Source organism: Sphingomonas rhizophila (genome assembly GCF_014396585.1).
GTDB classification, from domain to species: domain Bacteria; phylum Pseudomonadota; class Alphaproteobacteria; order Sphingomonadales; family Sphingomonadaceae; genus Sphingomicrobium; species Sphingomicrobium rhizophilum.
Map to the genome: position 1 here is coordinate 2,018,490 of NZ_CP060717.1, position 371,511 is coordinate 2,390,000.

Here is a 371,511-nt window from a genome sequence, read left to right on the forward strand (position 1 = left end):
AACAGGCCAACAGCGGACTTCGCGGCGAGCACCCGGCGCACGGATTCGTCGACCTTGGCTTCGGGTACCAGACCGTCGCGGACGAGGCCGGGCAGGTGTTCGGCATAGACGCCGCTCTGCATGCTCATGTCGACACCGGCGAGGAAGGCGATACGCGCAGCGTCGCGGCGGTCGGCGGCGTAACCTGCGACGATCATTTCCTCGTCGCCGGTGTAGTCCGACACGATGAAGCCCTTGAAACCCCATTCCCCGCGCAGCACCTCGGTTTGCAGCCAATGGTTGCCGTTGGCCGGGATGCCGCTGATTTCGTTGAATGACGACATTACGGTCGCGGCGCCAGCGTCGATGCCGGCCTTGTAGGGACGAAGATAGACTTCACGCAGCGTGCGTTCCGACAGGTCGACCGGATTGTAATCCAGTCCCGATTCCGCGGCCCCATAGGCGGCGAAGTGCTTGATCGTCGCCAGCAGGCAGTCGTCGTCGGCCAGCGACCGACCTTGGAAGCCCTTCACGCGCGCGGCGGCGAAGATCATGCCGAGGATGACGTCCTCACCGGAGCCTTCCATCGTGCGGCCCCAGCGCTGGTCGCGCGAAATGTCGACCATCGGCGCGAAGGTCCAGTCGATGCCCGAACCGGCCGCTTCGAACGCGGCGACGCGCGCGGTGCGCTCAGCCAGCGACGGTTCGAAGCTCGCCGCCTCGCCGACGCCGACCGGGAAGATGGTGCGGTGCCCGTGGATGACGTCCGCCGCGAAGATCAGCGGAATCTTCATGCGCGACCGGCTCATGACCGCGCGCTGCATCTGCAACGCCATCGCCGCGCCATTGCCGTTGAAGACGCCCGTCAGCTTGCCCTGGACCGCGTCCTCGATCTGCTTCGGAAAGCCCTGGTTCTCAGTCGGCGGGTTCAGCGCGGTAGCGATCCCGCCGCCCCAGGCCGACGCCATCAGAGTTAGCTGGCCGGCCTTTTCCTCCAACGTCATGCGCTTGATGAGTTCGTCGATCGACGCGCGGGTCGCACGACCCATCGTTGCCGCTGCCTTCTGCAGAAAAGCACTCGCCGGGCTGGCCGACCATGCGAGAATCGCGCCACCGCCGAGCATGGCTGCACGCCGCGAAATTTTCTGAGAAAGCATGCCGACGGGTCCCCTCTTATTATTCTATGTAACCGGTTTCACTATTCGCCACTGCTGCTTAAAAGGCAATTGGGCGCGGTGAAATTCTCACGCTAAGAATGACGCCTGGAGAGGGAATGAGGCAAGCGACGATTCGCGATGTCGCGCGCGAGGCCAACGTGTCGGTCGCGTCGGTTTCGCGCACCATCAACGGGCATAGCAACGTCAACCCGGCGACGCGTGAACGCGTGCTCGCGGCTGTGCGTGCGCTAGGTTATGTTCCCAATGCCGCCGCGCGCAGCCTCTCCATGGCGTTGTCCCACACCATAGGCGTCGTCGTGCCCGACCTTCACGGTGAGTTTTTCTCCGAATTGATTCGCGGCATGGATACCGCCGCCAGCGCGACCGGCTACCACCTGCTGCTGTCGACGATGCACGCCGACCTGGAAGAAGCACGGCATGCCATTGCCGCGATGAACGGCCGGGTGGACGGCCTGATCGTCATGGCGACGCAGGCGCAGCCGGAAGAACTCGACGCCTTGCTGCCCGCGTCGATTCCGGCGGTGCTGCTGAATTGCGCCGACGGTGGCGGCCGACCGGTGTTCACAATCGACGACCGCGCCGGCGCCGCCGCGATTGCCGCGCATTTTGCTGCACTCGGCAAGCGCAACATTCTGCACATCATGGGCCCGGAATCGAACAACGACGCGCGTGACCGGCGGAAGGGCTTCGAGGAGGAATTGAAGCGTTTGGCGCCGTCGGCGAAACTGACCGTCGTGCCGGGGAACTATCAGGAAGAAGCCGGCCGTGCGGCGGTGCGCGACATGCTCAATTCCGGCAACAAGGTCGACGCCATCTTCGCGGCCAACGACATGATGGCGCTCGGCGCAATGCAGGAACTTCGCACCAACGCTCTCGATGTCCCGGGCGACGTCGTCGTCGCGGGTTTCGACGACATCCCCCTTGCCGGTTTCCTCGGCCTGACGACGATGCGCGTGCACATGGACCAGCTCGGGGCGCAAGCGGTCGAATGCCTGACCCGCCTGCTCGAGGGGAAAGGTGGGGAGGAACGGGTCCGCCTGGTGCCCGACCTGGTCATCCGCGCCAGCACCGAAAAGCCGCAGTGATGGCCGTCGCCCGCCGGGAGATGCTGGCGCTTACCGCTGCCGGGCTCGCGCTGCCGGGTTGCGCAACGACGATGGGTGGCGCCGGTGCGCAAACCCTTCCGCCCCTGTTCGACGACCTGGAGCGGCGCACGTTCGATTTCTTCTGGGAAACCGGGCGGTCCGACAATGGACTGGTTCCGGATCGCTGGCCGACGCCAAGTTTCTCGTCGATCGCCGCGGTTGGCTTCGCGCTGACCGCCTATCCGCTGGGGGTGGAACGGGGGTGGATCACCCGCCAGCAGGCGCGGGAGCGCACACTGGCCACCTTGCGCTTTTTCGACAAGGCGCCGCAGGGCGATGCCCGTAGCGGCACGGCCGGTCATCGCGGCTTCTTCTATCACTTCCTGCACATGGATTCGGGCACGCGCTTCCGCAACACCGAGCTATCCAGCGTCGATTCAACGCTCCTCTTTCTTGGCATGCTGTTCTGTGCGGAATGGTTCGACACCTCCGAGCCGGCCGAGAACGAAATCCGCCGGTTGGCGCGCGACATTGTCGAAAGGGCCGACTGGTCGTGGTTTCAGCGCGGGCGTTCCGACATCTCGATGGGTTGGCACCCGGAAAGCGGCTTCATCGAACGTGGCTGGACCGGCTACAACGAAGGCATGATGACGGTCCTGCTCGCGCTCGGCGCGACGCGCCATCCGCCGTCGGCCGGCGCGTGGCAGGCATGGACGTCGACCTACCCGGGCCATTGGCGGGGCGAAGGCTCGACCCGGCACCTGGCGTTCGCGCCCTTGTTCGGTCACCAGTACAGCCACGTGTGGATCGACTTTCGCGGGATCCGGGATCCGGTGATGCGCGAAGCCGGTTTCGACTATTTCGAGAACAGCAGGCGAGCGACCTTTGCCGCCCGCGCCTATTGCGCGGCAAACCCGATGGGCTGGACGGGCTATTCGGACCAGACCTGGGGCCTGACGGCCTGCGATGGCCCCGGCAACTTCACGATGATTCAAGGCGGCGTTGAACGGCAGATTCGCGGTTATTCGGCGCGCGGTCCACTCGGCCAACCCGACGCCTTCGACGACGGAACGATTGCGCCGACCGCGGCAATTTCATCCCTGCCTTTCGCGCCCGAAATCTGCGTGCCGGCGACGATGGCGTTGTACGACAAATACGGCGTCGACATCTATCGGCGATACGGTTTCGCCGACTCGTTCAACCCGAGCATCCGCGACCGGTCACTGAAACTGGAAACGGGAAGCATCCGGCCCGTCGCCGGCTGGGTCGCGACCGATCATCTCGGCATCGACCAGGGCCCGATCGTCGCGATGATCGCCAATTATCGCCGCGATGCGGTGTGGCGCCGGATGCGCCAATCGGCCACGGTTCGCCGGGGCCTCGAACGGGCCGGCTTCACGGGCGGCTGGCTGGAATAGGAGACAGCGGGATGACAGCAGCGGACCCCGTCAGGCGGGTCACGATTGTCGGCGGCGGCACTGCCGGCTGGATGAGCGCGGCGCTGATCTCGCGGCTCCTGTCCCAGGTCGACGTGCAGTTGATCGAGTCCGACGAGATCGGGATTGTCGGTGTCGGCGAAGCGACGATTCCGCATATCCGCAATTACTGCGAACTTGCCGGCATCGATCATCTTGAAATGATGCGGGCGACCCAGGCGACCTTCAAGCTTGGCATCCAGTTCACCGACTGGGGCGCACCCGGCGAAAGCTACATCCATGGCTTCGGCAAGATCGGCCAGGACATGCTCTGGCTCCACCCGCATCAGCTTTGGCTGGCGGCAAGGGAGCGCATCGCCGGTTTTGACCGGCCGCTCGATGATTATGCACTAAACTGCGTCGCGTCCGCCCGGAACCGGTTCGCATGGCCTGACCATTCCAATCCCGGATCGCCGCTGGCCCGCCTTGATTTCGCGTATCATTTCGACGCCTCGATGTTCGCACGATTCCTTCGGGCCGAGTCCGAAAAGCGCGGAGTCGAGCGCATCGAGGGAAAGATCGTCGACGTCGAGGTGGACGGCGAAAACGGTCATGTTCGCGAGCTCGTCCTGGCGGACGGCCGCCGCGTCGACGGCGACCTCTTCATCGATTGCTCCGGCATGCGTGCGCTGCTTATCGGCCAGGCGCTCGGTGTCGGTTACGAGGACTGGAACGAGTGGCTGCTCTGCAACCGCGCCCTCGCCGTCCCCTGCGAAAGCGTCTCTCCCCTGACGCCTTGCACGCGTTCCACCGCTCGACGTGCCGGTTGGCAGTGGCGCATTCCGCTGCAACACCGAACCGGCAACGGGTTGGTGTACGCGGCGGAGCTGCTGTCCGATGCCGACGCGAACGACACGCTGCTCTCGAACCTCGACGGGCAACCGCTGGCCGATCCCAGACCGGTCCAATTCAGGCCCGGCCGGCGATTGAAGGCATGGGACCGCAATGTCGTCGCCATCGGCCTATCTGCAGGGTTTCTCGAGCCGCTCGAATCGACGAGCATCCACCTCATCCAGACGAGCGCGATGCGGCTTCTCGCGCTGTTCCCCGAAACGGGCTTTTCAGCTCCGGACATCGCAGAATTCAACCTTCAGACGCGCACCGAATATGAAGACATCCGCGACTTCATCATCGCACACTACAAGGTCACGCGTCGTGGTGGCGATCCCTTCTGGGACCATGTCCGCACGATGGCGGTGCCGGATTCGCTCGCCCAGCGGTTGGAGCTGTTCACTGCCTCCGGCCGCTTCTTCAAGCACAGCGCGCTTGAACTCTTTTCGGAAGAAAGTTGGGTCCAGGTGCTGCTGGGCCAGGGCCTTGAGGCGAAACCGGACCCGGTGACGCGTTTCGTGCCGGATCAGGAAATCGCTGACTTCCTGGCCGACATCGCGTCGGTCAATGCCGCGGTGGCGTCCGACATGCCGGACCATGGAGGCTTCATCGACGCTCATTGTTCGGCGACGGGTCGCGGCAATATTGTTGCGGCTTGAACACGCCCGATGGATCGAATGCGGGCGGCCCAAGAAAATTGTTGGGGTATGCTGAACCTTGATGTAACCGGTTACGCAACCGTCTCGCAAAAAGGACGGATTAGCGCTGTTCACTGATCGAGTTGAAGATCGGGCACAGCCGAAGGGAAGAGGGGCTCGAACATGCGCACGACCAGGTCGAAACTCGCCACCAGTCTATCGGTAACCGCCATCGCCGTCGCCTTGTGCGTCGCTGAACCGGCGTTCGCTCAAACCACCTCGAGCGTGCAGGGTCGCGTCGAAGGCGCCGCCGCTGGCACCGTCGTGACGGTGACGGACGTCAACACCGGAAAGGTCGACCGCGCGACGGTCGATGCTGCCGGCAATTACAATATCGTCGGGCTGCCGCCGAGCACCTATCGGGTTGAATCGGGAAGCAATTCGCAGACCGTGGTGGTGCCGCTGGGCCAGTCCGTCGTCGTCGATCTCGGCGCGCCCGTTACCGCTGCTCCGGGCGAAGCTGCGGCCCCGACCGGCAACGAGGTCGTCGTCGTCGGGTCACGCACCAAGGACGTCAAGACGCCTACGGTCAGCACCAACGTCACGCGTTTTCAGATCGAGAACCTGCCGAACGGCGACCGCAACTTCCTGAATTTCGCGGCGCTTGCGCCGGGTGTCGTGGTCGCACCGCCGACACTGGCCGGCAAGGCGCGCCAGGTTCAGGCCGGCGCCGTCAGTTCGGACAACACGAACACCTTCATCGATGGCATTTCGATCAAGAATCTCGTCAATCACGGCGGGACGATCGGGCAGAATTATTCGTCGGGCAATCCGTTCCCCGCGTCCGCCGTCGACCAGTTCAATGTCGAAACCCAGAACTTCAAGGCGGAGTTCGAGCAATCGGGATCGGCGGTCATCACCTCGGTGACCAAGACCGGTGGCAAGGAATTCCACGGCGAACTGTTCGGGGAATATGCGCCGAAGGCGTTCATCAGCCGCAACTATGACGACCGATCGGGCAACCTCAACAATCCCGACGGCGCCAGGAAGAAGCCGAACTTCCACACCGTCTACTATGGCGGCAACATCGGCGGACCGATCATCCGCGATCGCCTGCATTTCTTCGTTGACTATGAAGCGACCAAGAAGCGGTTCGGCTCCAACGACGTCAATGTCTACAATGTGGGGTTGGCGCCGCTCAGTCCAGAAGCGCAGGCCTATGCGACCGCGGCCCGTTCCGAATTTAACGGCAGCTATCCTGCGACGTTCAAGGAAAAGCTGTTTTTCGGAAAGCTGACCTTCTACGCGACGGCCGCCGACACGATTAACGTCAGCGCCTTCATTCGCCGCGAGAACAACCTGGACGTCAGCGGCGGCTCTCGCACGCCCGAAGCGTCCAGCCGGAACCGCAACAACCAATGGCGCTATCAGGCGACCTGGAACCACCGCGGTGAGGATTGGCTGAACGAGTTCATCCTGGCCCGCGACGTCGCCGCCAACGGCTCCATCCCCAATAACGGCGGCTCGTCCTATGCGGTCGTGTACGACGGGGCCAACACGCCGAGCCCGTTCAACAACCAGGTCCTTCTTCTGGGCGGCAACAACTTCACCCAGGACGATCATCAGTACCAGACGCTGATCAAGAACAACGTCACCTTCTACGGCGGCACGCACACCATCAAGGCGGGCGTGAAGGTCAACTTCACGAAGTTGCAGCGCCTCGAAGGCAAGAACACGCAGGGCACCTATTATTACGACGCTCGGTCGTTCACCGGCGTCGACTCCTCGACCCCGTTTGCGGCTAGCATCAACACCGCGGAAGTGCGGCCGGTCACCGCTAGGAACAACACTGTCGGGCTGTTCATCCAGGACGACTGGCGGCCGGACGACCATTGGCAAATCAGCGCCGGCCTTCGCTGGGATTATGAATCCAATGCGCGGAACGAAAAATTCGTAACCCCGGCCGACGTCGCAGCCGGCCTTCGCTCTTACGCCGGATGGGCCGCGGCGGGGATCGATCCCGAGGACTATATTTCCGACGGCAACGACCGGAAGCCCTTCTGGGGCGCATTCCAGCCGCGTCTCGGCATTTCCTATGACGTCCGCGGCGATCGCGACCTCGTTTTCATCGCGGGCGCCGGCCGATATTACGACCGCTCGCTGTTCATCAATTCGGCGCTCGAGACGATCAAGGATTATTACGAGTCGGTCCCGATCGTCTACACCTGCGCCTACGCCCCGACGAACCCCGACTGCGTCACGACGCTGGGCAGCGATCCGGATTCCCTCCGTGCCCAAGCCTCGGCGATTGGCGGCGAAGTCTTCTTGATGAACAACAAGACCAAGACGCCCTATTCGGACCAGCTCACCTTCGGCGTCCGCAAGCGTCTGGGATCGATCAGCACGACCGCGACGGTGTCGCACATCCGGTCGCACAACATCTTCCACTATGTTGTCGGCAATCGCTTGCCGAGCGGCGATTACCTGCCGACCGGAAACGATGTGACGATCGACTATAATGGCGATCCGTTTGCGGCAGGCATCTTCGGTCCGGGCGCCGCGATCTTCGCCGCGCCGCTTCCGGGGCATGGCAACATCTTCATCGGCAACAGCGATGGCAAGGCGCGCTACACCGCGCTTTACCTGCAAGCCGAAAAGCCATTCACCGAAGCAACCGGCTGGGGTTTCACCACCACGCTGACGGTGTCAGACATCAAGGCGAACGATTCGCGTAACCGCGGCCAGATTGGCGACCCGTTCTACTTCGACGCCGTCAATGTCGGCGACATGGGTTGGGGAACGCCGATCGGGTACGAGCGCTGGCGCTTCGTCGGTTCGGGAACGGTGCGGATCCCCTACGTCGATGCCAAGCTGTCGACCGTCGTGACCCTGGCGTCGGGCGGGAAGTATGGCAGCGTCCTGTGCGACGTTCCTGCCAGCGCGCCCGGCGGCGGCGGCTGCTATCCGAATACCTTCGGCGTCTTCTGGCCGAAGGGCATCGGATACAAGAACGTCGACTTCAACCTGTCCAAGTCGTTCTACGCGCCCTGGAATCGCGATCAGCAGGTCACGATCTACCTGCAGGCGCTCAACGCCTTCGACTTCGTCAATCGCAACTATTCGGAATGGCAGGGCGGCTTCCAGACCTACAACAACCAGCCACCGAGCCAGAAGCGCGACATTACCGGCGTCGCCAGCCAGGGGCGGAACTTCAAGGCGGGCGTCCGCTTTTCCTTCTAGGCCGGCGAGCCTGATCAGTTCGGGGGCGGGGCGCGAGCCCTGCCCCTTTTTTCTAGGGGAATGCCGGTGGCGAAACCGCGCCTTGAACGCATCGGACGTGGCCAACATCCGCTGGTGACAATCGACGATTTCCTCGGCCGCACGGCCGATCTTGTCGCGATCGCCAAATCGATTGGCCCCTATCCGAAGGCGAACAAGACTTTTTATCCGGGCGTCAGGCGGATGATCAGTGAAGGCGATGGCGCCGCCGCCCGCTACGTCGAATGGGCGATGCAGACCGCTGCCCCGTATATATGGGGTGCCTTCGACGTCCGGAACTTCTCGCTGACCGCCGCCAGCTTCTCGATCGTCAGCACACAGCCTTCGGACCTTCTTCCGGTCCAGCGCGGCGCCCATTTCGATTCGCCCGATCCGGACAACATAGCGCTGCTCCATTATCTCTCGGTGCCTCCCGGTACCGGAACCGGGTTCTTCCGCCATCGCGCGACCGGGATCGAGCGGATCGACGAGCAGAATCTCGCCCGTTACGTTGCCCATGCCCAGGCGGAAGCGATGCGCTTGACTCCCGATTCCGGGTACATCCAGGGCAGTGACGAGCGGTTCGAGATGTACCATTCGGTCGAAGCCGTTCCCGACCGGATCATTTTCTACCAAGGCAGCCTGCTGCACTCCGGGCTGATCCCGCCTGGCATGCCGCTCGATTCCGATCCATCGGCCGGGCGCCTGACCGCCAATTTCTTCGTTCACCTCGATCGGTAGGAGTATCACCGGGATGATCCGTACCCACCCCCTTTGCGCACTTCCGCTGATCGCCCTTGCCGCGGGTGCCGCATCGCCGCAGGGAAAGCGCACCTACGCCAACCCGATCGACATCGACTACCGGTACAATTGGGAACAGATAAACGAAGGCATCAGCTATCGCACCGGGGCCGATCCGGCGATCGTCAATCACCAAGGCCGCTTCTTCCTGTTCCAGACGCTGGCCGACGGTTACTGGATGAGTGACAATTTGGTCGACTGGCGCTTCATCACGCCCAGCCGCTGGCCCGCCGACGGAATCATCGCACCGGCAGTGGCCTCGGACGGCGACAAGCTGATCGTGATGCCGTCGATCGCGTTCAACCGGCCCAACTCGATCTTCGTCACGACCGCCCCGGAGACCGGCAAGCTCGACCTCTACGTGCGCCGACTGCCGTCGCTTCCGGGCGGGGTCGACAAGCCGCCGGAGGAAATGAAGCCCGGCGAGGTCGCGCCCGGCCCCTGGGACCCGGGCCTGTTCAAGGACGATGACGGCCAATGGTACCTCTATTGGGGGTCGTCCAACGTCTTCCCGGTGTATGGACAGAAAATCGCGTTCCGCGACGGCAGGCTGTTTTACGAAAGCCCGGCGGACTCGCTGTTCGTCCTCCAGCCCGACAAGCATGGGTGGGAACGTTTCGGCCAGGATCACAGCGGCCTGCTCGCCAACGGCCAGCCGACCAAGCCCTATGTCGAAGGCGCCTGGATGACCAAGGTCGCAGGCAAATATTACCTGCAGTACGGCGCCCCCGGGACCGAGTTCAACGTCTACGCGAACGGCAGCTACGTTGCCGACAAGCCGCTCGGGCCGTTCACCTACGCACCGTGGAATCCGGTCGCCTACAAGCCTGGCGGATTCGTCGTCGGCGCCGGCCATGGATCAACCTTCGCCGACAATCACGGCAACTGGTGGAATAGCGGGACGCCCTGGGTCGGTTACAACTGGACGTTCGAGCGGCGCATCGCGATGTTCCCCACGCGGTTCTACGCCGATGGCCAGATGGCGAGCACCACGCGCTTCGGCGACTATCCGCAATATGTCCCGGACCGGAAGGTCGACGATCTCGACAGCCTGTTCACCGGTTGGATGCTGCTGTCCTACAAGCGGCCGGTGACGGCATCGTCGTCGCTGGCCGGCTTTACTCCCTCGACGGTCACCGACGAGAATTTCAAGACGCTGTGGGTCGCGGCACAGAATAAGCCGGGTGAGACGCTGACGGTCGACCTCGGCGCGGCGAAGACGCTGCGCGCCGCGCAGGTCAACTTCGGCGACTACAAGTCGGGCCGGTTCGAAGACGCTCCCGACATCTACACCGAGTTTCGGCTGGAGGCTTCTGCCGACGGATCGAGCTGGTCGCAAATTGCGCGGACCGAAGAACCACGGCGCGACCGCCCAAACGCCTATTTCGAGTTGGAGGCGCCGGTCCGCGCACGCTTTGTCCGATACGTCCATGGCCACGTCGGGGCCGCCCATCTGGCAATTGCCGAGCTTCGCGTCTTCGGCACGGCCGACGGGCGCGCGCCGTCCCGAGCGCGATCACGAGTGCGGTTCGCCAACCGGACCAGCGCGACGCCAAGGTGGCGTGGAAAGCAGTGCCCGGTGCACTGGGCTACAATGTGCGGTTCGGGATCCGGCCCGACCGGCTCCACCTGACATACCAGAAGTATGCCGACCAGCTTGTCGACCCGGCGAAACCCTCGATCGACCTACGCAGCCTGAACGTCGGCGTGCCTTATTATGTCGCGGTAGAGGCTTTTAACGAAAGCGGCGTCGCGACGTTGAGCAGGGTCCAGCGCATCCGCTGACCCTGCCCAGCCGTCAGATGGCGGTTTCGTTCAACGTGGTCAGTTCCGGTTTCGGCAGGCCCGACGACTTGTAACTGGCGACCAGCTCAGCCTTTCGCGCGGCCATCTGCTCGCCGAGTGCATCCATGTCGAGACCGGCCTTCCGGGCCTGCGCGAACAGGCCTTCCATGCGCTTTTCCTCTTCCTCGACGTGGTGCTCGATCTGCTCCGAGAGCACCTTGACCTTGGCGTCGTAATATTCGTCGTCGGGGCCGCCGGCTTCGATCTCGGCGATCAGGACCTTGGCGCCGTCATGCTCGACATAGGCTTCCTTGAGGAGGTCTTCCTCGACCTTGCCTTCGCACGCGGGGTAGAAGATTTTTTCTTCCAGTTCGGTGTGGACGGTCAGTTCCATGCAAATCTGCTCGGCAAGCGCCTTCTTGCGCCCGTCGCCGCTCGCCTTCTCGAACTTCTCGAACAGTTCCTCGACCGTGCGGTGATCGGCTTTCAGAAGCGCGACCGCGTCCATGCTCTTCGTGTCAGCCATTTTTCTCTCCCGTGATGTTGATGGACAAAGCGATGAGGCGGCAGGTCGTTCCGTCGGCCATCCGACAGGCCAAAGAAAAGGGCCGCGCGCATCGCTGCGCACGGCCCACCCCTGTTGTTCACGAAGCTTAGTTGACGTTCACTTCGATCTTGTCGGGAATGTTGACTTCGGTCTTGTTGCCGAAGCCAAGCTGGTCGCGGAAGAGGAACAGCAGCACCAGCACGACGATGATCAGCAGGACGACTGCAAGGACTCCGCCGCCCCCGCCGCCACCGGTTTCCACAATCGTGGTCCGCTCCACGGGTTCGTTGTCGTCGGCCATTTCACGCGCTCCCTATTGACATGATTATGCTGGCGAAACGAACGCTTGCAGCCCCGTCGAAGTTCCGACTCGATCCTGTCACCGGGCTCCAGGCATCTTTCGACGGGGGTGATGCGTTCGACAACCGACATCAATGGAGGACAGCATGGCTGGGTTCGAAGACATTCGCGAACATATGGAAGTGATCGGCGCTGACGGCGTGCACGTCGGTACCGTCGACAAGATCGAGGGCGACCGCATCAAGCTGACCAAGAAGGATAGCGGCCAGGGCAGTCACGAAGGTCATCATCACTTCATCTCGCGCGGCCTGGTGGCCGACATCGAAGGCGACCAGGTTCGCCTGTCGGCAACCGCCGCGAACGCCGTCCAGTTCGAGGAAGAAGAATAAGCCTGCGGGATGGCCGTCCATGACGGTCGGAATCTGCTGGGCCGTCGATCAGTGAAGCGCGCGCTGGCGCCTCACTGATCGCGGCATCGCCGACGACTTTCGCTTCTCGCGCAATCTGTGTGGGAAGCCTTAAGGCTGTTGCCCGCGCGGAGCATTTGGGATCCGGCGCGCTCGAAGCGGGGGGATTTCATGGCCAGGTGGAGAAGCAGGTCGCAGCGTGATGGTGCGGCCGCCCGCAATCGACGGAACCGCCGCTTGGTCAGTGGAGCCGGGGTGGCGCTGCTCGCCGTTGCAGGTGCCAGCCTGGATCCGGCGATCGTCGCGCCGTTCGGCCCGCTCGCCAGCCAGCCGGAGCGGGTCGAGGCGAACTTCACGCGCTGCGGCCGCGGTCGGGGCTTCGCCTGCGTCGTCGACGGCGACACCGTGCGTCTCGGCGGGCGACGGGTACGGATCGTGGGGATCGACGCGCCCGAAATCGTCCACCCCCAGTGCCCCGGCGAGGCGGCGCTGGGGCAGCGCGCCGCCGACCGGCTGGTCGTACTGCTCAACCGGGGCCCGTTCGACATGACCGCCCATCGCTTTAACCGCACCGATAAATATGGCCGTGACCTGATGCTGCTCACGCGAGGCGAGACGTCCATCGGTCAGTCTCTGATCGATGAAGGGCTGGCGCATCGCTATCTCGGGATGAAACGCGGCTGGTGCTGACATCCTACTTCGACCAACTGCGGTCGAGGCCTTCCCTTAACTGATTGAATTTTAGTCAAGTTCATCCACGCCGCGTCACGGCAAACCGCCATGTGCCGATTGGTCGATGGAATTCTGTCGTTCGGCGACGGGCCGTCGAACGGTCGTCGGTGGATCGCGGATCGTGGAATATGGATGGAGCGGCGCGGTCCTTAGGCACAGTCTCTCCCTGCCTCGATCCCCTGGAGGCAAGCAAAGGAGGGACCAATGTATCGCCTGACCTCTTCATTCCGTTCCGTCGCCGGTGCCGCCATCGGCGCTGTCCTTCTGTTCGGCTCCGCCGCCGCATCGGCTGCATCCGCCGAACCGCGGACCGTGACGGTCATCGCCGAGAAGGAGGTCTTCACGACGCGCGTGGCGCACGCCGACCTCAATCTCGCCGCCGCCGACGGTCGCCGTGACCTCTCCCGCCGCGTGACAAAGGCCGCGAACCAGGTTTGCAGCCCGGGTCTCTACGATGATGGCCTGTCGCCGCAGGAGCAGAACGGGTGCTTTGCAAACGCGATTGCCGGGGCCAAGCCGCAGGTCGCCCAGGCGATCCAGCGCGCCACCGAGCTGGCCCAGAACGGCAGCAGCGCCATCCCCGCGGTCGCCTTGTCGGTCAGCGCTGGCCGGTGACTGATCGACCGTGACCGCAGGCGGCGGCGGTTCGCTCCGTCCGCCGCCGCCTTAAGCGGTTGGTAAAACCCTGCGAGTAGCTTGCGCGCCATGGGCAATTCATTCGACATGCCGCGCTGGAAGATCGCCTTGCTGTTCGGCGCCGCCGCCTTGATCGGCGGGGCTTACGGGGCTGGGGTATTCGACCGCACGGTCAAGGGCCCGCTCAACGCCAAGATCGACTGGGACGGCGTTGCCGAACCGCGCTTCGCCAAACTTGATGAAGCGGAGAAGGCGTGGATGGATCGGTCGGAACAACTCGACAAGCCCGTCAAGCCGCCCAGTGCCGAACCGGCCAAACCAGATGAGCCGGCGCCAGTATCCGCTGCGCCTGCGCCGCCGCCCGAACAGGCCTCGAGCGAAGATCCACCCCCCGGACCCGGCGTTCCGGAGTGATCATCTTAAGAATTTGGTGACCATCGTCGACCTAGCGTCGGCGAATGGGAATTCACTGGTGCCCCGACGACTATTTGCCGACCACGGTCGAACCGCGCGTCGCTGCGCCGATGTCGTCGCTCGCCGCGAAATTTCCTGGCGTACCGCTCGAAACCTGGCCGTCCGAACGCCGGACCACGCTGGTCTTGGTCGCGGCCTTGCTGTGGAGCGCCGCCGGGTTGATCGGTGGCGCGCTCGGGATCGGTTTGCTTGATCCCTTGTTGGCGCCCCTGCGCTAATTCCGGTGCGCCGAGGCCTCGGCGCATTGGTTGAGGCCGATCAGGATCGCGCGGACCAGGGTTGAGCGCATGACCGCGACGATCATTCCGCACCCCGCAACTGCGACTGCAGCAAGCCATAACATCGAGTGTCTCCTGCCCCTTGGCGACGTCCCGCCGCTGCCGGCGGGATACGAAGCCATCGTGAGAATCACGTGACGAATCGATGAAATGGAGCGTGCGCCCGATCGCTTGACGAGCGGTTAAAGGGCGGCTCGGTCGGCCCTCCTACGCCAGGCTTTTGCTCACCTGTTCGAAGACATCCTTGCTGAGGCCCGGCGTTCCCGCAATCCGCTCCAGTTCCGCGCGCATCCGCCCGGCATAGGGTTCGACGAAGCGGCGCCAGCGGCCGAGCGGCGGCACCAAGCGCGCCGCAACCTGCGGATTGATCGCGTCGGCGGCAATCACGAAATCTGCCAGCATGCGGTAGCCGCGACCCTCGCCCGAATGGAATACCCACGGGTTCGCGGCGAAGGCGCCGGCGAGCGCGCGCAGACGGTTGGGATTTTTCATCGTGAAGTCGGGATGCCGACGCAGCGTCTCCACTTGGTCGAGCGTATCCGGCCGGCCCGCCATCGCCTGCAACGAAAACCATTTGTCGATGACCAGCGTGTCGCCCCGATGACGGCGGTAGAAATCGTCGAGCGCCTCCGCCCGCTCCGGTCCCTTGAGATTGGCAAGGGTCGCCAAGGCGGCCTGCCGGTCGGTCATGTTGTCGGCGCTGTCATATTGGGCCTTGGCCAGCGCGGCGCCACGCGAGGGATCGGCGGCGGCGATCAGGCCGAGGGCCACGGCGCGCAGGCGGCGGGTGCCCTTGGCTTCGGGAGACAGGTCGCCGCCGGACGCCGTGATCGCCTGAACTGCCGTCAGATCGTCTGCCAGCGATGCACCGACTGCCCCGCGAAGGGCGTCACGGGACTCGTGCACGGCCTGCGGATCGACCAGCGGCAATCGATCGCCGATCACGCTTTCTCCCGGGATGATCAGCGCCTCGCCCTTGAAGGCCGTGTCGAGCGCATTGGAGCGGAGCGTGGCGCCCATCGCGGCAACGACGGGATCATAGTCCACCGTTTCGCCGCGGGCGCCGGCCAACAGAGCGCGGTACATCAGATCCTGCAGGGCCTCGAACCGCGCGAACGGATCGGCGTCGGTCTGCGCCAGCCGCTCGAGTTCGCCGCTTTTCCGCGCCACGTCGATGACCGCGGGCGTCGAGAAGCCGCGATTGATCGATAGCAGCGGGGCTTCGTCGACATTCTCGAACACCACGCTCATCGACGGTTCGTTGAGGGTAATCACCCGCTCCGCCGCGAGTTCGCGGCCGCTGTCCGTTCCGATTAACGCCGTGCGCAGCGGCAGAACCATCGGCTGCTTGTCCGCCTGGCCCGGCGTCGCCGGCACTGCCTGGGCCAGGTGAAGCGTCGCCCGCGCCGCCCCGGTGTCATGTTCCAGCCGGGCGGTGACGTGGGGCGTGCCGGCCTGCGAATACCACAGGCGAAACTGCGACAGGTCGACCCCGCTTGCCTCCTCCATCGCGTCGACAAAATCGTCGCAGGTCACCGCCTGCCCGTCGAAACGTTCGAAATAGAGGTCGGTCCCGCGCCGGAAGGCCTCCGCGCCCATCAGGGTGTGCATCATGCGGATCACCTCCGCGCCCTTGTTGTAGATGGTCGCAGTGTAGAAATTGGCGATCTCGATGAAGCTTTCCGGACGCACCGGGTGCGCCAGTGGGCCGCTGTCCTCCGGAAACTGCACGGCACGGAGAAGGCGGACATCTTCGATCCGTTTGACCGCCGCCGAACCCATGTCGGCCGAGAAACTCTGGTCGCGGAAAACGGTGAAGCCTTCCTTGAGGCTGAGCTGGAACCAGTCGCGGCAAGTGACTCGGTCGCCGGACCAGTTATGGAAATATTCATGAGCGACGACCCCGGCGATTGCGTCGAAATCGGCGTCGGTGGCGCTGTCCTGGTCGGCCAGGACGTAGCGCGAGTTGAAGATGTTGAGGCCTTTGTTTTCCATCGCACCGAAGTTGAAATCGTCGACGGCGACGATGTTGAACAGGTCGAGGTCGTATTCGCGGCCGTAGACCTTCTCGTCCCACTTCATGGCCGCCTTCAGGCTTTCCATCGCATGGCCGGTCCGCGGCAGGTCGCGTTCCCGTACCCAGATGGCGAGATCGACCTTCCGGCCGCTCATCGTCGTGAAGCTATCGCGGTTCGCCGCAAGGTCACCGGCGACAAGCGCGAACAGATAGGACGGCTTGGGGAAGGGATCGTGCCATTCGGCCCAGTGCGTCCCATCGTCGCCTTCGCCCTTGGCGATCTCGTTGCCGTTGGCGAGGAGGATCGGGAAGCGCGCCTTGTTCGCGCTCATCCGCACGCGATAGACGGACAGGACATCGGGCCGGTCGGGGTGGAAGGTGATCCGGCGAAAGCCTTCGCTTTCGCACTGAGTGCAAAGAATCCCGCCCGAGGCGTACAGGCCCATCAGCTTGCTGTTGTCCTGCGGCACGATCTCGACCTCGGTTTCGACCACGGCATGCTCGGCACCGCCAAGGTCGATAACAAGCGTATCGCCGTCCAGCGTCCAACGCGCCTCGGCGCCGTCCACCGTCACGGTCAGTGGGCGGATTTCATCGCCGGCCAGCCGCAGCGGGCGGTCGTGCGCTCCGTTGCGCTCAACCTTCAGGCTCGATCTTACCCGCGTTGACGCAGGGTCGAGCGCGATATCCAGCGACACTTCGGGCACGAGCCAGTCGGGCGGGCGATAATCCTTGCGCCAGATGGTGACATGCTCCGGCGAGGGCGGAGCTTCGGGGTTGATGCGTGCGTCGGCCATGGCGCTGAACTAGGGACGCCGGGCGGCGGCTGCAACGTCCGTCGGTCGAAGCGCGCCTAGCCCGCGTCGGGCGCGGCCGCGGGCAGCGGGCGACGGCGAAGGCCGATCGCGATCAGGATCCCGCCCAGTGACAGCGCCGCGCCCAGCACCGCCAGTGTCGTCCAGTGATAGTCTTCCAGCACGGTCGACAGGGCCATCGCGATGACCGGCACCATTACGCTGCTGTAGGCCGCCTTGCCCGGCCCGATCTTGCGGATCACCGGGAAATAGAGACTGAAACACAGGACCGAAGCGGCAAGGGCGAGATAAAGCAGGCCCAGCCAGTAGCCCGGCCGAGGGTCCCACACCGGCGGGCCGGAAATGACCGAGGCAAGCAACACGTCGACCATCGCACCGATCGCCATGCCCCACGCCAATAGCACCGGTAGGGGGTAACGTTTGGCGCCCTCCGTCGCCTGGAACACATTGGCACACGATGCTCCGAGCAGACCGACAAGGGTCCAGCCCAGGCCGATCGCCACTTCACGCGGAGGAATGGACGAGACGCGAAGCTCGTTGACGAACAGCAATAGCGCCCCCGCAACCGCCACCGCCGCACCCGCAAGGAAAGCGCCCGAGGGTTTCTGGCCGAGCAGCGCCCACGCCAGGAGGCTGTTGGGGATGATCAGTAGCGCGAACATCGTCGCGACGACGCCCGAGGTAATGTAATGTTCGGCCTGGTAGACCGCGCTGAAGTTGATGCTAAATTGGGTCAGCGCAATTACCGAGGCCGCCAACAGCAGGCCCTCGAGGGCGCCAGTCGGTGGCCTTGCCAGCGGGCGACCAGCGCCATGGCCGCCGCCGCGATCAGGAAGCGGTAGGCCACCGACCATTGACTCGGGACCACCCCCAGCTGGTCGCGGATGACGATCCATGTGGATCCCCAGATCAGGGTGAAGATGATGAATGGCACGACGATCGACGCGTCGATGGCCGCGCCGCGCCCGCTCCCCGAGCTTGTCACAGGCTACGGATCGCGGCGGCGAGGCGATCGACCGCGGCCATGTCCTGGTCCCAGCTGGTGACCAGTCGCACTTCGCCCGGGGCCCAGTCATAAAAGTCGAAGCCCTGTTCGCGGATCGATGCGGCCTCATCGGCGGTCATCCGCACGAACAATTCGTTGGCTTCGACCGGATAGACCAGCCGCTCATGCCCCGCCGCTTCGGCCAGTGCCGCAGCCGCAGCATTCGCGGCGCGCGCATTGTCGAGCCACACGTCGTTTTCGAGCATCGCCAGCAACTGCGCGGCGAGATAGCGGCCTTTGGACAGCAAGTGGCCCGCCCGCTTGCGCTGGCGCCGAACCGTGTCGCCCAGAGCCGGGTCGAACAGGATCAGCGCTTCTGCGTTCATCGCCCCGTTCTTGACGAAACCGAAGGACAGCGCGTCGACTCCCGCCCGCCAGGTGACGTCGGCGACGCGTTCCCCGGTAAAGGCGATGGCATTGCCGAACCGTGCGCCATCCATGTGAACGCGCAGCCCGCGCCGCTTCCCCTCGGCGCCGAGCGCGGCAACCTCGGCTGCGCGATAGGACAAGCCGTACTCGGTGGCGTTGGTGATGCTGAGGGCCGCCGGCGGGACCTGGTGGACGTCAGGCCGGATCCGGTCGCACGCGGCGCCGAGCGCCGACGGAGTGACCTTGGCGCCTGCGCCATCGACCAGCATCAGCTTGGCGCCATGGGTGAAGAAGCCCGGCGCGCCGGCCTCGTCGTTCTCGATATGCGCGTCGCGATGGCAGACGACCGCGCCCGTCGGCGGGCATATCGCAGCAAGCGCGAGGCAGTTGGCGGCGGTGCCGGTCGACACCCACAGCGCAGTGACCTCGGTCTCGAACAGCGACGAGAAGGCCTCGTCGAGCCGCGCACTCCATTCGTCGCCGTCATAGGCGGTCGCCAGCCGGTTGGCCTCCTCCAGAGCGCGCATGGCGGCGGGACAGGCAGCGGCGGCATTGTCGGAGAAGAAGCGCATCGCGGCCCGCCATGCGGCGCATCGCCCCCGCGCGTCAATTAGCCCAACGCAAGAAGGGCGCCGCTCGTTCGAGCGACGCCCCTCCGATGTGCGTTACAGCGTCTTAGCCGAGCTGGCTGGAAACGTTGTTGAACGTGGTGCCGAGCTTCGAACCAACGCTCTGCATCGCGGCAATGGCGGCGACGGCGATGAGCGCTGCGATCAGGCCATATTCAATGGCCGTCGCGCCCTTCGAATCACGGACGAATTTGATAAAGTTGGTCATGTTCATTCCCCTAGTTCGAGGGGGTCAGAATCGGCCAACAAGCCTAAAAAATGGTAAATCCGAATGGCCCGTTACGGGACGGAAATAATCTGGCGATGTCAGCGTCCAGGCATGTCGCGCAAGCACTTGCGCGCCCTTCGCTTCGCTTCGGAATCCCTGCCTCGGCTGTCCCCCGGACAGCCTGTGGGCAGGTGCCCTCCGCTTCGCTTCGGGATCCCCATGCTCGCCAGTCCCCCGGACTGGCTGTGCGTGGGGATGGTGCTGCCGGTGAGGATTGAACTCACGACCTCAGCCTTACCAAGGATGCGCTCTACCACTGAGCTACGGCAGCATGTCGGAAGACGGGCGGGCCTATGGCTGCTGGGCGGCGCGGCGTCAACCCGGCTTGCGGTCGGGCGGCGCGAATATTAGCGCTGGCCACGATGAGCGATCAGCAGAAGGACAAGGAACGGCGGCTGGCGGAGGCCCTTCGCGCCAACCTGCGCCGGCGCAAGGCGCAGGCTCGAAAAGCCGATCCGCCGCCCCAGTCGAAGTCCGACGCCTAGAGCGGGCGGCAGGCCGCGACGAGCCAGCTGCGATGTTCGTCATCGAGTTGCGGCCCGATCTTCTCGACCACCTCGGCGTGATAAGAATCGACCCAGGCGATTTCCTCGGCGCTCAGCATGTCCTTCTTGATCAGCCGTCGTTCGATCGGAGCGAAGGTCAGCGTCTGGAAGCCAAGCACTTCCTTTTCCGCGCCCGGGACATCGACCGGCACGACCAGCACGAGATTCTCGATACGGATGCCGTATTCGCCTGCCTTATAGTAACCGGGCTCGTTGCTGAGGATCATGCCCGCCTGCAGCGGCTCGTCGCCGCCGGCCTGCGAGCTTCCCGCCGGCGAAATGCGCTGCGGCCCTTCGTGGACCGAAAGGAAGGCGCCGACGCCGTGGCCGGTGCCATGGGCATAGTCGAGACCCGCTTCCCACAGCGGTCGGCGGGCGAAACTGTCGAGCTGCGTCCCGCGCGTGCCCTTCGGAAACAGCGCGGTGGCGATCGCGACATGACCCTGGAGCACGCGGGTGAAGCGATCGCGCATCTCGCCGGTCGGCTCGCCGATCAGCAGCGTGCGGGTGATGTCGGTCGTGCCATCGGCGTACTGCCCGCCCGAATCGACCAGGTAGAGCGAGTTCATCTCGATCGGACGGTTGGTCTCCGCGCTTGCCTTGTAATGGACGATCGCGCCGTTGGGGCCGCTGCCGCTGATGGTGTCGAACGACAGGTCCTTCAGCATCCCGCCCTCGCGCCGGAACGCTTCCAGCCGGTCGGACGCCTTCAGTTCATCGAGCCCGCCTTTCGGCGCCTCCGCCTCGACCCATTTCAGGAACCGAACGATCGACGCACCGTCACGGGCCTGCGCCGCCTTCTGTCCGGCAATCTCCACCTTGTTCTTGATCGCCTTGGGAAGAACCGCCGGATCGCGGCGCTGCAGGATGCGCGCTCCGGCGCGGGTCAGCGCCTCGGCGATCGCCGCCACCGACCGCTCCGGATCGACCGCGACCAGCTTGCCGTTCATGCCTTCCAGGAAACCTTCGAACTCGTCCCGACCGTGAAGGCGAACCCCATTGCCAAGGTGGGCCTTCACATCGGCATCGACCTTTTCCGGTGCGACGAACAGGTCGGCGGTGCCGTCGTTGTGGACCACCGCGAAGGCCAAAGCGACCGGTGTATGGCTGACGTCCGCGCCGCGCAGGTTGAAGGTCCAGGCGATCGAATCGAGCGCCGCCAGCACCGCCGCGTCGGCGCCCTCGCCCTTCAACCAATCGGCCATGGCGTGGCGCTTATCGGCAGACGATTGGCCGGTCAGTTCTTCCGGCTGGACCACCAGCCGCGCCTTCGACGGCTCGGGCCGGTCGGCCCACACCGCGTCGATCGGGTTGCGGTCGACGGCGACCAGCTCGGCGCCCTTCGCCGCGAGTTGCTCCTTCGCCATCTTCGCCCACTGCGCGGTGTGCAGCCACGGATCGTAGCCGATCCTCGCCCCCGCCGGCGCATGGTCCTTCAGCCACGCCGCGACGCTAGTTTCCGGGACCGACTGATAGCTCCACTGGTCGGCGGATACTTGGCTACGAACCTGCAGCGTGTAGCGCCCGTCGGTGAAGATCGCAGCTTCCTCCGGCAGCACCACCGCTGAACCCGCCGATCCCTTGAAACCGGTCAGCCATTCCAGCCGCTGCGCGTAGCTGCCGACATATTCGCTCATATGCTCGTCGGTCAGCGGCACCACGAACCCGTCGAGGCTGTCCTTGGACAGCTGGACTCGAAGGGCGGCAAGACGGTCGGCGTAGGACGACATGGCAATCTCTTTCACTCTTTGTATGAGGGGACAGATAGTCGCATCCCCGCCCTTCAGGAAGAGCCATGACCCTGCCCAATCCGCCCGTTGCCGCGCGCAAGCCCCATACGAACGAGCGTCACGGGGTCGAGTGGACCGACGATTACGCCTGGTTGCGCGATCCCGGCTATCCCGAGGTCACCGACGAAGAGGTGCTCGGCTATCTGAAGGCGGAGAACGCCTATTTCGAAGCGGCGATGAAGCCGCACCAGGGGCTGATCGACGAGCTGTTCGAGGAGATGAAGGGCCGCATCAAGGAAGACGACAGCACCGTCCCGGTCCGCGATGGCGACTATCTCTACTGGTCGGCGTTCAAGCCCGGCACGCAATACCGCGACTGGTTCCGCAAGGCCGTGAATGGCGGCGAGGATCAGCTGATCTACAGCGAGAATGCGGAAGCCGAGGGCAAGGAATATTTCCGGCTGGGCGCGTTCGCGGTCAGCCCGGACGGGACGAAGCTGGCGACGCTGGCCGACGATGACGGGTCGGAGCGGTTCAAGCTGGTCGTGCGCGACCTCGCCAGCGGCAAGGATTTCGATACCGTCACCGCGGTCGGCATCGGCCAGCCGGTGTGGACGGCGGATTCTGCCGGCCTGGTCTTCACCGAGGTGAACGATCAGTGGCGCAGCTACCGCGCCCGCTACCACCGGCTCGGCGACGCGCCCGACACGGCGGTGACGCTATACGAAGAAACCGATGACATCGCCTTCTCGGTCCAGGTCGGCAAGACCACCGACCGGTCGACCATCGTCATCGCGACCGGCCACAATTCGTCGGGCGAAACCCGCATCGTCCCAGCTGACGATCCGACCGCGCCGCAAGTGCTGGTCCGCCTGCGCGAGGCCGACGTGCAATATGAAGTCGACGCCGCCCACGGGAAGCTGTGGATCCTCAGCAACCGCGACCACGTCAACTTCTCGCTCTTCTCGGCCGACCTCGCCTCGCCAGGCGACTGGACCACCGAGATCGAGGGCAGCGACCGCACCTATCTGCGCGGCATCACCACCCACCGGGACCATCTGCTGATCACCAGCCGGGTCGACGGCCTCGACCAGCTCGTGCTGCGAGACTACGCCAGCGGCGACGAGCAAAGGGTGCCGTTCGAGGAAGCGAGCTACAGCGCCGGTTTCGGGGGCAATCCGGAATACGCCCCGGCCGCTTACCGCATCGGCTATTCGTCGATGGTCACGCCGGGGACGGTCTACGACTACCACCCGGCCGATCGGCGGCTGGAAGTGCTCAAGGTGCAGGAGATTCCGTCGGGCTACGACCCGTCGCGCTACGTCACCGAACGGCTGATGATCGAAGCACGCGACGGCGCCCGGGTGCCCGTGTCGGTCGTCCGGTTGAAAGACAGCGCGAAGGACGGCAGCGGCAAGCTGTTCGTCTACGGCTACGGCGCCTACGGCCATGCCATTCCTCCCAGCTTTTCGGTCACCCGGTTGAGCCTGGTCGACCGCGGCTTCGCCTATGCCGTCGCCCACATCCGTGGCGGCGACGACCTTGGTTACCAATGGTTCCTCGACGGCAAGCTGACCAAGCGCGAGAACAGCTTCAACGATTTCGTGGACGTCACGCGCGGCCTGATCGCGGAAGGCTACGCCAGGCCTGGCCGCGTCGCCGCGCAGGGCGGATCGGCCGGCGGCGAATTGATGGGCGCGGTCGTCAATCAGGCAGGCGATCTTTACGGCGCGGTCGTCGCCGACGTGCCGTTCGTCGACGTGCTGAACACCATGCTCGACGACACGCTGCCGCTGACCCCCGGTGAGTGGACCGAATGGGGCAACCCTATCGAGGACAAGGCCGCGTTCGACCTGATCAAGGGCTACAGCCCCTACGATAATGTGAAAGCGCAGCCCTATCCGGCGATGCTGATCACCGGCGGCCTGACCGACCCGCGCGTCACCTATTGGGAGCCGGCCAAGTGGGCGGCGCGGCTCCGCGCGACCAAAACCGACGACAATCTGTTGTGCCTGAAGATCAACATGGGCGCGGGGCATGGCGGCAAGTCCGGCCGCTGGAACGCGATCTACGAGATTGCCGAGGCCTACGCCTTCGTCCTGACGCAGGTCGGCGAATGAGCGAACGGCCCGTCTTCACCCGCACTATCGTCGCGCCGGCTTCGGCGATCGACGAACTGGGCCACGTCAACAATGCCGTCTGGGTGCAGTGGATCCAGGACGTCGCGGTCGAACATTGGCGGACGGTCGCCTCGCCCGAGCATGACGAGGCCTATTTCTGGGTCATCATTCGCCACGAGATCGATTACCTCCGCCCGCGTTCGAGGGCGACACCATCACTGCCCGCACCTGGGTCGGCGAGGCTCCCAAGGGCGCGCGCTTCGACCGCCACATGGAATTCATCGGCGAGGACGGCAAGGTGCGGGTCCGCGCCGTCACCCAATGGGCGATCGTCGACAAGGCCGCCGGCCGTCCGATCCGCGTCCCCGCGGAAGTGATCGCGCCATTCATGGGCGACGATTGACGAATCCCCGCCGTCGGGCGCAGCATGGCCGGATGCCGCGCGCGATCCTCTACGATTATTTTCGCTCCTCCGCCGCCTATCGCGTGAGGATCGCGCTCAACCTCAAGGGCGTCGATTACGAACAACGGCCGGTCAACCTGGCCGAGGGCGCCCAGAAATCCCCGGAATACCATGCGCTCAATCCGCAGAATTTCGTGCCGATGCTGGAAATTGACGGTCACCGCCTGACCCAGAGCCTGGCGATCTGCGACTATCTCGATGCCAACTTCGACCCGAACCCGTTCGTGCCGCGCGATCCCGCCGACCGGTCCCATGTGCTGGCGCTGGCGCTGGCCGTCGCTTGCGACATCCATCCGCTCAACAATCTTCGCGTCCTCAAATATCTGACCGGCACCTTTGATGTGGGTGAGGACGGCAAGGACCAGTGGTATCGCCACTGGGTGACGGAAGGCCTGACCGCGCTTGAGGAACTCGCCAAGCCACGCGCCGGCGCTTTCCTGTTCGGCGACACGCCGACGCTCGCCGACATCTGCCTGGTACCGCAGCTCTACAATGCACGCCGCTTTTCGGTGCCGATCGTCCAGTTCCCGACCCTGCGCCGCGCCGACGAGACGGCCTCAGCGCACGAAGCCTTTGCCGCCGCCCATCCCGACCGGCAGGTCGCGGCCCGCCAGGAGACTGTTTGAATGAACCGCGTCGACAACATCAACCGCGGGATGGACGATCTTCATGCCCTGTCGGAAGTCGACATCCCGTCGATGAGGGGCAAGGTCAGCGAGGACGAGTGGAAGATCCGCGTCGACCTCGCTGCCGCCTACCGGCTGGTCGCCCACTATGGCTGGGACGACCTGATCTTCACGCATTTGTCGGCGCGCATCCCGGGGCCGGAACACCATTTCCTCCTGAACCCCTATCAGTTGATGTTCGAAGAGGTGACCGCCTCGTCGCTGGTCAAGGTCGACGTCCACGGCAATCCGGTCGAGCCGACGCCTTTCATCACCAATCCCGCCGGTTTCACCATACACAGCGCCGTGCACATGGCGCGCGAGGATGCGCAGGCGGTGATGCATCTCCATACCCCCGCGGGCCAGGCGGTCAGCGCCCACGAAGAGGGCCTGTTGCCGCTGACCCAGACTGCGATGCTGGTGCGCGGCGATCTTGCCTTTCACGACTATGAAGGGGTCGCCACCGACCTCGAGGAACGCGAGCGGATCGTCGCCGACTTGGGTGACAAGGGCGGCATGATCCTGCGCAATCACGGAACGCTGGCGGTCGGCGAAAGCGTTGGCGAATGCTTCGTGAAGCTCTACTTCATCGAGCGCGCCTGCGAGGCCCAGATCATGGCCTTGTCCGCCGGCGACAAACTCAACAACCCGCCGCAGGGGACGCCCGAGTTGGCGGCCGAGCAGGGTGCGGCCGGCCTCAAGGTCGGCGCCAGGCTGCTGGCTTGGCCGGCCCTGCTGCGCAAGGCCTATCGCCTCGATCCCAGCTTCGCGACGTGATTCAACGCCGACAGACTGACGTTCCTTGACGCCTCCGCAAATCGTCACCCTGGCGGTGCTGACTCTCGTCATCGCCGCGCTGATCTGGGACAAGGTTCGCGCCGACATCGTGGCGATGGCGGGCGCCGCCGTGCTGCTGGTGAGCGGGGCGATCCGTCCAGCCGATGCGCAGGGAGCCTTCGGCAGTCCGGCGGTCATCACTCTCGCCGCGCTGTTCATCATCGTCTACGCGATTGAACTGTCGGGCCTCCTCGACAGAATGATCCAAATTGCCGTGTGGCTGTGCCGCCGCATCGGCGCTGCCGGCCTGTGGCTGTTGATCGTGATTGCCGGGGCGGGGTCGGCGTTCCTCAACAACACCCCGATCGTGGTCCTGACCGCGCCCGCCGTCCGCGACATCTCCGAGAAGATCGGCCTGTCGCCGAAGCGATTCCTCATCCCGCTGTCCTATATGGCGGTGCTGGGTGGCACCTGCACGCTTGTGGGTACTTCCACGAACCTTTTGGTCAACGACATGGCGCAGGTCGGGGGCAGCCCGGGTTCGGAATCTTCGAGATCACGCCGGTCGGCCTGATCATTTCAGCGGTGGGGGTGGTCTACCTCATCCTGTTCAGCCGCCGGCTGGATCGCGGCGACGGCAATGGCGCCGACTTGACCACCGACGGCCGCCATGCCCGGCTGGCGGAGGGTGAGCCCGGCGTTGCCAAGGTGTTCGAACCCGCGCGCCCCCTTCGACCCTGGCGGGCACTTGCCGCCGTCGCGGTATTCGGCGGGGTCCTTGCCGCGGCCGCACTGGATGTTGCCCCGATCGCGGCCGCGGCGCTCGCCGGCGCGGTCATCCTGATCATCATCCGGGTGATCGAGCCCGACGAGGCGTACCAGGGACTTCGTCCCGAGGTACTCCTGCTGGTCGTCGGCATGCTGGTAATCGGCATCGCGCTCGAGAAGACGGGCCTCGCCGAGGTGCTTACCAGCGCGGTGTCCGCGATGCTCCAGCCGTTCGGCCCGTTCGTCGCCCTCGCGCTTCTCTATGGCGTTATCCTGTTGGCGACCGAGTTGCTGTCGAACGCCACCGTCGCCGTGCTCTTCACGCCCATCGCGGTGGCCCTGGCCGACACGCTGGCGGTCAGCCCCCGACCTTTCCTGGTCGCGGTGATGATGGCGGGAAGCGCGGCCTTTGCGACGCCGTTCGGCTATCAGACGAACGTTCTTGTCTACCAGCTCGGGCGCTACAACTACCTCGATTTCGTGCGCATCGGGCTTCCGCTCAACCTGCTGACCTGGGTCGCGGCGGTTCCCACCATCGCTTACTTTTTCCCCTTCTAACGACCCGCTTCAGCCCGCGCGACTTTCCAGAATGGAAAATTGTCGCTTGCCAAATTGGAAAGTTGCCTCTAGCTACTTTCCATATTGGAAAGTAAGGGGTTCGGAAGATGGATACTCGTGAAGCAATGCTGGCCCTCGACGCAAAGCAGTCGGCGGAGCGCGACCTGGCGGCGGCCGCGCACTGCCCGGCGTGGCGGCACGGCGTGTTCGGAATCATGATGGGGGCAATGGTGGCCAGTCCCGCCGTTGCCCTTCCCTGGCGGTACTTCGTGCTCGCCTTCGCGCTCGCGGCGATTCCGCTTATCGTCCGGTCGGACCGCAAGCGGACGGGAATGTTCATCAACGGCTATCGCCGCGGCAAGACCCGGCTGGTGACCTTCGCCATCCTCGCCGCCTTGCTCGTCCTCTACACCTTGAGCGTACGCGCCGCGCTTTCGAACGGCGACCACCTCACGCCACTGTTGCTCGGGATTGCCGCGGCCGTGCTGGCCACACTCGGAAGCATCCAGTGGCAGCGCGTATTCGTCCGCGAGATGGGCGCCTGACATGGCCCTGTCGTCCATCGACCCGGTGCTGACGCCGCCTGCCCGGTTGCAGATCGCCGCCGTCCTGGCCAACGCTCAGGATGCCGACTTCGCCCGCTTGAAAGCGATCATCGGCGCCAGCGATTCGGTGACCTCGAAACATCTCTCAGCGCTGACCGACGCCGGCTACGCCGTGTTGCACAAGGCCAGCATCGACGGCCGCCAGCGCACCTCGGCCTCGCTGACCCGCGCGGGGCGCAAGGCCTTCGACCGCCACGTCGCGGCGCTTCGGGCGATCGTCGACGGCAGCACGACGCAAGCTGCCGAATAGGATCAGCTCCACTCTGGAGGAAAGCGCAAGGTCGCGGCCATCCTGATGCGGGGAGGGTGGGGGCATGTCCCCCGCCCTCTTCTTCGCCGCCGCTGCTGCGGTTCCCGGCCAGGCCGTCGTCCGGATCCACAGCCCGGCCATCGTCATTGCGCAAGGCTGGTACCCGGCCGCCAACCCGCGCCAGCACGAGAAGATCGTCCGCGAGAACGGCCAGGCCGTCCTGCTGCGGATCACGCATTACGAATGAGGAAAAATGGTCGGGGAGAGAGGATTCGAACCTCCGGCCCCTGCCTCCCGAAGACAGTGCTCTACCAGGCTGAGCTACTCCCCGACCGAACCGCGGTGGTGACACCGGCGGTTCAAGGCGCGGGCTTCCTAGCGGCGCCCCTCCGCAAGCGCAAGCGCACCGGCGCGATTTAATGGCCTAGCAGTTTCAACCAGTCGTCGTGGCGGACGAATTTCTCGCGCGGGGCATCCGGACGGGCGGCGGCGACCTCGGCCTGCTCGATGGTTCGCCAGTCGTCGAAGCTGGTCGGCTTGAGGCCGCGCTCAGCGATCAGCCCGTCGAGCCCCGGGCCGCCGATCTTCCCGCCATCGCTGCCCACCGGCATCATCCCGGTGATCTGCTCCGCCACCTCGTAGCCGTCCGGCCGGTTCGTGCCGATCGTCCCCGACGGACCGCGCCGCGCCCAGCCGACGGCGTAGAGGCCATCGGCGATCTTGCCGCCGTCGTTGGCGAATTTGCCGCCGCGCTCGTCGTACGGAACGCCAGCGATTCGCGGCGTGGCGTAGCCGATGCAGCTCACGACGAGGCTGGCCGGAATTGAATATTCCTCGCCGGTGCCGACGCTCTGGCCATTTGCGTCCAAAGCGGTGCGTTCTACGACCAGCCGTTCGGCCCGCCCGTCGCCTTCGATCCGCACCGGCCTTGCGAAGAAATCGAAGACGATATGCTTGGGCTTATGTTCGTCCTCGTGCGCCGCGAACTCGCGCAGATGGGCGACCGACTTGCGCTGGCCGGGCTCCAGCGTGCCGTCGCTGTCGGCGGGCGGCAGGTCCTCGCTGGCAACCTCGGGCTCCGCCTCGGCGAGGTGACCCAGTTCGCCCAACTCCTTCGGCGTCATCGCAATCTGGTGCGGGCCGCGGCGACCGACGATGGTGATCGTCCGGATTGCCGATCGTTCAAGCGCGTCGAGGGCGTGAGCGACGATGTCGCTGCCGGCGAATTCGGCGCGGGTCTTCGACAGGATGCGCGCAACGTCGAGCGCGACGTTGCCGTTGCCGATGATCGCCGCCGCTTCGCCATCCAGCGGCGGGTCAAGGTCGGCGAAATCCGGATGGCCGTTGTACCACCCGACGAACGCCGCCGAACCCACCACGCCGGCCAGATCCTCGCCCGGGATTCCGAGCTTGCGGTCGTGCGGTGCACCGATCGCCAAAACCACCGCGTCGTAGAGCGTGAAAAGATCGTCCACCGATACGTCGCGGCCGACGCGCAGGTTGCCGACGAAGCGAACCGTGCCGCCCTCCGCAACCTGGTCGTAGCGGCGCGACACAGCCTTGATCGATTGATGGTCGGGGGCGACGCCGAAACGGATCAGGCCGTACGGCACCGGCAGGGCGTCGATCAGGTCGATGCGGGCGTCGTCGCCATAGGCTTTGACCAGCGCTTCGGCGGTGTAGAACCCCGCCGGCCCCGATCCGATCACCGCGAAATGACGCATGCCCGACTCTCCCGCTTTTGTGGCGGGAGCCTAGTCGCGCTTGTCCTCCAGCAGCAAGTCGCTGCCCTTCTGCTTCAGCATCGCCTCGATCGGCGCGGCGAACAGGCCGAGCATGCCGGGCAGCAGGATGCGGCAATGCACCTTGGCTTCCTCGACATCGATCTGAGCCTCGATCGCCTGGCCCATCGCTTCAACGGTCATGTTGAGCCGATCGCCTTGCCAGTCGTGGCGGACGGCGGCGCCGCCGGGGATGTGGGACGACAGCTTGTGGATGTTGGTGGCAAGGCGGCGTCGCGCCTCGTCCTTGCCAAGCTTGTGCGGTAAATCGACGTCGATGGGGCGTTGCATCACACCAAGATGCGAGGACGGGCGGTGGTTTTCAACCGGCGCTCTGCTAAGCTCCCGAGAATGCGTTGGTTGTTTGCCTTCATTGCCCTGCTCGCCGCCGTGCCCGCCGTTGCGCAGGCCCCCGCAAGGTTCGATCCGGCGGCCGACTATATCACGCCCGGCCAGGACGAGCCCGGTTACCAGCGGTGGGCGCTGGCTGCTCCCGAACGCGCGACGCAGGCACGGACCCTCTACGGCTACCTCTTGGCCCACAAAGTTGCCGGCGTGGTTCCAACGTGGCAGCTCACGCGCACCGCCAGCTCCTGGCAACGATGCGGCGCTCAGCCGTTCGAGGTCCCGCCGGAAAGCGAATGGCCGAACCTGGTCGAGACCCTGAAATATGTCCGCGACCATGTCGTTCCGGTTGTCGGACCGGTCGAGCCGGTGTCGGTGTACCGCAACGAACTGCTCAATGTCTGCGCCGGCGGCGCCGCCGACAGCGCTCACCGCCACTTTTTCGCGCTCGACCTGGTCCCCTTGCGCCCGACGACCCGTGAGGCGTTGATGCGCGGCGTCTGCGCGATCCATAGCTGGCAGGGCGGCGGCTACGCCGTCGGCCTCGGCTTCTACAAGGGTCTTCGCTTTCACGTCGACAGCAAGAAGTATCGCAAGTGGGGCGCGGCGATGGGCGATGAACGCACCATCGGCTGCCCCCACCTGATGGCGCAGCTGGCCGCGCAGGCGGCGGCATCCAAGGCCGCGCTTCAGGCAAAGGCGGTGCCGGCGGCAGACGTCACGCCCATGCCGAGCGGGCCACTCGCCACCGCTTCGGCACCGCCGGTCGAAACAGCGCCGCCGCCGGTAGAAACACCCGCTGCCGCGACGCAGCCCTGACCTTGCCCTCCGCGGCCGATTGCCGCCAAGATAGCTGCCTGTCTTTCTTTCAGGGGGTTTTCATGAAGCTCGTTCGTCGTGCCGCCATTGCGGCGCTGTTGCTGTCCAGCGCGCCGGCCATGGCCCAGACCTTTTCGCAAGAACGCATCCGGTCCGACATTGCCTTCCTCGCCGACGACCTGCTCGAAGGCCGCAACACCGGCGAACGCGGCTACGACCTTGCCGCCCGCTATGTCGCGGCGCGGTACGAGGCACTCGGCCTCTCGCCGGGCGGGACCGAGGGCTATTACCAGAATGTCCCATTCTCGATGACGCGGGTCGACCCGGCCAAGCCGTCGGCGCTGACCATCGGCGGCAAGCGGCTGGTGACCGGCAAGGACATCATCATCGGCCCGAGCGCGCTAACCAGCAGTGTCGATGAAAGCGCGGAGGTGGTGTTCGTCGGCTATGGCCTTGAAAATCCGTCGCTGAAGCTCGACGACTATCGCGGCCTCGACGTCAAGGGGAAGGTGATCGCGTATCTCTACGGCACGCCGTCCGACCTGCCGAGCGACGTGGCTGCCACCCTGAACGATAAGAAGCTCGAGGTCGCCGCGTCCAAGGGCGCGATCGGTGCGATCATGATCGCCACGCCGGCCATCCTCGATCGCTTCCCGTGGGAACGCATCCTGGAGAACGTCAACACGCCGCGCCTGCGCTGGGTTGAAACCAACGGACGCCCGCACATCGACAATCCGTCGATCCGCCTCGGCGCGACGGTCAGCCCCAGCGGTGCCGCCATGTTGTTCCAGGGAGCCCAGCGCAGTTGGGATGCCGTGGCCGCCGAGATCAAGGACAAGGCCGCCCGTCCCAAGGGCTTCGTCATTCCCGGGAAGGTGCGCTTCGAGCGCTATGGCCTGACGGCCCGGACCAAGTCTCCCAACGTGATCGGGGTCATTCCCGGCAGCGATCCCAGGCTCGCGAACGAAGTCGTCATGCTGACCGGTCACCTCGACCACGACGGAATCGTTCCCGCCAAGAACGGCGACACGATCATGAACGGCGCGATGGACAATGCCGCCGGCATTTCCACCATGCTCGAAGCTGCGCGTGCCTTCGTCGACAGTGGCCAGCGGCCCAAGCGGACCGTCATGTTCGTCGCGCTGACCGCCGAGGAAGACGGCCTGCTCGGCTCGCAGTATCTGGCCGAATATCCGACTCTGAAGGGCAAGAAGGTCGTCGCCAACGTCAACCTCGACATGCCGATCCTGACTTACGACTTCCAGGACGTCATCGCGTTCGGCGCCGAACATTCGACGCTTGGCCAAGCCGTCAACAACGCGGTGTCGAAGATCGGCGTGAAGCTGTCGCCCGACCCCATTCCGGAGGAGGGCCTCTTCACCCGCTCCGACCACTACAGCTTTGTGAAGAAAGGCATCCCCGCCGTCTTCCTGGTCACCGGCTATGGCGGCCCGGGCAAGGCCGCATCGGAGAATTTCCAGAAGAACCACTACCACCAGGTCAGCGACGACATGAAGGCGCCGTTCAACTGGAAGGCGGCCGCCAAGTTCGCGCAGGTCAACTATCTGATCGCCCGCGAGATCGCCGACGCTCCCGTCGCGCCGCGCTGGTACCAGGGCAGTTTCTTCGGCGACCGCTTCGCCGCCGGACAACCCAAGGCACCGAAGCCCTGACGAGGCCTCTTGTGTTGCCCTTGAACACACCACATGAAGGTGAAGTTGAGGGGTAACGCATGGACCTGGAAAAGCTGACCGACCGCGCCCGCGGTTTCCTGCAGGCGGCACAGACGATCGCGGTGCGCGAACATCACCAGCGCATCACGCCGGCGCACTATGTGAAGGCGCTGCTCGATGACGAGCAGGGAATGGCCGTTGGCCTGATCAACGCCGCCGGCGGCGACGGCATGGCCGCCCGCCGGGCGATCGACGCGGCCGTTGCCAAGCAACCGTCGGTCACCGGCAGCGGCGCGACCTCCGCCCCCGGCATCGACGGCGACCTCATTCGCCTGCTCGACCAGGCGCAGGAGATCGCGAACAAGGCCGGTGACAGCTACGTCACGGTCGAACGGATCCTGCTCGCTGCCGCGCTCGCCAAGGGCAGCGACGTCGCCACCGCCCTCGCCAGTGCCGGCCTGACCCCGCAGAACCTTAACGCCGCCATCGACAAGCTTCGCCAGGGTCGCACCGCCGACACCCAGGGCGCCGAGGACCGCTACGACGCGCTGAAGAAATTTGCCCGCGACCTCACCCAGGCGGCGCGCGACGGCAAGCTCGATCCCGTCATCGGCCGCGACGAGGAAATCCGCCGCACCATCCAGGTGCTTGCCCGCCGCACCAAGAACAATCCGGTGCTGATCGGCGAACCGGGCGTCGGCAAGACCGCCATCGCCGAAGGTCTGGCGCTGCGTATCGCCAACGGTGACGTTCCCGACGGCCTCAAGGACCGCAAGCTGCTCAGCCTCGACATGGGCGCGTTGATCGCTGGCGCGAAATATCGCGGCGAGTTCGAAGAGCGGCTGAAGGGCGTGATCGACGAGGTCAAGCAGTCGCAGGGCGACATCATCTTGTTCATCGACGAGATGCATCAGCTGGTCGGCGCCGGAAAAAGCGAAGGCGCGATGGACGCCGGCAACCTGCTTAAGCCCGCCCTGTCGCGCGGCGAACTGCACGTCGTCGGCGCCACCACGCTCGACGAATATCGCAAGCATGTCGAGAAAGACGCCGCGCTCGAACGCCGCTTCCAGCCGGTCTTCGTCGGTGAGCCGACCGTGCCCGACACCATCTCGATCCTGCGCGGGCTCAAGGAGAAGTATGAGCTTCACCACGGCGTGCGCATCACCGACGCCGCGCTGGTCGCCGCGGCGACGCTGAGCAACCGCTACATCTCCGACCGCTTTCTGCCCGACAAGGCGATCGACCTCATGGACGAGGCCGCCTCGCGCCTGCGCATGGAGGTCGAGTCCAAGCCCGAGGAAATTGAGAACCTCGACCGCCGCATCATCCAGCTCAAGATCGAGCGCGAGGCGCTGAAGAAAGAAAGCGACGCCGCTTCCAAGGACCGGCTGGCAACACTGGAAGGCGAACTCGCCAACCTCGAGCAGCAGTCGGCCGAGCTCACTACCCGCTGGCAGGCGGACAAGGACAAGATCGCCGGCGAAGCCTCGGTCAAGGCCGAGCTCGACGCCGCCCGCATCGAGCTGGAGCAGGCGCAGCGCAACGGCGACCTCGCCAAGGCGGGCGAGCTCCAATACGGCCGCATCCCGGAGCTGGAGAAGAAGCTGGCCGAGGCCGCGACTGCCAGCGCCGGCGCGATGCTTCGCGAGGAAGTAACCGACCAGGACATCGCCTCGGTCGTCAGCCGCTGGACCGGCGTTCCGGTCGAAAGGATGATGGAGGGCGAGCGCGAAAAGCTGCTCAACATGGAGCAGATGATCGGATCGCGAGTCATCGGCCAGGAAGACGCGGTCAAGGCCGTGTCTGCCGCCGTCCGCCGCGCCCGCGCCGGCCTGCAGGACCCCAACCGTCCGCTTGGCAGCTTCCTGTTCCTCGGCCCGACCGGCGTCGGCAAGACCGAGCTGACCAAGGCGCTCGCCGGCTTCCTGTTCGACGACGACACGGCGATGGTCCGCATCGACATGTCCGAATATATGGAGAAGCACGCGGTCGCCCGGCTGATCGGCGCCCCTCCGGGCTATGTCGGCTACGACGAGGGCGGCGTTCTGACCGAGGCGGTGCGTCGACGCCCCTACCAGGTCGTACTATTCGACGAGGTCGAAAAGGCGCACTCCGACGTCTTCAACATCCTGCTGCAGGTGCTCGACGATGGCCGCCTGACCGACGGCCAGGGCCGCACGGTCGACTTCACCAACACGCTGATCATCCTGACGTCCAACCTTGGCAGCCAGTACCTCGCCTCACTCGGCGAGAACGAGAACCCGACCAATGTCGAGGCGCAGGTGATGGAGGTCGTGCGCGGCCATTTCCGTCCCGAGTTCCTCAACCGGCTGGACGAGATCATCCTGTTCCACCGCTTGTCGGCCAATCACATGGGCCCGATCGTCGATATCCAGGTCAAGCGGCTGCAGAGCCTGCTCGCCGACCGCAAGATCAAGTTGGAGCTGTCCGATGCCGCCCGCGCCTGGCTTGGCCGTGTCGGTTACGATCCGGTCTACGGTGCGCGGCCGTTGAAACGCGCGGTGCAGAAATATCTGCAGGATCCGCTCGCCGACGAAATCCTTGCCGGCCGGGTGCATGACGGGTCGTTGGTGAAAATCGACGAGGGCGACGGCAAGCTGGTGCTTCAGCCGGCCTGACGCGGCGTTACTTGCCGCCCTTCGACTTCGGCGCTTCCGCGCGGACGATCGATCCGACCTGGCAATTGCCATATTCGGACTTGATCGAGCTGAAGCGGTCGAACGTCCCGGATGGATCGGTCTCGAACACCAGCGTATTGCTGTAACCGACCCGCGGGCACCGGCCGACGAAGGTCGCGCGATACCAGCGATTGGTGCGGTCGCGCAGCAGGATCGACTTGTCGCCTTCCGCTTCCCAGTCGCGAATGCCGCCGTTGGCAGCGAACGGAATGGACACTTCGCGCGGAGCGTCCGGCTGGGCCATCGCCGGGAGGCTGACCGCCAGGCCCGTGAGCGCGAGGACAAGATGCTTGGTCATCCGGAAATTAAGCGCCTGCCAAGGTGAATGGCGGCTGACCGCACCATCACCCGGCCTGTCCTCCATACCCGTCGAAGAAGGGCTGCATCTTGTCTCGGTAGGGCGCACTGCTGTCGATGCCCTTGCGGTTGATCGGCTCGCGGACCTGGCTGACGCTGGCCGTCGACACCACGCGTTCCTCGAGGTGGGGCGTCAACTGCCGCTCTTCCATCTCCAGGCCGGCGTGCCGGCTGATCCGCGGGACCCATTCCTCTGGTTGTGACGCCAATCCTTCGTAAGGCACCACGAGGACGCGGTCCTTCAGCACCTCCGTCCAATGGGCGAACAGCCGATCTTCGATCGTGAAGAAATGCGCGATGTCGCCCAGCGACCAGGCCCAGTTCATGCCGCGCAGGAAATAGGTACTGAAGATCGACCAGGCGCAATCGGCCGGATCACGGCGAAGCCAGACGATCGGCGCATCGGGGAACACCGCTGCCAGCAGGCCAATCGATGATCCCAGCGCCAGAGTCTTGTCGACCACCAATGCGTCGCCGGGCGCCCGTTCGTCGAGCAGGTGCCGATAGAGATCGCGCAGGCCATCGATGCTGCCGCCGCCGGTGAGGTACCGGTCCAGATCGGCGCTGGTCAGGCCCCCGACGTCCTGATGCAACAACCGCAGCAGGCTGAGTTCGGCGCCGCCCTGCACCCGGCTGTTGGCCGCCAAGATCTGTTCCGTCAGCGTCGTCCCCGACCGGGGCAGCCCGGTAACGAAGATCTGCCGCCCGGCTGCGTTCGACGCCTGGCCATTGAAACGGCGAATGCTGTCCGACGACCATCCGGAAATGGCTCGGCTGGCCGTCGCTTCCTGCGCAGCGCGGTCGTATGGGCGCAACGCCGCAACGATCGCCGCACCGCGTTCGAACGTCCGGAAGGCGTCGTCGTAACGCTCATGCCGGTGCATGAGGCGCGCGACCGCGTAATAGTAAGTGGCGGCTTCCTCGCCACCACGCTGGGTGGCCGCCTCTTCGGCATCCATCATTCGATCGGCAAACGCGTCGTCGATGCCGTTGACCATCGACAATGCCAGCCAGGAGTGGCCGGACGCCGGGTTCAGGGTGACGGCTTCCCGCAGACTCTCCACGGCATCGTCCATCCGGCCGGCGTTGGTGGCGATCGTCCCGCGAAGATAGGCCAGTCCGGCCGGGTCGAAGCGATCCTTGGGGATACGCTGGAGCAGTCGTTCGGATTCGTCATGACGGCCGGCGCGCGCGTGAAAGCCGGCTTGCTCGTACAACACTGCGGGAGCGCCGCCCGATTCCGCGGCCCAGTTGGCGAGCGCGCGAAAGCTCTGGCCATGCTCGCCGTTGCGTTCCAGCACGGTGGCGATCGAACGCCAGGACGTACCCAGGCGCGGCGCCAGGTCGATGAGTTCGACCGCCGCCTTGTTGACGCTTGCGCGATCGCGGCTTTCCAGCGCCGACTTGAAATTGGCCAGGGCACGATTGGCCGCGTCGATGGTCACATTGCTCTCCAGGATTCAATCGGACCGAGCAGTGGGCCAACTCGGGCACAAAAAAAAGGGGGCAGCCGAAGCTGCCCCCAAGTCGTCAGACGGTCCGAAGACCGACGTCTTACTTTTCGCCGAAGCGCATCGCCAGCGTGAAGCGGACGGAGCGCGGGGCCTGGTAACCGGTGACCTTGTAGAAGTCCGGGTTCGGACCACCGAAGGCGATGTCACCGAATTCGTTGCGGTCAAGAATGGCCGCCCAGTTGAACACGTTGAACACGTCGACGCGGAAGCTGCTGCCCGGAAGCGACAGCGGAGCCAGGTCGAAGCCGACGCCGAGATCGACGCGCTTGTTCCACTCGGTCTTGAAGGCGGTACCACGGGTGTAGAGGTAGCTGGTGCTGCCGGCCGGGACATAGTTGTCGCCCGACGAAGGCAGTTCAGCAACCGCGTTGCCCAGGTCCTGCTGGCACCAGTACGACGCCGCGCCATATTCGGCAGCGAAGTTGTAGGCGGTGCCGTCCTGCAGCGAGCCGTTCTCCGGCGTGCCTTCGAAGTTGCCGATGCAGCTGAACTTACGCGGCGATTCCAGGATCGCGTTGATGCCGATGTCGATACCCTTGATCGGCTCAATGTGACCATAGAACTTGAACGCATGTTCGCGGCCGTTGGCGAGGTTGCCGTAAGCACCCTCGACGAGGCCCGGCTGGTCGAAGTCCTGGGTCAGACCGGTGTCGGTCTGGTTGTTGTCGGACTTCACGCCGCCTTCGAAGTTACCACGCAGCTTGGTGTAGGTGTAGCTGGCGTTGAAGCCGTAAAGGCCGTTGAACGCCTTATCCACCGTCAGCTGAACCGCGTCGTACTTACGAACGGCCTTCGGATAGCCGAGGTCTTCCGCCTTCAGCGTCACGACTTCGCACTGACCAGCGATCGTGCAGTCGCCGTCCAGGCGGACGGTGACGTCCGAACCCGGGTTCGAAAGCACGTACTGGTGGAAGCCGGAGAACACCGAGGTGCAGCCCGCGATGCCGTTGTCGTTGCAGTACGCAATGACGCCGGCGTCGATCGCCATATCCTCGAGGGTCTCGAGCAGGCGACGACGGACGAAGTCCACACCGACCGTCCAGCCGCCGCCGAAGCGGTGCGAGGCGCCGAGGATGATTTCGCTCGTTTCCGACGGCTTCAGGTTCTGCGACACCAGCGTATCGGTCGGGCCGGCCGTGCCGTCCGAATAAACCGAGGCGCAGGCTTCACCAGCATCCGGACCCGCATCCGGGCACGTCAGAGCGCCGGCGTTCGGGGTGAAGTTGGTGATGTCGCCGTCCGGACCCAGGACGTAGAAGTCCGGGATGCCGTTGCCGTCCGCGTCGGTGTACGAACCGTTCGCGTAGGTCTGAACCTGGCGGTAGTAGAGTTCCTGACCGCCCAGACGGATGTTCGTGTTGGTGGCGATCGGCAGGAAGTAACGGCCGTAGAAGGCAGTGATCTTCGTGCGCTTGTCACCGAACACGTCGAACGTCGCACCGAGGCGCGGCGCCCAGTTGTAGCCCGAGTCATAGAACTTCTCGCCAAGAACCGAGTAGTTCCGGAACTTGTCGCCACGAACACCGAGGTTGAGCGTCAGGCGGTCGTTGAGAAGCGACCAGCTGTCCTGCAGGTAAACGGCCTGCATCTTGCTCTTAAAGCCACCGAAGTTCTCGTAGTACCGACGCTGGGTCTGGTTGTTGCGGATGTCGTAGTAGTAGCCACCACCGTTGTAGGTGGTCGCTTCTTCCGAAGCCAGCTTTTCATAGTCCATGCCGGCGCGGAAGTGGTGCGTGCCGAGCAGGTTGACGTAGACGTCCGCGTCGAAGCGGAACACCTTGCGCTCGTCACGATCCTGGTTCGCGCCAGCCACCGTGCCGTTCGCCGTGTAGGTCGAACCGTTGGTGAACGCGCCCGGGGTCGTGGTGCTCGGGTAGATACGCGAGAAGATGTAGGTCTGGTCCGGCGAAGCCTGGACGATACCCACGTTCTTGTTCTTGCCGTACGAAGCCGAGAGCGTCAGCCAGTCGGTGAACTTGCCGGTGTAGGTGCCGATGTAGTTCAGGCCACCGAACTTGCTCACCAGCGTGCCCTGGGTGGTGCCATAGGCGTCAGCGACCGGGTCATAGTTGACGTAGGTCGTGCGCTGCGTCTGCTTGTCGCTGTAGAGCATGAACTCGAGGCGGTGACCATCGGTGATGATCGCGTCGAGCTTGCCGCCCCAGAACGGCGAGTCGGTCGTCGTCGACAGGCGAGCCTTCGACGAAAGGCTGGTGTCGCCGGTCTTCAGCCACCGCGGATTGTACAGCGCGTAGAAGAACAGGCGATCCTTGATGATCGGACCCGACAGGTAGAAGTTCGCGTCGAGCGACGTGCGGAAATCTTCGTCGTTCTTGGCGAGGTAGGTGTTCGGCGAGTCGTTGCGGCCCCAGTTCGGAGCCCAGTTGATGACCGCGCCGCCCTTCAGGTCGTTCGAACCCGCCTTGACGACCGCCGAGGTCACGCCGCCGAGGGCACGGCCGTATTCGGCCTGGTAGCCGCCGGTCTTGACGTCGATCGAGCGATAGAACTCGAACGGGATGATCGACGAACCGAGGAAGCCACGGAAGTCGGTGATGTTCAGGCCGTTCACGTAGTAGGCGTTCTCGGCGACGGTCGCACCGGCGATCGAGGCGAGGTTGCCGAAGCCGGCGTCACCCGCGGTCGTGCCCGGAGCGAGCAGGATCAGCGAGGTCTGGTCGCGCTGGACCGGAACGGTCGAGGCGAGCTCGGCGACGTCGATCAGCGAGCCGGTCTGCGTGCTGGCAAAGTCGTCAACGCGGACGCGGGTGCCGGTGACGACGACTTCGCCGCCTTCGGTGCCGGGCTCAGCAGCGTCGGCCGCAGGAGCGGTGCCGGCGGTGTAGGCGAACTGGTTGTTCTGACCCGCCTGGACGACGACGCCGCGATCTTCAACGACCGTCTGGCCGTTGGCGACGACGGTCACCGTGTAGGTGCCGGTGTTCAGCGCGGTGGCGCGGAACACGCCGTTGGCGTCCGTGGTCGTCGTCGTGGTGAAGCCCTGGTCGTTGTTGCGGACCGTGACCTGCGCGCCGGCAACGGGAGCGCCCTGCGCATCCGTGACGGTGCCGACGATGTTACCGCGGGTATAGTCCTGCGCCGCAGCCGGGGTGGCAGCGACGAAAGCCGCGGGGGCGCCGGCACCGAGAAGCGCAAGCGCTTGCCAGGCCGCGGTCACGCGGAGGTTCGACTTCTTCATCATGGTCTCCCAATTATGGCGGCCATCAACTCCGCCAAAAACTCTCGCAGGCGCAATTCACCCCCACGTGAACCGGTCTTTAACGTGGAGGGACGGGCTGCTGTAAAGCGCGCTGGCGATGACTGGGACTCTTTGTCCCTAAGGTGTGTCGATGACGACACAGTTACTATTATCGCCAAAATTGGGTGAAGTTGATGCGGGTTAACGCGCGCCGCGCTGCTCTGCTTCCAGGCTGGCGGCGGCGTCGACATAGGCTTCCTGGCGAACGACGCTCCAGTAGCGGAGCTCCTCCAGCGGGATGATCGCTGCGGTCACCGCGCAACGCACGAAATCGCCGTCGCTGATCAGGCGAAAGGTGCCGTCCTGGTAATGAATGCGGGCCTCGCGGCCGCCGGGCTTCAGCATGCTCACTCCTGCGGGGGCTCGTCGAACAGCCCCGGCTGACCGGGCAGATAGGGTTTGCGCGAGCCGCGCTCAACCCGCGCCGGCCGAAAGCTGGTTGGACCGGCGTTCGCGGGGTCCCCGGTCGTCGCCGCGACGACCCCGTCGGCGAAGTGCAGGTCCACGGCGCGCGCATCGCGCGCTGCGGCGGCGTGGATGAGCGTTCGCCCCTTGCGATCGGTGACCCGCACGAATCCGCGCTTCAACGGCCGTTCCGGATGGGCAAGGTCGGCGAGGCGCCACAGGCCGGCAAGCTTCTCGGCGCCCCGCTCGATCCGCGCCTCGACCAGGCGCGGCTGGAGGCGCGGCGCCACGGCGGCCAGGTCGGCCCTCGCGTGCGCGGTTCGCTGGACGAGAGCGCGGGGCAGCCGTTCCGCCGAATCGTCGATTCGCTGCACCCACGGCGCCAGCAGCCCCGCAGGCGCCGGCCAGCGCGCGGTGCTCGCTTCCAGCCGTTCCGCCGCTCGCGACGCGCCCCGGGTCATGCAGGCAGTCTGGCGATGACCGAGCTGGGCCAGCATCGCCGCGAGTTCGGCACGCACGGGGACGGCCATCTCCGCCGCCGCGGTCGGGGTCGGCGCGCGCCGGTCGGACGCAAAGTCGATCAGGGTGGTGTCGGTCTCATGGCCGACCGCGGAAATGAGCGGGATCGGCGATTCGGCCGCGGCGCGCACTACCTCCTCCTCGTTGAACGCCCACAAATCCTCGATCGACCCGCCGCCGCGCGCGACGATCAGCAGGTCCGGGCGCGGAGTCAGGTTCGCGAAACCGCGAATCGCCGCCGATACCTGTGCTGCCGCGCCTTCGCCCTGAACTGGCACCGGCCAGACGATGACGTGGGTCGGGCAGCGGTCCTCCAACCGATGGAGGATGTCGCGAATGACCGCACCGGTCGGTGAGGTGACGACGCCGATGACGTGAGGCAGGAACGGCAGGCGCCGCTTGCGCGCCTCGTCGAACAGTCCTTCCGCCGCCAGCGCCCGCCGGCGCTTGTCCAGAAGCGCCATCAGCGCGCCCTCGCCCGCCAGTTCCATCCGGTTGACGACAATCTGGTACTTCGACCGGCCGGCGTAGGTGGTGAGCTTGCCGGTGGCGACGACTTCCGCCCCGTCCTCCGGCCGAAAGGCGAGCGAACCCGCCTGCCCCTTCCAGATGACGGCGTCGATGCACGCGCCTTCGTCCTTCAGGGTGAAATAGCAATGGCCAGAGGCGTGCCGCTTCCACCCCGAAATCTCGCCGCGCACCCGGACATGCCCGAACGCCGCCTCGACCGTGCGCTTCAGTGCGCCCGAAAGCTCGCTGACGGTCTGCGCCGGTGAATTGTCGCCGCCCCTGGCCTCGGCTAACAGGCCGGATGCGTCGAGATCGTCGGGAAGTGGCATGAATATCCTGCTGTTGGGTTCGGGTGGGCGCGAAGATGCGCTGGCGTGGCGGCTTAGGCAATCGCCGAGCTGTTCGCGACTGATCGCCGCGCCCGGCAATCCGGGCATCGCCCGCTGGGCGGAATGCATCGCCATCGATCCGTGCGACCCGGACGCTGTGGTCGACCTCGCGACGCGCGAGAACGTCGACCTCGTCGTCGTCGGCCCCGAAGCGCCGTTGGTCGCGGGGTTGCGGACGCCCTTCGCGGTGCGGGAATCGCGACCTTCGGGCCAAGCGCCGCGGCCGCCCAGCTGGAGGGATCGAAGGGATTCACCAAGGACCTGTGCGCGCGGCACGGCATTCCCACCGCCGGCTATGTTCGCGTCGAGACCGAGGCGGATGCCCGCGCCGCGCTGGAGCGCTTCGCCATCCCGGTAGTCATCAAGGCCGACGGCCTCGCCGCTGGCAAGGGTGTCACGGTCGCCATGACCCGCGCCGAAGCCGAGGCGGCCATCAAAGCCGCCGGCGACGGGCCGATGGTGATCGAGGAATTCATGGAGGGGGAGGAAGCCAGCCTGTTCGCGCTGGTCGACGGCGCACGCTGCGTCGCGCTCGCCTCGGCCCAGGACCACAAGCGCGTCGGCGAAGGGGACACCGGCCCCAACACAGGTGGCATGGGTGCATATTCGCCTGCCCCGGTGCTGACCCCGGAATTGGAAGCACGCGCAATGCGGGAAATCGTCGAACCGACCGCGCGGGCGATGGCCGACGCAGGAACGCCCTTCTCCGGCGTTCTGTTTGCCGGGCTGATGCTGACCGCCGACGGGCCCAAGCTGATCGAATACAACGCCCGCTTCGGCGATCCCGAATGCGAGGCGATCATGCCGCGCATCGAGGGAGACTTCGCCGAATTGCTCCTCGCCGTCGCGACCGGGCGGCCGTTCGAGGCGCCGACGCTCAGCGACCAGTCGACGATGACGGTCATCGTCGCTGCGGAAGGTTACCCGGCCACGCCCAAGCGCGGTGGCGCAATCAGCGGGATCGAGGCCGCCGAACGAATCGACGGCGTCACCGTCTTCCAGGCGGGAACGAGTGTGGGCGCGGGCGGCTTGGAGGCCAGCGGCGGCCGAGTCCTCGCCGTCACCGGCAAGGCGGACACCTTCGCCAATGCCCGCGCCCGCGCCTATCGCGGCGTCGACGCCATCGACTTTGCCGACGGCTTTCACCGCCGCGACATCGGCTGGCGGGAACTGGAGCGGCAGGGCGCCGCGGCGGAGGCGTAATCGATGGAATTGTTGTGGACCGTCTTCTGGCCAATGGCTGTCGGCGCCGCGGCGATCGGCGCCGTTGCCGGTGTGCTGTTCTTCGGCCGGCACGGCGTCGCCCCCACCCGCAAGCGCAAGCAGGCGATCATCGCCGGCGGGTTCGTGGCGACGCTGGCCATCGCCTTGCTGTCATCGGGACCGTTCGGCGGGGCGGACCGCTTTACCGGATCCGACGAACGGCGCGCCCGCGACACGATGGTCCATTACGAGGTTGGTCAGGTACGGGCCCGATACCAGCGCTCGCCCCTTCGCCGCCGGTTCATCCTCGCCGGTCCCGCCGACGAGTTCCAGCGCACCGAATTGGTGCGAATCATGGAGGAGTTGCCCGGTGTTTCCGAAGCGCGCTGGAACCGCAAGCCCGCCTTCTTCCCGCTGCCGCTGGTGGTTGAGGTCTGCCTGCTGGCGATCGTGGGATATCTCGTCGGACTGATCCTTGCGTACATTGTGGAACTTCGCCGCCGGTCCCATCGCTACGACCGTATCTGATCAAGAACAGGAGATCGCATGCCCGCCAACCTGACCGACCAATGGCCGCTGATCCTGATCGGGGTGATAGTCATCGTGGCCATCCTGTGGCTGCTGCTTCGCCCGAAGCAGAAAGTGACCCTGAGCAGCGACACGCCGGTGCGGCCGCACATGCAACCGGCGGGTGAAGGAAAGAACATTGCCCGTGAGGCGGCTGCCGCGACCAGTGACGTCGCCGGGCAGTTCCTCAACGCCCATGTTCATGAAGAATTGCCTGGTGCGACCGGCGCGCCCGACGCGCTGCAGCAACTGAAAGGTGTCGGCCCGAAGATGGCCAGCCTTCTAAACGAGCGAGGCATCACCCGCTTCGATCAGATCGCCGCTCTGTCGAACGATCAGGTCGAAGCGCTGGACGAGAGCCTTGGTGCGTTCAAGGGCCGCTTCACCCGCGACCGAATCGTCGAGCAGGCGCACTACCTCGCTCGCGGCGATACCGACGGTTACGAGCAGAAATTCGGGAAGCTTTAGCGGCTGGTCAGGCCGCCGGCTTTTCGTCCTCGCTGACCGCGGCGGCGGCTTCCTTCGGCTTCTTCCGCTTGACCTTGGCGGCCAGCAATTTGTCGATCTTGCGTCCGTCCATGTCGACCACTTCGAACGACCATCCGTCGTGGACGAACTTCTCGCCTTCGGACGGGATTCGCTTCAGCACCGACAAGGCGAAGCCGGCCACGGTCGAATAGTCGCGCTCGTTGGGCAGCGAAATGCCAATCCGGTCGGTCAGCAGGTCCGCGCTCGCCGCACCGGACACCAGCCAGCTGCCGTCCTCGCGCTCGATCGCCGGCGGGCCGTCACCTTCGTCGATGTCGTTAGCAAACGCTCCGGCGAGCGCGGCGAGGATCGATCCCGGCGTGACGATGCCGTCCAGGTGTCCGTATTCGTCGTGGACCAGCGCCAGCGGCACTTCGGCGGAGCGAAGCACAGCGAGCGCGTCCATGGCGTCCATCAGGTCGGGGATGACCGGCGCGGACTTGGTCAGCGCGTTGAGGTCGATGTCCTGCCCGTCGAGCAGTGCCGTCAGCATGTCGCGCGTCGAGACGACGCCAACGATTTCATCGACCGATCCCCGGGCAACCGGGAGACGGCTGTGCGGCGTCGCGGCCAGCGCGGAACGCACCTCCTCAGGCCCGCAATTGATGTCGATCCAGTCGATGTCCGTGCGCGGAGTCATCACTTCTCGCACCGGCCGGTCGGCAAGCCGGACGATCCCGGAAATGATCGCGCGCTCGTTCTCTTCGAGCACGCCGGACGTGTGTGCTTCGGCCACCACCAGGTGCAATTCTTCGGCGGTGACCAGGTTCTTGCTCTCGCGGTTCAGGCCAAGCGCCTTGAAGATCATCGCGCTGGTGCGGTCGAGAAGCCAGACGAAGGGCGCGGTCGCCTTCGACAACCAGCGCATCGGTCGGGACATGATCGCGGCGATCGGCTCCGGACTGCGCAGTGCGAACTGCTTGGGAACCAGCTCGCCAATGACCAGGCTCGCGAAGGTCGTCAGGACAATCACCAACCCAAAGCCGATTTGCTCCGCCGCATCGTGACTGAGTCCCAGCAACTCAAGGCGCTGCGCTGTCGGCGTTCCCAGGCGCGAGCCTGAAAAGGCGCCGGCGAGCACGCCGATCAGCGTGATCCCGGTCTGGACCGTCGACAGGAATTTGCCCGGGTCGGCCGCAAGGTCGATGGCGCATTGCGCGCCCTTGCTGCCACTCTTGGCCATCGCCTTAAGGCGCGCCTCGCGCGACGACACGATCGCCAATTCGCTCATCGACAGGACGCCGTTCAGGGCGACCAGCGCGAGGATCAGGACAATGTCTAGCCAGGGAAAGGGGGCAAGCGGTCCGCTCATGGTTCGGGATCGTCATGCCGACAAACGCCGCTCGCAGCAAGCGCGCGGCGCTGTGGCGGTCCCATTAGCCCCGCCGTTCCGCGAAAAAGCGGCGAAGCTGGTCGGCGGCCTCCGCCTCTCCAAGGCCACCGCTTACCAGCGGCCGATGATGGCAGGTCGGCTGGCTGAAGACGCGGGCGCCATGGACCACGCCGCCGCCCTTGGGATCGTCGGCGGCGAAGTAGAGGTGCTCGATCCGCGCCAGCGCGATCGCCCCGGCGCACATCGCGCACGGCTCCAGGCTGACCCATAGCTGGCACCCGTCGAGGCGCGGGCTGCCGAGCCGTTCCGCCGCCATTCGGATCGCCACCATTTCCGCATGAGCGGTTGGATCCAGTGAGCCTCGCATCGAGTTTGCCGCTTCAGCGACGACCTCGCCGTTTCTGGTGACGACCGCCCCGACCGGCACTTCGCCGGCTTCTGCTGCGGCGGACGCCAGGTCCAGCGCTCGGCGCATGGGTGCCGGAAGTGGAAAGGCAGACATGGCGCTGCCCTAGCTTACGGCAGCGCCTTCGTCATGACTGCTATTGCGCGTTGGTTGTCGCGTTGGCGGGCTGGGCGGGACGGACTTCAAGGGCCGGCACCGCGACCGTCTTGTCGCTGCGCTCGACCTTGACGGTCGGAACCGCGACTGTCGCATTCTGCGTGCCGACGCCGACCGACCCGGTCTGAACCTCGAACGAGGGAGCATTTCCGCCGGTTGCACGGATTTTCCCGTCCTCGGCTGCGACGCTGGGCAATTGCGCGGGACTGGTCTGGAAAATGCTCACCATCCCGGTGCTGACCGCGACGATCGCCGCAACCGCGACCAGGATGAGGATGAACAGAACTGCCCGCATCGAAAACTCCCCCAGAAATTGTGTCGTCTGCTTCCCAACGCAAAAAGGCGTGTCGAGTTTCCGACATTGGGGGCGGGCTTCCTTCGCGGTTGACGAAGCGCACCCCCGTCTGTATCGGGCGGCGCTTCCGGGCGCTTCACGCGCCTGCCATCAGATTAAGGTGACTTATGTCGCGCGTTTGCGAACTGACCGGCAAGGGCCGGCAGGTGGGCAACAATGTTTCCCACGCCAACAACAAGACCAAGCGGACGTTCCTGCCAAACCTGCAGAACGTGACGCTGATGTCCGAATCGCTTGAAAAGAGCATCAAGCTCAAGGTTTCGACCCATGGGCTTCGCTCGGTCGAGCATGTCGGCGGTCTCGACAACTGGCTGACCAAGACCAGCGAAGACAAGCTGAGCCCGCGCGTCGCCAAGCTGAAGCGCGAACTCGCCAAGAAGGCGAAGGCCGCGAACGCCTAAACCGGCTTGCCGCCCCGTGGCGGCAGGTCGAGTGCGACGAGCAGGGTTCGCCCGCTCGCCCGGAAATCGTCATCACTGACCAACCACAGCCGCGTTCTTCCGTCGGGGAGGAGCGCGGCTGTCGCACCTTCGAAATTGGCCAGGCTGCGGGTCGACAGCGTGGCGATCGGCGCCGCTGTCCATTGCGTGCCGGTCCAGCGAACTTCATCGATGCGGGCCGAAACGCCGTCGAGACCGAACAGGCGGCGAAGCACGACCAAGCGCCCGTCGGGCAACAGGGTCGCGTCCGAAACCTGGCCACCGGACCCGCCAATCCTGCGCCGCTCGATTCGCCTCGTGTCGATGGCGACCAGAACGATGCTCGCCCCATCCTCGGGAAACGCCGCAAGCCGCCCGTCGGGAAGCCGGGCGAGGGCCTCCACCCCGCCATTGGTGGGGAAGTCCTGATCCTCCAGATTCACTGCCCAAAAGCCGACGCCGAAGTCCTGGCGATAAAACCACAGCCAGTGGTGAACTTCGAACGCCACCCACCAACCGTCCTTGCCGTCGGCAACGATCGCCTCCGAATCGCGCGCCGACTTCAGCGTCGATGGCCCCGGCCCGGCGGGCAAGTCGGCGACCGTGCCGCTCATCATCTGGGCCGCCTTCGCCGGTCGCGGAAAACGGACGATGCTGCCCGAATCGGTAATCGCCAGCATGTTGCCGCGGTCCAGCGCCAGCCCCGACAGTCCCCGAAGCGATGGTCGCCGGAGGCTAGCTGCCAGGCACCGGCCAATTCCGCGCCCTCGACCGTCCAATTGCCGGTCGCGGGGCGGTCGCGACGACGACCAGCTTGCGCGCAGGGCCGGGCGTCCGGTTGGGCTGGCTACGCAGCCAGACCGCGAATCCCGCGATCAGGACCGCCAGAGCCAAGCAATTGAAAAGACTGGATTTGATGAATGATGGCTGCAAACGCCATTCAGCTTCGTTCAACCGCGAATCACGCATAAGCCACTGCATCAGCGGGGTTTTCCCCCTTTTGCCCCGCTGCGTGACCGGCAACGGTCGAAAAGTATCCCTCGCGTCGCGTAACGAGGGGGCCCGGAGTGCGTAATCGCTCCGGGCCCAATTTTTATCAGCGCGCATCGAATAGCGCGGCAAGTTGCTCGATCAGAGCGCCGCCCAATTGCTCCGCATCCATGATCGTCACCGCACGGCGGTAATAGCGGGTCACGTCGTGACCGATGCCGATCGCCGCCAGTTCGACGCTCGACCGGCTCTCGATCCACCCGATCACCTGCCGCAAATGCCGTTCCAGATAAGCGCCGCTGTTGGCCGACGCGGTCGAATCGTCGACCGGCGCGCCGTCGGAAATGACGATCAGGATCCGCCGCTCTTCCGGGCGCGCCAGCAGGCGGCCGTGCGCCCACAGCAATGCCTCGCCATCGATGTTCTCCTTGAGCAGCCCCTCGCGCATCATCAGCCCGAGGCTCCGGCGCGAGTGGCGATAGGGTTCGTCGGCGCGCTTGTAGAGAATATGCCGAAGGTCGTTGAGGCGGCCCGGATGCGGCGGCCGCCCCTCGGACAGCCATGCCTCGCGGCTCTGCCCGCCCTTCCATGCCCGCGTCGTGAAGCCAAGGATCTCGGTCGCCACGCCGCACCGCTCCAGCGTCCGCGCCAGGATGTCGGCGCAGGTCGCGGCGATGGAGATCGGCCGCCCGCGCATCGACCCCGAATTGTCGATCAGCAGGCTGACCACCGTGTCCTTGAACTCGGTATCGCGCTCGACCTTGTAGCTCAGCGAGTGGCCGGGCGAGACGATCACCCGCGCGATCCGCGCCGAATCGAGCAGCCCCTCTTCCTGGTCGAAATCCCAACTGCGTGCCTGCTGCGCCATCAATCGCCGCTGCAGGCGATTGGCGAGGCGGGTGACGACGCCGCCGAGGCTCGCCATCTGCTGGTCGAGATAGGCGCGCAGCCGCCCCAGTTCTTCCTCGTCACACAGTTCCGATGCGGGAACGACCTCGTCGAAGCGCGTCGTGAACGGGCGGTAATCGGTCTCCGGGACTTCCGGCCAGTTGCGGCGATTGGGATTGGCGCGAGCCTGTTCGGCGCCATCGTCGCCCTGGCTGGCATCGCCGTCATCCATCTCGGCTTCACTGTCGGTGGAATCGTCCTCGCCACCGTCGTCGGGCCGCTCCTCGGCGCGCATCTCCATCTCGCCGCCCTGCGCGCCTCCGTCGGCGTCGACATCGTCAGCCTCGTCCGGCCCCTCGTCCTCTCCCTGGTCCTCGTCGCCGCCCTCGTCAGGCTCCTGCTCGGCCGTATCCTCGGGAGTCGCAAGGTCGAGATCTTCGAGCAACCGCCGTGACAGGGTGGCGAACGCCGCCTGGTCGTCGATGGTCAGCGCCAGCGCGTCGAGTTCGGCGGCGGCCTTTTCCTCGATCCACGGCGACACCAGCGCCAGGCCGGTGCGCGCCGCCTCGGGTGGTTCGGCCCCGGTCATCCGCTGGCGGGCCAGCAACGCCACCGCCGTCGCCAACGGCACTTCCTCGGCAGACCGGGCGCGGGTGATGGCATCGCCGCGCACCCGCGCTTCGGTCAGTTGAACCAGATTGTCCCGGATCCCGGCGAACCGGCGCGATCCCAGCGCCTCGACCCGCGCCGTTTCTAGCGCATCGAAGACCGCCCTCGCCTCGCCCTCGGCGGGCGCGCGAGCGGCGAACATCGCCGGGTCGCTGTGGCGGACCCGAAGCGCTACGCTGTCCGCCCCGCCCCGCGCCTCGGCGACCAGCCGCTGGTCGAACGAAGGCCCGGGCGATGCGACCTTGGCCAGTTTGCCGGCCGCGGTCAGCGTATCCGACGCAAAGGCGACGTCCACGTCCGGGTCTCGCGCGATCGCCCGCGCGGCACTGGCCAGCGCGCTCCGGAACTGGTCGAGCTTGTCGGCCATCGCTCAGGCGCGCTGCGCGATGCTTTCGGGAAGGTCCTTGCCGAACACGCGCTGGTAATATTCCGCGATCAGGCCGCGCTCGCTCTCGTCGCACTTGTTGAGGAACGACATGCGGAAGGCGAAGCCGACGTCGCCGAAGATGAGCGCGTTCTGCGCCCAGCTGATCACCGTGCGCGGGCTCATGACGGTCGAGATATCACCGTTGATGAAGCCCTGCCGCGACAATTCGGCGACCTTGACCATCTTTTCGACGGTGTCCTTGCCATCCTTGTTGTCATACTCGCCCGACTTGGCGAGGACGATCCGTGCCTCGGTGTCGGCGGGCAGGTAATTGAGGGTGGCGACGATGTTCCAGCGGTCGAGCTGCCCCTGGTTGAGCGCCTGCGTGCCGTGATACAGCCCGCTGGTGTCGCCCAGGCCGATGGTGTTGGTCGTCGCGAACAGGCGGAACCAGGGATTGGGCCGGATCACCCGGTTCTGGTCGAGCAGCGTCAGCTTGCCGTCGGTCTCCAGGACGCGCTGGATGACGAACATCACGTCGGGGCGGCCCGCATCATATTCGTCGAACACCAGCGCCACCGGGTGCTGAAGCGCCCAGGGTAACAGGCCTTCGCGAAATTCGGTGACCTGCTGCCCGTCCTTCAGCACGATCGCGTCGCGCCCGATGAGGTCGATACGGCTGATGTGTGCATCGAGGTTGATGCGGATGCACGGCCAGTTGAGGCGGGCCGCGACTTGTTCGATGTGGGTCGACTTGCCAGTGCCGTGATAGCCCTGGATCATCACCCGGCGATTGCGCGCGAAGCCGGCGCAGATCGCCATTGTCGTGTCGGGGTCGAAGACATAGGCCGGGTCGAGGTCGGGAACCCGCTCATCGGCTTCGCTAAACGCCGGCACTTCGAGGTCACTGTCGACACCGAAGGCATCGCGCACTTTCACCATCTTGTCGGGCGACGCCAGGATCGTGTCGCCGCGGCTGTCGAGGGTGATGTTGGGAATCTCGGTCATGACGGCGGCCTTAAGCCCTTGCGCCGACCGCCTCAAGCAGGCTCGGCACCGACCTTGGGGGCAGGGGAACAGGGTCGTGAACTTTTCCGCCAGATCCCGGTCACCGGTGACGCCGATCGAATCCAGCGGCGCGCCGCCATAGACGACCGCAGCCAGGGCCGAAGGCGATCCTTCGAAGATCAAGTCGCAGGCGCCGACCGGACCTTTCTCGACCCCGAACGTCCCCTTGCGCAACCGGCCGACATAGGTGTCTCGGCCGAACACGAAACCGATCCGGGCATTGATGCCCTTGGCCCGCTTCTCGTCGAGCATCGTGCGGAACGAAAGCAGGATCGACACGCCGCTGATCGGCAGGGTCGGGTCATGGCGCGGACTTCGCGCCGCCCATCGGCCGAGCACTTGGACGATCGGCTCCGCTTCCAGTCCCCACGCCGTCGCTTCATAAACCTGGACGTTGGCCGGGGCGGCAACTTGCGACGGACCGCCAGGCCGCGCTCCTCCAATTCAGTCAGGCGCTGGGTGAGCACATTGGCGCTGATTCCGGGCAGGTCGGCGCGCAACTCGGAAAATCGGCGCGGTCCGAGCATCAGTTCGCGCAGGACCAGTAGCGCCCAGCGTTCCCCGATCAGCTCCAGCCCATGGGCGGTCCCGCAGGCATCGTCATACTGGCGTTTTTCGGTTCTGGTTAGTTTTTCTAACTGCACGGTTGTTTAATATTACTTTCGTGAGTAAGTTTCAAGGCGAATCGAGTCGCAGGGAGAGAAAATATGGCTCAGGAACGCATGATCTTCGTCAACCTGCCGGTCACCGACCTCAATCGGTCGATCGCCTTCTACGAGGCCGTCGGCGGCACCAAGGAGCCGAAGTTCTCCAACGACGCGGCGGCGATGATCCGCTTCACCGACGCCATCAACGTCATGCTGCTGACGCACGACTTCTATAAGACCTTCACCACCAAGCCGATCGCCGACACCCACGCCACGAGCGCGGCCCTGCTGTGCCTGTCGGCCGACAGCACCGGCGCGGTCGACGCAATGGTCGAACAGGCGGCTGGCGCTGGCGGGAAGGCCGATCCCGGCCCGAAGCAGGACATGGGCGGGATGATGTACGGCCGCAGCTTCGAGGATCCGGACGGTCACCACTGGGAAGTGATGTGGATGGACGCCGCTGCCGCCGAAGCGGGCGCGGGTGCATTGGAAGGCCAACCGGCCTAAAGCGCGACTCGACGGAGGGAATGGCATGAGCAAGCCCACCATCACCGCTTACGATTGGGTGCCGGACTTCGCGCGCGGCCTGGTCCGCGACCAGCGCGTTCGCTGGGCGCTGGAGGAGGTCGGGCAGGATTATGACGTCCGCTATTTGCAGCAGGGCTCGCAGAAGCTTCTGCCCCATCGCGCGCTCCAGCCATTCGGGCAGGTGCCAACGTACGAGGAGGGCGACCTGACCCTATTCGAATCCGGCGCAATCGTGCTCCACATTGCCCGCGAACATGATGGCCTGATGCCAGCCGACGAGCGCGGCCGCTCCCGCGCCACCGAATGGGCGTTCGCGGCGCTGAACACGATCGAACCGCCGATCAGCGACCTCGCCATCGCCACCATGTTCGAAGCCGACAAGCCTTGGTCGAAGCCGCGCCTGCCCGCGGTGCGCCAGCGCATCGACGAACGGCTCGGAGAACTGTCCGACCGGCTTGGCGCCAGCGACTGGCTCGACGGCGCGTTCTCCGCCGGAGACCTGCTCATGGTTTGCGTCCTTCGCCAGCTCGGCAAGTCGGACATCCTCGACAGCTATCCCAACCTCGCGGGCTACGTCGCCCGTGGCGAGGCGCGCCCCGCCTTCCAGCGCGCCTTGGCCGGCCAATTGGCCGGCTTCACCGGCTGCCCGCCACCGCAATTCGCCGAGTGGCTGCGCCAGCAGGAGGAGGCGAAGGCCCAATCGGAAAGGAACGACCAATGACATACGTCGACGGGTTCGTGACCGCGGTTCCCACCGCGAAGAAGGACGAATATCTGAAGCACGCTTCGGATGCCGCGGAGCTGTTCAAGGAATATGGCATGACCCGAATGGTCGAAAGCTGGGGCGACGACGTGCCGAAGGGCAAGGTCACCGATTTCCAGGGCGCGGTCCAGGCGAGGGACGACGAGACGGTGGTCTTTTCCTGGTTCGAATATCCCGACAAGGCGACGCGCGACGAGGCCAGCCGTCGGATGATGGACGATCCGCGCATGGAGGCGATGGCCAAGGACATGCCGTTCGACGGCAAGCGCATGATCTACGCCGGTTTCGACAGCATCGTCGACGAGCGGGCCGACGGCTCCACCGGCTATACCGACGGCTTTGTCCTGCCCGTCCCCAACGCCAACAAGGACGCCTATCTGAAGATGGCGGCCGACATGGCCGGCAAGTTCAAGCAGCAGGGCGCGCTGCGCGTGGTCGAGGCGTGGGGCGACGATGTCCCCGACGGCAAGGTCACCGATTACAAGCGCGCGGTGAAGGCCAGGGACGACGAGAACATCGTCTATTCCTTCATCGAATGGCCGGACAAGGCGACCCGCGACAAGGCGTGGGCCGACATGATGAACAGCGAACAGCCCCCGTCGGAGATGCCGTTCGATGGCCAGCGGATGTTCTGGGGCGGCTTCCAGCCGATCCTCGACCAGTCGTTCGAGACCGCCGATGCCTAGCCCCAAGGGAGCCTTCATCTGGTACGAACTGATGACGCCGGACCCGGCGGCGGCGAAGCGTTTCTACGACGCCGTCGTCGGGTGGGACATTGCCACCGATTCGGTCGCACCCGGCATTGAGTATCGCATGATCGTCCGGTCGGATGGCGGCAACGCCGGCGGCGTGCTGACGCTGACCGACGACATGATCGCCGGCGGCGCCCGGCCGATCTGGCTGGGCTATCTCCATACCCCCGACGTCGATGATACGGTCGAGGCGATCAAGGCCGATGGCGGCGGGGTGATGATGGAGCCGTGGGACCAGCCCGGCGTCGGCCGGCTGGCGATGATCACCGGGCCGGAAGGCGCGCCCATCTATTTGATGGACCCGCTCCCGCCCGAAGGTCAGCCTGACGCCGTCAGCGACGTCTTCTCGGTCGACCGGCCGCAGCACATCCGCTGGAACGAGCTGCTCAGCAGCGACGACGACCGGTCGATCGCCTTCTACCAGCGTCACTTCGGCTGGGGCCAGGAGGGCGCGATGGATATGGGCGAGATGGGCCAGTACCGTTTCGTCCAGGTCGACGGCGTCGGCGTGGGCGCAATCATGCCGCTGATGCCGCAGACACCGCACAGCATCTGGAACCTCTACATCGGCGTCGACGACATCGATCGCGCCGCAGAGGCGGTGAAGGCCGGTGGCGGCCAGATCATCAATGGTCCGATGGAAGTTCCCGGCGGCGAATATGCGATGAACGTCATCGACCCGCAGGGCGCGTCGACGGCCTTCGTCGGCCCGCGCAAATAATCGACAAGATACAGGAGAGCGAGGATGCCCGAGAAGCTGACCACCGTGCTGTGGTTCGACCATGGCGAGGCGCGCAAGGCGGCCGAGTTCTATGCGGCGACGTTTCCCGACAGCAGTGTCGGCGAGGCGATGACCGCGCCCGGCGACTATCCCTCCGGCCAGAAAGGCGACGAGCTGACGGTCGACTTCACCGTTCTCGGCCGCGCCTTTTCCGGCCTCAATGGCGGCCCCAATTTCAAGGCCAATGAATCGGTCAGCTTCATGGTCATGACCGAGGATCAGGCCGAGACCGACAAATATTGGAACGCGATCGTCGGCAATGGCGGCCAGGAAAGCGAATGCGGTTGGTGCAAGGACCGCTGGGGCTTTTCGTGGCAGATCACGCCGCGCGTCCTGCTCGATGCCACCAAGCACCGGGACCCCGCCGCCGCCAAGCGCGCTTTCGACGCCATGATGACGATGAAGAAGATCGACGTCGCGCGGATCGAGGCGGCCATCGCGGGGGAAACGGCTGATGCGTAAGATCGTCGCCGCCGCCTTCGTCAGCCTCGATGGCGTGATGCAGGCCCCCGGTGGGCCAACCGAAGATCCCACCGGCGGGTTCGACGAAGGCGGCTGGATGTTCAAGGTGTGGGACGACGGGATCGGGGACACGCTCGGATCGCTCTTCACCGGCGACTACGACCTGCTGCTCGGCCGACGCACCTACGACATCTTCGCCGCCTACTGGCCCTATGCCGAAGGCGACAACAAGCCGATGAGCGAGGCCTTCGACCGGGCCAACAAATATGTCCTGACCCGCGGCAACCAGCCGCTCGAATGGCAGAACAGCCACCGGCTCGGCTCAATCGACGAGGTCAGGGCACTGAAGCAGGGCGAGGGCAACAAGATCATCATCCAGGGGTCGTCGACCATCTATCCCGGCCTGCTCGCCGCGAGCCTGATCGACGAGCTGACGCTGATGACGTTCCCGGTCGTGCTCGGCCATGGCAAGCGGCTGTTGGGCGAAGGCTCGCCGGTCGAGCGGCTGGAGATGACCGGGCACAAGGTCACGGACAAGGGTACGGTCATCGCGACCTACAAGCCTGGCGGCGACCTGCCGCCTTATCCCCCGGAAGGTCCGATTCCGATCACCAGCGACCGCGAACTCGAACGGCGCGCGAAGATCGAGGAGGGAAGCTGGTGAGCCTTACGCTCTACGTCCATCCGTTCAGCAGCTTCAGCTGGAAGGCGCTGATCCCGCTGTGGGCCGACGGAACGCCGTTCACCTACAAAAACGTCGACCCGTCGAACCCCGGCGTGATGGACGAATTGAAGTCGCATTGGCCGCTGGGCAAGTTCCCGACGCTGGTCGACGATGGCGAGGTCATTCCCGAGGCGACCTGCATCGTCGAACATCTCCAGGCCAAGCGTCCCGGCCCGAATGTGTGGATTCCCGATGGCGATGAAGGCCGCCGCGTGCGCCTGCTCGATCGCTTCTTCGACCTTCACATTCAGGGCAACATGCAGCCGTCGGTCAATCACGCCATCTGGCCCGACGGCGAAGGCCTCGCCGCCGCCCGCGGCCGTGATGCGCTGCAGGTCGCCTACGACTGGCTCGAAGCGAACCTGCCCGATGCGGAGTGGGCGGCGGGCGACCGCTTCACGCTTGCCGACTGCGCGGCCGCGCCGGCTCTGTTCTACGCCGACTGGGTTGTTCCCATTGGCGACGCGCGTCCCCGGCTCGCGGCCTACCGCGCCCGGCTGCTCGCCCATCCGGCAGTATCGCGCGCGGTCGAGGAGGCCCGCCCCTACCGCCATTACTTCCCGCTGGGGGCGCCCGACCGCGATTGACGCGAGAATGTAACTTTGTAACATCGGGGGTGTTGAAGGAGACCGTCGATGCGTCCTGTTGCTTTCGCCCTTCCGCTGATCCTCGCCGCCTGCCAGCCCGCCGCGCCCGACCCGCGCGGCGTCGATCGTGACGAGACACTGCTGACGGTCTCCGCCACCGGCCGGTCGGAGGCGCGACCCGACGAGGCGACGTTCATTGCAGGCGTGGAATCGCTTGCCGGCAGCGCGGCGGAGGCCACGCGCCTCAACAATGAAAAGATGGCACGGGTTAGCGTCGCGCTTGCGAAGTTCGGTGTCGGTCAGGACGATCTGCAGACCCAGAACCTATCGCTCGGCCGCGTCGACTACGGGCCCGACCGCGGCAAGTACAAGGCCAGCAACAACCTCACCGTCCGGATGCGCCAGATGGAGCGCGTCGGCGAGGCGGTCGCCGCGACCACCGACGCCGGGGCCAACCTGATTTCCGGGCCCAGCTTGCGCGTTTCCGACCGCGAGGCCGCCAGCCGCTCGGCCTACGCCATGGCCTACAAGGCCGCGCGCGCCCGGGCCGAAGCCTATGCCGGCGCCGCAGGTCTCAAGATCGACCGCATCCTCGCCATCCGCGACGGCGGCGCCAGCCAGGGCGAGCCGATCCCGCTCGCCGAACAGGCCATGTCGGTGCAGATGGCCGCGCCGGTCGTTGCCCCTGCGCCGCCGCCGCCGCCGTTCAATCCCGGCGTCAACGTCAGCCACGTCAGCGTCCGCGTCGATTTCGCGCTGAAACGCTAGGCGAAGGCGCGGCTGCCCTTCAGCAGTTGGTAGGCCTCGATCGCGGCGCCCAGCTTCTTCTCGAAGCTGCGGTCGCCGCCATTGCGGTCCGGGTGATATTTGCGAACCAGTTCCGAATAGCGCTTGCGTAGGCCCGTCCGGTCGACGTCCTCCTTCAGTCCGAGCGTGTCGAGCGCCGCCCGCTCGGCCCCGCTGAACCGCTCCACCCGCCCTCGCTGCCCGGAGCGGAAGCGAGCGGCGATGGCGTCGAGGGGGTCGGCAAAATCGCTCCACGCCGGCGCAGGGTCGGCGCCGAGGTGGGCGAACGTCCGCGCCTGCCGCTGCCAACCGGCGATCGGCGACTGCGCCTCCTCGATCTCGTCCGGACTCATCCCTTCGAAGAAATTGTAGCGCGCGTTGAACGCACGGACGTGGTCGAGGCAGAGATATTGATACTGCCCCGGACCGTCGAAATTCCCGGGCGTCAGCGGCGCACGGAATTCGCCCGGCTCTCCGCATGACGGGACCGCGCACGCCTCGCGCGCGTCCTCCACCCTGCCGTGCCATTTGTGCTGCCGCCCTGCCAACGCCCTTCCTCGCTTTCCAAGCCCCTCTATATAAGGGCCATGAACGACACATTCACCGGCCCGGTTGCGCGGGAAATCGAGCGCCGCCTTCGCCTTGCCTTGTCACCGACCCGCCTCGACCTCGATAACCAGAGCGCTCGCCACCGCGGCCATGCCGGCGACAACGGTACCGGCGAAAGCCACTTCGCCCTGACCATCGAAAGCGCCGCCTTCGCCGGCCTCAATCGCGTCCAGCGGCAGCGCGCGATCTACGCCGCGCTCGGCGACCTGATGGTCGAGCGAGTCCATGCCCTGTCGATCAAGGCCATCGCCCCCGGCGAATAAACCGTCAGCGGTTCGACGTAGGGGCCGGGCTTGCGCCAGACGGCAGGGTCTCGCCCGTCGCTCGCAGATGTATATCAATCGTCGCCACCGCCTCCGCGGGGGCGCCCGGCCTCGGCACGTTCGAGGTCGCGGCAAAGGTCAGCGCCGTGACGATCGCCGCCGCACCCAGCACGATGGCCTTGGGCCAGGTCGGCTTCCACGCCGGCACCTTGGGCGGGAAGACCATGGCCATCGCCGCTTCTCGCGGACGCATTGGCGGTCCCTCGCTGAAGGCGTGGTGAGGCACATTCATCCGTGCCGAGGCCGACCGCTGCCAGTCGTAGTGCGACCGCCGGGCCGAATCGCGCAGGCAGGCATAGGCTTCGTTGATCGCCTTCGCGCGGACGTCGGATTCGCGCTCGCCGCTCACGTCCGGGTGATGGCGCCGCATGAGCGCGCGATAGGCGCGGCGGATCGTCGCACTGTCCGCCCGCGGCGACACGCCCAACGTGCCGTAATGATCGCCAGGTTCCACTACGGCCACGATACGCCCGATCGGGGCGACTTCAAATCCCGCCGTCCTGGTCTTCGAGAAGCTGCCTCAGCTGCGCCGGCGTCAGCGGCGGCGCCAGTTGCTCCATCGTGCATTGGCGCGGCGCCTTGTCCGGCCGCCGCCGGAGCAGCTTGGTGCCATGCCGGAACCGGCCGGCCGTGACCTGGTCATAGAGCACCTCGACCACCAATTCCGTTTTCAGCGGCTGCCACTCCGCCGATCGCTCGGTCGCCCAGCGGCTCGGCCCGCCGGGCGCGTCGCCGGTGAAGCCCGGCGCTCCCTTCAGCGCCTCCAATTCCTTCGTCCACGCCGGCTTGTCGCCCGATGCGATCGACGAGGTGTAGCCGACATGGTTGAGGAGCCCCGCTTCGTCGTACAGCCCGAGCAACAACGATCCGACCACGCCGCCCTTCGCCGCATAGCGGAAGCCGCCGACCACGCAGTCCGCGGTGCGCCGCTGCTTGACCTTGACCATCGCCCGTTCCCCGCGCGATAGGTTTCGTCGGTTCGCTTGGCGATCACCCCGTCCAGCGCCCGCCCCCGCGATCCAGCCAGCGCAGCGCCTTGCCGCGATCCTCGGTGACCGGCGACAGCACCAGTGCGCTGTCCCTTTCGCCCCCCAGCAATTCCTCAAGCGCTGCCCGCCTCTCGTTCAGCGGCGCAGCGCCCAGCATCCGGTCGCCGACCGCCAGGCAATCGAACGCGACGAGCATCGCCGGCGTCTCCGCCGACAGCTTCCGGATCCGGCTTTCCGCCGGATGCAGCCGCATCTGCAGCGCGTCGAACGACACCCGGCCGCCGCTGCTGATCAGCAATTCCCCGTCGACAACGAAACGCCTGGCGCCGAGCCGCCCGAGCATCGCCACGACCTCGGGAAAATAGCGGCCGAGCGGCTTGCCCGACTTCGACCAAAGCTCGACCGAGGCCCCCTCGCGCGCGGCGATGCAGCGGAACCCATCCCACTTGGGCTCATATTGCCAATCGTCGCCCGACGGCAGTTCGTCGGCCAGCAGCGCTTCCATCGGTTCGATCGGGGTCATGCCAGGGCGAACGCTTCGCCCGGCGGACTCGCTCCCGCTATCGCGCTTCGTCCGCGCTCATTGCGATGGCGACCACTTCCAGCGGTTCGTCCGATCCCGCGAACTCGACCTCCTCGCCGACCTCTGCGCCCATCAGGGCCCGGGCCAGCGGCGCGGTAAAGGCAATGCGATCGGCGCCCGGATCGGCCTCGTCATGGCCGACCAGCTCGACCGTCCGTTCCGCGCCATCGCGGATGAACGTCACGCGCGTACCGAACGCCACGCGCTTTCCGTCCGCCGCCGGCGCCACCTGCGCGGATGCCAGCCGCTGCCGCCAGTAGCGCGCGTCGCGAAGCACCTTCTTGCGCTCCTCCTCGCTCAGCTCGCCCGCCAGCACCGCCTCGATCGCGTCGTGCCGCTCCTGGATCTGCGCCAGCCCGCGCGCCGTCACCAGGTTCGGCCCGGGCGGGATCGGCAGTTCGAACGTCGGCTCGAGATGCTCGTCGTCGCTCTCGCGGCGGAAGGCGACGCTCATCGGATGCTGGTCTTCATCGGCATGACATTGATCTAGCACGCCGCCCGCGGAAGAGTGCAACGATGCCGCGCAAATATCTGCTCACCGCGACCATGCCCGACGGTTATGTCAAGACGATTGGCCCGACCGCCACGCCCTTCACCCATTACTGGCGGATCGTCGCGGAGCTCGAGAACGGCAGGACCGAGGTCTTCTGGGGCCATACCAAGTCCCTCGCCGAAGCATCCCGCAAACGCGCCGCCACCAAGGACGCCGCCCGCCAGCGGGGATGGAAAAGCTATCGCTTCGAAGTGGTGGAGGTGGAGCGAAGTGAGCCTTAACGCGGGAAACGCTAATGTCCGCTTTCGACCCATTGCGGACATTAGCCAGACTGATAACGCATCACACATGGCGAGAAACGAAATTGGTCTGACTTTGCTGCAGTTGGAAGCGATCCTCAACCCGGTTCGCAAGATTGCGGAAGACGCAAAGCAGGGCCAGGGCGTCGATGTTGCCTTTGACGAAGGGCATCTGTTTGGGATCGGCTCGATAGTGCTCCTGCTGAAGCAGCGACTAAAAGATTTCGGGATTGATCCAGAGGAGACAGCATTAGCTGGTTTGGACGAAGCGTGGTTCAGCGCGATCAGTGAAAAGATCGGCCCGCTCCCGCTCGCCTAGCGTCCGCTTTCCACCCAAAGCGGACACTAGCGAAAGTCCTGTCCTACAGGGTGATTGTTCGCCATTGATGCCGCTGTCCCAGCGTCCTGCGTTGGTGTTGCGCGCTGCGACCGCTTACGGGGGCGCTTCTGATATCGCCATGGCGCGAACTTTGCGAACTTCCGCGACGCGGGCGCCCGGGTTTCGGGATCGAATCGGGCCGGCCGCCCCCGAATTCCGCCTCACGCGACATTGGCGTGGAATCTGCTAGGGGTCGTCCATGATCGAAATCGCGCCCGTCACCCATGACCTTGGCGACTTCAAGGTTCGCCGCACCCTTCCGGCCCGGTCCCGCACCATGGTCGGCCCGTTCATCTTCGTCGACCAGTTCGGTCCGGCCAAGCTTCCCGCCGGGCACGGCATGGACGTCCGCCCGCACCCGCACATCAACCTCGCCACCGTCACCTATCTGTTCGAAGGCGCGATCGAGCATCGCGACAGCCTGGGCACGCGCCAGGTGATCCATCCCGGCGCGGTCAACTTGATGACCGCTGGCAAGGGGATCGTCCATTCGGAACGCTCGCCGGCGGAGACCCGCCCCGTTGGCCCGGTTTTTTACGGCATGCAGACCTGGCTGGCCCTGCCCGACGGCAAGGAAGAGCTTGACCCCGCCTTCGAACATGCCGGCGGCGACGCGCTGCCGCTGGTCGAGGGCGAGGGCGTGTCGGCCCGCGTGCTGATGGGCAGCCTGTGGGGCAAGACCGCCGGCGTCACGCAGCACAGCCAGACGATCTACGCCGACGTCATGCTCGACAAGGGCGCAACACTGCCGATCGACCCCGACGCCGACGAGCGGGCGGTGCTGCTGACCGAGGGCGCGGCCAGCCTTGGCGGCCACCCGCTCGAGCTCTTCACTCTTTACCTCCTCGCCCCGGCGAGCGCATGGCGCTGACCGCCGACGCGCCGTCGCGGCTGATGCTGTTGGGCGGCGAGGCTTTCCCGACCAAGCGCCACGTGTGGTGGAACTTCGTCAGCTCCAGCCGCGAGCGCATCAGCCAAGCCAAGGAAGACTGGCGGGCGATGCGCTTCCCGCTCGTCCCCGGCGACGATGAAGAGTTCATCCCCATTCCCGAAGTCCCCAAGACGGTCAGCTATCCGTGAGCGGTCCTTGGCTTCGCCTGATCCGGCAGCCGCTGCCGACCGGGGTGATCCTCAATGTCGCGCTGGCCGGGCCGGAGGATGCGCCCCCGGCGATCTTCCTCCACGGCTTCCCGGAATCGCACCGCACCTGGCTGAAGGTCGCGGAACGGTTGAAGGACCGGGTGCGGATGATCATCCCCGACCTTCGCGGGTTCGGGCAGAGCGACAGGCCGCAGGATGTCGCCGCCTATTCGACCGATACGCTGGTCGCCGACATCTTCGCGCTGGCCGAGGCACGGCGGCTCGATCGCTTCGCGCTGGTCGGGCACGACTGGGGCGGGGCCGTCGCCTGGACCGCGGCGATCCGCGGCGACCCGCGGCTGTCGCGCCTCGCGATCGTCAATTCGCCCCATCCGGCGATATTCCAGCGGTCGCTGATCGAGGACTTGGCCCAGCGCGAGGCGTCGCAATACATCAACGCCTTTCGCGATCCTCAGATGGAGCGGCGCATCGCCGCGATGGGCTTTCCCGCCTTTTTCGAAAAGAGCTTCGCCCGCCACGTCGACACGACCAAGCTGACCGGCGAGGACCGCGCGCAATACCTCGCCGACTGGCGCCGCCCGGGCGCGCTCACCGCCATGTTCAACTGGTACCGGGCAAGCCAGATGGTCGTGCCGGCGATGGACGAGGACGCCGCCCTTCCCGCCTGGGTCGAACGCGGCGTGCCGCGGATCAAGGTGCCGGTGCGGGTCGTCTGGGGGCTGGAAGACAAGGCGCTGCTGCCGGTCCAGCTGCAGGGCATCGGCGAGGTCGGCGACGACGTCGAGGTCTATCCGCTGGGCGGCGTCGGTCATTTCGCCCCGTGGGAGGCCCCCGATGCCGTCGCCGACGCGCTCGGCCCCTTCCTAGAACAGCGTTAGGCGGCTAGAGGCCCGCGCCATGGCCCAACGTTCGCAATCGCGCTCCGCCGCCCGGCTCGCCGCCGTGCAGGCGCTTTACCAGCAGGACATGGAAGGCACGCCGACCGCGCGCCTGATCCATGAATTCCACGATCATCGCCTTGGCGCGACGATCGAGGACGTGACCTATGCCGACGCTGAGGAGAGCTTCTTTGACGACCTCGTGTCCGGCGCGTCGGCGCGGCGCGCGGAGATCGACGCGCTGATCGCCGGCAAGCTCGCCGAGGGCTGGTCGCTCGAGCGATTGGACAAGCCGATGAAGGCGATCCTTCGCGTCGGCACCTACGAGCTGATCGCCCGCAAGGACGTGCCCACCGCGACCACGATCAACGAATATCTCGACGTCGCCGAGGCCTTTTACGACAAGCGCGAGAAGGGCTTCGTCAACGGCCTGCTCGACGCCATAGCCAAGGACGCCCGGAGCTAGGGATCGCGCCTGTCGAGGAAGGCCAGCGGGATGTCGACCCGCTGTCGCCACGCGGTTTCGTTATGCTCGGTTCCGGCGTAGGTGCGGAACTCGAAGCTTGGCCCATCCTTCCATCCGGCCGCGCGGAGCATCGGCACGACCGCGTCCGAATAAGGCCCGTAGCTGCCGTCGAGGGTGCCCGACCCGTGATCGATGTAGAGGTGATTGACGCCGGGCCGCATCCGCGACGTCTTGAGATATTGCCGGAACGCCGCCGCCGCCGCCTTGGCCGCGACCTTGTGATCGATCGATTTGCTGGTCGGATCCGCCAGCGCCAAATGCATCGACACGCACGCCGCCTGACCGAACACCTCGGGATATTCGGCCATTGCGTAGAATGACATCAGCCCACCCATCGAGCTGCCCATCACGGCAGTGTTGGCCTGGCCACGCAGCGTCCGGAAGTTGCGATCGACCCGCGCCTTGACGGTGTTGACCAGGAAATCGAGATAGGCTGCGCTGGTGAAGGGCAGCCGTTCCTTCCCCTCCAGCGTCTCGACCCGCTCGCGGAAGTCGGCGGGGAGCAGCGGCAGCATCTTGGCCGGGAACAGGCCATGGTAACGCGCCTTGGGGCTTTGCACCCCGACTACGATCCACGAGCGAAGGTCGCCGCGCCGGACCATGCGCGGGATCGCCTCGTCCATCCCCCATTCCTGGTCGTATCCAGTGAGCGCCCGGTCGAACAAATTCTGTCCGTCGTGCATATAAAGAACTGGATAGCGGACGGCCTTGTTGGTGTCATAACCAGGGGGCAGCCAAACCCACACGGTCATCTTGCCCGCCGCGCCGCCGTCGAGTGCGGGCCAGGCGACGATCCGTCCCTCGCTGATCTTCGGGATCATGTGGGTCGGGTTATCGGTGGTCGCCAGCGCAGGTGCGGCGAACGTCAATGCAAGGGCGGCGAGCAGGACTTTCATTCGGCGGTCTTCCCGGGTCTATAAGCTGCCCCATGTTGTGCCGTCCCCGGTCCGAATTGCAATGAGCAGCGAGTTGGCCTTCATCGAGCGGCTTCGCGCCATCGCCACCGATCCCGCGGCACGCGGCCTCGACGACGACGCGGCGCTGCTCGACGGCATGGTCATCACCCACGACATGATCGCGGAAGGCGTCCATTTCCTGCCCACCGACCCCCCGGCGTCGGTGGGGTGGAAGCTTCTTGCGGTCAATCTGAGCGACCTCGCCGCCAAGGGCGCGAGGCCTCGCGCCGCCCTGATGGGCGCTTCGCTGTCGGGCGACGACCAGTGGGACGACGCCTTCCTGTCCGGCGTCGCCGCCGCCTGCGAAAGCTATGGCGTGGCGCTGATTGGTGGCGACACCATCGCCATGCCCGAGGGTTCCCGCGGGTCTTCGGGCTGACTGCGATCGGCTCCGCGGCCGCCCGCACGCCAGCCCGGTCGGGCGGGAGAGTTGGCGACATGCTGTGGATCGGCGGGTCGTTGGGCGATGCCGCCGCCGGCCTTGCCCAGCTACAGGCCGACGAGAAGGCGGAAGGGCCGCTGGTCGAGGCCTATCGCCGCCCAGTGCCGCTGCTCGCCGCGGGACAAGTTCTGGCCGAGCAGGCCACCGCGATGATGGACGTATCGGACGGGCTATTGATCGACCTTGCCCGCCTGTGCGCCGCCAGCGGCTGCGGCGCGGCGGTCAACCTCGACGCGCTGCCTTTGTCGGACGCCTTCGTCGCGGCGCGCGGCGGCGGGCGGGAGGCGCGCCTGTTCGCGGCCACCGGCGGCGATGATTACGCGTTGCTGCTGTCCCTGCCGGACGGCATCGATCCGTCGTCAAGACTTCGTTTACCGGATGGCTTCATCCTGCGCCCGATTGGAACGCTGACCGGCGAACCGGGCATGACCCTGTCCGACCACGCCGGGATCGTGCCGTTGCCGGAGCGCTTAGGGTATGAACATCATCGTCGCACTTAGCCCGCGCCAATGGCTGATCGCGATGCTCGGCCTCGCGTCCGGAATGGCGACCGCGCTCCTGATTCACTAGGCTTTTCCAAGGCGCTTGCCTCGCGCCGAAACCCCGTTACACCTTCGCCCCTGCTTCCAGCGGCGGCCAGTCTTGGCCATAGAAGCCGCAGAACCAAACGGGGGAAATGCTTCAATGAACCTGGTCCTTATCGCCATCGCGTGCGGCGTCGTCGCGCTGCTCTATGGCATCCTTACCAGCCAGCAGGTGCTTCGCGCGTCGGCCGGCAACGCGCGCATGATGGAGGTCGCCTCGGCCATCCAGGAAGGCGCCTCGGCCTACCTGCGCCGTCAGTACACCACGATCACGATTGTCGGCGTGATCGTCGCGGCAATCGTCTTCCTGTTCCTAGGCGCCCTGTCCGCCGGCGGATTCGTGCTCGGCGCGGTCCTGTCGGGCGCGACCGGCTTCGTCGGCATGAACATCTCGGTCCGCGCCAACGTGCGCACAGCGCAAGCCGCCAGTGAGGGGCTGCAACAGGGCCTGACCATGGCGTTCCGCGCCGGCGCCATCACCGGCATGCTGGTCGCCGGCCTGGCGCTGCTCGCGATCGCGGTGTTCTTCTGGTATTTGATCGGCCCGGCCGGACATGCCCCCAACGACCGCATCGTCATCGACGCGCTGGTCGCGCTAGCGTTCGGCGCTTCGCTGATCTCCATCTTCGCCCGTCTTGGCGGCGGCATCTTCACCAAGGCCGCCGACGTCGGCGCCGACCTGGTCGGCAAGGTCGAGGCCGGGATCCCCGAAGACGACCCCCGCAACCCCGCCGTCATCGCCGACAACGTCGGTGACAATGTCGGCGACTGCGCGGGCATGGCCGCCGACCTGTTCGAAACCTATGTCGTCACCGTCGGTGCGACGATGGTCCTCACCGCGCTGCTGGTGAAAGGCGCCGGCGACGGCCTGCTCGCGCTGATGGCGCTTCCGCTGCTGATCGGCGGCGTATGCGTCCTGACCTCGATCCTGGGCACCTACTTCGTCCGCCTGGGCAAGGGAACCAGCATCATGGGCGCGATGTACAAGGGCTTCGGCGTCACCGCGGTGGCCTCTGCGGTCCTGATCTTCTTCGCCACCCAATACGCCCTTGGCGATCTCAACGCGTCGATCACCGCCGGCGGGGCGACCTTCACCGGCATGAGCCTGTACTGGTGCATGCTGATCGGTCTGGTCATCACCGGGCTGATCATCTGGATCACCGAATATTACACCGGCACCAACTACCGCCCGGTCCGCTCCATCGCCAAGGCGTCGGAAACCGGTCATGGCACCAACGTCATCCAGGGCCTGGCGATCAGCCTGGAATCGACCGCGATGCCGACGCTCGTCATCTGCGCCGGCATCATCGTCACCTACATGCTCGCCGGCCTGATGGGCATCGCCTTCGCGGCGACGTCGATGCTGGCGCTGGCCGGCATGGTCGTCGCGCTCGACGCCTACGGCCCGGTTACCGACAACGCCGGCGGCATCGCCGAAATGTCGGGGTTGGACGACAGCGTCCGTGAAAAGACCGATGCGCTCGACGCGGTGGGCAACACCACCAAGGCGGTGACCAAGGGCTATGCGATCGGTTCGGCCGGCCTTGCCGCGCTCGTCCTGTTCGCCGCCTTCACCACCGACCTCGAGGAGTTCTTCCCGAACCTCGACGTCGATTTCAGCCTGAAGAGCCCGTATGTCATCGTCGGCCTGCTGCTCGGCGCCCTGCTGCCGTACCTGTTCGGTGCGCTCGGCATGACGGCCGTCGGCCGCGCGGCCGGCGACGTCGTCAAGGACGTCCGCGAACAGTTCGCGACCAACAAGGGGATCATGGACGGTTCTTCGAAGCCGAACTACGCCCGCACGGTCGACCTGGTCACCCGCGCCGCGATCAAGGAAATGATCATCCCGTCGCTGCTGCCGGTGCTGGCGCCGATCCTGGTCTACTTCGTGATCAATGCGGTGGCCGGCCAGGCCGAAGCGTTCGCGGCGCTTGGCGCTCTGCTCCTCGGCGTCATCGTCGGCGGCCTGTTCGTCGCCATCTCGATGACTTCGGGCGGCGGCGCGTGGGACAATGCCAAGAAGTACATCGAAGACGGGAACCATGGCGGCAAGGGCAGCGAAGCCCACAAGGCCGCGGTGACCGGTGACACGGTCGGCGATCCGTACAAGGACACCGCCGGTCCGGCCGTCAACCCGATGATCAAGATCACGAACATCGTGGCCTTGCTGCTGTTGGCGGCGCTGGCGCACAGCGCGGTCTAACGATCGATACAATCGTCCTGTGAGGGGGCGAGGCCGCGTGCCTCGCCCCCTTTTCTTTTGTGGAAGCAATGCTAAGCTGCTGATTGCTCGGGAGTATTCGAGGGTATTGGGGGATACATGAAATTTCGCTTCTTGACGCGCGCCGTCGCTGCTTCGCTGGCCTGCGCGTCCTTCGGCCTTGGCGACAATGGCATCGCCGCGACGCCCGCTGCCGCACCGCTGACGGCGGAGGCGTTTGCGCAGCTGGCGGCCTTGAGCTCGCCGAAACTGTCCCCAGACGGCACCAAGCTGGCCGCCAAAGTCGCGCGTAACGGCGAATATTACCTGATGATCGTCCCGTTGACGGGCGGGACCCCGGCACTGGTGCCGACCAGCGGAAACGACCTTGTCAGCTGGAATTGGGTCAACAACGACTGGCTGCTGGTCAAGGTCGGCGCGGAAGTGCCGTTCGGGATCGGACAGGAAGCCTATGCGCGGCGCGCGCTCGGCGTCAGCGCCGACGGGCAGAAAATCCTGCCGCTGCTCAAGAACATGAAGGACATCGGCCAGGAAGGCGCCGACATTGTCTGGATCGCGCGCGACGGCACGCCGCGCGTACGGCTGGGCGTCCAGCGGTCGATCTACATCAGCGAGCCCAAATTCTACCCGGAGGTTTACGAAGTCGACGTGTCGACCGGGCGGAGCAAGCTGGTCCTGGGCAGCCGCGAAGGCATCTTCACATGGTATGGCGACGCGGACGGCAACGTCCGCATGGGTACCGGGCGCATGGGCATCCGGACCGGCGGCCCCCGCGCCATCTATCGCGAACGGGATTCGGAACAGTTCCGTGACCTTGCGGTCACCGACGGAAAGGACAGCGCGCCGACCCCCGTCCTGTTCCTGCCCGACGGCAAGACCCTGACCATCGAACAGGATGAGAAGGGCTTCGATTCGGTCTTCGAATATGATCCGCGAGCCCAGAAGCTTGGACGAAAACTCTATTCGTCCGCCGGCTACGACGTCGGCGGAATCATCCCGACGCCAGATGGGCGCGGGGTTGCCGGATATTATGTCGGCGACAGCGAGGACGGCGTGAAGTGGGTCGATCCGACGATGCTGGCGCTCACCAAAGAAGTGAATTCGATGGTCAAGGGGGCGACCGGGACAATCCTTTCGACGAGCAAGGACCTGTCAAAGGCGGTCGTCGACTTTTCGGCGGCCGACACACCTGGCGCGGTCTTCCTGTACGACCGGACCGACAAGTCGATGCGGCGCCTCGGCCTCGGCAACAGTGCGATCGGGATGGCCAAGCTCAATCCCGTGCGGACCATCCGTTATGCGGCGCGCGACGGCCTGTCGATCGAGGCGGTGCTGACCCTGCCCAAGGGCAAGTCGACCAACCTGCCGCTGATCGTCCTTCCGCACGGCGGCCCCTATTCCCACGACACGGTATCGTGGGACTGGATCACGCAGTTCCTCGCGCAGAAGGGCTATGCGGTGGTCCAGCCGAATTATCGCGGCTCATCGGGCTATGGCGAAGCCTTCACCGACAAGGGCAAGGGCGAGTGGGGCCTGAAGATGCAGGACGACTTGAACGATGCCATCACCCATCTTGCCAAGACGGGCGTGGCGGATCCCAAGCGGGTGTGCATGGTCGGCGGCTCCTACGGCGGTTACGCCGCGATGCGCGCCGCCGAGCGCGACGGAAATCTCTATCGCTGCGCCGTCAGCTATGCCGGTGTCAGCAACCTGACGTCGATGGCGCGCCGCGCCGACCGCTCGTTGTGGGGTCCGCGCACGGCGGCCTGGTTGAAGGAACAGGCGCCGGACCTGGCGGCCGTGTCGCCGATCAACCGGCCCGAGAAATTCTCGATCCCCATCCTCATCATGCACGGCGCGAAGGATCAGCGGGTGCCCGTCGACCAAAGCCGGTCGATGGCCTCCAAGCTGAAGGCGTCGGGACGAAGCGTGATCTATATCGAGCAGCCGCTCGCCGACCATTTCTTCTCCCGCTCGGAGGATCGCCTCCAATTCCTGAAGGCGATGGAGAGCTTTCTGGCGCAGCATAATCCGGCCTGACCGCACGGCGGGGGCGGCCGCGTGGCCGCCCCTCCTTCCCTTTCCGGCGTTGCGCCGCTAAAGGAGCGCGGCTTTGCTTCAGCGGAACAGGATTTGAATGGCCAAGGAAGAACTTCTCGAGATGCGCGGACGGGTGGTCGAACTGCTGCCCAATGCCATGTTCCGCGTCGAACTGGAGAATGGCCACGAAGTGCTGGGCCACACTGCCGGCAAGATGCGGAAGAACCGCATCCGCGTCCTGACCGGCGACGAAGTGCTGGTCGAATTGACGCCCTACGACCTGACCAAGGGGCGCATCACCTATCGCTTCATGCCCGGACGCGGGGTCCCCCGGGCGCGGCTTGACCGTGCCCGGCAACAGTGACCGCGCCCCCGGCTTGAGCGCTTGGCCGCGACTGATACCGTGCGGCTGATCCTCGCCTCCGCAAGCCCGCGTCGTCTCGACCTGCTGGAACGCATCGGTGTCATTCCCGACGCCGTCGACCCCGCCGACCTGAACGAGGACGTCCTTCCCGGCGAGCTGCCGAGGGTCCACGCCGTGCGCCTAGCTGAGGAAAAAGCGGCGCTGGTCGCTGCACGACACCCCGACGAGCTGGTCCTTGCAGCCGACACGGTCGTCGCCGTCGGCCGGCGGATCCTTCCCAAGGTTGAGGACGAAGCGACGCTTCGCACCTGCATGAAGCTGCTCTCCGGTCGCCGCCATCGCGTCTTGACCGGTGTCGCGCTGGCCGCGGATGGGGCGCCCGTCCGAACGCGCCTGGTAGAGACGATGATTGCGATGAAGCGGCTGAGCGCGGAGGAGATCGACTTCTACGCCGGTCATGGCGAATGGCGCGGCAAGGCGGGCGGCTACGCGCTGCAGGGCTATGGCGAAGTTTTCGTCCGCCACATTGCCGGCAGCTATTCCAACGTCGTCGGCCTGCCGCTCGCGGAAACCCGCCTGATGTTGAAGGCGGCCGGCTACGACATTGCCTGACTGGCGGCGGGAACATGGCATCGGCGAGGATCGCCTGGTGCGCGTCGTCGACGGGGAGATCGTCGAAGCCCGGATCGAAATAGAAGGCGCCCCGCGCGCCGGCGCGGTTGTTCCGGCAAGACTGAAGCAGGTCCGCCCTCAGGCCCTCGCCGAGACTGATGACTGGACGTTCCTACTGCCGGCGGGCGCGGCCGGAAAAAGCGAGGGCGCCGCAATCTTCATCGAGGTTACGCGCGAACCGATCCCCGGCGCCGAACCGTGGAAGCGGCCGCTTGGCCGAATCGTCGACGGCCCCGCCGCGGCGCCCTTGGAGGACGCTGGCACGATAGCGTTCCCCTCCCCGACGACCCGCTTGAGTCGGCCGGCTGGTCCGACCTGATCGAGGAAGCGAGAAGTGGGGTGGTCGAATTCGTCGGCGGGCAATTGCGGGTATCGGTGACACCGGCGATGACACTGATCGACGTCGATGGGACCCTGCCGCCCGACCGGCTGGCCCGGGCAGCCGCGACGGCCGCGGCGCGCACAATCCGTCGGCACGCGATCGGCGGTTCGATCGGCATCGATTTCCCGACGGTGGAGGGCAGGGCGCTGCGCACCGCGATCGGAGAATCGATCGATGCCGGCTTGGCAAAGCCGTTCGAGCGCACCGCGATCAACGGGTTCGGCTTCATGCAGATCGTCAGGCCGCGGCGGCACGCAAGCCTGTTCGAGCTGGCAGCCGATCGCGGCGCCTTCGAAGCCCGCGCCCTGGTCCGCCGCGCCGCGCGCTGCGTCGGCGATGTGACGATCACGGCGCATCCGGCGGTGATTGCGGCCATCAAGCCCGGATGGCGCGACGCCCTGTCCGCGCAGGTCGGCGGCGCGGTCGACTTGCGGGCAGACCCGGCGCTTCCCATGTCCGCCGGCCATGCCCAGTAGAACGAAACCCTGTCCCCTGTGCGGCAAGCCGCCGGCCACGGAACATGCGCCGTTCTGCGGTCGCGGCTGCAAGGACCGGGACCTGCTGAAATGGCTCGACGAAGGCTATCGCGTTCCCGGGCCGGCGATCGAGTCAGACGGGCTGGACAGCGGAGAGACCGACCGCTAGAGCGCGCTTCGCTTCCGCCGGGCGTCCGTCCCGCGCTGTGGGCCTAGGTAGCTCAGTTGGTAGAGCATGCGACTGAAAATCGCAGTGTCGGCGGTTCGATCCCGTCCCTAGGCACCATTCTTCGGTCATCGACACCGCGCCCGCTCAATCTTTAGGCCAACCGTCAATTTCGGCGGGTTGACCCTTTTGTTGCAGCGCGGCATGTTTGGTGTCCCATGTGCAACGATGAGAACCTGCAATCCGCGTTCCTGACCGCCCGTCTCGGCGGCGGCTCGACCATGGGCATGTTCATGACCATGATGACAACCACGGCATCCCCGGGGACGGTGGCTGATAACGGTCTGACAAACCAGGTTTCACCAACCCGCTCTCCGGCCAGGCGAGCGGGTTTTTTTGTGCCCGACGATTTCACACCTCAACCAAAGACAGGCGCGCGATGAACCATTCCTCCCCAAGTCCCGATGCGAAATCCGCCACGCCGCCGCTCTGCGTCCTGAAGTTTGGAAGCTCCGTGCTCGAGGACGACAGCGGTTATCCGGCGGTGGCCCTCGAGATCTATCGCCACGTTCGCGGGGGGAGAAGGTTGTCGCCGTGGTCTCGGCGCTGGCCGGACAGACGGACGCCCTGCTGGCGCAGGCCAGCCGGGTCGGCGGGAACAGTGCGCCCGCGGCACTTATTGCCCGCGTCGCCCGGGTTGGCGAGCTCCGTTCCGCCGCCTTGCTCGCCCTTGCGCTCCACCGCATCGGGCTTCGCGCCTGCAGCCTCGATCCTCACGAAATGGGTCTGGTGGCTGAGGGAGACCCGCTCGATTCCGATCTGGTCGACGTCAACGCTCCGGAAATCTGGAAACATCTTGCCGCGCATGATGTGGTTGTCGTTCCGGGGTTCATCGCCACCCATGCCGATCATGGTGTCGTGACGCTCGGCCGCGGCGGTACCGATCTGAGCGCCGTGTTCTTCGCCGCCAGCCTTCAGGCGCACCGCGTTCGGCTGATCAAGGATGTCGACGGCGTCTATGCCGAGGACCCGGCGAGCAATCCCAAGGCCCCGCGCTACGCCGAACTGTCATACGCCGGCGCAGAAAAGGCGAGTAGCGGGTTGATCCAGGTCAAGGCGATCCACGCTGCCGAGGCCGACAATGTGGAGATCGAGGTAGCAAGCCTCGGCTCGTCCGGAGCGACCCGGATCGCACGGACGGAACCGCGCTTCGCGCCGTCCGCCGTGTCCCGGCCGCTTCGCGTCTCGCTGCTCGGCCATGGTTGCGTCGGGGCAGGCGTCCTGGAATATCTGCTTGCGAATCCGGGCCGGTTCGAGGTCGGACCGGTGCTGGTTCGCGATCCTGCCGCTCACTGCGCCAATGCGATGTTTTCCAGCGACGTCGACGAGGTGCTGGCCTTCGATGCCGACATCCTGGTCGAAACGATTGGTGGCGCCGACGCCCCGGTCGAGGCGATGCGCGCGGCGCTTCTCGGCGGAGCGGAGGTCGTGACCGCCAACAAGGCGGCGCTGGCCCGGCACTGGGATTCGCTCCGCGCCTCGGCGCGTCGCGGTGGCGGCGGCTTGCGGTTCTCCGCCGCGGTCGGAGGAAGCGTCCCGGTGATCGAGGCGCTCCGCCGGATCGGCGGGATCGGCGCGATCGAAGGTGTCACGAACGGCACCTGCAACTTCGTCCTGTGCCGCATGGCGGAGGGTTGGACCTTCGCGGACGCGCTCGCGGAGGCGCAAGCCCAGGGTTTCGCCGAGGCCGACCCTTCCGCCGATCTCGACGGACACGATGCGGCCGACAAGCTGTCGATTCTGATGCGCGAAGCCTTCGGAACGGCGGTGCCGCCGTCGGCGATCGCGAAGCAGTCGCTGCGCGACCTCGCGCTTGACGCCGCGACCGAGGCTTCGGCCGCCGGCCGGGTTCTTCGCCAGGTGGCGCGATGTGACCGCCGCCCGATGGCAGCGTCGTGGCCGATGTTCGCGTGGTCGCGCTGCCGCTCGACCATCCGCTGGCCGCGGTTCGCGATGAAGAAAACCGGTTCCTTGTGACCGACGAAGCAGGCAGGGTGCACGACCTGTACGGCAAGGGAGCGGGCCGGTGGCCAACCGCAGCGGCGGTGTTCGCGGATGTGATGGACGCGCAGCGGGCGCTGCTGGCGCGGAGCCCGCGGGCGCCGCAGGAGCAGCGAATGCGGCTGATCGCATGATTCCGCTTCGCGCCGCAGCCCGTGCCCCGGCCAGCATCGGCAACATCGGCGTCGGTTTCGACATTCTTGGCCAGGCTTTTGCCGCCGCCCACGATGTCGTCATCGCCGAGCGGCAGGAGGCTCCCGGCGTCCGCCTGGGATCGGTCAGCGGCCTGGTCGACTCACTGCCCGGGGCCGTCGAAGCCAATACCGCGCTCGCCGCCGCCCACGCCTTGCTTCAAGCGACAATGAATCCCTTCGGCGTCCGCCTGTCGATCGAAAAGGGCGTGCCCCTGTCGGCCGGCCTGGGCGGGTCGGCGGCCTCCGCGGTGGCCGCCGTTGCAGCGGTCAACGCCCTGCTGCCCGTCCCCTACGCCACAGCTGAGCTGCTACCGTTCGCGCTGGAGGGCGAACGTGTCGCGTCCGATCCGCCCCCCTGGGACAATGTCATCGCCAGCCTGCTCGGCGGTATCGTTCTGTGCGCGCGTGAAGCACCCCCGCTGGTCCAGCGGCTGCCCGCCCCGGCAGGGGTGGTCGCGGTCCTGTTCCATCCCGACCGGAAGACCGAGACCCGAATGGCCCGCTCGATTCTGTCGGCGGAGGTGCCGATGGCGACGGCGGTCGAACACGGCCGCCGGGTGGCTGCGTTCGTGGCCGGCTGCTCCACCGGCGACGTCGCCCTGCTTCGCGCCGGGCTCCAGGACGTGCTGGTGGAGCCGCAGCGCGAGCATCTCCTTCCTGCGTTGCGGTCGGTGAAGGCTGCGGCGTCGACCGCGGGTGCCCTCGGTTGCTCCTTCTCGGGCTCCGGCCCGTCGGTGTTCGCCTGGGCGCTCGCCCAGGACGCCGATGAAGTCGAGCGGGCAATGGCGAGGGCGTTTCGCGACGCAGGTGTCGACGCCCACGCCTATCGCGCACCGGTCCCGTCCGACGGAGTATCTCTGATCCCGGTCGAGGAAGCGCTGTCGTCATGAACTTCGTTAGCACTCGCGGCGGCGCGAATCCGGTCAGCCTGAGCGACGCGATCCGCCGCGGGGCCGCACCCGATGGCGGGCTGTATTGTCCAACGGCCATCCCGCGGTGCGATGTCGCCAGCGCGGCGGGGCTAGCCCTGCCGGATTTTGCGGCGCGGTTCCTGGCACCCTACTTTGCCGGCGACCGGCTGGAACCGTTGCTCGGCGAAATCTGCGCGGAATCGCTCGCGATCGATACGCCCCTCGCGTCGCCGGATCCGCACCAGGCCGGGCTGTTCGCGCTCGAACTGTTCCATGGCCCGACCGGGGCCTTCAAGGATTTCGGCGCGCGTTTCCTAATGGCCTGTTACGACCGGCGCGCCGATGGCGATGAGCCGCTGAGCGTGCTGGCGGCAACCTCTGGCGATACCGGTGGGGCGGTCGGTTGCGCGGCAGAGGGACGGGGCGGCCTGTCGACCGTCATCCTTTATCCCGAGGGTCGCGTTTCCCCCTTCCAGGAGCGGCAACTGACCTGCTGGAGCGCGCCGGTGCGGGCGCTTCGGGTCGCTGGGGATTTCGACGACTGCCAGCGTCTGGTCAAGGCGGCCTTCGCCAACGAAGCGCTGACGGCGAAGCATGGACTGACGTCGGCCAACTCGATCAACCTCGGCCGTTTGCTTCCGCAGGCGGCCTACCTCGCCCACGCCGTGCACCGACTTCATGCCCGGACCGGGGTCGAGCCCGGGCTCGTCATCCCCACCGGCAATCTGGGCCACGGCTTCGCCGCGCTGCTCGCCAGGGCCAGCGGAGCGCCTTTAGGCCCGCTGGTCCTCGCCACCAACGCCAATCGGACGCTGACGGAGTGGGACCGGACGGGAGAATATCGCCCGCGCCCTTCGCTCGCGACGATTGCCAACGCCATGGATGTCGGCGCGCCGAGCAATTTCGAGCGGCTGATCGACCTGCCCGCCGACCTTCGCGCCCTTCGCGTCGACCACGTCGAAGACGAGACCATTCGCGCCCGCATCGTCGGTGATTTCGAGCGCAGCGGCTATCTCTGGTGTCCGCACTCGGCGGTCGCCGCGGAAACTTACGCCCGATTGAGCGATGCGGAGCGCGCCGGACGGCCATGGATTATCGCCGCCACCGCCCACCCCTACAAATTTTCCGACGTGATCGAACCGTTGATTGGTCAATCGATCGCCCCGCCGCCGGCTTTGGCGGCCATCCTTGAGCGCCCGACGGAATCCCGTCGCATCGACGCGAGCCTTCAATCGCTGTCGGCGGCGCTATGACTTGTGACCGTTCGGCACCAGTTAGGATCCCCCAATCTTGCCGCGCCGCACAATTATCTTGCCAAGCCGTTCGAATCCCATAGTTTGGACGACGATGAACGCGACCTACCTTCGTCGATTTAGCCTCTTTACGGGCCGGTACGCCTATCAGGCGTGCCGGACATGGACCGTTTCCTCCCGTTAAGATAGCGCTCTGCCCGACCGCGGATGAGCGCGCCGAGGCAGAAAAAATGAACAAGCAGACCCCCATTCCCATCATCGGCACCGACGCCGACGAACTGTCCGCGCTTCGTCAGGACATCGATCGCATCGACGACCTGATCCTCGAATTGCTCGGCGAACGCGCCGCCGTCGCCGCGCGGATCGGCGCCGTGAAGCGCCAAGGCCCGTCGTCCCTTCCGGTGCGCCCGCAACGCGAGGCCGACATTCTCCGGCGCCTGTCGTCGCGGCATATCCTTCCCTCGCTCGACATCGGCCACATCTGGCGCGCCATCCTCAACAGCAGTGCACAGATCCAGCGGCCGCACAGCCTGGTGCTGTGGGCGCCGCCGGAGGCGCGGCTCGCCCTGCTCGACCTGGCGACCCGCGTCTACGGGGTCGGGATCACCCGCCACTGGGCGGAAAGCCGCGCCCAGGCGGTCGCCGAAGCGCGCGCCGGACAGGCCATCGCCCTGGTGGCGTGGACCGGCGAACTCGACACGCCCATCGACGGCCTCGACCTCATCGGCCAGCATGAACTTGGCGATCCGGCGTCGCCTTGGGCCGCCGCGCTGGGCATCGTCGTCGAGCGCGACCAGCTGCCGAGCCCGCAGGACAATTGGGCGCCGATAAGCTGGCAATCGCGGCCGCATTGCCAAATCCCCGCCTATCACTCGCCGGCGCTGATGGCCGAAGTCGAAGCGCGCCTGTCCGCCGCCGACCCAGTGGTCAACGTCGAATCGATCGTCGCCCTCAAACGGTCGGTCGCCGAGGCGCAGCGTGGCGAGCGGCTGATCCTCCAAGCCGGCGACTGCGCCGAACCGATCGATGCCAGCCTGGACGACGTGCAGGCGATGGCCAACCTGATCCTTCGCTGTGCCGACCACCTTCAAGAGGCGACCGGCAAGCCGGTCATCCGCATCGGCCGCATGGCCGGCCAGTACGCCAAGCCGCGGTCGACCATGGTCGAGGAAATCGACGGCCTGCTGCTCCCCGCCTATCGCGGCGACGCCGTCAATGGCCACACCGCCAGTTGGGGCCAGCGCAAGCCGGACCCGCGCCGGCTGGAAGTTGCCCTCAAGCAATCACGCCGGGTCGCCGGCTGGGTCGCCGAACAGGCCGCTCCGCTCCATGTCAGCCATGAGGCCCTGCTGCTTCCCTACGAAACCGCGCTGACCCGCCATGACCCCGCGACGGGCCGCTGGTGGAACCGGTCAGCGCACACGGTATGGCTGGGCGAGCGCACTCGCCAGATCGGCGGCGCGCATGTCGAATATCTGCGCGGGATCGCGAACCCGATCGGCATCAAGTGCGGCCCGTCGATGAACGGTGACCACCTGATTGCCCTGCTCGACGCGCTGAACCCGCAGCGCGAAGAGGGCCGCATCATGCTCGTCGTCCGTTCGGGTGCCGGCAAGTCCGCTACCGCGATGCCGCCCCTGGTCGAGGCGGTGGCCTCATCCGGCCATCCGGTTGCATGGCTGGTTGACCCGATGCACGGCAATGGCCGCACCGTCGATGCCGCCAAGGTCCGCCTGATGGACGACATGCTCGCCGAGATTGCGGCCGCCGCGGGCGTTCTCCGCGCCGCCGGCGCGCACCTCGCGGGCATCCATCTCGAGGTGACCCCGCAGGACGTCGAGGAATGCGTCGACACGCTGGCCGACGCCAGCGGGCCACGCCGCTTCACCAGCATGTGCGATCCGCGCCTCAACCCGGCCCAGATGTACCGCGCGGTGGATGCCATGGCGCGGGAGATCGTCCGATGACCCCGGTGGGCTCCTACCGCGCGGCCGGGCGGCTCGCGGCCCGCAATGCCGGCCCGCTTCAGGGTGATATCAGCGTCCCGGGCGACAAGTCGATTTCGCATCGCGCGCTCATCCTCGGCGCGCTGGCCGAAGGCCGGACGACCGTGTCGGGCCTGCTCGAAAGCGCCGACGTACTCCGCACCGTCGCCGCGCTCCGCCAGTTCGGCATTGATGTGCGCCGCGAATGCGCCGACCGCTGGTCGATCGAAGGCCGCGCCTGGCGCACCCCGTCGCAAGCGATCGACTGCGGCAACAGCGGCACCACCGCGCGCCTGCTCATGGGCGCCGCCGCCGGCCAGGGTGTCGGAGTCACGCTGGTCGGCGACTCCTCGCTTCAATCGCGACCGATGCGGCGGGTGCTCGACCCGCTGTCGTCGATGGGCCTCGACGCCGACGGCTCATCCAGCCTGCCAGTCACCCTTCGTCCGTCCCAGCTTGGTGGCACCGCGCACCGGCTCGCCACCCCATCGGCGCAGGTCAAGTCGGCGATCCTCCTTGCCGGGCTGGGCACTTCCGATCGTGTCGAGGTCGAAGAACCGATGTCCTGCCGTGACCATACCGAGATCATGCTGGCCGAAATGGGCTGCGAGGTCCGCCGCGAAGGCTCCACCCTTTCGCTGGGCGATCGCCGCCGTCTGTCGGGCACCAGCATCGACGTTCCCGCCGATCCGTCATCGGCCGCATTCCCGCTGATTGCGGCATGCGTCGTCCCGGGATCGAAGGTTCGCGCCGCCGGTATATCGGTCAATCCCACCCGGACCGGATGGATCGAAACGATGGTGGAGATGGGCGCGCGGATCAGCATCACCAACCGGCGCACCGTTAACGGCGAGCCGCGGGGCGACCTCATCGCCGAACATGGTCCGCTGCGCGGCGTCACGGTTCCAGCCGAACGCATCCCGTCGATGGTCGATGAAGTCCCGATCCTGGCGATCGCCGCTGCCTGCGCCGCCGGGCGAACCATCTTCGAAGGTGTCGGCGAATTGCGCGTCAAGGAGAGCAACCGGCTCGACCGCATGGTCACGGGGCTGCGCGCCAACGGTGTCGACGCCCATGTCGACGGCGACTGCCTGATCGTCGAGGGCCGCGACCGCATTCCCGGCGGCGGCCGCATCGACACGCACGGAGACCACCGCATTGCGATGAGCTTCCTGGTCCTCGGCGCGGTCGCCGAAGCACCGGTGGAGGTCGATGAGGTCGAGATGATCGAGACCAGCTTCCCCGACTTCCTCGACCTGATGGCGGCCCTGGGAGCGCGTTTTGACCGGCCCCGCTGAAGTCGCCGCTTTCCTGGGCGGACCTGGTTCCTTTTCGGAGGAGGCTCGCGAACGCTTCGTGCCCGACGCCACACCTCTGCCCTGCCACAATTTCGCGGAGGTTCGCCAGGCGGTGATCGACGGCCGGGCGGCGGTCGGCCTGCTGCCGGTGCGTAACAGCGCCATCGGCACCATCGCCGAAAATGCCGACCTGGCCGACGATCCGCGGGTCGCGATCGAACGGCAGGAGGCATTGCCGATCGAGCTGCACCTGTGGACCCGGGAGGGCATCGGACGGAAGGAATTGAAGGCCGTCAGCAGCCACCCGGCCGCACTGGCCCAGTGCAGCACCTATCTCGGCCTGCTTCGGCTCCCGACGATCTGGGCCGAAAGCACGGGCGAAGCCGCCGCCGAGGTCGCCCGCTCTGCCGATCCCATCGCGGCCATCGCCGGTGAGCGGGCGGGGCGGGCCACCGGCCTCATCATGCTCGACAGTTCCGTCCAGGACGGCATTGGCAACGAGACGATCTTCGCGATCTTCCGCCGCGCCTGACCGCTAATGATTGAGGCGCCAGACCAGTGCGCCTAAGCAGCCACCCATGTCTGCCGCCCACGATCCGAGCGCGGAGGAGCGCAACGCCGGACTGCTGCTGATCGCTGCTTCCGCGATCGCGCTGGTTCTCGCCAACTCTCCGCTGGCCGATGCCTGGCACCATTTGCTCGAGGCACCGCTCGGGATCGAGCTGCCCAGGATCGGCTTGCTGACCCCCCATCTGGTGGTTGCCGACGGCTTGATGGCGATCTTTTTCCTGCTCGTCGGGCTGGAGGTGAAGCGGGAATGGCTGGAAGGACGGCTGTCCACGCCGGCCCAGCGACGCCTGCCGATCCTCGCGGCGGCCGGCGGAATGGCGCTTCCTGCGCTGGTCTACCTGATCGCGGTCGACTTTGACTTTCCTGCGGCCCGCGGCTGGGCCATCCCGGCGGCAACCGACATTGCATTCGCGATCGGCGTCCTCGCTTTGCTTGGCAACCGGGCCCCACCGGCGATCAAGCTGTTGCTGGTGACGATCGCCATCGCGGACGATGTCGGCGCGGTCGCGATTATCGCGCTCGCCTACACGAACGACCTCAACGTCCTTGCCCTGGCCGTTGCCGCCGGCCTGACGGTTGCCATGATGGCCATGTCGCGCGCAGGGGTCCGGTCGCTTGCGCCCTACCTCGTCGGGTTCGGGCTTCTATGGCTGGCGGTGATGGCCAGCGGAATCCATGCCACCATCGCTGGTGTCGTTGCCGCAATCACGGTTCCGATCGGCACGGGTGAACAGCGCTCGCCGTTGAAGCATCTCGAACATGCCATCCACCCGTGGGTAATGTTCGGGATCGTGCCTCTATTCGGGTTGGTAAGCGCCGGCGTGACCTTCCCGCATGGCGCCGCGGCCTTGCTGTCCCCGATCACCCTTGGCGTTGCGGCGGGGCTGTTCCTGGGCAAGCAGGTGGGTGTGTTCGGGGCGCTGTGGCTGGCGGTACGCGCCGGCTTCGCGGTCAAGCCCGAGGGGCTAGCTGGCCCCAGCTTTACGGCGCGGCGGTCCTGTGCGGCATCGGCTTCACCATGAGCCTGTTCATCGGCGCGCTCGCCTTTCCCGGCGCGGCCGACCAGATCGATGCCGCCAAGATCGGGACCTTGGCCGGGTCGTTAATGTCGGCCGTGGTCGGCTTCTTGCTGCTTCGAACGGCGAGCCCGGTCGCCGGCAGTCCGGAGGACATCGAGGATGCCTCCGAAATCTTCGGCGGTGACACGCCGGACGACTAGCGCCACCCGTTCTCCTGGGCGGCGCGCTCCGCCGCCGCGTCGAACGGTTCCCCGGCGATGCTTTCCTCGATCAGCGCGGCAAGCCGCGGATCTTCGCCCGCCGCCATGCGATAGTCGCCGCCCTGTCCGGCCTGGCCGCCGAACAGCCCCTTGACCTGCCACTGGCCGCCCGCCCGGCACGCCAGCCCGCTCGACCCGGCAACGCCGGAAAAGCTTCGGCACAGGGCGCCTTCGCCATTGCGGAAGGTGAGGCCAATGCGCGGTCCGGCACCGCCCTGCTGCGCCGAGGCCAGCTGAGTGTCGAGCGCCCTCTCCAGCCCGGCGGCCGCGACCATCTGCCCCTGCACCGCCGCGACCGGCGAGTCCGATCCGCGGCCCGGGCCGACGATCGCACCGATGCCGAGGCCGAGAACCAGCGTCGCCGCCATCGCCGCCCACTGGGGCAGGCGGACCGGCACTTCGCGCCGTTCGTCACGCTTTGCCTTTGCCGCCGCGAAATCAACCGGCGCTTCCCCGATGCGGTCGGGCACCGGCGCATCCAGCAGGCCATTGAAGGCAAGGCGGAGCTTATCCTGCATCGCCCGATGCTCATGGGCGCGCCGCGCAAGGACAGGATCGGCAGCGACGGCGTCGGCGACCTGTCGGGCGGCGGAAGCCTCGAGCTCCCCGTCAAGCCATGCGAAAAAAGTCTCTTCGTCGATGGTCATGTCATTCACCCAACAATTCGAGGAGCGCGGTGCGCCCGCGCGCGAGACGGCTGGAAATAGTACCGATGGGCAGGTCGAGTACCTCCGACGCCTCGCGATAGCCGAGCCCGTCGATGAGGATCAGCGCAATCACTTCCCGCTGTTCGTCCGGCAATTTCTGCATCGCCTTCATCGCTGTCGACAGGTCGAGGGAGGCCTCGATCCCCGGCGTCGGATCCTGACCGACCAGTTCGCCCGCTTCGGCCGGGGCATGATGTTTGTCCCGCCGACCGCGTGATCGGACCGTGTCGATCCACAGGTTGCGGGTGATCCGGAAGATCCAGGAATCGAACCGCGATCCGACTTGCCACTGGTCGCAACTGGCCATCGCCCGCATCGCGACGTCCTGCACCAGGTCGTCGGCATCGGCGGCGTCGCGGCTCAGCGAATAGGCGAAGCGGCGCAGCCGCGGCCAGTGCTCGCGGAGCTGCGCTTCGAGTTCGGATCGAGATGCCATTTACCCTCATGACGGATGAAACGTGGCCCACTGGTCGTTTCTTCCCAAACACTGCTAATTAAAAAGGAATGTCGATGTCCACGCGCTTTCGAAGCACCCTGTTCGCCGTTGCCGCCCTGGTTGTGGCGCCGCCGGCTGTCAGCCAGGTCCTTGGAGGCGTGGGCAACGCGGTCGGAAACACGGTTGGCGGACCGGTTGGCGGGATCGGCAACATGGTCGGCCTGCCTTCGGTGTTGGGCCCGACCGGCAACGATGTTCGCGGCATCGGTCGTGCTGGCACTTCGACCCTGGAATCGGTCGGCGGCGTGGCCGGAAACGTTGCCCCCGAATCGCTCGACCTTCTTCGCCGCCAGCGGCTGGCGGCCCTGATTTCGGCCAATCGCGGGACACTCGATCGAGACGAGCGCGGACAGCCCGTCCGCAAGGGCGCCTTGCTGGCTATCGATCCGACTGGCGCCGACCTTGCCGTTGCCGCCCGCCTCGGATTCCGGGTCACCGCTGACCGCGCCGATCCCGAGCTTGGCCTTCGCACCGTGACCCTGGCGATCCCCCAACGCAGCAATGTTCGCAAGGCCCTCGACCAGTTGCGCCGCGCCGCGCCGGGAATGGCGATCGATTACGACCATGTCTTCGAGCCCGCTGGCGGACCGCTCGCCCCCGCGATGGCTGCTGGCCTCGCAGGGGTCGCGCCGGCCGCGCGTAGCGGTGGCACGCGGATTGCGATGATCGACGGCGGCGCTGCCAACCATCCCGCGCTGGCGCGGGCGTCGGTGTCGCAGAAGGGGTTCGCCGGCGCCCCCGCCGCGACGGGGCACGGCACCGCGGTCGCTTCCCTTCTGGTCGGCGAGCAGGGGCCGTTTCGTGGCGCGGCGCGCGGCGCATCCCTGTTCGTCGCCGACGTCTACGGTGGCAACCCCGCGGCAGGCTCGGCCAGCGCCATCGTCCAGGCACTCGCCTGGTCCGTGTCAAAGCGCCCGTCGGCGATCACGATGAGCATCGTCGGGCCCGACAACCGTGCCCTTGCCGCGGCAGTTCGGGCCGTCCAGCGACGTGGGATCCCGATCGTCGCCGCGGTCGGCAACGATGGGCCCGCGGCGCCCGCCGCCTATCCGGCAAGCTACGCCGGCGTGGTGGCGGTGACCGGTGTAGACGCCAGGGGCCGAGCCCTGATGGAGGCCGGCAAGGCGCTTCACCTTGATTATGCGGCGCCGGGCGCGGACATGGCGGCCGCCGTCCCCGGCCGGGGGTTCGCCCGAGTGCGCGGAACCAGCTTCGCCGCCCCGCTGGCAGCCGCGCGGATTGCCGCGGTGGGTCATTCGCGCCTGGCCGGCGAAGCGCGCCCGGGAAAGGGCCGCGTCGGCCGCGGTATCGTCTGCGGCACCTGCGCGACGCCCCCAAGTTGGTTGGCGCAAAATAATTTCACGGATTTTGGGAAGAAGTCGCCAAGCGCTGCCGTTCTCCTTTCAGCGGGTCTCGCGAAAGCGGTCCCCGAAATGAAGGAGATTTTCGATGATGAAGCTTATCCCCCTGACCATCGCCGTTGCCGTTGCTGGCGCGGTTCCGGCTCAGGCCCAGCTGCTCGGCGGCGTGACCGGTGCGGTGAACGGCGCTGTCGGCGGGTCGATCGGCGGCAACATCGGTGGCAGCCTCGGCGGATCGCTCGGCGGCATGACCGGCAACCTCGATCGCTCGGTCGCCGGTTCGGTGACGAGCAGCGTGACGGGTTCGCATTCGGTCGACGCCCGCTCGGGTTCGGTCAGCGGCAACGCCGGCCTGGCCGGCACGGTCGACGGCGCGACCAACGGCCTGGCCGGTTCGGTATCTGGTGACGCCAATGCCGGCGGCAGCGCGCAGTTGATCGGCACTGATGCTGTCCGTTCGACCGTCGGTCAGGTTCGCGACCGTGCCACTGACGTGAAGCGCCGTGCGACCGATCGCGCCCGCGCCACCGCGTCGAACGCCCGCAGCCGCGCCGCCGGTGCGGTCAACCAGGCCGGCAATCTTGCCGGATCGGTCGACGGGTCGGCCAGCGGTAGCCTCAGCGGCTCGGTGAGCGGCAACGGTTCGGCTGCTGCCAACAACTAGGACTAGAATTACCCAGTCCCCAGCAGGCCCGCCTCCACCCCCCGGAGGCGGGCCATTTTTGTTGGTCGAAGAGCGGTTGCCCTTGCCGGCCGGCGCTGCGACCAGTCATCCGATCGTCGCGACGACAAGGAATTTTGATGACAATGCGCGCGCTTCTTCCGGCTATTTTTCTTCTTTCCGCATGCGGGACGGCCGCGACTGCGCCGAAGGCAAGTCTCGACCCGATTGCCACCGACTTCGTCAAGATGACGCTGGAACTTGGCGAGCGCGAGGAAGGATATGTCGACGCCTATTACGGCCCGGCCGAGTGGGCTGCCGCCGCCAAGGCCAAGCCGCGCACCGTGCCCGAACTTCGCGCCGAGGCGGACCGGCTGACGAAGCAGCTCGACGCCGTCGGCAAGCTCGACGAGCTATCGGAACGGCGCCGGGCCTTCCTGAGGGCCAGCTTCGCGCCGCCACCACGCGGATGCGGATGATGCAGGGCGAAAAGCTGGGCTTCGCGGACGAGGCCGAAGGCCTGTTCGGCATCCGGCCCGAGCTCAAGCCCCTGTCCAGCTATGACCCCATCCTTGCGCGGATCGAGCAGCTCGTCCCCGGCGAGGGCGCGCTGGGCGACCGCGTCGACCGCTTCCAGCAGCGTTTCGACATCCCCAAGGACCGGATGAAGCCGGTGTTCGACGCCGCCATCGCCGAGTGCAAGCGTCGCACGCTGGAACACATCAAGCTGCCTGCCAACGAGAGCTTCACGCTGGAATTCGTCACCGGCAAGAGCTGGGGTGGCTACAATTATTACAAGGGCAATGCGCACAGCCTGATTCAGGTGAACACCGACCTGCCGGTGCGGATCAGCCGGGCGATCGACCTTGGTTGCCACGAGGGATATCCGGGACACCACGTCTACAACGCGCTGCTCGAAGAGAAGCTGACCAAGGGCCAGAAGTGGGTCGAGTTCAGCATATACCCGCTCTACTCCCCGCAGTCGTTCCTGGCAGAAGGGTCGGCCAATTACGGAATCGAACTGGCCTTTCCGGGCAATGACCAGCTGACCTACGAACGCGCGAAGCTGTATCCGCTGGCACGGCTGAATCCGGTTGATGCGGGACGCTACCTTGAGGTCGCGAAGCTGGCCAAGGATTTGGCCGGAGCGCGTTTCACCATCGCTGCCGACTATCTGGAAGGCCGGATCACCCGCGACCAGGCGGTTGCGCTGACGCAGAAATACCAGCTGACGTCGAAGGAGCGTGCCGAGAAGTCGCTAGACTTCACCGACCAGTACCGCAGCTACATCATCAATTACGGCCTCGGCCTCGACATGGTCCGCGCCTACGTCGAAGCGGCCGGTCCGGACCAGAAGGCGCGCTGGGCGCGGATGGAGAAGATCCTCAGCGAACCGACGATGCCGGGAGACCTGGCAGCCCGCTGAGCGCTCAGAAGCGCGCGTCGGGCGGGTAGTTCGAATAGAAATCGTTGGGCGCGTCGAAGCTGGTGAAGCTGACCGAGATCGACGGGTCGAGGGCCTCGACATGATGCCACCAGCCGACGGGCAGGAACAGCGCGTCGCTCGGGCCGATCTCGCAATCGATCTTCGGCGGAAGCGATGGATCGGCCAAATTCCATTCGGCGGGAGACCGCTCGCTGAAGCAATGGATGGCGTTGCGCATCCGGCCGACTTCCCACGACGGCACCATCTGCACGCGCTTCCGGCCGACGACCTGCACCAGCAGGTTGTTCGTGAGGTCGTGGTGGAACGGCGTCAGCGTGCCTTGCGGTCCGATCCAGATATAGCCTTCACGCTCGCCACCAGGCCGAAGGATCGGCAGCGGCCCGAGGTCGTCGTACAGCGGCGCCAGCGCCCTTTTGTTCACCGTGTCGTTGTAGGCGGTGAGGTAGAAATCGTTCGATGGCCCGGCGCAGATGGCCGCCGTCACCTCGCGCAATTTCGCCACGCGCTTGTGTCGATCCTTCGCCAGCTCATAGTCCGGTGCCGACCGCCGCTGTCCCTGCAGCTCGACCGTGGCGTCGCCGACCTTGTCGTCGAGATAGTCGAGCGACCAGCGCGACCGGGCCGGCCATTCCTCGATAAGTCCCGTCAGGATCACCGGCTGGTTGGCGGCGTAGTAATCCCTGAAGAATGCTTCGGGCTGAATGCGGTCGACCTTCGGCACAGCATCCGTGTTCCCCGCCAGTCGGGCGTGGATCTGCAGCGCCCAATCACGCTTCGCCAGCCGCCGTACGGCCGTCGCCAACGCTGCCGCATAGGGATCCTTGTCCAGGCGCCGCAACTCATAGTCCGCGCTGGATGGCGGCAGGCCGGCATCGATCAGCCGCTGGCGCACATCGGCGCCATCGAGCAGTGCCTCGGCGATAATCGCGCGCTTGTCGCTCATGGCGCCTGTTCTAGCGCCATCGCGACCGCGGTTACAGCTTCTCGGTCAGTTCCGGGACGATCTTGAACAGGTCGCCGACCAGGCCGACGTCCGCGACCTGGAAAATCGGCGCTTCCTCGTCCTTGTTGATGGCGATGATGGTCTTGCTGTCCTTCATGCCGGCGAGGTGCTGGATCGCGCCAGAGATACCGATCGCCAGATAGACTTCCGGCGCGACGATCTTGCCGGTCTGCCCGACTTGGTAGTCGTTGGGCGCATAGCCCGCGTCGACCGCCGCGCGGCTGGCACCGACGCCGGCGCCGAGCTTGTCGGCGAGCGGATCGATCAGGGCGTGGAACTGTTCCGACGAGCCGAGCGCGCGGCCGCCCGAGACGATCACCTTGGCGCTGGTCAATTCGGGCCGTTCCGACTTGGACACCTCCGCACCGACGAAGCTCGACTTGCCAGAAGAGGCGCCGGCGTCGGCCTCGCTAACCGACCCGCTTCCGCCCTCGCGCGACGCCTTGTCGAAGGCGGTACCGCGGACGGTGATGACCTTCTTGGCGTCCTTCGAGCGGACGGTGGCGATCGCGTTGCCGGCGTAGATCGGGCGGGTGAACGTGTCCTCGCCCTCGACCGACAGGATGTCCGAAATCTGCATGACGTCGAGCAGCGCGGCGACGCGCGGCGCGACATTCTTGCCGGTGGTGGTGGCCGACGCGAGAAACGCGTCGTGGTCGCCCATCAGCGCCACGATGATCGGCGCGACATCCTCGGCCAGCTGGTGCTCGAGATGCGCGCCGTCGGCGACATGGACGGTGCCCGCGCCGGCGATCTTCGCGGCCGCGTCGGCAACACTGCCGATTCCCGATCCAGCGACCAGCAGGTCGACATCGCCAAGCTGCGACGCGGCGGTGACGGTGGCCAGCGTCGCGTCCTTGATCGCGCCGCCTTCATGTTCGACCAGAACCAGCGTCTTCATTTCGCGACTCCCAGCGCCTTCAGTTTCGCCACCAGCTCATCGACCGAGCCGACTTTGACCCCCGCCTGGCGCTTGGGCGGTTCCAGTACCTTCAGAGTCTCCAGCCGCGGCGCGACATCGACGCCGAAATCGCCGGGTGACTTGGTCGCCAACGGCTTCGACTTGGCCTTCATGATGTTGGGCAGCGAGGCATAGCGCGGCTCGTTGAGGCGAAGGTCGGTGGTGACGATCGCGGGGCCATTCAGCTTGACCGTCTCCAGCCCGCCATCGACTTCTCGGGTGACGGTGACGTCGCTTCCGGCGACCTCGACCTTCGATGCGAATGTGCCTTGCGGCCAGCCGAGCAGCGCCGCCAGCATCTGACCGGTCTGGTTCGAATCGTCGTCGATCGCCTGCTTGCCAAGGATGACCAGCCCGGGCTGCTCCTCGTCGACGATGCCCTTCAGGATCTTGGCGACCGCCAGCGGCTCGACCTCTTCCTCGGTCTGGACCAGGATCGCGCGGTCGGCACCCATCGCCAGCGCGGTGCGCAGCGTTTCCTGCGCCTTGGCCGGACCGATCGACACGGCGACGATCTCCGTCGCGGCGCCCTTTTCCTTGAGGCGGATCGCCTCTTCGACCGCGATCTCGTCGAACGGGTTCATCGACATCTTCACATTGGCGAGGTCGACGCCGCTGCCGTCCATCTTGACGCGCGGCTTGACGTTGTAATCGATCACCCGCTTCACCGCGACCAGCAGCTTCATGGTCATGCTCTCCCGAATCTACTCAGACGTTTTGCCCAGCGAACGCGCCAACGGTCAAATTGGCGCACCGCCGTAGCGGCAGGTCAGGCGGCCGCTTTCACCTCGGCGACGATCTTGCGCGCCGCGTCGCCCAAATCGTTGGCGGCGACGATCGGCAGGCCGGAATTGGCGAGGATGTCCTTGCCCTGCTGGACGTTGGTGCCTTCGAGGCGGACGACCAGGGGGACGTTCAGGTTCACTTCCTTCGCCGCCGCGACGATGCCGTCGGCAATGATGTCGCACTTCATGATGCCGCCGAAGATGTTGACGAGGATGCCCTTCACCGCCGGGTCGCTGAGAATGATCTTGAACGCCGCGGTGACCTTCTCCTTCGAAGCGCCGCCGCCGACGTCGAGGAAGTTCGCCGGAAGGCGCCGTTCAGCTTGATGATGTCCATCGTCGCCATGGCAAGGCCGGCGCCGTTGACCATGCAGCCGATATCGCCGTCGAGCTTGATGTAGGCGAGGTCGTACTTCGACGCCTCGATCTCCATCGGGTCCTCCTCGGTCAGGTCGCGAAGCTCGGCCAGGTCCTTGTGGCGGAACATGGCGTTCGAATCGAAGCCGACCTTGGCGTCGAGCACCATCAGCTTGTTGTCGGCGGTGATCGCCAGCGGGTTGATCTCGATCTGGCTGGCGTCGGTACCGAGGAATGCTTCGTAGAGCCGCGCGGTGACATTCGCCGCCTGCTTGGCGAGGTCGCCGGACAGGCCGAGCGCCTCGGCGACGGCGCGGCCGTGGTGCGGCATCAGGCCGGTTGCCGGATCGACGGTGATGGTATGGATCTTTTCCGGCGTGTCGTGGGCCACCGTTTCGATGTCCATGCCGCCTTCGGTCGACGCGACGATGGCGATGCGGCCGGTCGAACGGTCGACCAGCAGCGCCAAGTAGAATTCCTTGGCGATGTCGACGCCGTCGGTGATGTAAAGGCGCTGGACCTGCTTGCCGGCGTCGCCGGTCTGGATGGTGACCAGCGTCTTGCCGAGCATTTCCTCGGCGTGGGCGCGCACCTCGTCGATCGACTTGGCGAGGCGGACGCCACCCTTGGCGTCGGGGCCGAGTTCCTTGAACTTGCCCTTGCCGCGGCCACCGGCGTGAATCTGCGCCTTGACCACCCACAGCGGCCCGGGAAGCTTCTTCGCCGCCTCGACCGCCTCGTCGACGCTCATCGCCGCGAAGCCGGCCGGGACAGGCACCTGAAACTTCGCCAGCAATTCCTTGGCCTGATATTCGTGGATGTTCATGAAAGAGTCGCCCGCCAGAATGGGAAGGAAAGTTGCGCGCCCTTAAGCATGACTCGACGCGCATGCCAAGGTAAGGAACGGGTCGTGAACGACGCGCCCGTCCGCAAGATCATCCATGTCGACATGGACGCCTTCTACGCGTCGGTCGAACAGCGCGATAACCCGGAACTTCGCGGGCTGCCGGTGGCGGTCGGCGGCGGCCATCGCGGCGTGGTCGCGGCGGCCAGCTACGAGGCGCGGAAGTTCGGCGTCCGATCGGCGATGCCGTCGGTGACTGCCAAGCGGCGCTGCCCCGACCTCATCTTCGTCAAGCCGCGTTTCGACGTCTATCGCTCGGTCAGCCGGCAAATCCGCGACATCTTCGCCGACTATACCGACCTGATCGAGCCGCTGAGCCTGGACGAGGCCTATCTCGATGTCAGCGAGGACCGCCACCAGCTGGGCAGCGCCCGGGCCATCGCCGAGCAAATCCGCGCCCGGATCAAGGCCGAGACCAACCTGACCGCGTCCGCCGGGGTCAGCTACTGCAAGTTCATCGCCAAGCTAGCGAGCGACCAGAACAAGCCCGACGGACTGTGCGTCATTCCGCCCCATCGCGGTGCGGAGTTCGTCGCCACCTTGCCGGTCAAGCGCTTTCACGGCGTCGGCCCGGTCACCGCCGCCAAGATGGAGCGGTTGGGAATCAACACCGGGCGGACCTCGCCGCCCGGTCGCTGACCGAGTTGGAGGCGCATTTCGGATCATCCGGACGTTGGTATTGGCGGGTCGCGCGCGGCATCGACGAGCGCGAGGTGAAGTCCGAGCGCGGCCACAAGTCCGTCAGCGCCGAGCGCACGTTCGACAGCGACCTCAGCGATCCCGCCGACCTGTCGCGCGAACTGACCCGTGTCGCCGGCTTCGCGTGGGAGCGGATCGCGCGCGCCGGGGTCAGCGGGCGCACGGTGACGCTCAAGGTAAAATATGGCGACTTCACCCAGATCACCCGGTCGAAGAGTTTTTCCGCACCGATTTCAGCCCGCGAGGACTTCGAGTCCGCGGGCCATGCGCTGCTGTCCGCGCTTCACCCGGTGCCGAAGGGAGTAAGGTTGCTCGGGCTCGGCCTGCACTCGATCGTCGAAGAGGACGTGGAGGCACCCCGGCAACTGGGACTCGCGATCTAGACATTTTTCTGTTATATAATCGCGCATCGCCCGTCGCCTTCTGCGTCGGGCGTTTCAAAAGCAGGATCAAATCCACAAAGGGCTGGGACTGTGACCGGGGGGTCGCCGTTGGGGGCGATACGGTGTCTGTCGATTCCAGCCGGTGTGGATGATGAGAAAGGTGCAAGAATGGCTGCCAAGCCCTTGAGCTTCGATGTTGGCGATTACGTTGTTTACCCCAAGCATGGTGTCGGCCGGGTGGTCGAACTTCAAAGCACCGAAATCGCCGGTACGCGTCTGGATCTGTATGTGCTGCGGTTCGAAAAGGAGCGGATGACGCTCCGCGTTCCCGTCATGAAGGCGGATTCGGTCGGCATGCGCAAGCTGTCGAGCGACAAGACCATGAAGGACGCGCTGGAAACCCTGAAGGGCAAGCCCAAGGTGAAGCGCACCATGTGGTCGCGCCGCGCCCAGGAATATGAAGCGAAGATCAATTCGGGCGACCTGACGTCGATCGCCGAAGTGACCCGCGACCTGTTCCGCGCCGATGACCAGCCGGAACAAAGCTATTCCGAGCGCCAGATTTTCGAAGCGGCGTCGTCGCGCCTGGCGCGCGAGCTCGGCGCGATGGAACAGACGGACGAGAAGGCCGCCCTGGTCAAGATCCTCGAGATCCTGAACAAGGCCGCGGCGATCCACAACAAGGCCAAGGAAGAAGTGGCGTAAGCCATTCTTTCCTATTTGAAACAAAGAGGGCGTCCCGTGCGGGGCGCCCTTTTTGTCACGAGTTCGCCTCGGCAAGCTGGCGCCGGGCGAGGATCAGGGCGCCGACAATGCCGACGGCGAATACAGCGCCCTCAAGGACACAGGTCACCATCTGACTGATCGGGCCGAAGCCGCTTTCACCGAACAGGGCCCCGAGTTGGCCGACCTGAAGCCGGGAAGCGGGAAAGCGCGTGGCGAGAAGGTCCAGGCTGCCCGCCATCATCCGGCCGCCGAGCAGCGCAATCGCCAGCCCGCGAGCGCGCCGGCCATCGCCGCGACGGCCATTCCCTGGCGCGCCGACGAGCGCAGGGACCACCAGCCGGCGAGGCCAACCGCCCCGCCGACGAGCATGCCTTCCATGCCGCCGGTGATCTGGCCGGGGGACTGACCGAACAGTAGGGTGAAGGCGTCCAGCCCGAGCAATTTGACGAGCGCGCCGACGAACAGGCCGCCCAGTGCACCGCCGCCGGCCATCGCGAGGGCGCTTCGTCCGGCCAACGCCGACGCGGCGGCAATGCCGACGCTGACCCCGGCCGCGCCGACGATCGCAACCAGCGTCGTCAGGCTGAGCAGGACGAGCAGCACGGAGATGGCGCCCGCGCCCGGCTGCGGGGGCTGGACCACGCCGGCGAAACCATAGGCGACGCCGCCTGCAAGCCCGGCGAGCCCGCCGCCAACAATCCCCGCCAGTGACAGCAACAGGTCTTTCGACAGGCCAGGCCCGCTCACGCCGGCAGCGGGCGGCGCATGGTCGATGGTGGCGATGAAACGATAACCGTGTTTCGGCACCGTTTCGATGAATCGCGGCTGCGCGGCGTCGTCCCCAAGCGTGCGGCGCAGCGTCTTGATGCCTTGGGTCAGCGCCTCATCGGTGACCGGCACCCCGCGCCATACCTCTTCGAGAAAACGGTCCTTCGTGACCAGGGCGCCGGATTCGCGGACCAGCAGAACAAGGGCGTCAAAATAACGGGCATTGAGTTCGACCGCCTCGCCGTCGCGGCGAAGGCGGCGGTCGGCCAGATCGAGCGTGAACCGGTCGAAGCGCACTTCCTCCCGCTTCCTCATGCCCGGATCCGTTGCCTGTTGTCCCCACCCATCGCGCCCAGATGAAGCCGCTTTCGTCGACCCGCGCAAGCACCGGCGCTACCTCGGATGTTCCGGCAGCGATTCCAGTCGTGAATGCGCGCCGGCGATTTCCTTGGCCATCCGGCGGTAATGGTCGGCCATGGCAAGGTGGATGCACCGCGCCTCCCGGCAATCGGTCGCTTCGGCCGCGGCGGCTTCTTCGGATGCGCGGCGCTCCAGGTAATCGACCTCGTCCATAGGTCCCCCAAAAGGCAACGCAGACTCGACCCGGCGGATATAACATAAATTAAACATTGGCGGAGATTTTTCACTTGTGCTTGCGACGAATCCCGTCTTGCTGTATTAGTTATGCAATACACAGGAGGACGTTCATGAAATTCACCCGCATCGTTTCCGTCGCCGCGTTGGCCGTGGCCATTGCCGCCTGCAAATTCGGGGACGGCGAGTCGCGCGATCCCGGGCCTGAGGTCGATCGCAGCTACACGGTCGGCGCGTTCCAGAAGATCACCGTTGCCGGACCCTACGAGGTCAAGGTCACGAGCGGCGGCGCAGCGGGAATCAAGGCGCACGGCGGCCAGGCCGTTCTCGACGAGACCGATGTCGTCGTCGATGACGGCGTCCTGAAGATCGTTCCCAAGAAGAAGAATGGCATCCGCTGGAACTGGGGCGATCGCAAGGGCAAGGTCACGTTCGAGGTGACTGGCGCCGGCGCGCTACAGGGCGCGACGATCGCCGGATCGGGCGGCATCGCCATCGACCAGTCGAACGCCGCCAGCTTCAAGGGCGAAGTGGCCGGATCGGGCGACCTGTCCATCGGGAAACTGGAAACCGGCGACAGCGAATTCAGCATCGCCGGTTCGGGCAGCGTGCAAGGCGCGGGCAAGGCGCAGCGGGTCAAGATCAACATCGCCGGTTCGGGCGACGTCGACCTGCCCGGCCTGATCGCCACCGACGCCGACGTGTCGATTGCGGGGTCGGGCAACGTTGCCGCGCACGCCACCGGGACCGCCAAGGTCAGCATCATGGGATCGGGCGATGTCGCCATCACCGGCGGCGCAAAGTGCAACGTCACCAAGAATGGGTCGGGCAACGTTACCTGCTCGTAATGGCCCGTCGCATAGCCGTCCGAGGGAGGGCGCCCCGTCACCGGGGCGCCCCTATTCTTGCCAAAAATTCTCCGCTTGCAATCGCGCTACAATTGTAGCACGCTACAAATGTAGCGCACTTTGGAGGCTCTGATGTTTCTCGCCCGATTCGCCATCGTCACGGCTTTGCTGGGCGCATCCGCCGCCGCCGTCGCCGACATCCATGCCCTCCAAAGCGAGGCCCGCGCTACGCCGTCCACAATTACGGCGGCATTCTGGCGCTGTCGTCATTCTGATCCGAGGATGCATAGTCGAGCGACGCGAGCGAACTTCAACGATTTGGTAACCATGATGGCGGAGGGTGCGATCATGCGCATCCTGTTCTTCATCGCCATCCTGGCGCCTGTCGCCGTTCCCTTCTCGGTGAAAGCGGCCAACCGCAATTACAGCGTCACCAGCTTCGAGCGGATCCGGGTCGAAGGTCCCTATGCGGTGACCGTTGCGACCAACAGTGCGCCATTCGCCCGTGCAAGCGGGTCGACCCAAGCACTGGACGCAGTCGCGATCCGTGTCGAAGGACCGACCTTGATCATCCAGGCCAATCGCAACGCGTGGCGCGGCAGCTATGATTCGCCCGGCCCGGTGCTGATCGCCGTGGGGACGCCCAACCTTCGCGCCGCCTCGATTGGCGGCAGCGGAAGCCTGGCCATCGACAGGGTCCGCGGCCTCGAGTTCCAGCTCAGCGTCGGCGGCGCCGCCGAGGCCCGCGTCAGCCAGGCCGACGTCGATCGTTTCAAGCTTGCCGTGAACGGAAGCGGGCGGGTCTCTGTCGCAGGCAGGGCGCCTGCCCTCAGCGCCACCATCCTCGGGCCGGCCGCGGTCGACCTTGCACCACTCACCGCCCGGGACGCGGCCGTCGCCACCCAGGGCGCATCGACTGTCGCCTTTACCGCCACCAACAGCGCAAAGGTCACCGCCGCCGGTACCGCCGCCGTCACCGTCTCCGGCCGTCCGGCCTGCACGGTCAAGGCGAGCGGGTCGGCGACCGTCACCGGCTGCCAATAGCAATTCAGACCAGCGCCAGCGCCGCCAGCTTGCCGTAAAGCCGTGGCGGAAGCTCGCCCATGCCGCTGCCGTCGTCTTCACCCGGCGCATCGTCCTCGGTAAGGTAGCGCCAGCCCTGGTGTGCGCGCTTCGGCTTGGGCGGGACACCGACCAAGCTCGCGCTGCAGACGATGTCGATCCGGCCATCGCTGCGGTCGTCGAAGCGCAGGATTTCCTGCCGGGCGACGATCCGGTGCTTGACGATCCAGTGGAGCGAGCCGCCGACCAGCTCCGCCATCCGCTTCGGCCGCATCCGGGTCGGCACGCGCACCTCGCCGTCCTGGGTCACTCGGCGGGCGATGCGGTTCTCCAGCGCCTCGACGCTGACGCAGCCGACCGCGACCTTGGTGAGATGGAGATGGGGCACGGCCGCCGACATAAGCGAAAATCGAACCCGATCAAGGCGTTGCCCTAGCCAGCCAACCCCGTCACCGCGGCGAGGCCAAGGAAGCTGAAAAAGCCCATGACGTCGGTTGCCATGGTCACGAAGACCGCCGACGACACTGCAGGGTCGATCCGCGCCCGGTCGAGCGTCACGGGGACGAGAATTCCGGCCAGGCCGGCGATCAAATTGTTGATGACCATCGCCGCGCCGATCACCGCGCCAAGCAACGGGTTGTCGAACAGGATTGCGGTGCCGATCCCGATCAGCAGGCCGAGCGCCACCCCGTTCGAAAGCGCGATCGTGAGTTCACGCGCGATCATCCGCATGGTGTTGGAGTCTGTCAGCTGGTTGGTCGCCAACGCCCGCACCACCACCGCCAGGGTCTGGGTCCCGGCGTTGCCGCCCATGCCCGACACGATCGGCATCAGCACGGCGAGCAGCGCGAACTTGGCGATCTCGCCCTGGAAAAGGCCGACCACGCTGGCCGCCAGCATCGCGGTGCCCAAGTTGATGACCAGCCAGGTCAGCCGGGTGCGGACGGTGGTGGCGATCGGCTCGTTGATGTCGCCGTCACCCGCGCCGGACAGCAGCAGCACGTCTTCGCCGGCTTCTTCTTGGATGATGTGCACGATGTCGTCGACGGTGATCATGCCGACCAGCCGTCCCGACCCGTCGACCACTGCGGCGGAGATCAGCGCGTATTTCTGGAACTTGAGCGCCACTTCTTCCTGGTCGAGGTCGACCGGGATCAGCGTCTGCTTGCGCGCCATGATCTCGCTGACCGGTTTCGATCGTGCGCTGCGCAGGATAGTCGACAGCTTGCAGGTGCCGACCGGATGGTGGTTCGGCGAGACGACGAACACTTCCCAGAAATCGTCGGCCAGGTCGTCGCCGGAGCGGAGGTAATCGATGACCTGCCCGACCTTCCAATGTTCCGGCACCGCGATCAGATCGCGCTGCATCAGGCGGCCGGCGGTTTCTTCCGGATAGGTCAGCGCTTCTTCGACCGCGGCGCGGTCGTCGGGCTCCATCGCCCGGAGCACCTCGAGCTGGTCCTCGGCGTCGAGGTCTTCGATGATCGCGACGGCGTCGTCGGTGTCGAGCTGGGCGGCGAGGTCGGCGACCTGCTGCGGCTCCATCTCGTCGATCATGTCCTCGCGGACGTGCTCGTTGAGTTCGGCGTAGACATCGGCATCAACGATGCCGGCCAGCGCGGTGATGAGGTCGGCGCGCTCGTCGGCGGGCGCAAGTTCGATCAGGTCGGCGATGTCGGCGGGGTGCAGCTCGGCGACCAGGCCCCGCGCCGCCTCGTCGTCACCGTCGGCAACCGCGTCGAGCACTTCGCGGACGAATCGCGGCCGCAGCCGATCGTCATCGTCCATGACGTCGTCGTCAACCGACACGGGAAGTTCGGGTTCGTGGAGCGTGCTGGCGAAGTCGTCGCGTTCGCTCATGCCTGTTCCCCTTGGACCCTCGATACGCCGCCCTCCTATGCCGAGGCATAGACTGGCGCAACCGGCAAGGCCGCCTTACAGGACCGCCAACCCTTCCCAATCGGAGACACGATCATGGCCGATGCCAACACCCTGACCTTCACCCTTTCGAGCGGCGGCGACGTCGTCATCAAGCTCCGCCCCGACCTGGCGCCTGGCCATGTCGAGCGCATCGCCGGCCTCGCCCGCGACGGGTTCTACGACGGAGTCGTGTTCCATCGCGTCATTCCGGGTTTCATGGCCCAGGGTGGAGACCCGACCGGCACCGGCACCGGCGGGTCGAAGCTTCCCGATCTGAAGGCCGAGTTCAACGCCGAGCCGCACGTGCGCGGAACCTGTTCGATGGCCCGCACCGCCGCCCCGAACAGCGCCAACAGCCAGTTCTTCATCTGCTTCGACGATGCCCGTTTCCTCGACCGCCAGTACACGGTGTGGGGCAATGTCGAGAGTGGCATGGAATATGTCGACGCGCTTCCGGTCGGCGAACCGCCGCGCGAGCCGGGCAAGATCATTAAGGCGACCGTCGCTTAAGCCGGCGTCAGGCCGGTGCGGCTGTATCCAGTCGCATCGGCTGCGCCCGGCCGTAGGTCAGCGAGCGCCATAGCCACTCCACCGGTCCGAAGCGAAAATGGGCCAGCCACCAACGGCTGTAGGCGATCTGCACCGCGAATATCACCAGCGTGAAAGGGATGGTGAAAATCAGTCCGAACTTCCCGATCAGCCCGAACCCCCAGCCATAGAACAACACGCTCTGGATGACGGTTTGCATCAGGTAATTGGTGAGGGCCATCTGGCCCGCCGGCGCCGCCCATTCGAGCAGCCCTCCGCGGCCCCTGGCCCACAGCAAGGCAAACCCGGCGGCATAGCCGATAGCCAACGTCGGCGTGCTGAGAACGTAGAAGACCTCGGTGACGAATTGCAGTCCTTCGTCGCGGCCGCTGGTCATGGTGAAATAAGCCTTGGCCGCCGCCAGCGGCAGGCCAAGGCCGAGGCCGATGGTCGCCACCTTCTTCAACAGCGGGCGATAGCGGTCGAGGTTTGAATAGACTGCGTGACGACCGACCCACAGGCCGATCAGGAACATGCCCAGCACCTTGGTGAAACGCATCTGGTAGAAGAGGTCGCCAAGGCGGAAGAACGCCTCGGCCCGGTGGACGCGGAGATGGTCGGTCAACGGCGCTTCCGCGAAGAAGGGCATCGGACCTTTGGAGATGTCGAAGCCCATCGACACGATCATCGATTCGCCTTGGGCGTAGATCGGGTCGGCCGGCTTGAACCCGCCGAAATGCATCGCCGCCGACCAGGCGATCGGGATCAGCCACATGATGACGGCCCAGCGAAGCAGCCAGCGGTCGCCGACCTTGCGGAACAGCAGCAGTACCGTTCCCATCAGCGCGTAAAGGGCGACAATGTCCCCCAGCCACAGCAGGAAAATATGTGCCAATCCGATGAGGAACAGGACGGCGAGACGGCGAAGATAGCGCGGCACGCCTTCCCCGCGTTGTTCCAGCCTATTGAGCTGGATGGCGAAGCCGATCCCGAACAACAGCGAGAAGATCGAATAGAATTTGCCAACGATCAGCCATTCGATGACGAATTCGGCCAGATCGTTGAGCGCCCCCCAAGCGACGCATCGCGCTGCGCATCCGTCATGAACGGGAAGCCGATAAACGCGAACATGTTGGCGATAAGAATCCCGGCGAGCGCATAACCGCGCATCGCGTCGAGTAGCGTCGATCGTTCCCCTGCGACCACTGGTGCCGAACGGATTGCTTGTGCCATGTTCGATTCCCCCTCGCCCTGGCCCGGTTGGAACGGTAGCGGAATTGCCCGATTAACGCCACTTCCACGGAGCCGCCGGCATGACCCCCATCACCCTCATCACTGGCGCTTCGGCCGGCCTTGGCGTTGACTTCGCACGGCAGCTGGCCGGGAAGGGCCGGCGGATCGTCCTGGTGGCCCGGCGGAAGGATCGGCTGCAGGCGCTGGCCAAGGAAATCGGCGATGCGCGTGCGGTCGTAATCGACCTCAGCCAACTTGGCGCTGCAGGACGGCTCATGGCCGACATCGCCAAACACGGCGAACAGGTCGAGACGCTGATCAACAATGCCGGTTTCGGACTTTGGGGCCGGTTCGAGAAGCTCGACGCCGCTCGCCAGCGCGAGATGATCGACCTCAACATCGGCGCGCTGACCGAACTTTGCGCGGCGGTGGTGCCGGGGATGATCAGTCGCCGGTCGGGCGAGATCCTCAACGTCGCGTCGACCGCGGCCTTCCAGCCGGGGCCGGGCATGGCGGTCTATTTCGCGACCAAGGCTTTCGTCCTGTCGTTTACCGAGGCACTCCACGAAGAAATGGCGCGGCATGGGATCAAGGTCTCGGCCCTGTGCCCCGGTCCGACAGCGACGGAGTTCGGCGAGGTGGCCGGTTTCAAGAGCAACGGCGCGGTGTCGACGATGACCGCCGGTTCTGCCGCGGTGGTCGCCGCCGGGCTGAGTGGCCTTGAGCGCAATCGGGCGGTCGTCATTCCCGGAATTGCGAACAAGTTTGGCGCCCAGGGCCACCGCTTTCTGCCCCGCGCCTGGCTGCGCAGGGTCACGGCGCTCATCAAAGAATGATCCGTCACCACCCCGCCGACCGGCGTTCCCCAAAACTTTTGGAACCGGTTACATTTTGCACTTGCGAAGGAAATGGTGCGGTGCAATAAGATGCGTGCCTTTCGAGGCATCCTCTCCTGAAAACTTAAGGCCGGGTGGCAACGCCCGGCCTTTTTTTCCGCCCACTTGCTCCCCAGATTGAACCGCAGCAGGGTTGCGCCGTTCGTTTCTGCGGAGGCGGCGTGGGGCGTCTTTTTCGCGTTTTTCAGGAGAATTTGTCGCAATGGCCGATGTCGAAACGATGACCCGGCGCTTGCAGGTCGCGAACCTGCCGCCCGCCGACAGCGGCCGCGGAGTCGCCCGACTGCCGTTGAAGCTGATGAATGAACTCGGCCTCCAGGAGGGCGACGTTATCGAAATCGTCGGCAAGAGGACGACCGCCGCCCGGGCGATTCGTCCCTACGGCGATGACGAAGGCCTCAATATTGTTCGCCTGGACGGTCTGCAGCGGGTCAACGCCGGAGTAGGATCGGGCGATTTCGTCGAGATTAACAAGGTCAACTCAAAGCCGGCAACGAAGGTTGTCTTCGCACCTGCTTCGAACAACGTCCGCCTGCAGGGCTCCTCCGAGGCGCTCCGCCGCAGCTTCGAGGGGCGGCCTTTCACAGAGGGCGACATCGTGGCCATCGCCGGTCACCAGCGCGTCAACGCCGACATGCCCGAACATATCCGCCAGATGCTGAATGCGCCGGCCTTCGCCCTGCAGGAAGTGAGGCTGACCGTCGTCTCGACGACCCCGAAGGGCATCGTCCATCTCGATGCGGGGACCAGCGTTGAACTGCTTCCCGAGTTCACCAAGCGGGATGGCGAGCGCCGGGCCGACGTCACTTATGACGACCTTGGCGGGATGGGCTCGACGATCGACGCCCTGCGCGAAATGGTCGAGCTGCCGCTGCGCCATCCCGAGCTTTTCCAGCGCCTGGGCGTAGACCCGCCCAAGGGGGTCCTGCTCCACGGCCCGCCCGGGACCGGCAAAACCCGCCTGGCGCGCGCGGTCGCCAACGAGAGCGAAGCCAACTTCTTCCACATCGCCGGCCCCGAAGTGATGGGCAGTGCATATGGCGAGTCGGAAAAGAAGCTACGCGAACTGTTCGAGAAAGCAGCCGCCGCGGCGCCGTCGATCATCTTCATCGACGAAATCGATTCGATCGCCCCGAAGCGTGACCAGGTTTCCGGTGAGGCGGAAAAGCGGCTCGTCGCACAACTGCTGACGCTGATGGACGGGCTCGAGCCCCGGCAGAACCTCGTCGTCATTGCGGCCACCAATCGGCCCGAGGCGTTGGACGAGGCGCTTCGTCGGCCGGGACGCTTCGACCGCGAGATCATCATCGGTGTTCCCGACGAGGCCGGCCGGCGTGAGATCTTCGGGATCCACACGCGCGGGATGCCGTTGGCGCCGAACGTCGATCTCGACGCGCTGGCCCGCCGGACCTACGGCTTCGTCGGGGCCGATATTGCCGCCCTTACCCGCGAAGCTGCGCTTGAGGCGGTCCGCCGCATCATGCCGAAGATCGACCTTCAGGAGGTTTCCATCCCGCCCGAGGTCCTCGACGCCCTGTCCGTCGAGTCTTCCGATTTCGACGATGCGCTGAAGCGGGTGCAGCCGTCGGCCATGCGAGAGGTCATGGTCCAGATGCCCAACATCGGCTGGGACGATATTGGGGGCCTCGACGAAGCCCGCGACCGGCTTCGCGAGGGTGTGGAGCTTCCCCTCAAGCACCCCGGCTCGTTCAAGCGGCTGGGCATCCGTCCGGCCAAGGGGTTCCTTCTCTACGGTCCGCCGGGGACTGGGAAAACGCTGCTGGCAAAGGCCGCGGCGCGGGAAAGCCAGGCTAACTTCATCGCCACGAAATCGAGCGACCTGCTGAGCAAATGGTATGGCGAGAGCGAACAGCAGATCGCCCGCCTGTTCGCCCGCGCCCGCCAGGTCGCGCCGACCGTCATCTTCATCGACGAGTTGGACAGCCTTGTCCCGGCGCGCGGCGGAGGCCTCGGCGAGCCGCAGGTGACCGAGAGGGTGGTCAACACCATCCTTGCCGAAATGGACGGGCTGGAGGAATTGCAGAACGTCGTCGTGATCGGCGCCACCAACCGGCCCAACCTGATCGATCCCGCCTTGCTCCGCCCCGGCCGGTTCGACGAACTAATTTACGTCGGCCCGCCCGACACCGCCGGTCGCCGCCGGATCCTCGCGATCCACACGGAAGGCATGCCGCTCGCCAAGGATGTCGACCTGCAGCTAATGGCTCGAAACACCGAGCGCTTCACCGGTGCGGACCTTGAGGATCTGGTGCGTCGTGCCGGCCTGACGGCGCTCCGCCGTGGCCTGGACGAGGCCCAGGTGACCATGTCCGACTTCCAGACGGCGCTTGAGGAAACCCGCGCGTCGGTCACGGAGGAGATGCTCGACGACTACGCGAAGATACGCGACACGCTAAAATCGGACGCCGTTCGCCCGGTCGGCGGGATCGGGTTTGTCCTGCCGGGCACGCTTCGACCGCGCGGCGGGAACGAGGGCAAGGGCAGCTAGGCGAGCGCCCTGCGTCCCCACAGGACGAGCAGCAGCAACAGGGCGGCGCTGATCGCGAACGGCCAATTCGGGTCGATCGCGTAAAGCGCCATGCCGATGGTCGGCGCCGCGACGAAGGCGATACCGTTCGCGGAGGTAATCACGCCGGCGACGCCGCCCTGCTCCGCCAATGGGACCGCCAGGCTGGCGCCTGCCGTAAAGCCCGGGCGGATGAAGCCGAAGCCGAGACTGGCAATGCCGAAACCGAGGACCATCGTGTAAAGGTCCGAACTGACCATCGTGGCGGTCAGGCCGATCGCGGCAACCAGCGACCCCCAAAGGATTAAGGGTCGCGGTTTGAGCAACAGGCGGGGGATGATGCCCCATTGGGCCGCGAGAGTCGCCGCCGCGCCGGCCATCATCACGATCGCGATCGACTGCTCGGACCCGTGCGGGTCAAGGTGCAGCCGGTCGATGACGAAGAAGCCGAGGCAGGTCAGCGTCGCCGCCTGGGCATGGCCCGCAACCACCCCGGCGACGATCCACTCCCGGATCCGGCCGTCGCGCCACGACAGGGCGCGGACCTTGGGGGCCGTCGCCGCGAGCACGCTGGCGCCCGTCGGCGGACTGGCGATTGACGGGTAACTCATCGCCGCACCATGTCCCGCCCGGCGGCCATGGCGTGGCCGGGTGTCGTCGGGCAGCCAGCGCAGGATGGCGACAAAAACGACGATCCCGATTAGCGCGAACATGAACAGCGGCCCGGTGAGGCCAAGCACCGGCAGCACGAACAGTGGCGCCAGCGCCGGACCGACAATCGTGCCAAGGCCGAAGCTGGAGGACAGCGCGGACAAGGCGCTCACCCGTGCCGATCGCCGAGTTTTCGAGGCGAGGTAGGCCTGCGTTGCGCTGGGCGTGGCGCATCCCAGCGAGCCATAGATGGCCCGTGCTGCCCCGAACAGCGCGAAGGTCACGCCGCCCGCGACCCATCCTTCGAGGCCGGCATGGAGCACCGAGCCACACAGCAACATCGAGACGATGAACCCACCGACGCCGAGCAAGGTCAGGGCTTTCCGTCCATGACGATCGCTCTGCCGTGCCCAGAACGGCGCCAGCCCGACCCACAACACCGCCGACCAGGTGTAGGCGACCGCCACCCACACATCGGCGATCCCGATGGCGCGGCCGATCGCCGGCATGACCGATTGCAGCGCGGTGTTGCCGGCGGCGGCGACCAGCATTGCCGCGAACAGCAGCAGGAATTGCGCGGTGGTCAGCGCGCTGCCTGCAATGCGCGGCGGTGAGGGACGAAGGCGCATTATCAGCCCCTTAAGGGAGCCGAGCCGTGCGCGGAAGCCGACGGAGGCGCTTGCCAAGCGCCGCGCCATTTGCGAACGCGTGGGGCTTGTCTGCCCGGGAGCCAAAGTTGAACGCCACGTCCGCCCGTCATGTGAAGGGCCGAATTCAGCGCCGTCACGACCGCCGCACTGCCAGCCCCCGCTGGCAGTTCCTGCGCGGTTTCTTCAAGAACCCGGTGATGGTCGGCTCCGTCATCCCCTCCAGCCGGGTGCTGATCGACAAGATGCTGAAGCCCGTCGACTGGAAGAACACGAAGCTGTTCGTCGAATATGGACCGGGTGTCGGCACCTTCACCCGTCCGATCCTCGACAAGCTGGGCCCCGACGCGATGCTGATCGCGATCGACACTAATCCCGACTTCATCGACTTTCTCAGTCACGACATCGATGACCCGCGCTTCGTTGCGGTCCACGGCTCGGCCGCCGACGTCGAAAAGATTGTCGCCGAGCATGGGTTCGAACACGCCGACTACGTGCTGTCCGGACTGCCCTTCTCCACACTGCCGCCGGGCGTCGGTGAGGCGATCGGGTCGGCGACTTCCCGGGTGATCCGTACCGGCGGCGCCTTCCTGGTCTATCAGTTCAGCCCCAAGGTGCGCGATTTCATCGCGCCCTTTTTCGAACGCATCGACCGCGGCTTCGAGTGGATCAACGTTCCGCCGGCGACCCTGTTCTGGGCGTGGCGCGAGGCGCCCGCAGCCTAGCCGCTGCCGAAGTTCAGCCGCCGAGTGACGGTGTAATCGCCGGTGGTTACCAGGAAAAAGCTTGCCGCCCATTTGATTCGGCTGGCGAGGGTTCCGCGCTTGCGATGAAGGTCGGGCGTGATGCGCAGGCTGTCCTGGACCTCGCCTTCGAAATAGTGCCGCATCATCGTCGCGAACTCGGGATCGTCGACCCGGAGCATCATCTCCAGGTTGAGATAGAGGCTGCGGATGTCGAAGTTTGACGAGCCGATGTGGACGACATCGTCGAGCACGACGAGCTTGGTGTGCAGCTTCGTCGGTCGGTATTCGTAGATTTCCACTCCCCGCTTCAGCAGGCGGCCGTAAGTGAACCGGGCAGCCGCGATTGTCGCGGTATTGTCGGACTTGGCGGCGGTAATCACCCGCGCACGCCCGCGCCCGCCAATCCGCGCAATCCGGCGCAGCATGCCGTAGGTCGGCGCGAAATAGGCCGCGATCATCTGGACATCGTTGCTCGACGCAAGATCGCGGCAGGTGGCGTTCGCCCATGGCGACAGCCGCCGCATCGGCCCGCCGTAGGACCATTGCAGCACGCCTTCGTTCTCGCTGAACTTGTGAATGATGCGGCGGAGGTCGCGGATCCGAGCGCCCTTCCTGAGCGCCCAGCCCATCAGATCGTCGAAATAGGGTGCCAGCCGCCCGGCCGCCGGTCCATCGACGATCAGGCCAAGGTCGCGCCACCCGCCCTCTTCCGCTTCCTGGAAATAGTCGTCGGCGATGTTGAAGCCACCGATCAACGCGACAGCTTCATCCGCCAACGCCAGCTTCTGGTGATTGCGGATCAGATAGCGACGGCCAAGGCTCGGCAGGAAGCGGCAGAAGGTGGCGCCGGCGTCGCCCAACCGCGTGAAATAGTCGTCCGGCGTCTTGGAGCTGCCGAAGCCGTCGACTAGCAGCGAAACACGCACCCCGCGCTCGATCGCGCGCAACAGCGCCGCCACGACCGCTTCGCCGGACTCGTCGTCAAGGAAGGTGTAGTAGAGCAGGCGAAGATCGCGCTTCGCGCCGTCGATCAGGGAGAGCAGCGCTTCGAACCGCTCGCGACCGCCGGTCAGCAGGGTCAATGCGTTGCCATCAACGGTGACGCTCCGCGCGCGGTCGCTGGGAGGCTTCAGCGGGGGCGCGGCGTCGTCATTCATCCGGCCCTGTGTGGGGGCGCGGCGCTGCACTGGCAAGGCGGCAGCGTGATTTCATTGACTCTCAGAGCCCCTGCACCTATCTCGCCCGCTCGCATTAAGCCCTAATAGTTTTCGGAGCGACCCAATGGCGCGCGTGACGGTCGAAGATTGTGTCGACAAGATTCCCAACCGGTTCGACCTCGTCCTGATGGCGGCGCAGCGTGCCCGCCAGATTTCGGGCGGCGCCGACCTGACCATCGATCGTGACCGCGACAAGAACCCGGTCGTGGCGCTTCGCGAGATCGCGGAGACGACGGTGAAGCCGAAGCACCTCGAAGAGGCGATCGTTTCGAACCTGCAGCGCGTTCGTGTCGACGAAGAGGACGAAACGGACGAATTGGCGTCGCTGAGCGATTCGGCCGAAGCGCTTCGCCTGACGGCGGCGGCTCCGCCGCGCCCGAGCCCGAGCGGTGGCGATTACGAATAATCCCGGTCAGCGATGACCAGCGAGAGGGCGGTCCTTCGGGGCCGCCCTTTTCGTTTCTAGCGCTGTTGCGGGCGGCGGAGCTTTACGCCCTGGCGGTCGACCCACATGAGGTCATGCAGGCTGAGTTCGCGCCCGTCCGCGGCCAGCACGCCGATCTTACGGACCGGCAAGCCGTCACGCTGGTCGGCGAGGACGATATCGTGGCTGCCACAGCCCCACTCCTCACCCCACTGGCGGAGAGCCAGGACGACCGGAAGCAGGCCCTCGCCCTTCTTCGAAAGCGAATAGACCACCTTGCGGCGGTCCTCCGGATCCGGCGACCGCTCCAGGATTCCGCCCTCGACCATTCGCGCGAGTCGATTGGACAGGATGTTGCGGGCAATGCCGAGACCGGCCTGGAACTCCTCGAAATGCTGGAGGCCGTTGAGGGCCCCGCGCAGGATTAGGAAGGCCCATTTCTCACCAATAAGCTCAATCGCCTGAGGCAGTGGGCAGCGAAGCGCGGCGGCGCGGAAAGCGTCAATGTCGGGGGATGATGAACTCACGGACTCGAACTCGGCTCCTCTCTCCGGGCAAGACCATCACACAATCGAAACAAAAATAACAGTTGCGTCTTGCAACTGGCTTTAGCTACTAAGTTTCATCGTAAAACGCAATTTCGGAGCCATCCGCATGACTCGCAATTTCGCAGTTGCCGCCGTCCTGTTCGCCGCAATGGCGCCGGTGGGCGCCAACGCCGCCACCTATTCCGCCAAGCTGGCCACGCCGGTCGCCGCGGGCAAGCTGATCGCCAACGACATCCGCTGGTCGTGCGGTCCCGATGCCTGCCGGGGCAGCACCGCCGACGCACCGGCGATGGCGCTGTGCCAGGGCCTCGCCAAGAAGGCCGGCCGCGTCGACAGCTTCGTGGTCAACGGGCGCGCCTTTGCCGCTGCCGAACTCGACAAATGCAACACCCACGCGCGGGCTTCTGCCGGCGCGCAGGCGGTCGCCAGCGCCAACTGAGCCACCTCGCTCCCTTTGCAAACCGGAAGGGTCGCACGCCCTTTCCCCGACTGGACCGGACGGCCGACAGCCTTCCGGTCCTTTTTGCGCTTGCGAACGACATAGAACATTCCCCACATTAGGCCGGTGCTGAGGCAGTATGAACTGATCGAGCGGGTTCGCGCTTATGACCCCGATGCGGACGAGGGACTGATCAACCGCGCCTACGTCTTCTCGATGAAAGCCCATGGCGCGCAGGTTCGCGCTTCGGGCGACCCCTATTTCAGCCACCCGATCGAGGTCGCGGGAATCCTCACCGATCTCAAGCTCGACGACGAAACGATCGTCACCGCGATCCTCCACGACACGATCGAGGACACCGTCGCGACGCCGGAGCAGATCGAGAAGATGTTCGGTCCGAATGTCGCCCGGCTGGTCGACGGCGTCACCAAGCTGTCGAAAATCGAGGCCCAGTCGGAAAATGAGCGCGCCGCGGAAAACCTCCGCAAGTTCCTGCTCGCGCTCAGCGATGACATTCGCGTGCTGCTCGTGAAACTGGCCGACCGGCTGCACAACATGCGCACGCTGCATCACATCAAGAATCCGGAGAAGCGCCGCCGCATCGCCAAGGAGACGATGGACATCTACGCCCCGCTCGCCGAGCGGATCGGGATGTACGAGATCATGCAGGAGATGCAGCAGCTCTCGTTCAAGGAACTGGAGCCGGACGCCTTCGCTTCGGTCACGCGCCGCCTGACGCAGCTCCACGATGCCGGCGGCGACCTGGTCAATCGCATCGGCCTTGGCCTGCAGCTCCACCTTTCCGACCACGGCCTGACCGCGGAAGTCACCGGCCGCGAAAAGCACCCCTATTCCATCTGGAAGAAGATGGCCGAACGGCACATCAGCTTCGAACAATTATCCGACGTGATGGCGTTCCGCGTGATCGTCGATAGCGCCGACGACTGCTATCGCGCGCTTGGCCTCATTCACCAGCGCTGGCCGATGGTCCCCGGCCGCTACAAGGACTATATCTCGACGCCCAAGCGCAATGGCTATCGGTCGCTGCACACCTCGGTCATTCACGATTCCAAGATGCGGATCGAAATACAGATTCGCGACCGGGCGATGCACGCCCAAGCCGAGCGCGGACTCGCCGCGCACTGGGCCTACAAGGAAGGCAAGCCGGTCGACGACATCAAGGTTCCGTGGATCAGCGACCTCGTCGAGATCCTGGACCATGCCGCGAGCCCGGAAGAACTTCTCGAGCATACGCGGATGGCGATGTACCAGGATCGTATTTTCGCCTTCACGCCGAAGGGCGAGCTGATCCAGCTGCCCAAGGGCGCGACCCCGGTCGACTTCGCCTACGCCGTCCATACCGACCTTGGCGACCAGACCGTCGGCGCCAAGGTCAACGGCCGGGTCGTCCCGCTGCGCACCATTCTCGACAATGGCGACCAGGTCGAAATCCTCGCTTCGGAGGCGCAGCACCCGCAACCGTCCTGGTTGCGTTTTGTGACCACCGGCAAGGCGCGGGCCGGAATCCGCCGCTTCGTCCGTCACAAGGAACGCGATGAGACCGTCCTGCTCGGCCGCAAGATCTACGACGAGATCGTGTCGCGCCTGCCCGCGCCACTCGCCGACGACGCGCTGAAGCGGGCGGTCAAGAAGCTGAAGGCCGAGGACGTCGACACGCTGATGATCCGCATCGCCCGACGGTCGGTCAGCGATGTCGAGCTGATGGAAGCACTGATGCCGGGCTCGGCCGGCGGCGACGTTGCTCCGCGCCCGCTCGGCCAGCGCACGGCCATCTCGATTCGCGGACTGACGCCGGGCGTCGCCTATGACCTCGCCACCTGCTGCCATCCGATTCCGGGCGACCGCATCGTCGGGCTTCGCCGCGAGGATGAATCGATCGAGGTCCACGTCATCGGCTGCGACAAGCTGGCGACCGGGATCGATGCCGACTGGCTCGACCTTGCCTGGGGCGACGGGTCGGACGGGGGCACCGCGCGGCTGTCGGTGATCCTGCGCGATGTCGCCGGCGCGCTCGGCGAGATGGCCGGGATCATGGGCGCCAAGGGCGCGAACATCGTCAACCTGCACCTCGCCCACCGCGACGGCAGCTTCCACACCTTCCACGTCAACGTGGAGGTGCACGACCTCCAGCATCTGCATAGCCTGATCGCCGCGCTGCGCGCCGCCAACGGCGTCAGCCAGGTTGAGCGGATCTAGGCTTGGCCTATCGCGTCGGCGCCGCCGCCGGCGAGGACTGCCAGCGTCACCAGGTCGCTCGCCGTTGCCGTCATCGGCGCGATCTGCACCGGTAGCGCCATCCCCATCAGGAACGGACCGATCAGGCTTTCGCCACCGATCGCTTTAAGCAACTTCGACGAGATGTTGGCCGACTGCAGGCCGGGCATGATCAGGATGTTGGCGTCGCCGGTCAGGCGGGAGAATGGATAATAGCGCCGCTGCATCTCGTTGTTGAGCGCGACGTCGGGGCCCATTTCGCCTTCATATTCGAAGTCGGTCTGAAGCGTATCCAGGATCTTCACCGCGTCGCGGAGTTCCTCGATATGCCGGCCCGGCGGGTTGCCGAAGGTGGTGTAGCTGACGAAGGCGACGCGCGGCTCCTGACCCATCCGCCGCGCGAAGGCGGCGGTGCGGATCGCCATCGTCGCCAGCTGCTCCGCAGTCGGCCTCTCGGTCACCGAGGTATCGGCGATGAGGACCGTCTTCGAACGCGCCGCGACGATGCTGACGCCGAAGGGAACGCTGCTGCCCGGTTCGTCGATGATGAAGCGGACCTGGCTAAGCGACTGGCTGAACGGGCGCGTGGTGCCGGTGATCATCGCGTCCGCCTCGCCCAGCGCCAGCATGGCGGCGGCGAAGGCGTTGCGGTCCTGGTTGACCATCCGCTCGGCAGCGCGGCGCAGCATGCCGTTGCGCTGGTGCTTGGTGTAGAGATAGTCGACCGCGCGCCCGACCAGCGGCGAATTGCGGCTGTTGAGCACTTCGTAGCTCTCGGGATCGTCGACGCCCATATCGGCGAGCAGGCGGTGAACATTGTCGCGTCCGACCAGCACCGGCGTACCATAGCCGCCCTCCTTGAAGGCGATGGCGGCGCGCAGGACATTCTCTTCCTCGCCTTCCGCGAACAGAACACGCTTTGGATTGGATCGCGCCCCTTCGTAGGCGAGGCTCAGCACCGACGCGGTAGGATTGAGCCGCGCCTTCAACTGCTGCCGGTAGATGCGCATGTCGCGGATCGGCATCTGGGCGACGCCGGTGTCCATTGCTGCCTGCGCGACGGCGGCGGGGATAATCTCGATCAGGCGCGGGTCGAACGGCGCGGGGATGATGTAGTCGGGCCCGAAGTGGTGGCTGAGCCCGCCATAGGCCGCGGCAACCTCCTCGGGTACCGCCTCGCGCGCCAGTTCGGCGAGCGCGTTGGCGGCGGCGATCTTCATCTCCTCGTTGATGCGCACCGCCCGAACGTCGAGCGCTCCGCGAAAGATGAAGGGGAAGCCGAGGACGTTGTTGACCTGGTTGGGATAGTCCGACCGGCCGGTCGCGACGATCGCGTCGGGCCGTGCCGCCTTGGCTTCGGGCGGGGTGATTTCGGGATCCGGATTGGCCATGGCGAAGATGATCGGGCTGGGCGCCATGTCCTTGACCATTTCCGGTTTCAGCGCCCCGGCGGCGCTGAGGCCCAGGAAGACGTCGGCGCCGACCAGCGCCTCGGCCAGGCTGCGGGCGTCCGTCGGGACGGCGTGGGCCGATTTGAACTGGTCCATATTGTCGCGGCCCGGGTAGAGAGGGCCGGACCGGTCGCACATGATGACATGCTGGTGAAGTACGCCCATGGCCTTGATCAGTTCGGTGCAGGCAATCGCCGCGGCTCCCGCGCCGTTGACGACGACCTTGATGTCCTTGAAGTCGCGGCCGGTGAGGTGGCACGCGTTGATCAGGCCAGCGGCCGTGATGATCGCGGTGCCGTGCTGGTCGTCATGAAAGACCGGAATGTTCATCCGTTCTTTCAGCGCCTGCTCGATGATGAAGCATTCGGGCGCGGCGATGTCTTCAAGGTTGATCCCACCAAAGCTGGGGCCGAGCAGCGCCACCGCGTCGATGAATTTCTGCGCGTCCTCGGTGTCGACCTCGAGATCGATCGAATCGACGTCAGCGAAGCGCTTGAACAGCACCGCCTTGCCTTCCATCACCGGCTTCGATGCCAGCGCGCCGAGGTTGCCCAGGCCGAGAATGGCAGTGCCGTTGGAAATGACGGCGACGAGGTTGCCCTTGGCTGTCAGCTCGTAGGCCTTGCCCGGATCGGCGGCGATTTCCTCGACCGGGACGGCGACGCCGGGGGAGTAGGCGAGGCTGAGGTCGCGCTGCGTCGCCATCGGCTTGGAAGCGATGATCTCGATCTTCCCGGGACGGCCGCGTGAATGAAATTCCAGCGCCTCGTTGCGGGTGAACTTGACGTTGCTCTCGCTCATTTTCTCTCCTGTCGCGGCCCGCCTTTGCCAAGGAAAGAGGCAAGAGTCACCCTCGCTTGGGGCGCGCTTTGCGGCTACCGATAGGCCATGGCCCGCGCCGATGCCCCGACCCAGACGCCTATGATGGCGCAATACCATCGCCTCAAGGCGGAGGCGGGGGACGCGCTGCTGTTCTACCGGATGGGCGACTTCTTCGAACTGTTCTTCGACGACGCCAAGGTGGCGGCCGCCTGCCTCGACATCGCCCTCACCAAGCGCGGGGCCGACGCCGGCGAGGCGGTGCCGATGTGCGGCGTTCCGGTCCACGCCGCCGAATCCTATCTCGCCCGGCTGATCAAGGCCGGCCACCGCGTCGCCATCGCTCAGCAGACCGAGAGCCCGGCGGAAGCGCGCAAGGCGCGTGGGTCGAAGGCGCTGGTCGAACGCGCCATCATCCGCCTCGTCACGCCCGGCACGCTGACCGAGGAGACGCTGCTCGACAGCGGCACGGCCAACTGGCTGGCGGCGATCGGGCGCGCCGGGGACGATTATGCGATTGCCGCCGCCGACATCTCGACCGGCCGCTTTGAGCTGATCGCGTGCGCGCCGGGCGACCTGGTCGCCGAACTGGCGCGGCTCGATGCCGCCGAAGTCATCGCCGACGGCAAGGTGCCGGGAGTCGCGACCACCGCCAGCAAAGGCGGCTTCGACAGCCTGACTGGCGAGCGGGCGCTGATGGCACGGTTCGGGGTGACGAGCCTCGACGGGTTCGGCGCGCCGGGGCGCGCGGAACTGGCCGCGGCGGGCGGTTTGCTGGCCTACCTCGACGCCACCCAAAAGGAGGCGGTGGCCTTCCTCGCCGCGCCGCGAAGGGTCGCCCGCTCGTCGCACATGGCGATCGACCCCGCGACCCGAGACAGCCTGGAGATCTGCCGGACGTCGACGGGTGCGATTGCCGGCAGCCTGCTGGCAACCATCGACCGCTGTGTCACCGCGCCTGGCCGGCGCCTCCTCGGCAGCGACCTCAGTGCGCCGCTGACCGCGCGTGGTGCGATCGAAGCGCGCCTGGCGCTGGTGCAGTGGCTCCATGACGAGCCGATCCGGCGCGAACGGGTGCGGCTGGCGTTACGCGCCATGCCCGACATCGGCCGCGCGCTCGGAAGATTGGTGGCGGCGCGGGGAAGCCCAAGAGACCTCGCAATGCTCCGCGATGGGCTGATTGCCGCCGCGGAGCTGAAGCGGGAACTTGAGGACGAAGGATCGCCGCCCGACCTTCTCGCGTCGCTGCTCCCCGACCTGGCCGGCCATGCCGCGCTGACCGACCGGCTGTCGGCAGCGATCGTCGCCGCGCCGCCGATCGACACGTCGAAAGGCAGCTACATTGCGGAAGGCTATGACGCCGCGCTCGATGCCCTGCGCGTGGCAGCAAGCGACGGCCGCCGTGCTATAGCCGCGCTGGAGGCGCGCTACCGCGACGCGACCGGGGTGAGCGCGCTCAAGATCCGCCACAACGCCGTCCTCGGCTATCATATCGAGGTCGCCGCCCGTCATGCCGACCGGCTGATGGCGCCCGACAGCGGCTTCACCCATCGCCAGACACTGGCCGGCGTGGTCCGGTTCAATTCCCCGACCTCCACGCCGAAGCGAGCCGGGTGGTCGAAGCCGGGGCCCACGCGCTGGCGGCCGAGGCGGCCCATTTCGAAGAACTGTCAGCGCTTGCCGTGGGCCAGTCGTTTCGGATCGCCGCCACAGCCGATGCCATCGCGCGGATCGACGTATCCGCCAGCCACGCCGAACGCGCGGCGGAAGGCGGCTGGTGCCTGCCCCACCTCGTCGACCAGCCCTGCCTTGAACTGGACGCCGCGCGCCATCCGGTGGTCGAGGCCGCGCTTGGTACGCGCGGCGAGCGTTTCGTCGCCAATGACGTCGCGCTGGGCCCCAACGACCGGCTGTGGCTGGTGACCGGCCCCAACATGGGCGGTAAGTCGACCTTCCTGCGGCAAGTCGCGCTGGCAGCCCTTCTTGCGCAGGCCGGCAGCTACGTGCCGGCATCGCGCGCCCGGATCGGGATTGTCGACCGACTGTTCAGCCGGGTGGGCGCCGCGGACAATTTGGCGCGCGGGCAATCGACCTTCATGGTCGAAATGGTCGAGACCGCCGCGATCCTGGCGCAGGCGACGCCCAACAGCCTGGTCATCCTCGACGAAATCGGACGCGGCACCTCGACCTACGACGGTCTCGCCATCGCCTGGGCGGTGGTCGAAGCGATGCACGACGAGGCGCGCTCGCGAACCCTGTTCGCGACCCATTACCATGAGCTGACCCGCCTCGCCGATCGGTTGGAGGCCCTTTCGCTCCATCACGTCCGCGCTCGCGAATGGAAGGGCGACCTCGTCCTACTCCACGAAGTCGCGGGCGGTCCCGCCGACCGAAGCTATGGCATCGCGGTTGCGAAGCTGGCCGGTGTTCCCCCCAAGGTGCTGGCTCGTGCCAAGGCGGTGCTGGCAAAGCTCGAGGCAGGCCGTGACGCCACCGGCGGAATCGCTGCGGGCCTCGACGACCTGCCGCTGTTCGCCGCCGCCCCTCCGATGGAGAGGGTCGAAGTCGATCCGCTCGCCGAGGCGGTGAATGCCCTGGAACCGGACGGCATGAGTCCGCGCGACGCGCTCGAGGCACTTTATGCCCTAAAGAAGTTGGCCCAGTCGTCGTGACGGTCCACACGCCATCGATCGGCGACCGGCGCAGTATCATCGACCGCCGGCAACTGGCGGACAGGCTGGCCGCGCTGGCGGGAAGCGATCTCCAGCCATCAGCGATGCGCCTGCTCCGCGAGGCACTCGATCATGGGCGGGCCGAGATAGCGCGGCGGCTGGCCGAGCATCCCGGTAACGGCCGTGCGGCCGCAGCGGCCTATGCATTCCTTGCCGAGCAGATCGCCCGGCTGGCGTTCGATTTTATCACCACGCGCCTTTATCCCAATCCCAACCCCACGGCCGCCGAACGGTTGGCGCTGGTCGGGCTGGGCGGCACCGGCCGCGGCGAGATGGCGCCGTTCAGTGACCTCGATCTGATGATACTGCTCGGCGACCGCCGCGCGCCGTGGTGCGAGCAAGTGGCCGAAGCGCTGCTGTATCTGTTGTGGGACCTTCAGATCAAAGTGGGCCAGTCGGTACGGACGATCGACGAGGTCGTGGCGATCGCGAAAACGGACATGACGGCGCGGACGGCGCTGCTCGAAGCCCGTTGGTTGTGGGGCGATCGGGAGCTGTCGGACGAGGCGGGACGGCGTTTTCGCCGCGAAGTCGTCAACGGCACGGTCCGCGAGTTCGTTACGGCCAAGCTGGCCGAGCGCGACCTTCGCCATCAGCGGATGGGTGACAGCCGCTACGTTGTCGAACCCAACGTCAAGGACGGCAAGGGCGGCCTGCGCGACCTCCACACGCTGTACTGGATCGGCCAATATGCGTTCGGGGTCGACCGGCCCGTCGACCTGGTCGAGAAGGGCCTGTTTACCCAGGCCGAGTACGCCCGCTTTTCGCGCGCGGAACGCTTCTTTTGGTCGGTGCGCTGCCATCTCCACCTCGCCGCGGGCCGCGCCGAAGAACGATTGGGCTTCGAGCACCAGCGGCAAATCGCTGCAGCGATGAATTACACCGACCGGCCGGGAAAATCGGCGGTCGAGCGTTTCATGCAGTTCTATTTCCTGCAGGCGAAGACGGTCGGCGACCTGACCGGGCTGTTCCTTGCCCAGTTCGACGAGCAGATGGCGGCCAAGGGACGGCGTTTCGCCCTGCCGACCCTTCGCCGCCGGCCCAAGCACCTCGCCGGATTCGTCGTCGACCGCGGCCGGCTCAATATTCCCAGCGATCATTTCCTGGCGGACGATCCGGTCCGCCTGGTCGGCATGTTCGCGCTGGCAGCCCGGGAAGGGCTGGAAATTCATCCCAACGCGATGCGCGCCGCGTCGCGCGATGCGCGATTGGTCGACCAGGTGCGCGACGATCCCCGCGCCAACGCTTTCTTCCTGGAGGTGCTGACTAACTTTGAACGGCCGGACACGGTCCTCCGGTGGATGAACGAGGCCGGAGTGTTCGGCCGCTTCGTGCCCGATTTTGGCCGGGTCGTCGCGCAGATGCAGTTCGACATGTACCACCACTATACGGTCGACGAACATTCGATCCGCGCGATCGGCCTTCTCGCCCAGATCGAGCGCGGCGAGCTCGCCGACGACCACCCGCTGTCGACGGCGCTGATCAAGCAGATCCAGTCCCGGCGGCTGCTTTATGTCGCGGTGCTGCTCCACGACATCGCCAAGGGGCGCGGCGGCGACCATAGCGAGCTCGGCGCCGAGGTCGCGCTGGAACTGGCGCCTCGCTTCGGACTGGACGAGGCGGAGACCGAGACCGTCGCCTGGCTGGTCCGCCATCACCTGCTTTTGTCCAACACCGCGATGCGCCGCGACCTTGCCGATCCGACGACGATCGACGATTTCGTCGCCAAGGTGCAAAGCTTCGAGCGGCTACGGCTTCTCCTCATCCTGACGGTGGTCGACATCCGTGCCGTGGGGCCGGGCGTCTGGAATGAATGGAAGCGGACCTTGCTCCGTACCTTGTTCGAAGCGGCCGAGGAACGGTTGCGTCTGGGCCACAAGCAGCGCGGTCGCGCCGAGGTCGTTGCCCGGCGCCACGATGCGCTCGCCGCCGGACTGGGATGGAAGGCCACCGCCCATCGGGCACACGTTAAGCGATTGCCCGACAGCTACTGGCTGGCCGAACCGGCGGAGCTCCAGCTCGACAACGCGCGCCAGGTGGCGGATGCGGAGGCGAGGATCGGGGAGTTGGCGCCAAGCGTCGTCGCGGCCGACGATCCGGCCAGCGGCGCGACGCGCATCAGCGTCTTCGCGCCCGACCAGCCCGGTTTGTTCTACCGGATCTGCTCGGCGCTGGCATCGGCCGGCGCGAACATCATCGACGCCCGCATCCATACGACGCGCGACGGGATGGCGCTCGACAATCTACTGGTCCACGACAGTCGTGGCGGCCCCTATCGCGATAAGCGACTTCTACGCCGCTTGGCCGATTCCGTTCGCAAGGCATTGGAGGGTGGCAGCCTGCCCGAGCCTCCCGCGCTCGCCCCGCTCGGGCCGCGGATCGAGGCCTTCAAGATTGCGCCGCGAGTCATGGTCACCGACCGCGCCTCGCGCCGGACGACGGTGGTGGAGGTGAATGCCCGCGACCGTCCCGGCCTTTTGGCGCGGCTGGCCCATGCGATCCACACCGAAGGGCTGACCCTGCACAGCGCGCACGTGGCCACTTATGGCGAACGGGCGGTCGACGTCTTCTATCTGACCGACAGCGCCGGGAAGAAGCTGGATCCGGCGAAGTCGGAGTCGCTCCGCGCCGCGCTGCTCGAGGTCGCGGCGGCGCGCTAGCGGCCAAAAGAAAAGGCCCCGCCGCGAACGGCGGGGCCCTCCCCTCCTGTTATTCGTAAACCTTACAGTCCGCGTTCGCCCGCAGGTGCCGGCGGCGGGGCGGCGGAGCCGGGCAGACCTCGGTCGCCAGGATCACGCTGCCATCCGCGCAGGTCTGGGCGGCGGGCGGAGGCGCGGCCGGCGGCGGCGCCGGCGGAGCGACATACACCGGCGGAGCAGCCCGGCCGCCAGCCCACTTGCCACGGATGGTCAGGCCGAACGTGCGCGGTTCGGCAAGGAACGATCCGTATAGCTGGGTCGCGCGATACTTGTTGTTCGGGTTAAGCGTCGACGACGGCAGGCAGTAGCCAGCGGCCGCACCCCGCGCCGTGCACGACCCTTGCGCGAAGGCGTCGAAGGATACCTGGCTATAGTCCTTGTCGAACAGGTTCTGCGCCCAAAGCTCGATACCCCACATGTCATCGGGTCCGCGCAGGCCGACACGGGCATTGAAGACCGTGTAGCCCTTCTGCAGCTTTTCGATGTCGAGGTCCGAACCGGTGTTGTACTGCGAGGTGTGGCGGCCGTCGATGTAGAACAGCGCCCGCATCCCGGAGCTGCCAACCGCCGGCGACCAGGACAGCGAGCTGGTCAGGACCAGCGACGAGCTGTTCGAAATCCGACGACCGGGAAGCTGGAACAGGGCGAACGGAAGCGCCCGGCCGTCCGAGCCGACCAAATCCTTGCGATAACGGGTGTCGGCATAGGTCGCGCCGAAGTTGAAGCTGACATCCGTCATCGGACGGGTGAACAGTTCGAACTCGACGCCGCGGCTCTTCACGCCCGACTTGGTCTTGCCGTCGCAAGCGCCGGTCAGCGTGTAGGGATCGTTGTCGGTGTCGGTGCCGCCAAGGTCGTTCTTGCAGCTGTTGATGTTCTCGACGATGAACTGGATGCCATTGAAGGTATTCAGCTGGAAGTCCTTGAACAGCTGCCGGAACAGCGCGACGTTCACGTCGAAGCCGCGACCGTTGTACTTGGCGCCCAATTCGAACGCGTTGTTGATCTCCGGCTTGAACTGCAGCGTGTCGAACGACGATCCGCCGATGACCGGACCCGGCGCCGGACCGGTCGACGACGGCACCACGGTGCGCGGCAGGGCGGAGCGGTCCAGGTTGAAACCGCCCGCCTTATAACCACGCGAATAGCTGAGGTAGGTCAGCAGCTGGTCGGTCGGCTTGTAGCTGAGCACCGCGGTGCCCGACAGCTTCTTTTCCGTCCGGCTGGAGCTGCCTTCGTAATACCCGCCCGGGACGCTTGGGATGACACAGGCCAGGTTCTGGAGGCCCGACGCCACCGCGGCGATAACCGTGCAGGTCGTGTTGTTGTCGCTGAGGATCGCGTCCAGCGTCTTCTTCTCACGCGTGTAGCGAAGCCCGAAAGTGAACTTCAGCTGGTCGGTGATCGAGAAGATGTTGTGGGTGAACAGCGACAGGTTGGTGCTGGTCTGGTTGTAGAGGTCGTCCAGACCCGCGCCATCGAGCCCGACCGACTGTCCGCCGAGTGCCAGTGCCACGTTCGAGAAACCGCTGTTGTTGAACGGCGGCAGATTGAAGTTGACCGGCGACAGCGGCGTAGTCGGAAGGCGGGCGAATGCGCTCAGTGCGAAGATCTGCTGTTGAAGTGCGGCCTGCGTCGCCGGACTGCCCGCCGCGGCGCCATAGGCGGTAATCAGCGAGTTCCGTGCGCCCGTCGCCAGCGGGGTCGAGAAGCAGGTCGGGTTGGTCGTGTCGACCAGCGGCGCCGGAAGTGCCGCACCGAAGCTCTGCTGGAAGTTCAGCGCGATCAGGCAGTTGGCATATTCCGAATAATCGTTGCCGTACGACAGATTGTCGCGGACCTGGAGCTTTTCCTTCGCGAAGTAGCCGCCGACCAGCCAGTCGAGACGATCGTCGAATGCCGAACCCTGCAGGCGCAGTTCCTGGCTGAAGGTCTTGAAGCGGTTGTACGAGCCGCCGTCATCGTCGCGATAGAGGATGTCGAGGCTGTTGAAGTCCGCATCCATCCCGCGAGTGTATTTATTGTAGCGATAGGCGGTGATCGACGTCAGTTCCGCCCCGCCAAGGTCGTAGACCACTTCGCCCGACAGGCCGTAGTCCTTGACGTCGGAGCGATAGCTGCGACCCGGCGTGATCGCCGCGTCGCGTGCGTAGGTATCGTCGGGGACGATGCCGCCAAGACCCTCGATGATCGGCTTGATGGTCGAAGGCTGCTCGGTGTAGCCGCCGCTGCCGTCGCCAACCGAGTCCCGCGCAGGCAGGAAGGTCGCGCCGCAGCATTCTTCGTCGCGCTTCGCATAGTCGGCGATCAGGCGGACCGACAGGTTCGAACTCGGCTTGTAGAGGAACTGGCCGCGCAGGAGGTAACGGTCGCGGTCGTTGAGGTCGCGGCCGCTGACCTGGTCTTCGAGGAAGCCGTCGCGCTTGACGTAAACGCCGTCGAACCGTGCCGCGAGCGTGTCGCTGAGCGGGCCGGTCAAGCTGACTTCACCGCGGCGAAGGTTGTAGTTGCCGATGGTCAATGCGCCGCTGACTTCGTTCTCGAACTTCGGCTTGGCGGTGATGACCGAGATGAGACCGGCCGAGGTGTTGCGGCCGAACAGCGTGCCCTGCGGGCCGCGCAGCACTTCGATCCGGTCGATCGCGCCAAGCTCCGTGAGGCCGGTGCCGGTACGCGACCGGTAAACGCCGTCGATGAACGTCCCCACCGAGCTTTCGAGGCCGGGGTTGTCGCCGACGGTGCCGATGCCGCGGATACGCGCGGTGGCGGCGCCGCCTTCCGATGTGGTCGACGACACCAGCAGCGAGGGGCTGACCTGGGTCAGCGCGCGAATGTCGGTCGCGCCCGAATTCTTGAGGGTCTCCGCGGTAACGGCCGACACGGCGAGCGGTACGTCGGACAATGCTTCGTTACGACGGGTCGCGGTGACGACGATTTCGCTCGTGTCTTCCTCGGTCGTCACCTGGGTCGCATCCTGCGAAACCGCGGCAGCCTCGGCGGTCGCGCCATCGGTCGGCTGTGCCGCCGCTGCGTCGGTATCCGTCTGCTGGGCGTATGCGGGCGCCGAAAGGGCGAACAGCCCGGCGGAAACGAGCCACACGGATTTGCGCATGATGATTTCTCCCCTGAAAACCTATTATCTTTGAGGAAAAGCTAATCGAAGCGCAGGGGACGGGGAAGCGGACGACGCCGTGTCCCAAGGCGAATCGCGCCGGATGCGGCAGTTTTGCAACATGGTGCGCCGCAACAGAAACGGGCGGCGCTTTCCGTAAGGGAAGTGCCGCCCGCCATGAACCAGATCGGTTCAGAGATTACTTGGGAGCGATGACCATCAGCATCTGCCGCCCTTCGAGGCGCGGGTGCGCCTCGATCTTGGCCACTTCCGCCGTGTCCTGCGCCACCCGCTGGAGCACGGCCATGCCGAGCTGGTTGTGCGCCATTTCACGGCCACGGAAGCGCAGGGTCATCTTGACCTTGTCGCCTTCCTCCAGAAACTCGAAGACCTTTTTCATCTTCGTCTGATAGTCGTGGTCGTCGATATTCGGACGCATCTTGATCTCCTTGATCTCCTGCGTCTTCTGGCGCTTGCGCTGCTCGTTGGCCTTTTTCTGCGCCTCATATTTGAAGCGGCCGATGTCGAGGAACTTGGCGACGGGCGGATCGGCGCCTGGGCTGATCTCGACCAGGTCGAGGCCCACTTCCTGCGCCTGTTCAAAGGCTTCGCGCGTAAACATCACGCCCAGATTTTCGCCATTTTCATCGATCACCCGGACCTTCTGGGACTGGATGAATTCGTTGTAGCGAGGGCCGGTGAACGCCGGAGGCGTCATCGAGCGACGATTGGGCGGGGGTATAGCGCAGTCTCCTTTGGAATCAGATTTGGTGAGTGCGAGGTAAGACGTCACGCGCCCAAAGTGAAGAGGACGACAGTGCGACATGCCATTTTCGGCGCCACATGTGGCGGCGTGGCGTCAGTCGCGGAGGTCGGGGGGGACCGCTTCCGAACGGATCATCGCGATTGCGTCGTCAAGGCTCAACACCTTTTGATGCTCGTCGCTGCCGAGGCGGCGAATGGCGACGGTGCCTTCTTCGGCCTCGCGCTTGCCGACCACCAGCAACAGCGGGACCTTCGCCAGCGAATGTTCACGCACCTTGTAGTTGATCTTTTCGTTCCGCGTGTCGGCCTCGGCGCGGATGCCGGCGGCCTGGAGCTTTTGGGTCACTTCGGCGGCATAGCCGTCGGCGTCGCTGACGATCGTCGCGACCACCGCCTGCACCGGCGACAGCCACAGCGGGAAGCGGCCAGCGTGATGTTCGATCAGGATGCCGATGAACCGTTCGAACGTGCCCAAGATGGCGCGATGGAGCATCACGGGGCGGTGCTTCTCGCCGTCCTCGCCGATGTAGCTGGCGTCGAGCCGGTCGGGCAGCACGCGGTCCGACTGGATCGTGCCGACCTGCCACGTCCGGCCGATGGCGTCGGTCAGGTGGAATTCCAGCTTGGGCGCATAGAAGGCGCCCTCACCCGGCAATTCTTCCCAGCCGAATTCTTCGGTGGCGCGGCCGGACGCCTTGACCGCCTGGCGCAGCTCCTCCTCGGACTTGTCCCAAAGCGCGTCGTCGCCGAAGCGCTTGTCCGGCCGAAGCGCCAGCTTGATCGCGTAACGGTCGAAACCAAGGTCCTTGTAGACGCTGTCGAGCAGGTCGCAGAACGCCTTCACTTCCTCGACCAGCTGGTCTTCACGGACGAAGATGTGGGCGTCATCCTGCGTAAACTGGCGCACCCGCATGATGCCGTGAAGAGCGCCGTGCGGCTCGTTGCGGTGGCAGCAGCCGAATTCGGCCATGCGGATCGGCAGGTCGCGGTAGCTGGTGATGCCCTGCTTGAAGATCAGGACGTGCGCCGGGCAGTTCATCGGCTTCAGGGCCATGAGGTCGGCATCGCCCGACAGCACCGGACCATCGTCCTCGCCCGACGGGATTTCGTCGGGAACGACGAACATATTCTCGCGATACTTGCCCCAGTGGCCGCTCTTTTCCCACTGCTTCGCGTCCATCAACTGCGGCGTCTTCACTTCGGCATAGCCGGCGGCGTCGAGACGTCGGCGCATATATGCTTCCAGGCAGCGCCACAGGATGAAGCCCTTGGGGTGCCAGAACACGCTGCCATGCGCCTCGGCCTGAAGGTGGAACAGGTCCATCTCCTGACCAATCTTGCGATGATCGCGCTTGGCCGCTTCCTCGAGGCGAACGAGGTGTTCGGCGAGCTGCTTCTTGTTGAGCCACGCCGTGCCGTAGATGCGCGACAGCATCGGGTTGTTCTGGTCGCCGCGCCAATAGGCGCCCGACACGCGCGTCAGCTTGAACGCCTGCGGGTCGAGCTTGCCGGTCGAGGCGAGATGCGGCCCGCGGCACAGGTCCATCCAGCTGTGCTCGGCGTTCCCCGAGCGGTACATGGTGATCGCCTCGCCCTCGGGGAGTTCCATCACCCACTCGGCCTTGAAGCTTTCGCCCGTCCGCTCGAAGAAATCGCGGACGTCGGCGCGGCTCCACTCCTCGCGGATGAGCGGTTCATCGGCGGCGATGATTCGGCGCATCTCCTCCTCGATCGCCGGCAGGTCCTCGTCGGTGAACATGCCGCGGCCGGGGCGGGGGCGAAATCATAGTAGAAGCCGTCGTCCGTGGCCGGGCCGAAGGTGATCTGTGTTCCCGGGAACAGCTTCTGCACCGCCTCCGCCAACACGTGCGCGAAGTCGTGGCGGACGAGCTCCAGCGCGTCCTTCTCATCGCGGCTGGTGACCAGCGCGAGTTGGCTATCGCCTTCGAACGGACGGTTGAGGTCGCGCAATTCGCCATCGACGCGCGCCGCCAGCGCGGCCTTGGCCAGCCCTGGCCCGATCGCCGCGGCGACATCGGCAGGCGTTGAGCCCTCCGGCACTTCGCGAACGGAACCGTCGGGAAGCGAAATCTTGAACATCTCGGACATGGAGATGCACCTAGTGCAGCGCAGCAACGCCTTCAAGCGAAAGCAAAATCAAGGGACATCGACAATATGGAAAGTATGCTTGACAAGCTACCAACTCTATTGTAAAGGTCACTTTACTGATTGCAAAGGACGCTTGAAATGACAGACGTTGCCAGTTCGAAATCCAGTGGGTGGTGGGTCGCCGCGTTCCTGATCGGCACGTTTGGGACAGGGGCCCTGAAGGCCGCGGACATCCTCACCGGACCGGTGTCGACCGTGCTGTTTCTCGCCTCGTTCCTGCTGATCATCCCCATGGTTCGCGCCAACCAGCGGGCGATGGCGGCTCGGGGCATCACCTCGTCCGCGATGACACGCTATTCCCGTCGATTCATGGTCGCCAGCCTGGCCTATGTCGCGCTGCTGTTCGCGTCCCTGTGGATTGCCCGGGCAACTGACCCCGGCCTTGCGCTGCGGGTGATCCTGGCGATGGTCGCAGCGCTTCCGGTCATGTTCATGATCCGTGCCATGGCCCTCCTGTTGAAGGAGGAGCAGGACGAATATCTCCGCAGCCGGCTGGTATCTCAGTCCCTGGTCGCGACTGGATTCCTGCTGACGGTCGCAACCCTCTACGGCTTCCTCAACACGTTCGATGTCGCGCCCCGCGTCGATGCGTGGGCGGCGTTTCCCCTGTGGGCGATCGGGCTGGGAATCGGCCGCCTGGTCCAAGGGGATCCGGCATGCTGAACAACCTCAAGGTGCTCCGCGCCATGCGTGATTGGAGCCAGCAGGACCTCGCCGAGCGGCTCGAAGTGTCCCGGCAGAGCGTGAACGCCATCGAGACCGGCAAATATGATCCCTCGCTGCCGCTGGCGTTTCGCATCGCCGAATTATTCGAGCTTCCGATCGAGCAGATTTTCACCTCCCCGTCCAAGAAGGACTAAAATCCATGACCAAGCTGCTTCTTGCCGCGGCGCTCGCCGCGATCGCTGCCCCCTTGCCTGCCGCCGCCGCGGAGCCTGCGCGTTTCAGCGTCGTCACCGTCGGCAAGGGCCCCGACGTCGTCCTGATCCCCGGCCTGTCGAGCACCCGCGACGTGTGGGCCGCGACCGCCGAGCGGCTGAAGGCGACTCACCGTGTCCACCTGGTCCAGTTGCGCGGCTTCGGCGAGCCCGCGGGCATCAACGCCAGCGGCCCGGTGCTTCGGCCGTTCGTCGAGGAGCTCGCGGCCTACATCCGCGACCGCCGTCTGAAGAATCCGGCGGTGGTCGGCCATTCCATGGGCGGCCTGGCCGCGCTCATGCTGGCGACCGACCATCCCGCCAGCGCGGGCAAGATCATGGTGGTCGACGCCTTCCCCTTCATCGGTCCGGTCTTCGGGGCCGAGACGGTCGAGGCGATCACCCCTCGCGCCGAACAGATGCGCGCCATGCTGGCTGGCAATGCCGGCAAGATGACGCCCGATTTCACGACCAGGGCGAACTGCCCGGCAACCCTTCCGGCCCGGTGACAATGCAGGGCAACATGACCAACAGCGGCGTCGGCGCCTGCCTGATGCGGCATGGCGCGCTGTCGTCGGACCTGCGCGTCGTCGCGCAAGCGATGTACGACGACATGCTGACCGACGTCCGTCCGAAACTGGCGTCGATCGACGTTCCGGTGACGATGCTCTACCCGCAGGACGATCGGCTGATCGCACGAACCGAAGCCGACGCGCTGTACGCCAGCGCCTATCGCGGGACGAAGCGGCTGACCCTCAAGCGGATCGAGGGCAGCTACCACTTCGTCATGCAGGACCAGCCGGCGCGCTTCGCCGAAGCGCTGGACGCCTTCCTCGACGACCCCTCGCGCTGATCAGCGCGAGGTTTCGTCGAAGCGGGACAGGTCGGTGGTCGGGGCCGACGCCGTGTACGGATTGCGGGCAACTTCGGATTCGGCTTCCCGCCGGCGCTCATTCGATTCCTTCGCCGCCCTGTCCATGCTCGCGCTGGCTTCCTGCATCATGCCGCCGATATTGGCATGGACCGCCGCCATCTCGAGCGATTTGCGCAGATCGGAGTTGAATTCGCGCTTCTCGAAATAGGCGCGGATGCCTTCCTCGATCAGCTGGCGCTGGCTGCCCTTGATCAGCCCGACTTCCATCCGGTTCTGATCGTCTCCGGAGGCGGTTCCGTCGACGTAATCGGTGCTGATGACGCTGGCCGATTCGCCGTCGGGATCGACCTTGGCGATGATCGCGCCAAGGTCGGCGCCGTCCTTGCTGAACGACCAGCGGACGGAACTGTCGGCCGGGATCTGTTCGACGTTGATTGACACATTGTGCAGGGGCGACAGCGGCCGCGCGCCATGCGGTACGCCAACCGAGGTCAGCGAGGCGTAGGCCTCGGCGGCGGGCAACGGGTATTTTTCACCACCGCAGGCGGCGACGCCCAGGGCGAGCGCCGCAATCAGGACGAACTTACGCATCTTCGGTCACTCCTCAGCTTCTCGGTAATGTGGTCATCGGTCGTGTCGCGGCGTCCATCGACTTCCGCGTTTCGAATTGCTGCTCGATGTGCGGCGGCAGGCGGTAATCGTCCCGCAACCCCTCGCTGTTCGCGCGGATGATTTCGGCATTGTCGAGCATCATCTGGCGGATGCCGTCGCCGAACGCCTCCAGCTCCCTGGGGTGAGTCTTGGCGCGGACGGCGAGCTGCGTCGCGAAGCGGCGCTGGTCGAAGCTGCGGTCTTCCAGTTCGGAGGACAGCTGTTCATTGAGCGCGAGGCCGGCGATGCTCCGGATGTAATCGGAGCCGAGCAGCTTCTTCGATTGCGGATCCAGCGCATCGCCCACATCGAAGTCTACCTTGACGCGGGTGTGCTGGTCGTCCTCCCGCGACAGGCTGGCGGTGAAGACGTAAAGATCTTCGTCCTTCTGCCGGAAATGCCATTCGATCGAGTCTGCATAACGACGGATGACAATGTCGCTGCTGCCCGCACCTTGCCGCGCCATCTCCGGGATCGGCATCGACGACAGTTCGGCGTAAGCCTGGTCGAACGGCTTGGGATAGACCTGACCGCTTTCGAGGACGCCGCCGGCGTACAGGCCCCCGACCGCCGCGCTCGCACCCGCAATCCCGTAGACAATCTTCACTGGGCGCCCCGCCGCCATTTCCAAACGCGTGTACGCCGCTCCCGCTTTCCAAAAAGTAAACCGGACGGGGCGCTGCCCGAATGAGACGAATGGAGCGAGCAGGGAGTGAACGGAGCCGTGGGCAGGGCGTTAATCAAACTCATTCAAGCGAAAGGTTTCCCGATGCCCTATGCCCTGGCCAATGACGGCGCCGAGCTGTTCTACAAGGATTGGGGGGAAGGGTCGCCCGTCGTCCTGCTCCACGGGTGGCCGCTGACCGGCGACACGTTCGACGACGCCGCCATCGCGCTGGCCGAGCGTGGCTTCCGTTGCATCGTCCCCGACCGTCGCGGTTTCGGCCGGTCCGAGCAGACCTGGACGGGCAATGATTATGACACCTACGCCGACGACGTCGCGGCGATCCTCGACGAGGCTGGAGTCGACGAGCCGGTGGCCCTGGTCGGCTTTTCGATGGGCGGCGGTGAGGTTGCGCGGTTCCAGACCAGATTCCCCGGCCGGACCAGTGCGGCGGTGCTGATCAGCTCGATCGTACCCTACATGTTGCAGACCGACGACAACCCGAACGGCGTGCCGCAGTCGGTGTTCGACGAGATGACCGCAGGCATGAAGAAGGACCGCGAGCATTTCTTCACCGGCTTCTTCAAGGACTTCTACGGCGTCGGCACCCTGAGCAGTCCGGTCAGCGACGAGGTGCTGATGAACAGCTGGCGGCAGACGATGCTGTCGGGCACGAAGAATATGCTCGACGCGGCCAAGGCCTTCGCCACGACGGATTTCCGCCCGGATCTCGACAGTTTCCAGTCGCCGACGCTGGTCATCCATGGCACCGCCGACAAGACGGTTCCGATCGATGCCACCGGCCGCGTCGTCGCGGCACAGGTGCCAGGGGCGCAGCTGATTGAATATGACGGCAGCGCCCACGGTGTGTTCGCGACCGACAAGCAACGGCTGATCGAGGACCTCGTCGGCTTCCTCGGCACCCGTGTCGGACAAGGCAGCGCGATCCCGCTTAACGCGGAAGCCTGACCGGTTGGCGCAGCGGCGGGGTTTGCCCTAGAGCCCCGCCGCATGACCGACAGCCCGCAGTCCGCACCCCAGGCGCAACCCGCGCCCGACCTCAGCTTTCTCGATCCCGGTGACGGCCGGAAGATCGCCATCCGCCTGCGCCCGCCCGCCACGGGCCAGCCGACGGTGATGTTCCTGCCCGGTTACGCGTCGGATATGGAGGGCGCCAAGGCCTGGTCGATCGACCAATATTGCGCCTCGCGCGGGCTTGGCTGCCTGCGCATGGACTATTCGGGGACGGGAAGCTCGGCCGGTGACTTCGCCGACGGGACGCTGGCGCGGTGGCTCGACGAAGTGCTGTTCGCCATCGACCTTGGCGTGCCCGACGGCCCGCTCGTCCTCGCCGGATCGTCGATGGGCGGCTGGATCGGGCTTCACGCCGCGCTTCGCCGCAAGGATCGGGTGCGAGGCATGTTGGGGATCGCAGCCGCGCCCGATTTCACGGACTGGGGCTATTCGACCAACGAGAAAATGACGCTGCTCCAGCATGGCAAGCTGGAACAGGCCAACCCCTATGGCGACCAGCCGCAGGTGACCCATCGCGGCTTCTGGCAATCTGGCGAGGCGCTGCGCCTTCTGGGGGCACCGATCGACCTTACCATCCCCGTCCGGCTGGTCCACGGCGACGCCGACACCGACGTCCCGATCGGCGTGGCGATCAAGCTGGTCGAACAGCTGCGTTCATCTGACGTCCAGTTGAAGATCGTCAAAGCCGGCGGACACCGGCTGAGCGAGCCGCACGAGATCCATGCGATCCTGCACGAACTTGGCCCCCTGGTGGAGCTTGCCCGTTGAAAAGATTGATTGCCGCATTCCTGGCGACCGTCGCGCTGGCATCGCCCGCAGCTGCCGCCCCCGCCTGTCCGGCCGACACGTCGAGTGCGGCATACCTGTGCCGGGCGGTCGATGCCGCCGATCACCAGCGCTTCGCCGAGGCCGCCGACAACTTCGACAAGGCCGCCGCCGAGGCCAAGGCCGGTGAGCCGCAGACGCAGCGCCTGCTCGCCGCCGCCGGCAACATGTGGATTGCCGCCGGGCAACCGGGCAAGGCGGCGCTGGCGCTCGACCGGGCACTGACCGGCACCGGCCTGCAGGCGGAACAGCGGGGCTTGGCCTTGCTCGACCGCGCACGTGCCGCCGAAGCGCAAAACGACATCAAGGGAGCGCGGCGCTTCTTCACCCAGGCGGCCCCGACCCTCGATCGCGATCCATTCGCCTGGTATTTCAGCGCGGCGCTTGCCGTCCGCGAGGGCGATCTTGCGACCGCCAGGACGTCGATCGGGCGAGCCCTCAGCCTCGCGCCGACCATGCCCGAGGCATTGTTCGAAGCCGGACACATCGCCAACGAGGAAGGCGACAGCGTCGGCGCCCGGGATTACTGGACGCGCGCCATCGCCGCCGATCCCGATGGCAAGATCGCGGCCTCGGCCAAGGCCGCGCTGACGGCACTCGGACCCGCGGTGTCGCTCGCCCCGGCCGCGCCCAGCAGGTAGCGTTCCCCGGTCGCTAGCCGCCCTGCCGACTTGAAGTTTGGAAGGCGCGGAACAACTCTAGGGCTTCGCCGTCTTTCGATGGCGGCGATGAGGCGTCATGCCCTGCAGATGAAAGTGGGCTCAGAATGGAATTTCTTCACGCAATGGTCCGGGTGCGCGATCCCGAAGCCACGGTTGCTTTCTTCAAGCTGCTCGGCCTGGAAGAGCGCCGCCGGATGGACAATGAGGGCGGGCGCTACACGCTCATCTTCATGGGCGTTCCGGGCGAGAAGGCCGAGGTTGAGCTGACCCACAATTGGGACGAGACCGAACCCTACCCCGGCGGCCGCAACTTCGGCCACCTGGCGTACCGTGTCGAGAATATCTACGACACCTGCCAGCGGCTGATGGATGCCGGCGTCACGATCAACCGCCCGCCGCGCGACGGCCATATGGCCTTCGTCCGCTCGCCGGACGGCATCTCGGTCGAAATCCTGCAGCGAGGCCACCTCGAACCCGCGGAACCCTGGGCGTCGATGCCGAACACCGGAAGCTGGTAATGGCGCTCGAGGTCGTCGCGGTCCCGGCGTTCACCGACAATTACCTATGGCTCGTTCACGACGACGCCAGCGGCGAGACGGCGGTCGTCGATCCCGGCGATGGTGAGGTGGTGCTGGCAGCGGCCGCCGAGCGCAGCTGGGCCATTGGGCAGGTGTGGAACACGCATTGGCATCCCGATCACACCGGCGGCAACGCGCGGGTTGTCGATGCCACCGGCGCGATCCTTTCTGCTCCGGAGGCTGAGGCGGCACGCATCGCAAACATCGAACGCCCTTGAAGGAGGGCGGCCACGTCCAAATCGGCGATCATGTCGCGGAAGTGTGGGAAGTGCCGGGCCACACGCTCGGCCATGTTGCACTGGTTTTTCGCGATGACCGAATCGCTTTCGTCGGCGATACCATGTTCGCGATGGGCTGCGGGCGCCTTTTCGAAGGGACGCCGGAACAGATGTTCGCCTCGCTGCAGCGGATCGCCGCGCTGCCGCCCGACACGAAGCTCTACCCGGCACACGAATATACCCTGTCCAACGCCCGCTTCGCGGCCGACGCCGAACCCGGGAATGAGGCGATTGCCGAGCGGCTCCGTCATGTCGAACGTGAACGCGCTGCCGACCGCATTACCTTGCCGACCAGCGTCGCCGACGAAACGGCCACCAATCCGTTCGTCCGCGCCGCCGATGTGGATGACTTCGCCCGGCTGCGCGCGTGGAAGGATCGTTACTGACGCAGCCGTAACGGCTGCTCATGCGTTGATTGCCCGACCCGTCCAGAAAGGACCCGCGCCATGCGTACCCAGCTTTTCCTTACCGCTTTGACCGCGGCGGCCGTCGTCGCCGGCTGCACCCGCGTCGACCCGACGGTTGAATTGGCGCGGCAGCAGCAGGAACTGGCGCGCGAGCTTGACGGACGGGTGGCTGGCAAGCCGCTGTCCTGCCTTCCCAGCTTCCGCAACAGCGGCGGCCGGGTGCTCGGCATCGGCGACAAGCTGTTGTTCGAGGATGGCGGCACCATCTACGTCAATCAGACCACCGGTGGCTGCCAGAATGCCGGACGCAGCGGCTATATCTACGTGTCCGAGCTTCGCGGGACGACCGAGCAATGCCGAGGCGACATCGGCAAGGTCATCACCTCGTCCGGGGCCTTCTATGCCGGCAGCTGCGGCCTGGGCGAGTTCGTCCCCTATTCGAAACCGCGCTGATCAGCGCTTGTAGAGCGCGTCGAGCCGCTCGCCGTAGCGCTTGCTGATGACGTGGCGCCGGATCTTGAGAGACGGCGTCATCTCCTCATTCTCGACCGTGAACGGTTCGTCGGCCAAGATGAAGCGTCGCACTTTTTCGATGACGCTGAGGTCGGCGTTGACCCGGTCGACCGCCTTGGCCAGCGCCCTCTGCAGACCGTCGGGGTCGTTCCGGAACGACTTCAATTCCTCCATGTCGGGTACCAGTAGCGCGACGAGATGGGGGCGGCGGTCGCCGTAGATCATCGCCTGCTGGATTTCGGGCTGAAGCGTCAACATCCCCTCGACCCGCTGCGGCGAGACATTATCGCCCTTGTCGTTGACAATCAGATCCTTCTTGCGATCGGTGATGACGATCCGGCCCTTCTCGTCGAGATGGCCGACATCGCCGGTCGCCAGCCAGCCGTCCTGCAATACCCGCGCCGTTTCTTCCGGATTGCGCCAGTATCCGTGCATGACATTTTCGCCCTGCACCATGATCTCGCCGTCGGCGGCGATGCGCACATGGGTATCGAGAAGCGGCGGACCGACCGTCTCCATGCGGATTCCGGCCTTGGGCCGGTTGCAGCTGATCACCGGTCCGGCCTCGGTCTGGCCGTAACCTTGCAGCATCGGCAGGCCCATCGCCTGGAAGAACAGGCCGACGTCGGCATTGAGTGGGGCGCCGCCCGATACCATCGCCTTCATCCGTCCGCCGAACTTGGCCTTCACTTTCTTGCGAAGGGTGAGCGACAGGAATCCGTCCATCGGAAGGTCGATGACGCGGCTTCGCCGTTCGTATCGGCGGGTCTCGATGTTCATCGCCCGTGACAGGAGGTAGGCCGGGATACCGCCTTCCTTTTCGATCGTCTTGATGATCTTGGCTCGCAGCATCTCGAACAGGCGCGGGACGACGACCATGATCGTCGGGCGCACTTCCTCGATGTTGGCGGCGAGCTTTTCCAGGCTCTCCGCGTAATAGATTTCGGCGCCCAGGCTGATTGGGAAGAATTGGCCGCCGGTATGTTCGTAGGCGTGGCTGGCCGGCAGGAACGACAGGAATTTCTCCTCGTCCCAGCCGAAATCGTTGGCGATGACGTCCACGCAGGCCGCGCAGTTGTGCAAGATCATGCCGTGATGCTGGATCACGCCGCGCGGCGCCCCCCGGTTCCGCTGGTGTAGATAAGGCAAGCGGTGTCGTCGCGGCCCACCTTTTCCATCCGCTTTTCCAGCGCGCCGATGTCGCTCGGCCGGTCGACCAGCTCAACCCAATGGTGAAAGTGGGCGATGTCCGGCGACTGGCCGGTGATGATGTCGTCGATCGAAATGATGTGCCGGCAATCCGACGCGAACAGCACCGCCGGTATCAGCGCCTTGGCCAGCTTCTGCGTCGAAACGATCACCGCCGCCGCGCCGCTGTTGTTCAGGATGTGCTGGTGGTCGCGCGTGGTGTTGGTCGTGTAGGTCGGCACGGTGATGCAGCCGGCGGCCATGATCGCGAGGTCGGCGATCAGCCATTCCGGCCGGTTCTCGCTGACCAGCATCACCCGGTCGCCCGGTTGCAGCCCAAGCGCTTTCAGGCTGTCGGCCAGCGCCGCGACCTGGCGCGCGGCCTCGTTGTAACTGATCGACTGCCAGCCTCCGTCGCGGCGCGCCCACAGGAACGGCCTGTCCCCGCGTTCCCGAACGCGCGTCAGGAACATCGTCACCAAGTTGGGGAAATGTTCGAGCGAAGTTTTCGCCACCTTCGTCCATCCTCTTCATCGCGCGTCTCTTCGTCGGACGCTGGATCAAACGCGTTACGGGGTCGCCGCCGCCCCTCGCTGCGCGGATCGGCGGCGCCGACCCAACGGCCGCCGACCCACTCGACGGCGTTGGCCTTGAAACTGGGATCGCGGGTGCGGACGTCGGCATGGCCCAGCGCTCTCAGCGCTGGGATCATCGCTTCGTGGGCGCTGCCCTTCTCTACGAACACGGTGTCGCCGGGCGCGAATAGCACCGGCATGGCAATCGCCTCGCGGGCCGAGAGGTTGAAATCGATCACGCCGATGATCGCCTTCGCGACCTGGGCGATGATAGTCGCGCCGCCCGCAGCGCCGACCGCCAGACGGACCTTGCCGTCGGGACTGAACACGATGGTCGGCGCCATCGAGCTTCGCGGCCGCTTGCCGCCCTCGACCCGGTTGGCGACCGGTCGTCCGTCCGCACCGGTCGGCGTCAGGCTGAAGTCGGTCAGTTCGTTGTTGAGGTAATAGCCGCCGACCCGGAGCCCCGACCCGAACGGACTTTCGATGGTCGAGGTCATGGAAGCGACATTGCCGTACCGGTCGACTGCAACGAAGTGGGTAGTGCCCTGCTCGACCGTTTCCAATCCGAGGGCGGTAGCTGGCGCACCACTGGGAACGCCGGCGGTGACGTTAGCCATCGTCCGGTCGGGTGAGATCAGCGCCGAGCGTGATGCGAGGTACGCCGTGTCGAGGAGGCCGGTCAGCGGCACACGCACATAATCGGCATCGGCGAGGTAGCGGTCGCGGTCGGCGTAGGCGAGACGCATCGATTCCGCGATAAGGTGCCACGCGACCGGATTGTCCTTGCCGAGCGCGCCAAGGTCGAACCGCTCGAGTTGCTTGAGCAGGGCGAACACCGTGGTTGCCCCCGATGACGGCGGACCCATTCCGCAGATGCGATAGCCGCGGTACAGGCCGCAGACGGGCGCGAGATGCTCCGCCTTGAACGTCGCGACGTCGCCCGTCGTCATCCGCGACGGATTGACCGGGCTGGCGTTGACCGACGCGACGATGGCCTGCGCGTTGGGACCGACGTAGAAGCTGTCCGGCCCCCGTTCGCCGATCTGGGTCAGCGTTGCGGCGAGGGCCGGTATGCGAACGATCGTGCCCACCGGGACCGGCGATCCGTCTGGCTGGTAGAACAGTGCGCGAGCATCCGCCGACAACGCGCCGGTCGCCGCATAGGTTTTGAGGCTGGCGTACAGCCGCGGGGTCACCGCGAAGCCATCCCGAGCAAGCGCAATGGCCGGCTGGAACAGTGACAGCCACGGCAGCTTGCCGTGGGCCTGGTGGGCGAGCGCCGCGTTGCGGATGTTGCCGGGCACGCCGACGCTCTTTCCGCCCGGGATCGCTTCGGCGACCGTCAGGGCCTTGCCGTCCTTGAAGAACCAGTCGCCACCGGCGGCGGCCGGGGCGGTTTCGCGGCCATTGTAGGTGTCGACCGTCGCCTTGGCGGCGTCGAAGGTGACGATGAAGCTGCCGCCGCCGATCCCGCTGGATTGCGGCTCGATGACGTTGAGCGCCAGCATCGTCGCGATGGCCGCGTCGACCGCGCTTCCGCCTTGCCGGATGATCGATGCGCCTGCCTCTGCCGCGCGTGGGTCGGCGGCGCTGACCGATCCGACTCCGTCGCTGGCGACGCCCGGCCGGGCGACCGGGGCCGCGGGTATCGTTGCGCAGCCACCGAGGGCCAGGAACGCGGCGGCGATGAACGGGGCGAAACGGCGCATTGCCGCGGGGCTACTCGGTTCCCACCGCCTCGGCAATGCTGGCGTGACCGGTCTCGCGAAGCCGACGCGCCAGCCCGTCCGCGATCCGTTTCGCAAGCCCCGGCCCCTCATAGACCAGCGCCGAATAGAGCTGGACCAGGCTGGCCCCTGCCCGGATACGTGCCCAGGCGTCACCGGCATTCTCGATCCCGCCCGCAGCAACCAACGGCAGTCCGCCACCCGATGCCGCGCGGAACCGGCGCAACTGGTCGAGCGCCAGCGCCTTCAATGGCCGTCCCGACAGCCCGCCTTGCTCACCCGCCGCCGCGGACAAAAGGGGCGGGCGCGACACGGTGGTGTTGGCGACGATCAACGCGTCGATCCCGCTTTCGATCGCGGCGCGGACGATACGCTGGTGATCGCCATCGTCGAGGTCGGGCGCGACCTTGAGGAAAACCGGCGGGCCATCCGGCGCGCGCGCGCCGGACACTGCCGCCAGCAGTTCGTCCAGCTCCCCGCCCGCCTGCAGGTTGCGAAGACCGGGCGTGTTCGGGGAACTAATGTTGACGGTCAGATAGTCGGCGACCGGCGCCATCGCCTTCACCCCCGCGACATAGTCGGCGATGCGGTCCGCACTATCCTTGTTGGCGCCGATGTTGACCCCAACGATGCCGCGACGCTGGCGCCTGCCAAGCCGTTCCAGCGCCGCGGCCTGTCCCTGGTTGTTGAAACCCATGCGGTTGATGACCGCCCGATCCTCGCTAAGCCGGAACAGCCGCGGTCGCGGATTCCCGGCCTGCGGCCGCGGCGTCAGCGTCCCCACCTCGACGAAGCCGAAGCCAAGGCCGAGCATCGCATCGGCCACCTCCGCATCCTTGTCGAAGCCCGCGGCAAGACCGACGGGCGAGGCAAAGCGGAGACCCGCGACCTCGACCGAAAGCGAAGGATCGAAGGAGGGCAACGGCAACGTCGGCGCAATCGACAGTGCGGACACCGTGGCACGGTGCGCGGTCTCGGCATCGAGGGCGTGGACGAGGGGGCGGATCAGCTTGAACAGGACCATCGGGTTGCGGCCTTAGCGCGGCCGCCTCCACCGTTCATCGAAAAAGATTGGAGCGAGCCGGAGGCCTCTCTACCCTCGCCGCCACGTTGTCATCTTCCCCGGAGATTCCGTGACCGCTATCCGACTGCTTCCGCTCGTCTCGCTCCTTGCCATCGCGGTCCCGACGTCCATCGTCGCGCAGCCGGCCACGACCGCGATGACGGCGCCGGCCAGTGCCGAGCTCGCCGCTTTCTTCGACGCCTATGACAAGGCGCAGCTCGACCGGACGCCGATGGGCAAATCCTATCGCGGCATTCGCGACGCCGACTACGGAAAGCTCGATGATCGCACCGATGCCAACGCGGTGGCCAATCGCGACTTCGACCAGAAGTGGACTAACGAAATGGTCCGCCGCTTCCCGCGCGCGTCGCTCTCCCCGGCGGACCAGTTGAGCTACGACCTATTCCTGGATCGCAACGCTCGCGCGGTCGAACGCTTCGGATATCGCCGCAACGGCTATGTTTTCGACCAGATGAACGGCGCGCAGTCGAGCATCCCCGCCTTCCTGATCAACATTCACAGCATCGCCAACGAGGACCAAGCCAGGGCCTACATCAGCCGCATTCGCGCCAGCCGCGCCTACCTCGACCAGTCGGTCGACGAGGCGATCGCCCGCGAAAAGCTGGGCGTGCTGCCGCCCAGGTGGGTGTTTGCGCAGGTGCTCGAACAGTCGCGCAACCTGATCAAGGGCGCGCCGTTCGACAGCGGCCCGGACAACGACGTCCTTGCCGATTTCAAGACCAAGGTCGGCAAGCTGGACATTCCCCAGGCCCGCAAGGACGCGCTCATCGCCGAGGCGCGGACGGCGATGCTGCAATCGATGAAGCCGGCCTATGAGCGGATCATCAAGGTGGTCGGGGATCAGGAGGCGCGCGCACCCACCGCCGACGGCGTGTGGCGGTTCAAGGACGGCGCTGCCTATTATCAGACGCTGCTCAAGGGCTACACGACCACCAATCTCACCGGCGACCAGGTCCATGCGCTCGGTCTGGCGCAGGTCGCGCGGATCCACGGCGAGATGGACGCCATCCGCCAGAAGGTCGGATTCAAGGGGACGCTCCGCCAATTCTTCGACGCGGTCCGCGACGATCCCAAGAACTACTACTCGAACGACGCCGCCGGGCGTGACGCCTACCTCAAGGCCAACGCCGAGGCGCTGGCCAAGGTTGAAGCAGCGCTTCCCCGCTATTTCGGGACGCTTCCCAAGGCGCCGCTCCTCATCAAGCCGGTCGAGCCGTTCCGTGAGAAGAGCGCCGGCAAGGCGTTCTACAACAGTCCGGCGCCCGACGGGTCGCGCCCCGGCATCTATTACGTCAACCTCTACGACATGAAGGAAATGCCAGCGATCGAGGCCGAGGCGCTGTTGTGCCACGAGGGATCGCCGGGACACCATTTGCAATTCGCGATCCTGTCGAACCTGCCCAAGGGATCGGTGCCCCCATTCCGGCAGTTCGGCGGCTACACCGCAAACTCCGAAGGCTGGGGCCTCTACGCCGAGAAGCTTTGCAAGGAGATGGGCCTGTACCAGTCGCCCATGTCCGATTTCGGCCGCCTCCAGCTGGAGCTTCATCGCGCCATGCGGCTGGTGGTCGACAGCGGCCTTCATCACAAGCGCTGGAGCCGCGAGCAGGCGATCACCTATATTCGCGAAAACAGTGCCGACAAGGGTATAGAAAAGGCGGTCGAACGATACATCGTCTATCCCGGCCAGGCGACCGCCTACATGGTCGGAAAGCTGAAGATCGAGGAACTTCGTGCCAGGTCGAAGGCGGCGCTCGGCGCCAGATATGACGACCGGCAGTTCCACGACACGCTGCTGCTCGCCGGGACGATGCCGCTCGACCTTCTGGAAAAGCGCATCGACGAGTGGATCGCGCGAACCAAGGGATAGCGCCGGCAACGGTTGTCAAACGAGACGCATCGGCCTAAATCGGAGCGGAAAGCTCCTATTAGCATGCGACTCACCCATCTTGCCGACTATGCGGTCGTGATCATGACCGCGGCCGCCCGCGGTCAGGCGTCCGCGCGGCTGTCGGCGACGGGGCTTGCCGAGGAAACCGGCGTGCCCCTGCCGACGGCCCAGAAGCTGATGCAGCGGCTGGCCGCGCATGGCCTGCTGGTCGGACAGCGCGGGGCGGGAGGCGGCTACGAGCTGGCGCGACCGGTGTCTGAAATCAGCCTGGCCGACATTATCGAAGCGGTCGAAGGACCAATTGCACTGACGCAATGCTCGGACGGTGAAAACCATGAGTGCGTGCTCGACGCCCACTGCCGGGTGCGTCCGCACATGGGGATCGTCGGTGCCAAAGTGCGCGGCGCGTTGAACGCCGTGTCGCTGAAGGAACTGGCCCAATGACCGACGACACGCTGACCAATCGCGAGGCATCAAACAGCGAGTTCAAGGCCGCGATCGCCAAGGATTATGAGTGGGGATTCAGCTCGGACATCGAGCAGGAGTTCGCGCCCAAGGGTCTCGACGAAAACACAGTCCGCTTCATTTCCGCCAAGAAGGGCGAGCCCGAATGGATGCTCGACTGGCGTCTGAAGGCGTATCGCGCCTGGCTGGAGATGGAGGAAGTCGACTGGGCCAAGCTGACCATTCCGCCGATTGATTACCAGGACGCCTATTACTACGCCGCGCCGAAGAAGGCGGAGCTGAAGAGCCTCGACGAGGTCGATCCGGAGATCCTGCGCGTCTACGAAAAACTCGGCATCCCGATCGAGGAGCAGAAGGTGCTCGCCGGGGTCGAGGGCGCGCGCAAGGTTGCGGTCGACGCAGTGTTCGACAGCGTGTCCGTCGCCACCACTTTCCGCGACGAGTTGAAGAAGGCCGGCGTCATCTTCCTGTCGATCAGCGAGGCGATCCGCGAATACCCCGACCTCATCCGGAAATATCTCGGCAGTGTCGTTCCGCAACGCGACAACTATTTCGCCTGCTTGAACAGCGCGGTCTTTTCCGACGGCACCTTCGTCTACATCCCCGAGGGCGTTCGCTGCCCGATGGAATTGTCGACCTATTTCCGCATCAATGCGGAGAACACCGGCCAATTTGAACGCACCCTGATCGTCGCCGACAAGGGCAGTTATGTGTCCTACCTAGAAGGCTGCACCGCGCCGATGCGCGACGAAAACCAGCTGCACGCGGCGGTGGTCGAAATCTACGCGCACGAGGACGCGGAGGTGAAATACTCCACCGTCCAGAACTGGTATCCGGGCGACGCGGAAGGGCGGGGCGGCATTTTCAACTTCGTCACCAAGCGCGCGCTGTGCGCCGGCGACCGAAGCAAGGTGTCGTGGACCCAGGTCGAAACCGGCAGCGCGATCACCTGGAAATATCCGTCGTGCATCCTGAAGGGCGCGGACAGCGTGGGCGAATTCTATTCGGTCGCGCTGACCAATAACCGCCAGCAGGCCGACACCGGCACCAAGATGGTCCACATCGGCGCGGGCTCGCGATCGACCATCGTCAGCAAGGGCATCAGCGCGGGCCGCAGCGACAACACCTATCGCGGGCTGGTGAAGGTGATGCCGGGCGCCGAAAACGTCCGCAATTTTACCCAGTGCGACAGCCTGCTGCTGGGCAGCGAATGCGGCGCGCACACCGTGCCCTACATCGAGGTGCGCAACCCGACCGCTACGATCGAGCATGAAGCGACCACGTCGAAGATCAGCGAGGACCAGCTGTTCTACGCGCAGGCTCGCGGTCTCGACGCCGAAAGCGCGGTGGCCCTGATCGTCAACGGCTTCGCCCGCGAGGTGTTGAAGCAACTGCCGATGGAATTCGCGGTCGAGGCGCAGAAGCTGCTTGGCATCAGTCTGGAAGGAAGCGTCGGTTGATCCTGTTTCTCGCCGCCATGTCATCGGCCGACTTCACTGCGCTCGATATCGCCCTGCAGCAGTGCAAGCGCGAGGTCATCAACCCGATGTTCGCCGCGGAGGCGGAGCGCCGCAGCGCGTTCATGACCGAGGCGTTCCGGGAGCAGGAAGCGATCGTCGCCGAACGGCTCGACATCGCCGCCAAGAAGCGCGCGATCCGCGCCGGCGATCCGCAGGCCAAAGGCGCGGAAACCGACGCGCAATTGAATGCGCGCGGTCTGAATGTCGAAGATCGCCAGCGCGCGCTAAACGACCGGCGCATGCTTGAAGGCATGCGCGTCGACACGATGGACGCCAAGCGTCGCTATTATCTCGCGCGCTGCGCGAACGGGAAAGACTGATGCTGACGATCGAAAATCTCCACGCCACCGTTGGCGGCAAGCCGATCCTCAACGGGCTGACACTGACTGTCCCGACCGGCGAAGTGCACGCGATCATGGGCCCGAACGGCGCGGGAAAGTCGACGCTGGCCTACGTTCTCGGTGGCCGGCCGGGCTACGAAGTCACCGACGGCAGCGCGACGTTTGACGGGGTCGACCTGTTCGCCCTCGAGCCGCACGAGCGCGCCGCGGCGGGTCTGTTTCTCGGGTTCCAGTATCCGGTCGAGATCCCCGGCGTCAGCTACCTCCAGTTCCTGCGCGAAAGCCTGAACGCGCAGCGGCGCGGGCGCGGCGAAGCCGAGCTTTCGGGCGCGGAGTTCATCAAGCTGGCGCGCGCCCAGGCGGCGACGTTGGGCATGGACGCGGAGATGCTCAAGCGGCCGGTCAACGTCGGCTTTTCGGGCGGCGAAAAGAAGCGCGCGGAAATGGTGCAGATGGGGATCATGGCGCCGAAGCTCGCCATCCTTGACGAGACCGACAGCGGCCTCGACATCGACGCGCTGAAGGCGGTCGGCGCGGGTATCAATTCGATCATGCGCTCGCCCGATAAATCGGTCCTTCTGATCACTCATTACCAGCGCCTGCTCGACTATGTCCGCCCCGATCGCGTGCACGTGCTGAGCGGCGGCCGAATCGTCCGGTCGGGCGGCGCGGAACTGGCGCAGGAGCTGGAGCGCGAAGGTTATGCGGAAGTTGCCGCCTGATGCGAGCGCTCGTCCTCCTGTCGGCGCTGACGCTCGCGGCATGCCAGCCACCGACGGACGGCAACGCGGCCGGGTCGGACATTCTGACGCCGAACGCGGATGACGCGGGCGGCGAGGCCCCGGCGAACGACGTCGCCGCGTCCACAAATGCCGCGATGCCGCCCTTTGCGGAGACCCCCAACGCTCATCCGACGGCGCCGGAGCCGGCGCCGATCCCGGCCAGGTTCCGCGGCACCTGGTCCGACAGCGCGGCATCGTGCGCCGACCTGGCGCATCATTCGCGCCTGACCATTTCGGGGCGCACCGTGCGCTTCGACGACTATGTCATCTTCGGGGACAGCGTCAGCCAGCCCAACCCCAACGAATTTGCGCTGAAAGGCAAGATCGAGGCGACCGGTGTTCCCGCCGAAGCGCATTACGCCATCAGCGCCGACGGCAAGACGCTGACCGATGGGGCGGGCGGCGGGACCGTTCGCGTGCGCTGCGCATGACCGTGCTTCCGACCCGTCGCGACGAGGCATTCCGCTACGCCGACATCGATGCGCTGGCGTCGGTGTGGAGCGACTTGTCGCCGCCTCAGACGATCGAAATTGCTGCGCAGCAAAGCCTGCAACAAATCTGGTTGCCGAGCGGTGAAGATGTGCAGGTTCGCCGCGTCGATCTCACCCTCCAAGCGGGAGCGTCGGCGCGCATTTTCGCGCTGAACGCCGCGGCGCGTTATGGCCGCATCGAACTCGACGTTACGTTGCACGACGCCGCCGACTTTACCTTCGACGCCGCCAACATCGGTGGCGGATCGGCGACGCTTGAGATCGTCACCACCGTCCGCCACGTCGAACCGTCGGCTACCTCGCGCCAGACGGTGCGCAGCGTGCTCGGCGGCAAGGCCACTGGCAGTTATCTCGGCAAGGTCGCGGTGTCGCGCGGGGCCGAGGGCACCGATAGCGAACAGTCGGTGAAGGCGATGCTGCTCGACCGCGGTGCGACCGCCAACGCCAAGCCCGAACTGGAGATCTACGCCGACGACGTGAAATGCGCGCACGGCGCGACGGTCGGTGAGCTCGATCGCAACCAGCTATTCTACGCCGCCGCACGCGGTCTCGATCCGGCCAGTGCCCGCGCGCTGCTGCTGGAAGGGTTTGTCGGCGGGCTGTGGGACGGAATTCTCGGCGACGATCAAGGCATCGCGGACGCCGCGCGCGCCGCATTGAAGGCGGTGGTGCGGTGAACGCGGAGGTGCCGGTCAACGCCGCGCTCGCGGTCCGTGAGCAGTTCCCGGCAATTCCCGCCGGCTGGCATTACCTCGACAGCGCTGCGACCGCGCAAAAGCCGCAGGCGGTGATCGACGCCGTCGTCCAGGCCTATGGCCGCGACTATGCCACCGTGCATCGCGGCGTCTACGAGCGATCGGCGTCGATGACGCAAAGTTTCGAGGCCGCGCGCGCTGCCACGGCCGCGCTGATCGGCGGCGCCGAACAGGAGATCGTCTTCACCCGCGGCGCGACGGAAGCCATCAACCTGGTCGCGCAATCGCATCCGCGCGAAAGCCGCAATCGGGTCCTCCTCTCGACGCTGGAACATCATTCCAACATCGTCCCGTGGCAGCTTGCCGGCTACCAGGTCGACGCGGTTCCGCTGACCGCCGACGGGCAGGTCGACCTCGACGCTGCCGAACGCATGGCGAGCGAGGAGCATGCGATCATCGCCCTCGCCCATGTTTCCAACGTGCTGGGATCGATCCTCGATACGAAGCGCGCCGCATCCATCGCGCAACATGTCGGCGCCGCCCTGCTGCTCGACGGGTGCCAGGCTTCGCCGCGCCTGCCGGTCGATGTCGCCGCGATCGGTTGCGACTACTACGTCTTCTCCGGCCACAAGCTCTATGGCCCGACCGGCATCGGCGCACTTTGGGGCAAGGCCGACCGCCTCGCTGCGCTGCCACCCTACCAGGGCGGCGGCGCGATGATCGACCGCGTGACCTTCGAGCAAACGACCTTCCTCCCGCCGCCGGCCCGGTTCGAAGCGGGAACGCCGCACATCGTCGGAGCGGTCGGCCTGCACGCCGCGATCGACTGGACTCGCGGCATCGGGCTCGACGCTTTGCATGCGCATGAAAGCGCGCTGGTCGCCGACTGCCGCGAGGCACTGCGCTCCATTCCCGGCATTACACTTTACGGCCCGGAAGACAGCGCCGGGATCGTCAGTTTCAATGTCGAGGGGGTGCACGCGCACGACACCGCCACCATATTGGATGACGAAGGCGTCGCGGTGCGCGCCGGGCATCATTGCGCGCAGCCGCTGATGGACCATCTCGGCGTTCCCGCGACGGCCCGGGCAAGCTTCGCCGCGCACAGCGACGTGTCGGACATCGAGGCGCTGGTGCGCGGATTGCACAAGGTGAAACGGATTTTCGGATGATGGGCGAGGAACAGAAAATCGAGATCGAGGAAGTCGACGGCGTCGATGCGCCGCCGCGCGCCCGACTGACGCCGGACGTCGAGCGCAAGCGCGATTACCTCGCCGGCTTCCTGGCCGAGACCAAGCCGCCGCTGGAGGCGCACGCGCCCGGTGGCGAATTGCAGGAAGCGGTGATCGAGGCGCTGAAGTCGATCTACGATCCCGAGATCCCGGTCGACATTTACGAGCTCGGCCTGATCTATGACGTCGCGATCAGCGAGGATGGCGACGCGGTCGTCACCATGACCCTGACCACGCCGCACTGCCCGGTGGCGGAATCGATGCCGGGCGAAGTCGAGCTTCGAGTCCTGTCGGTTCCCGGAATCCGCGATGCGGAGGTCAAGCTGGTGTGGGATCCGCCGTGGGACCCGTCGAAGATGAGCGACGAAGCGCGCCTTGAACTGGGGATGCTGTGATGAGCGATGTGAAGACCCGTCAGCGTCCCGCCGCGATCATCCTGACCCCGGCCGCCGAGGCGCGGATCGCCGACCTGATGGCCAAGGCGCCGGATGGCGCGATCGGCGTCAAGCTGTCGACGCCAAAGCGCGGCTGCTCAGGCCTGGCCTACTCGGTCGATTATGTCACCGAGGCTAATCCCTTCGACGAACGGATCGAAACGCCGGGCGGCATCTTCTTCGTCGACGGCGCCTCGCTGCTCTACCTGATCGGTTCGACGATGGACTGGCAGGAAGACGATTTCGCCGCCGGCTTCGTGTTCGACAACCCCAACGCCAAGGGCGCCTGCGGCTGCGGGGAAAGCTTCACCGTTTGACGAAAGCCGTTTGGCACTCCTGATCGACCGGCATAGGCTCATCGCGCTTGTCGAGAAAGGAAAGTGCCATGCGTTTCCCCTTGCTCTTCGCCGCAACGATCTGCAGCGCCGCGTTCGCCCAGCCCCCGAAATCGCCAAACGCGGCGGCGCCCGCCGCGGCGACCGTCTTGGAGCGGTGTCCGGACCTCAACTACCTCGCCAAAAAGGACCGGCAGAAGGCCAGGGTCCACAAGCTCACCGAGCTTCCGCCGGCTGATGCGGTCTACGCCATGCTGCCAATGAAGGACGGCTGCCCCGACCTCACCCCGGTCAAAATGCGCCGCTGACGCACGGAAGTTTTTCCGACCGGCCAGTCGTGATACAAGGGGCGGGTAAATCTGGGGGGGGTCGTTATGCAGCGTACTCTTGCCGTGGCTTATGGCCTTGTCGCTTACCTCATCTTCTTCGCCACCTTCCTATGGCTCGTCGCCTTTCTTGCCGGCCTGCCGTTCGTGCCGACCACGGTCGACGATGGCGTGAACGGACAGCCGCTGGCCCAGGCGATGGTCGTCGACCTCGCACTCATCGCGCTGTTCGGACTGCAGCACAGCGTCATGGCCCGGCCCCGGTTCAAGGCCGCGTGGACCAGGATTGTTCCTTCTTCGCTCGAACGATCGACCTATGTCCTCGCCGCCAGCCTGATGCTCGCCCTTCTCCTGTGGTTCTGGCACCCGATCGAGGGCACTGTCTGGGACGTCCGCGGGACTGCCGCAGAGCCTGTGCTTTGGACGGTCTTCGCCATCGGCTGGGCCGTGCTGTTCATCAGCACATGGCTAATCAATCATTTCGAGCTGTTCGGCCTGAAACAGTCGTGGAACCATGGCCGACCCGCCGATCCCGGCCCGGCAAAGCTTCGCGAACCGATGTTCTACCGGTACGTCCGTCATCCGCTCTATCTGGGATTCTCGATCGCGTTCTGGTCGGTGCCGTTCATGAGCATCGGCCACCTGCTGTTCGTCATCGGCATGCAGGTCTATATCCTCATCGGCATCGCCCATGAGGAACGCGACCTTCGGGCACACTTCGGGTCGGCCTACGACGACTATTCGGCAAGGGTCGGCAAGTTGCTTCCCGGCATCGGGCGGCGGGCACGGCCCACCGCCTGACCGGTCAGAAGTTCAGCGAATAGCGAACGGCGGCGCCAACGTCGGCGTCGGCCGCGGCGATGTGACCGGGCTGACGGCGGAAGAACAGGTTCGTTCCGATCCAGCCGTTGCCGAGTGTCGTCGAATAGCCAAGCTCGGCATCGATTTCGCGGCCGCTAGGCGACAGGGACAGGCGCGACAGACCGAAACTGGCTTCGCCCGTGCTATAGTCATAGCCGGTCGGGAGCATCAGCGCGAAGCCGCCGCTTTCGATCCGCAGTGGCTGGGAAACGCGCAGGCCGAGGCGATCGCCTTCCCCCAGCAGGCCTGACCGCGACAGGTCGAACGAATAGGCGCCGGTCGCGAACTTGCCGCCAGCGAAACTCGTCCAGCCGCGCCGGGCCGCCAACGTCGCCACGACGTCGCTGCCCAAGCGATGGCGATATTCGGCATCGGCGAACCAGGTTGCCGACCCGCCGCCACCGAAGGAAGTGCCCAATTCACCGCCAAGCAACGTGCGCCGCTCGTCGAGCCGGGTGACCCCGAATGACCCCCAGCCCCTGTCGCCAATCGTCCGGTCGAAGCTGACGGCACCGATGCGATAGGGTGAAGCATCGCCGGTCAAGGCGGTGGTCCGATCAACCTCGCCCTGCTCCATCGACAGTGTCATGCCGAGCTTTCCGGTCAGTTCGCGCCGAAGGGCGGCCGACTGCCCGCGGCGGGCGCTGAAGCCGGGCTCGCCGCTGGTATCGCGAGCGATCAGGAATGCGCCGGGACTGGCGCCGGACAGGCGCCGCTCGAGTGCCTTGGCGCTGTCCGCGATGCCAAGCGCCAGGCGCGTCTTCGAATCGATCCGCGCCACGACATTGCCCGCCACCAGCCGCGAGGCCGCCTGGTCGCGGGGGCCGATGTCCGTCGCGGCGAAACCAGCCGTCGGCATCCCGTCGCGATTGGCGACGCTCAACGTCACCGAAATCGGGCCGGCCGACACGCCGTTGGTGCGGACGTTCCCGCCAAGCGCGCGTTGCAAAGGCTGGCGACGCTCTGCGGCCTGCAGGCCGCTGGCAAGGTTGGTCGCATAAGCGCGCGAATAGCCATCGAGGATGACCGCGCCGAGGCCGGCACTGGACTGGACCGAATCGCCGGCGGCTTCCGGCAGCGACCCGCTCGTCGATTCTGCGGTCACTACGTTCCCGGTTCCGGCCATCTTGGTCGTACCCGACGGCTGGAAGGCGCGGGTAATGTTCAGTCGCCCCTGGCCATAAATCGAATCATCCCCGACCGCGCCCAGGTCGTCGGCCGTGTTGATCAGCAATTCGATGATTTGCTGGCCCGTGAGATTGGGGAACGCGTCCGCCATCAGCGCGACCGCACCGCTGATGATCGGCGCGGAGAAGCTGGTCCCGGAATAGTTGAAGGCCTGCCCGTCCTGGTTGATCGTCCGAACGCTCGACCCCAGCGCAGCCAGGTACCAGTCCTGTCCCGCCCCGGCGCGATTGGAAAAGTCGGCCAGGTCAGTCAGCGAACCGTTGAGCGCGCCGGCGATGATGACCTTCCCCGGATAAGTCGCGGCCGCGGTCAGCGCGAAGGGATCGGAGTTGTTGCCCTTGGCCGGATCGCGTCCGTCGTTGCCGGCCGAGATAACGACGACGATTCCCGCATTGACTGCCCGCCCGATCGCATTGAGCAGCTGCGTGCCCGGCGGATCGCCGCCCAGGGACATGTTGATTACCCGGGCACCGGCAACGCGGGCGGCATCGACACCACGCGCGATGGCGTCGTCGTAAAAGTTGCAGCCATCCGCGCTGACGCAGGTACCGGGTTCGTCGGCCCGAAGCGCGACGATGGTCGCGTCGAATGCGACACCCATGCTGTCGGCGCTGTTGCGCGCCGCGGCGATGGTCGCCGATACGGCGGTCCCGTGCCCGTCGAGGTCGCCAAGGCCACGCGTTCCGGCGACATCGGCGCTGGCAGGGTCGATCCGCCCGGCAAACTCGGCGAGGTCGGGGTTGATGCCCGTGTCGATGACCGCAACCTTGACGCCCTGGCCGGTCGCGCCGCCTTGCCACGCCGTGATCGCGCCTGACGACAGGGCGCCATTCGAGCGCTGATATTCCGCCGTGTTGTAATTGACCGTCGAGGGGGTCGGCGTCGGCGTCGGCGTCGGAGTCGGGGTCGGCGTAGGCGTAGGCGTAGGCGTCGGGGTGGGCGTTGACCGGATAGGAGCGCTTCCGCCGCCGCCACCGCATGCGGAGAGACCAAGCATCAGCCCGCAGGCCGTCGTCACCAGAAGCCGGTTCATTTCCCGATTACCCCGCTCAAATGCATGAAAACTCTAGGCTTTTCTATCAGTCGTATGGTTAACAAATGCTTTCAATTGGCGGCCATGTCAAAAAGGGCTAGGCGCGCGGACGATGGATCCGCGCCTCGCCCACGTCCGCCACTGGATTTTTGATCTCGATAACTGCCTCTACCCTGCCGAAACGCGGCTGTTCGACCTGATCGACGAGCGGATGACGGCGTACATCGCGCGCCTACTGTCGGTCGAAGCGGACGAGGCGCGGCGGGTCCAGAAGGCGCATTTCCACACGCATGGGACGACTCTTCGCGGATTGATGCACGAACATGATGTCGACCCGCATCACTTCCTCGACGACGTTCACGATATTCCGCTCGACCGGGTGTGTAACGACGAAAGGCTGGCACGGGGCCTGGCCCGGCTTCCCGGGCAGAAGCTGGTCTTCACCAACGGCGATGCGCCCTATGCCCGTCGCGTACTGGAGGCGATCGGCATCGGCGATGCGTTCGAAGCGCTCCACGACATCCACGCCGCCGAGCTACGTCCCAAGCCCGACGCCCATGGCTACCGCCTGCTGCTCGACAAATTCGCCATCGATCCGGCCCGCGCCCTGATGGTCGAGGACATGGCGCAGAACCTCAAGCCGGCGAAAGACCTGGGCCTGACCACCGTGTGGGTCGACAACGGCTCCGAACGCGGCAATCACGGCCACCACCCCGATTTCATCGACTTCACCATTCGCAACGTCGGCGAATGGCTCGAAACGATCACGAAGGAAGATCAATGACCGCCCAGATCCAATCGACCATCGATGCCGCGTGGGAAGACCGCGCCAACATCAGCCTCCTCACCGGCGGAGAGGTGCGCGTTGCGGTGGAGACTGCGTTGGCGTTGCTCGACGCGGGCGAAGCGCGGGTCGCCGAGCCGGGCGCGGACGGCTGGACGGTCAACCAGTGGCTGAAGAAGGCGGTGCTGCTGTCGTTCCGCCTGAACGACAATATGCTGGTGCCCGACGGCGCCGCCGGCGCCCCGGCGTTCGACAAGGTGCCGTCCAAGTTCCAGGGCTGGACCGAAGAGCGGTTCCGCGAGGGCGGCTTTCGGGTCGTGCCGGGCGCGGTCGTCCGCCGCGGGTCGTTCATTGCCCGCAATGCCGTGCTGATGCCCAGCTTCGTCAACGTCGGCGCCTATGTCGGTGAAGGGACCATGATCGACACCTGGGCGACGGTCGGCAGCTGCGCGCAGATCGGCCGCAACGTGCATATTTCCGGCGGGACCGGGATCGGCGGGGTGCTCGAGCCGCTTCAGGCCGGGCCGGTGGTGATCGAGGACGATTGCTTCATCGGCGCCCGGTCGGAGGTCGCGGAAGGGGTCATCGTCGAGCGGGGGGCCGTGATCTCAATGGGAGTCTTCATCGGCGCATCGACCAAGATCGTCGATCGGGCGACTGGTGAAGTTGTCTACGGACGAGTTCCGGCCTACTCGGTGGTCGTCCCGGGGACACTGCCGGGCAAGGACGGCGGGCCGGGCCTCGCCTGCGCCGTCATCGTCAAGCGGGTCGACGAACGCACCCGGTCCAAGACCTCGGTCAACGAGCTGCTGCGCGACTAACCGATAAGTACAGCTTATCGATTTCAATGCGCGTTTGATTGGCGTGCCGCCGCGCTTGCCCATAGTCAGGCCGGATGGCCCCTATCGACCGCCTGGCATCGATCGACGAATTCCGCGCTCCTGCGCCGGTCGTCAGCGGCGTGCCACTCATGGGCCGCACCGAATGGCTTATGCTGCTCGGGCTCGCCTTGGTGTGGGGCTCGGCGTTCATGTTCATCAAGGTCGCGGTCGCCCATTTCGAGCCGCTGACCTATGTCTGGCTTCGCGTTGTCATGGCGGCTGCGGCACTGGTCGTGATCCTGCGAGTCAGCGGCAAGCGCCTGTCGCTGCCGCTCGCCCTGTGGGGCTCGGTGGCGGTGCTGGCGTTGCTCAACAACATCATCCCGTTCATCCTGTTCGGCTGGGGCCAGCGCCACATCGCCAGTGGTCTTGCCGCCATCCTGCAGGCGACCACCCCGATCTGGGGCGTGCTCGCCGCCCACCTGCTGACCCGCGACGAGCGGCTGACGCCGGCCCGGCTGATCGGGGTGCTGGTCGGTTTCGCCGGCGTCGCGGTGATGATCGGGCCGCAGCTTGCGGCCGATGACGGCGACCACCTGCTTGCCCAGATCGCCTGCCTGTTCGCGTCGTTCCTTTATGCACTGGCCGGGATCCACGCGCGGCGGTTCAAGGCGCAAGGCGTCGGACCGATGGAGCTTGCCACGGCCCAGTTCGTCGCCGGCGCGGTGATGCTGGCGCCGATCGCGCTGTGGGTCGACCAGCCGTGGAACGGCCTGACCACCTCGCTTTATGCCTGGGGCTCGGTGGCGATCCTCGCCCTCGTCTGCTCGGCGATCGCCTACATCGTCTTCTTCCGGCTGATCGAGCGTGCCGGCGCGACCAACTCATTGCTCGTCACCTTGCTGGTGCCGCCCGTCGCCATCATCGTCGGCGGACTGGCCTTTGGCGAGCAGCTGGGGATCAACCAGCTTGGCGGCCTGCTGCTGATCTTCGCCGGCCTCGCGGTCATCGACGGCCGGCTGGCGAACCGCCTAGCGCGCCTCGGCCAGTAACGCCCGCGCCTCGGCGCCGGTCCAGTCGAGGTCGCCGATGTAACGCCACACTTCGCGGCCGTTCTTGTCGTACAAGACGCTGGTGGGCATGACCTGGACGTCGAGGGCGCTCGACAATTTCATCTCGGGATCGTGATAGGCGCCAAGGTCGGCGATCTTGTGGCTGTCGAGGAACGCGCGGACCGAGGCCTGCTCGCCAATGTCCTGGCTGACCGCGATCACGCCCAGCGCGCCGTCCTGGCGCTGGGATTTCGAAAGCGCGTCAAGGGTCGGCAGTTCCTTCACACATGGCGCGCACCAACTGGCCCAAAGGTTGACCAGCACCGGGGCTCCGGCAAATTCGGACAGGCTGATATCTCCCCGTCGGGGTCGCGGAAGACCGCGTCGGGCGCTTGCGTGCCCTTGTGGCTTCGGTCCACGCCCTTCATCGCCGAAGGCTCGCCGGTGGCCGAGCCTTGAGGCGCTTCGGCCTTTTGCCTATCGCAGGCCGTCGTCGTCAGCAGCATCGCCGCCAGGAGAAAGATCATCGGCCGCACGGGTAACTCCAACCAGATGTGGGGCGGTCGCTTCGCGGGCGGCCCATCCGCAGTGATGCGCGAGATAAATGCGTCGATCGGCGTCGACAAGCGGTTGTGGCGCGAAGACATCGCCGCCAGCCGCGCCCATGCCGACATGCTTCGCCGGCAAGGCATCCTCAGCGAAGCCGACGCCCGCGCGATCGACGAAGGGCTGAACGCGGTCGGGCTGGAGATCGGGGAGGGCAAGCTCCACGAGGACGCGGCACTGGAAGACATCCACATGCATGTCGAGCATCGCCTCGGCGAACTGATCGGCGAGCCCGCCGGGCGCCTGCACACGGCGCGATCGCGCAACGACCAGGTCGCGACCGACTTCCGCCTGTTCGTTCGCAATTGCATCGACGAAGCGGTCGAGGGCATCGACGCGCTTGAAGCGGTGCTGCTCGACCGCGCCGAGGAGCATGCCGACACCGTCATGCCCGGCTTCACCCATCTCCAGTCGGGCCAGCCGGTGACGCTCGGCCATCACCTGCTCGCCTATCGCGAGATGATGGTCCGCAACCGCAGTCGCTTCACCGATGCGCGGGCGCGGATGAACGAATCGCCGCTGGGCTCGGCGGCGCTGGCCGGGACCGGCTTCCCGCTCGACCGTGACGTCACGGCGTCGTCGCTCGATTTTGACCGCCCGACCGCCAACAGCATCGACGCCGTCAGCGACCGCGACTTCGTGGTCGATTATCTCCACGCCGCCGCGCTGACATCGGTCCATTTGTCGCGGCTCGCGGAAGAAATCGTGTTGTGGGCGTCGCAGCCGTTCGGCTTCGTCACACTCCCCGACGCCTGGTCGACCGGAAGCTCGATCATGCCCAACAAGCGCAATCCGGATGCCGCCGAACTGGTCCGCGGCCATGCCGGGCGGATCATCGGCGACCTCGTCGCCCTACTGGTCATCCTCAAGGGACTGCCGCTCGCCTATTCAAAGGATCTGCAGGACGACAAGCCGCCGCTGTTCGACGCTCACGACCTTCTGGCGCTCAGCCTGGCGGCGATGGCCGGAATGGTTGCCGACCTGACCTTCCTTCCGGAGCGGATGCGCGCGGTCGCCGCCGCCGGCCACGCCACCGCCACCGACCTTGCCGACTGGCTGGTCAGCGATGCCGGGGTGCCGTTTCGCGAGGCGCATCACATCGCCGGCCGCGCCGTGGCGGTGGCGGAAGCGGCGGGCAAGCCTCTGGACCAGCTGACGCTGGGCGAGCTTCAAGCGGTCGATCCCCGGATCGTCGACAGTGCGATCCCCCGCCTGTCGGTGGAAAGCTCCGTCGCGGCGCGAACCTCGGCTGGCGGCACCGCACCGGCCAAGGTAAGGGAGGCCATCGCCGCGGCCCGCGCGGCGATTGCGAAGCGAGGGTGAGGATGCGGCACAAGATCTTGCTGGCCGGCGCGATGTTGGCGCTGGCGGCGTGCGGCAAGGTTGGCCCGCTGGAGCCTGCCGCAGGGCAACGGCTTCCGATCAAGCCATTGATGGCGCGCGAAGCGCCGACGCCGGAGGATTTGCTGGCGTTCGACCCGCAGGCCCGGCCCGAACGGGTCGATGAACTGCTGAAGCGGTCGCAGCCGCGCAAGGCCGATCCGTTCGACCTGCCGCCACCCGACGCCAACCTGGCGCCAACGTCACCGACCGAAGTGACCGAGCCGGCCGCGGCCACCACCGGACCCGACAACGCAGAGGAACCGCGATGAGCGCCAAACCCATTCGCAAGGCGGTCTTCCCGGTCGCCGGGCTCGGCACTCGCCTGCTGCCCGCGACCAAGACCATGCCGAAGGAAATGCTGACGGTGGTCGACCGGCCGCTGATCCAGTACGCCGTTGACGAGGCGCGCGAGGCCGGCATCGAGCAAATGATCTTCGTCACCGGGCGCGGCAAATCGAGCCTGGTCGACTATTTCGACATGGGCTTCGAGCTTGAGGCGACGATGAGCAAGGCTGGGAAAAGCCTCGACCCCTTGTCCGGCAGCCGCTCCAATTTCGGCGAGATCGTCTCGGTCCGCCAGCAGCAACCGCTCGGCCTCGGCCATGCCGTGTGGTGCGCGCGCCATATCGTCGGCGACGAACCGTTCGCGGTGCTCCTTCCCGACGACCTGATGTTCGGAACGCCCGGCGCGCTTCGCCAGATGGTCGACGCCTACCAGCAGCATGGCGGCAATATCGTCTGTGCGCAGGAAGTGCCGGCCGACAAGACGGGCAGCTACGGAATCATCACGCCGGGCGACACCCGGGGCAATGCCACCGAGGTGCGGGGCCTGGTGGAAAAGCCGAAGCCCGAGGAGTCGCCGTCGCGGCTGGGGGTCGTCGGCCGTTACATCCTGCAGCCCGAGGTGATGACCATTCTCGACGCGAAGGAGCCGGGGGCGGGCGGAGAAATCCAGCTGACCGATGCCATGGCCAAGCTGATCGGGCGCCAGCCGTTCCATGCGGTGACGGTCGACGCGGTGCGCCACGATTGCGGCGACAAGGCCGGCTTCGTCCTCGCCAACCTGGCGATCGCGCTGGAGCGGCCCGAACTCAGGTCGCGGATCGAGGAATTCCTGGCGGCGCGCTAGCCGGCGGACCGCGCGACGATTTTCTGGAGACGGAGCAATCCGGCCTCGCTCGCCTGGAGCGCTGCGCGTGCTTCGCCCAGTTCGATCGCGCGAGTAATAACCCGCGCATCAAGGACCGCGTTGTCTTCGCGAAGCTCCCGGATCAATCGCGCACGCGCCAGCCGCCGGTCGACGCGGGCGAGCAACACGGAGAAGTCGAACGGCTTGGCAACGACGTCGTCGGCCCCGGCACCGAACCCGTCGATCGCCCCGCTGGCGTCCGACCGGCCAGTGATCAGGATAACCGGCGTTTCCTTGACCGTGCTGTCGTAGCGGATCATTCGCACCAGCTCCACGCCGCTCAGCCCCGGCATGCGCAATTCGGCAATGACCAGGTCGGCGGGCTGGCGATGAAGTTCGGCCATCGCCGAGGTGGGCTTGTCGCACGCCACCACGCGATAGCCCGCTTCGGCGACGCGCTTGGCCATGACGGTGAGGGCGCGCTCATTGGGTTCGACGATCAGGATTCGCGAGGGGAAGGGTTGGCCGGTCATGGCCGCAGGTGTGAAGCGAAATGGTTAACGCTCGGTTAGGCCGCGGGCCTCACGGATCGAGTTCGATGTCCCAATAGAGATAGTCGCGCCAGCTCTGGTGCAGGTAGTTGGGCGGGAAGGCGCGGCCATGGTCCTGCAACTGCCAGCTGGTCGGACGGTATGGCTCCTCATGAATATGCATCTGCGCCTGGCGCGGCGTTCGGCCGCCCTTTTTGAGATTGCACGGGGCGCAGGCGGTGGCGACGTTTTCCCAGGTCGTCCGGCCACCCTGGGCGCGTGGCACGACGTGGTCGAACGTCAGCTCCCGTGCCGACCCGCAATAGACGCAGCGAAAGCGGTCGCGAAGGAACAGGTTGAAGCGGGTGAAGGCGGGATGCTCATTCGGTCGAACGAACTGGCGAAGGGCGATAACCGACGGCAGCTTGAGGCTGGCCGACGGGCTGCGCACCTCCCGCTCGTAGTGCGACACGACGTCGACACGCTCCAGGAACATCGCCTTGACCGCCGTCTGCCACGGCCACAGCGACAATGGATAGTAGCTCAGCGGCGTATAGTCGGCGTTGAGGACGAGGGCGGGGCAGCTTTCGGGATGGCGGATGAGGTCGGGGTGATACACGGCGCAAGTCTCTCCAGCGTCAGTGGTCCGTTATGGCCCCGACGCCGTTCCCCCGGCCGGATCGCACCCATGGCGGGAAGACCGGCGGCCCAAGGCCCGTCTTTCCGTCTTAGTCTCGCCCCGGATGCCAACCCGGTTTGACGATGGCATGACAGCATGAGCCGCGAATCACCGTCAAGAGTCGTTTTTGCAACAGGTCACCACTCGCTTCGCCCCGTCGCCGTCTGGCCGCCTTCATCTTGGCCACGCCTATTCGTCGGCGATCGGTCATGCCCGCGCCAAAGCGGGCGGCGGTGACTTCCTGGTGCGGATCGAGGATCTCGACCCCGGTCGCTGCCGGCCCGAATTCATCGACGGGATTTTCGAAGACCTGGATTGGCTCGGCCTTTCGCCCGACCGGCCACCGCTGGTCCAGTCGCGGCGGACCGATGACTATGCCGCCGCGCTCGACCGGTTGAAGGCGCTCGGCCTCGCCTACCCCTGCTTCTGCACCCGCGCCGACATTGTCCAGTCGCTGACCGCGCCGCATGGCGATGCCGGAGGAGGCTATCCCGGCACCTGCCGCGGCCTTGCCGACGATTCGGCGCGTCGCGCGACGACGCCGCACAGCTGGCGGCTGGACAGCGCAAGGGCCCTCGCCCTCGCCGGCTTGCCGACGTGGCGCGAGGACGATGGGCGAAGCTTCACCGCGACCCCGCGGACATCGGCGACGCCATCCTTGCCCGCAAGGACGCGCCATCATCCTACCACCTCGCCTGCGTTGTCGACGATGCGGATTCCGGCGTGACGCTGGTCGTGCGCGGCATGGACCTCCGCCCGTCGACCCCGACCCAGCGCTTGTTGCAGATGCTGCTCGACCTGCCGGAGCCGACTTACCTGCACCATCGCCTTGTCACTCACGACAGCGGCCGCCGCCTCGCCAAGCGCGACCAGGCGCCGACGCTGGCAGCGATGCGAGATTCGGGCGTCGACGGCCGGGTCCTCGTCCAACGGCTGATAAAGGGTGACCTCCCCTAGGATTCCGACTGTCGGAAGCCTAGATAGCGACCATGTCCACGCTCCTCATCATCCTGCTCGTGGTGGCCATGGCCGCCGTTCTCTTCGTCCTCGCCCGTGGGGTCATGGCGATGGCATCCGGCAAGGACATCAGCGGACAGCAACAGCAGAATTACATGCAGAAGCGCGTGCTGTTCCAGGGCGTCGCGATTGTGCTGGTCATCGCCATCCTCGCGCTCGCCGGCGGCAAGGCCTAGGCGCCGGTCGCGGCCCGACGATGGTCAAGCTCAACAAGATCTATACCCGCACCGGCGACGGCGGCACCGCCGGGTTGGTGGATGGCAGCCGGGTCAGCAAGTCGAGCGCGCGATTGGCGGCGATCGGCGACGTCGACGAGGCCAACAGTGCCATCGGCCTGATTATCGCGGACGTGAAGGAAGCGCATCTCAAGTCCGAACTGCTGCTCGTCCAGAACGAGCTGTTCGACCTTGGCGCCGACCTCGCGACCCCGTTCGATACCGAGTTCGAGGAACATGCCCTGCGGATAATCGCCGCGCAGGTCGAGCGGATCGAGCATCGCATCGATCACGCCAATGCCGACCTGGAGCCGCTGACCAGCTTCATCCTGCCCAGCGGCTCGCGATTGGTCGCTTCCCTTCACCTCGCGCGCGCGGTGACGCGGCGGGCGGAGCGATCGGCGGTCGCGCTCCGGGACGGGGGCGAAGCGGTCAACCCGCACGCGCTCGCCTATCTTAATCGCCTGTCCGATTACCTCTTCGTCCTCGCACGTTTCGTGGCGGCGGGCGAAGGGGGTGACGTGTTGTGGCAGCCCGGGGCGACGCGCGGCGATTGAACGTTTCGTTTCGCCACCCGTTGAGCGGGGGAAGGGGAACATGGCGCGATCCGATCCTGACCGAACGCTGGCCGAACGGCTGCAGGTGACGCGCGCGCTGACGCTGGCGCTCGCCGAACCGTTGAGCGACGCCGACGCCACCATTCAACCGCACCCCGACGCGTCGCCGGCGAAATGGCACCTAGCGCACACGACCTGGTTCTTCGAGACCTTCGTGCTCCGCGATCATGTTCCCGGTTACCGCCTGCACGACGAGCGCTGGCCGTTCCTGTTCAACAGCTATTACAATGGCGAAGGCAACCGCCACGATCGCCCCCGGCGCGGCATGATCAGCCGTCCGAGCCTCGATGAGGTCCGCGACTATCGCCGCGCGGTCGACGAAGCGCTTCAGGCCGCGGTCCCCGGCCTTTCTGGCGACGCTTTGGCATTTGTTGCGCTGGGCATCGAACATGAACAGCAGCACCAGGAACTGTTCCTCACCGATATCCTCGCCACCCTCGCCGAAAATCCGCTCGAGCCGGCCTACGCGCCGATCGACGCCGCGCCTTGCTTCGCGACCGAGCCACTGACTTGGCTTCCGGGCCGCGAGGGATTGGTCGAGGTTGGCGCCTCTAGCGGCTTCGCCTTCGATTGCGAACGCCCCCGCCACCAGGCGCTGGTGCACCCGCACGCCATCGCCAATCGCGCGGTGACGAACGGCGAATGGCAGGAGTTCATCACCGACGGAGGATACACCACGCCGACGTTGTGGTTGAGCGACGGTTGGGACTGGGTGCAGCGCGACCGAGTGACCGCGCCGCTATACTGGCGCGACGGCGAGGCGTTCACGCTGGCCGGCCGCCGCCCGATCGACCGCGCCGCGCCGGTCGACCATGTCAGCTATTACGAAGCCGACGCTTACGCCCGCTGGGCCGGTGCGCGCCTGCCGACCGAATTCGAATGGGAAGCGATGCTCGACAGCGCCGACCCCAGTCTCGGCCACCAGCTAGACCATGCCGGCGCGGTCCTGCCCAAACCCGGCGGCGGGCCATTCGGCGACGTCTGGCAATGGACCCAGTCGGCCTACCTGCCATACCCCGGCTTCATGCCCGAGGCCGGAACCGTGGGCGAGTACAACGGAAAGTTCATGAGCGGGCAGATGGTGCTGAAGGGCGCTAGCTGCGCCACGCCACGTGGTCACTCACGCGCCTCCTATCGCAATTTCTTCCCACCGGCGGCACGCTGGCAGTTCACCGGAGTCCGTCTTGCTAAAGACCTTTGACGCGCCCAAGGCCGACCCCGTCGACCCCGCTTTTCGTCGCGACGTCCTTGCCGGCCTGGCCGAACCGATTCCGGCGATTCCCGCCCGTTGGCTCTACGACCGGCGCGGGTCGGAACTGTTCGACGACATAACCCGCCTGTCATCCTATTATCCGACGCGGACCGAGACGGCGTTGCTCGACGCCAAGATGCCGGAGATCGCCGCGCGCGTCGGCAAGGGCGGCGCGGTGGTCGAATTCGGCGCCGGGTCCGCCACCAAGATTCGCCTGCTGGTCGATGCCATCGCCGCCACCGCCTATGTGCCGATCGACATCAGCGGCGATTACCTGCGCGACAGCGCGGCGCAGCTTGACGCCGACCTGCCCGACCTTGCCGTCTATCCGGTCGAAGCGGACTTCACCAAGACCGTTGCCTTGCCCGCGGGAATCGAGGGCATGCCCCGCCTCGGCTTTTTTCCTGGATCGACGATCGGTAATTTCGTCCCGTCGAGCGCGACCGACCTGTTGTACAATTTCCGCGCGACGCTGGGCACCGGTGCGCGGCTCCTGATCGGCATGGACCGGGTCAAGCCGGTCGACCGCCTGATCGCCGCCTACGACGACCCGGAAGGGGTGACCGCCGAATTCAATCGCAACCTGCTGACGCGCATCAACCGCGAGCTGAACGGCGACATCCCGGTCGATGCCTTCGCGCACGAGGCGCGCTGGAACGACATGCTGGCGCGAATCGAGATGCACCTTGTGGCCACCCGCGATGTCAGCTTCACCGTGGAGGGCGAACGCTTCTCCTTTGCGAAGGGTCGGAGCATCCACACCGAGAACAGCCACAAATATGGACCGCGGGGCGGGAGATTGCTGCTGCTCGCCGGCGGCTGGACGCCCATCGCGGAATGGAATGCGCCCGAAGACGACTTCGCCCTGATCCTGGCCGAAGCGCAGCGCGAACGGTTCGCTCCCTGATGGACGGGGCCACGGCGCCCCGCTAGAGAGCGGCCATGGTTCTCGCCCTCTTCCAGATCATCGACATGATCCTGCAGCTCGCGACCTGGGTCATCATCGCCCAGGTCATCCTGAGCTGGCTGATCGCCTTCAACGTCATCAGCATGCAGTCGAACTTCGTCCGCACGCTGGCGATGACGATCGAGCGCATCACCGCCCCGCTGTACCGTCCGATCAAGCGCCTGCTTCCGGATTTCGGCGGGATCGATTTCTCGCCGCTGATCGTGCTGCTCGGCATCCAGGTGCTACGCAAGCTGCTCGGCGGTCTCTACCTTGAACTCGGCCCGACGATCACGTGACTGCCGCGCTGATCGACGGCAAGGCGGCGGCCGCCGCGCTTCGTGAAAAGGTCGCCGTCGAGGTCGCGCGCTTCCGCGAAGCGACCGGTCGCGCGCCGGGACTTGCCGTCGTGCTGGTCGGCGAGGACCCGGCCAGCGCCGTCTATGTCCGGTCGAAGGGCAAGGCGACCCGTGAGGCGGGCATGGAAAGCTTCGAACACAAGCTGCCCGCTACGACGTCGCAGGACGATCTTCTCACCCTCGTCGATCAGCTCAACGCCGATCCGTCGGTCGACGGCATCCTCGTCCAGCTGCCGCTACCGCCGCAGATCGACGAGCGGGTCGTCATCACGCGCATCGACCCGGACAAGGACGTCGACGGCTTTCATCCGGTCAATGCCGGGCGGCTCGCCACCGGCCTTCCCGGTTTCGTCCCGTGCACGCCGCTCGGCTGCCTCATGCTGCTCCGCCAGACGCTCGGCGAGCTGAGCGGCAAGAGTGCGGTCGTCATTGGTCGCTCAAACATCGTCGGCAAGCCGATGGCGCTGCTGTTGCTTGGCGACAGCTGCACCGTGACCATCGCCCACAGCCGCACACGTGACCTGCCCGACGTGGTGCGCCAGGCCGACATCGTCGTGGCCGCCGTCGGACGGCCGGAAATGGTCAAGGGCGATTGGCTGAAGCCGGGCGCCACCGTCATCGACGTCGGCATCAATCGCGTGGAAGGCAGCCTGGTCGGCGACGTCGACTTCGCTTCGGCCAGCGCGGTGGCCGGCGCGATTACCCCGGTTCCCGGCGGGGTCGGGCCGATGACCATCGCCTGCCTGATCCGCAACACCTTCGTCTCCGCTTGCCGCACCGAAGGCGTGACATTCGACTCGGCGCTATGATCGAGCTTGCCACCACCGCCTTCATCACCCTGCTGGTGATCATCGACCCGCCGGGCTGCGCGCCGATCTTTGCGTCGCTGACCCGCGGCACCGATGTCGCCCATCGTCGCCGAATGGCGATCCGGTCGAGCCTGGTGGCGTGGTGCATCCTCGTCTTCTTCGCGCTGCTCGGCGAACCGCTGCTCAAGCATATGGGCATCAGCCTCAGCGCCTTCCGGCTGGCGGGTGGCATCATGCTGTTCATCATCGCGCTGGAGATGGTGTTCGAGAAGCGAACCGAAAAACGCGAGGAGCGCGCGAAAGAAATCGAGGGCACGCCCGAGGCAGAGGACATCAGCGTCTTTCCGATGGCGATCCCGATGATCGCCGGTCCGGGCTCGATCGCGTCGGTCATGCTCTTGAATGCCCGTGCCGATGGGCTCGCGGAATCGTTGACGGTGCTCGGCGCGATGACCGCGGTCATCCTGCTGACGCTGATCGCAATGCTCGCCGCCGGTCCGCTGATGCGCGCCATCGGCGTCAAGGTCGAGGCGATGATCACCCGCATTCTCGGGGTTATCCTCGCCGCGCTGGCGGTGCAGTTCGTGCTCGACGGGCTCGAACGCAGCCTGCCCGGTCTGGCCGGCTAGGAGCGCTTCCAAGAGAAGTGGGAACCGGTTTTCCGGCCGGAAGCAAGACCGGAAAATATCACCCCACGACCTTCCACATCTTCCACGGGCTCTTCGGTCCGAGGTCGACCGGCTGCAACCAGCTGGGCACCTTCCCCGCGGCCAGCTGCACGTAAAAACCTTTCTTGGCCTCGGCCATGAAGATCGTCGCGCTCGACTGGTTGGGACACACCAGCACATAGTCGGCGCGGTAGGTATCGACGATGATCCGGCGAGCATTCCGGGCATCGCCGCGGAACGCCAGCATCGAATCGGCGATCGCCCGGTCGTTGCGGTGATAGGGGCCGGTGATCGCGTTGTGCTTCGTCATCGCGATGATGCGAGGACCGAAATCGACGAAGGTGAAGATCGTGCCCTTTGGCTGGACATTGACCGGGCGAAGCGCCGCCAGCGACGGGCAGCGGCGGTTGGCGGTGGCGACCAGCTTGCCCATCGCCTTGGGCAACTCTTTCGGAAAGGGGAGGTAGTTCGACAATAGCGGGACCGCCGCGCCCATGCCGATCAGCACGACGGTGACCGTGCCGAGCACGCGCACCAGGCTGTTCTCGCTGCGGAAGGCGCGCGGTGCGAGGAAGAATGCGATGGCGACGGAGCCCGGCACCGCCATCATCTGCGCGGCGGGTCCCGTCCGGGTCTGCCACATCAGCAGCGCCAGCGCGGTGAAGGCAGGCGCCGCGACCGCCAGCGTCCTCGCCAGCTTCATCGACGCGCGCCGCGCCCGCCACGCCAGCAAGAGATAACCGAGCAGGCCGCCGATCGGCAGCGCCAGCGTCAGCGTCGCGATCTCGGCGCTGTGGCGATAGATCGGCCGGGCTTCCTTGACGTGGCTCAGCCATAGCTCGGTCGCCAGCGGGCTGACCCCCTCGAGCCGCGACAGGCATTGCGGGAAGGCGAGTGCATGGAACGCCGCAACGATCGCGCCGGCGACGGCCGCCATCGCCAACCGCACCGCCCAGCTTGAGGTCAGCCGGCCCGGCAAGAAGGCAAGCCCCACCAGCAACGCGCCGCCGACCATCGCGTCGGACAACCACACCGGCGACAGTGCATCGCACACGGCCGCGCGGTTGGCGTAGGAAGCGAACAGCACGAAGCCTACCGCCGTCCCGGCCGCCAGACTTCCGGCATAGGCGATCAGCCGACGCCGCTCCGACGGGTCGACGATCCAGAAGAAGACCTGCGCCACCCCTGCCAACGCCAGGTAGATCATCATCTCAAGGCCGATGGTCAGCGACAGCGCGCTGGCGACGCCGGTGGTCAGACCGCCCCGTGCCCGCCTGGGATCCGCAAGTCCGGCCAGGACGATCGCCAGGAACGCCAGCTGCCAGCCGTGGTGGTCGATGCGCAGCGGATAATACATGCCCATGGTCGATCCAGCGAAGACCATCGCCGCCAGCGCCAGCACCGCCGCGCGCGGACTGACCAGACGGCGCGTCAGCACCGCAATCGCGCCCAGCATCGGAAGCATCGGTAACAGCGGTGCGATCGCGCAGGCCCACCGCTCGGCCTCGACCCCGCCGACGAACGGCCGAAGCGCCAGGATCAGGCCGGCGATCGGCAGGTCGACCAGCCGCGACCAGTGGATGTCGGCACCGCCGTGGACCGGGTCGAGCCGGTGCTGGCGAAGGTCGAACCACCCTTGCCCGTCGAGCAGTGCGCGGACCTGGGCCAGGCGCAAATTGTCGTCGGTATCGCCCAGCGCGAAACCGCGCACCTGCGCGTAGCGGCTGAACAGGTAGTAGGCGGCGTAAGCCAACCAGGCGAGGACGACGACGGTGCGCCAGTGCCGGACCAGCCATTCGTCGGCTCGGCCCCAGGCGCGGCCCAGTTTCTGCTCGAAATTCTCCACCCGCCCCAGCCTTTGCAAAACGACGCGCCCGCTCTAACGATTGCGGCAACAGGTGGAAATGGTTCAGTCAACGCTTCAGCGGCTCGATCCCGAGCACCGCGCAACCGTCGCGCAATTGCTCCGCTACGGCATTGCCGGCGGCGTGATCACGCTTGCCGTTGCCGCCAGCTATTGGGCACTCGCCGAATTCGCCGGGCTCGACCCGATGGTGTCGCTGGCGGTGGTGTTCCTGTTCTTCTCGGGCGTCAGCTACGTCACCCACGGCGCGTTCAGCTTTCGCGGGCACGAGGCCGATGACCCGCACCATGTCCGCGCCACCCGCTTCCTCGCGGTTAACATCCTCGGCTTTGCGTTGAACCAGTTCTTCGTCTGGCTACTGGTCAAGCACTTCAACGGGCCGACGTGGTGGCCGACCATTCCGATGGTGCTGGTGACGCCGTTCATCACCTTCGCCCTCCATCGCCGGTACGTCTATTCATGAGCGGCGCGGTCGAACTGACCATTATCGTTCCGGTCAAGGACGAGGAGGATGGCATCGCGCCGTTCGTCGCCACCGTCGTCCCGGTCCTGGAAGCGATCAAGGATCCTGTCGCCCGGTCATTCGAAATCCTGTTCATCGACGACGGCAGCACCGACCGGACGCTGGAGCGCGTCCGCGACGCCAATGCCGCCGACCCGCGCGTCCGGTGCGTCTCGTTCAGCCGCAATTTCGGCAAGGAATCGGCGCTGTCAGCCGGCCTAGACGAGGCGCGCGGGGCCGCCGTCATCCCGCTTGACGTCGACCTTCAGGATCCGCCGGAAGTGATCGGCGAAATGGTCAAGCGATGGCGCGAGGGCAATGACGTCGTCTACGGCGTGCGCGACAATCGAGAGAGCGACAGCCTGCCCAAGCGGATGACCGCCGACCTTTATTATCGCGCGCACAACTGGATGAGCAGCGACAAGATTCCCGAACATGCCGGCGATTTCCGCCTGCTCGACCGCAAGGTGATCGAGGTCATCCGGCGGATGCCGGAGCGCAACCGATTCATGAAGGGCCTGTTCGCCTGGGCCGGGTTCAAGCAGACCTCGGTCGGCTATCACCGCGTCGAACGCGCCGTGGGAACGACCAAGTTCAACTATTGGAAGCTGTGGACGCTGGCGATCGACGGCCTGACCAGCGCCTCGACCGCGCCGCTGCGCATCTGGAGCTACCTCGGCGGGTTCGTCGCGCTGTTCGCGCTGGCCTATGCCATCTTCATTATCATCCGCACGATCTTCTTCGGCATCGAGGTGCCGGGCTATGCGTCGATGATGACCGCGATCCTGTTTCTCGGCGGGCTGCAGCTCATCTCGCTCGGCGTGCTCGGCGAATATGTCGGCCGCATCTTAATCGAAACGAAGGGCCGACCGATCTACGTCGTCCGCGAACGCATCGGGGAGCCGTGATGGAACGCGCCGTCTACGACCGCATGGCCGAACTCGACGCCAGCCATTGGTGGTTCACCGCCCGTCGCCGGATTCTTGCCGAGGTCGTCCGTCGGATCGTCAAGCCGCCGAAGGGCGCGCGGATCCTGGAGATTGGCGCCGGCACCGGCCACAACCTCGACATGCTGGCCGAGTTCGGCACAGTCGAGGGCGTCGAATTCGACGAGCACGCCCGCGAGATCGCCAATGCCCGCACCAGCCACAAGGTCGAGTTCGCCGCGCTTCCGGAACTGGAAACGATCAAGTCCGGCCAATACGACCTCATCGCCCTGCTCGACGTGCTGGAACATGTCGTCGACGACCGGGCGTCGCTGGCGGCGATCTTCGACCGGCTGAAGCCGGGCGGCGCGCTGCTGCTCGCGGTCCCGGCGAACCCGTGGATGTGGAGCGCGCACGACGTCGCCCATCACCACCACCGCCGCTACCGCAAGGCCGAGATCGCCGCGCTGGCCAAGGACGCCGGGTTCGACATTGACTTGTTGAGCCCCTTCAACAGCCTGCTCTATCCGCTGATTGCCGCGGTCCGCGTCGCCAGCAAGGTGACCGGCAAGGAATCGAGCGACGATGCCATGCCGCCGGCGCCACTCAACAAGGCGCTCGACGGGATCTTCGGCTTCGAAAAGAACCTTATCGGGCGGTTGCCGCTTCCGTTCGGCGTGTCGTTGGTGGCGGTGCTTCGCCGACCAGGTCCGACCGCTTGAGCAGGAGCGAGCCCTCGCCGGCCCACACCGGTGTCCATCCCGTTGCCCACGCCCTTGGCACCGGCCGGAAATCGAGTAGCCAGAGGTAGTCGAACGCGTCACGCGGGATATGCGTCATCGCATGTTTGATCGACTGGCCTTCGCGCGGGCAGAAGTTCAGGCGCACCACCTGTGACGGGTCCATCGCGTACCGACCCGCTTCCCGGTAATGAACGGTGAGCAGGCTCGATCCGGCCAGCGGCCACTGGTCGTTGACGAACGCGTCGCGCCGGACCAGCGCCAGCGACGGCAGGTGGTCACTCCGACGCATCGACCAGCCGCGGCATTCGGCATTGACCAGCGCAACAACGCGCGATCCGCGCTCGATATGCGCCACGGCACCTAGCTGGGCCTGTTGATGATCCGACTGGATGGCGAAACCTGCCGTGGTGGTTGCAAGCCGCGCCACCAGGAACACCACGCCGGACACGGCAAGCCATTGGCCGAGCCGCAGGTCGGTGTCGCCTTTGAAACGGATGGCGAGGATCAGGATCGCGGCCATGTAGGGCACCAGCCGCATGTCGGCATAGGCCGATCCGAAGATCACGCGCGGCAGCAGCGCGAAACAGACGGCCATCACCAGCGCGGAGAAGAACAGGTTACGCGACAGGGTCAGCTTGCGATGGATGATCGCGAACAGCGGCACGGCATAGACCACCACCGCACAGACGACGTCCCAATCGCGCCAATGGTCGCGGAAAATGCGCAGAAGGTATTCGCCCTTGCGCGCCCAGTCGAAGTAATCGAGCGTCCGTCCGCCACTCGCCTCGCTGCGCCACAGCACCATGAAGATGACGGGCAGCGCCATGGCGCTGGCATGATAGGCCGCGCGGAAACCCGCCTTCCACCACGACAGGCCGCGATCGTGCTGGCGCACCGCTTCGGCCGAAAAGCACATCAGGCCGAGCGCGCCCCAGCCGAAGGCGTGGGTGAAGAACACGACGATGCTGATCGGCACGAACAGCGCCGCGCGCAGCTTCGACTTGCCCAGCCGCCCCAGCCGCAACCACAGTCCGAAGGCGAGCATGGCGAAGGCCATCGACAGCGCGAAGTTGACGAAGCCGAACAGGAACGGATGCCCGAACGCCAGCGGCAGCGCGAACGCCACTGTCGGCGGCAGACGGTTGTGCACTTCCCGCGCAACCCACAGCATGCCCGCGACAGTCATCGGCGGGATCAGCATCACCACCAGCTTCACCGCCGGCTCCAGCCCGATCAGGTAGGCGAGTGGATTGACCAGCAGGTCGACGCCAAGGTTGCCGATCGGGCGCCAGTGATAGTCGTACCATTGGGACAGGTAGGGGCTGCTGGCGAGGTCGAGCGCGACCTTGTAGCGGCCCATGTGCCCGCCGAGGTCCACCAGCGGCGGGATCGGCGGATAGAGCAGCGGCACGAACGCCAGCAGGATCATCGCCGCAACGAACGGACGTCCTTCCCACCACGGTCGCGGCGCGCCCTTCGGCGCCGGCGCCGGCGCGGCTTCGTGGGCAAGGATGTCGGCGGGCTGCATCAGCCGCGGTCGCGCCGTCCCAGGAGCCGCAGGCGCAGCGCGTTCAGCTTGATGAAGCCCTCGGCGTCGCGCTGGTCGTAAGCGCCGGCATCGTCCTCGAAGGTCACCACCTTTTCGCTGTAGAGCGAGTTGGGCGACTTTCGGCCGGTGACGTGGACACCGCCCTTGTAAAGCTTCATCCGCACCGTGCCGTCCACCTTGGCCTGGCTATGGTCGACCGCCGCCTGGAGCATCTCGCGTTCCGGCGAGAACCAGAAGCCGTTGTAGACCAGCTCCGCATAGCGCGGCATCAGCTCGTCCTTGAGGTGCGCGGCGCCGCGATCGAGCGTCAGCTGCTCGATCGCCCGGTGGGCAGCGTGGTAGATGGTGCCGCCCGGCGTCTCGTACATGCCGCGGCTCTTCATGCCGACGAACCTGTTCTCGACTAGATCGAGCCGGCCGATCCCATGGCGCTTGCCGAGTTCATTGAGCTTGGTCAGCAGCATCGCCGGCGACAGGGCGTCGCCGTTCACCGCGACCCCGTCACCGCCCTTGAACTCGATCGTGATCTCTTCCGGTGTGTCGGGCGCGGCGACGAGGTCGTCGGTGCGCGAGAAGACGTAGGGCGGCACTTCCTCCCACGGATCCTCCAGCACCTTCCCCTCGCTCGAGGTGTGCAGAAGATTGGCGTCGGTCGAGAAGGGGCTTTCACCGCGCTTGTCCTTGGGCACCGGAATCTGGTTCTTTTCGGCGAAGTCGATCAGCGCGGTTCGGCTGGTCAAATCCCACTCGCGCCATGGGGCGATGACCTTGATGTCGGGCGCCAGCGCGTAATAGCCGAGCTCGAAACGGACTTGGTCGTTGCCCTTGCCGGTCGCGCCGTGGCTGACCGCGTCGGCGCTGACCTGGCGCGCGATCTCGACCTGGCGCTTGGCGATCAGCGGGCGGGCGATCGACGTGCCGAGCAGGTAAAGTCCCTCGTACAGCGCGTTGGCGCGCATCATCGGGAAGACATAGTCGGCGACGAATTCCTCGCGCAGGTCGTCGATGAAGATATGTTCGGGCGTGACGCCCATCAGCTCGGCCTTGTGGCGCGCCGGTCCCAATTCCTCGCCTTGGCCAAGGTCGGCGGTGAAGGTCACCACCTCGCACTGGTACGTCTGTTGCAGCCATTTCAGGATGACGCTGGTGTCCAGTCCTCCGGAAAAGGCGAGCACCACGCGGCGGATCGAGTCGGCCATCACAAGTCCCATGCTTGAAATTGAGGAAATTCGGGGCTGGCGGCGCCTTGCCACCGCACACCCCGCCATTCAAGCACGATACAGGATCGTTGAATTATGGCGGGATCCGACGTCGTTCAATGGGGAGTAAACAGATGGTCGACAAGCTGTTGATTGGCGGATTGATCGCCGCTGTGTCCGTGCCGCTTCTGGCGCAGGCGACCGCGCCCGCTGCGCCGGCGCCGGTGGCCCGTGTCGCGCCGGTCACCCCGCCGCCGCCGATGATGACGATGAAGACAATGACCCGCGCCGAGGTCCAGGCTAAGGTTGCCGATCATTTCGCGCGCATGGACACCAACAAGGATGGCGCCGTGACCCTTGACGAGGCCCGGGCAGGCCACGGCGATCGGATGAAGCGCGTCGAAATCCGCAAGGAACGCGGCAATCCCAATGCGGCCTTCGACCGGCTCGATGCCGACCGCAACGGCGTGATCAGCCGTGACGAGTTCGCGAAAGGCCGCGAGATGCGGATGGAAAAGCGCATCGAGATGAAGGGCGCGAAGGCCGACATGCGTGGCATGCACATGCGCCATCATGGTGCCGGCATGGGCATGATGCGCGGTCCCATGATGCTGAAGATGGCCGATGCCAACAAGGACGGCCGCATCACGCTTCAGGAGGCGACCACCGCTACCTTGCAGCATTTCGACATGGCCGACACCAACCGCGACGGCCGGCTGACGCCGGACGAGATGCACGCGGCACACCAGAAGATGCGCGACATGCGGATGCCGAAGGCGAGCTGATCCCCCTCGTCCTTCAAGGCATCGCACCGAAGGGCCCGGAGCAGCGGTCATTCATGCCCCAGGCACGACTGGACCTTGCTTGCACCGGGCCCTTTTTCGTTGTTGAACGCGGCGGAGAATTTTCAGGAGTTGACCATGTCCCGACTGCCGCGTTCCGCCCTGTTCATCGCCGCCGCGACCTTGCCGCTGGCAACTGCGCGCGCCGACGAAGGAATGTGGACGTTCGACGCCTTTCCGACGGCGCAGTTCAAGGCCGCCTATGGCTGGGCGCCGGACCAGGCGTGGCTCGACAAGGTCCGCGCTGCCTCGGTCAAGGTGGGTGGCTGCTCGGCCAGCTACGTCTCTGGCAGCGGGCTGGTGCTGACCAACCATCACTGCGTGCAAAGCTGTCTCCAGGACGTGTCGACGAAGGACAAGGATTATCTGGAACACGGCTTCACCGCCGCCACCCGCGCCGATGAAAAAATGTGTCCCGGCCTCCAGGTCGAGCAAGTCACCGGAATCAAGGATGTCACGGCCCAGGTGAAGCAGGCGATCGGCAGCGCCAGCGGCGAGGCCGCCGTCAAGGCGCGCAACGCCGCCATTGCCGCAATCGAAAAGGCCGGTTGTCCCGACACGGCGACGACGCGCTGCCAAGTGGTGACGCTCTACGGCGGCGGCCAATACAAGCTTTATACCAACCGCAAATACAGCGACGTCCGGCTCGTCTGGGCGCCCGAGGGAGCCGCGGAAACGTTCGGCGGCGACCCCGACAATTACAATTTCCCTCGCTACGCGCTCGATGCCTCGTTCCTACGCGCCTACGAGAATGGCAAGCCGGTAGCGACGCCCAACCACCTGACCTGGACCGCGCGCGATCCCGTCGCGGGCGAACCGATCTTCGTCGTCGGCTATCCCGGATCGACCGAGCGCATGCTGACGCTCAGCCAGTTCGCCTATCAGCGGGAGGTCAACCTGCCGATCGAGCTTGCCACCAACAGCGAGCTTCGCGGACGCCTGATCGAGGCGATGCAGCAAAGCCCGGACAAGGCGCGCGAGGGCGAGGTCGCGCTCTATTCGGTCGAGAACAACCTCAAGCGGACGATTGGCCGCACCCGCGCGCTGGGCAACCCCGAGTTCAACGCCATGCTGGCGAAGAACGAGGCCAACCTCATCGCCAAGTCGAAGGGTAACGCCAAGATCGGCGACCCGTGGGGCGAGATCGAGCGCGCGACCACCGCGCTTCGCGCCATCGACCTCGAACGCCGCTACTCGCGGCCGTCGGGCGAACTCATGACCTATGCGCTTCGCCTGGTCCGCGCGGCGGCCGAGCGGGCCAAGCCCGACAGCGAACGCCTTCCGGGCTACACCGACAGCGCACTGCCGCTGTTGCAGAAGCAGACGCTCGACGCCCGCCCGATCTATCCGTGGCTGGAAGAGCTCCGCATGGAATGGTCGCTGCTGAAGGCGCGCGAGTATCTTGGCGCGGACCATCCGCAGACCAAGCTGCTGCTGGGCAAGGAGTCGCCCGATGGGCTCGCCCGCCGACTGGTGCAGGGCAGCAAGCTTGGCGACGCCGCAGTGCGCAAGGCATTGTGGGACGGCGGCGCGGCCGCGATCGCCGCGTCGAAGGACCCCTGATCCTCTACGCCCGCGCGATCGACGCCAACGACCGCCGCGTGCAGAAGATCTACGACGAACAGGTCGACGGCCCGCTGACCGCCGCCCGCGCCCGACTGGCCGATGCGCGCTTCGCCGCGTTCGGCGATTCGACCTATCCCGACGCGACAGGCACGCTTCGCATAACCTTCGGCAAGGTCGGCGGCTGGATGGAGAACGGCCGGCAGGTCCCGCATCGAACGACCTTCGCCGGCGCCTTTGACCGTGCCACCGGCGCGAAGCCGTTCGCACTGGCGCCGGCCTATCTAGCCCGCCGCAAGCAGATCAACGAGGCCGGAACGCTCGATTTCACTTATGCAGCGGACACCATCGGCGGGAATTCGGGATCACCGGTGATCGACCGCAACGGCAATGTGATCGGTGCCAACTTCGACCGCAACATCCACGGCCTGCGGAACGATTACGCCTATGACATCACCATGGCGCGATCGATTGCCGTGTCGACCGCGGCGATCGAGCAGGCGCTGAAGACGATCTACCCGGCGCCCGCGCTGCTGGCGGAGCTTCACGCCCGCTAGGCGTCCTGGCGGTAGCGGGCCTCGGCCTCTGCCATATAGTCGCGGGTGATCGGGACGGCCTCCCGGTCGCGCACGTATTGCGCCTGGAAATTGCACATCGACCCGCGCTCGAACCCGACGACCCCGCCGGCGAGGTAGAATTCCCACATGCGGAAGAAGCGTTCGTCGAACATGGCGACGATCTGCGCCCGGTTGGCGCGTGCGTTGGCCAGCCAGTGCCGAAGGGTAAAGGCGTAGTGCAGTCGCAGCACCTCGAAGTCGCTGGTGATCAGCCGCACCCGTTCGCTCGCCGCGCTCATCTGGCTGATCGAGGGCAGATGATAACCCGGGAATATCCACTTGTCGGTGAACGGGTCGGGCTTCCCGCGCCGCCGAGTTTGCCGATGGTGTGGAGCAGCATCACCCCGTCCTCGGCCAGCAGTTGCTTGCAGTGATAAAAGAACTCACCGTAGTGCGCCGCGCCGACATGTTCGAACATGCCGATCGACACGATCCGGTCGAACGTCCCGGTGAGCGCGCGATAGTCGATCAGTTCGAATTTGACGCGGTCGGCGACCCCCGCTTCCTCGGCCCGTTGCCGCGCGACCTTCAACTGTTCTTCCGACAGGGTGATGCCGAGCACGTCGACGTCGGCGACGCGGTTCAGATAGAGAGCCGTTCCGCCCCAGCCGCAGCCGATGTCGAGCACGCGAAGGCCGGGCCTGAGGTTCAGCTTGGCGGCGATGTGCGCCTTCTTGTCCGCCTGCGCCTGTTCCAGGCTGTTGTCGGGGTCGGTGAAATAGGCGCAGCTGTATTGCAGGTCGTCGTCGAGGAAGAGCCGGTAGAGATCGTTCCCGATGTCGTAGTGATGCGCGACATTCTTTCGCGACCGCTTCGCATCGTTGCGGCGAAACAGCGCCTTCAGGCCCGACATCCGTCCCTTTTGAAGGGCCTTGCGGCCCTTGCCGCCGGCCTCCCACCGGTTGGCGCCGACGATCATCTCGAGAAGCTCGAGGATGGTGCCGCCCTCGATTTCCAGCCGACCGTCCATATAGGCTTCACCAAAGCCAAGGCGCGGATTGCGAGCGATGTCGAACGCGACCCGCCGATCGAGCAGCCGCACCGTCAGTTCCTGCCCGCCGCCCGGTCCGTAGGTTTCGCGAGCGCCGCTCGGCTGAACCAGCGTCAGCCGTCCCTTCGACATCAAGGTGCCGAGCAATTTCCCGATCAGCGACACGGGTTCGTCCCTCCCCGTATGGAATTTTGACAGGAGTGCCGCGCCGGGGCCGGGCGCGCAAGGGTCAGGCGTAGGCGCGGAGGAAGAAGACCGCCGCCGTCGCGCCGGTCACCAGCAGCGTCCACGCCCGAACCACTCCATGCGGCAGGCGCTTGCCGACATGAGCGCCCGCCCACCCGCCGGCAATGCTTCCGACCAGCATCGGCACGCACGCCCACCAAACCACCATACCGGCGACAACGAAGACGATGGCCGCGGCGGCATTGGCCATCGCCAGCATCATCGTGCGCGGGGCGAACAGGTTGCGCGGATGAAGGCCCGCCAGCAGGCCGTAGGTCCCGGTCATCATCAGGCCGACGCCACCGCCGAAATAGCCGCCGTAGATGCCGAGCATTGCCTGCACGACGATCAGGGTCTTCGGCCCGATGCTGACCCGCCGCGCCAGCCAGTCGGACGCGCGTTTGCCGAACGCCAGCAGGACAAAGGCGTAGAGCACCAGCCATGGGACGATCACGTCGAACGTCCGCGCCGGAGTCGCGACCAGTAGCAGGCTACCCGCCAGGCCCGACACGAAAGTCACTGCAGCGATCAGCCGCCAGTCGAGCCCGGCGACCGGGCCCAGCTCGTCGCGAAAGCTGACCGCACTCGCCGCCGCTCCGGGCAGAAGCGCGACGTTGCTGGTGGCGTTGGCGATGTTGGCGGGAAGGCCCAACGCGAGAAGCGCGGGCAGGGTAGCGAAGGTGCCGCCCCCGCCAGGGCATTCATCGCGCCCCCGACGAAGCCGGCGCCGGCGGCCAGCGCCAGCAGCCCGGGATCAACCAAGCGCGGCCAGCTTCTCTTCGGCCTGGCGGTCCAGTTCGGCGCGGCTCTTCTTTTCGGCGGCCGTCTTAAGCTGCCCACAGGCGGCGTCGATGTCGCGGCCACGCGGGGTGCGCACCGGCGCGGAAATGCCCGCTTCGAAGACGATGTTGCTGAACGACCGGATCCGTTCCGGCGTCGAACATTCGTAGGGTGCGCCGTCCCACGGATTGAACGGGATCAAATTGACCTTGGCCGGCAGCTTGAACTGCTTGATCAGCCGGACCAGCTCGCGCGCGTCGGCGTCACTGTCGTTCTTGTCCTTGAGCATCACATATTCGAACGTGATTCGGCGCGCATTGTTGGCGCCGGGATAGTCGGCGCAGGCCTGGAGCAACTCTTCGATGCCATACTTGCGGTTCAAGGGCACGATCTCGTCGCGCACCTCCTTGGTCACCGCGTGCAGTGATACCGCCAGGTTGACGCCGATTTCCTCGCCCGCCCGCGCCATCATCGGCACCACCCCCGAGGTCGACAGGGTGATGCGACGCTTGGAAAGGCCGAGCCCGTCGCCGTCCATGACGATCTTCAACGCGTCGCGGACATGGTCGAAATTGTACAGCGGCTCGCCCATGCCCATCATGACGATGTTGGTCAGCATTCGGCCTTCGGGCTGGCTCGGCCATTCGCCGAGGGCATCGCGCGCCAGCATCACCTGTCCGACAATCTCGGCCGGTTCCAGGTTGCGCACCAGCCGCATTGTCCCGGTGTGGCAGAATCGGCAGTTGAGGGTGCAGCCGACCTGGCTCGACACGCACAGCGTCCCGCGGTCCGCGTCCGGGATGAACACCATCTCGAAGTCGTGGCCGTCGTGGGTGCGCAGCAGCCACTTGCGCGTGCCGTCGTTTGACACCTGCGCCTCGACCACTTCCGGACGGGTGATGACGAACCGCTCGGTCAGCCAGCCGTGCTGGGCCTTGGCGATATCGGTCATCGCCGCGAAGTCGCTGACCCCGCGGTTGTAGATCCAGTGCCAGATCTGCTTGGCGCGAAGCTTGGCCTGCTTGGGCTCAAGCCCCGCGGTTTCCAGCGCGGCACGGATTTGCTCACGCGGAAGCCCGACCAGCTCGACGCGGCCATCGGCGCGCGCCACGCCGGGGCGCGGAACGGGGACGGGGTCGATCGGGCCGGGAATCGGCATCAAGGCGGTGTCGGCACTCATGAGAGGGGCGCCATGTAGCGAGAACGTCAGCGTTTTTCCAGTGACACCGAACAGGCGGCGGCGGCGTCGATCGCCGTCGCCGCGCCGCTGAGGTCATAGCGGTCGACGATGCGGCGACCGGCCAAGTCCCGTGCCTCGGCCCGCATCCCGCCGCCTCGGCGCATCGCGACGATGATCGCCGCCTCCTGCGCCGGGCCCCGGCTCCACGCCATGTCGCCACGACCGGCGAGCAGGAACGGCTCCCTGCCCACCGTCAGCATCACGTTCGACCCCGCCCGCGCCGGCCGGTTGAGACGAACCGCGACCTCGCCCTTGCGCCCGCCCCGCCGCGTATCAAACGCCACCGTGATCCGCGCCTGAACCTTGTTCTTTCGCACAGGAAGCAGGGCCGCCGTCATCGCCTGGCAGCCGTCCTTGCCTGCAAAGGTCGCCCAGGTCCCCTCGGCTGCGACGGTGCGCAGCGGCTGGGCCGCTCCACTGGCGGCCAGGAACAGGAAGGGCATCGCGCCAAGGCGCGCCATGGTCGTCATGACTGCGGATTAAAGCGGACGGGCCGACAGCGAAAGGGTTAGCAGGTCGCCTGGCCGACCGGGCAGGTCTCGACAGGCGTAATCGCGTCGCTGACCGCCGAACCGAGGGCGAGTGAGGCAACCGCGAGAGTCGCGCCGGCAATGGCGAAAATGAGCCCATATTCGGCAATGGCAACGCCGCGGCGATCGCGCAGGAGCGAGGTCCGTCGTTTCACCGAATCATCCCCTTGAAACCCCGACGTTCGAGGTGCCGAGAAAATGCCGGATGGTTAACGCGAAGTCAACCCAATCTGTTAACCTATATCAGGGTCAGTCAACTCGGCAGACGATGCCGATAGGTCACGTTGGCCCGCGTGGAAAGCAGCAGGTATGGCATCCACAAGCCGACCGATGCCAAGACCTTGACGACATGGCCATCGAGCAGGCGGTGAAGCGCCGTTCCCACCGCTACCGGCACGTCGGCCTGGGCGGAGACGGCCTGAGCGACGCCCAACTGCATGGCGAGGTCGGCGGCCCAGATCATGGCCAACATTGGCGGAAAAATGGGTGCATTGCGCAGCGCCGCGACGAACGCCACCGCGTAGAGGCCGGTGAACAACACGACGTCGAGCGTCAGCACGAACTGCAGCACCGCCAGCCACGCCGGCACGTTGGCAGCCAGTGCCGGCAACGCCGCGAAATATTCGAAGGTGCGGAGCGCGATGGTGACGAGCAATCCGACCAGTAGCGACACCATCAGGCCTGAAGCGCCGTACAGGGGGTGCGCCTGCGCCTGCGCCAGCGGCAATGCGCGGTAGCGTCGGCGGTCGAGCGCCAAGGCCCCGGCGCCAATCCCCGCTCCATCACGGAACCAGTGCAGCGCCGCCAGCATGGACCCGATCGGCGCGGCCGCGACCAGCGCATAGCAGATCCACGTCGCCGCCGCAGGGGAGGCCGCCACCGGGCTGGTGGCGATCCGCAACCCGCAGGCCGCCGTCACCAGTACGCCCCAGGCGAGCATCATCCGCGACAAGCCACCCTCGATCGAAAGCAGCAACGCGCGCGAACGGGCGTCGAAATGATGGCGGGCGGCGGTCAGCATGCGCGGCGGTCGCGCTCCTTCGCGTAACGTTGACGCGCTTGTACCGGCCCCGCCTTACCATCGGGTAAAGCAACCTGGTCCCTCCGTTCCCGAGCAATGCTTGTCGACGCCGGAGGCGTATGCCATAGCTCCACTCGCTCGGATATTCGCGACAGGGGGGTCGCCAGTGCCGAGTCTATTCCCGACATCGTCGACCATTGGCGCTGCGCGATGAGTGTGGCCGAATTGATCGCCGTGCTGATCGGTGAGCTGGCGCTATTCGCCGCCGCCGGATACCTGCTGTTCGCGGTCGACGACCTAGCCGTCGACGTCGTTTATTTCGGCCGCAGCGCCTGGCGATCGCTGACCGTTTACCGCCGCTATCCTCGCGCCTTCGCCTCGGCTCTACCGGACGCCGAAAAGGCTGGACCCCTCGCCATCTTCATTCCCGCGTGGGACGAAAGTGCGGTGATCGGCGAGATGCTCAGGCATCTGCTTCGCGCCTTCGACCATCCCAATTTCCGGGTTTACGTCGGCCACTATCGCAACGATCCGGCGACCGGCAGCGCCATTGCCACCGTCCTCGATGACCGCATTCGACCGGTGTTGGTCGACATCGACGGCCCCACCACTAAGGCCGATTGCCTTAACCACCTCTATCGCGCGCTAGCCGCCGACGAAGCGGCGGGGCGGGCCCGCGCCCGGGCGGTCGTCCTCCACGATGCGGAGGACGTCGTCCATCCGCTCGAGCTACGATTGTTCGACCGGCTGATCGGCCGCGCTGCCGTCGTCCAGTTGCCGGTCGTGCCGCTAATCAACCCCCAATCGCGCTGGGTCGCCGGCCATTACGCCGACGAGTTTGCCGAAGCTCACATCAAGGAATTGGTAGTGCGCGAGGCGGTCGGCGCGGCCATCCCGTTGGCCGGGGTCGGCTGTGCCATCGACCGCGGCGCGCTCGACCGGCTGGCCATGGCCCACGATGGGCGTCCCTTCGCCAGCGCCAGCCTGACCGAGGATTATGAGCTCGGCCTTCGCCTCGGCGCGCTCGGCCTCAAGACCATGTTCGTCCGTATTCCCGCGGCGCCGGGCAGTCCGGCAGTCGTCGCCAGCCGCGGCCACTTCCCGGCCAGCTTCCGCGCTGCCGTTCGCCAGAAGGCGCGCTGGATCGGCGGGATCGCCATGAGCGGCTGGGATTCGCTCGGCTGGCACGGCGGCCTCGGCGAACGCTGGTTCCGCCTGCGCGACCGCCGCGGGCCACTGGCGTCGATCCTGCTCATTTGTGGCTATCTCGCGGCGCTGCTGTGGTCGCAATTGGCGTTCGCCCACCTGCTCGGCGCTCCCCTGATGTTTCGGTCAACGCCGGCGCTCGCCTTCCTGCTCAAGGTCAACGCCGCCTTGCTCGCGTGGCGGATCGCCATGCGCTTGCTGTTCACGACCATCGGCTATGGCTGGCGCGAGGGGCTGCGGTCGATCCCGCGCCTCGTCGTCGCCAACCTCATCGCCATCGCCGCCGCGCTTCGCGCCATCGCCATCCATCGTCGCGGCGGCTCCGTCCATTGGGACAAGACCGCCCATATCTTTCCGACCGAGGTACAAGCGTCATGAGCCATTCGTTGCGTTTCCTGGGGCTCGCCGTGACCGCCTGGGTCGGCGTTCGCGCCATTAGCCTGGGCATGGTGCCGGGCCTCGAATCGCTCGCCTTCGATCGCGCCGAAGCGGCAACCCGGCCGCCGACTCCCCGGATTGCCGCCGCATTGCCGCCGGTCGAACCCAGCGATCTCGCGCCGCCGCCGCCGATGCAGCAGGCGGCGATGCCCTATCCGCCTTACGGCTATGGCTATCCTCTGCCCTACGGCTACGCGCCCGCCGGATACCCGGCCCATTACGCGCCCCGGGTGATCGCTCCTGCGGGCTATGCCGCGGCTCGTCGTTCACCGGCCCCACGCTATGCAATGCTGGGCAATATTCCGGGCCTTCCGTATCGAGGCACGTTCGCCCGGGACGATGACGAGTGGCCGATGTCGCGGGCCGCCGCGACGGCTGGAGGCCGAAGCACTCCCGTGTCGACGGCTGCCGCGTCCGGACCGCCCCGCTTCGACCGCTGGCAGGTGTCGGCGTGGGCAATGCTTCGCGACCGGCCGGGCCCAAGCTCGCTCGCTGCCAACGGCACACTCGGCGGAAGCCAGGCCGGCAGCCGGATTCTCTACCGGTTCAACAACCGCCTCGCCGCCAGCATGCGCTTCACCGCGCCGGTCAACTCGGCGACGCGCGGCGGCGAGGCCGCTTTCGGCGTCCGCTACCAGCCATTCACCTCGATCCCTGTCGCCGTGACCGCGGAACGGCGCCAGGCGTTCTGCCGCGGCGCTGGCCAATCGACGTTCGCCCTGTTTGCCGAAGGTGGCGTATGGCAGCGGCCCATCGCGGCACGCTTCGCCCTCGACGCCTACTTGCAGGGCGGAATGGTCGGCCCGAAGAACCGCGCTGCCTTCGTCGATGGGTCGGCGACGCTCACGCGCCCGATCTACAAGAATATCTCCGCCGGCTTCGGAACCTGGGGCGGGATACAGCCCGGGCTCAAGCGGCTCGACGTCGGTCCGCGCGTCAGCATGAAGGTCGGCCGATCGATGCGCGCCCATCTCGACTACCGCTACCGCGCCTTTGGTAACGCAGAGCCTGGTTCGGGCGCCGTGGTCACCATCGCCGGCGATTTTTAAGCCGGTTGGGTTTGCCGCGGCTTGCCGCTAGCGTGGCGCCGGCAGCTCATGGACATTTATCTCCCCATCGCCGGACAGTCGGTCAATGCGCTGCTGATCGTCGCGCTCGGCGGCTTGGTCGGCATGCTGTCGGGGATGTTCGGGGTCGGCGGCGGCTTCCTCACCACCCCGCTGCTGATCTTCTATGGAATTCCGCCGACCGTCGCGGTCGCGTCCGCCACCACCCAGATCACCGGCGCGAGCGTTAGCGGCGTCTACGCCCACTGGCGGCGCGGCGGGGTCGACCTCAAGATGGGCGGGGTGATGGTCGCCGGCGGCGCGGTCGGAAGCCTGGTCGGCGCCTTCCTGTTCCGGCTGCTCCAGGCCTCGGGCCAGATCGATCTCGTCATCGGTTTCCTCTACGTTCTGCTGCTCGGGGGGATCGGCGGGTTGATGCTTAAGGACGCCTTGGTCGGCATCGGCGTCGTGCAGGCGCCGCTCGCGCCGGCGAAGCGGCCGCATCACAACCGCTGGATCGCCAGTCTGCCGCTGCGCTGGCGCTTCTATGCGTCCGGACTCTACGTCTCGCCGCTGGCCCCGCTTGCGCTCGGCTTCGGCGCCGGAATCCTCACCGTCCTGCTCGGCGTCGGCGGCGGCTTCATCCTGGTGCCCGCCATGATCTACCTGCTCGGCATGGCGGCGCGTGTCGTCATCGGCACCAGCCTGATCATGATCCTGGCGGTCAGCGCGGTGACGACCATGATCCACGCCATGACCACCGGCGCGGTCGATATCGTGCTGGCCTTCCTGCTGCTGATCGGCGGTGTGATTGGCGCCCAATATGGCGCCATCCTCGCCACCCGCATCAAGCCCGACCTGCTGCGGCTGGCGCTGGCGGTGATCATCCTGCTCGTCGCGCTGCGCATGGCCATCGGCCTCGCCTGGCGGCCCGACGAAATCTATTCGATTGAATATCTGTGAGGCGCGCGCTGATCCTCCTTGCCCTCGCGCCGCTGCTGATGGCCCAGGCCAAGCCGGTGCTGGTGCCCGACATCTCCGCCCGCTCGGTCGAGATCCGCTACAGCTTCACTGGGGCGCAATTGCTGCTGTTCGGCGCCATCCTCTATCCCGGCGGGCGCATTCCGACCGACAAGGCCGACATCGTCGTCGTCCTGAAAGGGCCGGTCGAACCGATCATCGTCCGCGAAAAGCAGAAGATCGCGGGCATCTGGATGAACGCCGATTCCAACCGCTTCCGCTCGGCGCCCAGCTTCTATGCGGTCGCCTCGTCGCGACCGGTGCGCGAACTGGTCGATGAGCGTACCGCCGCGATCTACGAACTGGGCCTGCAGGACCTGCAACTGTCGCCCGGCGGCGGCGCGCTTCCGGAAAAGGAACGGCGGTTCGAGGCTGGGCTGCTCGACCTTCGCCGCCGCTCGGGTCTCTACGCCGAACACCCCAATGGCGTGGAGATCAGCGAGGGCGTGCTGTACCGCGCCCGCATCACCATCCCCAGCCAGGTGCCGGTCGGTACCTACACCACCGAAACCTTCCTGATCGACGACGGCAAGGTCATCGCCGCCGCGACCCGCGACGTGCAGATCGGCAAGGCCGGGTTCGAGCGCACCGTCGCCCTCGCCGCGCGCCAGCACGGCTTTCTCTACGGCCTTGCCGCCGTCCTGATGTCGCTCAGCCTCGGCTGGTCGGCCGCCATGCTGTTCCGACGCCGGGTTTAGCAACGCGCCCCCGCCTAATCTCTTCTTAACCGCTTAACGCTACTCCTTCGCCCAACCGTAACGGCGAATGGATTCGTAAAAAGATGACCGACAATCTGAAGCAGTTCCTCGACGAGATGAGCAGCTACAGTGAAGAAGACCATGCGGCCGCCACCGGCTCGAAGGTCGTCACCTCGGGCCGCAAGCTGCCCGCCATCGGCCAGGTGGTCGAGATCGCCGGTTCGGGTTCGCGGGTCATCATGGACGCCGAGCGCCTCAACCATCTGTCGACTGACGCGGATCCGTCGGTCGCCATGTCGGGCCAGGTCGGCAGCCAGGTGAAGGTGCAGGTCGGCGGCAGCTGGCTGATCGCCAACGTCCGCACGCTGAAGTCGGGCGACGTCGGCGAAATCATCGCCAACGTCGACTTCCTCGGCGAAGGCAGCCAGACAGCGACCGGTTCGCTGTCGGGATTCCGCCGCGGTGTCACGCGCTATCCGATTCCGGGCGCGCCGATCCTTCCGGTCAGCACCGAGGACATGCGCGCCATCTTCGCCGCCGACGATTCCCCGCACGTCGAGATCGGCACCGTCTATCCCACCGACGACATCCGCGGCACGCTCTACGTCGACCCGATGCTGTCGAAGCACTTCGCCATCCTGGGATCCACCGGTACCGGTAAATCGACGTCGGTCGCACTCATCCTTCACCGCATCTCGCAGCTGTCGCCCGAAGGTCATATCGTGATGATCGACCCGCACGGCGAATATTCGGCGGCGTTCAAAAGCTGCGGGGAGATCTTCAACGCCGACAACCTCCAGCTGCCCTATTGGCTGCTGAACTTCGAAGAACATTGTGAGGTGCTGCTGACCACCGACGGCGCCGAGCGCCAGCGCGACGCCGACATCCTCGCCAAATGCCTGCTCGCCGCGCGCACCAAGGGCAAGGCGGCCGAGAGTCTCGGCAAGGTCACCGTCGATTCGCCGATTCCCTATCTGCTGTCCGACCTCAACGCGATCCTGGTCAACGAGATGGGCAAGCTCGACCGCGCTGGCGACACCTTGCCGTTCCAGCGGCTCAAGACCAAGCTCGACGAGTTGAAGGCCGACCCGCGCTACAGCTTCATGTTCTCCGGCATGCTGGTCAGCGACATGATGGGCAGCTTCATCGCCAAGATGTTCCGCCTGCCGTCGAACGGCCGCCCGATTTCGATCGTCGACGTGTCGGGCGTTCCGTCCGAAGTCACCAGCGTCGTGGTCTCGGTGCTGTCGCGCATGGTGTTCGACTACGCCATCTGGTCGCGGACCGAGGCGCAGCGCCCGATCCTGCTGGTGTGCGAAGAAGCCCACCGCTACGTTCCCAAGGACGAGAACGCCGCCGGCCAGGCCGTCCGCAAGATCCTGGAGCGAATCGCCAAGGAAGGCCGTAAGTACGGCGTGTCGCTGGGCCTCATTACGCAGCGCCCGTCCGACTTGGCCGAAGGCGTGCTGTCGCAGTGCGGCACCATCGTCTCGATGCGCCTGAACAACGACCGCGACCAGGCCTGCGTGCGCGCCGCCATGCCCGAAGGCGCGCGCGGCTTCCTCGATGCCATTCCTGCGCTCCGCAACCGCGAATGCATCGTCTGCGGCGAAGGTGTCGCCATCCCGATCCGAGTCCGCTTCGACGATCTGGAACCGGAAAAGCGCCCGGCATCGTCGGATCCGAGCTTCGCCGACCTGTGGCGCCAGACCGGCGACGAGGCCGGAATTATCGATCGCACGATCAAGCGCTGGCGCGGCCACGGCCGCTAAGCCGCCGACATCCACCCCCTGACCAGACGACGGCGGCGCCTCTCCTGGGGCGCCGCCGTCACTGTTTCATCATGACCGCGCGGCTACCTCGGCCTCGCCGATCATTCACGCCCTGAGACCTTTGCCTGGTTCGCGAGTTATCGGCACGAGGAGGCGTTCGCGATGGCACCGCCGACCAACCAAGGGGCTGATATTGTCGACGAACAGTTGCGATCCGCAATTGAGATTCATTCTCATTGCTGCTGAATAGGGCCATGCCCTCTATTCGTTTCCGCTGGGCGGCGCTGCTCGTCCTCGCACCCCTCGCGGCCGGCTGTTCCCAAGGGGATGCCCAAAGCCCCGGCGGCCCGGGCGGACAGCGCGGCCCGACCCAGGTCGGGTTCGTCGTGCTCCAGCCGACTTCCGCCCGCGACCGATCGAGCTTGGCGGCCGGGCCGTTGCCTTCGAAAGCTCCGAGGTGCGTCCTCAGGTCAACGGCCTCATCCGCCGGCGTTTCTTCACCGAGGGTGGCTACATCCGCCAGGGCCAGCCGCTATTCCAGATCGACCCCAGCCTTTACCAGGCCGCCGCCGCCCAAGCCTCGGCGAACCTCGCCAGCGCCCGCGCCGCCGCCGATGCGGCCCGCGTCCGCGCCGACCGCTATCGCCCGCTGGCGGAAATGGAGGCGATCTCCAAGCAGGACTATACTGACGCCGCCGCCCAGTCGCGCCAGGCGCAGGCCAGCGTCGCGCAGAACGCCGCCGCGCTCCGCACCGCGCAGATCAACCTGCGCTACACGACCATCCCCTCGCCGATCAGCGGCCGGATCGGACGGTCGCTGTTCACCGTCGGCGCGCTGGTCACTGCCAACCAGACGGACCCGCTGGCGGTCATCACCCGCACCGACCCGATCTACGTCGACCTGCAGCAATCCAGCGCGGACCTGACCGCGCTGCGCCAGGCGCTATCCGTTGGCACGTCTTCGCCCGGCAGCACGCAGGTCCGGCTGAAGATGGAGGACGGCACCGACTATGCTTACACCGGCACGGTCCAGTTCAGCGAGGCGATCGTCAATCCGGGTACCGGGACCGTGACGCTTCGCGCCCGATTCCCCAACCCGCAAGGGCTGCTGCTGCCCGGCATGTTCGTCAAGGCGACCTTCACCCAGGCGGTCGACAACAATATCTTCCTGGTGCCCCAGCAGGCGTTGAAGCGGGACATCGGCGGCGCGGCCTATGTGTTCGTCGTCGGACCCGGCAACAAGGCGGTCCGCAAGGACGTCGACGCCACCCGCGCCTACCAGGATTTCTGGGTTGTGCGCGGCGGGCTGAGCGGCGGCGACAAGGTCATCGTGCAAGGGACCAGCAATCTTCGCGCCAACGCGCCGATCAAGCCGGTCCCGGCCAATACGCCGCAGCGGGTGGCGCCGCGTCCGGCAGGGGAGAGCGGCGGCGGTAATGCCGGCGGTCGCCGCGCGGGCTAGGGCGTGTCGCGACTGTTCATCGACCGGCCGATTCTGGCCTGGGTCATCGCCATCGTCGTCATGCTGGCAGGCATCGGCGCGCTTCGGGCGCTGCCGGTCGAGCAATATCCCGACGTCGCCCCGCCACAGGTCAACATCCGCGCCAGCTATCCCGGCGCGTCGGCGGAAACGATCGAAAACAGCGTCACCCAGATCCTCGAGCAGCAACTGGTCGGCATCGACAATCTGCTCTACTTCTCCTCGACCAGCAGCTCCCGCGGATCGGTGTCGATTTCCGCCGTGTTCGCCAAGGGCACCGATCCCGACACGGCCCAGGTGCAGGTCCAGAACCAGGTCCAGCAGGCCGTCTCGCGCCTGCCGACACAAGTGCAGCAACAGGGTATCCGGGTCACCAAGTCCAACCCGGATTTCCTGCTGATCGTCGCCGTCTATGACGAGACCGACCGGCGCACCAACATGGACGTATCGGACTATCTGTCGTCCAACCTGCAGGATCCGCTGTCCCGCGTCGAAGGGGTCGGCGACGTCAACGTTTTCGGCGCGCCTCACGCGATGCGCATCTGGCTCAATCCGCAGCGCCTTGCCGCCTTCTCGCTGATGCCGAGCGACGTGATCGCCGCTGTCCAGGCCCAGAATACCGAAGTCGCGGCGGGGGAGGTCGGCGGCCTGCCCCAGCCGCAGGGGCAGATGCTCAACGCCACCGTCACCGCCCAGTCGAAGCTGCAGACCGCCGACCAGTTCAAGGCGGTGGTCCTGAAAACCGATCCGTCAGGCGCGGTCGTCACCATCGGCGACGTCGCCCGGGTCGAGCTTGGCGCCGACAATTACAGTTCGGTCGTCCGCGTCAATCGCCACCCCGGCGCTGGCATGGCCATCTCGCTCGCTCCCGGCGCCGACGCGCTGCGCACCGCTGAACTGGTCAAGGACAAGGTCGAGGAACTGTCGCGCTCGTTCCCCGACGGCATCAAGTTCGCCTACGCCAACGACACCACCAACTTCATCAAGCTGTCGGTGGAGGAAGTGCAGAAGACGCTGATCGAGGCGATCATCCTCGTCATCATCGTCATCTTCGTTTTCCTGCAGAACTGGCGGGCGCTGCTGGTCCCGGCGATCGCGATTCCGGTCGTGCTGCTCGGCACCTTCGCCGTCTTCTATCTCGCCGGCTTCACCCTCAACACCATGACCCTGTTCGGACTGACGCTGGCGGTCGGCCTGCTGGTCGACGACGCCATCGTCGTGGTCGAGAATGTCGAGCGATTGATGGAAGAAAATCCGGGGATGAGCGCGCGCGAGGCGACCATCCAGTCGATGCAGGAAATCCAGGTCGCACTGGTCGCCATCGCCATGGTTCTGTCGGCGGTGTTCCTGCCGATGGCTTTCTTCGGCGGGTCGACCGGCGTCATCTACAAGCAGTTTTCGCTGACCATCATCGCCGCGATGGTGCTGTCGGTGTTCGTCGCGCTGATCTTCTCCCCCGCGTTGACCGCCACCCTGCTCAGGCCCCCGCCCCGCGAGGGCGAGGTGCGCGAAAGCTGGATCGATCGCCGCTTCCCCGCTGTCGGCCGGGCGCTGAATCGCGGCCAGACCTGGTTCAACGACGGCTTCGAGCGGATGACGACCCGGTATCGCGCCTCGATCGTCGCGGTGATCGAGCGCAAGTGGCTGGCGCTGGGCATCTACGCGGTGATGTGCGTCGTCCTGGCCGCCCTGTTCCTGCGCCTCCCCACCGGGTTCCTGCCGACCGAGGACCAGGGAGCGGCCAGCATCCAGATCCGCCTTCCCGCCGGCGCGACTCAGGCGCGCACGCTGGAAGTCCGCGACCAGGTCGAGCGCTATTTCGCGGAGCATGAGGCCAAGAACATCGCGACCCTATTCACCGTCGCCGGCGGCGGTGGCGGCGGTGCGTCGGGCCAGAACACCGGGCAGGGCTTCATCAACCTCGCCCCTTGGGACGAGCGCACCGCCAAGGAAGACAGCGCCGACGCCATCGTCGAGCGCGCGTCGGGCGCCTTCCGCGGCCTTCGCGACGCGCAGGTGTTTGCCCTCGTCCCCGGTGCCATTCGCGGCCTCGGCCAGTCGAGCGGCTTCACCATGGAGCTCCAGAACAGCAGCGGCATGACCCGCGACCAGTTCGTCGCCGCGCGCGAGAAGCTGATCGAGCTTGCCTCGGCCAACCCCAAGCTCACCGGCGTCCGCTTGAGCGACCTGCCCGACCAGCCGACCCTGAAGATCGACGTCGACCAGCAGAAGCTGACCGCGCTCGGCCTCAGCCAGTCCGACGTCAACAACACGCTGTCGACGGCATGGGGCGGCCGCTACGTCAACGACTTCATCGACGCCGGCCGGGTCAAGCGGGTCTATGTCCAGGGCGACACCGAATATCGCGCGAACCCCGAAAGCCTCGGTCAGTGGTATGTGCGCAATTCCAGCGGTGAGATGGCGCCGTTCGACAGCTTCTCCCGCCAGAGCTGGGAAACCACGCCGAGCAGCCTGTCGCGATTCATGGGCCTGCCCGCGTTCGAGATCCAGGGTCAGCCCGCGCCCGGCGTCAGTTCCGGCGAAGCAATGGACGAGATGGAGCGGCTCGCGGCGCAGATACCGGGCACCACCACCGCCTGGGCCGGCCAGTCGTTCCAGGAGCGGCTGTCGTCGGGGCAGGCACCCCTTCTGTACGGGATTTCGCTGCTCGTCGTGTTCCTCTGCCTCGCTGCCCTGTACGAAAGCTGGTCGGTGCCGGTGGCGGTGCTGCTGATCGTCCCGCTCGGCCTTGTCGGGGCAGTGTTTGCCGTAACGCTTCGCGGGCTGGAGAATGACGTCTACCTGCAGATCGGATTGCTGACGACGATGGGCCTTGCGTCCAAGAACGCGATTTTGATGATCGAGTTCGCGGAACAGGCCGAGCGGAAGGGCGCGCGGGTCATCGACGCCGCGCTGGAAGCGGCCCGCATCCGGCTCCGCCCGATCCTGATGACCAGCGTCGCCTTCATCTTTGGCGTCCTGCCGCTGGCCATCGCCAGCGGCGCCGGCGCCAACAGCCGCATCGCCATCGGCACTGCCGTCATCGGCGGGATGCTGACCGCGACCGTCCTCGCCATCTTCTACATCCCGCTGTTCTTTGTCCTCGTCCGGCGCGGGGTGCGCGATGGGCTGAAGATGGTCCGCGAACGCTTCCGCCGCCCGCGGGAGGCGCAGGCATGAGGCGCGCCATCGCCCTGCTCGCCGCGGCGTCGCTGACCGCTTGCTCGATGGATCCGCCGCTCCAGACCATCCCGTCGCCGGTGCCGGCGTCGTGGCCGGCGGGCGACGCCTATCTTCGCCAGACCGAATCGACGCTGCCGTCGGTGACCTACGCCGACCTGTTCCAGGATACGCGGCTTCAGACCCTTATCGCGCAGGCGCTGGCCAACAACCGCGATCTTCGCGTGGCCGCCGCCAACATTGCCGCCGCCCGCGCCCAGGTCCGCATCACGCGCGCCAACCAGCTGCCGCAGGTCAACGCCAATGCCGATGCGTCGGTCAGCGGCAATGACGCCGGGCGCAGCGACAGCTATGCCGCCAACCTCGCCGTTCCGTCGTTCGAGCTCGACCTGTTCGGCCGCCTCGCCTCGCTGACCCGCGCCGACCAGCAGCGGCTGATCGCTACCGAGGCGGGGGCGCGGGCGGTGCGCCTCGCGCTCGTCGCCGACATCGCCCAGGCGTGGGCCAACCATGCCGCCGACGCCAGCCTGATGGGCATCGCCGAGCGCACCGCCGCCAGCGCCGAGAAAAGCGTCACCCTGACCCGCGCCCGGCTGGAGGGCGGCATCGCCCCGCGCACCGACCTGCTGCAGGCGCAGCAGGTACTGGAAACCGCGCGCTTCGACCTCGCGTCGCAGAAGACGGCGCTGGCGCAGGATGTCAACGCGCTGCGCCTGCTGGTCGGGGGCCGGTCGACCCGGCGCTGCTGCCGACCTCGATCAACCAGGCGCTGTCGACCTTCGTCGCGCTCCCGCCCGGCCTCGACAGCCGCGTGCTTCTGCGCCGCCCCGATGTGGTCCAGGCCGAATATCAGCTTCGCGCCGCCAATGCCGAGATCGGTGCGGCGCGGGCAGCGCTGTTCCCGACCATTTCGCTGACCGGCCTGCTCGGTGTCGCCAGCTCCGCCCTCACCGGGCTGTTCGACAGCGGCAATTTCGCCTGGTCGGCGGGCGCGGGCCTGACCTACCCGATTTTCCGCGCCGGTGCCGGCCGCGCCCGGGTCGCCCAGACCGAGGCGCAAAAGGCCGCCGCTCTCGCAACCTACGAAAAGACCATCCAGACCGCCTTTCGCGAGGTCGCCGATGCCCTCGCCGATCGCGGCACGATGGCGGAGCGCGTGCGCTCTTCCACTGCGAACGTGGATGCCACCGCCCAGACCTTGCGCCTGGTCGACGCGCGCTATCGCGGCGGGATCGACCCCTACCTCACTTCCCTCGACGCCCAGCGCAGCTATTACTCGGCGCAGCGTTCGTCGGTGGCGGCGCAACTCGCCGCGGTCAGCAACGCCGTTGAATTGTACCGGACGCTCGGCGCCGACCGTAGCCTGCAAGGACCGATCGTCAGCCCCTAGCCTTGGTCAGCAGCGATCGCAGACGCGCGCGGAACGCCGTCAGCGCGCCGGCATCGGCGACCGGCGCCGCGGCGAAGCGGACGCTGCGCGGATTGACCGGCAAGCCATCGCGATAGGTTTCGTAGTGAAGATGCGGCCCGGTCGACAGGCCAGTCGTCCCTACATAGCCCAGCAATTGCCCCTGGCGGACCATGCTGCCCGATTCGACCACCATCCGGCTCATGTGGCTGTAGCTGGTGGAGATGCCACCGGCGTGCGCCAGGCGCACCTGTTGCCCATAGCCGCCCGCCCAGCCGGCGCGGATCACCTGCCCGTCGGCCGACGCGACGATCGGCGTTCCCCAGTGCGCGCCGAAATCCATGCCCCGATGCATCCGCGAATAACGAAGGATCGGGTGATACCGCATGCCGAATTCGGACGTGATCCGGGCATTGACCGGCCACACGAAGCTCGATGACCCGATCGCCTGAAGACTGTTCGCCTCGTACCAGCCGGTCTGGCCATTGACGGTCCACTTGAGCAGCTGGATCGACCGGCCGGTAGTGCGATTGATGCCCGCATAGAGCAGCGGCCCGGCCTGATTCTCCCCGGTCGCGGCACGATTGTTGGCGACGATCAGGTCGAAGCGATCGTCCGGCGCAAGGTCCGACCCGACGTCGAGCTGGCTTGCCAGTGCCTTCAGATAATCGCTCGCCGTCCCCGGCTCGACCCCCGCCGCGCGCAGCGACCAGTAGAGCCCGTCGCCGACCCGTCCGCGCACGCGCCGCGGCGTCTGGTCGACCGCGATCGGCCGTGTCTCGGTCAGCATCACGCCGCTGGCATCGCGGGTGATGGTCAGCTCCAGCGCCATCCCGGCGCGAAGCGAGATGCGTTCGACCGGCCGCTGTCCGGCGGCGGTCTTGTGGCCCAGCCGGATGGCGATCTCGGTTCCGGGCGCAATGCCGTGCGGCGCATGGGCGGCGATGATGCTCGCGACCCGCGCGGCGTCGGCCGGCATCGCCCCAATCCGTCCCAGCAGCGCGCCGACCCGGTCACCCGGCCCGAAACGGACGCTCATGTCGATATTGGCGCGCTCCGGCGCCGCCAGCAGGGGATCGACCAGATTGCTCGCCGCCATCTGCCCGCCGCTGCGCCCGCCCAGCCGCGCCGGCGCCACGCCCAGCGCCCGCAATTGCTCGGCATGCTCCTGATCGATCCGAAGCGCATTGCCGCCGGGTAGCGGACCCGGCGCGGGGGTGATCACCGCCAGCAACGCCACCAGCCCGGCCAGGGTCGCCACCCCGCGCCACCACTCCTTGCCGTCGATGCAATGGGCGAGGTCCACGGCCAGCCGGAACGGCGGCTTTTCGGGCGCGAACGATACCGGCGCCCGGCCGAACCCGCGCGGCATCGCCGCCGCGTTGCCGCCCGCCACCTGCAAATCGCGCCACTGATACAAAGCCCGCTCCCTGTTCTGTCATCTTCCATCGGCCAACATGGTTAAGAAGGTTTGAACGGTTGCGCCGCTTGCGCTTCCCGCGCGGCGTGCCACATTGAGGTCATGTCCCGCCGCGACGACGGCCTTGTCCGGGCGATCCTCGGCCCACCAACACCGGCAAGACCCACTTGGCGATCGAGCGGATGTGCGCCCATTCCTCGGGCGTCATCGGCTTCCCGCTGCGTCTCCTCGCCCGCGAGGTTTACGACCGTGTCGTCGCCATCAAGGGCGAAAGCCAGGTCGCGCTAGTCACCGGCGAGGAACGCATCGTCCCCAAGGGCGCGCAGTATTTCCTGACCACCGCCGAATCGATGCCGATCGCCAACGAGGGCGAGGACGGCCGCGACTTCGCCTTCGCCGCGATCGACGAGGCGCAGCTCGGCATCGATCCGGAGCGCGGCCATGTCTTCACCGACCGGCTGCTCCGCGCGCGCGGCCGCGAGGAAACGCTGATCCTCGGATCGGATACGCTCAAGCCCCTGGTCCGCAAACTGCTTCCCAAAGCGGAAATCGTCAGCCGCCCGCGCTTTTCGACCCTGCGCTATGCCGGCTCATGCAAGCTCTCCCGCCTGCCACCGCGAAGCGCGGTCGTCGCGTTCAGTGCCGAGCAGGTCTATGCGCTCGCCGAAATGCTGCGCCGCTTCAAGGGCGGCGCGGCGGTGGTCATGGGCGCGCTGTCGCCCGCCACCCGCAACGCCCAGGTGGCGATGTTCCAGCGCGGGGAGGTCGATTACCTGATCGCCACCGACGCCATCGGCATGGGACTCAACATGGACGTGTCCCATGTCGCCTTCGCCGGCCTGGAAAAGTTCGACGGCCACCGCGACCGCCGGCTGACCATCCCCGAAATGGCCCAGATCGCCGGCCGCGCCGGGCGCCACCAGCGTGACGGCAGTTTCGGAACGCTGGCGTTGGGCGGCGAGTCCGGCCCCGCCTTCACCGACGAGGAGTTCGCCGCAATCGAGGAGCATCGCTTCCGCCCCCTCGACTTCCTCTACTGGCGCAGCGCCGACCTCGATTTCACCACGGTCGCCGACCTGATCCGCAGCCTCGAGCAGCGCAGCGACGACCCGCTGCTGCGCTCGGCGCCGGTGTCGATCGACCTCGCCGTCCTGAAGCTGATCGCCGAGGATCCGGCCATCGCCGCCACGACCGAAAAGCGCGCTCGCCGGCTGTGGGCGGTGTGCGGCCTGCCCGATTTCCGCAAGGTCGGGCCGATGCACCACGCGCGCATGGTCCGCCGCCTGTTTAGCTACATCGGCGAGGGCGGCCACATCCCGCACGAATGGTTCGCCGCCGAGGTGGCGCGGCTCGACAACGTCAATGGAGATATCGAGGCGCTGGCTGACCGCCTCGCCGGCATCCGCAGTTGGGCGTACATCGCCCAGCGCGCCGACTGGCTGGCCGACCCCGCCAAATGGGCGGAGCGAACCCGCCAGGTCGAGGGCAGGCTCAGTGACGCGCTTCACGAACGGCTGACCCAGCGCTTCGTCGACCGGCGCACCGCGGTGCTGGTCCGCGACATCGGCGCGCGCGGTGCCGACGCACTGCCGATCACGGTTGCCGACGACGGCGAGGTCAGCGTCGGGCCCGAACCGATCGGCCATCTGATCGGCTTCGACTTCAAGGTCGACCCGACCGCCCGCCACGCCGACAAGCGGCTGCTGCTCGCCGCCGCCGAACGCCGGCTTGGGGAGGAACTCGACCGTCGCGCCAGCGCGCTTACCGACGCGCCCGACCATGACTTCACCCTGATCGAGGAGGAGGGCGTCGGACTGGCGATCGGCTGGGACGGCCATGTCCTTGCCCGGCTCGCCCCTGGCCGGACATTGCTGGAGCCGGCGGTCCGCACCGCGCGCGCGCTCGACCGGCTGTCCGCCGACCGGCGCGGCAAGCTTCGCGAACGGCTCGAACGCTGGGTCGAATCCAGCGTTACCCGCCACGTGCCGACCTTGCGCAGGCTGGCCGCCGCCGCCACCGACAAGGCCGCCACCCCCGGCGTCCGCGCGCTCGCCGCCATGCTGGTCGATGCCGGCGGACATTTGCCGCGCCGCACGGTCGCCGCGCAACTTGCCCAGCTCGACAAATCCGATCGCCACGCGCTTCATCGCCTTGGCATCCGGCTCGGCGCGCTCGACGTGTTCGCGCCGGGCCTGCTCCGTCCCTCCGCCCAGCACTGGCGCGCCGCCCTGCTCGCCATCCGCGCCGGGCAAGCGATGCCGAAGCTGCCGGAACCCTCCGCGGCGCGCCTCGACGCCGCCGCCGACCCGCGCGGCGCCGGGCTGGCGTTCCGCCGGCTCGGCAGCGAATGGCTGCGCATCGACCTTGCCGACCGGCTCGCCACTCACGCCCACCAGGTCAAGGCGGCAAGCGGCGACGATCCGGTCGATCGCCCCCTGGTCACCAGCCTTGGTCTCGGAAACGAGGCGCTGATGCGGCTGATGGCGGAGATCGGCTTCGTTCCCGGTCAGGGCGATGCCTGGAAATGGCGTGGGACCCAGCGCAAGGCCCGCCGGTCGGAAACGGCTCCGCGCCCCGGCAACGCCTTCGCTGCGCTCGCCGGTCTCAAGCGCTGATCGTTGCGCGTCGACCGCTACCTCCACTGCATCCGGCTCGTGAAAAGCCGTACCCTCGCGCAGGCGCTGGTGGCCGAGGGGCGTGTCAGGATCGACGGCCGCCGCATCGAGAAATCCGCCGACGAGGTGCGGGTCGGCAGCGTGATCGCCTTGCCCCTGCGCGGTCAGGTGCGCGTCCTTCGCGTCCTGGCGCTTCCCCAGCGCCGTTGTCCGGCGCCGGAGGCGCGCGCCGCCTATGAGGAACTCGCCGAGCCGGCAAATGCGAACGTCTCGCAGGAAGCGTCCGGCGATTGACAGCGGCCGGTGCGCGGACCTAGCGAATCCCGAACAAGGGAGCATCACCGACCATGACATATGTCGTCACCGACGCCTGCATCCGCTGCAAATATATGGACTGCGTCGAAGTCTGTCCGGTCGATTGCTTCTACGAGGGCGAGAACATGCTCGTCATCAACCCGAACGAATGCATCGACTGCGGCGTGTGCGAACCGGAATGCCCGGCCGAGGCAATCCTGCCCGACACCGAATCCGGCCAGGAGAAATGGCTGGAACTGAACGCCAACTTCTCGGCGCAGTGGCCCAACGTCACCCGTAAGAACGACCAGACCCCCGCCGATGCGGACGAGCACAAGGGCGAAGAGGGCAAGTACGACAAATATTTCTCGCCCGAACCCGGCAAGGGCGACTGATCCGCGAGGCGTGCGCGCCATCGGCAACCGTTCGGCCTCGCCGGGCGTAGATCAGGCGATTCATCGCTGCCGCTGGAGGGAAGAGCCTGTGCGTATCGCTCGATTCACCCCATCGATTGCCGCCGCCGCGCTGTCGGCCTGCATGCCGCCGCATCCCGCGCCGGCCCCGGCACCGGCGGAAGTCATCCCGCAAAGCACCAATGTCGCCCTGTCGCGCCTGCCTGCCGCGGCCCTCGCCGCCTATGCCGGAACCTATCGCTCCGGCGCGGATACGCTGATCATTCGCCGCGCCGGCGACGCCCTCTTCGCGGACCGCAACGGCGTCCCGGCCGGCGCTCCGCTTACCCTCGTCGGACTGGGCACCTTTGTCGACGGCGTGGGCACGTCCTACCTGTTCGTGCCGGCTGACGGCAGTGCCGGAAAGCTACGCACGGTCGCCGCCAATGGAACTTCCCGCGACTGGGCGCGCTGACCGCGCAATTCGCGCCGATTGTCGGCCGACCAACAGGGGAAGTTCATTGATAAAGCGGTGGATCATCGCCGCGGCCGCGCTGGCCGCCTTCGCCTCGCCGGCCATGGCGCAGGACACGGCTGGCACGGGCACCGCGCCCCTCCCTGACCCGACTGATCAAAGCGACAGTTTCATGATCGGCCTGGGCGTCGGGCGGGTGGCCGACTATGAAGGGTCGGACGATTATCGAATCATCCCTGCGGGCGCGATCCGTGCCCGGGTCAACGGCATCAACATCCAGACTCGCTCGACTTACCTGTATGTCGATGTCGTCCAAAGCAGCGTGGGCAATTTCAATTTCGACCTTGGCCCGATCGTCGGCCTTCGAATGAACCGCAGCAGCAAGATCAAGGATGACGTCGTCGACCTGCTGCCGCGCCGCAAGAAGGCGATCGAGGTCGGAGGCTTCGCCGGCGTATCGCTTCGCGGCCTCACCAATCCCTACGACGCGCTCAGCTTCCGGCTCGACGTGGTCAAGGACATCGGCAAGGCGCACCAGTCGACCGTCATCACGCCCTCGGTCGATTTCGGAACGCCGATCTCGCGCAAGTTCTACGTGTCGGTGGGCGCAAGCGCCGACTTCGTCGCCGACGACTACGCCGACTATTATTTCTCGATCACCCCGGCCGATGCGCTGGCGTCCGGCCTTCCGGTCTACGACGCGGATGGTGGGTTCAAGAACTGGAAACTCAGCCTCCTCGCCAACACGGCAATCACCGGCGACTTGACGCACGGCCTGTCCGCCTTCGCTCTCGCCAGCTATGGCCGGCTCAAGAATGACTTCGCGGATTCGCCCATTGTCTCGCTTCGCGGCAGCCCCAAACAGTCCCTGCTCGCGCTCGGGCTCGCCTATACCTTCTGACCCGGCGCGGGGCGGGCATGATCGGGGGTGACGCCGGCCGTGCCGCGGTCGACGCGGCCTTGAAAGCCGGCCGCACCGGCGAGGCGATCCTGCTGCTTCGCCAGCGCGTCGCCGCCGCCGCCGACCCGGATCCTCACCGCCTGGCGCTCGCCAAGCTGTTGGCGCGGGAAGGCGAATTGGCCGAGGCGCTGGCGCAGGTCGAGGCGATGGCGCCAGTCGCGCGCCACGACAACCGCGCCTTCCATTCCGGGCTGCTGCTCAAGCTCGGCCGTCATGACGAGGCCCTGCCGATCTACCAGTCACTCGCCGCGACGCGGCCGCGCGACCCCGATTTCTGGCACAGCTACGGCGCGCTGCTGCGCGGGCTGGGCCGGCAGGACGAGGCGATTGCCGCCTATCGCCGCGCCACCGGCAAGCCCGGCGACGGCCCCGCCTGGTGGGGCCTCGCCAACCTGAAGACCTTCCACTTCGCACCCGCCGACCTCGCCGCCATGCGCCGCGCGCTTCGCCGTCCCGGGCTCGACCCGCACGACGCCGCCGCGCTCCATTTCGCGCTGGGCAAGGCGCAGGCCGACGCCGGACAGCACGACGCCGCCTTCGCCGACTATGCCGCCGGAAACCGATTGATCGCCGCCAGCTTCCCGCCCGGCGCGGCCAGCGTCACCACCCGCGTCGACCAGCTCATCTCCCACTTCGATGCCGCCGCGTTCGGCCGGCTCGGCGGCCGCGGCGATCCGTCGCCTGCGCCGATCTTCATCCTCGGCATGCATCGCGCCGGGTCGACCCTGGTCGAGCAGATCCTCTCCAGCCATCCGGCGATCGAGGGCACCGCCGAGCTTCCCATCCTCCCCCGCCTGTGGCGAAGCCTCGGCCCCGATCCGCTCGCCGCGCTCGACCGCGCCGACCTCGCCGCGCTTGGCGCCACCTACCTGACTCGCGCCGCCGCCTACCGCCGCGAGGGCAAGCCGCGCTTCATCGACAAGCTGCCCGACAACTGGCTCCACGCCGCCTTCATCCGCCTGATCCTGCCGAACGCCCACATCATCGACGTCCGCCGCCACCCGATGGCCAGCGGCTTCTCCAACTTCCGCCAGCGCTTCGCCGGCGGCGCGGCGTTCAGCTACGACCTCGCCACCATCGGCCGCTTCTACGCCGACTATGTCCGCTTCATGGACCATATCGCCCGCGTCCAGCCGGGCGCCGCCCACCGCCTGATCTACGAGCAGCTGGTCGACGATCCGGAGCGCGAGATCCGCCGCTTGCTCGACTTCCTCGGCCTGCCGTTCGACCCGGCCTGCCTCAGCTTTCACGCCAACACTCGCACCGTCGCCACCCCGTCGGCGCAGCAGGTCCGCCGCCCGATCAACCGCGACGGCATCGACGCCTGGCGCCCGTTCGAAGCCCATCTCGGCCCGCTCAAGGAAGCACTCGGCGACGTGCTCGACACCTGGGACAAACCCCAGCCGCACTGACTTCCCACGCGCCGCAATCGCGCCTATTGCAGCCTCATCCCCGGGGAGCCGCTTGGCTGAGAGGGAGGGCTCGCATCCTCCGACCCGTCGAACCTGATGCCGTTGATACGGCCGTAGGGAGGGAAGACGGGCCATCCCGCCATCCCTCCATATCTGGAGAGTGAACGCATGGCCGACATCCCCGCCCGCACCGAACTCAAGGTCACCACCGGCCCGATCCGCGGCAGCCGCAAGATCCACGTCGGCCCGCTCAAGGTCGCGATGCGCGCCATCGACCTCGAGGCCTCGTCCGGCGAACCGCCGCTCAACGTCTACGACACCTCCGGCCCCTACACCGACCCGGCGCAACGCATCGACATCATGGCCGGCCTGCCCGAGCTTCGCCGCGACTGGATCCGCGACCGCGGCGATGTCGAGGAAGTCACCCAGCGCGAGGTGAAGCCCGAAGATAACGGCCAGCTAGGCCCCGACCGCAGCGGCGGCGTGCAACCCTTCCCCAACGTCCGCCGCAAGGTGCTTCGCGCCCGCCCCGGCGCCAACGTCAGCCAGATGCACTACGCCCGCCGCGGCATCGTCACGCCCGAGATGGAATATGTCGCCATCCGCGAGAACATCGGCCGCGAGGCGCTGCGCGACCACCGCCGCGACGGCGAATCCTGGGGCGCCGCCATCCCCGACCATGTCACCCCGAATTCGTCCGCGACGAGGTTGCGCGCGGCCGCGCCATCATCCCCAACAACATCAACCACCCGGAATCCGAGCCGATGGCGATCGGCCGCAACTTCCTGGTCAAGATCAACGCCAACATCGGCAACAGCGCGGTCGCGTCCGACGTCGCGTCCGAAGTCGACAAGATGGTGTGGGCGATCCGCTGGGGCGCCGACACGGTCATGGACCTCAGCACCGGCCGCAACATCCACGACACGCGCGAATGGATCATCCGCAATTCGCCCGTCCCGATCGGCACCGTCCCCATCTACCAGGCGCTGGAGAAGGTGGGCGGCATCGCCGAGGACCTGACCTGGGAGATTTTCCGCGACACGCTGATCGAACAGGCGGAGCAGGGCGTCGACTATTTCACCATCCACGCCGGCGTCCGCCTGCCCTACGTCCCGCTGACCGCCAAGCGCGTCACCGGCATCGTCAGCCGCGGCGGATCGATCATGGCCAAGTGGTGCCTTGCCCACCACCGCGAAAGCTTCCTCTACGAACGCTTCGACGAGATCACCGAGATCATGAAGGCCTATGACATCGCCTATTCGTTGGGCGACGGCCTCCGCCCCGGCAGCATCGCCGATGCCAACGACGAGGCGCAGTTCGCCGAGCTCTACACGCTGGGCGAGCTGACCAAGCGCGCCTGGGACCAGGACGTGCAGGTGATGATCGAGGGCCCCGGACACGTGCCGATGCACAAGATCAAGGAGAATATGGACAAGCAGCTGGAAGCGTGCGGCGAGGCGCCCTTCTACACGCTGGGGCCGCTGACCACCGACATCGCGCCCGGATACGACCATATCACCAGCGGCATCGGCGCCGCGATGATCGGTTGGTACGGCACCGCGATGCTTTGCTACGTGACGCCGAAGGAACACCTTGGCCTGCCCGATCGCGACGATGTGAAGGTCGGCGTCGTCACCTACAAGCTCGCCGCCCACGCCGCCGACCTCGCCAAGGGCCACCCCGCCGCCAAGCTGCGCGACGACGCGCTGAGCCGCGCCCGCTTCGAATTCCGCTGGCGCGACCAGTTCAACCTGTCGCTCGATCCCGACACGGCGGAGCAATACCACGACCAGACGCTCCCGGCCGAAGGCGCCAAGACCGCCCATTTCTGCAGCATGTGCGGGCCGAAGTTTTGTTCGATGAAGATCACGGCTGAGGTGCGCGAATTCGCCCGACTTCAGCAAGAAGGCCTGATCAACTCGACCCCGTCAGCTGAAGCCGATGCCGGCATGGCCGAAATGAGCCGCGCCTATAACGAAGGCGGGCGCGAGCTCTACATCGGCGCGGGCGGGCGCGAGCACGACTAGCCGCGCCGGGGCCTGTCCGGGACGGGCGGCCCAGGCGGGCCCGCCGGTCCCGACGGGCCCTTAATTGTTGGTCATATTCTCCAGCCCGCGCACGACGCCGGGCTTGACCGAAGGGTTGGACGCGTTCTGCTTTTTCGGCCCTTCCTTCTTGGGTTTGCGGATTTCCTTATTCGACTTCTGGCCTTTGGCCATGATGCGTTCCGATCAACGGGCGTGATGCCCAAGGGAGCGTGTAGCATGGCGCAAGGGGTGGGGTGGCATGCATTCGGGTGGCCTCGAATTCCGCTGGCGCGACCCATTCAACCTGTCGCTCGACCCCGACACGGCAGAGCAATACCACGACCAGACGTTGCCAGCGGAGGGGGCGAAGACGGCGCATTTCTCCAGCATGTGCGGGCCGAAGTTCTGTTCGATGAAGATCACGCAGGAGGTTCGAGACTTTGCGGCGAAGCAGCAGGAAGGGCCGATCAACACCACCGTCTCCTCCCTGTCGCAAAGCGATGGGGAGGTGGCAGCGCGCAGCGCTGACGAAGGGTCCAGCACCCTATCCGAACAAGACGCCGAAGCCGGCATGGCGGAGATGAGCGAGCGCTATCGCGAGGGCGGGAACGAGCTTTACGTCCGAGCTGGTGGGCGGGAGCACAACTACACGCAACGGAAGTCAAAATCGATTCGCCTACCCACGTTGCCGAAATTAGAGTTAAAGGCTTGCCATTCGGCAAGGGACTACAATGGCGCGAACGATTTTCTTTTCTTGGCAGAGTGATCGTCCTGCGAATGTCACGCGTACGGTAATTAAAGACGCGATTGTCAGGGCAATCGAAGATTTAAACGCTGACGTGCTTGAAGCCGAGCGGCCGAGCGACGAGCGTGTCGAAATTGATCACGATACAAAGGGGCTACCTGGGACCCCAGATATCGCGTCAGCAATCCTTGAGAAGATCGAGGCTGCCGCAATATTTCTAGCCGACGTAACACCAATTGGCTTGAGCGATGAATACTCTGGCAAACGCCGCAAACACTTACCGAACCCGAACGTCTTGATCGAACTGGGTTTTGCTAAAAAGGCGTTAACCACAGGATGCATTGTTCAGGTGTGGAATACGTTCTTCACCGGATGCAGTCCTGACGACCTTCCTTTCGACATGCGCGGAAAGAGGGGCCCATCACATTTTCGCTCGCGCCAGACGCTTCTAAGAAGGATCGCGAAGCTGCGACGACGGCTTTAGCGAAGACCCTTACAACGGCGTTCGGTCAAATCCTGCAAAGCCAGCCAAAAGCCTCCAAGACCATGCCGGAATGGGCCGAGCCATCGAATGACGATCGCTCAATTTGGCCAACAAAAGACGGCGAAATCCTTGTCAACGAAGTTGACCACGGATCTGGGATTAAGCGCATTCAGCCTCCGCCTCGAAGCTACGTTCGCATTCTCCCGAGTTCGTGGAATGGCTCGGACGGAGACGATAGGCACGACATTTTGATTGACGGCTTAGGGTACAGTTGGGGGTCAACTAGGGGAGGAGTTGCGACCTATCCCGGCAGCGTTGTCTTTCCGGACACCACGGACGCGCACGCCTTCACCAAGAGATTTGCGGTCACAGGTGAGGTCTGGGCGACTCGGACGAATGTGACCACCGAGCGGGACGGCAGAGTGTATGTATTCGCCGACAGGATCGCTGAGGGCTGGGCCAAATTTCTCGGATATGCGATCCCCCATGTTGCCAGTGGGGGAGGAGGATTTCCCTTTTTAGTTCGGCTGGGCGTGGTTGGATTAGAACAGACTCATTGGCCCGGCGAAACGGGTTTTGCAGCGCAACCCCGCATTGCGCTCGAATCGAAACTTGAGATGGACTTTCGGCTTGAGAAGCTATCTGCAGATGACATTTGGGCTATCGTCGAAAGCGCGTGGATTCGATACCGACGTGTCTTCAGCATTCCTGAACCGACCTTGCAGTCCAAACAGCAAATGCGGTTCTTCATAAATAGCTGTATGCCTTCGGACGTGATTCCGCATTAATGGCGAGCGATGCGTCAATCTTTTGACGGCACCAACTTTTCCACCAATCCCCGCAAGTCCCCCGGCGTCGTATGCCCCGCCACCACCTCGTGATAACCGATGCCCGCTTTGCGCAGCGCTTCCTTCTTCACCGCGTCGCGCGCCGCTGCGTCGGTCAGGTGATGGCCAGTGCCCTGATATTCGATCGCCGCAACGGCGTTGCAGTCGGCGTCGACCACCAGCAGGTCGACCCGCTTGCTGTTGATGCAAGCATACGCGTCCTTGCTCTTCGAGCGCAGGATTTCGCCCAGGCTGACCTGCGCCATCACTTGCCAGCTAGGATGCCGCGCCAGCACCAACCGGTCGAGTTCCTTGAATAGCCGCGCTTCGCCGCGATTGAGTAGAGGCTGCACCGTAAAGTCCGCCGCCATCACTGTCCGCAACTGATCGGCGGAGTCCGGAATGGGGTCGGCCTTCGGCTGGAATGCCACTACCTTGCCGTCGCCGGGCTTGCCCTTTGACGAGCGGCCCGAATTGCGCTCCCGCCACGCCTTGCGCTTCTGCTTGACGGTAAACTGCTCAACCACAATGCCGAACATGGCACCGACGAACAGGACGGCGATCAAAGACAGGGGCTTGTCGATCAGGGCTAAGATTTCGGGCGGCATGACGAGTCAAGTATAGGTCGCTCCCAGTTAAGAATTCGCTGTCCTACTCTTGTTCAATCTGCTCCATCCTCATCGATGGACGACACATCATTGCCGGACACCGGCCTTCACCCCGCCGATCTTCCCACCCTTGAGCTGACCGATCCGCTGGCGCAATCGTTCGACGCGTTCGACAACGACGCGCCCGACGACGACGACGGTTTCGACGATGACGACGGCGACGACGCGGACGACTTCGTGCCCGTCGCGCTTCGCACCCGCCACGACGGCTGGACGCCGCAGAAGCAGCATGACTTCATCGCCGCGCTGGCCGAGTGCGGCTGTGTCACCGACGCCTGCGCCGCCGTCGGCATGACCGCCCGCAGCGCCTACAAGCTTCGCGCCCGGCCGACCGCCGGCATCTTCCGCCAGGCGTGGGACGTCGCGCTGGACCATGCCGTGTCGCGCCTGACCGACGCCGCGTTTTCGCGCGCGTTCCACGGCGTGTCCCACCCCATCTTCTACCAGGGCGAGCAGGTGGGGGAGCGGCGCATCTTCAACGACCGCCTGGCGATGTTCCTGATGCGCTATCGCGATCCCACCCGCTACGGCCACTGGATGGACGACATGGAGGCGCGCCGCCATCCCGACGGCGCCGGTATCGTCCTTGCCCATGCCCTCAATTCGGTGATGGACGCCGCCCATGGCGTCGAGCCGGAGGCCGACCCCGAAGATCCGTGGAAGCCGCTCAACCAGGGCCCCTACATCCCGCCGCCGCCGATCCCGGAGGGCGACCCCGACAATCCGATGACCCACATCATCGCCGTGTGCGAACACAACGACCGCGTCCGGCGCAAAGCCGCGCTGGAGGAACGCGCCTCGGCCGCCGGCGCCCGCTCGGTCTTCCCGGTCCACACCCCGCGCCACCGCCCCGGCTAGGGCATTTTTAAGTCCCCCATGCCGCGAACTTTGCGAACTTCCAGCCAAGCCGCCGAGCAGAAGGGCCCGATTGCAGCGCAATCGCTCCCTTCTGTCGAAGAGACGGCGTGGCCCGGCCGCCGGGTCGCCCAGCGAACCCGAGCGACGGCGCGGAATTACCTTCCGCGCCGCCACCCCGCCCCGCGAAATGCAGCCCGTCGCGGGACTAAATTCCGCGCCGTCGGTCCTGTCTGCTCACGCAGCAGGCCGTCCGGCTCGCGACGGCTCTTCGCGCTGCTCCGGCGACGCTTCGCGCCGGCGTCGCTGCGCTTGGCGTCGCTTCGCTTACAGCGCGACGCGGATCTTGCCGCAGGTGCAGGCTTCGCAGTTGCACGGGGCGCAGGTGCACGGGCTGCACTGGCAGGCGCGCTTGCTGTTGTCGGTCATGGTCAAAGAACTCCCTTTCATTTGGATGGATGTTTGCCTTTCGGCGAATCACTCTCTAACCTCCGGACCATGGTACGGAGTCAAGCGATGGACATGACGCCATGGCGATGACCATTGCCGCGCTCGGTCGCGCCGCCGGGGTCGGGGTCGAAACGGTCCGCTATTACCAGCGGCGCGGGCTGCTGCCGGTGCCCGACGGCGCCGGGTCGATCCGCCGCTACGACGACAGCGACCTTCGCAAGCTCCACTTCATCCGCCGTGCCGCCGCCGCCGGCTTCAGCCTGGCAGAGATCGGCGAATTGATCCGCCTCGACGCCACCAACGACCGCGCCCGCGCCGCGGAAATGGCCGGTGTCCGCCTTGCCGCGCTGGACGACAGGATCGCCGAGCTGGAGGCGGCGCGCGCGTCGCTCGGCAAGCTCCGCCGCGCCTGCACCGGCGGCAAGGCCGGGCCCTGCCCCATCCTCGAAGCGTTCGACCCGGATTAGGCGTCGGGGCTCGAACATAGCCTGGGTTAATAACTCACCTCTGACTCCTACCCGGGATCGGCCTATTCTCGTTGCGCACCCGACTCGAAGGAGATGAGCCATGACCGACGGCATTGCACCCACCGAACGATGGATCGACGGGTCGGGCGGCCGGCTGTTCACCCGCCACTGGGAACCGGCCGGACCGGCCCGCGCCAATCTCGTCATCTGCCACGGGGTCAATTCGCACAGCGGGCAATATCTTCGCGCCGGGCAGGACTTCGCCGCCCGCGGCTATGCGGTGACCGCTCTCGACCTGCGCGGCCGCGGCCAGTCGGACGGCGAGCGGTTCTATGCCGACAGCATCGCCGATTATGTCGATGACCTCAGCCGTGCGATCGAGCTTGGCCGATCCCACCATCCCGACCTGCCGCTCTACCTGTTGGGCCATAGCGCCGGCGGCGTGACGTCGGTCAGCTATGCGCTCGATTACCAGGCCCGGATCGACGGGCTGATCTGCGAAAGCTTCGCCTTCCGCGTCTTCGCGCCTGATATCGCGCTGAAGCTGGTCGAAGGCGCCAGCCACATCCTGCCCCACGCCCATGTGCTCAAGCTGAAGAATGCCGACTTCTCCCGCGATCCCGCCTGGGTCGCGGCGCTGGAGGCGGATCCGTACACGCAGGGCGAAACCCAGCCGGTCCAGACCGTCGCCGCCCTGGCCCGCGCCGGGGAGCGGTTCGAGCGCGAATTCCCGCGCATCACCGTGCCGGTGCTGATCCTCCACGGCACCGCCGACCATGCGACGCGGCCCGACGGCAGCCAGCAATTTTTCGACGAGGCGGGGTCGGCCGACAAGACGCTCAAGCTCTACGACGGCCATTATCACGACCTGCTCAACGACATCGGCCGCGAGGGCGTGATCGACGACATTGCCAACTGGATCGACGACCGCCTGCCGGGATCGCTGCTGCCGGAACGGATGGAGGCGCCGATGCCACCGGTCGGCGCCTAGGCGGTCCCCACTAAAGCTACAGCTTGATTTCGCCTTCCTCGCCGCTGTCCCAGTAATGGATGCGGTCCGCGTGGACCTTGACCAGGGTCAGGCCCGGCGAGTCGATGCCTTGCGGCCACCAGCGTTCCAGCTCGTCCTGCCAATGCTCGGCGAATTGCGCCTTGTCGCGGATCAGCTCGCCCTTGCCTTCGATGGCGATGAAGATGCCGGGCTTGCCGACCACGCCCAGCAGGCCGCCGCTTCCCTGGTAGGCGAGCGCCACGGCCGGGTTGCGTTCCAGGTCGTGGACCGTGCGGCTGTCGCCGTCGGTGAAAAAGAAGCTGTCCCCGCTATAGTCGACCTCGCGGTTGTTCGACATCGGCCGTCCGGCCAGCCCGCCGTCGCTGACCGTGGTCAGCATGCAAAAGTCGATGTCACACATCGCCTTGCTAAGGTCGGCGAGGGACTTGGTGGCGGGCTTGTCGATCGTGTCGGTCATGGCGGTGCTCCTGCTTCCCGCCACCAACGTCCCACCCGCTCAACCGCTCCGTCGCTGGCACCGTCAGCGCGGCCGCGATAGTGGGGAATGGGGAGGCTGCCATGAACGACCGGCTATCGATCGTCGAATACCGCGACGACCTCGCGTCCCGGTTCCGCGACATCAACGCGGCGTGGATCCGGTCCATGTACGTCCTGGAACCGCACGACATCGAGGTGCTGGAAAATCCGCGGGCGCACATCATCGATCCGGGCGGGCAGATTGTGTTCGTGGCGCTGGACGGCAGGATCGTCGGCGCGGGGCGCTGATGCCGGTCGGCGGCGGTGCGGTCGAACTGACCAAGATGGGCGTGCTGGACGAGGCGCGCGGGCAGAAGGCAGGGGAATATCTGCTCGCGGCGCTGATCGAACGCGGCCGGTCGATGCGACCGAGCCGGCTGTTCCTGCTGACCAACAGGAAATCGCAGGCGGCCATCCACCTCTATGAGAAGCTGGGCTTCGTCCACGATGACGACGTCATGGCTGCCTACGGCGCGAGCTACGATCGCTGCGACGTCGCGATGAATTATCCGCTCTAGCGGACGGTGACGCCCGCGCGGTCGAGTTCGGGACGGAGCCGTCCGCTGATCCACAGGCCGAACATCTTGAAATCCGAAGCCAGCGACCACAGCGGATAGGTGAAGGTCGCCGGGCGGTTCTTCTCGACCCCGAAATGGGCCAGCCACGCGAAGCCGTAACCGGCCAGCGGCATGGCCAGCAGCCACCACCAGCGGCCGCTCACGATCGCAAAGGCGGCGACGGCGATGACCAGCGCGGTTCCGATGTAATGGAGCGCCCGCGTTTGCGGCCGCGAATGTTCGCGCAGGTAATGGGGCCAGAATTCGGCGAAGGTCTCGTAGTCCCGGGCCACGGCCAGAAGCTGCCACGGGCGGGGCAGCTTGTCCACGGCCGCAAGGACCTAGTCGAACAGTTCTTCGAGGAAGCTCTTCCGCCGCTTGTACGGCTTGTGCCCGTAGCGCGCTTGCGGGTGGTAGCCCTGCTGGCCCCAGGGCTGCTGCGGCGGAGGCGGCGCTTGCGGCGCGGCCGGCGCTTCGGGGGCGGCGGCGGCATTGCGCTCGATGATCTTGTCGAGCTCTCCGCGATCCAGCCAGACGCCGCGGCACTGCGGGCAATAATCGATCTCGATTCCCGACCGTTCGCTCATCGTCAGCGGGGCTCCGTCGACCGGGCAGGCCATGGGGCCGGAAGAATGGGGCATGTGTCGCTCCTGAAGTTCGAATCCAGTTCCTAGATTGGTGATCCTGAACGCTTCCGCAATGCGGGGGAGCCGTCGTTCGTCGAAGGAACCTGCTGCCGGGCGATTGGTCGAGCACAAAAAGGTGGCGCCGCTGTCCCAAGGGGGAGAAAGACAGCGGCGCCGAGGGAAACGGACGTAAAGGTCGTGTTTAGGCCGGCTGATATCGCCGGTTGAATGAAAGTTCGCGTGGAGCGACCATCGGCCTGTTCACCGTGTCGCGAACATGGCGGGCGGCGCTGGCCATCCGCTCGGGCAGGCCGGCGGCGAGCGGGAGAGGCTTCGCCTTGCCCTGCGCCACCAGGCGATCGCGCTGTTCGAAGAAGGACGCGCGCTTCAGGCGCTTCTTCAGCGACAGGAACGGGTTTTCCGGCGTCGGACCGCGCTTGGCGGCGGCGATGTGACTGCCCGGTGCGCCCGGAGCAGGTTCGCGCACCGTCGTGGCGGAAGACTTGTCGCCCCAGTTGAAGGCAGAGGCCCCAGCCGCCGCCGCGGCGGCGGCCGGCATGGGCTCGCGGACCACGGCCGGCTCGGCACGCGCCATCCGCGGTTCGTCGTAGGTCGGGTTGGCGTCGTACTGACCGACGACGTCGCGCTTGCGGCGACGAAGCGCAAACGCGGCACCGCCGAGGGCGAGGAGGCCGAGACTGGCAGCACCGGCAATCGGCAGGATGTCGTCATTGACGACCACTTCCGACGTCGCCGGCGGGATCGGCGCAGGCTCGGCCGCGAGCGGCGGTTCGATTACGGGCGCGGCATCGACCGGATCGGCGACAGGGGCCGCCGCTACAGGCGACGTCGACGAAGTCGCAACCGGCGCGGCGGTGCTACGCGCGGCCACCGGCGCTGACGGGCGGGCCGTCCGACTGGTGCGCGTCGTCCGCGTCGTCGAACGCTCCGCCACCGGCGTGGCGGCAGCAGGCGCCAGCGGGTCGGCAGCCGTCGCCGTCTCGGCTGGCTCCACCGTTGTCGTGGTCGTCGTGACCGTCGTTTCCGGCGTACTGGTTACAGGTGCCGGAGCGGCCTGTTCCGTCGGCGCCGTTTCGGTGACCGACTGCGTCGCCGGTGCAGGCGTGACTTCCTGTGCGAACGCGGGGGTGGCGGAAAGGGCAAGGACGGCGGCCATCGCGGTCATGCCCGGGCGAAGCTTGTTCGAATAGGTCATGGGGGCATCAACCATGCCAATATGATTTTCGTCGCGTCGTTTCCGATGAATCGACCCGAAGAGAACGACAAAGCGTCGTAATGACGTTAAATTAAGCGAAAAGTTAGCCCGTATTCGCCGGGAACCTGTGTCTATTGAGTCACTTGCGCTTTAGTTCGCGCACGGCCGCCAATGTCTTTCCGACATGATCTTTCCAGTCCATTTCACTGTGGACCTCAGTGATCGTTCCATTGCGATCGATAACGTAGCTCGTCCGGTTGCTCATCGTCTTCACCATGCCGACGCCGGGCATCATCACATCATAGGCCTTGATCGTGTCCCGGCTGGCGGTGGCGACCGGGAAGGCGCTGCGACATGCCTCGACCGAGAATCGCTTCAGGTCGGGCAGGCTGTCGGCGCTCATGCCGATGACCTGGGCGCCGGCCTTGCGGAACTCCGGCATTGCCTCGCTGAACGCGCGCGCCTCCAGCGTGCAGCCCGAGGTAAACGCCTTGGGATAGAAATAGAGGACGACCGGTCCTTTCTTGAGCTGGTCGTAAAGATGCAGCTTGAACGCCTTGCCGCCGATCGCCCCGAGTGTTCGGAAGTCAGGCGCCTTGGCCCCTGGAGCCAGGGCAGCGCCAAGCGGCGCGGCGGCCGCAAGAGCGATGGCGGCGAAAGCGATGATGTGGCGCATGAGTCGGTCCCCTTCGAACTACGCAGGCTAGACCGCTTGTCCGGCCAGTGCCTAGCCCGGAATGGTGGCGCGTTCCGGGTGCTTGGGCTTCAGCGTGCGGAAGAAGGCGAAGGCCGGCGCCATGTCGGCATCATAGTCCCCGGTCGGATGGATGACGGGACCGATGCGGCCGAACTTCTCTTCATAGTCCGGCCCGGCGCAGACCATTGGCACGCCCGCGGCCAGCGCCACCCGGTAAAAGCCGGTCCGCCAGCGGTCCGCCTTGGAGCGTGTTCCCTCGGGCGCGATCACCAGCACGAAGTCGTCGCGCTTGGCGAATTCCTCCGTCATCTGGCGGACCAGGTCGGTCGAGGTGCTTCGGTCGACCGGCACGCCGCCGAGCGCCAGCATCAGGTTGCGCAACGGGCCGCGGAACAGGCTGTCCTTGCCCATGAAGCTGAGGTGCCGGTCGAAGTGCGCAGCGACCCCGGCGAACACCAGGAAGTCCCAGTTGGAGGTGTGCGGCGCCCCGACCAGGATGAACTTGCGGACCGGCGGCAATGACCCGTCGACCCGCCATCCACCGCGCCGGAACCATCGAATCATCGCCCAATGAAGAAAGCGCGACAGCAGCGTGGGCCGCGGGCCCGTCCGGTCGGTAGTCGAAAAGGTCAGAGGACGGAGCCGAGAATCCAGATCGCCGACATGGCAATCACCACCAGCAGCAGCGAAAAGCCGAGGACGTAGCGAACGATGTGCGGCTTTTCCGCGGCGCTCGCCTCCATTTCGTTGAGGTGCACTTCGTCGCCTTGTCGTTCCATGGCAGCGTCCTTCCAGACTGGGCCGAGAATGGATGGTATACCCTTCGAAGACTAACCGCCATGCCGGCTGATGCGGGAGACCGTCGTGACCAGGAAAGCCGTCGACCATCCGAGCAGCAGGATGCCGTTGATGCCTTCGACCGCCGCCACCAGCTGGTAGGTGCCGACCATGTCCTGGTCGTCATAGCCGATCGTGCCGTAGGTGATCATCGAGAAGTAGAGCGACTTCGCCGCCGTCGGCAGCGCACCGACGACGTAATAGAGCAGCGCGTAAAGCGAGATCTGGAGGAAGTGCAGCGCGAAGATCGCCAGCACGAGGCCAAGTTCGATCAACATCCCGCGCAGGGTGCTGAAGTCGACGCAAACGCGGGTCTCCAAGTTCCGCTCAATGCCAAGCGCGCGGCCCATCCCCAGCAGGCCGGCGCCATGGATCAGCGCGGTCAGCATGACCATCAGCAGGGCGACGATCAGCTGATTCGCCATGTTCCAATGAGTGATATCCGGTCCGTTCATGCGCGGACTCAACGCAAAGGCCCCGATACCGGTTCAATGCCCGGCCCGGGGCCGCCGACGGAAGGCGCCTTATGCGCGATCCGCGGCCAGCCAACCGGTGAGGACATAGAGCAGGATCGCCACCGGCCCGGCGACCAGCACGCTGACGATGAGGGCGAGGCGGACGATCAGCACGTCGATGCCGAGCCAATCGGCCAGACCGGCGCCGACACCCATCAGCTTGCGGTCGGTACGGTTGAGGAGGAAACGGCCGTTCATGGCATGACTTCCTTTTATCGAGTTCAGGCGATCGGCAGCGGGCCGACGGCGGCGCTGACGAACAGCAAGGCGGACAGGAACGCCGCGGCGAGGCTGGCGGCGGTATCGCGGGTCGAAACGAACGAGAGTTGCATGGTCTTTTTCCCTTTTGCCGGTCCGTGATTGGACCATGCCACCCTCATTGCAGAGAGCGTGCCAAACGAAAAAAGACCAATGAATTCAGTGACGCCCTAGAAAGTCGTTTGCTCAGGCTTCGCAGAATTTGCCAACAGATTGGGAAATTACGCCAGCTGTCAGCTGCGGCGGATCGGCGCAGTGCCGGACGAGCGCTGTTCCGGGGCGCTGGTCGAGGCCGGCGCCTTGGCGGGACGGCATTCGGCCATCAGCGTGGGGAAGTCGAAATCGCTGTTGGCGGTCAGCGCGGCTTCGGTCTGGGCGGCGCACTGCGCCTGGCTTTCGTAACGGGCGGGCAGCGTCGCGACCGGCGTGCAGGCGGCGGAGCCGTCGGCGCAGCCCATGATCGCAATGACGAAGGTAACGGGACCCATGACTGCCCTTCCGCTTGAAGTTCCATCGGTTAAACCTGCGAAGAATCGCTTTCGTTCCAAACGGTTCGTCGCATCCGTTGCCGTTGGCGCGCCGCCACCCTACCTGTGACGGCGATGCGCGACGCCGAGCCCACCGACGACAAGACCAAGGGAAGCTTCGCCGTCCTGTGGCGATTCCTGCCAATGCTGTGGCCGAAGAACGATGCGGAGCTTCGCTTGCGCGTCGTGGTCGCCCTCGTCCTCGTGCTGGCCGGCAAGGCGATCTCGCTGGCCATGCCCTTCGCCTACAAGGCAGTGGTCGACGCGATGAGTGGCGACCGCCAATTGTGGATGGCGGCGGTGATGCTGGTGGTCGCCTATTCCGCGGCCCGGCTGGGCGGGGTGCTGGCCGACAACCTGCGCAACGCGGTGTTCGAAAAGGTCGGGCAGACCGCGGCGCGGCGGTTGTCGGCGATGGTGTTCCGCCACGTCCATTCGCTGTCGCTTCGCTTCCACCTGGAACGGCGCACGGGCAGCCTGACCAAGGTCGTCGAGCGCGGCACGAAGAGCATCGACATGATGCTGTATTTCCTGCTGTTCAACATCGCCCCGACGGTGATCGAGCTGACCGCAATCTGCGTCATTTTCTTCATCAAGTTCGGCCCCGGGCTGGTCGCCGCAACGCTGGTGATGGTGGCCATCTACATCGCCTTTACCCGCGCCATCACCGAATGGCGGACCAAGCTGCAGCGGGAAATGAACGAGGTCGACAACAAGGCGATCGGCCGCGCGGTCGACAGCCTGCTCAATTACGAAACCGTCAAATATTTCGGCGCCGAGGAGCGCGAGGCCCGCCGCTACGACGAAGCCATCGCCGGCTTCACCCGCGCCGCGATCCGCAACGAAACGTCTCTGGCGTGGCTCAACATCGGCCAGAGCGTCATCACCAACCTGATGATGGCGGGCGCGATGGCGTTCACCGTGTGGGGGTGGAGCCAAGGCAAGTACACGGCGGGCGACGTAGTGCTGGTCAACAGCCTGTTGATGCAGCTGTTCCGGCCGCTCGACATGCTGGGCTGGGTCTATCGATCGATCCGCCAGGGCCTGATCGACATGGAGGCGATGTTCGACCTGACCGACACGCCGGCGGAGATCGTCGATGCGCCCAACGCCGCCGCGCTGACCGTCCCCAACGGCCATGTCCGGTTCGATAATGTCGCCTTCGGCTATGAGCCCGAGCGAATTATCCTGAAGGGCGTGAGCCTGGACGTGCCCGCCGGCACCAGCCTGGCGGTGGTCGGGCCGTCGGGTGCGGGCAAGTCGACGCTGGCCCGGCTGCTGTACCGGTTCTACGACCCGACCAGCGGTCATATCAGCATCGACGGACAGGATATCGCCACCGTCACCCAGGCCAGCCTTCGCGCCGCAATCGGGATCGTCCCCCAGGACACGGTGCTGTTCAACGACACCATCGGATACAACATCGGCTATGGCCGCGAGGGATCATCGCAGGAGGCGATCGAGGAGGCGGCGCGCGGCGCGGCGATCGACGGCTTCATCGCCGCCCTGCCCCATGGCTATGACTCGATGGTCGGCGAGCGCGGGCTGAAGCTGTCGGGCGGCGAGAAGCAGCGCGTCGCCATCGCGCGCACGCTGCTGAAGGACCCGCCGATCCTGATCCTCGACGAGGCGACGAGCGCGCTCGACAGCCGCACCGAGGAGGCGATCCAGTCGACCCTCAGCGCCGCGTCGCGAGGCCGAACTACAATCATCATCGCCCACCGCCTGTCGACCATCGTCGGCGCGGACCAGATTGCGGTCCTGGATGCGGGCGAGGTGGCCGAACGTGGCACCCACGCCGAGTTACTGGCGAAGAACGGACTCTACGCCGAACTGTGGGCGCGCCAGGCGGCGGAACGCGAACTCGAAGAGGTCGTCGGCGACCCGGCTTAGGTGCACGAAGGTCGTGGAGAACGACGCTAATCCGGGGCCGATTCGCAAACCTGCGCTAATGTCCGCTTTGGGTGGAAAGCGGACATACGTGCTTGGCGATCCCGAACCCCTTCCTTGGCCGCGATTAACGTGTTAACTTATAGTTAACAGAGGGGTCCTTTTTTCGTTCGTGACGGGGGAGGGGCAGATGTCGAGGTCATTGTCGCACGCTGTTTTGGCACTTTCGGGCTTGGCACTCAGCCTGATACCGACTCAATCATTTGCGCAGCAGTTCGGAGCGACGGCTGAAGCAGTAGCTAAAGCCAAGAACGCTGGACCGGTCTGGCCCTACGACTCGTTGGTCGTACATGACCGCCATGAGGGCACAGCTGCGGCGGCGGCCAGCGCGAAACTGACCTACCAGTATTCTTCCCCATGTGCCGAGACGCCTTGGATCTTCTGTCCGAATACGGCGACCACAGAAGCTCGCGCACATGCAAGTCTCGCTACAGGAACAGTCGGAGCGTATGCAAATGCTGGCGACATCGAGAACGCTGAGCCCACTGCTAACGCCAGTTGGTACGATGTAATAGTATTCGACTTCAATGGCGAATCTGCTTTCATCGAATTTTCTTACTGGATAACTGGCAGCTTCACTTACCCAGGCCCTGGAGCACAGGGAAGCTCGGCGTATTGGTCCCTCGGTTTCAGTGGTGATGGTGCATATGTCAGCGCTTTCGCCGACCTGCGCCCAGACCCGGATTTTAACGCCGGGTCAGTCACGATAAATGGCGATACGATCAATATTTCTGGGCCTGCTGCGTTAGCAGGTTTCTCTGCCGGAATTTTCGTCAAGCCAGGTACCCCTTATGGCATCAGTGCCGGTATCAGTGCTTTCCGTGACGCAGATTTCGGAGGCACAGGCACCTTCCGGTTTAGCGCCCTCCCCAAGGTGTAACTTATTCGTCGGCGTCGGGGGCTTTCTTAGCGGACGTTGCCGACTCAGCCGTCCCGGAGCCAAGTTCTTGGGCCATCATGCTGCTAGGATTTGGAGCTATTGGCGCGCGGCTTCGCAAGCGTCGCCTGCTCCAACCAGCTTTGACGTAATTCTTTGGATTGCCTCATATGGACTCTGGCGTCCCAATGGGTCGAAAGCGGGCATTGGGCCGAAGCAATACATCTCGAATTGGCCGCCGCAGATTTCTCGTACCTTCTTTTTGACGCGCCCAAGGATTGATGCCGCCTATTCCATTTGCGCGGTGTGCATCAGGCAAAATAGTTGACAAACATCAGTTAATTTTGCGTTAATGCCTCCGGCTCAAGACATGAGTCGCAGAACGGGGGTTCCAATGTTTCGTAAACCGTTGCTTCTCAGCGTTGCTACCGCTTTGCTTGGTCCTTCGGCCGCTTTGGCGAGCGATCTCACCAGCTTCACGACTGTCACTAATACCGACGTTGCATCGTTCGGTATCGGCTACATGCGCGATACCGGCACCGGCACGCTGAACGTCAGTGGCGTCAGCGGTGGCGTCACTGCTGCCTACTTGTTCTGGCACGGCCCGACTAATTCAACTTCGCCCACGGCGAATGCCAGTGTGACGTTCGCCGGGACTGACATCTTGGGGACAAATATCGGCTTTTCGTCCGACAATTTTTGGGGGTACAGCAACAGCCAGAGCTATCGTGCCGACGTCACGTCTCTCTTCACAGGGAATGGATCATACAGCCTGACGAACTTCACGGACGCCAGCGCGAACGTGAACGGAGCCTCACTGATCATCTTCTACAGCGATGGGAACGACGCCAACAACCAGGACGTCGTCCTTTTCAACGGCAACGATGCAAACTTCGAAAATTCTTACGACGCCTTGAACTGGAATGCCGTCCTTAACGGCATCAACTATTCGGGCGGAGCAGCCTCGATGACCTTACACGTCAGCGACGGACAGAATTTCAGCAGCTTCGACGACGGTACATTGTTGCTGAATGGTTCTCCCCTGGCGAGCGGCGGCCTTTTTCAAGGGACGGCGTGCAGGTGGGCACGGGTACGAATGTCGGGAACGGCGGACTGTGGGATATTGAGACATACGATATCACCAGCTTCCTTGTCCAAGGCAACAATAACCTGACCTTGTCGATGGGTGCTGTGAATGACGCGCTGAGCTTGAACGTCGTGCAGTTCAATCTGCCCGTCGGCGCCGCTCCCAGTGTCGGTGCTGTGCCAGAACCGGGGACTTGGGCAATGATGCTGATGGGCTTCGGCGCAATCGGATTCGGTATGAGGCGTAAGAACAACGCGAGCCTTCGCCTGCGCCAGCTCGCTTGATCACAGCGAATTGTCTGCCTGGTCATAAGCTTTTCAAGCAAATGGGTACTGGCCATGCGCGGACCAAGGCATTGAGGCCATTCATGCGAGGGCGCGGTTCCCGCGACAGCGCCGGAGCCTTCAACGTCGTGCGCACCCTAAGACCGGACTAAGCTGCAGAATGGCGAGCGATGTTGCGGCATCATTGCGACAACGAAGGCGACCGAATGTTCAGAGAAATTGGCGAGGAAGCACTAGTTGGCGGCTTAGTCGGTGGCTTTCACGGGCTGACAATTACAGCCGGCCTGGTGGGCGGCGGACACATTGTCCTATGGCAGCAAAGAGACGGTGACGTACTCACTGATGTCTGGTTCCGCGCTTACGATTTCGACGGTAAGCCAACCGGCGAGGCATTCATCCTGCTCAACGATTATCTCGGGCTACAATACCCGCGTGATCTCGATGTAGTAGCGCTACCGGACGGAGGATTTGCTGTCGCCGCTTTCCGGGCGCTGAGCCTGAACGAATACGGTCAAGCCGCTACCCACGATATCGCTCTTCAACTTTTTGACGGCAATGGCGTGGCTCGTAACGCGCCGGTTTCGGTGACAAATGGTCATGAGTCGTTTGCCAGTGCGCCTGACCTGACGATCAGTAGTAATCGCCTAATCGTCACTTACCAGCAAGGTGACATTTACGGTCGTACTTTCGACATGAGCGGCAATCCGGTAACTGAGATTTACACTTTAGGGTCGCGGGGCCGTACCGACAACGGCGACGGAACCTTCACTTACACTAGTTCAACGGATCCGGTTGTTGCAGGCTTGCCGGGTAGCCGATTCGTAGCTGCTTTCACCTACAACGCGCAGACAGCTCACGATCAATCACAAAGCAGCATCGTGGCACGCTTGTTCACGAAAGACGGAACGCCAATCACTGCTGCCTTTGGCGTTAACACGACGACGTTCGGTAATCAGCAACTTCCGCAAATCGTCGTCCTACAGAACGATGATTTCATCATCATGTGGACCGATTCGTCCACCGGCACTCACATGCTTCGGGGTCAGCGTTTTGACGCTTCGGGGCAGCCAGTGGGAGCAGAACTCGCCTTGGCAGAGACATTGTCGACATCCACGACTTATTCCGGTTGGTCCGCGACGTCGCTCGACAATGGAGGCTTCGCCCTTAGTTGGTATTACGGGCCAACGGTCTACGTTCGCGAATTTAATGAAGTCGGATTACCGGTGCGAGATCCGACACCGGTTTCGAATTCAAATGGCTACGATCCATGGATTTCATCGGTCCAGGGCGGCGGATACGTTATCGCTTGGGAAGGCTCCAAGATTCGCGCTCAGCTTTTCGTCGAAGACAAAACACTGTCAGGAACGGGTGAGAATGACTGGCTCTCAGGCGGATATGGGGCCGATATCCTCGATGGTCTTGCTGGTGACGATCAACTTTTTGGAAGCCGTGGCGACGACCGCTTGATCGGCCGGGCCGGTAATGACGCACTGACGGGCGGTGCCGGTTATGACCGAATGTACGGCGGCACCGGTGACGACACGTACTTCGTTAATGATGCCGACGACTATGCTTATGAGCTCGTCGGAGAAGGTCGGGATCACGTCGTTTCCTCGGTCGATCACCAGCTCCGCGTGAACGTCGAGGATCTGACGCTTACGGGCGCTGCCAGCATTGGCAAAGGCAATGTCAGCGACAATGTGATTGTCGGCAGTGCGGCCGCCAACAAGCTTTACGGCTATGCAGGCGATGACACGTTATCTGGCGCCGAAGGCGATGATGTTCTGCTCGGTGCGGAAGGCAATGATACGTTGACGGGCGGTGCTGGGTACGACCGGATGTACGGCGGCATCGGCAACGACACCTTCGTCGTCGGCGACCTGGCCGATTACGCCTACGAGAATCTCGGTGAGGGCTACGATACGGTCTTCACCTCGATCAACCACCAGCTTCGCCCGAATATCGAGCAATTGGTCCTCGATGGCTTCTCCGACCTTCGCGGCTACGGAAACGCCCTCGACAACATGATGATCGGCAACAGCGGCAACAATCTGTTGTACGGCAAGGATGGTGCGGACACGATCCGTGCCGGCCTCGGCAACGACATCCTCTACGGTGAAAACGGGACCGACTATCTTTATGGCGGATCGGGCCTCGACCGTTTCTATGGCGGCGCTGGCGCCGACCTGTTCGCGTTCGAGAATTTGGATTTCGCCGGGATGGGCAGTGGCACCGCCGATCGCATCCACGACTTTAGCCATGCGCAGGGCGACCGCATCTCGCTTGAGCTGGTCGATGCCAACAGCAACGTCGGCTTCGACCAGGCCTTCACCTTCGTCGGTAGCGCCGCCTTCAGCAATGTCGCGGGGCAACTCCGCTACCAGCAGATCAGCGGAAACACCTATGTCCAGGGCGATACCGACGGCGACGGCAAGGCCGACTTCTGGATCCGGATTGACGGGCTCCACGCCCTAGCCGCGACCGATTTCATTCTCTGATATGGTCAGTAGACGTCGTTGTTCTGCATGTTCGAAGGGCCTGTTGGCCAAGCTTCTAGCGTCCGCAACGGGTCGAAAGCGGACATTAGCAATTCCGTCCCACTGGGGGTTCCCACACGTGAGGGAGGCGTGAGCGCAAATGGCTGAATGGTTCCGAAACACGGACTGGAATGATGAGATCGAGATCGCCTTCGACGCTCGGCTCGGACGGGCCCGCGACAAAGCTCAGTACCTTAATATCCAGGCGCATACTTTACTTGCCAGCCATCCTCATGTCGCAGCGAATCTATGTCGTCGCGTCCTTGCGCTAGACGCGCCAGCTCAAACAGCCCGCGCCGGGCTCTATCTTGGGACGGCGCTGGCAGTGCAGGGGGATGTCGACGGCGCCATATCAGCCTTGGAAGGGGCGATAGGGGCCGAACAGCGGGAACCAATGCATCGGACCGCCGCCTACCTCGACCAGGCGCTGTTGATCACATTGGCGAGACGCGACGATTTGTACGACACCGCCTTGGAGCGGCTCGAAAGCGAGCGAGCGCTGCCCGTGAGGGAGCAATCGCCAACTGCTTTGTTCGCGCTGACGCTGATCGGCGGCGCGCGAGGCGAAAATGTAGCTGGCGCTGCAGCTCTCGCACTGAAAATGCTCGGGGATTCGGACCAAGAGGAATTCGCCCTCCCGCCCTACTTATCTATACGGGAGCTCAAGAGTCGATTGAGCGAGGTTGCAGGCCTTCAATGAACGCTTTCGGTCGAAAGCAGACAGAAGGGTCTAGGCGGCGGCCGTCGTCCAGCCCAATTGTGGGATGGCGATGCTTCGGCGGCCGCTCAAATCGGTGCGGCTGACGATGAGGTCGCGGCTTTCGATGTATTGGAGCAGGCGGCGGGCGCGGCCGAGGCTGGCGGTGCCGTAGCTGGCGGCGATGGCTTCGTCGGTCGGGCAGGGAGTGCCTTCGCGCGCTGCGCGGGCGATCAGCAGGAACGGCCCCAGCATGTCGTCGGGCAGCGACGCAGCCGCGTCGAGCGCCGGCGACCAGTCGTCGCCTTCGGTGAAGATGCCGGCGCGGGCCATCGACAGGCGGCGAGTGAAGGCAGGCAGGTCGAGCGGCGGGCGCGGCACGCCAGCCATCCGGCAGCGGACGGCGAAATCTTGGTAGAGCACCGAGGCCGCGCGGGCGGCGCCGTCGGGATCGGCGGTAATGGCTTCGAGCACGGTGGCGACGATCGCGGCGGTCTCGTCGTCGGACTTGGCGGGGGCGGTGTCGGCACGCGAGACCGACGACGCCATCGATTGCAGCAGCGCCTCGCTCGGGAGGGGTGCGGGCGCGCGTGGCGGTTCGGGCACGAACACCGGCGCATCGTCGCCCGGCGCGAACAGTAGTCCCTGTACGTCCTCCGCCGCCGCCTGCGGAAGCGGCACGAGCTTCGGGCTGACCGACCGGGCGCTGGTTTCCACGGGTCCAATCGCCACCGACACCGGGCGGCGGGCGATGGCCGGGCCGAGCGCGAGGAAGGTGCCGCAAGGCAGGTCGCGGATCTGTTCGGCCTGGCGCCGCTCCATGCCCAGCAGGTCGGCGGCGCGGGCCATGTCGATGTCGAGGAAGGTGCGGCCCATCAGGAAGTTGGACGCTTCCGCCGCGACATTCTTGGCTAGCTTGGCGAGACGCTGCGTGGCGATGATCCCGGCGAGCCCACGCTTGCGGCCGCGGCACATCAGGTTAGTCATGGCGCCGAGCGAGGCGCGGCGCACCTCCTCCGTCACTTCGCCGCCGCCCGACGGTGCGAACAGCTGCGCCTCGTCGACCACGACCAGCGCCGGATACCAATGGTCGCGCGGCGCATCGAACAGCGCCGACAGGAAGGCGGCAGCGCAGCGCATCTGGCCTTCCGCCTCCAGCCCCTCCAGGCTCAACACCACCGACACGCGGTGTTCGCGGATGCGGGCGGCGAGGCGGGCGATGTCACGCTCGCCATGATCGGCGGCCTCGACCGCGACATGGCCGTAGCGGTCGGCGAGCGTGACGAAATCGCCCTCCGGATCGATCACGATTTGCTGCACCTGGCCGGCGCTCTTTTCGAGCAGGCGACGCAGCAGGTGCGACTTGCCGCTGCCCGAATTGCCCTGGACGAGCAGCCGGGTGGCGAGCAGTTCCTCAAGGTCGATCGGGATCGTCTCGCCCGACGGCGCCACCCCCATGTCCACGCGCACGGTCACCCGACTGCTTTAGGGCACCGGCGGGTCGCTTCAAGCTTGCCATGGCGGCCAAGCCCATGAAAAGGCGGCGGCTGTGACCGACCCGCACCACCTGCTCCACCACATCTTCGGCTTTTCCGAGTTCCGCGGCATCCAGGAGGCGGTGGTCGAACGGACATTGTCCGGCCACAGCACGCTGGCGGTGATGCCGACCGGCGCGGGCAAGTCGCTGTGCTACCAGTTGCCGGCCAAGGCAGCGCGCGGCACTGGGATCGTTATTTCCCCGCTGATCGCGCTGATGCACGACCAGGTGCGGAGCGCCGACGCGCTGGGCATCCGCGCCGCGTCGCTGACCAGCGTCACCGAGGATCCGCGCGCCGTCCGCGATGCACTGCGCGACGGGCAGCTCGACCTGCTTTACGTGGCGCCGGAACGGGCAACGACCGAGGGCTTTTCGCGCCTGTTGCAGGAGGCGGCCATTGCCCTGTTCGCGATCGACGAAGCGCATTGCGTCAGCGAATGGGGGCATGATTTCCGGCCTGACTATCGCTTGCTGCGGCCGTTGCTCGACGAGCATCGGGAGGTGCCGCGGCTGGCGCTGACCGCGACCGCCGACAAGCGCACGCGCGAAGACATCCTCGTCCAGCTCGGTATTCCCGAGGACGGGCTGATGGTCGCCGGGTTCGACCGGCCCAACATCCGCTATCATGTCCGGCCGCGCGACGGCATCGGCAGCCAGGTCAAGGCGCTGATGCGCGCCGAGGAGGGGCCGGGCATCGTCTATGCCACCAGCCGCGCCGCGACCGAGAAGCTGGCCGAGCAGTTGACCAGTGCGACACGCCCGGTTCTGGCCTATCACGCCGGGCTGGAGCCGCCGGTTCGCGCCCGCAACCAGGCCGCGTTCGTCGACAGCGAAAGCATGGTGATGGCGGCGACGATCGCCTTCGGCATGGGCATCGACAAGCCCGACGTCCGATTCGTCGCCCATGCCGGCATCCCCAAGTCGATCGAGGCCTATTACCAGGAAACCGGCCGTGCCGGGCGCGACGGCGACCCGTCGGAAGCGTGGCTGTTCTGGGGCGCGGAGGATTTTGCGCGGGCACGGCGACGGATCGAGACCGAAGTCGAGCCCGACCGGCGCCACGGCGAGCGCGAGCGGCTGAACGCGTTGGCCGCATTCGTCGAAGCAGCGACGTGCCGCCGCGCGATCCTGCTGCGGCACTTCGGCGAGGAGCCGCCGGAGACGTGCGGCAACTGCGACAATTGCCTCAACCCGCCGGAGACGATCGACGTCACTGAGGTCGCTCGCAAATTGTTGAGCGCCGCTTTCCGGACGGAGATGAGGTTCGGGGTCGCGCACCTCGCCGCGGTGCTGGGCGGCGACGACAATGAGAAGGTGCGGCAATTCGGCCATCACAAGCTGTCGGTGTTCGGGATCATGACCGCGGAAGAACTGGCGCTGGTGAGGCCGGTGGCGCGGTCGCTGCTGGCACGCGATGCGCTTCGTGCCGACGACTATGGCGGGCTGTCGTTCGGTCCGGCCGCCAAGGCGATCCTCAAGGGTGAGGCGAGTGTCGTCATCGCGGTGCCGCCGAAGCGGGCGCGGAGCCGATCGCGCGGCGAAGGCGATCATCCCCATGACCCGCTGTTCGAGGCGCTGCGCGGGTGGCGGCGCGACCGGGCGAAGGAACAGGGCGTCCCGCCCTATGTCATCTTCCACGATCGGACCCTGCGCGAGGTGGCGGCGTTCAAGCCTTCCAGCCTGGCGGCGCTTTCCGAAATCGACGGAATCGGCGATACCAAGTTGGAACGGCACGGCGAGTCCCTGCTCGCGGCGCTTACTCGGGCGATGGAGGACGAAGGTGCATCGGCAGCTTGACGACAGGACGTTGGTCGACGGCCAGATCGAGCCCGGCGACATTGCCGAGCTCAAGACGCTGGGCGTGACGATGATCGTCAACAACCGGCCCGACGGCGAAGACGAAGACCAGCCGCTGAGCGAGGACATCGAGCGGGCGGCGGTCGAGGCCGGCCTGTCCTACCGCCACATCCCGATCGCGCGCGGCATGGGTCCGGCCGACGTCGAATCGATGCGCGCCGCGATCCACGAGGCCGGAGAGGGCAAGCTGTTCGCCTTCTGCCGAAGCGGCAACCGGTCGACGCTCGCCTGGGCGATTGCGCGCAGCGAGGACGGCGTTCCGCGCGAGGAACTGGAGCGTTGCGCTGAGGGCGCCGGCTTCAACCTCGGCCCGGTGACCCACCTGCTTCGCGACTGAGCAACTGCCGCGCGGCGTCGAGGTCCTCGTCGAGAACCATCAGGCGGACCCAGATGAGGCCGCCGGCTCCGAAGAAATTGTTGGTCTCGGCATCGAACAGCACCGCGTCGATGCCACGGGCCTGCAGCGCCAGCCGGTCGACGTCGGCATCGACATGGCTGGCGTACCGGCCAAGCTCGACCAGGCTCAAGCGGCAGTGCCGCCCACGGTCAGCCCGTCGATCAGTAGGGTTGGCTGACCCACGCCGGCGGGGACCGACTGCCCGCCCTTGCCGCAGACCCCCACGCCCTCGTCGAGAGCCATGTCGTTGGCGATGCCCTTGACCCGGGTCAGCACGGTCGGGCCGTCGCCAATCAAGGTCGCGCCCTTGACCGGCTCCGCCAGCTTGCCGCCGCGGATGCGATAGGCCTCGGTACATGAGAAAACGAACTTGCCGCTGGTAATGTCGACCTGTCCGCCGCCGAAGCTTTTGCAGAAGATGCCGTCCTTGACGCGGGTCACCAATTCCGCCGGATCGTCCGATCCGCCGAGCATGAAGGTGTTGGTCATGCGCGGCATCGGTGCGTGGGCGAAGCTTTCGCGGCGACCGTTGCCGGTCGGCTGCATGCCCATCAGGCGGGCGTTGAGGCGATCCTGGAGGTAACCTTTGAGTATTCCGTCCTCGATCAGCACGGTGCGCGACGTCGGTGTTCCTTCGTCGTCGATGCTGATGCTGCCGCGGCGGTTTTCGATTGCGCCCTCGTCGATGACGGTGACGCCGGGCGCGGCGACTCGTTCGCCGATGCGGCCGGAGAAGGCCGAGGTGCCCTTGCGGTTGAAATCGCCCTCGAGACCGTGGCCGACCGCTTCGTGGAGGAGCACGCCGCACCAGCCGGGACCGAGCACGACCGGCATTTCGCCCGCCGGTGCGGCGACGGATTCGAGGTTCACCAGCGCCTGGGCCAGCGCGATGTCGATTGCCCGGTTCCAAGTCGCCGGCTGGAACAGGTCATCGTAAAGGTAGCGGCCGCCTAGCCCGTGGCTGCCGGTTTCGCGGCGGTCACCCTGCTGAGCGACGATCGACACGCTGAGCCGGACAAGGGGGCGAATGTCGGTGGCGACGAACCCGTCGGCGCGGACGATCTCGACCACGCTCCAACTGCCCGACAGCATCACGCTGACCTGCGCAACCCGGGGATCGCGGGCCCGCGCCGCGGCATCGATGGCCTGGCACAGCTCGACCTTGCGGGCGAAGGGGATGGCCGACAGCGGATCGGTCGCGACATACATCGAACGATTGGTGCGCGGCGGGGACGCTGCAGGGGGAGCCTTGGCAGGGTCCAGCACCGCAAGCGTGTCGGCGGCGCGGGTGATGGCTGCCTCGCTAATCTCGTTGGCGTGGGCGAAGCCGGTGGTTTCCCCGCTCACTCCTCGCAGGCCGAAGCCCGAACCGGTGTGGAAATCGGCGCTCTTCAGCCGGCCATCGTCGAAGCCGAAGGATTCGGAAACGCGATACTGGAGGTAGAGTTCGCCGTCGTCATGGCGGGCAAGGTGACGGGCGGCGAGGCGCTGCGCCGCGTCGGGATCGAACCCGTCGCGGTAGAGGAAGCTGCGCGGATCCGAATTCACTTCGGGTCGGCGCCGGTGGCGTTGTCGGCGGGCCCGCCTTCGAGAAGAAAGCGGCGATCGCAATAGCCACAGTCGACGAAGCCGCTGTCATCGATGTGGAGATAGACGCGCGGATGGCCGAGGGCCGGGGCGACCTCGCCGCTACCGTCGCAAGCGACGCGCAAGGTCTTGACACGAATGGTTTCGGGCGGAGGCAGCATGGGGAGCGCCCTAACAAAGGCGCCCCCCCGCTTCAATCCACCATGGATGCGGCGACTTACGGGTAGGTCGCGGTGACGGTGTAGGTGTTCGAATAGGCGCCGTCCGGCGAGTTGGCCGGAATGTCGAGCGTGCCGCCGACATGAACCAGGAAGGATTGGTCGCTGGCAATGGTGTAGGTGTAGGTGTTCGGCGCGGTCGCGGTAGCGTCGAGGCCGAGCGACACCGGAAGCGCTGCAGCAGTCGTGTCACCACCGAGGTAAAGCGCGGTCGGGAAAACGGTCTGGACGGTGACGTCCATGCCGGCCGATCCCGCACCGACCATCAGGCCGCGGCTGGGCGCAGAGCTGGGAAGCGGCTGGACGCCGATGTTGCTGACGAACGACGGGACCGTCGGATCGGCGTCGATGCGGATCTGGCCGACGTTGCCCGACGGGAGGACGACGTCGCCGAAGTTGAGGTTGGTGTCGTTGATGAAGTTGAGCGGCGACAGGATCACCGTGCGGCCGGTGCCGCCGCTGTTGTCCTGGGTCACCGACTGGGCAAGCGCCGGCGTCGCGAAAGAAAGCGTCGCCGCGGCGGCTGCAAGGGTCTGAAGTCTGGTCACAAGTTCTCTCCGAATTGGGAAGCATCACTATCGATTTCGGACTTTGCGAAATTGCCCAACAAGGCCGGTGAGCAAGAATTTAACCCTGCGGATCAACGGACCCGCCCGAAGACGAGCGGAAAGGGAGGCGTCTGTTCCGGAGGGAAAGGCAGCCCAGATCGACATCCCTGGTTAATAGCGGGCTTACCGAGCCTGTGCACCATCCTGCTTGGCACGGCCCTGCGCTTTCCCAGCAGGCGAGGCCCCGCTATGCCCCGTCGCCATGACCGAAACCGGCGCCGCCATCCGAATCGACCAGCTCACCAAGACCTACGCAAGCAAGGGCAGCGCGCCCAAACTGGCGCTCGATTCGGTCAGCTTCGACGTGCCGCGGGGCCAGATCTTCGGATTGCTAGGCCCCAATGGCGCGGGCAAGTCGACACTGATCAACATCCTGGCCGGGCTGGTCGTCAAAAGCGGCGGCACCGCCGAGGTGTGGGGTTTCGACATCGACCAGCACCCGCGCAACGCCAAAAGGTCGATCGGCATCGTCCCGCAGGAAATCCTGTTCGATCCCTTCTTCACGCCGCGCGAGGCGCTGGAGATCCAGGCCGGCCTGTATGGAATACCCGCACATCAGCGGCGCACCGCCGAGCTATTGTCGGCGGTACGGCTGACCGACAAGGCCAACGCCTATGCCCGCACCCTGTCGGGCGGAATGAAGCGCCGCTTGCTGGTCGCGAAGGCGATGGTTCATTCGCCGCCGATCCTGGTGCTCGACGAGCCAACCGCGGGCGTCGACATCGAACTTCGCCAGCAGCTGTGGGATTATGTCCAGCAATTGAACCGCGACGGGGTGACGGTGGTGCTGACCACCCACTACCTCGAGGAAGCCGAGCAGCTGTGCGACCGGATCGCGATCATCAACCACGGCAAGCTGATCGCCAACGAACCGACCCGCGCGCTGATCGCCAAGGCCCAGGACAAGGTGGTGGTGGTCGAGGTCGATCGCGACATCGAGACGGTGCCCGACGCCGCCTGTTTCGACCGCGTCGAGCGCACCGGCGAGCGAACGCTGGAAATCCAGTACCGCAAGGACCGGGTCAATGCCGGCGACGTCCTGGCCGCGTTGCAGAAGGAAGGGCTCCAGATTATCGACGTGTCGACCAAGGATCCCGACCTTGAAGACGTCTTCCTGTCGCTGACCCGCGCCGCCGCCTAGCGCGAGAAACGCTGGAAGAAGGCCCACATCCAGTCGTTCACCGCCAGCCATTCGTGTCCGCGGCCCTTGGCGACATAGCTGACAACATCCACCCCATTGCGGCAGCCGGCGAAGCGGGTGCTGGTCCAGTGCGCGTCTTCGGTGCGCACTGGTTCGGAGGAGCAGGAATTGAGCGCCGCCCACCGCGACAGTGCGGCGTCGAGCGAATAGCGCCAATAGGCTGCACCGCCACCGCCGGGCGGGTTGGTGCTGTCCGCGTCGCCGTCGAAACTCATCACGGGGAGGGGATGCGACGGCTGGCACGTATCGGGGTCGGGTCGCGAGCGATCGGACACGAGCGGCCGGCCGGCGCGAAGGCCGACGTCCGGCGCGATCGCCGCGAAGCGGTCCGCGGCGACGCAGCCGAGCCAACTCGTCATCCGCCCGCCACCCGACAGGCCGGTCGCGTAGACCCGCGACCGGTCGATGCATCCGCGTTCTGCAAGCACGTCGATCATCCGGCCGATGAAGGCGACATCATCCGGGTCCGCCGCGGCGGGTATCTTCCCCGTTACCGTCGGCACGCCGGGAATATTCCAGGCGAACCCCTCCCCGGTCGGGATCCCTCCATCGGGCGCCGCAATGTTGAAGCCGCGCGAATCCGCCGTGGACGCCATGCCGGAATCCGTAAGGATGTTCGCACCCCGGCCGCCACTGCCGTGGAGGAGCACGACAAGGGGTAGCGGGGCTTCGGGCGACGCCGGGCGATGCAGCAAGACCGACCGACCGGTGCCGGGAATGAGGATCGACGTCGTGGCGCCGGGGCGTCCGAGGTCGCAGCCTGCAAACGCCGGCGATGCGCCGAGCACGGACAGGATAAGGAACAGGATGAGGCGCATCGTCCAAGGCTACGGCCCGCGCCCGTCCTTGCCAGCCGCGCCGACTTGCCGCAGCTAGGCCGCGATCATCGTCACAGGGGAATGTCGGCTTGGCTTCGCAGGATTACGACGTGCTGGTTATCGGGTCCGGCGCGGCGGGCCTGACGGCGGCACTGACACTGGCGCCGACGCTTCGGGTTGGCGTGGTCGCGAAGGGCAAGCTCGACGAGGGCGCGACCGGCTGGGCGCAGGGCGGAATTGCCGCCGTCCTGGAAGAGGGCGACAGTTTCGAGGCCCATGTGCGCGACACGATGATCGCTGGTGCGGGCCTCAACAACCTCGCCGTCGTAGAGCATGTGGTGAGCGAAGCGCCGGCGGCGATCGCCCGACTGGCCGAGCTTGGAGTGCCCTTCAACATCGATACGGACGGGGAAGGCTGGCACCTGACGCGCGAAGGCGGTCACAGCCATCGCCGGATCGTCCATGTCGCCGACGCGACAGGCTGGGCGATCCAGCAGGCGCTGGAGAAGGCGGCGCGGGCGCACCCGAACATCACGCTGGTTCCGGACATGGTGGCCATCGACCTGGTCACCGGGCGTCATGCGGAGGAATTCACGACGGCCGGCGCGGTGCACGGCCTCTATGCGTTCAATCGGGGCAGTGGCGAGGTCGAGACCATCACCGCGCGGGCAACGGTGCTGGCCACCGGCGGAGCAGGCCGCACCTACCTTTATTCGACGGCGCCGCGCGGGGCGACCGGTGACGGCATCGCCATGGCGTGGCGCGCCGGATGCCGCATATCCAACATGGAGTTCATGCAGTTCCACCCGACCTGCCTCTACAATCTCGAGGTCAAGAATTTCCTGATCACGGAGGCGGTGCGCGGCGAAGGCGGGATCCTGAAGCATCCTGAAACCGGCCACCGCTTCATGCCCGATTACGACGAGCGGGCCGAGCTGGCCCCGCGAGACGTTGTCGCCCGGGCGATCGACAGCGAGATCAAGCGCGACGGGCTGGATTACGTCCACCTCGACATCAGCCATCGCGAGCCCGAATTCGTGAAGGAGCATTTCCCGAACATCTACGAAAAGCTGCTCGGCCTGGGCATCGACATTACCAGGCAGCCGATCCCGGTCGTCCCGGCGCAGCATTACACCTGCGGCGGCGTGCTGACCGACATCGACGGGCGGACCGACGCGCCGGGGCTCTACGCGGCGGGCGAGGTAACCCAGTCCGGTCTTCACGGCGCCAACCGGCTGGCCTCGAACAGCCTGCTGGAGTGCCTGGTATTCGGCGAGGCGGCGGCCAGGCACATCATGGCCCACTGGGACTCGCTCGCCGAGCCGCCGAAGGTGCGGCCGTGGGACGAAAGCCGGGTGACCGACAGCGACGAGGAAGTCGTTATCCAGCAGTGCTGGGGCGAGATCCGCCGCTTCATGTGGAACTTCGTCGGCATCGTCCGCACCACCAAGCGGCTGGAGCGGGCCAAGCACCGGATCGACCTGCTTCGCCAGGAGGTGGCCGATTATTATCGCCACTTCCGGGTGACGCCCGACCTGATCGAACTCCGCAACCTGGTCGAGGTCGCCGACCTGATCATCCGCAGCGCCCTGTCCCGGCACGAAAGCCGCGGGCTGCACTACACGCTCGACTACCCCGGACTTGCGCCCGAGGCGGTCGATACCGTGCTCGTGCCCTAGCCGCCGAGCACAAGGCCAGCGGAGCAGGGCGAGCGGGCCATTGTCGAGAAACGGCAAGGCCGGCCGACCGGCTGCGAAGCCGGCCGGGGCGACGGCACGGATTTACTTCCCGATGTCCCCGGCGCTTCGGTAGAGCGCCGCTGCGAGCAGCCAGGGGAGTGCGAACAGCATGCTGAAAACTGCTCCGCGCGGGTCGACGGCGTAGCCGAAGGCGCCGACCGCCAGCTGGATGGCCGCCGCCACGACGGTCGTCCGCGCCATTCCCGATGACGAGAACCGCGTCAGGATCGCACCGATCAGCGCTACGAAGAGCACGCCGACGAACAGCAAGTTGTAGGGATTGTCCTCCGACCCGATCATCCCGACAGCGAGGTTGACCCAGATGGTCAGGAAGGCAGTGCCCAGCGTGATGGCCGCGGCCAGGCGATACGTGGTGTTCGACGCCTTCCGCAACAGGAACTCCAGGCCGAGGCCGATCGTGCCGATGAGCAGGCCCATGACCACGAAGTCGCTGGCGGTCCAGTTGACCTCGGTGGTGAATTGCATGGCGACGAAGGGCAGCGCGAGCAGCGCGGCCGCGCCGCCCCAGCCGACAAGGCGCCAGTTGATGCCCGAGGGGCGCGGATGAGTTTGAACGGTCATGACGATGCGATTCCTCCGATGAACGAGGAAGGATCCATCGAGCAATGACCGGTGAATGCCATGAGGTCCGGGTGAGCAATCGCTGAAAAGTGAGGCCGTCACGGAGTGAATCCGTGACGTCGATACTGTCCGCTTCGCGGCAGGCCGGCCGGCCCTCAGCGGCTGTTCGCGCTGCTTCGACGACGCGTCCCGCGTCGGCGGCGCTGCGCTCGGCGGATCGGGGCCTAGCGTAGCTTTGCGATCTTCAGGCCGATCTCCTTGGCCTTGTTCTGGGTCGATTCCTCGCTGCGGGTCAGCGCCTTGGCAATGGCCTTGAGGCCCATGCCCTTGATCGCCAGTCGCTTCAGCTTGTCGGTTTCATCCAGCGTCCACGGCTGCTTGTGACGTTCGAAACCCTTCTCCGATTTTCCGCCCATCGATCATCCTTCCGCGAGGCTGGCATCGCTCGCTCGCCACAGCTAATGCGGTGCGTTCATGGCCGAGGCAACCGACAAGCAACCGCATCTCTATCTGGTCGACGGGTCGAGCTACATCTTCCGCGCCTACCACCAGCTGCCGCCGCTGACCAATCGTCACGGCACGCCGGCCGGCGCCGTCTATGGCTACACCGCGATGCTGTGGAAACTGGCCGCAAGCCTCGAGCAGGAGGACGGGCCGAGCCACCTCGCAGTGATCCTCGACGCGTCGAGCAACACCCATCGCAACCAGATGTACGACCAGTACAAGGCCAACCGGCCGCCGCCGCCCGAGGACCTGGTTTCGCAATTCCCACTGATCCGCGTCGCCACCCGTGCCTTTTCAATTCCCTGCATCGAGGAAGAGGGGCTGGAAGCCGACGACATCATCGCCTGTTACGCCAAGGCCGCTAGCGCCAAGGGATGGCGGACGACGATCGTCAGCAGCGACAAGGACCTGATGCAGCTGATCGACGACCAGGTCGACATGCTCGACACGATGAAGGATCGCCGCATCGGCAGGCCGGAAGTGATCGAGAAGTTCGGCGTCGGGCCGGAGCGCGTCGGCGATGTGCTGGCCCTGATGGGCGACAAGGTCGATAACGTCCCGGGTATTCCGGGCATTGGTCCCAAGACCGCGTCGCAACTGATCAACGATTTCGGCGACCTGGAAACTGTGCTGGCCTCGACCGACCGGATCACCAAGCCGAAGCTGAAGCAGAGCCTGATCGACCATGCCGCAGACGCACGCCTGTCGCGGCAGTTGGTCGAGCTGGTCTGCGAACATCCGCTGCCCGAACCGCTCGACGACCTGCGGCTGAAGGGCATTCCGCCCGAACCACTTCGCGAATTCCTGGAGGACCAAGGGTTCAAGACGCTGTTGGCGCGGATGGTCGGAGGCACCAGTGCGACCAGAAACGTTCCGGTTCAATCCCTTAGGAATGACGTCAAGCCGTCATCCGCCGCTCCGGTGCCGAGCGGGACCGGCCGCGGCGAGGTCGAAAGGATTACCGTCGACCGGACCCTGTACCAGACGGTGACGACGCTCGACGCGCTCGACGCCTGGATTGCGGAGGCGCGGAACCAGGGCTTTGTCGCGCTCGACACCGAAACCGACTGCATCGATTGCATCGTCGCCAAGCTTGCCGGGATCAGCCTTGCCACGCAGCCGAACAAGGCCTGCTACATTCCGGTCGGTCATTCGGGCGCCGACATGTTCAGCGCCGCGCCCGACCAATTGGCGAAGGCCGACGTGCTGGCGCGGTTGAAGCCGCTGCTGGAAGATCCTGCGGTCCTCAAGATCGGCCACAACCTCAAGTACGACCTTGTCATGTTCGCCAAGGTGGGCATCGCCGTCGCCCCTTACGATGACACGATGCTATTGAGTTTCAATCTCGATGCCGGGCTTGGCAGTCATGGAATGGACGAACTCGCCAAGCTTCACTTCGAGCATGAGTGCATTGCCTTCAAGTCGGTGTGCGGCACCGGGCAAAAGCAGATTACCTTTGACAAGGTGCCGCTGGACGCCGCGACCGAATATGCCGCCGAGGACGCCGACATCACGCTGCGACTGTGGCAGCGGCTGAAGCCGCGCGTCGCCGCCGAACACGTCGCGCAGGTCTACGAGATGGTCGACCGGCCGCTGTCGGCCACCGTGGCGCGGATGGAGCAGCGCGGGGTCAAGGTCGACCGCGGTTACCTGAGCAAGCTGAGCGGCACCTTTGCCGACGAAATCGCCAAGCTGGAGGCACAGGTCCATGAGGCCGCCGGCGGGCCGTTCACAATCGGATCGCCGCAGCAGCTTGGCCAGGTGCTGTTCGAGCGGCTCGGCCTTAAAGGCGGGCGCAAGGGAAAGAGCGGGAGCTACTCCACCGACGTCAACGAACTGGAGCGCTTGGCGGGCGAGGGCGTCGACGTCGCGCGGTTGGTCCTCGACTGGCGCCAGCTGACCAAGCTCAAGACAACGTACACCGACGCGCTTCAGGCGCAGATCAATCCGGACACGGGCCGCGTCCACACCAGCTACGGCCTTGCCATGGCGCAAACCGGTCGACTGTCGTCGACCGACCCGAACCTGCAGAACATCCCGATCCGCACCGAGCTCGGCCGCCAGATTCGCGACGCCTTCGTTGCCGAGCCGGGCCATGTGCTGATGAGCGCCGATTATAGCCAGATCGAGCTTCGGCTGGCGGCGCACATGGCCGACGTGCCGCAGCTGAAGGAGGCGTTCCGCGCCAAGGAAGACATCCACTCGATGACTGCCGAGGAGCTGTTCGGAAGCGTCGACCGTGATACGCGCAACCGCGCCAAGACGGTCAACTTCGCCATCCTCTATGGCATTTCCAGTTGGGGCCTCGCCGGCCGCCTTGGAATCAGCCGAGAGGAGGGCAAGGCGATCATCGACCGCTATTTCGAGCGCTTCCCCGGCATCTCTAGCTATATCAACGACACGCTGGCGTTCGCGCGCGAACAGGGGTTCACGCGCACCCTGTTCGGCCGCAAGACGCATTTCCCGAATATCCGGTCGCCACAGATGAATTTGCGGCAAGGCAGTGAGCGGGCTGCGATCAACGCGCCGATCCAGGGGACCAGCGCCGACCTCATCAAGCGGGCGATGAATCGAATAGATGCTGCGCTGTCGAAGGCAGGCCTGCCCGATGTCCGCATGCTGCTGCAGGTCCACGACGAACTGGTGTTCGAGGTGCCCAAGGGCCAGGAAGAGCGAGCCGCTGAAGTCGTGCGCGCGGTGATGAGCGGAGCGGCCGAGCCGGCGATCACGCTCGACGTGCCGCTCGACGTCGAGGTCGGTTGGGGCGAGCATTGGGGCGCCGCGCATTGACGACCGCGGTCGATCCCGAGCCACCGGTGCCCGAGAAACCGTCAGCGGACCTGGCGGCGCTGGCGCGCGGGGGCGGCTCAATTTCTTCGGGTTCGTCCTGCGGCTGGCGGCGCGACTGCCTTTCCTGTTCATCGCCGGGCGAAGCTATGGTGCCGAGGCGCTCGGACGGTTCGCCTATGCGGTACTGATCGTCGAGCTGGCGGCCCAACTGTCGACGCTCGGGCTGAAGCGCGGGTTAGCGCAATTGCTGGCGCGCAACGACCGCGACCATGCCTGCGTCGTTGCCGATGCGATGCTGGTGTCGGCGATCGGCGCTGTGGTGGCGATGGTCATCCTCGGCAGCTTCCCGCAAGCCATGTTCCCCAACAGCCAGGTGCACGGGCTGGACTGGTTGCTGCCGATCACGGTGCTGGCGATCAGTTGGACCGACATTGCCCTGTCGGCGCTGGCCTATCGCCATGACGTCGGCGCCACGGTCCGCGCCCGGTCAGTGGTCGAACCGTGGACGATCAGCCTCGTCGCTTTCGTCTGGTCGTACATCTCCCTGCGCGACGGGCTGATTATCGCTTACGTCTTCTCGATGGTCGCCGCGATGATCGCGGCCCTGATCCCGCTGCTCAAGAGCTATGGCATTCCGCACGGCTGGAAGCCGGACCTCCCGCTGGCATGGCGGACGGCCCGGCGCAACATGCCGCTCGCGGCGGCTGACGCCGTCGAGTGGGGATCGCGGCGCGTCGATATCGCCGTGCTCGGCCTATTCCTGTCGCCAGCCTATGTCGGCATCTATTATGTCGCGCAGCAGGTCGCTTCGCTGCCGTCCAAGCTGAAGACCAGTTTCGAGCCGGTTCTTGGCCCGGTCATCGCCCGCAACATCGCCGCCAATGATTACCGGGCGGTCGCGCAGCAGGTTCGCCAGGTCGGCTTCTGGATCCTTGCCGCGCAGGCGGGGATCGCCATCTCGCTCGCGATCCCGGGACGCGGCGTCATGGGCCTGGTCGGGTCGAACTTCACCGGCGGCACCGCGACGCTCGCCTTCCTGCTGATCGCCGAGGTGGTTGCCGCCACCGCCGTGGTTAGCGAGGCGGCGCTGATCTACGTTGCGCGCCATCGCAACATGATGATCAGCCTTGCGATGCTGGCGATCGAGGCGGCCTTGAGCGTCGCCTTCATCTTCCTGTTCAAAGACCTGCACGAGTGGATCGGGGACGGCCTGGACGTTCGCCGCTGGCAGATGACCGGCCCGGCGGCGGCGCTGTGCGTGGCCCTCGGGCTGGCTTCGATCGTCAAGGCCCGCCTCCTTTCGCGGGTGCTGGGCCATCCTGTGTCGGGGTGGCGCTGGGACCTGTTGTGGGCCGCCGCCGCCGGGGTCGCGGTCGGCGTGCCGGTGCGCATATTCTTCCCGAATGGGCTGAACTCGCACTCGGCGTGCCGCTGATCCTCGGCGCCTTCTGCGCCGTCCTCTGGTACAAGGGGTTTGGCCCCGAAGACCGCGAATTATTCAAGCTGCGCAAGACCGAGATCGAAGATCTCGCGGCGGCGAGCGAGGCGGACAAGAGCCGCGTTTGAGCCACCGGGCGGGCTTGGCGCGCTGCTAGCGATTGCCAGGCGATCGCGTCGCTGCGCTCGGCGGCTTAGTGGCGAAAGTGGCGCATCCCCGTGAACACCATCGCCAGCCCGGCCGCGTCCGCCGCGTCGATAACTTCCTGGTCGCGCATCGATCCGCCGGGCTGGATCACCACGGTCGCGCCCGCCTCCGCCGCCGCCAGCAATCCATCGGCGAACGGGAAAAAGGCATCGGACGCGACCGCCGAGCCGGCCGTGCGCGGTTCGGCCCAGCCGTAGAGCTCGGCCGCTTCGCGTGCCTTGATCGCGGCGATGCGCGCCGAATCGCGACGGTTCATCTGCCCCGCCCCAATGCCGGCGGTGATGCCGTCCTTGGCATAGACGATCGCGTTCGACTTGACGTGCTTGGCCACCGTCCAGGCGAACAGGCAATCGTTCAATTCCTGCTCGGTCGGCGCCCGCTTGGTCACCAGCTTCAAATCCTCGCGGCTGATCATGCAGTTGTCGCGGGTCTGGACCAGCACGCCGCCGCAGATCGTGACGGCATATTGCCCGCCGCGCCGCGGGTCTGGCAGGTCGCCGGTCAGGAGCAGGCGCAGGTTCTTTTTCCTGGCAAAAATCGCCCGCGCCGCTTCGTCGGCATCCGGCGCAACCACCACTTCGGTGAAGATGGCGGTGATCGCCTCGGCGGTTGCCGCATCGAGCGGGCGATTGACGGCGACGATGCCGCCGAATGCCGACACACTGTCGCATTCCAGCGCGCCCTTCCAGGCCTCGGCCAGCGTATCGCCGGTGGCGACGCCGCACGGGTTCGCATGCTTGACGACGACGACCGTCGGCGGCCCGTCGCGAAACTCGGCGACCAGTTCGAGCGCTGCGTTGGCATCGTTGATGTTGTTGTAGCTGAGTTCCTTGCCCTGCAGCTGTTCGGCCTGGCCGATGCCTCGCGCCGCCGGGCCCGCCGAGGCGTAGAGCGCCGCCTGCTGATGCGGATTCTCGCCGTAGCGCAGCGTCATCAACAGCGGCGACGACATCGCCCGCCGCTCCGGCCACTGCTGGCCCTGGTCCACCCGTTGAAACCACATCGAGATCGCCGTGTCATAGGCCGACGTCAGCGCATAGGCCTTGGCAGCGAGCTTGCGCCGGAAGTCGAGCGTGGTGCCACCGCGGCCGATCTGCTCGATCAGCACGGGATAGTCCGCCGGATCGGTGACGATGGCGACATGGGCGTGGTTCTTGGCCGCCGAGCGCACCATCGAAGGCCCGCCGATGTCGATATTCTCGATGATTTCTTCCCGGGTGCCACCCCGCGCAACGGTCTGCTCGAACGGGTAGAGATTGACGACGACAAGGTCGATGGCGCCGATGTCGTGTGCCTCCATCGCCGCAAGATGCTCGGCATTGTCGCGCACCGCGAGCAGGCCGCCGTGCACCTTCGGATGCAGCGTCTTCACCCGTCCGTCCATCATCTCGGGAAAGCCGGTGAGGTCGCTGATGTCGCGCGGGTTCGCGCCCAGTTCGCGCAGCTTGGCGGCGGTACCACCGGTCGAGACGAGTTCCACGCCGGCCGCTGTCAGCGCCGCCGCCAATCGATCCAGCCCCGACTTGTCCGACAGCGAAATGAGGGCGCGGCGGACGTGCACGATATCGGTCATCAAACTTCCTTCAATTCTTGATTAGCTGGAGCGGCGGAATTGCCAGCCGATGTCACCGCCAACGCCGGACACTTCGCCGACGATGACCAGCTGTAGCGATCCGACCGGCTGGCCGTGCCCGTCGATGACCAAGCTTTCTTCCACCACCAGCATCGCGCCGCGACAGCGAAAATTCCATGGCGGCGCACCGGGCGAGCGGAGGATCGCCCCCATCCCGTCGGCCGTCACGGTCGCTTCGATCCCGGGAGCGAGGTGAAAGCGGATGGCGAACGGGGCAGCTTCCTTGATCTTGCGCCGGCCCTTGGGAATCAGCTTGTCCTCGCCGCGGATTTCCTTGCCGTCGTTGCCGAGACTGAGGCGGCGCTGGTGGATCAGCCCGAACGACCGGACATAGCCGTCGTGGCTGGCCTCGATGCGCGAACTGTCATTGTCCTCGCTACGGTCGAGGACCACGTCGGTGACCCCTCTCCCAAGGCTGCCGTCGGGCAGGATCGCGGTGGAATTGGTATCGTCGAGAATCAGGGTCGAATGGGCGGCCGTGGTGCGCAGTGCGTCGATCAGGTCGGCCGGCATGACGCTGGGTTCCGCGCCGGGCCCCCGCAATTGACCACCAGACGCTGCGCGCCGTCGCTGACCTCGATCGCCAGGGTCGAGGCGCACCCGCGCTCGGCCATTTTGGCGGGCGGCGGGGGCGCGGCGTCCAGCACTACGATCGTCCCAAGCGCACTGATCCGTTGGTAGCCCCAGCCGCGAGCGGCGCGCAGCGGGCGGGCGCGGAGGCCGCAACCTTCAACCAGCGCAGCGATCCGCGCCGGAAGGTCGGGATTGCCGCCCTGCCAGCTCGACAAGGCACCATCGCCCATGGTGACGCCATGAAGTGCGGCCAGCGCGGCCGCAGCGCTGCTTTCCAGAGTTTCCGGTTGGTTCTGCTTGGCGGCGTGATAAGCGGCGCGAACGAGCGCCAGCCGGTCGACGAGCAGCATCTGCTCGAACGGACTTCGGCTCATCAACCCGCCGTCCTCGAACTGGGCGGCGCTGAGCGCGCGCATCAGCCCGGATTCAGCGCGCGACAGGCGCGATTGCGCGCCGTGGACAGTGAGGGCCGCGACCACTGCACCGGCCCAGGCGGTAATCCGCTCGATGCCGGGGCGGCACGGTCGGCATTGGCGTCGAGATGGCGGGCGCCGCGCGCCAGCGTATTGAGGATTGCCGAACGATAACCGGTGTCCCGGCTCGACAGGATGTATGGGGCGTAGGCGGTCCAGTAGAGCAGCCGCTCACCCCATAGTTCGGGCGCCCAGGCGCCGTCGGGCTTGGTGCCGTGCGCGACCAGCCAGCGGCCGGCGATGGCTTCGGCGAGACGAGAGCCCTGTTCGCGGCTGGCCGCGGCGGCAAGGTCGCGCAACCACGAGAAGCCGTGAATGGCATGGGCCAGCGCCCCGTCGGTCCCGAGCGAGCCGAAGTCGATGTTCTTCAGCGCCACTTCTTGGTTGCCGAGCGGGAAGCGGCCGGCGAGCAGTGCATCGCCCCGGGCGCGATCACCGACGATATGGTCGCGGGGAACAGCGACGAGGCGCAACGGCGCCTTTCCAGCGCCGAACAGGCGAGAGAATAACGAGCCTTTGGCGAGCTTGCCGACGACGTCGCTGGCGGTCATTCGCCTCCCCGAAGCGCGGCAATGTTTGCGGCGTAATGGTCCGGCCCGCCCTTGAAGGCGGCCGTCCCGGCGACCAGCACGGTGGCGCCGGCATCAACCGCCTGGCGCGCGGTGATTGCATCGATGCCGCCGTCGACCTCGATATCGACGGACAGGCCCTTCTTGGACACTTGAGTCGCAATCGCCTCGATCTTGCGAAGTTGCGAGGCGATGAACTTCTGCCCGCCGAAACCCGGGTTAACGCTCATCACCAGGACGAGGTCGATGTCCTCGATGACATAGTCCAGCATCTTCGCCGGGGTCGCGGGGTTGAGCGACACGCCTGCCTTTTTGCCCAGGCCCTTGATCCGCTGGACCGTTCGATGGAGGTGCGGCCCCGCCTCGGGATGGACGGTGATGATGTCCGCCCCGGCCTCCGCGAACGCCTCGAGGAAATCGTCGACCGGCGAGATCATCAGGTGGACGTCGAAAGTCTTGGTCGAATGCGGACGGAGCGCTTTCACCACGCCCGGGCCGATGGTGATGTTGGGCACGAAATGGCCGTCCATGACGTCGACGTGGATCCAGTCGGCGCCCGCTTCGTCGATTGCGCGAACCTCCTCACCCAGACGCGCGAAATCGGCACTGAGGATGGAAGGCGAGATGAGGGGGTGGGCCATGCGCCCGAATAGCCGCGATCAGGCCCTTCGGACAAGGTGCGCGGTGAAGAAGCCGTCAAGGCCGCCAGCCTCTTCCAGCATCCCGGGCAGGACCCGCAGCCAACCCTCTGGGGAGGGCGCGATCCCGGGCACCACGTCGCCCGCATTCTCGACCTGGAAATCCGGACAGTCGGCCAAGAATTCGGTGACGATCCGTTCGCCTTCGACCGGTTCGAGCGAACAGACTGCATAGACCAGGCTGCCGCCGGGCCGAACCCAGTCGGCAGCGCGGCGGATCAGGCGCTTCTGCAGGTCGGCGCTCTGCGCGATGATCGCCGCATGGGCGCGGTACAGAACTTCAGGGTGCCGCCGGAAGGTGCCGGTCGCCGAGCAAGGGGCGTCGAGCATGACCGCGTCGAACGGCACAGGTGCTTCCCAATCCAACGCATCGGCCACGACCGTTTTTGCGCTCATCCCCGTGCGAGCGAGATTCTCCGCAAGTCGTCCGAGACGACTCTCCGACCGGTCTAGCGCGGTCACGTCATGGCCGGCAGCGGCGAGCTGCATGGTTTTCCCGCCCGGTGCAGCACAGGCGTCAAGCACCCGCTTGGCCGAGAAGGGAATGAGGCGCGCGGGCAGCGAGGATGCCAGGTCCTGGACCCACCAGCGCCCTCGTCGAAGCCGGGCAGCCCCGCGACCGAACTCGATTCCAGCCGCCGGTGGCGCGAGGCGAGACTGACCCCGGCTGGATAGGCTTCTGCCGCAGCCTCATCGGCGAAACTCAGGTCCAGCGGCGGCCGCCGGACAATCGCGCGCCGCGCCGCCGCCACGACGTCATCGCCCCAGGCTTCGCGCCAGCGCTGTTCGACCGCCGCGGGCAGCCCAGCCTCCTCAGGAAAGCGGTCGCCCTTACGGAGCAGTGTGCCAAGCACACCGTGGACCAGCCGCCGCGGCCCGCCTTCGACCAATGGCAGCGCGGTGGCGACAACCGCATGGTCGGGTGTCCCGAGGGCCAGCTTTTGCGCCAGCGCCAGCCGCAGCACCATCCGTGCCTTGGCATCGTCGGCCAGCCGCAATCGGGTCGCGCCATCGATCATCCGGTCGAGATCGGGAAGCCGCCGCAACGTTTCCCCGGCGATCGCGCTGGCCAGTGCGGCGTCGGCCGGCGGCAGGCCGCGAGCGGTCTGGGCAGCGTTGTCCATCGTCTGGCCGCGGCGAAGCACCGCATCGAGTATCTTGAGCGCGGCGAGGCGCGCGGGAAGTCCGTCGGGGGTTGGCATCGTCCCCCTTAGGCGTCATTCGACACGGAATGAAACGGCCATCGCACGTCAAGCCGCCCGCTCACCTGTCGCCCTCGCCGCCGGTCCCGGCCCCGGCAAGGGTCGAGCCCGGCCCACCGTTGGGGAGGAAGATAAGGCCGACCCCACCCGCTACGGCGATTGGGAGAAAAAGGGCGTCGCGGTCGACTTTTAATGCGATTCGGGGCGCGGCGGCCGGCTGAGGATCGCCTCGAGGACATGGTCGACGTCGAGGCTTCCGTCGAGCAGCGCCGCGACCGCACCGACGATCGGCATGTCGATCTCGCGCTCGGCCGCGATCTTTGCCAGCACCGGCGCGGTGTGCGCGCCTTCCGCGACCGTGCGGCGGTCGGCCATCAGGTCAGTCGCCCTGCGCCCTTCACCGAGTGCCTTGCCGAGCGAGAAGTTGCGGCTGCTGGTGGAAGAGCAGGTGAGAACGAGGTCGCCGAGGCCGCTCAGTCCCGCCAATGTCTCGCGCCGCGCGCCGACCGCGAGACCGAAGCGGGTCATTTCCGCGAAACCGCGCGCGATGAGGGCCGCTCGCGCATTCTGGCCGAGGCCACGCCCTTCGACCACGCCGCAGGCGATGGCGAGGACGTTCTTGACCGCCCGCCGACTTCGGCGCCCGCGACATCATCGGTCAAATAGGCGCGGAAGGACGGACGGGCGATCCGGGCGCGAAGCTGTTGCGCCAGATCCTGGTCCTCGCATGCCAGTGTTACCGCCGTTGGCAACCCGGCCGCCACTTCATGGGCGAAGGTGGGGCCGGACAGGACGGCGACCGGCAAGGAAGGACACACTTCGCGCGCGACCTGGTGGAGCATCTGGCCGCTGCCTTCCTCGATGCCCTTCGAACAGAGGACCAGCGGCTTGCCTGGACAAGGCGAGCGCGACAGGACCGCGCGCATGTGCTGGGCCGGCGTGACGACCAGCCACGCGTCGGCGCGCGTCAGGTCGGAGAAATTGGCCGTCGCGCGGATCGACGGAGAGAGCTTCAGCCCCTTCAGATAGACCGGGTTCTCGTGGATCGAATTGACCGCCGCCACGACGTCATCTTCAAGAGCCCACAGCAGGACGTCCCGACCGTCAGCCGCCGCGACCTGCGCCAGCGCAGTGCCCCACGCGCCCCCTCCGATGACCGCTAACCGCTCCACGCTCATGCCTTCACCCCCGCCCCGCGCACCTTGTCACCTTCGGGATCGAGCGGCCAGCGCGCACGCGCCGGCGTTTCCAACCCGTCGGTCAGTCCCAACGCAAACCGTTCGGCACCCGCCCAGCCGATCATGGCCGCATTGTCGGTGCACAGCCAACCGGGCGGCACCGCGAAGGCCCGACCGTGTTCCGCCGCCAGCGCCTCCAGGGCCGTGCGAACCGACCGGTTCGCCGCGACCCCGCCGGCGACGACAAGGCTGGGCGCGTCGCTGACTTCCAGCGCCCGCCGCGTGCGATCGACGAAACAATCGACCACCGCCTGCTGGAAAGAGGCGGCGATATCCTCCGGCCGATGATCGCCCGAGGCAACCACGCGCTGCACCGCGGCCTTGAGGCCGGCGAAGCTGAAGTGCGGCTCTTTCGACCCCAGCAATGGCCGGGGCAGCGGCACTGCCTTCGCGTCGCCTTCCGCCGCGAGCGCCTCGATCGCCGGGCCGCCGGGATAGCCGAGGCCGAGCAGCTTGGCCGCCTTGTCGAACGCTTCGCCCGCCGCATCGTCGATGGTCGTCGCCAGCCGCCGATACTCGCCGATGCCGCGCACCTCGAGCAACTGGCAGTGGCCGCCGCTGGCGAGCAGCAGGAGGTATGGAAAGTCGAGGTCGGCATCGACCAGCCGCGGGCTGAGGGCATGGCCTTCGAGGTGATTGACGGCCACCAGCGGCTTTCCGGTAGCGAGGCTCAAGCCCTTCCCGGCCATCAGCCCGACCATCACGCCACCGATCAGGCCCGGACCGGCGGTCGCGGCGATCGCGTCGATGTCCGACACCACGACGTCAGCGTCGGCCAGTACCTGGCGCACCAGGCCGGGAAGAATTTCGACATGGGCGCGCGCGGCGATTTCGGGGACGACACCGCCGAACGGGCGATGCGCCTCATTCTGGCCGACCACGGCTTGCGCCAGGATCTGCCGGTCACTGGTGACCAGCGCCGCCGCGCTGTCGTCGCACGAGGATTCAAGGGCGAGGATCAGGGCCATGTGCCGCGCCCTTTGCCTCAAGCGGCCGGTTTGCGCTAGCGCGGCGGACGATGAGCCAGACAACCCTCACTCTCGGCACGCGCGGATCGCCGCTTGCCCTTGCCCAGGCGCGGATGACGGCGGCAGCGCTGGAGCAAGCCCACGGCTGGCCGGCGGGATCGGTGGCGCTGGCGGTCGTCAAGACCAGCGGCGACCGGATCCAGGACCGGCCGCTGGCCGATATCGGCGGCAAGGCGCTGTGGACCAAGGAACTCGACCTCGCCCTTTTGGCAGGCGAGACCCATGCCTCGGTTCATTCGATGAAGGATGTCGAAAGTGACCGTCCTGACACCTTACGGATCGCCGCGATGCTGCCCCGTGCCGACGTCCGCGACCGGCTGATCGGCGCTGGATCGGTCGCCGACCTCCCGCAGGGCGCCGTCGTGGGCAGCAGCAGCCCGCGCCGGGCGGCGCAGCTTCGCCGGTTGCGACCCGACCTCAACGTAGTGCCGATCCGTGGCAACGTCGATACGCGTCTAGCCAAGCGGGAAACGGGCGACGTCGACGCGACGCTGTTGGCGGCGGCTGGCCTTGACCGCTTGGGACGTGGCGACGTCGGCAATGCCATCCCCCTCGATCAGATGCTCCCCGCCCCGGCGCAGGCGGCAATCGGGATCGAATGCCGCAGCGACGACGCCGCGACGGCGGCACTTCTGCAGCCCATCGACCACAGCGACACGCACGCCGCGGTGCTCGCCGAACGCGCGTTCACCTTGGCGCTGGGGGGCAGTTGTCATTCGCCGGTGGCCGCCTTGGCCGTAATCGACGCGGGGGCAGTCGACCTGCGGGTCGAACTGCTGAGCGAGGACGGGGCGGAGCATCTTACCCAGCGGGCGCGCTTTACGGTCGGCGATCTCGACGGACCGGCGGCGCTCGGGCGCCACATGCTGGCCGATGCGCCGCCGTCGATCCGCCGTCTGTTCGAGGGCGGTTGAGACCGCTCGTCCTCCTTCGCCCGGAGCCGGGGCTGTCGGCAAGCGCCGCGCGAGCGCGGGCGCTGGGTCTCGACGTCATCGAAGCGCCGCTTTTCGCGGTGGCGCCGGTCGCGTGGAACGTCAGCGACCCCGAGGGTTTCGACGGCCTCCTGCTGACAAGTGCCAATGCCATCCGCCACGGTGGGACGGGCCTGGAGATCCTGCACAACCTGCCGGTTCATGCGGTCGGGGACGCCACCGCTGACGCCGCTCGCGCCGCCGGGTTCACGGTCCAGTCGGTTGGATCAGGTGGCATCGAGGACCTGTTGAGAGAAATTCCGGGCGACCGCCGCCTCCTGCATCTGGCCGGCGAAGATCGGATGGAAATTGGGGACGTCCTCCGATCGATCACGAGCATCGTCGTTTATCGTTCGGTGGCGACGGACCCACCGGCACTGCCGACATCGGACGTCGTGATTGCCGTGCATAGCCCGCGTGCCGGGCAACGGCTGGCCGAACTGGTCGGTGAGCGGTCGAGCGTCCGGATCGCCGCGATCAGCAGGGCCGCGGCCGCGGCGTGCGGAGACGGGTGGGAATCGGTCGAGGCGGCGGATCAACCGGACGATTCGTCGCTTCTGGCCCTTGCCGCGCGGCTGTGCCAAACATCGCCTCAATGAACGCAAGTACCGCTCAACCGGCCCCGAGCTGGATCGCGTGCCTCGCCTGGGCCCTGCTGCTGCTCATCGCGGGCGCCGCGCTTGCCATTTGGGGATTATCGCGCTGGCAGGGGGGCGCGCGCTTCTTCGGTGTCGCACCCGAGGCCGCCGCGACGGCGCCGGCCACGCCGGTTCGCCTCGGCCCGCCCGCAGCTGCAGCGCCAGCAGCGCCGGCCGCGGTGCCCGCCGATGATGTCCGCCTGGCGACGCTCGAAAGTCGTCTCGACCTCGTCGAGAATGCCACCGAGCGCGCCGAGGGCACTGCCGGCCGGGCCAACGCATTGCTGGTCGCCTTCGCCGCGCGGCGGGCGATCGAACGCGGCGTTGCCCTTGGCTACCTCGAGCCTTTGTTGATCGATCGCTTCGGGCGCGGGCATGAGCGCGCGGTCGGCGTCGTGATCACCGCTGGCCGCACGCCACAAACGCTGGACTCGCTGGTCGACGAATTCGACAGGATCGGTCCGCTGTTACGCGGCCCAGCCCCCAACGAGAGCTGGTGGACGGGGTTCGAGCGGGAATTGGGGTCGCTGGTATCCATCCACCGGTCCGACCGCCCTAACCCTCTACCCGCGGCGCGTTACGAACGCGCCGCCGCGCTGCTCAAGTCGGGCAAGGTCGACGGCGCGCTGGCCGAAACCATGCGGCTACCGGGCGCAAGCCGGCCCGAGGCGGCGGCCTGGATCGCGCGCGCCCGGCGGCAGGTCCTCGTGATGCGCGCGCTGGACGAGATCGAAAGCGCAGCCCTGCTCGGCGGTCCGCCAACCTCGTAAAGGGTTGGCAGCGTGGCCCGACCATGCGAATCCTTGCCGTGCGCGGGCAAGCTTGAGTTCAGTCGAGCCGAGCTAACGCCTTGCCGGGATTGATGATTGGGTGGGGAAACTGGCTTCATGACGTCAGCGTTGGTGCGCCGTTTGATTTGGCTCCTAGCGAGTTCGGGGGGCCTGGTTGGCGCCGCCTCCGCAGCGCAGCAGGTCGACCCGCTGGCCCCGCTTGCGTCGCCTCCGACCGCGGTCCCGGGCCCGGAAGCGCTTCGCGCCCGGATCAGGGAGATTGGCCGATCGTTCGACGGCAAGGCCGGCATTGCCATCGTCAACCTTCGCGACGGCTGGGAGGCCTCCTGGAACGGCGACACCCTGTTCCCACAGCAAAGCTGTTCGAAACTGTGGGTCGCGATCACCGCGATGGACGCGGTCGACAAGGGCCGCATCAGTCTGGATGACAAGGTCACGCTTGGCCGGGACGACCTGACCCTGTTCCACCAGCCGTTGGCGGCCAAGGTTCTCGGCGGCGGCCACACGACGACGCTGAACGCCCTGTTGTTCACCGCGATCACCGAAAGCGACAATACCGCCAACGACAAGCTGATGCGCTCGATCGGCGGGCCGCAACGCGTGCGCGACATGATCCAGAACAAGGGTCTCGGCGCGATTCGCTTTTACGAGGGCGAGCGGGCTCTCCAGTCCAAGATCGCCGGACTGATCTGGAGCCAGAGCTATTCGATCGGCGATGCCTTCTACAAGGCTCGCAGCGCGCTGCCGATGTCGGTGCGGCAGGCATCGTTCAACCGTTACCTGTCCGACCCCTACGACGGCGCGTCTCCCCACGCGATCGCCAACGCGCTGGCCCGATTGAAGAAGGGCGAATTGCTGTCACCTTCGTCGACGTCGAAACTGCTCAACACGATGGGCCGTACGCGAACTGGCAAGGCCCGGGTTCGTGCCGCGCTGGCGCCCGGATGGCATTGGAATCACAAGACCGGCACCGGCCAGGTGCTGAACGGTCGGATCGGCGGTATCAACGACATCGGCCTGCTCACGGCGCCCGACGGAACGGTCTATGCGATGGCGCTAATGTCCATTCCCAACAAGTCGGACGGTGCGGCACAGGGCATGATGCAAACCGTGACAAGGGCCGTCATCGCCGCGCACCAGACCCGTGTCGCTAGCCGCTGACGCCACTGCCGTCGCGGCGCGGCTCGCTTGCCGCCCCGGGGCCCAGCGGGTGCCGAGCCGGGATCTTGAACTTTTCATCGTCCGCCGCTTTCTGGATGCGGACACTTGTGCGGCGTTGTGCGACCTGATCGATCGGCGGCGACGGCCCTCGGAAATTGCGGACGACCGCGGCGATCCGAAGTTCCGCACCAGCGAAACCTGCGACCTGGATTCGTCCGATCCGCTGGTTGGCGCGATCGACCGCCAACTCTGCGCCGCGCTGGGAATCGATCCGGCGTTCGGTGAGCCGATCCAGGGCCAGCGCTACGCTCTCGGGCAGGAGTTCAAGGCCCACACCGACACCTTCAACCCGGGAGGGGCGGATTTTTATCGGTTTTGCGCCGACCAAGGGCAACGGACATGGACCGCCATGCTCTATCTCAACCAGCCCGAGGACGGCGGCGCGACGCGTTTCAAAGTGATCGGCAAGTCGGTCCAGCCCGAAACCGGCAAGTTGCTGGCGTGGAATAACCTGCTGCCTGATGGCCTGCCCAACGAAGCCACGCTTCACCAGGGCATGAAGGTGCGCAAGGGCACCAAATACATCATCACCAAATGGTTTCGGCAGTTTCCAAGCGACAAGTCGTCTTAGACGTAAAGTTTCGGAAACAGCCGTCGCAGCGCGATGACCTTCGGCCGGTCGTTGACGACGATGTAAGGGTGGCGAGGATTCTTCGCCACGAAGTCCTGGTGATAGCTTTCGGCGGCGGTGAAACGGCGCAGCGGTTCGACTTTCGTCACGATTGGACGCCGAAAGACGCGCGCCTTGCCGAGCTGCGCGATATAGGCACGCGCCTGCCGAGCTTGCGCCTGCGTCGTCGGGAACAAGGCGCCGCGATATTGCGTGCCGGTGTCCGGCCCCTGGCGATCGAGTTGGGTCGGATCGGTCGCCACCGAGAAGTATATCTGCAGGAGCTGAGCGTAGCTCACCTGGCGAGGGTCGAACGTGACGCGGACGGTTTCGGCATGGCCAGTACGGCCGCTGGAGACCGATTCGTACGTCGGTCGCTGCCCGCCGCCCCCTGCGTAGCCGGACACGGCGCTTTTCACGCCGCGGACATGGTCGAACACGCCTTCCACACCCCAGAAGCAGCCGCCGGCAAAGTAGGCAACCTCGATCGGGCGGGGTTAGCGATGGTCGTCAAAGGCCTTGGCGCGACCCGGTTGAGCTCGGCGGCCGACACCGTGTCGCTCAAGGCCGCAACGCCGACAACGGCAAGGAAAGCGGACGGAAGGAGCATGCGCACCGGCTTATTACGCGCAAGCGCGCTGACCGGATGCTGAATAATGGAAGAAATGGAGCGGGCGAAGGGATTCGAACCCTCGACCCCAACCTTGGCAAGGTTGTGCTCTACCCCTGAGCTACGCCCGCTCGATCTGGCGGACCGGCACAATGTCCCGGTCGGGTGGAGCGGGCGCCTAGCATCGGCTTTCCCGCCCCGCAAGCCCCTTCGCCGCCGCTTGCCGCCGAGCCCCCGGCGCCCATATGCGCGGGTGACGGCGTCGAAGGAGTATTTGTGGCGACACTGGGCATGACCGAAGCCGAACGCGAAGCGATCGAGCGTTTCCGCCGCGACGTCATCGAACCGTCGATGACCAGCCTCGTCATCCTCGATTTCTGGGCGGAATGGTGCGGGCCGTGCAAGCAGCTTGGTCCGATCCTCGACAAGGTCGCCGCTGACTATGCCGATCGCGGCGTCGTCCTGGCCAAAATCGACGTCGACACCGACAAGCTGATCGCCGCACAGTTCCAGGTCCAGTCGATCCCGACCGTCTACGCCCTGTTTCAGGGACAGCCGGTCGCCGACCTCACCAATTACCGAACCGAGGGGCAGTTGACCCGAGCGCTCGACCAGTTGCTGGCGCAGCTGCCGGTAAAGGGCGAGGCGCAGAGCCTGGCGGCCCAGGTCGAGCCGCTGATCGCGATGGGCGAGGAAGTGCTGGCCGAAGGTGACGCAGCGCGGGCCGAATCGATCTTCGGCCAAATCCTCGACATGGATCCGGATCATCCCGAAGTGATCGGCGGCCTCGCCAGAGCGCAGATTCTTGGCGACAAGGTCGAAGAGGCGCGCGCCTTGCTCGATTCGCATACGGACATAGCGAATCATGCCGCAATCTCGCGTGCCCGCGCGGCGCTGGAGCTAGCCAGCACGCCAGCGGTCGACGTGTCGGACGAGGAAGCGCGAATCGCGGCCAACCCCGACGACCACGACGCACGCTTGGTCATCGCCAACGCCAGGGCTGCGGCGGGCGATCGCGACTCGGCGGCCGACCACCTGCTGGAAATCATCGCCCGGAACCGCGACTGGAACGACGGGGCGGCGCGGTCCCGCTTCCTGCAATTGCTGGAAGCATCGGGGCTCGGGGATCCCTGGGCTAGCGCACAGCGGCGGCGTTTGTCCGCGCTACTGTTCACATGATCGACCGGAAACCAGTCCGGGTCCCTCTCTTCCCGCTGGCCGGCGCAATCCTGTTCCCGCGCGCCCAGTTGCCTTTGCACATTTTCGAGGAGCGCTATCGCGACATGGTTCGGGACGCGATGGCCGACCAGGGAAGGATCGCGATGATCCAGCCGTCGGGCCCGGGCGAACCGGCGCCGCTGTTCCGCGCCGGCTGCATCGGCGAGATCGTCGGGGTCGAGGAACTGGACGACGGGCGCTACAATATTGTCTTGCAGGGATCGAACCGCTTCCGGTTGATTGCCGAGGCCGACGTCGGCACGCTTTATCGACAGGCCGATGTCGACCTAGAGGCCTTCGACGATCGGGAGCCCGAGCCGTTGCCGCTGGCGATGAGAAGCGCGGTCGAGCAGGAAGCGCGGCGGTTCGGCGATGCTCTTGGGCTGATCGTCGACTGGGACGCGGTCGGGCAGCTGGACGACGAATTGCTGGTCAACGCCATTGCCCAGGTCGCGCCGTTCGACCCGGGCGCCAAACAGGCGTTGCTGGAAGAACCGACCCTGGCCGGACGCGCGGACCTTGTCGTCCAATTGATGCAGTTCCAGCGGATGGCGCCCGGCGGCGCCGACATCGGCCAGACGATCCAGTAGCTAGATCGGCAGCCCGCGCAGGAGCAAGGGAAGGTCGCCGCTGGTGCCGCGCGCTTCCGCCATGAGCCGGTCCTTGACCGGGCCGATGCGGTCGATCAGCCCCATGCCGAATCGTCGCACCGCCGAAGCAGTCTTTCCCGGAACGCCATAAATTCGCGTCAGCCCGTCGGTCGCCAGTGCGACCATGAAGGTGTCCAGGCTACGCCAGCGTTGGTAACGCGCCATCAGCTGCGCATCACCGAGATCGAGACCGAGCCGCGCGCCTTCGACCAGAACCTGCGCCAGTGCGGCCGCATCGCGATAGCCGAGGTTCACGCCCTGTCCCGCGATCGGGTGGATGCCGTGCGCGGCGTCGCCGACCAGCGCCAGCCTGTGATCGGTGATCCGCGCCGCGTGGTGGAAACCGAGCGGATAGGTCGAGCGGGGGCTGATCAGGCCGATCTTGCCCAGGAATCCGCCCATCGCCGCTTCGGCCTCGGCGGCGAAATCGTCGGCGCTCAGCGCCAGCATTCCTGGTGCATCCTTGTCCGAGAACGACCAGACGATGGCCGAGCGATGACCATCGGTATCGTCGTTCATCGGCAGCAACGCGAAGGGCCCGGCCGGATAGAAGATTTCGTAGGCGACGTTGTCATGCGGACGCTCATGACGGAGCGTCCCGACGATCGCCGCGTGTTCGTATTTCCACCTTGCCAGCCGGATCCCCGCCGCCTCGCGGGTCGGCGAGTTACGTCCCTCGGCAGCGACCAGCAGCGGCGCGGCAAGTCTTGTTCCATCGTCCAACTCGGCCATGACGCCGTGATCCCCGCGATCGATGCTAACGGCGCGACGCTGCCAATGGAGCGCAATCCTCCTACCGGCAGCTGCCCGGGAAAGCAGGGCGGCGTGCAGATTGCGGTTCTCGTTCATCCAGCCAAGGGGCTCATCATCCTCGCCCGGATCGAAACGAAGCCCGCCGGGATCGAGCCCGTCGGCAACCTGGATGGCACGGATCGGGCAGCCCGGTTCCGGCAGGTGGTCGGTAATGCCGATGGTGTCGAACATCCGCTTCGAGGAGGACGACACCGCACTGGTCCGGCCGTCGAACGCCGCGTTCTTGCGCAGCGCGGGATCTGCCGGATCGATGACTGCGCAGCCCAGCCCGCTGGAATCCAGCGCCGCGGCCAGCGCCAGCCCGACCAGCCCGCCGCCCAGGATGATGACATCGGTGCGTTCCATGCCGTGGCTTCTAGGCGTCACTCGAGCGCTTGGCGAGAGCACCGGGCCGCATATCGCTTGACCGTCGAGTCCGCCGCGCGGCATTGTCGTTAAGCATTTTGGTGGGGGATAAGGATGGCCAGCGCCGCGCAGCGGGCACAGAAGCGGGATCTTGAGCCGCATTGGCGCGACAAGCTCGCCCAGTCGCTCAAGGGCTTTGCGCGCCGGTCGAGCGGGGTCGGGCTGGTCGGCCTGAGCGTTGCGCTGGGCATTGCACTCGCCACCCACTCACAGGTTGACCCGAGCCTCTCAACCGCCGCCGCCGGGCCGCCGACCAATTGGCTCGGCGCGTTCGGCGCCTATGCAAGCGACCTCCTGCTATTGCTGTTCGGACCGCCCGCCGCCCTGCTGCTTCCAGTGACGGCGCTCAGCGGCCTGCGGATGGTTCGGGGGGTCTCCTCCCCGCATCTTGGCCGTGCCCTCGGCATCGCCGCAATCGGCGTTGGCCTGGTGGGCGTCGCCGCCGCCATGCTCGCCGGGTCGGCGGTGTCCGGGCTTCCGGCGGGATGGGGCGGTATCGTGGGACTGTCGATTGCACATGGTCTCGACGCCCTGATTGCGCTGATCGGTAATCCCGGAATCGAAGGTCCGGTGCGGCTGTCCGTCATCGCCCTGCTGGTGATCGGGGGGTTGATCATCGGCTGGTTCGGCCTTGGCGTCAGCGACGACGAGAAAGCCTGGGCCTCGGACCGTCTGCGCCGCGATGCGGCGGCGCCGGTGCGGCCGCTGCGCCGGACCCAGCGCCGCGATGCCGATGACGAGGAGGAGGCAGTGGCTGCCCCGCCGCGCTCGCGTCCTTCCGTTGCAGTTTCCGAGCCTGCCGCCGGGGTCGCCCCGGCCAAGGCTGCGACCAAAAAGGGCAAGGCAGCCGCGGCAGCAGCGGGTCAGGCCAGCCTGGCGCTTGGCGACAGCTACGCCCTGCCGTCGATCGACCTGCTCGCGCCGCCACCCGCCGCCGGCAAGACCACCGTCGACCGTGCCGCGCTGGAACGAAACGCCCGCCTGTTAGAAAGCGTGCTCGAGGATTTCCACGTTCGCGGCGACATCGTCGAGGTTCGCCCCGGCCCGGTCGTGACCATGTACGAATTGGAGCCGGCCAGCGGCATCAAGGCCAGCCGCGTAATCCAGCTTGCCGACGATATCGCTCGCAACATGAGCGCACTCAGCGCGCGCGTCGCCACCATCCCTGGCCGCAGCGTGATCGGCATCGAACTGCCCAATGCCAACAGACAGGCGGTGGCGCTGAGCGAGCTTATCGGCAGCCAGGCGTACGCGGACCAGAACATGGCCCTGCCGCTGATCCTGGGGAAGAACATCAGCGGCGACCCGGTCATCGCCGACCTCGCGCCAATGCCCCACTTGCTCGTCGCCGGCACGACCGGGTCGGGCAAGTCGGTCGGTCTCAACTGCATGATCCTGTCGCTTCTCTACCGGATGGGACCGGACGAGTGCCGGATGATCATGATCGACCCGAAGATGCTGGAACTGAGCATCTACGACGATATCCCCCACCTCCTCGCCCCGGTCGTCACCGAACCAGGCAAGGCGATCCGCGCGCTCAAATGGACCGTCGAGCAGATGGAGGAGCGCTACCGGATGATGGCCAGCCTTGGCGTTCGCCAGCTTGCCAGCTTCAACCAGCGCGTGCGCGACGCCAAGGCCAAGGGGTCGAAGCTGGGCCGCAAGGTGCAGACCGGCTACGACGCCGACAGCGGCCAGCCGATCTACGAGACCGAAGAACTTGAGTATGACGTCCTGCCGCAGATCGTGGTGGTGGTCGACGAGCTCGCAGACCTGATGATGACCGCCGGCAAGGAGGTCGAGTTCCTGATCCAGCGGCTGGCCCAGAAGGCGCGCGCCGCCGGGATTCACCTGATCATGGCGACGCAGCGGCCGTCGGTCGACGTCATCACCGGCGTCATCAAGGCCAATCTTCCGACCCGGATCAGCTTCCAGGTCACCAGCAAGATCGATTCGCGCACCATTCTTGGCGAGCAGGGTGCCGAGCAGCTGCTGGGCAAGGGTGACATGCTCTACATGCCCGGCGGCAAGCAGATCCTGCGCGTCCACGGCCCGTTCGTCAGCGACGAGGAAGTACGATCGGTCGCCGACCATTGGCGCAAGCAAGGCGTTCCCGACTACATCCAGGCGGTCACCGAGGAGCCAGAGGACGGCGGCTACATCTTCGACGGTCAGCCGGTCGGCGAGGACGACGCCGAGACCCAGCTCTACCGGAAGGCGATCCAGATCGTCGCCGAAAGCCAGAAGGCCTCGACCAGCTATCTCCAGCGCCAACTCCGCGTCGGGTACAACAGTGCCGCGCGGCTGATCGAGCGGATGGAAAAGGACGGGCTGGTCGGCCAGCCGGACCATGTCGGGCGGCGCGAAGTGCTGCTCGATACCGACGGTCACCCGATTTGAGGCGATGAACAGTTCGGAACCGGAAGGTTCAGGGCGCATTCAATGCGGGAAGGCCAGTTTTCCGGCCAATTCATCCCAGGAGTCATGACATGAGTTTCGCATCGAGCGTCGCGCGCGCCCTGATCCCCGCCACCGCCCTGGTCGTCCTCTCGGCGCCGGCGACGGCGAATCCGGCAAGCGATCTCAAGCAGGTCCAGGCGCACCTGGCCGCGACTTCGTCGCTGGTCGCCAACTTCACCCAGACCGACGGCAAGGGCCGACAGCTTCCCGGAACGCTGCAGCTCAAGAAGCCGGGCAAGATCCGCTTCGAGTATGGCCGCGGCGCCAACATGCTGCTGGTCGGCAACGGCAAGACGCTGACCTTTATCGATTACGATGTCGGCCAGAAGAACAATTGGGCCGTCGCCAACTCGCCCCTGTCGGTGCTGATGTCGCCGCAGCCGAACCTCGGCCGGATCGCGCGGATCACCGATTCGGGCAATCCCAACGTCATCGTCGTCCGCGCCCGCGACGCGCGCCGTCCGGAGTTCGGGACGCTGATCCTGGCCTTCGTCAAGTCACCGAGCGCGCCCGCCGGCCTGCGTCTGGACGGATGGACCGCGATCGACGCACAGAACAAGAAGACCACCGTCCGGCTGTCGGGCCAGCGCTATAACGTCGCCGTCGCCGACAGTGCGTTCACCTATGCGGAGCCGAAAAAGCGGCGCTGATTGGTCCCGAATCAAAACGGTTCAGCTTCCCGACAGGTCCAATGCGGCATGGGAAGCAGTGATCAAGGAAAGTGCCCGGGGTTTCCCCCTGTTACCCGGGGTCGCCGAGATCGCCTTGCGTGACGAACGCTTGGTTGGCCCTTGCTCCATGCCCCCGGAGCAAGGGCCTTTTATTTGACCGTTGGGGGCGGTCGAATAAAAGGCCCTCCTTGTACCCGCATTTGCAGGCGCCACCTTTCGATCGTGACCAAGCTCAAACTCGCCAGCTGGAACATCAATTCGGTGCGCGCCCGCGCCGACATCGTCGGCCGCCTGCTCGACGAGGAACAGCCCGACATCCTCTGTTTGCAGGAAACGAAGGCGCACAACGATGTCTTTCCGGCTGCTCTCTTCGCCGACCGCGGCTATCGCTTCCACGAGCTCAACGGCCAGAAGATGCATCATGGCGTCGCCATTCTCAGCCGGGTGCCGCTGCACGATAGCGGCCGCCACGACTGGCAGGACAATGGCGAGGCGCGGCACGTCGGCGCCCGGCTCGACTGTGGCGTGCGGATCGAAAACGTCTACATTCCCGCCGGCGGTGACATCCCCGACCGTAACGTCAATCCGAAGTTCGGCCAGAAACTGGACTTCATCGAACGCATGACTCGCTGGTCGGAGGGCCTCGCCGAACCGACCTTGATCGTCGGCGACTTCAACGTCGCGCCGCTGGAATGCGACGTGTGGAATCACAAGGCGCTGCTCGACGTGGTCAGCCATACGCCCGTCGAGGTCGACGCGCTGGGCAAGCTTCAGGCGGCCCACGACTGGGTCGACCTTGGCCGCCACTTCATCCCCGCGCCCGAGCGCAATTTCACATGGTGGAGCTACCGCGCGACGGACTGGGCGGCGAGTGACCGCGGCCGCCGGCTCGACCATATGTGGGCCTCGCCCATGCTGGCGGCGCAGGTGACCGCTCATCGCGTCCTCGAACCGTGCCGCGGCTGGCAGCGCCCGTCCGATCACGTCCCGCTGATCGTCGAACTGGAGCTGTGAGCGTCGCCCCGCCCCTCGAACGGGCGATTGCCGCGCTTCGCGCCGGTCGGCCCGTCGAGGTCGGCGGTATTACCGTGTTGAGTGTCGAGACGGCGACCGCCGCAATGCTCGAACTCCTCGATCCTGACGCAGAGGCGCCGATTTTACTCAGTGGCCCCCGCGCGGCCGCATTGGGGCTCGGCAACCTCAAGGAGGCGGGCGACCTTGCCCATCCCGTCGAAATCCGGCGCGAAAACTGGCTAAGTCGCGACGCGGCGCTGGCGCTGGCCGACCCGGCGCAGGACTTCTCCCGAGGGCCGATCGGGCCGTTGGCGGCCATGCCCGTGTCCCGCCCTGCGGACGCCGCTGCCGCCCTTTCGCTGGCGCGCCGCGCCGGGGTGCTTCCGGCGTTGTGGCTGGTAGCCGGTGACGCCGCAGCAGCAATCACGGCCGATGACGTCGCCGCCCGCCGGCGGCGGACATTGTCGCCCGGGCGAGGCTTCCGCTTGACCATCTTCCCCCGTCGCAGATGGTATCCTTCCGCGATTTGGTGAGCGGCGAAGATCATGTCGCACTCGTCGTTGGTGCGTTCGGCGGGCGGCCGCCGCTCATTCGCCTGCACAGCGAGTGCTTGACCGGCGACGTCTTCGGCAGCCTGAAATGCGACTGCGGCCCGCAACTGCATGAGGCGTTGCGCCTGCTCGGCGCCGAGGGCGGTGGGGTGTTGCTCTACCTGCGCCAGGAAGGTCGCGGCATCGGCCTCGCCAACAAGCTCCGCGCCTACCAGCTCCAGGACCGTGGGCTGGATACGGTGGAGGCCAATGCCCGGCTCGGCTTCGCCGATGACGAGCGGGATTATGCGATGGCTGCGGCGATGCTTCGCGCGCTGGGCATCGACCGGGTCCGGGTCCTCACCAACAACCCCGCCAAGGTGGCCGGTCTTGAGGCGGCGGGGATCGAGGTGGCCGAACGGGTCGCTCATCACATGCCGGCGAACCCGCACAACGCGGATTATATCGCCACCAAGCGGGCCAAAAGCGGGCACCTGCCCTAGACGATCAGCCGCGCCACCTCGTCGAAGTCACGGGCAATGTGATGGGCGCCGAGCCCGCGCAGCCGGTCGGCATGGGCTTCGCCACAGTGGCGACCGGCAACCAGGCCGATGACCGTTGCTCCTGACGCCACCGCGCCGGTGATGCCGACAGGAGAATCCTCGATGATTGCGACTCTCTCGATCGGCACTCCGATCGCGTTCGCGGCGTGCCAGTAAAGGTCGGGCGCCGGCTTGCCGCGTTCGACATGGACCGCGCCGCTGAATACCCGGTCGCCGAACTCTTCGCGCAGCCCAAGGTGATCGAGATGAGCGTGCAACCATCGGAGGCCGGAGGACGACGCCACCGCCTTCGGGAACGCGGGATCGAGCGAACGGACGAACCGGACAGCGCCCTCGACCTCGGCGATCCCCTCTGCAATCATCTGTGCATCGACCCGCGCGCGTTCGTCGTTGAAGTCGTCGAATAGCGGTCGCCCGGTCCAGCGTTCGATCGCCGAACGGAAATCCGTTCCCGACAGGCCCATGAACTGATCCATCGACTGCTGGGTCGTCGTCGGATGACCGCGGGCGCTGAGATAGTCGGCAATGTGGGCGTTGCCCGCCCATTCGCTTTCGATCAGCACGCCGTCGAAGTCGAAAATCAGACCTTGGAAGCGCATCAGTCTTCGAACAGCGCGGTGCCGACGCGGACATGGGTCGCGCCCAGCATCACCGCCTCTGGATAATCGGCAGACATACCCATCGACAGGCCAGTGACGTCATGACGTCGCGCCAACTTCGCCAGCAACGCGAAAAAGGGTGACGCTTCAACGCCTTGCGGCGGGATCGCCATCAAGCCGGCGAGCGGCAAACTGGTTGCGCGGACCGAGTCGAGAAAGGTCGGCAACTCGGGAATGGCTACGCCGCCCTTCTGCTCCTCCCCGCCGATATTCACCTGGACGAACAGGCTCGGGCGCCCCTCGGCCGCGACCAATTCACCGAGGAGCGACGGGCGGTCGAGCGAATGGATCGAATCGAACAACGCCGCGGCCTCTGCGGCCTTGTTCGATTGAAGCTGGCCGATCATGTGGAGCCGGACGTCCGGATGCCGCTTCCGGATTTCGGGCCATTTGTCGACCGTTTCCTGCACCCGGCTTTCGCCGAAATCCCGTTGGCCAGCGGCGATGAGCGCTTCGATCTCTTCCGCGCTGCGCCGCTTGGACACCGCGATCAGCGTGACGTCCTCTGACTTGCGCCGCGCGGCCTTGCAGGCACGCGCGATGTGGGCGCGGACGGCATCGAGGCGGGTTGCGGCGTCGCTCATCGCGCGGGCTATAGGGTGCACGATGGCAAACGACCATATTCCACGTGCCTGGCTGATGACCGACGAGCGCTTGGGCGCAGAGCTCCTCCCCGTTCTCGAGCGGATGCCGGCTGGTGCCGGGGTCGTCTTTCGCCAGGATCGCGCTCCGGATCGAGCTGCGCTGGCGGCGCGGGTGGCTGAAATTGCCACGCGACGCGGTCTCGTTCTGTCGGTCGCGGGCGACGTCGAGCTTGCGCGGTCGGTCGGCGCGCGATTCATGCATCGGCCAACGGGCGATGGTGCCGGACTGCCCTTCTCACTTTCCGTCCACACACCGGAAGAAGCGGTCCTCGCGGCAAACCGGGGTGCCGCGTTCGCTTTCATTTCGCCCGTCGAGGCTACAGCCTCTCACCCGGCGACGCCGCCACTCGGGCCCGACAATGCGCGCGCGCTGGCTCGAAGCGCCGGTCTGCCCGCCATCGCGCTGGGCGGCATGGATGCGTGTCTATTCGACCGGATCTACCGGCACGACTTTCACGGATGGGCGGGAATCGACGCCTGGCTTAGAATTTGACGGCGGTGCCGACGTAAACGGCCTGGCTGTCGCGGCGCTGGTCGACGACCGGATTCAGACGATCCTGGTCAACACGGTAACGAACGCCACCGGTCACGGCGATCCGGCGGCTGAGATTGTAGGCAGCGCCGACATCGACAGAATATTGATCCGGCTGCGACAGGGCAGCAACGCGCCCCTCGTTGCGCTCGGCGCCGACCGCGACACGCCCGGTGAACTTCTTCAGGTTGTAGCTGACGCCGACGACAGCGCTTTCACGGGCGGTGAGCGCGAGGTTCGGGTTGGTCTGCTTTTCGACGTCGCCGGCCACCGCGAAACGCTTCCAGCCGACGGCGACGCCGAGGTTGTAGTTGGTCGGGTTGAGCGGGCTCAGCGCCGCGGCCGAGCTTTCCGAGGCCCTGATCTGCGGCGACGCAGCCGCGCGAACCGCGACTCGAAGCTGTGACGGGCGACCCTTGGCGGCTGCCGGGGTGAAGGTGAAATCGGAAATGCTGCGCGGCCGGGAGCCGAAGGTGGCGGCAAGCTTGGGATCCGCCCCCGCCGGCGTAAACGACGAAATCTTGTCGAAACTCACGGCGATAGCGGGGGGACGAGCCTTGCCGGTGGCGGCGATGGCGACAGCCGGCACAAGCGCAACGGCAGCAATCGCAAGCGCGATTCCTACCTCCTTGCCCCGACCATTCTTCCCATGCACCACGCGCACGACTCCCTTGTTCAAGACGGATATAGCGCGGCGAACCTGACGGTTCCATGACTGAGTCCGATTCCGTGCCGCCCTGTGACATTGAGTCCACAACATCGGTTGCCTCGCGACGGCGTCAATCGGTCGGATCGCGGCTTGCCCACGTCGCCAAGCCATTTATAACGCCAGTCGAAATCCCCCCTTGCCTGGAAGCGAATTCACGCATGTCCCGCCTCTTCAAAACGGTCGTTGTCCTTGGTCTTGCCGGCGTTGCCCTGGCCGCGTGCTCGCGCAATCGCGACGTGCCGGTCGCGCTTGCCCCGGCAACGATGACCCAGATCGGCGTCAACAGCTATCTGTGGAAGGCGGCAATCGACACGCTGTCGTTCGCGCCGCTCGTCACCGCCGATTCCAATGGCGGCGTGATCATCACCGATTGGTACGTCAGCCCGCGCAACCCCGGCGAGCGCGCCAAGCTGACGGTGTCGATCCTTGACCAGGAACTGCGGGCGGACGCGCTGCGCGTCGCCGCCAGCCGCCAGGTCAACCAGAACGGCGTCTGGGTCGATGCCCCGGTCGCTGCCGCGACGGTGCAGAAGCTTGAAGACATCATTCTGACCCGCGCCCGCGACCTGCGCCGTACAACCGTTACCGGATAAGCTTCGGACAGAAAGACTGGATGCCATGAGCGACCGTTTCGATCCGGCGCGCGCCGATACGATATGGCAGGCGCGCTGGGCCGAGGCGAACAGCTTCGCCGCTGACAGCGCTTCGCCCAAGCCGAAGGCCTACGTGCTGGAGATGTTCCCCTATCCGTCGGGGCGCATCCACATGGGCCATGTCCGCAATTATACCATGGGCGATGTCCTTGCCCGCTTTCGCCGGATGCAGGGCTTCGAAGTGCTGCATCCGATGGGATGGGATGCGTTCGGCATGCCGGCCGAGAATGCGGCGATGGAAAAGAAGGTCCATCCCGGCGCGTGGACCCGGGCCAACATCGCGGCGATGCGTGACCAGCTGAAGCGGATCGGCTTTGCGCTGGACTGGAGCCGCGAGCTCGCCACCTGCGAACCCGACTATTACGGGCACGAGCAGGCTCTGTTCCTCGACCTGATGGAAGCTGGCTTGGTGTTCCGCAAGGAGAGCGAGGTCAATTGGGACCCGGTCGACATGACCGTGCTCGCCAACGAACAGGTCATCGACGGCAAGGGCTGGCGGTCGGGAGCCGCGGTCGAGCGCAAGAAGCTCAGCCAGTGGTTCCTCAAGATCACCGACTTCGCCGAGGACCTGCTCGAGGGACTGGACACGCTCGATCAGTGGCCTGACAAGGTGCGGCTGATGCAGGAAAACTGGATCGGCAAGAGCCGCGGCCTGCAGTTCTGTTTCCGGCTTGCCGGAACCCCGCCGGGCGGCACGTCGTGCGACGTCGAGGTCTTCACTACCCGTCCCGACACCATTTTCGGCGCCAGCTTCGTCGCCATTTCGTCCGGCCACCCGATTGCCGAGGCGCTAGCCGCCGAACGGCCCGATGTCGCCGCCTTCATCGAGAAGGCGAGCAAGGGAGGCACCACCGCGGCCGAGATCGAGACGGCTGAGAAGCTCGGCTTCGACACGGGGATCGAAGTTGTCCACCCGCTCGACGCCAACCGCCGGCTGCCGGTGTGGATCGCGAACTTCGTGCTGATGGATTATGGCACCGGCGCATTGTTCGGGTGCCCGGCGCACGATGTCCGCGACTTCGAATTCGCCACGAAGTACCGCCTGCCGATCCGGCGGGTCGTCGCCGAGAACGTCCAGTCCGCAGACGCACCGGTCGTCGAGGCCGAGACCGGCGAGGGAGTCGCGGTCAATTCGGAGTTTCTCGACGGCCTGTCGTCGAAGGAAGCGTCCGCCGAAGTCATCCGCCGCGCCGAGGCCGCGGGCTGGGGCCAGGGCAAGACCCAATACCGCCTCCGCGACTGGGGCGTCAGCCGCCAGCGTTACTGGGGTACGCCGATCCCCGTCATTCACTGCGCCGATTGCGGTCCGGTTGGCGTCCCGCGCGACCAATTGCCCATCGTGCTGCCGGAAGACGTCAGCTTCGACATCCCAGGCAATCCGCTCGACCGTCACCCGACCTGGAACAAGGCTGATTGTCCCGTTGCGGCAAGCCGGCGCGGCGCGAGACCGACACGCTCGACACGTTTGTCGATTCCAGCTGGTATTTCATTCGCTTCGCCAGCCAGCCCGACGACAGGCCCTTCGACCGCGCCGAGGCCGAGCAGTGGCTGCCGGTCGGACAGTATATCGGCGGGGTCGAGCATGCGATTCTCCACCTCCTCTACGCGCGCTTCTGGACCCGCGCGCTGCAGCGCATGGGGAAGCTGGGCATTGCGGAGCCGTTCAAGGGCCTGTTCACCCAGGGCATGGTCACGCACGAAACCTATCAGAGCGCCGATGGCCGCTGGCTCTCGCCCGGCGAGATCGAGATTGGCGAAAGCGGGACGATCGTCGAACGCGAAACCGGCGGCGGTGTAACTCGCGGTCGCATCGAAAAGATGTCGAAGTCGAAGAAGAACACGGTCGATCCCGAGCCGATTCTCGACCGCTACGGCGCCGACGCGGTGCGGTGGTTCATGCTGTCGGATTCGCCGCCGGAGCGCGACCTGGAATGGTCGGAAAGCGGGATCGAAGGTGCTTCCCGCTTCGTCCAGCGCGTTTGGCGACTTGCTTCATCGCCCGCGTCGACCGACGGCGACGATCCTGCCCTCACCCGGAAGCTTCACCGCACCATCGCGGCGGTCGGCGAGGCGATCGAGGGCCTGCAATTCAACAAGGCCGTCGCCGCACTCTACGAACTGGTCAACGCCGTCGAGAAGGCCAAGCCATCCGCGGCACGAACGACGGCGATCGAAACCCTGATCCTGCTGATCGCACCGATGGCCCCGCACCTTGCTGAAGAAGCTTGGGCGCTTGGGAATCGTGATGGAATGATCGCTGACGCCGCCTGGCCGGCTTTCGAACCGGCACTGCTGATCGACGAAGAAGTCACGCTGGCGATCCAGGTCAACGGCAAGCTGCGGGACACAATCACTGCCCCGCGCGGCCTTGCCAAGGATGCCACCGAAGCACTCGCGCTCGCCTCCCCCGGATTCAGGCGCTGCTGGAGGGTGGTGCGCCCCGCAAGGTGATTGTGGTTCCCGACCGGTTGGTGAATATCGTCGCATGACGTTTCGCCTCGCCCTCGTTGCGATCGCTGCCTTGGCTGTCGGCGGCTGTGCGCTGCAGCCGATGTACGCCGGCGGCACGCGGGGCGCGGTGGCGAGTGGGCTTGCCACCATCGATGTAAGCCCCATCCCGGAACGCAACGGCTGGCTGGTTCGAAATGCATTGATCGACCGGCTCGGCCGCCGCGATTCGACTGCCGCCTATCGCCTGGAAGTCACCTTAGACGACGATATCACCGGTTTGGGGATCCGAGGCGATAGCGCGGTCACCCGGGAGCGGCGCACGATCCGCGCCCGTTACCGTCTCGTGTCCGCCGCGACCGGCGAGACGCTGCTCGACGCGACAGCCGGGGCGGATAGCGGCATCGACGTCGTCAGCAGCGAATACGCCACCGTCGCGGCGGAGCAAACCGCCGCCGAACGGCTTGCAACCGTTCTCGCCGACCAGATCGTCGCGCGCCTTGCCCTTTACGTCTCGCGCGGCGGTCAGCCGCCCGCTTCCGCCGCGCCGTGAAGGCCGCGAAGGGGCAAGTCGACCGCGCACTAGCCGCGCCCGACCCGTCCATCCGCTTCTACCTGTTTCATGGTGCGGACGAGTCGGGCAGCCGGGCGCTTGCGCTCAGGCTCCTCCGCGGGCTCGGCAATGCGGAAAAATTCATCGTGCTCAGCCAGTCGATCAAGGCCGACCCTGCAAGCCTCGGCGACGAAGCGGGCGCCATGGCCCTCTTCGGGGGTCCGCGCGCGCTATGGATCGAACCGGCTGGCGATGAAATTACCGAGGGCGTGACGAGCCTGCTCGAAGCGTCGGCAAGCGAAAGTGCGGTCATCGCCCTGTCCGGACCCTTGCGGAAGACTTCGAGCCTCCTCAAGCTTGCTGAATCCCATCCGCGCGCGCTGTCGCATGTCAGTTACGTGCCCGAAGGACGAGAGATGGAGCAGATCGTGGTCGACATCGGCCGTGGACTGGGCCTCAGGATCTCGCCCGACATTGCACAACGCGTGGCCGGCCTGTCCGCGAACAACCAAGCCATCGTTGGCAGCGAGCTGGAGAAGTTCGCGCTGTTCGTCGGGGCGGGCCCCGACAAAGTTTGCGAACTTGACCACGACACGATCGACCGCATCGGCGCTGACGGCTCGGAGAGCGACTGGCAGCGGCTGGGCGACCTCGCGCTGGCGGGCCGGATGGACGCCCTGGTGGATGAACTGGGACGGCTTCCCGGCGGCGCCGAGGCCATCCCTGCCGTCCGCGCACTTCAACGCCGCTTGACCATGCTTGCCCCGTTGCGGGCTCGTGTGGAGCAGGGGGAGCGGGTTGATGCCGTCATGACGTCAATGGGTAAGTCATTGTTCTGGAAGGATAAGCCGCTAATCGAGCGGCTGCTGTCCAACTGGTCGGCGGGACGCCTGGCGGAGGCGGCCGAACGAGTCGTGGCGTTGGAAAAGGAATTAATGCTCGGCGATTCCCCGTCCGAGGCGGCGCTTGGGGAGACTTTGGTCACTCTGGCGCGCGCGGGAAGCCGCCGCGGCTAGATCGGCTCGCCGCTGAGCCGCTGACAGATCATGTCGAGCTGGTCGAGGCTGCTGTAATGCAGGGTGACGTTGCCGCCCCCTCGGCCGTGCGCGACCTTCACCCGCAGGCCGAGCATGTCGCCCAACTGCCGCTCAAGCGCCGCCAGATCGGCATCCACGGGCCGTTTGTCGTCGGCCTCCCTACCGGAATTTCCGCGTGAATTCCGAGGCTTGGCAGCGCGGGCAAGGTCCTCGGCCTGACGGACCGACAAGCCGTCGGCGACGATCGCCTGGGCAAGGGCTTCACTATTCGGATGGGAAACGATCGCCCGCGCGTGCCCCATGCTGATATCGCCACGCAGCAGCATGCCGCGGACCGCCTCAGGCAGATCAAGCAGGCGAAGAAGATTGGTAACGTGGCTGCGCGACTTACCGACCAGCTTTCCGACCGCGTCTTGGGTATGGCTGAACCGTTCGATCAGCTGGCGGTAGCCCTCCGCCTCCTCGATCGCACTGAGATCTTCGCGCTGGACGTTCTCGATCAGCGCGATCTCGGCGGTCGATTCATCATCGAATTCGCGAACGATGGCCGGAATTCGGTGCAGCTGCGCCCGTTGCGCCGCTCGCCAACGGCGTTCCCCGGCGACGATCTCGAAGCCGTCGTCGATCGCGCGCAGCAGGATTGGCTGAAGCACGCCACGTTCCGCGATCGAGGCGGCAAGGTCGTCGATCGCTTCTTCATCGAACTGCTTGCGGGGTTGGAGCGGATTGGGCCGGATCCGCCCGACCTCGACCTCGCGGGTCGCCGACGCATCGGTCGGAGCGTCCGCGGCAGCCGGCTTAACCGCCTCGTCGATCAGCGCGCTCAGGCCGCGGCCAAGTCCCAGCGGCTTCTTCATGCAGCTTCAGCCCGCGCCAGCGACGGAAGGCGACCGACGATTTCCCGTGCCAATCGGATATAGGCTTCGGATCCAGGACACTTCAGGTCGTAAATCAGCGCCGGCAGCCCGTGGCTCGGCGCTTCGGAAAGCCGCACGTTGCGAGGAACGACAGTGTCGAACACCGCCCGGCCCAGGCAGGCGCGCACGTCTTCAGCGACCTGTTGCGAGAGGTTGTTGCGACGATCGAACATCGTCAGCGCGACACCAAGGATCGAAAGCTTGTCGTTGAACGCCTGGCGGATACGCTCGACGGTCTGGAGGAGCTGGCTGAGGCCCTCGAGCGCAAAAAACTCGCATTGCAGCGGGACCAACAAGTGCCGCGCTGCGACCAGCGCGTTGACGGTCAGCAGGCCAAGCGAAGGCGGGCAATCGAGCAGGCAAACATCCCAACGATTCGACGGCCCCTCGTCGAACGCCTGCTGAAGCCGGTGGGTCCGATCCGGCAGGCCGACCATTTCGACCTCCGCACCGGATAAGTCGACGGTTGCCGGCACGATATCGAGTCCGGGAACGCGCGTGGCGACTGCCGCTTCGGCAAGGCCGACTGAGCCTAACAGCAGGTCATAGCTCGAGTAGCGACGTTCGTTCTGCGCGACGCCAAGTCCGGTAGAGGCGTTTCCCTGCGGATCGAGGTCGACCAGCAACACGCGCCAACCGATGGCCGCGAGCGCGGTTGCAAGGTTGATCGCCGTAGTGGTTTTTCCCACTCCGCCCTTTTGATTGGCGACCGCAATGCAGATCATGAACGTCCCTCGGCTGAACCCCGGATGCGACTAGGATCGATGCGTCGGCGCTAGTGGCGCTCGGCTCGAGCCGGAAGTTACCCTGCCACGACTTGCACGTCTCATCCAGTTCGGATTGTGCGCTTCTTCCCTTGGGGAGGACGAAAACTGTGTCACGGTGACTCAATCGTCGCGCCATCGAGAACAATTTGTCCGTGGAAGCAACCGCTCGCGCTGTAATGGTATCGAACCCGCCGACGACCGAACTGCCTTTGCCATGAACGATCGCGACGTTCGCGAGACCTAGCTTCGCGACAACGTCGCGAAGAAATTGCACCCTCAGCGACCGCGGTTCGCAAAGCGTGACGGGGCTAGGAGCGAGAATCGCGATCACCAATCCCGGCAGCCCTGGGCCCGTCCCTATGTCGAGCCACCGCCCTTTGCCTAAGGGAAGGAGCTGCGCGGAATCGAGGATGTGTCGCTCCCAGACGGAACTAGCCGTTGAAGGTGCAATGAGATTTTGCCGCTCGTTTTCAATCAGCAGAAGTTCGACATATGTCGCGAGGCGAGCAAATGTTTCACGTGAAACTTCGACCTGAAGGAGGCTTTCGAGCCGCTCCCTCACGCGGCTTTCCGGGCAATAGCGAAGTGGATTGCGGCAAGTGCAGCGGGTGTCACCCCCGCTATGCGAGTAGCCTGATCGAGCGTCTCTGGACGCGACGCGGAGAGGCGTTCGATCATCTCGGTGGAAAGGCCGGGTACACTGTCAAATGCGAGATCGGGGGGAATCGGAAGGGATCCATCTCGCCGGCGAATTTCGATTTCTGTCCGTTGCCGCGCAACATAAGGAGCGTATTGAGCGTCATCAATCGCCTCGGACGCCGCCTCAGAGCTGTCTAACCGATCCTGAATAGCGTCCCTTAGGCCGTCCCGCGCAAGCCACTCAGCGAGCGTTCGGGTCTGATCTCCGAGCGCAGCGCCGAGTTCGCTGCCCTTCACGCGCTCCGAAAGTGCCGCATCCGCGGTCGCCTTGTGTTGTAGGTATTTGGAAGCAAGGTCCCGTTGCTCGGGATCAAGCAGTCCGAGGGTGATGGCAATCGGTGCCAGCCGAGTAATCGCGTTGTCGGCGCGCAGGGCCAGTCGGTGTTCAGCGCGTGCCGTCAACATTCGGTATGGTTCGCTGACGCCCTGCAACGTCAGGTCATCAATCATCACGCCGAGGTAGCTGTTGGACCGGTCGAGAACCAGCTTCTCCAGGTCCAACGCGAACGCCGCGGCATTGGCGCCCGCCACCAATCCCTGCGCGGCGGCCTCCTCGTATCCGGTCGTGCCGTTGATCTGGCCTGCGAGGAAAAGGCCTGGAACGTCGCGATGGCCCAAGTCGCCACTTAATTTCCGCGGGTCGGCATGCGCATACTCAACGGCATAGCCCGGCTGTGTGATCGTCGCCCTCTCCAGACCTGCTACGGCATTCAGGAAGGCCTGCTGCACATCAACCGGGAGAGAGGTGGAGATGCCGTTTGGGTATACGGTCGAATCGTCCAGTCCTTCAGGCTCCAGGAAAATCTGGTGGCTATCGCGATCTCCAAACCGCACGACCTTGTCCTCGATCGAGGGACAGTAGCGAGGCCCCCTTCCCTCTATTTCGCCGCTGAACAAGGGAGAGCGACACAAGCCGCTACGGATCGCTTCATGGGCTTCGGGGTTCGTGCGGGTAATGGCACAAGCCAACTGCGGAAGCGGTTGCGGGCCGGGCGAGAGCGCTAGGCGCCACTCTGTACGATCGGATGGTTGGGGGCTGAGCCGGGCCCAGTCGATCGTGCGCCCATCGAGCCGTGGCGGCGTCCCCGTCTTGAGCTTCCTGTCCGCCAGTCCTGCCTCGCGGACCTGTGCCGCTAGCCGATCCGACCGACGATCACCAATGCGGCCGCCAGCCCACCGCTCTGAGCCCCGAAAAAGGGTAGCGCCGAGGAAGGTGCCAGTGGCGAGAATCAGGGACCGTGCAGACACCGGCCCGGCCGACGCGAGCGCGACCCCGCTGATACGTCCGTTATCAATAAGAAGACTTATCGCCTCGTCGGCGAGAATCTCGACTCCAGTGCGAGCCACTTCGGCCCTGACGGCCTTGGCAAATAATCGTCGATCGGCCTGCACCCGTGGGCCGCGCACGGCCGCCCCCTTACTCGCATTGAGCATTCGGCGGTGGATCGCAGCGCGGTCGGCGGCGCGGGCCATGATCCCGCCGAGCGCGTCGACCTCTCGAACGAGATGACCCTTGCCAACGCCTCCAATCGAAGGATTGCATGACATTTGACCGATGTCGGTCGAGCGCATGGTGACGATCGCCACAGATGCCCCTCGCCTGGCAGCCGCGCAGGCTGCCTCAACGCCGGCATGTCCGCCACCGATGACGATAACATCGTACATCGGGGCGGCATAAGGCAGCGCCGCCTTCCGGTCAAATGTTCCACGTGGAACTTACTTGCCGAGGCAGAAGCGACTGAAGAGTTCGTCCAATACGTTCTCAACGCCTGCCCGGCCCGTGATCTGGTCAACCAATTCCCGAGCTTGACGCAGGAGTTCTGCGCGAATCTCCGGAGCGGCAATCTGAATGCACTGTAGCAAGATCGTATGGATCTCGCCCAGCAAGGAAGCCTCACGATTCGTGAGCATCACCGAAACGCCAGAAGGAAGCGTTGCACGGGCGCGATCCAATAGTCGCTGCCTGAGGTCGCTGAGCCCAAGGCCGGTCTTGCTGCTGACGGGCAATCCCGCTCCGCTGCTTCCCAGGTCTGCCTTGGGGCGAAGCAAGAGCGTTCGCGCGCTAGCTGGAATGTCGTGATCAGGCCCGAGCCACAAGATGATGTCGGCCGCCGCCATCTCATCTCGCGCACGGCCAACACCGATTGCCTCAACCTCGTCGTTCGCGTCGCGGAGTCCTGCGGTATCGACAAATACGAACGGCATACCGTCCATCGCGATCGGTATTTCGATCGTATCTCGCGTCGTCCCCGCAATCGGGGTCACGATCGCCCGCTCACTATAGGTCAAGGCGTTGATAAGGCTCGATTTTCCAGCGTTTGGCGGCCCGGCGAGAACCACGCGGATTCCGTCTCGGAGCTTCTCTGTCCGCGGAGCATCCAGTAAATCTCGAATTTCATTCAGGAGCTCGGTGGCCGCGGGCCGAAGGTCTGGCGCCATGACGCCATCCTCCTCGTCCGGGTAATCGATCGCCACCTCTGCATCCGCCGACAGACGTACCAATGCCTGGCGCCAGGAATCGAGCTTTGCCCGCAATCCGCCGCTGGCCCTTACCAGCGCCACCTTGCGCTGGAGTTCGGTTTCGGCGGCGAGCAAGTCGGCGAGCCCCTCCGCTTCGGTCAGGTCGATGAGGCCATTGGCCAGGGCCCGTCGGGTGAACTCCCCGGGCTCGGCCAAGCGAACGCCATCCAACGCGGTGAGGACTTCGATCACCCGATCGACGATTGCCCGGCTACCGTGACATTGGAATTCCACGATGTTCTCACCCGTGGCGCTTTTCGGTCCGGGAAAGAACAGGGTCAGCGCGTCATCGATCGCTTCGCCACTTCCGGGATCGCGCAGCGTTCGCAATGCGGCCTGCCGCGGATTCGGGAGTTTTCCTGCCAAGGCGATTGCCGACGCAGCGGCGGCCTCGCCGCTTATCCGAATGACGGCAATTGCTGCGGGTGGACGACCGCTCGACAGGGCGACGATCGTTTCGCCAGTCGCCGCCATCAGGCGATCAGCGGAGCCACGTCGTGCAAGCCTTCCCAAATCATCTTGCCCGCAACCCAAATGATGACCGCCAGGCCGATGTAGGCGATCCACCGGTAACGCTCGATATATTTGGCGATGAGGTTGGCGGCGACGCCCATCAGGGCGACCGCGAAGATCAGGCCGACGATCAGGATCCCAGGGTGTTCGCGCGCGGCTCCAGCGACAGCGAGGACATTGTCGAGGCTCATCGAGACATCGGCCACCGCGACTGCCCAGGCGGCCGAGGCAAAGCTCTTGGCAGGACGCAGGCCCGATTGCTCATCGCCCTCGATCTCCGGCGAACCGCCGCTCTCGCCCGCGTGATGCAATTCGCGCCACATCTTCCACGCCACCCACAGCAGGAGGATGCCGCCGGCCAGGATCAAGCCGACGATCTGAAGCAACTGGGTGACGATCAGCGCGAAGGCGACGCGGAGCACAAGCGCCGCGATGACGCCGATCAGGATGACCTTTTTGCGCTGTTCGGGCGGCAAGCCCGCGGCCAGGGCGCCGACGACGATCGCATTGTCGCCGGCGAGCACCAGGTCGATCATCAGTACCGACAGGAAGGCGGTGAACGCGGCGGGCGAGCCGATGTTGGAAAAGTCGCGGACGATAGCGTCCCACATGTCGCCCGGCCCGCCAAGAGAGCCCGTATGCGTTGCGGCGGCCGCGGCGAGGTCGGGCACAAAGGACATCAGGTCAATCACGTCTCGCTCCTGTCATCGCACCGACAGCGCATCGGGCGGGTTCGCGTTCCCACAACGCGAGCCGAACGGCATTCCACCAACCATCAAGCGCGGCGGTATGCCGCACTGGCTACTGATTCATGCTTGCGAAGAAGTCCTCATTCGACTTGGCGTCCTTCATCTTGTCGAGAAGGAACTGCATCGCATCGACGGTGCCCATTTGCATGAGGATTCGGCGAAGCACCCACATCTTCGAAAGCGTCGCCTGGTCGACCAGCAGTTCTTCCTTGCGGGTCCCAGACTTGCCCACATCCAGGGACGGGAAGATGCGCTTGTCGCTGACCTTGCGGTCAAGAACGATTTCGCTGTTACCCGTGCCCTTGAACTCTTCGAAGATGACCTCGTCCATCTTGGACCCGGTATCGATCAGCGCGGTGGCGATGATCGACAGCGATCCGCCCTCCTCGATGTTGCGCGCGGCGCCGAAAAAGCGCTTCGGGCGTTGCAGCGCATTGGCGTCGACACCGCCGGTCAGCACCTTGCCCGACGAGGGAACGACGGTGTTGTAGGCGCGGCCGAGGCGGGTGATGGAATCGAGCAGGATGACGACATCCTTTTTGTGCTCGACCAGCCGCTTGGCCTTCTCGATCACCATTTCGGCAACCTGGACGTGGCGCGACGCGGGCTCGTCGAAGGTCGAGGAGATGACCTCGCCCTGGACGCTGCGCTGCATGTCGGTGACTTCTTCCGGGCGCTCGTCGATCAGCAAGACGATCAGGAACACTTCCGGATTGTTGTCGGTGATCGCGCGGGCGATGTTCTGCAGCAGGACCGTTTTGCCGGTCCGCGGTGGCGCCACGATCAGCGCGCGCTGGCCCTTGCCGAGCGGGGCGACGATGTCGATCACCCGCGCGCTCTTGTCCTTGATGGTCGGGTCAAGCGTGTCGAGCTTGAGCTTCGAATCCGGATACAGCGGGGTCAGATTGTCGAAATTGACGCGATGGCGGACCGCCTCCGGGTCGTCGTAGTTGATCTGGGTGACGCGGGTCAGCGCGAAGTAACGCTCGCCATCCTTGGGGGCGCGGATCTCGCCTTCGACGGTGTCGCCGGTGCGCAGGCCGAAGCGGCGGACCAGGCTGGGCTGGACGTAGATGTCGTCCGGCCCGCGAGATAGTTGGCCTCGGGCGAGCGGAGGAATCCGAAGCCGTCGTTGAGCACTTCGATCGTTCCCATCCCATGATTTCCGCGCCGTTTTCGGCACGCAGCTTGAGGATGGAGAACATCAGGTCCTGCTTGCGCAGGGTCGAGGCGCCTTCGACGCCCATTTCCTCGGCCATCGCGACCAGCTCGACCGGGGTTTTTTTCTTGAGTTCCTTGAGATGCATAAATTGGTCTCGTTACGAGAGAAGGGGAGTTGATCACGCACGGCAGGACGCCGGGGACGGGACGGTCTTGGATGGAACGGCAATAATACTCGCCGCACAGCCGCCTTGGGTGGAGCGCTTACGTCCGCGCCGCGTCACAAGTCAACGGTGCGGGAGATTGATTCACCGGGCGATGTGGGCGCCGTGCCTCAGAAGGGTTTGACGATCACCAGCACGACAATGAGCGCGGTGAGGATTCCCGGCACCTCGTTCATCAGGCGAAGCTGCTTGTCCTCGATCGCGCGATGACCCTTGGCCAGCTTGCGTCCATAGGCGCCGACCCACCCCTGGTAACCGGTCAGCAGCACGACCAGCGCGAGCTTGGCGCTGAACCAGCCCTGTCCGAAGGCGCCCAGGTGCACGCCCAGCATCAATCCCAAGACCCAGACGATGATCATCGCCGGCGTCAGGATGATGGTCCGCGCCCGGTCCTCGCGCTGGAGCCAGGCGCGATCCTCTGCACTGCCCGGCGTCGTCGCCTGGTGATGGATGTAGTATCGGGGCACGATGAACAGGCCCGCGATCCAGAAGATGACGAAGGTGACGTGGGCCGCCTTGACCCAAAGGTAGGCAGCGCCAAGGAAGCCGACATAGCTGCTGAGGAAGCTCACTTGCGGCCCTTTACCAGCTCAACCAGCTGTTCGACGTTCGCGATCGGCGTCGTTTGCTGGATGCCATGCCCGAGATTGAAGATGTGGGGACGATCGGCGAGCGCGTCAAGAATGCGTTCGACGGCTTCCTTCAGTCGTTCACCCCCGGCGATCAGCGCCAGCGGGTCGAGGTTGCCCTGGACCGGAAGTCCGGGAGGCAATTCTCGATTGGCCCAGGCGGGGTCGACCGTCTCGTCCAAACCGACGGCCTGGACGCCGGTCTCGTCGGCGTAGGCGCGAAGCTTGCCGCCGGCGCCCTTCGGGAAACCAATGATCGGGGTGGCGGGGTGGCGGGCACGGAAGGCGCCGGCCAGCCGCGCGGTAGGGGCAATGACCCAACGCTCGAACTCGGCCGGGGCCAGGCTGCCCGCCCAGCTGTCGAACAGCTGGACCGCGTCGGCGCCGGATTCGACCTGCCCGGTCAGATACTCCAGCGTGACCGCCTCGATACGGCGGATGATCGCGTCGAACTTGCCTGGGTCCTGGTACGCAAGCGACCGGGCTTCGGCCTGTTCCCGGCTTCCCTGTCCGGCCACCATGTAGGTGGCAACTGTCCAGGGGCTTCCGGCGAAGCCCAGCAAAGTCGTCTCAGGCGACAGTGCGGCCTTGACCTTGCTCACCGTCCGCCAGATCGGCTCGAGGCGCTCCAGGGCCGGTTGCAGGCCCGCCAGATCGGCATTCGCAAGCGGGGGACCCAGCCGCGGACCCTCGCCGGCGACGAAGGTCAGGTCCATGCCGATCGCATGGGGCACGATCAGGATGTCGGAAAACAGGATTGCGCCATCCATCGGAAAGCGGCGCAACGGCTGCAGCGTGATCTCCGCGGCCGCCTCCGGATCATAGGCCATGTCGAGGAATCCGCCCTTCTCCGCCCGAAGTGCGCGATACTCGGGTAGATAGCGGCCGGCCTGGCGCATGAGCCACATCGGAACCGGATCGCGCCGTTCACCGCGAAGCACGGCGAGCAGGGGCTTGTCGGCGGCGGGCTGGTCATACGGGCGCGAAGCCACCCTCTTCTCCTTAAAATAGACTCTTAAAAGATAGAATCTTTGAAGAGATTGATGGCGCGTGGGTGATGGGATTTAAGCCGACCTCCCAGTTTTGCCAACAGGGCGTCACCCGTCACCTTCCCCTCTGAATCCGGCGAGTCGCGGAATGCGATTCACAGGACTCACACGCTGTGGACCGATTTTTTCCCCTGTGGATGCAATTGGGGGATCTGCTTGAATCCCGGCGACGGATCGCTCGACTTGGGCCCTCCCCGATTTGGCGCTAGGGACGCCCACGGACTTTTCCACAAGGTTTTCCTATCTTGCTGATCCTCGCCTCATCCAGCCCGATCCGCCGGCAGATGCTCAAGGAGGCGGGGGCCGATTTCCAGGTGGCGGCGCCGGGTTGCGACGAAGACCTCGTCAAGCAGCGTCATGTCGGAGACGGCGCTAGCCTTGCCCGTCGCCTCGCCGAACTCAAGGCAATCTCGGTCGCTGCGGGGCCTGACGATTGGGTGATCGGGTCCGACAGCACCGTGACTGTCGACGGAACCCGCTACTCGAAACCGCGCGACCGCGAGGAGGCAGCCCGGCACCTTCGCGAATTTTCCGGGCGTACGCTCGAACTCGCCAGCGCGGTTGCCCTAACCCGCGGCGGCACGATAGAGTGGAGCGAGGCGGACGTTGCGCGATTGTCGGTGCGGCCGCTATCCGACCGGTTCATCGACAACTATCTCGATGCCGAGTGGCCGGACGTTGGCTATTGTGTCGGCGTGTTCCGGATGGAGGGGCGCGGGGTGACCCTGTTCGACCGTATCGAGGGCAGTCATTTCACCATTCTCGGCATGCCTCTGCTGCCGCTGCTCGGCGCGCTCCGGCAGCGCGGCGTCTTGGCGTCATGACATCATGACGTCATCCGCAAGCCATTCATTTGCCGAAGTAATCGGCGATCCCATTGACCACAGCAAGTCGCCACTCATTCACAATTTCTGGTTGAAGACGCTGGAAATCGACGCCGAATACCGGCGCCGCCGGGTCGATCTCTCCGGCCTTGCCCAATATATCGCGGAAGTCCGCGCCGATCCGGCCTGGCGCGGGTCGAACGTCACCATGCCGCTCAAGCTCGATGCCTTGCACCTTGCTGACGAGGCCAGCGATCGGGCGATCGCCGCCGGCGCCGCGAACCTCCTGCGCTTTCGCGATGGCAAGCTGTGGGCCGGGAACACGGACGTCGGTGCAATTGCCATCCTGCTCGATCGCGCCGCGAAAAGTGGTGGAGATGCGGGAAGCGTCACCCTCTTGGGGAACGGTGGTGCGGCGCGCGGCGCGCTTGTCGCGCTAAGGCTTCTCAATATCACGAATGTGCGGATCCAGGCGCGCGACCTGGGCGCTGCCCGCAAGCTGGCGGTCGAGTTCGGCTTGAGGGAACCGCCGGTTCCACTGACCCATCGCATCGGCAGCGGTATCCTGATCAACGCAACGCCGCTGGGCATGGCGGGCCAGGACTGCCTCAATTGCGATCTCGGCGAGATGCCCGATCATGCTATTGTGTTCGACATGGTCACGCTTCCGGTCGAAACCGACCTGATCAGTGCCGCCCGCGCTCGGCACCTGCGCGTCATCACCGGCCTCGATATGCTCGTCGAACAGGCCGCCACAAGCTTCAAGCTGATCTTCGACCGCGATGCCCCGCGCGACCGCGACCCCGAGCTGATGAAGTTGCTGCGCGCATGATCACGCTCGCCCTTACCGGCTCGATCGGCATGGGCAAGTCGACCGTCGCGTCGATGTTCGCCGAAGCCGGCGTACCCGTCTTCGATGCCGACGCGGTGGTCCGCCGGCTGCAGGGCGCGGGCGGTGCACTGGTCACTCCGATCGAGGAGCGATTCCCCGGGACGACCCGCGATGGGGCGGTTGACCGTGACGCCTTGTCGTCGGCGGTTCTCGGCAAGCCCGACGAGCTCGCCGCGCTGGAAGCGATCGTGCATCCGGCAGTGCATCACGAACGCACCCGGTTCATTGTCGATCATGGGGACGCCAGGGCGCTTCTGTTCGACATACCCCTGCTGTTCGAAACCGGAGGCCACACGGCCTTCGACCATGTCATCGTCGTCTCCGCGCCGGCCGAGATCCAGCGCCGCCGCGTCCTCGAGCGGCCCGGAATGACAGCCGCCAAGCTAGACGCGATCCTTGCCCGCCAAATGCCGGACGCGGAGAAGCGCGCCCGCGCCGACTTCGTCATCCATACGGGCGGCGATCTTGCCGAAACCCGCGCTCAGGTCGGCGCGATCATCACTTGTCTTGAACTCGCGACGGGTGTTTAAGATTTCCCATGCGTGAAATTGTGTTCGACACCGAGACCACCGGCCTCAGCCCGGCGGGAGGCGACCGACTTGTCGAGATCGGTTGCATCGAGATCGTCAACCGGGTCGAAACCGGCCGCCATTTCCACGCCTATTTCAATCCCGAACGCTCGATGCCGAGCGAGGCGGAAGCAATCCACGGGCTCAGTGACATCTTCCTGTCGGACAAGCCGCTGTTCGCCGACAAGGTCGAGGAGTTGCTCGACTTCATCGGCGATTCTCCCCTGGTCGCGCACAACGCCAGCTTCGACTTCGGCTTCTTGAACCACGAGCTGGAACGCTGTGGCCGTACCACGGTCTGTTTCAGCCGGATGGTCGACACGCTGCCCTTGGCACGGTCCCGTCATCCGGGTGCCAAGCACAGTCTCGACGCGCTTTGCACGCGGTACGGCGTCGACCGGTCACAACGCATCAAGCATGGCGCGCTGCTCGACGCGCAATTGCTCGTCCAGGTCTATGTCGAGCTGACCGGGGGCCGCCAGATCGGACTCGGTCTTGCCAGCGACGACGCCGTGGAGGCGGCGGTGGGGTCGGCGCCGCTGATCCGCGCCGACCGGCCCTATTACGAGCCGCGCCACTTCGCTCCGACCGCCGCTGAATCCGAGCGGCACAGGCAGTTCCTTGCCCGGATCACGCGTCCGCTCTGGGCGAAATTTATTGGGACGGGTGAGAGCCGGGACGCCGCTTGAGGCGTTGGCTTGAGCGACGGCTGGATCGCCGACGCAGTTGAAGGAGGACATGATGGAAGTACGGGTCGCCGGTCACCAGGTCGAAACGGGCGAAGCGCTGCGCGCTCGAGTCACGGCGCGGATCGGTGCCCTCGCCGATCGCTACTTTTCTCGGGCGGTCGCCGCCAACGTGACCTTCGGCCGCGGCCCGTACGAAGATTTCACTTGCGACATCGTTGCCCCGGTGGCGCAGGGCATGGTGCTCAAGGCGACCAACCGCGCCGGCGACGCCCATGTCGCATTTGACGGCGCCGCCGACAAGATTGAACGGCAACTGAAGCGCTATGTCGACCGGCTGCGCGAACGGCGCGGCGCCACCGACGGCGGATCGGCGATGGTCGAGGAGAACGCCGCCTATACCGTCTTCGCGGAGCCCGATAACGAGGAGGCGCCGCTGCCGCCCGCGCCAGCGGTGATTGCGGAAACGCGAGTCGATATTCCCGATGCCAGCGTGTCCGACGCGGTCATGATGCTCGACCTTCGGAACACCAACGCGCTGATGTTCCGGAATAGTGCCAGCGGCGCCTTCAACATGGTCTATCGCCGGGGCGACGGAACCATCGGCTGGGTCGAACCGTCCGTAAAGTGACACGGCGGCAAAGCTGGGCTAACCGCCCGCGTCGAACCGGCCCGTCGCGTGAAGAAAATGCGTTCAATGCAGATTGCAGATTTCCTTGATTTCGATTCGATCCGCGTCGACCTGTCGGCGGGCAACAAGCGCAATGCGCTGAACCTGCTTGCCCAGGTCGCGGCGCAGCGTCTCGGCGTCGACCCGGCAACGATCGCCGATGCGATCGCGGAGCGCGAGCGGCTCGGTTCGACCGGCTTCGGCGGCGGGGTCGCCATCCCGCATGGCAAGCTGTCGGACATCGACCGGATCTACGGCATCGTCGCGCGCCTTGCGCAGCCGGTCGATTACAAGGCGATCGATGGTGAGAAGGTCGACCTGATTTTCCTTCTGCTTTCGCCGCCGGATGCCGGCGCGGAACATCTGAAGGCGCTTGCCGCCATCAGCCGGCTGGTGCGCAATGCAGCGACGGTCGAGAAGCTGCGCGGCGCCCGTTCGCGTGATGCGCTGGCGGCGGTGCTGATGGGGGCCGACGAACGCGATGCTGCCTGACGACGCGGCCTCGCCGCCGACCGGTCAGGAAGCGCATTTGCGCGCACTCGAAGCCCTCTACGAATCGGCGCCGGTCAACGGCCTGTTCGCTTCGGCACTCTCGCTTCCCGAAGCCGGTCAGTCGGTTATCGAGTTCGACGTCGTGCCGGACATGTTTCATGCCGCCGGCGCTGCCCATGGCACGGTCTATTTCAAGATGCTCGACGATGCCGCCTTCTATGCCGCGAACGGCCTGGTCAGCGACCGTTTCCTCCTCACCACCGCCTTCAACCTGCATTTTACCAAGCCGATGAAGACGGGCCAGGCGCGGGCGGAAGGACGCTGGGTCTCGGGTCGGCGCCGAGTCTTCGTAGCCGAGGCCAGGATCGTCGATTCGACCGGCGAGGAATGCGCTCGCGGCACCGGCACGTTTCTCCGCTCGCACATCGCGCTGTCGGGCCTGCCCGGCTACCGCGCCGCGGAATGAGCAGCGCTCGTCTTCCGGCAGGGCTGGAAGCGGCAGCGATCCGGCGTTCGGTCGAGGCGCTCGGCGGTCATGCGATGGTGCTGCACAAGGGCGATCCAGACCGCGGGCAGTTGATTCTGCTGGTTGGCGAGCGCGGGGCGCATCGCGCCATCCTGGAGAGGGCGCTTCAGCGGGGCGGCAATTATCATTGGACGCGGCGGGAATCGGCCCAAACACCGGACCCTGCCACGCTCGCGAAATTCATTGGCGAACGGACCCGCTTCGACCCCGACTTATGGTTAATTGAACTGGACGTCCCGGACGCTGAACGGTTCATCGCTGAAATGACTGCGTTCGGTTGACCCGGCGGAACGAAGTGTAAAAACGCGACCGTAACGACGAGCGGGGGGCACTTCCTGCGGCAATCCGGCCGCAACAGGGTGCCACGCAGACGGGGTATTTCTTCCGGCCGGAAGGTTCTTTCGACGAGCCTTCGACGCGTGCCGACGGGAAATACACTGCACGATCTTGGACTTTCATGACCTTTTCCATTCGCTCCACTTTGCTGGTGCTGACCGCATTGAGCGCGTCCGGTGTTGCTCCGGCCCAGGTTGCTCCTGGCTCAGAGCCGCTGTTGGCAAGTGAATCGAAGGAACTGCCGTCTTTGATCGTTCCCGCCATTCTCCCGCAGGCCGCCGAGCCGGCGATTGCTGTATTGCCGGTCGACCCGCTGAGTCCGAATGTTCCCGCCGCTGAAGACGAAACCGTCGAGGTGACTGCAACTGGCGACCTCCAGTCGATGGTCAGCCAGCTCCGGTCGAGCGACCCGGGTAACGCCGAGATGGAATGTCTGGCGGGTGCCATTTACTTCGAATCGAAGAGCGAATCGCTCAAAGGCCAATTGGCGGTCGGCCACGTCATCGCCAACCGCACCAAGTCGGGCCGATTCCCGTCCAGCTATTGCGGCGTGGTCTATCAGCGCAGCCAGTTCAGCTTCGTTCGTGGCCGTTCGATGCCGAACATCAACCGCTCCAGCATGCAGTGGAAGAACGCGGTCGCGGTCGCCAAGATCGTCGATCAGGAACTGCAGCCTGCGCCGATGCCCAAGGCGTTGTTTTTCCACGCCAAGCGCGTGTCGCCCGGCTGGCGCCTGGCGCGCGTCGGGACGCTCGGCAACCACGTCTTCTATCGTTAGGGCGCGCACCGCCGGCTTCTAGCGACGCTTCCTTTCGTCCACCTTTTGTTCTAACCGAGTCGGCATGGCTTCACTGCCCGTGCCCGACTGTTTCGCCGACCAGCCGCCGATCGCAGGGGAGGTCGCGCGCGGTGTCACCCGGCTGTTCTGCCGGCAGGACCTCTTCGCCATTTGCGAAGTGCCGCTGCCCAATGGCCGGCGCGCGGACATGATGGCGATCGATTCGAAGGGTCAATTGACCATCGTCGAAATCAAGGTCAGCCGGGCCGACCTGGTGGGCGACGGCAAGTGGACCGACTATCTCGAATATTGCGACCGCTTCTATTGGGCGGTGCCGCAGGCGCTGGCCTCAATCCTCGATGAGGATCGCTATTTGCCCGGTGAAGCGGGCCTGCTGGTGGCTGACCGCTATGATGCGGCCATCATCCGTGACGCCGCTCATCGGCCGTTGGCGCCCGCCCGGCGGAAAGCGGAATTGCTGCGCTTTGCCCGCCGTGCCGCGCGGCGGTTGTCGGCGCAGATCGACCCTACGCTCGGTTTCGGGAGTTAGCGCGCGGCCGGCTTGGCCGTTTCGATTAGGCGGAGCAATTCCCGCACACGATTGTCGCGCTTGGCATAGTCGCGGGCGCTGTATCCCGCCGCATGGTCGGCCTTGTCGGGGTTGGCGCCGGATTGCAGCAGACGCCGCACAAGCCTCGTGTTGCGATTCTGCACGGCGATGATCAGCGCCGTCTGGCCCTGGCGGTCGGTCCCATCAACCTTCGCGCCCACCCGAAGAAGCAGGTCGACGGCTTCCTCCCAGTTGAGATGGGTGGCGATGATCAGCGGCGTCTGGCCGTCGCGCGTCGCAAGGCTGGGGTCGGCCTTCTTGCTCAGCAGATAGCTTACGAACGGCATGTTGCGGTTCTTGACCGCCGCCGTCAGTGGCGTGGTCCCGTCAAAGCCACGGATGTTGATCATTCCAGCGGCTTCGCCTTCGGACAGCTGGACGACCTTGTTGGCGTCGCCTTCCTTGACCGCGGTCAACAGTGCTTCGCTGCTCGATCCCTGCTGGGCCGCCGTCGGCGTCGCTGCGACCAGCGCGACTGCCACCAATCCGATCATCCGCCGCATCTTGTCCCCCGGCTCCTTGCCGTTTGCGCTTGATTGCGCCGCCATGCCCGACCAAGGCTGGCGGTTCGATGAATAGCGCAAAACCCTTTTGGGAAAAGCCCTTGGCGTCGCTCGACACAGGCGAATGGGAAGCCTTGTGTGACGGCTGTGGACGATGCTGCCTCCACAAGCTGGAAGACGAGGACACCGGTCAGCTTCACCCGACCAATGTCGCCTGCAAGCTACTCGACCGTCGCATGGGGCAGTGCACCGACTACGCCAATCGAAAGAAGCTGGTGAGCGATTGCGTCAAGCTGGACCGTTCCAACCTCGACGGGCTGGAATGGCTGCCATCGACCTGTGCCTATCGTTTGCGATGGGAGGGCAAACCGCTGCCGGAATGGCATTACCTGGTTTCGGGCAGCCGCGAGACCGTGCACCAGGCGGGCCAGTCGACGCGCGGCTGGACGGTGAGCGAGGTCGATGCCGGTGATCTGGAATGGCACCTTGTCGATCGGCCGCTCTGAGCCGTTGCAGGTCGCCGGCCTTTCATGGCCGGTAGAACTCGTCGTCCATCCCCGCGCTCGCCGGCTTCGTCTCCGCCTCGATGAGCGACGCGGGACGCTGCGACTGACCTGTCCGCCGCGCACCAGCCGCCGACTCGCGCTCGACTGGGTGGCGAAACAATCCGGCTGGGTCGACCGCCAACTGGCCACATTGAGCCCAATGTCGACCTTGGAACCGGGGACAACAATCCCGCTCGACGGCGAGGCGGCTCGTCTGGAATGGCGCGAAGGGGCAACCCGAACTGTTCGACGCGAGCAGGGATTGCTGTGGTGCGGCGGGCCGCGTGATGGTTTCGAACGGCGCATCGCGCGGTGGCTTCACGCCGAGGCGCTTCGATTGCTATCTGCCGAGACCGCCGAGATTGCCCGGCGAGCTAACGTGACCGTATCGCGGGTCGCGATCGGCGACGCGAGCAGCCGCTGGGGCAGTTGTTCGTCCTCCGGGCAAATCCGCTACAACGTTCGCCTGCTGATGCTTCCGCCCGAAGTACGGCGCTTCATCGTCGCGCACGAGGTCGCTCACCGCCGACACATGGACCATGGCCGCGACTTCCACGCGCTGGAGGCGGAGTTGTTCGGCGGGCCGGTCGAGCCGGCGCGCTCAGCGCTCCGTCGGCTCGGGCCGGGGCTGAAGCGGATCCACCTGCCGCGGTAGGCGCGGATCGGGCTGTTGCTGGGGCTGCTGCTGAGGCTGCGGGGGTGGAGCAGGCGCCGGGACGGGTCGATTCAGGACGTCGTCGACCCATTGCTGGTCACGGCTCGGCGGCGGGCCATTCGGTGCGGGCTGGTACGGGTCGACGGGCGGCGGACCGGCACCGATCGGATTGCCGTTCTCGTCGACGAACATGGTCTCGTCAATCTCGTTGCCCCACACTTCCTCGTCCGGCTCCAGCTGCCAGTCGGGCATCGGCACGTCCGTCTGAAACTGTTCGACCGGGCGTCGGGCCACCGCGACGCGCATGAAATCGCGAAAGGCCCGTGCCGGTGCCGTGCCGCCCTGCAGGCCGCCAACCGGCCGGGCATCGTCACGGCCCATCCACACGCCGGTGGTAAGCCCGCTCGAAAAACCGATGAACCAGCCGTCCTTGTTCGAGGACGTGGTACCCGTCTTGCCCGCAACCGGTCGTCCGATCTGCGCGGCGCGGCCAGTGCCGGACAGGACAGCGGACTGCAGCAGATCAGTCATCCCGCAGCCACATAGGGCGCGACGAGGACTCGGCCTTCTTCGGGCTGATGGGTGTAGAGTAGTCGCCCGTCTGCGGTGACAACCTTGCGAATGGCATAAGGGGTGATGCTAACCCCGCCGTTGCTGACCGATGCGAACGCCTTCGTCATATCCAGAAGGCGAACCTCGCTGCTGCCGAGGACCATCGACGGGTAGGTCGAAATGGGGCTGGAAATGCCAAAGCGGCGCGCCATGTCGGCGATGGTGCCGAACCCGACTTGGGCGCCGATTTGCGCGCTGATGGTGTTGATCGAGCGGGAGAAGGCCTCACGCATCGACACCGGCCCGGCATAGGTTCTGGTCGAATTGCGTGGGGTCCAGCCGTCGACCGTGAACGGCTTGTCCTCCAGCATGTCGGTCGGCTTCATTCCCGATTCGAGCGCGGCGAGATAGACGAACAGCTTCCACGACGATCCCGGTTGTCGCTGCGCTTGGGTCGCGCGGTTGTAGATCGACGTGACATAGTCGCGCCCCCCGACCATTGCCCTGACAGCGCCATCGCGGTCGATCGACACCAGTGCGCCCTGCGCCATCCGCGGCGCATTGGCGTTGATGGCGCGGTCGGCCGCGGCCTGCATCCCGGGGTCGAGCGTCGTCCATACGTCGATCGGATCGCTGGTCTCGTCGATCAGCATGTCGAGTTGCGGAAGCGCCCAGTCGGTGAAGTAGCGGACGCTGTTCTGCTTGGCCGGGACCTGCACCCGGATGGTGGCCGCATCGACCGACGCGGCGGCGTCGCGACTGATGAAGCCATTGTCGGCCATCGATTTCAACACGACCCCAGCGCGGCCGCGCGCTGCCTCGACGTCGGCGGTCGGCGAATAGTTCGATGGCGCCTTGACCAGCCCGGCGATGATCGCTGCCTCGCCAAGGCTGAGGTGGTCCGCGCCATGCCCGAAGAAGGTGTTGCTGGCGGCATCGATGCCATAGGCGCCACCGCCGAAGTAAACGCGGTTGAGGTAGAGCTCGAGGATTTGGTTCTTCGAGAATTTGCGCTCGATCGCCAGGGCCAGAATCGCCTCGCGGATCTTGCGTCCGAAGGTGCGGCTGTTGGTGAGGAAGATGTTGCGCGCCAGCTGCTGCGTGATGGTCGATCCGCCCTGCCGCCAGCGGCCCTGTTCCAGGCGCACCTTGAACGAACGGGCCACGCCGATCGGATCGACGCCGATGTGGCTGCGGAAACGCTTGTCCTCGACGGAAATCATCGCGCTTCGCATCGTCGCGGGGATTTCTTCGTAGCGGAGCCAGCGGCCGAAGCTCGGGCCCAGTGCGACTAGGATGGTGCCGTCGGCGGCGCGAACCCGGATGCGCTGGCCAAGGTCGGTGCGCTTCTGGAGTTGCGAATATTCCGGCAACGAGGCCATCGCCACGGCAACGGAGATGCCAAGGACGATGAGGCCAAGCGCAGCGAGGGCGAGCCCCCAGCGAATGGCCTTGCCGAAGAAGCCGCGGCCGGCGGAGGGCGTGGGGGAACGAGCCATCAAGGCCTGAGGGTTATTCGTTCATCTGCCAGCCGACAAGGGGCGCGGCTCAACGCTGGTCGTTGTCCTTAGCCGCTTCGTCGTCCTGCCTGGCGTCGAACGCCAGCGAGGCGGAGTTGATGCAATAGCGGAGGCCGTCAGGTCCCGGGCCGTCCGGGAAGACGTGGCCCAAGTGTCCCTCGCACCTCGCGCAGCGCACTTCGGTGCGTTCCATGCCGTGGCTGTGGTCCTGCTTTTCCTCGACCGCGGCCTCGCTCGCCGGCGCGGTGAAGCTTGGCCAGCCCGAACCGCTGTCATATTTGGTGGCACTGTCGAACAGGTCCGCGCCGCATGCCGCGCAGCGATAGCGGCCCTTTTCCTTGTTGTGGAGCAGGGCGCCGCTGCCGGGCGGCTCGGTGCCGGCCTGCCGCAGGATTCGAAACTGTTCGGGGGTCAGCCGCGCCTGCCATTCGGCGTCGCTGCGCTTGTCGGCCATACGCTCCTCCTTCAAGACAATGCCAAGGGTGAAAACCGCGTTAACCCTGTTTTCACGCCTGCCCAATACCCCTTACGCCATGGTCGGCCGTCTTCGCGCCCTGATGCCGTTACTCGCGCTCTGCGCGAGCGGTCTGGTCGTGCCTGCCGCCGCAGCGGCGCAGTGCCGCCTGTGCTCGACGCCGACCACGACGCCGGATTCGGCGGGCTCCTCGGACAAGCCGATTCGGCTGGAAGTGGTGTCGACCATCGACTTCGATCGCCTGATCCTTACTGGTCCGGGCTTCGGAAGCGCCCTGCTCCGGCCGGACGGTACGACCGCAGCGACTGGCGCCGTCGCCCCGCTTGGCGCCCGGTCGGTCGCCGGGGAAATCTCGATTCGCGGCGAACCGGGACGGGCCATCCGCGTCGACCTCCCGCGGTCGATCGAACTCTACGGTCTCAGGGGCGGCACGATCCGGATCGAATCGATTCAGAGTGATCTGCCCGACTTCCCCGAACTCGATTCTGCCGGCACGCTGAAGATCCGAATCGGAGGGGAGCTTCGGGTCAGCGGCGAGTTCGACGGCGATTTTCGCGGCGATATTCCGGTGCTGGTCGACTACCTCTGAGGTCTTCCACGCGGCTCCACAGGGTCAACCGCGAAAGTGAATCATCCGGTAACCATAAGCCTGAGCAAAGCCGTAAGCCGTTGCGGTTAATGCCACGGTACGGATGACGGGCCGACCGGTTCGACAGCCGAATAGTTTTGGGAACCTGTGGGGAATTTTTTGACCATGACCAACTTTTTCAACAAGGCCGCACTGGCCGCGACCGTCGCCGCTTCGGCCCTGGCCGCGACGCCGGCGCTTGCTGCTCCGGTAAGCGCCGACGGCACCGCGACGGTGAAGATCTATTCGCCGCTGACGATCGAAGCGCCCACCGCCACTGACGCGGTCGTCGATTTCGGCATCCTCGTCGGCACGTTCGGCACCCGTGCCTCGCATGACTTCATCATCGATGCCTCGGCCGCACCGACCCCCGCCGACGTCTGCGGCGCGGCGACGACCTGGAACTGCAGCGGCACGCCGCACCGCGCCCGGTACGACATCACCGGTTCGGTCGATTCGAGCGTCAACGTCTCGTTCGCCGCCGACACGATCGACCTCGTCCGCGTCGGTGGCAGTGCGGGCGTCCCGGCCGACGTCGTCCCGCTCCAGCTGACTCTGTCGGACACCACCGATTCGAACGGTGACGGCACGGCCGACGTCCTTCTCGCCGGCGGCGCCGCGACGGTTTTTGTCGGCGGTACCCTGGGTGTCGACGCCGCGAACGTTGACGGTGTCTACAGCGGCACCTTCACGATCAGCGCCGACTACCAGTAAGTCGGACCCCACATAGCGCCGCCCTCAGCGGCGCGGTTCGAAGGGCGGGAAGCTTAATGTTTCCCGCCCTTTCTTTTTGCCCGCGTCGCAAAAGTTAAATGTCCGCTAACCATGTCTCCGAAGCGGATGGAAAGGATCTTAGGGTTAACAGCGCGGTGACCTTGTTCGCGAACCACGCGCGGACAGGACGGGAGATTGAACCGTGAAAAATTCCATCCGCCTGCTCGCCTCGATCGCCGCCGTTTCGGTCACGATGGCCTTGCCGGTTGCCGCCAAGGCCGCGACCGCCAACGCGACGGTCAATGCCAAGATCGTCAAGCCGCTGGTGCTGACCGGTGGCGGCACGATAGCCATCGGTACGCTGATCACGCCGAGCACCGCGACCTTCAGCAACACCTTCACCATCCAGCCCGCCGCGACTCAGACCGGCACCTACTGCCAGACGGGGTTCACCTGCTCGGGGACGCCGACGGCGGCCATGTTCAACCTCCAGGGCACGAACAACACGCCGCTCAACCTCACGATCCCGCTGACCGTGACACTGACAAATACCAGCTGGACCGGGGGCGGCGCGGCGCCGACGTTGACGATGACGACCAGCAATAGCCTAGCCGCCAACAACGCCAGCGGCGTTTATGTAACCCAGCTTCCAAACTCGGGTTTCCCGGGTACCAACTACTATGTGGGAGGTTCGTTGACGATCACTCAGGCGACGGAAGCAGGTAGCTATTCCGGCACCTTTACGGTGACCGCCGACTACCAATAAGCCCGGTCATTCAGCTCGACCGGCAAGGGGGCGGTTGGCATGTGCCGGCCGCCCCACTTTTTTGCTGATCTCGCGGCGATGGTTAGCCGGTTGATAACCATTTTGGACCAACATTCCTTCAAAGCCGCCCGGTCGGCGGCGCCCTGGAGAATGTCATGTCCTTTTCGCCTTTCGTTCGTGCCCTGGCGCTCGGCGCCGTCACCATTGCGACCGCGACGTCTCAACCGGCGCGCGCCGGTGTCGGCGACCTGCTGGTCGCGCCGACGCGCATCATCCTGAACGGCGGCCGAGGAACGGAAATCATCCTGAAGAACATCGGCGACGCTACCGCGACTTATCGCGTGTCCGCCGAACTTCGCCGGATGACTCCCGAAGGAGTGCTGGTCGAGGTCACGAATCCCAGCGCCGACGAAAAGGCGGCGCAGGACATGGTGGTGTTCGCGCCCCGCAAGGTCACCCTGCCACCCAACAGCCCGCAGGCCGTCCGGGTTTCGGCGCGCGCGCCGCAAGGCCTGCCCGACGGGGAGTACCGTATCCACTTGCTGTTCCGTGCCATTCCGGATCCGACGCCGGTGACGGCGCCGACCCAGGCGTCGGGCCTCGCCTTCAAGCTGATCCCGGTCTACGGCGTCACCATTCCCGTCATCGTTCGCCTCGGCAGCCTCGAGGCCAAGGCAGGAATCGCCGACGTCCAGTTCGAGCAGGACAAGGGCAGGAAGCTCGTCACGCTACAGTTGACCCGCAACGGTACCCGCTCGACCTATGGCGAAGTCCGGGTGATCAAGCCGGGCGTCAAGGATCCGGTTGCGGTTCTGAAGGGCGTCGCGGTCTATAAGGAATTGTCGACCCGCAAGGTCTCGGTCCCGGTGTCCGCCGACTACAAGGGGCCGATCGCCGGTCCGGTCACGGTGCAATATTATGAAGTGACCGACAACGGCGCGACTCTCGCCGCCGAAACCAGCGCGACGCTCCGCTAGGACGGACGCGCGGGGGCGATCCGATGCAGTTCTGGCGGCGCGCATGGGGCAAGGCCCTGGCCGTGCTGGCGTTGGCCAGCGTCGGGGCCGGCTTGCCTGCCTCCTCGCCGGTCAACGACGGCTGGACCGCCGATCCGGAAGAACAATATCTGCTCGACGTGTCGATCCGCCACCTGTCGCTGGGGGATGGCGTCCGCGCCTACGCGACCCCGCAGGGCACCTGCGTCGTGTTCGGCGACTTCCTCACCGCTCTCGACGTGCCGATGAAGATCGACCTCCAATCGCACAAAGCCAGCGGCTGGGCATTCCGCCAGGACAACAGCATCAGCATCGACACCGCGACGAGAACGGCCGAAATCAAAGGCAAACGCGAAGCATTTGCAACAACCGACGTTCGCGAGGTCCCGGAAGGGTGGTGCGTCTCGACCGAAGCGCTGGCACGCTGGTTCTCGATTGGAGTCCGACCGGACCGTTCGGTGTCGATGCTGGTTCTCGAAGCGAAGGACAAGCTGCCCGTCGAACTCGCGATGGAGCGCCGCAATCGCGCCGCAAGTCTGAAGCGGACGGCGGCGGTCGACCTTTCCGGCATACCCCATGTCCGGCTTCCCTATCGCATGTGGCGTGCCCCGGCGTTGGAGTTCATCGTCAATGCCGGCGTCACTTATCGCGCCCATGGCGGGGCCAAAGTCGACCGGTCCGCCTCGGTCTATGCCGCGGGCGAAGTCGCCGCGATGAGCTATACCGCCGCCATCCAGAGCGACTTGGCGGGCTTGCCCACGTCGGTCCGCGCCACCCTGTTCCGGTCTGACCCCGATGCAGGCCTGCTCGGCCCCTTGCAAGCGACCCATGCGGCAGTTGGCGATGTCGAGGGACTCGCCTCCGCTTTCGGCGGGGGCAGCGGGACCGGTCGCGGCGCGGTCCTCACCAACCGCCCGCTGACCCACCCGGGAACGTTCGACCGAACGGAATTCACCGGCGAGCTCCAGCCCGGTTGGGATGCTGAACTCTATCGCAACGGTGCATTGCTCGGCTTCGATGACGGATCGTCCAGCGACGGCCGCTATCATTTTCGCGATGTCGAGATGCTCTATGGCGACAACGAGTTCGAGATCGTCCTCTACGGCCCGCAAGGCCAGGTGCTTCGGCGGCACGAAGCGGTCAACGTCGGCCGCGACAATGTGCCGCCAGGCAAACTCTGGTACTGGGCCGGTGTTCGCCAGCCCGGACTCGACCTGATCGATTTCCAGAAAAAGGAAGATCCGCCGCCCGGCACGGCGGCGGCTGTTTCCAACAAGGCGCCGGAACTTAGCCTCGACGTCCAGTATGGCGTCGACGATCGCACGTCTGTCGGGGCGCTGATCCGCTCGTCCATGATTCAGGACGAGCGGGTGACTTTCCTTGAAGGCTCGGTTCGAAGGTCGCTGGGAAGCGCGCTGGTCGAAGTCGGCGGAGCGCTCGACACGAATGGCCGCCTCGCCGCTCGCGCTCAGGTCGCGACCAAGGTGGGCGCCGTGAACATCAACGCCGCATCCTTCTACACCAATGGCTTTGGCGCCGCTCGATTGGGGACGGGCACGGAGAAAGCCTTGCGAAGCGAGCACCGGCTCGGCGTGTCGGCCCCGGTCAAGCTTGGCGCCGTGGCGATCCCGATCGGCGCCGACGTCAGGCTACTCAACCGCATCGATGGCACCAGCGCGCTCGATGCCAGCACCCGTCTCGGCGCCCAGATCGGTCGATTCAACCTGTCGACCGAAACTCATTACCAGCGCGAGTTGAAAGCCGTGGCCGCAGATGGCGACATTGCACGCGAACGGCTGGACACGATGCTGATCGGAACCGCCCGGATCGGCCGGGTGCGCCTGCGCGGTACCTCGCGATGGGACATCAAGCCCGAAGCGCGCTTCCGCAACGCCGAGATCACCGCCAACTGGTCAGCCGGCGATCGCGCTGATTGGGAAGCGGGAGTCGCGTACGAGGCTGACCTCAGCAGGGTGCGCGGACGGGTAAGCCACGTCCGCCGGTTCGACCTGATGAACGTCGCGCTGACCGGCGAGGTCGCCAGCGACCGTTCGGTCGCCGCGGGGATCAGCCTCAGCTTCTCGATGGACCCGTTCCGCGGCAATTTCCGGCCAACCAGCGACAAGCTGGCCAGCACCGGGGCGGTACGCGCCCGCGTCTTCGAGGACCTCAATGAAAATGGCGTCCGTGACGACGGCGAGCCGGTCGCGGTCAAGGCGATGATAACCACCGGCACCCGCCCGATCGACCGATCGACCGATTCGAAGGGCGAACTCACGGTCGGTGGGCTGCCGCCCTTCGTTCCGGTCGCCATCGGCATTGACCAGACCAGCCTGGACAACCCTGCGCTGACACCGGCGAAACCCGCCCAACTGATCGTTCCGCGCCCGGGCGTTCCTGCGACGGTCGATATCGCGCTGGTCGGGGCGGATCGATCGAAGGCATCGCGGTTCACGAGGATCATCGCGAGTATGAGGGGCTGGACATCGAGCTGCTCGATGAAGCCGGCCAGGTGATCGCGATAACCCGCTCCGACCTCGACGGCTATTTCCTATTCGAACGCGTCAAATACGGCCGCTACACCCTGCGCCTTGCTGCTGCCACGGCCGAAGCGATCAATGCACCGCGCGACCTAGCCACCAGAGCAATCGTCGGGCGCGATCGCCCCGTCGTTAGGCTTGGCATGGTGAAGGTCATCCCGGCGCCACGCCTGGCATCGGCCCAGTAGCAAAAGTCGTCTCGCACGACGTTTCGGGTTTCGGGCCACGCCCGACTGGGCGCTTCGGCAAAAAGTGGTGCGGTCGAGAAGACTCGAACTTCCACGGCCTTTCGGCCACAACGACCTCAACGTTGCGCGTCTACCAGTTCCGCCACGACCGCACTCGTGAAATAGCCGCGGACAAGCTGCCCACGGCTCTGGCAAGGCGCGGCCTCTAGCAAAGCGATATCGCCTGCGCAACGGGCGAAAACCTGTCCATCCTCGGGACAGTGGTAAATGGGTCGTTTACCTTCTCGCCGCACCGTGCGTAGTCGGACGCATGGGCGCCCTTTCGCTCCTGCTGCTTTCAACTGCCGCGGCAACGTCGGCGCCGTCACCGCGCCCCGCGGTCACCGCACACGGCACTGCCGCTGTGACCATCGTCACGCCCGCCCTGATCGGGGCTGCCTACGGCCCGCCGGCCGCAATGATGACGGCGCGCGATGCAACGGTCGCGCTTCCCGGTGGTGGAAGCACGGTCATCCGCCTCTACGAATTCGAATGATCAGCTCTTCGCGCCGCCCAGCGTAACGGTCAGTTCGTCGCCGCCCTCGGGAATGTCGACTTCGGCGCTGTTGAAATTGGCGCTGCCCCGCGGCGGGAGCGACGCGGCCGGCGGGGCGATGGTCCACTCATAGACCAGCTTCCGGGTCGCCTTGTTGCGCAGCGAGGCGCGGATCGGCGGTACCGTCTGGGTTTCGTCGGTCGGATTGATGACCCGACCACTGATCGCCAGCAGTTCGTTGCCGCTCGCCAGCTTCTGGCGGTCGCTGGTCGTCAGCATCACCTCCAGCGGCGTCGTTCCGGCGCCCGCCATCCCGACACGAGATTTCAGCTCGGCCGGCGCCAGGAACCAGAAGGCAGCCACGGCAGCGGCGACCAGCAGCAGGACGACCACGGCCGTTCGCAATCCGCGGCCTGTCCGCTCTTCCTCGAACTGCGGGATGGCGAAGTCCTCGGCGTCCTCGCTCGTCGATAGCGGCTCGTAGGCGGGCTCGTAGGACTGTTCGACCGGAACGGCAGCGACCGGGTCGCTTTCGGTGTCGACCTGCTCATACAGACGCTGGTCCGGCTCCACGGCCGGTTCGCGATAATCAGCGACACCCTGGTCGCCAGCCACCTCCGCAGGGAGATCGGCGACCGGCGGCTCGTCCGGTAGGTCGGGATTGCTTTGCGGCGGGCCGCCCAACTCCTCGTCGACGGGCGGCGCATCGACATGGAATTGTCCGGCGTTCCCTTCAGGGGCCGGCGTCATGACGTCACGTTCCGCCGGCTGCGCCATTTCGTCGGGACCGGGCTCGTGCCAGCTGTGCTTGCACGATGCGCAACGGACCTGTCGCCCGCCCGGTGGGATCGCCCCGTCCTTGACCACATATTTGGTGTCACACTCGGGACAGGTCAGGATCATGGGCTTCGAATATCCTCCCGAGGGGCGTTAATGCGGGTAAACAGCAACGCGCCCGCCTTGGCAAGGCAGCGCACGCTGTGCGACAGCTTGGGCAGGACAAGCGGGAGCGTAGGCGCTGGAAACGATCGTCGAGTTCGACCGGGTGGGGTTGCGTTACGGTACGGGAGGGGAGGTGCTTCGCGACCTCGACTTCCGGCTGGCCAAGGGCGGATTCTATTTTCTGACCGGCGCGTCGGGTGCGGGCAAGACGTCCCTCCTGAAGCTGCTTTATCTGGCTCAGCGCCCGTCGAGAGGCCGCATCCGGCTATTCGGCGAGGAAATGTCCGACGCCCCGCGTGAGGAGATGCCCGCTCACCGCCGCCGCATCGGGGTGGTTTTCCAGGACTTCCGGCTGGTCAAGCATCTGTCGGCGTTCGACAACGTCGCGCTGCCCCTGCGCGTCGCGGGCCGAAGCGAGGCCGAACTCGAAGGGCCGGTTCGTGAAATGCTCGCGTGGGTCGGTCTCGCCGACCGCGCCAGCGCCCGTCCTCCGACCCTGTCGGGGGTGAGCAGCAGCGCGTGGCGATTGCCCGCGCGGTCATCGGCCAGCCCGACATTCTCGTCGCGGACGAGCCCACGGGCAACGTCGATGCGGCCATGGCGCAACGGATCCTCAGCCTCCTGACCGGTCTCAATCGCCTCGGAACGACCGTCATCGTCGCTACCCACGACCTCGGTCTCATCACCGCGACCCCGGGCGCGCAGCTTATCCGGCTAGAGAACGGCAACCTTGTCGATCCGACCGGGGCCTTGCGTAACCCGCCGGTCGCACGCCAATTCCGGGATGTCGCGTCATGATCGAGCGGTTGCTCGGTACGCCATACGAGCGGCGCCTGCTCGGCGGTGGTCGCTTCTCCGGGCCGACCGCCTGGCTGATTGCGATCATGATGTTCGTGATGCTCAGCGTCGCAGCCGCGGGCCTGGCCCTTGCCGGCAGTGCCCGGCTGGTCAGCGAGGGTGTCGCTCGTCGTCACATGGCGCAGATCACCGACGGCCGTTCGACCGGGGCTGCCGCGGTTGCGGCACTCCGCGCCGCCCCTGGCGTCGTCAGTGTGACGCCGGTGCCGGAAGCGGAGTTGCGCCGGACGCTGGAACGCTGGCTTGGCCCGTCCGCGCGCGATCCGGACGCCGCGCTGCCAATACCGGTCCTGATCGATGTCGAACTCGCGCCCGGTGCCGCGGTGCAGCCGGTCGCTGCCGCCTTGAAGCGCGCCGTGCCGCAGGCCGAACTCATCAGCAACAGCGGTCGGCTCGGCCCGATGCTTCGCGCCGTCAATTCACTGGCCTGGCTGTCGGCGGCGATCGTCGCGCTGGTCGCCCTGGCAACGGCCTCGGCGGTCGTGCTGGCGACGCGCAGCGCGCTCGCCGCGCATCGCGCCACGATCGAGGTCATGCACGGGATTGGCGCCACCGATGAACAGATCACGCGGCTGTTCCAGAGAAAGATCGCGGTTGACGCGCTCGCCGGCGGCCTTGCCGGCGCCCTTGCGGCGGGGATTGCCCTGCTGCTGATTTCGGCGGGCAGCCTTGCCAGCGCCGGGGAATGGACCGGCGGGCGGTTGCTCGGCACGCTCGACCTGACCCTGCTCGCGTTGCTGCCGTTTATCGGCGCGGCGCTGGCGACCGTGGTGGCGCGGCGAACCATTCTCCATTCGCTTCGGGCCAGCCTGTGATCGCCCGCGCCGCCGCCTTCCTGCTGCTGCTCTACGGACTCGGCTTCGCCTTGTTCAGCGTAACGCTCGCCGCGCCGGCGGAGGCGGACGCACCCAAGACGCAGGCGATTGTCGTTATTACCGGTGGGCCGGGCCGGATCGAGCGCGGCATAGAACTCATGGCCAAGGGAAAGGCAAAGCGCATGTTGATCGCCGGCGCCGACCCGTCGGTGACCAAGGACGACCTCGTCCGCCGCATCGGTGGCAAGCGCAAGCTGTTCCGCTGCTGCGTCGATCTTGGCTCGGAGTCAGTCGATACGCGGTCGAACGCGGAAGAGGCCCGCCGCTGGCTCACCAAGCACGGCTACACATCGCTTCGGCTGGTCACCAGCGACTGGCACATGCGCCGCGCCGAATATGAATTCCGGCATGCGCTGGACAAAAAAATCGTCATCGTCCCGGACGCCGTCCGGACGGAGCCCGGGCTGATGACCCTTTTCGCCGAGTATAACAAATACCTGCTTCGGCGGCTCAGCGTGGGTCTGGATATCTGATGGCGGTTCTTCGCTCGCTCCTGTTCGCATTGATCTTCTATCCGGGGACACTGCTGTTCGTGCTGGCGATCATGGCGGCCACCCCTTTCGGTGACGCCCCGGTCCGGCGCCTCGTTCACGGCTGGGCGCTGTTCCACTATTGGCTGGTTCGGAAAATCCTTGCGATCCGCTTTGAATGGGACGGAGAAATCCCGCCCGGCCCGTTCCTGATCGCCGCCAAGCACGAAGCGATGGTCGAAGCGGTCGACACGCTCCGCTTCGCCCGGCTGCCGGTCGTGGTGATGAAGCGCGAACTGTCGGAAATGCCGCTGTGGGGCCGCGCGGCGCGGCAGTATGGGGTGATTGGCGTCGATCGGGACGCCGGCGCCAAGGCGCTGCGGGAGATGATGGGACAGGCGCGGGCCGCCGCGGCGCAGGGCCGGCCGGTGATCATCTTCCCGGAAGGCACCCGCGTTCCCACCGGCACCGCGCCCCCGCTTCGCCCGGGGTTCGCCGGCCTCTACCGAGCGCTCGGGCTTCCGGTGGTGCCGGTCGCGCTGGACAGCGGCCGGGTCTGGCCCCGGGGATTCGTGAAGAAAAGTGGCGTCATCCGCTTCAAGGTGGGCGAACCGATACCGGCAGGCCTGAAGCGCGAAGACATCGAACGACGCGTCCACGCCGCGATCAACGCCCTGAACTAGGTTGCACAATGCAACCCGTGCCGTAGGATCGCGGCATGAACATCTACGACGACGTTAGCGGCATCGAACAATTGCGCGCGATGATGGCGGCGGGGGAAGGCCCCGGCATCGCTCATTCCCTCCACTTCGTCCTGACAGAAGTCGACGACGGCCGTGCGGTGTTCGAAAGCACACCCGGCGCGTTCGCTACCAACCCGATCGGCACGATCCACGGCGGCTATGCGGCAACCTTGCTCGACAGCGCCTGTGGCTGCGCGGTCCACACCAAGCTGGCGGCGGGGCAAGGCTACACGACGTTGGAGCTGAAGGTCGCCTATCACCGCGCGATGACGGTCGATTCCGGTCCGGTCCGCGCGGTAGGCGAAGTGGTAAGCTTCGGACGTCGCGCTGCTTTCTCCGAGGCGAAGCTGCTCGATGCTCGAGACCGCCTGATCGCCAGCGCCACCTCGACGCTGCTGGTCTTCGACCGTCCGCGCTAGGCGCGCAGCGTCGCGCCCAGTTTGGCGGCGGCGGCGATGATCCGCTGCCCGATCTCGGCGATCTCGGCCTCGGTGAAGCTCTTCTCGCCCGGTTGCAGCACGACCTCGACTGCCAGGCTGAGCCCGGCGTCGCCTTCGAACCGGTCGAAGATGCGCGCGCCGACGATGGCCTGCTTGTCTGCGCCGCGAACGGCCCGCACCAAGGCATCCGCCTGCAGGTCGGCGGGGACGATGAAGGCAAAGTCGCGAGTGACGGGCTGAAGCAGTGGCGGCGCATAGGGCGGGCGGCTGTGGCCCGAGCTGCGCGATGCCGGAATCGCGTCGAGATAGATTTCGGCTGCCACCGTTCCGGCCGGCAGGTCGAGCGCCTTGGCCACCCGCGGATGAAGTTCGCCGAAATCGGAAAGGATGGTCTTCGGGCCCAACCCGAACCGCGCCGACCGCCCCGGGTGCCACGCTTCGCCCGCACCCATCGTAAGCGTCAGGTTGGCGACCGGAGCCCCGGCAGCCTCCAGCAGCGCCAGCACCTCGGCCTTGGCATCGAACGCATCGAACCGCTCGGCTTTGCCCGACTGCCAGTTGCGCGGGTTGCGGTCGCCCGACAGCATCACGGCAAGGGTCGAATGCTCGCCGTCGGCCAGATAGCGGCGGCCAAGCTCGAATAGCCGCACGCTGCCCGCGCCGCGATCGGCATTGCGTCGCGCTGCGGCCGCCAGGCCGGGCAACAGCGACGGACGCATATGTTTCATGTCCTCGCTGATCGGGTTGGCGACGACCTTCGGAGCGCCCCGAACAACGCCGCCTGCGCCTCGGGGATGAAACTCCACGTAACCGCCTCGTCGAGGCCGCGCGCGGCGGCAGCGCGGCGAGCGCGACGCTCGGCCAGCTGGGACCGGGTAGCGGTCGGACGCGCCACTCCGTCTGCGCGAGGCAAGGCGGTCGACGGGACGGCATCGTATCCGACGATGCGGGTGACTTCCTCGACCAGGTCGGCAGGGCCGTCGATATCGCGGCGCCAGGTTGGCGCGACTGCGTCATCGCCTTCGAAGGTGAAACCAAGCCTTTCCAGGATGGCGCGTTGCTCCGCCTCGGGCACGTCGACACCACCCAGTCGCTTGGTTCGTGCCGGGTCGAAGCGCACATGCTTTCGCCCGAGCGGCGCCTCACCGGCGCGCGTCACGCGGCTCGCTTCACCGCCACAGATGTCGAGGATGAGACCGGTCAGGATCGCCAATCCATCGTCGAGGAAGGCCGGATCGACCCCGCGCTCGAAGCGGCTGCGCGCGTCACTGGTCAGGCCCAGTGCCTGTCCGGTGCGGGCGATATTGTCAGGGGTGAAATAGGCGATTTCCAGCAGCGTTTCGGTCGTGTCGGCGCCGACACCCGAATGTTCGCCGCCCATGATGCCGCCGATGTCGTGCACCGCCCGATCATCGGCGATCACGGTCATCGCCGGGGTCAGCGCGAATTCCTTCTCGTTCAATGCGACGACGGTCTCGCCCTCGCGAGCGCGGCGCGCCACGACCGTGCCCGACAGCGTCTTGACGTCATAGGCGTGCGCCGGCCGGCCGAGGTCGAGCATGACGTAATTGGTGATGTCGACCAGAGCCGAGATCGGTCGCTGTCCCGCCGACCGCAGCCGCTGCTGCATCCAGTCGGGGCTGGCGCCGTTGGTCAGCCCGCGAACGGTACGACCGTAAAAGGCCGGGCAACCGTCGGGATCCTCGATGCGGATCTCGATCGGGTTGTCGAAACTGCCGTCGATCGCGGGAACGTCCAGCGGCTTCAACGTGCCATGGCCGGCGGCGGCAAGGTCGCGGGCGATGCCGCGAACGCCCATGCAATCCTGCCGGTTGGGCGTGATCGCCACGTCGAATACCGCATCGTCCAGCCCGGCATAGTCGGCGAAGCTCGTACCGACCGGCGCGTCGACCGCCAGTTCGATGATCCCGTCATGGTCGTCGCCCAGCTGGAGCTCGCGCGTGGAGCACATCATGCCGTTGCTTTCGACGCCGCGGATCGCCGCCTTCTTCAGCGTGATGTCGCTTCCGGGCACATAGGTGCCCGGCCCGCCGAACACGCCGACCAGGCCGGCGCGGGCGTTGGGGGCGCCGCAAACGACCTGCAGCGGCTGGCCGTCCCCAGTGTCGACGGTCAGCACCTGCAGCTTTTCGGCCTGCGGATGACGCTCGGCAGTCAGCACCCGGGCGACGCGGAACGGCTTTAGCGCTTCGGCGGGATTGTCGACGCCCTCGACCTCCAGACCGATCTTGGTCATCGCTTCGGCGATCGCCTGGGCGTCGAGCGTAGTGTCGAGGTGCTGCTTCAGCCAGCTTAGCGAGAACTTCATGCGCCGACTCCCCCGACAGCGTGGGGACGTCGAGGAAGCGGAACCCGTAATGCTTCATCCAGCGCAGGTCGCCGTCGAAGAAGGCGCGCAGATCGTCCATGCCGTATTTCAACATCGCCAACCGGTCGACGCCGGTGCCGAAGGCGAAGCCCTGCCACTCGTCGGGGTCGAGCCCGCAATTGGCGATCACCTTGGGGTGGACCATGCCGCTGCCCAGCACCTCCAGCCAGCCGTCGGACCCGCCGACCACGCGGCGGCCTTTTTCGTAGCTCCAGCCGACATCGACTTCCGCCGACGGCTCAGTGAACGGGAAATAGGACGGGCGCAGGCGAAGGACGACGTCGTCGCGCTCGAAGAACGCCTTAAGGAATGTTTCGAGTGTCCACTTGAGGTGGCCAAGATGGATGCCCCGATCGATCACCAGCCCCTCGATCTGGTGGAACATCGGCGTGTGCGTCGCGTCGCTGTCGCTGCGATAGACGCGGCCCGGGGCGATGATGCGGATTGGCGGCGGCATGGTCTGCATCGTCCGGATCTGGACCGGCGAGGTGTGCGTGCGCAGGACCATCGGTCGCTCATGCTCACCCTCGATGTAGAACGTGTCCATCATCGCCCGCGCCGGGTGAGTCTCGGGAATGTTGAGCGCGGTGAAATTGTGCCAGTCGTCCTCGATCTCCGGCCCTTCGGCGACGGCAAAGCCCATGTCGGCGAAGATTTCGGCCAGCTCGTCCATCACCTGGCTGACCGGGTGGATCGACCCCTTCGGCGTCTCACGGGCCGGCAGCGACAGGTCGACCCGCTCGGTCGCCAGCCGCTGCTCCAGCTCGGCCGCTTCCAGGGCCGCCTTGCGGTCGGCCAGTGCGGTGCTGACCGCTTCACGCGCGCCGTGGATGGCGGGACCGCGCGTCGTGCGCTCTTCCGGCGACAGCGCCCCATTGTCTTCAGCAGCGCGCTGATCTCGCCCGACTTGCCAAGCGCGCCGACGCGCAGCGTTTCCAGCGCGCCGAGGTCGGGCGCTTCGGCGATCTTGCGGGTCCAGCTTTCGGCCAGGGCTTGGGGGTCGACACTCATGGGAATGGGCCTTTGCCAAGGCCGGCCGCCAAAAGCAAAGGCTTCAACCGGCGAAGAAGGGGTAGGGGCTGATCGTCTTGCGGTCGGCGCTGACGGTCAGCGCGCGTCCGGCCGGCGCGGTGGCGCGAAACGGGCATTGCACGCGCGGGCAGATCGAGCAGGCTGGTCCCACCGGCGTTACCGGCGGATCGGCAAGATTGAGGCCATCGGCGCACGACAGCCGGTGGGCATGGCGAATGTCGCAGCCCAGCCCGATCGCCAGTAATCCGCCCGACAGGCCGGTCGGGATTGGCCGGTCGATCGTTCGCGACACGGTGAAGTATCGCTGGCCGTCCGGCGTCTCGATGATCTGTGTCACCACCTGCCCTGCGGTCTGGAACGCGGCGTGGAGGTTCCAGCGCGGGCAAGTGCCGCCGTAGCGAGAGAAGGGGAAATTCTCGCCGGCATAGCGCTTGCTGATGTTCCCGGCCGGATCGACGCGCAGCATGAAAAAGGGGACTCCGCGCGCGTTCGGGCGGTTCATCGTCGTCAGCCGGTGGGCGACCTGCTCGACATTGGCGCCATATTCGCCGCACAGCTTGTCGATCGAATAGCGATACTCCTCGGTGCTGGCGAGGAAGCGGCCATAGGGCATGATGATCGCCCCGGCCGCATAGTTGGCCAGGCTGACCAGCAACAGGTTGCGCGATCCCTGGTCGGGCGGCGCGGCGTCGTCGACCATCCGTTTCAGGATCGGGCCGAATTCGATCAACGCCAACTGGTATGCAAGACCGAACGTCCGGTTCTCCGACCGCAACAGCGACGATAGCGACAACCGCTTGCGCTCGGTATCGAACACCTGGCTGGCCTCGCCGAGCTGTGACGACGGCACGATCGTGGCGGTGATGCCGAATGCGTCCTTGAGGCGGCGGCGGAGCGGCTCGGCCAGCGAAAGCCCGTCGTGCATCGCCCCACCGACGGTCTCCGCGCAATCCTCCAGTTCGGGGAAATGGTTGCGCTGGGCCTGGATATAGTCGCGCACCCAGGCTTCCGGCGTGACCATCGTCCGGGCGTCGCCATTGCCCTCGATGCCGGGCCGGCGGGTGTCGTTCAGCGCTTCGTAGAGCCGGGCGATGGCGTCGGCGACCGACGGCGCGTTGCTCGCGATCTCGACCAGTTCATAGCGGGGAATGTTGAGGTCGGCGAACAGGCTGTCGGCGAAGATTTCGCCCAGATGCTCGGGCCCGGTTCGCTCAGCACTCGGCGCTGCGAAGCTGTTGAGGTCGACGTCGAACGTCGCCGCCAACCGTACCAGAACGCCGGCGCTGACCGGCCGCTGGTTGCGCTCGAGATGGTTGAGATAGGACGGCGATACGCCCAGCGCCGATGCCATCGCGCTCTGGGTCATGCCCCGGTCGCGGCGGAGTCGACGTAACCGTGTCCCCAAGAAGAGTTTCTGCGCCCCCACCGCTACAATTTGTCATGACTTCACAAAAACGACAAGTCACATCGCGACAAGGCGTCTCTAATTGCCATTCTCGAGGTCTCTGGCGACAGGCAGCCTTGCGGTCACATTCTTCTGCCGGAGTCGATTCGATGACCGATTTTCAAACCCTGATCCCAGCGCCCCAGGACCGTTTCGAGGGCATCGAGCGCAACTACACCGCCGCCGAGGTGGAGGCGCTCCGCGGATCGGTCGCGATCGAACATACGCTGGCGCGCCGCGGTGCTGAAAAGCTGTGGCGGCTGCTTCATCGCGAAGAACCGGTCCGGGCGCTGGGTGCGCTGACCGGCAATCAGGCGATGCAGATGGTCCGTGCCGGGCTCGACGCCATCTACCTCTCCGGCTGGCAGGTCGCCGCCGACGCCAACACGGCCGGCGCGATGTATCCCGACCAGTCGCTCTATCCGGCCAATGCCGGCCCGGAATTGGCGCGGCGCATCAACCGCACGCTGCAGCGCGCCGACCAGATCGAACATAGCGAGGGCGGGGCGGAGCGTGACTGGTTCGTCCCGATCGTCGCCGACGCCGAAGCCGGCTTCGGCGGGCCCTTGAACTGCTTCGAGATCATGAAGGCCTATATCGAGGCGGGCGCCGCCGCGGTTCATTTTGAGGACCAGCTGGCGTCGGAAAAGAAGTGCGGCCACCTCGGCGGCAAGGTGCTGATCCCTACCCAGGCGCACATCCGCAACCTGCAGGCCGCGCGCCTCGCCGCCGACGTGTCGGGTGTCCCGACACTGATCGTCGCCCGCACTGACGCGGAAAGCGCCAAGCTCATCACCTCCGACGTCGACGGGCGCGACCATCAATTCCTGACCGGCGAGCGCACCCCCGAAGGCTTTTTCCGCCTCAAGGACGGCACCGGTCTCGACCATTGCATCGCCCGCGGCCTGGCCTTCGCGCCGCACGCCGACCTGCTGTGGTGGGAAACCAGCCACCCGGACCTCAACGACGCGCGCAAGTTCGCCGAAGCGGTCCACGCGCAATATCCGGGCAAGCTGCTCGCCTACAATTGCTCGCCCAGCTTTAACTGGGAGGCCAAGCTCGACAAGGACACCATCGCCAAGTTCCAGCGTGAGCTGGGCGCGATGGGCTACAAGTTCCAGTTCGTCACCCTGGCCGGCTTCCACAGCCTCAACCACGCCATGTTCGAACTGGCCAGCGGCTACCGCGATCATGGCATGGCCGCCTACTCGCGTCTCCAGCAGGCCGAGTTCGCATCGGAAGCCAACGGCTACACCGCGACCCGTCACCAGCGCGAAGTCGGCACCGGCTATTTCGACCGCGTCGCGATGGCGCTGTCGGGCGGGGACAGCTCGACCACCGCGCTCGCCGCTTCAACCGAAACCCAGCAATTCGAAGCGGCCTGATTCGCAGGAAAGGATAGCACCATGACTCAGCGTTATTGGGTAATCGGCGGCGAGTATCGCGACTGCGAATTCGCCCAGCTCGTGCCGGGCACGGAGCAGATTCACGGTCCGTTCGGCGACGAAGGCAAGGCGCGCCGCGAATGGACGCGCCTGACCTTTCGCGACCAGTGCCCGGCCACGCGCCGCTACGCCATCGCGTCGGAGCCGATGGCCCGATGAGCGACGCCCTCGACCGACCGCGGACGGAGGTCGCGCCGAGCGGCATCGCGCGAGCCAACGAGGTGCTGACCCCGGCAGCACTCGACCTGGTGGCGGACCTCCACCGCCATTTCGATGTCCGGCGCCGCGCGCTGCTCGACGATCGCGACAAGCGCCAGGCGCGCTACGCCGCCGGCCATCGCCCTGATTTCCGGGAAGATACGCGTGCCATCCGTGAGGGGGGCTGGCGCATCGGCCCGATCCCCGACGACCTCACCGATCGCCGGGTCGAGATCACCGGACCGACCAACGCCAAGATGGTCATCAATGCGCTCAACAGCGGCGCGCGGGTGTTCATGGCCGACTTTGAGGATGCCACCGCGCCGCGCTGGGATGAACTCCTCCAGGGCCAGGTCAATCTCAAGGACCGCTGGACCGGCCGCCTCGCCTTCACCGATCCCGATACCGGCAAGGACTATCGCCTTAATGGCACGCCCGCCGTCCTAATCGTCCGCCCGCGCGGCCTGCACCTGCCCGAAGCGCATGTCTCCGTCGACGGCGAAGCGGTCGCCGGCGCTTTCTTCGACGCCGCCATCTATTGCTGCCACTCGGCGCATGCCGCGCTTGCCAACGGCAGCGGCCCCTATTTCTACCTGCCCAAACTCGAAAGCATGGAAGAAGCCGCGCTGTGGAGCGACGTGCTCGGCTTTATCGAGGAACGGCTTCGGCTGCGCCACGGCACCATCAAGGTCACCGTGCTGATCGAAACCCTGCCGGCCGCCTTCGAGATGGACGAAATTCTCCATGCGCTGAAGGATCATATCGTCGGCCTCAACTGCGGCCGCTGGGACTACATCTTTTCGGCGATCAAGCGGATCGGCGATTCGCCCGACTGGCTGACGCCCGACCGCTCGGCGATGACGATGGATAAGGCCTTCCTCGCCGCCTACTCGATCCGACTCGTGGCGACCTGCCACCGCCGCGGTGCCTTCGCCATGGGCGGGATGGCGGCGTTCATCCCGGTCAAGGGCGACGAAGCGGCCAACGCCGCCGCCTTCGCCAAGGTCCGCGCCGACAAGGACCGCGAGGTACGCAATGGGCACGACGGCACCTGGGTCGCGCATCCGGCGCTGGTGCCGGTAGCGATGGAGGCCTTCGGCGGGCTAAGCGGCCCCAACCAGCTGGACGTCATGCCCGAAACGCTTCCTGATCGCGAGGCGATGCTCGAGCTGCATGACGGACCGCGCACCGAATCTGGCGTGCGCGAAAATATCCGGGTCGCGGCGCAATATATCGCGGCGTGGCTCGGTGGGCGCGGCGCGGTGCCGCTCTACAATTTGATGGAGGATGCCGCGACGGCGGAAATCTGCCGCGCCCAGCTTTGGCAGTGGCTGAAGTATGAAGCGCCGATCTGCGACGGCCGCCATCTGACCCGCGACCTGTTCGAACATTGGTTCCAGGAGGAAATCCAGGCGCTCGGGGACCTGCCGCACCTCGCAGAAGCCTCGAAGCTGCTTTACCAGCTCGTAACCTGGAAGCGTTTCGAAGAGTTCCTGACCCTTCCGGGCTACCGCCTGCTGCACTAGGCTGCCCGGCGAAGGAGTCGCCGATGCCCCAGCCGTGGCCTGCGTTCGACGTCGCGCGTGATCACCCGACGCTGCATCTACTTCACCTTGCCAGCCAGATGCTGGGCAAGATGCGGGTCGCCCACTCGACCTGGACCAACCACGGCTGGAATGTCACGCTGCATCCGGTCGCGGAAGGCCTGGCGATCGAACCGATCGTCATCAACGGCCTCGCCTTCACGCTCACGCTGGACCTGTGCCGTCACGCCATCGTGCTCAGCGCCGCTGACGGTGAGCGCGACATCCTGCCGCTCGACCTCGGCAGCGTCGCCGCACTGCATCGCAACTTGATCGCCATGCTGGACGCGCATGGCTTCCCGTCGACCTTCAACGGCCTCCCGAATGAAATCGAGGGCGCAGTGCCCTTCGCCGAGGACACCGCGCCGCGCGACTATCGACCGGACACTGCGGAACGGCTTCACGCCGCCTTGATGCTGATCGAACCGGTCTTTGAACGCTTTCGCGCCGGCTTCGCCGGCAAGTGCAGCCCGGTGCACTTCTTCTGGGGCAGCTTCGACCTCGCCGTCACCCGCTTCTCGGGCAACCGCGCTCCGACGCATCCCGGCGGCGTCCCCGGCCTGCCCGACCGCATCACTCACGAAGCTTATAGTCACGAGGTGTCCAGCGCGGGCTTCTGGCCCGGTGGTGCCATCGCGGCAGAGCCGATCTTCTACAGCTACGCCTACCCCGAACCGGACGGTTTCCGCGCCCGACCGGTCGCGCCGGATGCGGCGCTGTTCGACGGGCAGCTCGGCGAGTTCGTCCTGCCCTACGATGCGGTCAGGACGGCGAAACATCCGGAGGCGGCGCTGATGGCATTCCTCGAATCGACCTACGCGGCGGCGGCGGACCTCGCCGGCTGGGACCGCCCGTCGCTGGAACGCGACCCGGTCGCGCCATAGAAAAAGGGCGCCGCCGTTGCCGGCCGCGCCCTTGTTCGTGCGATCCAAGTCGGGGCGTTACGCCGCCTTCTTGTCTTCCTTCGGAAGCGCCGCCTTGGCCTGCGCGATGATCGCGCTGAACGCCTCGGCTTCGTGCATCGCGATGTCGGCCAGGACCTTCCGGTCGAGGTCTATGTTCGCCAGCTTCAGCGCGTGGATGAACTGACCATAGGTCAGGCCTTCGGCGCGGACGGCGGCGTTGATGCGCTGGATCCACAGGGCGCGGAAGCTCCGCTTCTTCACCTTGCGGTCGCGGTAGGCGTACTGGCCGGCCTTTTCGACGGCCTGACGGGCGATGCGGATGGTATTCTTGCGACGGCCGTAATAGCCCTTCGCGCTCTCCAAAATCCGCTTATGCTTGGCGCGAGTGGTCGTGCCGCGTTTGATGCGTGCCATGGTTCATTCGCTCCTTAGTTGAGGCCGTAGGGCGCCCAAAGCTTGACGCGCTGCGTATCAGCATCGGCAAGGACTTCGGTGCCGCGGTTCTGGCGAATGTACTTGGCGTTGTGGCTGATCAGACGGTGGCGCTTGCCAGCGACGCCGTGCTTGATCTTGCCGGTGGCCGTGAGCTTGAAGCGCTTCTTGACGCCGCTCTTGGTCTTCAGCTTGGGCATTTTCGTCTCCTTGTAGCGCCAACAGACGCGACGTTTTCGAACAGCCACGGCAGCCCTCACTGGCCGGGCGGTTCGTTCTTCCAAGAATCTGGAAAGCGGGGCGCCTATACGGGCGGGGCCGTCTTCTGGCAAGCCTCGTAGGTCACGTCACCGACGCCGGTCGGGCGGCATTGCCCTGGACCAGCCGCTCGATCCGTTTAACCCGCTCGGCGCTGGCCCGCGGCTGACGCTTGGGATCATAATCGCGCGGCGCCATGAGCATCCCGACCAGGCCAATATATTGCCGCTGGGTCAGGGCGAAGAAGCTGCGGTCGTAGTAGGTCCGCGCCGCGTCGGTGAACCCGGTCACCGGCCGGCCCTTCACCGTTCCGAAATAGGCGTGATTGAGGAAGGCGGTCAGCTGCTCGTCCTTGGTCAGCGCCTGTTGCAGCATGAAGCGCGCGATCAGCGTCTGCTCGATCTTGTCGAAGCCCGGCTTGAAGTCGTCAAAGTAAAGTTGCTTGGTAAGCGCCTGACCGATCGTCGTGGCGCCCTGGCCCGGGCTCGACCAGTCGACCCCGCTGTTGGTATCGAAGCTGGGGTCCTCCACCGCCAACAGGATGGCGCGGCGGTCCGCCGACAAGTCCGACGCCTTGAGTTCTCCTTGCCGGGCGATGGCGACGGCGTCGGGCGTGCGCTGGTAGGCGCGCCACATCGCGAAACATTCGTAGAGGATGAACAGGGTGAAGAGGCCGAACAGGACCCAGCCCGCCGCCTTCATCACATCCTGCCTGACATCGAGCCTCGTCATCGACCCGCTGTAGCAGCCGGCGACCAATAAAGTGTTAGCGGCCTAGTCGAACAACGAGCTGACGCTGCTTTCGTCGGCGATGCGGTGAATGGCCTCACCGAACAGCGGCGCGATCGCCAGTCGGCGGATCTTCGGCGTCTCGCCCATATTCGCGTGATAGATCGAATCGGTCACCACCAATTCGGCCAGTTCGCCATTGGCAACCCGCTCGACCGCCTTACCCGACAGGACGCCGTGGCTGCAGTAGGCCAGCACCTTGGTCGCGCCCTGCGCCTTCAACGCGGCGGCGGCGTTGCACAGCGTGCCGGCCGAATCGACGATGTCGTCGACCAGCACGCAGCAATGGCCCTCGACATCGCCGATGATGTTCATCACCTCGGACTCGCCTGCGCGCTCACGGCGCTTGTCGACGATCGCCAGTGGGGCGTTGTCGAGCCGCTTGGCCAGGCTCCGCGCCCGGACCACGCCGCCGACGTCGGGCGACACGACCATCAGCTTTTCGCTGGCGTAGCGTTCCTGGATGTCGGCGGCCATCACCGGCGCCGCCCACAGGTTGTCGGTCGGAATGTCGAAAAAGCCCTGAATCTGCCCTGCGTGCAGGTCCATCGTCAGCACGCGATTGGCGCCGGCGGTGGTAATCAGGTTGGCCACGAGCTTGGCCGAGATGGGGGTTCGGGGCCGGGTTTCCGGTCCTGCCGGGCATAGCCGAAATAGGGCAGGACGGCGGTAATCCGCTTGGCCGAGGCGCGGCGAAGCGCGTCGATGCAGATGAGCAGTTCCATCAGATTGTCGTTGGTCGGAAAACTGGTCGACTGGATGACGAACATGTCCTCGCCGCGGACATTCTCGTTGATCTCGACGAACACTTCCTCGTCGGCGAAGCGCCGGACGCTGGCGGCGGTCAGCGGCAGCTGGAGGTAATCGGCGATCGCCTGCGCCAGCGGCGCGTTGGAGTTTCCGGCGAGCAGTTTCATGTGGCTGGGATTCCCCATTCGGCAGGCGGTTGGTGCCCCTTAGTGCGGTGCGCGGCCCGAGCACAAGGTTGCGGTCGCGTGACAGGGCGCTTAACCCCGCGTCGGTGACCGATAAGCCGACCAATCGCCTCCGCATCGCCCTTGCCCAGATGAGCCAGCGTGTTGGCGATCTCGCCGGCAACGCGGCGGCAATTGTCGAAGTTCGTGCCAAGGCTGCCGCGGATGACGCCGACCTAGTGATGACGCCGGAGATGCAGCTCACCGGCTATCCGGTCGAGGATCTCGTCCTGAAAGCAGCGTTCCTGCGCGCAACGGCGGAGGAGACGGTACGGCTGGTCGAAGCGACGGGCGACGGCGGTCCGGCGCTGCTGTTCGGCACGATCCTGGTCGAAGGCGGCCTGACCTATAACGCCATGGTGCTCGCCGATGGCGGACGGATCATTGGCCGGACGCTCAAGCACGAGCTTCCGAACTACGGCACGTTCGACGAGAAGCGCATATTCGCCGCCGGGCCACTGCCCCAGCCGATCGAGTGGCGAGGGGTGAAGCTAGGCGTCCCGATCTGCGAGGACATCTGGTTCGAACCGGTGGTCGCCGCGCTGGCGAGAGCGGGGGCGGATTTGCTGCTGGTGCCCAACGGCAGTCCGTTCGAACTCGACAAGGACGACCTTCGGCACCGCCTCGTCCGCGACCGGGTCACGGAGACCGGCCTTGCCCTCGCCTATCTCAATCGCGTCGGCGGACAGGACGAACTTGCGTTCGACGGCTCCAGCTTCGTCCTCAACCGCGACGGGTCGCTGGCGGTGCAGATGCCGGACTGGACGGAAGCGCTGCTCGTCACCGACTGGCACGGCACCGACGATGGCTGGCGCTGCACGACCGAGCATCGCTCGGGGCTCGATCCCCATCCGCAGGACATCTACAACGCGATGGTCGTGGGCCTGCGCGATTATGTGACGGCCAACGGCTTCCCCGGCGTCCTCCTCGGCCTGTCCGGCGGCATCGACAGCGCTCTGTCGGCGGCGGTCGCGGTCGACGCCCTTGGCCCCGACAAGGTGTGGTGCGTGATGCTGCCGTCGAAATATACGTCGGACGAAAGCCTGGAGGACGCGGCCGGATGCGCGCGGATGCTCGGCGTGCGGCACGACGTCGTGCCGATCGTCGCCGCCGTCGGCGCGGTCGACGAGGTGCTTCCGGACCTGCCGGATCTTGCCGCCCAGAACGTCCAGGCGCGTCTCCGCATGGTCATGCTGATGGCGCTCAGCAACGCGCATGGCCACATGCTGCTGACCACCGGCAACAAGAGCGAGATGAGCGTCGGCTACGCCACGCTCTACGGCGATATGGCCGGCGGCTATTCGGTGCTGAAGGATGCCTACAAGACGACGGTGTTCGCCCTGTCGCGCTGGCGGAACGCCAATCGCCCGCCGCGCGCTTTGGGTCCGGACGGCCCGGTGATGCCCGACCGTGTAATCGACAAGCCGCCCTCGGCCGAACTGAAACCCAACCAGAAGGACGAGGACAGCCTGCCGCCGTACAGCCTCCTCGACCGGATCCTCGAATCGCTGGTTGAACAGGAACGCTCGGTGGCGGAAACCGCGCGGGCGACGGGTGTCGATCCTGCCGTGGTGGCGGATATCGAAAAGAAGCTGCTCCGCGCGGAATACAAGCGGCGCCAGGCACCGCCGGGGTAAAGATCGGCAGCCGCAACTTCGGCCGCGACCGCCGCTATCCGATCACGAACGCCTTCCGCACTGGCTAGCCGTCGCCTTTCCCCTAAACGCAGCGCCATCATGACCGTCGTCACCCGTTTCGCTCCTTCTCCGACCGGCCGGCTTCATGTCGGCAATATCCGCACCGCACTCCACAACGCGCTGTTCGCGATCAGGCATGGCGGTCGCTTCCTGCTCCGGATCGACGACACCGACGCGGCGCGGTCGACGGAAGAAAATGTCGGCTCGATCCGCGAGGATTTGGCGTGGCTGGGGCTGGAACCTACCGGCAGCGTTCGCCAATCGGAACGGTTCGACCTCTATGAGCGCGAATTCGAGCGACTGCGTGCCGCGGGCCGCGTCTACGCCTGCTACGAAACGCCTGAGGAACTCGACCTTCGCCGAAAGGTCCTGCTTGGTCGCGGCCTGCCGCCAGTCTACGAGCGCAAGCCCGCAGGCGTTCCGGCCCCGAGTGCGTCGCGCCGCATTGGCGTTTCAAGCTCGACCACGGCGCGCCGATCGAATGGGACGACCTCATCCGCGGTCACCAGCGGTTCGACCCGGCGCTGATCAGCGACCCGGTTATCCGCCGCGCGGACGGCAGTTGGCTTTATCTTCTTCCGTCAGTCATCGATGACATCGACCTTGGCATCACCCACATCGTGCGCGGCGAGGATCACGTGTCGAACAGCGCGGTGCAAATCCAGATGTTCGACGCGATGGGCGCCAGGGCGCCCGCATTCGCGCATGAAGCGCTGCTCGTCGCCGCCGAAGGCAAGCTGTCCAAGCGGCTGGGGTCCAGCGGCGTCGACGCGCTGCGCGCCGCGGGGATCGAGCCGATGGCGATCAACTCCCTCCTCGCCCGGCTGGGAACGTCGCAGCCGGTCGAGCCGAAGAAGAGCCTTGCCGAGCTTGCGGAAGGGTTTGACTTCGCCCACTTCGGGCGGGCCCCGGCGCATTTCGACCTGGCCGAAGTCGAGCAGGTCAACGCCAAGCTTCTCCACCACCTCGACTATGCCGACGTTGCCGATCGCTTGCCGGACGGTGCGACCGAGGCGGACTGGAATCTGCTGCGCGGTAACATCGACCACCTCGGCGAAGTCGCCGACTGGCTGCCGGTGCTTCATGGGGACATTGGGGTCGCCGCCGCGGAGGGTGACGATCGGGACTTCCTCGCCAATGCCGCCGATGCCGCGGCCCTTGTCGACTGGAGTGGCGATCCGTGGCCGTCGCTGACGAGTGCGCTCAAGGAGTCGACCGGCCGGAAAGGTCGAAGCTTGTTCCACCCCTTGCGCAAGGCGCTGACAGGCCGCGATTCCGGTCCGGAAATGGGACCGCTGCTTCGCGTGCTGGGCAAGGATCGCGCGATGGCGAGGCTCAGGGCCTCCTCCACCACCTAGGAAATCTGTCAGGCGAAGATAAGCCTTGCCAGCGTCGCTATGTTATGATGCAACATGATGGCGTTGGTAGGAGTTGCTTAATGCTCACTTACGCTGCCCATCGCCGCCCGCAGGGCGCCGCTGCTTCCCCAAGTCGCTGGTCCTGATCGTCGCCGGTCATGCTGTCGCCCTTGGTCTGCTGATTACCGCCAAGTCCGACTTCGCGCCGCCCGTCGCGCCGATCATCACCGACATTTTCAACGTGCCGATCGACCCGCCCAAGGCGCCGCCGCCGCCCACCGAGCCGACGCCGCGTCCCGTGACCAAGACAAGCGTGACGGTCGTCGATCCGGTGATCAAAACGGATGTCGCGACCCCAACGGAAGCGGAACCCAACATGAAGCCGGTCACCATCGATCCCTATCCGGGGAACGACCCGGTTACGCCGGTCAGATTCGACCCGCCGCCGCCCAGCATCGAACGGGTCGCGGCCCGGCTGGCGACACCGGCGGACCTGATGAAACCACCCTATCCGGCGTCGAAGCAGCGGCTGCAGGAAGAGGCCGCCTTACGCCTCGCGCTGACCATCGACGCACGCGGCCGGGTCATCGCGGTCGATCCCGTCGGAGCGGCCGATCCCGAGTTCCTGGCGGCGGCGCGACGGCACCTCCTCAAGTTCTGGCGCTACAAGCCGGCGACCGAAAATGGAGTCGCGGTGGCGTCGAGAACACAGCTGACATTGCGCTTCGTCCTGGACGAATGACTGGTCGCGGGCGGGAAGCCGTCCTATCTTGGTGCCCATGGCCGTCTTCCCGCCCGTTTCCAGCCCGCGCGCCGCGCTTCGCGACCTTGCCGCCTTTTGCCGCCAGCGCAGCCGCGAGCAGGTGATCGCCGCGGCGCTGTCGATCCTGATCACGACGATCATCCTGATCATTTTCTTCGTCGACGCGAAGATCAACACGGCCCCGCCGCCGACCGCCGTTTACGTCGAGAATTATAGCCCGGACCGAACCGACGCTGACATCATCGCCGATCAGAAGAAGGACCAGGCCGAACGCGATGCGTTCAAGCGCGCCAAAAAGCGCCAGTTCCAGGAGCTCCAGAAGCGGTTCGGCATTGAGTGACGCCGCGATGATGGCCGAGGCGATCGCCCTTGGCGACGCCGCTCGCGGGCGAACCGCGCCCAATCCCAATGTCGGCTGCGTCATCGTCACCAAAAATGGCGAGATCGTCGGCAAGGGCGCGACTCGGCCCGGCGGCCGGCCTCACGCCGAAGCGGTCGCGCTGGCCATGGCGGGCGACCGTGCGCGAGGCGCGACCCTCTTCACCACGCTGGAGCCGTGCGCCCATGTCTCCTTGCGCGGTCCGGCCTGTGCCGACCTCGTCCCGGCGGCCGGCGTCGCTCGGGCCGTGGTGGCGATCGTCGATCCGGACCCGAGGACATCGGGAGACGGCATTGCGCGGCTGCAGGCGGCGAGTATCAGCGTCGACATCGGCGAGGGCGCGGAAGACGCGCGGCGATCCCTCGCGGGCTACCTGACCCGCCTTGCGCTCGGGCGCCCGCGTATCACCCTGAAACTTGCGCTGTCGATCGACGGCAAGATCGCGCTGCCCAGCGGCGAATCGAAGTGGATCACCGGCGAAGACGCCCGCGCCCACGTCCATCTGGAGCGGGCGCACAGCGACATGATCCTCGTCGGCCGCGGCACCTACAACGCCGATGCGCCACGGCTGGACGTCCGGCTTCCGGGGCTGGAGGACTGGTCGCCGCGCCGGGCGCTGCTGACGCGTGGCAAGGCGGTGGAGGGGTGGGAGACGCTATCGTCCCCCACGATGTGTATGACCTTCATGACGTCAACGACTTGCTCGTCGAAGGCGGGTCGGCGACCGCGACGGCGTTCCTCGCCGCTGACCTGGTGGACCGGATCCTCATCTACCGCGCTCCCATCCTGGTCGGCGAAGGCAAGTCCTCGCTCGGCTACATCGGGCTCGACGCCATCGCCGATGCGCACGGTCGCTGGCGGGCGAGCGACGGGTCCCGGCTTGGCATCGACCGGCTCGAAGTTTACGAGCGCGTCCGCGACAGCGAGGCGTAGGCGGGACATGTTCACGGGCATCATTACCGATATCGGCAAGGTCCGCACCGCCGAGCAGCGCGGCGACCTGCGGCTGGTGATCGAAACTGGCTACGACCTTTCGACGGTCGACCTCGGCGCGTCGATTGCCTGCTCGGGCGCGTGCCTGACCGTCGTCGACAAGGGCGACGACTGGTTCGCGGTGGACATCAGCGCGGAAACTGTGGCGCGCACGGCCGCTGGCCGGTGGCAGGAAGGATCGCGCCTCAACTTGGAGCGCGCTTTGCGCATGGGCGACGAACTGGGCGGTCACCTCGTCACCGGTCATGTCGATGCAGTCGGCACGGTCATCTCGGCCCGGACCGACGGCGATTCCACGCGCCTCGAAATCGGCATTCCGGCGGAACTCGGGACGATGGTGGCCGGCAAGGGCTCGATCACGCTCGACGGCACATCGCTGACCGTCAACGAAGTCCGCGACGAGGGTGGCGAGACCCGCTTTACCGTCAACATCATCCCGCATACCACGCAACAGACGACGCTTGGCGCCCTGGCCGAGGGCGACCCGGTCAACGTCGAGGTCGACGTGCTGGCGCGCTACATCGCGCGCATGCGGCAATCCTAGGAACCATCGAATGGCCCATGTCCTGATCGCCGAAGCGCGATTCTATGCCCACCTCAACGACATGCTGCTGGCCGGCGCGCGCGCCGCGCTGGATGCGGCAGGCCACAGCCATGAGACGATTACCGTCCCGGGCGCGCTGGAGTTACCGGCGGCGATCAACCTGGCCGCCGACAGCGGACGGTTCGACGCGTACGTCGCGCTCGGCGTGGTGATCCGCGGTGAGACCTATCATTTCGAGATCGTCGCCGGCGAAAGCGCGCGTGGCCTGATGGCGCTGACCCTCGACGGGTTGGCGGTCGGCAACGGAATCCTGACCGTCGAGAACGAGGCACAGGCGATCGTCCGGGCCGACCCCGCGCAATCGGACAAGGGCGGCGATGCCGCACGTGCCGCGTTGGCGCTTTTCGACCTCAAGAACCTCTACTAGGCGGCGCCGCGCAGCGGATAGTCGACATAGCCTTCCGGCCCCTGGCTGTAGAAGGTGTCGACGTCCCAGTGATTAAGCGGATCGCCGTCGCGGAGCCGTTCGACGAGATCGGGATTGGCGATGAACGACCGACCGAAGCTGATCGCGTCGGCGATGCCCTCGTCCAGCTTCGCCTGCCCGCTTTCCAGCCGGTAATCGCTGTTGAGGATGATCTTGCCCGAATAGACCTGCCGCATCGCCGGACTGACCGGGGGTTCGTCGGTGGGGCGGAAGGTCGACTGGGGCCCGGGCTCGCGCATCTCGATCCATGGCAGGCCGATCCGCTCCATCTCCATCGCCGCGGCGGTGAACAGCGCCTGCCCGTCGCTGTCGCCGACACCGTTGACCGTGCCGTTGGGCGACAGTCGAAGGCCCGTCCGATCCATGCCGGCTTCGGCCGCGATCGCCTCGATCACCTCGCGCAGGAAGCGGACCCGGTTGGCGATCGGGCCGCCGTAACCGTCGTCGCGAACATTGCTGGAATCGCGCAGGAACTGGTCGATCAGATAGCCATTGGCGCCGTGCAGCTGCACGCCGTCGAATCCGGCGACCATCGCATGCCGAGCGGCCCGCGCATAATCGTCGATGATCCTCCGAAGGTCGTCGACGGTCGCGGCTCGTGGCTCGACGAAGTCCTTCTTGCCCTCGTAGGTGTGTGCCTGTCCCGGCGCGACCAGCGGCGAGGCGCTGACCGGTTGCCCGCCGCCCAGGTCGGGATGGACCACGCGTCCCATGTGCCACAGCTGCGCGACGATCCGGCCACCGGCTTCGTGGACGGCGGACGTGACCGGCTTCCAACCCTCGGTCTGCGCCTCGGCCCACAGGCCCGGCGCATAGGGCCAGCCGAGGCCCTCGCGGCTGATTCCGGTGGCTTCGCTGATGATCAGTCCGGCCCCTGCGCGCTGCCGGTAATAGTCCGCCATCATCGGGGTCGGCACCGCGTCGCGAGTGGCGCGGGCGCGGGTCAGCGGCGCCATGAAAATTCGGTTGGGTGCCTGGATCGCCCCGACCTCGACCGGATCAAACAGCGTCGGCATAAGGCAACTCCTCAAGTGGGCAGGAGCGGAAAGATAGTAGCGATTCGAAACCTGCCAAGGGGCTCCGGCCTCGCGTTCGGCGCGCTTTTGATCGGGAACCTAGCGCTGGCCATGGGACCATTCCTGGTCCGCCAGGGCGGCGTTGGACCCGTCGCCGCCGGTTTCTGGCGGCTGGCGCTGGCGCTGCCATTCCTTTTCCTGTTGGCCCATTTTGCGAAGCAGCCGATCCGCCCGGCAAACCGCCGCCTCTTCTGGATCATCGCCGCCGGCGCATTCTTTTTCGCGACGGACGTCGCCGCGTGGAATGCGGGCATCATGCTGACCAAGCTCGGCAACGCGACGCTGTTCGGCAACATCGGCAGCTTCCTGTTCGCCGCCTTCGGGCTGTGGCTGGCACGGCAATGGCCGTCGCCTGTCCAGTCGGCGGCGCTCGCCGCCGCCGCGCTGGGTTGTGGGCTGCTGATGTGGGGAAGCGCCGAATTGTCGCTCCGGCACCTCCACGGTGACTTGCTGTCGGTGCTCGCCGGCCTGCTCTACACCGGCTACCTTATCGCCATCGACCGCGCCCGCACCCAGGTGCCGCCACTCGGCCTGCTCGCCCTGTCGAGCCTGCTGGCGTCGTTCGTCATCCTGCCGATTGCCCTGGTTCGCGGCGAAACGATGATCCCGGCCGACTGGACCGGGGTGGTCGCACTGGCCCTGTGCAGCCAGGTGGTCGGCCAGGGATTGCTGGTCTACGCCATCGGCCATCTTTCTCCGTTGATCGTGGGCCTTGCCCTGCTGACCCAGCCCGCCTTGTCGGCACTGCTTGGCTGGATCTACTATGATGAGACGCTGACGGCACTCGACGGGGTGGGCGCGCTGCTGATCGCCATCGCGCTTGTGCTGGTGCGCTTGCGTCAGCCGGCGCATGCGACCACTTAGCCGCCATGACCGATCCCACCCCACTCGAGTCTGTTCGCCGCCAGATCGCCCTCGCGGTCGGTGAAAATGCGGTTTTCGACGGATGGACCGGCAAGGCCGTCGATAGCGCCGCGGCGCAACTTGGCATCGACCCAGCCGTGGCCAGGCTCGCTTTTCCAAAGGATCCGGCGGCGATGGTCGAGGCCTGGATCGACGGGGTCGATGCGGCGATGGTCAACGCATTCCCGCCGGAGCGGATCGCCGCCATGAAGGTGCGCGACCGGATCCGGTCGCTGATCTGGTTTCGCCTGGAGACGACGGGACCGGCGCGCGAGGCGGTGCGCAGCGCGCTCGCGATCCTCGCCATGCCGCAGAATGTGCCGCTCGGGCTGAAAACCGGCTGGCGTTCGGCGGACAGGATGTGGCGCCTCGCCGGCGACACCGCGACCGATTACAATCACTACACCAAGCGGCTGATCCTTTCGGGCGTCTATGGCGCGACGTTGCTCGCCTGGCTCGACGACCAGACCGAAGGATGGACGGCGACTGCCGCCTTTCTCGATCGGCGGCTGGGCGAGGTAATGCGCTTCGAAAAGGCCAAGGCGGAATGGACCGCCAACGCCATCCGCCGGCCAAGCCTGTCGCGCTTCCTGGGACGACTGCGCTACCCGCCGCACTAGGATCAGGGCTAGCCAACGCCTGTTGTTATTGATAATCGCTCGCAAATGAACGGCGCGAAGTCCCTCGACCAGCTTGGAGTCGGTGTTCGGGCACGCATTGCGGCCATCGACTGGGCCGCGCTGGACGACGGCGACGCGAGCCGCCTCCGCCACTTCGGTTTCGATGAAGGGGTCGCGGTCGAATCGCTTCATGCCGGCCCGTTCGGACGTGATCCGCTCGCCATCCGCGTCGGCCGGATGACCGTGGCGATCCGCCGCGCCCATGCCCGCGCCGTCCGCGTCACTACCGAGGCAGTATGACCCCTCCGCCTTTGATCGCGGTCGCCGGCAATCCCAATGCCGGCAAAAGTGCCCTGTTCAACGCCCTGACCGGCGCTCGCCAGAAGGTCGGGAACTACCCCGGCGTCACGGTGGAGCGGCACGTCGGCAAGACGATCCTGCCCGGCGGCCGGCCGGTGGAAGTGGTCGACCTGCCGGGTGCCTATGGTCTTGACCCGACCAGCCCGGACGAGGAGGTCACGCGCGACGTGCTGCTCGGCAAGCAGGCGGGCGAGCGCTTGCCCGATGCCCTGCTGATCGTCGTCGACGCATCGAACCTCGACAACCACCTTCGCTTCACGCTGCAACTGATCGACCTTGGCCTGCCCACCGTGGTCGCGCTCAACATGGTCGACCTCGCCAAGCGCGACGGGCTCGAGCTCGACGCCGCCAGGCTTCAGAAAGAGCTTGGCGTTCCGGTTATCGAGACCGTCGCCGTCCGGAAACGCGGACTCGACCCGCTGCTCGCGGCGCTCGACGAGCTTTTGCTGAGCCCGCGGCTGGTTCGCGCCGGGGAAGGCCCAAGTCACGATCCACTGCTGCTGCAGCTCCGCGCGCGGGATATCGCCATGGCGGCCATCGTCAGTGAAACGCCCGTGCGCCGGCTTACCCACCGCCTGGACGGCCTGTTCCTTCATCCGGTCGCCGGACCCGTCATCCTTGCCGCGATCCTGTTCGTCATGTTCCAGGCTGTCTTTGCGTGGAGCGCTCCGCCGGCCGACGCGCTGGAGGCGCTGGTCACGGGTCTCGGGACGTGGATCGGGGGGGCGCTGCCCGATGGAATCCTTCGCTCACTGATCATCGATGGCGTGTTCGCCGGGGTCGGCGCGGTGATCGTCTTCCTGCCGCAGATCCTGATCCTGTTCCTGTTCATCCTGTTGCTGGAAGGCACTGGCTACATGGTGCGGGCCGCGTTCCTGATGGACCGGTTGATGAGCCACGCCGGCCTGTCGGGCCGCGCCTTCATTCCGCTGTTGTCTAGCTTTGCCTGCGCCGTGCCGGGAATCATGGCGACGCGCACCATCGCCGACCCGAAGGACCGGCTGACCACGATCCTGGTCGCGCCGCTGATGACCTGTTCGGCCCGGCTGCCGGTCTACACGCTGATCATCGGCGCATTCATTCCCGCGCGCACGGTCGGGCCGGGCATCGGGCTACAGGGCCTGGTCATGTTCGCGCTCTATCTGGCCGGCATCATCGGTGCGCTCCTCGCCGCGCTCGTGCTGCGCCGGACCGTGGTGAAAGGCGGGGGCGGTGCCTTCATGATGGAATTACCGAAGTATCAGATGCCGCGTCTCGCCGACGTCGCGCTCGGCTTGTGGCAGCGGGCGATGATCTTTTTGAAGCGCGCCGGCGGCATCATCCTGACCACCACCGTCATCCTGTGGGCTCTGGCGAGTTTCCCGCAGGCGGGACCCGGACAGAAGCAGTCCGACGTTTCGATTGCCGGGCATATTGCCGACGGCATCCACACCGTCGTCGCGCCGATCGGCTTCAACAAGGACATCAGCCTCGCCCTGCTGCCGGCGATGGCGGCGCGCGAGGTCGCGGTCGCCGCGATCGGCACCGTCTATTCGCTCGACGCCGAGGACGAGGGCCAGCTGCAGACGCTCGAGCAGCGCATGGCGGGCCGCTGGAGCCTCGCCACCGCGCTTGCCTTCCTCGCCTGGTTCGTGTTCGCGCCCCAATGCATCTCGACGATCGCCGTCACCCGGCGCGAGACCAACGGCTGGAAGTGGCCGCTGTTCATGGTCGGATACCTGTTCACTCTCGCTTATATCGCCGCGGGTGCGACATATTGGACGGCGGTCGCGTTCGGCCTCGGATAGCGGTTGCCGAGGCGCTTCACGCGGCCTAACGATTTCCCCGAGATCCAGATCGGGAGAGCGGCATGGCCGGCGTGAACAAGGTGATTTTGGTCGGCAACCTCGGGCAGGACCCGGAAAGCCGCTCGTTCAGCAACGGAGGCGAGGTCGTCAACCTGCGCATCGCGACGTCGGAAAACTGGAAGGACCGCGACGGCAACCGGCAGGAAAAGACCGAATGGCATTCCGTTGCGATCTTCAACGAGAATCTTGGCCGCGTCGCCAAGAATTACCTGCGCAAGGGCAGCAAGGTCTACATCGAAGGCCAATTGCAGACCCGCAAGTGGCAGGACCAGTCGGGTAACGACCGCTACACCACCGAGATCGTGCTCCAGAAATTTCGCGGTGAACTCGTCCTGCTCGATGCCCGCGGCGAAGGTGGCGGGTCGGGTGGCGGCTATGGCGGAGGCGGCTACGATGACGGCGGCTTCGGCGGTTCGGCCCAAGGCGGTGGCGGATTGCGCCAGCAGTCGCGCCCACAGCCGGCGGCATTCGACACCGACCTGGACGACGACGTTCCGTTCTAAGCGGCGCTATTCGCCCGGCAATTTGCCCTTAAGGGCGGCCAGCGCCGCGAACGGGCTTGCCTCCTCCTCGCTCAATACGCCAGCCTCCCGTAGGGCGGCATCGGCCGCTGCACTGCGCGGATATGGATCGAGCGCCAGGGCCAGCGAATCCGTGACCGCGGCGGCAAGGTCGATGCTCTTCCCGTCATGAAACATGGTGTCGAGTTCGTCGTCGGACAACTCCACCTCTTCGTCAGGCGAAGTCCCGGTTGGTTCCGGGATGAAGCGCAGGTCGAACGCTTCGTCGACATGGGCCCGAACCGGGTCACCAGTGGCGACGCAGGCCTGGTCGAGCGCGGCCTTCACGCGACCCTTGGCCTCGATCGTGTCTCCGTCGCGCGACAGGGCGACATGTGCTTCCAACCGATCCAACGCCAGCAGGCCAAGCCGCTGCGCAATTTCGGCGCGCGCGCCCTCGTCGGCCACCAGTTCGATCCGGTCCCCGTCCCGGATCTCGCCGAGCGACAGCCGCTGCTGGAATCGGCTCAACGGAATTTCCCTGCGATGACCGCGGCATCACTCGCGCCGCCCAGCGATTCATGGAGCCGGCGAAGCGATTCGGCGGCGAAGGTCGAACTGGCCTCGGTGGCATGGTCGCCGCGCTCGATCGACGCGGCGACGCTTTCATCCCACGACCCGTCGGCGGCAATGGTCGTCCGCCAGCGGTCGACCTTGGTGGCCAGCGCGCCGACCATGTGGCGCACTTGCTTGCCCAGGGAGGTATCGGAAAACCCCTCCTCGCGCATTTGCACGTCCATGTCGGCGATAAAGGATTCGGTCAGCGAAACGCTGGACCGAACCGCCTCTTCCCCGCCGCTTTCCAGGCGAAGGATGGCAATCGCAACGACGGTCGACAGGACGGAGAACCGGCCGTCGAGCGTGTCGGGCACACCACCATCCAGGTACCAGCCGCGCTGCCGCGCCTCGGCGACCAGCGCGGCGTAAAGCGCGGCGCTGTCGTTCCGGCGGGGACGAACCATCGCCATGATCGATCGCATGTCACACCTCCGTTCCTGCGAGTCGCCTGTGCGCCAACGGGTTGCGCGCACAACCTTTTCCCGCATATTGGGCGCGGGGGTCGCGGGCAAGGCGCGCATGCCCTTTACCTTGGAGATCATTGAATGACGATGCGGGTGGCCAAATTGGCGGTTGCGTTCCTCGGGCTTGCCTCGCTGTCGGCTTGCGTCAGCATAAAGGAATCGCACGGCTTCGTTGCCGACGAACAGCTGACCCAGGCGATCCAGCCGGGGATCGACAACAAGGATTCGGTCAGCAAGTCGCTCGGCCGGCCTACCTTCGTCGGCCAGTTCAGCCCGAATGACTGGTACTATGTGACCCAGCAGACCCGCCGGTTCGCGTTCCGTAATCCGCGGACGGTCGATGCCACCATCCTGCACGTCAGTTTCGACCAGGCCGGCAACGTCGCCGCGGTCCAGACCACCGATGAATCGCAGATCGTCGCGGTCAACCCGATGGGCGGCAAGACCCCGACGCTTGGTCACAAGAAGGGCCTGCTCGAAGAGTTGTTCGGCAATATCAGCTCGATCTCGCAGCCGGGCCTGCCGGGCGCCGACACGCAGTAAAGCGAAGCATCCCGCCGCTTGTCGGAGAGGCGGCCGGGTTCTAAGCCCGCCCCATGACCGCAACGCCCACCGGCATGACCTATGCCGATTATCTGTCGCTGGACTCCATCCTGACGGCGCAGCATCCGCAATCGTCCCTGCACGACGAAATGCTGTTCATCGTCATCCACCAGACCAAGGAACTGTGGCTGAAGCAGATGCTTCACGAAGTCGCCCTCGCGACGGCGCTGGTCCGCGACGACAAATATTCCGAAGCCTACAAGGCGCTGTCCCGGGTCAGCCGGATCCAGTCGGTGATGACCCTGTCGTGGGACGTGCTCGCGACGCTGACACCGGTCGACTATAGCGCCTTCCGCCACGTGCTCGGTACCTCGTCGGGCTTCCAGTCGCCGCAGTTCCGCGAAGTTGAATATCGCCTTGGCCTGAAAGACCCGCGCTACCTCGAGCTTCACGAGGGCGGCAGTGAGGGCCGGGCGAGGCTGGAGCGGGCGATCACAGAGCCGTCCTTGTGGGACGAGGCCAATGCGGCCCTGACCCGCGGAGGCTATTCAGTCGGCTCGAGCGACGAAATCCGCGCCGCCTGGCTCGACGTCTATCGCCGTGCCGACGAGAAGTTCGAACTCTACCAGCTTGCCGAAAAGCTGGTCGATATCGACGACGCGCTTGCTTCGTGGCGGCACAAGCATGTCCTGACGGTCGAACGGATCATCGGCATGAAGCGCGGCACCGGCGGGTCCGAAGGTGTCGCCTATCTGGCGTCGACCTTGTCCAAGCGCGCTTTTCCCGAACTCTGGTCGCTGCGCACCGAATTGTGAGCTTCAAGCGGCTCTTCACGCGCTCGCTCGGCGCAGCGCCGGAACGGCTGCACCTCGCCGCCCACAGTCACCATCTGTGGCCCGACGCCAGCTTCGATGGCCAGGTCGAATGCTGGAACGACGCTGCGCGCCTCGCTGACCGCAAATGGGACCGGGTGATGGGCGAGGTCTGGCCCGCCGCGCAGGCTTCGGTGGCGGCGGAGCTTGGCGGTGCCACCGCCGATTCGATCGTGTTCGCCGCCAACACCCACGACTTCCTCGTCCGCCTGGTCGCTGCTTGCCCGCGGGCCCATGGGCGGCCGCTTCGCGTGCTGATGAGCGATGGCGAATTCCATTCCGCGCGCCGGCAATTCGCCCGATGGGAGGAAGAGGGACTGCTCAGGGTCGACCGCGTGCGAACCGAGCCGTTCGACGATTTCAGCGCGCGTTTTCTCGCGGCAGCGAATGGCGGGTCATACGACCTCATCCTGGTCAGCCAGGTCCTTTTCGGCAGCGGCCGCCTCTTCGACGCGGTGGATGAGCTTGCTCGACTGGCCGGACCTGAGGGTCCGTGGGTCGTGGTGGATGGCTATCACGCGTTCATGGCGATCGACGCACCGTTGTCGGCGGACGCCGCGCAGCGGGCCTTCTTCCTCGGGGCGGCTATAAATATGCCATGGCCGGCGAGGGGATGGGCTTCATGCATTGCCCGCCCCGATTCGGCCCGCGGCCGCCAATCACCGGCTGGTACGCGGAATTTGACGATCTCACCCTGCCGCCCGGAATGGTCGGCTACGCGCCCGACGCGATGCGTTTCATGGGCGCGACGTTCGACCCGACGGCATTGTATCGGTTCAACGCCATCCAGCGGATGTTGGCGAAGGAATGCATCGACACGAAGGCGGTTTCCGCGCACGTCGGCGCGCTCCAGTCGGCGTTGCTTGACGCGCTGCAGGGAACGCCGCTGGCCGACGCCGAGCTACTCAACCCGCTCGACGGAAAGCCGCATGCCCGCTTCCTCGCGTTTCGCCATCTCGGCGCCGCGCAATGGTGCAATGACCTCCTGGCCCGCGACTGCGTCACCGACGTGCGCGGCGATGTGCTGCGGATCGGACTGGGCCTCTATCATGACGAAAGCGATATCGCTGCCTTTGCGGCCGTCGCGCGGACCCTCCGCTAGGCCTTCAGCCCGTCGCGAAGCATCGTGTTGGCATGCTCGGCAACCGCGTCGGCATCTTCGCGGCCCCAAACGCCAAAGCGCAGTCCCAGGAAGACGTTAATGCCCATCATCGCCCAGGCGCGGACTTCGTTGGCAAGTTCGCCATCGTCGCGGATCTCGCCGTTCTGCGCGCCCTCGCGAAGTCGGCCGGCGATCCGGGCCGCCGCCGTTTCGTAGTGGGTTCGAAAACCTTCGGGGTCGACGAACTCCGCTTCGTCGATGATCCGGTAGACTTCCTTGCGATCGACTACGAACCGCAGATAGGCCGCCAGCGCCCGGCGTTCCCCGTCGAGCGCATCGGTCGCCTCGGCAAAGACTGGTGCGACATAGTCGCGGACCTGGCCCGACATGTCGCGGACGAGGGCAGCGAACACCGCCTCCTTGCTGTCGAAATAGGTATAGAAGGTGCCAAGCGCGACCTTGGCGCGGGTCGTGATCCCGACGATCGAACTTTCGCCGAAGCCGCGCTCGCCGAATTCCGCCAGCGCGGCGTCTAAAATTTTCCTCAGCGTCTTCTCGCCGCGCTTCGTCCGCGGGCCTTGCCCTTGCTGGCATAAGCCAGGGTGTCGCTATCGCCGCTGGTCATTCCTCAAGCCCCCGCCATCCGCTGACTTTAGCCAAGTTGAAAGTTGGTTCAACTATCATTATAGCCTCTTGGGAACGGCTGGATGCTCGAGACATCGGCCAAGGAGAGGGGACTAGATGATGAGTCGTATCGACAGCGCGCGTGCGCTTTTCCTGGCAGGCGCAGCGTTCGCGTTCGTGATTCCGACGGCCGCATCGGCGCAGACCGCCGAGCAGACGACCGCCGAAGCGCAAGACGCGCCGCCGGCGCCGGAAGCCACCGGTGCAGCCAATGACGAGGGTCAGGACAGCGCTGTTGGGGAAGTGGTCGTTACCGCGCGTCGCACCGAAGAATCGCTTCAGAAGGTACCGTCCGCGATCTCGACGTTCAACGAGCGCGCCCTCGACCGCATCCAGGCGAGCGATTCGACCGCGCTCCAGGGCGCCGTTCCCAATCTCAATATCGTCCAGGGACGTGGCTCCTCGAACGCGACCAATATCTTCCTTCGCGGCGTTGGCCAACCGGACGCGCTGCAAACATTCGACCCGGCGGTCGGCGTCTATATCGACGACGTCTACCTGTCGCGCATCCGTGGCAACCAGATGGACTTGCTCGACCTGGAGCGGGTCGAGGTGCTGCGCGGACCGCAGGGCACCCTGTACGGCAAGAACACCATCGGTGGCGCGCTGAAGTTCGTCACTCGCCGGCCCGGCAAGACGTTCCGTGCCAACGGCTCGCTGACGGTCGGCAATCATGACGCGCTGGAACTCAAGGCAGCAGTGTCCGGACCGATCTCGGAAACGGTGTCGGCCGGCGTTGCGGTGCTGCGCTCGAAGCGTGACGGCTTCGTCGAGGACGAAGTCCTCGATCGCGACTATAACGACAAGGACACGTTCGGCGTTCGCGGCGCTCTTGCCTTCACGCCCTATTCGAACCTTCGGATCGACCTGACGGCGGACTACAGCAAGGACGATGCTGCGCTCAATGTCGGGCGCCCGCTCAACAACCTCACGACGTTCTCGGGCGGCGTGCTGGTGGTCGACAATCCGGCGACGAAATATGACTGGAAGGGCCGCACGACGCCTGGTCTGCCCAACTCGACAAAGCTCAAGCACTACGGCTTCTCGAGCACCATCGCCACGGACATCACCGATGCCCTGACGCTGAAGGTCATCACGTCCTACCGCAACCTCAAGACCGACGATTACATCGATATCGACGCGACCCAGTATGAGATCGGTGACGTCTTCGTCGGCGTCAGCCAGAACCAGCTGAGCGAAGAGGTCCAGCTCAACTACACGACCGACCGGCTGAAGGCGGTCGCCGGGCTTTACTACCTCGACGAGCGGGTGAAGTCGCACCAGGAGGCCTACGCCGACGACCTGCTCGGGCCGCTGTTCCTGAACAGTGGGTTCCTGCGCACGATCGACGACGATCTCAAGACGAAGAGCTACGCCGGTTACGCCAACGCCAGCTTCGAGGTCGTGCCATCGGTACACGTCTCGGGTGGGATCCGCTTTACCCGCGAAACGAAGGATTATTTCCGGACGACCAGCACCTTCTATTCCCTGCTGCCGGGGTTCAACGGGACCTACCTGTTTAATCCGGCGAAGGCCGGATGGAACGACACGTCGCCGATGCTCAGCGTCGACTGGTCCCCGACCAAGGACTCGATGGTCTACGCGCGCTTTGCCAAGGGCTTCAAGTCGGGCGGGTTCAATGGCCGCGCGAACTCGGTCGCGGAATCGACCGAATATGATCCGGAGACGGTGAAGTCCTACGAAGCAGGGTTCAAGACGTCGTGGGGCAGTGCCCTTCGCATCAACGGCGCGGTCTTCCACAACGACTATAGCGATTTCCAGGCCCGTGTGTCGGGAGAGGATACCGATCCGATCACGGGCCTCCCGTCGCCCAAGCTTTCGGTCCTAAATGCCGGAAAGCTGCGCATTCGCGGGGCCGAGCTGGAGGCCGCATGGACGCCGTTGGACGGCCTGCTGTTCGATACGCAAGTCGGCTACCTCAAGGCGAAGTATCGCGAGTTCGACGATGCCCGCTTCACCCTGTTCGACGGCAGCCGCGCGTTCCAGACGCCAGCCTTCTCGCCGAAGTGGACGGCCCGCATCGGCGCACAGTACGCCTTCGACCTGGCCGGAGCCGGCGGCATCACGATCGGCGGCCAGAGCCGGTACAAGTCTCGAACCGCCCTGGCAGTCGACAATACGCCGGTGAACAGCGATGCCGAGATCGCAGGGCTGTTCCAGGGCAGCTACTGGGTGCACGATGCGCGGCTGGTGTACGAAACCGAAGGCAAGCGCTTCGCGATCGGGGTCTACGGCCAGAACCTGGCCAACCGCCGGTACAAGACCGACGGCCAGGAATTCTCGACCATCGGCTCGATCCGCACCGTCTATTACGGCAACCCGCGCACGGTCAGCCTGCGCCTGACCGCGCGCTACTAGGCTGTGGCCCGGGGCGTTCGGCAGGACCGAACGCCCCGCTACACGAATTGCCGATGAGCGCCGGATATTCCGAACGACGCTGGACGTCCCGAGACGGGCTGGAACTGTTCGCCCGCGACTATGCGCCGCCAGGCGATGAGACCGGATTGCCGGTCATCTGCCTGCATGGCTTCACCCGGAATTCGGCCGATTTCGAAGACCTGGCGCCGCTGATCGCCGGTTGGGGCCACCGTGTCATCGTTCCCGACGTTCGCGGTCGCGGGCGTTCCGGCTACGATCCCCATCCCGAAAACTACACCCCAAGGTCTATGCCCGCGACGTGGGTGAGATGATGCGCACGCTGGGCGTCGGGCGCGCCGCGTTCGTCGGGACGTCGATGGGCGGCCTGATAACGATGACCTTCGCTGCCGTCCGCCCCCGCGCTGTTGCGGCGGCGGCGCTCAACGACGTCGGCCCGGAAGTCGCGCCGGAAGGCATTGCGCGGATCCTGAGCTATGCCGGGCAGCCGGTGGAGATTCGTAGTTGGGATGATGCCACCGCCTACGTCGAGCGGATCAACGCAGTCGCGTTCCCCGATTACGGCGAGCAAGATTGGCGAAAAGTGGCCAAGCGAACCTTCCGCGACGCCGCTGATGGACCAGTCCTCGACTACGACCCGGCCATTGCCGTCGCGAGCAGCAAGCCCCCGCCGCCCTGGGCACCCTTGCTCGCCCGGTATCTGTTCCGGCGATTGACCCGTGGTCGGCCAGTGCTGCTGATTCGGGGGGCGCTTTCGGACATTCTGTCGACGACCATTGCGGAACGGATGCAGCGGATGGCGCCCAAGATGCATCGCGTCGACGTTTCCGGCGTCGGACACGCGCCATCTCTTTCCGAGCCGCAAGCGGTTGACGCGATCCGCGCCTTCCTGCGAACGGTGGCGTAGTCAAGGCGCGAAGACGCCGGTGTCAGGAGGACTGGACCATGAGTGAACGTCTTACCGGTCCAGCCGCGGTGGTGACGCGTTCGCCCGGACCGATCCTGGCGCTCCTGTTGCTCGCCTACATCTTCAATTTCCTCGACCGGCAGATCCTCGGCATCCTTGCCGGACCGATTATCAAGGACCTGCAGCTCACCGACGCCGAGTTCGGCGCGATCGGCGGAATCGCCTTCGCGCTGCTTTATTCGGTGCTGGGCGTACCCCTCGCCATGCTGGCCGACCGCACCAGCCGCAGCAAGGTCATCGCCGGGGCGCTCGCGGTGTGGAGCGGCTTCACCGCGCTGTGCGGGACGGCGACCGGGTTTACGCAGCTCTTCGTCTATCGGCTCGGCGTCGGCATCGGCGAGGCCGGCGGTGTCGCTCCGGCCTATGCACTGATCGCCGACTACTACCCGCCGAAGCGGCGCGCCCGCGCGCTCGCGATCTTCTCGCTGGGCATCCCGCTTGGTCTCGCGGCGGGCACGCTGATCGGCGCCTATCTGGCGTCGTGGATCAGCTGGCGCGCGGCTTTCTATGCCATGGGCATCGCCGGCCTCGTCCTGGCGCCGATCATGCTGATCTTCGTCCGGGACGTGCCACGGTCGGCCGCGGCCACCGCCACCGTTTCCCTGTCGCAGGCATTCCCGATCATCGCGCGCAAACCGGCCTTCTGGCTGATGGCGTTCGCCGCCTCGCTGAGCTCGCTGGCCGGCTATGGCCTTGCGCTGTGGACCCCGACAGTCCTCGAGCGCAGTTTCGGCTTCGGGCTAATCGAGCGCGGGCAGTTCCTCGCGTCCATCTTCCTGATCGGCGGAACCGCGGGGGTGTTTGCCGGCGGCTGGCTCGCCGACCGACTGGGTCAGGGCGACCGCCGCTGGTATGCGCGACTGCCGGCCATCGCCTGGCTGATTACCGCACCGATGTTTGCGATCGGCCTGCTATCGTCGGATCCCTGGGCGGCGTGGGGCCTGCTTTTGATTCCGAACGCGTTGAACATTCTCTGGCTGGGGCCGGTGACGACCGCGGTCCAGCACCTCGTCGCTCAGCCGATGCGCGCCACTGCGTCGGCCAGCTTCCTGCTGATCAACAATCTCATCGGTCTCGGGGTCGGCCCGACCCTGATCGGCGCCCTATCGGTGATGTTCAAGGAACGCTACGGAACCGAGGCGCTTCGCTATGCTTCGGTCAGCGTTGTCGGCTTCTATCTGATCGCTGCGCTGCTGATGCTGCTCGCCGTGCGCCGCCTTCGCGAAGACTGGGTCGAAGACTAGGCTTCGGGTCTGGACTGAGGGGTTCCCACCGAGTCGCCGGCGGAACGGAGCGGTTTCCGAGCCGTTTGTAGGCTCCGGAAGGAGTTCTTCGATGAACAAGATTTTGCTCGCAGCGGGCGCCGCGGCGCTCGCGATTAGCGGACCCGCGCTCGCTGGTGGACAGCAGGGCGGAGGCCATGGCGGCGGTCACGGCGGTGGCGGCCAAGGCAAGGCCAAGGTCGAACGCGGCGGTGGCGGCCCCAAGGCTGCCGTGCAGCGGCAGGGCGGAGGCAATGACCGCGCCCAGATGAAGGCCGAACGTGGAAATCGAGGCCAAGGCCAGGTCGCGAAGATCGACCGCGGGCCGCCTCGTGCCGACAAGGTCGATCGCGGCGGCGGGAAAGTCGATCGCGGAGACCGCAAGGTCGATGTCGTCGACCGCGCCGTCGTTCGCGTCCGTGACGGAGGCGCGCCGCGCGTCGCCGTTGCCAACTATTACGGTTTTGACGGCGGCGGTTGCCCGCCGGGCCTTGCCAAGAAGGGCAACGGCTGTCTGCCGCCCGGCCAGGCCAAGAAGCTGGTCGGTTCCGCGCTGGCGCCCGCCTACCTCGGGGCAATGCTCGATGGTCCATATCGTGACTGGTACCGCGACGATGACCGCTACTTCTACCGGATGGGCGACGGGTACATCTATCGCGTGGATCGCGGGTCGAACCTGATCAGCGCGCTGTTCCCCTACTATGACCGGGACTACAGCTATTACCCGGTCGGGATGATGTATCCGTCCGATTTCAATTACTACAACGTGCCGTATCAGTACCGCACCTATTACCCGGACGGCGGCGACTATCTCTATCGCTACGGCAATGGAGCGATCTACAGCCTCGACCCGCAGACGCAGGCGGTGCAGTCGATCGTTGCCTTGCTCGCGGGTGATCTCGGCGTCGGCCAGCGGCTGCCGGCCACTTACGGCGTGTACAACGTCCCGTTGCAGTACCGGGCGCAATATTATGACACGCCCGACAATTGGTATCGTTACAACGACGGCTACATCTATCGCGTTGACCCGACCACGCAGCTGATCACGGCCGTGATCAACGCGCTCGTCTGATCGCGCCTTCCTCCCACCTCCATTGGACAGGATGACAATCGTGAAGAAGCTCAAATTCATTGCCCTGGGCGCCGCGTCGCTGGCGCTGCTCTCGGCGTGCGACAAGAATGGCGACAATCCCGCGGCGCCGACCGCTGAATCGGCCAAGGCGGCCGGTGAGGATACTATCGCCAAGGGCCTGCCCGGCGGCAGCAAGTTCGCCGAAGCCGCCAAGTCGGTCGGCCTCGATGCGACGTTGGGCGGTCCGGGACCCTACACCGTACTGGTCCCGACGGATGCCGCTTTCGACAAGCTGCCTGCGGGTGCGCTCGATACGCTGATGAAGCCGGAATCGCGCGCCGACCTGACTGGCGTGCTGAGCTACCACATCCTCCCAGGCACGATGCTGGCCGAGGATATCGGCAAGGCGATCGACGCTGGCGGCGGAAAGACCGAGATCGCCACCATGGGCGGCGGGACGCTGACGGCGACCAAGGAAGGCGACAAGATCGTCCTGACCGACGCCGCCGGGACCAAGGCCATCGTCACCACCGCCGACTCCAAGCGGTCGAACGGCGTGGTTCATGAAATCGACTCGGTGCTGATGCCGAGCAAATAAGGTTGATGGCCCGCGGCAACACCCTGCCGCGGGCCTCATTCGCATCCAATTTACCGCTTCCGCCCTTCGCTTGCCTCGCTATAGTCGGGGCAATCACGCGCAAGGGGCATTATTGACATGAAGGCGACGATCGAGCGGGCGACCCTGTTGAAGAGCCTGGGCCATGTCCAGTCGGTGGTCGAACGCCGCAACACCATCCCGATCCTTTCGAACGTCATGATCGACGCGAAGGAAGACGGGTCGATCCGCCTGATGGCGACCGACCTCGACCTGCAGGTCGATGAAAGCGTTCCCGCGCAGGTTGGACAGCCCGGCGCAACGACCGTGTCGGCCCACACCTTCTTCGACATCGTCCGCAAGCTTCCGGAAGGCAGCCAGGTCGAACTGAGCGCCGCCGACGGCAAGATGCAGGTTGTCGCCGGGCGTGCCCGCTTCAACCTGTCGACCCTGCCGCGCGACGATTTCCCGGTGATCGCCGAGGGCGACCTGCCGACCCGCTTCGAGCTTCCGGCCGCCACGCTTCGCCAGATCATCGACAAGACGCGCTTCGCCATCTCCAGCGAGGAAACGCGCTATTACCTGATGGGCATCTTCCTCCACGTCGCCGACGACAAGATGAAGGCGGCGGCGACCGACGGCCACCGGCTTGCCCGCGTCACGGTCGACAAGCCGGAGGGCGCCGACGGCATGCCCGACGTCATTATCCCGAAGAAGTGCGTTGGCGAACTTCGCAAGCTGCTCGACGAGGTGGGGGGCACGGTCGAAGTGTCGCTGTCATCGACCAAGGCCCGCTTTGGCCTTGGCAATGCGGTGCTGACTTCGAAGCTTATCGACGGCACTTTCCCGGACTACAATCGGGTCATCCCGACGGCCAACGACAAGCTGCTCAAGCTCGATCCCAAGACATTCATGGCCGGCGTAGACCGCGTGTCGACCATCGCCAGCGAAAAGACCCGAGCGGTCAAGATGGCGCTGGACCGCGACAAGGTGACGCTGTCGGTGACGAGCCCGGAAAACGGCCTGGCGGTCGAGGAACTGCCCGCGGACTACGGCAATGACGGGCTCGAGATCGGGTTTAACGCCCGCTACCTGATGGACATTCTTGGCCAGATCGAGGGTGACAGCGTCGAGGTCCACCTCGCCGACGCCGCCGCGCCGACCCTGCTTCGAGAGAATGACAAGTCGAGCGCCCTCTACGTCCTCATGCCGATGCGCGTCTGACCGGCGCGGCAACTGAAATGACGGACCGGCCCAGGCGGGGCGCTCGGCGGCGTCTGGCGCAAGGCAGAGGCGTAGGGTGAACGACACCGTCGCCGATCAAGCCAAGCCCGGTCCGCGCATCTGGCTCTACAAACTGCCATTCAAGGTCGATGGACATGCTTGCCTCGTCAGGTTCGATGCCCGACTGTCCGGCCTGTATTCGACTTTGCTGATCGACGGCGACGCCGTCGCCGCCGACGAAACGCCGGCGACCGGTGCCGCCGCGACGCGCAACCACCGGTTGTCGACCACGCTGGCCGATGGATCGTACATCGAGATCGAAGCGGGCTACATCGACTATATCCGGGTCGGAATCGCCGTCCGTCGTGACGGCCAACTCGTCCACGAAAGCCATCCGGGGCGAACCATCGCCTATCCGGAGCGCATGGCGCGCATGCTGCGTGAACAGGATGCGAAGGGAAAGCCGACCTACGACGTCGCGAAGCTCAAGAAGAACAGGGTGCCCATCCTCGTCGACATCGCCGCTTCGTTGATTTTCTTCGCGGTCGCCAAGTTCACAGACCTTCGCACGGCCGCGCTGGTCGGCGCCGCCGTCGGAATCGCGCTGATGATCGCGCAGCGGTTCGTAAAGGTCGACCTGATCGGCGGCATGGCGCTATTCGGTATCGTCATGCTGCTCGTGTCCGCCGGCTTTGCAATCGCTTTCGAGGACGATGAACTGATCAAGCAACGATCGACCATCGTCGGCCTGATCGGCGCCACCTTCTTTCTGCTGGATGGATTGCTGCTGCGCGGGAAGCGATTGGGGCGGGGGATGTCGCGCTACATCGCCTATACCGACATCGACGAACGTCGATTGGCGATAGGAATGGGGTTGGTTGGCGTCGTCCTGGCCCTGTCGAATTATGTGGTGGTCAAGCTCGTCAGCACGAACGTCTGGCTGTTCTACACCACCTTCGGCGACGTACCCTTGTCGTTTGCCCTGGTCCTTATGGCGATCCGATGGTCGCGGCAGGCGCCAAAAAGGCCGGCATCATCGTCGTAACACGGAGCGTCAGCCCTTTTTGAGTCGCCGGCGGTTGGCTGTCGCAACGGCATGGATCGGCCGCAGGGCACGACGGCCACTTCGCGATGCGCGCCTCGACATGCGGCTCGACCGGGCAAGGATCGCTCCCGGCGACCCGGGGCCACTCAGGCCCGTCAATGCCATCCCGATCGCTTGCCCCTGCAGGATGGCATCGCTGTGAAGTGCGGTCAGGTCGCCCATCATATTCTGCTGGGCCTTGGCGAAAGCGGGGGCCTTCTCCTCCACCATCCGCATGATTTCTGCGTAGTCGCCGCCGAAAGGGTTCTGGAAAGCCCAGGCGATCTTACCGCCGCGACGCGCGACGACCTCGCTCGATGCGCTCAGTGTCTCGCCAATCAGGCGGCCGGTTTCGATCCAACCGGCCCAGAAAGTAAACAGGTCCGTCATCCGCCGTCTCCTCGAGGCCCGGACCCTATCATGTTGCAGCGCAACATAAAGGCAAATCGTCGCTCGCTTGAGCGGGGCGGTGGTTGCGCTACGAGGGACAAGTGACGATCAAACGCCTCTCGTTGACGAATTTCCGGAATCATCTGTCGACCCTGGTGGAGCCCGATCGCCATTTCATCCTGCTGACCGGACCGAACGGCGCGGGAAAAACCAACGTCCTCGAAGCCGTTTCGCTGCTGGCGCCCGGCCGGGGCCTCCGCCAGACCGCCAACGTAGAAATGGCCCGGCGAGACGGGCCGGGCGGTTTCGGGGTCGCGGCGCGGTTGGACGACGCCACGGAAATCGGGACCGGGACGGAACCGGCAAACCCGGACCGCCGCATCGTCCGGATCAACGGTGCTGCGGCGGCGGTGAATTCCCTGGGGGAGCGGCTGTCCGTCCTGTGGCTGACCCCGGCAATGGATCGGCTGTTTGCCGACAGTCCGGGCGGGCGCCGGCGATTCCTCGACCGGATGACGCTGGCGCTCGATCCGCGCCACGCCTTTCATGCGGCGCGCTACGAAGCGGCCATGCGGGCACGAAACAAGCTGCTCGCCGACCCGCCGCCGTGGGACGAGGAATGGCTCGGCGCGCTAGAAGCGCAAATGGCGGAACATGGCGCCGCGGTGACGGCCGCGCGGCTTGCGACCGTGTCCGGTCTGGAGGCCAGCCAGTCGGCCGGCGACTTTCCCGTCGCCCGTCTCAGTCTAGCGAACGCTACAGACGGTCTCGGCGAGCGGCTGTCGCGAGTGCGGTCGCTCGACGCGTCGGCTCGGCGGTCGACCATCGGCCCAACAACGAAGACCTGAACGTCATCTTCGACGGCAAGGACATCGTAGCGGCCCGCGCTTCGACTGGGGAGCAAAAGGCCCTGCTGCTGGGACTCATCCTGTCGCATTCCCGGCTGGTGCAGCAGCAGCGCGGCGCGGCGCCGGTCCTGCTTCTCGACGAGGTTGCAGCCCACCTCGATCCGGCACGGCGCGAAGCACTTTATGACCAATTGCGAGCCGGCGGGCAGGTGTGGATGACAGGGACTGAAAACGCCCTGTTCGACGCCATCGAGCCTGACGAGGCCACCCGTATCGAGGTCGCCGACGGTAGCACGTCCGAGCATTGACTGGACTTTTCGGCGAAACGCCCTATATTGCACCGCAACACGAGGCGCCTAGCAAGCGGCGTGATCGACCTCCGTCAGGAGGATCCGGCCCGCGCCTCGACCCAGCTTTCATGCTCTCCATATCACGCGGGGTGCTCAACCAACCCCTGGTCGAGCCGCGCCCCGACGCGCGGCCGATCGCTTTGAACATCGGATTTCATCTTGACCCAATTTACCGACCTTGGGCTCTCGCAGCCCCTCCTCGATGCGCTCGCCTCGAAGAATTACACTCAGCCGACGCCGATCCAGGCGCAGGCCATCCCGACCGTGCTGACCGGCCGCGACCTCTTGGGCATCGCCCAGACCGGCACCGGCAAGACGGCGGCGTTCATGCTGCCGTCGCTCGACCGGCTGGCGACCCCGCGTGTCCATCCTATCCCGAAGCGGGTGCGGATGCTGGTGCTTGCGCCGACCCGCGAGCTCGCCTCGCAGATCGCGGACAGCGCCCGCACCTATGCCAAGAACGTCCACCTCACGGTCGACGTCGTGTTCGGCGGCACCGCGCCGATGAAAAGTGTCCGCGCCGTGGCGCGTGGTCTCGACGTGCTCGTGGCAACGCCGGGCCGTCTGCTCGACCTGGTCGACCAGCGCGCGATCGACCTCAGCCGCCTCGAGATCCTCGTGCTCGACGAGGCGGACCAGATGCTCGACCTTGGGTTCATCCATGCGCTGAAGCGGATCGTCCAGATCGTCCCGAAGCAGCGCCAGACCCTGTTTTTCTCGGCGACCATGCCGCGCGCCATCAAGCAACTGGCGGACACCTATCTGACCAACCCCGCCGAAGTATCGGTGACCCCGGCCGCGACGACGGTCGAGCGGATCGATCAGACGGTCACGTTCGTCAACCAGGCCGAAAAAGCGGCGCTGCTGACGCTGTTCCTGCAGTCGACCGAGATCGAGCGTGCGCTGGTGTTCAGCCGCACCAAGCATGGCGCCGACAAGATCGTCCGCCAGCTCGCCGCGTCGGGCATCGCCAGCGCCGCCATCCACGGCAACAAGTCGCAGCCGCAGCGCGAACGGGCGATCGCCGCGTTCAAGTCGGGCGAGACGCCGGTGCTGATCGCGACCGACATCGCCGCGCGCGGGATCGACATTCCGGGCGTCAGCCACGTCGTCAATTTCGACCTTCCGGACGTTCCGGAGCAATATGTACACCGCATCGGCCGCACCGCGCGTGCCGGCGCCGATGGCACCGCGATCGCCTTCTGCTCGCCGGATGAGCGGGTCAATCTCAAGGACATCGAGAAGACCACCCGCCAGCGGATCGACCAGAAGCCGCTGCCGGAAGGCTTCGTTGCCGCCGCTGCTGCGCTCAAGGCGCTCAAGCTGCCGGCCAAGACCGAGGAAGCTGTTCGGGGTCGCACGTCGGGCAGCGGTCGCCGTGACCAGCCGCGCCGCCCCAAGGCAACGGCCGAATTGCGGCGCTTCGGCGAGCGCGGCGATCGCCAGCCGCGCCGCGACGAGGCGCGTCCGCCGCAGGCCCGTCGCGACGAAGCCCGTCCCCAACAGGTGCGTCGTGACGACAGCCCGCGTAGCTTCGACCAGTTTGGGAATCGGCAGGAGCAGCAGCGTTCCGGGCCTTCCGCACTGCGGCAGGACCGTGGTCCGCGCAGCGATGGGCAGCGCCATCCGCAGCGGGCCGGCGCTCATCCGGCGCATCGCCCGGAGGGCGGCAAGCGCCCATTCGGCGGTGGTCGTGGCCGTCCCGGTAGCCGGCGTCCCAACCGCGCCCAAGGCTGACGCATCCACTCGAACCCGCCTTCCGTATCGGCTAATGGTCGTTACGGGGGAGGGTTCGAATGGACGTTTCGCTTAGCCGGCGTCAGGCTTTGGCCGGACTGGCGGCGTCGGTCGTGCCGCTTCCGGCTTGGTCGGCCACGCCACGCACCGATCCAGAATGGGTGCGCGCGCTGCTGACGACGTTGCACCCCGGCCTTTACCGGTACCAAACCCCTGCCGAATTCGAAGGACGTTATGCCCGGTTCGCCCGGGCATGGCAGGCATCGCCGGCAATCGAGCAGCGCACCCTGGCGCTGGCGCGGCTGCTCGGCCCGATCCGCTGCGGCCATACCCACATCAATCCCTACAATCAGACCGACGCGACGATCGTCCGGCTGACCGGCGGCCGGGCGTTGCTGCCCTTTCGCTTCCGCTGGCTGCGCCAGCGCATGATCGTCACCGGCGACCTACTTGGGGCCGGCATCCAGCCCGGTACGGAAGTGCTGACGATCGACGGACGCCCGGTCGCGACCCTGCTCGCCGCGCTCCTTCCCCTGGCCCGCGCCGACGGCAGCAACGACGACAAGCGCCGCGCCCTGATGGGCATCGCGGGGCGCGACCAGTACGAGGAATTCGACCTGTACCAGCCGCTGCTCTGGCCGCTCCGCAGGTCGGTGCGGCTCAAGCTGCGTTACCCGGCCGGAAAAGTGGAGACGCGCACCGTCGCCACGATCGATCGCACCGCGCGCCTTGCGGCGCGGGTCAAGGCGCCCGAGCGCGACGGCACCGACCCGCAATGGGCGATCGAGCAGCGCGGGGCGACCGCGATCCTGACGATGGACAATTGGGCGCTCTACGACAGTCGCTGGAACTGGCGCGGCTGGCTCGACGCGCAGATGACGCGCATCGCCAGCAACGGCACGCGTGGCCTCGTCATCGACCTCCGTGCCAACGAGGGCGGGCAGGATTGCGGCGACGTCATTCTGTCACGCCTGGCGCGACTACCGCTTCCGGCCGAGCCGATGCAACGGCTGGTCCGGTTTCAGGAAGTGCCCGCCGACCTTCGGGGACCACTCGATACATGGGACAAGAGCTTCGTCTCGCTCGGCAAGGGTGCTCCCGCCGCGGCCGGCGGCTATTTCCGCCTCGCCCCCGCCGACAGCGGCGGGTCGGATGTCATTGCCCCGCTCGCGCCGCGATTCGACGGGAAGGTGGTGGTGCTCATCTCCTCGACCAACAGCTCGGCGACATTCCAGTTCGCGCAGCGGATCAAGGACGCGGGACTTGCGACCCTCGTCGGCGAACCGACGGGCGGTAACCGGCGCGGGATCAACGGCGGCGCCTACTTCTTCGTGCGCTTGCCGGACAGTGGGCTCGAGTTCGACTTGCCGCTGATCGGCTACTTCCCCGAAAAGCCGCAGCCGGACGCCGGCATCCGCCCGGACGTCATGGTCCCGGTGACCGCATCGGCCATCGCCGAAGGGCGCGACGAGGCGCTGGAAAAAGCACTGCGAATCGTCGCCTGAAGGACCTGAAACGCTTCCCTTTCCGCGCCCGTGCGCCTATGGTGGAAGCCATGATTCTCCGCGCTTTCCGGGCCACCTCTCGCCCGGCCCTGATCGACTAGTCCAGAACTCGTCCGCGCGTCCCTTTTTCTCCAGGAATTGATGGAACCCGATGGCCTCCGATCCCAACCAGAACAGCTATGGCGCCGAAAGCATCAAGGTGCTCAAGGGCCTCGACGCGGTGCGCAAGCGGCCGGGCATGTACATCGGCGACACCGACGACGGGTCGGGCCTGCACCACATGGTGTTCGAAGTCAGCGACAACGCCATCGACGAGGCGCTGGCCGGGCATTGCGACCGCATCCTGATCCAGCTCAATCCCGATGGCTCGGTCACGGTCGAGGACAACGGACGCGGCATTCCGACCGGCATCCACCCCGAGGAGGGGGTCTCCGCGGCCGAAGTCATCATGACCCAGCTCCACGCCGGCGGTAAGTTCGAAAACACCAGCGACGACAACGCCTACAAGGTTTCGGGCGGTCTCCACGGCGTCGGCGTCAGCGTCGTCAACGCGCTCAGCGAATTCCTGGACCTCACCATCTGGCGCGACGGCGAGGAGCATTTCATGCGATTCGCCCATGGCGACGCGGTCGCGCCCCTGAAACTTGTCGGCCCGGCGCCGGAGGGCAAGAAGGGCACGCGCGTCACTTTCCTGCCCAGCCCCGAGACGTTCAAGATCACCGAATTTGACTTCGAACGGCTGGAGCATCGTTACCGGGAGCTGGCGTTCCTCAACTCGGGCGTCCGCCTGATCCTGGCCGACGCGCGCCATGAGGAGCGGGTCGAGCATGAGTTGTATTACGAGGGCGGGATCGCCGCGTTCGTCAAATATCTCGACCGCGCCAAGACGCCGCTGTTCCCCGAACCGATCGCCATCTCGGCGGTGCGCGACGGGATCGGCATCGATGTCGCGCTGGAATGGAACGACAGCTATTACGAAAACGTCCTGCCGTTCACCAACAACATCCCGCAGCGCGATGGTGGCACGCACATGGCCGCATTCCGCGCGGCGCTGACCCGCACCATCAACAATTACGCGGAAAAGTCCGGCCTTCTGAAAAAGGAGAAAGTCGCGCTGACCGGCGACGACATGCGTGAAGGCCTGACCGCAATCGTATCGGTCAAGCTGCCCGATCCCAAGTTCAGCTCGCAGACCAAGGACAAGCTGGTCAGTTCCGAAGTTCGCCAGCCGCTCGAAAGCCTGATGAGCGACAAGATGAGCGAGTGGCTGGAAGAAAACCCCGCCAACGCCCGTGCCATCATCCAGAAGGTGATCGACGCCGCGGCGGCTCGCGAAGCGGCACGCAAGGCGCGTGATGCCAGCCGCAAGACGGTAATGGGGGTGACGGGACTTCCCGGCAAGCTTCACGATTGCCGTGAGCGCGACCCGGCCAAGTCAGAACTATTCATCGTCGAGGGCGATTCGGCCGGCGGCTCGGCCAAGTCGGGCCGCAACAGCGAATATCAGGCGATCCTTCCGATCCGCGGCAAGATCCTGAACGTCGAGCGCGCGCGAACCGATCGCATGCTCTCGTCGAAGGAGATCATCTCGCTGATCCAGGCGATGGGCACCGGTATCGGGCGGGAAGAATTCACGCTCGAGAAGCTGCGCTATCACAAGATCATCATCATGACCGACGCCGATGTCGACGGCGCCCACATTCGCACCCTGCTGCTGACCTTTTTCTACCGGCAAATGCCGGAACTGATCGAGGCGGGCCACCTGCTGATCGCCCAGCCGCCGCTGTACAAGGCGACGCGCGGCAAGGCGGCGGAATATCTCAAGGATGAAGCGGCGCTGGACGACTACCTTGTCCGCAATGGTGTGCAGCTGACCTCGCTCGACGGGATCGGTTCGGGCTCGCCGTTGCTGGCCTTGGTCGAACATGCTCGCCGCATGCGGGCGCTGATGGCCTACGCGCCGCGCCGCTACGATCCGGTGATCGTCGAAACGCTGGCGCTCGGTGGCGCGCTCGATCCCGCGATCGGCTCGGACGAACGCGCCGGCCGCCTCGCGGAAGTGACTCGGCGGCTCGACCAGGGGGATCCCGAGGCGCAGTGGACGGCGCGGCTGACGTCTGAAGGCGGCTTCCACTTCGAGCGGCTGTGGCGCGGGGTGACCGACCATCACATCATCGAAGCGGCGTTCATTGCCTCGACCGAAGCACGCAAGCTGCACGTCCTCGCCAAGGAGCAGGCCGAACTTTATGTCGGCGCGCGCAAGCTCGTGGCGCTCAAGGCGGCCGAGCGAAGCGATGCCGGCGAAGACGATACGGCGACGACCGACGACGGCGCCGAGGGTGACGAAGAGACGGAAACCGCGCTGGTCATCGGCAAGGGCGAAACGCTCGTTGCCCGCCCGTCGCAACTTCTAGACGCCATTCTCGCGGCGGGCCGCAAGGGCTTGTCGATCCAGCGCTACAAGGGGCTTGGCGAAATGAACGCCGAGCAGCTGTGGGAAACGACGCTCGATCCGCTCAACCGGTCGATGCTCCGCGTCGCGATCGACCAGGCCGACGTTGCGGACGAGATCTTCACCCGTCTGATGGGCGATGTGGTCGAGCCTCGCCGCGAGTTCATCCAGGACAACGCACTGAACGTCGCGAACCTCGACGTTTGAGGAACATCGGCGCGGCGATCGGGTTGGCGGTGGGATGAGCGTGCCCGCCACCGTCACCGTCGCGTCCTACAACATGCGCAAGGCCATCGGGACCGACCGCAAGCGGCGGCCGGACCGGGTGCTTCATGTCCTCCAGGAAATAGACGCCGACATCGTCGCGCTGCAGGAAGCCGACAAACGTTTCGGGACACGCGCTTCGGCGGTGCCGCATGAGCTGATCGACGGCCACGGGCTCTACAAGCCGGTGGAATTCGGGGTGAGCCATTCGCGGCTGGCGCACGCGATTCCCTTCGGTGAACGGATCGAGAGCAGGCTTGGCCTCGCCACCCGCAACCTCGGCTGGCACGGCAACGCCATCCTGGTGAAGCGCGACGTCGAGATCACCGGCACGGAGGCGCTCCACCTGCCGACCTTCGAGCCGCGCGGCGCGGTCGTCGCGGAATTGCGCATCGGCGGGCGCGACCTGCGCATCGTCGGAATGCACCTCGATCTGAGCGGCCTGTGGCGCAAGCGGCAGGTGCGTGCGATTCTGGACCATATCCGCCACTGCCACCGGCCGATGCCGACCGTGTTGATGGGCGACACCAACGAATGGCGGCCTCGCGCGCAAAGCCTGGCGGAATTGGACGGGCATTACCGGTTCGCGGCGACCGGCCCGAGTTTCCACAGCCGCAGGCCGGTGGCCGCGCTCGACCGGATCATCGTCGACAAGAAGCTGAAGATCGACGCCTGCGGCGTCCACAGCAGCAGCGAGGCGCGCAAGGCGAGCGACCATCTGCCGATCTGGGCGCGGTTGGTCCTTTAGCCGCCGGCCATCTTGCGTTGGCGCCGGCGCTGGATCGACGACCCGATGCCCATGGCCTCGCGATACTTGGCGACGGTCCGTCGAGCGAGGTCGAACCCTTCCTTCCTCAGCAACTCGACCAGCGTGTCGTCGCTCAGGATGTCGTCCTCGGCCGCGATCAGCTTGCCGATTCGGGCTTTGACGGCCTCTGCCGCAGCGCCCTCGCCGCTGTCGGAAGCGACGCCTGAACCGAAGAAGTAGCGAAGCTCGAACAGACCCAGGCCGCATTCCAAATATTTGTTGGCGGCAACCCGGCTGACGGTCGATTCATGCATCTCGATCGCCTCGGCGACCTTAGCCATGCTCAGCGGCTTCAGGGCCGCGACGCCGCCCCCCTCGAAGAACGCCTGTTGGGCGCGGACGATCTCGGTCGCGACCTTAACGATGGTCCGGGCGCGCTGGTCGAGTGCCTTCACCAGCCAGTTCGCGCTCGCCAGACAATCGTTGAGCCATGCCTTGGACTGCTTGTCCTGTGGCCCGCGCTTCAACTCCGCATGATACCGTCGATTGACGAGGACCCGCGGCAGCACGGCGTTGTTGAGCTCTACCGTCCAACCGCCGCGGGAAGGGCGGACGAAAAGGTCGGGAACGATGGCGTCCGGTTCACGATTGACGAAGCGGCAGCCCGGCTTGGGGTCGTAGTCCTTGAGTTCGCGGACCATGTCGACGAGGTCTTCGTCGTCGACTCCGCAGATGCGCTTCAAATCCTTCATTCGCCCCTTGGCGAGCAGGTCGAGGTTGGCAATCAACCGCGCCATGGCGGGGTCATAGCGGTCGGCGGCTTTCGCCTGGAGCGCGATACATTCTTCCAGGCTGCGCGCCGCGATACCCGGCGGATCGAGCGACTGGACCAGTGCCAACGCCTCCCGCACCTCGGCCAGGCCGGTGTCGGTTTCGTTGGCGATGACGTCCAGCGGCGTTTGAAGGTAGCCGGTTTCTTCCAGCTCATGGATGATAGCCTCGGCCGCGCGACCGACGGCGCCGCCGATGCCATGGAGTTGGGCCAGCAGGTGCTCACTCAGACCAGTCTCGCCGGCTTCGAGCCGATCGAAGTCGAATCCCTCGTCGTTTCCGGATGGAAGGTCGACGGCGCTGTCGACGTCGAGGGCAGATTCACGCCAGTCGACGTCGACCGGGCTGTCGTCGATTCCGCCAAGCTTGCCGATCAGCTCGTCGCTGCCAGTGGGGTCGGGCGCCTCATCACCCGTTTCGCGATCCTCGCGAACGATGACGCCGCCTTCGGCCGCGCCCTCGCCCGGCCGCGCCTCAAGCAGCGGGTTCTTGGCCAATTCCTCGGCGATGACCGCTTCGATTTCCAGGTTGGACAGCGCCAGCAGCTTGATGGCCGCCTGCAGCTGCTGGGTCATGACCAGCGACTGAGTTTGGCGAATGTCGAGACGTGGGCCGAGCCCCATGATGACCCTGCCCGCCGGCGCTACAGCGCGAAGCTCTCGCCGAGGTAGAGCCGGCGGACCTGCTCGTCGGCGACGAGCGCTTGGGGGGTGCCTTCGAACAGCACCTGGCCGTCGTAGATGATGCAGGCGCGGTCGACGATTTCCAGCGTTTCGCGCACGTTGTGGTCGGTGATCAGCACGCCGATGTCGCGCTGCTTCAGGTCCTTCACTAGGTCGCGGATGTCGCTGATCGAAATGGGGTCGATGCCGGCGAACGGTTCGTCGAGCAGCATGATCGAAGGATCGGCAGCCAGTGCGCGCGCGATTTCGCAGCGCCGACGCTCACCGCCTGAAAGCGCCATAGCCGGCGAGGTGCGCAAGCGGGTCAGGCCGAATTCGTCGAGCAATTGCTCCAGCCTCGCGGCACGGGCGGCACCGTCCGGCTCACTAACTTCGAGCACCGACAGGATATTCTGTTCGACGGTGAGGCCGCGAAAGATCGAAGTTTCCTGCGGCAAATAGCCAAGGCCCAGAATAGCGCGGCGGTACATCGGCAGGTGGGTGATGTCCTGCCCGTCGAGAATGATCCGCCCGGTGTCGGGACGAACGAGGCCCATAACCGAGTAGAAGCTGGTCGTCTTGCCGGCACCGTTGGGGCCGAGAAGGCCGACGACCTCGCCGCGCGATACGCTCATCGACACATCGTGAAGCACGGCGCGCTTGTCGTAGGATTTGGCGATCGACCGGACCTCAAGCCCGCGAAACGGCGCTCCGGCCATTTCGACCGCGGACCGTTCAAAGGCCTGGACGTCGTTCACGGGCGGCCTAACTGCGCTGCGGGACGGTAAAGCGTCCGGTCACCCGGCCGCCCGATGAACCGACGCCCGGCGAGCCGCCGTCGATCACGGCTCGTCCGGAGGTCAGGTCGATGACCAGCCGCGATCCCATGACGTGGCTGCCGCCGCGCTCCAGCCGGACGGCGCCGACCAGGGTGATCAGCTTTCGGTCGAGGTCGTAGATACCGAAATTGCCGCGCGCGGTTTCCGACGGGCTGCGAACCACCACGCCACCCGATGCGTCGAGGCGTTGGATCTGGATTCCTCCGCTTGACGAATAGGCCACGGTAAGTCGCGCCGCGTCGAGCGAGAGCTGCCCTTGGGTGACATGGACGTTGCCGGCGAAAATGGCGCGGTCGGCACGATCCTGCACTTCGATCCGGTCAGCTGCCACGTCGACGGGCTGGTTCGAATCATGCCCCTTCAGCGCCGACACCGGCTCTGCCGCATACGCGGTGGCCGCAATCAGGCCCAGCGAGCCCAGCGCCACCAACCATTTCGTTCGAACTTGCCCCATGACGTTCATCTGAGCGCCCCTTGCACGATTTTCAAGCGAGCACCTCCGGTCAGTGACACCGACCGCGATCCGAGGTCGGCATTGAGGTGGCCGGCGCTGAATTCACCAAGCCGCATCGACCCCTGTACGGGTCCGGCGCTGGAAAGCCGCCGAGTCTTGAGGTCGACCCCCACGTCGCTGGTTTCCAGCCGATAGCCGTCAGGACCGGCGACCCGCACCGCGCCGTCCACCAACACCTTCTGCGTTTCCAGGTTGTACCGTCCCTGGGGAGCCTGGATGGTCAGCGGTCCATTGGCTAGGTCGAGCCGCGCCGCCATGCCGTGGATCTGCACCACCGGTTGGCTGCTGCTCGGCTGGATCGCCTGGTTCGCCACGATCGCGAAATTGCGCCCTTCGTTGTCTTTCCCGCTGTAACGCGCCGCCTCGACCCGCATCCGTTCCTCGGCCTCGTCGACCTTATTCTTGTCGAGAATGAAGCTGACGTCGCCCTTGCGGCCGAACGGCGCGATGGCGAGCAACAGTAGCAATGCAAGCGCCAGCACTGGCAGGCCCAGCTTGGCCAGCCGCACGACGCGGTCATGGCGGCTACCGGGCTCGGCCCAGTGCTGCTTGACGGCGCGTTCGCGGTAAGCGGCTTCGGACACGCTTCACCCGTCAGCTATGCGCGAACAGGTCGACCTCGGCCCAACCGGCAAGGTCGAGCAGGGCGCGGGCAGGAAGGAAGTCGAAGCAGGCCTGGGCCAGCTCCACGCGGTTCTCGCGGGCCAGACGTTCATCGAGCTTGGCCTTGAGCGCGTGAAGGTAGCGGACGTCACTGGCGGCATATTCGCGCTGGGCGTCATTGATCTCGGCCGCGCCCCAGTCGCTGGTCTGCTGCTGCTTGCTGAGATCCTGACCGAGCAATTCCTTGACCAGTTCCTTCAGGCCATGACGATCGGTGTAGGTCCTGACCAGGCGCGAGGCTGTGCGCGTGCAATAAAGGGGCGCGGCGGTGATCCCGAGGTAGGCGCGCATGATGGCGACGTCAAAACGCGCGAAATGGTAAAGCTTCAGGCGATTGGGATCGCCCAGCAGGGCCTTGAGGTTCGGCGCGGCATAGTCGCTACCCGGACCAAAGCGGACGAGGTGCTCGTCGCCGCCGCCATCGCTCAGCTGGACCAGGCATAGCCGGTCGCGCCCGGGCATCAGGCCCATCGCCTCGGTGTCGACCGCAATGGCCGCGTCGGGCGCGAACAGGTCGGCCGAGGGAATGTCTTCTTCGTGAAAATGTATCGCCATAATCTCTTCGCCTGCGCATGGGGCAGCTACGCTGAACCGCCCCTGACGGCCGGTCTCGACCCCCTCTAGTCGCTAATGCAACCATGCCGCCAGTCCCGCGGGATGGAATCGCTAGGAGTCGTGCCATTTTTCCTGTAAGGCCCGTGCCGTGCGCGCGATCAGTTTCGCGCAGTGCGGCCGGTTGCGCCATGGCCCAGCGCGTTGGTTCTTCGATTTTTGGGGCTCAAGAGAGTTTGGACGGGCATGGGTTTCGATCGAGGGCGTAAGGGCGAGCGCGGTGGGCGCGGCCGGGACAAGCGCGACGGATTCGGCGAAGACAATTTCGGTGGTGATCGCGGCGGTTTTGGTGATCGTGGTGGCTTCGGTGGCGGTGGCGGCTTCGGCGGCCCCGGTGGCGGCTATGGCGATCGTGGCGGCGGCTTCGGCGGCGGCGGCGGCGGTGGCGGTGGCTATCGCGGCGGCGGCGGTGGCGGCGGCTACGGCGGCGGAGGCGGCGGCGGTCGCTTCGGCGGTGGTGGCGGCGGCGGCGGCTTCCGTGGCGGCGGCGGTGGCGGTGGCGGCATGCCCCCGCAGGTCGTTGGCGAAGGCAAGGGCATCGTCAAATTCTTCAACCCGCAAAAGGGCTTCGGCTTCATCGTTCGTGACGATGGCGGCGAGGACGTTTTCGTCCATATTTCCGCCGTGGAACAGGCCGGCCTGACCGACCTGGCCGATGGCCAGCCGTTGGACTTCACCCTCGTCGATCGCGGCGGCCGCATCTCGGCCACCAACCTCAAGATCGACGGTGAGCCGATGGAAGTCGTCCGCACGGGTGGCGGCGCTCCGCGTGAGGGCGGCATGGGCGGCGAACGTGGCCCGCAGCGTCAGCTGACCGGCGAGAAGGCCCAGGGCACCGTCAAGTTCTTCAACTCCATGAAGGGCTTTGGCTTCATCAGCCGTGACGACGGCCAGCCGGATGCGTTCGTTCACATCTCGGCGGTCGAGCGCGCCGGCCTGCCGACGATCAACGAAGGCGACCGCTTCGAATTCGACATCGAAGTCGATCGTCGCGGAAAATATGCGGCGGTGAACCTGCAGCCGATCCAGGCCTAGGGCTTCACGCGAAACGAATTGGCCCGCCTGGCCTGGTGCCAGGCGGGCTTTTTCGTGCCCGCGATCTGGGGCAAAAGCGCGTCATGCACTTGGAGCCCGCGACGACTGCCGACATTCCCGCGCTGCATGGCCTGATCGAATCTGCCTATCGCGGCGATAGCGCGCGGCAAGGCTGGACTCATGAGGCGGACCTCCTCGGCGGGCAGCGGACCGATGCCGAAGGCATTGAGGAGATGATCGTCGATCCGCGGCAGGCGCTGTTGATCTTCCGCGACGGCGACTCGATCCGGGCCTGCGTCGCGCTGACCGACCAGGGTGACAATCTTGCCTACCTTGGCCTGTTCACCGTCGAACCGGGCCGGCAGGGAACGGGCCTTGGCCGCCTCCTGCTTGCCGCGGCGGAGGACCAGGCGATCACGCGTTTCGGCGCCACCCGGATTGAAATGACCGTCATCGTCCAACGCAGGGAGTTGATCGAATGGTATAGGCGCCGCGGCTACGCCGTGACAGGCGAGCGGCGACCGTTCCCGCATGGCAATCCCCGCTTCGGGCTGCCCAATCGCGACGATCTGGAATTCCTCGTGATGGAAAAGCGGCTGATCTAGGTCGCCATCGCCAGCAACGTCTCGATCCGGTCGGCCTCATGCGCCGGCTTGTCGGTGCGGATGCGGCTGATCCGGGGAAAGCGCATCGCCAGGCCCGACTTGTGCCGCTTCGACGCGTGGATGGAATCGAACGCGACTTCGAGGACCAGCGACTTCTCGACCTCGCGGACCGGGCCGAAGCGGTTCAGCGTGTTATTGCGGACGAACTTGTCGAGCCACTTCAGTTCCTCGTCGGTGAACCCGAAATAGGCCTTGCCCACCGGCAGCAACTCGCCCGCTTCGCTCCAGCAGCCAAAGGTATAGTCGCTGTAGAAGCTGGATCGCTTTCCCGACCCGCGCTGTGCGTACATCATCACGCAGTCGGCAGTGAGCGGGTCGCGCTTCCACTTGTACCACAGGCCGACACGGCGACCCGCGACATAGGGACTGTCGCGGCGCTTCAGCATCATGCCCTCGACGCCATCGTCGCGTACGCCGGCGCGCACTTCCTCCAGCGCTTCGAAGCTGTCCGCCTCGATAAGGCGCGACAGGTCGAAGCGCTCGTCGTCGAGCCCGCCGACGACCTGCTCCAGCCGCTGACGCCGGGCGATCCAAGGCAGGGCGCGGAGGTCCTCGTCACCATCGAACAATATGTCGTAAAGGCGCACGAACGCCGGATATTGCGACTGGACTCTGTTGCTGACGTTCTTGCGGCCCAGCCGCTGCTGAAGCGCGTTGAAGCTGGCCGCCGCGCCGCCATGTGTTTCGGCCCCCTGGGATTCGCCACGCACCAGCAGCTCGCCATCGAGCACCGCGGTCGTCGCGAATGCCGAGGCGATGTCGGGGAAGCTTCCCGAAATGTCGTCGCCGGTGCGGCTGTAGAGCCGCGTGTCGCCGCCGGCGTGGACCAGCTGGATGCGAATGCCGTCCCATTTCCACTCGGCGGCATAATCCGCGAGGTCGACCCGTGTCTCTTCCAGCGGGTGGGCCAGCATGAACGGACGAAACACCGGAATGTCCTTGGCGGTCGGCTGCGGGCCTCGGCCTTCGCCCCAGTCGAACAGCTCGGCATAGGGGGGCGGAGGCCGTGCCAGACCTCTTCAACCTGTTCGACGTCGAGTTGGAAAGCATCGGCCAACGCCTGCTTCGCCAGCCTGGCGGAGATGCCAACACGCAATGCGCCCGTTGCCAGTTTCAGCAAGGCGAAGCGTCCTGACACATCGAGATGGTCGAGCATCGCAGCAAGGATCGCGGGCGCGTCCGATTTGCTGACACCGCGCAGCCGCTCGACCGCTTCGCTCAGGCGGATGGTGCCGTCATCGAGGTCCGCGGGCTCTCCCTCGGGCGGCGGCCACAGCAGCGAGACGGTTTCCGCCATGTCGCCGACATAGTCGCGGCTCATGCGCAGCAGCACCGGGTCGATCCGCTCTTCGGCCAGCGCCCGAACCACCGCCGGCTTGACCGCCGGTATGTCCAGCGTGCCCGTCAGCGCCGCCAGCGCCAGGCCTCGGTCGGGATCCGGCGTGGTCTTGAGGTAGTCGCCGATCAGCCGCAGTTTGGTCAGTCGCGACCGCGTGTAGACCAGATCGTCGAGCAACTGGCTGAAGGCGCGCACTCAGGCTGGCTCCAACGCACGGACGAAATCGGCCAGTTGGCGGCTGGCGATGTTCTTGGCCTTCGCCTCAACCTCGACGTCGCACCAGTCGAGATGGCCGGCGACCAGCGCGTTGACCGCCGCGTTCCACATGCCTTCGCTATGACCGCGAAGATGGGCCGCCTTGTGACCGGCTTCGCTCAACGCGGCGAAGTCGGGAAGCGTGTCCGGACAATGGTCGACGACGACATTTTCGCGGCTGACCGAGATGTGGGCGAGCGGCCGGACGCCGCGCCAACTGGCCTTGATTTGGTCGACGCGCCCGTCGTCGGGTTGGAGCCATTGGCCTCGGGTGAAGATCCAATGGTGGTGGAAGTCGACGACGATCGCGACACGGCGGCCGACCAAAAGCAAATCGTCGAGGCCGAAGCTGACCTCGTCGTTTTCGATCGTGAGAAGGTCGATCGCGGCCGCCGGGACGCGGTCCAACCCGGCGTTCAACCCTTCGATCCCCGCCGCGCGCGCACCGCCATGAATGTTGATGCTGGCGCCATGCGGGTGCCACCCATTGCCGTACCCCAGCATCTGGAAGATCTCGAGATGGTCGACGATGTCGCGAAGGGCGTTGTCGAGCGCCTCGGGGCGCAGCGTCGCAAGGATCGCGTGCTGCGCCGGATGCATCGATAAGCGGACATCGCCCGCCCGTGCCGCCTTGCCTGCATCGGCCAGTCGCCGTTCCACCTCGCCACGCAACGCGCTCGTCCAGGCATCCGCCAACGCCGGGTGCGACCAGCCGATGAGGAAGCCCGACTGGATCCGGAAAAGCCGTTCCAACGGCGGGAGAGCCGCGACCCGCGCGATCTGGCGATGGAGAATGTCGAGGTTCTCGACGATGGTGGATTCCAGTTTGGCCGCCGTCTCCAACCCGCCAGCCTTTGAAATGGAAGCGATGGTCGGGCCGCGCATGCATAGTTCCCGCGCCTCGGCGTCATCGCCGGTCGGCGAGACGTAAGTGCAGCAATAGCCGATGCGCGCGTCCATGCCCGCCCAATGCACGGGCGTGGCACTTGGTGCCCTTAGTGGAGGCGGACCGCCAGCGCGGCGAGGATCGATTCGCGGTCGTGCGCGGGATCGCTGCTGACGAGTGCTTCGCCCATATGCTCGAGGCAAGACCGGGTCGCCTGGGCGTAGCCCGGCATCATCGCGTGCCGCTTGCCGTAATCGGCAAGGCCCTCGAGCGCCGACAGGCCGTATTCGGCGGCCATCGCACGGATCGCGTCCATCTTCTGGGAGATCGCCTGGGGCGCGAGGCGCGGCATCCGCGATTCGATCTCGGCGATCCGCTCGCCGATCCGGGCGTGGACGATCTTGAGCGAATCAGTGGCCATGGCGTTCAATCTCCGTTGACGCTGGCAGATTCGCTTAAATGGGTTAACAGTGAGTCAAACGGGATTGGGGCAATCCATGGTCATCCGCCGCTTCCGGGAGCATGTCGTCGATCAGAACTGGTTCGCGGTGCTGATCGACGTCGGCATCGTCGTCCTCGGCGTCTTCCTTGGGACGCAGGCGAGCGTCTGGAACGAACAGCGAATCGAGGGGGAGCAGGCGCGGGAGTACCGGCAGCGACTGATCGATGAAGTGCGCTTCAACGGGCTGCAATTCGCCAGCCAGGAACATTACTACGAAACCGTTCGCACCTACGGCCAGCAGGCATTGGCGGCATTGAGCGGCGGGCCCGATACGTCCGACCGTGACTTCCTGATCGCCGCCTATCAATTGAGCCAGACCGACACGACCCAGGCGAAAACGCAGATCTACGACGAAATGATCGCCAACGGCATGTTCACCCGGATCGGCGATGCGCGGCTTCAGCAGCTGGTGAGCGATTATTACCTCGGACTCAGCGTCAGTAATCGCGTCGTTGCCGAAACCTACCCCTATCGGACGATGATCCGCGAAGTCATGCCCTACGCCCTTCAGAAGCGGATCCGCGATGCATGCGGGGACCGGTTCGCAATGGCAGACGGTCGCATCGTCGGCGTGCAGCTGGTCATTCCCTGCAAGGTCAGCATCGAGCCGGCGGAGGCGGCGGCGGCGGCCCGCGTCGTTCGCTCCGCTCCACGCCTCAAGAAGGAGATGACGCGCTACATCGCTTCGATTGACGAAAAGCTCGACCAACTCACGCCGGGCATCGGATTTTCAAGCATGATGCAGCAACAGCTGACAAAGGTGGGGGATGGGCAAACGGCTTGACTTTGACGGCTTCAGGCGGCAATGGCCCCGCGTTCGGGCGGCGTCATGCGCCGCCTTCATATTTTCTAGCGCATCAGGATATTCGCGATGGCCAAGCCGGCAACCGTCAAGATCAAGCTTGTCAGCACCGCTGACACCGGCTTTTTCTACGTGACCAAGAAGAACCCGCGCAACCAGACCGAAAAGATGTCGTTCCGCAAGTACGACCCGGTCGCGCGCAAGCACGTCGAATTCAAGGAAGCGAAGATCAAGTAAGCGGCTTGCCGCTTTCGTCTTCCGGTCCGTTCGACGGATCGATCGGGCGGCCTCGGAAACGGGGCCGCCCGATTCGTTTTCGGCCTCGGCCTTCTTGGCGGCGCCCTCGGCCAGCAAATTCTCGACGGTTTCCGCGAAGCGGATCACCGAAATCGGCTTCGACACATAGGCCGACGCGCCGGCAGCGCGGAACCGTTCATCGTCGCCCTGCGCGGCGTAGGCCGTGACGGCCATGATCGGAACGTCCTTCAGATGCTCGTCGGCGCGAAGCTGCTGCATCAGCTCCATTCCGGACACATGCGGCAACTGGATGTCGGTGATGACCAGGTCGGGATCGAACGAGCGCGCCATGTCGAGTGCCTCGCGGCTGTCGAGCACAGCTTCGGGCTCATGACCATGGGCGGCGAGCAGGTCGCAGAACAACTTGATGTTGAGGGCGTTGTCCTCGACAACCAGGATCTTGGCCAAACCGCTCATTCCTCCACACACCACCGGAACGATACTAGGCGATGTTCCCATCCACGACAAACGATGCGGAGGCGCTTGCCCTCTCCGCGCTGACCCAAACGCTGGCCGACGAGCGTCGGGCCCAGAGGTTCCTCGATCTGACCGGAATCGAGACGATTTCTTTGCGACAGCGGGTGGCTGACGGCGACCGCACCCTCTTTGCCGCCCTGTTCGATTTCCTCGAGGCGCATGAGCCCGACCTGATCGCCGTCGCCTCCGCTCTGGCGGTAAGGCCCGAAGCGCTGATCGCCGCGCGCGAGGTTCTGGAGCGATGAGCGGACGGCCGCTGCTGATCACCGACTGCGATGAAGTGCTGCTGCACATGGTGTCGCATTTCGACGCGTGGCTCGATGAAGCGCATGGCATCCGCTTCGCCTTCGAAACCGGGAGTTTCGGAGAGGCGATGACCGATCGTCGTTCGGGCGAACCGGTCCCCACGGAGCGGGTGTGGCCGTTGCTCGACCAGTTCTTCCGTAACGAGATGCACCGGCAGACGCTCGTTCCGGGCGCGGTCGAGGCGCTGGGCCGGATTGGCGAGATCGCCGATATCGTCGTGCTCACCAACCTGGGCGACGAGGCCCATCCGTGGCGGGTCGAGCAGCTTGCGAACCACGGCATCCGCCACGAGGTCGTGTGCAATCAGGGCGGGAAGGGCGTTCCGGCCCGCGCCATCGTCGAGCGTTTCGGTGCGACTAGCGCCGCTTTCGTCGATGACCTGCCGGTCCATCACGCGTCCGTCGCCAAGCATGCGCCCGACGTCTGGCGGCTGCACATGGTCGCGGAGCCGCGTCTGGCCCCGGCGGTTCCGGCCGCGCTGGAAGCCCATGCCCGGATTGACGATTGGGCGACCGCATCCGACTGGCTGATCGAACGATTGAAAGGCTGACATGACCCGGACCATTTTCATCACCGGCGCCACGGCGGGCATTGGCGAGGCGGCGGCGCGGCGCTTTGCCGGCGACGGTTGGAAAGTGATCGGCACGGGCCGGCGCGAGGACCGGCTGGAGCGATTGGCGGCGGACCTTGGCGGTGCCTTCCTGCCGCTGCTCCTCGACATGACGGAGCCGGAGCAGTTCGGCGCGGTGCTGGAATCGCTTCCCCCGGCTTCTCTGACGTCGACTTGCTGCTCAATAACGCTGGCCTCGCCCCGCCAATGAATCCGCTTCAACAGGCCGAGCAGGCGCCGCTGGATACGGTGATCGACACCAACATCGCCGGATTGGTGGCCCTCACCCGGGCGCTGCTTCCGCGGCTGATCGGACGGCGCGGGGCCGTCATCAACCTGTCGTCGGTGGCCGCGACCTACCCCTATTTCGGCGGGGCGGTATATGCAGGGTCGAAAGCGTTCGTTCGGCAATTCAGCCTCGGGCTTCGCTGCGACCTTGCCGGGACCGGCGTCCGAGTCACCTCGATTGAGCCGGGCATGGTGGAGACCGAGTTCACGCTGGTCCGCAATGGCGGCGACCAGGCGGCATCGGACGCGCTTTACGCCAACATGGATCCGATGACGGCCGACGATATCGCCGAAACCATTCACTGGGTCGCGACCTTGCCCCCGCACCTCAACATCAACGCGCTGGAATTGATGCCGGTCAACCAGAGTTGGGCCGGCTTCGCAGTCCACCGCGACGCTTGACCCGGCGGCGCTTCGGGTGTTGAGGGCGGCCCCATGAGCATCGACCAACGCCTCGCCGAACTCGGCATCGTCCTTCCGCAGCCGGCCGCGCCGGTCGCCTCCTATGTTCCTGCGGTAGAGGCCAACGGCCTGCTCCACATCTCGGGGCAGATTTCGTTCGCGGAGGACGGCAGCCTGATCAAGGGTAGGCTTGGCGAGGATGTCGATCTGGACGCCGGTGCCGCCGCCGCCCGCCGCTGCGGCATCATGCTGCTCGCGCAAATGAAGGCCGCGCTCGGGTCACTCGACCGCGTCGAGCGAATCGTGAAGCTCGGCGTGTTCGTGAACTCGGCGAGCGAGTTCACCGATCAGCCGAAGGTCGCCAATGGCGCCAGCGAACTCATGCAGGACGTGTTCGGCGAAGCCGGTCGCCATGCTCGAAGCGCTGTCGGCGTGCCGGTGCTTCCGCTCGGCGTCGCGGTCGAGGTGGATGCGGTCGTCGCTGTCCGGGCCTGACCCGCACTCGACTGACCCACTCTGGCCGGGTGCCGCCGGCTTTGCGCACCGTGGCTTGCACGGGCCTTCTCCGCTCGTCGAGAACAGCCTCGCCGCGTTCGAGGCTTGCCTGGAAGCGGGCGCGGGGGTCGAATGCGACGTCCGCCTGACGCGCGACGGTGAAATCGTCGTTTTTCATGATTCGAACGCCCTTCGCCTGACGGGCAGCGACTTGGTCATCGAGCAGGCGATGTTGGCGGAGGTCCGGCAACTTCCCTTTCCCGGGCGACCGGTTCCGACCTTGAGCGAACTGCTGCGGCTGGTCAGCGGGCGCGCACCGATGCTGATCGAGGCCAAGTGCCGGGGCGCCGGGCAGACTGGTGCCATGCCCTCGAAAAGACGCTCTGGGATTATCGCGGGCCTTACGGCGTGATGAGCTTCGATGCGCTGCTGATGCGCTCGATACGGACCCGGCTACCCACGATGCGACGTGGCTTGGTCATCAATGACCGCCTCGACCGGGTCAGCCGGCGGCTGGCCTTGTGGCAAGCGCGGCCCCAGTTCGCGGCGATCGAAACTCACGCGGTGGCGAAAGCCTGGGCGCAGCGGCTGAGGCGCGCCATGCCAATTTATAGCTGGACCGTGAAAAGCTCGGTTCAGCGCAGGGCGCTTGAACCATTCGCCGACGCCCTCATTTGGGAAGGTGATGGCCGAGGCTGACCTGGAAATGACCGCGCGGATCGCCGGAGCCTTCGCCGAGGTCGACGCGGCCGACTGGCTGCGATTGGCGGGAGAGGGCGATCCCTTCCTCGACCAGCGCTTTCTCGCCCTTCTCGAGTCGAGCGGCAGCGTCGGAGCCGGCACCGGCTGGCAGCCGCTCCCGCTGCTGGTCGACCGTGGCGACCGGGCGATCAGCGCGCTTCCGGCTTACCTGAAATTCCATAGCCAGGGCGAATATGTCTTCGATCATGGCTGGGCGGACGCATGGGAGCGTGCCGGCGGCCAATATTATCCCAAGCTGCAGGTTTCGGTGCCGTTCAGCCCCGTCGTCGGGCGTCGACTGCTAGGCGAGTTCGATCCTGCCCTGGCGGTGGCGGAGACTGTCGTGCAATCGAATGGCCTAAGCTCCGCCCACGTGACCTTCTGCACCGAGGCCGAGGCGGATGCCGGCGCCCGTCGCGGCTGGATTCCGCGGATTGGCCTGCAATTTCACTGGCACAACCGCGGTTACGGTTCGTTCGAGGATTTCCTCGCCGCGCTCTCCAGCCGAAAGCGCAAGGCCATCCGCAAGGAGCGGGAGCGCGCCTGTCAGGGATTGAAGATCGTCACCAAGCGCGGAGCGGAGATCCAGTCCGCCGACATGGACGCGATGTGGGGCTTCTATCAGGATACCGGCAGCCGGAAGTGGGGCCGTCCCTACCTGACCGAGGCATTCTTCGCCGGCCTGGTCGAGGCAATGGGCGACGCCGTTCTCCTATTCCTGGCCACCCGCGATGGTGCGCCAATCGCGGGCGCGCTCAATTTCGTCGGGAAGGACACGCTCTATGGGCGTTACTGGGGCTGCGTCGAAGACGTCCCCTTCCTCCATTTCGAGCTCAGCTACCACCGGGCGATCGAGTGGGCGATCGACCATGGCCTCTCGACCGTCCAGGCTGGGGCGCAGGGCGAGCACAAGCTGGCGCGCGGATACGAACCGGTCATCACCCATTCGCTGCATTACATCCCGGACAGAGGCTTTCGCGAGGCAGTGCGCGACGCGGTCAACCGGGAGATGGCTGCCGTTCACCAGGAGCTCGACTGGGCGCGGGCCGCGCTGCCGTTTCGTCAGTCCGGCTCGCCGTAGATCGCGACGCAGCGTTCGATGTCGCTGCCCGCGCGGCCGCGGTACATGTCTGGCGTTGTGAAGCCCCACGCCACTTCGCCGGAGGGCGCGACGGCAATCAGGCCACCTTTGCCGCCAAGCGAGCCAACCTCGCCTAGGACGGCGTCGAGCGCCTCCTGCAATCCTAGCCCGCCGAGGCGGATAAGGGCGCAAAGCTCATGCGCGGCGGCGGTTCGGATGAACAATTCGCCAAGCCCCGTAGCACTGACCGCGGCGGCGCGATCGTCGGCATAGGTGCCGGCGCCGATCAGCGGAGAATCGCCGATTCGGCCCCAGCGCTTTGCGGTGAGGCCGCCCGTCGAGGTCGCCGCGGCAACATGGCCCGACTGGTCGACCGCAACGGCGCCGATCGTCCCATATTTGATGTCGGCATCGAACTGGCCGCCCGCCGCCATCACCCGGTCGAGCTGCGCGGCCCGTTCGGGGATGACGAACCAGCCATTGTCGACCTGCTCCAGGCCCTGGTCGCGGGCGAAGCGGTCGCCGCCCTCGTAAGTCAGAAGGACATGCGGGCTGAGCTCCATCGCCGCGCGGGCCGCGGCAATCGGCGCGCGTGTCGTGCGAAGTCCGGCAACCGCCCCGGCCCGCCGCGTCGTTCCTTCCATGATCGCAGCATCCAGCTCGACATGTCCGTCGGCGGTCAGAACGCTGCCTCGCCCGGCGTTGAAGGAGGGGTCTTCCTCCAGTGCTCGCGCCGCCGCTTCGACCGCATCGAGAGACGATCCGCCCGAGGCGAGAATTGACGACCCGGCATCCAGCGCGGCGTTCAAGCCCGCCCGCGCGGCCTCGTCCTGCTCCTTCGACACCGTCCCGGGCCGCATCGCGCCGCACCCACCGTGGATCACCAGTTTCCAGCTCATGCCGACGCCCTAGCGGCAAGGTGTCGCCAGCGCCAGTTGACTCGGCCCCCAAACGATATAAATATGATATCAATTAAAGGGAGGCATCTACATGACCGATTCAAACGTCATCGCGCTCACGTCCAGCCGCGAACGGCCGGCGTCGACCGCCAGCGGCTACGCCATGCTGATCTTGCTCGTGCTGGCGATCGTCGTGCAGCTTTATGGCATCTGGAACCTTGCCAACGACAATGCGGGCCTCCTGCCGATCCTGTCGGTCATCGCCGGTCCGCTGCTGATCATCCTGATCGCGCCCGGCTTCTACATGCTGCAGCCCAACCAGGCGGCAGCCATCACCCTGTTCGGCGATTACAAGGGCACCGATCGCGTCACCGGCCTGCGCTGGGTGCTGCCGTGGCTGATGCGCAAGAAGGTATCGGTCCGCGCCAACAACTTCATTTCCGAACGCATCAAGGTCAACGACCTGCGCGGCAACCCGATCGAGATGGCGGCGCAGATCGTCTGGCGCGTGGTCGACACGGCCCAGGCGCTGTTCGACATCGACGACTACAAGCAGTTCGTGAAGGTGCAGGTCGAAGCCGCGGTGCGGACGATCGGATCGCGCTACCCCTATGACGACTTCGCCCACATGGAAGTGACGCTGCGCGGCAACCATGACGAGGTCGGCGCCGAGCTTCGCAAGGAATTGATCGAGCGGCTCGCCGTCGCCGGGATCACCGTCGACGAATGCGGCTTTACCCATCTTGCCTATGCGCAGGAAATCGCCGGGGCGATGCTTCGCCGCCAGCAGGCGCAGGCGGTCGTTGCGGCCCGCCAGACGCTGGTCGAGGGCGCGGTCGGCATGGTCGAGATGGCGCTGGAGCAGTTGAGCGCGAAGAATGTCGTCGAGCTGGACGATGAGCGGCGAGCGGCGATGGTCTCGAACCTGATGGTCGTCCTCTGCGGCGAGCGGGACACGCAGCCCGTCGTCAACGCCGGCAGCCTGTACCAGTAAAACGTGGCCGGCGAGCGCAAAGCCTACCCGTTACGGGTCGATCCCGCCCTGTGGGCGGCGATCGAACGGCTGGCGGCGACCGATCTCCGCTCGGTCAATGCCGAGGTCGAATGCCTGCTGCGCGAGGCGCTCAAAGGCCGCGGGGTGAAGCTTGGGGCGCCGGCGCCGGTGAGACGCGGCCGCCCGCCGAAGGAGAAAGAGTGATGTTCATCGCCGCCACTGCTGCCATGCTCGCCGCCTCGACGCCGATCCAGGCAGGCACGCTCGCCGGAACGGTGACGAAGCCCGACGGGCGGAGCGCCGCAACCGTTCTGGTCCTGCCCGGATCGGGTCCGACCGACCGTGACGGCAACAACCCGCTGGGGGTCAAGTCCGCGTCCTACCGGCTGCTGGCCGAAGACCTGGCGAAGCGTGGCGTCGCCACCGTGCGCATCGACAAGCGTGGACTGTTCGGAAGCGTCGGGGCGGGCGACCCCAACAAGGTAACCATCGCCGATTATGTTGCCGACACCGGTGCATGGATTGCCTCGGCCCGGAAGGCCACCGGCGCACGTTGCATCTGGCTGCTCGGTCATAGCGAAGGCGGACTGATCGCGCTGGCCTCGGCAAAACTGCCCGATGTCTGCGGATTGGTCCTGGTCGCGACCGCTGGCCGACCGCTCGGCACGGTGATCCGCGACCAGCTTCGGTCCAACCCTGCCAATGCTCCCATCCTGCCGCAGGCGGAGGCAGCGCTTGCCTCGCTGGAAGGCGGTAAGGCGGTGAGCGTCGACGGGATGCATCCCGCACTGGCGCAGGGCCTCTTCAATCCGAAGGTGCAGCCATACCTCATCGACGTGTTCCGCTACGATCCGGCCAGGCTTGCTGCCGCCTATCAGGGGCCGATGCTGATCGTGCAGGGCACGACCGATTTGCAGGTCGGCGTTGGCGATGCCGAGGCATTGGCCAAGGCGCAGCCGAAAGCAAAGCTGGTGAAAATCGACGGCATGTCCCACGTTCTGAAGGTCGCGCCGCTCGACCGCGCGGCCAACCTTGCGGTGATGCAGGATGAGGCCGCGCCGCTCGCCCCCGGCCTTGTTAACAGCATTGCCGATTTCGTGAGCGCGAAACGATGAGCGACCGGCCGGAATGGTTTGCCCCCAAGCGCTATGGCCTCGGCGCCGGTTGGCCCATCGCGTGGCAGGGATGGGCAGTGCTTGCCGCCTTCATGCTACTGGTCGGGATCGCGCTGTTGATCTTCGGGCCCGATGATCCGGCCGCCCTCGCCATTGTCATACCGGCCGTCATCGGGCTGGCGATCGTGACCGCGCTCACCACCCGCGGCGGTTGGCGGTGGCGCTGGGGCAACGAGGACTAGCGGCGTTTCTTCTGGCCGGGCGCCTTGTGCGCCGGTCCCAGGGCATCGTCCAACAGACGCGCCAGGCGGATGCCGCCCGCGGCGATATTTTCCCGAACGTCGGGGATCAACGCGCGAACGTCCGCCTCGTCCAGCGTGGGGCGGCCCGCCGGGACCGCCCCGCATGGGTCGCCGACCAGCGTTTGGTAGGCAAGATTTCGAGCCTTTCCCCACATCTCGCGGCTCCAGTCCTCGACCGTTCCGCCCGCGATCCGTGCCTTGCCCTCCGCGCTGATCGATGCTGTCAGCGCGATCGGGCCAGCGGGCGGCGTGGTCGCCGCGCGTTCCGCCAGCCATCCGTCCCAGATGCTGTGCAGGTTGGTACGCCCGCCGATGATGCCGTAATTGGCCGCGACCCTATTGCCGCCAAGGTCGGCGTGATCGCCGGCATGCATTGGCTGGTGAAGGTCGCCGACGAAATGGGTCAGGAAGGCCAACGCCATCAGCCGCTCGCGGGTCGGGACGCTGGTATCGGCCAGCAGGCGCGCGTTGCGCTCGATCTGTGCCGAAACGCAATTGCCGTCCTTGCACGCCGCCTTGAGATCGAACGGCTTGCACACGTCGACGTTCTGATAGTGCCAGCTGTAGGCATAGGCGAAGCGGTCACCCAGCGGCTTGACACAGTCCGCCCACACGCTCGCTTCCTCCAGCGTGTTGACGGGGCAGGTCGGTGTTTCCAGCAACGCGCCCTGGGCCAGCAGGCGATTCACGGCAGAGCGCGTCGATGGCCGCATTTCCTTCAGGGCGATGCCGGCCACGCTTTCATGACCATATTCCCAATAAGCGGCGGCTGGGGCTGCCAGGAACAGGGAGGCGGCGGCGATTAGGCGCAGGCGGCGGGGACTCGGCATGGCGCGCGCCTTAGAGAATTTCCTTTGTCATCCATAGCGCCTATATCGCGCCCATGTCCTCCATCCGTCCGTGGCGCACGATCGAGCGCCGCCAGTCCCGCCAGATCATGGTCGGCAATGTCGCCGTCGGCGGCGATGCGCCCGTCACCGTCCAGACGATGACCAACACTCCGACATCGGACGCGAAGGCGACGATCGACCAGATCCGCCGCTGCGAAGAGGCCGGGGTCGACATCATCCGCGTGTCCTGCCCCGATGTCGAAAGCACGACGGCGCTGAAGCAGATCGTCCGCGCGGCGCGTGTGCCGATCGTCGCGGACATCCATTTCCACTATAAGCGCGCGCTGGAAGCGGCGGACGCCGGTGCCGCCTGCCTGCGTATCAATCCGGGCAATATCGGCAGCGACGACCGCGTTCGCGAAGTCGTCGCCGCGGCCAAGGCCAACGGCTGCGCGATCCGCATTGGCGTCAATGCCGGCAGCCTGGAAAAGGATTTGCTGGAAAAGTACGGTGAGCCCTGCCCGGACGCGCTGGTCGAGAGCGCGCTTGACCATATCCGCATCCTCGAGGACCATGATTTCCGCAATTACAAGGTCGCGGTGAAGGCCAGCGACCTGTTCATGGCGGTCGCCGCCTACCAGCAGCTTGCCTACCAGGTCGATTGCCCGCTCCATCTCGGCATTACCGAGGCCGGCGGCTTCGTCGGCGGAACCGTGAAAAGCGCGATCGGCATCGGTTCGCTGCTGTGGGCGGGTATCGGCGACACCATCCGCGTTTCGCTTTCGGCCGAGCCCGAAGAGGAAGTGCGCGTTGGCTACGAGATCCTGAAGGCGCTTGGCATCCGCAACCGTGGCGTCCGCGTCGTGTCCTGCCCGTCGTGTGCCCGGCAGGGCTTCGATGTCATCCGCACGGTGGAAGCGCTCGAGGCGCGGCTACAGCATATTCGCACGCCCATGTCGCTGTCGGTGCTTGGCTGCGTCGTCAACGGACCGGGCGAGGCGCGCGAAACCGACATCGGCATCACCGGCGGCGGTAATGGCAAGCACATGGTCTATCTTTCGGGCGTCACCGACCACCATGTCCAGGACGCCGACATGATCGACCACATCGTCAAGCTGGTCGAGGCCAAGGCCGCCGAGATCGAGGCCCAGCGGGACGCCGCCGAGGCCGCGTAAGCCTTTACTAACCGCGGCGCGATACGCTTGGCCGCATGGGAAAGCTGATTGCCATCGTCGTTGCGTTTGGCGTCCTGATCGGGCTTGCGCTTCCGACCGGGAAACCGATCGCCGCGCCCGCCACAGCGACCGGGGCGGCGAAGGAAGTGGTCCTAACCCGCGGATCCACCGGCCATTTCTTCACCGACGCCACGATCAACGACCGGGGCAGTGTCGAATTTATGGTCGATACCGGTGCGTCGTTCGTCGCGCTGACGGTGGAGGACGCCCGGCGGCTCGGGGTTGACATCGATCCGGCCAATTTCGACGTCATTGCAGAAGGCGCCAGCGGTCCGGTGCGCGGGGAGATCGTCACGCTGAAATCGGTCGAAGTCGGCGGAATCCGCGCCGAGAACGTCCGGGCGATGGTACTCGAAGGATCGCGCCTGTCGTTGCTTGGCCAGTCATTCCTTGCCCGTGTCGATCAGGTCAACATGGCCGGCGACTACCTTTCGTTGCACGACGCCGGCTGACGCGTCGCCACTGGCGCGGCCGGCGCGCTGCGGTATGGTTGGCGGCATGACCCGCCCCGCGACCTCCCTGACCACGGCCTATGCCGTCGCGGTATCCGGGATCGCGTCCTTTTCCATCATGGACATGGTCATCAAGGGCCTCAGCCTGGCGATCGGCACCTTTCCGACATTGTGGTGGCGGTCGGTGGTCGGCGTGGGCATGGCCGGCGCGCTCTACGCCTGGTTTCGCACACCCGCGCCCGGCCGGGCTGCACTGAAGATCCACATCGTTCGCGGGGTGGCAACGACCGGCATGGCCGTCCTCTTTTTCTGGGGGCTAGCGCGCGTGCCGATGGCGCAGGCGGTGGCGCTGACCTTCATCGCTCCGCTCATCTCGCTGTTGTTGGCGGCACTCATCCTCAAGGAGCGGATCGGCGCGGCGACCGTCGGCGGCTCGGCACTCGCCTTCGTCGGTGTCGTCGTCATCCTGCTGGGGCAATCGAAGGCGGAGCTCGGGCCGGAAGCGCTGCAAGGATCACTGGCGATCCTCGCCTCCGCGCTGATCTATGCCTGGAACATCGTCCTGATGCGGCAACAGGCGCTGGCCGCGCGGCCCGTCGAGATCGCCTTCTTCCAGAATCTTGTGGTGTGCGTGACTTTTGCACTGTCCATGCCGCTGGTCGGCGTTCCGGCGCTTCCCGACGGCCAGTGGCCGGCGATTGTCGGGGCCGCGGTGCTGGCGATGGTGTCGCAGCTCGCGCTGGCCTGGGCCTATGCCCGGGCCGGGGCGGCCGCGCTCTCGTCGAGCGAATATTCCTCCTTCCTGTGGGCGATGTTGCTCGGCTGGCTGCGCTTCGGGGAACAGGTGTCCTGGTTCACGATCGGTGGAGCGGCGCTGATCGTTGCAGGCTGCCTGGTCGCGGCGCGGACCAAGCCGGTCGATCATCCGGTGCTGGAGGCGTCGGCCTAGCTGGTCCCCAGAACGTTGATCGTCAGCGCGAGCACGCCAAGGTTGAAGAAGAAGCCCGCCACGCAATGGGCGGTGACGACCTTGCGGATGTGGGGCGAGGTGACCTGCACGTCGCTGGTCTGCACCGCGACACCCAGCGTGTAGGCGAAATAGGCGAAGTCGCTCATCAGCGGCGCCTTGGTGCCGGGGAAGACGAGCCCCGCTGAATCCTTGCCGCCATCGTCGGTGGTGTAGAACAGGTGTGCATAGTGAAGCGTGTAGACGGCGTTTCCGAACGTCCACACCAGCACCAGGCTGACCGCGATCAGCGCCTTGTCCGCGCCTTGCAGTGATCCGCGCTGCCCCAGTTCGACCACCACCGCCGCCAGGATGACGACCGACAGCAGGAAACTCAGCACCAGCAGCATCACCCGGTTGGCATCGTTGCGCTCCGCCGCGTGCCGCAATTCCCGGGCGTCGTAGCGGTAGAGCGGGATGCACAGCACCAGGAACAGGATCGCCGCCGCGTCGAAGCCGACCAGCAACCCCTGCGACCAGCCGAGCGGTCCGACGGCGATTGCGGTGACCACAGCCAGCGCGACCAGGAACACCAGGAAACGCCAGGGCGCGATCAACTTGCCGACGGAGCTTACGCTTGCCATGGCGGCTCAACCGCTAGCGCGGGCGATAGTTGCGGAGGCGAAATATGGCGTGGTTCTGGCTCATTCTGGGCGGCTGCTTCGAAGTCGGATTCACCACGTCGCTGCGTTCCGTCGACGGGTTTCGGAACCTACCGTGGACGCTTGCCTTCCTCGCCTCGGTGGCGATCAGCATGGGGCTGCTGGAACTCGCCTCGCGCCAGATTCCGATGGGTACTGCCTATGCAGTCTGGGGCGGCATTGGCGCGGTCGGAACGGTGGTGGTCGGGATGGCCTTCTTCGACGAACCAACGACGACCATCCGCCTCCTCCTCATCCTCGCCATCGTTGCGGCCATCGCGGCATTGAAGCTTACCGCTTGAGCGGCTCCAGCAGAGGCGCCGTGTCGGGGGCGCTTTCGATCGAGCTCAGGAATTGGGGCGCCGGAAAGGCTCCGCGTGCCTGCTCATAGGCATAGCCAAGGTTGAGCAGAAGGCCTTCCGACCATTTCGGCCCGATGAAACTAAGGCCGACCGGGAGCCCGCGAACCAGACCCATCGGCACGGTCAGGTGCGGATAGCCGGCGACGGCGGCAAGGCTGCCCGCGCCGCCACCGCTGATCTGGTCGCCATGCACCGCGTCGATCTTCCATGCCGCCGGCATGGTCGGACCGACGAGCGCGATGACGCGATTGGCCTTCAGCAGCTTGTCGATGCCGCCGCCGCCTGCGGCCCACCGGCTGACCGCCCTTGCTTTCTTGTAGGCGGCGTCGTTCGGTCCCTTCGTGCTTTGCGCCAGTTCGAACAATTCCTGCTTGAACAGGCCCATCTCGCGGCCGGCGTTGGCCTGGTTGAAGGCGATCAGGTCCGCCAGCGTGCGCGCGCGTACGGTCGCCGGCGTTGTCGCGAGATAGGCATTCATGCCGGTCTTGAGTTCGTTCATTAGCACGGTGAATTCGTTGTCGCCGATCGCCTTGTCGTTGAACGACTTGATTTCGACCAATACCGCGCCCCTGGCCCGCAGCAGCGCGAGCGACGCGGTAAAGGCTGGGTCGGTCCCGAAACCGGAGGCGAAGCGCATCACGCCGATACGCTTGCCGCGAAGGCTCTCGGCATCGAGGCCGGCGGCATAATCGATCTTGCGCTTGTCGGCTTCCCGGGTCGCCTTGTCCGCCGGGTCGCTGCCGGCCATCGCCGTCAGCAACTCCGCCGCCTGCCGGACAGTGCGAGTCATCGGCCCCGCCGTGTCCTGGCTGACGCTGATCGGAACGATATGCGTGCGGCTGACAAGGCCGACGGTCGGTTTAAGCCCGACGATGCCGTTGATGGAGGCCGGGCAGGTGATCGACCCGTCGGTCTCCGTGCCGACGGCATATTCGACGATCCCCGCCGCGACGGCCGCGCCCGATCCCGACGAGCTGCCGCACGTGTTGCGGTCCAGCGCATAAGGATTGCGGGTCTGTCCGCCGATGGCGCTCCATCCGGAAATCGACTGTCCCGACCGGATATTGGCCCACTCGCTCAAATTGGCCTTGCCCAGCATGACCATTCCCGCAGCGCGCAGCCGGGCGACCAGCGGCGCGTCACGGCCGGTGACATTGTCCTTCAGGGCGAGGCTTCCGGCCGTGGTCGGCAATGGTCCCGCGGTCTCGATATTGTCCTTGATCAGTACGGGGATTCCGACCAGCGGCCCGGCCCGGCCCGATGCGTCGATCACGCGCGCCTGGGCAACGGCCGTGGGATCGAGCGCGATGATGGAATGGATCCGTGGCTCGACCTCGGCGGCGCGCGCTTGCGCCAGCTTGACCGCCGTTTCCGTGGGACCGGCCGGTGCCTGGGCTTCCGGCGCTGACCCGCCAATCCCGCTGGCGTCGGTCGTCGTGCAGCCACCGATTGCAAGTGCGCCCGCCATGACCAGCACCCGCCAACAGCCATTGGTCATGCCGGGACTCCCGTTTGCAGAATGGAACGGAGAAAAGTCATGACAGGTTCACTTCCCCACGGCCAGCCCGTGGCGAAATCTGACTTGGAGTGATTGATCGATGACGGCGAAGGCCCTCTACCTTGCCACTGCGGCCCTGCTGCTGCCCTTCCCGGCCGCTGCGCAGGACGCCCAGCGCGAGGAGCCGACCGCGACGGCCGCCGCCGCGACTTCTTCCCAGGCCGAACCGCCGCTAGGCGAGGACGAGGAGGAGGTCGTCGTTACCGGCCAGAAACCGCGAGGCTCGGTCGTCGGCGACATTCCGCCCGAGAATACGCTGACCTCGAGGGACATCCGCGCGACCGGCGCGACGACCATTTCCGAGCTCCTTGATTCGATCGCGTCGAAAACCGGAAGCGCGCGTGGCCGCGGCGGCGAGCGCCCGGTCCTGTTGCTCAACGGCCAGCGCATCAGCGGTTTCCGCGAGCTTCGCGACCTTCCGCCCGAGGCCATCGAGCGGATGGAAATCCTGCCCGAGGAAGTGGCGTTGAAGTACGGCTATTCGGCCGATCAGAAGGTGGTGAACATCGTCCTCCGCCGCCGGTTCAATTCCACCAGCGCGGAGGTCGGTGGCACCATCGCCACCGAGGGTGGCCATGCCGCGGGCAAGGCCGACGCGACCAAGCTGGTGATTGCGAACGGGACGCGGAGCTCGCTCAACGTCCGCCTCGAAGGCAACAACCCGCTCTACGAAAGCGAGCGCGACATCGCCTACGATCCGGCCGACGGCGCCGATCCCCGCGATTTCCGGACGCTCAACGGTGCGTCTCAATCGGCGCGGGTCACCGGCACGCTCAACCGCACCATCCTCGAGAATGTCGGAGCCACCGTCACCGCGGAAGTGGGGCGGACGAAGAACCGTAGCCGCTTCGGCATTTCCCCTTCGATCCGGACTCTCCGCTGACCCGCGACGGCACGACCGACAGCGCGGGGCTGGGAGTCGCGCTCAACACGCAGCGTGGCAAGTGGCGCCTGTCCAGCACGGCCAATGCACAGCTCACCAACACCGAGTCCGACGCAGACCGCAGCATCCTCGACGTCTTGGCCGACGACCGCAGCAAGAGCGAACGCACGTCGTTCGAGCTGGACGCCACGGCCAACGGACCGCTGTTCGCGCTTCCAGCGGGCGACGCCAATGTCACTTTCAAGGCCGGCGTGTCCCGCCTTGACCTCGATGCCAGCGCCCGGCGCCGTGACATCGTCACCAATACCGACCTTGGCCGGACCATCGGCGGTGGGTCGGCCAGTCTCGACCTACCCCTCGCCAAGCGCGCGTCGAGCATCGGCCGTCTGTCGGCCAACGTGAATGCAGGGGTTCAGCAGCTAAGCGATTTCGGCACGCTGACCAGCCTTGGCGCCGGGGTGACGTGGAGCCCAGCCGGCCGGCTCAACCTTCTCGGCAGCGTCACGCGCGAAGAAGGCGCGCCGACGCTTCAGCAGCTCGGCGATCCGCTTCAGGAAACCGACAATGTGCCCTTCTTCGACGCGGTCAATGGCGAGACCGTCAACCTCACCACCCTGACCGGCGGCAATCCCGCGCTCGACGCCGACCGCCGCACGGTGTGGAAGCTCGGCGCCAACTGGCAACCGAAGGAAGAGCTGGACCTGCGGTTGCGCGCGGATTTCGTTCACCAGGTCATCGACAATCCGCAGATCGGTTTCCCGGCGGCAACCCCCGCGCTGGAGGCGGCCTTCCCCGACCGTTTCACCCGCGACGGTAGCGGCCGGCTGATCGCGGTCGACCTCCGCCCGGTCAATGCGGAGCGATCGACCCGCGACACCATCCGGCTAGGCTTTGACTTTACCAAGCCGCTGAAATCCACGCCGCCGTCGGCCGAAGCCATCGCTGCCCTTCGTGCCCGGTTCGCCGGGGCTCGGCCGAACCAACGGCAGGGCGGCAACGCGCCTCCCCAGGGCGGCGGACAGGTTCAGGGGGCGGCTGCCGCCGGCGACCAACCCCGGGTGCGGTTCGGCGGCGGAGGACGGGGAGGCGGCCGCAACGGCGGGCGCCTGACCTTCTCGCTGACCGACACCATTACGCTGACCGACAAGCTGTCGATCGCCCCAGGTCTCGACGACCTCGACTACCTCGATGGTGAGGCATCAGGCTCGAGCGGCGGTCGCCCGCGCCACCAGGTCGAGGCGGAAACCGGCTATTACAACAACGGGCTCGGTGCCCGGCTGTCCGCCAACTGGCGCAGCGCCACCCGGGTGAACGGTGGGATTGCTGGTGAGGGCCTTCGCTTCGGCAGCTACGCCAGCTTCGACCTTCGCCTGTTTGCCAACCTCGGCGAACGGTTCGACCTGGTGGCGAAGAACCCCTTCTTCCTTGGCAGCTCGGTCCGCTTCGAGGTCAAGAACCTGTTCGATAACAAGCCGGACGTCCGCGGCGCCGACGGCGTCATCCCGATCGCTTATTATCCGGACCGGCTGGAGCCGATCGGTCGCACGGTGGGAATCACCTTCCGCAAGCTGTTCTTGCCGACGCGCTTCATGCGCTTCGGCGGTGGCGGTGGCGGGGGAGGCGGCGCAAGCGCAGGCGGTCCGCCGCCGCACTAGGCCTTGGCGTTTTTCGCCAGCTCCAGGGATTCCATGACGACCCGCTGAGCCGCCGCGGCGTCGCCCCACTTGCCGACCCGCACCCACTTCTGGGGCTCCAGATCCTTGTAGTGGGTGAAGAAGTGCTCGATCTGCTGAAGCACGATATGCGGCAGGTCGGTGCCTTCCATGACGTCGGCGTAATAGGGGCTCACTTTCGGCTCGGGCACGGCGAGCAGCTTTTCGTCGCCGCCGGCCTCGTCCTCCAGGAACAGCACCGCGACCGGCCGGGCGGCAATTACCGAACCGGGCATCAGCGGCCAGCGGGTCATCACCAGGCAGTCAAGTGGATCGCCGTCGCCGCACAAGGTCTGCGGGATAAAACCGTAATTGGCCGGATAGCGCATCGGCGTGTGCAGGATGCGATCGACGAAGATCGCGCCCGACGCCTTGTCGAACTCATATTTGACTGGCTCGCCGCCGATCGGGACTTCGATCAGCACGTTGACGCTATGCGGAGGATTGGACCCCGCCGGAATCAGGTCGATGTTCATGATGCCGCGCGCCTTAGGGCCAGAAGGGCGCGGGTGGAAGCGTTTCGATCCTCCATCCGCGTCTCATCGCGGCTCCGGCCGGCTCAGCGGGCCTTGAGAAGAAGGTCGAGCGCGCCATCGCCCTTGCGGATCTTCACGAAGCGCGGATAGCGCAGGCCGCCGTGATAATTGATCGTGTAGGGCCGCACCGTGTCGCCCCGCTTGATCGTCAGGCGCACCGGGACCGCCGTTCCCTTGGCCTCGGTGACCGCTTCCTTCAGTGTATCTTCGGAATAGGTCTTTTCGCCGACCGCGACGATCTCGTCGCCGTTGCGCAGCGCCGCGTCGAATGCGGGCGATCCCCACGCAATCCCGCTGATCTTGGCGTCCTTGCTCACGCTGAAGCCTAGCGAATAGGAAAACTCTGCCGCCTCGCGCAGCTTGGCACGTGCCTTGCCGGTGGCGGTCTGCTCCTCGGTGTATTGCAACTCGTAGCCAGAGCGGGTGAAGCCTCCCAGCGGCGCGCGCTCGCTGGTCTGGTCGACGCGTTCGCGAAGGAATCCCGCCCAGTCATATTGGTAGACCGAATTGAGCGTCGCGATGACGTCGTCGCGGGTGTAGGTGACCTGGCCCCAGTCGCCGGGACGGATGCCGAAGAAAGCCTTCGCGAAATCGTCCATCCCGCGCTTCATGCCCGTGCCCTGGCGAATGATGGCGTCGGCCTCGACCCAGATCAGCATGCCCTCGTTGTAATAGTCTTCGTTGCGCATGAAGCTGCCCCAAGGCTGGGGCGAGCGATTCTGTACGATCGGATCGTAGGTCGTGTCGACCAACGGGCGCCAGGTGCGGCCCTTCTGGTTGTCGAGATAGGCGGCGGCGTAGGCGACATTGTCGAGCACTTCCTGCTTCGTGCTCATGCCCGACCGGGCCTCGACGACCGTCCCCAGAATTGGGTCTGCCCCTCGTAGACCCACAGCAGGTCGTCACGCATCGGCGTATGGTAATCGGGCGTCCACATCTCGGCCGGACGTCGGAACTTGCCGTCCCAGCTGTGCGTGAATTCGTGCGGGAAGACGTTCCGGTCCAACTGGTGGTTAGCGTAATCGGTATAGTAGCCCGGGTCCGTGGAAATCTCGGTGCTGCGATGATGCTCCAGCCCGATACCGCCCAGCTTGTCGCTGATCGCATTCAGGAAGTCGTAGTGGTCGTAATGCTTGGCGCCGAACACCTTGATGTTCTGGTCGACCATCCGGCGGTGCTTGGCCAGGACGTCGGCCGGCATCTCCAGCTCTTTCGCGCTATCGGCGACCGTCACCATCGTCGCGCCCTGGCCCAGGTCGTGCTTCCTGAAATGGATGCCGGCGAACACGGGTGAATCGACCAGCGTTTCATAGTCGACCTGCCCGTACTGGATGGTGGAGCCGGAGGTGCTGGTCGGGCGAAGTGCCGTCCCGGCCTGCCAGCCCGCCGGCAGGGTGAGCGACGCGACGACCGGGATCTGCCGGACGTAATATCCGGCCGGATAGAGGGAGACCTTTTCCCACTGCACGTTGACGATTTCCGGGGTCATCACGACGCGGCCCTGGCTACCCGAGACCGGCGAGAGGAAATTGAAGCGTGCTTCCACACTGCTGACCCCGGCCGGCACGTCAACGTGGAAGGCATAGACCTCGACCGGATCGCGGCGCCACGGAAGCTTCCGGCCGTTGGCGGTAATCTCGAGCCCGGCCAGCTTGTCGATCGTGCCGTCCGGCCCGTGCGCACCCGGAAGCCATTTCGGCAGGAGCAAGGTCATCCGCCCCGGCTGCGCGACGGGAATCGTCTGCTTCACCTTCATGACCGAGCGGACGAGGTCGGTGGCGTCGACCTCCAGCCGCATCGTGCCGGGATATGGAATGTCACGGGACGCCGGGATGCTGTTGGTGACCGGCACCGCCTGCGGCGCGCTGTTCTGCGCCAGCGCGGGCTGGGCAAGGATGGCGAGGGGCGAAATGGCGAGAAGCGCAGCGGCGCGAAGATGGAAGCTCATGGCGGACGGCTAGCGCGCGGGGTTCTCCTTCGCTAGGGGCGACAGCCATTATCCGTCGAAGTTAACCGCACCTATGTCGAAGACCCCCAGCCCATCCGTGGCATGCAGAGCCTGCTCGGCGAGGATGCCGACCGGTTTGCGCACGTCGTCGAGACGTTCAATTATGTCCGCCGGCTCTATGGCTTCAAGCGGGTCGAGGTGCCGGTGCTGGAGCCGACCGCGGTGTTCGCCCGGACGATGGGCGAGACCACCGACGTGGTCTCCAAGGAGATGTACTCGTTCGAGGACCGCAGCGGCGATGCCGTCACCTTGCGCCCCGAATTCACCGCCGGGATCGCGCGCGCTTACCTGTCTGAAGGCTGGCAGCAGTTTGCGCCGCTGAAGGTCGCGACGCACGGTCCTGCCTTCCGTTACGAGCGCCCGCAGAAGGGCCGTTTCCGCCAGTTCCACCAGCTCGACGCGGAGATCATCGGCGCCGCTGAGCCGCTAGCGGATGTCGAGTTGCTGGCGTTCGGGTCGCAGCTGCTGGCCGAGCTTGGCATCGGCGGGGTGACGCTGAAGCTCAACACGCTGGGCGACGCCGCCAGCCGCGACGCGTGGCGGGCTAAGCTGGTCGACCATTTTGCCGCCCATCGCGCCGAACTCAGCGAGGACAGCGAGGAACGGCTCGACAAGAACCCGCTGCGCATCCTCGACAGCAAGGATCCGCGCGACCGGCCGTTTGCCGACAGTGCGCCGACCATGGAGTTGAGCCCGGAAGCGGAGGATTTCTTCGGCCAGGTCCGCGCCGGCCTCGACGCCGCGGGCGTTGCCTATGAACTCGCCCCACACCTCGTCCGTGGCCTCGACTATTACCGGCACACCGCGTTCGAATTCGTCACCGACCAGCTCGGTGCGCAGGGCACAGTCATCGCCGGCGGCCGCTACGACGGGCTGATCGAGCAGCTCGGCGGCCCGCACACACCGGCCGTTGGTTGGGCGGCCGGGATCGAACGGCTGGCGATGCTGGTCGAGGCACCGGCCCCCGACACGGTCGATGTGGCGGTCGTCGTTGAGGATGACACAGTGCTGGTGAGTGCGTGGAAGGCGTTGCGCGAGCTTCGCGCCGCGGGCTTGTCTGCCGAACTCGTCGCGACGGGCAGTCCGCGCAAGCGCTTTGATCGCGCGGTAAAGCGGGGTGCGTCCGAGATACTCGTGCTCGGCCAGCTTGACGGCGAGCCCACGCGGCGCATCAAGTCGTTCGGGAAAGCGCGCGCCGAAGCAGCGCTTGGGGCAAGGAACAGGCGTGACTTCCATTTCGCTGGACCGGATCGTCTCGATCGAGGCGAAGAAGCAGGAGCTTGCCGAGGCGATGGCGGCACCTGACTTGTCGCCCGACGAGTTCGTGCGATTGTCCAAGGAATACGCCCAGGTCGAACCGGTCGCCGCCGCCGCGCGCGAGGTGCGCCGCCTGCGCGCCGAGCGCGAAAGCCTGGTCACGATGACCCGCGATGCCGACGACGAGCTTCGCGAGATCGCGGCGGAGGAATTGCAGCTGATCGAGACGCAGCTTCCGGAGGCGGAGCGGGCGCTGGCCGTCCAGCTGCTGCCCAAGGACGCCGCCGACGAACGCGCGGCGATGCTGGAAGTGCGCGCCGGGACGGGCGGGGACGAGGCCGCGCTGTTCGCCGGCGATTTGCTGCGCATGTACCAGCGCTTCGCGGAGGAACAGGGCTGGAAGTTCGAGCTGATCAGCGCCTCCGCTTCCGACGTTGGCGGGTACAAGGAAGCCGTGGCGTCAATCAGCGGCGCCGGCGTTTTCGCAAGGCTCAAATTCGAGAGCGGCGTCCACCGCGTCCAGCGCGTGCCGGCGACCGAGAGCGGCGGGCGAATCCACACCAGCGCGGCGACCGTCGCGGTTTTGCCGGAAGCCGAGGACGTCGACGTCCAGATCGACGACAAGGATCTGCGGATCGACGTCTATCGCTCGTCCGGTCCGGGCGGCCAGTCGGTCAACACCACCGACAGCGCGGTCCGGATCACCCATATCCCGAGCGGCCTGGTCGTCATCCAGCAGGACGAAAAGTCGCAGCACAAGAACAAGGCCAAGGCGCTGAAGGTGCTGCGCACCCGCCTGTTCGAACTGGAACGCGAACGCCTCGCCAACGAACGCGCCGGCGCGCGCAAGTCGATGGTCGGCTCCGGCGACCGGTCGGAGCGCATCCGAACCTACAATTTCCCGCAGGGGCGGGTGACCGACCACCGAATCAACCTGACCCTGCACAAGCTCGACGCGATCCTTGAAGGACCCGGCCTTGCCGAACTGGTCGGAGCCCTGGTCGCCGAAGACGAAGCGGAGCGGCTCGCCAGCCTGGACGATGCTTGAGGCGTCGCCTCCCGCGGGCGGGTACGACGTGGCATGACCCGGATTGCGCGCGCCCTTAATCGCGCCACCCAGTCGCTTGCTGCCACCAGCGACACGGCCCGCCTCGACGCCGAACTCTTGATGGCCGCCGCGCTCGACATCGGTCGCGATCGGCTGCTGCTCGACCCGCCGTCCCGCGCGGTGCCGGAAAAATTCCAGGCGATGATCGATCGCAGGGCGAAGGGTGAGCCGGTCGCCTACATCACCGGCCAGCGGGCGTTCTGGACGATCGACCTGGAAGTAGGCCCGGGCGCGCTGATCCCGCGGCCGGACAGCGAGACGCTGATCGTCGCCGCGATCGATCACTTCGCGGGGACGGCTGGTCCTAGGAGAATCCTCGACCTCGGCACCGGCCCGGGAACCTTGCTGCTTGCCGCGCTCGACCAATGGCCGGAGGCGACCGGGCTCGGCGTCGATTCGTCCGAAAACGCCCTCGGCTATGCGCGCCGCAACGCCGCCAGGCTCGGGCTAGGCCAGCGCGCCGAGTTTCGCATCGGCGACTGGGCCGACGGGATCCGCGAGCGCTTTGACCTCATCCTGTGCAACCCGCCCTATGTCGCCATCGGCGCGGAAATGGGGCCGGGTGTCGCCGAGTTCGAGCCGTCGGAAGCCTTGTTCGCGGGCCGCGACGGCCTTGACGACTATCGCCGGCTGGCCCCGAACTTGCCCGGCTGATGGCGCCGCATGGGCTGGCGGCAATCGAAATTGGCTATGATCAGGGCGCCTCGGCGGCGGCGCTGTTCCTGGATGCCGGGTTGGCGAGCGAGCTTGCCCATGATCTTGGCGGCCGCCCGCGGGCGCTGTTGATCCGCGGTTAGTCGAAAAGGCTTGGAATTTTAACAATTCGCCATTACATCGGAGGACAGGGACGGGGCCGTGCTGAAAAGCTAGCATCCTCCGTCACCACCCCCGACGACGAATGGCCGTTTCGAGCGCTTAACGTGGCGCTGATCTTGCCAAGGAGGGGCGGCCACCGCCGTTGGCGGTCTGGTCGGCCTGTACGCCGGGGACCACGACTTCCATGTGAAGGACAGGAAGACGGCGGTCCCGAATGGGCCGCCAGTGCGACAGGGAAACACCTCTTGATCAACAATCGTCAGGGCGGCCGCCGTCGCGGTCGCGGTGGACAGCGTCCCCAAGGAATGCCCGGCAACAGCGGCGGAAACGCGCGCGACAATCGCCAGCGGGGCAATGCGGCGCAGCTGCTCGAAAAATACAAGAGCATGGCGCGCGATGCACAGCTGGCCGGCGACCGGGTCCAGACCGAATATTTTCTACAGTTCGCCGACCATTATTTCCGCGTTCTCGAAGAAAGCCGCTCCCGGTACGAAGAGCAGCAAGGTCAACGTCGCGGTCGCAATCGCGACGACGAGGATGAGGACGACGGCGAAGACTTGATGGTCGACGCCGAGGGTGACGACAGTGACGAGGGCGAGGAAGAAGTCCGCCAGCCGCGCCGCGATCGCAACCGGAACCAGGACCGTCAGCCGCGCGGTGAACGCGACGATCGTCCTGAGCGGGGAGAGCGCAGCGAACGTCCGCGCCGCCAGCGTCCGGTGGCCGACAATGAGGAAGGCGATGAACGGATCTCGCTCGGCGTCCTTCCCCCGGCAATCGCGGTCGACGACGGCAACGCCGATGTGGCCGAAGCTGCGCCGGCGCCGCGCCGCCGTGCCCGCAAGCCGCGTGACGAAAGCGGCGAGGACATGGCCCCGGCGGCTTGAACGAAAAGACGCGTGATCAATCGGGGCGGCGGAGAAATCTGCCGCCCTTTTTGTTAGCCCGGCCGCTGTCACGCGATTGAAACACGTCCGTCATGTTCGAGTCCCCTCGCCTTCCTATTGAGGTCGGGCCGGCGGGGAGAGCACCCCGCCCAAGGGGATTTGAACCATGACCGTGAAGACTTACGCCATCGCCGCGAGTGCGGCCGTGGCGCTTGCCATACCCGCAACCGCCGATGCCCGCTCGATGCGCGCTGTTGGCTCATCGACCGTCTATCCGTTCGCGAAGATGGTGGCCGAGCGCGTCGCGCGAGCCAATCCGCGTCTCGGCACGCCGATTATCGAATCGACCGGCACTGGCGGTGGACTGAAGCTCTTTTGTGCCGGCGTCGGCGAGCGATTCCCGGACATCGCGAATGCATCGCGCCGGATGAAGTCGTCGGAAGCCAAGCAATGTGCTGGCAACGGCGTGAAGCAGGTCACGGAAATCCAGGTCGGCCTCGATGGCGTCGCGCTCGGCACGGGCAAGGGGACACCGATCACCGGCATCACGCAGCGCGACCTCTATCTTGCCATTGCGAAGACGCCGTTCGGCAAGCCGAACAAGGCGCGCACCTGGAAGGACGTCAACGCCCGCCTGCCCGCGATTCCGATCCGCGTCTACGGTCCGCCGTCGACGTCGGGCACCCGTGACGCGCTCGGAGAGTTGCTGATGACCCCGCCGTGCGAAGCCAACCCGGCGATGGCCGCGATGAAGAAGGCCGACGAGGCCAAGTTCAAGGCGATCTGCACCGGCGTTCGCACCGACGGCGCCTACATCGAGACCGGCGAGAACGATAACCTCATCGTCCAGAAGCTCGAAGCCAACCGCGGCACGGTCGGGATTTTCGGCTACAGCTATCTCGAAGAGAACCTGAATCGGCTGAAGGGACTTCAGATCAACGGCGTCACGCCGTCGTACCAGACGATCAGCTCGTTCAAGTATCCGGGAGCGCGTCCGCTCTACATCTACGTCAAGAACGCCCATGTCGGCGCCATTCCGGCCATCCGCGCCTTCGTCGCCGAATTCACCAAGGAAAGCGCCTTCGGACCGCGCGGCTACTTGCTGTCGGGCGGCCTCGTCGCCGCGCCGAATAATGTCCGCGCGCGATCGCAGCAGAACGCGCGCACGCTCGCACCGCTGAATTTCGGCGCACTCAAATAAGCAAACGACCGGGGCCGGCCCGTTCGCGGGCCGGCGGGGAAAAGGAACGATGATGAATACCAAGACTCTGATGGCCGCCCTGCTCGCGGGGAGCGCCCTTGTGATGGCAACGCCGGCGATGGCGCAGGATGCAGCCACCGCTCAGGAAAGCGAAACGCCGGACGCGTCGGACGCGACTGCCGATGCCGCGATCGCTGCCGCCGCACCGGTGGATGATGCGCAGGCGAAGATCGAATTGCTCCAGGCGCAGGTTGAAGCGCTTCAGGAATCGATCGCGCAGATCCAGTCGGGCATGGTCAAGTCCACGCCGAGTTGGAAGGGCGCGCCGGAGTTCGCCGACAAGGATTCCGGCTTCACGTTCAAGCCGAAGGGCTTCATGCAGTTCGATGCCGGCGTCGTCGGTTATCCGAACGGCGACGAACTGCGCGGCACCGTGGGCGGCCTCAATTATAACAATCTCGGCTTCAACACGCGCGCCCGACGGATCGTATTCGGCGCCGAAGGCAGCCTTCCGGGCGGCTTCAAGTACAAGGCGGAGTTCAACTTCGCCCAAGGCGGCGTGGATTATGAGGACATCACCCTCAGCTACGACTTCAAGGAAAGCCCGCTGACCATCACGGTCGGTAACTTCTACCCGTACAGCAGCCTCGAGACGATGACCTCGTCGCGCCTCGGTTCGATGCTGGAACGCGCCAGCTTCACCGACGCGTTCAACTACAACCGCCGCCTGGGCGTCGGCCTCAGCCTGGCCGACAAGAAGGCCGACAAGTACACGCTGTCGCTCGGCCTGTTCAGCCAGCCGATCAACGACAGCAGCTTCACCCGCACGGGTTGGGAAGTGTCGGCGCGCGGCACCTATTCGCCGCAGTTCGCGGGCGGCATGCTTCACCTCGGGGCAAGCGCGCACAAGCGGCAGAACAACCGCGAATCGCAAGGCGCCCAGTATCGCAGCCGCCCGCTGACGCAGGTCACCGACCAGCGCTTCATCGATACCGGCACCATTGCGGCGAAGGGCGATACCAGCGTCGGCGTCGAGCTCGGCGGCATCTTCAAGTCGTTCCACTTCGCCGCCGAGGCGCAGAAGCTGTGGGTCGACAAGACCTATGACGCGACCGACTTTGTCCCGCTCGACCCGGAGAGCAACGCGACGCCAAACGGCACGCGCTACGATGGCGATCCCAGCTTCACCGGCGGCTATGCGGAAGTGGGCTTCTACCTGACCGGCGAATCCCGCGGCTACAAGGGCGGCAAATGGGACCGCACCAAGGTGCTGAAGCCGTTCGACAAGGGCGGCTGGGGCGCGATCCAAGTCAATGCCCGCCTCGATTATATGGACCTGACCGATCGCGTCGCCGACAGCGCGACCGTCGCGGCGCCATACTTCGTCAATGGCGGCAAGCAGCTCGGCTACCAGGCGAGCATCATCTGGAACCCGATGGACTATCTGCGTTTCATGGCCCAGGTCGGCCGCACCGACATCACCGGCGGTCCCCGCGCGGCGACGGTCGATCCGACCAGCACCGACCCGGTCAACGAACGTAAGTATCATTCGACTTCGGCCGCCGTCCGCGCCCAGCTCGAGTTCTAATTGTAGCGTCGTTGCGTAGGAAGGGGCTCCGCTTCGGCGGGGCCCTTTTCGTTATGCCGCCGTTCACTTGACAATGCGTAACAATGTATCATCGTACGCAAAGTTGTAGGGAGGGTTGCGATGCGTCTCGTTTGTGCCGGCCTGCTGGCCGCTGTTTCCTCGCCACTGTTCGCGCAAGGAATCATCCCGGTCCTTCCCACTGGCAAGAGCGCGCAGGGCGACGTCGCCGTCACCATCTACAACGAGGACCGCGCGTTGGTGCAGGACCGGCGGGAACTGACACTGTCGACCGGGCGGGTCCGTCAGGAATTCCCTGACGTCTCGGCGAGGATCCGGCCGGAAACGGTGACGCTGACGGGCAACGGCATCGGCATCGTCGAGCAGAATTTCGATTTCGACCTGCTGACGCCCTCGGCGTTAATGCAGAAGGCGGTCGGCGAGACCGTCACCCTGGTGCGGACCAATCCCGCCACCGGCGCGGAGACCCGGGAGCGAGCGCTGGTGCTCGCCGCCAATGGCGGTGTGGTGGTCAAGATCGGCGATCGCATCGAGGTCTTGCGTGACGACGGCCTGCCGACGCGCGTCGTCTTCGACCGCGTGCCCGACAATCTTCGCGCCCGCCCGACGCTCTCGGTGACCCTGGAGGCAAGCCGTGGCGGCCGCCAGCCGGTGACACTCAATTACCTGACGTCGGGTCTCGGCTGGTCGGCCGACTACGTCGCCCTGTTCGACGAGCCCAACAAGAAGATGGACATCCAAGGGTGGATCACGCTGACCAATAATAGCGGGACGACCTTCGAGAACGCCCGCACTTTGCTGGTTGCCGGGAACGAACCCAACCAGAGCCGCAGCTATTACAGGCCGCCACCGCCGCCGCCGGGCGGGATGGTTCGCGCCGGTACGGAGAGCGCCAATCGCGAGCGGTTGGGCGGTTTCTATCTCTATCCGCTGCCGGAACGGACGACGATCGCCAATCGCCAGACCAAGCAGGTCAGCTTCCTCGACGTCCACAACGCTGCCGCGGCGCGCGGCTATGAGTATCGCAACGCCTGGCTCGGCTCGACAGAAGAGCCGCAAAGCGTCAACTCGGTCTTGCGCTTCTCAAGCTCGCGGAACGCCGGACTCGGCGATGCGCTGCCGGCGGGGACGGTTCGGGTCTACCAGCGCGATGCACGCGGCAATCCGCAGTTCGTCGGCGAGCACCAGATTGGTCACACGCCGATGGGATCGGACTTGTCGCTGGCAACCGGCGAAGCCTTCGACGTCAAGGTGAAGCCGATTGTCGAGGAGCGCACCCGGCTCGGCAATCCCAACAATTATCGCTGGCGAACGCGGATGCGTTACACGCTCAGCAACGCCGGTCCGCAGCCGGTGACCGTCGACCTGGTCCAGTCGGGACTTTGGGGCGACGTCCGGATCACCAGCGAGAGCATCAAGAGCGAACGCATGACCGCCGACGATGCCCGCTGGCGGGTCATCGTCCCGGCCAATGGCGAGACGGTCGTCACCGCCACTTTCGATACGCGTTACTAAAGGCCCGGTAGCGATGCAGCGCGCCCGCGCTCTCACTGGATTGCTCGCACTTACCGTGGCGCAAACCGCGACGGCGCAGGCGATCGTGTCGTCACCGCGCCCCGACAAGGTGGCGATCACCGTCTATCGATCGGAAGGTTCGACCCTCAATCTCAACTGGCTGCAAGGCTTTGCCATGGTCAGCGAGTCGCGGCGGGTGTCGTTGCCGGCCGGTGAGGTCGATCTTCGCTTCGAAGGGGTTACCGCCGGGATCATCCCGCAAAGCGCCATCGTGACGGGCCTGGGCAATTCGCTGGTCGAAAAGAATCGCGACGCGATGCTGCTGTCGCCCGGAACCCTGATTGCGTCGCTGCTAGGGCAGCGGGTGCATCTCAAACGGACCAACAAGGCGACGGGCAAGGTCGTCGAGCAGGATGTGGTGCTGCGCTCGGGGCCGAATGGTGTCGTCCTGCAGACGGCGGAGGGGTTCGAAGCGCTGCGCTGCTCGGGGATGAACGAAACGATCCGTGCTGCCGAAGTTCCGCCGATCCTCTCGCCCCGTCCGACCCTGTCGAGCCGGCTGCGGTTGGCGCGTCCAATCGATGCGACGGTCACGTTGACCTACCTGACCAACAACTTCGACTGGCGAGCGCATTATGTCGGGACGCTGGCACCCGACGGCCGGAGCATGTCGCTGTTCGCCTGGCTGACCATGGCCAACGGTGACGACACCAGCCTGGCCGGTGCTGAGGCGATGGCGGTCGCCGGTCGGTTGAACCGGGAACGTGTCGATGTTCCCGATCCCGAGGTTCGGCCGATCACGCTCGATTGCTGGCCGAGCGGTACCACCAGCGACATCGACGAGGACGAGTCCTACGATTATCCGCCGCCGCCTGCGCCGCCACCCCCGCCGATGGCGCCTTCCCCGCGGTCGCGCGGATGGCGGAGAGTATCGTGGTGACCGGGTCACGGGTGATGGCGGTGCGTGAAGCGCTGGGCGACCTCAAGCTGTACCGGATTCCGATCCCGGTGACCGTCGCGGCGAACTCGCAGAAGCAGGTGGCGCTGCTCGAGCAACCCGCCGCCCGGTTCCGCGAGGTGGCCCGCTTCGACGTGGGCGTGGACAATTCGATAAAGACGCCCGGGACCGCGCTCCGCGTGCTTCTCTTCGAAAATCGGAAGGAGGCTGGTCTTGGTCTCCCGCTACCGGCCGGTCGTTTCACTCTATTCACCGAGCGCGCGGGGAAGCCGTTCCTGCTGGGCGAGGGAAACATGACCGACCGTGCCGTCGGGGAGCGGATCGAATTGCCGGTCGACCAACCGTCGACCGTGCGAATGACGCAGCGTCAGCTGGCGACCGAGGGAAAGATTCGGAATGCCGAGATCGTGCTGACTAACGATTCGCCGCTGGCCACGCCGGTAGAGGTCCGTTTCTATCCCGGGCAGAAGGTGCAGCCGAGGGGCGGCCGTGTGACCACGATCGATGGACGGCCGGTGTGGACAGTCACCCTGCCGGGCAACAGCAGTCGGACGCTCCGTTACCGCTGGCGCGAATTGGACTAGGCTTCGTCGACCGGACGGGGCCTTGCCTCGCCGTCGATCGCGACGAACGTGAAGACCCCCTCGGTCACCTTGACCTCGGTCTCGCCGCGATCGCGGCTCGCAATGACCTCGATCTTGATGCGCATCGACGTGCGGCCGACGTGGGCAACCTCGGCGTAGACCGAGATGATGTCGCGCAAGTGGATCGGGGCGATGAATTCCATTCCCTCGATCGCGACCGTCGCGACCGATCCGCGGGCGCGCCGCGACGCGACGATGCCGGCGGCGATGTCCATCTGGCTGAGCACCCAGCCGCCGAAGATATGGCCGTTGGCGTTGATGTCGGTCGGGCCGGGGACGA

The 371,511-nt window shown here is 65.9% G+C and carries 357 protein-coding genes, 5 tRNA genes, 42 pseudogenes and 1 riboswitch (2 of these 405 running past the window's edge); of the genes and pseudogenes, 256 read left to right on the forward strand and 148 right to left on the reverse strand.

Annotated elements, in window-relative coordinates:
• Positions 1-1,136 carry the start of a glycoside hydrolase family 3 N-terminal domain-containing protein gene (locus tag H9L12_RS10290; protein ID WP_187541659.1) on the reverse strand. The gene continues 1,162 nt to the left of window position 1, outside the view, so only the first 1,136 of its 2,298 coding nucleotides appear in the window; its start codon is at positions 1,134-1,136; its stop codon lies beyond the left edge, outside the window.
• 116 nt (positions 1,137-1,252) lie between these two features.
• Between H9L12_RS10290 and H9L12_RS10295 the strand changes: the two genes are divergently transcribed.
• From H9L12_RS10295 to H9L12_RS13680, 7 genes are all read left to right on the forward strand, one after another.
• Complete coding sequence (locus H9L12_RS10295) at positions 1,253-2,242, forward strand: LacI family DNA-binding transcriptional regulator (protein ID WP_187541660.1); 990 nt, start codon at positions 1,253-1,255, stop codon at positions 2,240-2,242.
• Positions 2,242-3,660: a glucoamylase family protein gene (locus H9L12_RS10300; RefSeq protein ID WP_187541661.1), complete on the forward strand. Its 1,419-nt coding sequence runs from the start codon at positions 2,242-2,244 to the stop codon at positions 3,658-3,660. The genes H9L12_RS10295 and H9L12_RS10300 overlap by 1 nt, the downstream gene beginning before the upstream one ends.
• 11 nt (positions 3,661-3,671) lie before the next feature.
• Complete coding sequence (locus H9L12_RS10305) at positions 3,672-5,207, forward strand: tryptophan halogenase family protein (RefSeq protein ID WP_187541662.1); 1,536 nt, start codon at positions 3,672-3,674, stop codon at positions 5,205-5,207.
• A 162-nt stretch (positions 5,208-5,369) separates the two neighbouring features.
• A complete protein-coding gene (locus tag H9L12_RS10310; protein WP_187541663.1) occupies positions 5,370-8,426 on the forward strand; it encodes a TonB-dependent receptor in 3,057 nt (1,018 codons plus the stop codon).
• A gap of 66 nt (positions 8,427-8,492) precedes the next feature.
• A complete protein-coding gene (locus tag H9L12_RS10315; RefSeq protein WP_187541664.1) occupies positions 8,493-9,185 on the forward strand; it encodes a DUF6445 family protein in 693 nt (230 codons plus the stop codon).
• Between the two features lie 13 nt (positions 9,186-9,198).
• Positions 9,199-10,878, forward strand: a complete 1,680-nt coding sequence (locus tag H9L12_RS10320; RefSeq protein WP_246450356.1) for a family 43 glycosylhydrolase — start codon at positions 9,199-9,201, stop codon at positions 10,876-10,878.
• Positions 10,842-11,030, forward strand: coding sequence for a hypothetical protein (locus H9L12_RS13680; RefSeq protein WP_246450359.1), 189 nt, complete (start codon positions 10,842-10,844; stop codon positions 11,028-11,030). Before H9L12_RS10320 ends, H9L12_RS13680 begins: the two co-directional genes overlap by 37 nt.
• 13 nt (positions 11,031-11,043) lie before the next feature.
• Here H9L12_RS13680 and H9L12_RS10325 read toward each other — a convergent pair whose 3' ends face one another.
• Together H9L12_RS10325 and H9L12_RS10330 are read right to left on the reverse strand one after the other, a co-directional pair.
• Positions 11,044-11,556 carry a hemerythrin domain-containing protein gene (locus H9L12_RS10325; protein WP_187541665.1) on the reverse strand — a complete coding sequence of 171 codons (513 nt, stop codon included), beginning with the start codon at positions 11,554-11,556 and terminating at the stop codon, positions 11,044-11,046.
• Positions 11,557-11,683: 127 nt separating this feature from the next.
• Positions 11,684-11,878 (reverse strand): hypothetical protein, encoded by a 195-nt coding sequence (locus H9L12_RS10330; protein ID WP_187541666.1) that lies wholly within the window; start codon positions 11,876-11,878, stop codon positions 11,684-11,686.
• Between the two features lie 145 nt (positions 11,879-12,023).
• On the opposite strand from H9L12_RS10330, the gene H9L12_RS10335 reads away from it, so the two are divergent.
• The 5 genes from H9L12_RS10335 to H9L12_RS10355 all read left to right on the forward strand — a co-directional run bounded on the left by H9L12_RS10335 (position 12,024) and on the right by H9L12_RS10355 (position 14,344).
• On the forward strand, positions 12,024-12,266 hold the full coding sequence (locus H9L12_RS10335) for a DUF2171 domain-containing protein (RefSeq protein ID WP_187541667.1): 243 nt from the start codon (positions 12,024-12,026) through the stop codon (positions 12,264-12,266).
• A 273-nt stretch (positions 12,267-12,539) separates the two neighbouring features.
• Positions 12,540-12,974, forward strand: a complete 435-nt coding sequence (locus tag H9L12_RS10340) for a thermonuclease family protein (RefSeq protein ID WP_187541668.1) — start codon at positions 12,540-12,542, stop codon at positions 12,972-12,974.
• Between the two features lie 246 nt (positions 12,975-13,220).
• Positions 13,221-13,631 carry a UrcA family protein gene (locus tag H9L12_RS10345; protein ID WP_187541669.1) on the forward strand — a complete coding sequence of 137 codons (411 nt, stop codon included), beginning with the start codon at positions 13,221-13,223 and terminating at the stop codon, positions 13,629-13,631.
• Positions 13,632-13,721: 90 nt separating this feature from the next.
• Entirely contained in the window at positions 13,722-14,066 is a 345-nt protein-coding gene (locus H9L12_RS10350; RefSeq protein WP_187541670.1) for a hypothetical protein, read from the forward strand.
• A gap of 44 nt (positions 14,067-14,110) precedes the next feature.
• Entirely contained in the window at positions 14,111-14,344 is a 234-nt protein-coding gene (locus tag H9L12_RS10355; RefSeq protein WP_187541671.1) for a hypothetical protein, read from the forward strand.
• Between the two features lie 267 nt (positions 14,345-14,611).
• On the opposite strand, the gene pepN is transcribed toward H9L12_RS10355, so the two are convergent.
• The 6 genes from pepN to H9L12_RS10380 form a co-directional block, all read right to left on the reverse strand.
• The gene (gene pepN / locus H9L12_RS10360) at positions 14,612-17,218 is read right to left on the reverse strand and encodes an aminopeptidase N (RefSeq protein ID WP_187541672.1); all 2,607 of its coding nucleotides are present in this window, start codon (positions 17,216-17,218) and stop codon (positions 14,612-14,614) included.
• Positions 17,219-17,274: 56 nt separating this feature from the next.
• Entirely contained in the window at positions 17,275-17,994 is a 720-nt protein-coding gene (locus H9L12_RS10365; protein WP_343060352.1) for a DMT family transporter, read from the reverse strand.
• Positions 17,979-18,221: an EamA family transporter gene (locus H9L12_RS14205; RefSeq protein WP_343060353.1), complete on the reverse strand. Its 243-nt coding sequence runs from the start codon at positions 18,219-18,221 to the stop codon at positions 17,979-17,981. The genes H9L12_RS10365 and H9L12_RS14205 overlap by 16 nt, the downstream gene beginning before the upstream one ends.
• Positions 18,218-19,222 (reverse strand): threonine aldolase family protein, encoded by a 1,005-nt coding sequence (locus tag H9L12_RS10370; protein WP_187541673.1) that lies wholly within the window; start codon positions 19,220-19,222, stop codon positions 18,218-18,220. Before H9L12_RS10370 ends, H9L12_RS14205 begins: the two co-directional genes overlap by 4 nt.
• A 103-nt stretch (positions 19,223-19,325) precedes the next feature.
• A complete protein-coding gene (locus tag H9L12_RS10375; RefSeq protein WP_187541674.1) occupies positions 19,326-19,487 on the reverse strand; it encodes a Flp family type IVb pilin in 162 nt (53 codons plus the stop codon).
• Between the two features lie 256 nt (positions 19,488-19,743).
• Positions 19,744-19,818 (reverse strand) — tRNA-Thr (locus tag H9L12_RS10380).
• A 91-nt stretch (positions 19,819-19,909) separates the two neighbouring features.
• Here H9L12_RS10380 and H9L12_RS13965 point away from each other — a divergent pair.
• Positions 19,910-20,032 carry a hypothetical protein gene (locus tag H9L12_RS13965; RefSeq protein ID WP_281399784.1) on the forward strand — a complete coding sequence of 41 codons (123 nt, stop codon included), beginning with the start codon at positions 19,910-19,912 and terminating at the stop codon, positions 20,030-20,032.
• Here the strand turns inward: H9L12_RS13965 and H9L12_RS10385 are convergent.
• The gene (locus H9L12_RS10385; RefSeq protein ID WP_187541675.1) at positions 20,029-21,822 is read right to left on the reverse strand and encodes an aminopeptidase P family protein; all 1,794 of its coding nucleotides are present in this window, start codon (positions 21,820-21,822) and stop codon (positions 20,029-20,031) included. The two genes, H9L12_RS13965 and H9L12_RS10385, sit on opposite strands and share 4 nt — an antisense overlap.
• A gap of 65 nt (positions 21,823-21,887) precedes the next feature.
• Between H9L12_RS10385 and H9L12_RS10390 the strand changes: the two genes are divergently transcribed.
• The 8 genes and pseudogenes from H9L12_RS10390 (at position 21,888) to H9L12_RS10425 (ending at position 28,275) form a co-directional block, all read left to right on the forward strand.
• Positions 21,888-23,942: a S9 family peptidase gene (locus H9L12_RS10390; protein ID WP_187541676.1), complete on the forward strand. Its 2,055-nt coding sequence runs from the start codon at positions 21,888-21,890 to the stop codon at positions 23,940-23,942.
• A pseudogene (locus tag H9L12_RS10395) lies at positions 23,939-24,345 on the forward strand (acyl-CoA thioesterase). The gene H9L12_RS10390 and the pseudogene H9L12_RS10395 overlap by 4 nt, the downstream one beginning before the upstream one ends.
• Entirely contained in the window at positions 24,342-25,031 is a 690-nt protein-coding gene (maiA, locus tag H9L12_RS10400; protein WP_343060355.1) for a maleylacetoacetate isomerase, read from the forward strand. Before H9L12_RS10395 ends, maiA begins: the two are co-directional and overlap by 4 nt.
• A 30-nt stretch (positions 25,032-25,061) precedes the next feature.
• Positions 25,062-25,847 (forward strand): class II aldolase/adducin family protein, encoded by a 786-nt coding sequence (locus H9L12_RS10405; protein ID WP_187543260.1) that lies wholly within the window; start codon positions 25,062-25,064, stop codon positions 25,845-25,847.
• A 25-nt stretch (positions 25,848-25,872) separates the two neighbouring features.
• Positions 25,873-27,173 (forward strand): annotated as a pseudogene (locus H9L12_RS10410) (SLC13 family permease).
• Between the two features lie 107 nt (positions 27,174-27,280).
• Positions 27,281-27,718, forward strand: coding sequence for a hypothetical protein (locus H9L12_RS10415; protein WP_187541677.1), 438 nt, complete (start codon positions 27,281-27,283; stop codon positions 27,716-27,718).
• Between the two features lies 1 nt (position 27,719).
• The gene (locus tag H9L12_RS10420) at positions 27,720-28,028 is read left to right on the forward strand and encodes a transcriptional regulator (RefSeq protein ID WP_187541678.1); all 309 of its coding nucleotides are present in this window, start codon (positions 27,720-27,722) and stop codon (positions 28,026-28,028) included.
• A gap of 64 nt (positions 28,029-28,092) precedes the next feature.
• Entirely contained in the window at positions 28,093-28,275 is a 183-nt protein-coding gene (locus tag H9L12_RS10425; protein ID WP_187541679.1) for a hypothetical protein, read from the forward strand.
• 7 nt (positions 28,276-28,282) lie between these two features.
• On the opposite strand, the gene H9L12_RS10430 is transcribed toward H9L12_RS10425, so the two are convergent.
• From H9L12_RS10430 to H9L12_RS10440, 3 genes are all read right to left on the reverse strand, one after another.
• Positions 28,283-28,359 (reverse strand) — tRNA-Pro (locus H9L12_RS10430).
• Positions 28,360-28,444: 85 nt separating this feature from the next.
• Positions 28,445-29,752 carry an FAD-dependent oxidoreductase gene (locus H9L12_RS10435; RefSeq protein WP_187541680.1) on the reverse strand — a complete coding sequence of 436 codons (1,308 nt, stop codon included), beginning with the start codon at positions 29,750-29,752 and terminating at the stop codon, positions 28,445-28,447.
• Positions 29,753-29,782: 30 nt separating this feature from the next.
• Positions 29,783-30,100 carry a polyhydroxyalkanoic acid system family protein gene (locus H9L12_RS10440; RefSeq protein WP_187541681.1) on the reverse strand — a complete coding sequence of 106 codons (318 nt, stop codon included), beginning with the start codon at positions 30,098-30,100 and terminating at the stop codon, positions 29,783-29,785.
• A gap of 60 nt (positions 30,101-30,160) precedes the next feature.
• Between H9L12_RS10440 and H9L12_RS10445 the strand changes: the two genes are divergently transcribed.
• From H9L12_RS10445 to clpB, 3 genes are all read left to right on the forward strand, one after another.
• Positions 30,161-30,973 carry a hypothetical protein gene (locus H9L12_RS10445; protein WP_187541682.1) on the forward strand — a complete coding sequence of 271 codons (813 nt, stop codon included), beginning with the start codon at positions 30,161-30,163 and terminating at the stop codon, positions 30,971-30,973.
• 62 nt (positions 30,974-31,035) lie between these two features.
• Positions 31,036-32,646, forward strand: coding sequence for a M28 family metallopeptidase (locus H9L12_RS10450; protein ID WP_187541683.1), 1,611 nt, complete (start codon positions 31,036-31,038; stop codon positions 32,644-32,646).
• A gap of 59 nt (positions 32,647-32,705) precedes the next feature.
• On the forward strand, positions 32,706-35,285 hold the full coding sequence (gene clpB, locus H9L12_RS10455) for an ATP-dependent chaperone ClpB (RefSeq protein WP_187541684.1): 2,580 nt from the start codon (positions 32,706-32,708) through the stop codon (positions 35,283-35,285).
• A 7-nt stretch (positions 35,286-35,292) separates the two neighbouring features.
• On the opposite strand, the gene H9L12_RS10460 is transcribed toward clpB, so the two are convergent.
• The 5 genes from H9L12_RS10460 to xseA form a co-directional block, all read right to left on the reverse strand.
• On the reverse strand, positions 35,293-35,643 hold the full coding sequence (locus H9L12_RS10460; RefSeq protein WP_187541685.1) for a DUF6491 family protein: 351 nt from the start codon (positions 35,641-35,643) through the stop codon (positions 35,293-35,295).
• A gap of 46 nt (positions 35,644-35,689) precedes the next feature.
• Entirely contained in the window at positions 35,690-37,147 is a 1,458-nt protein-coding gene (locus H9L12_RS10465; protein WP_187541686.1) for a tetratricopeptide repeat-containing sulfotransferase family protein, read from the reverse strand.
• Between the two features lie 109 nt (positions 37,148-37,256).
• Entirely contained in the window at positions 37,257-40,415 is a 3,159-nt protein-coding gene (locus H9L12_RS10470; RefSeq protein ID WP_187541687.1) for a TonB-dependent receptor, read from the reverse strand.
• A gap of 201 nt (positions 40,416-40,616) precedes the next feature.
• Positions 40,617-40,820: a DUF2093 domain-containing protein gene (locus H9L12_RS10475; RefSeq protein ID WP_223177115.1), complete on the reverse strand. Its 204-nt coding sequence runs from the start codon at positions 40,818-40,820 to the stop codon at positions 40,617-40,619.
• 2 nt (positions 40,821-40,822) lie between these two features.
• Positions 40,823-42,238, reverse strand: a complete 1,416-nt coding sequence (xseA, locus tag H9L12_RS10480; RefSeq protein WP_187541689.1) for an exodeoxyribonuclease VII large subunit — start codon at positions 42,236-42,238, stop codon at positions 40,823-40,825.
• Between xseA and purD the strand changes: the two are divergent.
• The 3 genes and pseudogenes from purD (at position 42,237) to H9L12_RS10495 (ending at position 44,536) form a co-directional block, all read left to right on the forward strand.
• A pseudogene (gene purD / locus H9L12_RS10485) lies at positions 42,237-43,501 on the forward strand (phosphoribosylamine--glycine ligase). The gene xseA and the pseudogene purD sit on opposite strands and share 2 nt — an antisense overlap.
• Positions 43,502-43,504: 3 nt before the next feature.
• The gene (locus H9L12_RS10490) at positions 43,505-44,029 is read left to right on the forward strand and encodes a hypothetical protein (protein ID WP_187541690.1); all 525 of its coding nucleotides are present in this window, start codon (positions 43,505-43,507) and stop codon (positions 44,027-44,029) included.
• Between the two features lie 18 nt (positions 44,030-44,047).
• Positions 44,048-44,536: a hypothetical protein gene (locus H9L12_RS10495; RefSeq protein ID WP_187541691.1), complete on the forward strand. Its 489-nt coding sequence runs from the start codon at positions 44,048-44,050 to the stop codon at positions 44,534-44,536.
• Between the two features lie 7 nt (positions 44,537-44,543).
• Here the strand turns inward: H9L12_RS10495 and H9L12_RS10500 are convergent, their stop codons facing one another.
• The 3 genes from H9L12_RS10500 to H9L12_RS10510 form a co-directional block, all read right to left on the reverse strand.
• On the reverse strand, positions 44,544-45,908 hold the full coding sequence (locus H9L12_RS10500) for a hemolysin family protein (protein WP_187541692.1): 1,365 nt from the start codon (positions 45,906-45,908) through the stop codon (positions 44,544-44,546).
• Between the two features lie 64 nt (positions 45,909-45,972).
• On the reverse strand, positions 45,973-46,431 hold the full coding sequence (locus H9L12_RS10505) for a nucleoside deaminase (RefSeq protein ID WP_187541693.1): 459 nt from the start codon (positions 46,429-46,431) through the stop codon (positions 45,973-45,975).
• Between the two features lie 40 nt (positions 46,432-46,471).
• Entirely contained in the window at positions 46,472-46,786 is a 315-nt protein-coding gene (locus H9L12_RS10510; RefSeq protein ID WP_187541694.1) for a hypothetical protein, read from the reverse strand.
• A gap of 167 nt (positions 46,787-46,953) precedes the next feature.
• Between H9L12_RS10510 and rpmB the strand changes: the two genes are divergently transcribed.
• A complete protein-coding gene (gene rpmB, locus H9L12_RS10515) occupies positions 46,954-47,247 on the forward strand; it encodes a 50S ribosomal protein L28 (RefSeq protein ID WP_187541695.1) in 294 nt (97 codons plus the stop codon).
• Here the strand turns inward: rpmB and H9L12_RS10520 are convergent.
• The 4 genes from H9L12_RS10520 to H9L12_RS14210 form a co-directional block, all read right to left on the reverse strand.
• Positions 47,244-47,945, reverse strand: a complete 702-nt coding sequence (locus H9L12_RS10520) for an esterase-like activity of phytase family protein (protein ID WP_187541696.1) — start codon at positions 47,943-47,945, stop codon at positions 47,244-47,246. The genes rpmB and H9L12_RS10520 overlap by 4 nt on opposite strands.
• Before the next feature lie 416 nt (positions 47,946-48,361).
• Positions 48,362-50,179: a cobaltochelatase subunit CobT gene (gene cobT, locus H9L12_RS10525; RefSeq protein ID WP_187541697.1), complete on the reverse strand. Its 1,818-nt coding sequence runs from the start codon at positions 50,177-50,179 to the stop codon at positions 48,362-48,364.
• A 3-nt stretch (positions 50,180-50,182) separates the two neighbouring features.
• Positions 50,183-51,187 (reverse strand): cobaltochelatase subunit CobS, encoded by a 1,005-nt coding sequence (gene cobS, locus H9L12_RS10530; protein WP_187543261.1) that lies wholly within the window; start codon positions 51,185-51,187, stop codon positions 50,183-50,185.
• A gap of 179 nt (positions 51,188-51,366) precedes the next feature.
• Positions 51,367-51,774 carry a winged helix-turn-helix transcriptional regulator gene (locus tag H9L12_RS14210; protein WP_343060523.1) on the reverse strand — a complete coding sequence of 136 codons (408 nt, stop codon included), beginning with the start codon at positions 51,772-51,774 and terminating at the stop codon, positions 51,367-51,369.
• Positions 51,775-51,954: 180 nt separating this feature from the next.
• Between H9L12_RS14210 and H9L12_RS10540 the strand changes: the two genes are divergently transcribed.
• Genes H9L12_RS10540 through H9L12_RS10575 form a run of 8 tightly spaced genes read left to right on the forward strand, consistent with a single transcriptional unit; the run spans position 51,955 to position 57,259 of the window.
• Positions 51,955-52,401 (forward strand): VOC family protein, encoded by a 447-nt coding sequence (locus tag H9L12_RS10540; RefSeq protein WP_187541698.1) that lies wholly within the window; start codon positions 51,955-51,957, stop codon positions 52,399-52,401.
• A 25-nt stretch (positions 52,402-52,426) separates the two neighbouring features.
• Entirely contained in the window at positions 52,427-53,143 is a 717-nt protein-coding gene (locus H9L12_RS10545) for a glutathione S-transferase family protein (RefSeq protein ID WP_187541699.1), read from the forward strand.
• Complete coding sequence (locus H9L12_RS14505; protein ID WP_187541700.1) at positions 53,140-53,871, forward strand: DUF1428 domain-containing protein; 732 nt, start codon at positions 53,140-53,142, stop codon at positions 53,869-53,871. The genes H9L12_RS10545 and H9L12_RS14505 overlap by 4 nt, the downstream gene beginning before the upstream one ends.
• The gene (locus tag H9L12_RS10555; RefSeq protein WP_187541701.1) at positions 53,864-54,658 is read left to right on the forward strand and encodes a VOC family protein; all 795 of its coding nucleotides are present in this window, start codon (positions 53,864-53,866) and stop codon (positions 54,656-54,658) included. Before H9L12_RS14505 ends, H9L12_RS10555 begins: the two co-directional genes overlap by 8 nt.
• Positions 54,659-54,682: 24 nt before the next feature.
• Positions 54,683-55,180 (forward strand): VOC family protein, encoded by a 498-nt coding sequence (locus H9L12_RS10560; RefSeq protein ID WP_187541702.1) that lies wholly within the window; start codon positions 54,683-54,685, stop codon positions 55,178-55,180.
• Positions 55,173-55,844 (forward strand): dihydrofolate reductase family protein, encoded by a 672-nt coding sequence (locus H9L12_RS13695; RefSeq protein WP_187541703.1) that lies wholly within the window; start codon positions 55,173-55,175, stop codon positions 55,842-55,844. The genes H9L12_RS10560 and H9L12_RS13695 overlap by 8 nt, the downstream gene beginning before the upstream one ends.
• The gene (locus tag H9L12_RS13700; RefSeq protein ID WP_187541704.1) at positions 55,841-56,491 is read left to right on the forward strand and encodes a glutathione S-transferase family protein; all 651 of its coding nucleotides are present in this window, start codon (positions 55,841-55,843) and stop codon (positions 56,489-56,491) included. The genes H9L12_RS13695 and H9L12_RS13700 overlap by 4 nt, the downstream gene beginning before the upstream one ends.
• A gap of 48 nt (positions 56,492-56,539) precedes the next feature.
• A complete protein-coding gene (locus H9L12_RS10575; RefSeq protein ID WP_187541705.1) occupies positions 56,540-57,259 on the forward strand; it encodes an SIMPL domain-containing protein in 720 nt (239 codons plus the stop codon).
• On the opposite strand, the gene H9L12_RS10580 is transcribed toward H9L12_RS10575, so the two are convergent.
• Entirely contained in the window at positions 57,256-57,792 is a 537-nt protein-coding gene (locus tag H9L12_RS10580) for a J domain-containing protein (protein WP_246450362.1), read from the reverse strand. The two genes, H9L12_RS10575 and H9L12_RS10580, sit on opposite strands and share 4 nt — an antisense overlap.
• A gap of 72 nt (positions 57,793-57,864) precedes the next feature.
• Here H9L12_RS10580 and H9L12_RS10585 point away from each other — a divergent pair, with 72 nt between their 5' ends.
• Complete coding sequence (locus tag H9L12_RS10585) at positions 57,865-58,149, forward strand: BolA family protein (protein ID WP_187541707.1); 285 nt, start codon at positions 57,865-57,867, stop codon at positions 58,147-58,149.
• Positions 58,150-58,153: 4 nt separating this feature from the next.
• Here the strand turns inward: H9L12_RS10585 and H9L12_RS10590 are convergent, their stop codons facing one another.
• From H9L12_RS10590 to H9L12_RS10600, 4 genes are read right to left on the reverse strand one after another with little or no spacing between them, the layout of a single operon-like run.
• On the reverse strand, positions 58,154-58,672 hold the full coding sequence (locus H9L12_RS10590) for a J domain-containing protein (RefSeq protein ID WP_187541708.1): 519 nt from the start codon (positions 58,670-58,672) through the stop codon (positions 58,154-58,156).
• Positions 58,673-58,694: 22 nt separating this feature from the next.
• Complete coding sequence (locus tag H9L12_RS13190) at positions 58,695-59,156, reverse strand: ATP dependent DNA ligase (protein ID WP_223177117.1); 462 nt, start codon at positions 59,154-59,156, stop codon at positions 58,695-58,697.
• Between the two features lie 43 nt (positions 59,157-59,199).
• On the reverse strand, positions 59,200-59,721 hold the full coding sequence (locus H9L12_RS13195) for an ATP-dependent DNA ligase (RefSeq protein WP_223177118.1): 522 nt from the start codon (positions 59,719-59,721) through the stop codon (positions 59,200-59,202).
• A gap of 37 nt (positions 59,722-59,758) precedes the next feature.
• Positions 59,759-60,235 carry a GreA/GreB family elongation factor gene (locus H9L12_RS10600; protein ID WP_187541709.1) on the reverse strand — a complete coding sequence of 159 codons (477 nt, stop codon included), beginning with the start codon at positions 60,233-60,235 and terminating at the stop codon, positions 59,759-59,761.
• 62 nt (positions 60,236-60,297) lie between these two features.
• Here H9L12_RS10600 and H9L12_RS10605 point away from each other — a divergent pair, with 62 nt between their 5' ends.
• The 5 genes and pseudogenes from H9L12_RS10605 (at position 60,298) to nusB (ending at position 63,397) form a co-directional block, all read left to right on the forward strand.
• Entirely contained in the window at positions 60,298-60,555 is a 258-nt protein-coding gene (locus H9L12_RS10605; RefSeq protein WP_187541710.1) for a hypothetical protein, read from the forward strand.
• Between the two features lie 67 nt (positions 60,556-60,622).
• Complete coding sequence (locus tag H9L12_RS10610; RefSeq protein WP_187541711.1) at positions 60,623-60,892, forward strand: hypothetical protein; 270 nt, start codon at positions 60,623-60,625, stop codon at positions 60,890-60,892.
• Positions 60,893-61,151: 259 nt separating this feature from the next.
• Positions 61,152-62,032: pseudogene (locus H9L12_RS10615) on the forward strand (pirin family protein).
• Positions 62,029-62,931 (forward strand): alpha/beta fold hydrolase, encoded by a 903-nt coding sequence (locus H9L12_RS10620; RefSeq protein ID WP_246450365.1) that lies wholly within the window; start codon positions 62,029-62,031, stop codon positions 62,929-62,931. The pseudogene H9L12_RS10615 and the gene H9L12_RS10620 overlap by 4 nt, the downstream one beginning before the upstream one ends.
• 19 nt (positions 62,932-62,950) lie before the next feature.
• Positions 62,951-63,397 (forward strand): transcription antitermination factor NusB, encoded by a 447-nt coding sequence (nusB, locus tag H9L12_RS10625; RefSeq protein ID WP_187541712.1) that lies wholly within the window; start codon positions 62,951-62,953, stop codon positions 63,395-63,397.
• Here the strand turns inward: nusB and H9L12_RS10630 are convergent.
• Positions 63,394-64,353 carry an alpha/beta hydrolase gene (locus H9L12_RS10630; protein ID WP_187541713.1) on the reverse strand — a complete coding sequence of 320 codons (960 nt, stop codon included), beginning with the start codon at positions 64,351-64,353 and terminating at the stop codon, positions 63,394-63,396. The two genes, nusB and H9L12_RS10630, sit on opposite strands and share 4 nt — an antisense overlap.
• Before the next feature lie 61 nt (positions 64,354-64,414).
• Here H9L12_RS10630 and thiL point away from each other — a divergent pair.
• From thiL to nhaA, 17 genes and pseudogenes are all read left to right on the forward strand, one after another.
• Positions 64,415-65,355: pseudogene (gene thiL, locus H9L12_RS14510) on the forward strand (thiamine-phosphate kinase).
• A gap of 184 nt (positions 65,356-65,539) precedes the next feature.
• Positions 65,540-67,642, forward strand: coding sequence for a sodium-translocating pyrophosphatase (locus tag H9L12_RS10640; RefSeq protein ID WP_187541714.1), 2,103 nt, complete (start codon positions 65,540-65,542; stop codon positions 67,640-67,642).
• 117 nt (positions 67,643-67,759) lie between these two features.
• Positions 67,760-69,700 (forward strand): S9 family peptidase, encoded by a 1,941-nt coding sequence (locus H9L12_RS10645; protein ID WP_187541715.1) that lies wholly within the window; start codon positions 67,760-67,762, stop codon positions 69,698-69,700.
• A 97-nt stretch (positions 69,701-69,797) separates the two neighbouring features.
• Positions 69,798-70,064, forward strand: a complete 267-nt coding sequence (gene infA, locus H9L12_RS10650) for a translation initiation factor IF-1 (protein ID WP_187541716.1) — start codon at positions 69,798-69,800, stop codon at positions 70,062-70,064.
• Positions 70,065-70,103: 39 nt separating this feature from the next.
• Complete coding sequence (locus H9L12_RS10655; protein ID WP_187543263.1) at positions 70,104-70,676, forward strand: Maf family protein; 573 nt, start codon at positions 70,104-70,106, stop codon at positions 70,674-70,676.
• Between the two features lie 37 nt (positions 70,677-70,713).
• On the forward strand, positions 70,714-71,055 hold the full coding sequence (locus H9L12_RS10660) for a hypothetical protein (protein WP_187541717.1): 342 nt from the start codon (positions 70,714-70,716) through the stop codon (positions 71,053-71,055).
• 20 nt (positions 71,056-71,075) lie between these two features.
• Positions 71,076-71,594, forward strand: a complete 519-nt coding sequence (locus H9L12_RS10665) for a hypothetical protein (protein ID WP_187541718.1) — start codon at positions 71,076-71,078, stop codon at positions 71,592-71,594.
• Positions 71,584-71,763 carry a DNA gyrase inhibitor YacG gene (locus H9L12_RS10670; RefSeq protein WP_187541719.1) on the forward strand — a complete coding sequence of 60 codons (180 nt, stop codon included), beginning with the start codon at positions 71,584-71,586 and terminating at the stop codon, positions 71,761-71,763. Before H9L12_RS10665 ends, H9L12_RS10670 begins: the two co-directional genes overlap by 11 nt.
• Before the next feature lie 41 nt (positions 71,764-71,804).
• Positions 71,805-71,880: transfer RNA gene (locus tag H9L12_RS10675), tRNA-Phe, on the forward strand.
• A 474-nt stretch (positions 71,881-72,354) separates the two neighbouring features.
• Entirely contained in the window at positions 72,355-73,797 is a 1,443-nt protein-coding gene (locus H9L12_RS10680; RefSeq protein ID WP_187541720.1) for an amino acid kinase family protein, read from the forward strand.
• Positions 73,731-73,955, forward strand: a complete 225-nt coding sequence (locus H9L12_RS13970) for a hypothetical protein (RefSeq protein ID WP_281399814.1) — start codon at positions 73,731-73,733, stop codon at positions 73,953-73,955. Before H9L12_RS10680 ends, H9L12_RS13970 begins: the two co-directional genes overlap by 67 nt.
• Positions 73,952-74,905 carry a homoserine kinase gene (locus tag H9L12_RS10690; RefSeq protein WP_223177119.1) on the forward strand — a complete coding sequence of 318 codons (954 nt, stop codon included), beginning with the start codon at positions 73,952-73,954 and terminating at the stop codon, positions 74,903-74,905. Before H9L12_RS13970 ends, H9L12_RS10690 begins: the two co-directional genes overlap by 4 nt.
• A complete protein-coding gene (gene thrC, locus H9L12_RS10695; protein ID WP_187541722.1) occupies positions 74,902-76,179 on the forward strand; it encodes a threonine synthase in 1,278 nt (425 codons plus the stop codon). The genes H9L12_RS10690 and thrC overlap by 4 nt, the downstream gene beginning before the upstream one ends.
• A gap of 230 nt (positions 76,180-76,409) precedes the next feature.
• Positions 76,410-78,146 carry a 3-deoxy-7-phosphoheptulonate synthase gene (locus H9L12_RS10700; protein ID WP_187541723.1) on the forward strand — a complete coding sequence of 579 codons (1,737 nt, stop codon included), beginning with the start codon at positions 76,410-76,412 and terminating at the stop codon, positions 78,144-78,146.
• The gene (aroA, locus tag H9L12_RS10705) at positions 78,143-79,462 is read left to right on the forward strand and encodes a 3-phosphoshikimate 1-carboxyvinyltransferase (protein WP_187541724.1); all 1,320 of its coding nucleotides are present in this window, start codon (positions 78,143-78,145) and stop codon (positions 79,460-79,462) included. The genes H9L12_RS10700 and aroA overlap by 4 nt, the downstream gene beginning before the upstream one ends.
• A complete protein-coding gene (locus H9L12_RS10710) occupies positions 79,446-79,994 on the forward strand; it encodes a prephenate dehydratase (protein ID WP_187541725.1) in 549 nt (182 codons plus the stop codon). Before aroA ends, H9L12_RS10710 begins: the two co-directional genes overlap by 17 nt.
• A 46-nt stretch (positions 79,995-80,040) precedes the next feature.
• Positions 80,041-81,251 (forward strand): annotated as a pseudogene (gene nhaA / locus H9L12_RS10715) (Na+/H+ antiporter NhaA).
• On the opposite strand, the gene H9L12_RS10720 reads toward nhaA, so the two are convergent.
• Both H9L12_RS10720 and H9L12_RS10725 read right to left on the reverse strand, forming a co-directional pair.
• Positions 81,248-81,958, reverse strand: coding sequence for an anti-sigma factor family protein (locus tag H9L12_RS10720; RefSeq protein ID WP_187541726.1), 711 nt, complete (start codon positions 81,956-81,958; stop codon positions 81,248-81,250). The pseudogene nhaA and the gene H9L12_RS10720 sit on opposite strands and share 4 nt — an antisense overlap.
• 1 nt (position 81,959) lies before the next feature.
• Complete coding sequence (locus H9L12_RS10725; protein WP_187541727.1) at positions 81,960-82,454, reverse strand: RNA polymerase sigma factor; 495 nt, start codon at positions 82,452-82,454, stop codon at positions 81,960-81,962.
• A gap of 74 nt (positions 82,455-82,528) precedes the next feature.
• Here H9L12_RS10725 and H9L12_RS10730 point away from each other — a divergent pair, with 74 nt between their 5' ends.
• From H9L12_RS10730 to H9L12_RS10740, 4 genes are all read left to right on the forward strand, one after another.
• Positions 82,529-84,283, forward strand: a complete 1,755-nt coding sequence (locus tag H9L12_RS10730; RefSeq protein ID WP_246450368.1) for a S8 family serine peptidase — start codon at positions 82,529-82,531, stop codon at positions 84,281-84,283.
• A complete protein-coding gene (locus tag H9L12_RS13705) occupies positions 84,171-84,539 on the forward strand; it encodes a hypothetical protein (protein WP_246450369.1) in 369 nt (122 codons plus the stop codon). Before H9L12_RS10730 ends, H9L12_RS13705 begins: the two co-directional genes overlap by 113 nt.
• Positions 84,540-84,682: 143 nt before the next feature.
• Positions 84,683-85,015 carry a hypothetical protein gene (locus tag H9L12_RS13710; RefSeq protein WP_246450371.1) on the forward strand — a complete coding sequence of 111 codons (333 nt, stop codon included), beginning with the start codon at positions 84,683-84,685 and terminating at the stop codon, positions 85,013-85,015.
• Positions 85,012-85,962 (forward strand): hypothetical protein, encoded by a 951-nt coding sequence (locus H9L12_RS10740; protein ID WP_246450373.1) that lies wholly within the window; start codon positions 85,012-85,014, stop codon positions 85,960-85,962. Before H9L12_RS13710 ends, H9L12_RS10740 begins: the two co-directional genes overlap by 4 nt.
• A 4-nt stretch (positions 85,963-85,966) precedes the next feature.
• On the opposite strand, the gene H9L12_RS10745 is transcribed toward H9L12_RS10740, so the two are convergent.
• The 4 genes and pseudogenes from H9L12_RS10745 to sucC form a co-directional block, all read right to left on the reverse strand.
• The gene (locus H9L12_RS10745) at positions 85,967-86,926 is read right to left on the reverse strand and encodes a cupin-like domain-containing protein (protein ID WP_187541729.1); all 960 of its coding nucleotides are present in this window, start codon (positions 86,924-86,926) and stop codon (positions 85,967-85,969) included.
• A gap of 31 nt (positions 86,927-86,957) precedes the next feature.
• The gene (locus tag H9L12_RS10750; RefSeq protein ID WP_187541730.1) at positions 86,958-87,887 is read right to left on the reverse strand and encodes an electron transfer flavoprotein subunit alpha/FixB family protein; all 930 of its coding nucleotides are present in this window, start codon (positions 87,885-87,887) and stop codon (positions 86,958-86,960) included.
• Positions 87,884-88,633 carry an electron transfer flavoprotein subunit beta/FixA family protein gene (locus tag H9L12_RS10755; RefSeq protein WP_187543265.1) on the reverse strand — a complete coding sequence of 250 codons (750 nt, stop codon included), beginning with the start codon at positions 88,631-88,633 and terminating at the stop codon, positions 87,884-87,886. Before H9L12_RS10755 ends, H9L12_RS10750 begins: the two co-directional genes overlap by 4 nt.
• A gap of 83 nt (positions 88,634-88,716) precedes the next feature.
• A pseudogene (gene sucC, locus H9L12_RS10760) lies at positions 88,717-89,915 on the reverse strand (ADP-forming succinate--CoA ligase subunit beta).
• 48 nt (positions 89,916-89,963) lie between these two features.
• Between sucC and dinB the strand changes: the two are divergent.
• Positions 89,964-91,075, forward strand: a pseudogene (gene dinB, locus H9L12_RS10765) (DNA polymerase IV).
• A gap of 168 nt (positions 91,076-91,243) precedes the next feature.
• Positions 91,244-91,780, forward strand: coding sequence for a CarD family transcriptional regulator (locus H9L12_RS10770; RefSeq protein ID WP_187541731.1), 537 nt, complete (start codon positions 91,244-91,246; stop codon positions 91,778-91,780).
• A 55-nt stretch (positions 91,781-91,835) separates the two neighbouring features.
• Here H9L12_RS10770 and H9L12_RS13715 read toward each other — a convergent pair whose 3' ends face one another.
• From H9L12_RS13715 to H9L12_RS10780, 3 genes are all read right to left on the reverse strand, one after another.
• Entirely contained in the window at positions 91,836-92,039 is a 204-nt protein-coding gene (locus H9L12_RS13715) for a hypothetical protein (RefSeq protein ID WP_246450375.1), read from the reverse strand.
• Positions 92,039-92,884 carry a winged helix-turn-helix domain-containing protein gene (locus H9L12_RS10775; protein ID WP_246450377.1) on the reverse strand — a complete coding sequence of 282 codons (846 nt, stop codon included), beginning with the start codon at positions 92,882-92,884 and terminating at the stop codon, positions 92,039-92,041. Before H9L12_RS10775 ends, H9L12_RS13715 begins: the two co-directional genes overlap by 1 nt.
• A 78-nt stretch (positions 92,885-92,962) precedes the next feature.
• On the reverse strand, positions 92,963-93,142 hold the full coding sequence (locus H9L12_RS10780) for a hypothetical protein (RefSeq protein ID WP_187541732.1): 180 nt from the start codon (positions 93,140-93,142) through the stop codon (positions 92,963-92,965).
• Between the two features lie 134 nt (positions 93,143-93,276).
• On the opposite strand from H9L12_RS10780, the gene H9L12_RS10785 reads away from it, so the two are divergent.
• The gene (locus H9L12_RS10785) at positions 93,277-94,011 is read left to right on the forward strand and encodes a head GIN domain-containing protein (protein WP_187541733.1); all 735 of its coding nucleotides are present in this window, start codon (positions 93,277-93,279) and stop codon (positions 94,009-94,011) included.
• Between the two features lie 327 nt (positions 94,012-94,338).
• Positions 94,339-95,055, forward strand: coding sequence for a GIN domain-containing protein (locus H9L12_RS10790; protein ID WP_187541734.1), 717 nt, complete (start codon positions 94,339-94,341; stop codon positions 95,053-95,055).
• Between the two features lie 4 nt (positions 95,056-95,059).
• Here the strand turns inward: H9L12_RS10790 and H9L12_RS10795 are convergent, their stop codons facing one another.
• Positions 95,060-95,461, reverse strand: a complete 402-nt coding sequence (locus H9L12_RS10795; RefSeq protein WP_246450379.1) for a DUF1489 domain-containing protein — start codon at positions 95,459-95,461, stop codon at positions 95,060-95,062.
• A gap of 44 nt (positions 95,462-95,505) precedes the next feature.
• Positions 95,506-96,933: a magnesium transporter gene (mgtE, locus tag H9L12_RS10800; protein ID WP_187541736.1), complete on the reverse strand. Its 1,428-nt coding sequence runs from the start codon at positions 96,931-96,933 to the stop codon at positions 95,506-95,508.
• A gap of 114 nt (positions 96,934-97,047) precedes the next feature.
• On the opposite strand from mgtE, the gene H9L12_RS10805 reads away from it, so the two are divergent.
• The gene (locus H9L12_RS10805; protein ID WP_187541737.1) at positions 97,048-97,503 is read left to right on the forward strand and encodes a peptidylprolyl isomerase; all 456 of its coding nucleotides are present in this window, start codon (positions 97,048-97,050) and stop codon (positions 97,501-97,503) included.
• Positions 97,504-97,510: 7 nt separating this feature from the next.
• Here H9L12_RS10805 and H9L12_RS10810 read toward each other — a convergent pair whose 3' ends face one another.
• Both H9L12_RS10810 and H9L12_RS10815 read right to left on the reverse strand, forming a co-directional pair.
• Entirely contained in the window at positions 97,511-98,518 is a 1,008-nt protein-coding gene (locus H9L12_RS10810; RefSeq protein WP_187541738.1) for a DUF418 domain-containing protein, read from the reverse strand.
• Positions 98,519-98,550: 32 nt separating this feature from the next.
• Positions 98,551-98,754 carry a hypothetical protein gene (locus H9L12_RS10815; RefSeq protein WP_187541739.1) on the reverse strand — a complete coding sequence of 68 codons (204 nt, stop codon included), beginning with the start codon at positions 98,752-98,754 and terminating at the stop codon, positions 98,551-98,553.
• Positions 98,755-98,834: 80 nt separating this feature from the next.
• Here H9L12_RS10815 and H9L12_RS10820 point away from each other — a divergent pair, with 80 nt between their 5' ends.
• Together H9L12_RS10820 and H9L12_RS10825 are read left to right on the forward strand one after the other, a co-directional pair.
• On the forward strand, positions 98,835-99,590 hold the full coding sequence (locus tag H9L12_RS10820; RefSeq protein WP_187541740.1) for an SDR family NAD(P)-dependent oxidoreductase: 756 nt from the start codon (positions 98,835-98,837) through the stop codon (positions 99,588-99,590).
• 262 nt (positions 99,591-99,852) lie between these two features.
• Entirely contained in the window at positions 99,853-102,159 is a 2,307-nt protein-coding gene (locus tag H9L12_RS10825) for a CDC48 family AAA ATPase (protein ID WP_187541741.1), read from the forward strand.
• On the opposite strand, the gene H9L12_RS10830 is transcribed toward H9L12_RS10825, so the two are convergent.
• Entirely contained in the window at positions 102,156-103,457 is a 1,302-nt protein-coding gene (locus tag H9L12_RS10830; RefSeq protein WP_187541742.1) for an MFS transporter, read from the reverse strand. The genes H9L12_RS10825 and H9L12_RS10830 overlap by 4 nt on opposite strands.
• Positions 103,458-103,588: 131 nt before the next feature.
• Here H9L12_RS10830 and H9L12_RS10835 point away from each other — a divergent pair, with 131 nt between their 5' ends.
• A complete protein-coding gene (locus tag H9L12_RS10835; protein ID WP_187543266.1) occupies positions 103,589-104,200 on the forward strand; it encodes a class I SAM-dependent methyltransferase in 612 nt (203 codons plus the stop codon).
• Here H9L12_RS10835 and H9L12_RS10840 read toward each other — a convergent pair.
• The gene (locus H9L12_RS10840; protein WP_187541743.1) at positions 104,197-105,378 is read right to left on the reverse strand and encodes a phospholipase D-like domain-containing protein; all 1,182 of its coding nucleotides are present in this window, start codon (positions 105,376-105,378) and stop codon (positions 104,197-104,199) included. The genes H9L12_RS10835 and H9L12_RS10840 overlap by 4 nt on opposite strands.
• A 124-nt stretch (positions 105,379-105,502) precedes the next feature.
• Here H9L12_RS10840 and rpoZ point away from each other — a divergent pair, with 124 nt between their 5' ends.
• The gene (gene rpoZ / locus H9L12_RS10845) at positions 105,503-105,844 is read left to right on the forward strand and encodes a DNA-directed RNA polymerase subunit omega (RefSeq protein ID WP_187541744.1); all 342 of its coding nucleotides are present in this window, start codon (positions 105,503-105,505) and stop codon (positions 105,842-105,844) included.
• A 56-nt stretch (positions 105,845-105,900) separates the two neighbouring features.
• Here rpoZ and H9L12_RS10850 read toward each other — a convergent pair whose 3' ends face one another.
• Positions 105,901-106,389, reverse strand: coding sequence for a winged helix-turn-helix transcriptional regulator (locus tag H9L12_RS10850; RefSeq protein ID WP_246450382.1), 489 nt, complete (start codon positions 106,387-106,389; stop codon positions 105,901-105,903).
• Positions 106,390-106,516: 127 nt separating this feature from the next.
• On the opposite strand from H9L12_RS10850, the gene H9L12_RS10855 reads away from it, so the two are divergent.
• Both H9L12_RS10855 and H9L12_RS10860 read left to right on the forward strand, forming a co-directional pair.
• A complete protein-coding gene (locus H9L12_RS10855; protein WP_187541745.1) occupies positions 106,517-106,849 on the forward strand; it encodes a CC_3452 family protein in 333 nt (110 codons plus the stop codon).
• A gap of 126 nt (positions 106,850-106,975) precedes the next feature.
• Complete coding sequence (locus H9L12_RS10860; RefSeq protein ID WP_187541746.1) at positions 106,976-109,066, forward strand: RelA/SpoT family protein; 2,091 nt, start codon at positions 106,976-106,978, stop codon at positions 109,064-109,066.
• On the opposite strand, the gene H9L12_RS10865 is transcribed toward H9L12_RS10860, so the two are convergent.
• Positions 109,063-111,336 (reverse strand): NADP-dependent malic enzyme, encoded by a 2,274-nt coding sequence (locus H9L12_RS10865; protein ID WP_187541747.1) that lies wholly within the window; start codon positions 111,334-111,336, stop codon positions 109,063-109,065. The two genes, H9L12_RS10860 and H9L12_RS10865, sit on opposite strands and share 4 nt — an antisense overlap.
• Before the next feature lie 120 nt (positions 111,337-111,456).
• Between H9L12_RS10865 and mutS the strand changes: the two are divergent.
• Together mutS and H9L12_RS10875 are read left to right on the forward strand one after the other, a co-directional pair.
• Positions 111,457-114,026: pseudogene (gene mutS / locus H9L12_RS10870) on the forward strand (DNA mismatch repair protein MutS).
• Positions 114,023-116,746 (forward strand): [protein-PII] uridylyltransferase, encoded by a 2,724-nt coding sequence (locus tag H9L12_RS10875; RefSeq protein ID WP_187541748.1) that lies wholly within the window; start codon positions 114,023-114,025, stop codon positions 116,744-116,746. Before mutS ends, H9L12_RS10875 begins: the two are co-directional and overlap by 4 nt.
• A gap of 49 nt (positions 116,747-116,795) precedes the next feature.
• Here the strand turns inward: H9L12_RS10875 and H9L12_RS10880 are convergent, their stop codons facing one another.
• The 3 genes and pseudogenes from H9L12_RS10880 to thrS all read right to left on the reverse strand — a co-directional run bounded on the left by H9L12_RS10880 (position 116,796) and on the right by thrS (position 122,771).
• Positions 116,796-119,897 (reverse strand): TonB-dependent receptor, encoded by a 3,102-nt coding sequence (locus H9L12_RS10880; RefSeq protein WP_187541749.1) that lies wholly within the window; start codon positions 119,895-119,897, stop codon positions 116,796-116,798.
• Between the two features lie 199 nt (positions 119,898-120,096).
• Positions 120,097-120,615, reverse strand: coding sequence for a translation initiation factor IF-3 (gene infC / locus H9L12_RS10885; protein WP_187541750.1), 519 nt, complete (start codon positions 120,613-120,615; stop codon positions 120,097-120,099).
• Between the two features lie 141 nt (positions 120,616-120,756).
• Positions 120,757-122,771, reverse strand: a pseudogene (thrS, locus tag H9L12_RS10890) (threonine--tRNA ligase).
• A 138-nt stretch (positions 122,772-122,909) separates the two neighbouring features.
• Between thrS and H9L12_RS10895 the strand changes: the two are divergent.
• The 4 genes from H9L12_RS10895 to H9L12_RS10910 are packed head-to-tail and all read left to right on the forward strand — an operon-like array spanning position 122,910 to position 124,601.
• The gene (locus H9L12_RS10895; protein ID WP_187541751.1) at positions 122,910-123,494 is read left to right on the forward strand and encodes a hypothetical protein; all 585 of its coding nucleotides are present in this window, start codon (positions 122,910-122,912) and stop codon (positions 123,492-123,494) included.
• The gene (locus tag H9L12_RS10900; protein ID WP_187541752.1) at positions 123,488-123,691 is read left to right on the forward strand and encodes a helix-turn-helix transcriptional regulator; all 204 of its coding nucleotides are present in this window, start codon (positions 123,488-123,490) and stop codon (positions 123,689-123,691) included. The genes H9L12_RS10895 and H9L12_RS10900 overlap by 7 nt, the downstream gene beginning before the upstream one ends.
• A gap of 5 nt (positions 123,692-123,696) precedes the next feature.
• Positions 123,697-124,257: an alpha/beta fold hydrolase gene (locus H9L12_RS10905; protein WP_187541753.1), complete on the forward strand. Its 561-nt coding sequence runs from the start codon at positions 123,697-123,699 to the stop codon at positions 124,255-124,257.
• Positions 124,258-124,271: 14 nt separating this feature from the next.
• Positions 124,272-124,601 (forward strand): alpha/beta fold hydrolase, encoded by a 330-nt coding sequence (locus H9L12_RS10910; protein WP_187541754.1) that lies wholly within the window; start codon positions 124,272-124,274, stop codon positions 124,599-124,601.
• Here the strand turns inward: H9L12_RS10910 and H9L12_RS10915 are convergent, their stop codons facing one another.
• Both H9L12_RS10915 and H9L12_RS10920 read right to left on the reverse strand, forming a co-directional pair.
• Entirely contained in the window at positions 124,602-125,213 is a 612-nt protein-coding gene (locus H9L12_RS10915; RefSeq protein ID WP_187541755.1) for a hypothetical protein, read from the reverse strand.
• A 13-nt stretch (positions 125,214-125,226) separates the two neighbouring features.
• Complete coding sequence (locus H9L12_RS10920; protein ID WP_187541756.1) at positions 125,227-125,880, reverse strand: hypothetical protein; 654 nt, start codon at positions 125,878-125,880, stop codon at positions 125,227-125,229.
• Positions 125,881-126,042: 162 nt separating this feature from the next.
• Here H9L12_RS10920 and H9L12_RS10925 point away from each other — a divergent pair, with 162 nt between their 5' ends.
• The 6 genes and pseudogenes from H9L12_RS10925 to H9L12_RS10950 all read left to right on the forward strand — a co-directional run bounded on the left by H9L12_RS10925 (position 126,043) and on the right by H9L12_RS10950 (position 130,175).
• Positions 126,043-126,906 (forward strand): alpha/beta fold hydrolase, encoded by an 864-nt coding sequence (locus tag H9L12_RS10925; RefSeq protein WP_187541757.1) that lies wholly within the window; start codon positions 126,043-126,045, stop codon positions 126,904-126,906.
• A gap of 42 nt (positions 126,907-126,948) precedes the next feature.
• Positions 126,949-127,740 (forward strand): alpha/beta hydrolase family protein, encoded by a 792-nt coding sequence (locus tag H9L12_RS10930; protein WP_187541758.1) that lies wholly within the window; start codon positions 126,949-126,951, stop codon positions 127,738-127,740.
• On the forward strand, positions 127,737-128,438 hold the full coding sequence (locus H9L12_RS10935) for a tetratricopeptide repeat protein (RefSeq protein WP_187541759.1): 702 nt from the start codon (positions 127,737-127,739) through the stop codon (positions 128,436-128,438). The genes H9L12_RS10930 and H9L12_RS10935 overlap by 4 nt, the downstream gene beginning before the upstream one ends.
• Positions 128,439-128,563: 125 nt before the next feature.
• Positions 128,564-128,977: a VOC family protein gene (locus H9L12_RS10940; RefSeq protein WP_187541760.1), complete on the forward strand. Its 414-nt coding sequence runs from the start codon at positions 128,564-128,566 to the stop codon at positions 128,975-128,977.
• Positions 128,977-129,701, forward strand: a pseudogene (gloB, locus tag H9L12_RS13975) (hydroxyacylglutathione hydrolase). Before H9L12_RS10940 ends, gloB begins: the two are co-directional and overlap by 1 nt.
• Before the next feature lie 60 nt (positions 129,702-129,761).
• Positions 129,762-130,175, forward strand: coding sequence for a hypothetical protein (locus H9L12_RS10950; protein WP_187541761.1), 414 nt, complete (start codon positions 129,762-129,764; stop codon positions 130,173-130,175).
• Here the strand turns inward: H9L12_RS10950 and H9L12_RS10955 are convergent.
• The 3 genes and pseudogenes from H9L12_RS10955 to H9L12_RS10965 all read right to left on the reverse strand — a co-directional run bounded on the left by H9L12_RS10955 (position 130,176) and on the right by H9L12_RS10965 (position 134,752).
• Positions 130,176-131,896: pseudogene (locus tag H9L12_RS10955) on the reverse strand (AMP-dependent synthetase/ligase).
• Positions 131,897-131,898: 2 nt separating this feature from the next.
• A complete protein-coding gene (ggt, locus tag H9L12_RS10960; RefSeq protein WP_187541762.1) occupies positions 131,899-133,710 on the reverse strand; it encodes a gamma-glutamyltransferase in 1,812 nt (603 codons plus the stop codon).
• 10 nt (positions 133,711-133,720) lie between these two features.
• On the reverse strand, positions 133,721-134,752 hold the full coding sequence (locus H9L12_RS10965) for a quinone-dependent dihydroorotate dehydrogenase (protein WP_187541763.1): 1,032 nt from the start codon (positions 134,750-134,752) through the stop codon (positions 133,721-133,723).
• Positions 134,753-134,861: 109 nt separating this feature from the next.
• Here H9L12_RS10965 and H9L12_RS10970 point away from each other — a divergent pair, with 109 nt between their 5' ends.
• From H9L12_RS10970 to mddA, 12 genes are all read left to right on the forward strand, one after another.
• Positions 134,862-136,682, forward strand: a complete 1,821-nt coding sequence (locus tag H9L12_RS10970) for a DUF885 domain-containing protein (protein ID WP_246450385.1) — start codon at positions 134,862-134,864, stop codon at positions 136,680-136,682.
• Positions 136,683-136,745: 63 nt separating this feature from the next.
• On the forward strand, positions 136,746-137,147 hold the full coding sequence (locus H9L12_RS10975) for an SUF system Fe-S cluster assembly regulator (RefSeq protein ID WP_187541764.1): 402 nt from the start codon (positions 136,746-136,748) through the stop codon (positions 137,145-137,147).
• Positions 137,144-138,628, forward strand: a complete 1,485-nt coding sequence (gene sufB, locus H9L12_RS10980) for a Fe-S cluster assembly protein SufB (protein ID WP_187541765.1) — start codon at positions 137,144-137,146, stop codon at positions 138,626-138,628. The genes H9L12_RS10975 and sufB overlap by 4 nt, the downstream gene beginning before the upstream one ends.
• Positions 138,625-139,008 (forward strand): hypothetical protein, encoded by a 384-nt coding sequence (locus tag H9L12_RS10985; RefSeq protein ID WP_187541766.1) that lies wholly within the window; start codon positions 138,625-138,627, stop codon positions 139,006-139,008. The genes sufB and H9L12_RS10985 overlap by 4 nt, the downstream gene beginning before the upstream one ends.
• Positions 139,008-139,751 (forward strand): Fe-S cluster assembly ATPase SufC, encoded by a 744-nt coding sequence (gene sufC / locus H9L12_RS10990; RefSeq protein ID WP_187541767.1) that lies wholly within the window; start codon positions 139,008-139,010, stop codon positions 139,749-139,751. Before H9L12_RS10985 ends, sufC begins: the two co-directional genes overlap by 1 nt.
• Positions 139,751-140,242, forward strand: coding sequence for a hypothetical protein (locus H9L12_RS10995; protein WP_187541768.1), 492 nt, complete (start codon positions 139,751-139,753; stop codon positions 140,240-140,242). Before sufC ends, H9L12_RS10995 begins: the two co-directional genes overlap by 1 nt.
• A complete protein-coding gene (locus tag H9L12_RS11000) occupies positions 140,239-140,979 on the forward strand; it encodes a SufD family Fe-S cluster assembly protein (protein WP_187541769.1) in 741 nt (246 codons plus the stop codon). The genes H9L12_RS10995 and H9L12_RS11000 overlap by 4 nt, the downstream gene beginning before the upstream one ends.
• Positions 140,976-142,169 (forward strand): cysteine desulfurase, encoded by a 1,194-nt coding sequence (locus H9L12_RS11005; protein ID WP_187541770.1) that lies wholly within the window; start codon positions 140,976-140,978, stop codon positions 142,167-142,169. The genes H9L12_RS11000 and H9L12_RS11005 overlap by 4 nt, the downstream gene beginning before the upstream one ends.
• Positions 142,169-142,624, forward strand: coding sequence for an SUF system Fe-S cluster assembly protein (locus H9L12_RS11010; protein WP_187543269.1), 456 nt, complete (start codon positions 142,169-142,171; stop codon positions 142,622-142,624). The genes H9L12_RS11005 and H9L12_RS11010 overlap by 1 nt, the downstream gene beginning before the upstream one ends.
• Entirely contained in the window at positions 142,624-142,980 is a 357-nt protein-coding gene (locus H9L12_RS11015) for a HesB/IscA family protein (RefSeq protein WP_187541771.1), read from the forward strand. Before H9L12_RS11010 ends, H9L12_RS11015 begins: the two co-directional genes overlap by 1 nt.
• Before the next feature lie 68 nt (positions 142,981-143,048).
• The gene (locus H9L12_RS11020; protein WP_187541772.1) at positions 143,049-143,306 is read left to right on the forward strand and encodes a hypothetical protein; all 258 of its coding nucleotides are present in this window, start codon (positions 143,049-143,051) and stop codon (positions 143,304-143,306) included.
• Positions 143,307-143,372: 66 nt separating this feature from the next.
• Positions 143,373-144,125 carry a methanethiol S-methyltransferase gene (gene mddA, locus H9L12_RS11025; protein ID WP_187541773.1) on the forward strand — a complete coding sequence of 251 codons (753 nt, stop codon included), beginning with the start codon at positions 143,373-143,375 and terminating at the stop codon, positions 144,123-144,125.
• Between the two features lie 4 nt (positions 144,126-144,129).
• Here the strand turns inward: mddA and H9L12_RS11030 are convergent, their stop codons facing one another.
• Positions 144,130-146,406, reverse strand: coding sequence for a S8 family peptidase (locus H9L12_RS11030; RefSeq protein ID WP_187541774.1), 2,277 nt, complete (start codon positions 146,404-146,406; stop codon positions 144,130-144,132).
• Between the two features lie 112 nt (positions 146,407-146,518).
• Between H9L12_RS11030 and H9L12_RS11035 the strand changes: the two genes are divergently transcribed.
• The 3 genes from H9L12_RS11035 to H9L12_RS11045 all read left to right on the forward strand — a co-directional run bounded on the left by H9L12_RS11035 (position 146,519) and on the right by H9L12_RS11045 (position 149,063).
• Complete coding sequence (locus H9L12_RS11035; protein WP_187541775.1) at positions 146,519-147,190, forward strand: pyrimidine 5'-nucleotidase; 672 nt, start codon at positions 146,519-146,521, stop codon at positions 147,188-147,190.
• The gene (gene dapD, locus H9L12_RS11040) at positions 147,187-148,011 is read left to right on the forward strand and encodes a 2,3,4,5-tetrahydropyridine-2,6-dicarboxylate N-succinyltransferase (protein ID WP_187541776.1); all 825 of its coding nucleotides are present in this window, start codon (positions 147,187-147,189) and stop codon (positions 148,009-148,011) included. The genes H9L12_RS11035 and dapD overlap by 4 nt, the downstream gene beginning before the upstream one ends.
• A gap of 74 nt (positions 148,012-148,085) precedes the next feature.
• On the forward strand, positions 148,086-149,063 hold the full coding sequence (locus tag H9L12_RS11045; protein ID WP_223177120.1) for a DMT family transporter: 978 nt from the start codon (positions 148,086-148,088) through the stop codon (positions 149,061-149,063).
• Here the strand turns inward: H9L12_RS11045 and H9L12_RS11050 are convergent.
• Positions 149,043-149,387, reverse strand: coding sequence for a TlpA disulfide reductase family protein (locus H9L12_RS11050; RefSeq protein WP_187541777.1), 345 nt, complete (start codon positions 149,385-149,387; stop codon positions 149,043-149,045). The two genes, H9L12_RS11045 and H9L12_RS11050, sit on opposite strands and share 21 nt — an antisense overlap.
• A 228-nt stretch (positions 149,388-149,615) precedes the next feature.
• On the opposite strand from H9L12_RS11050, the gene argH reads away from it, so the two are divergent.
• The 3 genes from argH to H9L12_RS11065 are packed head-to-tail and all read left to right on the forward strand — an operon-like array spanning position 149,616 to position 152,181.
• A complete protein-coding gene (gene argH, locus H9L12_RS11055; protein WP_187541778.1) occupies positions 149,616-150,992 on the forward strand; it encodes an argininosuccinate lyase in 1,377 nt (458 codons plus the stop codon).
• 2 nt (positions 150,993-150,994) lie between these two features.
• The gene (locus H9L12_RS14225) at positions 150,995-151,321 is read left to right on the forward strand and encodes a hypothetical protein (RefSeq protein WP_343060367.1); all 327 of its coding nucleotides are present in this window, start codon (positions 150,995-150,997) and stop codon (positions 151,319-151,321) included.
• Positions 151,318-152,181 carry a UTP--glucose-1-phosphate uridylyltransferase gene (locus H9L12_RS11065; RefSeq protein ID WP_187541779.1) on the forward strand — a complete coding sequence of 288 codons (864 nt, stop codon included), beginning with the start codon at positions 151,318-151,320 and terminating at the stop codon, positions 152,179-152,181. The genes H9L12_RS14225 and H9L12_RS11065 overlap by 4 nt, the downstream gene beginning before the upstream one ends.
• Here the strand turns inward: H9L12_RS11065 and H9L12_RS11070 are convergent.
• Entirely contained in the window at positions 152,178-152,714 is a 537-nt protein-coding gene (locus H9L12_RS11070) for a response regulator (protein WP_187541780.1), read from the reverse strand. The two genes, H9L12_RS11065 and H9L12_RS11070, sit on opposite strands and share 4 nt — an antisense overlap.
• Positions 152,715-152,763: 49 nt before the next feature.
• Positions 152,764-153,330: an HNH endonuclease gene (locus H9L12_RS11075; protein WP_187541781.1), complete on the reverse strand. Its 567-nt coding sequence runs from the start codon at positions 153,328-153,330 to the stop codon at positions 152,764-152,766.
• A gap of 187 nt (positions 153,331-153,517) precedes the next feature.
• On the opposite strand from H9L12_RS11075, the pseudogene gluQRS reads away from it, so the two are divergent.
• From gluQRS to H9L12_RS11115, 8 genes and pseudogenes are all read left to right on the forward strand, one after another.
• Positions 153,518-154,347, forward strand: a pseudogene (gene gluQRS, locus H9L12_RS11080) (tRNA glutamyl-Q(34) synthetase GluQRS).
• Between the two features lie 32 nt (positions 154,348-154,379).
• The gene (locus tag H9L12_RS11085; RefSeq protein WP_187541782.1) at positions 154,380-154,583 is read left to right on the forward strand and encodes a twin transmembrane helix small protein; all 204 of its coding nucleotides are present in this window, start codon (positions 154,380-154,382) and stop codon (positions 154,581-154,583) included.
• A gap of 20 nt (positions 154,584-154,603) precedes the next feature.
• Positions 154,604-155,179 (forward strand): cob(I)yrinic acid a,c-diamide adenosyltransferase, encoded by a 576-nt coding sequence (locus H9L12_RS11090; RefSeq protein ID WP_187541783.1) that lies wholly within the window; start codon positions 154,604-154,606, stop codon positions 155,177-155,179.
• Between the two features lie 40 nt (positions 155,180-155,219).
• Entirely contained in the window at positions 155,220-156,440 is a 1,221-nt protein-coding gene (egtB, locus tag H9L12_RS11095; RefSeq protein WP_187541784.1) for an ergothioneine biosynthesis protein EgtB, read from the forward strand.
• Positions 156,424-157,398 carry an L-histidine N(alpha)-methyltransferase gene (gene egtD / locus H9L12_RS11100; protein WP_187541785.1) on the forward strand — a complete coding sequence of 325 codons (975 nt, stop codon included), beginning with the start codon at positions 156,424-156,426 and terminating at the stop codon, positions 157,396-157,398. The genes egtB and egtD overlap by 17 nt, the downstream gene beginning before the upstream one ends.
• Positions 157,399-157,433: 35 nt before the next feature.
• A complete protein-coding gene (locus tag H9L12_RS11105; RefSeq protein ID WP_187541786.1) occupies positions 157,434-157,736 on the forward strand; it encodes a YggT family protein in 303 nt (100 codons plus the stop codon).
• On the forward strand, positions 157,733-158,605 hold the full coding sequence (folD, locus tag H9L12_RS11110; protein WP_187541787.1) for a bifunctional methylenetetrahydrofolate dehydrogenase/methenyltetrahydrofolate cyclohydrolase FolD: 873 nt from the start codon (positions 157,733-157,735) through the stop codon (positions 158,603-158,605). Before H9L12_RS11105 ends, folD begins: the two co-directional genes overlap by 4 nt.
• Positions 158,602-159,234 (forward strand): MarC family protein, encoded by a 633-nt coding sequence (locus H9L12_RS11115; protein WP_187541788.1) that lies wholly within the window; start codon positions 158,602-158,604, stop codon positions 159,232-159,234. Before folD ends, H9L12_RS11115 begins: the two co-directional genes overlap by 4 nt.
• 58 nt (positions 159,235-159,292) lie before the next feature.
• Here H9L12_RS11115 and H9L12_RS11120 read toward each other — a convergent pair whose 3' ends face one another.
• The gene (locus H9L12_RS11120; RefSeq protein ID WP_246450387.1) at positions 159,293-161,119 is read right to left on the reverse strand and encodes an AcrB/AcrD/AcrF family protein; all 1,827 of its coding nucleotides are present in this window, start codon (positions 161,117-161,119) and stop codon (positions 159,293-159,295) included.
• A 58-nt stretch (positions 161,120-161,177) separates the two neighbouring features.
• On the opposite strand from H9L12_RS11120, the gene H9L12_RS11125 reads away from it, so the two are divergent.
• From H9L12_RS11125 to H9L12_RS11135, 3 genes are read left to right on the forward strand one after another with little or no spacing between them, the layout of a single operon-like run.
• Positions 161,178-161,600 (forward strand): GtrA family protein, encoded by a 423-nt coding sequence (locus tag H9L12_RS11125; RefSeq protein ID WP_187541789.1) that lies wholly within the window; start codon positions 161,178-161,180, stop codon positions 161,598-161,600.
• Positions 161,597-162,547, forward strand: a complete 951-nt coding sequence (locus H9L12_RS11130) for a glycosyltransferase family 2 protein (RefSeq protein WP_187541790.1) — start codon at positions 161,597-161,599, stop codon at positions 162,545-162,547. Before H9L12_RS11125 ends, H9L12_RS11130 begins: the two co-directional genes overlap by 4 nt.
• Entirely contained in the window at positions 162,547-163,287 is a 741-nt protein-coding gene (locus tag H9L12_RS11135) for a class I SAM-dependent methyltransferase (protein ID WP_187541791.1), read from the forward strand. The genes H9L12_RS11130 and H9L12_RS11135 overlap by 1 nt, the downstream gene beginning before the upstream one ends.
• Here H9L12_RS11135 and H9L12_RS11140 read toward each other — a convergent pair.
• Both H9L12_RS11140 and H9L12_RS11145 read right to left on the reverse strand, forming a co-directional pair.
• A complete protein-coding gene (locus H9L12_RS11140; protein ID WP_187541792.1) occupies positions 163,214-164,836 on the reverse strand; it encodes a hypothetical protein in 1,623 nt (540 codons plus the stop codon). The two genes, H9L12_RS11135 and H9L12_RS11140, sit on opposite strands and share 74 nt — an antisense overlap.
• Complete coding sequence (locus H9L12_RS11145; protein WP_187541793.1) at positions 164,836-166,056, reverse strand: argininosuccinate synthase; 1,221 nt, start codon at positions 166,054-166,056, stop codon at positions 164,836-164,838. Before H9L12_RS11145 ends, H9L12_RS11140 begins: the two co-directional genes overlap by 1 nt.
• A 134-nt stretch (positions 166,057-166,190) precedes the next feature.
• Between H9L12_RS11145 and H9L12_RS11150 the strand changes: the two genes are divergently transcribed.
• Complete coding sequence (locus H9L12_RS11150; protein ID WP_187541794.1) at positions 166,191-166,841, forward strand: EF-hand domain-containing protein; 651 nt, start codon at positions 166,191-166,193, stop codon at positions 166,839-166,841.
• A gap of 213 nt (positions 166,842-167,054) precedes the next feature.
• Positions 167,055-169,018, forward strand: a pseudogene (locus H9L12_RS11155) (S46 family peptidase).
• Here H9L12_RS11155 and H9L12_RS11160 read toward each other — a convergent pair.
• From H9L12_RS11160 to H9L12_RS11185, 6 genes and pseudogenes are all read right to left on the reverse strand, one after another.
• A pseudogene (locus H9L12_RS11160) lies at positions 169,015-170,234 on the reverse strand (class I SAM-dependent methyltransferase). The pseudogenes H9L12_RS11155 and H9L12_RS11160 sit on opposite strands and share 4 nt — an antisense overlap.
• A 64-nt stretch (positions 170,235-170,298) precedes the next feature.
• On the reverse strand, positions 170,299-170,946 hold the full coding sequence (locus H9L12_RS11165; RefSeq protein WP_246450388.1) for a sulfite exporter TauE/SafE family protein: 648 nt from the start codon (positions 170,944-170,946) through the stop codon (positions 170,299-170,301).
• Between the two features lie 102 nt (positions 170,947-171,048).
• A complete protein-coding gene (gene rlmN, locus H9L12_RS11170; protein ID WP_246450390.1) occupies positions 171,049-172,254 on the reverse strand; it encodes a dual-specificity RNA methyltransferase RlmN in 1,206 nt (401 codons plus the stop codon).
• A gap of 26 nt (positions 172,255-172,280) precedes the next feature.
• Positions 172,281-172,784: a hypothetical protein gene (locus H9L12_RS11175; protein WP_187541795.1), complete on the reverse strand. Its 504-nt coding sequence runs from the start codon at positions 172,782-172,784 to the stop codon at positions 172,281-172,283.
• A gap of 38 nt (positions 172,785-172,822) precedes the next feature.
• Positions 172,823-172,999 carry a Flp family type IVb pilin gene (locus H9L12_RS11180; protein ID WP_187541796.1) on the reverse strand — a complete coding sequence of 59 codons (177 nt, stop codon included), beginning with the start codon at positions 172,997-172,999 and terminating at the stop codon, positions 172,823-172,825.
• 98 nt (positions 173,000-173,097) lie between these two features.
• Complete coding sequence (locus H9L12_RS11185) at positions 173,098-173,865, reverse strand: DUF2569 domain-containing protein (RefSeq protein ID WP_187541797.1); 768 nt, start codon at positions 173,863-173,865, stop codon at positions 173,098-173,100.
• Between the two features lie 210 nt (positions 173,866-174,075).
• Here H9L12_RS11185 and H9L12_RS11190 point away from each other — a divergent pair, with 210 nt between their 5' ends.
• From H9L12_RS11190 to H9L12_RS11225, 8 genes and pseudogenes are all read left to right on the forward strand, one after another.
• The gene (locus tag H9L12_RS11190) at positions 174,076-175,449 is read left to right on the forward strand and encodes a glycosyl transferase family protein (RefSeq protein ID WP_187541798.1); all 1,374 of its coding nucleotides are present in this window, start codon (positions 174,076-174,078) and stop codon (positions 175,447-175,449) included.
• Positions 175,446-176,558: a hypothetical protein gene (locus H9L12_RS11195; protein ID WP_187541799.1), complete on the forward strand. Its 1,113-nt coding sequence runs from the start codon at positions 175,446-175,448 to the stop codon at positions 176,556-176,558. The genes H9L12_RS11190 and H9L12_RS11195 overlap by 4 nt, the downstream gene beginning before the upstream one ends.
• A gap of 48 nt (positions 176,559-176,606) precedes the next feature.
• A complete protein-coding gene (locus H9L12_RS11200) occupies positions 176,607-177,518 on the forward strand; it encodes a sulfite exporter TauE/SafE family protein (protein WP_187541800.1) in 912 nt (303 codons plus the stop codon).
• Positions 177,509-178,273 carry a TIGR02186 family protein gene (locus tag H9L12_RS11205; protein ID WP_246450739.1) on the forward strand — a complete coding sequence of 255 codons (765 nt, stop codon included), beginning with the start codon at positions 177,509-177,511 and terminating at the stop codon, positions 178,271-178,273. Before H9L12_RS11200 ends, H9L12_RS11205 begins: the two co-directional genes overlap by 10 nt.
• Positions 178,274-178,356: 83 nt before the next feature.
• The gene (locus H9L12_RS11210; protein ID WP_246450392.1) at positions 178,357-180,045 is read left to right on the forward strand and encodes an ATP-binding protein; all 1,689 of its coding nucleotides are present in this window, start codon (positions 178,357-178,359) and stop codon (positions 180,043-180,045) included.
• A 254-nt stretch (positions 180,046-180,299) separates the two neighbouring features.
• Positions 180,300-181,507: pseudogene (locus H9L12_RS11215) on the forward strand (efflux RND transporter periplasmic adaptor subunit).
• A 3-nt stretch (positions 181,508-181,510) separates the two neighbouring features.
• Positions 181,511-184,705, forward strand: coding sequence for an efflux RND transporter permease subunit (locus H9L12_RS11220; RefSeq protein WP_187541801.1), 3,195 nt, complete (start codon positions 181,511-181,513; stop codon positions 184,703-184,705).
• Positions 184,702-186,095: pseudogene (locus tag H9L12_RS11225) on the forward strand (efflux transporter outer membrane subunit). The gene H9L12_RS11220 and the pseudogene H9L12_RS11225 overlap by 4 nt, the downstream one beginning before the upstream one ends.
• Here H9L12_RS11225 and H9L12_RS11230 read toward each other — a convergent pair.
• Positions 186,085-187,533, reverse strand: coding sequence for a M23 family metallopeptidase (locus tag H9L12_RS11230; RefSeq protein ID WP_187541802.1), 1,449 nt, complete (start codon positions 187,531-187,533; stop codon positions 186,085-186,087). The pseudogene H9L12_RS11225 and the gene H9L12_RS11230 sit on opposite strands and share 11 nt — an antisense overlap.
• A 182-nt stretch (positions 187,534-187,715) precedes the next feature.
• Here H9L12_RS11230 and H9L12_RS11235 point away from each other — a divergent pair, with 182 nt between their 5' ends.
• The 7 genes and pseudogenes from H9L12_RS11235 to thiC all read left to right on the forward strand — a co-directional run bounded on the left by H9L12_RS11235 (position 187,716) and on the right by thiC (position 195,709).
• Positions 187,716-190,148 (forward strand): helicase-related protein, encoded by a 2,433-nt coding sequence (locus tag H9L12_RS11235; protein ID WP_187541803.1) that lies wholly within the window; start codon positions 187,716-187,718, stop codon positions 190,146-190,148.
• A gap of 3 nt (positions 190,149-190,151) precedes the next feature.
• A complete protein-coding gene (locus tag H9L12_RS11240; protein ID WP_187541804.1) occupies positions 190,152-190,442 on the forward strand; it encodes an RNA-binding S4 domain-containing protein in 291 nt (96 codons plus the stop codon).
• A 53-nt stretch (positions 190,443-190,495) separates the two neighbouring features.
• On the forward strand, positions 190,496-190,837 hold the full coding sequence (gene fdxA, locus H9L12_RS11245; protein ID WP_187541805.1) for a ferredoxin FdxA: 342 nt from the start codon (positions 190,496-190,498) through the stop codon (positions 190,835-190,837).
• 88 nt (positions 190,838-190,925) lie between these two features.
• On the forward strand, positions 190,926-191,309 hold the full coding sequence (locus H9L12_RS11250) for a hypothetical protein (protein ID WP_187541806.1): 384 nt from the start codon (positions 190,926-190,928) through the stop codon (positions 191,307-191,309).
• Between the two features lie 46 nt (positions 191,310-191,355).
• Complete coding sequence (locus H9L12_RS11255) at positions 191,356-192,210, forward strand: MipA/OmpV family protein (RefSeq protein ID WP_187541807.1); 855 nt, start codon at positions 191,356-191,358, stop codon at positions 192,208-192,210.
• 17 nt (positions 192,211-192,227) lie between these two features.
• On the forward strand, positions 192,228-193,682 hold the full coding sequence (locus H9L12_RS11260; RefSeq protein ID WP_187541808.1) for a tetratricopeptide repeat-containing sulfotransferase family protein: 1,455 nt from the start codon (positions 192,228-192,230) through the stop codon (positions 193,680-193,682).
• A gap of 31 nt (positions 193,683-193,713) precedes the next feature.
• Positions 193,714-193,819: riboswitch (TPP riboswitch) on the forward strand.
• A gap of 31 nt (positions 193,820-193,850) precedes the next feature.
• A pseudogene (gene thiC / locus H9L12_RS11265) lies at positions 193,851-195,709 on the forward strand (phosphomethylpyrimidine synthase ThiC).
• Between the two features lie 60 nt (positions 195,710-195,769).
• Here thiC and H9L12_RS13980 read toward each other — a convergent pair.
• Positions 195,770-195,901: a hypothetical protein gene (locus H9L12_RS13980; RefSeq protein WP_281399785.1), complete on the reverse strand. Its 132-nt coding sequence runs from the start codon at positions 195,899-195,901 to the stop codon at positions 195,770-195,772.
• Between the two features lie 85 nt (positions 195,902-195,986).
• On the opposite strand from H9L12_RS13980, the pseudogene H9L12_RS13985 reads away from it, so the two are divergent.
• The 3 genes and pseudogenes from H9L12_RS13985 to H9L12_RS11280 all read left to right on the forward strand — a co-directional run.
• Positions 195,987-196,475: pseudogene (locus H9L12_RS13985) on the forward strand (phosphomethylpyrimidine synthase ThiC); the annotation flags it as partial.
• On the forward strand, positions 196,441-196,938 hold the full coding sequence (locus H9L12_RS11275) for a hypothetical protein (protein WP_187541809.1): 498 nt from the start codon (positions 196,441-196,443) through the stop codon (positions 196,936-196,938). The pseudogene H9L12_RS13985 and the gene H9L12_RS11275, both read left to right, overlap by 35 nt.
• Positions 196,939-197,336: 398 nt before the next feature.
• Positions 197,337-197,726 (forward strand): hypothetical protein, encoded by a 390-nt coding sequence (locus tag H9L12_RS11280; RefSeq protein WP_187541810.1) that lies wholly within the window; start codon positions 197,337-197,339, stop codon positions 197,724-197,726.
• A gap of 14 nt (positions 197,727-197,740) precedes the next feature.
• Here H9L12_RS11280 and H9L12_RS11285 read toward each other — a convergent pair whose 3' ends face one another.
• Positions 197,741-198,373, reverse strand: coding sequence for a DUF2726 domain-containing protein (locus tag H9L12_RS11285; RefSeq protein WP_187541811.1), 633 nt, complete (start codon positions 198,371-198,373; stop codon positions 197,741-197,743).
• Positions 198,374-198,448: 75 nt separating this feature from the next.
• Between H9L12_RS11285 and H9L12_RS11290 the strand changes: the two genes are divergently transcribed.
• The 3 genes from H9L12_RS11290 to H9L12_RS11300 all read left to right on the forward strand — a co-directional run bounded on the left by H9L12_RS11290 (position 198,449) and on the right by H9L12_RS11300 (position 201,196).
• The gene (locus tag H9L12_RS11290) at positions 198,449-199,291 is read left to right on the forward strand and encodes a hypothetical protein (RefSeq protein WP_187541812.1); all 843 of its coding nucleotides are present in this window, start codon (positions 198,449-198,451) and stop codon (positions 199,289-199,291) included.
• Positions 199,292-199,818: 527 nt separating this feature from the next.
• Positions 199,819-200,205, forward strand: a complete 387-nt coding sequence (locus H9L12_RS11295) for a MerR family transcriptional regulator (RefSeq protein ID WP_187541813.1) — start codon at positions 199,819-199,821, stop codon at positions 200,203-200,205.
• A gap of 100 nt (positions 200,206-200,305) precedes the next feature.
• Positions 200,306-201,196, forward strand: a complete 891-nt coding sequence (locus H9L12_RS11300) for an alpha/beta hydrolase (RefSeq protein ID WP_187541814.1) — start codon at positions 200,306-200,308, stop codon at positions 201,194-201,196.
• 16 nt (positions 201,197-201,212) lie between these two features.
• Here the strand turns inward: H9L12_RS11300 and H9L12_RS11305 are convergent, their stop codons facing one another.
• Entirely contained in the window at positions 201,213-201,674 is a 462-nt protein-coding gene (locus tag H9L12_RS11305; RefSeq protein WP_187541815.1) for a pyridoxamine 5'-phosphate oxidase family protein, read from the reverse strand.
• Positions 201,675-201,775: 101 nt separating this feature from the next.
• Between H9L12_RS11305 and H9L12_RS13735 the strand changes: the two genes are divergently transcribed.
• Together H9L12_RS13735 and H9L12_RS13740 are read left to right on the forward strand one after the other, a co-directional pair.
• Entirely contained in the window at positions 201,776-201,982 is a 207-nt protein-coding gene (locus tag H9L12_RS13735; protein WP_246450393.1) for a hypothetical protein, read from the forward strand.
• The gene (locus H9L12_RS13740; protein ID WP_246450394.1) at positions 201,982-202,251 is read left to right on the forward strand and encodes a GNAT family N-acetyltransferase; all 270 of its coding nucleotides are present in this window, start codon (positions 201,982-201,984) and stop codon (positions 202,249-202,251) included. Before H9L12_RS13735 ends, H9L12_RS13740 begins: the two co-directional genes overlap by 1 nt.
• On the opposite strand, the gene H9L12_RS11315 is transcribed toward H9L12_RS13740, so the two are convergent.
• From H9L12_RS11315 to H9L12_RS11355, 9 genes are all read right to left on the reverse strand, one after another.
• Positions 202,248-202,619, reverse strand: a complete 372-nt coding sequence (locus H9L12_RS11315; RefSeq protein WP_425506779.1) for an Mpo1-like protein — start codon at positions 202,617-202,619, stop codon at positions 202,248-202,250. The two genes, H9L12_RS13740 and H9L12_RS11315, sit on opposite strands and share 4 nt — an antisense overlap.
• A gap of 12 nt (positions 202,620-202,631) precedes the next feature.
• Positions 202,632-202,931 (reverse strand): TFIIB-type zinc ribbon-containing protein, encoded by a 300-nt coding sequence (locus tag H9L12_RS11320; RefSeq protein WP_223177121.1) that lies wholly within the window; start codon positions 202,929-202,931, stop codon positions 202,632-202,634.
• A 187-nt stretch (positions 202,932-203,118) separates the two neighbouring features.
• On the reverse strand, positions 203,119-204,147 hold the full coding sequence (locus H9L12_RS11325; protein ID WP_187541816.1) for a hypothetical protein: 1,029 nt from the start codon (positions 204,145-204,147) through the stop codon (positions 203,119-203,121).
• 124 nt (positions 204,148-204,271) lie between these two features.
• Positions 204,272-204,808, reverse strand: coding sequence for a peroxiredoxin (locus H9L12_RS11330; protein WP_187541817.1), 537 nt, complete (start codon positions 204,806-204,808; stop codon positions 204,272-204,274).
• Between the two features lie 51 nt (positions 204,809-204,859).
• Positions 204,860-205,393: a lysophospholipid acyltransferase family protein gene (locus H9L12_RS11335; RefSeq protein WP_187541818.1), complete on the reverse strand. Its 534-nt coding sequence runs from the start codon at positions 205,391-205,393 to the stop codon at positions 204,860-204,862.
• Positions 205,394-205,458: 65 nt separating this feature from the next.
• Positions 205,459-205,608 carry a hypothetical protein gene (locus H9L12_RS11340; protein WP_187541819.1) on the reverse strand — a complete coding sequence of 50 codons (150 nt, stop codon included), beginning with the start codon at positions 205,606-205,608 and terminating at the stop codon, positions 205,459-205,461.
• A gap of 51 nt (positions 205,609-205,659) precedes the next feature.
• Positions 205,660-206,091, reverse strand: a complete 432-nt coding sequence (locus H9L12_RS11345) for an ion channel (RefSeq protein WP_187541820.1) — start codon at positions 206,089-206,091, stop codon at positions 205,660-205,662.
• A gap of 99 nt (positions 206,092-206,190) precedes the next feature.
• Positions 206,191-206,379: a PspC domain-containing protein gene (locus tag H9L12_RS11350; RefSeq protein ID WP_187541821.1), complete on the reverse strand. Its 189-nt coding sequence runs from the start codon at positions 206,377-206,379 to the stop codon at positions 206,191-206,193.
• 293 nt (positions 206,380-206,672) lie between these two features.
• The gene (locus H9L12_RS11355) at positions 206,673-206,927 is read right to left on the reverse strand and encodes a hypothetical protein (protein ID WP_187541822.1); all 255 of its coding nucleotides are present in this window, start codon (positions 206,925-206,927) and stop codon (positions 206,673-206,675) included.
• A gap of 114 nt (positions 206,928-207,041) precedes the next feature.
• Between H9L12_RS11355 and H9L12_RS11360 the strand changes: the two genes are divergently transcribed.
• The 7 genes from H9L12_RS11360 to H9L12_RS11390 all read left to right on the forward strand — a co-directional run bounded on the left by H9L12_RS11360 (position 207,042) and on the right by H9L12_RS11390 (position 214,401).
• Positions 207,042-208,859, forward strand: a complete 1,818-nt coding sequence (locus H9L12_RS11360) for an ABCB family ABC transporter ATP-binding protein/permease (RefSeq protein WP_187541823.1) — start codon at positions 207,042-207,044, stop codon at positions 208,857-208,859.
• A gap of 229 nt (positions 208,860-209,088) precedes the next feature.
• On the forward strand, positions 209,089-209,796 hold the full coding sequence (locus tag H9L12_RS11365) for a hypothetical protein (RefSeq protein ID WP_187541824.1): 708 nt from the start codon (positions 209,089-209,091) through the stop codon (positions 209,794-209,796).
• 77 nt (positions 209,797-209,873) lie between these two features.
• Positions 209,874-209,945 carry a hypothetical protein gene (locus H9L12_RS11370; RefSeq protein ID WP_246450740.1) on the forward strand — a complete coding sequence of 24 codons (72 nt, stop codon included), beginning with the start codon at positions 209,874-209,876 and terminating at the stop codon, positions 209,943-209,945.
• Between the two features lie 242 nt (positions 209,946-210,187).
• Positions 210,188-210,967 carry a hypothetical protein gene (locus tag H9L12_RS11375; protein ID WP_187541825.1) on the forward strand — a complete coding sequence of 260 codons (780 nt, stop codon included), beginning with the start codon at positions 210,188-210,190 and terminating at the stop codon, positions 210,965-210,967.
• 116 nt (positions 210,968-211,083) lie between these two features.
• Positions 211,084-211,164 (forward strand): hypothetical protein, encoded by an 81-nt coding sequence (locus H9L12_RS13745; protein ID WP_281399815.1) that lies wholly within the window; start codon positions 211,084-211,086, stop codon positions 211,162-211,164.
• A gap of 206 nt (positions 211,165-211,370) precedes the next feature.
• On the forward strand, positions 211,371-213,662 hold the full coding sequence (locus H9L12_RS11385; RefSeq protein ID WP_187541826.1) for a calcium-binding protein: 2,292 nt from the start codon (positions 211,371-211,373) through the stop codon (positions 213,660-213,662).
• A 139-nt stretch (positions 213,663-213,801) separates the two neighbouring features.
• On the forward strand, positions 213,802-214,401 hold the full coding sequence (locus H9L12_RS11390; RefSeq protein WP_187541827.1) for a hypothetical protein: 600 nt from the start codon (positions 213,802-213,804) through the stop codon (positions 214,399-214,401).
• Positions 214,402-214,431: 30 nt separating this feature from the next.
• Here the strand turns inward: H9L12_RS11390 and H9L12_RS11395 are convergent, their stop codons facing one another.
• On the reverse strand, positions 214,432-215,874 hold the full coding sequence (locus H9L12_RS11395; RefSeq protein WP_187541828.1) for a helicase HerA domain-containing protein: 1,443 nt from the start codon (positions 215,872-215,874) through the stop codon (positions 214,432-214,434).
• Positions 215,875-215,947: 73 nt separating this feature from the next.
• Here H9L12_RS11395 and recQ point away from each other — a divergent pair, with 73 nt between their 5' ends.
• Both recQ and H9L12_RS11405 read left to right on the forward strand, forming a co-directional pair.
• A complete protein-coding gene (recQ, locus tag H9L12_RS11400) occupies positions 215,948-217,732 on the forward strand; it encodes a DNA helicase RecQ (RefSeq protein WP_187541829.1) in 1,785 nt (594 codons plus the stop codon).
• On the forward strand, positions 217,716-218,129 hold the full coding sequence (locus tag H9L12_RS11405) for a protein tyrosine phosphatase family protein (protein ID WP_187541830.1): 414 nt from the start codon (positions 217,716-217,718) through the stop codon (positions 218,127-218,129). The genes recQ and H9L12_RS11405 overlap by 17 nt, the downstream gene beginning before the upstream one ends.
• On the opposite strand, the gene H9L12_RS11410 is transcribed toward H9L12_RS11405, so the two are convergent.
• Genes H9L12_RS11410 through H9L12_RS11425 form a run of 4 tightly spaced genes read right to left on the reverse strand, consistent with a single transcriptional unit; the run spans position 218,092 to position 220,542 of the window.
• Positions 218,092-218,319: a putative signal transducing protein gene (locus H9L12_RS11410; protein WP_187541831.1), complete on the reverse strand. Its 228-nt coding sequence runs from the start codon at positions 218,317-218,319 to the stop codon at positions 218,092-218,094. The two genes, H9L12_RS11405 and H9L12_RS11410, sit on opposite strands and share 38 nt — an antisense overlap.
• Positions 218,316-219,737, reverse strand: coding sequence for a metalloprotease TldD (gene tldD, locus H9L12_RS11415; protein ID WP_187541832.1), 1,422 nt, complete (start codon positions 219,735-219,737; stop codon positions 218,316-218,318). Before tldD ends, H9L12_RS11410 begins: the two co-directional genes overlap by 4 nt.
• Complete coding sequence (locus tag H9L12_RS11420; RefSeq protein ID WP_187541833.1) at positions 219,734-219,937, reverse strand: zinc-finger domain-containing protein; 204 nt, start codon at positions 219,935-219,937, stop codon at positions 219,734-219,736. The genes tldD and H9L12_RS11420 overlap by 4 nt, the downstream gene beginning before the upstream one ends.
• Before the next feature lie 56 nt (positions 219,938-219,993).
• Positions 219,994-220,542 (reverse strand): DUF4402 domain-containing protein, encoded by a 549-nt coding sequence (locus H9L12_RS11425; protein ID WP_187541834.1) that lies wholly within the window; start codon positions 220,540-220,542, stop codon positions 219,994-219,996.
• A gap of 262 nt (positions 220,543-220,804) precedes the next feature.
• On the opposite strand from H9L12_RS11425, the gene H9L12_RS11430 reads away from it, so the two are divergent.
• A complete protein-coding gene (locus H9L12_RS11430; protein WP_187541835.1) occupies positions 220,805-221,743 on the forward strand; it encodes an ABC transporter ATP-binding protein in 939 nt (312 codons plus the stop codon).
• Here H9L12_RS11430 and H9L12_RS11435 read toward each other — a convergent pair.
• Positions 221,740-222,621, reverse strand: a complete 882-nt coding sequence (locus H9L12_RS11435) for a CE1 family esterase (protein ID WP_187541836.1) — start codon at positions 222,619-222,621, stop codon at positions 221,740-221,742. The genes H9L12_RS11430 and H9L12_RS11435 overlap by 4 nt on opposite strands.
• Before the next feature lie 89 nt (positions 222,622-222,710).
• On the opposite strand from H9L12_RS11435, the gene nadB reads away from it, so the two are divergent.
• The gene (gene nadB / locus H9L12_RS11440; protein WP_187541837.1) at positions 222,711-224,300 is read left to right on the forward strand and encodes an L-aspartate oxidase; all 1,590 of its coding nucleotides are present in this window, start codon (positions 222,711-222,713) and stop codon (positions 224,298-224,300) included.
• Between the two features lie 102 nt (positions 224,301-224,402).
• Here the strand turns inward: nadB and H9L12_RS11445 are convergent, their stop codons facing one another.
• Positions 224,403-224,942, reverse strand: coding sequence for a hypothetical protein (locus tag H9L12_RS11445; protein ID WP_187541838.1), 540 nt, complete (start codon positions 224,940-224,942; stop codon positions 224,403-224,405).
• Between the two features lie 224 nt (positions 224,943-225,166).
• A complete protein-coding gene (locus tag H9L12_RS11450) occupies positions 225,167-225,358 on the reverse strand; it encodes a hypothetical protein (protein WP_187541839.1) in 192 nt (63 codons plus the stop codon).
• A 58-nt stretch (positions 225,359-225,416) separates the two neighbouring features.
• Here H9L12_RS11450 and polA point away from each other — a divergent pair, with 58 nt between their 5' ends.
• Together polA and H9L12_RS11460 are read left to right on the forward strand one after the other, a co-directional pair.
• Positions 225,417-228,236, forward strand: coding sequence for a DNA polymerase I (polA, locus tag H9L12_RS11455; RefSeq protein ID WP_187541840.1), 2,820 nt, complete (start codon positions 225,417-225,419; stop codon positions 228,234-228,236).
• Positions 228,233-229,802: pseudogene (locus H9L12_RS11460) on the forward strand (lipopolysaccharide biosynthesis protein). Before polA ends, H9L12_RS11460 begins: the two are co-directional and overlap by 4 nt.
• Positions 229,803-229,867: 65 nt before the next feature.
• Here the strand turns inward: H9L12_RS11460 and purH are convergent.
• From purH to H9L12_RS11490, 6 genes and pseudogenes are all read right to left on the reverse strand, one after another.
• Entirely contained in the window at positions 229,868-231,454 is a 1,587-nt protein-coding gene (gene purH, locus H9L12_RS11465) for a bifunctional phosphoribosylaminoimidazolecarboxamide formyltransferase/IMP cyclohydrolase (RefSeq protein ID WP_187541841.1), read from the reverse strand.
• A 21-nt stretch (positions 231,455-231,475) separates the two neighbouring features.
• The gene (locus tag H9L12_RS11470) at positions 231,476-232,027 is read right to left on the reverse strand and encodes a heparinase II/III family protein (protein WP_187541842.1); all 552 of its coding nucleotides are present in this window, start codon (positions 232,025-232,027) and stop codon (positions 231,476-231,478) included.
• Complete coding sequence (locus H9L12_RS13990; protein ID WP_187541843.1) at positions 232,012-232,503, reverse strand: heparinase II/III domain-containing protein; 492 nt, start codon at positions 232,501-232,503, stop codon at positions 232,012-232,014. The genes H9L12_RS11470 and H9L12_RS13990 overlap by 16 nt, the downstream gene beginning before the upstream one ends.
• On the reverse strand, positions 232,503-233,111 hold the full coding sequence (locus H9L12_RS11480) for a hypothetical protein (protein WP_187541844.1): 609 nt from the start codon (positions 233,109-233,111) through the stop codon (positions 232,503-232,505). Before H9L12_RS11480 ends, H9L12_RS13990 begins: the two co-directional genes overlap by 1 nt.
• Positions 233,108-233,770 carry a ribulose-phosphate 3-epimerase gene (gene rpe, locus H9L12_RS11485; protein WP_187541845.1) on the reverse strand — a complete coding sequence of 221 codons (663 nt, stop codon included), beginning with the start codon at positions 233,768-233,770 and terminating at the stop codon, positions 233,108-233,110. The genes H9L12_RS11480 and rpe overlap by 4 nt, the downstream gene beginning before the upstream one ends.
• Positions 233,771-233,788: 18 nt before the next feature.
• Positions 233,789-235,029 (reverse strand): annotated as a pseudogene (locus H9L12_RS11490) (RsmB/NOP family class I SAM-dependent RNA methyltransferase).
• Positions 235,030-235,058: 29 nt separating this feature from the next.
• Between H9L12_RS11490 and H9L12_RS11495 the strand changes: the two are divergent.
• Positions 235,059-235,222: pseudogene (locus tag H9L12_RS11495) on the forward strand (DUF1674 domain-containing protein).
• Here H9L12_RS11495 and H9L12_RS11500 read toward each other — a convergent pair.
• Positions 235,219-236,207: pseudogene (locus H9L12_RS11500) on the reverse strand (NAD(P)H-dependent glycerol-3-phosphate dehydrogenase). The pseudogenes H9L12_RS11495 and H9L12_RS11500 sit on opposite strands and share 4 nt — an antisense overlap.
• Positions 236,204-237,235, reverse strand: a complete 1,032-nt coding sequence (gene tsaD / locus H9L12_RS11505) for a tRNA (adenosine(37)-N6)-threonylcarbamoyltransferase complex transferase subunit TsaD (protein ID WP_187541846.1) — start codon at positions 237,233-237,235, stop codon at positions 236,204-236,206. Before tsaD ends, H9L12_RS11500 begins: the two are co-directional and overlap by 4 nt.
• 50 nt (positions 237,236-237,285) lie before the next feature.
• On the opposite strand from tsaD, the gene hemC reads away from it, so the two are divergent.
• From hemC to H9L12_RS11530, 5 genes are all read left to right on the forward strand, one after another.
• Positions 237,286-238,209, forward strand: a complete 924-nt coding sequence (hemC, locus tag H9L12_RS11510) for a hydroxymethylbilane synthase (protein WP_187541847.1) — start codon at positions 237,286-237,288, stop codon at positions 238,207-238,209.
• A complete protein-coding gene (locus H9L12_RS11515; protein WP_187541848.1) occupies positions 238,206-238,865 on the forward strand; it encodes a uroporphyrinogen-III synthase in 660 nt (219 codons plus the stop codon). The genes hemC and H9L12_RS11515 overlap by 4 nt, the downstream gene beginning before the upstream one ends.
• Positions 238,862-239,674, forward strand: a complete 813-nt coding sequence (locus tag H9L12_RS11520; RefSeq protein ID WP_187541849.1) for a hypothetical protein — start codon at positions 238,862-238,864, stop codon at positions 239,672-239,674. Before H9L12_RS11515 ends, H9L12_RS11520 begins: the two co-directional genes overlap by 4 nt.
• Before the next feature lie 141 nt (positions 239,675-239,815).
• Entirely contained in the window at positions 239,816-240,856 is a 1,041-nt protein-coding gene (locus tag H9L12_RS11525) for a serine hydrolase (protein ID WP_425506780.1), read from the forward strand.
• Positions 240,840-241,487, forward strand: a complete 648-nt coding sequence (locus H9L12_RS11530; protein WP_187541851.1) for a prolyl hydroxylase family protein — start codon at positions 240,840-240,842, stop codon at positions 241,485-241,487. The genes H9L12_RS11525 and H9L12_RS11530 overlap by 17 nt, the downstream gene beginning before the upstream one ends.
• Here the strand turns inward: H9L12_RS11530 and msrA are convergent.
• Positions 241,484-241,966, reverse strand: coding sequence for a peptide-methionine (S)-S-oxide reductase MsrA (gene msrA, locus H9L12_RS11535; protein ID WP_343060381.1), 483 nt, complete (start codon positions 241,964-241,966; stop codon positions 241,484-241,486). The two genes, H9L12_RS11530 and msrA, sit on opposite strands and share 4 nt — an antisense overlap.
• On the opposite strand from msrA, the gene H9L12_RS11540 reads away from it, so the two are divergent.
• Complete coding sequence (locus H9L12_RS11540; RefSeq protein ID WP_187541852.1) at positions 241,955-242,179, forward strand: hypothetical protein; 225 nt, start codon at positions 241,955-241,957, stop codon at positions 242,177-242,179. The two genes, msrA and H9L12_RS11540, sit on opposite strands and share 12 nt — an antisense overlap.
• 13 nt (positions 242,180-242,192) lie before the next feature.
• Here the strand turns inward: H9L12_RS11540 and H9L12_RS11545 are convergent.
• Positions 242,193-242,267: transfer RNA gene (locus H9L12_RS11545), tRNA-Gly, on the reverse strand.
• A gap of 160 nt (positions 242,268-242,427) precedes the next feature.
• Between H9L12_RS11545 and H9L12_RS11550 the strand changes: the two genes are divergently transcribed.
• Together H9L12_RS11550 and H9L12_RS11555 are read left to right on the forward strand one after the other, a co-directional pair.
• Positions 242,428-243,315: a tetratricopeptide repeat protein gene (locus tag H9L12_RS11550; protein ID WP_187541853.1), complete on the forward strand. Its 888-nt coding sequence runs from the start codon at positions 242,428-242,430 to the stop codon at positions 243,313-243,315.
• Positions 243,312-243,944 (forward strand): LON peptidase substrate-binding domain-containing protein, encoded by a 633-nt coding sequence (locus H9L12_RS11555; protein WP_187541854.1) that lies wholly within the window; start codon positions 243,312-243,314, stop codon positions 243,942-243,944. The genes H9L12_RS11550 and H9L12_RS11555 overlap by 4 nt, the downstream gene beginning before the upstream one ends.
• On the opposite strand, the gene H9L12_RS11560 is transcribed toward H9L12_RS11555, so the two are convergent.
• Positions 243,945-245,162, reverse strand: coding sequence for an FAD-dependent monooxygenase (locus H9L12_RS11560; protein ID WP_187541855.1), 1,218 nt, complete (start codon positions 245,160-245,162; stop codon positions 243,945-243,947).
• A 114-nt stretch (positions 245,163-245,276) separates the two neighbouring features.
• Here H9L12_RS11560 and H9L12_RS11565 point away from each other — a divergent pair, with 114 nt between their 5' ends.
• From H9L12_RS11565 to ribA, 4 genes and pseudogenes are all read left to right on the forward strand, one after another.
• Entirely contained in the window at positions 245,277-247,622 is a 2,346-nt protein-coding gene (locus H9L12_RS11565) for a DNA translocase FtsK (protein ID WP_187541856.1), read from the forward strand.
• 89 nt (positions 247,623-247,711) lie between these two features.
• Positions 247,712-248,332 (forward strand): LolA family protein, encoded by a 621-nt coding sequence (locus tag H9L12_RS11570; RefSeq protein WP_187541857.1) that lies wholly within the window; start codon positions 247,712-247,714, stop codon positions 248,330-248,332.
• Between the two features lie 240 nt (positions 248,333-248,572).
• Positions 248,573-249,367, forward strand: a complete 795-nt coding sequence (locus H9L12_RS11575) for an exodeoxyribonuclease III (protein WP_187543281.1) — start codon at positions 248,573-248,575, stop codon at positions 249,365-249,367.
• Positions 249,364-250,400, forward strand: a pseudogene (ribA, locus tag H9L12_RS13995) (GTP cyclohydrolase II). Before H9L12_RS11575 ends, ribA begins: the two are co-directional and overlap by 4 nt.
• Here ribA and H9L12_RS11590 read toward each other — a convergent pair.
• Positions 250,397-251,059: an HAD family hydrolase gene (locus H9L12_RS11590; protein ID WP_187541859.1), complete on the reverse strand. Its 663-nt coding sequence runs from the start codon at positions 251,057-251,059 to the stop codon at positions 250,397-250,399. The pseudogene ribA and the gene H9L12_RS11590 sit on opposite strands and share 4 nt — an antisense overlap.
• On the reverse strand, positions 251,059-251,703 hold the full coding sequence (locus H9L12_RS11595) for a YggS family pyridoxal phosphate-dependent enzyme (protein ID WP_187541860.1): 645 nt from the start codon (positions 251,701-251,703) through the stop codon (positions 251,059-251,061). The genes H9L12_RS11590 and H9L12_RS11595 overlap by 1 nt, the downstream gene beginning before the upstream one ends.
• A gap of 22 nt (positions 251,704-251,725) precedes the next feature.
• Between H9L12_RS11595 and H9L12_RS11600 the strand changes: the two genes are divergently transcribed.
• Positions 251,726-252,256, forward strand: a complete 531-nt coding sequence (locus H9L12_RS11600) for a thiamine phosphate synthase (protein WP_187541861.1) — start codon at positions 251,726-251,728, stop codon at positions 252,254-252,256.
• Here H9L12_RS11600 and H9L12_RS11605 read toward each other — a convergent pair.
• Positions 252,246-252,959, reverse strand: coding sequence for a porin (locus H9L12_RS11605; protein ID WP_187541862.1), 714 nt, complete (start codon positions 252,957-252,959; stop codon positions 252,246-252,248). The genes H9L12_RS11600 and H9L12_RS11605 overlap by 11 nt on opposite strands.
• Positions 252,960-253,162: 203 nt before the next feature.
• On the opposite strand from H9L12_RS11605, the gene H9L12_RS11610 reads away from it, so the two are divergent.
• From H9L12_RS11610 to H9L12_RS11625, 4 genes and pseudogenes are all read left to right on the forward strand, one after another.
• Positions 253,163-253,597 (forward strand): DUF3576 domain-containing protein, encoded by a 435-nt coding sequence (locus H9L12_RS11610; protein WP_187541863.1) that lies wholly within the window; start codon positions 253,163-253,165, stop codon positions 253,595-253,597.
• A gap of 25 nt (positions 253,598-253,622) precedes the next feature.
• Positions 253,623-256,146, forward strand: a pseudogene (gene leuS, locus H9L12_RS11615) (leucine--tRNA ligase).
• A complete protein-coding gene (gene lptE, locus H9L12_RS11620) occupies positions 256,143-256,658 on the forward strand; it encodes an LPS assembly lipoprotein LptE (RefSeq protein WP_187541864.1) in 516 nt (171 codons plus the stop codon). The pseudogene leuS and the gene lptE overlap by 4 nt, the downstream one beginning before the upstream one ends.
• A gap of 146 nt (positions 256,659-256,804) precedes the next feature.
• Complete coding sequence (locus H9L12_RS11625) at positions 256,805-257,674, forward strand: DNA polymerase III subunit delta (protein WP_187541865.1); 870 nt, start codon at positions 256,805-256,807, stop codon at positions 257,672-257,674.
• On the opposite strand, the gene H9L12_RS11630 is transcribed toward H9L12_RS11625, so the two are convergent.
• The 9 genes and pseudogenes from H9L12_RS11630 to hemE all read right to left on the reverse strand — a co-directional run bounded on the left by H9L12_RS11630 (position 257,671) and on the right by hemE (position 266,782).
• A complete protein-coding gene (locus H9L12_RS11630; protein WP_187541866.1) occupies positions 257,671-258,552 on the reverse strand; it encodes a ParB/RepB/Spo0J family partition protein in 882 nt (293 codons plus the stop codon). The genes H9L12_RS11625 and H9L12_RS11630 overlap by 4 nt on opposite strands.
• The gene (locus tag H9L12_RS11635) at positions 258,549-259,337 is read right to left on the reverse strand and encodes a ParA family protein (RefSeq protein WP_187541867.1); all 789 of its coding nucleotides are present in this window, start codon (positions 259,335-259,337) and stop codon (positions 258,549-258,551) included. The genes H9L12_RS11630 and H9L12_RS11635 overlap by 4 nt, the downstream gene beginning before the upstream one ends.
• Positions 259,338-259,479: 142 nt before the next feature.
• Positions 259,480-259,941 (reverse strand): annotated as a pseudogene (gene rsmG / locus H9L12_RS11640) (16S rRNA (guanine(527)-N(7))-methyltransferase RsmG); the annotation flags it as partial.
• The gene (mnmG, locus tag H9L12_RS11645; RefSeq protein ID WP_187541868.1) at positions 259,938-261,743 is read right to left on the reverse strand and encodes a tRNA uridine-5-carboxymethylaminomethyl(34) synthesis enzyme MnmG; all 1,806 of its coding nucleotides are present in this window, start codon (positions 261,741-261,743) and stop codon (positions 259,938-259,940) included. The gene mnmG and the pseudogene rsmG, both read right to left, overlap by 4 nt.
• A gap of 51 nt (positions 261,744-261,794) precedes the next feature.
• Entirely contained in the window at positions 261,795-263,072 is a 1,278-nt protein-coding gene (mnmE, locus tag H9L12_RS11650) for a tRNA uridine-5-carboxymethylaminomethyl(34) synthesis GTPase MnmE (protein WP_187541869.1), read from the reverse strand.
• On the reverse strand, positions 263,072-263,791 hold the full coding sequence (locus H9L12_RS11655; protein ID WP_187543282.1) for a YjbE family putative metal transport protein: 720 nt from the start codon (positions 263,789-263,791) through the stop codon (positions 263,072-263,074). The genes mnmE and H9L12_RS11655 overlap by 1 nt, the downstream gene beginning before the upstream one ends.
• A 121-nt stretch (positions 263,792-263,912) precedes the next feature.
• Positions 263,913-265,167 (reverse strand): annotated as a pseudogene (rho, locus tag H9L12_RS11660) (transcription termination factor Rho).
• 188 nt (positions 265,168-265,355) lie between these two features.
• Positions 265,356-265,817, reverse strand: a complete 462-nt coding sequence (locus tag H9L12_RS11665; RefSeq protein WP_187541870.1) for a CopD family protein — start codon at positions 265,815-265,817, stop codon at positions 265,356-265,358.
• Positions 265,814-266,782: a uroporphyrinogen decarboxylase gene (hemE, locus tag H9L12_RS11670; protein ID WP_246450741.1), complete on the reverse strand. Its 969-nt coding sequence runs from the start codon at positions 266,780-266,782 to the stop codon at positions 265,814-265,816. Before hemE ends, H9L12_RS11665 begins: the two co-directional genes overlap by 4 nt.
• A gap of 386 nt (positions 266,783-267,168) precedes the next feature.
• Between hemE and H9L12_RS11675 the strand changes: the two genes are divergently transcribed.
• The 10 genes from H9L12_RS11675 (at position 267,169) to H9L12_RS11720 (ending at position 273,246) form a co-directional block, all read left to right on the forward strand.
• The gene (locus H9L12_RS11675) at positions 267,169-267,747 is read left to right on the forward strand and encodes a Maf family protein (RefSeq protein WP_187541872.1); all 579 of its coding nucleotides are present in this window, start codon (positions 267,169-267,171) and stop codon (positions 267,745-267,747) included.
• Positions 267,748-267,751: 4 nt separating this feature from the next.
• Positions 267,752-268,579, forward strand: a complete 828-nt coding sequence (locus H9L12_RS11680; protein WP_187543283.1) for a shikimate dehydrogenase family protein — start codon at positions 267,752-267,754, stop codon at positions 268,577-268,579.
• Positions 268,576-269,169 (forward strand): dephospho-CoA kinase, encoded by a 594-nt coding sequence (gene coaE, locus H9L12_RS11685; RefSeq protein ID WP_187541873.1) that lies wholly within the window; start codon positions 268,576-268,578, stop codon positions 269,167-269,169. Before H9L12_RS11680 ends, coaE begins: the two co-directional genes overlap by 4 nt.
• Positions 269,170-269,177: 8 nt before the next feature.
• Positions 269,178-269,897 (forward strand): DNA polymerase III subunit epsilon, encoded by a 720-nt coding sequence (gene dnaQ / locus H9L12_RS11690; protein WP_187541874.1) that lies wholly within the window; start codon positions 269,178-269,180, stop codon positions 269,895-269,897.
• 52 nt (positions 269,898-269,949) lie between these two features.
• On the forward strand, positions 269,950-270,525 hold the full coding sequence (gene hpf / locus H9L12_RS11695) for a ribosome hibernation-promoting factor, HPF/YfiA family (protein ID WP_187541875.1): 576 nt from the start codon (positions 269,950-269,952) through the stop codon (positions 270,523-270,525).
• A 66-nt stretch (positions 270,526-270,591) separates the two neighbouring features.
• Complete coding sequence (locus H9L12_RS11700) at positions 270,592-271,056, forward strand: PTS sugar transporter subunit IIA (RefSeq protein ID WP_187541876.1); 465 nt, start codon at positions 270,592-270,594, stop codon at positions 271,054-271,056.
• A complete protein-coding gene (locus H9L12_RS11705; protein WP_187541877.1) occupies positions 271,046-271,522 on the forward strand; it encodes a PaaI family thioesterase in 477 nt (158 codons plus the stop codon). The genes H9L12_RS11700 and H9L12_RS11705 overlap by 11 nt, the downstream gene beginning before the upstream one ends.
• On the forward strand, positions 271,519-271,863 hold the full coding sequence (locus H9L12_RS11710) for a DUF1491 family protein (RefSeq protein ID WP_187541878.1): 345 nt from the start codon (positions 271,519-271,521) through the stop codon (positions 271,861-271,863). Before H9L12_RS11705 ends, H9L12_RS11710 begins: the two co-directional genes overlap by 4 nt.
• 302 nt (positions 271,864-272,165) lie before the next feature.
• A complete protein-coding gene (locus H9L12_RS11715) occupies positions 272,166-272,696 on the forward strand; it encodes a cell wall hydrolase (protein WP_246450397.1) in 531 nt (176 codons plus the stop codon).
• Between the two features lie 64 nt (positions 272,697-272,760).
• Positions 272,761-273,246, forward strand: coding sequence for an MmcB family DNA repair protein (locus H9L12_RS11720; RefSeq protein WP_187541880.1), 486 nt, complete (start codon positions 272,761-272,763; stop codon positions 273,244-273,246).
• On the opposite strand, the gene H9L12_RS11725 is transcribed toward H9L12_RS11720, so the two are convergent.
• Positions 273,243-273,809, reverse strand: a complete 567-nt coding sequence (locus H9L12_RS11725; RefSeq protein WP_187541881.1) for an ankyrin repeat domain-containing protein — start codon at positions 273,807-273,809, stop codon at positions 273,243-273,245. The two genes, H9L12_RS11720 and H9L12_RS11725, sit on opposite strands and share 4 nt — an antisense overlap.
• Positions 273,810-273,877: 68 nt before the next feature.
• On the opposite strand from H9L12_RS11725, the gene H9L12_RS11730 reads away from it, so the two are divergent.
• A complete protein-coding gene (locus H9L12_RS11730; protein WP_187541882.1) occupies positions 273,878-274,315 on the forward strand; it encodes a YcgN family cysteine cluster protein in 438 nt (145 codons plus the stop codon).
• Positions 274,272-275,009 (forward strand): M48 family metallopeptidase, encoded by a 738-nt coding sequence (locus tag H9L12_RS11735; protein ID WP_187541883.1) that lies wholly within the window; start codon positions 274,272-274,274, stop codon positions 275,007-275,009. The genes H9L12_RS11730 and H9L12_RS11735 overlap by 44 nt, the downstream gene beginning before the upstream one ends.
• On the opposite strand, the pseudogene H9L12_RS11740 reads toward H9L12_RS11735, so the two are convergent.
• Together H9L12_RS11740 and msrB are read right to left on the reverse strand one after the other, a co-directional pair.
• Positions 274,956-277,060: pseudogene (locus H9L12_RS11740) on the reverse strand (transglycosylase domain-containing protein). The gene H9L12_RS11735 and the pseudogene H9L12_RS11740 sit on opposite strands and share 54 nt — an antisense overlap.
• 49 nt (positions 277,061-277,109) lie before the next feature.
• Positions 277,110-277,535: a peptide-methionine (R)-S-oxide reductase MsrB gene (gene msrB, locus H9L12_RS11745; RefSeq protein WP_187541884.1), complete on the reverse strand. Its 426-nt coding sequence runs from the start codon at positions 277,533-277,535 to the stop codon at positions 277,110-277,112.
• A 28-nt stretch (positions 277,536-277,563) separates the two neighbouring features.
• Between msrB and H9L12_RS11750 the strand changes: the two genes are divergently transcribed.
• The 6 genes from H9L12_RS11750 to H9L12_RS11775 all read left to right on the forward strand — a co-directional run bounded on the left by H9L12_RS11750 (position 277,564) and on the right by H9L12_RS11775 (position 283,387).
• The gene (locus H9L12_RS11750) at positions 277,564-278,145 is read left to right on the forward strand and encodes a DUF4402 domain-containing protein (protein WP_187541885.1); all 582 of its coding nucleotides are present in this window, start codon (positions 277,564-277,566) and stop codon (positions 278,143-278,145) included.
• 165 nt (positions 278,146-278,310) lie between these two features.
• Positions 278,311-278,898 carry a DUF4402 domain-containing protein gene (locus H9L12_RS11755; RefSeq protein ID WP_187541886.1) on the forward strand — a complete coding sequence of 196 codons (588 nt, stop codon included), beginning with the start codon at positions 278,311-278,313 and terminating at the stop codon, positions 278,896-278,898.
• A 202-nt stretch (positions 278,899-279,100) separates the two neighbouring features.
• Complete coding sequence (locus tag H9L12_RS11760) at positions 279,101-279,664, forward strand: DUF4402 domain-containing protein (RefSeq protein ID WP_187541887.1); 564 nt, start codon at positions 279,101-279,103, stop codon at positions 279,662-279,664.
• A gap of 155 nt (positions 279,665-279,819) precedes the next feature.
• Positions 279,820-280,641, forward strand: a complete 822-nt coding sequence (locus H9L12_RS11765; RefSeq protein ID WP_187541888.1) for a fimbrial biogenesis chaperone — start codon at positions 279,820-279,822, stop codon at positions 280,639-280,641.
• A gap of 23 nt (positions 280,642-280,664) precedes the next feature.
• Positions 280,665-283,175, forward strand: a complete 2,511-nt coding sequence (locus H9L12_RS11770; RefSeq protein WP_187541889.1) for a hypothetical protein — start codon at positions 280,665-280,667, stop codon at positions 283,173-283,175.
• Entirely contained in the window at positions 283,172-283,387 is a 216-nt protein-coding gene (locus tag H9L12_RS11775) for a peptidase associated/transthyretin-like domain-containing protein (protein ID WP_187541890.1), read from the forward strand. Before H9L12_RS11770 ends, H9L12_RS11775 begins: the two co-directional genes overlap by 4 nt.
• Before the next feature lie 65 nt (positions 283,388-283,452).
• Here H9L12_RS11775 and H9L12_RS11780 read toward each other — a convergent pair.
• Positions 283,453-283,539, reverse strand: a tRNA-Leu gene (locus H9L12_RS11780).
• 158 nt (positions 283,540-283,697) lie between these two features.
• On the opposite strand from H9L12_RS11780, the gene H9L12_RS11785 reads away from it, so the two are divergent.
• Positions 283,698-283,922 (forward strand): hypothetical protein, encoded by a 225-nt coding sequence (locus tag H9L12_RS11785; RefSeq protein ID WP_187541891.1) that lies wholly within the window; start codon positions 283,698-283,700, stop codon positions 283,920-283,922.
• Here H9L12_RS11785 and H9L12_RS11790 read toward each other — a convergent pair whose 3' ends face one another.
• Entirely contained in the window at positions 283,923-284,825 is a 903-nt protein-coding gene (locus H9L12_RS11790) for a zinc-ribbon domain-containing protein (protein ID WP_187541892.1), read from the reverse strand. It lies immediately after the preceding gene.
• A 115-nt stretch (positions 284,826-284,940) separates the two neighbouring features.
• On the opposite strand from H9L12_RS11790, the pseudogene ftsE reads away from it, so the two are divergent.
• The 5 genes and pseudogenes from ftsE (at position 284,941) to H9L12_RS11815 (ending at position 288,229) form a co-directional block, all read left to right on the forward strand.
• Positions 284,941-285,662 (forward strand): annotated as a pseudogene (gene ftsE / locus H9L12_RS11795) (cell division ATP-binding protein FtsE).
• Entirely contained in the window at positions 285,659-286,537 is an 879-nt protein-coding gene (locus H9L12_RS11800; protein ID WP_187541893.1) for a cell division FtsX domain-containing protein, read from the forward strand. Before ftsE ends, H9L12_RS11800 begins: the two are co-directional and overlap by 4 nt.
• The gene (locus H9L12_RS11805) at positions 286,534-287,070 is read left to right on the forward strand and encodes a YdcF family protein (RefSeq protein ID WP_187541894.1); all 537 of its coding nucleotides are present in this window, start codon (positions 286,534-286,536) and stop codon (positions 287,068-287,070) included. The genes H9L12_RS11800 and H9L12_RS11805 overlap by 4 nt, the downstream gene beginning before the upstream one ends.
• The gene (locus H9L12_RS11810; protein WP_223177174.1) at positions 287,067-287,750 is read left to right on the forward strand and encodes a lysophospholipid acyltransferase family protein; all 684 of its coding nucleotides are present in this window, start codon (positions 287,067-287,069) and stop codon (positions 287,748-287,750) included. Before H9L12_RS11805 ends, H9L12_RS11810 begins: the two co-directional genes overlap by 4 nt.
• Before the next feature lie 35 nt (positions 287,751-287,785).
• A complete protein-coding gene (locus H9L12_RS11815; protein WP_187541896.1) occupies positions 287,786-288,229 on the forward strand; it encodes a PaaI family thioesterase in 444 nt (147 codons plus the stop codon).
• Here the strand turns inward: H9L12_RS11815 and pheT are convergent.
• The 3 genes and pseudogenes from pheT to H9L12_RS11830 all read right to left on the reverse strand — a co-directional run bounded on the left by pheT (position 288,226) and on the right by H9L12_RS11830 (position 293,037).
• A pseudogene (gene pheT / locus H9L12_RS11820) lies at positions 288,226-290,579 on the reverse strand (phenylalanine--tRNA ligase subunit beta). The gene H9L12_RS11815 and the pseudogene pheT sit on opposite strands and share 4 nt — an antisense overlap.
• Before the next feature lie 10 nt (positions 290,580-290,589).
• Positions 290,590-291,650: pseudogene (gene pheS, locus H9L12_RS11825) on the reverse strand (phenylalanine--tRNA ligase subunit alpha); the annotation flags it as partial.
• A 43-nt stretch (positions 291,651-291,693) separates the two neighbouring features.
• Complete coding sequence (locus H9L12_RS11830) at positions 291,694-293,037, reverse strand: helix-turn-helix domain-containing protein (protein ID WP_187541897.1); 1,344 nt, start codon at positions 293,035-293,037, stop codon at positions 291,694-291,696.
• Positions 293,038-293,225: 188 nt separating this feature from the next.
• Here H9L12_RS11830 and aceA point away from each other — a divergent pair, with 188 nt between their 5' ends.
• Genes aceA through H9L12_RS11850 form a run of 4 tightly spaced genes read left to right on the forward strand, consistent with a single transcriptional unit; the run spans position 293,226 to position 297,225 of the window.
• The gene (aceA, locus tag H9L12_RS11835; RefSeq protein ID WP_187541898.1) at positions 293,226-294,500 is read left to right on the forward strand and encodes an isocitrate lyase; all 1,275 of its coding nucleotides are present in this window, start codon (positions 293,226-293,228) and stop codon (positions 294,498-294,500) included.
• Between the two features lie 21 nt (positions 294,501-294,521).
• Positions 294,522-294,719 carry a DUF4170 domain-containing protein gene (locus H9L12_RS11840; RefSeq protein WP_187541899.1) on the forward strand — a complete coding sequence of 66 codons (198 nt, stop codon included), beginning with the start codon at positions 294,522-294,524 and terminating at the stop codon, positions 294,717-294,719.
• Positions 294,716-296,284, forward strand: a complete 1,569-nt coding sequence (aceB, locus tag H9L12_RS11845; RefSeq protein WP_187541900.1) for a malate synthase A — start codon at positions 294,716-294,718, stop codon at positions 296,282-296,284. Before H9L12_RS11840 ends, aceB begins: the two co-directional genes overlap by 4 nt.
• A gap of 23 nt (positions 296,285-296,307) precedes the next feature.
• Positions 296,308-297,225, forward strand: coding sequence for a DUF5996 family protein (locus tag H9L12_RS11850; protein WP_187541901.1), 918 nt, complete (start codon positions 296,308-296,310; stop codon positions 297,223-297,225).
• 57 nt (positions 297,226-297,282) lie between these two features.
• Here H9L12_RS11850 and rplT read toward each other — a convergent pair whose 3' ends face one another.
• The 4 genes and pseudogenes from rplT to H9L12_RS11870 form a co-directional block, all read right to left on the reverse strand.
• Positions 297,283-297,660 (reverse strand): 50S ribosomal protein L20, encoded by a 378-nt coding sequence (gene rplT, locus H9L12_RS11855; RefSeq protein ID WP_187541902.1) that lies wholly within the window; start codon positions 297,658-297,660, stop codon positions 297,283-297,285.
• 14 nt (positions 297,661-297,674) lie between these two features.
• Positions 297,675-297,878, reverse strand: coding sequence for a 50S ribosomal protein L35 (gene rpmI, locus H9L12_RS11860; RefSeq protein WP_187541903.1), 204 nt, complete (start codon positions 297,876-297,878; stop codon positions 297,675-297,677).
• Positions 297,879-298,020: 142 nt separating this feature from the next.
• A complete protein-coding gene (locus H9L12_RS11865) occupies positions 298,021-298,668 on the reverse strand; it encodes a transglycosylase domain-containing protein (protein WP_187541904.1) in 648 nt (215 codons plus the stop codon).
• A gap of 42 nt (positions 298,669-298,710) precedes the next feature.
• Positions 298,711-299,642: pseudogene (locus H9L12_RS11870) on the reverse strand (ribose-phosphate pyrophosphokinase).
• Positions 299,643-299,791: 149 nt separating this feature from the next.
• Between H9L12_RS11870 and H9L12_RS11875 the strand changes: the two are divergent.
• The 7 genes and pseudogenes from H9L12_RS11875 to ribH all read left to right on the forward strand — a co-directional run bounded on the left by H9L12_RS11875 (position 299,792) and on the right by ribH (position 305,860).
• Positions 299,792-301,404 (forward strand): annotated as a pseudogene (locus H9L12_RS11875) (NAD+ synthase).
• A gap of 31 nt (positions 301,405-301,435) precedes the next feature.
• Positions 301,436-302,754, forward strand: a pseudogene (locus tag H9L12_RS11880) (glutamate--tRNA ligase).
• Between the two features lie 73 nt (positions 302,755-302,827).
• Positions 302,828-303,496: an energy transducer TonB gene (locus tag H9L12_RS11885; RefSeq protein WP_187541905.1), complete on the forward strand. Its 669-nt coding sequence runs from the start codon at positions 302,828-302,830 to the stop codon at positions 303,494-303,496.
• A 28-nt stretch (positions 303,497-303,524) separates the two neighbouring features.
• The gene (locus tag H9L12_RS11890) at positions 303,525-303,857 is read left to right on the forward strand and encodes a hypothetical protein (RefSeq protein ID WP_187541906.1); all 333 of its coding nucleotides are present in this window, start codon (positions 303,525-303,527) and stop codon (positions 303,855-303,857) included.
• 10 nt (positions 303,858-303,867) lie between these two features.
• Positions 303,868-304,829: pseudogene (gene ribD / locus H9L12_RS11895) on the forward strand (bifunctional diaminohydroxyphosphoribosylaminopyrimidine deaminase/5-amino-6-(5-phosphoribosylamino)uracil reductase RibD).
• A 7-nt stretch (positions 304,830-304,836) separates the two neighbouring features.
• Complete coding sequence (locus H9L12_RS11900; RefSeq protein WP_187541907.1) at positions 304,837-305,433, forward strand: riboflavin synthase; 597 nt, start codon at positions 304,837-304,839, stop codon at positions 305,431-305,433.
• Between the two features lie 10 nt (positions 305,434-305,443).
• Positions 305,444-305,860 (forward strand): 6,7-dimethyl-8-ribityllumazine synthase, encoded by a 417-nt coding sequence (ribH, locus tag H9L12_RS11905; RefSeq protein WP_187541908.1) that lies wholly within the window; start codon positions 305,444-305,446, stop codon positions 305,858-305,860.
• Here the strand turns inward: ribH and H9L12_RS11910 are convergent.
• Complete coding sequence (locus H9L12_RS11910) at positions 305,857-306,936, reverse strand: alkene reductase (RefSeq protein ID WP_187541909.1); 1,080 nt, start codon at positions 306,934-306,936, stop codon at positions 305,857-305,859. The genes ribH and H9L12_RS11910 overlap by 4 nt on opposite strands.
• A gap of 111 nt (positions 306,937-307,047) precedes the next feature.
• On the opposite strand from H9L12_RS11910, the gene H9L12_RS11915 reads away from it, so the two are divergent.
• From H9L12_RS11915 to ssb, 5 genes are all read left to right on the forward strand, one after another.
• Positions 307,048-307,860, forward strand: coding sequence for a DMT family transporter (locus H9L12_RS11915; RefSeq protein WP_187541910.1), 813 nt, complete (start codon positions 307,048-307,050; stop codon positions 307,858-307,860).
• A 5-nt stretch (positions 307,861-307,865) separates the two neighbouring features.
• Positions 307,866-308,519 (forward strand): COQ9 family protein, encoded by a 654-nt coding sequence (locus H9L12_RS11920; protein WP_187541911.1) that lies wholly within the window; start codon positions 307,866-307,868, stop codon positions 308,517-308,519.
• 45 nt (positions 308,520-308,564) lie between these two features.
• Entirely contained in the window at positions 308,565-308,819 is a 255-nt protein-coding gene (locus tag H9L12_RS11925; RefSeq protein WP_187541912.1) for a FeoA family protein, read from the forward strand.
• Entirely contained in the window at positions 308,816-310,666 is a 1,851-nt protein-coding gene (gene feoB / locus H9L12_RS11930) for a ferrous iron transporter B (RefSeq protein WP_187541913.1), read from the forward strand. The genes H9L12_RS11925 and feoB overlap by 4 nt, the downstream gene beginning before the upstream one ends.
• Positions 310,667-310,728: 62 nt before the next feature.
• Positions 310,729-311,229 carry a single-stranded DNA-binding protein gene (ssb, locus tag H9L12_RS11935; RefSeq protein WP_187541914.1) on the forward strand — a complete coding sequence of 167 codons (501 nt, stop codon included), beginning with the start codon at positions 310,729-310,731 and terminating at the stop codon, positions 311,227-311,229.
• Between the two features lie 6 nt (positions 311,230-311,235).
• On the opposite strand, the gene H9L12_RS11940 is transcribed toward ssb, so the two are convergent.
• Together H9L12_RS11940 and H9L12_RS11945 are read right to left on the reverse strand one after the other, a co-directional pair.
• Positions 311,236-311,757, reverse strand: a complete 522-nt coding sequence (locus H9L12_RS11940) for a YceD family protein (RefSeq protein ID WP_246450398.1) — start codon at positions 311,755-311,757, stop codon at positions 311,236-311,238.
• A complete protein-coding gene (locus H9L12_RS11945) occupies positions 311,754-312,266 on the reverse strand; it encodes a ubiquinol-cytochrome C chaperone family protein (protein WP_187541915.1) in 513 nt (170 codons plus the stop codon). The genes H9L12_RS11940 and H9L12_RS11945 overlap by 4 nt, the downstream gene beginning before the upstream one ends.
• Positions 312,267-312,389: 123 nt before the next feature.
• On the opposite strand from H9L12_RS11945, the gene H9L12_RS11950 reads away from it, so the two are divergent.
• Both H9L12_RS11950 and H9L12_RS11955 read left to right on the forward strand, forming a co-directional pair.
• Entirely contained in the window at positions 312,390-312,851 is a 462-nt protein-coding gene (locus H9L12_RS11950; protein WP_187541916.1) for an outer membrane protein assembly factor BamE, read from the forward strand.
• A gap of 53 nt (positions 312,852-312,904) precedes the next feature.
• A complete protein-coding gene (locus tag H9L12_RS11955; RefSeq protein ID WP_187541917.1) occupies positions 312,905-313,666 on the forward strand; it encodes a tryptophan 2,3-dioxygenase in 762 nt (253 codons plus the stop codon).
• On the opposite strand, the gene H9L12_RS13755 is transcribed toward H9L12_RS11955, so the two are convergent.
• A complete protein-coding gene (locus H9L12_RS13755; RefSeq protein ID WP_246450399.1) occupies positions 313,600-313,959 on the reverse strand; it encodes a hypothetical protein in 360 nt (119 codons plus the stop codon). The genes H9L12_RS11955 and H9L12_RS13755 overlap by 67 nt on opposite strands.
• A 362-nt stretch (positions 313,960-314,321) precedes the next feature.
• Here H9L12_RS13755 and H9L12_RS13760 point away from each other — a divergent pair, with 362 nt between their 5' ends.
• On the forward strand, positions 314,322-314,825 hold the full coding sequence (locus H9L12_RS13760) for a kynureninase/PvdN C-terminal domain-containing protein (RefSeq protein WP_246450400.1): 504 nt from the start codon (positions 314,322-314,324) through the stop codon (positions 314,823-314,825).
• On the opposite strand, the gene H9L12_RS11965 is transcribed toward H9L12_RS13760, so the two are convergent.
• Both H9L12_RS11965 and H9L12_RS14240 read right to left on the reverse strand, forming a co-directional pair.
• Positions 314,822-315,238: a hypothetical protein gene (locus H9L12_RS11965; protein WP_343060388.1), complete on the reverse strand. Its 417-nt coding sequence runs from the start codon at positions 315,236-315,238 to the stop codon at positions 314,822-314,824. The genes H9L12_RS13760 and H9L12_RS11965 overlap by 4 nt on opposite strands.
• 45 nt (positions 315,239-315,283) lie before the next feature.
• A pseudogene (locus tag H9L12_RS14240) lies at positions 315,284-315,373 on the reverse strand (TetR/AcrR family transcriptional regulator); the annotation flags it as partial.
• A 193-nt stretch (positions 315,374-315,566) separates the two neighbouring features.
• On the opposite strand from H9L12_RS14240, the gene H9L12_RS11970 reads away from it, so the two are divergent.
• The 8 genes from H9L12_RS11970 (at position 315,567) to H9L12_RS12000 (ending at position 324,071) form a co-directional block, all read left to right on the forward strand.
• Positions 315,567-317,888 carry a TonB-dependent receptor gene (locus H9L12_RS11970; protein WP_246450401.1) on the forward strand — a complete coding sequence of 774 codons (2,322 nt, stop codon included), beginning with the start codon at positions 315,567-315,569 and terminating at the stop codon, positions 317,886-317,888.
• 53 nt (positions 317,889-317,941) lie between these two features.
• The gene (locus tag H9L12_RS13765) at positions 317,942-318,220 is read left to right on the forward strand and encodes an alpha/beta fold hydrolase (RefSeq protein WP_246450402.1); all 279 of its coding nucleotides are present in this window, start codon (positions 317,942-317,944) and stop codon (positions 318,218-318,220) included.
• Entirely contained in the window at positions 318,217-318,813 is a 597-nt protein-coding gene (locus H9L12_RS11975) for an alpha/beta fold hydrolase (protein WP_246450742.1), read from the forward strand. The genes H9L12_RS13765 and H9L12_RS11975 overlap by 4 nt, the downstream gene beginning before the upstream one ends.
• 38 nt (positions 318,814-318,851) lie before the next feature.
• A complete protein-coding gene (locus tag H9L12_RS11980) occupies positions 318,852-320,117 on the forward strand; it encodes a spinster family MFS transporter (RefSeq protein ID WP_187541918.1) in 1,266 nt (421 codons plus the stop codon).
• A gap of 91 nt (positions 320,118-320,208) precedes the next feature.
• Positions 320,209-321,207: a hypothetical protein gene (locus H9L12_RS11985; protein ID WP_187541919.1), complete on the forward strand. Its 999-nt coding sequence runs from the start codon at positions 320,209-320,211 to the stop codon at positions 321,205-321,207.
• A 40-nt stretch (positions 321,208-321,247) separates the two neighbouring features.
• Entirely contained in the window at positions 321,248-321,805 is a 558-nt protein-coding gene (locus tag H9L12_RS11990; RefSeq protein ID WP_187541920.1) for a fasciclin domain-containing protein, read from the forward strand.
• A 117-nt stretch (positions 321,806-321,922) separates the two neighbouring features.
• Positions 321,923-323,026: a DNA polymerase III subunit beta gene (gene dnaN / locus H9L12_RS11995; protein WP_187541921.1), complete on the forward strand. Its 1,104-nt coding sequence runs from the start codon at positions 321,923-321,925 to the stop codon at positions 323,024-323,026.
• Positions 323,027-323,102: 76 nt separating this feature from the next.
• On the forward strand, positions 323,103-324,071 hold the full coding sequence (locus H9L12_RS12000; RefSeq protein WP_187541922.1) for a septation protein IspZ: 969 nt from the start codon (positions 323,103-323,105) through the stop codon (positions 324,069-324,071).
• Between the two features lie 9 nt (positions 324,072-324,080).
• Here the strand turns inward: H9L12_RS12000 and H9L12_RS12005 are convergent, their stop codons facing one another.
• Positions 324,081-324,500 carry a hypothetical protein gene (locus H9L12_RS12005; protein WP_187541923.1) on the reverse strand — a complete coding sequence of 140 codons (420 nt, stop codon included), beginning with the start codon at positions 324,498-324,500 and terminating at the stop codon, positions 324,081-324,083.
• Positions 324,501-324,601: 101 nt separating this feature from the next.
• On the opposite strand from H9L12_RS12005, the pseudogene recF reads away from it, so the two are divergent.
• The 5 genes and pseudogenes from recF (at position 324,602) to H9L12_RS12030 (ending at position 332,404) form a co-directional block, all read left to right on the forward strand.
• Positions 324,602-325,656, forward strand: a pseudogene (recF, locus tag H9L12_RS12010) (DNA replication/repair protein RecF).
• Positions 325,657-325,857: 201 nt separating this feature from the next.
• Entirely contained in the window at positions 325,858-327,435 is a 1,578-nt protein-coding gene (locus H9L12_RS12015; RefSeq protein WP_187541924.1) for a DEAD/DEAH box helicase, read from the forward strand.
• Between the two features lie 59 nt (positions 327,436-327,494).
• Entirely contained in the window at positions 327,495-328,940 is a 1,446-nt protein-coding gene (locus tag H9L12_RS12020) for a S41 family peptidase (protein ID WP_187541925.1), read from the forward strand.
• 151 nt (positions 328,941-329,091) lie between these two features.
• Entirely contained in the window at positions 329,092-331,599 is a 2,508-nt protein-coding gene (gyrB, locus tag H9L12_RS12025; protein ID WP_187541926.1) for a DNA topoisomerase (ATP-hydrolyzing) subunit B, read from the forward strand.
• A gap of 34 nt (positions 331,600-331,633) precedes the next feature.
• The gene (locus H9L12_RS12030; protein WP_187541927.1) at positions 331,634-332,404 is read left to right on the forward strand and encodes an endonuclease/exonuclease/phosphatase family protein; all 771 of its coding nucleotides are present in this window, start codon (positions 331,634-331,636) and stop codon (positions 332,402-332,404) included.
• On the opposite strand, the gene rpoN is transcribed toward H9L12_RS12030, so the two are convergent.
• From rpoN to H9L12_RS12055, 5 genes are read right to left on the reverse strand one after another with little or no spacing between them, the layout of a single operon-like run.
• Positions 332,401-333,858 (reverse strand): RNA polymerase factor sigma-54, encoded by a 1,458-nt coding sequence (rpoN, locus tag H9L12_RS12035; RefSeq protein ID WP_187541928.1) that lies wholly within the window; start codon positions 333,856-333,858, stop codon positions 332,401-332,403. The genes H9L12_RS12030 and rpoN overlap by 4 nt on opposite strands.
• 20 nt (positions 333,859-333,878) lie before the next feature.
• Positions 333,879-334,616 (reverse strand): LPS export ABC transporter ATP-binding protein, encoded by a 738-nt coding sequence (gene lptB, locus H9L12_RS12040; protein ID WP_187543287.1) that lies wholly within the window; start codon positions 334,614-334,616, stop codon positions 333,879-333,881.
• 46 nt (positions 334,617-334,662) lie between these two features.
• Positions 334,663-335,199: an LptA/OstA family protein gene (locus H9L12_RS12045; RefSeq protein WP_246450404.1), complete on the reverse strand. Its 537-nt coding sequence runs from the start codon at positions 335,197-335,199 to the stop codon at positions 334,663-334,665.
• On the reverse strand, positions 335,196-335,834 hold the full coding sequence (lptC, locus tag H9L12_RS12050) for an LPS export ABC transporter periplasmic protein LptC (RefSeq protein WP_187541929.1): 639 nt from the start codon (positions 335,832-335,834) through the stop codon (positions 335,196-335,198). The genes H9L12_RS12045 and lptC overlap by 4 nt, the downstream gene beginning before the upstream one ends.
• A 10-nt stretch (positions 335,835-335,844) precedes the next feature.
• Complete coding sequence (locus H9L12_RS12055) at positions 335,845-336,468, reverse strand: ribonuclease D (RefSeq protein ID WP_187541930.1); 624 nt, start codon at positions 336,466-336,468, stop codon at positions 335,845-335,847.
• 243 nt (positions 336,469-336,711) lie between these two features.
• On the opposite strand from H9L12_RS12055, the gene H9L12_RS14000 reads away from it, so the two are divergent.
• Positions 336,712-337,560, forward strand: coding sequence for a cold-shock protein (locus tag H9L12_RS14000; RefSeq protein WP_187541931.1), 849 nt, complete (start codon positions 336,712-336,714; stop codon positions 337,558-337,560).
• An 83-nt stretch (positions 337,561-337,643) separates the two neighbouring features.
• Complete coding sequence (locus H9L12_RS12065) at positions 337,644-338,165, forward strand: GNAT family N-acetyltransferase (protein ID WP_187541932.1); 522 nt, start codon at positions 337,644-337,646, stop codon at positions 338,163-338,165.
• Here H9L12_RS12065 and H9L12_RS12070 read toward each other — a convergent pair.
• The 3 genes and pseudogenes from H9L12_RS12070 to H9L12_RS12080 form a co-directional block, all read right to left on the reverse strand.
• Positions 338,162-339,759, reverse strand: a pseudogene (locus H9L12_RS12070) (cisplatin damage response ATP-dependent DNA ligase). The gene H9L12_RS12065 and the pseudogene H9L12_RS12070 sit on opposite strands and share 4 nt — an antisense overlap.
• The gene (locus H9L12_RS12075) at positions 339,760-340,779 is read right to left on the reverse strand and encodes an apurinic/apyrimidinic endonuclease family protein (protein WP_187541933.1); all 1,020 of its coding nucleotides are present in this window, start codon (positions 340,777-340,779) and stop codon (positions 339,760-339,762) included.
• Positions 340,780-340,814: 35 nt separating this feature from the next.
• Positions 340,815-341,126 carry a hypothetical protein gene (locus H9L12_RS12080; protein WP_187541934.1) on the reverse strand — a complete coding sequence of 104 codons (312 nt, stop codon included), beginning with the start codon at positions 341,124-341,126 and terminating at the stop codon, positions 340,815-340,817.
• Between the two features lie 76 nt (positions 341,127-341,202).
• On the opposite strand from H9L12_RS12080, the gene H9L12_RS12085 reads away from it, so the two are divergent.
• Together H9L12_RS12085 and rpmG are read left to right on the forward strand one after the other, a co-directional pair.
• Positions 341,203-341,991: a hypothetical protein gene (locus H9L12_RS12085; RefSeq protein WP_187541935.1), complete on the forward strand. Its 789-nt coding sequence runs from the start codon at positions 341,203-341,205 to the stop codon at positions 341,989-341,991.
• Positions 341,992-342,078: 87 nt separating this feature from the next.
• A complete protein-coding gene (gene rpmG / locus H9L12_RS12090; RefSeq protein WP_037498456.1) occupies positions 342,079-342,246 on the forward strand; it encodes a 50S ribosomal protein L33 in 168 nt (55 codons plus the stop codon).
• A 111-nt stretch (positions 342,247-342,357) separates the two neighbouring features.
• On the opposite strand, the pseudogene H9L12_RS12095 reads toward rpmG, so the two are convergent.
• Positions 342,358-342,723 (reverse strand): annotated as a pseudogene (locus tag H9L12_RS12095) (response regulator); the annotation flags it as partial.
• 32 nt (positions 342,724-342,755) lie between these two features.
• Between H9L12_RS12095 and H9L12_RS12100 the strand changes: the two are divergent.
• The 6 genes and pseudogenes from H9L12_RS12100 to H9L12_RS12125 all read left to right on the forward strand — a co-directional run bounded on the left by H9L12_RS12100 (position 342,756) and on the right by H9L12_RS12125 (position 346,706).
• Positions 342,756-343,028 carry a DUF3572 family protein gene (locus H9L12_RS12100; protein WP_187541936.1) on the forward strand — a complete coding sequence of 91 codons (273 nt, stop codon included), beginning with the start codon at positions 342,756-342,758 and terminating at the stop codon, positions 343,026-343,028.
• Positions 343,025-343,639 carry an HAD family hydrolase gene (locus H9L12_RS12105; RefSeq protein WP_187541937.1) on the forward strand — a complete coding sequence of 205 codons (615 nt, stop codon included), beginning with the start codon at positions 343,025-343,027 and terminating at the stop codon, positions 343,637-343,639. The genes H9L12_RS12100 and H9L12_RS12105 overlap by 4 nt, the downstream gene beginning before the upstream one ends.
• 1 nt (position 343,640) lies before the next feature.
• A pseudogene (locus tag H9L12_RS12110) lies at positions 343,641-344,389 on the forward strand (SDR family NAD(P)-dependent oxidoreductase).
• A 33-nt stretch (positions 344,390-344,422) separates the two neighbouring features.
• Entirely contained in the window at positions 344,423-344,884 is a 462-nt protein-coding gene (locus H9L12_RS12115) for a RidA family protein (protein WP_187541938.1), read from the forward strand.
• Positions 344,885-344,939: 55 nt separating this feature from the next.
• Positions 344,940-345,296 carry a glycerophosphodiester phosphodiesterase family protein gene (locus H9L12_RS12120; RefSeq protein WP_187541939.1) on the forward strand — a complete coding sequence of 119 codons (357 nt, stop codon included), beginning with the start codon at positions 344,940-344,942 and terminating at the stop codon, positions 345,294-345,296.
• Positions 345,297-345,569: 273 nt separating this feature from the next.
• The gene (locus H9L12_RS12125) at positions 345,570-346,706 is read left to right on the forward strand and encodes a GNAT family N-acetyltransferase (RefSeq protein ID WP_223177122.1); all 1,137 of its coding nucleotides are present in this window, start codon (positions 345,570-345,572) and stop codon (positions 346,704-346,706) included.
• Here the strand turns inward: H9L12_RS12125 and H9L12_RS12130 are convergent.
• The gene (locus H9L12_RS12130) at positions 346,688-347,605 is read right to left on the reverse strand and encodes an isoaspartyl peptidase/L-asparaginase family protein (protein WP_187541940.1); all 918 of its coding nucleotides are present in this window, start codon (positions 347,603-347,605) and stop codon (positions 346,688-346,690) included. The two genes, H9L12_RS12125 and H9L12_RS12130, sit on opposite strands and share 19 nt — an antisense overlap.
• A gap of 91 nt (positions 347,606-347,696) precedes the next feature.
• Here H9L12_RS12130 and H9L12_RS12135 point away from each other — a divergent pair, with 91 nt between their 5' ends.
• From H9L12_RS12135 to H9L12_RS12150, 4 genes are read left to right on the forward strand one after another with little or no spacing between them, the layout of a single operon-like run.
• Positions 347,697-348,599 (forward strand): SPFH domain-containing protein, encoded by a 903-nt coding sequence (locus tag H9L12_RS12135; RefSeq protein ID WP_187541941.1) that lies wholly within the window; start codon positions 347,697-347,699, stop codon positions 348,597-348,599.
• A gap of 3 nt (positions 348,600-348,602) precedes the next feature.
• Positions 348,603-348,803 (forward strand): type II toxin-antitoxin system antitoxin, encoded by a 201-nt coding sequence (locus H9L12_RS12140; RefSeq protein WP_187541942.1) that lies wholly within the window; start codon positions 348,603-348,605, stop codon positions 348,801-348,803.
• Positions 348,803-349,714 (forward strand): alpha/beta hydrolase, encoded by a 912-nt coding sequence (locus tag H9L12_RS12145; RefSeq protein ID WP_187541943.1) that lies wholly within the window; start codon positions 348,803-348,805, stop codon positions 349,712-349,714. Before H9L12_RS12140 ends, H9L12_RS12145 begins: the two co-directional genes overlap by 1 nt.
• On the forward strand, positions 349,711-349,956 hold the full coding sequence (locus tag H9L12_RS12150; RefSeq protein ID WP_187541944.1) for a hypothetical protein: 246 nt from the start codon (positions 349,711-349,713) through the stop codon (positions 349,954-349,956). The genes H9L12_RS12145 and H9L12_RS12150 overlap by 4 nt, the downstream gene beginning before the upstream one ends.
• Here H9L12_RS12150 and H9L12_RS12155 read toward each other — a convergent pair.
• The gene (locus H9L12_RS12155; protein WP_187541945.1) at positions 349,953-350,846 is read right to left on the reverse strand and encodes a S1/P1 nuclease; all 894 of its coding nucleotides are present in this window, start codon (positions 350,844-350,846) and stop codon (positions 349,953-349,955) included. The two genes, H9L12_RS12150 and H9L12_RS12155, sit on opposite strands and share 4 nt — an antisense overlap.
• A 53-nt stretch (positions 350,847-350,899) precedes the next feature.
• On the opposite strand from H9L12_RS12155, the gene ispG reads away from it, so the two are divergent.
• Genes ispG through H9L12_RS12170 form a run of 3 tightly spaced genes read left to right on the forward strand, consistent with a single transcriptional unit; the run spans position 350,900 to position 353,482 of the window.
• A complete protein-coding gene (gene ispG, locus H9L12_RS12160; protein WP_187541946.1) occupies positions 350,900-352,021 on the forward strand; it encodes a flavodoxin-dependent (E)-4-hydroxy-3-methylbut-2-enyl-diphosphate synthase in 1,122 nt (373 codons plus the stop codon).
• Positions 352,022-352,056: 35 nt separating this feature from the next.
• The gene (locus H9L12_RS12165) at positions 352,057-352,533 is read left to right on the forward strand and encodes a retropepsin-like aspartic protease family protein (protein WP_187541947.1); all 477 of its coding nucleotides are present in this window, start codon (positions 352,057-352,059) and stop codon (positions 352,531-352,533) included.
• Positions 352,534-352,579: 46 nt separating this feature from the next.
• Positions 352,580-353,482 (forward strand): DMT family transporter, encoded by a 903-nt coding sequence (locus H9L12_RS12170; protein WP_187541948.1) that lies wholly within the window; start codon positions 352,580-352,582, stop codon positions 353,480-353,482.
• On the opposite strand, the gene H9L12_RS12175 is transcribed toward H9L12_RS12170, so the two are convergent.
• Positions 353,479-354,123, reverse strand: coding sequence for a DUF1345 domain-containing protein (locus tag H9L12_RS12175; RefSeq protein WP_187541949.1), 645 nt, complete (start codon positions 354,121-354,123; stop codon positions 353,479-353,481). The two genes, H9L12_RS12170 and H9L12_RS12175, sit on opposite strands and share 4 nt — an antisense overlap.
• A 44-nt stretch (positions 354,124-354,167) precedes the next feature.
• On the opposite strand from H9L12_RS12175, the gene H9L12_RS12180 reads away from it, so the two are divergent.
• On the forward strand, positions 354,168-354,482 hold the full coding sequence (locus H9L12_RS12180; RefSeq protein ID WP_187541950.1) for a DMT family transporter: 315 nt from the start codon (positions 354,168-354,170) through the stop codon (positions 354,480-354,482).
• Here the strand turns inward: H9L12_RS12180 and H9L12_RS12185 are convergent.
• Positions 354,472-356,040, reverse strand: coding sequence for an amidase (locus tag H9L12_RS12185; RefSeq protein WP_246450408.1), 1,569 nt, complete (start codon positions 356,038-356,040; stop codon positions 354,472-354,474). The two genes, H9L12_RS12180 and H9L12_RS12185, sit on opposite strands and share 11 nt — an antisense overlap.
• Before the next feature lie 100 nt (positions 356,041-356,140).
• Here H9L12_RS12185 and H9L12_RS12190 point away from each other — a divergent pair, with 100 nt between their 5' ends.
• Together H9L12_RS12190 and H9L12_RS12195 are read left to right on the forward strand one after the other, a co-directional pair.
• On the forward strand, positions 356,141-356,983 hold the full coding sequence (locus H9L12_RS12190) for a TonB-dependent receptor plug domain-containing protein (protein ID WP_187541951.1): 843 nt from the start codon (positions 356,141-356,143) through the stop codon (positions 356,981-356,983).
• A gap of 137 nt (positions 356,984-357,120) precedes the next feature.
• Positions 357,121-358,638: a porin family protein gene (locus H9L12_RS12195; protein WP_187541952.1), complete on the forward strand. Its 1,518-nt coding sequence runs from the start codon at positions 357,121-357,123 to the stop codon at positions 358,636-358,638.
• Here the strand turns inward: H9L12_RS12195 and ppa are convergent.
• Both ppa and H9L12_RS14515 read right to left on the reverse strand, forming a co-directional pair.
• Complete coding sequence (ppa, locus tag H9L12_RS12200) at positions 358,635-359,171, reverse strand: inorganic diphosphatase (protein WP_187541953.1); 537 nt, start codon at positions 359,169-359,171, stop codon at positions 358,635-358,637. The two genes, H9L12_RS12195 and ppa, sit on opposite strands and share 4 nt — an antisense overlap.
• 83 nt (positions 359,172-359,254) lie before the next feature.
• A pseudogene (locus tag H9L12_RS14515) lies at positions 359,255-361,179 on the reverse strand (M61 family metallopeptidase).
• Between the two features lie 102 nt (positions 361,180-361,281).
• Between H9L12_RS14515 and hisS the strand changes: the two are divergent.
• The 9 genes and pseudogenes from hisS (at position 361,282) to H9L12_RS12250 (ending at position 371,171) form a co-directional block, all read left to right on the forward strand.
• Entirely contained in the window at positions 361,282-362,544 is a 1,263-nt protein-coding gene (hisS, locus tag H9L12_RS12210) for a histidine--tRNA ligase (protein ID WP_187541954.1), read from the forward strand.
• The gene (gene prfA / locus H9L12_RS12215) at positions 362,465-363,544 is read left to right on the forward strand and encodes a peptide chain release factor 1 (RefSeq protein WP_187541955.1); all 1,080 of its coding nucleotides are present in this window, start codon (positions 362,465-362,467) and stop codon (positions 363,542-363,544) included. The genes hisS and prfA overlap by 80 nt, the downstream gene beginning before the upstream one ends.
• Positions 363,545-363,577: 33 nt before the next feature.
• Positions 363,578-364,401, forward strand: a pseudogene (gene prmC / locus H9L12_RS12220) (peptide chain release factor N(5)-glutamine methyltransferase).
• Positions 364,402-364,665: 264 nt separating this feature from the next.
• A complete protein-coding gene (locus H9L12_RS12225; RefSeq protein WP_187541956.1) occupies positions 364,666-365,307 on the forward strand; it encodes a DUF4167 domain-containing protein in 642 nt (213 codons plus the stop codon).
• Positions 365,308-365,473: 166 nt separating this feature from the next.
• Positions 365,474-366,508 carry a substrate-binding domain-containing protein gene (locus H9L12_RS12230; RefSeq protein ID WP_187541957.1) on the forward strand — a complete coding sequence of 345 codons (1,035 nt, stop codon included), beginning with the start codon at positions 365,474-365,476 and terminating at the stop codon, positions 366,506-366,508.
• A gap of 52 nt (positions 366,509-366,560) precedes the next feature.
• Positions 366,561-368,096 carry an OprO/OprP family phosphate-selective porin gene (locus H9L12_RS12235; protein ID WP_187541958.1) on the forward strand — a complete coding sequence of 512 codons (1,536 nt, stop codon included), beginning with the start codon at positions 366,561-366,563 and terminating at the stop codon, positions 368,094-368,096.
• Between the two features lie 120 nt (positions 368,097-368,216).
• A complete protein-coding gene (locus H9L12_RS12240; protein WP_187541959.1) occupies positions 368,217-369,629 on the forward strand; it encodes a DUF4139 domain-containing protein in 1,413 nt (470 codons plus the stop codon).
• 13 nt (positions 369,630-369,642) lie between these two features.
• Positions 369,643-370,569, forward strand: a complete 927-nt coding sequence (locus H9L12_RS12245) for a DUF4139 domain-containing protein (RefSeq protein WP_187541960.1) — start codon at positions 369,643-369,645, stop codon at positions 370,567-370,569.
• Positions 370,563-371,171, forward strand: coding sequence for a hypothetical protein (locus H9L12_RS12250; protein ID WP_187541961.1), 609 nt, complete (start codon positions 370,563-370,565; stop codon positions 371,169-371,171). The genes H9L12_RS12245 and H9L12_RS12250 overlap by 7 nt, the downstream gene beginning before the upstream one ends.
• Here H9L12_RS12250 and H9L12_RS12255 read toward each other — a convergent pair.
• Positions 371,168-371,511: the 3' portion of an acyl-CoA thioesterase gene (locus tag H9L12_RS12255; RefSeq protein ID WP_187541962.1), read on the reverse strand. 34 nt of this gene lie beyond the right edge of the window; 344 of the gene's 378 nt are visible here — the last part of the coding sequence; its start codon lies beyond the right edge, outside the window; the stop codon is at positions 371,168-371,170. The genes H9L12_RS12250 and H9L12_RS12255 overlap by 4 nt on opposite strands.

Bases quoted from the DNA above. Each gene is read 5' to 3' on its own strand.
- H9L12_RS12150 (WP_187541944.1), top strand. From the start codon at position 349,711: ATGAGCGACCGGCCGGAATGGTTTGCCCCCAAGCGCTATGGCCTCGGC.
- H9L12_RS10390 (WP_187541676.1), top strand. From the start codon at position 21,888: ATGACCCTGCCCAATCCGCCCGTTGCCGCGCGCAAGCCCCATACGAAC.
- H9L12_RS10330 (WP_187541666.1), bottom strand. From the start codon at position 11,878: ATGGCCGACGACAACGAACCCGTGGAGCGGACCACGATTGTGGAAACC.
- H9L12_RS11140 (WP_187541792.1), bottom strand. From the start codon at position 164,836: ATGCAGCCCGCCGACATCCTTGCCCACGAAGCCGCGCCGGCGCCGGCG.
- H9L12_RS14225 (WP_343060367.1), top strand. From the start codon at position 150,995: ATGCGGCACAAGATCTTGCTGGCCGGCGCGATGTTGGCGCTGGCGGCG.
- H9L12_RS13980 (WP_281399785.1), bottom strand. From the start codon at position 195,901: ATGGCCAAAGGCCAGAAGTCGAATAAGGAAATCCGCAAACCCAAGAAG.
- H9L12_RS11635 (WP_187541867.1), bottom strand. From the start codon at position 259,337: ATGATCTGCATTGCGGTCGCCAATCAAAAGGGCGGAGTGGGAAAAACC.
- H9L12_RS10585 (WP_187541707.1), top strand. From the start codon at position 57,865: ATGAACGACACATTCACCGGCCCGGTTGCGCGGGAAATCGAGCGCCGC.
- H9L12_RS10345 (WP_187541669.1), top strand. From the start codon at position 13,221: ATGTATCGCCTGACCTCTTCATTCCGTTCCGTCGCCGGTGCCGCCATC.
- H9L12_RS11520 (WP_187541849.1), top strand. From the start codon at position 238,862: ATGAACGCAAGTACCGCTCAACCGGCCCCGAGCTGGATCGCGTGCCTC.
- H9L12_RS10305 (WP_187541662.1), top strand. From the start codon at position 3,672: ATGACAGCAGCGGACCCCGTCAGGCGGGTCACGATTGTCGGCGGCGGC.
- H9L12_RS11450 (WP_187541839.1), bottom strand. From the start codon at position 225,358: ATGGGCGGAAAATCGGAGAAGGGTTTCGAACGTCACAAGCAGCCGTGG.
- H9L12_RS11345 (WP_187541820.1), bottom strand. From the start codon at position 206,091: ATGGCGAATCAGCTGATCGTCGCCCTGCTGATGGTCATGCTGACCGCG.
- H9L12_RS11700 (WP_187541876.1), top strand. From the start codon at position 270,592: ATGCAGATTGCAGATTTCCTTGATTTCGATTCGATCCGCGTCGACCTG.
- H9L12_RS11735 (WP_187541883.1), top strand. From the start codon at position 274,272: ATGCCGGTGATCTGGAATGGCACCTTGTCGATCGGCCGCTCTGAGCCG.
- H9L12_RS11910 (WP_187541909.1), bottom strand. From the start codon at position 306,936: ATGCCGACGCTGTTTGATCCGGTCGAGGTCGGGGCGATCCAGGCACCC.
- H9L12_RS12030 (WP_187541927.1), top strand. From the start codon at position 331,634: ATGAGCGTGCCCGCCACCGTCACCGTCGCGTCCTACAACATGCGCAAG.
- aceB (WP_187541900.1), top strand. From the start codon at position 294,716: ATGAGCGACGCCCTCGACCGACCGCGGACGGAGGTCGCGCCGAGCGGC.
- H9L12_RS10965 (WP_187541763.1), bottom strand. From the start codon at position 134,752: ATGGTCCTGTTCAAGCTGATCCGCCCCCTCGTCCACGCCCTCGATGCC.
- H9L12_RS10500 (WP_187541692.1), bottom strand. From the start codon at position 45,908: ATGAGCGGACCGCTTGCCCCCTTTCCCTGGCTAGACATTGTCCTGATC.
- H9L12_RS11145 (WP_187541793.1), bottom strand. From the start codon at position 166,056: ATGGCCGACTCGATCCGCCGCGTGGTGCTCGCCTTTTCCGGAGGACTG.
- H9L12_RS13715 (WP_246450375.1), bottom strand. From the start codon at position 92,039: ATGGCGGGCAGCCTGGACCTTCTCGCCACGCGCTTTCCCGCTTCCCGG.
- H9L12_RS10720 (WP_187541726.1), bottom strand. From the start codon at position 81,958: ATGACCATCGACGAAGAGACTTTTTTCGCATGGCTTGACGGGGAGCTC.
- H9L12_RS12155 (WP_187541945.1), bottom strand. From the start codon at position 350,846: ATGCCGAGTCCCCGCCGCCTGCGCCTAATCGCCGCCGCCTCCCTGTTC.
- mddA (WP_187541773.1), top strand. From the start codon at position 143,373: ATGCAGCGTACTCTTGCCGTGGCTTATGGCCTTGTCGCTTACCTCATC.
- H9L12_RS10370 (WP_187541673.1), bottom strand. From the start codon at position 19,222: ATGCGCTTCTTCTCCGACAATGCCGCCGCTGCCTGTCCCGCCGCCATG.
- H9L12_RS11430 (WP_187541835.1), top strand. From the start codon at position 220,805: ATGACCGAAACCGGCGCCGCCATCCGAATCGACCAGCTCACCAAGACC.
- H9L12_RS11015 (WP_187541771.1), top strand. From the start codon at position 142,624: ATGAGCGATGTGAAGACCCGTCAGCGTCCCGCCGCGATCATCCTGACC.
- pepN (WP_187541672.1), bottom strand. From the start codon at position 17,218: ATGGCCGACGCACGCATCAACCCCGAAGCTCCGCCCTCGCCGGAGCAT.
- H9L12_RS10755 (WP_187543265.1), bottom strand. From the start codon at position 88,633: ATGAAGCTGCTGGTCGCGGTGAAGCGGGTGATCGATTACAACGTCAAG.
- H9L12_RS11290 (WP_187541812.1), top strand. From the start codon at position 198,449: ATGGACGACACATCATTGCCGGACACCGGCCTTCACCCCGCCGATCTT.
- H9L12_RS10925 (WP_187541757.1), top strand. From the start codon at position 126,043: ATGCCCTATGCCCTGGCCAATGACGGCGCCGAGCTGTTCTACAAGGAT.
- H9L12_RS12185 (WP_246450408.1), bottom strand. From the start codon at position 356,040: ATGACCAATGGCTGTTGGCGGGTGCTGGTCATGGCGGGCGCACTTGCA.
- H9L12_RS10600 (WP_187541709.1), bottom strand. From the start codon at position 60,235: ATGAGCGTCGCCTTCCGCCGCGAGAGCGACGACGAGCATCTCGAGCCG.
- H9L12_RS11065 (WP_187541779.1), top strand. From the start codon at position 151,318: ATGAGCGCCAAACCCATTCGCAAGGCGGTCTTCCCGGTCGCCGGGCTC.
- H9L12_RS10575 (WP_187541705.1), top strand. From the start codon at position 56,540: ATGCGTCCTGTTGCTTTCGCCCTTCCGCTGATCCTCGCCGCCTGCCAG.
- xseA (WP_187541689.1), bottom strand. From the start codon at position 42,238: ATGCCACTTCCCGACGATCTCGACGCATCCGGCCTGTTAGCCGAGGCC.
- H9L12_RS11815 (WP_187541896.1), top strand. From the start codon at position 287,786: ATGAACATCTACGACGACGTTAGCGGCATCGAACAATTGCGCGCGATG.
- H9L12_RS13760 (WP_246450400.1), top strand. From the start codon at position 314,322: ATGGCCGGCGAGGGGATGGGCTTCATGCATTGCCCGCCCCGATTCGGC.
- H9L12_RS11275 (WP_187541809.1), top strand. From the start codon at position 196,441: ATGGCGCGAACGATTTTCTTTTCTTGGCAGAGTGATCGTCCTGCGAAT.
- polA (WP_187541840.1), top strand. From the start codon at position 225,417: ATGGCCGAGGCAACCGACAAGCAACCGCATCTCTATCTGGTCGACGGG.
- H9L12_RS10555 (WP_187541701.1), top strand. From the start codon at position 53,864: ATGCCTAGCCCCAAGGGAGCCTTCATCTGGTACGAACTGATGACGCCG.
- H9L12_RS10775 (WP_246450377.1), bottom strand. From the start codon at position 92,884: ATGAGGAAGCGGGAGGAAGTGCGCTTCGACCGGTTCACGCTCGATCTG.
- fdxA (WP_187541805.1), top strand. From the start codon at position 190,496: ATGACATATGTCGTCACCGACGCCTGCATCCGCTGCAAATATATGGAC.
- H9L12_RS11590 (WP_187541859.1), bottom strand. From the start codon at position 251,059: ATGCGCTTCCAAGGTCTGATTTTCGACTTCGACGGCGTGCTGATCGAA.
- infA (WP_187541716.1), top strand. From the start codon at position 69,798: ATGGCCAAGGAAGAACTTCTCGAGATGCGCGGACGGGTGGTCGAACTG.
- H9L12_RS12230 (WP_187541957.1), top strand. From the start codon at position 365,474: ATGACCGTGAAGACTTACGCCATCGCCGCGAGTGCGGCCGTGGCGCTT.
- H9L12_RS10780 (WP_187541732.1), bottom strand. From the start codon at position 93,142: ATGGACGAGGTCGATTACCTGGAGCGCCGCGCATCCGAAGAAGCCGCC.
- egtB (WP_187541784.1), top strand. From the start codon at position 155,220: ATGGCGCGATCCGATCCTGACCGAACGCTGGCCGAACGGCTGCAGGTG.
- H9L12_RS10750 (WP_187541730.1), bottom strand. From the start codon at position 87,887: ATGAAGACGCTGGTTCTGGTCGAACATGAAGGCGGCGCGATCAAGGAC.
- H9L12_RS11445 (WP_187541838.1), bottom strand. From the start codon at position 224,942: ATGACCGTTCAAACTCATCCGCGCCCCTCGGGCATCAACTGGCGCCTT.
- H9L12_RS11985 (WP_187541919.1), top strand. From the start codon at position 320,209: ATGAACAAGATTTTGCTCGCAGCGGGCGCCGCGGCGCTCGCGATTAGC.
- argH (WP_187541778.1), top strand. From the start codon at position 149,616: ATGTGGGGCGGTCGCTTCGCGGGCGGCCCATCCGCAGTGATGCGCGAG.
- cobS (WP_187543261.1), bottom strand. From the start codon at position 51,187: ATGACCGAGATTCCCAACATCACCCTCGACAGCCGCGGCGACACGATC.
- H9L12_RS12080 (WP_187541934.1), bottom strand. From the start codon at position 341,126: ATGGCCACTGATTCGCTCAAGATCGTCCACGCCCGGATCGGCGAGCGG.
- H9L12_RS11420 (WP_187541833.1), bottom strand. From the start codon at position 219,937: ATGCTGCCTCCGCCCGAAACCATTCGTGTCAAGACCTTGCGCGTCGCT.
- H9L12_RS13765 (WP_246450402.1), top strand. From the start codon at position 317,942: ATGAGCGCCGGATATTCCGAACGACGCTGGACGTCCCGAGACGGGCTG.
- lptE (WP_187541864.1), top strand. From the start codon at position 256,143: ATGACGTTTCGCCTCGCCCTCGTTGCGATCGCTGCCTTGGCTGTCGGC.
- H9L12_RS10420 (WP_187541678.1), top strand. From the start codon at position 27,720: ATGGCCCTGTCGTCCATCGACCCGGTGCTGACGCCGCCTGCCCGGTTG.
- H9L12_RS10785 (WP_187541733.1), top strand. From the start codon at position 93,277: ATGAAATTCACCCGCATCGTTTCCGTCGCCGCGTTGGCCGTGGCCATT.
- H9L12_RS10415 (WP_187541677.1), top strand. From the start codon at position 27,281: ATGGATACTCGTGAAGCAATGCTGGCCCTCGACGCAAAGCAGTCGGCG.
- H9L12_RS11090 (WP_187541783.1), top strand. From the start codon at position 154,604: ATGGTCAAGCTCAACAAGATCTATACCCGCACCGGCGACGGCGGCACC.
- dnaN (WP_187541921.1), top strand. From the start codon at position 321,923: ATGAAGGCGACGATCGAGCGGGCGACCCTGTTGAAGAGCCTGGGCCAT.
- coaE (WP_187541873.1), top strand. From the start codon at position 268,576: ATGATCACGCTCGCCCTTACCGGCTCGATCGGCATGGGCAAGTCGACC.
- H9L12_RS10725 (WP_187541727.1), bottom strand. From the start codon at position 82,454: ATGGCATCTCGATCCGAACTCGAAGCGCAGCTCCGCGAGCACTGGCCG.
- H9L12_RS11320 (WP_223177121.1), bottom strand. From the start codon at position 202,931: ATGCCCCATTCTTCCGGCCCCATGGCCTGCCCGGTCGACGGAGCCCCG.
- H9L12_RS10640 (WP_187541714.1), top strand. From the start codon at position 65,540: ATGAACCTGGTCCTTATCGCCATCGCGTGCGGCGTCGTCGCGCTGCTC.
- rpe (WP_187541845.1), bottom strand. From the start codon at position 233,770: ATGGCCCACCCCCTCATCTCGCCTTCCATCCTCAGTGCCGATTTCGCG.
- purH (WP_187541841.1), bottom strand. From the start codon at position 231,454: ATGACCGATATCGTGCACGTCCGCCGCGCCCTCATTTCGCTGTCGGAC.
- H9L12_RS12145 (WP_187541943.1), top strand. From the start codon at position 348,803: ATGTTCATCGCCGCCACTGCTGCCATGCTCGCCGCCTCGACGCCGATC.
- H9L12_RS11045 (WP_223177120.1), top strand. From the start codon at position 148,086: ATGGCCCCTATCGACCGCCTGGCATCGATCGACGAATTCCGCGCTCCT.
- H9L12_RS11200 (WP_187541800.1), top strand. From the start codon at position 176,607: ATGGACATTTATCTCCCCATCGCCGGACAGTCGGTCAATGCGCTGCTG.
- H9L12_RS11185 (WP_187541797.1), bottom strand. From the start codon at position 173,865: ATGCTGACCGCCGCCCGCCATCATTTCGACGCCCGTTCGCGCGCGTTG.
- rpoN (WP_187541928.1), bottom strand. From the start codon at position 333,858: ATGGGGCTCGGCCCACGTCTCGACATTCGCCAAACTCAGTCGCTGGTC.
- H9L12_RS10445 (WP_187541682.1), top strand. From the start codon at position 30,161: ATGCGTTGGTTGTTTGCCTTCATTGCCCTGCTCGCCGCCGTGCCCGCC.
- H9L12_RS10930 (WP_187541758.1), top strand. From the start codon at position 126,949: ATGACCGACAGCCCGCAGTCCGCACCCCAGGCGCAACCCGCGCCCGAC.
- H9L12_RS11480 (WP_187541844.1), bottom strand. From the start codon at position 233,111: ATGACCGCCAGCGACGTCGTCGGCAAGCTCGCCAAAGGCTCGTTATTC.
- dnaQ (WP_187541874.1), top strand. From the start codon at position 269,178: ATGCGTGAAATTGTGTTCGACACCGAGACCACCGGCCTCAGCCCGGCG.
- H9L12_RS11470 (WP_187541842.1), bottom strand. From the start codon at position 232,027: ATGCCGGCCGACCTGATCGACGCACTGCGCACCACGGCCGCCCATTCG.
- H9L12_RS11260 (WP_187541808.1), top strand. From the start codon at position 192,228: ATGATCGGGGGTGACGCCGGCCGTGCCGCGGTCGACGCGGCCTTGAAA.
- H9L12_RS10510 (WP_187541694.1), bottom strand. From the start codon at position 46,786: ATGCGGGCAGTTCTGTTCATCCTCATCCTGGTCGCGGTTGCGGCGATC.
- H9L12_RS11630 (WP_187541866.1), bottom strand. From the start codon at position 258,552: ATGAAGAAGCCGCTGGGACTTGGCCGCGGCCTGAGCGCGCTGATCGAC.
- H9L12_RS10820 (WP_187541740.1), top strand. From the start codon at position 98,835: ATGACCCCCATCACCCTCATCACTGGCGCTTCGGCCGGCCTTGGCGTT.
- H9L12_RS10940 (WP_187541760.1), top strand. From the start codon at position 128,564: ATGGAATTTCTTCACGCAATGGTCCGGGTGCGCGATCCCGAAGCCACG.
- H9L12_RS10605 (WP_187541710.1), top strand. From the start codon at position 60,298: ATGCCGCGCAAATATCTGCTCACCGCGACCATGCCCGACGGTTATGTC.
- H9L12_RS11555 (WP_187541854.1), top strand. From the start codon at position 243,312: ATGATCGACCGGAAACCAGTCCGGGTCCCTCTCTTCCCGCTGGCCGGC.
- H9L12_RS11390 (WP_187541827.1), top strand. From the start codon at position 213,802: ATGGCTGAATGGTTCCGAAACACGGACTGGAATGATGAGATCGAGATC.
- H9L12_RS10325 (WP_187541665.1), bottom strand. From the start codon at position 11,556: ATGGCTGACACGAAGAGCATGGACGCGGTCGCGCTTCTGAAAGCCGAT.
- H9L12_RS11035 (WP_187541775.1), top strand. From the start codon at position 146,519: ATGGATCCGCGCCTCGCCCACGTCCGCCACTGGATTTTTGATCTCGAT.
- ribH (WP_187541908.1), top strand. From the start codon at position 305,444: ATGGCCCATGTCCTGATCGCCGAAGCGCGATTCTATGCCCACCTCAAC.
- H9L12_RS12125 (WP_223177122.1), top strand. From the start codon at position 345,570: ATGGCCGAGGCTGACCTGGAAATGACCGCGCGGATCGCCGGAGCCTTC.
- H9L12_RS12005 (WP_187541923.1), bottom strand. From the start codon at position 324,500: ATGACGGACCTGTTTACTTTCTGGGCCGGTTGGATCGAAACCGGCCGC.
- H9L12_RS10895 (WP_187541751.1), top strand. From the start codon at position 122,910: ATGACAGACGTTGCCAGTTCGAAATCCAGTGGGTGGTGGGTCGCCGCG.
- H9L12_RS10975 (WP_187541764.1), top strand. From the start codon at position 136,746: ATGCGACTCACCCATCTTGCCGACTATGCGGTCGTGATCATGACCGCG.
- ggt (WP_187541762.1), bottom strand. From the start codon at position 133,710: ATGCGCCGTTTCGCCCCGTTCATCGCCGCCGCGTTCCTGGCCCTCGGT.
- H9L12_RS11375 (WP_187541825.1), top strand. From the start codon at position 210,188: ATGTTTCGTAAACCGTTGCTTCTCAGCGTTGCTACCGCTTTGCTTGGT.
- H9L12_RS11175 (WP_187541795.1), bottom strand. From the start codon at position 172,784: ATGACGACCATGGCGCGCCTTGGCGCGATGCCCTTCCTGTTCCTGGCC.
- H9L12_RS10560 (WP_187541702.1), top strand. From the start codon at position 54,683: ATGCCCGAGAAGCTGACCACCGTGCTGTGGTTCGACCATGGCGAGGCG.
- H9L12_RS10520 (WP_187541696.1), bottom strand. From the start codon at position 47,945: ATGCTGGCGATTACCGATTCGGGCAGCATCGTCCGTTTTCCGCGACCG.
- H9L12_RS13735 (WP_246450393.1), top strand. From the start codon at position 201,776: ATGAACGACCGGCTATCGATCGTCGAATACCGCGACGACCTCGCGTCC.
- rlmN (WP_246450390.1), bottom strand. From the start codon at position 172,254: ATGAGTGCCGACACCGCCTTGATGCCGATTCCCGGCCCGATCGACCCC.
- H9L12_RS12045 (WP_246450404.1), bottom strand. From the start codon at position 335,199: ATGAACGTCATGGGGCAAGTTCGAACGAAATGGTTGGTGGCGCTGGGC.
- H9L12_RS13695 (WP_187541703.1), top strand. From the start codon at position 55,173: ATGCGTAAGATCGTCGCCGCCGCCTTCGTCAGCCTCGATGGCGTGATG.
- ppa (WP_187541953.1), bottom strand. From the start codon at position 359,171: ATGAACATCGACCTGATTCCGGCGGGGTCCAATCCTCCGCATAGCGTC.
- H9L12_RS11285 (WP_187541811.1), bottom strand. From the start codon at position 198,373: ATGCCGCCCGAAATCTTAGCCCTGATCGACAAGCCCCTGTCTTTGATC.
- H9L12_RS14000 (WP_187541931.1), top strand. From the start codon at position 336,712: ATGGGTTTCGATCGAGGGCGTAAGGGCGAGCGCGGTGGGCGCGGCCGG.
- feoB (WP_187541913.1), top strand. From the start codon at position 308,816: ATGACCCCTCCGCCTTTGATCGCGGTCGCCGGCAATCCCAATGCCGGC.
- H9L12_RS11925 (WP_187541912.1), top strand. From the start codon at position 308,565: ATGAACGGCGCGAAGTCCCTCGACCAGCTTGGAGTCGGTGTTCGGGCA.
- infC (WP_187541750.1), bottom strand. From the start codon at position 120,615: ATGACGCCTCCGGCGTTCACCGGCCCTCGCTACAACGAATTCATCCAG.
- H9L12_RS11975 (WP_246450742.1), top strand. From the start codon at position 318,217: ATGATGCGCACGCTGGGCGTCGGGCGCGCCGCGTTCGTCGGGACGTCG.
- H9L12_RS10745 (WP_187541729.1), bottom strand. From the start codon at position 86,926: ATGAGCGACAAGCGCGCGATTATCGCCGAGGCACTGCTCGATGGCGCC.
- H9L12_RS10905 (WP_187541753.1), top strand. From the start codon at position 123,697: ATGACCAAGCTGCTTCTTGCCGCGGCGCTCGCCGCGATCGCTGCCCCC.
- H9L12_RS10670 (WP_187541719.1), top strand. From the start codon at position 71,584: ATGCCCAGTAGAACGAAACCCTGTCCCCTGTGCGGCAAGCCGCCGGCC.
- H9L12_RS10770 (WP_187541731.1), top strand. From the start codon at position 91,244: ATGGCTGCCAAGCCCTTGAGCTTCGATGTTGGCGATTACGTTGTTTAC.
- H9L12_RS10610 (WP_187541711.1), top strand. From the start codon at position 60,623: ATGGCGAGAAACGAAATTGGTCTGACTTTGCTGCAGTTGGAAGCGATC.
- H9L12_RS11300 (WP_187541814.1), top strand. From the start codon at position 200,306: ATGACCGACGGCATTGCACCCACCGAACGATGGATCGACGGGTCGGGC.
- H9L12_RS12235 (WP_187541958.1), top strand. From the start codon at position 366,561: ATGAATACCAAGACTCTGATGGCCGCCCTGCTCGCGGGGAGCGCCCTT.
- H9L12_RS11830 (WP_187541897.1), bottom strand. From the start codon at position 293,037: ATGACCCAGAGCGCGATGGCATCGGCGCTGGGCGTATCGCCGTCCTAT.
- H9L12_RS11235 (WP_187541803.1), top strand. From the start codon at position 187,716: ATGTGCGCCCATTCCTCGGGCGTCATCGGCTTCCCGCTGCGTCTCCTC.
- H9L12_RS12100 (WP_187541936.1), top strand. From the start codon at position 342,756: ATGTTCCCATCCACGACAAACGATGCGGAGGCGCTTGCCCTCTCCGCG.
- H9L12_RS10440 (WP_187541681.1), bottom strand. From the start codon at position 30,100: ATGCAACGCCCCATCGACGTCGATTTACCGCACAAGCTTGGCAAGGAC.
- H9L12_RS10865 (WP_187541747.1), bottom strand. From the start codon at position 111,336: ATGAGCGAGAGCAACGTCAAGTTCACCCGCAACGAGGCGCTGGAATTT.
- H9L12_RS13755 (WP_246450399.1), bottom strand. From the start codon at position 313,959: ATGGGCCCGCGGGCAAGCAGCGACCAGGCGGACGAGGAAGTCGTGGGT.
- H9L12_RS11565 (WP_187541856.1), top strand. From the start codon at position 245,277: ATGGCCAGCGCCGCGCAGCGGGCACAGAAGCGGGATCTTGAGCCGCAT.
- H9L12_RS10900 (WP_187541752.1), top strand. From the start codon at position 123,488: ATGCTGAACAACCTCAAGGTGCTCCGCGCCATGCGTGATTGGAGCCAG.
- H9L12_RS10630 (WP_187541713.1), bottom strand. From the start codon at position 64,353: ATGAAAGTCCTGCTCGCCGCCCTTGCATTGACGTTCGCCGCACCTGCG.
- H9L12_RS11730 (WP_187541882.1), top strand. From the start codon at position 273,878: ATGAATAGCGCAAAACCCTTTTGGGAAAAGCCCTTGGCGTCGCTCGAC.
- H9L12_RS11195 (WP_187541799.1), top strand. From the start codon at position 175,446: ATGAGCCATTCGTTGCGTTTCCTGGGGCTCGCCGTGACCGCCTGGGTC.
- H9L12_RS10385 (WP_187541675.1), bottom strand. From the start codon at position 21,822: ATGTCGTCCTACGCCGACCGTCTTGCCGCCCTTCGAGTCCAGCTGTCC.
- lptB (WP_187543287.1), bottom strand. From the start codon at position 334,616: ATGGCCGGAGCGCCGTTTCGCGGGCTTGAGGTCCGGTCGATCGCCAAA.
- H9L12_RS11105 (WP_187541786.1), top strand. From the start codon at position 157,434: ATGGTTCTCGCCCTCTTCCAGATCATCGACATGATCCTGCAGCTCGCG.
- H9L12_RS12020 (WP_187541925.1), top strand. From the start codon at position 327,495: ATGGACGTTTCGCTTAGCCGGCGTCAGGCTTTGGCCGGACTGGCGGCG.
- H9L12_RS10355 (WP_187541671.1), top strand. From the start codon at position 14,111: ATGGGAATTCACTGGTGCCCCGACGACTATTTGCCGACCACGGTCGAA.
- H9L12_RS11980 (WP_187541918.1), top strand. From the start codon at position 318,852: ATGAGTGAACGTCTTACCGGTCCAGCCGCGGTGGTGACGCGTTCGCCC.
- H9L12_RS10690 (WP_223177119.1), top strand. From the start codon at position 73,952: ATGATTCCGCTTCGCGCCGCAGCCCGTGCCCCGGCCAGCATCGGCAAC.
- H9L12_RS12165 (WP_187541947.1), top strand. From the start codon at position 352,057: ATGGGAAAGCTGATTGCCATCGTCGTTGCGTTTGGCGTCCTGATCGGG.
- sufC (WP_187541767.1), top strand. From the start codon at position 139,008: ATGCTGACGATCGAAAATCTCCACGCCACCGTTGGCGGCAAGCCGATC.
- H9L12_RS10490 (WP_187541690.1), top strand. From the start codon at position 43,505: ATGGAATTGTTGTGGACCGTCTTCTGGCCAATGGCTGTCGGCGCCGCG.
- H9L12_RS11360 (WP_187541823.1), top strand. From the start codon at position 207,042: ATGCGCGACGCCGAGCCCACCGACGACAAGACCAAGGGAAGCTTCGCC.
- H9L12_RS11770 (WP_187541889.1), top strand. From the start codon at position 280,665: ATGCAGTTCTGGCGGCGCGCATGGGGCAAGGCCCTGGCCGTGCTGGCG.
- H9L12_RS14505 (WP_187541700.1), top strand. From the start codon at position 53,140: ATGACATACGTCGACGGGTTCGTGACCGCGGTTCCCACCGCGAAGAAG.
- H9L12_RS12065 (WP_187541932.1), top strand. From the start codon at position 337,644: ATGCACTTGGAGCCCGCGACGACTGCCGACATTCCCGCGCTGCATGGC.
- hemE (WP_246450741.1), bottom strand. From the start codon at position 266,782: ATGTGGCTCATGCGCCAGGCCGGCCGCTATCTACCCGAGTATCGCGCA.
- H9L12_RS10460 (WP_187541685.1), bottom strand. From the start codon at position 35,643: ATGACCAAGCATCTTGTCCTCGCGCTCACGGGCCTGGCGGTCAGCCTC.
- H9L12_RS11790 (WP_187541892.1), bottom strand. From the start codon at position 284,825: ATGATCCTGACCTGTCCCGAGTGTGACACCAAATATGTGGTCAAGGAC.
- H9L12_RS10450 (WP_187541683.1), top strand. From the start codon at position 31,036: ATGAAGCTCGTTCGTCGTGCCGCCATTGCGGCGCTGTTGCTGTCCAGC.
- nusB (WP_187541712.1), top strand. From the start codon at position 62,951: ATGGCCCAACGTTCGCAATCGCGCTCCGCCGCCCGGCTCGCCGCCGTG.
- hemC (WP_187541847.1), top strand. From the start codon at position 237,286: ATGAGCCAGACAACCCTCACTCTCGGCACGCGCGGATCGCCGCTTGCC.
- H9L12_RS13190 (WP_223177117.1), bottom strand. From the start codon at position 59,156: ATGGTCAAGGTCAAGCAGCGGCGCACCGCGGACTGCGTGGTCGGCGGC.
- H9L12_RS11655 (WP_187543282.1), bottom strand. From the start codon at position 263,791: ATGTCCTTTGTGCCCGACCTCGCCGCGGCCGCCGCAACGCATACGGGC.
- H9L12_RS11130 (WP_187541790.1), top strand. From the start codon at position 161,597: ATGAGCGGCGCGGTCGAACTGACCATTATCGTTCCGGTCAAGGACGAG.
- rpmB (WP_187541695.1), top strand. From the start codon at position 46,954: ATGTCGCGCGTTTGCGAACTGACCGGCAAGGGCCGGCAGGTGGGCAAC.
- H9L12_RS10815 (WP_187541739.1), bottom strand. From the start codon at position 98,754: ATGGCACAAGCAATCCGTTCGGCACCAGTGGTCGCAGGGGAACGATCG.
- H9L12_RS12055 (WP_187541930.1), bottom strand. From the start codon at position 336,468: ATGGCGATACATTTTCACGAAGAAGACATTCCCTCGGCCGACCTGTTC.
- ssb (WP_187541914.1), top strand. From the start codon at position 310,729: ATGGCCGGCGTGAACAAGGTGATTTTGGTCGGCAACCTCGGGCAGGAC.
- H9L12_RS10910 (WP_187541754.1), top strand. From the start codon at position 124,272: ATGACCAACAGCGGCGTCGGCGCCTGCCTGATGCGGCATGGCGCGCTG.
- H9L12_RS10470 (WP_187541687.1), bottom strand. From the start codon at position 40,415: ATGAAGAAGTCGAACCTCCGCGTGACCGCGGCCTGGCAAGCGCTTGCG.
- H9L12_RS10310 (WP_187541663.1), top strand. From the start codon at position 5,370: ATGCGCACGACCAGGTCGAAACTCGCCACCAGTCTATCGGTAACCGCC.
- H9L12_RS12135 (WP_187541941.1), top strand. From the start codon at position 347,697: ATGACCGATTCAAACGTCATCGCGCTCACGTCCAGCCGCGAACGGCCG.
- H9L12_RS10425 (WP_187541679.1), top strand. From the start codon at position 28,093: ATGTCCCCCGCCCTCTTCTTCGCCGCCGCTGCTGCGGTTCCCGGCCAG.
- H9L12_RS11560 (WP_187541855.1), bottom strand. From the start codon at position 245,162: ATGGAACGCACCGATGTCATCATCCTGGGCGGCGGGCTGGTCGGGCTG.
- H9L12_RS10540 (WP_187541698.1), top strand. From the start codon at position 51,955: ATGGCTCAGGAACGCATGATCTTCGTCAACCTGCCGGTCACCGACCTC.
- H9L12_RS10840 (WP_187541743.1), bottom strand. From the start codon at position 105,378: ATGAATGACGACGCCGCGCCCCCGCTGAAGCCTCCCAGCGACCGCGCG.
- H9L12_RS11950 (WP_187541916.1), top strand. From the start codon at position 312,390: ATGACGATGCGGGTGGCCAAATTGGCGGTTGCGTTCCTCGGGCTTGCC.
- H9L12_RS11210 (WP_246450392.1), top strand. From the start codon at position 178,357: ATGACCGACAATCTGAAGCAGTTCCTCGACGAGATGAGCAGCTACAGT.
- H9L12_RS11570 (WP_187541857.1), top strand. From the start codon at position 247,712: ATGAGTTTCGCATCGAGCGTCGCGCGCGCCCTGATCCCCGCCACCGCC.
- H9L12_RS10295 (WP_187541660.1), top strand. From the start codon at position 1,253: ATGAGGCAAGCGACGATTCGCGATGTCGCGCGCGAGGCCAACGTGTCG.
- H9L12_RS11150 (WP_187541794.1), top strand. From the start codon at position 166,191: ATGGTCGACAAGCTGTTGATTGGCGGATTGATCGCCGCTGTGTCCGTG.
- H9L12_RS12075 (WP_187541933.1), bottom strand. From the start codon at position 340,779: ATGGACGCGCGCATCGGCTATTGCTGCACTTACGTCTCGCCGACCGGC.
- H9L12_RS11970 (WP_246450401.1), top strand. From the start codon at position 315,567: ATGATGAGTCGTATCGACAGCGCGCGTGCGCTTTTCCTGGCAGGCGCA.
- H9L12_RS11070 (WP_187541780.1), bottom strand. From the start codon at position 152,714: ATGACCGGCCAACCCTTCCCCTCGCGAATCCTGATCGTCGAACCCAAT.
- H9L12_RS10375 (WP_187541674.1), bottom strand. From the start codon at position 19,487: ATGACCAACTTTATCAAATTCGTCCGTGATTCGAAGGGCGCGACGGCC.
- H9L12_RS11840 (WP_187541899.1), top strand. From the start codon at position 294,522: ATGACTCAGCGTTATTGGGTAATCGGCGGCGAGTATCGCGACTGCGAA.
- H9L12_RS13710 (WP_246450371.1), top strand. From the start codon at position 84,683: ATGCGCGCGCTTCTTCCGGCTATTTTTCTTCTTTCCGCATGCGGGACG.
- H9L12_RS10495 (WP_187541691.1), top strand. From the start codon at position 44,048: ATGCCCGCCAACCTGACCGACCAATGGCCGCTGATCCTGATCGGGGTG.
- H9L12_RS12245 (WP_187541960.1), top strand. From the start codon at position 369,643: ATGCAGCGCGCCCGCGCTCTCACTGGATTGCTCGCACTTACCGTGGCG.
- H9L12_RS13990 (WP_187541843.1), bottom strand. From the start codon at position 232,503: ATGCGCGCGCTCAGCGCCGCCCAGTTCGAGGACGGCGGGTTGATGAGC.
- H9L12_RS11435 (WP_187541836.1), bottom strand. From the start codon at position 222,621: ATGCGCCTCATCCTGTTCCTTATCCTGTCCGTGCTCGGCGCATCGCCG.
- H9L12_RS11725 (WP_187541881.1), bottom strand. From the start codon at position 273,809: ATGCGGCGGATGATCGGATTGGTGGCAGTCGCGCTGGTCGCAGCGACG.
- H9L12_RS10805 (WP_187541737.1), top strand. From the start codon at position 97,048: ATGGCCGATGCCAACACCCTGACCTTCACCCTTTCGAGCGGCGGCGAC.
- H9L12_RS11705 (WP_187541877.1), top strand. From the start codon at position 271,046: ATGCTGCCTGACGACGCGGCCTCGCCGCCGACCGGTCAGGAAGCGCAT.
- H9L12_RS11595 (WP_187541860.1), bottom strand. From the start codon at position 251,703: ATGAGCGACGCCGCAACCCGCCTCGATGCCGTCCGCGCCCACATCGCG.
- H9L12_RS11720 (WP_187541880.1), top strand. From the start codon at position 272,761: ATGGCTTCACTGCCCGTGCCCGACTGTTTCGCCGACCAGCCGCCGATC.
- H9L12_RS10505 (WP_187541693.1), bottom strand. From the start codon at position 46,431: ATGTCTGCCTTTCCACTTCCGGCACCCATGCGCCGAGCGCTGGACCTG.
- cobT (WP_187541697.1), bottom strand. From the start codon at position 50,179: ATGGCCGACAAGCTCGACCAGTTCCGGAGCGCGCTGGCCAGTGCCGCG.
- H9L12_RS10995 (WP_187541768.1), top strand. From the start codon at position 139,751: ATGCGAGCGCTCGTCCTCCTGTCGGCGCTGACGCTCGCGGCATGCCAG.
- mnmE (WP_187541869.1), bottom strand. From the start codon at position 263,072: ATGGCGGCGACTGGCGAAACGATCGTCGCCCTGTCGAGCGGTCGTCCA.
- rplT (WP_187541902.1), bottom strand. From the start codon at position 297,660: ATGGCACGCATCAAACGCGGCACGACCACTCGCGCCAAGCATAAGCGG.
- aroA (WP_187541724.1), top strand. From the start codon at position 78,143: ATGACCCCGGTGGGCTCCTACCGCGCGGCCGGGCGGCTCGCGGCCCGC.
- H9L12_RS10830 (WP_187541742.1), bottom strand. From the start codon at position 103,457: ATGCGCCTTCGTCCCTCACCGCCGCGCATTGCAGGCAGCGCGCTGACC.
- H9L12_RS11000 (WP_187541769.1), top strand. From the start codon at position 140,239: ATGACCGTGCTTCCGACCCGTCGCGACGAGGCATTCCGCTACGCCGAC.
- H9L12_RS10435 (WP_187541680.1), bottom strand. From the start codon at position 29,752: ATGCGTCATTTCGCGGTGATCGGATCGGGGCCGGCGGGGTTCTACACC.
- H9L12_RS11295 (WP_187541813.1), top strand. From the start codon at position 199,819: ATGGCGATGACCATTGCCGCGCTCGGTCGCGCCGCCGGGGTCGGGGTC.
- H9L12_RS12175 (WP_187541949.1), bottom strand. From the start codon at position 354,123: ATGGCAAGCGTAAGCTCCGTCGGCAAGTTGATCGCGCCCTGGCGTTTC.
- rpmI (WP_187541903.1), bottom strand. From the start codon at position 297,878: ATGCCCAAGCTGAAGACCAAGAGCGGCGTCAAGAAGCGCTTCAAGCTC.
- H9L12_RS11785 (WP_187541891.1), top strand. From the start codon at position 283,698: ATGGGCGCCCTTTCGCTCCTGCTGCTTTCAACTGCCGCGGCAACGTCG.
- H9L12_RS11115 (WP_187541788.1), top strand. From the start codon at position 158,602: ATGATCGAGCTTGCCACCACCGCCTTCATCACCCTGCTGGTGATCATC.
- mnmG (WP_187541868.1), bottom strand. From the start codon at position 261,743: ATGTACGATGTTATCGTCATCGGTGGCGGACATGCCGGCGTTGAGGCA.
- H9L12_RS13195 (WP_223177118.1), bottom strand. From the start codon at position 59,721: ATGACCCCGATCGAACCGATGGAAGCGCTGCTGGCCGACGAACTGCCG.
- H9L12_RS10825 (WP_187541741.1), top strand. From the start codon at position 99,853: ATGGCCGATGTCGAAACGATGACCCGGCGCTTGCAGGTCGCGAACCTG.
- H9L12_RS11920 (WP_187541911.1), top strand. From the start codon at position 307,866: ATGACCGATCCCACCCCACTCGAGTCTGTTCGCCGCCAGATCGCCCTC.
- H9L12_RS11865 (WP_187541904.1), bottom strand. From the start codon at position 298,668: ATGACGAGGCTCGATGTCAGGCAGGATGTGATGAAGGCGGCGGGCTGG.
- H9L12_RS11325 (WP_187541816.1), bottom strand. From the start codon at position 204,147: ATGGTTGATGCCCCCATGACCTATTCGAACAAGCTTCGCCCGGGCATG.
- H9L12_RS11955 (WP_187541917.1), top strand. From the start codon at position 312,905: ATGACCGCAACGCCCACCGGCATGACCTATGCCGATTATCTGTCGCTG.
- dapD (WP_187541776.1), top strand. From the start codon at position 147,187: ATGACCGCCCAGATCCAATCGACCATCGATGCCGCGTGGGAAGACCGC.
- H9L12_RS10350 (WP_187541670.1), top strand. From the start codon at position 13,722: ATGGGCAATTCATTCGACATGCCGCGCTGGAAGATCGCCTTGCTGTTC.
- H9L12_RS11385 (WP_187541826.1), top strand. From the start codon at position 211,371: ATGTTCAGAGAAATTGGCGAGGAAGCACTAGTTGGCGGCTTAGTCGGT.
- H9L12_RS10300 (WP_187541661.1), top strand. From the start codon at position 2,242: ATGGCCGTCGCCCGCCGGGAGATGCTGGCGCTTACCGCTGCCGGGCTC.
- H9L12_RS10335 (WP_187541667.1), top strand. From the start codon at position 12,024: ATGGCTGGGTTCGAAGACATTCGCGAACATATGGAAGTGATCGGCGCT.
- H9L12_RS13965 (WP_281399784.1), top strand. From the start codon at position 19,910: ATGAGCGATCAGCAGAAGGACAAGGAACGGCGGCTGGCGGAGGCCCTT.
- H9L12_RS11900 (WP_187541907.1), top strand. From the start codon at position 304,837: ATGTTCACGGGCATCATTACCGATATCGGCAAGGTCCGCACCGCCGAG.
- H9L12_RS11800 (WP_187541893.1), top strand. From the start codon at position 285,659: ATGATCGAGCGGTTGCTCGGTACGCCATACGAGCGGCGCCTGCTCGGC.
- H9L12_RS10730 (WP_246450368.1), top strand. From the start codon at position 82,529: ATGTCCACGCGCTTTCGAAGCACCCTGTTCGCCGTTGCCGCCCTGGTT.
- H9L12_RS10950 (WP_187541761.1), top strand. From the start codon at position 129,762: ATGCGTACCCAGCTTTTCCTTACCGCTTTGACCGCGGCGGCCGTCGTC.
- hisS (WP_187541954.1), top strand. From the start codon at position 361,282: ATGCAGAGCCTGCTCGGCGAGGATGCCGACCGGTTTGCGCACGTCGTC.
- H9L12_RS11340 (WP_187541819.1), bottom strand. From the start codon at position 205,608: ATGGAACGACAAGGCGACGAAGTGCACCTCAACGAAATGGAGGCGAGC.
- aceA (WP_187541898.1), top strand. From the start codon at position 293,226: ATGACCGATTTTCAAACCCTGATCCCAGCGCCCCAGGACCGTTTCGAG.
- H9L12_RS12115 (WP_187541938.1), top strand. From the start codon at position 344,423: ATGAGCATCGACCAACGCCTCGCCGAACTCGGCATCGTCCTTCCGCAG.
- H9L12_RS10645 (WP_187541715.1), top strand. From the start codon at position 67,760: ATGAAATTTCGCTTCTTGACGCGCGCCGTCGCTGCTTCGCTGGCCTGC.
- gyrB (WP_187541926.1), top strand. From the start codon at position 329,092: ATGGCCTCCGATCCCAACCAGAACAGCTATGGCGCCGAAAGCATCAAG.
- H9L12_RS10855 (WP_187541745.1), top strand. From the start codon at position 106,517: ATGACTCGCAATTTCGCAGTTGCCGCCGTCCTGTTCGCCGCAATGGCG.
- tsaD (WP_187541846.1), bottom strand. From the start codon at position 237,235: ATGGCCCTGATCCTCGCCCTTGAATCCTCGTGCGACGACAGCGCGGCG.
- H9L12_RS12170 (WP_187541948.1), top strand. From the start codon at position 352,580: ATGACCCGCCCCGCGACCTCCCTGACCACGGCCTATGCCGTCGCGGTA.
- H9L12_RS10740 (WP_246450373.1), top strand. From the start codon at position 85,012: ATGATGCAGGGCGAAAAGCTGGGCTTCGCGGACGAGGCCGAAGGCCTG.
- H9L12_RS11680 (WP_187543283.1), top strand. From the start codon at position 267,752: ATGACGTCATCCGCAAGCCATTCATTTGCCGAAGTAATCGGCGATCCC.
- H9L12_RS11085 (WP_187541782.1), top strand. From the start codon at position 154,380: ATGTCCACGCTCCTCATCATCCTGCTCGTGGTGGCCATGGCCGCCGTT.
- H9L12_RS11305 (WP_187541815.1), bottom strand. From the start codon at position 201,674: ATGACCGACACGATCGACAAGCCCGCCACCAAGTCCCTCGCCGACCTT.
- H9L12_RS13745 (WP_281399815.1), top strand. From the start codon at position 211,084: ATGCTGATGGGCTTCGGCGCAATCGGATTCGGTATGAGGCGTAAGAAC.
- H9L12_RS10700 (WP_187541723.1), top strand. From the start codon at position 76,410: ATGAACAAGCAGACCCCCATTCCCATCATCGGCACCGACGCCGACGAA.
- H9L12_RS10880 (WP_187541749.1), bottom strand. From the start codon at position 119,897: ATGCGCAAATCCGTGTGGCTCGTTTCCGCCGGGCTGTTCGCCCTTTCG.
- H9L12_RS11010 (WP_187543269.1), top strand. From the start codon at position 142,169: ATGGGCGAGGAACAGAAAATCGAGATCGAGGAAGTCGACGGCGTCGAT.
- H9L12_RS11125 (WP_187541789.1), top strand. From the start codon at position 161,178: ATGGTTCAGTCAACGCTTCAGCGGCTCGATCCCGAGCACCGCGCAACC.
- rpmG (WP_037498456.1), top strand. From the start codon at position 342,079: ATGGCCAAGCCGGCAACCGTCAAGATCAAGCTTGTCAGCACCGCTGAC.
- rpoZ (WP_187541744.1), top strand. From the start codon at position 105,503: ATGGCGCGCGTGACGGTCGAAGATTGTGTCGACAAGATTCCCAACCGG.
- H9L12_RS12180 (WP_187541950.1), top strand. From the start codon at position 354,168: ATGGCGTGGTTCTGGCTCATTCTGGGCGGCTGCTTCGAAGTCGGATTC.
- H9L12_RS12190 (WP_187541951.1), top strand. From the start codon at position 356,141: ATGACGGCGAAGGCCCTCTACCTTGCCACTGCGGCCCTGCTGCTGCCC.
- H9L12_RS13740 (WP_246450394.1), top strand. From the start codon at position 201,982: ATGCCGGTCGGCGGCGGTGCGGTCGAACTGACCAAGATGGGCGTGCTG.
- H9L12_RS11350 (WP_187541821.1), bottom strand. From the start codon at position 206,379: ATGAACGGCCGTTTCCTCCTCAACCGTACCGACCGCAAGCTGATGGGT.
- sufB (WP_187541765.1), top strand. From the start codon at position 137,144: ATGACCGACGACACGCTGACCAATCGCGAGGCATCAAACAGCGAGTTC.
- H9L12_RS11330 (WP_187541817.1), bottom strand. From the start codon at position 204,808: ATGCGCCACATCATCGCTTTCGCCGCCATCGCTCTTGCGGCCGCCGCG.
- H9L12_RS11335 (WP_187541818.1), bottom strand. From the start codon at position 205,393: ATGATTCGATGGTTCCGGCGCGGTGGATGGCGGGTCGACGGGTCATTG.
- H9L12_RS12085 (WP_187541935.1), top strand. From the start codon at position 341,203: ATGGTCATCCGCCGCTTCCGGGAGCATGTCGTCGATCAGAACTGGTTC.
- H9L12_RS10545 (WP_187541699.1), top strand. From the start codon at position 52,427: ATGAGCAAGCCCACCATCACCGCTTACGATTGGGTGCCGGACTTCGCG.
- H9L12_RS11610 (WP_187541863.1), top strand. From the start codon at position 253,163: ATGTCCCGCCTCTTCAAAACGGTCGTTGTCCTTGGTCTTGCCGGCGTT.
- H9L12_RS11710 (WP_187541878.1), top strand. From the start codon at position 271,519: ATGAGCAGCGCTCGTCTTCCGGCAGGGCTGGAAGCGGCAGCGATCCGG.
- H9L12_RS10790 (WP_187541734.1), top strand. From the start codon at position 94,339: ATGATGGCGGAGGGTGCGATCATGCGCATCCTGTTCTTCATCGCCATC.
- H9L12_RS12240 (WP_187541959.1), top strand. From the start codon at position 368,217: ATGCGTCTCGTTTGTGCCGGCCTGCTGGCCGCTGTTTCCTCGCCACTG.
- H9L12_RS14210 (WP_343060523.1), bottom strand. From the start codon at position 51,774: ATGCTCGGACCGCGCCGATTTTCCGAGTTGCGCGCCGACCTGCCCGGA.
- H9L12_RS11945 (WP_187541915.1), bottom strand. From the start codon at position 312,266: ATGCGATCGATCATGGCGATGGTTCGTCCCCGCCGGAACGACAGCGCC.
- H9L12_RS12130 (WP_187541940.1), bottom strand. From the start codon at position 347,605: ATGAGCTGGAAACTGGTGATCCACGGTGGGTGCGGCGCGATGCGGCCC.
- H9L12_RS11030 (WP_187541774.1), bottom strand. From the start codon at position 146,406: ATGAACCGGCTTCTGGTGACGACGGCCTGCGGGCTGATGCTTGGTCTC.
- msrB (WP_187541884.1), bottom strand. From the start codon at position 277,535: ATGGCCGACAAGCGCAGCGACGCCGAATGGCAGGCGCGGCTGACCCCC.
- H9L12_RS11135 (WP_187541791.1), top strand. From the start codon at position 162,547: ATGGAACGCGCCGTCTACGACCGCATGGCCGAACTCGACGCCAGCCAT.
- H9L12_RS12105 (WP_187541937.1), top strand. From the start codon at position 343,025: ATGAGCGGACGGCCGCTGCTGATCACCGACTGCGATGAAGTGCTGCTG.
- H9L12_RS10915 (WP_187541755.1), bottom strand. From the start codon at position 125,213: ATGCGTAAGTTCGTCCTGATTGCGGCGCTCGCCCTGGGCGTCGCCGCC.
- H9L12_RS11355 (WP_187541822.1), bottom strand. From the start codon at position 206,927: ATGGGTCCCGTTACCTTCGTCATTGCGATCATGGGCTGCGCCGACGGC.
- H9L12_RS11190 (WP_187541798.1), top strand. From the start codon at position 174,076: ATGAGTGTGGCCGAATTGATCGCCGTGCTGATCGGTGAGCTGGCGCTA.
- H9L12_RS11850 (WP_187541901.1), top strand. From the start codon at position 296,308: ATGCCCCAGCCGTGGCCTGCGTTCGACGTCGCGCGTGATCACCCGACG.
- hpf (WP_187541875.1), top strand. From the start codon at position 269,950: ATGGAAGTACGGGTCGCCGGTCACCAGGTCGAAACGGGCGAAGCGCTG.
- ispG (WP_187541946.1), top strand. From the start codon at position 350,900: ATGTCCTCCATCCGTCCGTGGCGCACGATCGAGCGCCGCCAGTCCCGC.
- H9L12_RS11765 (WP_187541888.1), top strand. From the start codon at position 279,820: ATGTCCTTTTCGCCTTTCGTTCGTGCCCTGGCGCTCGGCGCCGTCACC.
- H9L12_RS11550 (WP_187541853.1), top strand. From the start codon at position 242,428: ATGACCGAAGCCGAACGCGAAGCGATCGAGCGTTTCCGCCGCGACGTC.
- H9L12_RS11600 (WP_187541861.1), top strand. From the start codon at position 251,726: ATGGCAAACGACCATATTCCACGTGCCTGGCTGATGACCGACGAGCGC.
- H9L12_RS10405 (WP_187543260.1), top strand. From the start codon at position 25,062: ATGGACGATCTTCATGCCCTGTCGGAAGTCGACATCCCGTCGATGAGG.
- mgtE (WP_187541736.1), bottom strand. From the start codon at position 96,933: ATGAGCGAACGCGACGACTTCGCCAGCACGCTCCACGAACCCGAACTT.
- H9L12_RS11540 (WP_187541852.1), top strand. From the start codon at position 241,955: ATGGTCGAACACGCCTTCCACACCCCAGAAGCAGCCGCCGGCAAAGTA.
- H9L12_RS11915 (WP_187541910.1), top strand. From the start codon at position 307,048: ATGGGACCATTCCTGGTCCGCCAGGGCGGCGTTGGACCCGTCGCCGCC.
- clpB (WP_187541684.1), top strand. From the start codon at position 32,706: ATGGACCTGGAAAAGCTGACCGACCGCGCCCGCGGTTTCCTGCAGGCG.
- H9L12_RS10320 (WP_246450356.1), top strand. From the start codon at position 9,199: ATGATCCGTACCCACCCCCTTTGCGCACTTCCGCTGATCGCCCTTGCC.
- H9L12_RS10475 (WP_223177115.1), bottom strand. From the start codon at position 40,820: ATGCTGAAGCCCGGCGGCCGCGAGGCCCGCATTCATTACCAGGACGGC.
- thrC (WP_187541722.1), top strand. From the start codon at position 74,902: ATGAACTTCGTTAGCACTCGCGGCGGCGCGAATCCGGTCAGCCTGAGC.
- H9L12_RS11755 (WP_187541886.1), top strand. From the start codon at position 278,311: ATGACCAACTTTTTCAACAAGGCCGCACTGGCCGCGACCGTCGCCGCT.
- H9L12_RS11020 (WP_187541772.1), top strand. From the start codon at position 143,049: ATGCGTTTCCCCTTGCTCTTCGCCGCAACGATCTGCAGCGCCGCGTTC.